The sequence below is a fragment of the Pseudooceanicola marinus genome (assembly GCF_020177265.1).
GTDB classification, from domain to species: domain Bacteria; phylum Pseudomonadota; class Alphaproteobacteria; order Rhodobacterales; family Rhodobacteraceae; genus Pseudooceanicola; species Pseudooceanicola marinus_A.
This window is the reverse complement of record NZ_JAIVMC010000006.1, coordinates 1-360,630: the sequence shown is the minus strand read 5'-3', so window position 1 is coordinate 360,630 and position 360,630 is coordinate 1. Positions and strand designations below refer to the sequence as shown.

Below are 360,630 nucleotides of genomic sequence, written 5' to 3'. Positions count from 1 at the left end.
GCGACCTCGTTGGGCTGGCCCTGGTGGACGCGGCCGCCGGCGCCGGAGTATTCGCCCTCGGTATTTTCGCGGATGCACAGGATGTCGAAGCCCTCGGCCTTCAGCGGGCCTTCGACGCCGGCCAGCAGGCGGTGCGGGCGGATGTTGGCGTACTGGGTGAAGGCCTTGCGGATCGGCAGCAGCAGCCCGTGCAGCGAGACGCTGTCGGGGACCGTGTCGGGCCAGCCGACGGCGCCGAGGTAGATCGCGTCGAAGGCTGAGAGCGTCTCGATCCCGTCCTCGGGCATCATCGCGCCGGTTTCCAGGTAGTATTCGCAGGACCAGGGGAAGGTCTCCGGCGCAAGGCTGAAGCCGAATTTGTCGCCCGCGGCACTCAGCACGCGCATCGTCGCCTCGGTCACGTCCACGCCGATCCCGTCCCCGGGGATAAGCGCGATCTTGTGGCTCGTCATGTCCGTCTCCTCGACTGGTCGTTCATTTGCCGCGATTGTCCTGCCAACGCGGCGGAAAAAGCTGCCGAAGGTTACGGGTTGGCAGCACATTCCACTCATGCTCGCATACTGACAGGCAGAAGATTGCGTCGGTGTCTGACCGACATTGGCACCCCCGGGCGGTCGCGGCAAATATGGACAATTGCCCGAAATTACGATGGTATGGCCAGACCCTGTTCACGCGATGCGACGAGACCGCAACGTCCGGGCGGCACGAGGACACACCATGAGCGCCAGCTACAAACTCGATCGCGTCGATCTGAAGATCCTGTCGGAATTGCAGCGGAACGGGCGCACCACCAACGTGGAACTGGCCGAGGTCGTGAACCTGTCGCCGTCACCCTGCCTGATGCGGGTGAAGAAGTTGCAGAAGGCCGGCTACATCACCGGCTACAGCGCCCAGATCGACCTGGCCAAGCTGGGCGACACGCTGACCGTCTTCACCGAATTCACCCTGAAGAACCACCGCCAGATCGACTTCGCCCGCTTCCAGGAGGCGCTGGAGAAGGTCGACAGCTGCGTGGAATGCCATCTGGTGTCGGGCGGCTACGACTACCTGGCGAAGTTCATTGCCGCCTCGATCTCGGACTACCAGACGATCATCGAGGGGCTGATCGACCGCGAGGTGGGGATCGACAAGTACTTCAGCTTCGTGGTGATGAAGACGCCGTTTTCCAAGACGCAGATCCCGCTGACGCGCCTGTTTGAGGACAAGCTGTAGGGCCATCAACCGCGGGCGGTCGGAAAGACGGGGGCCCCGGTCAGAGGCCCCCACGGGATCAGCGCATGGCGAACTGTTCGACCAGCTTGGGATCGCGTTCCAGCGAGGCCAGCCAGCCGGTGTCCAGCTGCGGGATCGAGGAGATCAGCAGGCGCGAGTAGGGGTGTTCGGCGCGCGCCGACATCTCGGCGGCGGGCAGGGCCTCGACCACCTCGCCCTTGTACATCACCAGCACCTCGTCACAGATCGCCTCGACCGTCGACAGGTCGTGGCTGATGAACATGTAGCTGAGGTCCAGCTCGCTCTGCAGTTCCTTCAGCAGGTCGATGATGGCGGCGGCGACGACGGTATCCAGTGCCGAGGTGATCTCGTCGCACAGGATCAGCTCGGGTTCCGCGGCCAGGGCACGGGCGAAGTTCACACGCTGTTTCTGACCGCCCGACAACTCGCCCGGCAGGCGGTGGCGGATGTTGGCGGGCAGGTGCACCATGTCCAGCAGCTCGATCACCCGCTTCTCGCGGGCGCGGCCTTTCAGTCCGTGGTAGAACCCAAGCGGGCGGCCAAGGATGGCGCCGATGGAATGCGAGGGGTTCAGCGCGGTATCGGCCAGCTGGAAGACGATCTGCGCGCGGCGCAGCTCCTCTTTCGAGCGCGCCTTCAGGCCCGGACGCATCTCGTGCCCGTCGACCAGCACGTCGCCCTGGTAGGGCGGTAGGATGCCGGCGATGGCCCGCGCCAGGGTCGATTTGCCCGAACCGGATTCGCCGATGACGCCGAGGTTGCGGCCGCGCGGCAGCTTGAAGTTGATGTCCTTCAGGATCTTCACCGTCGGCTCGCCCTTCACGATGTCGCCGTAGCCCGCGTGCAGGTGGCTGACCTCCAGGATCGGCGTCTGGTCGTGCCGCGAGGGGTCGGCTGGCTTGGCCTCGTGTTTCACCGGGTCGAAGGCGGCCAGCAGTTCGCGGGTATAGGGATGTGTCGGGGCCTCCAGGATCTGTTCGGTCGTGCCCTCTTCCTGCACCTCGCCGCCCTTCAGCACCAGGATCCGATCCGCCACCTGGGCGACGACCGCCAGGTCGTGACTGACATAGACGCCGGAAATGCCGCTTTGCTGCATGACCGACTTGAAGGCGCGCAGCACCTCGATCTGGGTGGTCACGTCCAGCGCAGTGGTGGGTTCGTCGAAGATCACCAGTTCCGGATCGCCGATCAGTGCCATGGCGGCCGACAGGCGCTGCAACTGGCCGCCCGACACCTGGTGCGGATAGCGCGCGCCGATGTCGTCGGGATCGGGCAGGGCGAGGGCACGGAACAGCTCCACCGCCTTCTTCTCGGCCGCGTCGCGCGACATCAGCGTGTGGATGGCGGTGATCTCGATCACCTGATCCATGATCCGCTTCGACGGGTTGAAGGCGGCGGCGGCCGATTGCGGCACATAGGCCACCTTGGTCCCGCGCAGGGCGGCGCGCTGGCGCTCTGTCAGGCCGGTGATCTCGTGATCGCCCAGGGTGATCTGGCCGCCGCGGATCTGGCAACCCGTGCGGGTATGACCCATCAGCGACAGCGCGATGGTGGTCTTGCCCGATCCGCTTTCGCCGATCAGGGCGATGATCTCACCCGGGGCGATGTCGAAGGACACGCCCTTGATGATCTCCACATCGCGGCCGGAATCGGTGGTGGCGCCGATCTGCAGGTCTTTGACGGTGACGCGGGGCTTGGTCATCATTCGCTCCTGTCGCGGATCTTGATGGGCAGGTTGTCGATGAACATGTTCACCGAGATGGTCAGCGTGGCGATGGCGACCGAGGGGAACAGAACCGCCGGCGCGCCGAAGGACAGGCCTTCGATGTTTTCACGCACCAAGGCGCCCCAGTCGGCGTTCGGCGGCTGCACGCCCAGACCGAGGAACGACAGACCCGACAGCACCAGCACGATGAAGACGAAGCGCACGCCGAGGTCGGCCAGGACCGGCCCGAGGATGTTGGGGAAGATCTCGCGCACGATCAGGTAGGGGGTATTTTCCCCCCGGGCGCGGGCCACGGTGACAAAATCCATGGTGTTGACGTTGACCGACAGCGCCCGGGCAAAGCGGTAGGCGCCGGGCAGGTAGATCGCCGCCAGCGTCAGCACCAGCACCGGAATGGAGGAGCCGACGGCGGCCACGGTGACCAGGCCGAACAGCAGCGAGGGGATGCCGTTGAAGGCGTCCAGCAGGCGCGACAGGATCATGTCGAACCAGCCGCCGGTCACTGCGGCGATCATCCCGAGGATGACACCGCCGGCGCAGGCGATGGTGACGGCGGCCAGGGCGATCCCCACGGTATAGCGCGCGCCCATCAGGATCCGCGAAAGGATGTCACGGCCCAGGTAGTCGGTGCCCAGCCAGAAGTCGCCGGTCATCGGACCGAAGTAGTCCCAGTCGACGATCTCACCGGGGTTGTAGGGGGCCAGCATCGGGCCGATCACCGCCACCACGGCCCAGAACAGGATCACCAGCAGGCCGATCCGCCCGGTCATGTTGAAGCTGTAGCCAAGCTTGCGCGGGGTCGGCAGCGCGGACAGGAAGGAAGTGCGTGTCGTCATCAGCGGAGCCTCGGGTTGGACAGGATGGCGACCATGTCGGCCAGGGTGATCAGCGACAGGTAGCTGACGCAGAAGATCATGGCGCAGGACTGGATCAGCGGCAGGTCACGGGTGGAGACCGCATCGACCATCAGCTTCGCCACACCGGGGTAGTTGAAGATCGTCTCGACGATGATCACCCCGCCGACCAGGTAGGACAGCGACAGGGCCACGGCATTGGCGATCGGGCCGAGGGCATTGGGCAGCGCGTGGCGCAACACCATGCGAGAGCGCGAGGCGCCCTTGAGCAGGGCCATTTCCACGTAGGGGGTGTTGATCGTCTCGATCACCGCGGCGCGGGTCATGCGGATCATCTGGGCGGAGACGACGAAGGACAGGGTGATAACCGGCATCGCATAGGCGCGCAGCATGGCCCAGAACCCGTCCGCGTTGACGCCGAAGCTGAGCGCGGGCAGCCAGTCCAGCCAGACGGCGAAGATCAGCACGGCCAGGGTGGCGACCATGAACTCCGGCACCGAGATGACGGAGATGGTCAGAACGGACACCGCCCGGTCGAAGCGCGAGCCGCGCCACATGGCGGCCCCGATGCCGAGGGTCAGGGCCACGGGCACCGACACCAGCGTCACGATCCCGGCCAGTTGCAGCGAATTGCCCAAGCGGCCGCCGATCAGTTCGGCCACCGACATCCGGTTCACGTAGGAGGTGCCCAGATCACCGCCCGCCAGGCCGACCAGCCAGCCCAGGAAGCGGCTGAGGGCGGGCTCGTCCAGGCCCATCGACTCGCGCAGGGCGGCCACGGCCTCGGGGGTTGCGGCCTGACCGAGGAGGACTTCGGCCACGTCACCGGGCAGCAGCTCGGTGGCGAAGAAGACGGCAAAGGAAACGATGATCAGGGTCAGAAAGGCAATACCGAGCCTTTGCAGGACCAGGAACCAGGGTTTGAGCGCTTGTCGCAAAGGGCCACCTCGGAATTTGGCAGGCGGAAAGGGGAATGGTCTGCACGCCACGGAGGACGTGCAGACCGCGTTTAGGTCGGTAGGCCTCAGGCGTCGAGCCAGACGTACTCGGCAAAGTTAAAGCCCATCAGGCCGCCCAGGGGGCTGGGCTTCAGGCCGTTCACGTTGCTGGCCATGCCGTCGACGTTGGACATATAGGCCGGGATGATGGTGCCCGCTTCGCGCGAGATCATCTCCTGCATCTGCCAGTACATCTCGGTCCGCTTGGTCTCGTCCAGCTCACCGCGGGCTTCGACCATCAGGCTGTCGAACTGCTCGGAGCTGTAGTGGCTTTCGTTCCACTTGGCGTCCGAACCGTAGAGCAGCGAGAACAGGATGTCCGGGGTCGGACGCGGGTTGATGTGGCCGAAGTGGATCGGCGCCTTCAGCCAGTAGTTCGACCAGTAGCCGTCGGCCGGGACGCGTTCCACCTGCAGGTTCATGCCGATCTCGGAGCCGGCCTGCTGCATGATGGTGGCGTAGTCCACCGAGGAGGCGGCGGCGTCGGAGGCGACCATCGGGATCTCGGTGCCCAGCAGGCCCGCTTTCTCGAAGTGATGGCGCGCGCGCTCGGGGTCGTATTCCGCCGGGGCCAGCTCGGTGTTGAAGTAGCGGTTGGCGGGGGAGACGGGCTGGTCGTTGCCGATCTCGGCCATGCCGCGCAGCACGGATTTCTGGATCAGCTCGCGGTTCATCAGGTGCTTCATGCCCTGGACGAAATCGGCGCTGGCGCCCGGTTCCATGTCCAGGCGGATGTTCAGCCCGGTGTAGTTGCCCGCGGTGGTGACCGAGGTCTTGATCGCGTCGTTGCCTTCCAGCATCCGCATGGAGCGCGGATTGACGTTTGCGGCGATCTGGATGTCACCGGACATCAGTGCGTTCACCCGGGCCGAGTTGTCGGCGATGGCGAAGAATTCAAAGCTGTCGAGGTAGGGGCCTTCGGGCTTGAAGTAGTTGGGGTTCTTCACGCCGACCGAACGCACGCCGGGCTCGAACGTCTCGCAGATGAAGGCGCCGGTGCCGTTGGCGGTGGTGAAATCGGTGGTGCCGTCGGCCACGATCATGAAGTGATGCAGCGCCAGGATGGTCGGCAGGTCGGCGTTCGGTGCGGTCAGAACGATGCGCACGGTCAGGTCGTCGACCTTGTTGATCTCGGTCATCTGGCTGGCGATGGCGTTGACCTTGGAGCCGGTGGCCGGGTCCAGGTGACGCTGCAGCGTGTAGACCACGTCGTCGGCCGACAGGGTCTTGCCGTCGTGGAAGGTGACGCCGGACTTCAGCTTGATTTCCCAGGTCTGGGCGTCGTCGGAGGAGACGCTTTCGGCCAGTTCCATCTGCACGCCGCCGGTTTCGTCCAGCGTGGTCAGGCGGTTGTAGAAGGCGCAGATACGGGCGTAGTCGGTCGACAGCGAGGCGAGCGCCGGATCGAGCGTATCGGCGGTGGAGGCGGACCAGCCCGCGGCGCGCAGCGAACCGCCGGTGACGGGGGTCTGGGCGACAGCCGCGCCGGCCTTCATCAGCAGCGAGCCACCGGCCACGGCGCCGACGCCGGAGGCCATCAGCATCTTCAGAAGGTCGCGACGCGAGGCGCCACGGCGGATCATGTGCTCGACGCGGGCGTCATCGCGGCCGGTCCAGTTGGTGGGTTTGTTGGTCATGGGTCTTCTCCCTGTGAGTGGGGTGGGATGGGCCGCTCCGGTCTTTACGCCGGACTGGCCCGTTTGGATCAGGCTTCGAAGGCCTTGTCGGCGGCCTCTGCCAGCTCGATCAGGGCGTGGAAGTGGTAGTCGGGCTCGGTGTATTCCTTCGGCTCGATCGTGCCGCCATAGCCCTTCTGGGCGTGGCGCCGCTGGATCCAGGCGTTGGTCATGCCCAGTTCGCGAGAGATGCCGATGTCGTGGTACTGGCTCTGCGCGGTGTGCAGGATGTCATCCTTGGTGCCGCCGTCCTTGGCCACGTAGTCGAACACCTGCTGGAAGTAGTCGGGGTTCGGCTTTTCGCAGCCGGTATCATCGGTGGTGAACCCGGCCCAGAACGGTTGGCCCAGCTTCTCGGCGTATTTCTCGAAGGCCCAGCGACGCGCGTTGGTCATCGCGATCAGCTTGTAGCGGGCTTTCAGCTTGGCCATGGCCTCGGCGCTGTCGGCGAAGGGCTTGGCGTCACCGACGCGTTCGATCATCAGCTGGCGATATTCCTCGGTATCGGGCAGGCCGAAGGCCTCGGCGATGCGCGAATAGCAGCGGCCCAGGTCATCGGGGAAGAGACCGGCGCCGGGCTCGTAGCGGGCATCGCGGTAGACCGACAGGGCGGCCTCGCCGTCTACGTCCACGTTTTCCTTCGCGGCGATCTCGGCCAGACCGTCCTTGATGGCGCCCTCGAAGTCGATCAGCGTTCCGACCACGTCGAAGGTGACGTAGCCGAAGGCGGTCAGGGGTTTCACTGCGGTTTCAGTCGCCATCTTGGCGGTCCTTTCTTCTATGCGCCGTCTGCGGCACAGAACATTCTTTGTCTGACGGCCACCCCGGGGGAGCACGGGGCAGGGCGGCGGCAGTTTCTGCTACCTTTGCCCGGGACCCCTTGTTTTCCGGGGGCCGCTGGCCGTCGAAGGTATCTTCGCAAGAACCAGTCTGGCGGGGAAAACCTTCGGTGAAACGCCAAATTCAGCGGGCGAAGCGGCAGAATCTTCCGTATTCGGGCGGCGGGCGGCATATCGCGCTCGCCCCCAGCGTCCATGGCTCAGTATCCCGCCGTACCGTCTATCAGGCCCGGAATCGTGGTGCCGGCGCGGTCGGCGGCGATCACCTGCAGCGCGTGGCGGGCGCCGTCTCGGTCATCGGTGACCGAGCCGACATGGGGCGTCACGATCAGGCCGGGATGGTCCCAGGCCCAGTGTGTCTCGGGCAGCGGTTCGGGGTCGGTGACGTCCAGCATGGCCGAGGCCAGGCGCCCGTCGTCCAGCGCCCGGCGCAGGGCCGGCATGTCCAGCTGCGCGCCGCGCCCGGCATGGACCAGCCGCGCGCCTCGGGGCAGGGCGTCGAACAGCGCGTCGTCCAGCAGGCCGCGGGTCTCATCCGTCAGGGGCAGCAGGCAGGTCAGGATGTCGCATCGGCCCAGGAAGGCCGCGTGGTCGCGGGGGCCCGACACGGGCACGCCCGGCATCGGGCGGCCCGAGCGGCTGTAGCCCGCGACGTCGAAGCCCAACTCGCCCAGGCTCGTGGCCACCAGCTGTCCGATGCGGCCCAGGCCCATGATACCGACGCGGGTTTGCGCGGCGGGGCGGGTCTGGTGATCCTGCCACAATCCGGCGCGCGCCTGTTCAAGGTAAAGCGGCATGTCCCGGTGCAGCATCAGCGTGGCCATCACCACCCAGTCCCGCACCATCTGCGAAATGCCCGGGATGACCGTGCGCGCCAGCCGCACCGAAGGCGGCAGCGCCGGCATCTGGTCGACCCCCGCGCCGACGCTCAGGAGCAGGCGCAGGTTGGGATAGCGCGACAGGTCCGCGGGCGGGACCCAGCAGGCCAGATGCGTGACGGCCGCGGCGTCCTCCACCGCGGCCTCACCAAGGATGATGTCCTCGCCGGCGGCGTCGAAGACCTGTTTCCAAGCCTGCGCGCGCCGGTCGGGGGCAATCAGCAGCAGGCTCATCCGGCCAGCACGGCCCGGATTTCCGGGTCTTCCAGCGTCAGGTCCAGCGTGGCGCGGGTGCGCTCGACGATGCCGTCGATGTCCGCGTCGGTGCAGCACAGCGGCGGCGCGTAGCCGAAGATGCCCTGCGCGAAGGAGCGGATCACGAGGCCCTGTTCCCAGGCGCGGTCGAAGAGGCGCGTGGCGGCCTGCACCTCGGCGGGCAGCGGCGTCTTCTTCTCCTTGTCGGTGACCAGCTCGACGGCGGCCAGCATGCCGCGTCCGCGCACATCGCCGACCAGAGGGTGATCGCGCAGGCTTTCCAGTCCGGCCATCAGACGCCCCCCGGCCTTGCGCCCGTTCTCCAGCAGGCCGCCTTCGTAGAGCTTCAGCACCTCCAGCGCGACGGCGGCCGAGACCGGGTGTGCGGAGTAGGTGAAGCCGTGGCCGACGGCCTTGGCGCCGGCGCCCTCGGCGATGGTTTCATAGACATGGTCCCGCATGAAGACCGCACCCATGGGCGCATAGCCCGAGGTCAGGCCCTTGGCGGTGGTCATCAGGTCGGGGACGATGCCTTCGTCCTCGCAGGCGAAGAGCGGGCCGGTACGGCCGAAGCCGGTGATGACCTCATCTGCCACGAAGAGCACGCCGTATTCCGCGCAGAGCTCGCGCATCGCCTTCACCCAGCCCTTCGGCGGGACCAGCACGCCGCCCGAGCCCTGGATCGGCTCACAGTAGAAGGCCGCGACCTTCTCGGCGCCGATCTCCTCGATCTTCGACCGCAGCTCGAAGACCGAGGCGTCGATGACCGCCTGGGCGTCGTCGCCCACCGGGTTGCGGTAGAGGTAGTGCGAGGAAATCTTGTGCTGCCAGTCGTAGGGCACGCCGAAACCTTCGTGGAAGCCCGCCAGCGCGGTCAGGCCCGCGCCCATGGTGGTGGAGCCGTGGTAGCCGTTGGCGATCGAGATGAACTGGTCGCGGCCCGGCTGGCCCTTGGAATGCCAGTAGTAGCGGATGAAGCGGATCGTGCTGTCCACCGCGTCCGACCCGCCCAGGGAGAAGTAGATGTGGTTCAGATCGCCCGGGCTGCGTTCCGCCAGTTCGGCGGCCAGGCGGATCGGGGCCTCGGCGCCCAGGTCGAAGTAGCCGGTGGCATAGGGCAGTTCGCGCATCTGCTTGGCGGCGGCCTCGACCACGCTTTCGTGGCCATATCCGGCGTTGACGCACCACAGGCCGGCGAACCCGTCGATCAGCTCGCGCCCTTCGGCGTCGGTGACGCGGGCGCCCTTGGCCGAGGCCAGCACGCGCACGCCGCGCTCTTCGTGGCCGCGGAAGGAGGAGACGGGATGGACGAGGTGCCGGCGGTCGAGCTCGACAAGAGAATTGGTCAGCATGGGCTTCTCCGGAAGAATGTGGCGCCGCGGGTCGTTCGGGCGTCTTCGGTACGCGGTCAGGATAGCGGCGCGGCGCACAGGGCGGATGCCGATGGTGCCGGGCCGGGCGGCAGTTTCGCCCGTGTCCGGGGCGCGGAACCGAATGTCGTGCGGTTCGCGCGCCCCGGGGTGGCGCCGTGCATGGATGCGGGGAGCACACGGCGCCCTGGGCCCGCGGCGTCGGGAGAGGAGGGGGCGCCGCGGGCAGGGGGAGGGCAGGATCAGGAGGCGATGATGAAGATCTTGCGCACCGTCTCCAGGGTCTTCCAGGTGCCGACGAAGCCGGGCTTCAGAATGAAGCTGTCGCCGGGGCCGAAGGCATGGGTTTCGCCGCCGTCCTCGCCGATTTCGACCCGGCCGGACAGGATGTGGCAGAATTCGAAGGTCTCGCCCTTGATCGACACGGTCTTGCCGGTGGTGGCTTCCCAGATGCCGGTGCGGATCTTGCCCCACTTGGCGGCCTCGGCCATGGCGGCGTCCAGCTCCCAGGTCTTGTACTGGGGGTTGCCCTCGATGCGGCGTTCCTCGGGGGCCTCGTTTTCACGCGGGGCGAAATCGGGGGCGGTGTCGATGGGCAGCAGCTTGGTCATTGGGCGTCCTCTCGGGTCAGTTCGGTCTCAGTGTCCCCCATGGGGTCAGCCGCCGGTCACCGAAGTTTCCGCGCCTGTCGGCATCGCGTGCCGCAAAGGGACGGGGAAAAGCAATTTCCTGCTTCCGCGTCCGCAACAGCGGCACCGGCTGTCTGTCGCGGCGCGACATGATGCAGGGGATCGAGAGAGGGATGCGTCATGAAATATCAATCCTACTGGCACGACACGGCCCCGGTCTTCGCGGCGGCGCAGGACGGCCCCGTCGCGGGTCGCTTCGATGTGGCGGTGATCGGCGGCGGCTTCACCGGGCTGAACGCCGCGCGCAAGCTGGCGCGCGAGGGTGTCTCGGTGGCCCTGCTGGAGGCCGACCACGTCGGTGCCGGCGGATCGGGACGCAACGGCGGGCACCTGAACAACGGCATCGCCCATGGCTATGCCAGTGCCAAGACGCACCTGGGCGCCGACCGGGCGCATGCTCTCTACAAGGCCTATGATCGCTCGATCGACATGATCGAGGAGGTGATCGCGGAGGAGGGCATCGACTGCAACTTCCGCCGCGCCGGCAAGCTGAAGCTGGCGTCGAAGGCCAGCCACGTGGACGGGCTGAAGGCCAACTTCGAGCTGATCCACCGCGAGGTTGACCCCGAAACCCGCTGGCTGGAGCGGGACGAGCTGTCGGGGGAGATCGGATCGGAGGATTTCCACGGCGGGATGCTCTATGAAAAAACGGCGATGATGCACATGGGCCGTTACGTGACCGGCCTGGCCGAGGCCGCCGCGCGGCACGGCGCCTGCATCTGGGAAGGCGCGCCGGTCACCGACCGCCATCGCAACGGCACGGGCTGGAAGCTGGTGACGCCCAAGGGCACGGTCGAGGCCGACCGGGTGATCGTGGCCACGGGCGCCTATTCCGGGCGCACCCGGGCGCCGATGCTGCGCCACTTCCGCCGCCGCATCATCTCGGTCGGGTCCTTCATCGTCGCCACCCGCCCGCTGACCGAGGCCGAGGTGGCGCGCACCCTGCCGGGCAACCGCACCTACGTGACCTCGATGAACATCGGCAACTACATGCGGCTGACCCCGGACAACCGGATCATCTTCGGCGGGCGGGCGCGGTTCTCGGCCACCTCCGACCAACGCTCCGACGCCAAGTCGGGGGAGATCCTGCGGGCGGGCTTTGCCCAGCTCTTCCCCGAGTTCGCGGACATTCAGATGGATTATTGCTGGGGCGGCCTGGTGGGCATGACGAAGGACCGCTACCCCCGCGCGGGCGAGGTCGACGGGATGCTCTACGGCATGGGCTATTCGGGGCACGGCGCGCAGATGTCGAACCTGATCGGCCAGGCCCTGGCCGACATGGCCATGGGGCGCGAGGACACCAACCCGCTGGCGGGCCTCGACTGGCCGGCGATCCCGATGCACACCGGCAAGCCCTGGTTCCTGCCGCTGGTCGGGGCCTATTTCGGCCTGAAGGATCGGCTGTCCTGACAGGCCAATGCTGACGGAAAGAGGAGGGGCCCGCAGGGGCCCCTTCGTGTTTCGGCCCGGGTTTTCGCCCGCGCCTAGAAAAGCCCCGGCGGCGGCGCGAGATCGGCGGGGCGCGGGCCCTGGGGCCAGGTGAACAGCCTGTCGCCCTCGGCGATCGGCACATCGTTGATCGAGGCGTGGCGTTCCGCCATCAGCCCCTGGGCGTCGAAGCGCCAGTTTTCATTGCCGTGGGAGCGGAACCACTGGCCCCCTTCGTCGTGCCATTCATAGGCGAAGCGCACGGCGATCCGGTCGCCGGTAAAGGCCCAGAGCGACTTGATCAGGCGATAGCCTTCCTCGCGCTGCCACTTGCGGGTCAGGAAGGCGTGGATCTCGGCATGGCCGGTCAGGAACTCCGACCGGTGCCGCCAGCAGCTGTCCTCGCTATAGGCCTGCACGACCCGGTCGGGGTCGCGGCTGTTCCAGGCGTCTTCGGCCAGGCGCACCTTCTGCAGGGCGGTCTCCTCGGTGAAGGGCGGCAAGGGTGGACGGGACATGGCGGGGCCTTTCGCAAGCGGGGCATCCGGAATGAAAGGGCCGACCGGAGGGGCGCCCCCGGTCGGCCCGCTGGTCAGGCAGGGCCGTGGCGCTTACCAGCTGTTGTAGCCCAGGTACTTGCCCGACATCTCGATCTTCACGCGGTCGCCCTTGGGGTGGGGCACGCGGGTCACCGACATGTCGAAGTCGATGGCGGACATGATGCCGTCGCCGAACTTCTCGTGGATCAGGGCCTTGATGGTGGGGCCGTAGACGCCGACCACCTCGTAGAGGCGATAGATGCAGGGATCGGTGGGCACCGTCTGTTCCCAGACCTTCGTCGGGCTCTCGGCCAGCACGCTGGCGGCCTCCTGCGGCAGGCCCAGGGTGGCCACCAGCAGCTCGGCCTTCTCGGCGGGCATGGCGTTCATGCCCATGCAGGCGGAATGGGTCCAGACCGGCGACATCCCCACCTTCTCCGCGATCTCCTCCCAGGTCAGGCCGGCCTGCTTCTTGGCCGACAGGATCATCATGGTGACGTCCTCTTTGCTCATCATCTTGGGCACCTCGTAACTGTCTTGCATCGGGTCTTCCTCAGTTTTGCACGGCATGAAGCCGCGGGCTCTTGTCGCCGTCGCCCTCGGGCTCGGCGGTCTCCTCCATGGTGATCCGCACCGTCTCGGGCACCTGCGGGGTGCCGTTCGACCGGCGTCCCGACAGCTCCTTCGACCGGCGGCCGAGGAACTGCACCAGGTGGTTGCGGATCGCGTAGTAGTTCGGGTGCTCGACGATCTCCGTCCGGTTGCGCGGGCGGGGGATCGTGATCTCGACCGATTCCGCCACCCGGGCCAGGGGGCCGTTGGTCATCAGCAGGATACGGTCGGCCAGCAGGATCGCCTCGTCGATGTCATGGGTGATCATGAAGACGGTCTGCTTGGTCTCGCCCCAAATCTTCAGCAGCTCTTCCTGGATCGTGCCCCGGGTCAGCGCGTCCAGCGCGCCGAAGGGCTCGTCCAGCAACAGCAGCTTGGGATGGTTGGCGAAGGCGCGGGCGATGGACACCCGCTGGCGCATGCCGCCCGACAGCTGGCTGGGCTTGCGGTGGATCGTGTCGCCGTCGAGCCCGACCATGGCCAGGTAGGCCTCGGAATGTTCGGCCACCTTGGTCTTGGACCAGTTGGGATGGCGGGCCTTCACGCCGAACATCACGTTGCGCAGGGCCGACAGCCAGGGCAGCAGCGAATAGTTCTGGAAGACGACACCGCGGTCCAGGCTGGGCCCGGACACCTCGTAGCCGTCCATCTTCACCACGCCGGAGGTCGGTTCGGCCAGCCCGGCGAGGATGTTCATGATCGTCGACTTGCCGCAGCCGGAATGGCCGAGGATGCAGACAAACTCGCCCTTCTCCACCCCGAAGGTGGCATCCTCGAAGACGGTCATCGTCCCGCCCTTGCCGTCGGGGAAGGACTGGGTCAGCTGCTCGACGCTGAGAAACGGTTTGGTCATGTCCTGGGCCTTTCGGTTCGGGAGGCTGCGCGCGGGGCTGCGGGGGGACGGGCGGATCGGGCCGCCCGCCTGGCGCTGTGCAGGGGATCACTCGGCATAGGCCACCGCCCGCTGAAGCGCCGCGAAGGCCGAATCCAGCAGCATGCCGACAATGCCGATCATGAGGATCGAGAAGATCACCGAGGTGAGGTCGAGGTTGTTCCACTCGTTCCAGACGTAGTAGCCGATGCCGGTCCCCCCGACGAGCATCTCGGCGGCGACGATCACCAGCCAGGCGATCCCGATGGAGATGCGCATCCCCGTGATGATCGTCGGCGCGGCGGCCGGCAGGATCACGGTGAAGGCTGTCTTCAGCGGGCCCAGCTCATGAGTGCGGGCCACGTTCACCCAGTCCGACCGGACCCCCGCCACCCCGAAGGCGGTGTTGATCAGCATCGGCCAGATCGAACAGATGAAGATCACGAAGATCGCCGAGGCCTCGCTGTCCTGGATGACGAAAAGCGCCAGCGGCATCCAGGCCAGCGGAGAGATCGGCCTGAGCACCTGGATGAACGGGTTGAGCGCCCGGTAGGCCATCGGCGACATGCCGATGAGGAACCCCAGGGGCAGGGCGACCAGGGCGGCCAGGAGATAGCCGCTGAGAACGCGGTAGATCGAATAGCCGATCTGGATGCCGATGCCTTTGTCGTTCGGGCCCGCATCGTAGAACGGGTTCGACAGCTGCTCCCAGGCCTTGGCCAGCACCTGGCTGGGTGGCGGCACACCGGCCTTCTGCGCCCCGCCGCCGGTGAGACGTTCGTACTCGGTCATCTCCTCCAGCGGTTTCTGCCCGGGAATGGCGGCCTCCCAGATCAGGAGGCCGACCGCCAGAAGCACAATCGACAGAAGCGCCGATTTCTGGTTCAGGGACAGGGTCATGGATCAGCCCTTGCCGATCGGGAAGGACTTCACGTAGCCCTCCGGGTCGGAGCTGTCGAAGGTCTTCCCCATGATCGTGTGCGAGGTGTAGGTGACGTCCGGCGCGTCGTAGCCCAAGTCGTTCATCACCTTCTTGCAGTCCGCGGCCAGGTAGACCTGTTCGGCCACGCCCTTGTAGTCCACGTCGCCCTCGATGTAGCCCCAGCGTTTCATCTGGGTCAGGATCCAGACACCCATGGAATGCCAGGGGAAGGGGTCGAAATCGATCCGGTCCGGCACCTTCTTCACCTCGCCCAGCCCGTCGGCATAGGTGCCCGTCAGCACCTGTTCGATCACCGGCACCGGCTGGTTGAGGTAGTTCGTCGGCGCGATGGCCTCGGAGATCTCCTTCCGGTTTTCCGGCACCCGGGCGTATTGCGTCGCGTCGATGATCGACTTCAGCAGGGCACCGTAGGTGTTGGGCAGCTCCTGGGCGAAGGACAGCGGCGCGGCGAAGGCGCAGCAGGGGTGGCCTTCCCAGATGTCCTTGGTCAGCGTGTGGATGAAGCCGATGCCCTCCCAGACCGCGCGCTGGTTGAACGGGTCGGGCGACAGGTAACCGTCGAGGTTGCCGGCCGACAGGTTGGCGACCATCTCGGGCGGCGGCACCACGCGGATCTGGATATCGACATCGGGGTCCAAGCCGTATTCGGCCACGTAGTAGCGCAGCAGGAAGTTGTGCATCGAGTATTCGAAGGGCACGCCGAAGGTGAAGCCCTTCCACTGCTTGGGGTCGCGCTTGTCCTTGTGGTCGTTGTGCAGAACGATCGCCTGGCCGTTGATGTTCTCCACCGCGGGCATGATGTAGGGGCTGGCGGTTGAGCCGGCGCCCAGGGTCATCGCCAGGGGCATCGGCGTCAGCATGTGGCTGGCGTCATATTCGCCCGCCAGCGACTTGTCCCGCGCGACGGCCCAGCCGGCGGTCTTGATGACCTGCGCGTTCAGCCCGTATTTCTCGTAAAAGCCAAGGGGCTGCGCCATGATGATCGGCGTGGCGCAGGTGATCGGCACGAAGCCGATGTTCAGGTCGGTCTTCTCCGGCGGGCCCAGCTCGTCGAGGATCGCGGCCTTGGCCTTGTCCATCGGGAAGACCGAGGCCAGCGCGGCGGCGAAGGTGCCCCCGCCCAGCATGCCCATGAAGGACCGGCGGCTCAGGTCGTTCTGGCCGAACATGGACCGGACCACGGCGCTTTCGATGGCGCGTTCCAGCATCGCGTCGGTCGTATCCGGCGCGGCCTCCTCGGTGACCGATGCCTGGCAGCTGTTGCAGCTGCAGCCCGCGCCATGGCGCAGGTCGGACCTGTGATCGAATGGATTCCCCAGACTTTTCATGTGTTCCATCTCCCGTGTTGGTGCCCGGTCATTTGAGGAGCGACCGTGTCTGACGGGATCAGCGTAGCGAGCCCTATGGTGTGGCGCGTCGCTTTCCTGGGTTTTGTCATGTATAGGGATTTCGAGTTATTTCAGTGGGTTGTGTGGTGCTCGCGATATGCTGATATTGCGAAATTTCGTAATTTACGGTTTTTCGTAACGAGATTGCTGCGATGCGGTAATCTTTGCTCATGAAAGACTTCGCCCCCGATTCGATCCTCGGCCTCTGGCCCTGGCCCGCCGTCTGTGTCGATCCGGAAACCGACCGGGTCTGCGCCGCCAACCCGGATGCCGAACGGCTGTTTGGGCGCCCGCTGGTCGGCGACAGCTTTCTGCGCCACCTCGATGGCAAGGCGGGCGACCTCGTGGTCTTCGCCGACGCGGTGCAGCATTTCGGCCGTCACTGGACCCGCGACTTCGGCCTGCGCCTGCCCGATGGCGAGACGCGCCCCTGCGAGCTGACCGGCACCTATATCGACGGGCGTGACGGGCACCGCCTGCTGATCGCGCTGGTCCCGCTGGATGAGCTGCAGGCGAGGCAGGACATCGCAGAGGCGGCGCATCTGCACCGCTCCGGCCTGCTGGAATGGAAGCGCACGCAGACCTTCTTTTCCGAGCTGGAGCGTCAGAACCAACTGATCCTGGATGCCGCCGGCGAAGGGATCTACGGCATCAACGCCGACGGCCAGACCACCTTCGTCAACCGCGCCGCGCAGGAGATGCTGGGCTGGTCGGCGGAGGATCTTCTGGGCCGCGACACCCATGCGATCATCCACCATCGCCACCTCAACGGGGACCGCTACGATCACCGCGATTGCCCGATCTATCATTCCTTCCGCAATGAACGGGTCAGCCGGGTCGAGGATGAGGTCTTCTGGCGCAAGGACGGGCGGCCGATCCAGGTCGAATACGTTTCGACCCCGATCTATGACGGGCAGGTCCTGGCGGGGGCCGTGGTGATCTTCCGCGACATCTCGGACCGGAAGGAAAATGAGCGTCGGTTGCGCGAGGCCATGGCCGAGGTCGACGCGCTGCGCGACCGGCTGGAACAGGAAAACGCCTACCTGCAGGAGGAGATCAGCTCGGCCCGGGCGCATTACGACGTGGTGGGCAAGGCCCCGGCGATCCAGCGCACGCTGAAACAGGTGGAGCTGGTGGCGCCCACCGACGCCAACGTGCTGATCTCGGGCGAAAGCGGGACGGGCAAGTCGCTGATCGCGGCGGCGGTGCACAAGGCCTCGGACCGGCGGCGCCGGTCGATGATCCGGCTGAACTGCGCCGCGCTGCCCGACAATATCGACACCGAGCTGTTCGGTCAGGTCCGGGTCAATGGGCGCGGCATCGACAAGGCCGGCCGGCTGGAGCTGGCCCATGGCGGCACCCTGTTCCTGGAGGAGGTCGCGGATCTGCCGTTGGACTACCAGGGGCGGCTCTTGGATGCGTTGCGCGACCAGCAGGTGACCCGCGTCGGTGAAGACCGGCAGCGCCGCGTCAACGTGCGCATCATCGCCTGTACCTCGCGCGACCTGTCGCGCGAGGTGGTCGCGGGCCGCTTCCGCGAGGATCTGTATTTCTTCCTCAACGTCTTCCCGATCGCCCTGACGCCCCTGCGCGAGCGCCCCGAGGATATCCCGCCCCTGGCCGCGCATTTCCTGCGCCTGGCCTGCCGCCGGACGAAACGGGCCGAACCGACGATCACCACCGGCGCGATCCGCAAGCTGGTGGCCTACCCCTGGCCCGGCAATGTGCGCGAGCTGGAGAACGTGATGGAACGGGCGCTGATCGTGTCGACCGGGGACAAGTTGCAGATCGAGGGGCTGGAGGCGTCGCTGCCCACCTCGGCGAAACCCGCGCGGACAATCCTGACCGAACAAGAGCTGCGGGCGCTGGAGGTCGAGAACCTGATCGCCTGCCTGAAACAGACCGGCGGGCGCGTTGCAGGGCCGGGCGGCGCGGCGGAACTTCTGGGGATCCGGCAGACGACGCTGTATTCCCGCATCCGCAAGCACGGCATCGACCCGGCCATGTGGTCCGCCGCCCCGAGCTGAAACGACAGACCGGCGACCGGGCAAAGGAAAACCCCCGCCGGATCCTCTCCGGCGGGGGCTCTCATGTCAGTGGCGCGGGCCGGTTCAGCCGAGGATGGTGTTCAGCGTGGCCGAGGGGCGCATTACCGCGGCGGTCTTGTCGAAATCGCCGTGGTAGTAGCCACCCAGATCGACCGCCTGGCCCTGGGCCGCGGCCAGTTCGCCGGTGATCTCCGCTTCCTTCTCGGCCAGCTGGGCCGCGATCGGGGCGAAGTGGCCGGCCAGATCTGCGTCATCGGACTGTGCCGCCAGGGCTTCGGCCCAGTAGCGGGCGAACCAGTAGTGGCTGTCGCGGTTGTCGGGCTCACCCACCTTGCGCGAGGGCGACCGGCCGTTGTCGAGGATGCCCTGCGTGGCGGCATCCACCGCCTCGCCCAGCACCTTGGCCTTGGCGTTGCCCTTGGCATTGCCCAGGAACTTGAAGCTCTCGCCCAAGGCGCAGAACTCGCCCAGGCTATCCCACCGCAGGTGGTTCTCTTCCATCAGCTGCTGGACGTGCTTGGGGGCCGAGCCACCGGCGCCGGTCTCGAAGAGGCCACCGCCCTGCATCAGCTTCACGATCGACAGCATCTTGGCCGAGGTGGCCAGTTCCAGGATCGGGAAGAGGTCGGTCAGGTAGTCGCGCAGCACGTTGCCGGTGATGGCGATGGTGTTCTCGCCCTTGGTGATGGTCTCTAGCGAGGCAACGGTGGCTTCGCGGGGGGCCATGATCTCGAACTTGTCGGCGACGCCCTTGGCCTCCAGGATCGGCTTCACGAAGGAGATCAGCTCGGCGTCGTGGGCGCGGGCTTCGTCCAGCCAGAAGATGGCGCGGTAGCCGGTTTCGGCCTGACGTTCGATGGCCAGGTTCACCCAGTCCTCGATCGGCGCCTTGCGCGCGGAGGCGGAGCGCCAGATGTCGCCCTTCTCCACGCTGTGCGAATGCAGCACGGTGCCGTCTTCCAGGATCATCTTCACGGTGCCCGCGGCGGGGATCTCGAAGGTGGTCGGGTGGGAGCCGTATTCCTCGGCCTTCTGGGCCATCAGGCCGATGTTCTGGACGGTGCCGGCGGTGGCCGGGTCCAGTTTGCCGTTGGCCTTGAAGTACTCGATCGTCGCGTCATAGACCGGCGCGTAGGAGCTGTCGGGGATCACGCAGTTGGTGTCGTGCTGGGCGTTGTCCGGGCCCCAGCCCTTGCCGCCGTCGCGGATCAGCGCGGGCATCGAGGCGTCGATGATGACGTCCGAAGGCACGTGCAGGTTGGTGATGCCCTTGTCGGAGTTCACCATGTACATCGGCGGACGGGTCTCGCGGACCTCTTCGATGGCCGCCAGGATCTCCGGCTCGTCCTTGACGCGCTCCAGCAGGGCGCCCAGGCCGCCGTTGGGGTTCACGCCCAGCTCCTTCATCTTGTCGCCGTACTTTTCGAAGACGGGCTTGAGCCATTCCTTCACCGCGTGGCCGAAGATGATCGGGTCGGAGACCTTCATCATGGTGGCTTTCATGTGCAGCGAGAAGAGGGTGCCGGCCTTCTTGGTTTCCTCGATCTGTTCCGCCAGGAAGGCGTCCAGAGCGGCGGCGGACATGAAGGTCGCGTCGACCACGGTGCCGGCGGGGTAGGAGACGGCCTCTTTCAGAACGGTCTCGCCCTCTGCGGTTTCCAGCACGATCTTGGCGGTCGCGGCTTCGGCCAGGGTGGTGGATTTCTCGTTCGAGAAGAAGTCACCCGAGGACATGGCCGAGACGGTGGTCTTGCTGTCAGCGGTCCATTCCCCCATGCGGTGCGGGTTGTTCTGGGCGTATTTCTTCACCGCGGCGGCGGCGCGACGGTCCGAGTTGCCTTCGCGCAGCACCGGGTTCACGGCGGAGCCCTTGATGGTGTCGTACTTGGCGCGCACGGCCTTCTCTTCGTCGGTCGCGGGCTCGTAGGGGTAGTCGGGCAGGGCGTAGCCCTGGGCCTGCAGTTCCTTCACCGCGGCCACCAGCTGCGGCTCGGAGGCGGAGATGTTGGGCAGCTTGATGACGTTTGCCTCGGGGGTCTTCACCAGCTCGCCCAGGGCGGCCAGGTCGTCTTCCTGGCGCTGCTCTTCGGTCAGGTACTCGGGGAAGGTGGCGATGATGCGGCCGGCGAGCGAGATGTCGCGGGTGCCGATGGTCACGCCGGCGGGCGCGGCGAAGGCCCGGATGATCGGCAGCAGGGAGGCGGAGGCCAGTTCGGGCGCTTCGTCTACCTTGGTATACACAATATCGGGCGTCTGTTTGTCAGCCATGTTTCTTCTCCCTTTCGCGATCTTCGGAAGGTCCGGCCTGGAACGGCGCGGCGTCGGTTGGACGGTCGGTCATCCGGGCGGCGCCCGGGGACAGGCGGAGGCCCCCGGGTGCGGGGGCGTCCCGCAAATCCCTAGAGGCTGGGCGGGGCGAAGGCAAGTTTGCAGAGCCTTGCCACGCGGGGTTTCGCGCTATCAGCCGGGCGCTGCGCCCGTGGCCGGCGGGGGAGGGGGGCCTTGCCCCCCCCGTCCCGGCGGGGCCGGGACTCCCCCCCGCGAGTATTTCCGACAAGGTGAAGGAGGGGCGCAGGGCGAAGGGTGGCCGGCGTCCCGCCCGTGGCAGCCGGGCAGGGGCCCCTGGCAAAAGTGGGGCGCGCCGATCAGAACCCCTGGGCGGCGGTGACGGCGCGCTTCCAGCCGTCGTAGAGGCGGGCGCGTTCGTCGTCTTCCATCGCCGGGGCGAAGGAGCGGTCCAGCGCCCAGTTCTCGGAAAAGCCCGCCTGGTCGGGGTAGAGGCCCGCGCGGTGGCCTGCCAGCCAGGCGGCGCCCAGCACGGTGGTTTCCACGTTGGCCGGGCGGTCCACCGGGGCGCCGAGGATGTCCGACAGGAACTGCATGGCGTAGTCCGAGGCGCTCATCCCGCCATCGACGCGCAGGGTGGCGCCTTGGCCATGGGCGTCGCTGTCCCAGTCGGCGTGCATTGCCTCCAGCAGGTCGCGGGTCTGGAAGCCCACCGATTGCAGGGCGGCGCGGGCGAACTCGGCGGGGCCGGAGTTGCGGGTCAGGCCGAAGACCGCGCCGCGGCAGTCGGCATTCCAGTAGGGCGCGCCCAGGCCGGTGAAGGCTGGCACCAGCACAAGCGTCTGGGTGGGGTCGGCGCGTTCGGCCAGCGGCTGGGTCTCGGCGGCCTCGCGGATGATCTTCAGCCCGTCGCGCAGCCATTGCACCACGGCGCCCGCGATGAAGATCGACCCTTCCAGCGCATAGGTCCGTTTGCCCTCCAGCTGGTAGGCCACGGTGGTCAGCAGCCGGTGCGAGGAGCGCACCAGTTCATCCCCGGTGTTCAGCAGCGCGAAGCAGCCGGTGCCATAGGTCGATTTCACCATGCCGGGGGTGAAACAGGCCTGGCCGATGGTGGCGGCCTGCTGGTCGCCTGCCACGCCCAAGATCGGGATCGGACGGCCGAAGAGGTCGGGGCGGGTGGTGCCGAAGTCATCGGCGCAGTCGCGGATCTCGGGCAGCATCGACATGGGGATGTCCAGCAGATCGCAGATCTCTTCCGACCAGGTGCCCGCTTCGATATCGTAGAGCAGGGTGCGGGCGGCGTTGGTGGCATCGGTCACATGGGCCGCGCCGCCGGTCAGTTTCCAGATCAGGTAGGTATCGACGGTGCCGAACATCAGCTTGCCGGCCTCCGCCGCCTCGCGCGCGCCCTCGACCGTGTCGAGCAGCCATTTGACCTTGGTGCCGGAGAAGTAGGGATCGAGAAGCAGGCCGGTGATCTCGGTCACCCGGGCCTCGTGGCCCTGATCGCGCAGCCTGGCGCAGAGGTCGGAGGTGCGGCGGTCTTGCCAGACGATGGCGCGATGGATCGGGCGGCCCGTTTCGCGGTCCCAGATCAGTGTCGTCTCGCGCTGGTTGGTGATGCCGATCCCGGCGATCTGGTCCGGGCTGACGCCCGCCTTCTCGATCGCCGCGCGGCAGGTGGCGGCGGTGGAGGACCACAGGTCGGAGGCGTCATGTTCGACCCAGCCCGACTGCGGGTAGTGCTGGGGAAATTCCTGCTGGGCAGAGGCGACGGGGGCCATGTCGGCGTCGAAGATCAGCGCCCGGGTCGAGGTGGTCCCCTGGTCGATGGCAAGAATATGGGTCATGCGGTCTCCTCCCGTTTTCCTCTGGTCTGACCTTTCCGTCAGGTCGGGCTGTTCTTACGGCTCCGTTCCTCGGCCAACCAGGCGTCCAGCGCGGCGATCTGGTCCTCGTTCAGACGTAGGCCGAGCTTGGTGCGGCGCCAGACCACGTCTTCGGCGGTGCGGGCATATTCGCGGGTCATCAGGTGGCGCACTTCGGCCTCCGACAGCCCCGCGCCGAAGTCGCGGCCCAGGTCGGCGGCACTGGTGGCGTCGCCCAGGATCTCCGCCGCTTCGGTGCCGTAGTGGCGGAAGAGGCGTTGCGCGCCCGAGGGGCCGAGGAAGGGGTAGGCCTTCAGCAGCTCGGCGATGCGGTGCTCGGCCTCCTCCACCGGGAAGTCGCCGCCGGGCAGGGGGCGGCCCGCGGTCCAGGGCGCGCGGATCGTCGGGAAATGCTCTGCCAGGTGGTCCATCGCGTGTTCCGCCAGCCGCCGGTAGGTGGTGATCTTGCCGCCGAAGACCGACAGCAGGGGCGGGCCGCTGCCTTCCATTCGCAGGGTATAGTCGCGGGTCGCGGCGGAGGCCGAGGAGGCCCCGTCGTCATAGAGCGGGCGGACGCCCGAGTAGGTCCAGACCACCTGGGTCCGGGTCACAGGCTCGCGGAAGTACTCCGAGGCGAAGGCGCAGAGATAGTCGATCTCCGTCTCGGTGATCTCGGGGGGCTGATCGGGGTCGGGGTGGTCCATGTCGGTGGTGCCGATCAGGGTGTAGTCCTGTTCATAGGGGATGGCGAAGATGATGCGCCCGTCGGAGCCCTGGAAGAAATAGCATTTGTCGTGATCGTAAAGCCGCCGGGTGACGATGTGCGAACCGCGCACCAGGCGGATGCCGGCCTCGGAATTGCGCCCCAGGGTGCCGTTCAGCATGTCCGCGACCCAGGGACCGGCGGCATTGACCAGCGCCTTGGCGGTGATCTGGCGCGCCTCGCCGGTCTCGGTATCCTGCAGATCGACCTGCCAGCCGTCGCCCTGGGGCCGCGCGCCGGTGACCTTGGTGCGCGGCCAGATCTCGGCCCCCCAACGGGCGGCGTCGCGGGCGTTCAGCACGGTCAGCCGGGCGTCCTGCACCCAGGCGTCGGAATATTCGAACGCGCGGTGCAGGCTGTCCTTCAGCGGCGCGCCCTCGCGGGTGCCGTCCAGCGACAGCGACTTGGTGCCGGGCAGGATCTCGCGCCCGCCCAGAGTGTCGTAAAGGAACAGGCCCAGCCGGATCAGCCAGGCCGGGCGGCGGCCCTTCATCCAGGGCATCACCAGGTTCAGCAGGCGCGAGGTGGGGGTCGAGTTCTCGAACCGCATCTCGGGGTGGATCGGCAGCACGAAGCGCATGGGCCAGGAAATGTGCGGCATGGCCTTCAGAAGCTGTTCGCGTTCGATCAGCGACTCGCGCACCAGGCGGAACTCGAAATATTCGAGATAGCGCAGACCACCGTGAAACAGCTTGGTCGAGGCCGAGGAGGTGGCGCCGGCCAGGTCGCCCATTTCCGCCAGGCCGACGCGCAGGCCGCGGCCCGCGGCGTCTCGGGCAATGCCGCAGCCATTGACGCCGCCGCCGATGACGAAAAGGTCGAAGCGGTCGGTCGGGGGGGCTGCGGGCGTGGCGGTCTCGGGCGCGGACATGGGGGATCTCCCTCTGGGGCGTCGCGCGCAGATGACAACGGCTGGCGCCGGTTGTCAAAGCGATGCGGCGTGAGGGGGCGTGATCGCGGTGGCCGGGCGCGGCGGCCTGCCGCGCCGGGATCTCAGCTGAGGCGGGCGACCAGGGCCGGCAGCTCCGCGAAGTCCGAGAAGGCGGCGCGGCAGGTCAGACCCCCGCCGCCCTTGCGATAGCCGTTTGTGTAGAGGAGGAAGGGTACGTCGGCGCGCAGGGCGGTTTCCGCATCCGTCTCGCTGTCACCGATGTAGATCTGGGGACCTGCGTCGCCCAGCCGGTCGAAGGTGCTGTGCAGCGGCGCCGGATCGGGTTTGCGGCAGTTCAGCGTGTCACCGCCGACGATGGCGTCGAAGGCGCCGTCGAGGTCAAGGTGACGCAGCACCGCGCGGGCCGGACGTTCGGGCTTGTTGGTGCACAGGCCCAGCCGGTGGCCCTCGGTCGACAGGCTGGCCAGGATCTCGGGCACGCCGGGGTAGACCCGGGTCAGCTCGACCGCCGTGTCGTAGTGTTTCATGAACTCCGTCAGCATGCGCGGTTTCAGGCAGGGGTCCAGCTCCCGCGAGGCGATCATGCGATCAACGAAGGTGGGGACCCCTTCCCCCATGAACCGGCGCGTTTCCGGCAGCGACAGCGGGCGCGCTTCCAGCGCGGCCAGGATGCCGTTGGCGATGCCGCGGACGTCGGGCGCGCTGTCGATCAGCGTCCCGTCAAGATCGAATACAAGGCGTGCCATGCCCCTCCCTACTCATAAACAATGTCACCGAACCGGGTGCCTTACGTCTTCAACGCCCGAAGCGGTGCCTCCCTTCCTTCTGCCTAGGGCGGGGGGAGGTGCGGGCAAAGCGAAGCCCGACGCCATGCGGGCGGCCAGATAGCCTGTGCCCAAAGCTTTGGCAATCGGGGTCAGACAGGTGGCAGGGAATAAAGACTTGCGGGTCTAATCCGGCGCGGTGCGTCGGGTCAGTGGCCGTCCAGCGCCAGGGGCGATGCATAGCCGCGGTTGGCATGGACCAGCGGCTTGCCGGGGGCGCCCAGCACCACCTCCTCCACCGCGCCGAAGACGACGTAGTGGGTGCCGACAAGCTGTGCCGCGTCGATGCGGCAGACGAAGGAGCAGACGGCCCCGTCGAGGCGCGGCACGCCCAGGGAGGTGTCGTGCCAGGACCCAGCGTCGAAGCGCGAGGCGAGATCGGGCACCCGGCCGGCGAAGGCGTCCGAGATCCGCGACTGATCCTCACGCAGGACGTTGACGCAGAAGGTGCCGTTTTCGCGAATGGGGTCCACCGCGCTGACCTTGTGGTAGAGGCAGACCAGCAGGGTGGGGCGTTCGGTATCCGCCGAAACGGAGGCCATGGCCGACACGGTGACGCCGGCGCGTCCCGCCGGGCCGTCGGTGGTCACCACGTTGACGGTGGTGGCCGCACGGGACATGGCCTCTAGGAAGTTCTGGCGGAGGGGGTCTTCAGACATCGGGTATCCTGTTCGCGATCCAGCGGGCGAATTCGTAGTTGGGGCGTTCCAGATGGCTCAGCGCGCCGGGACGGGCCAACCGCCCCTGCATGCCGCGCCAGACGCGTTCGGTGCATCCACGATCCTCGTCATTGACGTGATCGAGAAGGCCTTTCAATGCGGAAAAATGTGTCTCCGCGTCGGGGTCGGCGGCGAAGTCGGGGTGCAGCCCGCCGCCATAGAGGATCTTCACGTGGCCGGGCCCGTCTGGGGTCAGGCAGAGATACCAGAAGTAGCCCGGCGTCAGCGTAATCAAGAGCGAGGGGTAGATCGCCATGAGCCAGGTGCGCAGCCGGTCCTTGCCCTGCAGCGTCGTGTTGTCCTTGTGGGCGATCGACAGGGCGATGCTGTCGTCCTTCAGGATGTGGTGATAGTTGAAATGCGCCTTGCCTTCGGGGCAGGTCATCTGCCGCAGGTTCACCGCGCCGCCGATGGTGCCGCCGTGGCACATGGGCAGGTGATAGGACTCCATGAAGTTCTCGGCCAGGATCTTCCAGTTGGTGTTCCAGCGGTGCTCTTCGCGGAAGGTCTCCACGTAGTCGGCCATGCCGAGGTAGCCCACCAGGTCGTCGACCTCTGCCAGTTGCTCCTGCGGTTCGGGCAGGTCGGGGTTCAGGGTGACCATGATCCAGCCGTTCCAGTCGACGCAGCGGATGGCGGGCAGGCTGTTGGCCTCCTTGCAGAAGCCCTGGTTCATGTCCATCGCCGGTGCCCCACGCAGCGAGCCGTCCAGCGCGTAGGTCCAGGCGTGGTAGGGGCAGGTGATGACGCGCACGCGGCCGCGTCCCTCCAGCAGGGTCGACATGCGGTGGCGACAGACGTTGGACATGGCGCGCAGCACGCCCTCGCGGTCGCGCAGCACAAGGATCGGTTCGCCCGAGATCTCCATCGTCAGGTAATCGCCGGGCTCTTTCAACGCGTCCACGCGGCCCGCGCACAGCCAGGACGTCGCGAAGACATGCTCCTGCTCCAGCGCCTGGAAGCTTTCCGAGGTATAGACCGACACCGGCATGGCCTGGGCCCTTTCGAAGGGCACGGCGACATTGGCGCGCAGCTCGGCGGCGGGATCATGGACGTTCATCTTGCTCTCCTGGGGTCGCGTGGTGGAATGGCGCGGCTGGATCTCGGCCGGGCGAACCTGGGGGAGATCGTTTGCAAGCACCTTATTTCCACTGCGGCACCTCTTGCCCCTAGAAAGCAAGGAAGATCTGCCGAAGGCAACGGTCGGCTTGGTGCACAGGATGAAAACGGGATGTGGAATTGGGCAAAGGCCGCCCCGGCAGGGTCCGGGGGGCCGTTTGCGATGTCGCGCCGAGGGGGGCGCGACCGCCGGCCCGGGGAGGGCCGGCGGTGCACTGCTGGGGCTGCGGCAGGTGGGGAGAAAGCCGCGCCGAACTGGCGGTCAGTTCAGACCCAGCAGATGCGGGATGGTCAGCGACAGTGCCGGCCAGTAGGTGGTGGCCAGCGTCACCGGCAGGACCACGCAGATCAGCATCGACAGCGCCGGTTTCACCGCCCCCATGACCGAGGCGTTGCAGACCCGACACGACATGTAGAGGATCGGCGCCATGGGCGGAGAATTCGCGCCCACCACCACCGAACAGGCGACGATGGCGGCAAATTGCACCGGGTCCACGCCCGCGCCGGTGATCAGCGGCAGGAACAGCGGCGCCACGACCACGGTGACCGACACGTCATCCATCAGCATGCCCGCGATGATCAGCACCGCGTTGACCAGCAGCAGCGCGTAGATCGGGTTGCCGGCAAAGCCCTGCACGGCCTCGGCCAGGTCCTGCGGGATCCGTTCGAAGCTGAGGATGCGCGAGATCATGAAGGAAAAGAGCAGGATCACGATGATCGAGCCCGTGGTTTCCGCCGTGCGCACCAGCGAGGTGGCGAAGAGGCGCGGCGTCAGTTCCCGGTAGAAGACGAAGCCCACGACGGCGGGGGCCAGGGCCGCGACGGCGGAGGCCTCGGTCGGGGTGAAGATGCCGCCGTAGATGCCGCCCAGGATGATGATCGGCAGCGACAGGGCAGGCAGGGCCGACAGGGTGGCGCGGCTCAGGGTCAGGCTCGGGTCCTTCGGCGCCTCGGTGATCTGCGGCTGGGTGCCGACGAACAGGCGGTTCCAGATCAGCAGGCACAGGATCAGCAGGATCGCCGGGCCGATGGAGGCGGCGAAACAGGCCGCCACCGATTGCCGCGTGGCCACGGCGAAGAGGATCATGGTGATCGAGGGCGGGATCAGGATGCCGAGCAGCGAGGAGATCCCCAGGAGCGAGGCGATGTAGCCGCGCGGATAGCCGCGCTCGGCCATCGGGTTCGACATGATCGTGCCCATCGAGGCGACGGCGGCGCTGGCGGTGCCGGCGATGGCCCCGAAGACGGCGGAGGAGACGACGACCACGCCGCCAAGGCCCGCGCGTCCGCCGGCCAGCCGGCCGATGAAGGTCACGATGCGCCGGGCGATGCCGCCGGTTTCCATCAGGTAACCCGTCAGGATGAACAGCGGCAGCGCGATCAGCACCAGCGAGTTGAGAGAGCGGAAACCCTGCAGCATCAGCGTGCTGAGGTTCACGTCGAAGGTCCACACGAGGTAGGCCAGCACGCCGGCGAAGGACCAGGCCACGGGCAGGCCGATGGCCATCAGCACCACCAGGATGGGCAGGGCGATAAGCGCGTCCATGGGGTTATCCTTTCAGTTGGCGCAGGTCGAGAACGGCCAGCACCACGTCGCGCAGCCCATAGGCGAAACAGCCGACGGCGCCGATCATGATCGACAGCTGCGGCAGCCACAGCGGGATCTGGTAGGCCGGCGTCCATTGCGGGCGGCGCATGCCCCAGGCGAACATTTCCCAGGTCCACCAGATGAAGAAACAGGTGACGATGACCGTCAGTACCGCCACTACCAGCGCATGGATGGCGCGGGCGCGGGGCGTGGTCAGCAGCTGGTCGATGAAATCCACGGCCAGATGCGCGCGGTTGCGCGAGGCCAGGATGGCGCCCAGCATGTAGAACAGCACGGCGGCGGTCAGGATCAGCTCGTGCAGGCCGACGACCGAGTAGTTGATGAACCGCGCCAGCACCAGGAAACCGGTCAGCAGGGCCGTCACCAGCCCTGCCAGGATGGCCAGCGCGCCAAGCGCGCCGGCCAGTCTGCGTTCAAAGCGGCCTGAGGTCATCAGAACTCGGAAGCGTTGGCGCGGATCACGTCCATGATCTCGGTGCCGACCTGTTCGTCCAGCATCGGCCAGACCACCTCACGCACACGGGCGACGGTGGGGGCCAGCTCCTCGTTGCTGGGCTCGATGTAGGTCATGCCGGCGGCCTCGGCCTCCTCGACGTAGTGATCGTCCAGCGCCTTGGCGTTGGCAAAGCCCTCTTCCATGACCACGGCGGCGGCCTCGGCCACGACGGTCTGCTGCTCTTCGGTCAGGCTGTCCCAGGCTTCCTCGTTCATCGAGATGATGCCGGTGTTGAACTGCTGTTTCATGCGGTTGTAGTAGTCCAGCGTGTCGCGGAAATACTCGTAGTCCCAGTAGATCACATTGGCGCCGTCGCCATCCACCACGCCGGTCTGGATGGAGGTGAAGACCTCGCCCCAGTCGATCGTCGCGGTCTGGTAGCCCATGGCCTGGATGGTTTCCGCCATCGGGAAGGACGGGGGCACGCGGATCTTCATCGCCGCCGCTTCGTCCGGGGTCACGGCATAGCCGCCCTTGGTGGCGACGCCGTTGAACCCTTCGGGCCAGGCGCCGAAGAAGGTCAGGCCCAGGTCGCCGTAGATGTCGTTGATGACGTCGTTCATCCAGCCGCCCTCGGAATAGGCCGCAAGCGCTGCATCCCAGTCGGAGAAGATGTAGGGGGCATAGACCACCGCGACGCGCTGGTCGTAGGAGGTCATCGGCCAGTTGATCATCAGCTGTACGTCATTGGCCATGAACAGGTCGAAGACGTCCTGCTGGCCGCCCAGCTCGTTCTGGTAGAAGACGTCCACCTCGATCTCGCCGTCCGAGTTCTCCTCGATCAGCGCCGCCCAGCGGTCCAGCGCATCGCCGGCGGCAGAGCCGGCGGCGCCCGAGTCGGTGGCCATCCGCAGCGTGACGTCGGCGGCATGCGCGGCGCCGGTCATGGCGGCCAGTGCGGTGGTCAGCAGCAGCGTTTTGGTGAGTTTCCCGTTCATCTGTGTCTCCCTGTCAGGTTGTGCCATGGCCTTGTTCGGCGGGCTTTGGAGATTTTTGTTGTCCGCGAGACAATCTTTTCCGGACATTAGTGTCAAGTCTGGGGCGCCGCTGCGTCCGCGCCGTCCGGAAAGAGGCTGGTCGCGGCGGCCCAATTGGCCAGATAGGCGGCAAGGCCGCGGTCGATATGCAGGCGAAGGGCCTCGCCGTGGCGGTAGAGCACCCCCTGCATTCCGGCGAACAGAAGCGCGGCGGAGGGCGAGGGCCGGTACGGATCCAGCGCGGTGGCGCGCGCCACCAGGTCCATCGCTCGGGGGCCCGTGATCTCGAACGCCGCAAGGGCGCCGGTCATCGGAGATGTAGCGCAGCCCGCCGACCAGCCGGCGTCACGCGGCGACAGCTCCGTGCCCACCACCAGCATGCGCCGGCGGGCCAGGCGGACGGCGTAGTGCGGGTCCTCTGCCTCTGCCAGCAGGCCCACGGCCTCCGGCAGGTCATGCGCGGCGCGGTAGGCGTCCAGATCGCCGCTGACCATGACCTGGGGCAGGGGCGGCAGGCCGCGCAGGGTGATCCAGTCGCCCTCCAGCAGGATGTCTTCGGGGCGGGTGGCCGGGGTCCAGAAGGGGGCGCGATCACGCATGCAGGCGGTCTCCTTTCGGATCGAAGGCGCAGGGCGCGGTCAGCCGCGCGCGACGGCGCTGGCCCAGATGCTGGATCTCGATCACCTCGCCGATCCGCTCGGCCCCGCGTTCGATCAGCGCCAGCGCGATCGGGCGGCCCAGCGTGGGGCTGTGATAGCTGGAGGTGACATGGCCCAGAGAGCGCGGACGGGCGCCGGAGGTGTCGATGCCATGGGCGCCGCAGGGCAGGATGCCCGCGCCATCGGCGGGTTCCAGCCCGACGAACTGCTTGCGGTCCGGGCGCTGCGCTTCCTCCTGCCAGAGGGAGCGGCGGCCCAGGAACTCGGTCTTCTTGCGCCTCAGCGGGCCGGTCATGCCAAGGTCCATCGGGCGGGTCAGCCCGTCGGTATCCTTGCCGATCATGATGAACCCCTTCTCGGCGCGCAGGATCTGCAGCGCCTCGACGCCCAGCAATCCGCCGCCAAGGCGCCGGGCCTCGGTGTGCAGGGTCTCCCACAGCGCCTCGGCCTGGTCGGCCCGGATCGAGACCTCGTAGCTGCGGTCGCCGGTGAAGCTGACCCGGGTGACCCGCAGGCCCTGCCCCTGCCAGCTGCCCCAGGCCATGGCCATGTGCGGCAGGGCCTCATCCGACAGCCCGTCGTCGCAGGTCACGCCGGCGGCCAGCAGCACGTCGCGGGCGCGGGGGCCGGTGACGGTCAGGGTGCAGGTTTCGGCGGTGGCGTTGTGGATATGCACCTGCGCGCGGGGGAACCGGTCCTGGCGCCATTCCTCCAGCAGGGCCAGCACGCCCGCGGTATGCGACGACGAACAGGAGACGAGGAAGCGGTTTTCATCCTGCCGCACCAGCACCCCGTCGTCGAAGACGATGCCCGCTTCCGACAGGATGAACCCGTAGCGGCAGCGCCCCGGTTTCAGGGTCGAGACGGTGTTGTAGTAGATGAAATCCAGGAATTCGGCGGCGTCCGGGCCGATGACCTCGATCTTGCCCAGGGGGGTGCCGTCGAAAAGCGCCACGCTGTCGCGCGCCATCGCGGCCTCGGCCTGGATGCGGGCGGGTTGGTCGGCCTCTGTGGCGGCACCGTAGCAGGCCGGGCGCAGCCAGCCGCCGTAGTCGCCGAAGGTCGCGCCGGCGGCGCGATGCGCGGGTTCCAGCGTCAGACGGCGCAGGGGCGCCATGCGCTGTTCCGTCTCCAGTCCGCCGAGGCTGGCCAAGGGCACGGGCGTGAAGGGCGGGCGATAGGTCGTGGTGCCGACCTGCGGGATGTCGCGCCCGGTCAGCGCGCCCATCAGGGCCAACCCGGCGATGTTCGAGGTCTTGCCCTGGTCCGTCGCCATGCCCAGCGTGGTGTAGCGTTTCAGATGTTCGACCGAGGTGAAGCCTTCGCGCGCGGCCAGGGCGACGTCCTTGGTGGTCACGTCATGCTGGTAGTCGATCCAGATCCGCCCCTTGGCCTGTGGGTCGGGCCAGGCCGGCGTGATGGCGTAGGGCTGTGTCTCCTCCGCTTGCGGCGCCTGGCCAAGCGTGCTGCCCAGATGGGCGAAGGTGGCGCCCAGGGTGAAGTGACCGGCGGCGGCGCCGACGGGGGTCTGGCCCGTCACCTCGGTCCGGGGCACGAAGGCCAACTGGTCGGCATCCCAGCCCAGCTTGCCCTGCGCCTGGGCATAGAGGTGGATCGTGGGGGTGAAGCCGCCCGAGACCAGCACGCAGTCGCAAGCGATGGCAGAGCCATCCTCAAGCACCACTTCGCTGACGGCGCCGCGACCGGGGGTGCTGGCGATGCGACCGGGGCGATTGTGCACGCCGGCCACGGGCGCCGCGTCGGGGCGCGCGTCGACCAACGTCACCTCGGCCCCGGCCTGGGCCATCGCGGCGGCCACTTCGGCCCCGGTGGAGTTGTTGCAGGCGACGGTGATGCGCTGGCCCGGCAGCACCGCATAGCGGCGCAGGTAGGTCAGGCCGGCATGGGCGGACATGATGCCGGGACGGTCATTGCCGTCGAAGGGCAATGGGCGGTCGATGGCCCCGGTGGCCAGGATCGTGCGCGTGGGCCGCACGCGCCAAAGAGTGTCCGGGGTGCCGTCGTCGTGGCGCTGGTTCAATGCCACCAGCCCGTGATCGTAGATGCCGAAGGCGGTGGTGCGGGGCATCACGCGGACGCGCAGCCGGTTCAGCTCGGCCAGCGTGTCGGCCAGCCAGGTGGCGCCGTCCTTGCCGTCAATCCGGCCCTCGCGCCACAGCAGCGACCCGCCCGGGCGGCTGCCGTCGTCGATCAGCATCACCTCTTCGCCGGCACGGGCCAGCGTCAGGGCGGCGGCCAGGCCCGCGGGCCCCGCACCGATGACCAGGGTATCGCACCAGTGGTTCACCTGTTCCGCGACCGGGCCCGTCAGCGCGGAATCCACGGTACCGAGGCCCGCCATGGCGCGGATCTTCGGCTCGAACAGGTGCCAGTTCGGCCACATGAAGGTCTTGTAGTAGAACCCCGCCGGCAGGAAGCGCGAGAACCGGTCGATCAGCGCGTGGCGATCATGGGCGGCATCCGGGTCGGTGTTGTCGGACCGCAGCGCCAGCCCGTCGCGGGCGGGCTGCATCGTGGGCCGCAGGTTGATCTGTGCGCCGGCCGCGTCGTGGAAGCTGACGGAGATGTTGGGTTCCTCGACCCCCGCACCGTAAAGGCCGCGCGGGCGGCGGTACTTGAAGCTTCGCCCCAGAACACGCGGGCCGGAGGCGAGCAGGGCGGAGGCCAGCGTGTCCCCCTCGAAGCCTTCGATCGTCTGGCCGTCGAAGGTGAAGGTAAGGGGCCGCGAGCGGTCGATCTCGCCGCCCGATGAGAGGCGTCTGGCGGTCATGCGTCCCCCCTGTCTGTCGTGTCTGAAGGAATGGGCTCGCCCGGCTGGGCGGCCATGGTCACGGTGTCGCGGGTCATCACGAAGACCTCGTGGCAGGTGAGGTGGATCCAGATCTCGCGCGCCGCGCCCTTGGGATTCTGGCGGTAGTGCAGGTAGTCAGCCCAGGCCTGGGCGGGCACGTCGCCATCGGGGCGGTCATTGCCGGCCTCGCCACCGAAGTGGAACTCGGTCTCCGGGCGGGGGCCGCAGAAGGGGCAGGTGTAGATATGCATGGGGTCCCTCCTAGTGCGCGATGCCGCTTCCTGCGGCTTCGTCGATCAGACGCCCGGTGGCGAAACGATCGAGGTCGAAGGGGCGGGAAATGTCGTGGTGCTGGCCGGTCGCCAACAGATGCGCCAGAAGCGTCCCGCCCGCCGGGATCGCCTTGAACCCGCCGGTGCCCCAGCCACAGTTCAGGAAGAGGTTCGGCAGCGGCGACGGCCCGATCAGCGGCGAGCTGTCGGGGACCACATCGACGATGCCGCCCCACTGGCGCATCAGCTTCAGCTGGCGGAAGGCGGGGAACATCTCCAGGATGCCGGCGATCACGTGTTCCAGCGTCGGCAGGGTGCCGCGCTGGCCATAGCTGGGCACCCGGTCCAGACCGCCGCCGATGACGATCTCGCCCTTGTCGGACTGGCTGGCATAGCTGCCCGAGCCCGCGCAATGCACCGCGATGTCGAGGATCGGTTTCACCGGCTCGGACACGCAGGCCTGCAGCGCGTAGGAGGTGACGGGCAGGCGGAACCCGGCCTTCTCGGCCATCTGAGAGCTGTGGCCTGCCACCGCCAGGCCCACGCGGTCGGCGCGGATCTCGCCCTGGGTCGTTTTCACCCCGCGACAGGCGCCGCCCTCGATCAGGAAATCGGTGACCTCGCATTGCTGGATGATGTCGACGCCAAGCGCCGAGGCCGCGCGGGCATAGCCCCAGGCCACCGCATCGTGGCGCGCCGTGCCGCCGCGCGGCTGCAAGGCGCCGCCGAGCGCGGGGAAGCGGCTGTCGGGCGAGAAGTTGTAGATCGGCATGATCTTTCGCACGCCTTCGGTGTCCAGCAGCTCGGCATCGGTGCCGTTCAGCTGCATCGCGTTCACCAGCCGCGCCGACATCTCCATCTCCGCCGGCGTGTGGCACAGCATCAGCATGCCGCGCTGTGACAGCATGACGTTGTAGTTCAGCTCCTTCGACAGCTCCTCGTAGAGGTTCAGCGACATCTCGTAGAGCGCGACGCTTTCGGGGAAGAAGTAGTTCGACCGCACAACGGTGGTGTTGCGCCCGGTGTTGCCGCCCCCCAGCCAGCCCTTTTCGATCACCGCCACATTGGTGATGCCGTGGGTCTTGGCCAGGTAATAGGCGGTGGCCAGGCCGTGCCCGCCGCCGCCCACGATCACCACGTCGTAGCGTTTCTTCGGTTCGGGCGAGGTCCAGGCGCGGGCCCAGCCCTTGTGCCCCGAAAGCCCTTCGCGCGCGAGGTTGAGCGCGGAATAATGGCGCGTCATGTCACCCCCTCAGCTTCTGTCCTTCAGGATCATAGGGCGCGCCCGGCAGCACGGTCGCCGCGACCTCTTCGCCGACCACATGGGTGGTCAGCGCGGTGCCGGGTGTGGCGGCGGCGCGGTCGATCAGGGCCATGGCCAGGCTCTTGCCCGTGACGTGGCCGTAGCCGCCGGAGGTGACGTAGCCGACCAGTTCGCCCTCGGCCCATACGGGTTCATAGCCCGAGGCATCGGCATTGGTCGCCGCGACCTCCAGCAAGGTGATGACCCGCTCGGAGGGCGCATCGCGTTCGGCCAGCGCGGCCTCTCGTCCGATGAAGGCGGGCTTGTCCCAGGCGATGAAGCGGTCGAGGCCGGTCATGCCGGGGGTGTGGCTTTGCGCGAACTCGGCCGACCAGATGCCATAGCCCTTTTCTAGCCGTAGCGAATTCATCGCCTGCACGCCCATTTCCTTCAGGCCGTGATCCGCGCCCGCCTCCAGCAGCAGCCGGCGCAGGGTGGCGTGCTCGGTGGCGTGGCAGTTGATCTCGAATCCCATCTCGCCGGTGACCGACATGCGGGCCACCTTGGCGCGGATCAGGCCCAGATCCACAGTGGCGCAGCCCATGAAGGGCAGGGCGGTCAGATCCTGGTGCGTCAGCTTTTGCAGGATTTCGCGGGCCTTGGGGCCGACGATGGCAAAGCCGCCGATGGTGTCGGCCACGTCGCGCAGGGTGACGCCCGCGATCATGTGATCCTCGAACCAGCGCATCTGCCATTCGCGCAGATAATAGGACCCCATCAGCCAATAGGTGCCGTCGCCCCAGTTCAGCACGGTCAGATCGCCCTTCAGCTTGCCATTCTCGCCCAGCATTGGCGCCAGGCGGGCGCGGCCCGGCGTGGGCAGCTTGCAGGCCAGCAGGGTGTCGAGCCACTCGGCGGCCTTCGGGCCCGAGATCTCGTAGCGAGAAAAGGCGGTGGTGTCGTAGATCGCGGCGGCCTCGCGCGCGGCGCGGCATTCGGCACCCACCAGGTCGAAGGCGTTTGACCGGCGCAGGGTCGGCTTTTCTTCAAAGCCGTCGGGGGCGAAATATTGCGCCACCTCCATGCCCCAGGTGCCGCCCCAGACCGCGCCAGCCGCCGTCATCCCCTCGTAGGCGCCGGGCGTCTTCAGCGGGCGGCCCGCGGGCAGCTGTTCATTGGGGTAGGTCATGACGAAGCGGCGCGAGTAGAACTGCCCCGTCGTCTGCTTGATGTATTCGCGGTTCGAGGCGAAGTCGCCGTAGCGGGCGATGTCCATGCCGTAGACGTCGACCTCCGGCTCGCCCTCGACCATCCATTCCGCCAGCGACTTGCCGACGCCGCCGCCCTGCAGGAAGCCCGCCATGACGCCGCAGGCCACCCAGTAGCCGGGCACGCCGCGCACGGGGCCGACCAGCGGGTTGCCATCGGGGGAGAAGGTGAAGGCGCCGTTGACCCAGCGTTTGACGCCGGCCGTTTCCAGGCAGGGGTAGCGGGCGAAACCGCAGGCCAGCTCATCCGAGATGCGGTCGATGTCCTCCTGGATCAGTTCGATGCCGAAATCCCAGGGCGCGCCGTCCATGTTCCAGTGCTTGTGCTCGACCTCGTAGATGCCCAGCAACATGCCCTTCTGTTCCTGGCGCATGTAGGTGAACCCTTCGAGGTCGACCGTGACGGGCAGTTCCTTCTGCGCCTCGACCAGTTCGGGAATGCTCTCGGTCACCAGGTAGTGGTGTTCCAGCGGCGAGACGGGCAGGTCGACGCCGGCCATGCGGCCCACCTGTTTCGCCCAGAGGCCGCCGGCGTTGACGATGTGCTCGGCGATGATCTCGCCCTTGTCGGTGATGACGGTCCAGCTGCCGTCAGGGCGCTGGCGCAGGTCCTCGACCTTGGTGTGTTCGACGATGTCGGCGCCCCGGTTCTTGGCGCAGCGGGCATAGGCGTGGACCACGGCCGAAGGGTCGATGTGCCCCTCGCGGTCGGACCACAGCCCGCCCAGGATGCCCTCGGTGGAGATCACCGGGTTACGGCGCTTGATCTCTGCGGCGTCGATCAGCTCGACGTCCTGCACGCCCAGCGACTGGAAGGTGCGATAGGCCGACTGCAGCCAGTCCCAGCGGTCGGGGTCGCAGGCGAACTCGATCCCGCCGGTCATGTGCAGGCCGATGTCCATGCCGGATTCGGGTCCGATCTCCTGCAGCAGGTCGATGGTGTAGCTTTGCAGCATGGCAATGTTGGGATCGGCGTTCAGCGCGTGGAAACCGCCGGCGGCATGCCAGGAGGATCCGGCGGTCAGCACGTCGCGTTCCAGCAGGGCGATGTCGGTCCAGCCGAGTTTCGTCAGGTGATAGGCGACCGAGGCCCCCACCACGCCACCGCCGATGATGACCACGCGATACTGATCCTGCATGTCGCTCTCCTGTGCCGTTCCGATCTGATCTCGGCGCAATGTACACATATGTACCGAGATCAGCGCAAGAGTGACGCGCAAACTTTTTGGTCACCTGGCGGGGCCAGGCGGCGAATGGATCGCGAATCGGGCAGCGAGGGAGGGGGCTGCGCCTAGCGTGTCTTGGGGTTGTACTTCTCGCGGATGATTGTCTTCAGCGCGGCGACCTCGGTCTCGTCCGGGGCCTGGCCGGTGAAGATGTGCAGATAGGCGGGACCGTGAGAGAACCGTTGCGCAGGGGTTTCCGTGTCTTCCAGCGTGTGCTGGCCGATCTGCGTGTAGTAGAGGACGCGGGCGCGGATCAGCGCCTCCTCGTCATCGCAGCCGTAGCGGGCGAACATCTTGTGCAACGCATCCAGGCGCATGGAATCGGCCTGCAGGACGACGGCGCGCACCTTCTCCGAGCGTCTGGCCCAGAGCCGGACTGCAATGTCCAGTTCCGGATCGAAAAGCGCCTCGTCCACCCAGCATTCGAAGACATTGGTGACGGCGGCAACGATGTCGGGCGCGGGCCGGAGGGCGCGTTCGATGATCGGGCCGGTGTTCATGTTCAGCCAGTCATCCAGCATCGCCTGGAACAGGTCCTCGCGGCTGGAGAAATGCCAGTAGAAGGAGGACCGTGCGACGTTCAGCCGTTTCGCCATGACCTGGATCTTCACCTGGTCGATGCCTTCCTCGACCAGCACCTTCTGCGCCAGGCTCAGCCAGTCCCTACGGCCCAGTCGCTTCGCTCGCTCTTCGGGGTCCGCTATGCGGTCGGGTGTCGTCTCTGCCGAACGCGGCGCGATTTCGGCCTTGGTCTCTGGCATCCCTGCCCCCCTGATCCTGAGGCCCGCAAGTGTAGCGGGATGGGCGTGCCGTGCAACGCAAAGCGCGATGCCTGCGCGTCAGGGCCGAAGGCAAACGCCTGCACAACGCGCACATCCCCTGGGGAAGCGCATCGGTAAGCGGTTTATTTCAAAGGAAATTGGCTGGGGTGGTAGGATTCGAACCTACGGTACACTGTACCAAAAACAGCTGCCTTACCACTTGGCTACACCCCAACGGTGACGCGCTAACTAATGAATGCCCGTCCGGTGTTCAAGCCCTTTTTGGCAGAAATCGGATGGGTTTTTTGCCGGCCCCCGGATGGCGTCCACAGGGGGCGGTTCCGACAGGGTTTTGCGCATCTCGACCTGTGCGCGTGGCGCGCTAGTGCGGGGGCAGGTCTTGGCTCTCGCAGGGTCGAATGTGCGGTATTCGTTGCCAGTGCCTCTCTTTCTCTCGGGACCAGACGGGGGCGGAACCTTCCGGTCGCCATGTTGCCGGCGAATCGAGGCATGGGGCGCGAAAAAGGGGCGTCGCCCGGGGGCCTCTTGGCGCCGCGTATCTGGGCGGCGTCGGTCCGATCGGCCTTAGTCGCGGATCTCGTCCGCGGTGACGCCCCAGAGAGAGGTTTTCGGCGCCCAGCCCCGATGACCACCGGCGGTCACGCGACACCAGTCGCGATCGCATTTGCCCAGATCGGCGATGACCCCCTGTTCCAGCCGGGCCACCACGCGCGCCTCGGGCGAGGGCTGGAAATGCAGGTCGAGCATCTCATCCTCCACCAGCACGGTGCGGTTGCCCGAGATCAGCACGTAGTGGACCCAGCCGCCGACGCCGTCATGGTCGCGGATCTGGCGCCAGTGGCCATATTCGGCCACCACTTCCACCGGCATGTCGCGGCGCAGGAATTCCCAGTCGACCCGATGGGTCGTCGAAGGTCCGCGGCGCACATGGGCGCGATCGCTTTTCATCGAGACGAAACGGGGCAGGGGCAGGTTGGTTTCCGGGCCCAGCTGTTGCACCTGGGCGGGGGGCTCTTCGCTGGCGGCAACGGCCACCTGGGTGTCGGTCGTGGCGCCCGCTTCGGTCTCGGACTGGGCGGTTTGCTGCCGGGTCTCACTCGGTTCTTCGGCGGATTGCGGCGTTTCGGATGCCGCCAGGACACCGGCGATCGCGAAGAACGACACCGAAAGCGCCAGGACGCGCTTGCGCAATGGTCTCATGATGTTGCCCGTTTCTGCTGCCTCCGCGGGGTTATTCTTGTACCCTCACGTTCTTTGGGCCACTTTGCCTGCGAAAGACCGGAATGGGAAGACAGAGGAGCCCGCCCATGCCATCTCGCCGCCTGAGTGTTGTCGTCACGCGACGCCTGCCGGACCGGGTCGAGGCCCGCCTGGAGGAGCTGTTCGACACGCGGTTCGGTCCCGCCGACCGCCCGATGACCCGCGAGGAGCTGGCCGAGGCGGTGCGCGACGCGGATGTGCTGGTGCCCAACCTGCGTGACCGGATCGATCAGTCGCTGCTGTCCCAGGCCGGCGAAAACCTGCGCCTGATCGCCAACTTCGGCGCCGGGGTCGATCATATCGACGTGGCCACGGCGCGGCAGCGCGGCATCCTGGTGTCGAACACGCCTGACGTGGTGACGGAAGACACCGCCGACATGACCATGGCACTGATCCTGGCCCTGCTGCGCCGCATCCCCGAAGGCCTGGCGATGATGCAGCGGGACGACTGGGAAGGCTGGGCGCCCGACAGCATGCTGGGCGCGCGGGTGGCCGGCAAGCGGATCGGCATCCTCGGCATGGGCCGCATCGGCCAGGCCGTGGCGCGGCGGGCCGCCGCCTTCGGCATGCAGGTGCATTACCACAACCGCCGTCGGCTGCGCGAAGAGATCGAGACGGATCTGAAGGCGCGCTACTGGGAAAGCCTGGACCAGATGGTGGCGCGGATGGATGTGATCTCCATCAACTGCCCGCATACCCCATCGACCTTCCACCTGATGAACGCACGTCGGCTGAAGCTGATGAAACCCGAGGCAGTGATCGTGAACACCTCGCGCGGCGAGGTGATCGACGAGAACGCCCTGACCCGGATGCTGCGCGCGGGCGAGATCGCGGGCGCTGGCCTCGACGTCTTCGGCGGGGATCGTCAGTCGAACCCGCGCCTGCGCGAGCTGGACAACGCGATCCTGCTGCCGCACATGGCCTCCGCCACCCGCGAGGGGCGGCTGGAGATGGGGGAGAAGGTGCTGATCAACATCAAGACCTTCGCCGATGGCCACCGGCCGCCGGACCTGGTGCTGCCCGGCATGCTCTGACGCTGCCCCCGAGGGAAGGCCCGCCCATGCGCTCTGCCCGCAACACGCTCCTGTCGCTCGTGCTGGCAGCGCTCTGCCTCCTGCTGGCGGCGATGCCGCGGGAAAATCCCCTGACCACCCGCGCCGAGGCCTACCAGGGCGAGATCGCCGTGGCCGCCGGCGCCACCTATGTCAGCCTGCGCGCGATCAACGCCTTCCTCTCGGCCGCGCAGGAGGTCGAGGTTGGCGGCTCGCTTGTGGTCGAAGGGTCGGTCCAGCCGCTGAAATGGCTGGAGCCGGTGGACGACACGGTGGAACGGGTCTCGGCGGCGATCTTTGCCGTGGCGGTGCTGACCGGGGTGCTGAAAATCTCGCTGGCGCCCGTCGCCTCGGTGGGCTTCGCCCTGCTGGCCCTGGCGCTGCTGACCCGCGGCGGCTGCGAGGCTGCGACCGGCTGGCATCGCGCCCCGCCTGCGCTGCGCCGCCTGGGCGGGATCTGCGGGGGGCTGGGCTTTGCCTTCGCCATCGCGCTGCCGCTGGCCTTCGTGCTGGGGGTCTGGGGCGGCGAGGTCCTGACCGCAGAGGCGGCGGCGGGGGCCAACACAACGCTCGACATGATCGCGGCCGAGGCGGGCAAGCTGGTGGCGCTGGAGGATCAGTCCTGGCGCGAAAGCTGGGAGGCCTACCGCGGCGCCGCGCGCTTCTTCTGGGAACAGGCAGATGATTTGCTGAATGCCGCGCTGACCCTGGTCGGGGTATTCCTGCTGCGGATGGTGGTCCTGCCGATGGTCCTGCTGCTGGCGCTCTGGGCCGGCGCGCGGCGGCTTGTGGCAGGGTAGGGGATCGGCCTGACGGCCGATTGCCTTCGGCGAGAGTATTTTCAGCCATCGTATGGAACAGGGCGGGGGCGCTTGATCGGCGCCCGCTTCCCTTGTCCGTCGGTTGCGCGGGCATGAGGGGAAGAGCGCGGGCGCCTGTCTGGCGCGGGTCTTATTCCCATACTTGGGCTGGAAATACTCCGGGGGGAGCGCAGCGGGGGGCAGAGCCCCCCTCTGCCGGTGCCATCAGCGCGTGGCGCCGGGCACCCAGAGCACGTCCTTGGCGCCGCCGTCATTGGCGATGCGCGAGGCGACGAAGAACCAGTCCGACAGACGGTTGAGGTATTTCACCGCGTCGGCGTTGCAGCCCTCCTCGGCCATCAGCGCCACGGCCAGCCGCTCGGCCCGGCGGCAGACGGTGCGGCACAGGTGCAGGTTGGCCGACAGGGCGCAGCCGCCGGGCAGGACGAAGCTGCGCAGGGGCTGCAGGTCGGCGTTCATCACGTCGATCTCCGCCTCCAGCCGGTCCACCTGGGAGGCCAAGATGCGCAGCGGCGTATAGGGTGCCTCGTGGTCCCTCTCCATCGCCGGGCGCGCCAGGTCGGCGCCAAGGTCGAAGAGGTCGTTCTGGATCCGGGCCAGCGCCTCGTCCATCTCGCCGCTCGCATGCAGGCGCGCCAGACCCACGGCGGCATTGGTTTCATCCGAGGTGCCATAGGCCTCGACCCGCAGGGAGGGTTTCGGCACCCGGGTCCCGTCGCCCAGGGCGGTTTCCCCGGCATCGCCGGTGCGGGTGTAGATCTTCGACAGTACGACCATGGGGTCAGCCCTTTCCGCGGATGAGGACGAAGGCGAGGATCAGCAGCACGGCGATGAACTGCGCCGCGATCCGCCATTGCATCAGCTTGTTGGAGGTCTTGGGATTGCCGCTCTTGGCGAAGTTGCCGATCCCCAGCATCAGGATGATGGCAACGATCAGCACCGCGCCGGCGGCGACGAGGAAGAGGGGGTCCTGGGCCATGGGCTCTCCTTTTCGGTTCCCCGATACCTAGGGCGGCAGCGGGCAAAAAGCGACAACAGTTTTCGTCGCAGGGCCGGGCGGTGACGGCCTGCTCAGGCGTTCTTCGTCACCCGGTCCAGCAGGCGCGCCGGCAGCAGGCGGCGCAGGGTGGCGGCGATATAGGTGGGCGTCGTGACCATGTATCGGGGCTTTGGGCGGGGATCTTCCAGCGCGCGGATCAGCTTGGCGGTGCAGGCCGCCGGCTCCAGCTCGAAGCGTGCCTTGCCCTGGTATTTCGGCCCTCGCTTGTAGAGCATGTCGAGAAGGCCATTGCGGTACTCGTCCGCCCGGTCCGAGGCTTCCCAGTCGACCCATGTCTCAAACGCCTTGATGGCATTCTTGCGGAAATCGGTGCGGATTGGGCCCGGTTCCAGCAGGATGGCGTGCACGCCGCTGCCCGCCAGTTCCAGCCGCATGGTGTCGGTCAGCCCTTCCAGGGCGAATTTCGACGCGTTGTAGGCGCCGCGCCACGGGGCGGCGACCAGTCCCAGCACCGAGGAACAGTTGACGATCCGCCCGCCGCCCTGGGCGCGCATCACCGGGATCACCAGCCGGTTCAGCGCATGGGGTCCCATGAAGTTCGCCTCGAACAGCGCCCGCATCGCCTCGCGCGAGATGTCCTCGGCAGGTCCCGGAATGGCGAAGGCGCCGTTGTTGAAAACCGCGTCGAGCCGCCCGCCGGTGGCGGCCAGCACCTCGGCCAGCGCCGCCTCGATCGAGGCCTGGTCGGCGTAGTCCAGATGCAGCGCCTCCAGCCCTTCCGCGGCCAGCCGGGCCACGTCCTCGGGCTTGCGCGCGGTGGCGAAGACGCGCCAGCCGTGCGCCTTCAGCCCGTGGGCGGCGTCATATCCGATGCCGGAGGAACAGCCGGTGATGAGGATGCTTTTGGTCATGCCCCTGCTATGCAACGCAGAGACCCGGCGGGCAAGGCCGCCGGGTCGGGATCCCGTGCGAGAGAGCGCACGGGGAGGGAACTGCGATGTGGGGGATGCCTTACTTCGCGGCGCTGACCAGCCAGTCGGCCATCCAGCCGATGCGCCCGCTGTCGGCGGTCTTCAGCTTCACCCAGCCGTTGCTGGTGTCGATCACCTCGACCTCGGCGCCTTCGTCCAGCGTGGTCAGCACGCCGTAGCTGGTACCAGGGCCGGCGCGCAGGTTTACCCGGTCGCCCGAGACCTGGCGCAGGTCGCGCGCGGGGGTGTCGACGGCGCTGGCTTCGGGGGCGTCACCGGCGGTGGCGGGCAGGGTGCCGCGCAGCACGGCCTGACGTTCCTCTGTGGTCGGCGTCATCTGCTGGGCCGCCTCGGGCGTCACCTCGCGGCGGGTCGAGCTTTCGGGCAGGCCGCCGTCGGCGGGCAGGGAGGCATTGGTGACGGTGGCGAACCGCATGCCGTCCAGCGCCGGGTCGAGACCGCTGTCGTTCTGGCCCGCGATGGAGGCCAGGCGCACCGGCGCCGCTTCGGGCTGTGCGCTGGACACGAAGACCGCGGGGCGGGTGGCAGCCTGGGCGGCCATCGGGGCGCCGGATGCGCCCGCATCGGTGCGGGCCAGGGTGTAGGGCGTGGGGGCCTCGGTGCGGACGTAGTCGGGCAGCTCGCGCTCCCAGGGTTCAAAATCCGCGCCTCCGCTCTGTTGGTAAAAGGCGGCGGTAAGCACAAGGGTCGTGGCAGTCATGAAGCGGAACATCGGGACCTCCGGGCAGCGGTTTTCTGCGTGACGCGGTCTGGACTTTGGCAGGTTCCCGCCGCGACGCTGTGTTGCCGGACCAACCCCGTTGCGGGCAGGAAGTTCCTTGCCGATCCGCAATCCGTGTCTTGGACGCAGCCGGCGCTTTACCGCCGCGCGGCCTGCGGCTATCACCGCAGCCATGAGTGACGAGACCCAAGACGTTCCCGAATCCGGTTCCGGCGAGCAGCTGGCGGAGCCGCTGCGCCGCGCCATTGGCGAGCGCTATCTGACCTATGCGCTGTCGACGATCATGCACCGGGCGCTGCCCGATGCCCGCGACGGGTTGAAGCCGGTGCACCGGCGCATTCTCTACGCGATGCGCGAGCTGAAGCTGACCGGCACCTCGCGCTTCCGCAAATCGTCGAAGATCTCGGGCGACGTGATGGGCAACTATCACCCCCATGGCGATGCGGCGATCTATGACGCGATGGCCCGCCTGGCGCAGGATTTCAACGTCCGCTACCCGCTGGTCGACGGCCAGGGCAACTTCGGCAACATCGACGGCGACAATCCCGCTGCCAGCCGATACACCGAGGCCCGCCTGACCGCCGTCGCCGAGGCGATGATGGAAGGGCTGACCGAGGACGCCGTCGATTTCCGCGACAACTACGACGGCACGCTGACCGAACCGGTGGTGCTGCCCGCCTCCTTCCCGAACCTGCTGGCCAACGGCTCGTCCGGCATCGCGGTCGGCATGGCGACGAACATCCCGCCGCACAATATCGTCGAGCTGGTCAACGCCTGCCTGCACATGATCAAGGTGCCGGACGTGCGCGACGACACGCTGCTGCAATATGTGCCGGGCCCGGATTTCCCCACGGGCGGCGTGCTGGTCGAAAGCCCCGAAAACATCGCCAAGGCCTATCGCACCGGCCGTGGCAGCTTCCGCCTGCGCGCCAAGTGGGAGGTCGAGGACCTGGGCCGTGGCACCTGGCAGATCGTCGTGACCGAGATCCCCTACCAGGTGCAGAAGTCGAAGCTGGTCGAACGTATCGCCGAGCTGATCCAGACCAAGAAGATCCCGATCCTGGCCGACATCCGCGACGAAAGCGCCGATGACATCCGCATGGTGCTGGAACCCCGGTCGAAGAACGTCGACCCGGAGCTGCTGATGGGCATGCTGTTCCGCAACTCGGACCTGGAGATCAAGTTCAGCCTGAACATGAACGTGCTGATCGACGGGCTGACCCCCAAGGTCTGCTCGCTGAAGGAGGTGCTGCGCGCCTTCCTCGATCACCGCCGCGAGGTGCTGGAGCGCCGCTCGCAGCACCGGCTGGAAAAGATCGACCACCGGCTGGAAGTGCTGGAAGGCCTCGTCACCGCCTTCCTCAACCTCGACCGGGTAATCGACATCATCCGCTACGACGACGATCCCAAGGCCGCGCTGCTGGCCGAGGACTGGTCGAAGAAACGCGCCCGCGCCCGCGACGAGAAGGATTATGTCTCGCCGCTGTCCGAAGGCGACGACGGCGAGCTGACCGAGGTGCAGGTCGAGGCGATCCTCAACATGCGCCTGCGCAGCCTGCGGCGTCTCGAAGAGATGGAGCTGCTGCGCGAACGCGACGCCCTGATGGAAGAGCGCGCGGGGCTGGAAGATCTGCTGGCCACCCCCGATCTGCAATGGGCGCGCATCGCGGATGAGCTGAAGGCGACGAAGAAGACCTTCGGCAAGGACTACGCCCGCGGCCACCGCCTGACGGTGATCGAGGCCGCTGCCGAAGCGGAGGAAGTGCCGCTGGAGGCGATGATCGAGCGCGAGCCGGTCACCGTGGTCTGCTCCAAGATGGGCTGGATCCGGGCGATGAAGGGGCACATCGACCTCTCGGCTCAGGACAAGCTGAAGTTCAAGGATGGCGACGAGGGCCGCTTCGCCTTCCATGCCGAGACCACCGACAAGCTGCTGATCTTCGGCTCCAACGGACGGTTCTACACGCTGCTGGCGTCGAACCTGCCGGGCGGGCGCGGCATGGGCGAACCGGTGCGGCTGATGGTCGACCTGCCCAATGAATCCGAGATCGTGGCAATGCGCATCCATCGCCCCGGCGAGCGGCTGATCGTGGCCTCCAGCGCCGGCGACGGCTTCATCGTGCCCGAGGACGAGGTGCTGGCCCAGACCCGCTCCGGCAAGCAGGTGCTGAACGTCAAGGACGGCGTGAAGGCCCTGCTTGTGAAGCCGGTGACGGGCGATCACGTGGCCGTGGTGGGTGAGAACCGCAAGGTGCTGGTCTTCCCGCTGGAAGAACTGCCCGAGATGACCCGCGGCAAGGGCGTGCGCCTGCAGAAATACAAGGACGGCGGACTGTCGGATCTGACCACGCTGGTACTGGAAATGGGCCTGTCGTGGCACGATCCCGCCGGCCGCACCCGGACCGAGACCGAGCTCTCGGAATGGCTGGGCAAGCGGGCCGGCACGGGCCGCATGGCCCCGCGCGGCTTCCCCCGCGACAACACCTTTACCTGACACGGGAGGCGCGGTGCGCCGTTCCGCGCTGGCACACAGGCCCGCCGCCGGAACATCCGGTGGCGGGCCGTCGTGTCTCAGGCGCTCCAGATCCCCCCGTCATCCCCTGGGAGCGCCCACGCCCCGGAGCGCTCTACGTCCGAGGCCGCGCGCGTGGCACATCTGCCCTCCGCGGCACGGGGCGTCCCCAGGCTCCCCGCCCCTGCTTCACCTTGTCTGAAATACTCCGGGGGAGCCTCCGCAGGAGGCGGGGGCAGAGCCCCCTCCGCCCCGAGCCGCCCGCACGAGGGGATGACCGCACGAATAGACAGGGGCGGCCAAAGCGGATACTCCGGGGGCTGTGTTATGACCGTCCCGGGGGGATCCATGTTCCGACTATCCGCTGTCGCTCGTCTTGTGCCGGGCCTGGCCGCCTGCGCCTTTCTGCTCTCGGCCTGTACCAATCCCGACGATTTCGACGAACCGATGCCGGACCTGGGCGATTTCAGTCTCGGCCACAACATCGTCGTGGCCAGCAAGATGAAGAAGGTGGCGATCTCGCGCGATGCCTCCGAGGAGGAGTGGGTCGCCGCGATGACCGAGGCGATCGACGAACGCTTCGGGCGCTATGATGGCGACAAGCTCTATCATCTGGGCATCTCGGTCGAGGGCTACATCCTGGCGCCGCCGGGCATTCCGCTGGTGCTGTCGCCGAAATCCGGCCTGATCGTGAATGTCACCGTCTGGGACGATGCCGCCGGCGGCAAGATCAACGAGGAGCCGCGCCAGTTCACCGTGCTGGAGAGCTTCTCCGGCGAGACGGTGGTCGGCTCCGGCCTGACCCAGACCCGTGAAGAGCAGATGACCAACCTGGCGCGCAATGCCGCCAAGCAGATCGAGGACTGGCTGCTGGAGAACCGCGACTGGTTCGGCGAGGCCCCCGGCCCGCAGGCTGGCCAGATGCGCCCGGCCCCGGTGGCCGCCGCGACGGTGGCTGGCAGCGTGGCCGCAGACGATGACGGCAGCGCCTCCACGGGCAGCAGCGCCGGGGGCGCCATGTCCGGTGGGGGGCTCTCCGGGGGCGCCGGCTCCGGGGGCGGCGATGCCCCGTCGACCGCGACGGGCGGAACCGCTGGCAGCACGACCAGCCCGACCGCGACGGCCACCTCCGGGGGCGCGGGCGCCTCGGCCAGCGGCGGCTGATCCTTCGGATTTTGCACGACTTTTCCGCGCGAGAGCGACGCCGGGTCGGCGCTTCCGTCCCCCGGATGGCGCCCAATGTCCCCTGTCGCGGGGCCGGGCGACAGCGTCCGACCGGGCCGGCTGTGGCCGCAGGGGCGCGCTTGCAGGGCCGCGCGCCCAAGTGACGCTTGATTTTCCCCCTCAGACCCAATACATCGCCGTCCGAGTGAAATCGGGCCAGTGGCCCCCTAAACACAGAGGCGCCTGACGGATGGCAAAGGAAAAGTTTGAGCGCGGCAAACCGCACTGCAACATCGGCACGATCGGTCACGTTGACCACGGCAAGACGACGCTGACGGCGGCGATCACGAAGTACTTCGGTGACTTCCGCGCCTACGACCAGATCGACGGCGCGCCGGAAGAGAAGGCCCGCGGGATCACCATTTCCACCGCGCACGTGGAATACGAGACCGAGAACCGTCACTACGCGCACGTCGACTGCCCCGGCCACGCCGACTACGTGAAGAACATGATCACCGGTGCCGCCCAGATGGACGGCGCGATCCTGGTGGTGAACGCAGCTGACGGCCCGATGCCGCAGACCCGCGAGCACATCCTGCTGGGCCGCCAGGTGGGTATCCCCGCCATGGTCGTGTTCCTGAACAAGGTCGACCAGGTCGACGACGAGGAACTGCTGGAACTCGTCGAGATGGAAGTCCGCGAACTGCTGTCCGAATACGACTTCCCGGGCGACGATATCCCGATCATCGCAGGTTCGGCCCTGGCCGCCATGGAAGGCCGCGATCCGGAAATCGGCGAGAACAAGATCAAGGAACTGATGGCCGCCGTGGATGAGTACATCCCGCAGCCCGAGCGCGCTGTCGACCAGCCGTTCCTGATGCCGATCGAAGACGTCTTCTCGATCTCCGGCCGTGGTACCGTTGTGACCGGCCGTGTGGAGCGTGGTGTTGTGAACGTTGGCGACGAACTGGAAATCGTCGGCATCAAGGACACCAAGAAGACCACCTGCACCGGTGTCGAAATGTTCCGCAAGCTGCTGGACCGCGGCGAAGCCGGCGACAACATCGGCGCCCTGCTGCGCGGCATCGACCGTGAAGGCGTGGAACGTGGCCAGGTTCTCTGCAAGCCGGGTTCCGTGAAGCCGCACACCAAGTTCGAAGCCGAGGTCTACATCCTGACCAAGGACGAAGGTGGCCGTCACACCCCGTTCTTCGCGAACTACCGTCCGCAGTTCTACTTCCGGACCACGGACGTGACCGGCACCGTGACCCTGCCCGAGGGCACCGAGATGGTCATGCCCGGCGACAACCTGAAGTTCGGTGTCGAGCTGATCGCCCCGATCGCCATGGAAGACGGCCTGCGCTTCGCCATCCGCGAAGGTGGCCGCACCGTGGGCTCCGGCGTCGTCTCCAAGATCATCGAGTGATGATTGCGCGGGGCGGGTCCTTCCGCCCTGACGGACAGAACATTGAAACGGCGGTCCCTCGGGGCCGCCGTTTTGCGTTTGCGGGCCCCAGTGTCGATGCGGCGCCTTGGCGCTGGACCTTTGGTCCGACCCGGCTATCTTCGCCTTCATGACAGCCCCCGTGACCTTCGCCTATGCCCTGACGGGCCCCCTGCGCGGCCAGAGCCTGGAGGGTGAGGCCGTCCCCGAGACCCTGCGCGCCGAAACCCTCGGCTGGGCGCACCTGGACGCCGCCCACGCGGGCACCCGCGACTGGGTGGCGAAGCGTCTGGCCTATCTCGACGACACGGTGATCGAGGCTCTGACCCAGCCGGAGACCCGGCCGCGCGCCACCCGGGTCGGCAATGGCCTGCTGCTGAACTTCCGCGCGCTGAACATGAACCCCAACCGCGACCCGGAGGACATGGTGGCGGTGCGCATCTGGGCCGACGGTCAGCGCATCATCACCCTGTCGCGCCAGCGCGTCCGCGCGCTGGAGGAGATCGCGCAGGAGGTCGCGCGCGGCGAGGGACCGGAGAGCGCCGGCGCCTTCCTCGCCGACCTGGCGGACCGGCTGACCGACCGCGTCGAGCCCTTCGTGGCCGAGCTGGACTCCGAGGTCGACGGGCTGGAGCCCAAGGTGATCGCCGAGCCCGACCAGGACCTGCGCCGCCGTGTCGCCGCCCTGCGCCTGTCGGTGGTCGAACTTCGCCGCCACCTGCCGCCGCAACGCGATGCCCTCGCGCGGCTGGCGCGCAGCGAAAGCCCGCTCCTGGCCGAACACGACCTGCGCGAGGTGCAGGAGGCCGTAGACCGGCTGACCCGGATGACCGAGAACCTGGACGAGCTGCGCGACAACCTGGGCGTCCTGCGGGACGAGCTGTCCGGCGCCCTGTCGGAGCGGCTGAACCGGCACATGTACACCCTGTCGATCCTTTCGGCCGTCTTCCTGCCTCTGACCTTCTTCACTGGCCTTTTCGGCATCAACGTGGGCGGCATTCCCGGCGACGGTGCCCCCTATGCCTTCTGGGTGTTTTCGGGGATCATGGCGCTGATCTTCCTGGTGCAGGGGGTGATCCTGCGCCGGCTGCACTGGATGTAGGCGCCCCGACCGGCCCGGCGCCGGGCTGATCGAGACAGGAAGCTTTCCGGAACATTTCCCCGGAAATGTCTGCTATTGGCCATGATCGGGGCGTTCACTGGCCGCACCACCCCGGGGGCCACCGGCCCCTGACGCATCGCGAAAGGAGGGGCCATGGCGCACCCCTACGAAAATCTGCCCGCAACCGCCTACTGGAAGACGGGCGTGGCCGAGAAGAACCCGCTGCAGCTCTCGGGCCTGTGGACGCCGAAGTTCCAGGTGCCGATGGATGCGCCGATCGTCACCGCCGGCTCCTGTTTCGCGCAGCATATCGGCCGGGCCCTGGGCGCGCGCGGCTACCAGTGGTTCGATGCCGAACCCGCCCCCGCCTGGCTGGCGCCGGAGGATGCGCGGGCCTACAACTACGGCATCTTCTCCTTCCGCACCGGCAATATCTACACCGCCCGCACCCTGCTGCAGTGGCTGCGCCTGGCCTTCGACGAGATGCAGGACCCGGGCGAATGGTGGCACCACAAGGGTCGTGTCTACGACCCGCTGCGCCCGGCGATCGAGCCCGAGGGGTTTGAAAGTGAGACCGAGGCACGGGCCTCGCGCGCGGCGACCTTGGCGGCGATCCGCCGCGCGGTCGAACGCGCGGGCATCTTCGTCTTCACCCTCGGGCTGACCGAAAGCTGGCGCAACGCCGAGAGCGGGCTGGAATACGCCATGTGCCCCGGCACGCTGGCCGGCACCTTCGATCCGGAGCGCCACGTCTTCCACAATCACCGCCATTCGGACGTGCTGGCGGACATGGAAACCACCCTGGCCCTGCTCAAGGTGAAGGCGCCCGACCTGAAGGTGCTTTTGACCGTCAGCCCGGTGCCGCTGACCGCCACCGCCAGCGGCGACCATGTGCTGACCGCCACCAGCTATTCCAAGTCCGTCCTGCGCGGCGTGGCGGGCGAGCTGGCCCAGGTGCACGACCACGTCGATTACTTCCCCAGCTACGAGATCATCACCCATCCGGTCTTTCGCGGCATGTTCTACGCTCCGAACCAGCGCAGCGTGGTACCCGAGGGGGTGGAGGTGGTCATGTCGAAATTCTTCGCCGACCAGGAGGCCGCCTTCGGCCCGGCCAAGGGGCGGCGTGGCAAGGGCACCAAGGGGGGGGGCAAGGCGGCGCGCAAGCTGCGCACGGCCTGGAAGGCGGCGAGGGGAGACGAGGATGTGAAATGCGAAGAGGAGATGCTGAATGCCTTCGCCCGCTGAGCGCGCTGCGCCCCTTCAGCGCGCCCCCGCGCCGCTGCCCTCGCTCTGCATCTTCGGGGACAGCCACATTGCCTCGGTCAAACACGCGCTGGATCGCGGATTGCTGCCGCGGGTGACAGATCACCTGGAGTTCTGGGGCGCCTATGGGCCGGCCTTCCGCGCGCTGGAGTTTCGCGACAATACCATCCTGCCGGGCGACGCCGCCGCACGCGAGATGGTGTGCCGGATCAACGGTGCGGGGCGCGAGGCCCTCGGCGGCGGCGATTTCGCCGGCTATCTCTTCTACGGGGCACGGCTCCGCATGGCCGATTTCATGCCGCCGCTGCTGGAAACGCTCTGTGCCGGCGGGCACCTCTCGGCCGCGGTGCAGCGCAAGGTCGCGCGGCGCTTCCTGCGTGGCACCAAGGCCTACCGGATCGCCTGCGCGTTCGCCCGTGCGACGCCCGGGCTGACCATCGCCTTCGTCCCGGCGCCCTTGCTGACCCGGGGCGTGGGCAGCCCCGGACGGGTCTACCCCGGGGCCGATGGCGCCACGGCGGAGCAGCGCGATGCGATTCGCGGCTGGCTGGACAGGGAGGCGGCCCAGGACGGGATTCGCTTGCTGCACCAGCCGGAGGAGACGATCACGGCCGGCTACTGGACCGATCCCGCCTGGGCCTCGGACGAGGCGGGGCAGGAGGACGATCCCGTCCACAAGAACGCCGCCTTCGCCGCCCGCATGGTCGAGGTGTTCCGCGACAGTCTGGCGGGCTGACAGGGCAGGGGCGCTCTGGATGGGATCCGGCGCCCCGGCCATATTCATACGATGGCCCGAAATACTCTCGGGGGAGCGGCCCCCGGGCCGCGAGGGGGCCGACAGCCCCCGCCATCCCGCGGGTCGGGGCGCCATTTTTCCCGACTTCCCCCAGATCGCCCCTTGCACTTCGCGGCCGGCTGCCTTAATCGACGGCACGGATTAGGGGTATAGCTCAGCTGGTAGAGCGACGGTCTCCAAAACCGTAGGTCGCGGGTTCGAACCCTGCTGCCCCTGCCAATCCGACCCATCCACCAGCCGCCGTTATCGACACGCCCCCGACGGGGCGGAGCAGCGCGTGCCGTGGGCACGGGGCGCCCGGCGCGTCCAACCCGCTTTGCACCTTGAAACACACCCCGCTTTTGCCCTATCTGGGCCAGATGACGCGCGGGGCCGGTCCCTGCGCCCGCACAGTTGATCCGAGGACACCGCCCATGGCGAACCCGCTGCAATTCATCCAGCAGACCCGCACCGAGATCGGCAAGGTCGCCTGGCCGACCCGCCGCGAAGTGCTGCTGACCACGGTCATGGTCTTCGTCATGGCCGCCATCACCGCGATCTTCTTCGCGCTGGTGGACCTGCTGATCCGCTCCGGCCTCACCGGCCTGCTCGGCCTCTTCGGCTGATCCCGGGCGGCGCCCCTGGCGGGGCGCGCCGGACGGACGGGGGCGCGGCCGGGACGGGCCAAGCCTATCCCCTTCGCGGGCTTGCACTTTGGCCCGCTTCGCTGTAACTCACCGTCCACTCCCCTACGTGGCGCGCGGCGATTCGAGCCTCGCGCCGATTTTCTGTTGGGGGCACAGTATGGTCAATTCGGCCCGCCGCGCCGGATCCTCCGGGATCTTCGGTGCAGCTCCGGGGCCGACGATGGAAGGGTCGTTGCGACATGGCAAAGCGGTGGTACTCGGTCTCGGTCCTCTCGAACTTCGAGAAGAAGATCGCCGAGCAGATCCGGCAGAGCGTCGAGGAAAAGGGGCTGGAGGACCAGATTGACGAGGTTCTCGTTCCGACCGAAGAGGTCATCGAGGTGCGCCGCGGCAAGAAGGTCTCGACCGAGCGCCGCTTCATGCCCGGCTACGTGCTGGTTCACATGGAGATGTCCGACGAAGGCTATCACCTGGTGAACTCGATCAACCGCGTCACCGGCTTCCTCGGTCCCCAGGGCCGCCCGATGCCGATGCGCGACGCCGAGGTTCAGGGCATCCTGGGCCGCGTCGAGGAAGGCCAGGAGGCCCCGCGCACCCTGATCAACTTCGAGATCGGCGAGAAGGTGAAGGTCAACGACGGCCCCTTCGAGGACTTCGACGGCATGATCGAAGAGGTCGACGAGGACAACCAGCGCCTCAAGGTGTCGGTCTCGATCTTCGGCCGGGAAACCCCGGTGGAACTGGAATTCACGCAGGTCACCAAGCAAGGGTGATCCGCGCGAGGCGGGCCCGCGGGCCCGCGGCGGGGCGCAAGTCCCGTTCATACGTGGGAGGCGAGGCGGTCGCGACCGTCGGACCTGACCACGCGCAATCGTCCCCGAAGGCGCGCCGGAGGGGACAGGTGCAGGGCGGGAGACATCCCGTCATCTGCGCGATGAACAAAGGAGAAGGCCAATGGCCAAGAAACTCGTCGGCAGCATGAAGCTGCAGGTGCCTGCCGGTCAGGCAAACCCGTCCCCGCCGGTTGGTCCGGCTCTGGGTCAGCGCGGCATCAACATCATGGAATTCTGCAAGGCGTTCAACGCCAAGACGCAGGACATGGAGCCCGGCGCACCGTGCCCCACCGTGATCACCTACTATCAGGACAAGTCCTTCACCATGGACATCAAGACGCCGCCCGCGTCTTACTACCTGAAGAAGGCCGCGAAGCTGAAGTCGGGCGCCACTGACCCGGGCAAGCAGACCGTGGGCACCGTCACCGTCGCTCAGGTGAAAGAGATCGCCGAAGCGAAGATGAAGGACCTGAACGCAAACGACATCGAAGCCGCGATGAAGATCATCCTCGGCTCGGCGTCCTCCATGGGCATCGAGGTGAAGTAATGGCTAAGCTCGGTAAACGCACCCGCGCCGCACGCGAAGCATTCGCTGGCAAGGAAGACCTGACCGTCGAGGAAGCCGTTGCGCTGATCAAGGGCAACGCCGGCGTCAAGTTCGACGAAACCGTCGAGATCGCCATGAACCTGGGCGTCGACCCCCGTCACGCGGACCAGATGGTCCGTGGCGTGGTCGGCCTGCCGAACGGCACCGGCAAGGACGTCCGCGTGGCCGTCTTCGCCCGTGGCCCGAAGGCCGAGGAAGCTCAGGCTGCCGGTGCAGACATCGTCGGCGCCGAAGACCTGATGGAAACCATCCAGGGCGGCACGATCGAGTTCGATCGCTGCATCGCGACCCCGGACATGATGCCGATCGTCGGCCGTCTGGGTAAAATCCTGGGTCCGCGCAACCTGATGCCGAACCCCAAGGTCGGCACCGTGACCATGGACGTGAAAGCGGCCGTGGAAGCAGCCAAGGGCGGCGAAGTGCAGTTCAAGGCCGAAAAGGCCGGTGTGGTGCACGCAGGCGTCGGCAAGGTCTCCTTCGACGAAGCCAAGCTGGCCGAGAACATCCGCGCCTTCGTGGACGCGGTGTCCAAGGCCAAGCCGGCCGGTGCCAAGGGCGCCTACATGAAGAAGGTTTCGCTGAGCTCCACCATGGGCCCGGGCGTCTCCGTCTCCATCGAAAGCGCCACCGGCAACGCGTAAGCGACCCCGGAACGGAATTGAAAAGGGCGGTCCTGCGGGGCCGCCCTTTTTCGTCTCAGCAGGTTTGTCGCCGGGCAGGGGGGCGCCGCACCGGTCCCGAGTCGCGGTCATTCTGCCACGGATCATGCCCGGCACCCGCCTGCGTAAAAACTTCATCTTTCCTTGCTTTGGCACGGCGGCTAGAAGCGGGATTGGTGCAGAGGTGAGACAATGACACAGAAGATTCAGCCGCAGCCCGGGATCATGGAGATCGCGCTCTACGTCGGTGGCGCCTCCAAGGTCGAGGGCGTGAGCGATGCGGTGAAGCTTTCGTCGAATGAAAATCCCTACGGGGCAGGCGATCCGGCGAAGGAGGCGTTCCTGCGGGCCGTGCATGATCTGCACCGCTACCCGTCGACGGATCACGCCGATCTGCGCCAGGCGATTGCCTCGCACCACGGGCTGGATCCGGCGCGGGTGATCTGCGGGGTCGGCTCCGACGAGGTGCTGCAGTGGATCTGCCAGGCCTATGCCGGGCCGGGCGACGAGGTGCTGTTCACCGAACACGGTTTCGGCATGTACCGCATCTGCGCCCATGCCGCCGGCGCCACGCCCGTCGAGGTCGAGGAGACCGAACGCACGACTGATGTGGACAAACTGATCGCGGGTCTGAGCGAACGCACCAAGATCGTTTTCATCGCCAATCCGAACAACCCGACCGGTACCATGATCGGCGGCGCCCAGGTGGCGCGGCTGGCCGATGCCCTGCCCGAGGGCGCGCTGCTGGTTCTGGACGGCGCCTATGCGGAATACGTCCAGGGCTTCGACGGCGGCGCCGGGCTGGTCGATGCCCGCTCGAACGTGGTGATGACGCGTACCTTCTCCAAGATTTATGGCCTGGGTGGCCTGCGGATCGGCTGGGGCTATGGACCGCAGGAAATCGTGGACGTGCTGAACCGCATCCGCCAGCCGTTCAACCTGTCCAACGCCCAGCTGGCCGCGGCCACGGCGGCGATGAACGACCAGGCCCATGTGACCAAGTCGCGGACCGACAACGCGCGTCTGCGCGACTGGCTGGCCAAGGCGCTGGCCGATCACGGCGTGCCCTCGGACCCGAGCCATGCGAATTTCATCCTCGCCCGGTTCGACAGCCCGGAGGAGGCGCAGGACTGTGACGCCTACCTGAAGTCCCGCGGCCTGATCGTGCGCCAGGTGGCGGGTTACAACCTGCCCAATTGCCTGCGCATCACCGTGGGCGACGAATCCGCCTGCCGCCGCGTTGCCCATGCCATCGGCCAGTTCAAGGCCGGAGAGCGGGCATGATCTACGGCACGGTGACCCTGGTGGGTCTGGGGCTGATCGCCTCTTCCATCATTCACGCGGCGAAGCGCGGCGGCCTGGCCGGAGAGATCCGGGGCTACGACCTGTCCGACGAGGCCCGCGCCACGGCGCGCGAGATCGGGTTGGGCGACGTGATTTGCGACAGCCTGGCCGAGGCCGTCAGCGGCGCCGACCTGGTGATCCTGGCGGTGCCCGTGGGCGCCATGGGCCAGGTGGCCGAGGAGATCGCGCCCCACCTGAAAGCGGGCGCCGTGCTGTCGGACACCGGCTCGGTCAAGGGCGCCGTGGTCAAGGCCGTGGCACCGCATCTGCCCGAGGGCGTGCATTTCATTCCCGCGCACCCGCTGGCGGGCACCGAACATTCCGGCCCCCGCGCCGGTTTCGCCGAGCTGTTCGACAACCGCTGGTGCCTGCTGGTGCCCGCGGGCACGCCTGATCCCCAGGCGCTGGCGGGGCTGCGCGCCTTCTGGGAAGGCATGGGCGCCCATGTGGAGGAGATGGATCCCGAGCACCACGACCTGGTGCTGGCGGTGACCAGCCACACGCCCCACCTCATTGCCTATACGATGGTCGGCGTGGCCGATGACCTGCGCCGGGTGACCGACAGCGAGGTCATCAAGTATTCCGCCGCCGGGTTCCGGGATTTCACCCGGATCGCGGCCTCGGACCCGACCATGTGGCGTGATGTCTTCCTGTCCAACAAGGAAGCGACGCTGGAAATCCTGCAACGTTTCACCGAAGAGCTGTTCCGGCTGCAACGCGCGATCCGGCGCGACGACGGCGACCTGCTGTTCGATTACTTCACCCGTACCCGGGCCATTCGGCGTGGGATCATCGAGGCTGGCCAGGATACCGCTGCGCCCGACTTTGGCCGCGGGACCACCCGGAAATGATCCGCCGCGCCGCCCGGATCGCCGCCGCCTGCCTCGCCGGCACGCTGCTGGCGGGCGGGCCCGGCGCGGCAGAACTGGCCCCCGACGCCTCACTGCGCCCTGTGGCGCGCGGTCAGGTGGTGCGCGGCATGGTGCTGCCGGCCGAGATCTTCGTGCAACGCGACATTGCCCATGAGGTGGCGCTGCAGGCGCTTTCGGCCGCCCGCGATCCCGGACGGGCGGAAACGCTTGGCGTGACACGCCGCCTGCCGGACCCCGACACCGCGCCGCGCGTCGCCCTGCGCCCGCACCTGCGGCCTGCCACGGTGGTGCAGCAGGGCCGCCGGGTGGCCGCGCTGCGCCAGCAGGGGGCGGTCTGCGGCGATCTTGCGCTGCAGGGGGTGGCCATTGGGCGGGTCCCTTCTGACACCTCGGGCTGTGGCGTCGATCAGGCGGTGCGGCTGCAATCGGTCTCGGGCGTGGCGCTGTCGACCCATGCGGTGATGGACTGCGGTACGGCGCAGGCGCTGAAATCCTGGGTCGAGGGCGGGCTGCGACCGGCGGTGAAACGCTATGGCGGCGGCGTGCGCGAGTTGCGCGTGGTGGCCCACTACGCTTGCCGACCGCGCAACAACCGCAAGGGCGCGCGGATCTCGGAACACGGCAAGGGCCGCGCCGTGGACATCGCCGCGATCGAGCTCAACGACGGCAAGGAGCTGGTGGTGCTGGACGACTGGTCGAACGGGCGCGAAGGGCGCATTCTCAAGGCGGCCCATGCCAGCGCCTGCGGCCCCTTCGGCACGGTCCTGGGACCGGAGGCCAACGCGTTGCATCGCGATCACTTCCACTTCGACACGGCGCGCTACCGCAGCGGCTCCTACTGCCGCTGATCCTCGCCAGAGGCGCCGTGCCCCTGTCCCAGATATCTCCGCCGGAGGCCTCGTCTGCGCACAGCGGGGGCGGAACAACCCTCAGCGCAGGCGCAACACCGGCGCGGGCCCCAGCGGGATCAGCCCGGCCCAGATCCGCCCCTCGCGCAGGGTCAGCGTCAGGTCCAGCGAGTTCGGGTTGCCACTGGCGCCGGCCATCATCGACAGGCCCTGTTCGATGCTGCCGGCCATCTCCTCCGGCACGGCGCCGGCGGCCACGGCCATCTGCAACATCTGCTGCCACTGGCGGGCCTGCACATGGGCCTCGCCCGACAAGAGCCCGCGCGCATTCACGTCCAGATCGGCGGTGACCTGCAACAGCAGCTCCCCCCAGGCGGCGCGGGCGAGGTGCAGTTCCACCCGAGTGGGCTGCGGTCGCGCCTCTTCCAGGGCGCGCAGGTCCCAGGGACGGGTGAAGGTCACGTCGGCATCCAGCCGCAGCTCGCGCATCGACTGCGGCAGCCCGTCGGCCTGCAGCCAGTCGGCCACGGAGAGGGGCAGGGACAGGCCCTCGGCGGCCAATCCCAGGCGATAGCGGCTGTCGTCCCCATCGTCCTGCGCCATGGCGAGGCTGAGGCTGTCCATCGCGGCTTCGGTGGCCCCCGACAGCACCAGGGTCTGGCCCGTCAGCTGTGCGCGCTGCAACTCCAGCAGCGGCCCCGGGGTGACGCGCAGTGAGGCGCGTAGATCGTCGTTCGACAGCGAAAACCTCTCTTCGGGGCTGCGGAAATCGAACCGGTCCGGCCAGACGGCGATCAGGTGGCCGGGTTTCCAGGACAGGGCATAGAGGCCGAAGCGCGGCATCTCGACCGCCAGCCCGGTGCCGGGATCGGCAAGGGCCAGGTTCTCCCACAGGGCGTCGAAGCGATTGGGATAGCCGCGCAGGGAAAACTCGGCGTAATCCGCCTGCCAGCCTTCGGCCCGGCGCGCCTCCATCCAGCTTTCCAGGCCCCGCTTGGCCCCGATGGCGCCCAGCACCCAGTAGCCCGACCATAGCAGGGCGGCGACGACAACGACGATCAGCAGGCGCTTCATGGCCCCCCCTTCAACTCAGGCTCCGGCTCGTGTTTATAAGTGGTGTGAAGAAAGGAAAAGTCATGTCGATGTGGGTGTTCGGGTATGGTTCGCTGCTGTGGAAACCGGGGTTCGACCCGGTGGAACGGGTGGTGGCCTATCTGCCCGACTACCGGCGCAGCTTCTGCATGACTTCGATCCACCATCGCGGCTCGGAGGCGGAGCCGGGGCTGGTGCTGGCGCTCGACCCGGAGGAGGGCGCGGGCTGTACCGGGCTGGCCCTGCGCGTGGCCGAGGATGAGGAAGAGACGGTGCTGGCCTACCTGCGCGAACGCGAGCTGGTCTCCTCGGCCTATGTCGAGAAACACCTGGACGTCGAGCTGGTGGATGGCCGCGCGGTGGAGGCGCTGGTCTACGTCATGGACCCGACCCACGTGCAGTATTGCGGCGGCCTGCCGCTGGAGATCCAGGCCCAGGTGATCGCCCATGCTCATGGCGGAATGGGCCCCAATGCCGAATATCTCTACAACACTGCCGCCCATCTCGAAGAGCTGGGACTGGCTGATGACGAATTGACCTGGCTGGCCGCGCGGGTCCGCAATTTGCGCGGATAAGTCCTTTTCCCGCAAGGCGATTGCACCTATGGTCGGGCCAATCGAAACCCAGATCGCGGACCGTCCTGATGGCTCATGGTGAGGGCGAGAACGCCCCGCAGTTTTCCCAACCCATCCGCCAGATCCTGCTGATGCTCGTCGTGCTGGGATTGTGCGCAGCCGGCAGCGTTTTCGTCGCGCCGCAGCTTCTGCCGGTGTTCGAGGCCAACCCCTATCTGAACGGTTTCATCGCCTTCGTCTTCGTCCTGGGCGTGCTGGCTTGCTTCTGGCAGGTGGCACAGCTGATCTCCTCGGTGCGCTGGATCGAACGCTTTGCCGGCGGCAACCCCGAAGAGGCGGGGCGCGCGCCGCGCCTGTTGACCCCGCTGGCCACCCTGCTGGGCCAGCGCGACCGGCGGTTGCAGATTTCGTCCAGCTCGGCCACCTCGATCCTGGAATCCGTGGCGACCCGGATCGACGAGGCGCGGGAGATCACCCGCTACATCACCTCGCTACTGATCTTCCTCGGCCTTCTGGGCACCTTCTACGGGCTGGCGACCACCGTGCCGGCGGTGGTGGACACGATCCGCTCTCTCGCGCCCGGCGCGGACGAGGGCGCGACCTCGGTCTTCGACCGGCTGATGACCGGGCTGGAGGCGCAACTAGGCGGGATGGGCGTGGCCTTTGCCTCCTCGCTGATCGGTCTGGCGGGGTCGCTGATCGTGGGCCTTCTGGAGCTGTTCGCCGGCCATGGCCAGAACCGCTTCTACCGCGAGCTGGAAGAGTGGATGTCGACGATCACCCGCGTCGGCCTGTCCGACAGCGACGGCGGCGCGGACGAGTCGATGCTGGTGTCGGTGCTGGACAATATGGGTGAACAGATGGCCCGCATGCAGGAGATGTTTGCCCGCTCCGACGCCGCCCGGGCCGAGGTCGATGCGAAGCTTTCGACCCTGGCCGACACGATCGAACGTCTGACCGACCGGATGGCGGCGCAGAACAGTTCCGGCGGGCAGATGGCCGATGCCATGACCCGCGTGGCCGACAGCCAGGACGCGCTGCTGGAAAAACTGGTGGAACAGGGCATGGCCGAAGGGCTGGACGCCGAAAGCCGGATGCGCCTGCGGTCCATGGACGTGCAGTTGTTGCGCATCCTGGAGGAGATCAGCGCCGGTCGGCATGAGACGATGGCCGAGCTGCGCACCGACATCGCCTCCCTCTCGCGCCTGATCGCCCAGGGGCAACGCGCCCAGGTCAGCCACCATCACAGCGATGATCGGGACGAGTGACCCATGGCGCTGACCCGCAGATCCGGCGCCCGGCTGCAGGCCAATATCTGGCCCGGCTTCGTCGATGCGATGACCGGTCTGCTGATGGTGCTGATGTTCGTGCTGACGATCTTCATGATCGTGCAGTTCACCCTGCAGGAAACCATCACCGGCCAGGAAAGCGAGCTGGATGAGCTGACCTCGGACCTGGCTGCGCTGAGCCAGGCCCTGGGGCTGGAACGGGACCGGACCGAGCGGCTGACCGAGGAGGTGGGCACGCTGACCGCCACGCTGGATGATCGCGACGCACGGCTGGACCAGCAGGCTGCGCTGATCGCCTCGCTGACCCAGGAACGCGACAGTGCCGAGGCCTCGCTGGAGGCGGCCGAGGGCCGCATCACTGAGTTCGAGGCCCAGGTGGCCGGCCTTCTGGCACAGCAAACCGAGGCGCGTGGCCAGATCGCGGATCTGCAGGCCGAGCAGGAGCGCCTGATCGGCGAGCAGGAAAGCCTGCAACTGGCCCTGGCCCAGGCGCGGGACGAAATCGACGCCGGCGAGGAGGCGGCCCGCCTGGCCGCCGCCCGGCGCGAGGCGCTGGAGGCCCTGATCGAGAGCCTGCGCAGCGAACGGGATGATGCCCGGACCCTGGCGGGCAGCCTGTCGGACGAGCTGGACGAGGCCCAGGCCCAGCTGTCCGAGGAGGAGGCCGCCCGCCTGGCCGAGGCCGAGGCGGCCCGCGCCCTGCGTGAGCGGCTGGAGAACGCCCAGGATGAGCTGACGGCGATGACCCTGGCGCTGGAGGAACAACGCCGCGAGGCCGAAGAGACGCTGACCCTGCTGGCCGCCGCCGAGGCGGCGCAGGAGGATCTGGACCTGCGCCTGGCCGCCGCCCTGCTGGCGCGGGATGAGGCCCAGGCCCAGGCCGGCGCCGCAGAGGGCGCGCTGACGGCGCTGCGTGATGAGCTGGAGACGACCCGCACGGCGCTGGAGGCAGAGCGCGAGGATAGTGACGAGGCCGCCCTGCGCGCGCGGCTCGCGGCCGCACTGGCCGCCCAGGAGGAGGCCGAGAGCGAAGTTGCCGCCGCGGAGACCGACCGCGAGGCGCTGCGCGATCAATTGGCCGCGGCCCTGGCCCGGCAGTTGGCCGCGGAACAGCAGGCCACAGAACAGTTGAGCGAGGCCGAACAGCGTGCGGCGCTGCTGGCCGAGTCGAATGCGGCCCTGGAGGCGGAAGAAGCCAAGTCGGCCGAAAGTCAGCGCCGGGCTGCCGTACTGAACCAGCAGGTCGCGGCGCTGCGCACGCAGCTCGGCTCGCTTCAGGCGCTTCTGGATGACTACAAGGCCCGCGAGGCTGCCAGCCAGGTGCAGATCGAAAGCCTGGGCCAGGACTTGAACGCGGCGCTGGCGCGCGCGACGGCGCTGGAGCGGCGCGAACGCCAGCGCGCCGAGGCCGAGGCCGAGCGCCTGGCCGCGGAGGCGCGGCGCCTGGCGGAAGAGGCGGAGAACCTCGAACAGTACCGGTCGGATTTCTTCGGCCGGATGCGGCAGATCCTGGCCGGGCGCGACGGTGTGCGCATCGTCGGCGACCGCTTCGTCTTCTCCTCCGAGGTGCTGTTTGCCCCGGCCCGGGCGCAGCTGTCCGACGCCGGGCGGGCCCAGATCGCCGAGATCGCGGATATCCTGCGGCAAGTGTCTGACGAGATCCCGGCGGGGATCAATTGGATCATCCGCGTGGACGGGCATACCGACAAGGTGCCGCTGCGGGGCAGTCGCGAGTTCGCCGACAACTGGGAGCTGAGCCAGGCGCGCGCCCTGTCGGTCGTGCGCTACATGATCGAGCTGGGCATCGCGCCGGAGCATCTGTCGGCCAACGGGTTCGGGGAATATCAGCCCATTGCAGAGGGCGACAGCCCGGAGGCGCTGGCTGCGAACCGGCGGATCGAGCTGAAGCTGACCGAGCGCTGAGGAGACCGCGTGCCATGGGGCATGAGGGCGGTTTCCTTCGCCGCAGGCGACACGTAACGGGGGAGGGGACTTTGCCCCCCAGTCTCAGCGGGCTGAGGCGCCCCCCGGTATTTCCTGCAAAGAGAAGATGCGGCATGGTGCATCGCCCCGCCGCAGGTGTGGGGCCGGTCAGCGGGTGATCTGAACCTGCGAGGTGGTCTGTGACAGGACTTTCCCGTCACGGATCAGAGTGGCCCGCCCCGTGTAGAGACCCGGTGCGAGGGGCGCGCGCAGGCGCTTGCCATGGGCGCGGAAAAGCTGCGCCTGGGTGCGGTCAAGGGTGATGTCCTGCCGGGAGAAGGGGCCGTCGGGGGCGTGGATGACAAGAGAGAGCCTGTCGCCGGCCCGGGCGCCGAAGAGATTGGCCCAGAGCACCAGCGCGGGGCTGTCGGCAGGCAGGGCAGGGCGCGCGGCCGTGCCGGCCTTGATGTCAGAGTAGTCGGGCAGGGCGTCGAGGAAGCCGGTGCTGATGATCCCGCCGGGCTGATAGGACAGCGGGTCCGCCCAGAGCTGGGCCGCAGGTGCCGTGCCGCAGATCGCGGGGGCATCGGGGGCAAAGGGATCGACCACCTGGCCGTCGTGGCGCAGCGACAGATGCAGGTGCGGAAACTGGCTGCGCCCCGACAGGCCCACGCGACCCAGAGGCGCGCCGGTGTCGACCTGCTGGCCCTTGCGTATCATCAGCGAGCCACGAGCCATGTGGCAGTACTGTGTCTCCCAACCGTCGCCATGGTCGATTACCAGCCCGTTGCCGCAGTCCTTGCCGTCGAGGTCCCTGTCAGGCGTCCAGGGGGTGTCCGCCATGCCATCGCGCAGGGCGGTGACACGGCCCGGTGCGGCGGCGCGCACTGTCACACCGGCGCGCATGACCGCCAGGTCGGGCAGGGCGAAATCGGTGCCCTTGTGGCCGTCGTAGGTCAGGGGGCTGCAGGTGAAGTCCCGGGCACCGGGCCCGGGATCCGCGTCGACGTAGTTCTGGATATGGCAGGTGCGGCCGGGGATGCAGTCGAGCGGCAGGGCAAGGCGCGGGGCCTCCTGGGCAAGGGCCGGCCAGCTGGCCAGAAGCGCAAGGAGGAGCCCGCCGAGCCGGGCCGAAAGCAGGGCACGACGGCTCGATCGCGGGGCCAGCGGCACGGAGCGACGGCGTCGCGCCCCACGTTTGTGCAATGTGTCCGCCTCTTGGAGCCGGCCTGGCGCGGAGGCTGCGAGCCCACGCGGGCACTGTCGTGCGCATGCCAAAAGGGCGGGGGAGATCCCCGCCCTTTCGCGATTGTTCAGGCCATTGCGCATCAGGCGCCGATCACTCGGCGGTCAGCAACGGCGGCTTGTTGCCCGACAGGCGCAGCTTGTCCGGGCCCTTGATCTGCAGGTCGAGCTCGTCGCCCTTCAGCGCCACCTTGACCACACCGCCCTTGGACAGCTTGCCGAAGAGCAGCTCTTCCGCCAGCGGCTTCTTGATGTGCTCCTGGATCACGCGACCCAGCGGGCGGGCGCCCATCTTGTCGTCGTAGCCCTTCTCGGCCAGCCATTCGGCGGCAGGCCTGGTCAGTTCGATGGTCACGCCGCGGTCCATCAGCTGGGCCTCGAGTTGCAGCACGAACTTCTCGACCACCTGCAGGATGGTGTCCTTCGGCAGCGGCTGGAAGCTGATGACGGCATCCAGGCGGTTGCGGAACTCGGGCGTGAAGGTCCGCTCGATGGCGGCGGTATCCTCGCCCTCGCGCCGGTCGCGACCGAAACCGATGGCCGACTTGGCCTGTTCCTGGGCCCCCGCGTTGGAAGTCATGATCAGCACCACGTTGCGGAAGTTCACCGTGCGACCGTTGTGGTCGGTCAGCTGGCCGTGGTCCATCACCTGCAGGAGGATGTTGTAGACATCCGGGTGCGCCTTCTCGATCTCGTCGAGCAGCAGCACGCAATGCGGGTGCTGGTCCACGCCGTCGGTCAGCAGGCCACCCTGGTCGAAGCCGACGTAGCCCGGAGGGGCACCGATCAGGCGCGAGACCGCGTGTTTCTCCATGTACTCGGACATGTCGAAGCGCAGAAGTTCCACGCCGAGCGTGTCCGCCAGCTGTTTCGCCACCTCGGTCTTGCCGACGCCCGTGGGCCCGGCGAAGAGGTAGTTGCCGATGGGCTTCTCGGGTTCGCGCAGACCGGCCCGCGACAGCTTGATCGCCGAGCTGAGCGCGTCGATCGCGGCGTCCTGGCCGAAGACCACGCGTTTCAGGCTGCCTTCCAAGTCCTTGAGGACCTCGGCATCGTCCTTGGTGACGTTCTTCGGCGGGATGCGGGCGATCTTGGCCACCACGGCCTCGATTTCCTTCACGCCGATGGTCTTGCGACGCTTCGATTCGGCCACCAGGTGCTGCGCCGCGCCGGCCTCGTCGATCACGTCGATGGCCTTGTCGGGCAGCTTGCGGTCGTTGATGTAGCGCGCCGACAGTTCGACCGCCGTCTTCACCGCGTCGTTGGTGTACTTGATGCCATGGTGTTCCTCGAAGTAGGGCTTGAGACCCTTCAGGATCTTCACCGCATCCTCGACCGTCGGCTCGTTCACGTCGATCTTCTGGAACCGGCGCGACAGGGCGCGGTCCTTCTCGAAATGCTGGCGGAACTCCTTGTAGGTGGTGGAGCCCATGCAACGCAGCTTGCCCCCCGCCAAGGCGGGTTTCAGCAGGTTGGAGGCATCCATCGCCCCGCCGGAGGTGGCGCCGGCGCCGATCACCGTGTGGATTTCGTCGATGAAGAGGACGGCATCGGGGTGCGCCTCCAGCTCGGAGACGACGGCCTTCAGCCGTTCCTCGAAATCGCCGCGATAGCGGGTGCCGGCCAGCAGCGCGCCCATATCGAGCGAGAAGATGGTGGTGTTGGCCAGGATGTCGGGGGTTTCGCCCTGGACGATCTTGCGCGCCAGGCCCTCGGCGATGGCGGTCTTGCCAACGCCGGGATCACCGACCAGAAGCGGGTTGTTCTTGCGCCGGCGGCAGAGGACCTGGATGCAGCGTTCCACCTCGGAGCCACGGCCGATCAGCGGGTCGACATCGCCCTCATCCGCCTTGGCGTTGAGGTTCACGCAATACTTGTCGAGCGCGGATTCCTTGCCCTCGCCCTCGGGCTGGGCGGCGGAGGGGCCGCTGGAACGTTTCTGCTCTTCCTCGGCGCCGGACACCGGGCGGCTTTCGCCGTAGGCCGGATCCTTGGCCACGCCATGGGCAATGAAGTTGACCGCATCGTAGCGCGTCATGTCCTGCTCCTGCAGGAAATAGGCGGCATTCGATTCGCGTTCGGCGAAGATGGCGACCAGCACGTTGGCGCCGGTGACCTCGGTCCGGCCGGAGCTTTGAACGTGAATGGCCGCGCGCTGGATGACGCGCTGGAAGGCGGCCGTCGGCACGGCCTCGGAGCCGTCGATGTCCGTCACCAGGTTGGCCAGTTCCTCATCCACGAATTCGACGAGGGTCTGGCGCAGCTCCTCGGTGTCGACCGAACAGGCTTTCATCACCCGGGCGGCGTCGGGTTCGTCGATCAGCGCCAGCAGAAGGTGTTCAAGCGTCGCGAACTCATGGTGCCGGGCATTGGCCAGCGCCAGGGCTGCGTGGATCGCCTGTTCCAGGGTGGTCGAGAATGAAGGCACTGTGGTGCTCCTTTTCGATCTGTGTCGGAGCGGGGACGGGCCCCAGATCCAACCATGGCCTCTTAGTCTTAAAGTTTGGTCGATCCTGACCGCTCTTCAAGGGTTTTCTGCGACCGTGCGATCACATTTCCGGGCCCGGCCTGTCGGAAACGCTGCCAAACGGTCATTCAGAAGGCGTCCTTACGGCGCCGGATCTCGGCAAAGACCTGCGCCGGATCGGCGCCGGCAAGGCCGAGCGCCTCCGCGACGGATGGCTGTCCGGCACGCAGGAACGGGTTGGTTGCAAGTTCTTCGGAAAGCAGGGACGGCACGGTCGGCCGGCCCTCGGCACGGGCGGCCTTCACGGCCTCGACCCTTGATATAAGGTCGGAATTGTCCGGTTCAATCGTCAGGGCGAATTTCCCGTTGGCCAGGGTGTACTCGTGTCCCGAGCAGATCGTGGTGCGCGGCGGCAGCGCCGCCAGCTTCTGCAGGGAGTGGTACATCTGCTCGAAGGTGCCCTCGAACACGCGCCCGCAGCCGAGCGCCATGAGGCTGTCGGCGGTAAAGGCGATCTCGCTGCCGGGGAAGTGGAAGGCCAGGTGCCCGACGGTATGGCCCGAGACATCCAGCACGGCGCCATGTTCCCCACCGAGGCCCAGCTGGTCGCCTTCCTTCAGGGCCACGTCCAGCTTCGGCAGGCGGTGCGCATCGGCTTCGGCGCCGAAGACACGGGCGCCGGTATGGTCGGCCAGCAGGGCATCTAGGCCCTGAACGTGGTCGGGATGGTGGTGGGTCAGCCAGACCTGGCTGCAACGCCAGCCGCGCTCGGCCAGGGCGGCGAGAATCGGCGCGGCCTCGGGCACGTCGATGACGGCGGTTTCGCCGGAGGCCTCATCATGCAGCAGATAGGCGTAGTTGTCGCTGAGACAGGGGATCGTGACGAGGGCAAGAGCCATGGTCATTTCCTTTGCACTTGGTATTGTCGGTAAGTGAAACCCATAGCGGAGCGCCATGCAATGCACCTGGACGTGCAGGATCTGCGCAATTTCTACTATCGCTCCACCCTGGGCCGGGCGGCCCAGGCCTCGATCCGTGGGCGGTTGCTGGATTTCTGGCCCGAGGCGAAGGGGCAGACGGTGCTGGGCTACGGCTTTGCCGCCCCGCTGTTGCGGCCCTACCTGGCGGAGGCGCGGCGCGTCATGGCCTTGATGCCGGCGCCGCAGGGGGTGATGCCCTGGCCCGCCGCCATGCCCAATGTCTCGGTGCTGTGCGAGGAAACGCTCTGGCCGATCGAAACCGGGCTGGCAGACAAGCTGGTGCTGATGCACGGGCTGGAAACGTCGGACAGCCCGACCGAACTGCTGGAAGAGTGCTTCCGCGTCCTGGGGCCGGGGGGCAAGGCGATGTTCATCGTGCCGCACCGCTCGGGCCTGTGGTCGCGGTCCGACCGGACGCCCTTCGGCTATGGCCGGCCCTACAGCCAGGGCCAGCTGGAGGCGCAGCTGAAACGCCATGCCTTCCTGCCCGAACGGCATCAGCACACGCTCTACCAGCCGCCCTCGTCGAAACGGTTCTGGCGCAAGACGGCGAACTTCTGGGAGAAGCTGGGCGGCCAGGTGTCTTTCGTGCTGTCGGGCGGGGTGCTGATGGTCGAGGCGACCAAGCGCGTCCAGGCGCCCTCGGGGCCCGGCGAGAAGGTGCGTGCCAAGTCCGGCCTGCGGGTGCTGGAGGGGCTGGCCGCGCCCAAGCCGGACACGGCCCGGGCACGCCACGGCGACCTCTAGGGCAGGGCGCGCCTGATCCTTCAGGCGAGCCCGCCCCGATCAGGCGGCGGCGCTGCCGGCCAGCGAGGCTGCCGGGCTGAGGCTGCCGTCGCTGTTGCGGATCCAGATATCATCCAGCGTGATCGGCGCGCTGTCGTCCAGCGCCACGGTCATCGTCTGGTCGAAGCTGGCCCCCTCGGGTCCTTCAAGGCCGATCACCACTTCGACGTAGCCTGCCGTGGCGGAGGCCGTCATCTCCACCCCTGTTACCTGCGAGCCGTCGTCGGCGGTGCCCGCGATCTCCAGCCGGTCGGTGCCGCCCTGGAAGTCCTCGACCGTGCCGAGGTCCTGGGTATAGGCAAAATCTGGGATGGCGTCGTATTCCGCGTCTTCCATCAGCGCGATGCCGGGGACGAAGTAGCTGTCGCTGCCCGCGCCGCCATAGGCCAGCGCCTCGCCGAAGACGGTCAGCGTGTCATCGCCGCTGCCGCCGTGGACCTCGGCGTCGCCGGCGCCGATCATCCGGTCCGCCCCGGCGCCGCCCTGGCCGGTGGCGCTGCCCTCGGCGAATATATTGTCGGCACCTGCGCCGCCGAAGGCCTGGGCGTTGTCCGAGGCTTCGATCCAGTCGTCGCCCGACCCGCCGTAGGCCAGCGCATCCCCTGTCGCGGTGATCGTATCGCCCTGGGTACCGCCATGGGCCTCGGCCTCGCCGCTGGCCGTCAGCAGGTCCTCACCGGAGCCACCGTAAAGCTGCGCCTGGCCCGCGCCGGTCAGCCCGTCCTCGCCCGCGTCGCCATAGGCGCGGACGCTGCCGTTGGCGCTCAGCACGTCGTCGCCCTCGCCGCCGTATACCTGTGCCTCATCCGAGCCGGTTAGCGTGTCATCGCCCGACTCGCCGAACCCCGCGGCCCGATCGCTGACGTCGATGTCATCGCGCCAGGCGCCGCCATGGGCCGTGGCGTCCTCATGGGCGTAGAGGTGATCGGCGCCCCTATCTCCGTAAATCTGTGCACCGCCGCTGCCTGTCAGCGTATCCTGTCCCAACCCGCCGTGGGCCTCGGCCGTGTCGAAGGCCGCCAGCACGTCCTCTCCGCTGTCGCCATGGGCGACGGCATCATCCTCGGCCACCAGCGTATCGGCCCCAGCCCCGCCGTAGCCGAGCGCGCTGTCCTCGACCCTGATCCGGTCCTGGCCGTAGCCGCCGTGCACGGTGGCTTCTTCGAAGCCGTAAAGCGTGTCGTCATCCAACCCGCCGTACAGCTGACCGTGATCATTGGCATAGCCGAGATCGTCACCAGGCCCACCATAGATTTGCGCCTCACCGGCGGGCTGGTAGAGGTCCATGCCCGGATCGCTGTTGGCGCCGGCGAACAACGTGTCATCGCCCGATCCGGCGCGGGCGAAGCCCTGGTCGTAGGCTTCGACCTCATCGTCGCCAGATCCGCCCCAGGCCTTGGCCTGACCGGCGGCGGCGACCGCGTCGTTGCCCGCACCTCCATAGACCCGCGTGTCGTCCAGCCCGGCCAGGGTGTCTTCACCAGAGCCGCCATAGACGGTCAGGCTGTCCTGGGCGAAGGCAATGTCGTCGCCCTGGCCGGCGTAGACTGTGCCGCCACCAGATAGCGCGACATCCTGCGCCTCGGAGCCGTCGTAGAAGCGATCTTCGTCTTCCGGTACCTCCGCCACCTCATCGTAGGCCATGTCGATCAGCTGCCGCATCAGCCCTTCGACGGGCGCATCCTCATCGTCCTCCTCGCCGGGAATCGACGGGGTGGGTTCTTCCAGCATGTCGTCTCCGCTGTCCTCGGCGGGATCGTCATCATCGCTGCCATCGAACAGCGGCGCGGCGAGCAGGGGCAGAAGCAACAGAAAGAGGAATTCCATGAGCAAGACCTGAATGGATAATGAGGCAAGCGACGACGGGCCCGCCCCGAACAGCGGTTGTTGGGCTCGATGAGTCGCGCTTGATTTGAAATGAAATTATCGCTTTGATTTCGGCGGTAGGGTCGGAAACAGAGTGTTCACGCCCTATTTCTGCCGCATTTCACCCGGGCTGATGCGATTGCGCAACGCCTGCTGTCCGGTCCGGATTATGACCCCCGCGACGGGACGGTGACCGACGCGTCATGCCGCAGGCGCAGAGGGCCGGGGAATGTACAGGTTTCCCGTCCGAAACGGGTCGAACCGGGGCCGATCCGGGAGGGTCGTGAAATTGCGCGAGGGGCCCCTGCGGAGCCGAATCTTTGACTATGCATGAGAACCCGGCTGGCGCGAATCCCAAAAAGGTGAACAAATACTTGTGCTTTGCCCCGACCCCGGTCCCACGGCCCCGTGCGAATTGCGCACGGACCCTCCGAAGGCACTGAAAAACAAGGGCGATGAGGTTGGCGTTAACGGCTGCAAGCGGGTTGATGGGGGGGGAGGCCTCTGCTACACCCCCGCTGATTTTGATGCTCTGCTATGCTAGGGCTGCAAACCCCCTGCGCCGACATGACGGTCGGAACGGGGCCGAAAATCGGAAGGGTGGACGTGTCCGAACCAGCTTCGATCTCCTACGGCATCGCCTCGCGCTATGCTCAGGCCGTCTTCGACATCGCGCGCGAGAACGGCAAGCTGAAAGAGCTTGAAACCAACATCAAGGATCTGGCCGAAGCCCTGGCTTCCAGCGACGACCTGCGCGACATGATCCTGTCGCCGATCTACACGCGCGCGGAACAGGAAACGGCCATCCTGGCAGTCGCCGACAAGCTGGCGCTGAAGCCGGTGACCCGCAACGCCCTGGGCCTGATGGCGCAGAAGCGCCGCCTGTTCGCCCTGCCGCAGTTCTGCCAGCGCCTGAACGAGCTGCTGGCCGAGGAGAAGGGCGAAGTGACCGCAGATGTCACCTCCGCCACGCCTCTCAGCCAGGAACAGCAGGACAAGATTACCGCCATGCTCGCCGAGACCGTCGGCAAGCAGGTGGCCCTGAATACCGCCGTCGATGAGCAACTCATCGGCGGTCTCGTCATCAAGGTTGGTTCGAAGATGATCGATACCTCGATCCGTTCGAAGCTCAACGCTCTCCAGAATGTCATGAAAGAGGTCGGATAAATGGGAGTCCAAGCAGCCGAAATTTCTGCTATCCTCAAGGAGCAGATCAAGAACTTTGGCCAGGAGGCCGAAGTGGCCGAGGTTGGCCGGGTGCTGTCCGTCGGTGACGGTATCGCTCGTGTCTACGGCCTCGACAACGTCCAGGCGGGCGAGATGGTCGAATTCCCCGGTGGTATCCAGGGCATGGCGCTGAACCTCGAAGCCGACAACGTCGGCGTCGTGATCTTCGGCTCCGACCGGGACATCAAGGAAGGTGACACCGTCAAGCGCACCAACTCCATCGTGGACGTGGCTGCAGGCGACGCCCTGCTGGGCCGCGTTGTCGATGGTCTGGGCAACCCGCTGGACGGCAAGGGCCCGATCGAAGGCACCGAGCGTCGCGTCGCCGACGTCAAGGCGCCGGGCATCATCCCGCGTAAATCCGTGCACGAGCCGATGGCCACCGGCCTGAAGTCCGTGGACGCCATGATCCCGATCGGCCGTGGCCAGCGGGAACTGATCATCGGCGACCGTCAGACCGGTAAAACGGCTGTGGCCCTCGACGCGATCCTGAACCAGAAGACCTACAACGACGCCGCCGGCGACGACGACAGCAAGAAGCTGTACTGCGTCTACGTGGCCGTCGGTCAGAAGCGCTCCACCGTGGCGCAGCTGGTGAAGAAGCTCGAAGAGACCGGCGCGATCGAATACTCCGTCGTCGTCGCCGCCACCGCATCTGACCCCGCGCCGATGCAGTACCTGGCCCCCTACACCGCGACCGCGATGGCCGAGTACTTCCGCGACAACGGCAAGCACGCCCTGATCATCTACGATGACCTGTCGAAGCAGGCCGTGGCCTACCGCCAGATGTCCCTGCTGCTGCGCCGTCCGCCGGGCCGTGAAGCCTACCCGGGCGACGTCTTCTACCTCCACTCCCGCCTGCTGGAACGTTCGGCCAAGCTGAACGAAGACTTCGGCTCCGGTTCGCTGACGGCTCTGCCGATCATCGAAACCCAAGGCGGCGACGTTTCCGCGTTCATCCCGACCAACGTGATCTCGATCACCGACGGCCAGATCTTCCTGGAAACCGACCTGTTCTACCAGGGCATCCGCCCGGCCGTGAACACCGGTCTGTCGGTGTCGCGTGTGGGTTCGTCCGCTCAGACCAAGGCCATGTCCTCGGTTGCCGGCCCGGTGAAACTGTCGCTCGCCCAGTACCGCGAGATGGCCGCCTTCGCCCAGTTCGGCTCCGACCTGGACGCCGCCACCCAGCGTCTGCTGGCCCGTGGTGCCCGCCTGACCGAGCTGATGAAGCAGCCGCAGTACCAGCCGCTGACCAACGCGGAAATCGTCTGCGTCATCTTCGCCGGCACCAACGGCTACCTGGACAACGTCCCGGTTTCCGAAGTGGGCCGCTACGAAGCCGAGCTTCTGAAGTTCCTGCGCAACAGCAAACCCGAAATCCTCGAGTGGATCACCAACGAAGATCCCAAGATCAAGGGTGAGCCCGCGGACAAGCTGAAGGCAGTGCTGGACGAGTTCGCAGCCGATTTCGCCTGAGCCTAGGGAGGTAACACATGCCTTCTCTGAAGGACCTCAAGAACAGGATCGAGTCGGTCAAGTCGACCCGCAAGATCACCAAGGCCATGCAGATGGTTGCCGCGGCGAAACTTCGCCGCGCGCAGGAGGCCGCCGAGATGTCCCGCCCCTACGCGGAACGTTTCAACGCGGTCCTCAGCCAGCTTGCATCCTCGGTGGGCGGGTCGGACACCGCACCGCTCCTGCTGAAGGGCACCGGCAAGGACGATGTTCACATGCTGGTCGTCATGACCGCCGAGCGCGGTCTGTGTGGCGGCTTCAACGCGAACATCGTCAAGCTGGCCCGGACCCGCATCGCGGAGCTGCAAGCCGCCGGCAAGACGGTCAAGATCCTGACCGTCGGCAAGAAGGGCCGTGAGCAGCTCAAGCGTCAGTATGGCGACCTCTTCGTCGGTCACGTCGACCTGACCGAGGTGAAGAACGTCGGCTACGCCAACGCGCAGGAGCTGGCAGCGACGCTGCTGACCTCCTTCGAGGAAGGCGAGTTCGACGTGGCCACGATCTTCTTCGGCAAGTTCGAGAATGTCGTCAGCCAGGTGCCGACCGCGCAGCAGGTGATCCCGGCCGAGTTCGAGGAAACGGACGCGCCCGCGATCGACTACGACTACGAGCCCGGTGAGGCCGAGATCCTGGAAAGCCTGCTGCCCCGCGGCGTGGCCACCCAGATCTTCGCGGCCCTGCTGGAAAACGCTGCCTCGGAGCAGGGTGCCCGGATGTCCGCCATGGACAACGCGACCCGCAACGCTGGCGAGATGATCGACAAGCTGTCCATCGAGTACAACCGTACCCGTCAGGCGGTCATCACCAACGAGCTGATCGAAATCATTTCGGGCGCCGAGGCGCTCTAAGGAACCGGAGAAAACGACATGGCAATGAAAGGCAAAGTGACCCAGGTCATCGGCGCCGTCGTGGACGTGCAGTTCGAAGACGGCCTGCCGGCCATTCTGAACGCGCTGACCACCGACAACAACGGTAACCGTCTGGTCATGGAAGTCGCGCAGCACCTGGGCGAGAACACCGTCCGGGCCATCGCAATGGACGCCACCGAAGGTCTGGTGCGCGGTCAGGCAGTGGAAGACACCGGCGCGCCGATCTCGGTTCCCGTCGGCACCGCCACCCTGGGCCGCATCCTGAACGTCGTCGGTGAACCCGTCGATGAAAAGGGCCCGGTCGAGGCAGACGAGTTCCGCCCGATCCACGCCCCGGCACCGGACTTCTCCGAGCAGGCGACCGAAGCGGAAATCCTGGTCACCGGCATCAAGGTCATCGACCTTCTGGCCCCCTATTCCAAGGGTGGTAAGATCGGCCTGTTCGGCGGCGCCGGCGTGGGCAAGACGGTTCTGATCCAGGAGCTGATCAACAACATCGCAAAGGTGCACTCGGGCCTGTCCGTGTTCGCCGGTGTTGGTGAACGGACCCGTGAAGGTAACGACCTCTACCACGAGATGATCGAATCGGGCGTTCTGAACCCCGACAACCTGACCGAGTCGAAGATCGCCCTGTGCTACGGCCAGATGAACGAACCGCCGGGTGCCCGTGCCCGTATCGCGCTGACCGGCCTGACCCTGGCCGAACAGTTCCGCGACGCGACCGGGACCGACGTTCTGTTCTTCGTCGACAACATCTTCCGCTTCACCCAGGCCGGTTCGGAAATGTCCGCACTGCTGGGCCGTATCCCCTCTGCTGTGGGTTACCAGCCGACGCTGGCCACCGACATGGGCGCGATGCAGGAACGGATCACCTCGACCAAGAACGGTTCGATCACCTCGATCCAGGCCGTCTACGTTCCCGCGGACGACCTTACCGACCCCGCACCGGCAACGACCTTTGCCCACCTCGATGCAACCACGGTTCTGAACCGTGCGATCTCCGAGCTCGGCATCTACCCGGCCGTGGACCCGCTCGACTCCACCTCGCGTCTGATGGACCCGCTGGTGATCGGCGAGGAACACTACCAGGTGGCACGTGACGTCCAGGGTATCCTCCAGCGCTACAAGTCGCTGCAGGACATCATCGCCATCCTCGGCATGGACGAACTGTCGGAAGAGGACAAGCTGACCGTGGCCCGCGCCCGGAAGATCCAGCGTTTCCTCTCCCAGCCGTTCGACGTGGCAAAGGTCTTCACCGGCTCCGATGGCGTCCAGGTTCCCCTGGAAGACACCGTCAAGTCGTTCAAGGCCGTTGTCGCCGGCGAATACGATCACCTGCCCGAGGGCGCCTTCTACATGGTTGGCGGCATCGACGAAGTGATCGCCAAGGCCGAGAAGATGGCCTCGGAAGCCGCGTAAGGTAGGGATCTGATGGCAAACACGATGGACTTCTCCCTTGTCTCGCCGGAACGGAGCCTGGTCTCCGGCCCGGTGAGCGAGGCGCAGATTCCGGGTGAGGAAGGGGATCTGACGGCCATGCCCGGGCATGCGCCGATGATCACCACCCTCCGCCCCGGTGTCCTGCACCTCAAGGGACCGGACGGAGAGGACGATTACGTCGTCTCCGGCGGTTTCGCCGAGATCTCGGCCGAGGGCGTGACCGTCCTGGCCGAACGTGCCCTGCACACCAAGGAAATGACCCAGGACGTCCTGAACGACTGGGTCCAGGAAGCGCACAAGGCCTGGAAGGACGCGACCGACGACAATGGCGTCGCGCGTGCGGGCAAGCTGCTGGCCGACATGGTGGCCATGGGCACCCATATCGGCCTGGACCCGGATCACGCCAACTACGTTGACTGATCGCCGGTCCGGCGACCTGAACCGACCTTCATCAAGGCCCCGGCATCGTCCGGGGCCTTGTTGCATTTGGGGCAGGGTGTTCATGGGCAGGGGCGGTGCGCCGTGCGGTTGTCTGGCGCCGTGCAGCCGACGTAAGCATCTTTTCAATTCTTCGCGGTCTATCCCGGTCCGGGACGGCCTGCCGCTTCGGGCCTCCGCAGCGTTGCCGGCGGGGCAGGTCATCCTAAGTTAGGGGGTGCACAAACGATTGAAAACGCGACAGGGTGCAGGCCTCTACGGGACAACGGACGACTATGAAGAAATTGACGACCAACGTGATCGGGATCGACCAAGGGGATATGGTCATGTTCTCGGATTTCCAGGATGGCGGCGAGATGTGGACGGGCACGGGCCCGAGAGAACGCCGCCGCCGCGTGACCTTTGACGAACCATTCCGCGAGGTACCGAGCGTTCATTGCGCCCTGTCGATGTGGGACATGGACAACGGATCGAACCTGCGCGGGGATCTGGAGACGGAGAATATCGGCCGTGACGGCTTCGACGCCGTTTTCAAGACCTGGGGTGACACCCGCATCGCCCGGGCGCGCATCCGTTGGATCGCCATCGGCCCGGTGCGCGGCGAGGGCGACTGGGACGTCTGAGGGGACGCTTCGGGACGGAGCCGGGGGGCAAAGCCCCCGGCCGCCAGTGTGTCACAGTTCGATGGCTTCCATCACCTGCGGCTCGATCACGTCGACCCCGGGCAGTTCCGACTTCAGCAGGTCGGCATTCTGTTCCAGCAGCGGGAAGGTGCGATAGTGCATCGGCACCAGCGTCTTGAAGTCGAAGAAGGTCTTCGCGGCATAGGCGGCGCGGCGCATGTCCATGGTGAAATGGCCGCCGGCGCATAGGATGCCGATGTCGGGTTTGTGCAGATCGTGGAAGATCTTCATGTCCGCCATCACGTCGGTGTCGCCGGAGAAATAGATCGTGTGGCCTTCGCCCTCGATCATGAAGCCCGATTCGGAGCCGAGGTAGACCGGCACGCCATCCGCCGTCTCGGTGGCCGAGGAATGGGTGGCGTGGACCATGGTCACCTTCACCCCGTCGATGTCGACGGTGCCGCCCTTGTTGAACCCGGTGGTTTCGACGCCGTGCTGGTCGGCCACCCATTTCATCAGTTCGACCATGCCGAAGACCGGGATGCCCAGCTCCTTGGCGACGGGGCCGACATCGTTCAGGTGGTCGCCATGGCCATGGGTCACGAAGATGTGGGTGGCGCCTGCGATGGCCTCTGCGCGACGTTCCTCGGGGAACATCGGGTTGCCGGTCAGAAAGGGATCGAGCAGGATCACCTTGTCGGCGATTTCCAGGCGGAAGGAGCCGTGGCCGAGCCAGATCAGTTTCATGGAGTACCTCATATCATTTGGGCCGGGACGGAACGGATCCCGCCCGGGGATGCAATGCAGGTAACCTACCGTCCGACAATGACAAGGAAAGCCCCTTGGACTGGAATGAGAGCATTGATGCCTATTGTGAACGCCTCGGGCCCGAGGTCTGGGCGGAGCCGGTCAATGCGCTGACAAACCTTGCCTTTGTCCTGGCCGCCCTCTGGGCCTGGCCGCGCGTTCGGGGCATGGCGACCGGTCAGGTCCTGGCGGGGATCCTCTTCGTGATCGGCGTCGGGTCCGGCCTGTTCCACACCCTCGCCACGGCCTGGGCGTCGATGGCCGACACCCTGCCGATCCTCGCTTTCATCCTGGTCTACATCTTTGCGGCGACCCGCGATTTCCTGCACCGTCCGCGCTGGCAGGCGGCACTTGTCACGCTGGCCTTCCCCTTTGTTGCGGGGGCCATGGCGCCGATGCTGTCGGGCGTGCCGCTTTACGGCGCCAGCGCTGGTTACCTGCCGGTGCCGCTGATGATCGCCGCCTATGCGCTGATCCTGGCGCGGCGGGCGCCCGCCACCGCGCGCGGGCTGGCGATCGGGGCTGGCCTTCTGGTGCTGTCGCTGACCTTCCGTTCGCTCGACATGCCGCTTTGCGGGGCGACGGGTGGGCTGGGCACGCATTTCCTGTGGCACATCCTCAACGCCGTCATGCTGGCCTGGATGATCGAGGTCTGGCGCCGCCATCAGCTGCGCGGCTAGCCCTGCCAGATAGGGCCTGGCAGTGGCTTGCGGCCCGTGCCTGCGGGCGCTAAACCCGTCTGCGATCCGAAACCAGGAACATCCCCGGGAGATGCCCATGTCGATCGACACCGAAACCGCGGCCAAGGTCGCGAAACTGGCCCGCATCAAGGTGGAAGACGACGCGCTGCCCGCCCTGGCGGAAGAATTCAACACGATCCTCGGCTTCATCGAACAGCTGAACGAAGTGGACGTGGAGGGCGTGGAACCCATGACCTCGGTCACGCCCATGCGCCTGAAACGCCGCGAGGACGTGGTGACTGAGGGCGACCAGCAGGACAAGATCCTGGCCAATGCTCCCGACGCCCGCGAAGGTTTCTTCGCCGTGCCCAAGGTGGTCGAGTAAGACCGAAGATCCACGCCCGACCGGAGAGGCGAGACGAGATGACCGAGCTGAACACCCTGACCATTGCCGAGGCCCGCGACGCCCTGAAGAAGGGGGAGGTGACCTCTGCCGCGCTGACCGAGGCCTGCCTGGGCGCCATCGAAGGCGCCGGCGCGCTGAACGCCTTCGTGCACAAGACCCCCGAGATCGCCATGCAGCAGGCCGAGGCAGCCGATGCCCGCCTGAAGGGCGGCGAGGCGCCCGCGCTCTGTGGCATTCCGCTGGGGATCAAGGACCTATTCTGCACCAAGGGCGTGGCCAGCCAGGCCGCGTCGAACATCCTCGGCGGCTTCAAGCCCGAGTATGAATCCACCGTTACTGGCAACCTCTTTGCCGACGGCGCGGTGATGCTGGGCAAGCTGAACATGGACGAATTCGCCATGGGAAGCTCGAACGAGACCTCCGCCTACGGCAACGCCGTGAACCCCTGGCGCCGCGAGGGTGACGAGACCCCGTTGACCCCGGGCGGCTCCTCCGGTGGCTCGGCCTCGGCCGTGGCTGCGGACCTCTGCCTCGGTGCCACCGGCACCGACACCGGCGGCTCGATCCGCCAACCCTGCGCCTTCACCGGCACCGTGGGGATCAAGCCGACCTACGGGCGCTGTTCCCGCTGGGGGATCGTGGCTTTCGCCAGCTCGCTGGACCAGGCCGGCCCGATGACCAAGACGGTGCGCGACAGCGCCATCATGCTGCAGGCCATGTGCAGCCATGACCCCAAGGACTCGACCTCCGTCGATTTCCCGGTGCCCGATTTCGAGGCGGCGCTGACCGGCGACATTCGCGGCAAGACCATCGGTATCCCCAAGGAATACCACATGGAGGGCATCCCCGCGGAAATCGAGCAGCTGTGGACCCGCGGCAAGGAAATGCTGGCCGATGCCGGCGCCAAGGTCGTGGACATCTCGCTGCCCCATACCAAGTACGCGCTGCCCGCCTACTACGTGATCGCGCCCGCCGAGGCCTCGTCGAACCTGGCGCGCTATGACGGTGTGCGCTACGGTCACCGGGCCACCCTGGCGGCGGGCGACGGCATCACCGAGATGTACGAGAAGACCCGTGCCGAGGGCTTCGGCTCCGAGGTGCAGCGCCGGATCATGGTCGGCACCTACGTGCTCTCCGCCGGTTTCTACGACGCCTACTACAACCGTGCCCGCAAGGTCCGCGCGCTGATCAAGCGCGACTTCGATGAGGCGTTTGCCAGCGGTGTCGACGCGATCCTGACCCCTGCCACGCCCTCCGCCGCCTTCGGCCTGGGCGAGATGAAGAGCGCGGATCCGGTGCAGATGTACCTCAACGACGTGTTTACCGTGACGGTGAACCTCGCCGGTCTGCCCGGCGTCTCGGTGCCCGCCGGCGTCGACAAGCAGGGCCTGCCCCTGGGTCTGCAACTGATCGGCCGCCCCTGGGAAGAGGGCGATCTGCTGAACACCGCCTATGCGCTGGAGCAGGCGGCCGGGTTTGTTTCCAAGCCCGCGAAATGGTGGTAACCCGGCTTCCTAGGCCCTGAAGGGGCCGCGCCGGGTGGCGCGGCGCCCGATCCACCCCGGGGCCGTTCGGGCGGTACGAGAGAGTTTCAGATGCGCGAGATTACCCTGGCCGTGGCCCTTCTGGCCCTTGCTTCCTGCACCCCCGGCGTGCCCGACAGTGCCGCCGGCGTCGGCTTCGGCGACTACCAGAGCTACCAGCAGCAACGCGATGCGGAGCTGCAATCCTCGACCATCGCACCGCCGCCCAACGTCTCCTCCGAGACGCTGCCGGGGCAGCAGGGCGCCGCGGGCGAGCGCCCGCTTTCGGCGATGAACACCCTGCCCGCCGGGGCCGAGACGACGCCCGCCGGCGCCGGCAACCAGGGCGCCGACAGCGCCGAGGCCATTGCCGCCGACGCCCAGGCGGCGCTGAATGCCGCCACCGCCAACTCCGGCGAAGCGCCGCTGGAGGCCAGCCCCGCGAACCCCGCCCCCGAAGCGGTGAACCCGCTGGGCATCTCCGAGGAGAACGATTTCGGCGCCGTCGATCAGCAACGCTCGATCGAGGAAGACGCGGAGTTCATCCAGGAAAACCGTGCCCGCTACGAGCAGATCCAGCCCGAGGCCCTGCCCGAGCGGGCGGATACCGGCCCGAACCTGGCCGCCTATGCCCTGGGCACCACCCATTCCGTGGGCACGCCGCTCTACACCCGGATCGGCATCAATGCCGAGGCGCGTTATACCCGCAACTGCGCCAAGTACGCCTCGCCCGATCTGGCCCAGGCCGACTTCCTGTCGAAGGGCGGGCCGCAGCGCGACCGCATGGGCCTCGACCCCGATGGCGATGGTTTCGCCTGCACCTGGGATCCCTCGCCCTTCCGCAAGGCCGCGCAGGGCGCGTCGGAGTGATCGCATGAGCCACTGGCAGGAGGGGGCGGAACCCTACGCCTCCCCCAACCAGAACGACCGCCGCGACGGGCTGACGCCCTATCTCGTGGTGCTGCATCACACCGCGATGGAGACCGCCGAGGCCGCGCTGCAACGGCTGGCGGACCCGAGGGCCGAGCCGACCCCGGTTTCCGTTCACTATGTCATCGCCGAAGATGGCCGTCTCTGGCAGATGGTGCCGGAGGACCGCCGGGCCTGGCACGCGGGCGTGGGAAGCTGGGGCGGGCTGGATGACGTGAACTCCCGATCCATCGGGATCGAGCTGGCCAACCCGGCGCCCAACCCCTTCGCTGAACGCCAGATGGCGCGGCTGGAATGGCTGCTGCCGCAGATCCTGCACCGCTGGTCCATTCCGCCCGAAGGGGTGATCGGCCACTCCGACATGGCCCCGACGCGCAAGGCCGATCCGGGGCCGAAGTTCGACTGGCGTCGGCTGGCGCTGCAGGGCCTGTCGGTCTGGCCGGACCCGGCGGCGCGTGACGACACCCCGCTGGCCGAGAGCCTGCCGCGGATCGGCTATCCGATGGAAGACCCGGCGGCCGCCTTCGCCGCCTTCCGCATGCGCTTCCGCCCCTGGGCGCGCGGCCCGGAAGAAGTTGCGGATCGCAGGGCGGCGGCCGACCTGGCACGCCGCTTTCCCGCCCGGCGGGGGCCTGCGGCGTCCGGCTGAGCGGATCGGCCTGGCGGCCGATGCCTCCGGCGGGAGTATTTCCGACAAGGTGAAGGGCTGGGACGGCACCCGGTCTGTGTCCCTCCCCCTGTCTGGGTCGGGTGCGGGCGCGCAGGCCCTCGCGGCGGATGCCTCGCTGGCGCGGTCACGCCCCTTCACCTTGTCCGAAATACTCCGGGGGGAGGCTCCGGCACGGAGACGGGGGGCAGCGCCCCCTCCCGCCCGTCCCCGCGGACCGGTGCGCCGAAACACTTGCCTCCCGCCGCCGGGGGGCATAGGGCTTGGCCCATGCGGATGATGTTTCTCGGAGATGTGATGGGGCGCGCCGGGCGTGCCGCCATCACGGAGTGGCTGCCCAAGTTGCGGCAAGCCTGGCGGTTGGATTTCGTCGTGGTCAATGGCGAGAACGCCAGCCACGGCGCGGGGCTGACCGGTGCCCATGCCAAGCTGATCCTCGATGCCGGCGCCGATGTGGTGACCCTGGGTGACCATGCCTTCGACCAGAAGGACATGCTTCAGGCGATCGAGGCGGACAAGCGCATCATCCGGCCCCTGAACTACGCCAAGGAATGCCCCGGCGTCGGCGCGCGCGTCTTCGACGCCACGAACGGGCGCAAGGTGCTGGTGGCCCAGGTGCTGGGCCAGGTCTTCATGAAGCGCCCCTTCGAAGATCCCTTCAGCCAGGTCGACGCCGTGCTGCGCAAGTACCCGATGGGCGGGCTGGTGCAGGCCGCGCTGATCGACGTCCACTGCGAGGCGACCTCGGAGAAGATGGCCATGGGCCACTTCTGCGACGGGCGCGCCTCGATGGTGGTCGGCACCCATACGCACGTGCCCACGGCGGACGCGCAGATCCTGCCCAGGGGCACCGCCTTCCAGTCCGATGCGGGCATGACCGGCGATTACGATTCGGTCATCGGCATGGACAAGGGGGAGCCGATGCGCCGCTTCGTCACCGGCATGTCCAAGGGCCGCTTCACCCCTGCCGAGGGGGCGGCCACCGTCAGCGGGCTCTACGTCGAGACCGATGACCGCACCGGCCGCGCCACCCGGGTCGAGATGGTGCGCCAGGGCGGACGGCTGTCGGCCTCCGGCCCCGGTCCGGTCGAGGCGGGCTGATCCCCATGATGCCCGGGCAGAGGGCACCCGGGCGCCAGACGCCCCGGTCCCGCACGCGCGGCGCTTGCATGCCGCCGGTTGCTGCGCCTAGATCGGCATCGGGCGAATGCCATCGCTGAGGGAGTGCAGCTAGGATGCTGGCCATCGACATTTCGCAGACCGGCGAAGCGCTGCTGACCCTGGGGGTCGTCGTGGCGATGTTCGTGCTTTTCGTGCGCGAGACCTATCCGACCGAGGTGGTGGCCATCGCCGGCATCTCGCTGATGCTGCTCCTGGGCCTGCTGCCCTATGACCTGGCCCTGCCGGTGCTGTCTAATCCGGCCCCGTGGACCATCGCCGCGATGTTCATCGTGATGGGGGCGCTGGTGCGGACCGGTGCGCTGGAGGCCTTCACCCAGACAGCCACCTCCCAGGCCAGTCGCCGGCCGATCCTGGCCCTGGCGATTCTCTTCGCCTTCGTGGCCCTGTCTTCGGCCATCGTGTCCAATACGCCGGTGGTCGTGGTGATGATCCCGGTCTTCGTGCAGATGGCGAAGACGCTGGACATCATGCCCTCCAAGCTATTGATCCCGCTTAGCTATACCGCCGTCATGGGTGGCACGCTGACCCTGATCGGCACCTCCACCAACCTGCTGGTCGACGGCGTGGCGCGCACCCAGGGGCTGGAGCCCTTCGGTATCTTCGAGGTCACGCCCATTGGCCTGGTTGTCGTCGGCTGGGGCTGTTTCTACCTGCTGGTGGTGGGGCGCTTCCTGTTGCCGGGCCGTGATTCCATGGCCTCAATGCTGTCGGATCGCTCGAAGATGAAGTTCTTCACCGAGGCTGTAATTCCCCCCGACAGCAACCTGGTCGGGCGCGAGGTGACGGGCGTGCAGCTGTTCAAGCGGGAGGGCGTGCGCCTGATCGATGTGCTGCGCGGCGACGAAAGTCTGCGCCGCAACCTGAAGGGGGTCGAGCTGCAGGTCGGTGACCGGGTGGTGCTGCGCAGCCATATCTCGGAACTGCTCAGCCTGCAGCGCGACAAGAGCCTGAAGCGCGTGGATCAGGTCAGCGCGGTGGAGACCACCACCGTCGAAGTGCTGATCACCCCGGGCTGCAAGATGGTGGGCCGGTCTCTGGGCTCGATGCGGCTGCGGCGGCGTTATGGTGTCTATCCGCTGGCGGTGCATCGGCGGAACCAGAACATCGGCCGACAGCTGCAGCTGGATGAGCTGGTGGTACGCGTGGGCGACACGCTGCTGCTGGAGGGCGCGCCCGAGGACATCCGCCGCCTGGCGCGCGAGATGGACATGGTCGATGTGGCCACCCCCAGCGAACGCGCCTATCGCCGGTCCCAGGCGCCGATCGCCATCCTGGCGATCCTCGGCATCGTGGGTCTGGCAGGCCTCGGCGTGGCGCCGATCCTGATGCTATCGGTGATGGCGGTGGCGCTGGTGCTGGTGACCCGCTGCATCGACGCGGACGAGGCCTTCGGCTTCGTCGACGGGCGCCTGCTGGCGCTGATCTTCTCCATGCTGGCCATCGGCGCGGCGCTGGAACACACCGGCGCGGTGGAGCTGATCGTGCGGGCCATCGCGCCGGCGATGTCCGTGCTGCCGCCGGTGCTGGTGGTCTGGGCGGTCTACCTGCTGACCTCCGTGCTGACGGAGCTGGTCTCGAACAACGCCGTGGCCGTGGTGATGACGCCGATTGCCGTGGGGCTGGCGCAGGCCATGGGGGTCGACGCCCGGCCGCTGGTCATCGCGGTTATGATCGCCGCCTCGGCCAGTTTCGCCACGCCGATCGGTTACCAGACCAACATGCTGGTCTATGGCCCCGGCGGCTACAAGTTCACCGACTTCATGAAGGTGGGTATCCCGCTGAACCTGTCGATGGGCATCGTGGTCAGCCTGGTCATCCCGCTGCTCTGGCCGCTCTGAGCCGAGGGCCATGGGGCACACCGCCGCCGATGGCCCGCGGAGCCCGCGGTATTCTCTTTGCTGGAAATACCCCGGCGGAGGCTCCGGTACGGAGACGGGGGTAAAGCCCCCTCGCGTCGGCTTGCCCGCGCGCGTGCCTCGGTCAGCGCGCGGCCAGCGCCCGCCGCACGGTGGCCATGCGTTCGGCATTGGGGGGGTGGCTGCCCAGGAATTTCTCGCCCGGATCGGGCAGCCGGTCGAAGTAAAGCGCACCGCGCAACGGGTCGTAGCCCGCCTCGCGTGCGATCTGCGTGCCGAGGTAGTCGGCATCCAGCTCGAACTGGCGCGAGTAGGAGCGGGCGCCGTAGGCCGCCCCCATCTCCGAGGCACGGCGGACCGCCGCCTTGGATGCCCCGGCCCGCAGGGCGGCATCGGCATAGACCTGGGCGCCCTGAGCGGCGTAGTCTCGCTGGCGTTTCAGGTGATCGAGGATGTGGTGGCTGGCCTCGTGGCTCATCACAAAGGCCAGTTCATCGGGGTTCTGCATGTCCGCGATCAGCGCCAGGGTGAAGATCAGGACCGGCTGGCCATCGATGTCTAGCGTCTGGAAGGCGTTTGCGGGCATCCGGCGGCGGCTGTCGATGGCGATGCGGAAGGCGCAGCGGTCATCCTCGCGCCGGGCGCGACACATGCGTTCGGCCACCGGCTCCACCGTTTCGACCACCTCCGCGAACTGCCGCGCCGCTCGGTCGGCCTTCTGGCGCAGCTCGGCGGCTTCCTCGGGCGACAGCCGGTCGGCCCCCGTCGGCAGGGCGCAGGCGCCGAGGCCGAGCAGCAACAGGACAGCGAGGAAGGAGCGCAGGGCAGTCATGTCAGGGCGGGATCCGGTCTGGTCGTGTGAGGGGCGAGGGTGGATGGGGCGCAGGCCGGCCCGGGCGGCAGGCACGGTGCGACGGGGCGGCGCGAAACCCATCATATAGACGATGCGCGGGGTGAATACAGTCCCGAGAAGGCGGTCTTGCCGGATTCACCCATTTGCGGCTGGCCTGACCGGGGGTAAGGTAGACGCATGTTTACGATTGAGCACGAATTCGACTGCACTGTTGTCACCCTGGTCGACGATGGGCCGGCCCCGCTGCAGGAGGACGTGGCGGTCAATGCCTTTGCCGAGTGCATCACGGTCGAGCAATACGATCCCCGCACGGACGAAGTGGTCCGCGTGACGCTGTCGATGGCGCAGCTGCGCGACCTCAGCGCGGCGCTGAACCTGCCCGAGGGCAGCTATACCCTCGCCACGCGGGCGACGCCGGCCGTCGGCTGACCGCGGCTCAGGGCGCCGGCGCGTGGCGCCCCGCGTCGTCGTCTAGTCATCGATGCGGAACACCTTCTCGCGCGATGTCTGGCCCCGGATCAGCACCAGCCGTGTCTTGGCCAGCCCCAGCGATTTCGCCAAAATCTTGCGCACCGCCTCGTTTGCCTTGCCGTCCTCCGGCACGGCGGTGACATGCACGCGCAGCGTGCCGTCCTCGCCTTCCGCGATCCGGTCGCGTGAGGCCTTCGGCGTGACCCGCGTGGCGATCTCCCTTCCCGGGTGGGCCAGGTGCGTCAGATCGGGAAGCTTCACGGCCATGGGCCCTCCTTTCGGACAGGGACAGGGGCAGGGGCGGCGGCGCGGACCGGCGGGCGATGCGCTTGGGGCGGGTGGCCCTTGCAACCCGGGCCGCCCCGGATCAGTCTGCGCCCGACGAAAGACACCAGGAGGCGCAAGCATGTCAACCGACCCGACGAGCCGGACAGGATTCTACTGGGATGAACGGTGCTTCTGGCATTCGGGCGGCAACTACGCCCTGACCCTGCCCGTGGGGGGCTACGTGCAGCCCCTGGCGGCCGGCGGGTTGCCCGAAAGCCCGGAGACCAAGCGCCGGCTGAAGAACCTGCTGGACGTGTCGGGGCTGACCTCGGAGCTGCATGTCTCCTCTGCCCCCGAGGCCAGCCGCGAAGACCTGCTGCGGGTCCATCCCGCCAGCTACCTTGATGAGTTCAAGGCGATGTCGGACGCGGGCGGCGGAGAGCTGGGCCTGCGCACGCCCTTCGGTCGGGGCGGATACGAGATCGCGGCACTGTCTGCCGGGCTGGCGACGACGGCGCTTGCGGACATCATGGCCGGCCGGGTCGACAACGCCTATGCCCTGTCGCGCCCCCCGGGGCACCATTGCCTGCCCGACTGGCCCAACGGGTTCTGCCTGATGGCCAATATCGCCATCGCCGTGGAGGCCGCGAAGGCCCGGGGCGAGGCGCCGCGCGTGGCCGTGCTGGACTGGGACGTGCACCATGGCAACGGCACCGAGCATATCTTCTACGACCGCGACGACGTGCTGACGATCTCGATCCACCAGGAGAACAACTATCCCCTCGACACCGGAGCCCTGGCCGACCGGGGCCGCGATGCGGGCGCGGGGTACAACATCAACATCCCCCTGCCGCCCGGCGTGGGCCATGTCGGCTACCTGGAGGTGTTGGACCGGATCGTCGCGCCGGCGCTGGAGGACTACAAGCCCGACGTCATCATCGTCGCCTGCGGCTTCGACGCCGGGATCTATGATCCCATCGCGCGCATGTGCTGCACGATGGAGACCTACGGCGAGATGACCGCCCGGATGAAGGCCCTGGCCGAGCGCCTCTGCGACGGGCGCCTGCTGATGGTGCATGAGGGCGGCTATTCCGAGGTCTACGTGCCCTTCTGCGGTCACCGCGTGATCGAGGTGCTGTCAGGCACGCAGATCCGGGTGGAGGATCCGATGGCCGAAACCGTGCGCATCCGCCAGCCCAACGACGGCTTCAACGCCTATATCTCGGGCGTGATCGGCGAGATCGCGGCGGCCCTCGGTTAGTCCCGCATCCGGCCCCGGGCCTTTCGGGTTGAAACCCCGGGGCCCAGGGCCGACATAGCCCGTGACCCGGAACCTTCCATCCGAAGAGAGACCCCATGCCCGAGAGAAACCAGGCGGCGCTGGACTTCCTGCTGACCCGCCGTTCCCGCCCGGCCAAGACCCTGGCGGCCCCCGGCCCCTCGCGTGCGGAACTGGATGTCATCCTGACCGCCGCCGCCCGCACCCCCGACCATGGCAAGCTGGAACCCTGGCGGTTCGTCGTGCTGGAAGGCGCGGCCTTTGCCCGGCTGGCCGAGCTGGTCCGCACCCGGGGCGCCGCGCTGGAGAAATCCGAGGCCGATATCGCGAAAAGCGTGAAGCAGTTCGATGATGCCGTCGTCTGCCTGGCCGTCGTCTCCAGCCCGAAGCCCTCGCCCAAGGTGCCGGAAATCGAACAGGTCTACTCCGCCGGGGCCGTCTGCCTGGCGGCGCTGAACGCAGGTCTCGCTTCGGGCTGGGGCGCCAGCTGGCTGACCGGCTGGCATTGCTTCGACCGTGGCTTCGTCGAGGAGGGGCTGGGCCTGTCGCCCGAGGAAAGCATCGCCGGGCTGATCTTCTACGGCACCGAACAGGTGACCCCGCCCGAACGTCCGCGCCCCGAGTTGAAGGAGATCACCACATGGATCTCGGACTGATCCTGTCGGGCTTCACCCGGGCGCTCGGCCAGACCGGGGATCCGCGGTTTCGCCGGGTGCTGTTCATCGGTGTCGGGCTTACGCTGGCGTTGCTGGCGGGGGCGGCCTGGATCACCTGGTTCGGGATCGGCTGGGCCATCGGGGATGACGCCAGCCTGCCCTGGATCGGCACTGTGCCCTGGCTGAACGATCTGGCCGCCGCCGGCGGGTTGCTGGCGATGATGGTGATCTCGGTCTTCCTGATGGTGCCGGTGGCCTCGGCCATCACCTCCATGTACCTCGACCAGGTGGCCGAGGCAGTGGAGGACCGGCACTACCCCGAACTGCCGCCGGTGCCTGGCACCAGCTTCGCGGAGGACCTGCGCGATACGCTTGGCTTCCTGGGCGTCATCATCCTGGCGAACCTGGTGGCGCTGGTCTTCTACCTGCTGCTGGCACCGCTGGCACCCTTCATCTTCTGGGGGGTGAACGGCTACCTGCTGGGCCGCGAATATTTTACCCTGGCCGCCATGCGCCGCCTGGGCCGCGCGGGGGCCGAAGAACTGCGCAAACGCAACATGGGGACGATCTGGCTGGGTGGCATCCTGATGGCGGTGCCGCTGACCGTGCCGATCCTGAACTTGGTGGTGCCGATCCTGGGGGCGGCCACCTTCACCCATATCTTCCACGGGCTGGCCGCCAAGCGCCGCTAGGTCGATGCGAAAACTGGAACTGCCCCGATCGGAGGGAAGGCGTGCCCGTCGGGCGCGCCTTTTTCATCTGGCAGGCCGGGTTGGCCCGTGCCGGGCCAGGCCTCCGGCGAGAGTATTTTCAGCCCAAGTATGGGGTGGGACGATCCGCTCCGCCGCCCTGTCAGCCCGCCGTGGCCGGGGCGGACATGCGGTTGAACCAGTCGAGATCCTCGACGGTGATCCAGCCCGACAGGATGATGCCCGCGATGATGACGAAAAGCACCGTGGCCGCGCCGGTGGTGATCCACAGCTTCGGCTTCAGGTGGTGCACCTCCAGCGAGCCCGACTGGGTGCCGCGCAGCACGCGGCCCATGTCCTGCTGCGTCTTCAGCTTCAGCGGCGCGACGATCAGCAGGGTCATCCACCAGATCACCGCGTAGAGGACGATGCCAGAGGTGATGCCCATCAGACCTGCTCCAGCTCGATCAGGGTGCCGTTGAAATCCTTCGGGTGCAGGAACAGCACCGGCTTGCCATGGGCGCCGATCTTCGGCTCTCCGCCGCCCAGGACGCGGGCGCCCTGGTCCAGCAGCCGGTCGCGGGCCGCCAGGATGTCGTCGACCTCATAGCAGATGTGGTGGATGCCGCCCGCCGGGTTCTTGTCGAGGAAGCCCTGGATCGGGCTGCCTTCGCCCAACGGGTAGAGCAGCTCGATCTTGGTGTTGGGCAGGGTGATGAAGACCACGGTGACGCCGTGATCGGGCTCGTCCTGCGGCGCGCCGACCTCGGCGCCCAGGGTCGAGCGGTACTGCTCCGCCGCGGCCTCCAGGTCGGGGACGGCAATGGCGACATGGTTCAGGCGGCCGATCATGGGGGGTCTCCTCTTCCTCACCTGCGTCCTTATCGCCTGTCCGGGGGGCGGCGCGCAAGCACGCCCGACAGGTCGCGGCGTCACACCGCAGCGGCCGGCGGTGGCGTGCGAGGACGGCACGGCGTGGCCGCGTGCGCTTAACTTGGCGTTCACCTTCTCCCGCCTAGCCTGAGGTCAGGCCCTGCCGGCCGCAGGAGGACATCCGATGGACCCGCTTGAGACAATCGCCGCCCCGACCGCCAGTCGCCCGATGTTGGGGCTGACCGTGCTGGTGGTCGAGGACAGCCTTTATGCCTCGGAGGCGCTGCGCCTGCTGTGCTTGCGATCCGGCGCCCGGATCCGTCGCGCCGATTGCCTGCGCTCCGCCCACCGTCACCTGCAGGTCTATCGACCCTCGGTCGCGGTGGTCGATCTGGGCCTTCCCGACGGCTCGGGGGCCGAGCTGATCGGGGAGCTGACCCGTGGCGCCGCCCGCCTGGGCGTCGTGGCGGCCATGTCGGGCGACCCGGGGACCGAGGCGGCGGCGCGTGAGGCCGGCGCGCAGATCTTCTTCGAGAAACCGATGACCAGCCTCGCGGCCTTCCAGCAGGCGATCCTGGCGCAGCTGCCCGAGGAATACCGGCGGTCCGGGCCGCGCGCCCTGCCGGCGGAGCCGATAGAGCCGGATCCGGTGGCCTACAAGGACGATATGGCCCATGCGGCGGAGCTGTTGCAGGAGGCGACCGATAGGCAGACGCTGTTCTATCTCGGGCAGTTTCTGCAGGGCGTGGCGCGTTGTGCGGGGGATGAGGAACTGCAGGCGGCGGCAGATCACCTGTCATCGCGGCTGGCGGAGGATCAGCCGATACGCTCGGATCTTGGACAGCTGGCGGGCCTCTTGCAGGCGAGGGTCGGGCAACGCATGGCCATCTGACGTTGCGGTTTCGCAGGCTGGCTTGTCTGCACAGGGCGCACATGCGGCATGGAGGCGCGCAGGCTCGACCTGTTGGTGGCCGCAGCCTTGGGGACGTGTCGGAGAGGCGATGCCGGCGAGTCCGAACGGTGGTCGCGCCTGGTGCCTATGGTCTGAAGAGTGTCACAGGAGGGGCAGCGCGTGGGCGGTGAGCCGCGCCGGCGCCAAGCCGAGGGCGGGGGAGCCGGTAAGGCTCCCCCAGCCGATGCCGCCGGGAGGGTAGGCCGCCCTCGGGGAGAGGGGCGACCCCGGAAACATCGGATTGCTGGGCGGGCCCCCGTCAGGGCCGTGCCCGGTTTTCAAAGGCCGACTTGGCGTGGCCGCGCCTGTTTTCCGTCGTTGGGGCGCCCGAGGCAGTCCCGCCTGCGGTCAAGACTGACGGTTTTGCCTGACCCGGCGGGCGCGGTCGGCGCGCCTCCAGCCTCAGGCGGGTTCCGCGACCTTGTCGACCAGCTTGGCGGTCACTTCGACCAGACGGGTGGCCTGATGCGCGACGGCGGCTTTGCCCTTGTCATCGAAGGCGCCGGCCTTGCCGGAATAGCCGTAGGGGTTGCCGCCGGCTTCGACGATGCTGTCGGAGGTGAAGCCTGGGGCCACGATGATGGCGCCCCAGTGCATCACGGTCGGGTAGAAGCTGAGGATCGTGTTCTCCATGCCGCCGTGATTGTTGCCGGTGGAGGTGGAGGCTGTCACGGTCTTGTTGGCCAGGCCGCCCTGGGCCCAGACACCGCCCAGGGTGTCGATGAAGGCACGGATCTGCGACGGCGCGCCGCCGAAGCGGGTCGGGAAGGAGAAGAAGTAGCCATCGGCCCATTCCATGTCGGCCGGGGTGGCGACGGGGATGTCCTTGGTGGCTTCGAGGTGCGCCTTCCAGGGCTCCTGCGTGTCGATCACCTCCTGCGGGGCCGTTTCGGCCACGCGCAGCAGGCGGACCTCGGCGCCGGCCTCACGGGCCGCGCGGGCGGCCTCTTCGGCGACGGCGTAGTTGGTGCCATAGGTGGAGTAGTAGATGACGGCGATCTTGGGGGCGCTCATGTCGGGGCTCCTGTGGTTGTCTGCGATGTCTGCCCGCGGTCGGGACAGAGGTGTCTCGTTTGAGCCCCAGATAGGGCCGGAACGCCGGGGACAGAATTGCCGCAGGTGCAAAGCCGTTGTGCGTGGATGCACTAAGCGCGGCAAGGATTTGCCTGCAAAAGCATCACCGAACGCTGGCGCGCGCTGATCCAGGCGACTCGAGGAGGCGCCCTTCAGGATTTCTCGCCATCAAGTCAGTGTGTTAGCGGAAGGGGGCGCCGTGGGCCCAGACGGTGAAGGAAAACCGCTCTCCCCCGGTCACCGGGGTCACCCGATGCAGCGCGAAGGAGGGGAACAGCACCGCGGTGCCCGGCTCCAGAGGCGCGGTGGCGAGGTTGGAGTTCATCCAGACCTCCAGCGTGCCGCCCTGGTAGGCGCCGGGCTCCGACAGCTGGGTGACCAGCGTCAGCTTGCGCCGCGCCGCCAGACGGCCCTCGCCGATGTCGGAATGCCAGGTGAAGTGCCCTTCGCGTTCGGCGCCGTAGCGGGCGATCTGGGGCGATTCGGCGAAATCGGTCAGGTCGAAGTCGAAGACCTCGCGATTGGCCCGGGCCACCAGGGCAATCAGCCGCTCCATCACCCAGTCGGTGTCGGGCAGGTCGTCGAGCCAGACCAGGTCGGCGCGGCGCAGGTTGTGTTCGGTCGTGGCCCGCACGAGGCCCGCATCGGCGGCGGGCGCGGCGCGGGCCACCTCGATCAACTGGCTGCATTCGGCGGGAGAGAAGGCGTCGGGAACGGTATGGAAGGTGATCATCGGCGTCGGGATTGGAAAGGGTGCGCCATCCTGCCCGCGAAGCGCGGCTCAGGCTGCGACGTTTCCGACTGATGATGTGTCGTTTTCGGGCCGTGGTTGTGGCGCCGCGCCTAGCGTTCGGGGCCGGCGTCGGCCAGGACCTTGCCACTGACCGGTGTCCGGGCGCGCTGGATCCGGAAACCACAGCGTACCAGGGCGCGTTCGACGCGCTCGACCTTGGCCGGCGTGCTTTCCATCCGGGCGATCCCGGCGCAAAGCTGTGCCGCCAGGTAACCCGTGGCCTTCGCCGGATAGCGGCGCCCCTGGTTCTGGATGTAGCGGGTGGCGGTGCGGCGGCGGCCCGTCACCTCATGCAGCCAGTCTTCGCCGTAGTGATCGATGAGGGACATGGCATCGAGGACATCCTGCCGCGTGAAACGGTCGAGCCCTCGCAGGAAACGAGGCTTGGCGCCGGGGAGTTCTTTCATGCGTTCAAACTAGCGGCTGCCGCAGCGGAAGGGTACATGCAATTCACGCATTTCTGTCATGACTGAAGATACGCCATCCGATGGACATGTCGCCGCCGATGACGGCCGCGCGGATACCGGGGCGGTGACCGACGCCGGGCCTCAGCTCGGGTCCCGCCAGCGGTTCACGATGGGATAACGCCGGTCCAGCCAGAAGGCCCGGTTGGTCAGCCGTGCGCCGGGGGCCGCCTGGAAACGCTTGTACTCTGACAGGTAGATCAGCCGCTCGACCTTCTTCACGTCGTCGCGGTCATAGCCGGCTGCCAGGCAGTCGGCCACCGACCGCTCATCATCCACCAACATGGTCAGGATCCCGTCCAGCACCGGATAGTCGGGCAGCGAATCGCTGTCCTTCTGGTCCTCGCGCAGCTCGGCCGAGGGCGGCTTGGTGATGATCCGTTCGGGGATCACCTCGCCCTCGTTGCCCATCATCCAGTCGCGGTGATTGGCGTTGCGCCAGCGGCAGGTCTCGAAGACGCGGGTCTTGTAGAGGTCCTTGATCGGATTGTAGCCGCCGGACATGTCGCCGTAGATCGTGGCGTATCCCACGGCGACCTCGGACTTGTTGCCGGTGGTCAGCAGCATGGCCCCGAACTTGTTCGACAGCGCCATCAGCAGTAGCCCGCGCAGGCGGGACTGGATGTTCTCCTCGGTCAGGTCGGGCTGGGTGCCCTCGAAGAGCGGCGCCAGCGCCTCTGTCACTGCGTCGCGGGGGCCGGAGATCGGCAGGTAGTCGTAGCGGCAGCCAAGCGCCTTGGCGCAGGCCTCGGCGTCTTCCAGCGAATGCGCGGAGGTGTATTCGGAGGGCAGCATGACGCAGCGCACGTTGTCAGGGCCCAGGGCATCGGCGGCGATGGTGGCGACCAGGGCCGAATCGATGCCGCCCGAAAGCCCCAGCAGAACCTTCCTGAACCCGGTCTTGCGGCAATAGTCGCGCAAGGACTCGACCATGACGCGGTAATCCTGCTCCCACTCGTCGGGCATATGGGCCTTTTCGGCCTCGACGATGCGCCAGCCCTCGGTGCCGCGTTCCAACTCGACCATCTGCTGGGCCTCGTCGAAGACCGGCATCTGGAAGGCCAGCCCGCCGTGCGGGTTCAACCCGAAGCTGCCGCCGTCGAAGACCTGGTCGTCCTGGCCGCCCACCAGGTTGAGGTAGATCAGCGGCAGGCCGGTTTCGACCACGCGGCCGACCATGTGGTTGTAACGGGTGTCCATCTTGTGCCGGGCATAGGGCGATCCATTGGGCACGATGAGGAACTCGGCGCCGGTTTCCTCCAGCGTTTCAGAAACCTCGGGGTGCCAGGCATCCTCGCAGATGGGGAAGCCGACGCGGGCGTTGCCCACGGCCAGCGGGCCGCCCAGGGGGCCGCTGTCGTAGAGGCGCACTTCGTCGAAGACAGTGTCGTTGGGCAGGTTGTGCTTCAGCGCGCTGGAGACGACGCGACCGTCCTTCAGCATGTGGTATGCGTTGAAAAGCTCGGCCCCTTCGACATGCGGGCCGCCGATCATCAAGGGCGGGCCGTCGGCGCAGCGCTCGGCCAGGGCCGCGACGGCGGCGATGGCGTCGAGGTAGAAGGCCGGCTTCATGATCAGGTCCTGGGTCTGGTAGCCGGTGATGAACATCTCCGGCAGGCAGACCAGATCGGCGCCGGCATCGCGGCCCTGTTCCCAGGCGGCAAAGGCCAGATCGGCGTTGCCGGAAAGATCGCCCACGGTGGCGTTGAGCTGTGCAAGCCAGATGCGGAACCTGTCTGCCATGTGACCTCCTTGCGGCCGGGGACCGGCGCTGTGTCGTCCTGTCTACGTGGTCCGCGGCGATGGCACGCGCGCGGGTCGGGGCCTGCTTAGCGGTCAGACCCGCCGAGGGGAAGGCGATTTGGCGAAAGGCGTTGCCCCCCTTTTCCCTGTCGCATAGGTTTTCGCCAGACCAGCAAGGCCGCCGCACCGACGGAACGGGCCCAGCGAAACGGCGGGTTCAGGGAGAAACCATGACGCAGGTTCTGAAAAGCTTTCTGGTGGCCGGCACGCTCGGCCTGGCGCTGGTGGCGGGCACCGTGGCCGCGCAGGACGACACCGTCCAGACCAAGCAATACGAGGATGGCGGGGTCTACGAGGGCACCTTCCGGGACGGGCTGCAGGACGGCTTCGGCACCTACCGGCTGCCCAATGGCTACGAATATACCGGCGAATGGGTGGCGGGCGAGATCCGCGGCCAGGGGCGGGCGGCCTTCCCCAACGGATCGGTCTACGAGGGCGAGTTCGCCAAGGGCAAGCCGGAGGGATTCGGCAAGATCACCTTTTCCGATGGCGGCACCTATGAAGGCGAATGGGTCGACGGCAAGATCACCGGCGAGGGCATCGCCAACTACGCCAACGGCGTGCGCTACGAGGGCAGTTTCCGCAACGCCATGCACGACGGCCGCGGCCGGATGGAGAACCCCGACGGGTATATCTACGACGGCGACTGGGTGAACGGCGTGAAGGAGGGGATCGGCAAGATCACCTATCCCGACGGCACCACCTACGAAGGTGAGATTCACAACGGCCAGCGCCAGGGCACGGGCACGCTGATCATGGCCGACGGCCTGACCTATGAGGGCGACTGGGAAGACGGCCAGATCCAGGGCAGCGGCAAGCTGACCCAGCCCAATGGCGACATCTACGAAGGCACCCTGGTCGCGGGCAAGCGCGAGGGTGAGGGCCGCGTGACCTATGCCAATGGCGATGTCTACGAGGGCAGCTTCGTCGCTGACCAACGGCAGGGGCAGGGCAGCTTCGTGGGCGCCGACGGCTACCGCTACGAGGGCCAGTGGGAGGCCGGCAAGATCGCCGGCGAGGGCCGCGTGACCTATCCCGACGGCTCCGTCTACGAGGGCCAGTTCAGCGACGACCTGGCCGATGGGCAGGGCAAGATCACCTATCCCGATGGCGCCACCTACGAGGGCGACTGGGTCGGCGGCGTGATCGAGGGCGAGGGCGTGGCCACCTTCCCGTCGGGGCTGACCTACGAGGGCGGCTTCAAGGGCGCGCAGAACCATGGCTACGGCGTGATGCGCGATGCCGACGGCTACGTCTACGAGGGCGAGTGGGTCGAGGGCCAGCGCGAGGGGCAGGGCAAGGCCACCTATCCCGACGGCATGGTCTACGAGGGCGGCTTCCAGGCCGGCCTGCGCCACGGCGAGGGCCGGATCACCATGCCCGACGGCTTCAGCTATGAAGGCGACTGGGTCGAGGGTGAGATGACCGGCGAGGGCGTGGCCACCTACAAGAACGGCGACACCTATCGCGGTGCCTTCGTCGAAGGGCGCCGCCAGGGCGACGGCACGCTGACCTATGCCACCGGCGAGGTCCTGTCGGGGCAATGGGTGAACGGCGTCCTGGAAGAGGGCAGCGCCCAGAGTGCCTCGGGCGAGGAAACCGCGATCGAGGACGCTGGCACCGCCGAAGACACTGCCGAGGGCGAGGCCTCCACGACCGAAGAGTGATCGCAGGCGGCCCCGGTCGCTGAACTGCCCCTGGCGTGGCTGAGCTCGGGGCGTCCTGCGCCGGTGGCCGGGTGCGGCCGGACAGGGCCGGCCGCGCGGCGATCACATCTGCTGTGCGGTCGGACGGAACAGGATCTCGTTCACGTCGACGTTCTCGGGCTGGGAAATCGCGAAAGCCAGCATTTGCGCATAGCTGTCGGCGGGAATGCCCAGCTGGTCGACGAAATCCTGATGCGCGTCGCGCATCTCGTCCCCGGGGATCGAACTGGCCAGTTCGGTCTTCACCGTGCCGGGCGACAGGATGCCGACGCGGATGTTGTGGCCCGTCAGTTCCTGGCGCAGCCCTTCGGAAATCGCCTTCACCGCATGTTTCGTGGCCGAGTAGACCCCCGTGGTCGGCACCACCATGTGCGCCCCGATCGAGGTGGTCGACAGGATCTGCCCCGACTTCTGCGCTTTCATCTGCGGCAGCACGGCGGCGATGCCGTAGAGCACGCCCTTGATGTTCACGTCGATGGTGCGGTCCCAGTCTTCGACCTGCAGCGCGTCGAACATCGACAGCGGCATGATTCCGGCGTTGTTGACCAAAACGTCGATGCGCCCGTAGGCGTCCAGCCCCGCCTGCATCAGCGCCTCGACATCAGCGCGTCTGGAGACGTCGGTGGCGCGGGCCACGGCGCTGCCACCTGCGGCCTCGATCTCGGCCACCAGCGCATCGAGCCGGTCGGCCCGGCGGGCGCCGAGGACGAGCCGGGCCCCCTCGGCGGCCAGATGGCGCGCTGCGGCCTCGCCCATGCCGGCGGAGGCCCCGGTGATCACGACGACCTTGCCCTGGATGTTGTTGCTCATGATGCCTGTTCCCTTCTTGGCGGTGTTGCCGTCTGCGATCACGTCCTGACCGAAGGTTCAACTGCCTCAACCGCATAGCCCCTGTGCGGGCGCCGGAGGCCGGAGGCGGGAACCGGGGCGCCCCTTGCGCGTTCGCACGCCTTGCAGAAATGGCAGGCCGCACAAGGAAACGCCCCGGCGCGGGGATCGCGGCCGGGGCGTCTCAGGTCATGTGGGGATGCCGCGCGGGCCGGGGCCCGCAATCGGATCAGAGCTGTTCCATGACCTCGTCGGAGGCCTCGAAGTTGGCCGTCACGCGCTGGACGTCGTCGTCGTCTTCCAGCGCATCGATCAGCTTCATCAGCTTCTGCATGTTCTCCAGATCCATCTCGGTCGTGGTCGTCGGCTTCCAGATCAGCTTGGTCGATTCGCTCTCGCCCAGCTGTTCCTCCAGCGCGGTGGCCACGTCGTTCAGGTCGGTGTCGGCGCAGTAGATCACGTGGCCGTCTTCCGAGCTTTCCACGTCCTCGGCGCCGGCCTCGATGGCGGCCATCATCACCGTGTCGGCGTCACCCACGGAGGCGGGGTAGACCACCTCGCCCTTGCGGTCGAACATGAACCCGACGGAGCCCGTCTCGCCCAGGTTGCCACCGTTCTTGGAGAAGGTGGAACGCACGGTCGAGGCGGTCCGGTTGCGGTTGTCGGTCATCGCCTCGACGATGATCGCAACGCCGTTGGGGCCATAGCCCTCATAGCGGATCTCTTCGTAGTCGTCGCCGTCCCCCGCCTGGGACTTCTTGATCGCGCGGTCGATCACGTCCTTGGGGACGGAGCTCGACTTCGCTTCCTTCACCGCCAGGCGCAGGCGCGGGTTCTTGTCGGGGTCGGGGTCGCCCATCTTGGCGGCCACGGTGATCTCTTTCGAGAGTTTCGAGAAAAGCTTCGAACGGGCGGCGTCCTGCCGGCCCTTGCGATGCTGAATGTTCGCCCATTTTGAATGGCCGGCCATCGGTGCCTCCAGTCGCGTCTGAATTCGGTCGCGTCTCTATACGCGAGAGGGGGGCGGCGCTGCAAGGTGGTGGCCGCACTGCGCGCCGAAGGCACCTGTATGAGAGGGGGAAGCGGGCGAACCTGCCGGGGATACGCCACGGCGAAGGCCGCAGCGTCACCCGGGGCCGGTTGAATGCAAATCTGTGCCCCGACCTGTGCTGCGATCGACGGGGCGGGCCGCGGTCCGGGCGGCGGCAAGGACCCGCGCAATTCGCGTGACCTTCCTCTCGCGCGCGCTATTGTCGCGTCATGACGACCGACCAGATGATCCTCTTCGCCCTTTTCTTCGCCGTCTTCGCCCTGCTGCTGTGGGGACGGTTCCGCTATGATGTCATTGCCTTTTCGGCGTTGATGGTGGGGGCCGCGACCGGCGTGGTGCCCTATGAGGAGGTCTTCTCGGGCTTCGGTCACGAGGCGACGCTGATCGTGGCGCTGGTGCTGGTGGTGTCGGCCGGCCTCGTCCGGTCGGGCGCGGTGCACCTGATCACCCGCACGCTGGTCGACAGCTCGCGCAACCTGGGCGCCCATATCACCCTGATGGGCGGGATCGGCGGCGTGCTTTCGGCCTTCATGAACAACGTGGCGGCGCTGGCCCTGCTGATGCCGGTGGACATCCAGACCGCGCGCAAGGCGGGGCGGGGGCCGGGCCTGTCGCTGATGCCTCTCAGCTTTGCCACCATCCTGGGCGGCATGGCCACGCTGATCGGCACGCCGCCCAACATCATCATCGCCGGGATCCGCTCGGACAGCCTGGGCGAAAGCTTCTCCATGTTCGACTTCGCCCCGGTGGGCGGGCTGACGGCGCTTGCGGGCCTCGTCTTCGTGGCCCTGGTCGGCTGGCGCCTGATCCCGCAGCCCGAGGACGGGCCGATGACCGAGAAGGAATTGGCGCAATACGTGGCCGAGCTGACCGTGCCCGCGGACAGCAAGTGGATCGGCCGCCGCGTGTCGGAGACCTATGACGATGCGGAAAAGGCCGACGTGGCGGTGCTGGGCCTGATCCGGGGCGGTCAGCGTCTCTACGGGCGGTCGCGCAACGTCATGCTGGAGGCGGGGGACGCGCTGGTCCTCGAAGGCCTGCCCGAGGCGCTGGACGAGTTCCGCACCGCGCTGAACCTGGCCATTGCGGATGGCCAGCGCGAGGAACTGCTGAAGGCCAGCGGCGACGGCCTGGACGTGCTGGAGGTCGTGGTGCCGCGCGATGCGGCCATTGCCGGCAAGACCGCCATGGCCGTGGGCCTGTCCTGGCGGCACCGGGCGGTGCTGATGGGCATCTCGCGCCAGGGGCGGCAGATCACCCGACAGGTGCGGCGCACGCAAATCCAGCCCGGTGACCAGCTGCTGTTGCTGGTGCCCAAGGACACCGGCGGCCAGGTGGCCGATGCCATCGGCGCGCTGACCCTGGCCGATCGGGGCCTGGCGGTGACCGAGAACACCAAGACCTGGGCCGCCATCGGCCTCTTTGCCGGGGCCGTGGCCGCAGCCAGCTTCGGGCTGGTGCATCTGCCCATTGCGCTTGGCTTCGTCGTCATCGGCTACCTTCTGATGCGGATCGTGCCGCTGCAGGAGCTTTACGAGCATATCGAATGGCCCGTGGTCGTCCTGCTGGGCTCGATGATCCCGCTGGGGGCGGCGCTGGAAAGCTCCGGCGGGACGGAACTGATCGCCAACGGTCTTGTCGACCTGACCCAGGGCTGGCCCGCCTGGGCGGTGCTGACGGCGCTGATGGTGGTGACGATGACCCTGTCGGACGTGCTGAACAACACGGCCACGGCCATCGTCGCGGCGCCGATCGGGATCTCCATGGCGCAGACCTACGGCGTCTCGCCCGATCCCTTCCTGATGGCGGTGGCCGTCGCCGCCTCCTCGGCCTTCCTGACCCCCATCGGGCACAAGAACAACACGTTGATCCTTGGCCCCGGCGGCTATCGCTTCGGCGACTACTGGCGCATGGGCCTGCCGCTGGAAATCCTGGTGGTGGCCGTGTCGATCCCGCTGATCCTGGTCTTCTGGCCGCTCTGATTCCGCGCCTTGTCCGCAGCCGCGGCCGTCCCGTTCGGGGCGGCTTTCAGCCTGTGCGCCTTGGCGTCACTTGATTGCCATTGTCAACTTGATCGAGATCAAGGAGGCGCGCCTCGGGTGAGTCTAGAACCCTCTGGAGCCCGGGACACACCGGGACGGACAAGGACCGGAGATCGGCGCGATGAAACCCATGGGATCCCTGACGGAGCATTACTGGCTGGTCCAGCGAATGGCCAAGGCCCTGGGCTGTGACACCGCGCAGGCCATGGAAGAGGGACGTCTGGACCCACAGGAGTGGGCCGAGATGGTGACCCGCTGCCGCGGCTGCCAGGTGACCTGCGCCTGCCGCGACTGGCTGGCGCGCGCCGAACTGGAAGAGGCTCCCCGGGCCGAGGCCATCGGCGGTTGCGAGAATGCCCTGGTCTTTGCCGAACTTTGACGACGCGAACGGAACAGGAATGGACAGGCCGCAGCGGCCAGGATCCGAAGGAGACGCAAGATGGGTTTTTTCAGCAAGCTTGACAAGCACGCCGACCTGATGGGCGGCATGGCCGACCGCGTCGGCCTGGATATGGCCGAGAAGATGGTCGACGAGTCCGTCGCCAACGGCTACCGCGCCGCGATCATCCGCTGCGCCACCTGCCGCGAAGCGGGCGCCTGCGCCCAGTGGCAGGCCGAGCATGCGACGGCCGAGCACACCCCGGGCTACTGCCGCAACGCCGGCTGGTTCGAGGCGCTGGCCACGAAGTGAGTTTTCCCGGGCGCGCGATCGCGCCCGGACCAGGATCCCGATTGCATGGTTCTTTGGGGAAGGAGCCATCGGGGATCGCCGCAGCGGGTTCGGTCCGCTGTCACGGCCGCAGGAGGGCGCGGCTTTGACAGGGTCATGGCGACCGGACACCCGCGGCGCAGGCGCCGGCGCGAGGGCCTCCTCTCGCGCCGGCGTTTTCTTTTGTTGTCCGGCTGAACCACCCGCCCGCGCGGCGCGTAGTCCCTGCATGACCGACGACACCTCCCACCGCCTGATCCTGGTCCTGGGTGACCAGCTGTCACCCGACCTTTCGGCCCTGCGAGGCGCGGATTCTTCCCGTGACCGCGTGGTCATGGCCGAGGTCTACGACGAGACGGGCTATGTCCCCCATCATCCGAAGAAGATCGCCCTGGTGCTGTCGGCCATGCGCCACTTCGCCGAGGAGTTGCGCGAGCAGGGCTGGGACGTGGCTTATACTCGGCTGGATGATCCGGAAAACGCCGGCAGCATCGGGGGCGAGCTGCTGCGCCGGGCGGAGGAGGCGGGCACGTCACGGGTCATCGCCACCGAGCCGGGCGAATGGCGCCTGATCGAGGCGCTGCGCGACCTGCCGCTGGATCTGGAGCTGCGCGAGGATGACCGCTTCCTCGCCAGCCACGCCCGCTTCGACGCCTGGGCCGAGGGGCGCAAATCCCTGCGGATGGAGTATTTCTATCGCGAGATGCGGCGCGAGACCGGCTACCTGATGGAGGGCGACCAGCCCGCGGGCGGCCAGTGGAACTTCGACGGCGACAACCGCCAGCCGCCGCCCCGGGAGGGCGCGGACCTCTTCCGCTCCGGCCCGATGTCCTTCACCCCTGACGAGATCACCGAGGAGGTGCTGGCGCTGGTCGCGGACCGCTTTGGTGACAATTTCGGCGACCTGCACCCTTTCGACCTGCCGGTGACCCGCGCCCAGGCGCGCCGCGCGCTGACGCATTTCGTCCAGACCCGCCTGGCGGACTTCGGCCCCTATCAGGATGCCATGCTACTGGACGATCCCTACCTGAACCACGCCCTGATCTCGCCCGCGCTGAACATCGGGCTGCTGGATCCGCGTGAGGTCTGCGACGCGGTGCAGGCGGCCTGGGAGGCGGGGGAGGTGCCAATCAGCTCGGCTGAAGGGTTCATCCGCCAGGTGATCGGCTGGCGCGAATACGTGCGCGGGATCTACTTCCGCGAAGGCCCCGGTTATCCCCGCCGCAACGCCCTGAATCACCAGCGCGGGCTGCCGCCGCTCTACTGGGGCGCGCCGACGAAGATGGCCTGCCTCGGCGCCGCGGTGGATCAGACGAAGCGGCTGGGCTACGCGCATCACATCCAGCGTCTGATGGTTACCGGCAACTTCGCCCTGCTGGCCGGGATCGACCCGGCGGAGGTGCACGAGTGGTACCTGTCAGTCTACGTCGATGCCTTCGAATGGGTCGAGGCGCCCAATACCGTCGGCATGAGCCAGTTTGCCGATGGCGGCGTCATCGCCTCGAAGCCCTATGTCTCCTCGGCCAACTACATCGCGAAGATGTCGGACTACTGCGGCGGCTGCGCCTATTCGGCGACGGTGAAGCAGGGGGAGGGCGCCTGCCCGTTCAACCTGCTCTATTGGCATTTCCTGACGCGCCACCGCGCGCGGTTCGAAGGAAATCACCGCATGGGGCGTATCTACAGCACTTGGGACCGGATGGATGACAAGAAGCGCGAGGCGATCCTGAGCGAGGCCGAGGATTTCCTGTCACGGCTGTCGGCAGGCGAGGAAGTCTGACGGGGATGTGCACCGTCGCCGGTTGGCGACACGTGGAGGGCAGCGGGGGCTGGCCGCCGCTGTTGGACCGCGGCGGCCAGCAAGCCGACGGGGCTCAGCTGCGCAGGCGCTTGCCCCAGAGGTCGTATTCGCTGGCCTCATCAACCTCGACCGTCACCAAGTCGCCCGGTTTCAGATCCTCGAAATCCTCGTCGATGAAGAGGTTGCCGTCGATCTCCGGCGCATCGGCCCAGGAGCGGCAGGTGGCGCCATCCTCGTCGATCTCGTCCACGATGACCTGGCAGGTCTTGCCCACCTTTGCCTGCAGTTTTGCCTCGGAAATTGCCTGAGCCTTTTCCATGAAGCGGTCCCAGCGGTCCTGCTTCACCTCGTCCGGCACGTGGTCGGGCAGGTCGTTCGACCGCGCCCCCTCGACGTTCTCGTACTGGAAGCAGCCGACGCGATCGAGCTGCGCCTCGTCCATCCAGTCCAGCAGGTACTGGAATTCTTCCTCTGTCTCGCCGGGGTAGCCCACGATGAAGGTCGAGCGGATGGTGATGTCGGGGCACATGGCCCGCCAGGCCGCGATCTCATCCAGCGTCTTCGCGCTGGCCGCGGGCCGTGCCATGCGTTTCAGAACATCCGGGTGGGCATGCTGGAAGGGGATGTCGAGGTAGGGCAGGATGCCGCTGTCGGGATCGGCCATCAGCGGGATCAGTTCGCGCACCGCCGGGTAGGGGTAGACGTAGTGCAGCCGCACCCAGGCGCCGAGCTTGCCCAGCTCGCGCGCCAGGTCGGTGATGTGGCTGCGCACCTCGCCGTCCTTCCAGGGATGCGCCGAATACTTGCGATCCACGCCGTAGGCCGAGGTGTCCTGGCTGATGACCAGCAGCTCCTTCACCCCTGCCTCGACCAGCTTCTCGGCTTCGCGCAGCACCGCATGGGCGGGGCGCGAGGCCAGGCGGCCGCGCATGTCGGGGATGATGCAGAACTTGCACTTGTGGTTACAGCCCTCGGAGATCTTCAGATAGCTGTAGTGGCGCGGCGTCAGCGAGACGCCCGAGGCGGGCAGCAGATCGACAAAGGGATCGGGCGCGGGCGGCACAGCCTGGTGCACGGCGTCCAGCACCTGCTCGTACTGATGCGGGCCGGTGACGGCCAGGACCTTGGGGTGGGTGCCGGTGATATACTCGGGCTCCGCGCCCAGGCAGCCGGTCACGATGACCCGGCCATTTTCCTTCAGCGCCTCGCCGATGGCCTCCAGGCTTTCGGCCTTGGCACTGTCCAGGAACCCGCAGGTGTTGACGATCACCGCGTCGGCGCCTGCGTAGTCCGGCGAGATCGCATAGCCCTCGGCGCGCAGCCGGGTCAGGATGCGTTCGCTGTCCACCAGCGCCTTCGGGCAGCCGAGGGAGACCATGCCCAGGGAGGGCTGGCCAGGGCGCGAGGGCCCGTCGCCCAGACGGGCGGCAGGAGCTAGATCGGGGCGGAGATCGGGCGGGTTCTGCATTTGCCCGCATATAGGCGAGCGCAGGCGCCGTGGAAAGCCCCGCGGCACGCGGCGAGCCATTTGCCCGCGCCCGCTTTGTTGCTATCGTTATCATTAACCAATTGGATCAAGGGGATCGGGCATGCGGTGGATTCTGCGCATTCTGGGCGCGCTGGTGCTGGCGGTGGTGCTTCTGGCCGGGGCGCTGCTGTTGCTGCCCGGCGAAAAGATCGCGGGCATCGCCGCGGACCGGATCGAGGAGATCACCGGCCGGCAGCTGACCATCGCGGGCGAGACCCGGCTGAGCTACTACCCCGTGCTGGGGGTGCGCACCGGCCCCGTCAGCCTGTCCAATGCATCCTGGTCCGACCGCGGCCCGATGTTCGAGGCCGAGAGCCTGCAGATCGGGGTCGACCTAATGGCGCTTCTGGGCGGGGACGTGCGTATCACCGAGCTGGACGCCGAGGCGCCCGCGATTGTGCTGGAACGCAACGCCGACGGCGCGGTGAACTGGGACCTGCTGCCGGAGGGCGCGGCCAGCGGCGCAGGCGCCCCGGCCTCGGCGGAGGAGGCGCGGCAGATCACCCTCGACCGGCTGTTCATCCGCAATGCCTCGATCCGCTACATCGACGCCGCGATGGACAGCGACCAGCGGCTGGAGGGGCTGGAGCTGACCCTGTCACTGCCCGACGCCAGCGGGCCGGCCGACATCACCCTGGGCCTCGACCTGCCCGGCGGGCGGATCACCGGCGAAGGGCGGGTGGCCCGCGCCCGGACCTTCCTCGACGGCGGCGTGTCGGACCTGACCCTGGCTTTCTCGGCGCCCGGCGGCACTGCCCGCTTCGAGGGGCGCGGCGGCATTGCCCCCGAGGCGGACGGCCACCTCGTGCTGTCGGTCAGCGACGCCGCGCAGCTGTTCTCGGTGCTGGGTGAGCAGGCATCGCTGCCAAGCGCGCTGAACGGCGATCTGGGCTTCGACGGGCAGGTCACGCTGACGGCCGACGGCGCCGTGTCGCTGCGTGATGGCACCCTGCGCGGTGCCGGCAACGCGGCGGCGGTGGAGGCCGACATCCAGCCCGGGGTGGTCACCCGGATCACCGCCCAGGTGGTCGCCGATACCCTCGATCTGACGGGCTTCATCGGCGGCGGCAACGGCGGTTCCGGCAGCGGCCCCTCGGGCTGGTCCAGCGCGCCCGTCGACGCCTCGGCACTGAACCTGGTGGAAGGGGAGATCGTCCTCAGCGCCGGGACGGTGGACCTTGGCGTGACCCGGCTGTCGCAGCTGCGCAGCCGCATCTCCGTCGACCGGGCCCGCGCCGTAGCGACGATCAACCAGATGGGCGTCTTCGGTGGCGGCGTCACGGGGCAGCTGGTGGCCAACAACCGCTCGGGCCTGTCCATCGGGGGCGACCTCAGCGCGGCGGGCGTGGATCTTTCGCGGATGCTGGACGACCTCGCCGGTATCGACCGTTTCACCGGCAGCGCCGATGCGTCGCTGAACTTCCTGGCCGTGGGCAACTCGGTGCAGGCCTGGATGTCGTCGCTGTCCGGTTCGGGCAGCCTGTCCACCGGGCGCGGCACCATTTCGGGGATCGACCTGGACCGCGTGCTGCGCTCTGGCGATGTCTCGGGCGGGACCACGATCTTCGACGCGACCGAGGCGAGCTTCTCCATCACCGACGGCGTGCTGTCCAACGACGATCTGGAAATGCGCCTGGCCTCGATCACCGCCACCGGCGAGGGCACGGTGGATCTGGGCCAGCAGCGGCTGAACTACCTCTTCACCCCCGTGGCGCTGAAGGATGACGAGGGGCGCGGCATCGCCATTCCCGTGCGCATCCGCGGCCCCTGGGCCTCGCCGCAGATCCTGCCGGACCTGGAACGCGCGATTCAGCTGAATTCGGACCTGGATGCCGAGCAGATCGAGGAAACCGCGAAGGAACGTGTCCGCGCCGAGGTCGAGGGCGCCCTGGGCGTCACCCGCGAAGAGGGCGAAAGCGACGAGGAGCTGCTGCGCCGTGGCCTGGAGAACAAGCTGCAGGACGAGCTGCGCAACCTCTTCAAGTAGGGATCGGGGCGGGCGATCAGACCTCCGCGCGCGCCCCGATCCTGATATTTGTTGGCCGGAAATATCCCGGGGGAGTCGCCCGCAGGGCGGCGGGGGCAGAGCCCCCCTAATCCGCAAGCTATCCACGCAATGAAAAAGGCCCCCGAAGGGGCCTTTTCAAATCTCCTGTCCGCGCGGCCTTAGCGTTTGCGGTCGCGACGCGAGGACATGGGCTGGAACGCCACGCCCACATGGGCCTCGCAATAGGGTTTGCCGGCCTGGGCGGGCAGGCCGCAGAACCAGAAATCCTCGGTCGCCGGGTCGCCCACGGGCCATTTGCAGGTCTTCTCGGTCAGCTCCATCAGGGTCAGGCGCTTGGCCTTCTTCTCGATCTCGCTGACCTTGGCCAGGGCCTCGGGGCTGATCTCGTTGGCCGAGGGCTGCGGCGGCAGGGGCTGGCCGGCCGGAATGATCGCCTTGCGCGCCGGGCTGGGCGCGGGGGCGGCAGGGGCAGCCGCCTCGGCGGCGGGTTCGGGTTCCGGCTTCGGCTCGGGGGCCGGGGCCGCCTCGCGTTTCGGTGCGGGCTTGGCCTTCGCCTCGGGCTTGGCCGCCGGGGCGGCCTGGGCGCTGGCGCCCCCCCCGCCCGAGCGGTTCGACAGGCCCAGCCGGTGCACCTTGCCGATCACCGCGTTACGGGTCACGCCGCCCAGTTCCTTCGCGATCTGGCTCGCGGACTGGCCTTCGCCCCACATCTTCTTCAGCAGCTCGACGCGTTCATCGGTCCAGGACATTCGCCTCTCCATCTTCCCACAAGGCCGCTGCCCGCGGTCACGGGGGGCGGGGCCGCCTGCCATCGCAGGGGCCCCGCCCGAAAACTCAGCCTACTATACTAATCATGAGACGCGGAGTTACAAGGTATCAATGGCCTTGCCGCCCCCCGTCCCGGCTATCGAATGCCGGTCACCGGGCCTCAGAGGCCCAGGCACCAGCGCATCACGGCCTTCTGCGCATGCAGCCGGTTCTCCGCCTCGTCGAAGATCACCGATTGCGGCCCGTCCATCACCGAGGAGGTCACTTCCTCGCCCCGGTGGGCCGGCAGGCAGTGCATGAACAGCGCCTGGTCCCCGGCCTGGGCCATCAGCGCGTCGTTCACCTGATAGGGGCGCAGCATGTTGTGGCGCCGCTCGCGGGTGCTCTGCGCATCATGCATCGACACCCAGGTGTCGGTGACCACCAGGTCGGCGCCCTCGACGGCGCGGGCGGGATCGCGTTCGATCACCACCTCGGCGCCCTTGTCGCGGGCAAATCCCACGGCCTTGGGGTCGGGATCCAGCTGCATCGGCCCGGTGAAGGTCAGGTTGAACCCCATTTGACCGGCGGCATGCAGCATCGAGGCGCAGACGTTGTTGCCGTCGCCGACCCAGACCACCTTCTTGCCCGCCATGGACCCGCGATGCTCCTCGAAGGTCAGCATGTCGGCCATGATCTGACAGGGGTGGCTTTCGTTGGTCAGCCCGTTGATCACCGGCACGGAGGCATATTCGGCCAGCTCGTGCAGGATCGTCTCCTCGTTCGTGCGGATCATGATCATGTCGACGTAGCGCGACAGCACGCGGGCGGTGTCGGCGATGCTCTCGCCGTGACCCAACTGCATCTCGCCGCCCGACAGCACCATGGACTGACCGCCCATCTGGCGCACCCCCATGTCGAAGCTGACGCGGGTCCGGGTCGAGGGCTTCTCGAAGATCAGCGCGACCATGCGGCCCGCCAGGGGCTGCACGTCATCGGGGGTGCCCTTGGGGCGATCCTCGCGCGCCACTTTCATGGCGCGGGCCTCGTCCAGCATGTGCCGCAGGTCGTCGGGGTCGGTGGTATGGATGTCCAGGAAGTGCTTCATCGTCTCTCTCTCAAGGCGGGCGCCGGCGCCAGGCAGGATCGTCCCGCCCGCGCCGGCCCCGCTCGGGGGCGTCAGCCCGCTTTCGTCTCGCTCAGCGCCGCCTTGGCGGCCCGGTCCAGCCGGTCCACGGCCTCGGCGATTTCCTCGTCGGTAATGGTCAGCGGCGGCAGCAGGCGCACTACATTGTCGGCGGCGGGCACGGTCAGCAGCTCCTGCGCATAGCCGGCCTTCACCACCTCGGCGCAGGGGATCTTGCACTTCAGCCCCAGCATCAGGCCCAGGCCGCGCACCTCTTCGAAGACGTCGGGATTATCCGCGACCAGCCCCTCCAGCTTCTGCCGGAAGAGACCCGCCTTGCGCCGCACCTCCTCCAGGAAGACCGGATCGGCGATCTTCTTGATGACGGCATTGCCCACGGCGCAGCCCAGCGGGTTGCCCCCGTAGGTGGAGCCATGGGTGCCCGCGACCATGCCGCTTGCCGCTTCTTCGGTGGCCAGCACGGCGCCCAGGGGGAAGCCGCCGCCGATGCCCTTGGCGACCATCATGATGTCCGGGGTGATACCGGCGTATTCATGGGCGAAGAGGTGGCCGGTGCGGCCCACGCCACATTGCACCTCGTCGAGGATCAGCAGGCAGCCCTTGTCATCGCAGAGCTTCCGCAGCGCCTTCAGGTCGGCGTCGGGCAGGGGGCGGATGCCGCCTTCGCCCTGCACCGGCTCGATGATGATCGCCGCGGTCTCGTCGCTGATCATCTCCGCCAGCGCGTCCCAGTCGCCCCACTTGGCCTGTTTGAACCCGGGCAGCAGCGGGCCGAAGCCCTTGGCCATCTTCTCGCTCGGCACGGCGGCAATGGCGGCGGAAGACCGGCCATGGAAGGCGCCGTCGAAGGCGATGATCTCGACCTTGTCGGGCTGGCCCTTCTCGTACCAGTACTTGCGGGCCATTTTCACGGCCAACTCCATCGCCTCGGTGCCGGAATTGGTGAAGAAGGCGGTGTCGGCGAAGGTCGCATCGACCAGCCGCTTGGCCAGCTCTTCCTGCTGCGGGATCTCGTAGAGGTTCGACAAATGCCAAAGCTTGCCGCCCTGGTCGGTCAGCGCCGCCACCAGGTCGGGGTGCGCATGGCCAAGGGCGTTCACCGCGATGCCCGCGCCCAGGTCGAGGAATCGGCGCCCGTCCTCCTCGATCAGCCAGGAGCCTTCGCCGTGGGTGAAATGCAGCGGCGCGCGATTGTAGGTCGGCAGAACGGGAGGGATCATCGGATGTCCTTCGCAATACGGGAGGCCCTGAATGAGCATGCAGGCTCGGGCCAAGTCAAGTTTTCGCAGGGGTGAAAAAGGCGCCGCGACATTTTGGGCGCAGGATCGGTGGCAGCAACCGCTCTTCCTCGGGGAAGGCGGGTCCTCAGGCGCGTCGGCGTCGGCGGATATCTGCGGTCATCACGATCATGGGGGATCGCATAGCGCCTCGCGCGGCGCTTGCAAAGGGAAAACGTTGGTGCGCCGGGGCGGGCGCGGCGCCGGTGGTGGCCGGGATGGCCTCTGCCCCTCTCGGTCGTCCCAAACGAAAACGGCCCCGCCAGGTGGCAGGGCCGTTTGAATTTCGGAAGATCGAAAGGATCAGGCCTCGGCGGTCTGAGCTTTCAGGATCTCTTTCTTCACCTTCAGCGCGGCGTCGGACAGCTCGGTGTCCTTGGCCTTGGCCAGGAACTTGTCCAGGCCACCGCGGTGGTCCACGGAACGCAGAGCCGAAGCGGAGATGCGCAGTTTCACGTTACGGCCCAGGGTTTCCGAACGCAGAGAAACGTCGTTCAGGTTGGGCAGGAAACGGCGGCGGGTCTTGTTGTTGGCGTGGCTGACATTGTTGCCAGTCATCGGGCCTTTACCGGTCAGTTCGCAGCGGCGCGACATGGGCTATCCTCGTCTGGTCTGAAGGGCAGTTCGCGCCCCGATCAAATGAAAAGGCACCGCCCGAGCGGCGCCCTGAATCTCGTTGCGCGTCATTACGACTCTGTCGGGAGGAGGTCAAGTGTTTCGGACTCATGACAGCGACGGAGCCGCGGTGAAGCGGATTGCGGGCCGTATAGATCGGATTTCCGCGAAGGACCAGAGGGTGCGGGCCCGCGCTGCACGGTCACGTCCGGCGTTTCACCCGCAGTGTCGGATCGGCCTCGCGCGGATCTTCGGGCCAGGGGTGTTTCGGATAGCGGCCGCGCATGTCCTTGCGCACATCGGCGTAGGAATTGGTCCAGAAACCGGGGATATCGCGGGTGACCTGCACCGGGCGGCCCGCAGGGGACAGCAGGGTGACCACCAGCGGGCGGCCCGCGACGGTGGGGTGGCGGGTCTGGCCGAACATCTCCTGCAGGCGCAGGGAAATGCCCGGATCCTCGCCGGAGTAGTCGATGGCGATCTCGCGTCCCAGGGGCGTGGTGAATCGCGCCGGCGCCTCGCGGTCCAGCCGTTGCTGTTCGTCCCAGCTGAGCCGCCCGCGCAGGGCGGTCAGCAGGTCGAATCGCTTCCAGTCGTCGAGACTGCGCACGCCGGTCAGATGCGGCAGCAGCCAGTCCTCTGCCGTGTTCATCAGCGCCGCGTCCGAGAAATCGGGGAAGTCGTTCCCCATAAGGCGCGCGCGCGCCAGGAAGAGGCGCGCGGGTTCGGAGGGGAAGAACCCCAGCTCCCGCACGCCGTCGAGCATGGCCCGCGCCACGTCCTGCGGGTCGGCCTCCTTCCAGGCGCGATCCGAAAGCGCGATGGCGCCCAGCCGGTCCTGCACCCGCGCCTCGACCCGGCGGTGGCGGCGCGACCAGCGGCAAAGGTGCACCTCCTCGATCTGGTCCGGGAAAAGCGCGCGCAGCTCGGCCTCGCCGATCTGCACCGCCTGGCGGATGCGCGCCTCGCGCGGGTCGCCGTCGGTGTCGGTGACGACGATCAGCCGGGCGCCGGCCAGCGGGTCCTCGGGCGGCAGGGCCGCGCCCTTGCCGCCGGACAGGAGGTAGCGAGGCGCCTCGCCGGGGCGGCGCAACCCGATGCGGTCGGGGTAGGCGAGCGCGGCCTTCTCTTCTGGGGCCAACCCGGCCTCCGGGCCCGCGCCGCGCGCCAGCCGCTTGGCCTCCTGCCGGATGCGGGCCAGGGCGCCCGCATCGGCGCGGGCCTCCCGCTCGCCCTTCAGCGCCTTCAGCCGCAGGTGCAGATCCACTGGCGCGCCGCGCGCCATCGGGTCGCGGTCGGCCAGAAGGGCGGCCAGGGGCGCCGCCGATGGCCCGGCGAGCGCCAGCATATGCGCCAGCCGGGGGTGCAGCGGCAGACCGGCCAGGGTGCGCCCATGTTCGGTGATGCCGTGGGCATCCAGCGCGCCCAGCATCGTCAGCAGCGCCTGCGCCTCGGCATAGGCGCCTTCGGGCGGGGGCGTCAGGAAGGACAGCTGGTCCGGCCCCGCGCCCCAGAGCGCCAGTTCCAGCGCCAGGCCGGAAAGATCCGCCGCCTCGATCTCCGCCGGGGGATAGGCGGGCAGGGCCCCTTCCTCTCCCTTCGTCCAGGCGCGGTAGCAGCGGCCCGGGGCAACCCGTCCCGCGCGGCCCGCGCGCTGGTCGGCCTCGGCGCGGCTGACCTTCTCGGTCACCAGTCGCGACATGCCCGAGCCGGGGTCGAATCGCGCCCGGCGTGACAACCCCGCATCCACCACCGCACGCACGTCGGGGATGGTCAGCGAGGTTTCCGCGATGGAGGTCGCCAGCACAACGTTGCGTCCTTCTCGGGCGGGCTCCAGCGCCGCGCGCTGGTCGGCGAACTTCATCGCGCCATAGAGGGGGCGGATGTGGCAGCCGCCGGGCAGGCGGCCGGTCAGCGCCTGCTCGACCCGGGCGATTTCCCCGGCGCCGGGCAGGAATACCAGCACGCCCGCGTCGGTGTCCGCGACGGCGCGTTCCACAAGGGCGGCGACATCGGCCCAGGTCTCGCGGCCCTTGCGCAGGGGGCGGTCGGCATGGACCAGATCCACCGGGAAGGCGCGCCCTTCGGAGGTCACGACCGGGGCATCATCCATCAGCGCCGCCACCGGTCCTGCGTCCAGCGTCGCCGACATGGCCACCAGGATCAGGTCATCGCGCAGGGCGCCCGCGATTTCCAGGCAGAGCGCCAGGCCGAGATCCGCGTTGAGCGATCGTTCGTGAAATTCGTCGAAGATCACCGCGCCGATGCCGGTCAGTTCCGGGTCGGACTGGATCATGCGGGTCAGGATGCCCTCGGTCACCACCTCGATGCGGGTGCCTCGGCTCACCTTGGCCTCGCCCCGCACGCGGTAGCCCACGGTGTCGCCGGCGCGTTCGCCCAGGGTCTGGGCCATGCGTTCGGCGGCCGCGCGGGCGGCCAGGCGACGGGGTTCCAGCATCAGGATGCGCCCCGGGGTCAGGCCCGCGTCCAGCATGGCCAGCGGCACCCGGGTGGTCTTGCCCGCGCCGGGCGGCGCCTGCAGCACGGCACGGCCGCGCGCGCGCAGGGCGGCGATGAGATCTGGCAGGGCGGCGTCGATGGGCAGGGCGGCATTGGGCGTCATGGCGCCCTTATGCGATGCGCGCGCGGGGGCCGTCCACTCCCCGCGGTGCGCGTGCGCGCGCGCCCCGTGTCGCACTGGACGGCGCGCGGTGCGAGGCGCTACACCCAGTGGGAACCAGATCCGGGGGAGCCTGATGGACATCGACACGTTGGCCGAGAAGATCCTGGCGGGGGACCGGCGCGCCCTGTCGCGTGCCATTACCCTGGTGGAAAGCGCCCGCGAAGATCACCGCGCCCAGGCCGCGCAGCTGTTGCAGCGGCTGGCGGGATCGGGGCGCCAGGCCCTGCGCATTGGGCTGTCGGGCACGCCCGGCGTCGGCAAGTCGACCTTCATCGAGAGCTTCGGCATGATGCTGACGCGGCAGAACCTGCGGGTGGCGGTGCTGGCGGTGGATCCGTCCTCGGCGCGGACCGGCGGGTCGATCCTGGGTGACAAGACCCGGATGCCCGAACTGGCGCGCGCGCCCCAGGCCTATATCCGCCCCTCGCCCAGCCAGACCCACCTGGGCGGCATCGCGCGCCGATCGCGCGAGGCGGTGGCGCTCTGTGAGGCGGCGGGGTTCGACGTGGTGCTGGTGGAGACCGTGGGCGTGGGCCAGTCGGAAACCGTGGTGGCCGAGATATCGGACCTCTTCCTGCTGCTTCTGGCACCCGCTGGCGGCGACGAGTTGCAGGGCGTGAAGCGCGGCATCATGGAGATGGCCGACATGATCCTGGTGAACAAGGCCGATGGCGATCTGAAACCCACGGCCACCCGCACCTGCGCCGACTACGCCGGCGCCCTGCGCCTGCTGCGCAAGCGGCCCCAGGATCCGGAGGGCTTCCCCAAGGCGATGACCGTTTCGGCGCTGGAAAAGGACGGGCTGGAAAAGGCCTGGGAGGAAATGACCACCCTGGCTGACTGGCGCCGTGCCGAGGGGCATTTCGACCGCGCCCGCGCCGCTCAGGCCCGGTTCTGGTTCCGCGAGGATGTGAAACAGGCCCTGCTGGCAGAGCTGGAGCGTGGCCCGGCGAAGGCGAAGATGGCCGAGTTGAGCGACGCGGTGGCGGCCGGAGAGACCACCCCGACGCTTGCGGCCGAGCAGATGCTGGCGGCGCTGCGGTCTGGCTGAGCCGACGGGCTGGAGGGCGCGGGACCGAGAGGTGCTGCGGTCTGCGGGGCGGGCTCAGTGCCCGGACAGCAGCTCTGCCACCCACAGCGGGACCACCTCGGTCGCGCGGCCCAGCCGGGCCTCGGCGAAATTGCTGTGCACGGAGGAGGCCTCCAGGTTCAGTTCCACAGAATGCGCCCCGGCGATGTCGGCGATCTGCACGAAGCCGGCGGCGGGGTAGACCTCACCCGAGGTGCCGATGGCGGCGAAGAGGGTGCAGTCCTTGAGGTGCGCCATGATCTCGTCCATGTGGTAGGGCACCTCGCCGAACCAGACGATATCGGGACGCCCGGCGGGGCGGTCGCAGGCGGGGCAGGGTTCCTTCACCTGCATCTCCATCGGAGCCGGCCAGCGGTGGCCGCAGGCGGCGCAGAGGGCCGAGGCCAGTTCGCCGTGCATGTGCAGCACGTCCCGTGCCCCGCCGGCCTCGTGCAGGGCGTCGACGTTCTGGGTGACCAGCACGACTTCGCCGGGATAGTCCCGTTGCAGCCGGCCTAGGGCCTCATGCGCTGCGTTGGGGCGGGCTTCGGCGGCGGCGGCGCGGCGGGCATTGTAGAACCGCTGCACCAGGGCGGGGTCGCGGGCGAATCCTTCCGGCGTGGCCACATCCTCGATCCGGTGCTGTTCCCACAGGCCGCCCGCGTCGCGGAACGTGCCCAGGCCGCTCTCGGCGGAGATGCCGGCGCCGGTCAGGATCACGATTTTCTCCATTCCGCCTTTTCCTTCGCTTTTCCGGGTTCTAGCTTCATCCGGGAAGATAGCAGGGAGTGCCCCCGTGACCACCACCTCGATCCTTTTCGTCTGTCTCGGCAATATCTGCCGTTCCCCTTCGGCCGAGGCCGTGATGCGCGATCGCGCCCCGGCGCTGGAGCTGGACAGCGCCGGCACCGGCGGCTGGCATGCGGGGGAGCCGCCCTACGGGCCCATGCAGGCCGCGGCGCGGGCGCGGGGCTACGACATGGCCGCGCTGCGCGCGCGCCAGTTCCGGGTGGAGGATTTCGATGCCTTCGACCTGATCCTGGCGATGGATGGGCAGAACCTGGCGGACATCGAACGTCAAAGACCGGCGGGCAATGCCACGCCGGTCCGCCTGTTTACCGATTACCTGACCGCAGGCAGCGCCTTTGCCGGCGCCGATGAGGTGCCCGACCCCTATTATACCCGCGATTTCGACGGGGCGCTGGCGCTGATCGAGGACTGCGCCGACGGTGTGATGAGAGAGGTGGCCGGGGACTGACCGGCCACCTCTCCCCAGGCTGCGCGTCGCCTCAGTCGCCCGTGGGACCCGGTGGCTCCCCAGCCAGACCTGGCTGGGGGGCCGCAAGGCGCCGACGCGCTGGCCGACCGGGAGCCCCCATCCCGGTCATCCCCTATCAGCGGGCCAGGTGCCAGGTGCCGCCCACGCCGTCGCTCTTGGTGTCGCCGGGCTTGTTATCGCCGACCCAGTAGTAGAGGGGCTGATCGTCCAGCGCCCATTGCAGGGTACCGTCGCGGCGGGTGACGAGGGTGAAATCCCCCTCGGCGGAGGCATTGCCGGAGGCCATCAGCGGCGGCCAGGACTTGGCGCAGCCGCCGTAGCAGTTGGAGGTGCCGGGGCCGTCCTTGTCGAAGATATAGAGGGACATGCCGTCCTGATCGGCCAGGTAGCCCGCCGTGGTCATTTGCAGGCCCGCGGGGCCGGATGCGACGAGGCTCAGGGCCGCTGCCGCGGCAGTCATTGCGAAATTCATGGTTCCCGCTCCGTAAGAGTTTGTCGGAATAGGTTGTCCGGCGGGGCCGGGAAAATGCTCTTTGCCACGTCCGGCTGGGGCGCCGGTCGCGATGGGGGCTGTGTGAGGCACAAGCGTTGTCGCCAGCGTTGTCACCAGCGAGGAATTGGCCGGGGTGAAGCGTTGAATTCGGGGCGTTGCGCCCTTTGCCGGGGCGGCTTGTCGTCGGGGGCGGCTGAGGCTATCCTTGAAGTCGGTCGGCAGTTCCCAAGGCCCGCTGCGCCCTTCGGGGCATGCTAAACCTGCCTCGACAGTTTCGATTTCCCGACATCACGCCCGGCGCGTGCCTGTCGTGACCCGGCGGCCCGCGACGATTTCGGCACGCGATCAGGAGCCATCATGTCGAGACCCCATATCCCCTTGTCGATCCAGGACCTGTCCAGTTTTTCCCGCGCACTGGCGCGGCAGTTGTCGGCCGGTGCCGATGCCGGTCAGGTGCCGTCGCACCTGGCGCTGATGAACATGTTGGCCCGCGCCGGTGGCTATCGCAATTTCCAGCACCTGCGCGCCGTGCAGGCCGCCGAGGATCGGCTGGCCCGTCCAACGGAGCCCGAGGCGTCGGTCGATCTGCGCCTGGTGGAAAAGGCCCTGCCACATTTCGACGACCAGGGGCGCCTGTTGCGCTGGCCAGGACGACGCCAGGTGCGCAGCCTCTGCCTGCAGGTGCTCTGGGCGCGACTGCCTGCCGGTCAGGCCATGACCGAGGCCGAGGTCAACGCCCTGCTTGGGCCGGCCCATGCCTTCGGTGACGTGGCGCAACTGCGCCGCTCGCTGGTGGAGGACGGGCGGCTGACTCGGCGCCGTGACGGGTCGGACTATCGCCGCGCGGGCGGGGCGCCCAGCCCAGAGGGCCGCGCGCTGATCCGGCTGGTGGAGGCGCGCCGCAGGGCCGCCGCCTGACACCGCCTGACGCAGACAGCAAAAAAGGCGCGGCCCCGGGGGGCTGCGCCTGATGCTCTCGTCGTGCTGTCGCGGGCTCGCCCTCAGGAGGCGGCGCATTGCTCCTGCGCGACGGCGCCGAAGTAGGAATATTTTTCCCAGAACTGCTCATCCGAGCGCGAGCTGGACATCTTCACGTCCTGGGCCATGTCAGGCTTCTTGAAGAAACGGGCCGCCTGGCGCTGGTCGCGGTTGCTGAGCACCAGATCGGCGACCTGCTGGATGCAGCCGCAGAGCGCCGGGCTGGCGGCGCGGCTGTCGGAGGCCAGGCAGGCGCGGGTGATCGGCCCGGCCTGGGCCGTGCTGCCCAGCATCATCATGGTGGTCACTGCGGTTGCGGCCAGGGCCGCCCGGTAAGAACATTTCATCTCGTTACTGCCTTCGCTGTCCGCCGGCCCGGGGGTTCGTCCGCCCGTGGTCCGGTGTTCCGTCACTGCCTTGCGACCCCACGGCGCTTCGCCTGTCCGGAGAGTCGGTTCCGGGATCTTGGCAAAAATCGCCTTAATCGACAACAGAGTCGCGGCGGCCCGCTGAGACGACGAGAAAGTCTCGGCGGAAATCCGCACCGCTTTGACCAGGTAAACAAGGGAAATCACTTGCCTCGGAGCCCGGCCGTGACCTGGCCGGGGCGAAGGCGGCCGGGCAGATCTGCCTGGCGCTAGGCTTTGTGACGGATCGAGGCAGCGGTCGTGCCCGAAGGCGGCCCCGGAAGGCACCCGGCCCGCCATGGCGGGCCGGGGCAGGCGATCAGCTTTCGCTCTGGCTGTACCAGCCGCCCATGACCACGTCGGTCTCGGAGCCGGCCTCGGACAGGAGCGAGGTGAACATTTCCGGGTCGGAGCCGCGGAAGTGATAGGGATAGACCACCTTGGGCCCCATTTCGGCAACGCCGCTGGCCGCCTGGTCCTCGGTCATCGTGTAGGGCAGATTGAAGGGCACGAAGGCGATGTCGATCTCCTCCTGCGCGCGGAACTCGGGCGTGTCCTCGGTGTCGCCGGCGATGTAGATGCGCAGCCCGTCGACCGACAGGACATAGCCGTTGTCGCGCCCCTCGGGATGGTACTGCAGGCGGTCCTCGGTGGTGTTGTAGGCGGGCACGGCGTCCACCGTATAGCCCAGGATCTCGCCGCTTTCGCCATTGGCCAGGGGCGCGTTGCCCTCGGCCAGCTCCGGCGCCAGCATCTCCGCCACGGCGGGGTTGGTGATCATCGGCAGGCTGCCGCCCGCACGTTCGGCCAGGGCCGACAGGGTGTCGGGGTCGTAGTGATCGCCGTGTTCATGGGTGATCAGCACCGCATCGGGATCGGGCAGCGCGTCGTAGGCGTCGGCCCCGCCCACCGGGTCGACGTAGAGCACGCCGGCCGGGGTCACCAGGACGAAGCTGGCATGGGCAACCGGGTGGATCGAGATCTGGCCGCCGTCGGTGTCGTAGACATCGCCGGTCAGGTCCTGGGCCATGGCGGCGAAGGGGCGGATCAGGGTGGCGCCGGCCGTGGCGGCCAGGGCGGTGGTCATCAGGTGTCTGCGGGTCAGCATGGGTCTCTCTCCCTTGGATGGCCAACGGGACCTCATGGCCCCTCCGCAGGGAGACTAGGCCGAAAGCCCCGCGCGTCACGTCACGATGCCGTCAAAGGGCGGTCCCGCTCGTGGACACGGGGGTAGATGCGGGGAGGCCGGCCCTTGCGGACCGGCCTCCTCCTTCCGGCTGGACTGACTGTCGCAACGCCCTGCCGGATCTCGATGGATGTCGCCTTACGGCAACGCGTCCTGTTTCGGGCGCGGGGTATCGGCGGTTTCGGCCGGTAGCACCGGGAGGGTGACCTCCGGCATCTCGCCGGTCAGGCTGTCGAGGAAGGCCACGATCGAGGTCGCATCCTCGTCCGACAGCTCCTCGCCCAGCTGGCTTTCGGCCATGATCTGCACCGCCACCTTCAGGTCCCAGACCTTGCCGGAGTGGAAGTAGGGCGCGGTCAGCGACACGTTGCGCAGGGGCGCGGCGCGGAAGACATATTCATCGTCCACCGTCTCGGTCACGGCAAAGCGGCCCTTGTCGCCTTCGGGCAGCACGTCGGCGCCGGGTTTCTCGATCAGGCCGAAGGGATAGTACCCGTGCCCGCCGACGTTCACGCCCGAGTGGCAGGAGACGCAGCCCAGGTCGAGGAACAGCCCCAGCCCTTCCCTGGCCTCTGCCGTCAGCGCGGCGTCATCGCCGTTCAGCCAGCTGTCGAAGGGCGCCGGTGTCAGCAGCGTGGCCTCGAAGGCCTCGATCGCCTTGGCCATGTTGTCGAAGTTGGTGGGGGCATCCTCGCCCGGGAAGGCGGTCTCGAAGAGCGACACGTATTGCGGCATCGAGTTCATCATGACCTCGACGTTTTCCGGCGTGTTGGCCATCTCGACGCCCGCCTGCACCGGGCCCTTGGCCTGGGCCTTCAGGTCCTCGGCGCGCCCGTCCCAGAACTGCGCCTCGTTCAGCACGGCGTTCAGCACCGTGGGCGCGTTGCGCGGGCCCTTCTGCCAGCCGTGGCCGACGGAGGTTTCCAGGTTGTCGTCCCCGCCGGTGGTCAGGTTGTGACAGGAATAGCAGGAAAAGACGCCCGACAGCGAAACGCGCGGGTCGAAGAACAGCATCTTGCCCAGTTCGATCTTCTCGTCCGTCACGGGGTTGTCGGCGACGGCCGGGATGGTCGAGGGCAGGGGTTGGAACATGTCCGTCGCATAGTCGCGCAGCTCATCGGCTGCGGCGCTCGTGGCGAGGGCCGTACTGGCTAAGAGAAGAATGGTCAGGCTACGCATCATCGTCTCCGTTTCTCTGGGAGGTTCGCGCTGGCCCAAACTGTCGCAGAATCGTCGCCGGGGGTTTGATCTCGGTCAAACTCGGGGCGATTCTTTTGAATTATTCTAAATTGAAGTGTTTCAGATATCTCTTTGCAGATCTGCCGGTTACGGGTCTGCGGTTTGCGACCGGGGCGCGGCATGGCGCCCCGGTGCGCGGGATCAGACCTGCGCCGCCCCCGATTGCGGCGCCGCGCTGTCGCGGCGTTCGCGGTCCAGCAGGTAGAAGGAGGCGGCGACGATCAGCGCCGACCCGGCCCACATACTGCCCGGCGGCACGAAGCCGAAGATCAGCACGCCCAAGCCCACGTTCAGCGGCAGCTTCAGGTGGTCGAAGGGTTGCAGGAAGCCCGCGTCGGCCAGGGAATAGGCGCGCGCGATGGCGTATTGCGCCGCTGCCGTCAGCAGCCCGGCCAGCACCAGCAGCGCCAGCGCCCCCGCAGGCGGCAGCAGCGCGCCCAGCCCGGCCCCCGCGGGCAGGGCCAGCACGGCCAGCACCGCATTGGCCGGGGTCAGCAGCATCAGCAGGTGCAGGGTCAGGCTCTCGGGGGCCTCGGTCGCCGTCATCCGCTTGGTCAGCAGCGAGGTGCCCGCCCAAAGCGCGGCGGCCCCCACGGGCATCAGCGCGGCCCAGCTGAAGGCCTCCGACCAGGGCGCCAGCAGGATCATCCCGCCCGCCAGCCCGCCCAGCACCGCCAGCCAGCGGCGCGGCGGGGTGTCCTCGTGCAGCAGCAGCGCGGCGCCCAGGGTGACGAAGAAGGGCGACAGCAGGATCAGCGCCGAGGCCTGCCAGATCGGCACGAAGGCCAGGGACGCCACCCAGAGCTGCACGCCCGCCACGGCGCAGCCGGCGCGCGCCAGGTGCAGCCAGGGCTGCCGCATCGCCCAGGCGGCGCGGTCGCGCGACAGGGCCCAGGGCAGGGCCAGCAGGGTGGCCGTCAGATACTGCCAGAAGGCGATGGTGGGCCCGGCGAGGCCCAGCCCCATGGCGATATGCTGGGTGAGTGTGTTGTAGAGGGCGAAGATCGCGCCGGCGGCGATCATCATCACGGCGCCGCGCGCCGGGTGGTGGTGAGTCATGCGGTGTCCTTTCCAAACGCATAACCCAAGGCAGTCGGGGACAACGCCCGGTGCCACGCCCCTCCGGGCGCGGTGCGGGAAACATCCCGTTCTCTTCCATCCGGACTTTCACCGTCGGCCCCGGAGTTCCACCGGATCTGCTGTCCCTTCCGATTGCGAAAGGCGCTCGCGGGCTGTCACCGCCGGTGGGGAATTGCACCCCGCCCTGAGAACAAGCGACCTTGCTGGCCGCTGGAGGAAATTATGAGGGGCCGTGGGGGAGTGCAAGGGGCGACGGTGCGGGGAAGGCTGTGCAGGGATGCGGGGGAGGGAGCGCCGGAGGAGGGGGCTCTGCCCCCGCCGCCTGGCGGGCGACTCCCCCGGGATATTTGGGGTCAAGAAATGGGGTGGGGGAGGCGACGGGGCACTGGGCGCGCGAGAGGTGTGAGGGGGGATGTATCTTTTCGTTCTGCTGTCTCGCCCGGCGGCACGCCGGGCCGCGCCCGCCTGCGCTTCGCGCGTTCGGCGCTCAAACCGTCCCCCGGACGGTTTGCCATGCTGCGCATGGACCGCGTCTCACCCCTACCCCCGGGAGGGCGCATTGGCGATGTTGGTCGGAGTGGGACTGACGGTGGTTCTTGAGGGCGCTGCGCGATGAGCTGGCGTTGCACAGCGCCCACCCATGCTCGGGCGCTGCCCTTCTTTTTTGGTATAAGTCGAGCTTTCTGCGTATCCTGAACCTAGGGCTATAGGAGCACCTCTGAAACTCGCAGAGTTTCGACGCTACTGGGCTCCTTATTACTCTTCATCCGCGCCAAGTGGCTTTAGAATATCCGTCGCAGCTTTGTGTGGGTTGAGTTGTCCGGTGATAAGAGCGCCCACAGCTGTCCCGGGCAGCGGCGCCCCCATCATGGTTCCGATACCAGTGCACGACAGGATGATGCTGGTTGGCACTATGGCTTTGGCAACGTTTTCGGGCGCGGCATAGGCAGAGGCGGAAGCTTTCAGTGCGCAAAGAAAAGAGCTTCTCCATGTCGCAAGCCAGCCAGCTTTTTCGTCCGAAATAGTCTCATCGTTTTCGGGTAGCGCTTCAAGCAAGAGGCTCAGGTGGCTCTCAATGCTGTCCAAGAAGGTGATCGCGTCTTTCTTGAAGTCAGTGCTGAGTGCGTTGTTGCCGCGGATCCGTTCGCGAAGGCCTATAGTTTGCTCGATCAAGCTAGCAGAAACTAGCGCGATGCTATCGCGATTTGCAGAGACTTGAGCAGCCACAACGTTGCGCGCCGAAGTTCCTAGAGCTTCGCCTTTGGACGAAAATTCGCCTGGCGGCGCCACAGGTTCAGTCAGGCCCTTCTTGCTACCCTTGAATTCCGCCTCAAACCGCGCAATCGCGCGCGCCACCTCGGCAACCGCGTTCTCCCCGGTCCAGACTTCATCCGGGATCTCGGTCACGATCCGCTCATAGAGCTCCCAGTCCCGCGCCTCGCCGGCCATGGCGCGCTCGTACCAATGCCCCCAGAATTCCCAGTCTCCACCTGCGGTCAGAACCCAGATCCTGCCGTCTTGCTTGCGCAGTTCCTCTGCAGCGTCAGTGATTGCCTGAAGACCCTGCACACTGAATTCCAGCATGCGGCGCGGTTCGGCTGGGAGTTTTGTATCGGCATAGGCGGCGGCATCGGCGGCACGGGCGGCGGCACCGGCGGCACCGGCGGCGGCACCGGCGGCACCGGCGGCGGCACCGGCGGCGGCCCTAACATCGGGGGTCGGTCCCACCGCCGCGACCCCAGATGTTAGGATTGCACGAAACGTCAACAGAGCAAGCTTTTTCTGGCGCTCAGAATCGGTCCTAATCGAGCAAACCAACGGCACCACCCTAAGCGCCGCCCGCACAGCAATGGCCGTGCAAATCTCCCGCGACTGCCCATCCAACCACGCCCTGAACTGCTTTTCGTTCTTTACCGCCATCGCCTGACTGTCCCCGCTTCTCCCCGTACCCTAGCGTAGCGTCCCGCTTGCTCAACCCCTCCCGCACCCTGGGGCTCCGCCCGCGCGCGCCTCGATGGATCCACCGGATCCATCGCCAGCTTCGCTGGTTCGGCGCGCGCCCCCTTGCCAACTGCCCCTTTCCCCCTCATATGCTGCCGATCATGACCGATCTCGCGCATATTCGTAACTTCTCCATCGTTGCCCATATCGACCACGGGAAATCCACCCTGGCCGACCGGCTGATCCAGTCCACCAACACCGTCTCGGAACGCGAGATGAAAGAGCAGCTGCTCGACGCGATGGACATCGAGCGGGAACGCGGGATCACCATCAAGGCGAACACCGTCCGGATCGAGTATATCGCCGAGGATGGCGAGCTCTATATCCTCAATCTGATCGACACCCCCGGCCACGTCGACTTCGCCTACGAAGTGTCGCGGTCCATGCACGCCGTCGAAGGCTCCCTGCTGGTCGTGGACAGCACCCAGGGCGTCGAGGCACAGACGCTGGCCAATGTCTACCAGGCCATCGACGCGGACCATGAAATCGTCCCCGTTCTGAACAAGATCGACCTGCCCGCCTCCGAGCCTGAGCGCGTGGCCGAGCAGATCGAGGACGTGATCGGCATCGACGCCAGCGACGCCCTGCTGGTCTCCGCCAAGTCCGGGATCGGCATCAAGGAAACGCTGGAAGCGATCATCGCGCGCCTGCCCCCGCCGCAGGGCGACGCGGATGCGCCGCTGAAGGCCATGCTGGTGGACAGTTGGTACGACCCCTACCTGGGCGTCGTCGTGCTGGTGCGCATCATGGATGGCAAGCTGAAGAAGAACGACCGGGTGAAGTTCATGAAGAACGGCACCGTGCACCAGGTCGACCGCATCGGCGTCTTCCGCCCCGCGATGCAGAACGTGGACGAGCTGGGTCCGGGCGAGATCGGCTTCATCACCGCCTCGATCAAGCAGGTGCGCGACACCAAGGTCGGCGACACGATCACCCATGAGAAAAAGGGCTGCGAAACCGCGCTGCCCGGCTTCAAGCCGTCGATCCCGGTGGTCTTCTGCGGCCTGTTCCCGGTCGATTCGGCCGAGTTCGAGGACCTGCGCGACGCCATCGAGAAGCTGGCGCTGAACGATGCGTCGTTCAGCTACGAGATGGAAACCTCCGCCGCGCTCGGCTTCGGCTTCCGCTGCGGCTTCCTCGGTCTGCTGCACCTGGAGGTCATTCGCGACCGGCTGGAGCGCGAGTACAACATCGAGCTGATCACCACGGCGCCCTCGGTGGTCTATCACGTCCACATGAAGGACGGCACGATGGAGGAGTTGCACAACCCCGCCGACATGCCCGACCTGACCCATGTGGCCCATGTGGAAGAGCCGCGCATCAAGGCGACCATCATGGTGCCCGACGAATACCTGGGCGACGTGCTGAAACTCTGCCAGGACCGCCGCGGCATCCAGCAGGAGCTGACCTATGCCGGCACCCGCCCCCTGGTGGTCTATGACCTGCCGCTGAACGAGGTGGTCTTCGATTTCTACGACCGGCTGAAATCGGTGACCAAGGGCTACGCGTCGTTTGATTACCAGATGATCGGCTACCGCCAGGACAACCTGGTGAAGATGCAGATCCTGGTGAACGACGAACCCGTCGATGCGCTGTCGATGATGGTGCACCGCGACCGCGCTGAGATGCGCGGCCGGGCCATGTGCGAGAAGCTGAAGGATCTGATCCCGCGCCACATGTTCAAGATCCCGATCCAGGCGGCCATCGGCGGCAAGGTGATCGCGCGTGAAACCCTGTCGGCCATGCGCAAGGACGTGACGGCCAAATGCTACGGCGGTGACGCGACGCGGAAGCGGAAGCTCCTGGACAAGCAGAAGGCGGGCAAGAAGAAGATGCGCCAGTTCGGCAAGGTGGAGATCCCGCAGGAAGCCTTCATCTCAGCTCTGAAGATGGACAATTGAAGGAAACCCGGGCCAGCGCCCGGGTTTTTCTTTGGGGCGCGGGGGGCATCAGGATCCGCCGCCCGGCGGCCCAGCCGGGCCGCAGGAGGGGGCCTGGTCCGATGCCGGGAGGGCCAGCGTGTCGGCCGTGCGTGAGCCGGCCTGAGCTATCAAGCACCCCGGCTCATCCACTTCCCCGAAACGTCCCTCCGGCGGCTTGCCCACCCAGTTCGCCTCGACCCATCCCTGTCGCACTTCGCGGTGGAAGGATGAAAACTCCCAATCCGCCGCCCGGGCGCAGAGGCCGTGCTGCACCGGGTCCGCCCAGCAGTAGTGCAGATGCGTGCGGTAGTCGCGGGCGTCGCGGATGGGGTGCTGCCAGTAGCCGCGTTTCCAGATGCCCAACTGGCCCCGGCGGCGTTTGCCGGGGCTGCGCGGGACGCGGGGGGCGACACGGCGGCTGAACTCCGCCTTGATGGCCTGCCAGCGGACGGCGCAGTCAGCATCACCCGGCGGCAGGGTCCAGAGGCAGTGCAGGTGGTCGGGCAGGACGACGAAGGCATCGATATGGAAGGGCCGGCGCAGGCGTTCGACCATCACCGCCTCGCGCAGCGCCGCCACCTCACGCCGCAGCAGGTCAGAGGCGGTGTCGCGCAGGCGGACGGTGAAGAAGATGGGGGCGCCGGGCGCGCGGGGGCGAAGGTAGCGGGACATCCCCGGATCCTTGCGCAGGCTTGGTTAAGGAACGGTGGAGGCGTCAGCAGGACGGGACTGGTGGGCCCTCACCCTTTCTCGTTTTTTGACCGGCCGTGTCTGGGGACCGGTCACGAAAAAGGCCGATCCCGAGGGGTCGGCCTTCGCGTTTCCTGCCCCGCAGCTGCTGCGGTGGCGAGATACCTTACATCCCGGTCTGGGTCCGGTTCGCCTCGCCTTCGATCGCAGCGCCTGCGGTTTGCAGATCACGGCCCGCGCCCTTGACGGTTTCGCAGGCGGTCAGGGCCGTCAGCGCGGCCAGGCAGAATGCAAGTCTGATCATGATGTTCCTCGGCATGATATGGATCCCGCCGGGATCCTAGGCGGAGCGGCGGGGCGCGTCCAGCGTCATGCACGAGGCAGGCAGGCCGGGGCGGCGGAACCCGCCCGGCCTGCGCGCAGAGGCTTACATCTGCGTCTGGGTTTCCTGGGCTTCACCCTCGATCGCTTGGCCGGCGTTCTCGATGTCCTGGCCGGCGCCCTCGACGGTTTCGCAGGCGGCAAGGGCCAGCAGGGCAGCAAAGACGGTGGCGGTGCGGGTGGCGATACGCGTGGTCATGGTCTGTCTCCTTTTCTCGTTCCGGGCAATCAACGCAGGCCCCGGGGGGCAAGGTTCCACCGTCGCGCAAAAAGTTGCGGGCCGGAGCCGGGAGCGGGGGAGATGTTGACGAGGATCAAGGCGAGCACCGCGACCGCGGGGATGATGCCTGGCGGCCCCGGCCGGGGCTGTCATCGAAAGGAACATGGCCCATGCGCCGCCTTGCCGCGATTCTCTATTCCCTGACCTCCACCATGCTCGCCAGCAGCTTCGTGGTCCTCGTGCTGGTCAATGGCGGGCAGAGCCTGCGGCCACTGCTGCTGGCGGCCGGGGCGGGGTTCGTGCTGGCCGCGCCGCTGGCCTGGGGGATTGCCCGGCGGATCGCCGGAGATGACTGAGCGCGTCTGCCCAGGCCGCCCCCTGGCCCGTCAGCCGGCGGCGAGGAAGGCGGAGACCGCGGCCTCGAACTCGCGTGGCTTCTCGGCATGCAGCCAGTGGCCCGCACCCGGGATCTTGGCGAAATGCGACTGCGGGAACAGCGCGCGGATCCGCTCGCGATACTCCGGTTTCACGTAGTCGCTCTCGGCCCCCGACAGGAACAGCGTCTCGCCCTCGAAGGGTGTCGTCAGATCCTCGGGGAAGGACATGATCTTCGGCATCTCCGCCTCCAGCACATCGAGGTTCAGCCGCCAGCGTTTCTCCGGCGCGTCCAAGCTCTGGGTGAAGAAGCTCTGCAGGGAGCGGCCCACGCCGGCCTTGGCGAGCTGCGCCTCGGCGTCCGAGCGGCGGGTGACGGTCGACAGGTCGACCGATTTCATCGCATTGATGAACTCCTGCTGGCTGTGGCTGTAGGTGACGGGGGCGATGTCCGCGACCACCAGCCGGTCCACCAGGTCGGGCCGGGTCAGCGCCAGGGTCATCGAGGCCTTGCCGCCCATGGAATGGCCCAGCACGTGACAGGGGCGGCCCTCGGCCTCGATCACCTCGGCCAGGTCGGCGGCCATGGCCGGGTAGCCGTGATCCTCGCTCCAGTCGGAGAAGCCGTGGTTGCGCATGTCCACGGCGATGACCGTGCGGTCCGCGGACAGGCGTTTGGAGATCACGCCCCAGTTCCGCCCCGACCCGAAGAGGCCATGGGCGATGACGAGAGGGGTGGCGTCGGCGGGGCCGTCCTGGCGGATCCTGTTCAGCATGGGCGATGCATAGCGCGGTCCTGCGCGCCACGCCAGAACCTGCGCGGGCCCCATCCCGCAGGGCGGGCGCGCAGGGCTGCACAGCGGGCCCTTGCGCGCCAGAAGGCGGGCAAGCGCATCGGCTTGTCGGGCCGCGTCGTCACGGCTATCCTGTGGCGCGCCGCATCGCCCCGTTCCGGGGCTGCGGCAGGACCGGAGAGAGCCATGGCCGACACGCTCAATTCCCTCGACAGCCGCATGGGCCGCAGCGCCCGCCGGCTGCGCCGCAAGCTGGGCGGCAAGCGCGGGCACCTGCACCTGCGTGACGCCGATCTCGACCGGCTGACCCGGCGGGCCGGGCGCGACCTGCCGGCGCCCGCGCGGCGCGAGGCGAAGAAGATCCTGGCGACCCGAGCCCAGATGCAGGACCCGCGCCTGGCCGCGCGGATGGACCCCGCGCGCCTGACCTCCTCCTTCCGCCGGTTCGATGCGGCCCTCGGTCAGTGGAACCCGGCCCGCCAACGGCGCAACATGTGGCTGAACGCCCTGGCTGGCTATGCCTTCAACCTGATCGTCTTCGGGGTTCTGGTCTGGGCCTTCCTGCAGTGGCAGGGCTGACCGACTAGGCGCCCTTTTCGGGGCGGACGGCATCGCGCCGCAACTGGCCGCGCATCACCAGGGTGACGGTGGTGAAGCTGACGAAGAACAGCAGATACCACGACCCCATCTTCGACAGGGAGACAAGTTCGAACTCCGCCTGTCGGTGGTAGATCCAGGTGCCCGACAGTGTCCCGATGTTCTCGGCGATCCACAGGGCAAAGGCGATGCCCAGGGCGGCCAGGGGAAAGGGGATCCAGTGCCAGGCACGCAGGCGGAACCACATCCGCGTGCGGGCAAACAACAGCAGGGTGGCCGCGAACAGCGCCAGCCGGATGTCGGGCAGCCAGTGGTGGGCAAAGAAGTTGACGTAGATCGCCACGGCCAGCAGGACGGACGCCCAGAAGGGCGGGTAGGGGGCGAAGACGGCCCCGAACAGGCGAAAGGCCCGGGCGATGTAGCTGCCGACGCTGGCATACATGAACCCGGTGAACAGCGGCACTTCGAAAAGCTTCAGCAGCCCCGGTTCGGGATAGGCCCAGGACCCGGCGGAGACCTTGAACCACTCCATCACCGTCCCCGTCAGATGGAAGAGCGCGATCACCTTGGCTTCCTCCCAGGTCTCCAGCCGGAAGGCCAGCAGCAGGACCTGGGTCAGCACCGCCAGCCCCACCAGGAAATCATAACGCGCCAGCGCCCACTCCTCCTGCCAGAGGACCGAGGTGACGATCAGCGAGATCAGGATGATCCCTGCGAACAACCCCGCCCAGAGTTGGCGCCAGAGAAACAGCAGCAGGGATTGCGCCCAGCCGGGCAGGGGGCTGCGCGCCAGCAGCGCGGCATCACGGGGCAGGGAAACGGGCTCGCTCATGGCGCCATGTTGCGCGTCCCGCGCCCCCTGTCCAGCAGCCGGGCAAGGTCTCGGCGGGTTTCCGGTCTGCGCCGGGCCAGCTTGCCCGACAAGATGACGGGGCGAAACGGTGCCCTTGCTTGGCGGCCTTTCGAAGACGGGCGCGTGCCAGGCTTTCAATCTCGACGGGCGGGCGCCTGTCCGGGCGCCGTCCCCCTCCCTTCACCTCGTCCAGAATACTCCGGGGGAGTCTCCGGCACGGAGACGGGGGCAGCGCCCCCTGCGCGTTCAGTCGAACTTGCGCGACGGCGCCAGCACCGTGGCCTCGCCGATCATCACCTTCTTGCCGGCCACCATGCAGCGGCAATCCAGCTTCACCCGCCGCTTGCCATGGTCGATGTCGGTCACCTCGACCTCGGCCGTCACCACGTCGCCGGGGCGCACGGGGGCCAGGAACTTCAGGGTCTGACCCATGTAGACCGTTCCGTGACCGGGCAGCTGTTCGCCGATCACCGCAGACACCAGCCCGGCGGTCAGCATGCCATGGGCGATGCGCCCCTCGAAGATCGTGTCCTGGGCATAGGCATCGTCCAGGTGCACCGGGTTCCGGTCGGTGGAGACCTGGGCAAACATTTCGATGTCCTCGTCCGTCACCTCCTTCCGCAGGTGACGGGTCATGCCCATCTCGATGTCCTCGATGCAGATCGTGCCGCGCGGGAAATTGTCCAACATCCACCCCTCCATCCGGGTCTTCCGCCCCGGCCCATGGCGAGGTGCGAATTCGGTGCGTAATTATGTGAAGGGCCGGGCGGCCCTTGCGAAACAATATTACGCTGCGGATGCGAGATCAAGCCTTTTGGCGGGCCGCCCCGGGGCCACCCGCCCGGGGCCTCAGCGGAGGAAGCCGATGGCGTAGGTGGGGGTCATGCGGTTGGCCTCGATATAGGTCTCCAGCGCGGCGGGATCGGGCTGGTCGGTGGTCTTGGTCTCCCCGGCCGCCAGGCCACCGGTGATGAAGAGCGTGTCGATCCCCTCGCCCAGGCCGCCCTGCACGTCGGTGTGGATGCCGTCGCCGATGGCCAGGATGCGGCTTTCGGACGGCACCGGGCCCAGCTGTTGCAGGCGCATCCGGGCCAGGTCGTAGATCGGCGGATGCGGCTTGCCGAAATAGAGGCTCTCGCCGCCCATCTCGGTATAGAGCTTCGCCACCGCGCCGGCGCACCATTCGCGGGTCTCGCCCCGGTCCACCACGATGTCGGGGTTGGCGCAGAGCAGTTTCAGGCCCTTCGTCTTGGCCAGCAGCAGTTCCGGCCGCAGGTCCTCCGGCGGGGCCATGGTGTCGAAGGGGCCGGTGCAGACCACGCCCTCGGCCTCGTCCAGGGGCACCCGGGTGATCTCGATCGGGTTTTCCTGGATTTCCAGCGGGTGGAAGAAGGGATCGTCGCCCGGTTCGCCGATGTGGAACACCTTATGGCCGACGATGCCGTTGTACATGGCGGCCCGGGCGCTGTCGCCGGAGGTGGCGATGGTGTCCCAGGCATCCTCGGGCACGCCGAAGCCGGCGATCTGCGCCTGCACGCCGGCGCGCGGGCGGGGGGAGTTCGTCACCAGCACCACGTGCTTGCCCGCCTTGCGCACTTCTTGCAGGGCGGCGACCGCATCGGGCAGGGCCTTCACCCCGTCATGGACGCAGCCCCAGAGGTCGACGAAGAAGGCGTCGTAGTCGGCGGCGATGTCGGCGAGGGTCGGGACGATGCGGGTCATGGCGGCTCCGGTCAGGCTGGGGCGTTTGGCCTTCATATGGCGCAAAGGGGCGCGCGCGGCCAGTAGGCAATGCGCCGTCACGCGCGCTGTCATCAATATGTCATGCACGCGAGGCTCTGCGGCGGGCACGAAAAAGGCGCGGGCCGCCAGGGCCGCCCGCGCCGTGTCAGGGCTCAAATGTCCCGTGCCCGGCTCAGGCCGTGGCTGCCGTCAGTGCCTGGTCCAGATCGGCGATCAGGTCCGCCGGATCCTCAGTGCCGATGGACAGGCGCACCACTTCGGGGGCTGCCCCTGCGGCGCGCTGCTGGTCCTCGGTCAGCTGCCGGTGCGTGGTCGAGGCCGAATGGATGATCAGCGAGCGCGTGTCGCCGAGGTTCGCCACGTGGGAGAAGAGCTTCAGGCTGTCCACCAGCTTTACGCAGGCGTCGTAGCCGCCCTTCACGGAGACCGTGAACAGCGCGCCCGCGCCCTTGGGCACGATCTGCTGGCCGCGTTTGTAGTAGGGGCTGCTTTCGAGGCCCGGCCAGGTCACGGCTTCGATGCGCGGGTCGGCCTCCAGCCATTGGGCCACCGCGCGGGCGTTCTCCACGTGCTTGGCCATGCGCAGCGACAGGGTCTCGATCCCCATAAGGGTGTAATGCGCCGCCTGCGGGTTCAGGGTCATGCCCAGATCGCGCAGCCCGATGGCGATGGAATGGAAGGTGAAGGCCAGCTCGCCGAAGGTCTCGTGGAACTTCAGCCCGTGGTAGGCGGGTTCCGGGGCCGAGAGCGAGGGGAACTTGTCCGAGGCGGACCAGTCGAACTTGCCCGAATCCACGACGCAGCCGCCGGTGACGGTGCCATTGCCGGTCAGGTACTTGGTCATCGAATGCACCACCAGCGTCGCGCCCATCTCGATCGGGCGCGCCAGGGCCGGGGTGGCCGAGGTGTTGTCGACGATCAGCGGGATGCCGGCGGCATCGGCGATCTTCGCCATGGCGGGCACGTCGGTGACATAGCCGCCGGGGTTGGCGATGGTCTCGCAGAAGATGGCGCGGGTGTTCTCGTCGATGGCGGCCTTCACGGCCTCTTCGTCATCCAGGTCGACGAAGGTGCAGGACCAGCCGAAGCGTTTGAAGGTCTGGCTGAACTGGGTGATCGTGCCGCCGTAGAGCCGGTTGGAGGCGACGATGTTCATCCCCGGCGCCATCAGCGGGAACAGCGCCATGATCTGTGCTGCATGGCCCGACGAACAGCAGACCGCCCCCGCGCCACCTTCCAGCGCTGCCATGCGGTTCTGCAACGCCGCCACGGTCGGGTTGGTCAGGCGCGAGTAGATGTAGCCTACTTCCTGCAGGTTGAAGAGCGCCGCCGCGTGGTCCGCGTCGCGGAAGGCATAGGCGGTGGTCTGGTAGATCGGCACCTGGCGCGCGCCGGTGGCCGGATCCGGTTCGGCGCCGGCGTGGATCTGCAGCGTGTCGAAGCCCTGGGTCATGATGATTTCCTCCTTTTCCCTTGGCCGCGAATTAAGCAGGTTCCGGGTTGACTGGAAAGGGGCGACGCCCGGCAGCGATCGCTCCGGGTTTCGCCCGCCCGCGGCGGCGCGCGCCTCGGGCAGGGCGCAAAGCCCCCCGCCCTCGCTGCCGTCACCGCCCGACCCATGCAAAAAAGGCGCCCCGCGGGACGCCTTTTCCGGATCTTCCTGCCGACGGCCTCAGACCTTGAGGTTCGGGATGATCTGCTTCTTGCGGCTCATCACGCCGGGCAGCACGACCTTGTCGCCCTCGACCGTCACGCCGAAGCTCTTCTCGGCCACGCCCTTCACCAGGTCGTTGGGCACGAAGAGGGTCGCTTCTTCCTTCAGGATGTCCACGACGAACAGCAGCACCTGGTCGACGCCATCCTCGGCCTCGACAGCCTTGAAGCTGTCCATGATCGACGCCTGGCGATCCAGCACCAGTTTCGGCGCGGTGGTTTCCAGCACGGAAACGCGGAACTTGGTGCCGTCGACGGCATATTCCTTGCTGTCCATGCGGATCAGCTCGGCGTCCGAGAAGGCGGAGATGTCGGACTTGGCCTCGAACATCTCGCTGGCATAGGCGCCCAGGTCCAGGTTCAGCTCCGCCGCCAGTTTCTCGGCCAGGGCCTTGTCCTGCTCGGTCGTGGTGGGCGAGCGGAATTCCAGCGTGTCGGAGAGGATGCAGGACAGCATCGCGCCCTTGATGTTGTCGGGCATCTTGTCGGCATCGGCGCCCATCATCTCGTGCATGATCGTGGCGGTGCAGGCCAGCGGCTTGATGGTGATGTCGATCGGGCCCTTGGTTTCCAGGCCGCCGGTCAGCTTGTGGTGGTCGATGATCTGGATGACGTTGGCGTCGTTGATCGCCTCGGGCAGCTCGGCGGGGTTGTTGGTGTCGACGATGACCACGTCATCCTCGGCCGACACGCCGGAGATGATCTCGGGCGTGTCGAACCCCCATTTCTCGACCACGAAGGCGGCCTCGGTGTTGGGCTGGCCCAGCAGTTTCGCCTCGGCCGGGGTGCCTTTGACCTCATTCAGGTACCAGGCCCAGATCAGCGGGGAGCCGGTGGAATCGGTGTCGGGGGATTTGTGGCCGAAAACCTTGATCGTCATGGCGGGATCTTCCTTGGTCATCAGGGGAAATGCGCGAATTCGGCTGTTTTATAGTGGTGCGCCGCGGCGCTGTCACCCGCCGCATTGCAGCACGCGGGCGGTGGCTTGCCGCAGGGCCGCGGGGCGGGCTATCTCTCGCCCATGACGCAGCCCCTCGAAACCGATCTCTACCCGCCCGTGAAGACCTTCCTGGAAGGGCAGGGCTACGAGGTGAAATCCGAGGTGGCCGGGGCCGACGTGGTGGGCCTGCGCGCGGGCGACCCCGATCCGGTCATTGTCGAGCTGAAGCTGGCCATGTCGCTGCAACTGCTGCACCAGGCGCTGGAGCGGCTGAAGATCTCGGATGCGGTCTACCTGGCCATTCCGCAGGTGAAGGGGCGCAAGACCCTGGCGCGGCACGTGGCGCTGTGCCGCCGTCTGGGCTTGGGCCTGCTCACGGTGCGGCTGTCGGACGGCTTCGTCGAGGCGCAGTGCGATCCGGGGCCCTATGCCCCACGCAAGGTGAAGGCACGGCAGACCCGGCTGCTGCGCGAGTTTCAGCGCCGCGACGGGGACCCGAACCGCGGCGGCGCCGCGGGCCGGATCGTCACTGCCTACCGCCAGGACGCGCTGCGCTGCGCGGCCCACCTGGCCGAACACGGACCCAGTAGGGGGGCGGCGGTGAAGGCCGCGACCGGCGTCGTCCGTGCCACCACGCTGATGCGCGACAACCACTACGGCTGGTTCGAGAAGGTGGAAAAGGGGATCTACCAGCTCACCGAGAAGGGGCGCGCGGAGATGTCCTAGGGCGGGGGCCCTCGGGCTTCGCTGCCGGCCGTCCTGCCTGTCCCGGTCGCATCTTCCGCGCTTTGCAGGTGCGGCGAAAATTTTCGCGCACCCGCTTGTTGACTCACTCGCGGGGCTTGCCTATCTCCGTTCCGTTAGCACTCGGGGGAGCTGAGTGATAACGGCCCGCCGCTTACGGCGGAACAGGGATAAACTTTGAGCCAAGGAGCCTCGAAGATGGCATTCAAACCGCTGCATGACCGCGTGCTCGTCGAGCGCGTCGAGAGCGAAGAAAAGACCTCCGGTGGTCTGATCATCCCCGACAGCGCCAAGGAAAAGCCCGCCGAGGGCGTGATCAAGGCCGTGGGCGAAGGCGCCCGCAAGGACAACGGTGAACTGGTTGCCATGTCCGTCAAGGAAGGCGATCGCGTTCTGTTCGGCAAGTGGTCCGGCACCGAGATCACCCTTGATGGCAAGGAAATGCTGATCATGAAGGAAAGCGACATCATGGGCATCCTCTCCTGATCCCCGGATCGGAGACCCCACGCTTTTCCCCGCAACTGATTTCTCAGGAGAAACATCATGGCTGCTAAGGACGTCAAGTTCGACACCGATGCCCGCAACAAGATGCTCAAGGGCGTCAACACCCTCGCCGACGCGGTGAAGGTGACCCTCGGCCCGAAAGGCCGCAACGTGGTCCTGGACAAATCCTTCGGCGCGCCCCGCATCACCAAGGACGGTGTGTCGGTCGCCAAGGAAATCGAACTGGAAGACAAGTTCGAGAACATGGGCGCACAGATGGTGAAGGAAGTCGCTTCCCGCACCAACGACGAAGCCGGTGACGGTACCACCACCGCAACCGTGCTGGCCCAGGCCATCGTCAAGGACGGCGTGAAGGCCGTGTCCGCCGGCATGAACCCGATGGACCTGAAGCGCGGCATCGACCTGGCCACCGCCAAGGTCGTCGAGGCCATCAAGGCCGCAGCGCGCCCCGTCAACGACAGCGGCGAAGTCGCTCAGGTCGGCACCATCTCCGCCAACGGCGAAGAGGGCATCGGCAAGATGATCGCCGAAGCCATGCAGAAAGTTGGCAACGACGGTGTCATCACCGTTGAAGAAAACAAGGGCATGGAAACCGAAGTCGAAGTCGTGGAAGGCATGCAGTTCGACCGCGGCTACCTGTCCCCCTACTTCGTCACCAACGCCGACAAGATGGTCGCCGAGCTGGAAGACTGCATGATCCTGCTGCACGAGAAGAAGCTCTCGTCGCTGCAGCCGCTGGTCCCGCTGCTCGAGCAGGTCATCCAGTCGCAGAAGCCGCTGCTGATCATCGCCGAAGACGTCGAGGGCGAAGCCCTGGCGACCCTCGTCGTGAACAAGCTGCGCGGTGGTCTGAAGATCGCTGCCGTCAAGGCGCCGGGCTTCGGTGACCGTCGCAAGGCCATGCTGCAGGACATTGCGATCCTGACCGGCGGCCAGGTGATCTCCGAAGATCTGGGCATGAAGCTCGAGAATGTCACCATGGACATGCTGGGCACCGCCAAGACCGTCAACATCACCAAGGACGAGACCACCATCGTCGACGGCAATGGCGACAAGGCCGAGATCGAGGCCCGCGTTTCCCAGATCCGCACGCAGATCGAGGAAACCACCTCCGACTACGACCGTGAGAAGCTGCAGGAACGTGTTGCCAAGCTGGCAGGCGGCGTGGCCGTCATCCGCGTCGGCGGCCTGACCGAAGTGGAAGTCAAGGAACGCAAGGACCGCGTCGATGACGCCCTGAACGCGACCCGCGCGGCCGTGCAGGAAGGCATCGTCGTTGGCGGCGGCGTCGCCCTGGTGCAGGGTGGCAAGTCGCTGGACGGCCTGAAGGGCGCAAACCCCGATCAGGACGCCGGCATCAAGCTGGTCCGCAACGCCCTGGAAGCTCCGCTGCGTCAGATCGCCGAGAACGCCGGCGTCGACGGCGCCGTGGTGGCTGGCAAGGTCCGCGAATCCGACGACCTGAAGTTCGGCTTCAACGCTCAGACCGAAGAATACGGCGACATGTTCGCCTTCGGTGTGATCGACCCCGCCAAGGTGACCCGCACCGCGCTGGAAGATGCAGCCAGCATCGCCGGCCTGCTGATCACCACCGAGGCGATGGTTGCCGACAAGCCCCAGAAGGAAGGTGCCGGTGGCGGCGCCCCCGACATGGGCGGCATGGGCGGCATGGGCGGCATGATGTAATCAGCCGACCACGCGGCGGGATCGTCCCGCCGCACGTCGAGACCTTTGGGAAAGGGGGCCTTCGGGCCCCCTTTTTCGTCTCTCGCCGCTGTCGGAAGGCAGCTGGTGCCAACGGGCATGCCCGTGTTGCGCGACCGGCGGCTTTTTGCTCTCCTTTCGCGGTCTTTGTCACATATTTCAGCGCCTTGTCGCGTGGGCGCCGCTTTCGGGGCCGCGCCTCGATTTGGGGGGCTGACCCGTGGGACACTTCGTCGTTAGGCTTTCTTCGAGGGTCCCAGGCGGCCCGTTCCGCAACTGTCCCGTAGGAGAGCCAGCATGCCGCGCAAACCGGAGATCCTGCACAAGCTCTACGCCTCCGAACATGAAATCGGGGTCTACAACCTGCTGACGCAGGCCTATGAGGGGCCCTCGCAGGCGCATCTTGTCTCGGAACTGCGCAAGGCCGGGGACATGGCGGTGGAACTCCTGGGGCTGCTCGACGGGCATGTGGTGGGCTATATCGGGTTCTCGCATCATCCGTCGCCGGACGGCTGGGTGGCGCTGTCGCCGCTGGGTGTGCTGCCGCAGTGGCGCAGCCGCGGCATCGGCAGCGAGCTGGTCCGCTACGGGCTCGACGCCGCGCGCCGTTCGGGGGCCAAGGCGATTACCGTGCTGGGCGACGGGCGCTACTACCAGCGGTTCGGTTTTACCTACAAGTCCGCCGAGAACCTCACCTCGCCCTATTGCGCGGATCAGACCCTGCTCTACCCGATCGCGGCCGGAACGGCCTTTGCCGAGGAGCGGCTGGTCTACCCGGCGGCCTACCGCGAGCTGGGCCTGCAGCCCACGAACTGATCCCGGCACCGAGGGCGCACCGGGCCGGGTCTACGCTGACGCCAGGGTGCTTTCCCGTGGCCCGACCGGGTGCTATCGAGGCGCCATGTTCCACGCACCCCGCCCTTTGCGCGGCCCGGCAGACCGGCGCGCGCCATGACCCTGCCCCTGCTGCCCGATCTTCACCTGACCGGCGCCCGCGTGCTGCGCCCGTGCGGCCTGACCGAGGCGCCCCTTGGGCTGGCGGACGGGCGGCTCGTCGAAGGCTGCCCCGGTCGCGCGGTGGACCTGTCCGGCTGGTGGGTCCTGCCGGGCATCGTCGACGCCCATGGCGACGGGTTCGAACGTCACCTGGCGCCCCGGCGCGGTGCCCTGCGCGACCTGGGCGACGGGCTGGCGATGGCGGCGGCCGAGCTGGCGGTGAACGGGATCACCACGGCGATGCTGGCGCAGTTCTTTTCCTGGGAAGGCGGCATGCGCAGCCCCGACTTCGCCGAGGCCATGGCCGCGGCCCACGCCGCCCTGGCACCCTCACAGGCGGTGGACCTGCGCCTGCAGCTGCGGCTGGAGGTGTCGCTGATCGACGCCTTCCCGCGCGCCGCGGCGCTGATCGACCGGCATGATATCCGCTACCTGGTGCTGAACGACCATCTGCCCCATGCCGCGCTGACGGCGGGGAAGAAGCCGCCGCGGCTGACCGGCCAGGCACTGAAATCCGGGCGCAGCCCGGAGGCGCATCTGGCGATGATGCAGGCGCTGCACGACCGCATGGCCGAGGTGCCTGCCGCGCTCGCCGCCCTTATCGGCGCCCGGTCCGGTCTTCTGGTCGGCAGTCACGACGATGCCACGCCCGAAGATCGGCAGCATTGGCGCGCGCTTGGCGCCCGGGTGTCCGAGTTCCCCGAAACCCGCGCGGCCGCCGCCGAGGCCCGGGCGGACGGCGATCCGGTCGTGCTGGGTGCGCCCAACGTGGTGCGCGGGGGATCCCATGCGAAGAAGGTCTCGGCGGCGGAACTGGTGGCCGAGGGGCTCTGCACCGCCCTGGCCTCCGACTACCACTATCCGGCGCCACGCCAGGCGGCGCTGAAGCTGGCGTCCGAGATCGGGATCGAGGCGGCCTGGGGTCTCGTTTCTTCCGGCCCGGCGGCGATGCTGGGGCTCGCCGATCGCGGGACGCTGGAGGCGGGCAAACGCGCCGACCTGGTGATCCTCGATCCCGACACGGGCCGCGTCGGCGCCACCATCTCAGGCGGACGCCTGGCCTGGTTGGGCGCGGAACTGGCGCCACGGTTCATCGGATAGCACCTGGAGCGGGCGGGGCAGGGGGCGCTGCTCCCCTCGAGCCTGCGGCTCAATTCCCCCCGGAGTATTTTCGACGAAGTGAAGACAGGGGCGGTGTCACCGGCCGTTGACCCTGAGGTCGCCACCTGCGGCGAAAAGGCCCTGATCAGGAGCTGATCGCCTGGTCGGCAGCTTCTGGGCGATATCGGGGCCGGGCGAGCGCCGCGCCGATTGCTCCTGACGGCAAATCCACTATAAACGCGGCTCGGATCCCCCCGCGGAGGCAGGCAGATGAGCGCAATCAAGGTCGGAATCATCATGGGCAGCCAGTCGGACTGGCCGACGATGAAGGAGGCCGCCACCATCCTGGATGAGTTGGGCGTGCCCTACGAGGCGAAGATCGTCTCGGCGCATCGCACGCCGGACCGCCTGTGGTCCTACGGGCGCGAGGCCGCGGGCCGGGGGCTTCAGGTGATCATCGCCGGCGCTGGCGGGGCCGCGCATCTGCCGGGCATGATGGCTTCGAAGACCCGGGTGCCGGTGATCGGCGTGCCAGTGCAGACGCGGGCGCTGTCGGGCGTCGACAGCCTCTATTCCATCGTCCAGATGCCCAAGGGTTTCCCTGTTGCCACCATGGCCATCGGCGCGGCCGGTGCTGCCAACGCGGGCCTGATGGCGGCCGGTATCCTGGCCAATGCCGATGCCGATCTCGCTGCCCGGCTGGATGCTTGGCGCGAGGCCCTGTCGGCCTCCATCCCCGAGGAGCCGTCCGATGACTGACATGCTTGCCCCCGGCGCGACCATCGGCATCCTGGGCGGCGGCCAGCTGGGCCGGATGCTGGCCGTGGCAGCCTCCCGCCTCGGGCTGAAATCCCACGTCTTCGAGCCGGGCGCCAACCCGCCCGCGGGCCAGGTTGCCGACCAGCTGACCACCGCCGGTTACGACGATGAGGCCGCGCTGCGAGCCTTTGCCGAATCCGTCGACGTGGTGACCTATGAGTTCGAGAACATCCCGACCTCGGCGCTGGACGTGATCGAGGCGATCTGCCCGATCCGGCCAGGGCGCGAGGCGCTGCGCGTCAGCCAGGACCGGCTGACCGAAAAGGACTACCTGTCGGAGCTGGGCCTGACCACGGCGCCCTATGCCGACATCACCGATCTCGCCTCGCTGGAGACCGCGCTGGCCGCCTTCGGCGCCCCGGCGATCCTGAAGACCCGCCGCTTCGGCTATGACGGCAAGGGGCAGGTGCGGATCACCGACGCCGCCCAGGCTGGTGACGCCCTGGGCGAGCTGCAGGGCGCGCCCGCCGTGCTGGAAGGCTTCGTCGACTTCAGCGCCGAGATCTCGATCATCGGGGCGCGTGGGCTGGACGGGGCCGTGGCCTGTTTCGATCCGGGCGAGAACGTCCACCGCGAGGGTATCCTGCGCGAAACCACCGTGCCCGCCGCGATCCCTGCCAGCCTGCGCACCGATGCGGTGCTGCTGGCCGCGAAGATACTCGGCGCGCTGGATTACGTCGGTGTCATGGGGGTGGAGCTGTTCGTGACACCCAAGGGGCTGGTGGTGAACGAGATCGCGCCGCGGGTGCACAACTCGGGTCACTGGACGCAGAACGGCTGCGCCGTGGACCAGTTCGAACAGCATATCCGCGCCGTGGCCGGCTGGCCCCTGGGCGACGGGCAACGCCATTCCAACGTGGTGATGGAGAACCTGATCGGCGACGACATGGACCGGGTGCCGGAACTGGCCACGCGGTCGGGTGCGGCGCTGCACCTCTACGGCAAGGCCGAGACCCGCGCGGGCCGCAAGATGGGCCACGTCAACCTGATCACCCCGCTGAGCTGACGCCAGCGGATACGACAGCAAAGGGCGCCGCGGATCTCCGGGGCGCCTTTTTCGTGCCGTCTGGCGCGGCCTGCGTGAACCTCAGGCGATGATGTCGGGGGTCAGCCGGTCCTCGATCAGGGCGATCCGGTCCTTCAGCGCCAGCTTCTTCTTCTTCAGCCGCTGGATGGTCAGCCGGTCCGAGGTGGCGCGGTCTTCCAGCGCCTTGATCGCCTCGTCGAGGTCGCGGTGTTCGGCGCGGAAATGCTCCAGCTCCACCCGCAGCACCTCGTCGGTCTTCATGGAGATGTCGGTGGGGGCATTCATGGCTGATTCGCTCTGTTTGGGCCGGGCATTCAGGATAGCGCAAACGGCGGTATTCGCAAAAACCTTGCAGCCCGTCCGCCCCCTCCCCATATTGAGAGTACGGACCTTGCCGCTGACGGGAGGTTCGCATCAGACGTCGCTTTACGCCAAGGACGCAAGGAATGAGCAAGTTGACCCTGGGGTCGCACCCCTATCTTCTCGGGTTCGAACAATTGGAACGGCTGCTGGAACGCAGCGCGAAATCCGGAAACGAGGGCTATCCGCCCTTCAACATCGAACAAACATCCGAGAATTCATATCGCATCACCCTCGCGGTGGCGGGCTTTGCCGAAGAGGATCTGGCGATCACGCTGGAAGACCGGCAGCTGGTCATCCGGGGCCGCCAGACCGATGACGGCGACGGGCGCGTCTTCCTGCACCGCGGGATCGCGGCGCGGCAGTTCCAGCGCAGTTTCGTCCTCGCAGAAGGGGTCGAAGTGGGCGAAGCGGTGATGGAAAACGGCCTGCTGCATGTGGACCTGAGCCGGGCCGAGCCCGAGCGCGTGATCCAGCGGATCGACATCCGCCGCGGCTGAAAGAGACAATCGAAAGGGGTAACGCCATGACCTATGATCAAGATTACGATGAAACGGCCATCCTCAGCGAAGCCGCGAAAGTGGTGTACGTGCGTGCCGTGAAGGCCGACGATCTGCCCGAGGATGTGCGGGAACAGGTGCCCGGGGTGAAACAGCTTTTCGCCGTCCACGATTCGATGGGCGAACGCCTGGCCCTCGTGCGCGACCGTGAAACCGCCTTCATCCTGGCGCGCCAGAACGACCTGGCGCCGGTGACGGTGCACTGAAGCGCCCTGAGGCGCCGCATCGAGAGATGACCGAACGGCTCGCGCCCACGCGCGGGCCGTTTCGCGTTTCAGAAGCGGAGCATCAGAAGCTGGGCAGGGACATCCACGGAAAAAGGGCCGGTCCAACGGACCGGCCCCTTGCCATTCTGCGACCAGGGCGCGCGGATCAGCTGATCTCGGCCACGTCCTCGGGGGTGTCGATGGTCGGCGCCTCGGCCAGGCCTTCGGCCGCCAGGAAGTGTTCCGCATCTAGCGCCGCCATGCAGCCCATGCCGGCGGAGGTGACGGCCTGGCGGTACTTGTGGTCGGTCAGGTCGCCGGCGGCGAAGACACCGGGCACAGAGGTCGCGGTGGAGCCCGGGGTGACCTTCACGTAGCCGCCGTTGTGCAGCTCCAGCTGGTCCTTCACCAGCTCGTTGGCCGGGGCATGGCCGATGGCCACGAAGACGCCCTTGCAGGGGATCTCGGTCACTTCGCCGGTGTCCACGTGCTTCACCTTCACGGCCTCGACGCCCTTCGGGTTGTCCTCGCCCACGACCTCGTCCAGCGTGTGGTGCCACAGCGGCTCGATCTTCGGGTTCTTCATCAGGCGGTCGATCAGGATCTTCTCGGCGCGCAGCTCGCCGCGGCGGTGGATCAGCGTGACCTTGGAGGCGAAGTTGGTCAGGAACAGCGCCTCTTCCACGGCGGTGTTGCCGCCGCCGATCACCACGATTTCCTGGCCACGGTAGAAGAAGCCGTCACAGGTGGCGCAGGCCGAGACGCCGAAGCCCTTGAAGGCCTCTTCGCTGTCGAGGCCGAGCCATTTTGCGCGGGCGCCGGTGGCCAGGATCACCGCGTCGGCGATGTATTGGCTGCCGCTGTCGCCCTTGGCCACGAAGGGCCGCTTGCTGAGGTCCAGGTCGGTGATGATGTCGCCGACGATCTCGGTGCCCATGGCGCGGGCGTGGGCTTCCATGTTGACCATCAGGTCGGGGCCCTGGATCTCGGTCTGGCCGGGCCAGTTCTCGACCTCGGTGGTGGTGGTCAGCTGGCCGCCCGGTTCGATCCCCTGGACCAGGATCGGTTCCAGCATGGCGCGGCTGGCATAGACCCCTGCGGTGTAGCCCGCCGGGCCGGAGCCGATGATCAGAACCTTGGTCTTGCGCGTCTCGGTCATCCCGGAGTCCCCTTTGAAATAAAGCTCCTGCCTACTTAAGTCGGCGCCTGCGTCCATGCAAGCGAGCGGGCGCGTGGGCTGACTTGCCCGTGAAGGCGCCGGATTTGTCAGCCCTCACGACTTATTCTTGCGCAGTTGTGAAACTTTATTGCTCACCCGGATGGCGGTGGTATAAGAATCGCAAATTCGGGAGAACATGATGCCTGGAACCAGACTGGATCCGATCGACAGGAAAATCCTGGCCGAACTGCAGGCCGATGGTCGCATGACCAACGTCGAGCTGGCCAAGCGGGTGGGCATATCGGCGCCGCCCTGCCTGCGTCGGGTCCGCACCCTGGAAGAGCAGGGGTATATCCGCGGCTACCACGCCGAGGTCGACAGCCGTGAGCTGGGCTTCGAGGTGCAGGTCTTTGCCATGGTGGGGCTGCAGAGCCAGGCCGAGGCGGATCTGGTGGCCTTCGAGATGCGCTGTCGCGGCTGGCCGCTGGTGCGCGAATGCCACATGCTGAACGGCGAGGTGGACTTCATCCTGAAATGCGTGGCCCCCGACCTGTCGACCTTCCAGAGCTTCCTGACCAGTGAGCTGACGGCGGCGGAGAACGTCGCCAGCGTGAAGACCTCGCTGGTGATCCGGGGCGCCAAGGACGAACCCGGCGTGCCTTTCGAGGTGCTGGAGGAGCGGCTGGCGCGCGACGCCTGAGGGCAGCCGGGACCGGACATGAAAAAGCCCCGCTCCGGCGGGGCTTCGGCGTTTCGGGGCGCAGATGTGCCCGGGTCAGGCGACGCCGCGCGCCTTGTCCGTGTCGCTGCGCAGCTCGGCGGCGCGGGTACCGCGCGTCGCGCGGTTGTAGGGCAGGGAGACCTGGGCCGTCTTGGCGGTTTCGATCACGGATTTCATCCAACGCTTGGTCTGTGCACGCATGACGCTCACCTGTGTCTTCTGGCCGGTTGCCCGGCGGAGTCTCTCAATGGCTAACCATCGCCCGACAATGCGGCCAGCATGGGGTGAATTGTGACCATTTAGTGGAAATTTGGCCTGGCCGGTCGTATCGGCGTTGCCTCGCCTAAAGGCAGATGACCGAGATCAGGCGCCCGTAGTCCGCCTCGCCCGCGTGTGTCGCCCGCCGGTAGGAGAAGAAGCGTTCGGGGTCCGAGTAGGTGCAGTGCCGGGTCCACTCCGCCTCGCCCACGCCCGCGCTGCGCAGCCGGTGCAGGCCGAAGGAGGGCAGGTCGAAGTGCATGCGGTCGCCTTCGCCCCCGGCGAAGAACCGGCTGTTTTCCGGGTCTTCGATCATGAAGTCCTCCAGGAACTCCGGACCCACCTCGTAGGCGCGCTGGCTAATCGTCGGGCCGATGACGGCGCGTATGCGGCCGCGCTCTGCCCCCAGCTCGACCATGCTGTCCAGCGTGGCTTCCAGCACGCCGTCCAGCGCGCCGCGCCAGCCGGCGTGGGCAGCAGCGATCACCTGTGCCTCCGGGTCGGCCAGCAGCACGGGCTGGCAGTCGGCGGTCAGCACGGCCAGGGCCACGCCGGGGGTCGCGGTGACCAGGGCGTCGGCTTCGGGGGCGGGGTGGGGCGGCTCCGTCACCGGCACGGCGCGGGCGGAATGCACCTGTTTGGCCAGGGCCAGGTCGCCAGGGGCCACCTCCATCGCGCCGGCGACGCGGGAGCGGTTGATCGCCACGATCTCGGCCTGGTCGGAGGACCCGGTGCCGCAGTTCAGCCCGGCGAAGATCCCCGAAGAGGCGCCGCCCTTGCGGGTGAAGAAGCCGTGCCGGATGGGGGCAAGGGCCGGGGAGGTGATGATTTCGAGGGTCATGGTGAGCCTTGAAGGGGACGTTTCAGCGGGTGGCAGGTGGTCGGGCTGGGCGTCCGGGGCGGCCGGGCGCTGGCGGTCAGGGGGTCAGGCCGGGTTGCAGCCCCGGCGGAGGGCGCTGGCCCGGGGGTGTCAGCGCCAGAATCTTGAAGAGCGTCCCCATTTCCTCGGGGTGGGTCAAGCGGCGATGTGCGGTCACATGGGCGTCAAGCGCGGCGCCGCTCAGCCCCTTGGCCAGGGCCTGTGCGCGGGCGGTGATGCCCAGCCGTTCGAGGAAGACGCCCTGGGTTTCCAGTCGTGTGGCTGTCGCGGGCAGGGCGGCGCGGGCCAGTTCGCCGAAATCCACGTGGGCTGTCAGGTCGGCCTCCCCGGGGCTGGCGAAGGGATCGGCGAAGCCGTGGTGGCGCAGCGCCTGGAAGGTATCCCCGAAAGAGCGCGCGTCGCCATAGTCGACGATCAGCGCCACGCCGCCCTGGCCGGTGATGTGCTGGCCGAGCGTTCCGCCCCAGGCCTGCGCCTCGGGCGACAGTTCGACCACGTCGCCCGCCTCTGTATCGCCCAGGCGGTAGTCCAGGGCCGCCTGCGGCGCCGGCGTCGCCCAGTCGGGCGCCAACCCGTCGTCCGTGGCGGTGACCACGCGTTCCTGCCACAGCTCGCCTGCCGCGCGGCGGAACTGGCGGATCGGCAGGGCGTCGAAGAACTCGTTGGCGACCAGGAACAGGGGCAGGGGCGGCAGGTTCGACAGATCGTCGACCCAGACCGGTGCATGGCCCGCCAGCCGGGCGCGCTGCGCCTCGCGCAGGCGCGGCGAGGCCTCGACCAGCAGGATCTGGGCGGCCTCGTGAAAGCCCGGCACGGCCCGGGTGGCGCGCAGGATGTCTGCCATCAGCGTGCCACGCCCCGGGCCCAGCTCGGCCAGCAGGAAGGCGGCGGGGCGCCCCTGGTCCAGCCAGCTCTGCGCCAGGGCCAGGCCCAGAAGTTCGCCGAACATCTGGCTGATCTCCGGCGCGGTGGTGAAATCACCCTCCGCCCCGATGCTGGTCTGGGTGGTGTAATAGCCATGCGCCGGGTCCAGCAGGCAGGCGCGCATGTAGGCGTCCAGCGGCAGGGGGCCCTCCGCCGCGATGCGGGCGCGCAGGATCTCGGTCAGGGCGTTCATGCGAGGGCAGGGCGCTTGCGGAAGGACCAGGCGATGACGGCCAGCCCGATGATCACCATCGGCAGCGACAGCAGCTGGCCCATGGTCAGGCCCAGCGTCTCGGTCAGGCGCAGGACATGGCCGTGCGGGTTGTCCGGCGTGATGAACTGCGCATCGGCCAGGCGGTAGAATTCGACGACGAAGCGGGCCAGGCCATAGCCCGTCAGGAAGACGCCCGTCAGGCGCCAGGGGGCGCGCAGGGTGCGGGTGCCGAAGGCCAGCGCGATCAGCAGCAGGCCCAGAACCAGCCCTTCCAGCCCGGCTTCGTAAAGCTGCGAGGGGTGGCGCGCGCAAAGCCCCTCGACCTCGGGGCAGTTCTGCGCCGCCGGGCCGGGGAAGATCACGCCCCAGGGCGCGTCGGTCGGGCGGCCCCACAGCTCGGCATTCACGAAGTTGGCGATCCGGCCCAGCATCAGGCCCGGCGGCGCGGCCAGGGCCAGCATGTCGGCGGTCGATCCCAGCGGGATGGCGTTGCGGCGGCAGAAGATCAGCGTGGCGACACAGACCCCGAGGAAGCCGCCGTGGAAGGCCATGCCGCCCTGCCAGATGCGCAGGATCTCGGCCGGGTGGGAGAGGTAATAGGCGGGTTCGTAAAACAGCACGAAGCCCAGGCGCCCGCCGATAATGATGCCGAGGATCATCCAGGTCAGCAGGTCATCCAGCTGGTCCTTGCGCATGGGCGCCCGGGTAGCGGGCCACAGCCGGTCCCGGCCCAGGGCGGCGCGGCAGAGCAGGTAGCCCAGCCCGATGCCCACCAGGTAGGCCAGCGCATACCAGCGCAGGGCGAACTCGGCGCCGAAGAGGGAGATCGAGAAAATCTCGGGCGACAGGTCGGGGAAGGGGATCACGGCTCGCATGCCCGCTACTTGCCCGCCCCCGGCTTTGACTGTCAAGCGGACCCGGGCCGCGGGCCGGACACCCGCTGCCCGGCAATCTGCAGTGCCCCGGTCGGGACGGGTTGAGGCCAGGCGCGTTGAGGCCCATATTGCAGGGTAACGTAACCGCAGACGCGAGAGACCCCATGCAGACCCGCAACAAGTTCTTCGACGACATGTCGCAGCTGATGACCAATGCCATGGGTGTCGCCCAGGGCGCCAAGGACGAGGCGGAAACCGCCTTCAACTCGATGATCGACCGCTGGCTGGCGGACCGCGATTTCGTCACTCGCGAGGAATTCGATGCCGTGCGCACCATGGCCCAGAAGGCGCGTGAGGAAAACGCCGTGCTGAAGGCCCGCCTGGATGCGCTGGAAGCGGGCAAGACCTCCGACGAGTGATCCCGATCGGGACCCGGAGCAGGGTCCGGGGATCAGGACGCAATCAATGAAAAGGCCCGCCGGATCGGCGGGCCTTTCTGCGTCTGGCGGGGCCGCGTTATCAGCAGGCCGTGTCGTTGCTGACGGTCACCGCGCCTTCGTGCGGGTTGGGGAAGTCCTTGGCCAGGGCCTCGGTCAGCAGGCGGATGATGTTGGCGCTGTTCTTGCATGCGCTTTCGCTATGCGCCGTGGCCTCGTAGACCTTCTTGCCAGTGGCCCGTTCGATGATGTCGAGGCGGGCGATGCGCGGGAAGACGACCGTTTCGCTTTCCACCGTGCGATAGCCTGCCAGGCGGCGATCGCTGGAGGTGGAGCCGTCGCTGTTTTCCGTGAAATGGCTTTCGTAGACGGGTTCACGTCGGGTGCGCACGCGCATGACCGGCTCATGCGTTTCAAAGGAGTAGGTGGCAACCAGCGGCGCACCGTTCCCGCCGGGGGTGTAGCCGCGTGCGGCCAGCAGGGCGGCCAGTTCCGAGGCGCGCTGCTGGAAGGCAAGGCTGTTGCCGTCCATCCAGGAGGCGGCGGTGATCTGTACCGGCCGGGGCGCAGCGTCGGCGGGCAGGGTCGAGTAGACCTCGACATTGGGGGCGATGACGGTGCAGGCGCTGGCCAGGGCCAGCAGCGCACCGAGAGCGAAAAGCTTGAGACGTTTCATGGGGGCGATCCGATTGTGGTATGTCTCAGAGGTAATCATTCCGCCTGAAATGGCAAACGCCCGCCGATGGCGGGCGTTCAACCGGCTGGTCCCAGCCTATCCGTCGCGGGCGTCTGGCCTCAGATGCAGGCCTCGACCACCGGCTTCAGGTTCTCGGCGGTCAGTTGCACCGGGTTACCGCCGCAGGACGGATCTTCCAGCGCCATCGCAACGATGTCGTCGATGTGCGCCGCATCCACGCCGAGCGCCGACAGCTTGCGCGGGATGCCCAGGCGGTCGTTCAGTTTCTGCACGTAGTCGCAGAACCCGTCGAAACCGCCCTCGATGCCCAGATAGGGCGCCGCCTCGTCGAAACGGGTGCGGATCAGGTCGGCGTTCAGGTTCAGAACGGCGGGCATGCAGACCGCGTTGGTGGTGCCGTGGTGGGTGTTGAAGATCGCGCCGACGGGGTGGGAGATCGCGTGGATCGCGCCCAAGCCCTTCTGGAAGGCGGTGGCGCCCATCATGGCGGCGGACATCATGTTGGCGCGAGCCTCGATGTCGGTGCCGTCCTCGTAGGCGCGGGGCAGGTTGTCCACGACCAGCCGCATCCCTTCCAGCGCGATGCCCTGGGACATCGGGTGGTAGTGCGGGCTGCTGAAGGCCTCCACGCAGTGAGCGAAGGCATCGAGGCCGGTGCCGGCGGTGATGAACTTCGGCATGCCCACCGTCAGTTCGGGGTCGCAGATGACGACCTGCGGCAGGACCTTGGGGTGGAAGATGATCTTCTTCACGTGGGTTTCGGAGTTGGTGATGACGCTTGCGCGCCCCACCTCGGACCCGGTGCCGGCGGTGGTCGGCACGGCCACGATGGGCGCGATGCCATCGGGGTCGGCGCGGGTCCACCAGTCGCCGATATCCTCGAAATCCCAGACCGGGCGGGTCTGGCCGGACATGAAGGCCACCATCTTCGCCAGGTCGAGGCCCGAGCCGCCGCCGAAGGCGATCACGCCGTCATGGCCGCCCTCGCGATAGACCTTCAGGCCTTCTTCCAGGTTCTTCTCGGTCGGGTTGGCATCCACGCCGGAGAACATGGCGCGGCCCAAGCCGCCCGACACCATCAGGTCCAGCGTGTTCTGGGTGATGTCCATGTCGGCCAGGCCGCGGTCGGTGACCAGCAGCGGCTTGCGGATGTCGGCCGCGGCGCAGGCCTCGGCGATCTCGTTGATGCGACCGGCGCCGAAGCGGATCGCGGTCGGGTAGGACCAGTTTCCTGTGAGGGTCATGGCAGGGGTTCCTCAGGCTTTGCGGTAGTGGTGCGACTTGGGACGGGTCAGGGCGTGGTAGCCCAGGACCGACAGGCCCGCGCCGTGGCCGGTGTTCTTGCACCCCGTCCAGCACAGCGCCGGATCGAGGTAATCGCAGCGGTTCATGAAGACCGTGCCGGTCTCCAGGCGCGGCGCGATGGCGTTCATCGCCTCCACGTCCTTGGTGAAGACAGCCGCGGTCAGCCCGTACTGGCAGTCGTTCATCAGCGCGATGGCCTCTTCGTCGTTCTTCACAGGCATGATGCCGACCACGGGGCCGAAGCTTTCCTCGCGCATGACCTCCATGTCGTGGGTCACGCCGGTCAGGATCTGCGGCGTCAGGTAGGCGCCGCCGTCATCGGCCTCCATCGTGTCGATCAGGGCGGTGGCGCCATTGGCCACGGCATCCTCGATCTGGGCCCGCACCGTGGCGGCGAAGCGCACGTTGGCCATCGGGCCGACGGTGCTGTCCTCGGCCAGCGGGTTGCCGAGCGTCTGGCCCTTCACCCAGGCCACGGCCTTTTCGACGAAGGCGTCGTAAAGGCTTTCGTGCACGTAGATCCGTTCGATCCCGCAGCAGCACTGGCCGGAGTTGAACATGGCGCCATCCATCAGCCCGTCGACGGCGGCGTCCAGATCGGCGTCAGCCCGGACATAGCCCGGGTCCTTGCCGCCCAGCTCGGTCGCCACCGGCACGAAGGTGCCAGCCGCGTCGCGTTCCACGGCGCGGCCACCTGCGACCGATCCGGTGAAGTTGACGAAATCGAAGGCGCGGTCGGCCAGCAGAGCCGAGCTGACCTCATGGCTGAAGACGACGTTCTGGAACACGTCCTCGGGGACGCCCGCGGCATGCAGCGCCTCGGCCAGGTGTTCACCCACCTTCAGGGTCTGGGCGGCGTGTTTTAGCACCACGGTGTTGCCGGCGATCAGGGCGGGGGCCACGGTGTTGATCGCGGTCATGTAGGGGTAGTTCCAGGGGGCGATGACGTAGACGACGCCCTGGGGTTCGCGGGTGATCTTGCGGGTTGCGGTGTCGCTGTCCTCGATCACCATCGGCGCCAGAGCCTCTTCGGCGATGTCGGCCATGTAGCTGGCACGTTCGTTGAAACCGCCGAATTCACCGCCGAAGCGCACGGGGCGGCCCATCTGGTGGGCCAGTTCCTGCGCCATGCGGTCGGTCTGTTCGCCGATGATCGCCACCGCCTTGCGCACCAGCGCCACGCGGTCGGCAATCGTTCGCGCCGCCCATGCGGGCTGCGCCGCGCGGGCGCGGGCCACGACGTCGCGCGCCTCGGCCTCGGTCAGGTAGTCCCGCGACAGGTACACCGACCCGTCGATGGGAGAGATCAGATCCACTTTGCTCATAGTTACGCTCTTTCGAATCCGCGTTGAATTTCCCAGTCGGTCACGACCGCGTCGAAGGCCTCCTGCTCCCAGTCTGCGGCGCGGGTGTAATGGTCGATCACCTCGTCGCCGAAGGCCTCGCGCAGGAAGGCCGAATTTGCCAGGGTCTCGCGCGCCGCGCGCAGGGTCGAGGGAATCTCGGTCACGCTGCCCTGTTCGTAGACGTCGCCATCGGCGGGGGGCGACAGCTCCAGCCCCTCTTCGATGCCCTTGATGCCCGCAGCCAGCTGTACGGCCATGGCCAGGTAGGGGTTCACGTCCGAGCCGGGGATGCGGCATTCCATCCGCACCGCCTTGGACCCGGCGCCGCACAGGCGGAAGCCCGCGGTACGGTTGTCCACCGACCACACGGCCTTGGTGGGGGCAAAGCTGCCCGCCTGGAAGCGTTTGTAGCTGTTGATGTTCTGCGCCAGGAAGAAGGTGTAGTCTGGCGCATACTTGATGATGCCGGCGCAGTAGCTCTTCATCAGGGCGGACATGCCGAGGCTGTCCTCGGGGTCGTAGAAGGCGCTGTCGTTGCCCTCCCACAGCGACTGGTGCACGTGGGCGGAGCTGCCGACCTTGTCGCGGTGCCACTTGGGGATGAAGCTGGCGGCGTGGCCCTTCATCAGTGCGACGTCCTTCACCACATGCTTGCCCAGCACGTGATAGTCGGCGGCCAGGATGGCCTCGTCATACTTGATGTTCAGCTCTTCCTGGCCCACCTCGGCCTCGCCCTTGGTGCATTCCACCGGTACGCCCATGGCGTAGAGGGCGTTGCGCACCGGGCGCAGGACGACCTCGTCGCGCAACGACAGTTGCAGGGCGTAGTCCTCGTTGTAGGGGGTCAGCGTGTCGAGATCCTTGAAGCCCGACTTGCGGATCTCGTCGAAGCTCTTCTCGAACAGGAAGAATTCCAGTTCCGTCGCCATCTTGGCGGTATAGCCCATGGCCTGCAGTCGCTTCACCTGGGATTGCAGCATGGCGCGGGGGCTGTGGGGGACGGGGGCGTGGTGGTGATGGTCCAGCACGTCGCAGAGCACGATCGCCGTGCCCTCCAGCCAGGGGGCGGGGCGCAGCGTCGACAGGTCGGGGCGCATCACGTAGTCGCCGTAGCCGCCGGCCCAGCTGGTCGCGGCGTAGCCCTCGACCGTGTACATCTCAAGGTCAGTGGCCAGCAGGTAGTTGCAGCAATGGCTTTCCTCCCAGGCGCTGTCGACGAAATGCGCCGCGTGAAAGCGTTTGCCCATCAGGCGGCCCTGCATGTCCACGATACAGGCCAGGACCGTGTCGATCTCGCCCGCGGCCACCTGTTCCTTCAGTTTGTCGAACGTCAGCGCGCCCATGTCTCATTCCTCCTGACCTGCGGAGGGCGGCCCCGAAAGGCCGCCCCGTTGTCTCGTTCCGGTGCGGCGATCAGCCGAAGGTGTACGGCGGGCCTGCCTTCGAGGTCACGTCGTTGTAGTCGCGGAAGATCTGCACCAGCTTGGCGGCCACTTCGCCCTGCTCGGCCATTTCGTCCCAGAAGGTGACGGCGGCCTCTTCGACCACTTTCCACTCTTCCTGCGGGATCGAACGAAGCTGCAGCTTGTCGCCCTGGGCGCGCAGACGCGCCTCGCCGCCCCAGTACCACTGGTTGCGGTAGGTGTGGCTGGCCTCGATCGCCGAGGACACGATGGTCTTCAGATGGTCGGGCAGGTCGGCCCAGCGTTGCTGGTTGACGAAGAACGACCCGATCCAGGCGCCCGAGATGTTGTTGGTCAGGAAGTAGTCGGTCACGTCGGCCCAGCCGACGGTGTAGTCTTCGGTGATGCCCGACCAGGCCATGCCGTCCAGCTCGCCGGTCTGCACGGCGACCTGCGCATCCTCGTAGGGGATGTTCATCGGCACGACGCCGAACTGGCTGAGGAACTCACCCGCGGTCGGGAAGGTGTAGAGGCGCAGCCCCTCCAGGTCCGCCAGCGAGGTGATTTCCTTCTTGGTGTTGAAGTTGCACGGGTCCTGGCCCGCGGCCGACAGCCACTTCACGCCGACCTTGGCGTATTCCTCTTCCCAGATCTCGGCCAGGCCGTACTGGTGGAACAGAACAGGCACGTCCAGCGCGTGCTTGGTGGCCAGCGGGAAGTAGCCGCCGAACTGGCGCAGCGGCGTGGGCGAGGCCATGGAGTCGTCGTCCGAGTGGACGCCGTCGATGGTGCCGCGCTGCAGCGCCTGGAACAGCTCGCCCGTGGGGACGATCTGGTCGGCGTAGTAGAGCTCGATCTCCAGCTCGCCCTGGGCGGCGGCATTGATCGCGTCGATGGCGGGCTTGGTCACTTCCTGACCCAGGGCCGAACCGGCGTAGGTCTGAAACCGCCACTTGATGGCTTCCTGGGCACGCAGGACAGAAGGCGCGGCCAGGGCTGCGGGGGCGGCCATTGCGGCGCCGCGCAGGAAGGAACGTCTGTTGGTCATTTTCGGGTACTCCCTTTGGGGTTTGCGGATGCCCCGCTTGGGCGCGGGGTCTGGTGGTTATTGGTAGACATAATTCGGCAGCCATGTCGCGATGGACGGGAAGGCCATGACGATGGCCAGGGCGATCACCATCACCGTCACGAAGGGCGCGATGGAGCCGTAGATGTCCTTCAGCGTGATCTCCGGCGGCGCCATGGCGCGCATCAGGAACAGGTTATAGCCGAAGGGCGGGGTCATGTAGGCGATCTGGCAGGTGATGGTGTAGAGGACACCGTACCACACCAGGTCGAAGCCCAGCTCGCCGACCAGCGGCACGTAGAGGGGCGCCACGATGACCAGCATCGCCGTGTCATCGAGGAAGCTGCCCATCACCAGGAAGCTCAGCTGCATCAGGATGAGGATCATCCAGGGGCTCAGGCCCAGCTGTTCGGTGAACAGGAAGCTGATCGCCTTCACCGCGCCCAGCCCATCGAAGACCGCGCCGAAGGCCAGGGCCGCCAGGATGATCCACATGAACATGCAGGAGATGCCCAGGGTGTTGCGGGTGGCGGTTTCAAAGACTTTCCAGGACATCCGGCCCTTCAGGAGGGCGGCCAGGAAGGCCGCGATGGCGCCGATGGCCGAGGCTTCGACCAGCGAGGTCCAGCCCTTCACGAAGGGCACCATCATCACCGCGAAGATCGCCACCGGCAGCAGCCCCGCGCGTAGCAGGCGCAGCTTTTCCGAGCGGCTGACCTGGGCGCGTTCCTCGGCCGGCAGGGCGGGGCCAAGCGCCGGGTTCGCCCGGCAGCGCAGCACGATGTAGAGGATGAAGAGCGCGGCCATCATCAGCCCCGGCAAGATGCCCGCCAGCCACAGCTGGCCCACGGGCTGCCGCGCGATCATGGCGTAAAGCACCAGCACCACCGAGGGCGGCACCAGGATGCCCAGGGACGAGCCTGCCTGGATCACCCCTGTCACCATCTTCTTGTCGTATCCGCGTTTCAGCAGCTCGGGCAGGGCGATGGTGGAGCCGATGGCCATGCCTGCGACGGAAAGGCCGTTCATCGCCGAGACCAGCACCATCAGCCCGATGGTGCCGATGGCCAGCCCGCCCTTCACGCCACCCATCCAGACGTGGAACATGCGATAGAGGTCGTCGGCGATCTTCGATTCCGACAGCACGTAGCCCATGAAGACGAACATCGGCAGCGTCAGCATCGGATACCAGTTCATCAGCTTGATAAGGGCCGAATACCCGATGTCGTAGCCGCCCCGGTCCCCCCAGAGCAGCAGCGCCGCGACCACGGCGACAAAGCCGATGGCGCCGAAGACCCGCTGACCGGTCAGCAGCATCAGCATCATGGTGCTGAACATCAGCAGGGCGATCAGTTCATAGGACATCAGATCTCTTCCCCGCGCAGACGCAGCAGGTCCTTGAAGAATTCGGAGAGCACCTGAAGCAGCATCAGGAACAGGCCGATGCAGGTGATCAGCTTGATGGGCCACATGACGGGCCCCCAGGACGACCGCGAGGTCTCGATATAGCCCATGACCTCACCCGCCGCGGCCGGGCCGCCGGTGAAGAAGGCCCCGATCAGGCGCCCAAAGAAGGGCAGGGGACCGCCCATGAAATTGCCAAGCGAATAGGCCAGCGAGGCCAGGCCGCCGTAGATCATCACGCCGAGGTAGAAGAGCAGGAAGAAGACGGTGAAGGCATCCAGCCAGGCCTTCTTGCGGTCGTTCAGCTCGGCATAGATCAGGTCCATGCGCACGTTCGATCCCAGCTGGATCGAGTAGGGCCCGCCCAGGATGTAATAGGCCACCATGACGAACTGGGCCAGTTCCAGCGTCCAGAGCGAGGGCAGCAGGAAGGTCTTCGAGACCGAAGACCACAGCAGGATGCCCATCAGGATGAAGAGACCGAACATGGTGATCCGGCCGATCAGCCAGTTCATCCCGTCGATCCAGCGGATGTAGCCGCGCATCAGCCTCATGCGCCCTCCCCCGTGGGGAGCGCGGCGGCGGCGGGCGCACAGCCCTCCTCGCCCTCGGTCGCCAGGGCGGCCAGCGACAGGCTCAGCGCGCCGCAGAGCTGTTCGGCGGCCTGCGAGACCTTCTCGGCATCGGCCAGCAGGTCGTTGCGCACCTCGATCATCACGTTCAGCCGGCCCCGCGACACGGCATGTTCGCGCAGGGTGTGGGTGACGCCGTCGGTGGCGGAATAGGGGGCGTTAAGCTCGGCCTTCAGGGGGCCGGTCCAGTTGTCCATCATTGCCAGCGCCAGCCGGTCGTCGCTGTCGTGCAGCAGGCCGACCTCGGTCGCACGCGGCTCGCCGTGCCACAGCGGCGTGAAGGAATGCACCGTCACCAGGGCGCCGCCGTGGCGGTCCAGCACGCCCGACAGGGCCGCCTGGAAGGGACGGTAGATCTCGCGCACCCGGGCGGCGCGCTGTTCGTCGTTCAGTCCGACGTTGCCGGGCACCTCGACCACCTCGGATCGTTCCGGCATCGCGCCGGGAGACGACGGCGGGCGATTGCAGTCGTAGACCAGCCGTGACACGCGGGACGCCACCAGGGGCGCGCCCATCCGTTCGGAGATCGCCACGGCCAGGGCCAGGGCGCCCGGGTCCCAGACGGCGTGGCTCAGCCGGTCGGCCTCTGCCAGGCCCAGCCCGTCAAGGGCCGCCGGGATCGCCGCGCTGGCGTGTTCGCAGGACAGCACCACAGGGCCGGTGCCGCCGGGATGGATCACCTCGACGGCAGGTCGCTCGCCGGGTGCCAGAATCTGAGAGTCATTGCCCACCATGGGGGCAGAGAAACCGGCCCCGGGCCCAGGTGTCAATTCATTTCTGTAGACATGACTACAGGTCGCCCTTAGCTTGTACATATTGCTACAGCGAAGGGCCAGGCAGTGACGAAGGCAGAGGCGGACGCAGTCGGGCAGGATCCGGCGATCACGCGGGCAGAGGACCCCGCAGGGGCCGTCCGCGCCCGGATCGAGGCCGAAGACACCCGCCTGACCGCCGCCGAGAAACGCGTGGGCGAGGTGATCCTGAAGGACTACCCCATGGCCGGCATGCAGTCTGTGACGAAGCTCGCGGACCTCGCCTGTGTCTCCACCCCCACGGTCATCCGCATGGCGCGGAAGCTGGGGTTCGAGGGCTTCCCCGAGATGCAGAACGCCCTGCGCGACGAGGTGGCGGACCGGATCAAGGCGCCGGCGCTGAAACGCGATGCGCGTGGTGGCGATGGCCATGTTCTGCACCGTTTCGCGGATGCGGTGATCGGCAACCTGACACGCTCCCTCGACCGGGTGGATACGGCGACCTTCGATGCGGTGGCGGCGCTACTGGCGGACAGCAACCGCCCCGCCTACTTCCTGGGCGGGCGGATCACCGGCGCCACGGCCAGCTATTTCCACAACCACATGCAGATCATCCGGACGGGCATGACCCTGCTGGATCAGGCGCCCAATGTCTGGCCGCACTATCTTCTCGACATGGGGCCGGCCTCGGTCCTCGTGCTGTTCGACATCCGACGCTATGAAAAGGACCTGCTGCGCCTGGCGGAACTGGCCGCCGAGCGGGGCGCGACCATCGTGCTGTTCACCGACCAGTGGGGCTCGCCCGTGGCCCGCGTGGCGCGCCACGTCTTCCACCTGGAGGTCGAGGCGCCGTCGAACTGGGACAGCACCGTCGCCATCATGACCGTGGTGGAGGCGCTGATCGCCGAGGTGCAGGCGAAACGCTGGGACGAAAGCCGCGAACGCCTGGACGAGCTGGAGGCCATGTTCTCCACCACCCGGGTCTTCCGCTCCGGGAACTAGTGCCCTGACATGACGTCGATCGGGCGGGATCAGCCCGTGACGAGGGTCGCCATGCGGCGCAGTGCCAGCTGGTAGCCCTCGGTGCCGAAGCCCGCGATCACCCCGTCCGCGCGCAGCGAGACGTAGGAGTGATGGCGGAAGCTTTCGCGCTTGTGCACGTTAGAGATATGACATTCGATCACGACGCCCTCAAAGGCGTTCAGTGCGTCGAGTATCGCCACCGAGGTATGGGTGTAGGCGCCGGGGTTGATGACGATGCCCGCGCAGGTCTCACGTGCGGCGTGGATGCAGTCGATGATCCCGCCCTCGTGGTTGGACTGGTAGAACTGCAGCTCCAGCTCGAGATCGGCCGCCAGCGCAGTGCAGTCGGCGGCCACGTCGTCCAGCGTTTCGTGGCCGTAGATCTCCGGCTGGCGCTTGCCCAGCAGGTTCAGGTTGGGGCCGTTGATGATCTGGATCCTGGCTGCCATGGGGCTCACTCCTCTTCGCTGGACCCTCCCTAAGCCGCCGGGCGCGGCCGGGCAAGGGTGGCGGAATGGGTCAGGCCTGGGCAGTGCCGTAACTTTTCGCGCGTAAAGCCCCGGTTTTTACGGGCCTGTGGCGCGCACGCCCGGATTTCGCCGTATTTGCTGGGTTTAACCATGTCATAAGACACTCGCCCTGACTCTGCGTCATGGGGCGGGAGAGCCGCAGGACCCCGGCAAACCGGGGCCGCGCAAGAAAGGCAGAATGCCAAAGAAGGGTAGAACAGGGTCATGAACTGGAACGAATACGTTCGTGGAGGCACGCAGCCCTGTCTCGGATCCGCCCATGAGGGGCAGTCGGGATATGGGGCCGCGCCAGCGTCCTGGGATTATATCAAGAAACCGCTGCGGTTTTACATGCAGGGGGGCGATGGCGGCGGTCTGGACCGGCGTCTGGCCCTTGGCAGCCCGGTCGGGGAGAGCGAGGGCGCCTTTGCCGGACGCCGCATCGGCACCCTGCGCCGGGACGGCAAGCTGCGGATGTTTTCCGTCGATCACGTCACATCCTTTCTCGCGGGCACCCGCGTGCGCACCCCCGACGGGCTGCGCCTGATCGAGACGCTGCGCCCCGGCGACAAGGTGATGACGCTGGACAACGGCCCCTGCGAGGTGACTTGGACCGGGCGCCGGAGTGCGCGCGCCCAGGGTCGGTTCGCGCCCATCCTGGTGCGGCCCGGGGCCCTGGGCAATCGTCATCCGATCATGGTCTCGCCCTCCCAGCAACTGGTGCTGAAGGACCGCGCCCTGCGCACGCTGTTCGGACGGGACGAGGCGGTGGTCGCCGCGCGTCACCTGCTGGACGGCGAGCGGATCATCCGCAGCCCGCGCCCGGAAACCGACTACGTGCTGTTGCAGATGGACGGCTACCAGGTGCTGGATGAAGGCGACCTGGGCCTGGAATGCGCCGAGCCGCAACGGCTCTGCGAGCTGGACGAGGCGGCGCTGGAGCGGTCCATGGCCGAGGCGCGCCTGAACAAGCAGCAGGTCTGCCTGAAGATGGCGCGCGGCCATCGCGTCGGGCTGACGGGCTACGAAAGCCGGCTGTTGCGGTCGATGATGGCGGCGACGGCGGAGCTGGTGCCGGGGCTGCACGGAAACCGGCGCGGGCCTCTCGGCATGGCTATGTCCTGAACCGGGCGCTGCGGCGCGGTCAGGATGTGGAACCGGGGGCGGAGCCGCGGGCCAGGGCCGCGCGGGCCCGGTCGGCGTCGAAGGGCAGCCCGGCCATCTCGCAGACCGGCGCCAGCGTCGCGACATCGCCGCCCATTACCGCCTCCGCCTGCACCGTCAGCACCCTGACGCCACTGTCTGCCAGCCCGGCCAGGCGATCCTCGTAGCAGGCGCAGAAGGGTTTCCAGAACTCCGGACTGGTCGAATGGCGGCGCATGAAACTGGCGCGGGCCAGCGAGGTCAGCACCGCCTCGCGCTCCCTCTCGACGATCACCCAGATGGCGCCTGGAAAGGCGCGCGCGAACAGCGGCCAGAGCAGGGCGAGCTTGGGGTCCTTGTAGCCCCAGGGGGTCTTGCCGTCGTATCCCTCCGCCCGGATCGCGCGCAGCAGGCGCCGCGCCAGGCCGGGGCAGGGCGGCAGGGCCTCAGTACGGGGCAGGGGCGCCACCCCGCGCGGGTCGGCGCTCAGGGCCGACAGGATCGGTTTCAGGTGCTTTTCACGGATCCGACGGTTCTCGCCATAGCCCTCGGGGTTGTCGGCATTGCCGGGGATCGTCTCGCCAAGCCACAGGCCCTGGCCCTGCAGGATCCGTGTCACCAGCGAGGTGCCCGAGCGCGGCAGCCCGGTGATGAAGAGCGGGCGCAGGGCGGGGGGCTGCCTTGGCGGGATCGCGGGCAGGGCGGCGACAGGCCGATCTGACCACCGCGCCAGGGCCTGCTCGATCCAGGGGATGAGGCTGCGCGCCGACAGCTCTTCCTTCGGCAGGGTGGTGGCGCAGGCAAAGACGCTGTGCGCGTCTGCCTCCGGCCCCCAGAACCAATGCGCGGTCTTGTTCATGATCGCCAGCAGCGGCACGCCGGAAAACCCCGCCATGTGCCAGTTGGCACTGTCCACGGAGATCACCCCGGCGAGGCCCCGGATCATGTCGATCGTCTCCACCGGGTTGGCGGTGATGTCGGCCAGGGGCACCTGGGCGCGCGGGTCGGCCTGAAGGATCGCTCGTTCCTCCGCCGTCAGGTCGAACTGCAGGGCCAGGATCCGGCAGTCCAGCGGCAGCATGTCCAGCAGGAAGCGCAGGGGGATATGCCGTTCCTCGCGCCGGTTCTGCCCTGACCCGCCGCGCCAGCACAGGCCGAAGACCGGCGGGTCGAAGGGATGCCGCCGGGGCTGATCCAGGGTGATCCCCGGTGCAATCGTGCCCAGGCGGCGATAACCGCGCCCGACGAAATCGGCGGCCAGGTGGGCGCGCGGGCGGCCCAGATCCGTGGCGATCCGGTCAGCGGGGGTGAAGCTGGCCTTGGGGAAGTAGCGCCGGATCAGCGGGCCATACTTGGCCAGCCCGGTGAAGGCCGATGTTTCATGCGCGCCCTCGGCCTTGATATGCGCAAGGTGGAACAGCACGTCGCCCAACCCCTGTTCCAGCACGATAAGCCCGGCATCCCCGGACGGCTCCGCGGGCAGGGGCGCATGGGTCACGCTGTCGGGCAGGACCTTCGGGAAATTGATCGCCTGCCAGCGCGCGGCGTAGAGCGGAAAGCCGGTGCCATAGCGGTGCGCCCAGATTTCGTGCAGCCCGGCAGAGGTACGGAAATCGGCCAGTTCGCGCGGGCCGTTCGTGGGATCCAGGCGCAGCCGTTTCGCCTGGGCCGGGTCGCGCAGGCGCAGGGACAGGCGATAGCGCATCGGCGTGAAGAGATGGGTCGGCAGGTCCCGGTTCAGCTGTCGCGCCGCGTCAAGGTCGCCGATGGCATAAAGGGCGCAGCCCAGTTGCAGGTAGCGCAGCGCCTGCTGTCGGCTGGCGTCGAGCCGGTCGAAGGCCGGCTGGCGCAGTAGTGGCGCGATCAGCTCCCAGCAGCGGGAAATGCGGCCCGCAGTGAAGGCCGCCTGCGCCTCCTTCAAAAGCGCCGCCAGGTCGACCTTGCGCGCCTGCGGCGCGGGCGCGGCCGGGCGGTCGCTCATTTTTCCTTCACCTTCAGCAGGCGCTCGGGGCGTACCCGTTCGGCCGCCTCGAAGAGGGAGAAGGTCTGGTTCACGTAGTTCACCGCGCCGCCGATGTGATCCATGTAGGTCTGCAGCTCTTCCGTCATCTCCGCCTCGACCATCTGCACGGTCCGATCCGGGCCATCGGCCTCGAACTGCACGTAGAACAGCGGCTCGCCCCGGCGGATCGTGATCGGTTGGGTGGTGTCGTGCCACTCGAAGGCCCACATCAGCGGCCGCGGCCAGAGGTTGATCGGGAAACGCCCGCCGAAGATCGTGCCCGGCAGGGGCGTCTTGCGGTAGTACATGTAGGCTTCGAGCTGGGTCATGTAGACCGGCTCATCAGTGATGAAGTAATAGGGCAGCTTCAGCTGGATGATGGGGCGGTCTGGGTAGCGCCACTCGCCCTCGTTCACCAGGGTCAGCCGCTTGCCCAGGGTCGAGCCGCGCACCGCCGATTTCTCGCCCGAGAGGTTGCGCAGCACCGGCTTCCCGTCCTTGTCGCGGGTGAAGCCGATGTTCAGGTCGAAGGGGCAGAGTACCTCGAAATAGCGGCTTTCCAGCCCCACGACGGCCGGACAGCGCGAGGCGGATTTGGCGTGCTCGCGCCGGGCCTCGCGGGAATGCACCCTGCGGGGCGGTTCGTAGATCACCGGCGCGTCGGTTTTGCCCAGAAGCCAGCCGATCTTCACCGGGCCGGCGCCGGGATCGGTCGGGCCGCGCTGATAGGTGACGGTGATGTCCATGGGGGATCTCCTGCGCGCGGGGCGTACACTGGGCAAAGAGGTAGCCTGTCACCCGGCGCCGCGCAAGAATTTCAAGGGCTTCACCCCAGTGCGTAGGACCCCGGCGGGCGCGGGTCAGGGCAGCATCGTCAGCCAGAACCAGGAGGTGAAGAGGCACACCCCGGTCGAGATCAGCAGCGCCGAGGCCGCCGAGCGTTTGGCCCGGTCGTAGAGGTTGGCGAAGACATAGGTGTTCACGCCGGGCGCCACGCAGGCGGTCAGCACGGCAGAGCGGAAGGCCGCCTCGGGCAGGGCGAAGGCGCGGCCCAGCCCCCAGGTGATCGCCGGGTGCACCATCAGGGCCAGCACGCAGATCATGCCGATCAGCCGCCAGTCGCCCTCGATCTTGTACTGCACCAGCACGCCGCCCACGGCGAAGAGCGCCGCCGGCAGGGCGGAACGGGCGATGATCTGCATCGCGTCATCCATGGGACCGGGCACGGTCAGCCCGGAGAGGTTCACGATGAAGCCCAGCATTAGCGCGATGACCAGCGGGTTGGTGAAGATCTGCCGCAGGATGCGCTGCGCCAGCGCGGCGACGCGCAGGCCCTGCCCGCCCGCCCGCGTCATCTCCATCGCGATGATGCCCAGGGTGTAGCAGAAGGGCGCGTGGATCGAGATGATGGCGAAGTTCGAGGCCAACGCATCCGCGCCGAAGGCCCGTTCGGTGATCGGCACGCCCAGCATCATCGAGTTGGAGAAGAGACAGCAGAACCCGATGACCACCGCATCCTCGGGCGAACGCCCGATGGCGCGGGCGCCGAAGAGGCCGAGGAAGAAACAGGCCGTGGCCCCGGCGTAGAAGCTCAGCAGCAGCGGCGCGTGGAACTGTTCTCCGATGTCGAAGGTGCTGACCGCGAGGAACAGCAGGCAGGGAAAGGCCGCGTTCTGGGTGTAGGACATCAGCCCCTCGGCCACCGACAGCTTCAGCAGCCCGGTGCGGGTGGCGACATAGCCGGCGCCCAGCACCAGAAAGACCGGCAGGATGATGTTGAGAAGCGCGCTCATGCCGCGGCCCCCTGTGCGGGGCAGGACCGCGTGTCAGAGGTCATAGGTGATCTGCATCCCGTCGAAGGCCGGGGTGATGTGATCCGCCGTCTCGGCCTCCAGCGTGGCATAGTCCAGGTCGATGTGCATGTTGGTCAGCACGGCGCGATCGGGCGCCGCGCGGTCGATCCATGCCAGGGACTGTTCCAGGTGCGAATGCGTGGGATGCGGATCACGGCGCAGGGTGTCGAGGATCCAGCATTTCAGCCCGGCGCAGGCCTCCCAGGCCTCGTCGGACATCTCGGCCACGTCGGGCAGATAGGCCACGTCGCGCACCCGGAAGCCAAGCGCGTCGATGGAGCCGTGATTAACCTTGAACGGCATCAGCGTCACCGGCCCGCCTGCGCCGTCGATGGTGACGGCGCCCTGGATCGTGTTCAGCTCCAGGATCGGGGGATAGGGCGAACCTTCGGGCTGGACGAAGACATAGCCGAAGCGGCTCAGCAGTGCGTCCTGGGTGTCGCCATCGGCCCAGACGGGCAGGCGGCGGCGCATGTTGAAGACCACCTGGCGCAGGTCGTCGATGCCGTGGACGTGGTCGGCATGGGCATGGGTGAAGACCACCGCGTCCAGCTCGCCGATTCCTGCGTCCAGCAATTGCTGGCGCATGTCGGGGGAGGTGTCGATCAGGACCCGGGTGGTGCCTTCCTCGCGGATCTGCTCGACCAGAAGGGAGCAGCGGCGGCGGGCGTTCTTGGGGTTCTCGGGGTCGCAGTCGCCCCAGAGGCCGCCGAGGCGCGGCACACCCCCCGACGATCCGCAGCCCAGAATGGTGAAACGCAGCTGGGCCATCAGGCGGCGTCCTTCTGCCAGGCGGAGACCTTGGTGAACAGCCGGTCGAAGTTCGCCTGGGTCTGGGCGGTGAAGGCGGCGTAGTCCATGCCGAAGACCTCGGCGCCGACCTGGGCGGTCAGGGCGGTAAAGGCCGGTTCGTTACGCTTGCCGCGATGCGGCGGCGGCGCCAGGTAGGGGCTGTCGGTTTCCACCAGCACCCGGTCGCGCGGCACTTCGGCGAAGAAATCGCGCAACTCCTGGCTTTTCTTGAAGGTCGTGACGCCGGACATCGACAGGTAGAAGCCCAGCTCCAGCGCCTTGCGGCCCAGATCGGGGCCCGAAGAGAAGCAGTGCATGACGCAGGAATAGGGGGCGTTGCGGTATTCCTCTTCGAGGATCCGCGCCATGTCCTCATCCGCGTCGCGGGCGTGGATGACCAGCGGCAGGCCGGTCTCGGCGGCGGCGGCGCAATGCACCCGCAGGCTGTCCTTCTGCGCCTGGGCGCTGTCGGCGGTGTAGTGGTAATCGAGGCCCGTCTCGCCAATGGCGACCAGTTTCGGGTGCTTGGCCACCTCGACCAGCTCATCAAAGGTCACCAGGGCCTCGTCGGCCACCGACATCGGGTGCAGCCCGTAGGCCCAGAAGACCGACGGATAGGTTTCCGCGATGCCGCGCACCTTGTCGATGCCGCCGGGCTTGGTGCAGATCGACACCATCCGGGTCACGCCCGCCGCATGGGCCCGCTCCACCACCTGGTCCAGCTCACCGTCGAAGTCCGGGAAATCGAGATGGCAATGGCTGTCGGTGATCTGGGCTGCGTCGGTCATGTCTGTCCTGATGGGTCTTGCTTTGGCGCCTGGGCCGGGCGGCCTACCCCCCGGCAGCGGCTTTCTGTAGCCTGAAGATCGTATCTAGGATGAGCGCGGAAGGGTCAAGGTTGACCGCCGTGCCGTGACGCAGACGGGCGCCGATCTCCTGTGCCTCTGCTGCCCAAAGGCGTGCGGAACGGGCATCGGGGGCCAGGCGGGCAAAGGCCTTGGCCTCCCCCGGGGCGGCCTCGGGCTGCGGGGGCGTGCCGCGGGCGCCGGTCAGGGCAAGGCGCACCAGCGCCTGGTCCAGCAGGGCCAGCAGCAGGGCGCGGCGTTCTTCCTGGCCGCGCGCGGCAGCGGCCTCGGCCAGGGCCTGGGCCCGGGCGCGATCGAGGCGCGGCAGGCTGTCGAGGATCGCCACCCATTCGGCATAGAGTTTCAGCCCGTCGAGATTGGCCAGCTGCACCGCCGCGCCGACCGATCCTTCGGCCAGGGCGGCCAGGCGTTCGGGCGCGCCGGCGTCGATACCGGCTTGTTGCAGCGCGGCCTGCATGGCGGTCTCGTCCAGCGGGCGCAGGCGCAGCACGCGACAACGCGAGCGGATGGTGGGCAGCAGGCCCGAGGGCTGGTGCGTGACCAGCAGGAGCGTCGTGCGCGCCGGCGGTTCCTCCAGCAGTTTCAGGATGGCATTGGCGGCGGAGGTGTTCAGCTCATCCGTCGCATCGACGATGACCACGCGGCGGCCCCCGTCGGCCGAGGACAGCGAGAAGAAGTTCTTCAGCCGCCGCGCCTCGTCCACGGTGATCTGCGCCTTCAACCGGCCGGTGTTTTCGTTCACGCCCCGACGCAGCACGAAAAGGCCGGGTTCCGCCCCGGCGGCCATGCGGCGCGCGACGGGGTGGTCGGGCGAAATCGCCAGGCTTTCGGCCTGCGCGGGCGCCAGCGCCTCGCCGAACATGCCGCCGTCGTCTTCGGCCGGATCCGGCGTGGCCAGCAGGAAGCGCGCGATGGACCAGGCCAGCGTCGCCTTGCCTGACCCGCGCGGGCCGGTGATCATCCAGCCGTGGTGCAGCCGGCCCAGGTTGAAGGCCTCCAGGAACTCGGCCTCCGCGGCCTCCTGCCCGAAGAGGCGGGGCGTGTCGCGGGGGTGCGGGGCGCCTTCGATGCGATCCGGTTCGGGGCGGTCCTCGTCGCTCATGCGGGGGCCTCGAACAGCTCGGGCAGGGTGGCTTGCACGCGGGCGAAGACGGTGCCCTCGTCGCCCGCACCATCGACGATGCGGAAGCGGTCCGCGTAGGTCGCGGCCAGGTCCAGGTAGCCCTGGCGCATGGCCTTCTGCAGCTCGACGCCGAAGGTCTCGAACCGTTCCTCGGCGCCGGTGCGCGACAGGGCGCGGGACAGGCCGGCCTCCGGGTCCATGTCGATCAGCACGGTGATGTCCGGCTCGCGTCCGATCATCAGCGCGTGCAGGCGGTCCACCACGTCGCGCAGATCGCCGCGCGACAGACCCTGGTACATGCGGGTGCTGTCGGCGAAACGGTCGCAGATCACAACGGCGCCACGTTCCAGTGCGGGCAGGATGGTGCGTTCCAGGTGGTCGCGGCGGGCGGCGGTGAACAGCAGGATCTCGGTTTCCGCCGACCAGCGGTCGGGGTCGCCGTTCAGCACCAGCGCGCGGATCTCCTCCGCGCCCGGCGATCCGCCGGGTTCGCGGGTCAGAACGACTTCACGGCCCTGCTGTTGCAGAGCCGTGGCCAGGGCACGGGCCTGGGTGGATTTGCCGGACCCGTCGATGCCTTCGAAGGAGAGAAACAGACCCCCGGTCTTGCGCGCCCCGGTCCCGGTCAAGAGGCCGCCTCCGCCGGGGCCGCCTCCTCGGGGCCTTCGTTGATGCGGCGCAGCAGGTAGCGCGCGGCCGACTGCAGCTTGGCGGTGAACCCGCCGTGCGGCACGGCTTCGGCGGCAATCAGCGGGATGCGCTTTTCGGGCAGGCCTTCGGGGTGGATCACCAGCTCGCCCAGCTCCTGGCCCTTCTCGATGGGGGCCTTCACCGGGCCGCGGGCCACGATTTCCGAGGCGACGCCGTCGCCGGTCAGCACGGGCACCAGGGTGGTCACGTCCTCGGCCACGGTCAGGCCCACGTCCATCGCGGCGCCCTCATGCACGGGCAGGCGGGTCGGCAGGACCTCCCCCGCTTCGACCAGGGTGCTTTCGGTGAACTGGCGGAAGGCCCAGTTGACGATCGAGCGGCCCTCTTCGGCCCGCGCCTGGGTGCTGTCCAGGCCGGCGTAGACGAAGACCACGCGGCGGTTCGACACCGGGTCGACGGCAGAGCCCACCAGGCCGTAGCCCGCTTCCTCGGTGTGGCCGGTCTTCAGGCCATCCGCCCCGATGCCCATCGACAGCAGCGGGTTGCGGTTGTGGATGTTCTGCGGCGCGCGGCCGTCGAAGGCGAACTCGCGCTCGGCGAAATAGGTGTAGAACTCGGGGAAGTCCTCGATGATGTGGGTGGCCAGCAGGGCCAGGTCGCGCATCGACATGCGCTGCATCGGGTCGGGCCAGCCGTTGGAGTTGGCGAAGGTCGAGTTGGTCATGCCCATCTGGCGCGCGCGCTGCGTCATGTAGCTGGCAAAGCCCGCCTCGGTGCCATCCGGCGACAGGGCCTCGGCCAGGACGGCGCAGGCGTCGTTGCCCGACAGCACGATGATGCCCTGGATCAGGTCGGACACCTTGACCCGGTCGGTGGTGTCCAGGAACATGGTCGATCCGCCGTAATCCATGGCGTGCTGCGACACCGGCAGTTCCTCGTCCAGCTGCAGGCGGCCGTCGCGGATCGCCTCGAAGGTCACGTAAAGCGTCATCAACTTCGACATGGAGGCCGGGGGCAGGGGCACGTCGGCCTCCTTTGTCAGCAGCACCGTGTCGGTGGTGATGTCCACGACGAAGGCCGCGCGGGCGCGGGTGTCGAAGGCCTGGGCCGGCAGCGCGGCGCTGAGGCTCAGCAGGGCAGTGCCGAGTACCGCGACGAGGGTACGCAGCGGGCGACGGAGGATGGACATGGGCGGATCCTTCTGCTTCGCGGACGGTCTGGGCCGGTTCCGGGGCGAAGGCCGCGCCCCGGTGGGCGCGCTCCTTCTACCACGGGTCGGATCAGTTCGTAACCGGATAGGCGTCTGTAAAGCCGGCGTCCTTGACGATCTGCAGCATGGTGGCGCGTTGCTCGGTCGATTGGGCCGGGCCGGCGATCACGCGGTAGAAGGTCTTGCCGGCGCTTTCCTGTGTCAGCACGCTGACATCAAGCGCCCGCTGACGCATGGCGGTGGCGGTGTTCTGGGCATTCTCCTGGATGCTGAAGATGCCAAGCTGGATATAGGGCTTGTCGAGGGACGACACGGCGGCGGCCTGCGCCACGGGCGCGGTCGCGGGGGCCGGGGCGTCCAGCGGTGCGGCGGAAACCTCGGCCGGGGTGGCGCCCGACAGGGACCCTGCGGTGCTCGCCGTGGCGCTGGCGGTCGGCGCAGGCTGGGGATCGCGGTCCTTGCGCAGCCAGCCGAACAGGCCGCCGGACTTGCGCGGCTGCGCCTCTTCCGGCGTTTCGGGTGCGTTGCCGGCGATGGCGTCCGGCCCTTCTGCGCCCGGCGCGGGATCCAGTGGCGCGGCCTCGACCTCGGCCGCAGCGGGCATGCCGGCGGCGGAGGGCAGGGGTGCGGGCTCCACGGGATCGGGATCAACCGTCTCGCGGCGCAGCGCCGTCACGTTCAGCTCTTCCGGGGCGCCGGCCAGCATGTCGAGGGCGGCGGCGGCGTCCGAGGACACCTGCAGCCGCGGCCCCGGGCCCATCGTCTCGCGCCGGAACAGCGCGCCGATGACGAAGCTGTCGTTGCTGGTGTTGCGGATCAGGACCCGTTCCGGTTCGGTCACGTCCGGATGCGCCACCCAGACCCCGCCCAGCGAGGGCCGCCCGTCCCAAAGCCCGGCCTCGGTCACCTGGAAGACGTCGGGCGCCTCGATGTCGCGTTCGATCAGCCGGGTCGAACGGCCGTCGCCCGCGCTGGCCGGCGCGCTGTCCTGCGAGGCCTGGAACAGCTGCAGCTGCCCCCCTTCCTGGCAGGCACCAAGCGCCAGCAGCGCCAGCGCCGCGACGGCGGTTCGGAACGGAAACGGGTGGGGCTGTGCCGTTCGGGGGCCCTGAAACATGGTGTCTGCTCTCTGCCTCGGCGGCGGGGCCGCCCTGCCGCGGGGCGCGGCGATGCTCTGTCTTGCTTTGTGCCGGCCGGTCGTGGCGCCGGCCCTGTTGGCGCAGAAACTAACCCGAAGCCCTGCGCAAGGAAAGCCCGAGGACGGGACGCGGGGGCTTTTCGGCGAACAAGCGGCGGGAATGCGCGCTTCCAGAATCATTCAAGGCCCGGTAACCCGCTGCGCACCGGAGGAGTGGCAGAGTGGTCGAATGCACCGGTCTTGAAAACCGGCGTGCGTGAAAGCGTACCGTGGGTTCGAATCCCACCTCCTCCGCCACGTCCTTGGATCGCTCATAAGATATTGTCGTTTCGTGATCCTTGGGCCTCGCCGGCGATTAGCTCCACACGCTAGCCGCCGCATAAAGGGAGCTCCGCGCCGCAGCAATGACCCCGGCGTTGCTGCAGCCTGTCCCGTGGACTAAGGCGCCGCGCTCAGACCCGCAGCCGCCGACTGCTCCTTTTCCGCAGATCCGCAAGTGTCTCAAGATCACACGGGGCCAGAAACTGCTCCGTTGAGAACGAGGAACAGGACGAACCGCTGCGCAGCGGTCATGGCCGGATCAGCTCGCAGGCATGCAGGCGACGGATCGGGTCACGGCTGACCTCCTTGCCGAAGACGTCCTTGATCCCGGCGCCCCCGGATCGGTTCCAATGCGATAGTCGGGTGACGGCCGAGGCTGCCTTTTTCCCGGACGGACTTATCCCATGTCGTCCGCGACGGGGATGTCGTGCGCGGAGTACCCGTTGAGCACAGCGATAAGGACCTGGAGTTCCGCGACGCGCCGGGCAAAGTCCCGTGCCATGAGGCGCTGCCCCAAGCGTCACGCAACCCACTTACGTCCAAGCGCAAGTTGCGTCGTCAGGCGGGCCTCGCAGCACAGCCCGTCAAACAAGGGCGTTGACGTATCAACTCGTGTGGGTCACGGTGAATGAGGTTGATTCGTCAACCCGTGGCCGGGGGAGAGCGCCACGTCGGGAGGTATACGATCTTGGGTCGATGGACCGCGGGCCGCAGAGGGCTGCCCCTGTCCGACGGCCCGAGGGGGGGAGGCTCCCGGTTCTCGACAGGTGAGGCAGGAGGAGCCAGACACCCCATGAAAACCCGTGCAGCCGTCGCCTTCGAGGCGAAGAAACCTCTGGAAATCGTCGAGCTTGACCTGGAAGGCCCGAAGGAGGGCGAGGTCCTGGTCGAGATCATGGCCACCGGCATCTGCCACACCGATGCCTACACCCTGGACGGCCTCGACAGCGAAGGCATCTTCCCCTCCGTGCTGGGGCACGAAGGCGCCGGCGTCATCCGGGCCGTGGGGCCGGGCGTGAAATCGGTCAAGCAGGACGATCACGTCATCCCGCTCTACACCCCCGAGTGCCGCCAGTGTAAATCCTGCCTCTCGGGCAAGACCAACCTGTGCACCGCCATCCGCTCGACCCAGGGCCAGGGCCTGATGCCCGACGGCACCTCGCGCATGTCCTACAAGGGCGAGGCGATTTACCACTACATGGGCTGCTCGACCTTCTCGAACTTCATCGTGGTGCCCGAGATCGCCGTGGCGAAGATCCGCGAGGACGCGCCCTTCGACAAGGCCTGCTACTGCGGCTGCGGCGTGACCACCGGCGTCGGCGCGGTGACCAACACCGCCAAGGTGACGCCGGGTTCGAACGTCATCGTCTTCGGCCTGGGCGGCATCGGCCTGAACGTGATCCAAGGCGCCCGCATGGTCGGCGCGGACAAGATCATCGGCGTGGACCTGAACGACGCCAAGGCCGAGTGGGGCTACAAATTCGGCATGACCGACTTCGTGAACCCCTCGAAGATCGACGGCGACATCGTGCAGCACCTGATCGCCATGACCGACGGCGGCGGCGACTACACCTTCGACTGCACCGGCAACACCATGGTGATGCGCCAGGCGCTGGAAGCCTGCCACCGGGGCTGGGGTGTGTCGACCGTGATCGGCGTGGCCGAGGCGGGCAAGGAAATCTCCACCCGTCCGTTCCAGCTGGTGACGGGGCGCGTCTGGAAGGGCTCCGCCTTCGGCGGCATGAAGGGCCGCACCGAGGTGCCGAAGATCGTCGACTGGTACATGAACGGCAAGATCGAGATCGACCCGATGATCACCCACGTCCTGACGCTGGAAGAGATCAACAAGGGCTTCGACCTGATGCACGCCGGCGAGAGCATCCGCTCCGTGGTGGTCTTCTGAATTCGTCCCCGGCCGGGCTTGCGGGCGCGGCCGGGGCGGACACCGCCCTTTGGAGGAGGGGCGGATATCGCGGCCCCGTGACCGGGCCGCACTCATGGGAGGAAAACATGACGAACAAACCTGGAATGATCGCCCTTGCGGCGGTCAGCGCCCTCGCTGTGTCCAGCGCCTGGGCGGATGAGATCAAGGTGGGCGTGATCGCGCCCTTCTCGGGGCCCTTTGCCCAATATGGCGTGCAGTACCAGCAGGCGATCGAGACCTATCAGGCCCAGCACGGCACCGCGGCGGGCGACCACGAGATCACCTTCATCTACAAGGACGTGGGCGGGGTGAACCCGGACCAGTCCCGCGCGCTTGCGCAGGAATTGCTGATCCGTGAACGGGTCGATTACCTGGCCGGTTTCACCTTCACCCCGAACGCCCTGGCGGTCGGCCCGGTCATCACCCAGTCGGAAACGCCGACGGTGATCTTCAACGCCGCCACCTCGGCCATCAACGCCGAAAGTCCGTTCTTCCTGCGCACCAGCTACACGCTCCCGCAGGTCTCCGCCCCGGCGGCGGAATGGGCCTATGACCAGGGGATCCGCAGCGTGGTCACCACGGTCAGTGATTACGGCCCGGGCATCGACGCCGAGGTGTCGTTCAAGGCGGCCTTCGAGGCCAAGGGCGGCACCGTCACCGACAGCGTGCGGATGCCGCTGTCGACCACCGATTTCACGCCGATCCTGCAACGGGTGAAGGACCAGGCGCCGGATGCGGTCTTCGCCTTCCTGCCCGGTGGCCCGCCCACCTTCTCTTTCACCAAGACCTACAATGAGAACGGGTTGCGCGACGACGGGATTACCTTCCTCGGCACCGCCGAGACGGAGGAAAGCAACCTGCAGGCCCTGGGCGATCTGGCGGTCGGTCTGCACACCGCCTACCACTACTCCGCCGCCCACGACAGCGACGAGAACCGCGCGTTCCTGGACGCACTGGCCGAACTGCATCCCGACGGCATCGTCAACTGGGCCTCGGTGGGCGCCTATGACGGCGTGCACCTGATCTACGAGATGGTCGCGGCGGCCGGCACCGACGGCCCGGCGGCGGTCGAGGCGGCCCTGGGGCTGGCCTGGGAAAGCCCGCGCGGCCCGATCGAGATGGACCCGGAAACCCGCACGGTGATCCAGAACGTCTACATCCGCGAAGTGGCCCGCAACCCGGAAACCGGGCTGCTGGAAAACGTCGAGACCGGCATCATCGCCACCGTCGGCGACCTTGGCTGGAACCAGTGAACGGCAGGACGGGCGGGCCCTGATCCGCCCGTCCCACCGAGAACACGGGACGTGACATGACATTACTTCTGAACATCGCGGTCGACGGGGTGGCCTACGGCATGATCCTGTTCATGATCGCCGTCGGCCTGTCGGTGACCATGGGGCTGATGCGGGTGGTCAACCTGGCCCATGGCGGCTTTGCCCTGATCGGCGGAACGCTGGCCCATTGGCTGGGAACCGAGGTCGGGCTGCCCTTCGCGCTGGTCCTGCTGGGGGCCGTGGCAGGCACCATCGTGATCGCCATGCCGCTGGAGCGACTGGTCTATCGCCGCATCTACGGCTTCGGAGAGCTGCAACAGGTGCTGGCCACCATCGGCCTGACCTTCCTGATGATCGCCTCGGTCAACCTGTGGCAGGGGTCTTCGCTTCTGTCGATCACGCTGCCCGAGGGGCTGAACCGTTCGGTCGACCTGGGCTTTCGCCAGCTGACCGCGCATCGGGCGCTGGTCATCGGGGTGGGGGCGCTGGTGATCCTCGGGTTGTGGCTGTTGCTGGATCGCACCCGCTTCGGCATTCGCCTGCGCGCGGCGGTGGACAATCGCGACACCGCCTCTGCGCTCGGCATCGACACCGGGCGGATCTACATGCTGACCTTCGCGCTTGGCGCGGGGCTGGCCGCGCTTGGCGGTATCCTGGGGGCGGAGCTGCTGCCGATCGATGCCTATTACCCGCTGCGCTACATGGTGCTGTTCCTGATCGTCGTGGCCATCGGTGGGCTGGGGTCCATCCTCGGCTCCTTCGTGGCGGCCCTGGCCATCGGGATGATCGAGACCGCCAGCCGCTACCTGGTGCCGGACATGGCGACGATCACCTTCTTCGCCATCGTGATCCTGTTCCTGGCGCTGCGTCCGCGCGGCCTGATGGGGAGGGTGGGCGCATGACCGGACGTCTTCTTTCGATTTTCCTGATCCTGGCGGCAGGCGCGGCGGCCTACCTGCTGTTTCCCTACAACCTGGCCTTCCTGACCCGCATCCTGATCATGATCGTGCTGGTGCTGTCGCTTGACCTGATCCTGGGGCTGGCGGGGATCGCCACGCTGGGTCAGGCGGCCATGTACGGCGCCGGGGCCTATGCGGCGGGGCTTTTCGCCATCCACGTCTGGGCCGATCCGGTTGCCGGGCTTCTGGCCGGGGCCGTGGCAGGTGCCCTGCTGGCCGCGGTTTCGGGCGCGGTGCTGATGCGCACCCAGGGGCTGACCCTGATCATGCTGACCATCGCGGTGGCGCAGATCTGTGCCGAGATCGCGAATCGCGCCCGCGGCGTCACCGGCGGTGCCGACGGGTTGCGGGGCATCCGCCCCGGCAAGGTGCTGGGCTTGTGGGAGTTCGATTTCATCGGCATCACCGGCTACTGGTACGCCTTCGCCGTCATGCTGCTGGTCTTCCTGGCCCTTGCTATCATCGCCCGGTCCCCCTTCGGCCTGTCGCTGCGCGGCATCCATGAAAGCCCCGAGCGCATGGTGGCCATCGGCGTCTCCGTTTATCGCCGCCGCTTGGCCGCCTACACCATGGGCGGGGCCATCGCCGGGATCGCGGGGGCGCTGTCGGCGCAGATCACCCAGCTGGTCAGCCTGGAGTCCTTTTCCTTCACGCTGTCGGCCGAGGCGCTGATCATGCTGATCCTGGGCGGCACGGGGCGGCTCTACGGCGCGATCCTGGGCACGGTGATCTTCATGGCCGTGCACCACGTGGCGGCGGCCAACGATCCGTTCAACTGGCTCTTCGTCATCGGCGCTCTGGTCCTCGTGGTGGTCTTCTTCCTGCCGCGCGGCCTGGTCGCGCTGCCCGTCAGCCTGAAACGTCTTGCCAAGGGAGGCCGCCATGCAGGGACTTGAGGTACGTGGACTGTCCAAGCGGTTCGGCGGGCTGGTGGTGTCCGAAGATATCGACTTCGATCTGCCGCCCGGCGCCCGCAAGGCGCTGATCGGGCCCAATGGCGCGGGCAAGAGCACATTTGCCAATCTGGTCACGGGCATCCTCGCCCCCACGGGCGGCAGCATCCGCTTCGACGGGCAGGACATCGCGGCCCTGGACGAGGCCGAGCGGGTCAAGCACGGCATCGCCAAGACCTTCCAGATCACCACCCTGTTTTCCGGCCTGACGGTGCGGGAGAACCTGCGTCTGCCGGTGCTGGAACGTCAGGGGCAGGGCGGGCGCCTGTTCCGCCGCGCCGACAGCGATCCGAAGATCGAGGCCGAGGTCGAGGCGCTGCTGGCGCAGTTCGATCTGCTGGCGCTGGCGGACCGGCCGGTGGTCGATCTGGCCTATGGTCAGCAGCGCCTGGTCGAGATGGCCCTGACGCTGGCGTTGAAGCCGCGAGTGCTGATCCTGGATGAGCCTGCCGCTGGTGTGCCATCTAGCGAGACGCATCTGATCATCGAGGCCATCGAACGGCTGCCCGAGGATCTGGCGGTGCTGGTGATCGAGCATGACATGGACCTGGTGTTCCGGGTGGCGCGCTCGATCGTGGTGCTGGTGCAGGGGCGGATCCTGACCGAGGGCACGCCCGAGGAGATCGCCCGCAACGCGCAGGTGCGCGAACTTTACCTGGGAGGCGCCCATGGCTGACCGGCTTCTGGAGCTTGGCAATGTCACCGCGGGCTACGGCCCGACCCACGTGCTGCGGGACCTGTCGCTGAGCGTGGCGCCCGGCGAACGGCTGGCGGTCATCGGCCGCAACGGCGCGGGCAAGACGACGCTGCTCAACACCATCATGGGGTTGACCCGGCTGCACGGCGGGCACCTTCGCTTTGGCGGGCGGTCGCTGGACCGGATGGCCCCGCATCGCCGCAATGGCCTGGGCCTCGGCCTGGTGCCGCAGACGCGCGACATCTTCCCCTCGCTCACGGTGGAGGAAAACCTGCTGTCCTGCCTGCGCGGCGACGCCACGCTGGAGGAGGCCTATGCGCTGTTCCCGCGCCTGAAGGAACGGCGGCGCAACGGCGGGATGCAGCTGTCGGGCGGCGAGCAGCAGATGTTGTCCATCGCCCGAACCCTGATGACCCGCCCCGAGGTGCTGTTGCTGGATGAACCGCTGGAGGGTCTGGCGCCGGTGATCTGCGAACAGCTGATGGCGGTTTTCGAGGAACTGGCGAAGGACGGCACCCGGGCCGTCGTGCTGGTGGAACAACACGCGGAGGCGGCGCTCGCCTTTGCCACGCGGGCCATCCTGATGGCCAACGGGACGATCGTGCATGAGGGCCCCGCCGGGGACCTCATCGCCGACAAGACACTGCTGCACCGCCATGTCGGTGTCGGCATCGACCCCTGAGGAGGAGGACATGAGAGACATGGAACTGATCGAAGGCCACCGCGCCATCACCCCGCCCGAGGGCATGCCGGTCTGGGACGTGGATCCCTTCGACACGGCGGTGCTGAGCGATCCGGACGCCTACTACGCCGGGCTGCGCCACCGTGGCCCCGTGGTCTACATCCCGCGCTGGTCGGTTCTGGCGCTTGGCCAGTACGAAACGACCAAGGCGGTTTTCAGCGACCACGAGAATTTCGTGTCCTCGCGCGGCGTCGGTCTGAACGATTTCCGTGTCGGCGACCCCTGGCGGCCGCCCTCGATCATCCTTGAAGTGGATCCGCCCGACCACACCCGCACCCGCCGGGTCATGTCCAGGGCCCTGTCGCCCAAGGTGGTGAAGACCATGGCCGGGATGTTTGCCGAGGCAGCGGAGCAGCTGGTCGACGAACTGGTCGCGCGTGGCCGCATCGAGGCGGTGGAGGATCTGGCCGAACGCTTCCCGATCACCGTCTTCCCGCGCGTCGTGGGCATGCGGGATGTCGATCAGCGGATCCTGGTGGATTACGGCGCCTGCGTCTTCAACTCGATGGGGCCCGACAATGCCTTGCGCCGCGCCGCCACCGCCCGCGCCAAGGAAATCGCGCCCTGGATCATGGCCGCCTGCGCCCGCGAAAGGCTGACCGAGGACGGGATCGGCGCGATGATCTACGCTGACGCCGATGCCGGCGAAATCGGCCAGGACGAGGCGCCGCTGCTGGTCCGCTCGCTGCTGTCGGCCGGTGTCGACACGACCGTGACCGGGATCGGCAACGCGCTTTACTGCTTCGCCGCCAATCCGGGCGAATGGGACCGCCTGCGCGCCGAGCCCAAGCTGGTGCGCCCGGCCATCGAGGAGGTGCTGCGCTACACCTCGCCCGTGCATACCTTCGGACGCACCGCCGGGCGCGACTGCGAAATTGCCGGCTATCCGGTGGAGGAGGGGACCAAGATCCTCTGCGTGCTGGGCGCCGCCAACCTGGACCCCGACAAATGGGGCGACCCCGATACCTTCCGCATCGACCGGCGCCCGATGGGCCACATGGGCTTCGGCGCGGGCATCCATGGCTGCGTCGGCCAGAACATCGCCCGTGGCGAGATGGAGGCGGTGCTGACCGCCCTGGCCCGCAAGGTGGCCCGGATCGAGTTCGACGGCGACGCCCCCTGGCGGCCCAACAACGCGATCCATGCCCTCGACAAGCTCCCCCTGAAACTCATCCCCGCCTGAGGAGACCCCCATGCCCAAGGTTACCTACATCGAACATGACGGCACCGAGACCACGCTGGAGGCCGCGAGCGGCGACAGCGTGATGGAGACGGCCATCGCCGGCGGCGTCGACGGGATCGTGGCGGAATGCGGCGGCTCGATGATGTGCGCGACCTGCCATTGCTACGTCGACGACGCCTGGATCGAGCGTACCGGCACCCGGTCGGAGGGAGAGGACGACATGCTGGAAAGCGCGGTCTGCGAGGTGAAGCCGACCTCGCGCCTGTCGTGCCAGATCGCGATGACGCCTGAGCTGGACGGCCTCGTCGTGCATCTGCCGGAGGAACAGGTATGAGCATGGGGCCCGTCGTCATCGTGGGCGCGGGGCAGGGCGGGTTCCAGGCCGCCCTGTCCCTGCGACAGGAGGGATACGAGGGGCCGATCACCCTGATCGGCGCCGAGCCGGGGCTGCCCTATCAGCGCCCGCCGCTCTCGAAGGCGTACCTCAAGAGCGGCGAGGCGGAGAAGCTGGTCCTGCGCCCGCAGAAAGTCTTCGACGCCAAGGACATCACCTTGCGGACCGGCACCCGGGTCGAGGGCCTCGACCGGGCGGCGCGGCAGGTGGTCATCGGCGACGAACGCCTGGATTACGAGACCCTGATCCTCGCCACCGGCACCCGCAACCTGCGTCCGCCGCTGCCGGGGGTGGAGCGGGCGCTGGACCTGCGCACGCTGGAGGATGCGGCGACCCTGCGTGCCGCCCTGGACCAGCCGCGCCGCGTTGCCGTCATCGGCGGTGGCTTCATCGGGCTGGAATTCGCCGCCGTGGCCGCCTCCCTCGGTCATCGGGTCAGCCTGGCCGAGGCGGCGCCCCGTCTGATGGCGCGTGCCGTTTCTCCCGAAATGTCGGAGCGGTTCCGCGCCCTGCACGAAACCCTTGGCACCGCGCTGTATCTCGGCAATGGCGTGACCGAGGTGACCGGTCAGGGCATCGGGCTGGCCGACGGGACCCGGCTGGACGCCGACCTGGTGCTGCTGGCCGCCGGCGTCTGCCCGAACGTGGACCTGGCCAAGGCGGCGGGACTGGAGGTCGACAACGGCATCGTCGTCGACGCCACCCTGCGCACCGCCGACCCGCATATCTTCGCCCTGGGCGATTGCGCCGCCTTCCCGGAGGCCCGCAGCGGCGCGCGGGTCCGGCTGGAAAGTGTCCAGGCGGCCACCGACCACGCCCGGGCCATCGCCAAGACCATCGTGCATGGAACGACGGATCCCTATGCGGCGGTGCCCTGGTTCTGGTCCGATCAACATGATTGCAAGCTGCAGATCGCCGGCCTGGCCCTGCCCGGCGACGAGAGCGTGCTGCTGGACAGCGGCGCGGTCCTACGCTTCCGCGACGGCCGCCTGAGCGCGGTCGAAACGGTCAACGATGCCAAGACCCACATGAAGGCGCGCCGGCTGCTGGCGCAAGACGCCGCGCCCACCCGTGACAGTCTCCTGGAAAGGAATTATGACCTGACAGCCGCATAGGTCCTAACCCCGGGGGCGTCGCACCGTGACCGAAGAGCCGAACCGCCGCATCTCCAGCCCGACCCGTGACCGGGACGGGGTGCAAATCCTCGATATCGACTACTACGCGCCCTTCCTGCTCAGCGCCGTCAGCAGCGCCTGGCAGCGGCAGACCTCGGCCATTTACCGTCGCGACTTCAACCTCGGGATCGTGGACTGGCGGGTGATCGCCATGCTCAACATCGAGCCGGAGATCACCGCCAACCGCATCTGCGAGGTGATCCGTCTCGACAAGGCCGCGGTCAGCCGGTCGCTGAAGTTGCTGGAGGCGCGGGGCCTTGCGACGTTCGAGGCGTCGGGCAGCGATCCGCGCCGGCGCAAGTGGTGGCTGACCGACGCGGGGCAGGCGGTGCACCGCGAGATCCTGGATATCGCGCTGGACTGCGAGGCGCGCATGCTTGACGATATCGCACCGGAAGAGATCGAGGTGCACCTGAAGGTCATGCGCAGCATGTTGAAGAACCTCGACAGGTAGCTCGGCGCCACTGCCGCCCCCAATGTCTGCCTCTCATTCGTTCCCTGGTCCTGTCTGCACACAAGCGTGAGACAGGTATGACACCTGCGCCTATGCGGCCTGTGCAAAGCGATAGACCGTACGATTGCGATAGACCTCGCCGGGCCGGATCACCGGGTCGGGGAAGTGCCGCTGGTTGGGCGCATCGGGCCACTCCTGGGTTTCCAAGGCCAGCCCGGCGCGGGGGCCATAACGCAGGCCGTCGAGACCGGGCAGCCCTGCGCTGGGGAGATGCGCTGCATCGTAGACCTGCAGGCCCGGCGCATCCGTGTCCACCTCTAGGACCAGGCCGTCGCGGCCCGTGAGGCGGGCGGCGGTCCTCTCCGCATCAAGGCAGAAAGTGTGGTCGTAGCCATGGCGACCGATTTCGCGCGGGCTGCGAAAGTCGAAGGGGGTGGCCTCGACCGGAGCGATCCTGCCCAGCGGGATCAGGCGATCATCGACCGGCAGGTAGTGCCGGGCGGCGATCTGCAGGGTCTGGCCCGCCACATCGCCCGCGGAATCGAGCGAGAAGTAGCTGTGATGCGCCAGCGAGATCGGACAGGGGGCCGAAGGCGTGGCCTCCATGGTGATCTCCAGCGCGGTGCCGGTCGCGCGGTAGGTGACGGTGACGGCGCAGCGGCCCGGGAAGCCCATGTCGCCGTCGGCCAGCAGCAGGGCGAAGGTGGCGCTGTCGGTCGTGGAGGCTTCCAGCGTCCAGTTGCGCAGGCCGATCCCGGCGCGGCCCCCGTGCAGGCAGGTGCGCCCGGCCTCGTTGCGGTCCAGCTGGTAGGTCGTGCCGTCCAGTGTGAAGCGCCCCTCGGCGATGCGGTTGGCGTACCGACCCACGGTTGCGCCGAAATAGGCCATGGGGCCCAGGTAGTCCTCCAGTCGCGGGGAGCCCAGGACCAGCGGGTGGGCCAGGCCCTGCAGGCGCAGGTCCTGCAACGTGGCACCATGGGTCAGCAGGGAGGCGGTCAGCGCGCCGGAACTGATCGTGACCTGCTGTACCGCTTCGCCGTCGGGACCTGTGCCGAAAGGCCGGGGCATTACAGCACCACCTGGTGTTCGCGCTGGCCGGCGATCCCGGTGGGCGCCTGGTAAAGCTTGCCCTGGGCCGCGTCGGGCGCCTCCAGCGCCTCAAGCGCCGTGGTCACGTAGAGCGTGGTCAGCTCCGGTCCACCGAAGGCCGGGCAGGAGCTGTGCAACCCACCCACCTCGATCGCTCGGTCGAAACGCCCGTCGGGTGCATAGCGGGCCACGCGGGCGGCGCCCCACTGGGCGTTCCACAACCCGCCTTCGGCATCCACAACGGCCCCGTCGGGAAAGAGCCCTTCGGGCGCGAGATCGACGAAGACCTCGGGCGTGGCCGCGGGCCAGCCTCTCGCATCCAGCGGCACGCGGAGGATCTTCTGGGTCGGGGTGTCGGCGAAATAGGCGGTTCGGCCGTCGGGGGCGAAGCAGATCGCGTTGGGAATGGTGATCCCGGTCCAGAGCGGGCGGATTTCGCCGCCGGCATAGCGATAGATCGCGCCGGCGCCGGGTTCGGCGGACTTGCCCATGGTGCCGATCCAGAACCCGCCCTGCGGATCGGCGCGACCGTCGTTGGAGCGGGTCGCCGGGTTGCCGCCCTCCAGGTCGACCAGCTTGTCGCGGGTGCCGGCCTCGATGTCGAAGCGCCAGAGGGCGGTTTCCGAGGCCAGCAGCAGCGTATCCTGATCCACCCAGCCAGCGGCGGAGTGGTAGTCGTCGAAGCGCCATTCCAGCGGAGTCTCGCCCTGCCGGGACAGCAGCTTGCGGCCCATGATGTCGAACCAGAAGAGCTGGCCGCGCAGCGGATGCCAGAGCGGGCCTTCGCCCAACTCGCAGCGACGGGAGTCGAAGATGCTCGCGCTCATGCGGAAAAGACGTCGTCGTAGCGGGACACCATGGCGGTGGCGCGGGCGGCGACCGTGGCGGCGTCGTCACCGGGGCTGTAAAGCGCCGTGCCGATGCCGAAGCCGCTGGCGCCTGCCGCGGCCCATTCGGCGAAGTTCTCAGGACCCGCGCCGCCGACGGCGTAGACGGGCACCTCGGCGGGGATGACGGCGCGCATGGCCTTCAGGCCCGCCGGGCCGATCAGCGAACCGGGGAACAGTTTCAGCCCGTCGGCCCCGGCGCGCAGGGCGGCGAAACATTCGGTCGGTGTCATCACGCCGGGCCAGCTTTGCAGGTCACGGGCCTTGGTCGCCGCGATGACCTCTGGATTGGCGTCGGGCGACACAATCAGTTTGCCACCGGCCCCGGCGACGTCGGCCACGTCCTCGGGGGTCAGGACGGTGCCCGCGCCGATCAGCGCCTCGCTGCCGAAGGCGTCGGCCATGCGGGCGATGGAGACCAGTGGCTCGGGCGAGTTCAGCGGCACCTCGATCGCGTTGATGCCGGCGCCGATCAGGACCTCGGCCACGGGCAGGGCGTCGGCGGGCGTGATGCCACGCAGAATGGCGATGATGTTGCGGCGCATGGCCTCTCCTTCCCTTGGCGCCTCGGCGCCATCTTCTTCGGGCCCTTGGCACCTGGGCGCCGTCTTCGTCGGCCGGGGCGGCCTTCCTCAGCCCTGCAGCAGCAGGTGGGCGGCCTTGAGACCGCTCAGGGCCAGCTCAGGGTTTTGCGCCGCGCGGGCGGTGCCGCCCAGCCGCTCCATTGCCGAAATGTAGCGGTGGGTCAGCCGGGGTGAACCCACGACCACCACGTCGCGATTCTGCCAGAAGTCCTGCGCCCCTGCCAGTTCGGTCCCGATCAGCAGCCCCGAGAGCCGCCCCGTGGCCGCGGCGGGCGCAAGCCCTTCCAGCAAGGAGGCGGGGCGGATCGAGAACAGCTCCATCCCCAGGGCGGCGGGGGCGGCGAAACCGGTGGCGAGCGCGGCGTCGAAAGCCACCTCGTCGGCCTCGCCATCGGTCGAAAGGGAATGGCGCAGGACGGAATGCTGGCCGATGAGGGCGAAAATCTCGCCCGTCATGGCGGTGCGGAAGGACAGCACCTGGCCGCCCGCCACGCGGACCCACTTGGTATGGGTGCCGGGCAGGCAGAGGGTGCCATCGAATTCGGGTTCATCGGCGAGGAAACCGGCGATCTGGGTCTCTTCGCCGCGCATCACGTCGGCGGGATCGGACTGGCTCAAACCCGGCAGGATGCGCACCGAGAGCCGAGGGTCCCTGGTCGGCGCGAGGACCGGCGCGCCACCGCCGGCGGGCGGGCAAGGGACCTGCGCATAGGGGGCCTCGATCCAGCCCTGCTTGGCCCCGGCCATGCCGCAGATCAGCACCGGCGTCACGCGGTCCGCAGGCAGAAGGTCTTCGGCCAGTCGCAGCAAGGCCGGCTCGAACTGATCGGGTGCCAGGCCGCCCATGCCGTCGGCGGAGCTGCGTTCCGCGCGCACTGCGCCCCCGGGCCCGATGGCCCAGAGACGCAGGTTCGAGGTGCCCCAATCGGCGGCAATCCAGTCGGTCGTTGGGGCGGCCTGCATCGTCAGACGCCCTGCAGGTCGGCGGGCAGCAGCGCCTCGGGCAGGTTCTGGTAGCAGACCGGACGCAGGAAGCGACGGATCGCCAGGGTACCCACCGAGGTGGCGCCGAAGTTGGTCGACGCCGGGAAGGGACCACCGTGCACCATGCTGTCGCAGACCTCGACGCCGGTCGGGAAGCCATTGGCCAGCACGCGGCCGGCCTTGCGTTCCAGCACCGGCAGCAGGGCGCGGGCGGCCTCGGCGTCGCCGTCATCCATGTGCAGCGTCGCGGTCAGCTGACCCTCAAAACCCTTCGCCAGGGTCACCATCTCGTCGAGGTTATCGACGCGGACCACAAGGCCCAGGGGGCCGAAGACCTCTTCGCCGAGGGCGTGGTCCTGCAGGTAGGCCGAGGCGTCGGTTTCGTAGAGGTTCGGCGTGGCTTCGCGGCCGTCGCTGTCGGTCGTCAGCACCGGGGTGACGGCGTTGCGGCCATCGAACCGATCCTTGCCCGCGCGATAGGCGCTGGCGATGCCGTCGGTCAGCATGACCTGGGCGTCGGTGCCGGCGAGCGCGTCCTTGGCGGCGGCGACGAAGGCGTCCCCCTCGGGGCCCTTGCCGACCACGGCGATGCCGGGGTTGGTGCAGAACTGGCCCGCGCCCATGGTCAGCGACCCGGCCCAGGCTTCGCCGATGGCGGCGCCGCGCGCGGCGGTGGCCTCTGGCAGCACGAACATCGGGTTCACCGAGCCCAGCTCGCCGAAGAAGGGGATCGGCTCGGGGCGCTGTGCGCAGAGATCGAAGAGCGCCTTGCCACCGCGCAGCGAGCCGGTGAAGCCGACGGCCTTGATCAGCGGATGCTGGACCAGGGCGCCGCCCACCTCGTGGCTGCCACCGTGGATCATCGAGAAGACGCCGGGATGCGTGCCGGTCTTCTCGACGGCGGCCTTGATGGCGTCGGCGATGATCTCGGCGGTGCCGGGGTGGGCCTCATGGCCCTTGACGACGACCGGGCAGCCGGCGGCCAGGGCCGCGGCGGTGTCCCCGCCGGCGGTCGAGAAGGCCAGCGGGAAGTTCGAGGCGCCGAAGACGGCCACGGGGCCGATCGGACGTTCGATCATGCGCAGGTCGGGACGGGGCAGGGGCGCGCGGTCGGGCAGCGCCACGTCGTGGCGGCGGTCCAGGTAGTCGCCTTTCAGGATGTGATCCGCGAACATGCGGATCTGCCCGGTGGTGCGGCCCCGTTCACCCTGCAGGCGGCCTTCGGGCAGGCCGGTTTCGGCGGTGCCGATGGCGGTGATGGTCTCGGCGCGCGCCTCGATCTCGTCCGCGATGGCGTTGAGGAAGGCGGCGCGTTCTTCGCGGCTGGAATAGCCGTAGGACCAAAACGCCTCTTCGGCGGCCTGCACGGCCTTGTCCACCAGCGCGGGATTGCCTGCGGAGACCGTGATCGGCTCTCCGGTGACGGGGGTCGAGGCAAAGGTGGCCTCGGTGCCGGTCCATTCACCAGCGATCAGATGTTTGCCGTGGAAAGTCATTTGGGTACTCCCTTACTTGCCCCAGGACAGCGCCATGATGTCCAGATCGGACGCCAGTTGGAGAAGGCGCGCCCGGGTGCGGTCGGTCATGGGTTTCAGCGGATGGCGAACGTGATCGGACTTGATGACACCGCCTTCCTTGTAGACCACCTTGCAGGCACGCAGCCCGCACTGGCGGTTTTCGTGATTGATGAGCGGCAGGCAAAGCTGCCACTGCGCCAGGGCCGCGTCCTTTTCGCCGGCTAGGTAGTGGGTGACGATGGGGCGGATCTTCTCGGCGAACATGCCGCTTGTCATGGTGCCGGTACAGCCGGCGTCCAGATCGGCCAGCAGCGTCACCGCTTCCTCGCCGTCGAAGGGCCCGATGATGTCATCGCCGCCCGCCTCGATCAGCGCCGCCAGCTTGTCGGCGGCGAAGGGGGTTTCCATCTTGAAGTAGGAGACGTTCTCGATCTCCTTCGCCATCTTGACCAGCAGCGGCACCGGCAGGGTGACCCCCGACAGCGGTGCGTCCTGGATCATGATCGGGATCGAGATCGCGTCGGAGACCCTGGCGAAATGCTCGAAGATCATGTCGGGCGGGGGCACCAGGCCGACGCCGTGGTAGGGCGGCATCATCATCAACATCGAGGCGCCCAGAGCCTCGGCCTCGCGAGCGCGGTCGATGACGACCTGGGTCGAGAAATGCGAGATGGTGACGATCACCGGCACGCGGCCCGCGACATGCTGCAGGCTGAGGCGGGTCAGCACCCGGCGTTCCTCGTCAGACAGCACGAACTGTTCGGAGTAGTTGGCGAGGATGCAGATGGCATCGACGCCCTGGTCGATCAGGCAGTCGAGGACGCGGGTCATGCCCTCTTTGTCGAGGGACCCGTCGTCGAGGAAGGGCGTGGGCGCAACGGGCAGGATGCCGGTCAGAGGGGTTTTCACTGTCGGGTCCTTTCAGGAATTTCGGGTCAGGGACGGGCAGGGGTCAGAAAGGGCGAGGATCAGAACTCGAAGGGTTCAACCACCGAGCGGCGGCCAAGGAGAAAGGCATCGGCCGCATGGCGCAGCGGGCGCAGGTCCATGTCGATGCCACCTGCGCGCACCAGATCTGCCATCTTGGCGTAGAGCCGGGGATATTCCCCATCGAGGCCCGCGTGATGGGCGCCCTGTTCCTCGCCGTCGATGTACATGTTGGCGCCGCCATTGGTCAGCAGCAGGGTGCCTTCCTCGCAGCGGGCTTCCATCGACCAGGTCTGTTCGCCTTCCTGGCGGAAGTCGAAGTCGCAGGTCACCCGGGCGCCGCCGGGGTGGTGGAAGGCCAGGTCGGCGGCAATTGGCGCCTGCCGGTTCTCGGGGAAGGACAGGGTGGCGGATTGCAGGTGGATCGGATCGGGCAGGATCTCGGTCACGATGGACAGGGCATTGATGCCCGGGTCGAAGACGCCGAGGCCCCCGGCCTCGAAGATCCAGTCCTGGCCGGGATGCCAGCGGCGTACGTCCTCGCGCCAGGTGACATGCAGCGATTTCAGCGTCTTGTCCGCCAGCCAGGCCTTGGCGGGGGCAACCTTGTCGGCCTCACGCGAATGCCAGGTGGCGTAGATCGACAGGCCCTTGTCCCGCGCCATCTGTTCCAGCGCGCTGCATTCGGCCAGCGTCGCGCCTGGGGGCTTCTCCAGCATGACGTGACGGCCAGCGGCCAGCGCCTTGGCCGCGTAGTCGAACCGCGGCACGGGCGGCAGGCACAGGGAGACGACGCGGATCTCGGGCCGCGTTTCCAGCATTTCGGTGAAGGAGGTGAAGGCCTCCACCCCCTCGACCGTCCCCGCGCGGGAGACGGTCGCGGCCAGCTCCCAGTCGGGGGAGGCGCTGAGCGAGGGGACGTGTTGATCCACGGCGATCTTGCCGATGCCGACGAGTGCGATATCCATCAGTGGGCATCCTTTCCGACGGCATTGCCCCGGCAGCCCTTGAGGAAGTCGAGGTCGGCGCCGGTGTCGGCGCCCTCAACATGCTGCTGGTGCAGCCAGCCATAGCCGCTTTCAAATCTCTCATGGGCCGGTGTCCACTCCGCCAGGCGGGCGGTCAGCTCTTCATCCGTGATGTCCAGGTGGACCCGGCGCGCGGCCACGTCGACCTCGATCATGTCGCCGTTGCGGACCACGGCCAGCGGGCCACCGGCGGCCGCTTCGGGGGAGGTGTGCAGGATCACGGTGCCATAGGCGGTGCCGGACATGCGCGCGTCGGAAATGCGCACCATGTCGGTGATGCCCTTCTGCAGGACCTTCGGCGGCAGGCCCATGTTGCCCACCTCGGACATGCCGGGGTAACCCTTCGGCCCGCAGTTCTTCAGGACCATGACGCAGGTCTCGTCGATGTCGAGATCGGGGTCGTTGATCTTGGCCTTGTAGTCGTCGATGTCCTCGAACACCACGGCGCGGCCGCGGTGCTGCATCAGGTGCTTCGAGGCGGCGGAGGGTTTCAGCACCGCGCCATTGGGCGCCAGGTTGCCCTTCAGCACGGCGATGCCGCCCTGGGGCGTCAGGCCCTGGCCCACGGGGCGGATCACGTCCTCGTTGTGGTTCATAACGTCTGCGACTTCATCCCAGATCGTCTCTCCCGAAACGGTCAGTGCGTCCTTGTGCAGCAGACCCGCTTCGCCAAGGCGCTTGAGCACGACAGGCAGGCCACCGGCGTAGAAGAATTCTTCCATCAGGTAGTCGCCGGAGGGCATCAGGTTGACGATGGTTTCCACGTCTCGTCCGCAACGGTCCCAGTCGTCCAGGGTCAGGTCGACGCCCGGCACGCGGCCCGCGATGGCCAGCAGGTGGATCACGGCGTTGGTCGAGCCGCCGATGGCGCCGTTGGTGCGGATGGCGTTCTCAAACGCCTGCTTGGTCATGATGTCCGACGGCTTCAGGTCGTCCTTGACCATCTGCACGATGCGCCGGCCCGACATCTGCGCCATGACGCGGCGGCGGCTGTCCACCGCCGGGATCGCGGCATTGCCCGACAGCGCCATGCCAAGCGCCTCGGCCATCGACGCCATGGTCGAGGCCGTGCCCATGGTGTTGCAGGTGCCCGAGGACCGGGACATGCCCTGTTCGGCCTCCAGGAATTCCTCCTGCGTCATGTCGCCGGCCTTCACCGCCTCGGAGAACTTCCACAGGTGGGTGCCGGAGCCGACACGTTCGCCCCGGAAATACCCGTTCAGCATCGGGCCGCCGGTCACGACGATGGAGGGCACATCGCAGCTGGCCGCGGCCATCAGCAGCGAGGGCGTGGTCTTGTCGCAGCCGACCATCAGGACGCAGCCGTCGATCGGCTGGCCGCGCATCTGTTCCTCGATCGACAGGGCGGCAAGGTTGCGGAACATCATCGCCGTCGGGCGGAAGGTGTTTTCGGAGGCCGAGAAGACGGGCACCTCGACCGGGAAACCGCCGGCCTCCCAGATGCCGGCCTTCACCTTTTCCGCGAGTTCGCGCAGGTGGCCGTTGCAGGGGGTCAGGTCGGACCAGGTATTCATAATGCCGATGATCGGGCGGCCGTCGAACAGGTCGTGCGGGTAGCCCTGGTTCTTCATCCAGCCACGATGGTAGATCGTATCGCGCGAGTTGCCGCCATACCATTCCTGGGACCGTAGCTTGCGGGGCCATTCGGCAGGTTTGAACGTCATTGCACTGGGTCCTGACAAAGTTGGATCGGGGGCAGAAGGCGGGGGAGGCCCCGCCCTACGGGGGTGGCGCGAGCGGCGGTCCGCCCGGCCGAATTGGATGCGTGGGGCGGGGCGCACCCGCCGCAGGGTCAGCTCTTGTTCTTCTGGTAGACGTCGAAGAACACGGCGGCGAGCAGCACCAGGCCCTTGATCACCTGCTGGTAATCGATGCCGATGCCCATGATCGACATGCCGTTGTTGAGCACGCCCATGATGAAGGCACCGATCACGGCCCCGATGATCTTGCCGGAACCGCCCGACATCGAGGCCCCGCCGATGAAGACGGCGGCGATCACGTCCAGTTCCACCGCGAAGCCGGCCTTGGGGGTGGCGGTGTTGAGGCGGGCGGCGAAGATCAGGCCCGCCAGCGCGGCCAGCATCCCCATGTTGACGAAGGCCAGGAAGGTCAGCTTCTCGGTCTTGATGCCCGACAGCTTGGCGGCCTTCTCGTTGCCGCCCAGGGCGTAGATCCGGCGGCCCAGCGTGGTGTTCTCGGTGATGAAGGCATAGACCACCGTCAGCACCACCATCGAGACCAGCACGTTCGGCAGACCGCGGAAGCCCGACAGCTTGTACATCACGTAGAAGAGGGCCCCGCAGACGATCACGTTGCGCACGACGAAGAACAGCGTCGGTTCGTCATCCATGCCGTACTTGGCGTTACGGGCACGCTGGTTCAGGCCCATCCAGACGATCCCGATCACCGCCAGCGCCCCGGCCAGAAGCGCCGTGCCATTGGGACGGTTGATACCGAGGATATCCGGGATGAAGCCGGTCGAGAGCGACTGGAAGCTACGCTCGAACGGGCCCACGGACTGTCCTTCCAGCAGCCAGAGCGACAGGCCGCGGAACACCAGCATGCCGGCCAAGGTGACGATGAAGGCGGGGATCTTCCAGTAGGCGACCCAGTAGCCGTGCCAGGCGCCGATCAGCACGCCGGCGACCAGGCAGGCGGGAATGGTCAGCCAGACCGGCCAGCCCCAGTTGACCATCATCACCGCCGCCAGCGCGCCGACAAACCCCATGACGGAGCCGACCGAGAGGTCGATATGGCCCGCTACGATGACGATCAGCATGCCGAGCGCCATGATGATGATATAGCTGTTCTGCAGGAACAGGTTGGTGATGTTGACGGGCTTCAGCAGCGTGCCATCGGTCACCACCTGGAAAAACAGCATGATGGCGATCAGCGCGACCAGCAGGCCGTAATCGCGCAGGTGCCCGGCGAGATAGGCGCCAAGGCTCTTGCCCGCGCTGTCGTTGTTCTTTTCCGCGAGGTCCACGTTTCCCACTCCCTATTCCGCAGCGCCCGAGACAGGCTCGTCGACGACATCGGTGACGATCATCGACATGATCTTTTCCTGGCTGGCCTCGGCCGCCGTCAGTTCTCCGACCAGCGCGCCCTCGTTCATCACGTAAACGCGGTCGCACATGCCCAGCAGTTCGGGCATCTCGGAGGAGATCATCACCACGCCCTTGCCCTGTTCCGACAAGTCATTGATGATGTTGTAAATTTCAAATTTCGCGCCAACGTCGATGCCGCGTGTCGGCTCATCCAGGATCAGCACCTCCGGCCCGGAGAAGAGCCACTTGGACAGCACCACCTTCTGCTGGTTGCCGCCTGAGAGGTTCATCACCTTCTGAAAGACCGATGGCGTGCGGATGTTCATCGCGCGGCGGTAGTCCTCCGCGACGCGGGTTTCCTCGCCCTCGCTGATGACACCGGATTTCGATACGCCGGGCAGGTTGGCCAGGGTGATGTTCTTCTGGATCGTCTCCTCCAGCACCAGGCCCAGCGACTTGCGGTCCTCGGTGACATAGGCCAGGCCCGCGTCGATGGCCTTGCCCACGGTGGAGACATCCACGGGCGCCCCGTGCATCTTCACGCTGCCCGAGATGTTCTTGCCGTAGCTCTTGCCAAAGATCGACATCACCAGCTCGGTCCGACCGGAGCCCATCAGGCCCGCGATGCCGACGACCTCGCCTGCGCGGACGTTGAAGGACGCGTTGCGGATTACCTGGCGGTCGGCATGTTCAGGGTGCCAGACGTTCCAGCCCTCGACTTCCATCAGCATCTCGCCCGCGCGGTGCGGACGCGGCGGATAGCGGTCGGACATGTCCCGGCCCACCATGTCGCGCACGATGCGGTCCTCGGTAATCTCTTCCTCGTGGGCGTTCATCGACGACACGGTCGACCCGTCGCGGATCACCGTCACGCTGTCGGCCACGCGGCGGACCTCGTTCAGCTTGTGGGAGATGATAATCTGGGTGACGCCCTTGGCCTTCAGCTCCAGCATCAGGTCCAGAAGGGCCTGGCTGTCATGCTCCGACAGGGCTGCGGTCGGTTCGTCCAGGATCAGCAGTTTCACGTCCTTGGACAGGGCCTTGGCGATCTCGACCAGCTGCTGCTTGCCGACGCCCAGGCTGTCGATCAGCGTGCCGGGGTTCTCGACCAGGCCGACCCGCTTCAGCAGGTCCTCGGTCAGGCGGAAGGTCTCTCGCCAGTCCATCACGCCGTTCTTCGCGCGCTCGTTGCCGAGGAAGATATTTTCGGCAATGGACAGCAGCGGCACCAGGGCCAGTTCCTGGTGGATGATGATCACGCCCACCTCTTCGCTGTCATTGATGTCCGTAAACTGGGCCAGCTTGCCGTCGTAGTGGATTTCACCGTCGTAGGTGCCGGCGGGATAGACGCCGGAGAGCACTTTCATCAGCGTGGATTTCCCGGCGCCGTTCTCGCCGCAAATGGCGTGAATCTCGCCCGTCGCCACCGTCAGGTTGACGTTGTCCAGGGCCTTCACACCGGGGAATTCCTTGGTGATGGCGCGCATTTCAAGCAAAGAAGTCATGGCTTTGCCTTCTGCAGTCTTTGAGGGGAGGGCGCGCCCAGGGCGCAGCATGGCGCACCTGAGGGCCGTGGCGGCCGGTCCGGAAACCGGCCGCGGGCGATCGGGGGGCCGATCTTACTCGAAGGCGTCGGCGGGGTGATAACCGCTGTCGACCACGATTTCCTTCCAGTTGGAACTGTCCACGAGGACCGGTTCCAGCAGGTAGGAGGGGACGACCTTCACGCCGTTGTCGTAGGTCTCGGTGTCGTTGATCTCGGGCTCCGATCCCTCGACCAGCGCCTCGACCATGTCGACGGCGACGCCGGCCAGTTCGCGGGTGTCCTTGAAGACGGTCGAATACTGCTCACCGGCAATGATCGACTTCACCGAGGGCAGTTCGGCGTCCTGGCCGGTGACGATCGGCATTTCCATGTCGCCGGAGCCGTAGCCCACGCCCTTGAGCGAGGACAGGATGCCGATGGACAGCCCGTCGTAGGGCGACAGCACGCCATGCACCATCTCGTCGGTGTAGTAGGCGGACAGCAGGTTATCCATGCGGGCCTGGGCGACGGCCCCGTCCCAACGCAGGGTGCCCACGGTGTCCATGCCCATCTGGCCCGACACGATGTTGATGGTGCCGTCCTCGATCAGCGGGTCCAGGACCGACATGGCGCCGTTGTAGAAGAAGTAGGCGTTGTTGTCGTCCGGGGAGCCGCCGAACAGTTCGACGTTGTAGGGCCCGTCGCCGAAGCGTTCTTCCAGCCCGTCCACCAGCGAGGTGGCCTGCTGCACGCCGACCTGGAAGTTGTCGAAGGTGGCGTAGTAGCTGACGTATTCACTGTCGCGGATCAGGCGGTCATATGAAATGACCGGGATGTCCGCGTAGTAGGCGTTTTCAAGCGCGTTCGACAGGGTGGTGCCGTCGATGGCGGCAATCACCAGCACGTCCACGCCGCGGGTGATCATGTTCTCGATCTGCGCAACCTGGTTCGGAATGTCGTCTTCCGCGTATTGCAGGATGGTTTCAAAGCCAGCCTCCTGCAGTTGCTCCTGCATGGAGTTGCCGTCCGAAATCCAGCGCGCCGAGGACTTGGTCGGCATGGCGATGCCGATCAGACCGTCGGCATAGGCGCCGGTTGCGAACACGAGAGCGGCGGCCGTGCTGGCCGCGAGTGTCTTGAAAGTCATGATCTCCTCCACTTTCACGGCCGGTTTGCCGGGCTTTCCCCCCGGGGCCGCATTATCTGTTTGGTCTCCTCAACCGCGCCTTGGGTAGCCCTTTCGGATCATATCTGTAAAATTCTATTTCTGGCGATTTCCATATCTGGATTGTTATGTTCCATGCTATGCAGGCGCCATGGACCTCATAAAACGCCTCAAACCCATACATTTCAGGCTCGTGGATCAGATCGCCCGGCGCCAGAAGCTGCAGCTTGCGGCGGAGGCGCTGGCGATGTCGCAGCCTGCGGCCAGCCGCATGTTGGCCGATGTCGAGGCCGAACTGGGCGCGCCGCTCTTCGTTCGCCATCCCCGCTGGATGGAGCCTACCCCCGTGGGGGAGACCTTCCTGCGGCACATCCGGGTGATTCTGAGGGAGCTGGAAACGCTGCAGTCCGAGGTCGGCAACCTTGCCGAAGGGCAGGCGGGCGAGATCCGGGTCGGCGCGGTGACCGGGCCGGCCATGGGGTTCCTGATGCCCGCCCTGCGCCAGGTGAAGGCCGAAAGTCCCGACATCGAGGCGACCATCGAGGTGGGCCCCTCGGTCGAGCTGGTGCGCGGTCTGCGCGAAGGTCGGTTCGATTTCATCATTGCCCGCCTGATGCCGGACCAGGACAGCCACGAGTTTCACGTTTACCCCGCCCGGTCCGAAAACGTGGCGCTGATGGTGCGCGAAAGTCATCCGCTGGCCGATCACCGCGCCCTGCCGTTGGACGCGGTGACGGGCTATGAATGGGTGATGCAGGAACGGGGCTCGCCGATCCGCCAGGCGGTCGAGGCGGCCTTCCTGCAATCGGGAACGGCGGTGCCGGGCAATATCTCGAACTCCTCGTCGCTGCTGGTGGTGCTGTCCCTTCTGGCCCATTCCGATGTCATCGCCCCGCAGTCCGAGGAGGTCGCCGAGATCCTTGCGGGAGACAGCCTGGGCGCGAGCCTCGTCGCACTGGACATGGCCGAACGCATCACCGTCTCCCCCTATTTCGTCCTCGCCAACCGGGGTCAGCAACTGCCGCGCGCCACCGAACGCGTGCTTGAGGAGGTTCTGCGGCGGCTTTAGGCGGGATGTGTTCGACTGGAAAGATGTTCGGAACCCCAAGGCGCAAGCAGGCCGGGACGCAGTGCCGTGGCCCGTCGGCTTCAAGTGGCAGCATAAGTTGAGACAGGAAGGCGTCTGAGAATGCGGGGCTCTTCGTTTTAATTGCAGACTTGTGGCTATTCGGAACGGGCCGCTGCTAGGATGAAATCTGGCGTCATGTATGAAAGTTCGAAAGTCCGTAGCGACGGGAAAGCAGTGTTTGGGAGATCTCGTGAACGATAACGCAGTCAATAGTCCCGAGAACGCCAGCGAGTCTTCCCAACGTCTTTCGCCAGCCCACTTCGCGCAGCTCTCGCATTTGATTTACGATCTCGCGCTCGACAATTCGCGCTGGGCGGAAATGGTCGGCCGGATCGAGGCGCTCATTGATGCGGGGGATATCGCCAGTGTCGAGAGCACTCAGGGCCTGGAAGATCTGCGTCGGCACGTCGAGCGTGCCATGGAAATATCGGACCGTCTGAGTGCGGGACGGGATGAGGGCGAGCTTGGCCGCAAGCTGTTGGTCAGCCTGTCGGTGTCTTTTCAGCTCTTTGACAGCGATGGTCAGGAGCTGTCGCCCGAGCTCATGTCGTCCCAGGCCACGGCTGAGACATTTGCAGGTGGGCACGACGGGGAGCGCCGCCCCCGCGACGGGCTTCCGCAGGCGCTGCGCCGCCAGTACGCGACAATGCAGCAGCCCATGCGCCTTACCGCGGACGAGGAGGGGGCGGCGGAAGAAATATTGCTGGGTCCCAATCTGGTGCAAAAGCTCGGGCTGCCTGCGCGCGTGGTCTGGGTACGACTGCGTTTGACGCGGGATCCCCAGCGTATCGCCGCAAACCTCGGGGCGACCTACGGGCTCTCGCCGGGCCGCCGAAAGTTCCTGGGCGCCTTTCTTGAACATGCTGATCTTCGCAAGACCTCAACCGCCGTTGATCTGAGCTATGAAAGCGCGCGCACCTACCTCAAGGATATATGTCAGACGATCGGTCTGTCGGGGCAGACCGAGCTGATCCGCGCCGCCTTGCATAGCCCGCTCTCGGTCTTGAATGCGGATTTTTCCCGGTCGGATGGAGCGTCGGTGCGGCACCAGATCGAACGTCCCGAGGGCGGGGTGATTGAGTATTTCGCGCTTGGGACCCCGGATGGCTACCCGATCATTCACTACGATGCCCTTTCTGGCGTGGGCCTGGATGTGCTGCGGTTCCCGGAGGCTTTCGAGCCGATCCTGAACCGTCTCGGGGCGCGGCTGATTGTTCCCTGTCGGCCGGGGACGTTCCGATCGACCTTCATACGGCGGAAGTCGGCCGCTGGCGATGCGCAGGATGTGGGCCTGTTGTCGGCTGCCCTTGGCATTGATCGTTTCGCGCTTATCAGCAATTCCTTTGGTGCCATCAGCGCGCTGCATGTCGCCGCCGCGTTTCAGGATAGATGTGACCGGGTGGTTCTGGCATCGGTTCACAACCCCGACCGTGGGGCGGAGCGCAGTGCCACGGGGAATTACCTGCACAAGATTTCTGCAGTGATCGGGCGCCGCTCTCCGTTGGTCTTGCGCTGGTTGATACCGTTCCTGTGCAAGTCGGTGATCCAGGACCCCGGCAAGTTCGCGCAGAAGGCCATCGACGAAGCGACCTGCGATCATGAGAAGGCGATCCTCAGCTCGCCGAGCTTGCTCAGGAGCGTGCAGCTGATGCTGGAAGAGCGCACGGCGTCGGGCTTCGAGGGGGTCATCCAGGAACATCGACATATCGGGCGCGACCTCGGGTTCGATCTGGCCGATCTGGATGTGCCGCTGCATCTGTTTCAGGGGGACTGCGACCGGATGAACTCGGTCGAAGGCGCGGTCGCCCTGGCCGAGAAAGCGCCGCGAGCGACGCTGCACATCCTCGAAGGCATGGGCCACTCGATGATCAAGGCCGAATGGGACTGGTTGTTGGCAGCCGCAGCGGGGGCGGACTATGACATTCCCGCCGCAGATCGCCGCGGGCCGCTGGCGGAGGCGCTGGTCGGTTAAATTCCAGCAGGGTCCCCAAATGGGAATTGTTGGAAATTCCGGGCAAAACTAAAAACTTGGTCAGTTTTGAGTTTTGCCTGAGCGGATTTATGACGAATGCTTTCTATCTGAGGAACTACGCATCGCATGCGGCCATGATCGTCATGCTGTGTGCGATGACGGGGACACAGGCTCTGGCCGGCCCAGAAGGCGGGGCGGTCAGCTCGGGTAGTGCGCAGATTTCTTCAAGCGGTGCGGTCACGACGATCCGACAAAGCAGCAATCGCGCCGTCATTGATTGGCAGAGTTTTGACGTTGGAACGCAGGAGGCCATTTCCTACCTTCAGCCGGGTCAGAATGCCGCCATCCTGAACCGGGTGACCGGCGGGGCAGGGGCGTCGCAGATCGACGGCAGTCTTTCGGCAAACGGACAGGTCTTCGTGCTCAACCCGGATGGCGTGGTCATCGGGGAAACGGGCCGGATCGCGTCGCGCGGGGGCTTCGTGGCTTCCTCTCTGGATATCGAGGACACGGCGTTCATGCTGGGGGGGGACCTGCGCCTCAGCGGCGATGACACCGGCGCCGTCATCAATCGGGGTGTGATCGAAAGCGCGGCGGGGGATGTGGTTCTCGTGGCGCCGCGGATCGGCAACTTTGGCACCCTGAAAGCCGAGGCCGGGACAGTGGCCCTGGGCGCAGGGACTTCGGCGTGGCTGCGGCCTGCCGACGACCAGCTTCTGCACATTGACATGGGCCTTCGGGTCGGCGGCCGTGGTGTCGACAACCAGGGCCTGATCGAAAGCGCGCAGGCAGAGCTGAAGGCCGCTGGTGGATCGGTCTATGACCTTGCGATCAATCAGAGCGGAACCGTTCGCGCAACAGGCGTCGAGCGCAAGAACGGGCGTATCCTGCTGAGTTCGGGCGGCGGCTCCGTAAAGGTGTCGGGCACGCAGGAGGCCCGCAATCAGGATGGCTCCGGAGGGGAGATCTACGCCGGTGGCGGGTTCCAGGGGCAGGATGCCGCGATCGCGAATGCCGAGACGCTGACAGTGACGGAGACGGCCGTCTTCGAGGCCTCGGCCAGCGTCGGGGAGGCTGACGGTGGCAGGGTCATCCTGTGGTCTGACGGCCTGACCTCGTTCGAGGGCAGCATCACGGCAACCGGTGGAGCCTCTGGTGGGGACGGCGGGTTTGCCGAGGTCTCCGGACAGCAGCAGCTTGCGTTCAGCCCCGCCCTGGTCGATCTCAGCGCCCAAGCCGGCAGCGTGGGGACCTTGCTGCTGGACCCGGACGATCTGTTGATCGTGGACGTCCGGACACAGGGTGCTGACGCCGACGTCGATGCGGGCAGCGGCACCGTCACCCCGGCGCCTGAGTCGGGCGAATGGGACCCTGACCGGCGCGGGTCCGAGATCTTGGCGGAGACCGTCGAGGGGCTTCTTGCGACGACCAACGTGGTTCTGCAGGCCAGCGGCAGCATCTACGGCATGGCCCCAGTCGTGTCGGCCACTGGCAGCACCAACAACCTGACACTGACAGCTGGCGAAGATATATACCTCCAGAGTTTGATCGACCTTCAGGGCGGGGACTTGTCGCTTCTGGCGCAGGGGCGCATCCAAGGGGCCGAGTACTTTCCCGAGTTCCCGTCCTCCGGCACCGGGGCAATCACGGCCAACAGGATTTCCATCGGGTCCTCCGGCTCTGCGGGGCTTGGGGCTGTCGATCTGGACGGCGTTGCCTTCTCCGCACAGGTGATCGACCTTGATTTCGGCGCCTCCATTTCCGGTGACGTGAGCCTTGGCAACGCCGCGAATGCGATCGGCCAGGTCAACCTGCTGAACGCCCAGGCTGGCGGGTTCTCTGGCGCTTTGAACATCGTCAATGAGGGCGGGGGGCTGAGCGTCAACGGCAGCCTGGCCGGCACCTCCCTGACCGGCCTGTCCATCGTCACCGACGGCGACCTGTCCCTCGGGTCGGACTTCGACCTTTCGGATCCGCTGACCACCGGCGCGTTGGACCTGGTGCTGGCCTCGACCGGCGGCAATATTCTGAGCGAGGCGCCCTCAAGCGCCTTCTCGGGGCTGGACGCCAGTGCCAACCAGCGCCTGCTGGCCTATTCGATCAACAAGGCGGAGACCCGCCTGACGACCGATCTGCCCCTGACGGAGGTCACGCGAGCGGATTATTCCAGCGCCCCGCCGTCGGGCCTGCCCGAGGACGGCATCAGCCGGGTCTTCTACCTGTCCGGTCTGGGAGAGCTGACCCTGACGGCAGACGACCTGAGCCGGGCCTATGGCGACAGCGCCCCGCGCCTGACCTTCTCGGTCGACGGGCTGGCGACCGGCGACACCTTCGGTGGCGTGACCTCCGGCATGCCGTCGCTTTCGGTCGATGCTGGCGTGGACAGCAATGTCGGCTCCTATCAGATCTCGATCAGCCAGGGCGACCTGTCGCTGGAAACGGACACCTACACCGGTTTCACCTTCGTGCCGGGAACCCTCCTGGTCACTCCGGCAGAGCTGATCGCAAGCCCGGTCGAGACCCGGCTGACCTATGGCGACAGCATCGACGGTGTTCCGGTCACCTTCACCGGGTTCCGCAATGGCGATACGGCGGCGGGCCTGGGGCTGGATTCGGCACAGGCCGATGTGCCCGGACTGGGGGAGCTGCCCGATGTGGGGCAGTACGACGCGGTGTTCGGGGAACAGACGGTCGGCAACTACAGGATCGTGGACAACGGGGCGACCGGTGAACTGGTCATCGACCCCCGTGCGCTGACGGTGCGGCTGCGCGATCGGACACGAACCTACGGCGCAAGCCGCAACTTCCTGCCCGCGGATTTCGACGGCCTGGTGCGCGCCTCGCACGAAGATGACTTTGCCGTCACGCAGACCTCTGTCGCAACGCTGGGAAGCGACGTCGGCAGCTACGCAATTTCCGGCACCGTCGCTGGCACCGGCGAGAGTGCGGCGAACTACGACGTTACCGTCATCCCCTCGACGCTGACCATCACGCCGGCGCCCCTGCGGTTCTCCGTCGATGCGACCAGCCGTTTCTACGGGGACGCCAACCCGGACTTCACGGTGACCCCCACCGGGGGGACGACCTGGTTGAACGGCGATGATGTCTCGGATGTCAGCCTGAGTTTCTCGACCACGGCCGGGGTGGGATCGGACGTTGGGACCTACGCGGTCTCGGTCAGTGGAACGGCACGGAACTACACGATTGAAACCTCGCAGAGCAGCGCCGCGCTGACAGTCACGCCGGCGCCCCTGATCGTCACCGCCGACGACCTGACCAAGGTCTACGGCGAAACGGCGGATGGCAGCTGGCTGGACGTCGACGTCACCGGGTTGAAGCTGTCGGACACGGTCGCGGATCTCGGGCCGTTTCAGGCCAACTCGGACGGGTTCGGGGCGCGGGCAGACGTGGTGCCCGATGGCTACGCGGTGCGCATCACCGGGGTGAGCAATGGCAACTACGTCATTGCCTCGGCCAACATGCCGACGCTGGATGTGACCCCGGCCACGCTGGACCTGAGCGTCGGCGATGCCAGCCGGGCCTATGGCGACAGCGCCTTCACTGTAACGGGGACCACGGCCGACGGGTTGATGGCCTGGGACAGCCTGGCAGACCTCGGGCTGGTCTATACCTCTGACATTTCCGACCGTTTCCTCGATGCGGGCGAGACACGGGCCATCGATGCGGCCCTTGGCGCAGGTGTGACCAACTACCGCCTCGGAAGCGTCAGCCAGGGGACGGCCACGGTCACCCGGCGACAGGTGCAGGGGGTGATCAATTCCTTCGAACGCTACTTCGGTGCGACGCGGACCCCCAATCTGCTGGTCCTGGGGCTGGTCAACGGCGACACCCAGGACGATATCGACGGGTTCAGCTTCGATGGCCTTCATGACGTCGCCCTGACCGATGTCGGGGAGTATACCGTCACCGGCACGATCCAGGACGACAACTACGAGCTGGTGTCCCCGGCGCAGGGGACGATGACGATCCTGCCGCGCCTGATCACGGTGGTGGTGCCGCGGCAGTTCCGGACCTACGGCGACACCGATGCCCTGCAGATCGAGATCGGCAACATGGCGCCGGGTCATGACCTGGCCGATGTGTTGAACGGTGGTGGCTTCCACAGTGACGGCGCCGATCCCACTGCCAATGTCGGCACCTACGAGGTGACGGGCGGTTTCTACAACCCCAACTACGAGGTTCAGACCCAGGTGCTGGGCGACGTGGTCGTGCAGCCCGCACCCCTGACGATCCGCATGAGCGACGTGACCGTCGCCTATGGTGGCACGCCCGAGGCCAGCTACACGCTGGAGGGGCTGAGGAACGGCGACCAGCAGATCAACATCTTCCAGGGCATCACGCCGGACTACCGGATGAGCTCCCTCGAACTGCCGGACGGAGTGAAGGAGAACATGGTCTGGGCCGACTACGTGCCCCAGGTCTCCCCCGATGGCTGGATGCCGCTGTCGAACTACAGCCTGTCCATCATCGGCGGCTCGATGGAAGTCGTGCGGCGGGAGATCATCATCGCCGCGCAGGATATCCTGCGCGAGCTGCAGGGCGACTGGCAGCGGGAAGAGCTTTACCCCGGCCTGGTCTACGCAGGCGGCACCCTTCTGGACGGACAACTGGTGAACGGCAATGCTCTGGGCCTGGTCTATAACGGTGACTTTCGCTCCCTCGTCCCGGGTCAGACGGCCGAGGACGTGCTGGAGGTGGCGGTCGCCCTGGACGGCAGAGTGGACCCGGATGCGGACCGCAAGTACGACATCTCGGTCGTCGGCGAACTGGGGGACGTGATCACCAGGGACACCCAGGTGATCCAGCCCATCGACGTGGGCGGCGGCGAGATCGAAAGCACCACGACCACCTATACCATGGATACCAAGATATTCACCGATGCCGAGGGCAACATCGTGGATGCCGAGGTCTGCGAGAATCTGGGCAAGACCATGGTCGATGGAATCTGCGACATGGGCAGCAACGAGATCGAGGTGAACAAGGCGCCCGACGTGGTGTCTCCGCTGACGGCGGGGCTGATGGAGGATCTGACGTCCGAGCCTTCGGATACGCTGGTCGAGGTGTTCTCGGCTTACCTGGCTTCGGCCATTAGTTCCGGTGCGGTCGACACCGACATGATCTACCTGCTGGACGACCTGAAGAACGGGCGGATCGACGCGGCCACCTTCATGGGCCGGGCGCTTGCTGATCCGGAGGCGGCCATGGTCATGACGGATGCCATCGACGGCTACGTGCAGGCCCTGGTGAACGCCGATCCCGCCGATCTGACAGAGGCCGAGACCTTGCTGCGCGGGCGCTACGAATATCGCGCACGCCGCATGGCGGAAAGGATGTACTGGGACCTGGTTGTCGCCAAGGCGGAGGACGATGCCCGCCGCGCCTCCGCGGATGCCACGCTGGGGGGCATGGTCGCCAGGGCGCCGGCCGGGTACGTGCTGGACGGTGTGCTGGGCGACTACTCACGTGATCTGGGCGACCAGCTGCTCGCGATCTCGGGCGGGGCCGGCGCGGCCGCCTTCGCCGGGGGCACGACGGCCGTCCCGATCGCCTTCGTCGCGAACACGGCGGCGCAGGCAGCGCCCCTGGGCGCGATCATCCTGAACAAGGCTTCGACCGAGGCGGCCGTCGCCGCAGCCCATGTCGCCCTGAACAAGATGTCCGCGATCCTAGGTGGCGGCATTTCATCCTCGGCGGCGGGCGTGGCCGGTGGGGTCTTCCTGACCGCGGCCGTCATCGGTGTGCAGAGCGGTATCGCGCAGGCAACGGCGGCCAACCGCGAGGCGGAACTGGAAAGCTTCATGGCGCGGCTGAATCCATCGAGTTTCGACCCGGCCAACGTGCCTCCGGCACTGCACTCCCTGATCATGAGCGAACTGGCCACTGGCGCCAACCTGGGCGGGAACTGAAGTCTATGGAGAACACCATGAACCGCCGGCTTCCGGCCCTGCTCTGTGCCGGCCTCCTGGCGCTCGTCCCGGCCGCCCCCCTGTCTGCGCAGCAGCCCGGGGTGGCCCAACTGGCCGCCCTTTCCGGGGAAGAGAAGCTATTGCCGGTGCTCAACGGCCTGCGGCTGGTGGCCGTGGCGCCGGGCAGCACCGCGAGCCGTCAGACCGGGGTGGAGATCGCCCCGCGCCTGCAGGCGCCCGAGGAGGAACGGCTTGCCGCCCGGCTGCGGCAATCCCTTGGGCAGCCCGCCTCCCTGGAAAGCCTAAATCGCCTGGTTGCAGCGGTGCGCGATCACTTCCGTGACACGGGCTACCCCTTCACCCTGGTGACGCTGCCCGCGCAGGACATCACCCACGGTACGGTGGCGATCCTGGTTCAGCCCTCACGGTTGGCACAGGCCCCGGCGGTGGATGGTGCCGAGTATTTCAAGGTTGATGCGTATCGCCGCGCCATACGCGTGCAGCCCGGACAGACCATCAACGCCGAAACCCTGGAAGCGGATGTCGCGTTGCTGAATGCCAACCCCTATCGCGATGTGCGGCTTGTCTCGTCGCCGGGCCCGGAGCCCGCCACCACGGCGCTGACCCTGGTGACGCAAGAGCAGCGGCCCTATGAGTTCACGCTGGGGGTCACTACGGACGTTTTCGATGGTGAGACGAGCACAATCCTGAACGGCAGCGCGGTCTTCGGAAATGTGCTGGGGACAGGGGACGTGCTGCGCTACGATCTGGGGGCAGATCCGGACAATTCGACCTCGGTCTCTCATACCCTGACATTCGATCATTTCATGCGGGGCGGGCGACGGCTTCAGGCATCGGCCTACTATACGGAGCCGAGGAATGAGTTCGCCGGAGTCTTCCGACAGGTTCAGTCGACGTCGCGATTTGGCCTGACCTATCACGCGCCACGCCCCCGCACGACAGCCGGAGAACGGCAGGACTGGTATGTCGGCGTAGAGGTCGCCAGAGAGGAATACGAGCTTCAATTCGCGGGTATTCCGGTGTCGCGCACCGATGTGGATCTGGTCTACCTCAAGGCCGGTTGGAGCCGCGCGCGGCGGCTGGAGCAAGGGCAGCGCAGCTACGGGGTGGATCTGCTGCTGAGCCCGGGTGGTCTGAGCGGCGGAAATTCCGACGCCCGTTTCGATGCCGCGAGGTCCGGGGCCACGGCTGACTATGCCATCCTGCGGCCGCACTTCTCGCAGGCAATGGCGCTGCCGGCTGTTGGCACCTGGTCGATGTCCGTGCGTGGACAGATTGCGACGGGCGAGCTGTTGCAGTCTCAGCAATTCAATGCGGTGTCCAGCAACTCGGTGAGGTTGGGGGATGTGTCTGTCTACGGAGATCACGGTGTCGCGGTGCAAAACACCCTGACCCTGTCCGACTGGACCGTCGGCAGCTGGCGCGTCACGCCGCAGCTGATGGGGGATGTCGCCGCCGTTCGCTGGGCCGGGAATATCTCGGATGGCCTGCGGAAGACGCGACTGGCGGTCGGTCTTGGCGCCGGTATCACGACCGATATTGCGGGGCGCGCAACGCTGTCGCTGAATGCAGGGCGGTTGTGGTGGCAAGCCCCCAGTGAAACGCGCAGCGAGTTCGCCCTGTCGCTGAGTTTGAACGTCGGGCTTTGAGTGACGCAAGTGTCATGAACATTCCGGAGTGCCAGTGCTCGGTGGTGTCAAAGCGAGTTCGCCGCTGGCGTCTCCAGCGGCGAACGCACTCTTTTGCGATGGTTGCGGGACGCCTGCACCCGAGGCGGGGCATGGGACCGCGCCTGACGCGTCGCGGTTCAGATGGTCAGGCGCGGGGCGCCGGGCGCAGCCAGGGGGCATCGGCGAAATGCCGGGCCTCGAAGGCAGCAATGCGGTCCTCGTCCTGCAGCGTCGCCGACAGGTCATCGAGACCGTTCAGCAGCCGGTGCTTCAGCCGCTCGTCGATCTCGAAGGGCAGGGTGTGGTTGCCGATGGTCACGGTCTGGGCGGGCAGGTCGACCTGGGCGGGCGTGCCCGGCGCCTCCTTCAGCTGGGCCAGAAGGGCCGTCACCTCCGCCTCGGGCAGGGGGATCGTCAGCAGCCCGTTCTTGCCCGCGTTGTTGCGGAAGATGTCCGCGAAGGAGGTCGAGATCACCGCCTCCACCCCGTAGTCGACCAGCGCATAGACCGCCGCTTCGCGCGAGGAGCCGCAGCCGAAGTTGTCGCCGGCGACCAGCACTGAGGGCGGCATGTCCAGCGCGTTCAGCGGGAAGTCGAGGGCGGGGCCGCCGTTTTCGTCGAAGCGCAGATCGTGGAAGCACTGATCGCCGTAGCCCTCGCTGCGCGAGCGGCTCATGAACCGGGCCGGGATGATCTGGTCGGTGTCGACATTGGCCAGGGGCAGGGCGGCGGCGGGGCCGGTGATGCGGGTGATCGGCTTCATGCGGGCGTCTCCTCTGCCAACAGGGTGCGGGCGTCGGTGATGCGCCCCGTCACGGCGGCGGCGGCGACCATCTCGGGGCTCATCAGGTGGGTGCGGGCGCCCGGGCCCTGGCGGCCCCGGAAGTTGCGGTTCGAGGTGGAGGCGCAGCGTTCGCCGGGCGCCACCTGGTCGCCGTTCATCCCGACGCAGAGCGAGCAGCCGCTGGCGCCCCATTCCGCCCCGGCGGCGCGGAAGACCTCGGCGGTGCCATCCGCCTCGGCTGCGCGCGCCACGGCGTCGGAGCCGGGGGAGACCAGCAGCGGCACGGTGACACGGCGGCCCTTCAGCACGCGCGCGGCGGCCTGCAGGTCGATCAGCCGGCCATTGGTGCAGGACCCGATGAAGGCGCGATCGACGGGCGTGCCGGCGACCGGCGCCCCGGCTTCCAGCCCCATGTAGTCCAGCGTGCCCGCCTCGGCGTCGCCGGGCACCGTGCCGTCCACGGGGGCGACATGCTCGGGGCTGGTGCCCCAGGTGACCATGGGCGCGACCTCGGCCCCGTCCATGGTGAAACTGCGGTCATATGTGGCGCCCGCGTCCGGGGCCAGGGCGCGCCAGCTTTCGACGGCGGCGTCCCAGTCGGTGCCCTCGGGGGCCAGGGGTCGGCCCTTCAGCCAGGCGAAGGTCGTGTCATCGGGGGGCACCAGGCCCGACCGCGCGCCCATCTCGATGGTCATGTTGCACAGCGTCATCCGCTCTTCCATCGACAGGGCGGCGATGGCGGTGCCGCCGTATTCCACCGCGTGGCCCGTCGCCCCGCCGGTGCCGATGCGGCCGATGATCGCCAGCGCCAGGTCCTTGGCGGTGGTGCCGGCGGGCAGGCGGCCCGTCACCTCGATCCGCATGACGGGGACGGGTTTCTGCCACAGGCATTGCGTCGCCATCACATGCGCCACTTCCGAGGCGCCGATACCAAAGGCGAAGGCCCCGAAGGCGCCGTGGGTGGCGGTGTGGCTGTCGCCGCAGACGATGGTCACGCCGGGCAGGGTCAGCCCCTGTTCGGGCATGGCCACATGGACGATACCGCGCCGCGGGTCGCCGATGTCGAAGCTGTCGATGCCGAAATCCGCCGCGTTCCGGCGCAGGCGCGAGATCATCGTGGCCGTCACATCCGTGGCCCGCGCCTCCGACGACGGCGCATAGTGGTCGGCCACGCCGAAGGTCAGCTCCGGGTGGCGCAGCTGGCGGCCCGCCTCGCGCATGCGGGCGAAGGCGTGGTGCGATCCCTCGTGCAGGAAATGCCGGTCGATGTAGAGCAGGTCGCTGCCGTCCTCGGACAGGACACGATGCGCGTCGCGGATCTTCTCGACGGTGTTGCGGGGCGTCTGGGTCATCTCTGTCTCCTAGAGCCTGGCGTCAGCGGGCGGGGCTGTGGGCGCGACCGTAGGCGCGGGTGATCAGCAGGGCGGCCATGACCAGCACCAGCGCGGCCAGCATGACCAGGGTGATCGGGCGGCCCAGCAGGAAGGCCGGGTCCCCGGCCGAGATCTGCCAGCTGCGGGTCAGCTCGCCCTCGGCCATCGGGCCGATCAGCAGGCCCACCACGGTCGCCGTCACCGGATAGCCGTAGCGCCGCATCACCCAGCCAAGCGCCCCTGCGCCCGCCACGGTCAGCGGCCCCACCATGGACCCGGTGATCGCGTAGGTGCCCATCATCGAGATCGCCAATACGAAGGGGATCAGGTAGCTCAGCCGGATCTTCACGATGGAGCTGGCCAGGAAGACGAAGACCATGCCGACGGCGATCAGCAGGATCGACTGGACGATATTGCCCAGGATCAGCGCGTAGACGATGTCGGTGTTGTCGGAGATGAAGCGCGGGCCGCCGGTGACGTTGTGCATGGCGAAGGCGCCCAGCAGGATTGCCGTGCCCGCCCCGCCCGGCAGGCCGAGGGCCAGCAGGGTCACCATGCCGCCCCCCTCGGAGGAGGAGTTCGCGGCCTCAGAGGCGACGACGCCCTCGGGGTTGCCGCGGCCGAAGCTTTCGGGCGCGCCGGAGAGGTTCTTGGCCGCCGCGTAGGAGGCCAGGTTGGCGACCGAGGCGCCGACGCCCGGGATGATGCCGATGGCCGTGCCGATGGCCGAGCCGCGCAGCACCCGCGGCCAGCCGCGCAGGGTGGCCCCGGCGCCCGCCAGGATCGGTTTCAGCCGCACCCGGCGCAGCGCACTGTCGGAGATCAGGTAGTCGCGCCCCGTCATGCCGATCAGTTCCGAGGCGGCGAAGAGGCCGATCAGCGCCGGGATCGCGGGGATGCCGTCCAGCAGGTACATCGACCCGAAGGTGCCGCGCATCAGCCCGGTGTTGGAATAGCCGATGGTCGAGATCAGGATGCCGAGGATACCCGCCGCCAGGCCCTTGGCGACCGAGCTGTCGTTCAGCACCGCGATCAGCAGCAGGCCCCAGATCGCCACCACCAGCATCTCGGTCGGGCCCAGCATCAGCACCCATTGCGACACCGGCCCCACCAGGAACATCAGGATGATGTAGCCGAACAGCGTGCCCACGGCCGAGGCGATCAGCCCCGCGCCCAGGGCCTCGCCGTGCTGGCCCTTCTTCGACATCGGGTAGCCGTCGAAGGAGGTCGCCACGGCCGAGGAGGTGCCGGGGATGTTCATCAGGATCGCCGGCACCGCGCCGCCGAAACCACCGCCGGTGAAGATCGCGGTGAGGAACAGGATCGCCGGCAGGAAGTCCATGTAGAGCGTGGCAGGCAAAAAGACCGCCATGGCGATGGAGATCGACAGGCCGGGGATCGCGCCGAAGATCAGCCCGATGAAGAGGCCGGGGATCACCACCAGCCAGGCCAGCGGGTCGCTGCCGAGAAGCGACAGGGCGTCCGAAAGTGCAGTGAAGTCGATCATGGGGTCAGGTCCCGAAGGGTTGTCTTTGGCCGGACCCGGCGCCGGGCGCCGGGTGCGAATGTCTGGGGCGGGGGATCAGAACAGGGTGACGGGCATGCGCACCGCCAGCAGGTCGACGAAGACCCAGGTGATCAGCGCCGCGCCGGGCAGGGCCGCGACGGCGATCTTCCACCAGCTGCGTTCCCCCTGCAGCAGCAGGGCCAGGGCGATGAACAGCGCGGTGGCGATGTCGAAGCCCAGGAAGGGGGCGGAACAGGCGTAGAGCACCGTCAGCACCAGCAGCGCGATCGGTTTCACCTCCTCGCGCAGGCTGCGCCGGGTCAGGGCGGCCAGTCCCTTCGCGGGGCGCAGGTCGGCCAGCCCGGCCCAGAGGGCGGCGGCCACGCCGATCACGGCGGCGGGCAGGATCAGCAGGTAGTCTGTCAGGTTGCGGGCGATGTCCATCACCGACCAGGCGTAGAAGACCATGGCGCCGGCCAGCACGAGGGCAAAGACCAGGGCGCCCCAGCGTCGGCGCGTCGGCGTCTCCTCCGGCTGCGCGGCGCTCATCTGCATGTCATCGGCCATCCTGCGGCCCCTCCCTCATGTCCTGCGTGATGCCGCCCGTGCGGCGTCCGGCCCGGAGCCGGAAGGCCCGCCCGCCGCACGGGATGCGCGGCGGGCGGGCTTTGGGTGCTCCGGGCCGGCTCGAGGACCGGCCCGGGGGCTGCGATGCTGCGCGCGGGATCAGTTCACCACGTCCGACAGCTCCGACAGGGCGGAGAAGGCGTCGTCGACCAGCTGCTGGCTGGCCTCGGGGCCGACCCAGTCGGCGCCCACGCCCGCTTCGGCGGCGGCGGCCTTGTAGTCCTCCGAGGTGACCACGGCTTCATAGGCCGCGACCAGCTTGGAATAGCGCTCGGGGTAGTCGCTCTCGAAGGCGGCGGGCACCAGCAGGCCGGTCACGTTGCCGCCGATGATCGGCTGACGCTCGGCGCCCAGCTCTTCCAGGGCGTCGTTCAGCAGCGGCGCGTCCATCTCGTCGGGGTTGCTGTCGTTGACCACGGCCAGGACGCGCAGGCTGTCCATGATCGAGGCGGCACCGCGCGCGGCCAGGATCTCGAAATCGACCTGGTTGCCGGCCAGCGCGGTGCGCAGCGGAGCGCCGCCGTCATAGGTGACGAAACGCACGTTGTCCTGCGGGATCTCCAGCGCGTCCATGGCGACCAGGGTCTGCAGGTGGCCACCGTTGCCATAGATGATGCCCGAGGACACGGCGCCCGGTTCCTTCATCGCCTCGACCAGCTGGTCGAAGGTCTCATAGGGGCTGTCCTGGTGCACGGCGACGATGGCGTAGTCGTTCCACTGCGCGTTGAGGAAGCGGAAGTCCTCCCATTGCACCGGGGCGCCGCCGACCAGGATGGCGTTCGCCAGGTAGGGGGTGGCCTGCATCAGCAGCAGGGTGTTGCCGTCCGGATCGGACTGGCGCGCGACATAGGTGGCGCCCAGGCCACCGGCGCCGCCTGGGCGGTTCTCGACCACCACGGGCACGCCCAGTTCCTCGGACAGCGGATCGGTCAGGGTGCGCGCCATGCGGTCGGCGGAGCCGCCGGCGTTGAAGGGCACGACGATGGTGATCGGATCTTCGGGCCAGTCGGTCTGGGCCGTGGCCTGGCCCGCGGTCAGCGACAGGCCGGCCACGACCAGCGTGGCGGCTGCGACGGCAAGAAAGCGGCGGCGCGGGGCCCCGGTCATAGTGAACATGGTTTCCTCCCAAATGCTCTGCGGACAGGCATGTCCGCCTGTGCCGAAAGCTATCAAGTCTTAATGTCATGTCAATATAACATTTAGGCTTGGGTTTGACACGGAATGCGGGTAACACTTTGTTCAATCAGGAGGAGACAGAGGAACAGCCCATGGCAGAAATGTCGCGGCCCGGACGCGCGGGCCCAGATGCCCAGGGCGAGGCCCGGAAGGACGATGGCCTCTTGCCCAAGCATCACCGCGTCTACCTGATCCTCCGGCAGGAGATCGAGGACGGGGTCTATACCGACGACGCGCCGATGGCGGGGGAGATGTCGCTGGCCGAACGGTTCGACGTGTCGCGCATCACCATCCGCAAGGCGATGGACCGGCTGACCCAGGAAGGCTGGGTCGAACGGCAGCGCGGCCGGGGCACCTTCGTGCGCGGGCGCGGCACGCCGTCGCCCGTGGGCGCCAGCCTGTCGGGCAATATCGAGAACCTGGTGGCCATGGGCCTGCAGACCGACGTGGCGCTGATCGAGCTGACCTATGCCGCTGCGCCGGCGCAGGTCTGTGCCGCCATGGGCGTGGCCCCGGGCACCGTCATGCAGCGCGCCGTGCGCGTGCGCAGCCACGAGGGCGTGCCCTTCAGCCACCTGACGACCTGGCTGCCCGAGCAGATCGGCCGCAGCTTCACCGCCGAGGAGCTGCAGCGCACGCCGCTGCTGCGCCTGATCGAACGCGCCGGCCACCGCATCGCCAGCGCCAGCCAGGCGATCACCGCGAAACTGGCCACCCCCGAGGTGGCGCAGCTGCTGCGCATCGAGCCGGGCGAGGCCCTGCTGTCGGTGCGCCGCCAGGTCGAGGACGAGCAGGGACAGGTGGTGGAATACATCACCGGCCTCTACCGCCCCGACACCTATGAACACCAGATGGATTATCACCGCAGCCGGACCCCCGCGGCGGACATCTGGACGACGAAAGACACCACGACCGGAGCCGATACATGACCAAACTGAAGACCCTTCTGGCCGACCCCGCCCGTGGCCTCGTGGCCCCCGGGGTCTATGACGCCTTCACGGCGCTGCTGGCCGAGCAGGCGGGCTTCGATGCGCTCTATCTTTCCGGCGCTTCGATCGCCTACACCCGGCTGGGGCGTCCCGACATCGGCCTGGTCTCCGTCTCCGAGGTGATTTCCACGATCGAGCTGATCACCGATCGTGTCGGCCTGCCGATGATCGTCGATGGCGACACGGGCTTCGGCAACGCGCTGAACGTGCAGCGCACGGTGCGCGGGTTTGAACGCGCCGGCGCCCAGGCGATCCAGATGGAGGATCAGTCCTTCCCGAAACGCTGTGGACACCTGGCGGGCAAGAAGCTGATCCCAGCGGCCGAGATGGTGGGCAAGATCCACGCCGCCGTTGATGCCCGTCGCTCGGACGACTTCCAGATCATCGCCCGCACCGATGCCATCGCGGTCGAGGGGTTTGACGCGGCGCTGGAACGGGCGGAGATGTACGTGGAGGCTGGCGCCGACGTGCTCTTCATCGAGGCGCCCCGCTCGCTGGAGCAGATGGGCCAGATTGCCGAGAGGTTCAGCGCGCGCTTGCCGCTGCTGGCGAACATGGTCGAGGGCGGCATGACCCCCATGGGTTCGGCCACCGAGCTGCACGAGCGCGGCTTCCGCGTGGTGATTTTCCCCGGCGGCATCGCCCGCGCCATGCTGCGCCAGGGCCAGGCCTATTATGCCTCGCTGAAGGAAAACGGCTCCAACGCGCCCTTCAAGGAACGCATGGCCGATTTCGATGAACTGAACGGCGTGATCGGCCTGCCGGAGATGCTGGCGCACGGCGCGAAATACGAGTGACCGCGCCCGGGATGCCGGGGCTGGAGTGAGAAAGGGGCGGTCCGCTGGGCCGCCCCTTTTCCGTGTCTGTGCTGGCTGGCGTCTCAGCCGATCATCGCGGCGGCCTCGGCGCAGGTCATGATCTCGGTCACCGAGCCCAGCGAGACGAGGGTGGCGTCATGCACCTCCTGCTTGAAGGCGGCACAGCCGTCGGACAGCATGATGGTATGGATGCCGCGCAGGTGCGCGTCGCGCAGGGTACTGGCCACGCCGCCATTGGTGACGATGCCGCCGACGATCAGCGTGTCGACCCCGATATAGCGCAGGATGTATTCCAGCCGGGTCTGGTAGAAGGCCGAATAGTTGATCTTCTCCACGGTGAAATCCGCCGGCGCCAGGCTGTCGACCAGCTGGTGCCCCCAGGCGCCAGGCTCGAAATCGCCCTTGCCCAGGAAGGGGCGCAGCTCCTTCAGGTGCGGCGCGATCAGCGGCTCGCGCCCCTCGTGCGGCACCAGGGTGAACTGGGCGGAGACATAGCTGCCCCCCTTGGCGCGCAGCGCGTCGGCGACGGGGCGGATGCGGCTGGGCAGCTCCAGGATCTCGGCGGCGGTCTGGCCGGCGCGGCCATAGGCGCCCTTGGGGTCGAGGAAGTCGTTCTGCAGGTCGATGGTCAGCAGCGCGCTGCGCGCGGGATCGAAGGCATGGCTCATCTTGGGTCCTTTCGAGTGGGGAGAGAGGCGGGCGCGGGGCCGGGGCAGGGGGTTAGCCCTGCGGCACGGCCGCTGGCGTGCCGGGGATCCAGGCGCGACCGTTGTCGCCCTGCACCCGGCGCATCGAAATTTCGTATTGATACATTTCCGGGCGATAGAGCACGCGGATGACCTCCACGGGGCGGTCCTCGGCGTCGAAGACGACCCGGCGCGAATCGATCAGGGGGGCACCCATGGGCACGCCCAGGGCCTGGGCAGAGGTGGCATCGGCCAGGGTCGCGCTGATCGTCTGGGTGGCCGAGGAGACGGCAACGCCCGCCTGTTCCAGCTGGATCAGCACCGGCACCTGCGACGGTTCCTGCCCCATGATCCGGGCGCCGATGTCGCTGGGCACCCAGGCGTCGAGGTAGGAAACCGGCTGATCGCCCAGGGCGCGCACCCGCTGGGTCTGCAGCGCCTCCTCCCCTGGTTTGAGGTCAAGCTGTGCGGCCACATCCGCCGGCACTGGGCGCAATCCGGTGAACAGCACCTTCACCGATGTGTCGCGGCCCATCTGGCCCACGGTCTCTAACAGCCCGTCAATACTGGATTTCATCGGTCTGGGCGGCAGCCGGTCGGAGACCCGCGTGCCGCGCCCGCGCTGGCGCACCACCAGCCCGGTATCGGCCAGTTCATTCAGCGCGCGTTTCGCGGTGATCCGCGAGACATCATAGGCCAGGCACAGGTCCGCTTCTCCCATGATCTTCTGCCCCGGGCGCAGGGCGCCGCCGTTGATCTGGTCGCGCAGCAGCAGGAACAGCTGCTGGTAGAGCGGCACCGGCGAAGCCGGGTCCAGTGTGGCACTATTTTGGGCTGTCACAAATCCGCCTCTCGTCCGGGAAGGGGTCTTCCGATCTTAATCATTGACTCATTGATATATCTATATGCCAAATGAAATGGTCTATTGATATAACAATATGCCAACAGCATGCGGATCCTCCTCCCACGCTGTTGCAGGGAAGGAAAGACCGACGTGGCGGACAGGACAATACTTATCGTGGGCGCGGGCCCGGTCGGGTTGACCCTGGCCTGGCGTCTGGTCGGCGCCGGGTTCGACGTGAAGGTCTTCGAGTCGGATGAGGAGATCTCCGACCAGCTGCGCGCCTCGACCTTCCATCCGCCGACGCTGGACATGTTCGACGCCGTGGGCATCACCGACAAGCTGATCGCGGCGGGGCAGATCACGCCCACCTGGCAGATCCGCATGCACACCACCGGCGAAAAGGCGGAGTTCGACCTGGGCGTGCTGAAGGATGACACGAAACATCCCTATCGCCTCCAATGTCGCCAGGCCAACCTCAGCCGCGCCCTGCTGGAGCTGCTGCCCGAGGGCACGGTGCAGTTCGGCGCCGAGGTCACGGCGGTGGATCAGGACGCGAGCGGCGTCAGCCTGACCGCGAACGGGCAGGCCTACCGCGGCTGGGCGCTGGTCGGCTGCGACGGGGCGCGCAGCCTGGTCCGCAAGGCGGTCGGCGCCGAGTTCGAGGGCACGACCTATCCCGAAAGCACCATCCTGGTGACCACCCATTTCCCCTTCGAGGATCACCTGGAGGGGCTGTCGGGCGTCAATTACATCTGGAAACCCGGCGGCACCTATTCCCTGCTGCGCCTGCCTGACCTGTGGCGCATCTCGCTGCACCCGGAGCCGGGGCAGGACCCGGAGGAGGCGCTGACCGATGCCTCGATCCGCACGCAGACCCGCTCCGTCGTGCCCGAGGCCGGCGACATCGACATCGAGGAGAAGCGGATCTACCGGGTGCATCGCCGCGTTGCCTCGACCTATCGCAAGGGGATGCTGTTCCTCTGCGGGGATGCGGCGCACCTCAACAGCCCGAAGGGCGGCATGGGGTTGAACGGCGGCGTGCATGACGCCTTCAACCTGGCGGAAAAGCTGGCCGAGGTGGCGGGTGGCGCCGATCCCGCGCGGCTGGATGCCTATGAGGCGCAACGCCGCCCGATCGCCCGCGACGACATCCTGGCCCAGGCGGATGAGAACCGCCGCCGCATGAACACCACCGACGAAGAGGAACGCCTGGCGCATCTGCACCGGCTGCAATCCATCGCCGCCGATCCCGCCAAGGCGCGCGAGTTCCTGCTGCGCTCCTCGATGATCACCGGCCTGCGCCGCACCGAGGAGCTGGCATGACCGGCGCCGCTCCCCTCGGCGCCCTGGCCATCCTGGGCGGCTGCGGCGGCATCGGGCGCCAGCTGGTGTGCGATGCCCAGGCCGCGGGCTACCGGCCCATCGTGCTGGACCTGCCGCGCTCCATCGCGGCGCATCCGCAGCCCGGGGTGACCTGCATCGGCGTGGACGCCACCGATGCGGTCGCGTTGGAGGCCGTCGCTGCCGACCTGCCCGAGCTGGCCGGCCTGGTGAACCTCTGCGGCTATGCGACCGAGGCGCAGCCCGCGCTGGAGCAGACGCCCGAGGCCTGGACCTCGGCCATCGACGGCAACCTCAACTCCGCATTCTTCGCCGCCCGCGCCCTGGCGCCGCGCATTTCCCGGGGCGGGGCGCTGGTGATGACGGGCTCGGGCCTGGGGCATTTCGCGCGGCCCGGCTATGGGCCCTACGCGATTTCCAAGGCCGGGATCGCCATGCTGACCAGGCAGCTGGCGCTGGAACTGGCGCCCGACATCCGGGTCAACTGCGTCGCCCCCTCGGCGGTCGACACCGCCTTCCTGACTGGCGGCACCGGCCGTTCGGACGAGGACGCGCCGCCGCGCTTCGACATCGACGCCTACGGCGCCTTCAACCCCATGGGCCGCATCGCCAGACCGGGCGACGTGACCGGCCCCATCCTGTTCCTGCTATCCGCCGCAGCCGCCTACGTGACGGGCCAGATCCTGCACGTCAACGGCGGCGCCTACATGCCATGAAAGACCCGCTGATATGAGTTTCGACCTTCCCATCACCCCGCCCGACCGCGTCACCGGTCTTGTCGCCGGCAAGCCCTCGCTGGGCGGCGGCATCGACATGCCGGTCTTCTACCCGGGCACCGGGGCGCAGATCTCCACCCTGACCGAGGATGACGCGGCGGCCGTGGACGCCGCCGTGCAGGCGGCCCGCGCCGCCTTCGACCGGGGACCCTGGCCGGGGCTGTCGGTGGCCAGGCGGATCGAGGTGCTGGAGGCCTGCCGCCAGGTGATCCTCGACAACGTGGACGAGCTGGCTCGCCTGGAATGCGCCGCCACGGGCCTGGTGCTGAAGGAGCTGCGCGCCCGCCATATGGTGCGCGCCGCCGGCAACTTCCGCTTCTTCGCCGAATACATCAGCCAGGCGGCGGGGCAGAGCTATACCCAGACCGAAGGCTACATGACCTATGTCACCCGCGAACCTGTGGGTGTGGCCGCGCTGATCGCGCCCTGGAACGCGCCGGTGGCCCTGGCGACGATGAAGATCGCCGCGGCGCTGTCCTTCGGCAACACCGCCGTTCTGAAGCCGTCGGAACAGACCCCGCTGGCGCTGGCGCGTCTGGTGGCGCTGTTGCAGGAGGTCCTGCCCGAGGGCGTTCTGAACATCGTCAACGGCCGTGGCCAGGTCACCGGGGCGGCCCTGGTGGCGCATCCGGGCGTCGACCTCATCAGCTTCACCGGCGGCACAGACACGGGGCGGTCCATCATGTCGGCGGCAGGGCAGAACCTGGTGCCCTCGACGATGGAGCTGGGCGGCAAGTCGGCCAATATCATCTTCGCCTCCGCCGACTACGAACGCGCGCTGGACGGGGCGTTGCAGGGGATCTTCTCCAACAACGGGCAGCAATGCCTGGCGGGTTCGCGCATCCTGGTGGAGCGCCCGATCTTCGACGATTTCGTCGAGCGGTTCCGCGAACGCGCCGCCAAGGTCCGCGTGGGGGATCCGCTGGCCGATGACACCGAGGTCGGGCCGCTGGCCTCTGAGGCGCATATGAACCGCGTGCTGGGCTTTGCCGACAAGGCCCGCGAGGACGGCGGCCGCGTGCTGGTCGGGGGCACCCGTCGCGAGGACCTGGGCCAGGGCTATTTCATCAATCCGACGGCGGTGCTGGCGACCTCCAACGCTGACCGCTGTGCCCAGAATGAGATCTTCGGCCCCTTCGCCACCTTCCTGCCCTTCGACGGCGTGGAGGAGGCGGTGGCCATCGCCAATGACACGGCCTTCGGGCTGGTCAGCTATGTCTGGTCGGATCACATGCCGACGGTCATGGCCACGACGCCCCGCCTGCGCTCCGGCGTGGTCTGGGTGAACACGCCGATGATGCGCGAACTGCGCGCGCCCTTCGGCGGCTTCAAGACCTCGGGCGTGGGCCGCGAGGGCGGTGCCGCCTGCGAGGCGTTCTACACCGAGGAAAAGACCACGACCATTCCGACGACCCCGCCGGTGCTGCGCCGCTTCGGCGCCTGACCGGCCTGTCCCGGGCGGGCGCCTCCGGCCGGGATCGCAAGACCGATAACAAGACCAAGAAACCGACATCTTCCACCAACAGGGAAACAGGAAACGCACATGTCCTACATCACCAATTTCGCCCGTTCCGCCGCGCTGGCGCTGGCCGCCGCGGTTGCCACCCCGGCGCTTGCGCAGGAAAACATCAAGGTCGGCACCTTCGTGCCCGAGCAATCCACCGGCGTCGCCCATGTCATCAAACCCTGGCTGGAAGCCGTGCAGGAAGAGGCCGGCGATGCCGTTCGCATGCAGGCCTTCTGGGGCGGCACCCTGGGCAAGGATCCCTACAAGCAGTTCGACCTGGTGCAGAACGGCGTGGCCGATGTGACCTGGGTGCTGCCGATCTACACCGCCGGCCAGTTTCCCGAGATGGGCATCTTCGAGCTGCCCTTCCTGTTCACCACCGCGCAGGAAGCCTCCGCCGTGGGCTGGGGCCTGATGGAACAGGGGCTGATGACCGGCTTCGACGGCGTGCATGTCGTGGGCTTCTTCACCTCCGAACAGAACGCGCTGTTCATGAAGCCGGTGCTGGAAGACCTCGACGGGCTGGCCAACCAGAAGGTCCGCTCCGCCGGGTCGATCTCGGCCAACTGGCTGGAAAGCTTCGGCGCGGCGCCGCAGACCCTGTCCTCGGCCGAGTTCAATGAGGGCCTCTCGCGCGGTACCGTCGACGGCGCCATCCAGGGCTGGACCGGCATGAAGACCTTCAAGTCCTTCCCGCTGGTCGACCAGGCGATCGAAGTGCCCGTCGGCGCCATGCCCTTCCTGCTGCTGATGAACGAGCGCAAGTGGAACAGCCTCTCGCCCGAGGTGCAGGAGATCGTCATGAAGCACGGCGGCGAAGCCTTCGCCCAGGCCGGGGGCGAGGCCTATGCCTCCGCCGGTGAGGAGATCCGCGCCGACATCGACGCCGAGGGCCGCATCGAGGTGCTGAACTTCTCCGATGAACAGCTGGCCGCCTATCAGGAAGCCGCGCAGCCCATCCACGAGGCCTGGATTGCCGCCACGCCCAACGGGCAGGCCGTCTATGACGCCGCCGTGGCGCTGCTGGCAGAATACCGCGGCGAAAGCTGAGCCGGCTGAAAGGAGACCCGCGCCATGACCACCGCCAAGAGACTAGACCGTATCACCCGGACAGCCGCCCTTTTCGGCTTCACCGGGCTGGTGGTCATGGCGCTGCTGATCACCTGGGACGGGGCGGCCCGCTATCTGTGGCTGCCCCGGATCACCGGCTTCTCCGATTTCGGGGAAGTCGTCTTTCCCATCGTCATTGCCAGCTGCTTCCCGGCCGGTCTGCTGCGGCAGACCAACGTGACCGTGCGGGTGCTGGGCAGTTTCGGTGGGCCGCGCCTGCATGCGGCGCTGGAACTGCTGGGGGCCATCGTGACCCTGGCCTTCTTCACCCTGCTGACCTGGCAGTTCATCCGCCTGACCGGCCAGTTCGTCGACGGCGGCCGCACCACCCGCACCATCGGCATCCCGCTGGCGCCCTGGTGGTACGTCACCACCGCCATCATGGCGGTCTGCGTGCCCGTCCAGGTCTACGTGACCTGGTCCTGGCTGCTGGCCACCCTGCGTGGTGGCACGCCCGACATTGCCCGTCTGCGAGACGAGGCCGACGACCTGATGGAGCTGGAAGGCTGACCCATGATGACTGATCCCTTCACCACGGGCCTGCTGGGCCTTCTGGCGATGTTCGCCCTGATCCTGCTGCAGGTGCCCGTGGGCATCGCCATGGGCATCGTGGGCGTGGTCGGCTGCGGCCTGATCATCGGCTTCGGCCCCTCGCTGACCCTGCTGGCCACCGAACCGTCGTCGTCCATGGCCTCCGAAAGCCTGGCCGTGGTCGCCATGTTCCTGCTGATGGGCAACCTCGCCCATGTGGGCGGGCTGTCGCGCGAGCTTTATCGCGTGGCCCATGTCTACCTCGGCCACAAGCGCGGCGGGCTGATCTTCGCCACCATCGGCGCCTGCGCGGGCTTCGGCGCGATCTGCGGGTCGTCCGTGGCCACGGCGGCCACCATGGCCCGGATCTCGCTGCCCGAGATGCTGGAACGCGGCTACGCGAAATCGCTGGCCGCCGGCTCCATCGCCGCGGGCGGCACACTGGGGATGATCGTGCCGCCTTCGGTGGTCATGATCCTCTATGCGATCCTGACCGAGAACTCGATCATCGCGCTGTTCCTGGCGGCCATCGTGCCCGGCATCCTGGCGGTGCTGGTCTACTTCGTCGCCGTCTACTTCGCCGTGCGCGCCAACCCCGACGCCGCCCCCGTGGGGCCGAAGGCCAGCTGGGCCGAACGCCGCAAGGTCACGGGGCAGAGCTGGGCCGTGGTGCTGCTGGCGGTCGTCGTGTCGGGCGGCATCTACACCGGCATCTTCACCGTCTCCGAAGCGGCATCGGTGGGCGCCACCGTGGCGCTGCTGCTGGGTCTTTTCCGCCGCCGCCTGACGGTGAAGAAGTTCCTGTCGGCGCTCGGCGACACGGCGGCCAACACCGGCATGATCTTCGTCATGATCATCGGCGCCTCGGTCTTTTCCTACTTCGCCACGCTGTCGGGCCTGCCGATGGCGACCGTCGACTGGATCCAGGGCCTGGGCCTGCCGCCGCTGCTGGTGCTGTGCATGCTGATGCTTTTCTACCTGGTGCTGGGAGCGATCTTCGACACCATCGCGGCCATGGTCCTGACGCTGCCCTTCGTCTACCCGCTGATCATCGGCATGGGCTACGACCCGGTCTGGTGGGGCGTCGTCAACATCGTGGTGATCGAGCTGGGCATGATCACGCCCCCCATCGGGATCAACGTCTTCGTCCTGCACGGCATGGCCCGCGACCTGCCGCTGTCGACGATCTTCCGGGGCGTCGTCCCCTTCCTCATCGCTGACGTGGTGCGACTGGTCATCCTGATCCTCTTCCCGCCGCTCAGCCTCTGGCTGCCAGGAGTACTCGGATGGCTTTGAAGGAATACGGTAACGCCGGCACCATGGGGGTGCTCACCCCCCAGGCCAATACCACGGTGGAACCCGAGCTCTGGGCACTGCTGCCGGCGCATTGGTCGATGCTGAACGCGCGGCTGACCTCGGACAAGGACACGATCGAGAAGCGGCTGGTGGATTACACCACCAAGTTCAACGTCACCGCGGAACAATTCGCCAATGCCCCCACCGACGTGCTGACGGCGGCCTGCACCGGGGCCTCCTACCTGATCGGCCAGGACGCCGAGGCGGCGCTGGTGGAGGAGGTGCAGGCGACCCACAACCTGCCCTTCCTGACGGCGGCGCTGGCCTCCGTCTCGGCACTGCGGGTCATGGGGGCGAAGAAGATCGCCCTGCTGACGCCCTATCCCGAAAGCCTGAACGAGAAATCGACGCCCTACTGGGAAAGCTTCGGCTTCGAGGTGGTCGCCAAGGCGGGGCCGGAGCTGGAGACCGCGGCCTTCCACCCGATCTACGCCATGACCGGTCCGGGGGTGCTGGCTTCCTACCGGCGGCTGTCGGCGGAAAGCGGGGCCGATGCGGTGCTGATGCTGGGCACCGGCATGGCGACGCTGCATCCGATGATCACCGGCCATGCCGAGGGGCTGCTGCCCTCGGTGTCGTGCAACGTGGCCCTGGTCTGGGCGGCCGTGCAGAAGACAGCCTGGAACGAGGTGTCGGAGGCGGGCCTGTCGGACTGGATCTCCGGCAAGCTCTGGCAGGAGCGGCTGGAGGTCATGTTCCCCGCCCCCTGATCCATCCTCCCTTCAGATCCCTCCCTGTCGGGGCCGCTCCTCCGGCCCCTGCAGCCGACCCCGACACGGGGTCGCTTTCGGGCCTTCCCTGCGGGGGAGGCTCTTTTGCATCGCGGGGGCGTGACGGGGCCGGGCCTTGAACTTCGCGCGCGTATCGGCAGGTTGACGGGGACCGGCCCGCCCAGGGGCCCCCAGTGAAGGAGCTTTCATGACCGACCCCGTCATCGACCCCGCCCGCCTTGCCCGTCTCGCCGATGTCGCGGTGAACGTCGGGCTGAACCTGCAGCCCGGGCAGGACCTGGTGCTGACCGCCCCCGCCGAGGCCCTGCCGCTGGTGCGGGCCGTGGCCGCCAGCGCCTATCGCGCGGGCGCGGGCGTGGTCACGCCGCTCTTGTCGGACGACGAGGTGGCCCGCGCACGGTTCCGCAATGCGCATGATGACAGCTTCGACCGTGCCGCCGACTGGCTCTACAAGGGCATGGCCAATGCCTTCGATCAGGGCGCCGCGCGCATGGCGATCGCCGGGGCCGATCCGATGGCCCTGGCGGCGGAGGATCCCGACAAGGTGGCGCGGGCCAACAAGGCCAACTCCATGGCCTCGAAGCCCGCGTTGGAACGGGTGTCGACCTTCACCATCAACTGGTCCATCGCCGCCTTCCCCACGGCGGGCTGGGCGCGCCAGGTCTTCCCCGACCTGCCCGAGGATCAGGCGGTGGCCAAGCTGGCCGATGCGATCTTCGCCGCCTCCCGCGTCGATGGTGACGACCCGGTGGCGGCCTGGGCCGCGCATAACGCCGCGCTGAAGACCCGCTCGTCCTGGCTGAACGAGGAACGCTTCGATGCGCTGCATTTCACCGGGCCGGGCACCGACCTGATGGTGGGCCTGGCCGAAGGCCACGAATGGCACGGCGGCGCCTCCACCGCGCAGAACGGCGTGGTCTGCAACCCCAACATCCCCACCGAAGAGGTCTTCACCACGCCCCACGCCCAGCGGGTCGACGGCACGGTGCGCGCCACCAAGCCGCTTGCGCACAACGGCAACCTGATCGAGGAGATCGAGATGCGCTTCGAGGGCGGTCGTGCGGTCGAGGCGCGCTCGAGCTCGGGCGAGCGGGTGCTGCAGCAGATGCTGGACAGCGACGAGGGCGCCCGGCGCCTGGGCGAGGTGGCCCTGGTGCCCTACAGCTCGCCGATCTCCCAGACGGGGATGCTGTTCTACAACACGCTCTTCGATGAAAACGCCGCCTGCCACATCGCCATGGGCCAGTGCTATTCCAAGTGCTTCCTCGATGGCGCCAACCTGACGGCCGAGCAGATCGCGGCGCAGGGCGGCAACAGCTCGATGATCCACGTCGACTGGATGATCGGCGGGCCGGAAACCGACATTGACGGCGTCCGCGCCGACGGCACCCGCGTCCCGGTCTTCCGCAAGGGCGAGTGGGCGAAGTGATCGCCCGGGCCCCGGGCCGGTGCGCCCGGGGCCGCTTCTGCTGCGGCAGTTGATTTGTCGCAAGGCGGCGTGGGCCTGTACGCTTCAGTATCGACGGGATTCGATGCTGGGAGACAGACCATGCTGCGACGATTTCTGATTCTGGCCGCCTGCCTGGCGGCCCTGCCTGCGTTGGCGCAGGATGACGAAACGGAAGCCTTCGCCATCGGCGGTGACAGCTTCCGCGCGGGGCGGGCGGTGACGCTGGACGCGCCTGGAACGGACGATCTTTTCATGGCGGGCGAGCGGGTGACCGTCTCGGCCCCGATCACTGGCACGGCCCATCTGGCCGGGCGCGCGGTGACGGCTACGGCGGAGATCGGCGGCGATGTCTATGCCGTGGGCGATCAGGTCACCCTGCAGGGGGCGGTCGCGGGGGACGCCACCGTCTCGGGCCGGCAGCTGACCGTCGGTGATGTGGGCGGCGACCTGCGCATCGCCGGCGCGACCGTGGCGCTGCGCGGCACCGTTTCGGGCTACACCCTTATGGCTGGGGAGGAGATCACCTTCGACGGGGTTGTCGAGGGCGATCTGGGTCTGGCCGCCGGGCAGGTCACCTGGGGCGAGGGCGCCCGGGTCGGCGGCACGCTGACCCTCTACGAGGAAACACCCGGCACCCTGGAGGTGCCCGACACGGTGGCGCCCCAGGCCCGGATCGAACGGCGCCAGGCCGAGGAATGGGAGGGGCCGACACCTCCGGGCTGGGGCTACCTGGCGTTGCAGTTCCTCAAGGGCGTCGTCGTGGTCGCCGCCCTGGGCGCGTTGATCGCCGCCGTAGTGCCCGACCGCCTGGCCGAAATGCGCCGCGAGGTGCTGGCGCGGCCCTTCCACACGCTCTGGCTGGGCTTCCTGACCCAGTCGGCGGTGATCGGCGCCGGCGTGCTCTTCGCGCTGACGATCATCGGGCTGCTGCTGACCCCTGCGATGATGGTGCTGGCGCTTGCGGGTGGGTTCGCGGGCTACGTGGTGGCCACCTATGCCTTCGGCGTGGGCCTGTTCCTGGCCGCGGGCCGGGATGAGCCGCAAAGCATCGGTGCCCGTGCGGCGGCGGCCGGGCTGGGCGCGCTGGTCGCCGGGCTGATCGGACTGATCCCGCTGCTGGGCTGGCTGTTCATCCTGGCGCTGGTGCTGGCGGGCGTTGGCGCGATCACCCTGCGGGTGCTGCGCCCGGCCTTCTTCGTGGGGCCACGATAGCGGGTCGCCGTCAGGCCAGCGAGACCAGCAGACGGGCCACTTCGCCCGCGTCGTACTTGCCCGGCTCTGCCCCGGCCAGGGGCAGGCGGTGGCAGGGGATGCCGTGGCGGGCCGTGACCTTGTCGCACTCCGTCGCAGCCGTATCCCGGTCGCAGATCACATGGGTCATCAGGTCCCGCGGCGTCGCCTCCGGCCCGGCGTCGGCCAGCAGCGGTGTCAGCAGGGCCGCCACCTGGTCCGACAGGTCGTGGCCCAGGGCCTCCGGGTCCGTGCCCAGCGAGGGCAGGTAGACCTTGGGCACCCGCCGCGCCGCCAGGGTGCGGCCCACCCCCTGCGGCAGCAGGTTGGCGACGACGCTGGAATAGAGGCTGCCGGGAGGATAGCAGATCACCTCGGCCTCCTCGATCAGGCGGCGGTTGCGGGCGGGCAGGCGGACGGCCCCGTGCGCCATCTCCTGTGTGCCGTCGCTGAGGAAGCAGCGCCGGATCGGCGCGCTCAGCGGCGCCACCTCCTTGCCGCTGATCTCCCGCTGGCCGATGACTTGGCGCCCGTCCGACAGCTCTGCGCCCAGGTGCAGCGTCTCGTCGACCACCGCGCGCAGGGTGCCGCGCACGTCGACCATCTTCGACATCAGGAACAGCACCGGCTCCAGCGCGCGGTCATTGGCCAGGTAGCCGCCTGCCAGGATAAGGTTGCCGATGCTGGCGTTGCGATAGTCGAAGGTCGGAGGCGCGGCGTCGAGGAACTGGCCCAGGTGCCCCTGGATCAGCCGCCGCATCGGCTCTGCGATGGCGGTCATCAGCGGATGGTTCCCGACGCGCATCGCCGCGACCTCGGCCCGCAGCGCGGGCTGCGCCCCCTGCCGGTCCAGCCGGTGGGAGAAAAGCGCGTAGATGTCGGGCTGGCCCAGCACGGTTTCATCCGCCAGCGCCATCAGGCGCGAGCGCAGGTCGCCCACGGCGGGCATGTCGAAGGCCCGGCGCAGCTCCTGCGAACTGCCGCCGCTGTCGAAGGGCGTGATCAGGTGGAGTGAGTTGAAGGTGTAGCGTTTCAGTTGCCGCGAGATCCCGTTCAGCGCACTGCCACCGCTGAAGACCAGCACGCGCGGCCCGAGGTGCGGGCTGTTTTCCGCCCGGGCGACGCGCAGCGGATCGGGCAGGGCCAGGTCACGGGTGACGGTGATCGGTGTCATGCGGTCCTGCGCCTTTCGCCTCGGTCATGACCCGTCATACGACGCGGGTGGCGGGCTGTCATCCGCAGGCGGCTCGGGGTGGGGCAGGTGGCGTCCCGGGCTGGGCGAAATGACCGGACCGCAGGCGCCGGGGCGCTGCGGTCCGGGGCAGGGCGCTTACGATTGCAGGTCGGCAATCGCGGTGTGCCGGATGTCGCCCCACAGGGCGTCGGACTTGGCCAGGATGCCTTCGGGGTCTTCCAGGTACTTGCGCATCGCGCCCTCGCTGACGAAGAGATACAGCTTGCCGTCGCGGATGTCGGCATAGCGCGGATCGCCGTCCAGCTTCAGGCCCAGTCCGATGGCGAAGGCGCAGAAGCCGCCGTACTGGGGCAGGAAGGCCTCGGGGTCGGCCTTGAACTTTTCCGCCGAGATCGAGGAGGCGAAGTAGTAGCTGACACCATCATGGGTGACCGCATGGCCCGGGTCCCCGGCGGTGACGGCGCCCAGGGTGGTCAGGGCGACAGGGTCCATGGCGTGCATGCCGATCGGATTGCCCTCGGTGCCCAGGCCGTTGATGACGTTGTATTCATCGGCGGCAAAGGCCGGGGCGGTGGCCAGGGCGGCCAGGGTGACAGCGGCGGTCAGCAGCGGGGTGAGGGTGGATTTAACGTTCATGGTCTTTCCTTGACTTGGGCCATTTCTGGCGGTTTGCGGGCCGAAGGCCGCGCGCGGGTCTCCCACGTCGAAACGTCGGAGCGGGTGGGGTCCCCGGGACACGAGACAGGCAGAGGCGCATCCCGGGGCTCTGGAGGGCCCCGGTGCAGGCAACACCGCGGGCCGGGACGCCCGGGCCGCTTGGGGACCAGCCGGGGCGTATGGGTGTTTCGGCTGTCCGGCCCCGCGCCCCCGTGAGGCAGCAACGGGGAGGGGACCGGACAGGGGGCTGACGCGCCGCCGGGGAGCGGGGGCGGCCGCCAGCCGAGGCGGTGCTCAACCCCGGATGAGTGGGCCGGGCACCGTCATGAGAGCGCCATCGGGGCGCATGTCCTCCGCGGGCGCGTCGGGTGCGCCGATGTCGAGGGCGCAGGCCGCGATCGTTCCGGCCGTGCCGCCGGGCGCGGGCGGCAGGGCGCCCGCGGCCAGCGCCAGCCCGGCCCCCAGGCTCGCCAGCCCGAGGCAGAGCGCGACACGCAGGCCCCAGGTCAGGGCTGCCCGGTTGCGGCGCCGGTTGCGCGCCCAGCGGGGGCGAGGGGGGTGATCGGTGGGGCGCAGCGGGGGCAGCACGATGAGCGGCGTGGGGGCGGACATGGCGGATCTCCTTTCAGGCTGGCCTGCGGCGCGGGGAGGGCGCAGGCGTGGGGCATCGGGGCGGTCAGAGGGCCTCGGACCGGGCAGCGGGACCTCCCCGCGGGTCATTCTTCGGTGTTCAGGTGATCCGGGCCCCGGGGCCCGGATCGGAGGCATGGCCCTTGCGGGCCGGGACGGTCGAGAGAGCGGCGCGGTCGCAGTGCTCAGCGGGTTTCTTGCGCCATATGCCCCTCGAATGACCTGACCTTAGGTGCCGCTGAACGCCTCGGTCTTGACCCGGCATGTCAAATCCTTGACCCGATGTGCCAATGCGGGTGAAAACACTCACGTCCGCGCAAACGGGTCCGGCGGGGGCTGGATCGCGTGACGGGGCGGGCGCCTGCGGCCGGGGGGCTGCGCCGCAGCTTGGGGGGATCGGGTGACAAACGGGATGGTATCGGCGTTCTACGCGCGCAAGCAGATCGACCATGCGGTGCATGTCCCGGACCGGTCCCGCCTGTACGAAATCGTGGGGCTGTCCCCGGACGACCTGCAGGACCCCGCTACCATGCTGCCCGCTGAACGCTACTACGCCCTGCTGGACGCCATCGCCGACAGTGAATGGCCGGATCTGACCTTTCACATGCGCGTCTGCGCCTCGATGCGCTGCGAAGAGCTGGGCGCTTTCGGTCTGGCCTTCAAGTCGGCGCCGACCCTGCGTCAGGCCTTCACCCGCATGGGGCGCTATACCCGTCTGCACAACCAGGTCTCCCTGTTTGCGACCGTGGACCGGCCCGAAGAGGGCGTGTTCTGCTGGACCCACGAAAAACCCCGCAAGGAAGGTCTGGGCGGTATCCTGTCGAACGAGGCCGCCCTTGGCACGACCCTGACCCTGTGCCGCGAGACGGCGGATGCGGACATCTCGCCGGTGCGGGTGCAGTTCGCCCATGAACGGCGCGGCTCGATCGACGCGCTGACCGCACATTTCGGGGTGGAGCCGGTTTTCGGCGCCGAGATCGACGGGATGCAGTTCGCGCTGGAGGATATCGACCGCCCGACGCTGAAAGGCGACCCCGCGATCTGGGCCTTCTTCACCGACCATCTGGACAGCGTGCTGCCCGATGCAGCGGCCGAGGCCGGCGCGGAGGTGCCGCTGGAGGTGCGGGTGGTGGAGGAAATCGCCAAGCTGCTGAGTGGCGGCGTCCCGCAGTTGTCGGAGGTGGCCCAGTCGCTGGGCATGGGGGCGCGCACCCTGCAGCGGCGCCTGTCGCAACGGGGCTGTACCTATCAGTCGCTGGTGGACGAGGCGCGCCGCCAACTGGCGCATCAGCTGGTCTCTGGCACGCGCTACTCCCTGTCGGAGATTGCCTTCCTGACCGGATTTTCGGAACAAAGCGCCTTCACCCGCGCCTTCAAGCGCTGGTCGGGCCAGACCCCGGGCGCCTATCGCAGTGCCGCCGTGGCCTGACCCGTCACGCCACCGGCCCGGGGCGAAGGGATCGGGGGTGCCCGGCGTGGGCCGCAGGATCGGCGGCTCGGGCAGGATCTCTCCGGGATGTATCGGCGCGGGCATGGCTCGTCTCCTTTCGGACTGGCAGGCGTGTCGCACAGGGTGTTCTGGCGGGCGGACAGGCGTCCGGCCGGTGGCAGCGGGGTGGCGTCCCCGGAATTGGTCCTTCGGTCCTCGTCTTCGGGCGCTCCGAGCCTAGCTGCCCGAGTCGCTGTCTTGGCCCATGCGGGCGGCGGCCAGTTCGGCCTCCAGCGCGGCGATGCGCGCGTCCCGTTCGGCCAGCAGCGTCGCGATGCGCCCCATGCCGAAGCGGCGGGGGATATGCTGCGGACAGTTCAGATCCCAGGCCTCGATGTCGAAGACGATGGCCCGGTCGGCCCCTGCGGGCTGGCCTTCGGTGGCCAGCTGCGCCAGCAGGGCGGGATCATCCTCGACCACCTGGGCCCGGCCCCAGATCTTCACCCGGCGCGGCACCTCGTAGTCGATCAGGAAGAGCACGGCGCGCGGGTTCTCGTAGAGGTTGCCCAGGGTGATGTACTGGCGGTTCCCTTCGAGGTCGGCGAAGCCCAGGGTGCTGTCGTCCAGCGCCTTCAGGAACCCTGCGGGGCCGCCACGGTGCTGGATGTAGGGCTGACCGGCGGCATTGGCGGTGCCCAGGAAGACCGAGGTCTGGCGGGCGACGAAGCCGGCGATCTCGGGCGTCAACCGGGCGGGCCAGGGGCGCCGGTCCTCCATCCGCTGATAGGCCTCGCGCGATCCCCGGGCGCGCTGCATCGCGCGCACGGCGGGGCTGAAGGCCACGTCCATGGGGTTGGTCATGGTCACAGCCCCATCTCGCTGAGCGAGGGGTGATCGTCGGGGCGGCGCCCCTGCGGCCAGTAGAACAGCCGGTCGAGCGAGGCGATCTTCTCGTCGTTGATCGAGGCGTGGCGTTCGGCCATCAGCCCGGTGTCGTCGAACATCCAGTTCTCGTTCCCGTGGGAGCGATACCATTGCCCGCCCGCGTCGCGCCATTCGTAGGCGAAGCGCACGGCGATGCGGGTCTCGGTGAAGGCCCAGAGCTCCTTCACCAGGCGATAGGCGGTCTCGCGGCGCCATTTCTCGGTCAGGAAAGCGACGATCTCGGCCTGGCCGGTCAGGAAGGTATCGCGGTTCCGCCAGCGGCTGTCGGGCGTATAGGCCAGCGACACCGACTGGGGGTCGCGGCTGTTCCAGGCGTCCTCGGCCAGGCGCACCTTCTGGGCGGCGGTCTCGGCGGTGAAGGGGGGCTGCGGGGGACGGGGCATGACGGGGCTCCTGCGGGCGGTGTCTTGGGAGGGACGGGGGCGTCGGAAACGGGTGGGCGGCCGCGGGACGGGCGCGGCCGCCCGCGGGCCTCAGGCACTGACGCCTTCGGCCAGGGGGAAATCGATGTCGGTCTGCGCCACCTCGTTGAGGTAGTTGGTCCAGACACTGAGGGCGACGTTCAGCACGATCTCGATGATCTGCGCCTCGGCGTAGCCCGCGTCGCGCACGGCGGTCAGGTCGGCACCGGACACATGGCCCCGGCTTTCGGCGACTTTCAGGGCGAAGGTCACGGCAGCATCGGCGCGGGCATCGGTGGACCGGCCCTTGCGGTTCTCGGCGATCTCCTCCGGCGAGAGCTTCGCCAGGTTGGCGCCGACGTAGCTGTGCGCCGACAGGCAGTAGCCGCATCCGTTGTACTGGGCGACGGCCAGGGCGATGCGTTCGCGGGTGGCCAGGCCCAGGCTGTCCTTGCCGACGGCGGCGTAGAGGCCGAGGTAGCCTTCCAGCGCCGAGGGGCTTTGCGCGGCCAGGCGGAACAGGTTCGGCGCGCTGCCGAGCTGTTTCTTGACCCCTTCCAGCAGCGGGCGCGAGGCTTCGGGGGCGGCGTCGATCGTGGCGGGAATGGAAAGGCGGGACATCGTCTGATCCTTCAACTGTGATGTTGTGAGAGGGATATACGGGTTCCGGATTGCGGCAGTAGGCAGCATTGTCGGGAAGTAGCCTCTCGGAAAGTGGAAGCATGTCTGATCGCCTCGCCGCCATGTCCCTGCTCGTTGCCGCCGTGGATGCCGGCAGCCTCTCTGCCGCCGCCCGCAGGGCCGGCATGCCGCTGGCCACGGTCAGCCGCCGGGTGGCCGAGTTGGAGCAGGAGCTGGGCACGCAGATTGTGCTGCGCTCGCCGCGCGGGCTGAGCCTGACCGAACCGGGGGAGACCTACCTGGCCGCCTGCCGCAGCATCCTGGAACAGATCAGCGAGGCAGAGCGGATGGTGGCGGGCGAATTCCGCGAACCCAAGGGCCTGCTGAACGTCACCGCGCCGATCTGTTTCGGTCGGATCCACGTTCTGAACGTGGTGACAGAGTTCCTGCGCGATCATCCGGCGGTCGATGTGCGGCTGGAACAGACGGACCGGCCGATCAACCTGGGCGAGGAACACATCGACGCGGCGGTACGCATCGGCAACCTGACCGACAGTGCCCTGCGCGCCCGCCGCCTGGGGGAAGTGCGCAAGGTGGTCGTCGCCAGCCCCGACTACCTGGAGGCTCGCGGTGTGCCTGAAACGCCCGAAGATCTGGCCGGGCACGACTGCCTGTCGTTTGAGTCCATCATGCGGTCGGACCGCTGGACCTTCACCGACGGGGAGGCCGAACGCCACGTGCGGGTCCGGTCCCGCCTGTCGATGAACGCCGCCGACACCGCCATCCTGGCCGCCGAGGCCGGGCTGGGGATCACGCGGGTCCTGTCCTACCAGGTGGCGCCGCTGGTGAAGGCCGGAACCCTGCGCATCCTGCTGGAGGACTTCGAGCCGCCGCGCTGGCCGGTGCATTTGCTCTATCGCGGTGGCGTGGTGCCGCAGAAGCTGCGCGCCTTCGTCGACTACGCCGCGCCACGGCTGCGCGACAGCATGGCCGACACCTGGTGACGGGGTAATTTGCAACAGCTGTTTGAAATTCGCGACCAAAAGGGCCGTCTTCACCGCCGCAAGTATTGCACCAGTTCGTAATTTCAGTAATTCCCGACATCGGAAAAGACGATGACGTAGGGGCAGATCGACGTGAATGCGAATTCCGGTGGGGCACGGCTCTACCCGCCTCTCGAGGTGGAGGATCCCTCCGAAATCCTTGGTGACATCCCGGCGGAAAAGGCCGCGGAGGTCTTTCGCCTCTGGGATGAGCTGTCGGGTTTCGACGCCGGCCAGGCGAGTGAGTCGAAGCTGCACCTGTTGCAGCGGCTCTGCGCGCTGACCGGGGCGAAGAATGCCGACTGGATCGGCTGCGTGCGCCTGCCCGACGGGCCGGCGGATGATCCGCTTTTTGGCTGGCGCCCCTACAGCCTGACGGTGCTGAACCCCGACAAGGAGATCAAGCGCCGGATCGCCGAGGCCTTCGAGCGTATGGACGTGGGCCACCCGGATGTCACCACGACCCGCAATGCGGAGCTGGCCGGCAGCTACCGCGTGCTGCTGCTCAGCGACCTGGCCCCCGACGGTTGGTTCAACGGCCCGGCCTACCGGGAATGGTACGCGGCGATCGACCGGCGCGATTCCATCTGGGCGGCGATTCCGGTGAACGCCGAGGCAGAGCTGTTCATCGGCCTGCACCGCGGGTTCGACCAGGAGCCCTTCACGCGGGCCGATCTGCGGCTGGCCAGCTTCTGTCTGCGGGGCTTGGCGTGGTTCTATCGCCAGCAGATGGTCAGCGACGGGATCGGCATCGCCTCGGCCCGGCTGACGCCAACCGAGCATCGGGTGCTGGCGGGTCTGCTGCAGGGGATCAGCGAGGCCAACATCGCCCATGCGAACGGGCAAAGCCCCCATACGACCCATGACCACGTGAAGCGGATCTTTCGCAAGTACGGCGTCTCCAGCCGGTCCGAGCTGATGGCGCTGTGGCTGGGGCGCCAGCCGCGTCCGCGCGGCTGATCTGCGAGGCCGTGACGCTGCGAGGCCGGTCGCACCCCACCTGATCCGGGGGATGGTCATGGCCCCTCGGTGCGGGCAGAACCGGCGGCATGCACGGACAGGGCTGTGGGCGGACCTTCATCGTCCCCGGTGCGTTTCGCAGTCCCCTGGGGGCCGTGCCACCGGGTGGCGCATCGGCCCGTCTGCCGGGCCTGCGCTGCCCGGTGTGTCTGCCCGACCGGACGATTCCCTGCGCGCCTCATGCCTCATGCGAATTTGTTTACCGCCGCCCCGGCCTCCGCCGCGGGCGGTTCTGCCGTTCTGGCGGCGGCCAATCTGCCGTGATGCTGGGCGCGCGCGCGAAATATTTTATACAAAAATAGGATTTTATAAAAAATTGTTGACGGAGGTGCAGCCCCCGGGGCTTGCTGGCGGGGACAGAGACGAGAGGGCGGCCGCAACAGGCCGCCTCGGAACGACAGCGAGGACAAGATGAAGATCGCAATTCTGGGTGGAGGCAACGGCTCGCTCGCCGGGGCAGGGGATTTCGCACTGGCAGGGCACGACGTGCACCTGTGGCGGCGCAACCCCGAGGATGTGGCCGAACACGCCAAGCGCGGCGACACCATCACCGTGCGCGACGGCAAGGGCACCCACGAGGGCAAGCTGGCGCTGGTCACCAGCGACATCGCCGAGGCGCTGGAGGGGGCGGAACTGATCCTCTGCCCGATCCCGGCCCCGGCCCATGCCGACCTGGCCACCGTCATCGCCCCGCACCTGAAACCGGGCATGGTGATCTACCTGCCGCCGGGCACGCTGGGCACGATGATCCTGGCCAATGCCGCGCGCGAGGCCGGCACGTTGGAGGGCGTCGCCTTCGCCGAGACCGGCACGCTGCCCTGGCTGGTGCGCAAGCATGACTTCTCCGAGGTCGTGATCTCCACCCGTGCCGTACGCCTGCCCACGGGCGTCTACCCGGTGGCCGACACGGATCGCGCGCTGAAGGTGATCGACACGGCCTTCCCCGGCGTGATCGAGCGCTGCGAGGACGTTCTGTCCGCCGCGCTGATGAACGCCGGCGCCATCATCCACTCGCCGCTGATCATGATGAATGCGGCGCCGCTGGAGCACTTCGAGGCCTGGGACATTCACAACGAGGGCACCCAGCCCTGCGTGCGCACCGTCACCGACCAGCTGGACGCGGAACGCATCGCCGTGCGCGAGGCCTTCGGCTATGGCGCGCCGCACTTCCCGCTGGCCGACTACTACCGCGATGACAGCGAGATGTGGATGTATGACCGCGAGGCCCGCGCCAACCTGACCGACAGTGGCGACTGGCGCGAGAAGATCGACCTGCACGCGCATCGCTACATGATGGAAGACACCCGCCTGGGCCTGTCGCTGATCTGTTCCATGGCCGAGGTGGCGGGCATCGACGTGCCCGTGGCCCGCGCCCTGATGACCCTGGGCGGGGTGATCAACCATCAGGACTTCATGCAGACCGGTCGGCCGCTGTCCGCCGTGGGCCTGGGCGGCCTGTCGATGGACGAGTTGAAGGCCAAGGCGGAAGGACCCTCGGCATGACCCAGACCATCGCCTGTCTCGGCGCGGGCCGGATGGGGCGGGGGATCGCCCTGGTCTTCGCCTATGCCGGTCACCCGGTCTCCCTGGTCGATTTCAAGCCGCGCGAGGCGGCTGATTTCGACCGGCTGGGGGCCGAGGCCCGGGCCGAGATCACCGAGACCCTGACCATGATGTCCCGCTTCGGCATGTTCGATGCAGCCTTGGTGCCGACCATTGCCGCCCGGGTGGCCGTGGTGCCCGAGGCCGCGGCGCCCGAGGCCCTGGGTGCGGCCGACGTGGTCTTCGAAGGCTTCCCCGAGGTGCCCGAGCTGAAGCGCGAGGCTCTGGCCCGCGCCGAGGCGCTGATGAAACCCGATGCCATCCTGGCCTCGACCACCTCCACCATCCTGGTGGATGACCTGTCGCCCGCCCTGGCGCGGCCGGAACAGTTCCTCAACGCCCACTGGCTGAACCCGGCCTTCTTGGTGCCGCTGGTGGAACTGTCGCCGGGCAAGGCCACCGCGCCCGAGGTCACTGCCCAGTTGTCGGCCCTGCTGGAGGCGACCGGCAAGGTGCCCGTAACCTGCGCCGCGGCGCCGGGCTACATGATCCCGCGCATCCAGCAGGTCGCGATGAACGAGGCCGCCCGCATGGTCGAGGAAGGCGTCGCCAGCGCCGAAGACCTGGAAAAGGCGATCCGCTATGGCTTCTCCTTCCGCTTCTCCGTGCTGGGGCTGTTGGAGTTCATCGACTGGGGCGGGGGCGACATCCTCTATTACGCTTCCGAATACCTGTCGAAGGCGCTGGACAACCCCCGCTACGAGGCGCCGCAGGTCATCCGCGACAACATGGATGCGGGCCATATCGGCCTGAAGACCCGCCAGGGCTTCCTCAACTACGAGGGCATGGACGTGGCCGCCTACCGCGAGGCGAAGCTGCGGGCCCTGGCCGAACGGCTGAAGGCCGAGGATCTGATGCGCCCGCCCGTCGCCTGACGGTTGAGTCCCTTCTGCGCGCGGGCTGAGAAATTGGGCCGCGTGCGACAGCACTCGGTGAGATTTTCGAAAGAAATCTCAATTGTGCAAAATAGGTTTTGACTCCCTCGCCCGGGCGGCAGGATCATCGACCTATCCCAAGGCCCCGTCCCGCCTGAGCGAGGCAGGGGCAACAAGCCGGACAACCGGCGTCTTACCCAACAGGAAAGAGAGACCCATGACCCACGAAAGCCGTCCCAGACGTCCGGCCCGCCCCGCAGGCCGTTTCGCCCTGGCCGCCCTCGCGGCCCTCGGCCTGCAGGCCGGTGCTGCCCAGGCCCAGGAAGTGCTGAAAGCCGTCAGCGCCTTCCCCGTGCCGATGTTCTGGACCCAGGATTTCCTGAACTTCGTCGACGAGGTGAACGAGACCGGCGAAGGCGTCGTCCAGATCCAGATGATGGGCGGCCCCGAGGTCTTCCCGCCGACCCAGCAGGTCGATGCGGTGGAACGTGGCATCGTCGACATCCAGTACGGCCCCTCGACCTATCACCTGGGCTCGGCGCCCGAGATCGACGCGCTGGTCGGCTCCAACGTGACGCCGGAAGTGGCGCGCGAAAGCGGCGGCTTCGACCTGATGCAGGACATCCTGCTGGAGCGTCTGGGCGTGCGACTGATGGCCCTTGGCCAGTCCGGCCTGCAGTTCCACATCTGGTCGGTGGACGAACCCACCGTGGGCGAGGATGGCAGCGTCGACATGAACGGCGCACGCCTGCGCTCGCAGCCGATCTACCAGGCCTTCTTCGAGAGCCTTGGCGCCGTGCCCGTTTCCGCCCCCGTGCCGGAGGTCTACACCGGGCTGGAACGTGGCACTTTCGACGGCATCGGCTGGCCGATCGCCGGCGTGACCGATATGTCCTGGGATAAGTACCTGAAATATCGCATTGATCCGGGCTTCTTCAACACCGACCTGGTGATCTTCATGAACCCCGAAAGCTATGAGGGCCTCAGCGAGGAGGCGCGCGAGATCATCGACGCCGCCGCCCTGAACTACGAGCTGACCTCGCGCGATCGCCTGGCCAGCGTGACGGCGGAGACCGACGCGGCAGTGCAGGAGGGCGGCATCGAGGTCATCACCCTGGAGGGCGAGGCGGCCCAGGCTTACCTCGACGGCGCCTATGGCTCCGCCTGGGACCGTCTGCAGGCCTCGGACAGCGCGCATTACGACGCCCTGCGCGATGCCTTCTACCAGGAATGATCGTCGGTTTTTGAGCTGACCCTGACGGGGGTGCGCCCAGGCAGCGCCCCCGTTCTCTTTCAAGACAACAGGACATCAAGACCCATGGCCAGGCTATACGACCGCGCCATCACGCTGCTGGCCGCCACCGGGGCGCTCAGTCTCCTCGGGATCACGTTGATGATCGTGGTGGACGTGGTGCTGCGCAACACCGGCTTTCGTCCCTTCCAGTCGACCAGCGCGCTTTCGGAATATGCCATGCTCTACTCGACCCTCTGCGCCGCCCCCTGGCTGGTGCGCGAGAACGGGCATGTGGCGATCACCGCCTTCACCTCGATGATGCCGACGCGGCTGTGTTTCGCCGTGTCGATGGCGGTGCAGATCCTGTCGGTGCTGGTGCTGGCCGTGCTGGCCTGGCGCGCGGGCGCCGTGGGCTGGGATCGTTATGCCGCCGGCAACATGGACATGCGGTCTGTCACCCTGCCGGGCTGGCTGCTCTACGCCTGGCTGTCGATGGGCCTGGCGCTGACCGCCGTCGAGTTCCTGCGCCTTGCGCTGCGCGGCCGGGTCTACACCGGCTCGGCGGGGGGCGCATGATGGAGTGGTATTCCGCCACCGCCCTCCTGCTGGGCGGCCTGCTGTTTCTGATGTTCCTCGGCATGCCCGTGGCCGTGGCCTTCCTGGCGATCAATACCCTGGGCGTGCTGGTCTTCATGGGTGGCTTCGGCGGCATCGACCAGCTGGTGTCGAACGCCACCGACTCGATCACCACCTTCTCGCTGGTGCCGGTGCCACTGTTCACCATCATGGGGGAGCTGCTGTTCCACACCGGCCTGGCGGTGCGGGTCTTCGACGCGCTGGACATGTGTTTCGGCCGCCTGCGCGGGCGGCTTAGCTACATGACCGTGGGGGGCGGCACGCTGTTCGCGACGCTCTCGGGCTCGTCGATGGCGAACACGGCGATGCTGGGTTCGACCCTGATGCCCGACATGCTGCGCCGGGGCTACAAGCCGCACCTCATCATGGGGCCGATCATCGCCACCGGGGGCGTCGCGATGATCATCCCGCCGTCCTCGCTGGCGGTTCTGCTGGGCTCGCTGGCACGGATCGACGTGGGCGGGTTGCTGATCGCGGGGCTGATCCCCGGGCTGATCCTGATGGCACTGTACGTCGCCGTGATCCGCATTTCCATCGCGCTGGACCCCGACGCCGCGCCCTCCTACGACGTCGATCGCCCGCCGCTGGCAACCGTCCTGCGCACCCTGGCGGTCAATGTGCTGCCGATGAGCCTCGTGGTCTTCTCGGTGATCGGGCTGATCCTGCTGGGCTGGGCGACGCCCACGGAATCCGCGGCCTTCGGCGCGGTGTCGGTGGGCGTGCTGGCGCTGTGCTATGGCAAGCTGTCGGTCGAGGTGCTGATGAAAGCGATGATGGGAACGCTGAAGGTCTCGGGCATGATGCTGATGATCATCATCGGCTCCACCACCTTCTCGCAGCTGCTGGCCTTTTCGGGGGCGTCCTCGGGCATGATCTCCTTCGCCACGGGGTTCGATCTGGGCCACTACGGGATGCTGGCTGCGATGCTGGCGGTGCTCATCGTGCTGGGCATGTTCATGGACCAGCTGTCGATCATGATGCTGACCCTGCCGATCTTCATCCCGCTGACCCAGATGTACGGGATCGACCCGGTGTGGTTCGGCGTCGCCATGCTGCTGGCACTGGAGATGAGCCTGGCAACGCCGCCCTTCGGCCTGCTGCTGTTCGTCATGGCGGGGGTGGCGCCCAAGGGCACGACGCTGGGCCAGATCGCACGCGCCGTGCTGCCCTACCTGGCCTGTTCGATCCTGCTGATCCTGGCCCTTGTGATTTGGCCCGGGCTGGCTACCTGGCTGCCCGGCATGATCCGCTAGCGCGGCAGCCGGCCCGCCGGAAACGACAAAGGCCCGCGCCAACAGCGCGGGCCTTTTGCATGGGGTGGGGCGCCGGTCAGGCGTCCCGATCAGGTCCCACGGTCGGTCTCATCCTCGCCCTTCAGCAGGCTCTCGATGATCTCGCCGGTGCGCCGGAACCCCTTGGCCATCAGCGCCACGGCGGCCTCTTCGTCCCGGGCCACGGCCCGTTCGGCGATCTCGCGATGCTCCGCCAGGTAGGATTTCTTCAGGAAGACATTGCCGCCCCTGGTGCTGAAATAGGGCCAGCGGTAGCGTTGCGTCTGATTGTAGAGCTGGGTGGAAAAGACCTTCATCCAGTTCGACCCGCTTTCGCTGACCAGCGCATGGTGGAAGGCGCGGTGGCGGTCCTCCAGCTGGTGCACCTGGTCCTCGGTCACCTCCGCGCCCAGTTCCAGGTTGCGTTCAAAGGCCCGCGACAGGGCATGGAAGGCGCCCATCACGCGGCCCTCCCAGTCGTCGTCGCCCCGGCGGATCGAGCGGCGGAAGGCCTCGCAGTCGATCAGGATGCGGGTGTCGATCGCATCCCACATCTCCTCCAGCGAGATCTCCGTCACACGGAAGCCGCGCGCGGCGTAGGAGACCACCAGCTGTTCGCTCTGCAGCCGGTTCAGCGCCTCCCGCAGGGGAGAGAAACTGAACCCGTAGCGTTCCTTCAGCGCCTGCAGGCGCAGCGGGCTGCCGGGGGCGAAATGGCCCTTCAGGATGTCCGAGCGGATGCTGTCATAGGCGAGCTGCCCCAGGGTCTGGTCAGGCTGGCGTTCGGTCAGGTTTTCAGACGCCATCGCGGGCCTCCCTTGCTGTCACGACAGAGTAACCGCCTGCCGCGACGGGTGAAATGCGAAAGCGCAGATTTTCGAAAGAATGGGCGAAGCGAACCGTCCGGGGCTTCCTCCGGCGGCGCTTTGTCAGGGGAGGCGCCTCAGGCGCTTTGCGGCACCGGCAGGACGGCGCGGATCATCTCGTCGCTGAAGGGGCGCAGCAGCATGAACCAGCCAAGGTCCAGCACCGCGTCCATGTCCGCCTCACCGGCGGTCAGGATCATGCGCGCACCGCGCGCGTGAAGGGTTTCGGCCAGCCCGATGTCCTGCAACTGGGCCAGGCGCATCTCCAGGAAGGCGGCCGCCAGCGCGGGTTCGGCCTCGATCGCCGCGGCGATCTCTTCGGGAGAGGTGACGTGCAGGACACGGCAGGGCCCATGGGCGCTCAGCGCATCGGCAATGTCCGTCGCGATCAGCAGATCGCCCTCCAACACGAGGTAGACCGGAAGGTCGGCAGCGCCGGCCCGGTCGGGGGAATAGGTCATGATTCTCCTTTCGTTATCCCCCCGTCTGGAACAACTTGGCTTCCGGCGCATTAAACTGTGACAAGTCTGAAGAGGATTAATGCCTTGGCGACCGATTGCCGTAACTGCCCGCTGCGCCCCCGCCCGCTGTTCGATGACATGTCAGAATCCGAACTGGCCTTCATGCGTAACTTCAAGACCGGAGAGCTGGAGGTCGAGGCCGGCGCGCAGCTGATGATGGAGGGCGCGAACGCCCCGCACCTGTATACCGCGCTTGAGGGTCAGGGCCTTCGTTACAAGACCCTGGAGACCGGGGAACGGCAGGTCATCAACTTCGTCCTGCCGGGCGATTTCATCGGCCTTCAGGCCGGGGTGATGAACGTGATGTACCACACGGTGGAGGCCACAACGCGCATGCGCCTGTGCGTCTTCAACCGGGCCGCGCTATGGTCGCTCTTCGAGGAACAGCCCGAACGGGCCTATGACCTGACCTGGCTTTCGGCTGTCGAGGAACGCTTCCTGGGGGAAAGCCTGGCCATGCTGGGACATATGAGCGCCGAACAGCGGATCGCCCGCGCCTTCCTGCGCCTGCAGGATCGCGGCACCGCCCTGGGGATGGTGAAGAACCGCGAGATGCCGCTGCCCTACCGCCAGCAGGACCTGGCGGATGCCCTGGGCCTGTCGCTGGTGCACACCAACAAGACGCTGAAATCCATGCGCGAACGCGGCCTGGCCGACTGGCGCAGCGGGGCGATGAAGATCCTCGATTATTCCGGCCTCTGCGAACTGGCCGAGATGGAGGAGGACCGCCCCATCACCACCCGCCCGCTGATCTGATCGCGCACGGTCCGACGGGCCGAGCGTTTCCCACGGCCCTTGGGATCCCTAATATGTCAGGGGGCAGTCTGGCCGACGTTGCGTCCCGGTGGCGGCCCAATCCCATACGGATGTCGACGGATGGCGTGCCCCGCGCCACTATCGCCCGCAGAGGCGCCCGGGGGAGGGGGCCGCTGTGGGAGGGAAAGATGGACTTCGACTACGTCATCGTCGGCGGCGGCTCCGCCGGGGCGACCCTGGCTGCGCGCCTGTCCGAGGACCCGGAACTGAGCGTCTGCCTGATCGAGGCCGGTGGGCGCGGCGACGGGATTCTGGTGCGGATGCCCGCCGGGGCGGTGGCCATGCTTCCGGGCTATGGCAAGATCAACAACTGGGCCTTTCACACCGTGCCCCAGCCCGGACTGAACGGGCGGCGCGGCTACCAGCCGCGGGGGCGCGGTTTGGGCGGATCCTCGGCGATCAACGCCATGCTTTACGTGCGCGGCCAGCGGCAGGATTACGACGGCTGGGCCGATCTGGGCTGCGAGGGCTGGGACTGGGACAGCGTGCTGCCCTGGTTCCGCCGCGCCGAGGGGCATGAGGACGGGGCCGATGCCTTTCACGGCGGTGACGGGCCCTTGCAGGTGTCGCACCAGAAGGCGCCGCGCCCGATCACCCGGGCCTTCATCGCGGCGGGGCAGGAATTGCAGCTGCGCGAGCGGGCCGATTTCAACACCGGCGACAACGAGGGGATCGGGCTGTTCCAGGTGACCCAGTTCCACGACCCCGCCCGCAATGGCGAGCGCTGTTCGGCGGCGGCGGCCTATCTGCACCCGGTCATGGGGCAGCGCGCCAATCTGACGGTGCTGACCGGCGCCCGGGCTCAGCGGATCCTGCTGCAGGGGCGCCGGGCGACGGGGGTCGAGATCCGGCGCGGGCGGCGGGTGCAGCAGATCCGCGCCCGGCGCGAGGTGATCGTGGCGGGCGGCGCCTTCGGCTCGCCCCAGCTTCTGCAACTGTCGGGCATCGGGCGGCCCGAGGACATCACCCCGCACGGCATCGAGATGCGGCACGAACTGCCGGGGGTGGGGCAGAACCTGCAAGACCATCTGGATTTCATCCTGGCCTGGAAAAGCCGCGACACCGATAATTTCGGCATCGGGCTGCGCGCCGGTGCCCGGCTGTTGCGCCACCTGGCGCGCTGGCGCCGCGACGGGCGGTCCATGGCCGCCACGCCCTTTGCCGAAGGCGCGGCCTTCTTCCGGTCGAGCCCGCAGGTGGACCGGCCCGATCTGCAACTGCATTTCGTCATCGCCATGGTCGACGATCATGTCCGGCGGCTGCATCTCGGCCATGGCTATTCCTGCCACGTCTGCGTGCTGCGTCCCCATTCGCGCGGGCAGGTCCGCCTGGCCTCGGGCGATCCGCTGGCCGATCCGCTGATCGACCCGGCCTATCTGTCGGACCGCCGCGATCTGGACCTGTTGATCGCGGGCGCCCGCCAGGCGCGGCAGCTGATGCTGGGCGCGCCCCTGGCCCCCTATCGCGAGCGCGAACTGCACGGGATGCACGACGACATGAGCGATGCCGAGTGGGAACAGCACATCCGCGCCCGGGCCGACACGATCTATCACCCCGTGGGCACCTGCCGCATGGGCGTGGACGAGGGCGCGGTGGTCGACCCGCAACTGCGGGTGCATGGGCTGCAGGGGCTGCGGGTGGTGGATGCCAGCGTCATGCCGACGCTCACTTCGGGCAATACCAACGCCCCCACGATCATGATCGCCGAACGCGCCGCCGCAATGATCCTGGCCGCCGCCCGGGGCGAGGACGACTGCGCCGGGCAGCAAGCCGCCCGCGCCTCCTGAACCGGGCTGGGGAAGTCCGGGCAAACGAAGTGGCCGGGCCGCATCCCGCGCCCGGCCCCTCGTTTCTGTTGATGCGGCGCCTCAGGCGCCCTTGATCATGTCGGCGGCCTTTTCTGCGATCATGATGACCGGGGCGTTTGTGTTGCCGGTGGTGACGAAGGGCATGATCGAGGCATCGACCACGCGCAGCCCCGCGACCCCATGCACCTTCAGCTCCGCATCGACCACGGCCATGTCGTCGCTGCCCATTTTGCAGGTGCCGCACTGGTGGTGATAGCTCATCACTGCCGAACGGGCATAGTCGGCCAGTTCTGCGTCGCTCTGCGCCTCGGGGCCGGGGTAGATCTCCCGCTTGATCCATTTCGACAGGGCGGGCTGTTTAGCGATCTCGCGGATCATCTTCACGCAGGCGACCAGGGTGTCGACATCATACTGGGTAGCCAGCACGTTGGGATCCAGCAGCACGCGGTCTTCGGGATCGGCGGAGGACAGACGCACCTCGCCGCGCGAGGTGGGCTTCACGCCGCCCGCGTTGAAGGTGAAGGCATTGGCCACGCTGGCGTCCTGCTCGGGGGCGTAATAGGGGCCGAAGAGGCCCAGGGGCTGCATGTCGGGTTCCGGCAGATCCGGCGAGGACTTGGCGAAGAGATGCGTGTGCAGCGGCGTCATGCCCATATGCGGGGGCGGGGGCACCTGGCCCTCGGCCTCCCAGGTGACGGGCAGCAGGGTGTGATCGTGCAGGTTCTGGCCGACGCCGGGCAGGGCGTGTTTCACCTCGATGCCCATCTCGCCCAGGTGGTCGACCGGGCCCACGCCCGACAGCATCAGGATGCGCGGGCTTTCGATGGCGCCGCCGCAGACGATCACCTCGGATGCGGCCGACACGGTGTGCATCTCGCCCGCCTGCATGTAGGTCACGCCGGTGGCGCGGCCGTCCTCGATCTCCACCCGATGCACGCGGGCATTGGTCATCAGCGTCAGGTTCGGCCGCTCCAGCGCCGGTTGCAGGAAGGCCACGGCGGTCGACTGGCGCTTGCCGTCGCGGGTGTTCAGATCGCAGAAGCCCACGCCCATCTGGTCGCCGGAGTTGCAGTCGGGGTTGTAGGCGTGCCCGGCCTGCACGGCGGCCTCGACCATGGCCTTGTTGATCTCATGCGGCTGGATTTCCGCCGTGACATGCAGCAGCCCGCCCTTGGCGTGCATGGGCGACGGGTCGCCCGAATAGTCCTCGGATTTCAGGAAGTAGGGCAGCACTTCGTCCCAGCTCCAGCCCGCGTTGCCCTGGGCCGCCCAACCATCATAGTCGGTGGCAGAGCCACGCACGTAGATCATGCCGTTCAGCGAAGAGGACCCGCCCAGGGTCTTGCCGCGCGGCCAGAACAGCTCGCGGTCCTGCGCATGGGCCTGGGGCACGGTCCAATAGGCCCAGTCATAGGGCGAATTCCACAGCTCGATCACCCGCATCGGCGTCCAGATCATGTCGGTGTCATCCGGCCCGCCGGCCTCCAGCAGCAGCACCGTCTTGCCTTCCTCGGTCAGCCGGTTGGCCAGCACGCAGCCCGCGCTGCCCGCCCCCACGATCACGTAGTCGAAGGTGCCGTCCTGCGCATGGGCCGGGTTCAGCGAGGCGCCAAGCGTGCCGGCGGCGGTGGTGATGACGCCCGTGGCCACGGCCATGTGGCCGATGAAGCTGCGCCGGGTCATGCCGTTCTGGGTCTTGTCCATCTTGGTCATTTTCGGATCCTGTTGGTCTGCCGGCCCGCGACGTGTCGGGCCGGTCTGTAAAGGGAAAGGCGTCAGGCGATGATCGTCTGGATGTCGGTGTAGGCGTTCAGGCCCTCTTGGCCGAATTCCACGCCGACGCCCGACATCTTGCGCCCGCCGAAGGGGGCATCGGGGCGGATCATGCCGTGCTGGTTGATCCAGACCGTGCCGCAATCCAGCCGCTTGGCGATCGCCTTGGCCGCCTCGACATCCGCCGACCAGACCGAGCCGCCCAGCCCGGTGGGCCCGGCGTTGGCCTTGGCGATCACCTCGTCCAGGTCGCGGTACTTGATGATCGGCAGGGCGGGGCCGAACTGTTCCTCGTCGACCAGGGCATCGCCGTTGTCGAGGCCGGAGATCAGCGTCAGCGGGAAGAACAGCCCCTCGCCCGGGGCGCCGCCGGTCAGCACGGTGCCCTTCTGCGCCGCATCCGCCACCAGCCGAGCGACCTTGTCGAACTGCATCTGGTTGGCGATGGGTCCCATCACAGAACCCTCGTCCAACCCGTCGCCCAGGGGGATGTTTTTCACATAGGCGGCAAAGGCCTCGCAGACGGCATCATGCACGTCTTCATGCAAGTAAAGGCGTTTCAGCGCGGCGCAGGTCTGGCCCATGTTGATGAAGGCCGACCAGAACAGACCTTCGGCGATTGCCGCAGGGTCCACGTCGGGCAGGACGATGCCCGCGTCGTTGCCGCCCAGTTCAAGCGTCATCCGCGTCATGTTGGGCGCGGCCGAGGCCGCCACCTTGCAGCCCGTGGCGGTGGAGCCGGTGAAGACGATCTTGTCGATGCCGCTGTGCCCCGAGATCAGGGCGCCCAGGTTGTCGGCGGTTTCGTCCGAGCAGACGACGTTGACCACGCCTGCGGGCAGGACCTCGTTCATCAGGGCGACGAAGCGCAGCGTCGACAGCGGCGTATAGGGCGAGGGTTTGGCGACCACCGTGTTGCCGGTGCGGATGGCGGGCAGGATGTGCCAGGTGGCGATCAGCACGGGCCAGTTCCACGGTGTGATCGAGCCCACGACACCGAGCGGCGGGCGGTGCATTTCGACCCGTTCCTTGTCGCTGTCCACCAGCACCTGCATCGGCGCCGACAGGGTGCCGGTGTAGTGGCTCCAAGCGCTGACGCCACCCATTTCGAACCGCGACCCGACGCCGCCCAGGGGCTTGCCCTGCTCCAGGGTGATCAGGCGGGCCAGTTCCTCGGCGTGCTCTTCCATCTTGGCGGCGATGGCATGGCAGGCGGCGGCACGGTCCGCGTCGGGCGTCGCGGCCCAGCCGGGGAAAGCGGCGCGGGCGGCAGCCACGGCATCCTCCAAGTGCGCGGCGGTGCCCTGGGGCGCGTGGCCGACCACGGCGCCGGTGGCGGGGTTGGTGACCGCGAAGGTGTCCTCGGTCGTGACCGGCTTGCCGCCGATGATCATCGGGTAGGGGCCGGGGGCGTCCTGATCCAGTGCCATTTGTGTAGTCCTCTGTCCTGCGGGGCGTTGTTGACCAGCAGGCTAGGGGCTGCGCGGGGCAGGGGTCTTGGGCGCAGGCGTCGCGGGCTTTGGCCCTATGCGTCACCCGGCGCGACGGTGGCGCCCGGCGCATGGCCGAAGCGGGCGCGGAAGACATGGTAGAAATGCGACAGATCGCCAAAGCCCATGTCCCAGGCCACGTCCGAGACGTTGCGCCCGCCGCGGTGTTCCAGCTGATGCCGCGCCTGGTCCAGCCGGGTCGCCAGGATGCGGTCGCGCGGCGTCTCGCCCAGGGGGGCGAAGGCGCGCTGCAACCGGCGCGGTGCCACGTCCAGCAGTTCGGCCAGGGCGCCGGGGCCAAAATCGGGGTCACGGTAATGCAGGTTGATCAGCGTCAGCGCCTGGCCCAGCAACCCGTCGGCGCGGGCATCGCGCCGGGTCTCGCCCCGCGCGGTATCCTGCAGCCAGGCCCCCACGAGCGACAGGAAGGCCTCGTCAATCTGCGGCGGGGTTTCCTCCTGCGCGCGCTGCAGCAGGGCCGTCATCGCTACCGCCAGGCTGTCCTCGCGCCGGATCGACAGCCCGCCGCGCGCAAGCGCGCCGAAGCGGCTGGTCATCTCGGCCCGTGGCAGGTGCACCGACAGCTGTTCCGCCGCCGCGCCTCCGAAATCGAACAGCGAGGGCAGGGCTGCGTCGGACAAGAACATGTCGCCCGCCCGCAGCGTCGTCTGGCGTTCCCCCTGCAGCATCTGCGCCTCGCCCCGGCGCTGCAGGGTCAGAACGAAATGATCGGCCTCGTCGCGGCGGATGGCGCGGGCATCGCGGCGCACCTCGCGGGCGGTCAGGGCGACTCGGGCAATCTCCAGCCCGCCGACACGGGCAAGGCCGGCGCGGGCCGCAAAGCCAGAGCCCCGGGGGCAGGGTTCGACGTGATAGGCGCCGCAGATCGACTTGATCCCGGCACGAAAGGCCTCGACATGGGCGAATTCCTGGGCAGCGATGGCGTCGCGCATGGGCTCACTCCGGCTTGATCCGGTGATCCTAGGCGGGGCGGCGGGCGGCGGGTAGCGTGCGGCTCGGTGAAAAGTCACATATTTTGCCGCGCTGCCGCTTGTTTGATCGACGCAATGCCATTTGCCGCGCTTCTGCGCGTCCGGCGGGGGCCGGGCGCTGCGGGGCGGCGGTTTGCGCCCAGGGCAAGGGTCGTATGCGTCAATATGATTTGCAGTCCAAATCATTTGTGGCGCAAGGAGTGGGGCATGAGCACAGATCCCTCGTCTCCTGACGCGCCCCGACCCGATGCGCCCCGCCATGATGCCCGCCCAGTGCGCGATCGCTTCGGCTTTCGCTTCGTCACCCTGGCCCGCGCCTGGCGGCGCGCGGTCGAACAGCAACTGGCCGAGGCCGGGCTGACCGATGCCACCTGGACGCCGCTGATCCACCTCGCCGAAAGCGGCGACGGCATCAGCCAGGTCGACCTGGCCCGCCGCGTGGGGCTGGACGCCTCCACCCTCGTGCGACTGATCGACATCCTCGAAGGGCGCGGGCTGGTGGAACGCGCCCCCGATCCCCGGGACCGCCGTGCGCGCCGCCTATTGTTGACCGCCGCGGGCCGGGCCGAGGTTGCCCGCATCCGCACCCGGGTGGGCGAGCTGGAAGAGGTCCTTCTGGCCGACCTCGACGATGCCACGCTGGAGCGGATGTGTGACGGTATGGAGCGGATCGAGAGCCGCCTCTCCGCCGTCCTCGCCGCGCCCGGCTCCGTCTCTTCCGCAACCGACTGACCGCCGCATCATGCATGACCTTCTGACCCGCCTGGGCTTCGACGCCCCCCGCACCCTGTTTTCCGCCCGGACCGCCGTGGCGGTCTGCATCGCCTTCCTGCTGGCCTGGGGGCTGGGGCTGGAGCATCCGCAATGGGCCGGCATGACCGTTTGGGCCGCGGCCCAACCCTTGCGCGGCCAGCTGTTGGAGAAGAGCCTGTTCCGCCTGCTGGGCACGATCAGCGGCACCGCCGTGGGCATTCTGCTGGTGCTGGGGATGCAGGTGCATCCGGCGATCCTGGTGGCGGGCCTGGCGGCCTGGGTGGGCGCCTGCACGGCCATCGGCAACTTGCAACGCGGTTTCGTGGCCTATGCCACGGTGCTGGCGGGCTACACTGCCGCCATGGTGGCGCTTTTGGACACCGGGCACCCCGACCAGGTGCTGGCGCTTGGGGCGGACCGGCTGGCGACGGTGCTGACCGGGGTGCTGACCGCCTCCCTCGTCGGCCTGCTGTGGACGCCGGCGGCCAACGGTGCCGACCTGCGTGCCACCATCGCGGAACTGCTGGCCGACCTGCTGGAGCATGTGGCCCAGGGGCGGCGCGCGGCCCATGGCGCGAGTGAGGCCGATGCCGCGCTGCTGGCGCGGATCGCGGCCCTGGATGACGCTCTGGAGCCCCATGGCGCGGGCCATCCCCGCGCCCGGGCCCGGACCCGGGCGGCGCGTTCGCTGCTGCTGTCGGCGATGTCGTTGCTGTTCACCGGGCCTGCCGTGCCGCGACCGGCGACCGCTGCGGCCCTGTCGAAGGCGGCGCAGGCCCTTCGCCACGGCAATGCGGGCCGGGCGGCACAGGCCCTCACCCCGGGGCTGCAGGCCCTGCCACCCGAGGCGGAGGCCCATGCCAACCTCACCGCGCTGCAGGCCGCCCTGTCTGGCTGGGCGACAGCGCCCGACGCCGCCGTGCCCGATGGTGACGCCGCCGCCGGCTATCCGGTGATCCCGCATCGCGACCGCCCCGGCGCGACCCAGGCGGGCCTGCGCGCGGGCGGCACGCTGCTGCTCTTCGGTCTGCTGTGGATGCTGACGGGCTGGACGGCGCTTGGCTACATGCTTCTGGGATTGTCGGTGATGACCTCGCTCTTCTCCACCTTCGAGAACCCGGCAGGGATGATGCGCTTCGTCTTCCTGGGTCAGTGCCTCGGGGTGCTGGGCGCGCTGGTGATCCGCTGGCTTGTCTGGCCCTGGGCCGGGACGGAATTGCAGCAGGTGCTGATGGTGCTGCCCTTCATCCTGCTGGGGCCGCTTCTGGTGGGGCACCGGCGCACGGTCGCGGTGGCCTTCGACTACAACATGGTGATGTTGCTGTTGCTGCACCCCGGTCTGCCGCTGACGGGCAGCTTCGGTGCCTCGCTGGCCTCCGGTGCGGCTGTGGTGGCGGCGCCTCTGGCGGCCTTCGGCGCCTATCGCTGGGTCTTCCCCGCTTCGGCCCGCCGGCGCAGCGCCGCCCTGATCCGCGCCATGCTGGAGGACATCGCGGCCATTGCCGCCGCCCCTGGCGCCGTTGCCCGGCCGCTGCACTGGCGGGCGCGGATGTACCATCGCCTGCTGCGGCTGCTGCGCCTGACCCAGCATTCCGCCCCCCTGCGGGCAGAGGCGCTGGCCAGCGCCGAGGCGCTGATGGAGCTGGGCCGGGCCGTCACCCTGTGCCACCGTCTGATGGCGGACGAAGGGCTGGACCCCGGCGCCCGCCGCGCGGTCTCGCTGGCGCTGGCGCGCAGCCGGGCGCTGGTCCAGCGACCCGAGCGGGTGGCGGGAGCCTATGACCGGCTGGCCCGCCGTCTGGGTGGTGAAACGGGCGCGCTGATGGCCCGCACGGCGCGGGCGCTTCAGGCGTTGCCGATCCCCGATGGCGGCCCGGACCGACGCACTGCCTGACCTGCGCCGGTCATCCGGCGCCGCGCCTGTTGCGGTGGTGCGCCCAGGGTCCGGCGGAAGGCGGCGATGAAGGCCGAGGACGAGCCATATCCCAGCGTCGCCGCCACCTCGGCGCTGCTCTGCCCCTGGTCCAGCGCCTGCATGGCCACCAGCATCCGCTGTCGCGTGCGCCATTGCCGGTAGCTCAGCCCGGTTTCCTCGCGAAAGAGCCGCGCCAGGCTGCGTTCGCTGCTGCCGGCCACCTCGCGGGCCAGCTCGCCCAGACCGCGCGGTTCGGCCGGGGTGCGGTTCAGGTGCCGGGTCAGCCGGACGAGCCGTGGGTCGCGGCCCCCCGGCAGGCCCAGATCACTGACCTCCAGCCGGGCGATCTCGTCGATCAGCGCCAGCCCCAGCCGTTGCCATTCCGGGCCGGCGGAGCCGTTGCGCCCGGCCTCCGACAGCCGCGCCGCCATCTCGCGCAGCAGGGGCGTCAGGCGCAGGACGCGGCAGGCCGTTTCAGCCCGCGCGGCCCCGGCATGGGCCGGGTCGATGAAGGCGTTGCAGGTCTCCATGTCGGTTTCGCTGCTCAGCGCATGGTCCAGCCCGCCGGGCACCCAGGCGCAATGGCCCGAAGGGACGATCCACGTGTCGCTGCCCGCCTCCAGCCGCATGACGCCCGACAGGATCATGATCAGCTGCGCGCGAGGGTGGGCATGGGGCATCACCCGGCGCCCGGCCTCGATCGGCCGGCCATGGGCGGTGACAGGGCGCGCCGGATCCACCAGCGCCCCGGGGCTGTCACCGCGCAAGAGTGGCCGAAACTCTACATCCTTGGACATGATGTATTGATAGATCATCCATCCGGGCCAGTCTAGAACCGGGGGGCTGCCGATCCCGACACGAGGTGCCGCCCTGATGACGCTGTTCAAGAATGCCCTGGTGGCGCTGATCGCCCTCCTCGCCCTGACCCTGGCGCTGGCCAACCCGATGGGCCTGCCAGCGGTACAGGCCCGCACCCTGGGCCTGGTGCTGTTCACCCTGTCGCTCTGGGGCACGGGAGTGGTGCCGGGCTACCTGGCCAGCCTGACCTTCCTGACCGGCGTGGTGATCCTGGAGCTGGCCCCGCCCGAGGCGGCCTTCTCCGGTTTTACCTCGCAAGCCATGTGGTTGATCGTGTCGGGCTTCGTCATCGGCGAGGCGATCCGCAGCTCGGGCCTTGGTCACCGGCTGGCCTTCGCCATCGGCCCGCACCTCAGCCGCAGCTACGGCGTGCTTCTGCTTGGGCTGATGGGGTTGGCGATGGTGCTGGGCTTCCTCATGCCCTCGTCGCTGGGCCGCGCGGTGGTGCTGATGCCCGTGGGCATGGCGCTGGCCGAACGGCTGGGCTTCGACAAGGGATCGAACGGGCGGATCGGCATCGCTCTGATCATCGCCTTCGGCTCTCACATGGCGGGCTACGGGGTGCTGCCGTCGAACATCCCCAACGTGGTGCTGGCGGGGTCTGTCGAACGGATCTACGGGCTGCGCCTGGGCTATGCGGAGTGGTTGTCGCTGCACTACCCAGTGCTGGGTCTGCTGAAGGGGCTGGTCATCACCTGGCTGGTGGCGCGGCTCTACCCCGCGCGGGTGGCCGAGCTGGGGGAGGCCAGCGACGACAACACGTCCGAGGAGAGCTCCGCGCGCCAGATCTGGCTGCTGGCGGTGCTACTGGCGACCCTGGGCTTCTGGATGACCGATACGCTGCACGGCATCAGCCCGGCCTGGATCGGCATGGCGGCTTCCATCGTGCTGCTGCTGCCGCGCGTGGGCTTCCTCTCGCCGCCGGACTTCCGCCGCTCCAGTGATTTCGCGACGCTGCTCTTCGTCTCGGGCGCGCTCGGCCTGGGCGCGGTGGTGAAGGACAGCGGGCTGGGCGAGGTGATCGCCCATGCCGCCGTGCGCCTGCTGCCGCTGGCCGAAGGGCAGGACTTCCTGAACTACCTGTCGCTGTCGGGGCTTTCGATGGTCACCGGCGTCTTCACCACGATCCCCGGCGTGCCGGCGGTGCTGACCTCGCTGGCGGGCGAGCTGTCGGAGGCGACGGGCCTGACGCTGGACGCGGTGGTGATGACCCAGGTGGTTGGCTTCTCGACGGTGATCTTCCCCTACCAGGCAGGGCCGCTGATCGTGGCCATGGGGCTGGCGGGGGAAAGCCTGTCGCACCTGCTGCGCATGACCCTGGCACTGACACTGGTCACGGTGGTGGCGCTGATCCCGCTGAACTACCTGTGGTGGCAGGTGATGGGGATGTTCTGACCCCGCTGGGTCTGCGTATGAAAAAGGGGCCGCGTGGGCCCCTTCTTGCTGTCTGACTGGCAGGTGGGATCAGAAATCCCAGTCCTCGTCCTCGGTCGCCACGGCGCGGCCGATGACGTAGGAGGAGCCGGAGCCGGAGAAGAAGTCGTGGTTCTCGCTGTCGGGGCTCAGCGCCGCCAGGATCGCCGGGTTCACCTCCGCCGCCTCGGGCGGGAACAGCGCCTCGAAGCCCAGGTTCTGCAGCGCCTTGTTGGCGTTGTAATGCAGGAAGACCTTCACCTCTTCGGTCAGGCCGATGTCATCGTAGAGCTCTTCGGTATAGCGGCTCTCGATGTCATAGAGCTCGAACAGCAGGTTGAAGGCATAGTCCTTCAGCTCCTGCCGGCGGGCCTCGGTCTGGGTCTCCATCCCGCGCTGGAACTTGTAGCCGATGTAATAGCCGTGCACCGCCTCGTCGCGGATGATCAGGCGGATCAGGTCGGCGGTATTGGTCAGCTTGGCGCGGCTGGACCAGTACATCGGCAGATAGAAGCCCGAGTAGAACAGGAAGCTTTCCAAGAAGACGGAGGCGATCTTGCGCTTCAGCGGGTCGGCGCCGGGCGCGTAGGTCTCCAGCACGGCGCGGGCCTTGGCCTGAAGATGCGGGTTTTCCTCGGACCAGCGGAAGGCTTCGTCGACCTCCTTGGTCGAACACAGCGTGGAGAAGATCGAGGAGTAGCTGCGCGCGTGCACGGCCTCCATGAAGGCCACGTTGGACAGCACCGCCTCTTCATGGGGGGTGATCGCGTCGGCCATCATCGCGGGGGCGCCCACGGCGTTCTGGATCGTGTCCAGCAGGGTCAGCCCGGTGAAGACGCGGATCGTCAGCGTCTGTTCCTCGGGGGTCAGCGTGGCCCAGGATTGCACGTCGTTGGACAGCGGCACCTTCTCGGGCAGCCAGAAGTTCACCGTCAGACGGTTCCAGACCTCAAGGTCCTTGTCGTCCTGCAACCGGTTCCAGTTGATCGCGCGCGGAATCGCGATGCGCTGTGCGTCGTCTTTCATCTCGCCCATCCTCTCGGCGGTGGCGGCGCGGGGGCCGCCCGGGAAATTCAGGCCCGGCGCAAGGCGCGCCCAGGCGGGGGAGGGGGCGCTGCCCCCGTCTCCGTACCGGAGACTCCCCCGGAGTATTTTCTGCTGCCGGATGAAATGGGCGCGGTGCCCCTGCTCATCCGACAGCCTGAAATACTCCGGGGTGCGGGGCAGAGCCCCGCCGGCTCAGAGCGTGCAGCTCACGCAGCCCTCGACCTCGGTGCCTTCCAGCGCGGCCTGGCGCAGGCGGACGTAGTAGATCGTCTTGATGCCCTTCTTCCAGGCGTAGATCTGGGCGCGGTTGATGTCGCGGGTGGTCGCCTCGGCGGGGAAGAACAGCGTCAGCGACAGGCCCTGGTCCACGTGTTCCGTGGCCGCGGCATAGGTGTCGATCAGCTTTTCCGGGCCAATCTCGTAGGCGTCGCGATAATACTCCAGGTTCTCGTTGTTCATGAAGGCGGCCGGGTAGTAGACGCGGCCGATCTTGCCTTCCTTGCGGATCTCGATCTTCGACACGATCGGGTGGATCGAGGAGGTCGAATTGTTGATGTAGGAGATCGAGCCCGTCGGCGGCACCGCCTGCAGGTTCCGGTTGTAGAGCCCGTCCTTCATCACCGCCTCGCGCAGCGCGGCCCAGTCGTCCCGGGTGGGCAGTTCGTGGCCGAAACGCTTGAACAGCGCCCGCACGGTCTCGCTTTCGGGCAGCCAGTCGCGGGTGACGTATTTCTCGAAGAACGACCCGTCGGCATAGTCGGAGTTTTCGAAGCCCTTGAAGCTTTCGCCCTTCTCGCGGGCCAGCGCGTTGGAGGCGCGGATTGCGTGATAGGCCACGGCGGCGAAATAGGCCGAGGTGAACTCGATCCCTTCCGGGCTGCCGTAGTGGATGTGCTCGCGCGCCAGGAAGCCGTGCAGGTTCATCTGGCCGAGGCCGATGGCGTGGCTTTCGTCATTGCCGCGGCGGATCGAGGGGACGCTGTCGATGGCGGACATTTCCGACACCGCCGTCAGCGCCCGGATCGCCGTGCCGACGCTGCGGCCCAGGTCGCCACCATCCATCGTCTTGGCGATGTTCAGCGAGCCGAGGTTGCAGGAAATGTCGGTGCCCAGGTGATCGTAGCCCAGATCCTCGCGAAAGGTGGAGGCCTCGGCCACCTGCAGGATTTCCGAGCAGAGGTTCGACATGGTGATGCGCCCCTCGATCGGGTTCGCCTTGTTCACCGTGTCCTCGAACATGATGTAGGGATAGCCCGACTCGAACTGGATCTCCGCCAGAGTCTGGAAGAAGTCGCGCGCGTTGATCTTCTTCTTGCGGATGCGCTTGTCCTCGACCATCTCCTCATATTTCTCGGTGACCGAGATTTCCGAGTAGGGGACGCCGTAGACCTTTTCGACGTCATGGGGCGAGAAGAGGTACATCGGCTCGTTGCGCTTCGCCAGCTCGAAGGTGATGTCGGGGATCACCACGCCCAGGGACAGCGTCTTGATGCGGATCTTCTCATCCGCGTTCTCCCGCTTGGTGTCGAGAAAACGCAGGATGTCGGGGTGGTGCGCGTTCAGGTAGACCGCGCCGGCCCCCTGACGGGCGCCCAGCTGGTTGGCGTAGGAGAAGGAGTCCTCCAGGAGCTTCATGATCGGAATGACGCCCGAGGACTGGTTCTCGATCCCCTTGATGGGCGCGCCATGCTCTCGGATGTTGGTCAGCATCAGGGCCACGCCGCCACCGCGCTTCGACAGCTGCAGGGCCGAGTTGATGCCGCGGCCGATGCTTTCCATGTTGTCTTCCAGCCGCAGCAGGAAGCAGGAGATCAGCTCACCCCGGCTCTTCTTGCCGGCGTTGAGGAAGGTGGGCGTGGCAGGCTGGAAGCGGCCCGACAGGATCTCGTCCATGAAGGACATGGCCAGCGCCTCGTCGCCGCGTGCCAGCGCCAGGGCGCACATCACCACGCGGTCCTCGTAGCGTTCGAGGTAGCGTTTCCCGTCGCGGGTCTTCAGCGTGTAGCTGGTGTAGTACTTGAAGGCGCCGAGGAAGGTGGGGAAGCGGAACTTCTTCTTGTAGGCGGCGTCCCAGATCTTCGCCAGGAAGTCGGCCGGGTAGGCCTCCAGCACTTCGCGCTCGTAATAGCCTTCATCGACCAGGTAGCCCAGCTTCTCGTCCAGCGAGTGGAAGAAGACGGTGTTCTGGTTCACGTGCTGCAGGAAGTACTGCCGCGCGGCCTTGCGGTCGGCGTCGAAGCGGATGTTGCCCTCTGCATCGTAGAGGTTCAGCATCGCGTTCAGCGCATGGTAGTCGAGCGTTTCGCTCACGCGGTCATCAAGCATTCGGTCCCCCAGAACTTGCTCAGCCCCTCACGAACCCGGGCCAGGTCGGCCGTGGTCCCGGCCAGTTCGAACTTGTACATCAGCGGCACGTTGCACTTGGCCGCGATCACGTCACCGGCCATCCCGTAGAAACGGCCGAAATTACGGTTGCCGGTGGCGATGACGCCGCGCAGGCGGGCGCGGTGTTCCGGCGCGTTTAGGAAACGGATCACCTGTTTCGGCACCGCTCCCCGGCCTTCGCCATCGGCATAAGTGGGGCAGATCAGCACGTAGTCGTCCGGCAGCTCTGGCAGCGCCTCCTTGGGCGACACGGGGATGCGGGCGGCGGCCAGGCCGAGCTGGCCGATGAACCGCGCCGTGTTGCCGGAAGCAGAGCTGAAATAGACGAGACCGGGCATGATCCGCCCCTCCTGGATGTCAGCGGGTGGCGATCAGACCAGACGGCCGATCAGGTCGGGACGGAAGCCGGACCAGTGGTCGTCACCGGCGATGACGACAGGCGCCTGGCGGTAGCCCAGCTCGGTCACGCGGGTCATCGCCTCGGCGTCCTCGGTCAGGTCGACCAGAGCATAGTCGATGCCCTTGGCCTCCAGGGCGCGGGTGGTAGCGGTGCATTGCACGCAGGCGGGCTTCGAGTAGACGGTGACGGTCATCTGCATCCTCAATCTCTTGTCGCGAAGGGCAGAAGACGTCAGGCCACGCGGGCCGATGGCCTGCGCCGCAAAGACGTATCCCGAACCCTCCGTTCGGCTCATCCAAAGTCGCTATCGGCAGGTCTCCTGGCTCGCGGGTAGACGCGTGGCCGACCTTCCCGGGGCTTGTCCCCCAGTGGCGCGTCCGGCCGTGCTGTCCGCTTACAGTTGCGGGGGCAGCCCCGGATTTGCACCGGGTTCCCTCTTGATGTCCGACAGGGCCGGACAACCGAATAGCTACCCGATCTTGTGTGCCTTTCGGCAAAAACTGTCAATATATGGTTTCCGCAAAAGCGGCCTTCGGGAGATACGACATGGGATGGAGCCGGGCGGAAGCGCCCGTTTTTCAGGGGCTTCGCTGCCGCGTCCGCCGTGCGTTTTTTTTCGGCACCTATTTCGCACCCAAAAGAGGGTGGGGGCGCTTCGTCACGCCGCAGCGGATGCTGACCGGGCAGGAGCTGGCTCTGCGCGCTCAAGGTCCCTCAGCCCGTAAAACGGCCCGGTAAAACTCCCGATCGTGGCGCCCGGGGATCACGATGCCACCGGTGCGCGGTAAGGCGTCGGTGTCCCGGCGTCAGGTCGCGACGCCGGAACCGGGGCGCGGTAGGGGGCGTTGATCGGGAAACACTTCAAGGACGAAAGGACGGCCCCATGTCCAACCAGATCCAGACCGTGAACCCCGTCGATGAAAGCCCGATCAGCTCCTACGAGCTGATGGACCGCACCCAGGCCTTCGAGGCTGTCGAGGTCTGTCACGACGCCTTTGATGCCTGGCGCCTGAAGGCCCCCGAGGAGCGCGCCAAGGTGATCCGCGCCATCGGTGAGGAACTGCGAAAGAACAAGGAAGAGTTCGCTCAGCTGATGACCCGCGAGGTCGGCAAGCTGATCGGCGACAGCCGGGACGAGATCGACCTCTGCGCGTCGATCTGCGATTTCACCGCCGAGAACGGCCCCTCCGAGCTGGCGGATGAGGAACGCGACATTCCCGGCGGCACTGGCGTGGTCAGCTATGCCCCCGTCGGCGTGATCTACGGCATCCAGCCCTGGAACTTCCCCTGTTACCAGGCCGTGCGCTATGCCGTGGCAAACCTGATGGCCGGCAATGGCGTCCTGCTGAAACATGCCGCCAACTGCACCGGCAGCGGCCTGATGCTGCGCGACGTGATGGAACGCGCGGGCCTGCCCAAGAACCTGTTCACCGTGCTGGTCATCGACCACGATACCTCGGATGAGATCATCGCCCACAAGCTGGTGCGCGGCGTGACCATGACCGGCAGCGACAAGGGCGGCCGGGTGATCGCGGCCAAGGCGGCAGAGCAGCTGAAGAAATCGGTGCTGGAGCTGGGCTCGAACGATGCCTACGTGGTGCTGGACGATGCCGACCTGGACGTGGCCGTGGAGGCCTGCGTGGCCGGCCGCATCTACAACAACGGCCAGACCTGCGTGAACGCCAAGCGGTTCGTGGTGACCGAGAAGAACTACGACGCCTTCGTCGACCGTTACGTCGAGAAGGTGAAGGCGATCCAGGCCGGTGATCCCACCGACGAGAACACCAAGCTTGGCCCGATGTCCAAGGTGGATCTGCGCGACGAGCTGCACGAGCAGGTCCAGGAAAGCGTCAAGAAGGGCGCCCGCGTCCTGGTGGGCGGCGAGATCCCCGAAGGCAAGGGCGCCTGGTATCCCGCGACAGTGCTGGTCGACGTGGCCCCCGGTCAGCCCGCCTATGACGATGAGCTGTTCGGCCCCGTCGCCTCGATCATCAAGGCCAAGGACGAGGATGACGCCATGCGCATCGCCAACGACAGCCGCTATGGCCTCGGCGGCGGCCTGTTCTCCAAGGACGAAAAGCGGGCGCGCGAGCTGGCGACGAAGCATTTCGACACCGGCATGATCTCGGTCAACGGGTTCAACATCGCCATTCCGAACATGCCCTTCGGTGGCGTGAAGGATTCGGGCTATGGCCGCGAACACGGTGGCTTCGGCATGAAGGAGTTCGTGAACATCAAGTCGGTCTACCTCGCGGCCTGAGCCGCGCGTGACCTGAACGGAAAAGGGCCCGGCGTTGACCGGGCCCTTTTGCTGTCTGTCTGCGTGACTGGCGTCAGATCTTGCCCTTCCAGGGCACCAGCACCCGCTCGGCAAAGCGCATGGCGATGTCGATGCCATAGCCGATGATGCCGATCAGGATGATCCCCATCAGGACGATGTCGGTCAGCTGGAACTTCGACGCGGCGATGATCATCATGCCCGCGCCTTTCTGCGCCGCCACCAGTTCGGCGGCGACCACGGTGCCCCAGCAGACGCCCATGGCGACCCGCGCGCCGGTGAAGATCTCCGGCAGGGAGTTGGGCAGGATCACGTGCATCAGCACCTGCCGCTTCGACGCACCCAGCGAATAGGCCGCGTGCACCTTCGAGATGGCGACGCCCGACACGCCGGCGCGCGCCGCGATGGTCATGACCCAGAGCGCGGCCAGGAACAGCAGGACGATCTTGCCCGTCTCCCAGATGCCGAACCAGATGATGACCAGCGGGATCAGCGCCAGCGGCGGCACGGGGCGCATGAATTCGACGATCGGGTCGAACCAGCCTCGGAACCAGCCCGACAGCCCCATGGCATAGCCCAGCGGGATCCCCACCAGGGAGCCCAGGAAGAAGCCCGCCAGCACCCGCATCAGCGACGACCCCAGGTGCTGCCACAGGGTGAAGTTCTGGTAGCCTTCGGTCGCGATCTCGATGAAGCGGTGCAGCACGTCCTCGGGCGGCGGCATCCAGATCGGCTCCATCTGCAGGCCCTTGGCGGGCTGGAAGTTCAGCGAGCCCTTGGGCGTCATCGTCACCTCGCCGTCGGCCACCTTCACCGTCTCGCCCGGCGCGATCGGCTGGCCGTCCACGGCCGTCACGGTCAGATCCTCGCCCTCGTCGTTCGAGGTGGCGCGGATCAGGGTGGAGCGCCAGGCGCCCACGGTGTCCACGTCATTAAGCGCAAAGCCCGTGCCGGGATCGACCTCCGGGTCCTCGGCATCCTCGCCCACCGGATGGACCCGCACGGTGACGGTGCCGTCATCGCTGTCACCGGCGGCGTTTTCGGCGGTGTAGGTGAATTGCGCGTCGCCCACGAAGGGGCCGGGCACGTGGAAGGGCACCCAGTTCGAGCCGGTGAAGGCGCCCCAGATCAGGAAGACCACCAGAACCGACAGGAAGGACGCCGCCCGGTCGGGCCGGATCGCGCTTTCATCGCCGAAGGTGACGGTTTTCAGCGAGGTGAAATCACGGTTCGGACGGCCCAGCCACTTGGCCAGGAGGACGATGAAATACCCGGCGGTAAACAGCGCGATATAGGCAAGAAGAACGATCCAACCGGTCATGCCGCGCTCTCCGATCTGCCCATGATTTCCTCTTCCATCTCCCAGATCATCGACAGGATCTCATCCCGCGTCTCGGCAAAGCCCTCGCTTTTCTTCACCTGCCGCAGGTCGGCATTCACGCCGCGTTCGGCGAAGGGCAGGCGGTATTCCTTGTGGATGCGCCCGGGGCGCGGGGCCATGACGATCAGCCGCTCGCCCAGCAGAAGTGCCTCCTCGACCGAGTGGGTGATCAGGATCACCGTCTTGCCGGTCTCCTTCCACAGTTTCAGCACCAGGCCCTGCATCTTCTCGCGGGTCAGCGCATCCAGCGCGCCCAGCGGTTCATCCATCAGGATAACGTCCGGCTCGTTGGCCAGGCAGCGCGCCAGGGCGACGCGCTGTTGCATGCCGCCCGACAACTCGTAGACGGCCTTTTCCTTGAAATCCTGCAGGCCGACGATTCCCAGCAGGTGATCGGTGATGGCGTCGCGTTCGGCCTTGGGCATGCCCTTCATCCGGGGGCCGAATTCCACGTTCTTGCGCACCGACATCCATTCGAACAGGGCGCCTTTCTGGAACACCATGCCGCGTTCCGGGCCGGGGCCGGCGACCTCGTGGCCGTTCATCCGCACCTTGCCCTCGGTCTGCGCCAGGAACCCCGCACAGATGTTCAGCAGGGTGGTCTTGCCGCAGCCCGACGGGCCCAGCACCGACACCATCTCCCCCGCCTTGATATCAAGCGATACGTTCTTCAGCGCCTGGACGCTGGACCCGTTCGGCAGGTCGAACCGCATCGACAGCTTTTCAATGTGTAGCCCATCTCCCATGGCCGGCACCGTCCCCTATGCGTTTGTTATGATTATCTGGAAGCCGGGGGCGCGCCTCTGGCGCCCCCGGTCCGGTCCCGCGGGACCGCCGCTTACATCTCGTTGGCGGCTTCGAGGAAGCTGGTGTCGACGTTGCCTTCGTAGCTGTCCAGCGAGCTGGGGATGGAACCGGCATCCTTGAACACCTGGGCCACGCCCAGCATGAACTCCTGGATGCCGCCGCCCAGCCACTTCTCGGTCAGCTGATCCTCGACGGTGGGGAACTCGAAGGTGGCCAGCGTTTCGGCGGTGGCATCTTCGTCCATGCCGGCGTCCTGGGCGATGACCGGCAGCATCTCCTCGGTGTGCTCGCCCGAGGCCCACATGGCGTTGGCTTCGGCGGTGACGGCGAGGAACTGGGTCAGCACGTCACCGGATTCGGCGGCGAAATCGGCGGTGGTCGAGGTCACGTCGAAGACCAGGATGCCCAGCTCTTCCTTCTCGGCGCCGGTCAGCAGGACGTTGCCATGCTCCTTCATGCGGCGCAGGGCACCGCCCCAGCCACAAACCATGTCGAGCGAGCCTTGTGCGAAGGCCGCGGCGCCATCGGCGGGGGCCATGTCGACGATGTCCATGGTGGTGATGTCGACGCCGAAGTGGTCCATCTGCTTGAGGAAGCCGTAGTGGGCGGCGGTGCCGATCGGCACGCCGACCTTCTTGCCTTCCAGCTCCATCGCGCTGTCCTTGTCGATCTCCAGCATCTCGGCCACGACGCAGTTGTCGTTCTCGGCGTAGGAGACGGCCACGTCTGCGGCGACCAGGTTCTGCCCGGCGGAGGCGGCGACGACGAAGGGCGGCACGCCCTGGCTGACCGAGATCTGCACATCGCCCGAGGCCATGGCCGCCGACATGGCGGTGCCGGCGTCGAAGGACACCCAGTTGACGGTCATGCCGAGCGCCTCTTCGTACATGCCGGTGGCCTTGGCGTACTCGAACGGCATCGGCCATTCGAGGAAGTAGCCCACGGTGATCTCTTCCTGCGCGAAGGCCGCGTTGGCCGACATCAGCGCGCCAAGGACCGCGGCCCCCGACAGAAGTTTGGTTCGTTTCATCTGGTCCATCTCCATGTTGCTGCGATCTCCGGCCTTGTCTGGGCCCGGTGCGGGCGGTCGGCCGGTCTATCGGGGAGAGCGTTACGAGCGTGCCTCCCGCTGACAATCTTCGACCTCAACTGGAATCATTGCAACCGCGCATCTGGCTCTAACGGGCGGTCGTTTTCCGTGCATTTCATTTGGGCACCGGCCTCGCCGCGCCGCAGAAATCTCCCCTCCCGGCCAAAGGAAACCGCCATGACCCTCGACCAGCCCCGGACCCGTTTCAGTGACGCCGTGCGCGCCGACCGTGCCCATGTCTGGCATCACCTGACCCAGCACAAACCCTTTGAAACAAGCGATCCGGGCCTTCTGGTGAAGGGGCGGGGGATGCGCGTCTGGGATGCCGACGGGGCGGAGTTTCTGGATGCGGTCTCGGGCGGGGTCTGGACGGTGAACGTGGGCTACGGGCGGCTCTCGATCGCCGAGGCGGTGAAGGAGGCGCTGGTCGAGATGAACTTCTTTGCCCAGACCACCGGATCGGTGCCGGGGGCACGTTTTGCCGAAAAACTGATCGAGAAGATGCCGGGGATGTCCCGGGTCTACTACGGCAGCTCGGGGACTGAGGTGAACGAGAAGGCCTGGAAGATGGTCCGCCAGATCGCCGCCCTGCGGCACGGCGGGCGCAAGTCGAAGATCCTCTATCGTCAGCGCGACTACCACGGCTCTTCCGTCACAGCCCTGGCGGCCTGCGGCCAGGCGGAGCGGGTGCGCGACTACGGCCCCTTCACGCCCGGCTTCGTCGAGGTGCCCCATTGCCTGGCCTATCGCGGCCAGTACCCGGACGCGCAGGACTACGGCCTGGCCGCCGCCGATGCCATCGAAGAGGTCATCCTGCGCGAGGGCCCCGATACCGTGGGCGCCCTGTGCCTGGAGCCGATCACGGCGGGCGGCGGGGTGATCGTGCCGCCCGAAACCTACTGGCCCCGGGTGCAGGAGATTTGCGCGAAATACGACATCCTGTTGCATCTGGATGAGGTCGTCTGCGGGCTGGGTCGCACCGGCGACTGGTTCGGCTATCAGCACTACGGGCTGCGCCCCGATTTCGTCACCATGGCCAAGGGCGTGGCCTCGGGCTATGCCGCCATCGCCTGCCTGGTGACCACCGAGGAGGTTTTCGATACCTTCAAGGAAGCGCCCGAAGACGAGATGAGCCATTTCCGCGACATCTCCACCTACGCGGGCTGCACCGGTGGGCCGGCGGCGGCGCTGGAAAACATGCGGATCATCGAGGACGAGGGGCTGTTGGCCAACACCCGCGCCATGGGCGCGCGGCTGATGGCGAACCTGCGGGACCTGGCAGACCGCCACGCGGTCATCGGCGAGGTGCGCGGCAAGGGTCTGCTCTGCGGCGTCGAACTGGTGGCCGATCGCGCCAGCCGCGCGCCCTTGGCAGAGGCCGCGGTGCAGCAGGTGGTGGCCGAGGCCCGCGCGCGCGGCCTGATCATTGGCAAGACCGCCCGCGCCCTGCCGGGGATGAACAATACGCTTTGCCTGGCGCCCGCGCTGATCGCCACCGAGGCGGAGATCGACCAGATCACCGGCACCCTGGATGAGGCGCTGACCGCCGTGGCCGGCTGAGGCTTCCCCGTCCCCGGGCTTTGCGCCTAGGGTCGGGAGAAACGAAGGCACAGCATGGCGATCCCCACCGAAACCCTTTTCCTCGACCCCGAGAGCGAACGGACCCTGCAACAGCAGATCCAGCAACTGGTGGCCGACAGCATCCTGTCGGGCCGGTTCCAGCCGGGGGAGAAGATGCCCTCCACCCGGGCCTTCGCCAGGCATCTGAAGGTGGCGCGGATCACCGTCTCGCTGGCCTATAACGAGCTGGTGGCCAACGGTTTCCTCGTCTCGCGCGACCGCTCGGGCTATTTCGTCGCCGACACCGCGCCGCGGCGGCCGCAGTTCACCGCGCCCGCCGCCGACCCCGACGGCGCGATGGACTGGCAGGCGGCCATCGCCAACCCACAGCGCCCGCCCTCGGAGCTGGTGCGCCCGCCGGACTGGCGCAGCTATCACTTTCCCTTCATCTACGGCCAAAGCGATCCGCGCCTCTTCGATCATCAGAACTGGCGGCTCTGCGCGATCAACGCCCTGGGGCGGAAGGATTTCGAGGCGCTGACCACCGACTACTACGAACGCGACGACCCAGTGCTGATCGAATACCTGCGGCGCCAGTTGCTGCCGCGGCGCGGCATCTCCGCCCAACCGCAGGAGATCCTGCTGACCATGGGCGCGCAGAACGCCCTGTGGATCGCCACCCAGCTGCTGCTGTCGTCAGAGCGCACGGCGGCGATGGAGAACCCGGGCTATGCGGGTCTGCGCGACCTGTTGCGCCAGTCGCGCTGCCGGACGCATTTCGTCGACATCGACGAGGACGGCCTGCCGCCCGAGGACATCCCCCGCGGCATCGACGCAGTCTTCACCACCGCCAGCCACCATTGCCCGACCAATGTCACCATGCCCCAGGCTCGCCGCCGCGACCTGCTGACCCGCGCGCGGGAGGAGAACTTCGTCGTGGTCGAGGATGACTACGAGTTCGAGCTGCCGTCCTTGCGCGCGCCCACCCCGGCGCTGAAGGCGCAGGACCGGACGGGGCATGTGATCTATATCGGGTCGTTCTCCAAGACGCTCTTTCCCGGGTTGCGCATGGGCTACATGGTGGCGCCCGAACCCTTCATCCGGCAGGCCCGGTCGATGCGCGCCTACATCATGCGCCACCCGCCGGGCCATGTGCAGCGGACCATGGCCTATTTCCTGTCGCTGGGCCATTTCGATGCGCAACTGGCGCGCATGGGCGATGCCTTCAGCCGCCGCCGCGCGGTGATGGAAAAGGCCATCGAGGACGTGGGGTTGGACCTGGCCACCCCGGGGCTGACCGGCGGGTCTTCCTTCTGGCTGCGCGCGCCTGCCCATGTCAGCACCACCGACCTGGCGATGCGCCTGCGCGAGGATTCCGTGGTGATCGAACCGGGACAGGCCTTCTTCAAGCCGGAGGAGCAGAATCAGCAGTTCTACCGGCTGGCCTATTCCTCCATCGCGACCAACCGCATCCCGCAGGGGGTCGAGCTGATCGGCCGCGCCATCGCCGAGCTGTCTGAGCGCTGAAATTCCATGCATCACGAGCTGCGGAATTTCCCCTCGGGAGGGGAAATTTCAGACTGTGCGCGTTGGGAAGTGAAAATTTCATTGATTTCTTCACGGGTCTGAAGTGAAGAATTGAATGAATTTTTCATTCCGAGGCCTCCATGACCCGCCCCGACACCCTTGGACAGGACATTCGCGCCCTGCGCACCGCGCGTGGTCTGACGCTGGAAGAGCTGGCCTTTCGCGTCGGCCGTTCTGTCGGCTGGCTCAGCCAGGTGGAACGTGACCTGTCGACCCCCCGCATGTCCGACCTGCGCAAGCTGGCCGATATCTTCGAGGTGCCGCTGTCGCTGCTTTTCGGTTCCGCCGATGCGCCCGAGGCGGAGCGGGGCCGCATCGTGCGCGCCGGTGCCCGGCGCAAGATGGGCGACCCGGAACAGGGGCTGGTGGAGGAGCTGATCTCGCCCGATCTCACCGACAGTTTCGAGGTCATCCATTCGCTGTTCCAGCCGCACAAGACTGGCGACGAACTGATCCGCCGCCCGACGCAGGAGGTGGCCTATCTGGTCTCCGGGCGCCTCGACATCTGGCTGAACGACGAGGCCTTCACCATCACCGAAGGCGACAGTTTCCGCATCCGCAAGCAGACCTTCCGCTGGGCCAATCCCTATGACGCGCCCGCCGTGGCCGTCTGGGTCATCTCGCCCCCGGTCTACTAGGCGGCCCCCGCCGCCCCCTGATCTCCCGTTCCGAAGGATCGCCTCCCATGTCTCTCCCCCCGTCTTCCGCCCGCGTCGTCATCATCGGTGGCGGCGTCATCGGCTGTTCCGTGGCTTATCACCTGACCCAGCTGGGCTGGCGCGACGTGGTCCTGCTGGAGCGTAAGCAACTGACCTCGGGCACCACCTGGCACGCGGCGGGGCTGATCGCGCAGTTGCGCTCGTCGAAGAACATGACCCGGCTGGCGAAATATTCGCAGGAGCTCTACGGCGAGCTGGAGGCCGAGACGGGCGTCGCTACCGGGTTCCGCCGCAACGGGTCCATCACCGTGGCCCTGACCGAATCGCGGCGCGAGGAGATCCTGCGCCAGGCCGCCATGGCCCGCGCCTTCGGCGTCGAGGCCGAGGAGATCGGGCCGGAGGACGTCCGGGCGCGCTATCCGCATGTGGAGGTGGGCGACGTCAAGGCGGGCGTCTGGCTGCCGAAGGACGGGCAGGGGGATCCGGCGAACATCGCCCTGGCCCTGGCCAAGGGCGCAAAGATGCGCGGCACCCAGGTGCTGGAACGGGTGAAGGTCACCGGCGTCGCCCGCGCGGGCCGCCGTGTGACCGGCGTGGAGTGGACCACCGAAGAGGGCGCCACGGGTAGCACGACCTGCGAGCATGTCGTCAACTGTGCCGGCATGTGGGGCCGCGAGGTGGGCCGGATGCTGGGCACCAACGTCCCCCTGCAAGCCTGCGAGCATTTCTACCTGGTGACCGAGGATATCCCCGGCCTTGACCGGCTGCCCACCCTGCGGGTGCCCGACGAATGCGCCTATTACAAAGAGGACGCGGGCAAGATCCTTCTGGGCGCGTTCGAGCCGGTGGCGAAACCCTGGGGCATGGCGGGCATCCCCGACAGTTTCGAGTTTGACCAGCTGCCCGAGGATTTCGAGCACTTCGAGCCGATCCTGGAGGCCGCCGTGCAGCGGGTGCCGATGCTGGCAGAGGCGGGGATCCACACCTTCTTCAACGGGCCTGAAAGCTTTACCCCCGATGACGCCTACCACCTGGGCCAGGCGCCCGAGATGGATAATGTCTGGGTCGCGGCCGGGTTCAACTCCATCGGGATCCAGTCGGCCGGCGGCGCGGGCAAGGCCCTGTCGGAATGGATGGAGGCGGGCGAGAAACCCTTCGATCTGGGCGATGTGGACATCGCGCGGATGCAGCCCTTTCAGGGCAACCGCAGCTATCTGGTAGACCGCGCCAAGGAAACCCTGGGCCTGCTTTACGCCGACCACTTCCCCTTCCGCCAGAAAGCCACGGCGCGGGGTATCCGCCGCTCGCCGCTGCATGGGCATCTGAAGGCCGAAGGCGCGGTCTTTGGCGAGCTGGCGGGTTGGGAACGCGCCAACTGGTACGCAAGGCCCGATCAGACGGCGGCCTACGACTATTCCTGGCAGCGCCCCGGCTGGTTCGACAATGTCGCCACTGAGCACCGCGCGGTGCGCGAGGGGGTGGGGATCTACGACATGACCTCCTTCGGCAAGATCCGGGTCGAGGGGGCGGATGCCTGCGCCTTCCTCAATCGCGTGGCGGGGGGGCAGATGGACGTGGCGCCGGGCAAGATCGTCTATACCCAGTTCCTGAACACGCGCGGAGGGATCGAGGCCGATGTGACGGTCACTCGCCTGTCCGAAACCGCCTATCTGGTGGTCACACCCGCCGCCACACTACCCGCCGACATGGCGCATCTGCGCCGCCATCTGGGTACGGCCCGCGTGACCCTGACCGACATGACCGCCGCCGAGGCCGTCATCGCCGTCATGGGGCCCCAGGCGCGGGCGCTGCTACAGGCCGTGTCGCCTGACGACTTCTCCAACGCCGCGCACCCCTTCGGCACCGCGCGCGAGATCGAGATCGGCATGGCCCTGGCCCGGGCGCACCGAGTCACCTACGTGGGCGAGCTGGGGTGGGAGATCTACGTCTCCACCGACATGGCCGCCCATGTCTTCGAGGAGCTGCACCGCGCGGGTCTGGAACAGGGCGCCCGGCTGGTCGGGCTTCACGCCATGGACACCCTGCGGATCGAGAAGGGGTTTCGCCACTTCGGCCATGACATCACCTGCGAGGATCATGTGCTGGAGGCGGGGCTGGGCTTCGCGGTGAAGACCGACAAGCCCGATTTCATCGGCCGCGACGCGGTGCTGCGCAAGCGCGAGGCGGGGCTGGCGATGCGGCTGGTGCAGCTGAAGCTGACCGAGCCAGAGCTGCTTCTCTACCACGCCGAGCCGCTGTTGCGCGATGGGCAGGTGGTGTCGCATCTGACCTCGGGCGCCTATGGGCACCACCTGGGGGCGGCCATGGGCATGGCCTATGTGCCCTGCGCCGGCCAGTCGGTCGAAGAGGTGCTGGGCAGCCGTTATGAGGTCGACATCGCGGGCCGTCGCGTGGCGGCAGAGGTCAGCCTGCGGCCCTTCTACGACCCCAAGTCAGAGCGGGTGAAGGTCTGAGCCGCCTCGGCGCGGGGCCTCAGAAGAACCCGCGCCCGTGCGCCTGCCAGTAGGCCTGCCATTCGGCGGCGCCCGCCAGCACGGCGTCATAGGTGGCGCGGCCCACGGCCTCGCCGACCTCGGTGTGCAGCCCGGCATAGGCCCCGGCATCGGCATTCTCGCCGGGCCGGGCGGCGACGGCCACGCAATCGGTTCCGGTGCCCGTGGCGATGCCCGTGGGCAGCTTCGCGCCGTGATCCATCACGGCGGCGGTGCGGGCCTGGGTGGCGATGGACATGGCCTCCAGCAGGGCCACGTCGGAAAAGGCGCCGCCCAGCCGGACGGCCACGTTGATCGTGCCCCAGTCGGTGCCGCTGCGGTCCAGCCGTGTGCCCACGCGTTCGGCGTTCGACAGGCCGACGGTGGCCACCACCTCGGCCTCCGCGCCGCCGACCCGGATGCGCCGGTGATGATGGGCGCGGATGTCGCGTGAGGTCAGGAAGCAGACCGCCTCGGGGCCTTCCAGCGCCGCCACCTCGCCGGCCAGCCAGGCGTGGGCATCCAGATCCTCGGGCAGGTCGGCGTTGCGCACCTCGCGCCACAGGATCTGCTCGGCGCTGACGAAACCGGGGCGGTAGGGCGCCCAGCTAAGCACGCGATGTCGCGCGCCCAGGTCGAAACACAGCCAGGGCGGGGAGAGGGTCAGGCTCATCGGATCACGCTCAGCGGTTGGAAGACCGGGCCGTCGGGCGTCTGGGCGTGATGGGCGGTGATGTGGAAGGCGCGGGCCAGCAGGTCGGGGGTCAGCACCGCCTCGGGCGGGCCATCGGCCAGCAGGCGTCCCTCGGCCAGCAGCAGCAGGCGGGTGCAGTGGCGCGCGGCGAGGCCCAGATCATGCAGCGACAGCAGCACCCCCTGACCGGCGGCGGCCAGATCCGCGAAGACCTCCATCGTCGAGATCTGATGTGCGGGGTCGAGACCGGCGGTCGGTTCATCGGCCATCAGCAGCGGCGTTTCCTGCGCAAGGGCGCGGGCGATCAGGGCGCGGGCCTGTTCGCCGCCCGACAGCCGCGTGGCGGTGCGCTGTTGCAACTCGGTCAGGGCCATACGCTCGATCGCGGCCACGATGGCAGCGTGATCGGCCGGCCCGCCGCCGCCATGGGGCAGCCGGCCCAGGGCCACCAGTGCCTCCACCGTCACAGGCCAGGCGATTTCGCGGGCTTGGGGCATCCAGGCGGCCTGGCGGGCGCGGTCGGTGGCCGAAAGCGCGGCGAGGGAGCTTTGTCCCGCCGCGCCGATCAGGCCCAGGGCAGCGCGCATCAGCGTGGTCTTGCCCGCGCCATTGGGGCCGATCAGGCCGACGAGTTCGCCGGGGGCGATGTCGAAGCTGACATCGCGGAAGATCTCGCGCCCGCGCAGGGACACCGACAGGCTGTCGACGCTCAGCAGGGTCATGCGCGGGCCCTCCGGTTGCGCCAGATCAGGTGCAGGAAGAACGGCGCCCCGACCAGCGCGGTCAGCACGCCCAGTTTCAGATCCCGGTCGGGCAGGGTGACGCGCACCGCCACGTCGGCGGCCAGCAGCATGGCGGCACCGCCAAGCGCCGAGGCCCAGAGCAGCGGACCGGGCCGGTGCCCGGTAAAGGGCCGCAGCAGGTGCGGCACGACCAGCCCGATGAAGCCGATGGCGCCCGCAACGGCGGTGCCTGCGCCCACCACGCAGGCGGTGCCGATCACAACCCGCAGGCGCAGCCGGGACAGGTTCACGCCCATGGATTCGGCGGCGTCCTCCCCCAGGGTCAGCGCGTCCAGCGACCGGCCAAGGCCCGCCATCAGCAGGAAGCCGAGACCCATGAAGGGCGCGGCAAGCGCCACGTGGGTCATGGATCGGTCGGCCAGCGATCCCATCAGCCAGAAGACGATTTCCGAGGTGGCGAAGGGGTTGGGCGAGAGGTTCAGCACCAGCTGGGTCAGCGCGCCCGAGGTGGCCGAAATGGCGATGCCCGCCAAGATCAGGGTCAGCGTGTCGCCCCGCCGCGTGCCTGACAGTGCCAGCAGGATCACCACCGCCAGCAGCGCGAAGGCCAGCGCCATCAGCGGCAGCGCCAGGGCAAAGGCTGCGGCCAGCCCGGTCTGGATGGCGATCACCGCGCCCAGGGCAGCCGAGGAGGAGATGCCGATCAGCCCCGGTTCAGCCAGCGGGTTGCGCAGATAGCCCTGAAGTGCGGCGCCCGACAGGCCCAGCGAGGCGCCGATCATCAGGCCCAGCATCATCCGGGGCAAGCGGATCTCCTGCATGACCAGCACCAGCGGGCCGCCTTCGCCCAGCAGGGCGCGGAGCGAGGCGGCAACGCCGGCATCGGCGGGCCCCACCATCAGCGCGGCCAGCGCCAGCAGGATCACCAGGGTCGCGAGGACCACGAAGAGACGGGTCATTCCAGTCCTTTCCGGAAGGCGGCGAGATCGTCGATCGCCTTCAGAACATAGGGGGTGCCACAGATCCAGTCACTGTCACTGACGGCGCGCGAGGCCGCCCGGTCGCGGATCGCCTCGACCACCGGATGTTCCAGGATCTCCTCCGAGCGGGAGGCGCCGGGGTAGGGTGTTCCGGTGATGATGGCGTCGGGATCGGCCATGGCCAGCGTTTCCAGCGGCAGGTGCCCGCCCATGGTGTCGCCAGCTATATTGTCGAAGCCGGCGGTGATCAGGATCTCACCCGCAAGGGTCCGGTCGCCGGTGGTATAGCCGTTGGCATAGTAGAGCGCGGCCGAGGGACGCTCACCGACCTGGGCGCGCAGGGCGGCCAGGCGCCCCTCGAAGGTGGCGATCATTTCCTCCGCCTGCGGCTCCCGCCCCAGGGCGGTGCCGATGCTGCGGATGCGGTCGGGGATGTCATCCAGGTTGTAGGCCGGGGCGACCTCCACCACGGGGGTGCCCAGCCGCTTCAGCATCTCGACCGCGGCGCGGGAGGTGAAGGTGCCGGCCAGCACCAGGTCCGGCTTCATCAGCCAGATCTCCTCGGCGCGGCCATGGTTGGCGGGATAGTCCAGCGCCTCTTGCGCCATGGCGGAACTGCGCGGATCGCGCGCGATCCAGGAGACGGAGTGCAACTGGCCGGGGGCGGCCAGCTGCATGGCGATCTGATCGGTGCACAGGTTGATCGACACGACGCGCCGCGGGGCCTCCTCCGCCACGGCGGATAGGCCTGCCGCGCAGAGGGCCAGCGCAAGGGCGGCGCGTCGCAGCATCAGAAGCGCCCGCGCAGGCCGAAGTAGACGGCGCGGTCGGAGGTGCCGTAGCCGTAGACGGTCTGGTATTCCTCATCCAGCACGTTCTCGACGCGCATGTAGGCCTCCGCGCTGTCGTTCAGGCGGTAGCCCAGGCTGAGGTCGACCAGCGTGTAATCCTCCAGCGCAAGGGTGCCGGAGCCAGGCCAGGGGACATTGTCCAGCGTGTCGTAGACCTGGCGCAGGGTCAGGCTGCCGTTCAGCTCCTCGGTCAGCTCGGCATCCAGGCTGACGTTGAACTCATGCTCGGGTACGCGCACCAGACGGTCGCCATCGGCATCCTCGGTGTCGGTGTAGGTATAGGCGGCCGAAAGATGCAGCGTCTCGCTCAGGGGCACGCCGCCCGACAGTTCCAGCCCCTGCATGGTGCTGGTGCCCGGCACCTGATTGTAGCTGCTGCCGGCGAAATCGATCAGGTCGGTGATTTCCATGCGGAACAGCGTGGCGCGCAGGAAGGCGTCGGGGCCGAAGCGTTTCTCGACACCCATCTCGTAGCTGACCGAGGTCTCGGGATCGAGGTTCGGGTTGCCGAAGTTGGAGTAGAGTTCATAGAGCGAAGGCGCGCGGAAGCCGGTGCCGACAGCGGCGCGCAGGATCAGGTCGTCCTGCGGGCGATAGGCGACCGAGACGCGACCGGTCGTGGCGCCGCCGAACTCGGAATGGTCGTCCTGGCGCAGGGTCAGCACGACGTCCAGCGCCTCGGACGGGGCCCAGGCACCTTCGACGAAGACGCCGCTGGTCTTGTAGGTGCCGTCATTTGCGGTGCCGAAGGCGTCGCTCTTGAACTCTTCGCGGGTGTAGTCACCGCCGAAGGACAGGTCGAAGGTCGGAGCGAGCTGGACCGAACCGCTGTAGGACAGGCCATAGCGTTCGCCCAGGTAGCGCGAGGCGCTGCCTTCCTGGTAGCGGCGGTCGATGGCGTAGTATTGTAGGGCGACCTCGTTCTCGACCGCGCCGGTCTCGAAACGGGCAAAGGCGCGCAGGCCGTATTCCTCGGTGTCGCTGGTATTGTCGGCATCCCCCGCGCTGGTGTCGTATTCGCCCTCGCTCGTCTGGTAGAAGCCCGCGCCGCCGATGGTCATCGTGTCGCTGACATCATATTCGCCGGCAAAGGACAGGCGGGTCGCCTCGAACCCGTCGGCCTCGGTGTTGCCCAGGTTCTCATCCGCGGAAGAGAAGCCGTCGGTGCGGATGTGGGTCAGCGAGGCGGAGACGCTGCCGTTGTCGGTCACGTAGCTCGAGTTGAAGCCCAGCTTGACGGTGTCGTAGCTGCCCGGCTCGACGGCGTAGCGGTTGCTCAGCCCCGGTTCGGTCGCGCGGTTGGTGGTGATGTTGATGACACCGGCCACCGCTTCGGATCCGTAGAGAGCGGATTGCGCGCCCTTCAGCACTTCGACCCGGCAGATGTCCGAGGTCATCATGTTGGCCCAGTTGAAGGCCATCTGGGTGCTGGCGGTGTCGCTGACGTTGATGCCGTCGACGAAGACGCCGATGTAGGCGCCGCCCGCGCCGCGGATGCGCAGGGTGGATGTGCCCCCGGCCGGGCCGTTGTTGGAGACCGAAACGCCCGGCAGGCGGTTCAGGAATTCCGACAGGCGGACCTCGCCGGCGGCGCGAATCTCTTCTTCCTCGACCACCTCGACGGTGGAGCCGGAGCGCTCGACCGCGGTGGCCTCGGCATTGGCGGTGACGGTGATCGCGTCGAGGTCGAAGGCCTCCTGCGCCTGGCCGGGGGGGGCGACGGCCACCAGCAGGGCGGCGGAGGTGAGGGCGGTCGTGCGCGAAAGCGCGGCCTGGGTTCGTGTCATGTGCTGTCCCTTCGGACCCGGGGGGACCCCGGGCTGAGCCTGTGGAGAAGCCTTGGAAGGGAAAGACCCTGCCGCGGCGGTTGCTTGCATGCCACCACGACGGAAAGGTCCGTTGCCTCGTGCGCGCCCCGCGCCCGGACAGGGTGATCGGCCTCGGCAGGTCTCCTGACTCGCGGGTCACGGCTTCACCGGGTCTTCCCACGACGCTGGCGCGCCGCAGTGACATGGTCCGGTGTCGCTCTCCGCCTACAGTTGCGGGGGCAGTCGCGGCCTGGGAGGAGATCCTCCGCACCGCATTCCCTATTCACCGGCCCCCGGAAGGGCCGGACCGAAGCAGGATCTTGCTAGTGCAGGGACCCGGTTTCGGCAAGGGGGCGCAATGTGACAGCCGCCGGGAGAGGGGCTTTCACGCCACAGGGGGGGCGCCGAGGACAAATCAAAAAGGGGCGCCTGGTGGACGCCCCCATGTAACTGTCGTGACCCGCAGGCGTCGGATCAGCTGTCCAGCAACCGCCGGATCTTGGCCACCGCGCGGTCGTAGTCCTCCTGGTAGCCGATCGGCTCGAAGAAGCGACCACGGTCGTCGAAGAGCAGGACCGAGGCGGAATGGTCCATGGTGTAGTCGCCATCCTCCAGATCGACCTTGCGGGCGTAGATGCGGAAGGCCTTGATCGCCTTCTCGATCTCCTCCGGGTCGCCCGACACGCCTTCGACCCCCGGCACCCAGGACACGTAGTCGCGCAACTGGTCCACCTGGTCCCGCTCCGGGTCGACGGTAACGAAATAGCTGCGTATCGACTGGTCGGTCGTCGCCAGCTCCTCCTGCCAGGTGGCGATGTCGCCCAGGGTGGTCGGGCAGACCTCGGGGCAATGGGTGAAGCCGAAGAAGACCGCCGTCGGCGCGCCGCGCAGGCTGTCCTCGGTGAAGGTCTCCCCGGTGGTGGTGGTCAGCACGTAGTCGCCCCGGCCCAGCTCATCGGCCAGGGTGCGGTTCAGCATCGGCTGCAGGATGCGGAAGGCGGCGAAGAGGATCACGGCGACGCCGGCGATCACCCAAAGGCCGATGATGGCCGCTTTCTTGGAGGTCATGGCGGGTTCCTTTCTGTCAGTCGGGCCGGGCGCCGGTCAGGGGCGGGGCGCCCGGCCGCCACGCGCAGGGCGCGGCGGCGCATGGGGGAGGGGTCAGTGCGACATGCCGTGGCCGGCGGGACCGCGGGCATTGGGCGCGCCGATCGCCAGCGGCACCTCGACGCGGCCGGCGTTCTCGAAGATCAGCGTGATGGTGGCGGTCTCCCCCTCGACCAGGGGCGCCTGCAGGTCCATCAGCATCAGATGGTAGCCGCCGGGCTTCAGCTCAACGGTTTCGCCGGCGGGGATGACCAGCCCGTCGGCCAGTTCGCGCATCCGCATCACGTCGCCTTCCATGGCCATCTCGTGGACTTCCATGTGACCGGCTAGCGGGCTTTCGGCACCGACCAGGCGGTCGTCGCTATCCCCGGTGTTGGTGATGGTCAGGAAGCCGCCGCCGACGGGAGCATTGGGCAGGGTCGCGCGGGAAAAACCGCCCGAGAGTTTCAGCGGCCCGGCCATGACGTGGTCATGGCTGACCACCATGTCCGACACCGGCAGGGCGCAGGTGTCGTTGGGCTCGGCACGCTGGCTCAGGCCGGTGGCGGGCGACGCGGCGCCGGGCAGGGCGACGGTGGCGGCGGCGCTGCCGGCGGTCAGGGCCAGGGCCAGGGCGGCGGCGGTCAGGGTGCGGGCGGAAAGGGTGAGAGTCTTCATCTGCTGTCTCCGGTCTCGCGCGGCGGCTCTCGGCCGTCCTGCGCGTCTCCTCCGAGGCACCGCGCGGGCGGTGCCATGTCTCTTTCGATCAGGGATGCGGCGCCCGGTCGGGGCAGTCCGCTCAGAGGATCGGGGCCGGAGGGGCGCGGGGCGCGTGGCGCTGGCCGGGGCGGGCGCCGGAGATCAGATGGGCCGCGGGGGCGTGCGCCAGGGCGAGGATCAGCCGCGCCGGGGCCTCGGGGGCCTGCGGCGCGGCGGCCTTCGGCAGGGCATGGCAGAAGGGGCAATGATGGCCCGCGCCACCCTCTTCGGCGCAGAGGGAATCGTATCCCGCCTCCAGCACCAGCACGCTGCGTTCGCGGGCGATGTCATCGGCCGTGGGCGTCATGTGGGCGGCGGACAGCACAGACCCCCACGCCAGCAACAGCGTGAGCCACAGCGCCAGGAAAATGCGTCCGATCGCGGGTCTCATGCCCCGTTCCTAGCCGGTTGCGGGCGGTCGGGGAAGCCCTTCACCCCGCGTCGCCACCTTGTGACGCAGGGGCGGGCGCCGCGTCGGGCGCGTCGAGGCGCGCCAGCACCTTGCCGGCGAGGGCGTGGAACTGCGCGCTTTCCTCCGCCGTCAGCCCCGTCAGGATCTCCGCCTGCAACTCGGCCACCACGGGCAGGGCCTGGGCCAGCAGGGCCGCACCGCCCTCCGTCAGGTAGACGGCCCGGGCGCGGCGGTCGGTGGCGCTGACCTCGCGCCGCAGGTGGCCCTTCTGCACCAGCCGTTCGATCACCCCGCCGATGGTTGCGCGGTCATAGGCGATCAGCCCGGCGACCCCGGCCTGGTCGATGCCGGGATTGTCGCGCACCGCGCCCATGGCGGCGAACTGCACCGGGGTCAGGTCCAGCCCGGCCGCCTTCGTCCGCTGCTGGAAGACATGGGTCGAATGCTGGTTCAGCCGCCGGATCAGATGCCCGGCCATGCCCGTGATCTCCAATGCTCTCTCCTTCGCCGTCCGGATGTCGCGGGCCAGTTTAGCGCAGTTGGTAAGTAGGCACATCAATTTCTTGACCGTAGATAAGATGTATGCTTATCGTAAGTTGACTTACTAAATTTGAGAGAGCGCTCTGGGAGGAGACATGCAGTTTCATCTGAACGGGTTCCGGCCCGGCAATCCGGCCATCGCCCATCCGGTGAAAGAGACCCCGCCCCACCGTCCGCTGCCCGCCCAGGTCGATGTGCTGATCGTCGGCGCCGGGCCCACGGGGCTGGTGCTGGCCGCGCAGCTGGCGGCCTTCGAGGGGATCACCACGCGGATCATCGAACAGAAACCGGGCCGCCTGATGGTGGGCCAGGCCGACGGCATCGCCTGCCGATCGATGGAGATGTTCGAGGCCTTCGGTTTCGCCCGCCGGATCGAGGAAGAGGCCTATTGGGTCAATGAAACCGCCTTCTGGAAGCCGGACCCGGCGGATCCGTCGCGCATCGCCCGCTCGGGCCGTATCCAGGACACCGAGGACGGGCTGTCGGAGTTTCCCCATGTCATCCTCAATCAGGCGCGGGTGCATGACCATTTCCTTGACCTGATGCGCGACGGCCCGGCGGGGATCGTGCCTGACTACAACCGCCGCCTGGTCGAACTGATCCGCGATGACGACGCGGAGCATCCGCTGCTGGTGCGCGTCGAAAGCACCGACCCCGACCGCGGCGGCGAGGTCGAGGAGCTGCGCGCGCGTTACGTCGTGGGCTGCGACGGCGCCCGCAGCCGGGTGCGCGCCAGCATCGGGCAGGAGCTGAAGGGGGATGCCGCCAACCAGGCCTGGGGCGTGATGGACGTGCTGGCGGTCACCGACTTCCCCGACATCCGCCTGAAGGCTACGGTGCATTCGCAAGACCAGGGCAGCCTCCTGGTGATCCCGCGGGAGGGAGGCTACATGGTCCGGCTCTATATCGAGCTGGACAAGCTCTCGCCCGAGGAACGCATCCGCGACAAAAACCTGAAGGTCGATCACCTGATCGCGGCAGCGCAGCGGATCCTGCACCCCTACAGTCTGGACGTGAAGGAGGTCGCCTGGTGGTCGGTCTATGAGATCGGCCAGCGCCTGTGTGATCGCTACGACGACGGGGCGGAGGGACGCGCGCCGCATGTCTTCATCGCGGGCGACGCCTGCCATACCCACAGCCCCAAGGCGGGGCAGGGGATGAACGTGTCGATGCGCGACGGCTTCAACCTTGGCTGGAAGCTGGCCGCCGTGCTGCGGGGGCGCAGTGACCCCGATCTTCTGGGCAGCTACAGCGCGGAACGCCAGGGCGTGGCGCAGATGCTGATCGACTTCGACCGGGAATTCGCGGCGATGTTCAGCGCCCGCCCGAAGGCTGGCGAGGAGGATGGCGAGGGTGTCGATCCCGCAGTCTTCCAGGACTATTTCCAACAGCATGGCCGTTTCACCGCCGGCACGGCGATCCGCTATGCGCCCTCGCGGCTGATCGGGCGGGAGACGCACCAGGGCCTAGCGCGCGGCTTCGACATCGGCATGCGGTTCCATTCCGCCCCGGTGATCCGGCTGGCGGATGCCAAACCCCTGCAGCTGGGCCATGTGGTGCGTGCCGACGGACGCTGGCGACTCTTTGCCTTTGCCGATGACAGCGACCCGACCACGCCCGACAGCGCTCTTTGGCAGCTGTGCGAGGCGCTTGGCACCGACCCGGCCTCGCCCCTGCGGCGGATCACGCCGCAGGGCGACGACATCGACTCGGTCCTCGACCTGCGGGCGGTCGTCCAGCAGGGCCACCGCGACCTGTCCCTGCCGCAGATGCACCCGCTTCTGCGCCCGGCGAAGGGGCGCTACGGGTTGATCGACCAGGAGAAGGTCTTCTGCCCGGACCTGAAGCACGGCCCCGACATCTTCGACGCGCGCGGCATCGACCGGGCGCAGGGGGCGATGGTGCTGGTGCGCCCCGATCAGCACGTGGCCCATGTGCTGCCGCTGACAGACGTGGCGGCCCTGTCGGAGTTCCTGGCGGGCGTCTTCCGCCCCGCCATCTGACGGAGGGCGCCCCTGCCAGGCGGCACCGGGGCGCTCTCATATCGGTCTGGCCTGCACGAAGCGACAGCGCGCGCGCCGCACCTATCCGTTCGGATAATCCGGCTATCCCTCGGCGTGCCCTGTGACACGATTGAGCCGCTGAAATTCATGCAGATCTCGGGCATGTACACAGGTGCGGCGCCGCCTGGCGGTAGACACCCGGCACATCATGCCGGGGCGAGGTCGGGGCCGCGGCAAGAGGGCTCTGCGCCTGCGGCCTCCGGACACCGGACAGGCGGCGGCGCGACACACACACACGCACGCCCCTCCTGCCAATGATAGCGAGTCAGGTCGGCCCAGCTGACACACACACACCAAATGGTCCGGCCTGACTCACAAGCTTCCCGGGCGTTTTATCCCGCGCCGCCCACAGCGCTGCCCGGGGACCGGACCGGCGGACGTCCCACCGCCGGTCCGGACAGCTTGTGCCCGCCTCCGACCCTCACTGACTTTTCAAGCGCCCGCACATCCTCTAGCCTGTCGCGACAGGAACGACAGGAGGCGCGCCCCATGGAAATGAGCGACAGCCGCGTGATCCGCGCGGACAAGGAAAAGGTTTTCGCGGCGCTGCTTTCGCCGGAGGTGCTGCAGGAATGCGTTCCCGGCGCCAAGGAGGTGACCGGCACCCCCGAAGAGGGGTTCCACGCCGTCGTCGCGCAGAAGGTCGGGCCGGTGAAGGCCACCTTCAAGGGCGAGGTCACGGTGTCGGACATCGTCGAGAACGAGGCCCTGACCCTGACCGGCGAAGGCAAGGGCGGCGCGGCCGGTTTCGCCAAGGGCGGCGCCCGTGTGCGCCTGGCGGAGGTCGAGGAGGGCACCGAGCTGTCCTACGACGTCGACGCCAAGGTGGGTGGCAAGCTGGCGCAGCTCGGCTCCCGCGTGGTCGATGGTTTTGCCAAGAAGATGGCGGATCAGTTCTTCACCCGCTTCCAGGAGGTTCTGGAAGGTCCGGCAGAGGGCGAGGAAGCCGAGGGCGACGAGGCCCCGGTGTCGGAGGCCGAGAAGAAGGGCTGGCTGTCGCGCTGGCGCGGCAACTAGGGCCGCGCGCAGGCGCAGCGGCGACGGGAGGGGAGGCCCGGCGCAAAGATGCGAACCCATTGTGTGAAATGGCACAGTGAAACCCGGCACGCCCCGGGCTACCTGATGCGCGACTGACGGGCCCCATGGGCCCGTTTGCCTTTCCGGCCGCGCGGCCTGCGCGGACCGTGCAACCGACATCAACCGGAGGGACGCATGGCAGCGATCCTGGAAATCCGCGATCTGCGGAAAGTCTACGACGGCGGGTTCGAGGCGCTGAAGGGCGTCACGCTCGACATCGAGGAGGGGGAGATCCTGGCCCTGCTCGGCCCCAACGGGGCGGGCAAGACCACGCTGATCTCGACCCTCTGCGGCATCACTGAACCCACCTCGGGGACGGCGACCGTGGCGGGCTACGACATCAAGACCCAGTACCGCGAGGCGCGCAAGCTGATCGGCCTGGTCCCGCAGGAGATCAACCTCGAACCCTTCTCCTACGTGGAGACGAACCTGCATTTCTCGCGCGGGATCTTCGGCAAGCCGCGGGACAACGCCAAGGTCGAGGATGTGCTGCGCAAGCTGGCCCTGTGGGAAAAGCGCGCCAACCGCGTCCGCGAACTGTCGGGCGGCATGAAACGCCGCGTGCTGATCGGCAAGGCCCTGGCGCATGAACCGCGCGTGCTGTTCCTCGACGAACCCACGGCGGGCGTCGACGTGGGCCTGCGCAAGGAAATGTGGGACGTGGTGGCCGAGCTGAAAGAGCAGGGCGTCACCATCATCCTGACCACCCATTACATCGAGGAAGCCGAGGCCATGGCCGACCGCGTCGCGGTCATCCGGGGCGGCGAGATCCTGATGGTGGAGAAAACCGCCGACCTGATGCGCCGCCTGGGCTGCAAGGAACTGACGGTCGAGCTGCGCGAGCCGCTGGCCGAGATCCCCGCCCCCCTGTCGGACTACGATCTGGAGCTTGCCGCGGACGGTCTGTCGCTGACCTACCGCTATGACACCCAGGCCGACCGCACCGGCATCGCCGGGCTGATGCGGGCCTTTTCCGAGGCCGGTATCATCCTGCGTGACCTGCACACCAGTCAAAGCTCGCTGGAAGAGATCTTCGTCGGTCTCGTCGAAGGAGAAGGAGAGGCGCAATGAACCTCCGTGCCGTCCAGGCCATCTACATGAACGAGATGCAGCGGTTCTTCCGCACCATCCTGCAAAGCTTCGTCTCGCCGGTCATTTCGACCTCGCTCTACTTCGTGGTCTTCGGGGCCGCCATCGGCTCGCGCATCGAAACGGTCGAGGGCGTGTCTTACGGTGCCTTCATCGTGCCCGGCCTGATCATGCTGTCGGTGATCATGCAGTCGATTTCCAACGCCAGCTTCGGGATCTATTTCCCCAAGTTCACCGGCACGGTGTTCGAGCTGCTGTCGGCGCCGATCAACTTCCTGGAGATCGTCATCGGTTTCGTGGGGGCGGCGGCCACCAAGGCGCTGTTCATCGGGATGGTGATCCTCGGGACCGCTTCGGTATTCATTGACCTGACGATCCTGCATCCGGTGGCCATGGTGCTGTTCCTGGTGCTGACCTGCCTGGCCTTCGCCCTTCTGGGCTTCATCATCGGCATCTGGGCGAAGAACTTCGAGCAGCTGCAACTGGTGCCGCTCTTGGTCGTGACCCCGCTGGTCTTCCTCGGCGGGTCCTTCTATTCGACCGATATGCTGCCGCCGGTCTGGCAGACGATCACCCATTTCAACCCGGTGTTCTACCTGATCTCCGGCTTCCGCTGGGCCTTCTTCGGGGTGGCGGACGTCGCCGTGGGGTGGAGCCTGCTGGCCGTCGCCGTCTTCTTCACCATCTGCCTCGGGCTGGTGGCGCGGATCTTCCAGACCGGCTGGCGCATCCGCGACTGAGGCGATTTGCGGGACACAACGAAGGGGGGCCGTTCGGCCCCCTTTTTCGTGGAGGCGGGCCGCACACGGTGTCCACAGGTGAATTGCGGGCAATGGCCGCTTTGAGCCCAAAGCCGATATTGCCATCGCTGATACCTCATGTTTTCGTTGCGACCAGTGGGAGGGAACTCGACATGACAAAGGACCAGAGGAAACTCGGTCACGCTGTGGTATTCGGTGTAATCCTTAGCTCAACGATAATCGGAACCACTGTTTTCTTTGTCTCCAGAAGACAAGGGTTTGAGAACGACATCAACTGGTTGGGCCTTGCCGCGCTATGGGGCATCGCCGCGCTTGGATTTGCTTGGGTCAACTATGATTTTTTTCCCCATTCGAGAGACTGATATGAGATCAAGCTTCGCTGCCACGCTCTGGCATGAGGTGTCATCCCCATGTGAGGATCAGAGCGTCGCTTAGGAACGCTCCAGATCGACCGCTTCGTCCCGCATAGCGGACATTGCACATCCTCTCTGCCGAACTCTGCGCCGGGGTTTCAGCTCAAGAAGGTCGGTCGGGCGGTGCCTTTGGGGCGGGCCTACGAAACATCTGGCAGACATGAAAAAGGGGGCCAATGGCCCCCTTTGCGTCGTTCTGTCCCGTGGCTCACAACCCGAAGACCGGCCCCGCCAGCAGGTACATGGCCGCGAAAACCACCGCGATCGACACGATGTTCAGCAGGAAGCCCGCCTTCACCATGTCGCCCAGGTGCATCTCCTCGTAGGAGAAGACGATGGCATTGGGCGGCGTCGCCACCGGCATCATGAAGGCCATCGAGGCGCCAAGCGCCACCGGCACCATCAGCAGTTCGGGCGAGACACCCAGGCCGACGGCCACCGCGCCCAAGATCGGCAGGAACGTGGCGGTGGAGGCGGTGTTCGAGGTGATCTCGGTCAGGTAGACGATCACCACGGCAACGATCAGCACCAGCAGCCACAGGTTGATGCCCTGCAGGCCGGCCACGCCGTCGCCGATCCATCCGGCCAGCCCGGTGGCGTTGAAGGCGCCCGCCAGGGCCAGGCCCCCGCCAAACAGCATCAGAACGCCCCAGGGCAGGCTGCGGGCGATGGACCAGTCCAGCACGAAGCCCTGATCGCGTCCCACCGGGATCGCGAAGAGCAGCAGCGCGGCGGCCATGCCGATGCCCGCGTCGTTCAGCGGCAAGCCGAGGAAGCTGCGGGTGATCCAGAAGAAGGCGGCGGCACCGAAGACCACGGCGACGATGATCTCGCCCCGGTCCATGCGACCCAGCCGCTGGTATTCCTCGTCGATCACCGCGTTGACGCCGCCCAGATCCAGCCCCTTCATCGGGAAGACCACGCGGGTCAGCAGCAGATAGGCCACTGGCAGCATCACCAGCACCACGGGCACCCCGATCAGCATCCATTGCATGAAGCCGATCTCGATCCCGTAGGTTTCCCCCAGAAGGCCGGCCAGCAGCGCGTTCGGCGGCGTGCCGATCAGCGTCCCGACCCCGCCGATGGAGGCGGAGAAGGCGATCGACAGCATCAGCGCCACGCCGAAGTTGCGCACCAGGGCGCGGTCCTCGACCTTGGCGGCGACGAACTCGATCACCGAGATGCCGACGGCATACATCATGACGGCGGTGGCGGTGTTGGAGATCCACATGGACAGGAAGGCCGTGGCCAGCATGAAGCCCAGCACGATCCGCGTGGGCGTCGAGCCGATGGCGCGCACGATGGTCAGGGCGATGCGCCGGTGCAGGCCCCAGCGTTGCATGGCGCCTGCCAGGATAAAGCCGCCGAGGAAGAGGAAGATCAGGTGGTTGCCGTAGTTCACCGTGATCGCCGGCACCTCCTGAATGCCCAGAAGCGGCATCATCGGAATGGGCAGCAGGGCCGTGGCGGGCAGGGGCACCGCCTCCGATAGCCACCAGATGACCATCCAGACGGTCAGGGCCACCAGGCGCCAGGCCTCGGGCGACATGCCTTCGGGGGCGGGCAGCAGTGACAGGATCAGCGTGGCAACGGGGCCGAGGATCAGCGCCACAAGTTTCCACGGCTTGATCGGCTCGATCGGGTCGTCGTGCGGCGGGTGGTTCGGATCCGACTGGGCCTGGATCTCTCGTTCGGTGGGCGGCGTTCTCATGCGTCACTCTCCATGGCGGTTTCCCGGCTTTAGACGCGGCACGGCGTCCAATCGCAAGAGCCGCCGGGACGCGGGGGCGCGAAATTCCTACGCCTCGCGCGTTCGTGAGGCGTGGGGCCTCGGGCCTGCGCCCTCAGCCGCCGGAATGGAAGTGATCGTAGATCTTCTCGGCCAGGCTGCCGGAGACTCCATCGACCGCCTTCAGATCCGCCAGGTTCGCCCGGCTGACCGCCTTGGCCGAGCCGAAATGCGCCAGCAGCGCCCGTTTGCGCGCCGCGCCGACGCCCGGCACCTCGTCCAGCGGGTTGGCCATGTTCGACTTCGCGCGCTTGGCCCGGTGGGTGCCGATGGCAAAGCGGTGCGCCTCGTCGCGCATGCGCTGCACGAAGTAGAGGACCGGATCGTTCATCTTCAGGGCGAAGGGGCGCTGGCCGGGGCGGTGGAACTCTTCCTTGCCGTGGTCGCGGTCGACGCCCTTGGCGACGCCCACCATGGGCAGGTCGGGCACGCCCATCTCCTCCAGGATCTCCTGCACCGCCGAAACCTGACCCGCGCCGCCGTCGATCAGCAGCAGGTCGGGCCACATGCCCTTGCCGTGGTCGGGATCTTCCTTCAGCAACCGTTTCAGGCGGCGCTTCAGCACCTCCTTCATCATGCCGAAGTCATCGCCGGGGGTCAGTTCGTCGCCGCGGATGTTGAACTTGCGGTACTGCGATTTCAGGAACCCCTCGGGCCCGGCGACGATCATGCCGCCGACGGCATTGGTGCCCTGGATGTGGGAGTTGTCGTAGACCTCGATCCGCTCGGGCACCTTTTCCAGGCTAAAGGCCTCGGCCAGCCCCTTCAGCAGCTTCTGTTGCGTCGCGCTTTCCGACATGCGGCGGCCCAGGCTTTCGCGGGCGTTGCGGGCGGCGCCCGCGATCAGCTCCATCTTCTCGCCCCGTTGCGGCACCAGGATCTCGACCTTGCGGCCCGCCTTTTCCGACAGCACCTCCTGCATCAGGTCAGTGTCCTCGATGTCATGGGACAGCAGGATCTGCCGGGGCGGTTCCTTCTGGTCGTAGAACTGGCCCAGGAAGGCCTGCATGACCTCCGCCTCGCTGACATCGGTGCCGGCGCGGGGATAGAAATCCTGGTTGCCCCAGTTCTGGTGCGCGCGGATGAAGAAGACCTGCACGCAGGCCTGTCCGTGTTCCATGTGCAGGGCCACCACATCCGCCTCGGCGGTGGAGCGCGGGTTGATGCCCTGGGTCGACTGCACCTGGGTCAGGGCCTTGATCCGGTCGCGCAGGGCGGCGGCGCGTTCGAACTCCATCTCCTCGGAGGCGGCCTGCATCTCTGCGGCCAGCTTCTCCTGCACATCCGTGGACCGGCCCTGAAGGAAGCGTTCCGCATCGGCCACGGTGGCGGCGTAGTCGAATTCGGAGATATAACCCACGCAGGGCGCGCTGCAGCGCTTGATCTGGTAGAGCAGGCAGGGACGCGTGCGGCTGTCGAACATCGAATCCGAACAGTTGCGCAGCAGGAATACCCTTTGCAGCTGGTTCAGCGTGCGGTTCACCGCGCCCGCGCTGGCGAAGGGGCCGTAATAGGCGCCCTTGTCCTTCTTCGCGCCGCGATGCTTGCGGATCTGCGGAAAGGGGGTGTCCTTGGCCACAAGGATATTCGGGAAGGACTTGTCGTCGCGCAGCAGCACGTTGTAGCGCGGTTTCAGCTGCTTGATGAGGTTCTGTTCCAGCAGCAGCGCCTCGGTTTCCGTGCGCGTGGTCAGGAACATCATCGAGGCGGTCTGGCGGATCATCCTGGCGATCCGTTCGGAATGACCGGTGGGCCGCGCATAGCTGGATACGCGGGCCTTCAGGTTCCGCGCCTTGCCGACATACAGCACCCGGCTCTCGCTATCGAGCATCCGGTAGACGCCGGGAGAGCTGTCCAGCGTAGCGAGGTAGGACTGGATCACGGCACGACCGCGGGGCCGGTTTTCGCCGGTCTCCGTCTCGGTCGTGCTGTCGATTCCGTCGGTCATGCGATTCCGTCTCGATTCTCGGAAGGGCTGCAAATTTCCGCGTGTGGAGACAAGAGCAAAGCTTTCCCCGCATTCTGTGGATAAGTCCGGGGATAGGATTTAGACATCCGAAAAAAACCCTTGTTTCGCGGCGCTTTCCTTGAGTTGACTAAATTTTATGCGGATTTTCAACTGGTTGTTTTCGTTGGGGAAATTTTATTACCAAGGGCAACCAACTGAAAACATTGAGGTTTTGGTAACGGATTTGTAAAGGCGTCGTGACAGGTGCAAAACTCTGTCCGTGACCCGTCATTCGACGCCCTGAACGTCCGGTGTCTGCCAGGCCAGGTGCTGTCCGCCGTCGGTGCAGATCAGCTGTCCGGTGACCCCTTTCGCCCCCAGGAAATAGCGCAGCGCGCCGCAGATATCCTCCGGGTCGGAACCGCGTTCCAGCACGGTGTTCTGCCGCTGGCTGTCGAAATGCGCCTGGCTTTGCCGGGCGCCGCGCAGGGTCGGGCCGGGGCCGATGGCGTTGACGCGCACCGCGGGCGCCAGGGCGCGGGCGGCGGTCTGGGTGAAGGCCCACAGACCCATCTTGGAAATCGTGTAGGACATGAATTCCGGGGTCAGCTTGTGCACCCTCTGATCCAGCATCTGGATCACCAGCGCCTGGGCCACGGGCTCGCCGTGATCGTCGGTCGCGGCCGCGGGGGCCTGCTCCGCGAAGAGCTGCGTCAGCAGGAAGGGCGCGCGCAGGTTCACCTCCATGTGGCGGTCCCAGCTGGCGCGGTCGGCAGTCTCGATGTTGTCGTAGTCGAAGACCGACGCGTTGTTGACCAGGCAGGTCAGCGGCCCGCCTAGGGCCTCGGCGGCGCGATCCACCAAGGGGGCCACCTCAGCTTCCTGCGTCATGTCCGCCTGAAGCGCCACCGCCTGGCGCCCCATGGCACGGATCTCGGCCACGACCTCCTCGGCGGCCTCGGCGGAGCCGTTATAATGCACCGCGACGTCATGGCCGTCCTCGGCCAGGGTCAGGGCCATGGCACGGCCAAGGCGTTTGGCGGCTCCGGTGACGAGGGCGCGGGGCATGAGGCTCTCCTCAGGTTGGGATCAGGTCAGGACAAGTACGATGTAGAGGCCATATAGCGCGGTCAGCACGATCCCCCAGAGCCGCCCGATGTCGCGGGCGAAGAAGACGAAGGGGATCAGCAGCAGCGAGGCCCCCAGCATGACGGCAAAGTCGAAGGCCAGCTCGGGCATGTCGACGGGGATCGGGGCGAAGATCGTGGTGATGCCGATGATGGCCAGCAGGTTGAACAGGTTGGACCCGATGACGTTGCCCAGGGCCACGTCGGCCTGGCGGCGCAGCGCGGCCATCACGGTGGTCGCCAGTTCCGGCAGCGAGGTGCCAAGCGCCACCAGGGTCAGCCCGATCACCGTCTCGCTGATGCCGTAGGCGCGGGCGATCTCGGAGGCGCTGTCGACCAGCAGCGAGGCGCCCAGGGGCAGGCCCACAAGGCCCAGCAGGAGGTAGAGCCCGATCTTCCAGCCCGGCATCTTCGGATCCGCACCTTCGAGGTCTTCTTCGTCTATGGCAGCGCCATTGGCCTCGCTGCGGTGGCGCATCGCCTCGCGGCCCTGGTCAAACAGGATCAGCGCCAGCATGGTCAGCAGGATCAGCCCGTCGAGATGGGTGAAGCCGCGGAAGGCCAGCAGAACGAAGATGAAGGACGACCCCAGCATCACGACATAGCTCTTGCGGGTGTCGTGGCCGGCGGTGCACATGGTGGCCAGGATTGCGGGCAGGCCCAGCACCAGCAGGACGTTGGCGGTGTTCGATCCCACCACGTTGCCCAGGGCCAGGCCGGGCTTTTCCTGCGCGGCGGCCTTCAGCGAGATCAGGAGTTCCGGCGCCGAGGTGCCGAAGGCGACGATGGTCAGGCTGACCAGCAGCGCCGGGATGCCGATGCGCAGCGCCAAGTTGACGGCGCCCCGCACCAGCATGTCGCCGGCCAGAAGCAGGATGACGAGGCCGAGAACGGCCATGAGCCAGACGAGCATTCGCGGATTAACTCCCCTTACGGTTTTCTGTGCCGGTCTTGCAGGGGCAGGGGCCCTTGCCGATCCGGTGCCGCCCGCAGTCGGGGCAGGTCGCAGAGACGCGGCGTGCGGGTTTCAGGACATCGCTGCCCAGCTTGCGCAGCAGCGACAGCTTGCCGAACATGGCCAGCACGGCCATGCCGACGAGAAAGAGAAAGACGATCTTCAGCAGCATGAAGGGGCCGGTCCTGCTGCCTGTGCCCTGTTCCGTGCCTTGTCAGCACGGGGGCGCGGCACCCCGGCGGCCGAAACGGCCGGGTGGCTGATCGCGAAGGGCAGCAGGGCTGCGATCACAGGCCGAACCGCGCGTAGGCCGCGCGTTCCTCGACCGTCACCAGCGCCTCGCCCAGCACCGAGGCGCCCAGGCGCTGCATCCAGCCGCGCTTGCGCCCGTAATGGCGCAGCTTCACGTCCTTGCCGTAGCGTTCCTTCAGCACCGGCACCAGGTGACCGATGGAATCGGCCAGGCCCAGATCGACCGCCGCCTGGCCCAGCCAGACGCGCCCGGTGAAGAGATCGGGATCGGATTTCAGCCGGTCGGCGCGGCGTTTCTTCACATGGGCGATGAAATGGCCATGGATATCGCCCAGCAGGTCCTTCAGCCGGGCCACGTCCTCTTCCTTCTCGGGCTGGAACGGGTCCAGCATGCTCTTGCTTTCGCCGGCGGTATAGACGCGGCGCTCGATCCCCTGACGGGCGAGGAAGACATGGGCGCCGAAGCTCGAGGAGATCACCCCGATGGAGCCCAGCATCGAGCTTTCGTCGGCGATGATCTCATCCCCGGCGCAGGCCAGCCAGTAGCCACCCGAGGCCGCCACGTCTTCGACGAAGGCCAGCACCGGGATCTTCTTTTCCTCGGCGAGCCGCCGGATGCGCGCGGCGATCAGCGAACTTTGCACCGGCGAGCCGCCGGGTGAATTGATGACCAGGGCCACGGCGGCGGGCTTGCCGCGCTTGAAGGCGCGCTCGATCACCGGGGCTAGCGCCTCATCGTTGAGAGAGGCACGTGCGCCGGTGGCGATCATGCCGCTCAGCCTGACGACCGCGACGGTGGGGCCGCGTTTCTTGAAGGGGTTCCGAACTGCCATGAGGAGGATGTAAGGCGGGGGCTTGCGGCAGGCAAGATGGCCAGGGGCAATCCCGGGGCAAAGGCGGAAAAAACATTCGGCGGCTCACGCCTGCGCGAAGGATCTTTCCCCGGCGCGCGCGGCGGAGTAGGAGGGGGCCATGCAACTGACCCTGCCCAACCTGCTGACCCTCCTGCGCCTGGCCGCCGCGCCCGGCATCGCGATCTGTTTCCTGGCGCTGCCCCGGCCCTTTGCCGACGCCTGCGCGCTGGTCCTGTTCGTCGTCGCCTCGCTGACCGATTATGCCGACGGCTACCTGGCCCGCAAATGGCAGCAGGTGTCGAAACTGGGCACCATGCTGGACCCGATCGCCGACAAGGCGATGGTGGTGATTGCGCTGATGGTGCTGGCGCATTTCTCCACCCTCTCGGCGCTGCTGATCCTGCCCGCCGCGTTGATACTCTTCCGCGAGGTCTTCGTCTCTGGCTTGCGCGAATACCTGGGCGACACGGCCGGGCTGCTGAAGGTGACCAAGCTGGCGAAGTGGAAGACCACGGCGCAGATGGTTGCCATTGCCGTGCTGCTGGCGCAGGGGATCGCCGAACACACCCTGGGTGAGGCGGTCTTCGGCCTCGACAACGGCCATGTCACGGCTATCCTCGATGGCGAGGCGCCGGACGAGATGGGCCTGCGTCCGCTCTTCCTGCTCAACGACCTTGCCACCTGGGCCGGGCTCGCCCTGGTCTGGATCGCGGCGGTTCTGACGGTGATCACCGGGGCGGACTACTTCCTCAAGGCCCGCCCGCATCTGCGCGACGAGTGACGCGCCCCCGACACGCGACGGAGGTAACCATGCAATCCCTGCAGATCGTCTATTTCGCCTGGCTGCGCGAACGCATCGGCCTGCCGCGCGAAACCTGGGAGACAAAGGCCGAAACCCCGGCGGAACTGGTCGCCGAACTGGCGGCGCGCGAGGATCGTTATGCCCTGGCCTTCGCCGACCTCTCGGCGGTGCGCGTGGCGTTGGACCAGGAACTGGCGGAGTTCGACGCGTCGCTGGCCGGCGTGCGCGAGGTGGCCTTCTTCCCCCCGATGACCGGGGGCTGAGATGGGCGACCTGCAGATCCGCGTGCAGGAGGCGGCCTTCGATCCCGGCGCCCTGCTCAGTGATTTTGACCAGCTCGCCGCCCGGTCCGGCGCCGGCGCCGTGGTCACCTTCACCGGGCTGGTCCGGGACCTGCCGGGTGGCGGGTTGCACGCGATGGAGATCGAGCATTATCCCGGCATGACCGAGAAGGCGCTGACCGCCATCGCCGAGGAGGCCGCGGGCCGCTGGGATCTGGGCCCCGTCCTGATCCTGCACCGCTACGGCCTGATGCGCCCCGAAGAGCCGATCATGATGGTCGCCACGGCCTCGGCGCATCGCGCGGCGGCCTTCGCGGCGGCGGATTTCCTGATGGACTACCTGAAAAGCCGCGCGCCCTTCTGGAAGAAGGAAACGACGGAGGCGGGCGACAGCTGGGTGGCGGCCAAGGCCGAGGATGAAGCCGCCCTGGACCGCTGGCGGCAGGGCTGACACGCCGCCCCGGTCGGCCTGCGGCCGATGCCTCCGGCGGGAGTATTTCAGACAAGGTGAAGCCTGAGGGGCGGCGCGAAAGGCCACGGCGGCCGTCCGGGCTGACACCTTGGCCTGCGGGGCGTCACGCCCCTGTCTTCACTTCGTCGACAATGCTCCGGGGGAGTCTCCGGACCGGAGACGGGGGCAGAGCCCCCTGCCGCGGCCTGTCGGGGCGCCTCAGCCGGGCTGGTGGACGCGCTCGATATAGGCGCGCAGTTCCTCCGCCTCGGAGCGCGCCTCGCGCAGGCCGTCCATCGCTGCCGACAGCTCGGCCTCGGTCTGCGACAGCTGGTTGGTCAGCTCCGCCTCGCGCTGCTGCAGGTAGGTGATCGCCTGGTCGCGCGTTTCCTCGGCCTCGTGCAACTCCTGCGCCATGCGTTCCAGCTCGCCGATGTCGGCGCTGGCCACCCGGGTGAAGCGATGGATCAGCCAGTAGGCGAACCAGCCGAGGCAGAAGGCCACGAACAGAATGATGGCCGTGGCGATGATGAATTCGGTCCTGTTCACCCGGTGGGTCCTCGTCGTCATGGCCGGGCGGGCGCCCGGCCGGAATATCTCTTACTCGTCGCCCGAGCCGGCCTCTGTGTCCTCGTCGCCGGCGCCATCCTCTGCCGCCGCGTCGTCAGGGCCGTCTGCGGTGTCCGCCGTATCCTGTGCCGAGTCCTCTGCGGTCTCGCCCGTCTCTTCCGCCTCATCTTCCGCCGTTTCGTCGGCGGTGTCGATCAGGCTGAACTCGATCCGGCGATTCGCCTCGCGGCCCGCTTCGGTTCCGTTATCGGCGATCGGCGTCGTCTCACCATAGCCTTCCGCCTCGAAGGTGCGGGTCAGCACGCGACGCAGGCGCAGCTCGTTCAGCACGGCCTGGGCGCGTTGCTGCGACAGGCTGAGGTTCATTTCCTCGCGGCCCTGGCTGTCCGTGTGACCGGCGATCTGCAGCGGCAGGTTGGGGCATTCCTTCAGCACCTCGGCCATGCGGTCAAGCAGATCGAGGCTGGCGGCATCCACATTCGTCGAGCCGGGTTCGAAATTGATCTTCTGATCGGCGGTCTGGATGGCCTGCAGATCCGCCAGGCATTCCTCCGGCGTCGGGATCGAGGCGACCGGATCCAGCTCTTCCTGGTAGGTGACGGCGATGTCGTAGGTGCCCGAGGCGCCCAGCTTCTCGCCCAGCAGGCGCGCGATGGCATCGCTGGCCTCGGCATTGCCGGTGTTGCCGCGGATCTCGATGGCGTCGGGCGTGACGGTGACAGACCCGTTGGACAGCTGCGACAGCGCGTCCAGCGCCGTCAGCACCCGCAGGGGCCAGGTCTCCGGCAGCGTCTCGTCCAGACGCGCGGCGGCATAGACGTTTTCAGAGCCGAAGCGCGCCTGCGCCAGCGATTCGGCGGCGCGGCGGGTGATCTCGTCCCCCAGGCGCCCGCGGATCTGCATCAGGCCTTCGGGGCTGAGCGTGGCGGTGAATTCCGGCGGACCCTCGGCTTCCTCGTCGGGGGCTTCGGGCAGTACGGCGGCCAGGGAATAGACCTCAGGCAGGCTGTTCTCCAGCTCGCCGACGACGCGATCGAAAAGACCGGAGGCGGTGCCCTGGGCCGCGATCAGCGAAATGTCGGCGTCCGAGAAGGTGACGGTGCCGCCCCCAAGTTCGCCCACGGCGCGGATCGACATCGACGCGGCCTGCGACCAGTCCGAGGACGGCACGCCCAGGCCGATCACGCAGCCCGCCGTGTCGGGCGCCCCCCAGGAGCGGGCGGCAGAAAGGATGCGGTCGCGCGCCGCTTCGGTGTCGGCGGAACAGGCGTCGAAACGCGCGCCCTCGTCGTCCAGCACGAAACGCAGGGTATAGGGCGCGATGATCGGGCGCGGCGCGGAGATGTCCATCGTCAGGTCGATGTCGGTGCCCGCGGCGCGGGTCAGCGCGGCCTGCATCTCGCGCTTTTCATCGGCGCTGCGGCTCATCGCGGTGATCGACACCTCGCCGGCGGAGAGTGAGATTTTGGACTGCGGCAGCTCGCGCAGGGCCTCAAGCGCATAGTCGATGGTATCCCCCCAGCCCTCGGGCACGGGGTAATCGGCGGTCTGCAGCAGGTCCGACACCTCGTCGACGCCGCTCAGGCGACCGGCGCGTTCAACCAGGGCGTCGCGGTCGTACTGCATCGGGATCAGCCCGATCAGCGACAGCTCCGCGCCATTCCGCAGGATTTCGACCGAGAACCGCGGCGGGGCGATGCCGGTCCGCGATTCGACGTCCATCTCGTCGATCACCCGCGAGGCATCGACGACCGAGCTGGCGACCGATTTCGCCGAGAAACGGCGCGCCTCGGTGGGCGCCACGCCCGACAGGATCACCTGCAATCCGTCGGCCTTCACCTCGGCCCAGCCGAGGTCGTTCATGTCGAGGGAATTGCGGACCGTGATCTCGGAGTTGTTCTCGACCAAGCGGACCGTGAAGCCGGCGGCGACCAGGCTGCCGGCGGCTGCGGTCGCGAAGGCACCGGAAAGGATGGCGATGGCGGAAAGTCGCATGGGCGGTCTTGCGTCGTTGAAGTCACGCTTTCTCTAAAGGTGCGGGGGAGGGGTTGCAATCACAGCAGAAAGGCAACGGCGAAAAACGGCAAGGGCAGGAGGCCGGCATTGCGGTTAGACCGGAAAAGCATCAGCAGCCCGTCCATGTTCTCGCTGTCGAAGGTTTTCAGCTGCCACAGCAGGTGGAACCCCATGGCCCAGGGGCCCAGCAGGGCGAGGATCAGCGCCGACGGGTCCTGGCGCGGCATGACGGCGAGGATCACCGCCAGACCCATCAGCGACACGGCGGCCACCAGGAAGCGGGCCAGCCAGGCCGGCGTGCGGTCCATGAACAGCCGCGCGGTGGATTTCACCCCGATCAGCGCGTCGTCTTCCTTGTCCTGGTGGGCATAGATGGTGTCGTAGAACAGCGTCCAGGCGATGCCCGCCACGTAAAGGACGACGGCCGGCCAGCCGAGCGAGCCGCTATGCGCCGTCCAGGCCAGCAGGGCGCCCCAGTTGAACGCCAGGCCGAGGAAGACCTGCGGCCACCAGGTGAACCGCTTGGCAAAGGGGTAGATGCAGACCGGGCCGAGCGCGATGATTCCCAGCACGATGGCGGGCAGGGGGAAGGTCAGCAGGATGCAGAAGGCCACAAGCGCCTGAATCACCATCCAGGCCACTGCCTGTTGCGTGGTCACCTGGCCCGAGGGGATGGGCCGCGACTTGGTGCGCTCGACCATGCCGTCGAACTTGCGGTCGGTGATGTCGTTCCAGGTGCAGCCCGCGCCGCGCATCAGCCAGGCGCCGGCGCCGCAGCCCAGGAAGATCCACAAATCCTGCCAGCGCGGGTCGCCGCCCGCCGCCATGGCCAGGAACAGACCCCACCAGCAGGGCAGCAGCAGCAGCCAGGTGCCGATCGGCCGGTCCGCGCGGCTGAGGCGCAGGTAGGGACGGGTCCAGGCAGGGGCGAGCGTGTCGACCCAGTTGCCGCTGACCGCATCAGAGACCTGACCGGCGAGGGTGCGTTGCTCTGGCGTCGTGGGTCCGCTGGTCATATGTAGGCCTCATGGATATGGCGAAGATCAGGCTCTGTGTAGAGCACCCGCTGGGGCAAGGGCAAACCGTTCCGCTCGACCGCGACCAGGCGCATTACCTCTTTGGCGTGATGCGCCAGGGCGAAGGGACCATGGTGGCGCTGTTCAACGGGCGCGATGGCGAATGGCAGGCGGAGGTGACGCAGGCCGGCAAGCGCGGCGGCGAACTCGTCTGTCGCAGCCAGTCGCGGCCGCAGTCCCATCCGCCCGACCTCTGGCTGCTTTTTGCCCCGATCAAGAAGGCGCGCACCGACTTCATCGTCGAAAAGGCGGCTGAGATGGGCGCGGCGAAGATCCAGCCGGTGCAGACCGAGTTCACCAATGCCGAACGTATCCGCCGCGACCGGCTGCAGGCCCATGCGGTGGAGGCGGCCGAGCAATGCGGCGCCACCCACGTGGCCGAGGTGGAGGATTTGGTGAAGCTGGACCGCCTGCTGGCCGACTGGCCGGAAGACCGGCAGCTGATGGTCTGCGACGAGGCCTTCGCCGATGCCAGCTACGGCACGCCCGACGGCGCCCCGCGGCCTCTGGCCGATGCGCCAAGGGGGGCCTGGGCGGTGCTGATCGGCCCCGAGGGCGGCTTTTCCCCCGCCGAACGGCGTCGGCTGCACAGCCAGCCCTTCGTGTGGCCGGTGCAGCTTGGCCCGCGCATCCTGCGTGCCGATACCGCCGCCGTGGCCGCGCTGACCTTGTGGCAGGCGACCCTGGGGGATTGGTGATGACCGCGCCCGACACCCTGCGGCGCGCCGAGCCCGAGGATGCGGCGACGCTGGAGGCCTTTCTGTCCCGTTACCCCGAAACCTCGATGTTCCTGCGCAGCAACCTGGCGGCCCATGGCGTGGGTTCGGGCGATCATCCCCATGCCACCGAGTTTCTGATTTTCCCCGCCGAAGGGCCGATCCGTGCCGTCTTCGGCCGGACCTCGGGCGGCTACACCCTGGTGCAATGCCCGGGGCTGGAGCCGGAGGCCTTTGCCGGCGCCGCGCGCGCCTGGGCCGGGCAGGGGCTGCGCGCACTGACCGGCGAGGCGGAAATGGCCGCGCGGCTGCTGTCGGCCCTGGGGCTGGCGGGTGCGGTGGCGCATGACAATGTCGAGCCGCTGTACCGTCTGCCCCTGCGCGACCTGCCGGCGGGTGACGAGGTGATCCGCCCCGCCCAACCCGGGGACGAGGCGCTGCTGACCGACTGGTTCGCGACCTACGAGGCCGAGATCGGCACGGCACATGCCGACGCGGCGCAGGCGCGCGCCGATGCCCTGTCGCGGGCCCGGGCCGCCATCGCGGGCTTTCCCATGCGGCTGATGCTGGACGACGGCCAGCCCGTGGCCATGGCAGGCATCAACGCCCGGGTGGGGGACGTGGTGCAGGTCGGTGGCGTCTTCGTGCCGCCGGAGACGCGCAACCGAGGGCTGGGTCGGCGCGTTACCCGCGCGCTCTTGCAGGAGGAGGCGCAGGCGGGCGCCCGCCTGGCCGTCCTCTTTGCCAACAATGCGGCCGCCGCCCGCGCCTATGAGGCCCTGGGCTTCGTCCGCGTCGGCGACTACCGCGTGGCGCTTGCCGACCGTCTGCTGACCATTCCCGGGGAGGGGCCCGCATGATCCGACCCGAGGTGAAAACCGCCCTTATGCGCTGGCGCGAGGCGCTGATCGGCGCGGCCCTGCTGGCCTGGGGGCTGTGGTGGGCGCTGACGGCGCATGGCTACATTCCCTGGATCGGCGGCGTCATGGCGCTGATCGGCCTGGCGCTGGCGGTGACCGGCGTGCAGCGCGGCCGCTTCCGCACCGGCGCGGGCGGCCCGGGCGTGGTTCAGGTGACCGAGGGCCAGGTGGGCTACTTCGGCCCCTTCACCGGCGGCGTGGTGGCGCTGTCGGACATCTCGAAACTGGAACTGGACGCGGGCCGCACACCGCCCTGCTGGCGCCTCAGTCAGTCCGGCCAGCCGCCGTTGGAGATCCCGTTGAACGCCGAAGGCGCCGAGGCGCTTTTCGATGTCTTCGCCGCCCTGCCGGACATCCGCACCTCGCGCCTGGTGGCCGAGGTGCAGCGCGCGGCGAGCGGGCAGGGGGGCGGATCCGGGGCTCAATCGGTCGTGATCTGGGAACGGGCAAGGCTGCGCCTGCATTGACACCCGGCGGAATTCGGCTGAGGTAATGGACCCCGACGCCCCTTGACCGGGCACAGATACCCCGACGGAGATCCTCCCCATGTCCATTCCCCAATCGGGCGGCGGCCCCATCGAGCGGCACGAGCAGATGGCCGAATACCTCGCCGAAGGCTGCAAGCCCAAGGAAGACTGGCGTATCGGCACCGAGCACGAGAAGTTCGGCTTTTGCACCGACAGCCTGAAACCGCTGCCCTACGAGGGCGAGCGGTCGATCTTTGCGGTGCTTTCGGGCCTGCGTGACCGCTACGGCTGGGCGCCCGTGGAGGAGGGCGGCAAGCTGATCGGTCTGCAGAAGGACGGCGCCAACGTCAGCCTGGAACCGGGCGGCGCGCTGGAACTGTCGGGGGCCCCGCTGGAGACGATCCACCAGACCTGTGACGAGGTGAACGAACACCTGAAGGAAGTGAAGAGCATCGCCGACCATATCGGCGTGGGCTTCATCGGGCTCGGCGCGGCGCCCACCTGGACCCATGACGAGATGCCGCTGATGCCCAAGGGGCGGTACAAGCTGATGGATGCCTACCAGAACACCGTGGGCACCACCGGCACCACCATGATGCGCCGCACCTGCACGGTGCAGGTGAACCTCGACTTCGGGTCCGAGGCGGACATGGTGCAGAAGATGCGCGTGGCCTTGGCCCTGCAACCCGTGGCCACCGCGCTTTTCGCCAATTCCCCCTTCTTCGAGAACAAGCCCAACGGGATGAAGAGCTATCGCAGCTGGGTCTGGCGCCACATGGATGCGGCGCGCACCGGCATGCTGCCCTTTGTCTTCGACGAGGGCTTCGGCTTTGACGCCTATGTCGAATACGCCCTCGACGTGCCGATGTACTTCGTCTACCGCGATGGCGAATACATCGACGCCCTGGGTCAGTCCTTCCGCGATTTCCTGAAGGGCGAACTGCCGGCGCTGCCGGGTGAGAAGCCGACGCTGTCGGACTGGGCCGATCACCTGACCACGATCTTCCCCGAGGCGCGGCTGAAGAAGTTCATCGAGATGCGCGGCGCCGATGGTGGTCCCTGGCGCCGTCTTTGCGCCCTGCCGGCCTTCTGGGTCGGGCTGACCTATGACCAGGGCGCGCTGGATGCGGCCTGGGACCTGGTGAAGGGCTGGACCGCGCCGCAACGCGAGGCGCTGCGCGTCGCCGCCGCCGATCAGGGGCTGCAGGCCAAGGTCGACGGCATCGACATGCACGACATTGCGCGCGAGGTCCTGGCAATCGCCGAAAACGGGCTGAAGGCGCGGGCGCGTCCCGGGGCCGGCGGCCTGATCCCCGATGAGACCCATTTCCTGAACGCGCTGAAGGAAAGCGTCGACAGCGGCAAGGTGCTGGCCGACGAACTGCTGGACAAGTACAACGGCGAATGGGGTGGCGACATCTCCCGCGTTTTCGGTGAATACTCCTACTGAGGCGGCCTGAGCGCCGCGTTGCGGCGGCGCCAGAACAGCCGCATCGGGGCGGGGCCGGGAAACCGGCCCGCCCCTGGCGACGTTGGTATCTTGTGAGCCGCCCGGGTGTCGGGCCTTTGCCTGCTCTGGCGGACCCATCGGAGGGACAACGATGCGCAATTTCATGATCCGGGCCTTCGAGGCCGTCATCCTGGCCTTCAGCTTGCTGGCCGCCCTGGGCGTGACCCTGGCCGCCGCCGGCATGGTCATGGGCCAGGTGACCCTGGCCGAGTTGGACGGGCCGCTGTCGATGCTGGGCGTGGGCACGGAGCTGCAGGCGCAGCGGATGGCAGCGGAGCTCACGGGTGAGCCGCTGCCCGATGCCGTGCAGGACAGTGCGCTGGCGGTCTGGCTCAGCGCCGGGGCGGTCCTGCTGGCGGGTTACCTGTCGATCATCCTGCTGAGCGGCGCGGCCCTGACCCTGACCGGGATCTACCGCCGCATGACCCGCCTGGTGAAGCTGATCGAGGCCACGCCCACCGAGTGAGCCGGGGGCGCAGGGCGCTGCCGCGGCGTCAGCAGCGAGGGGCCCCTTCGCGTCAGCCGCTCTTCTTCTTTTTCTTCTTCGGCTTGGTCGTGCCGTCCGGGCTTGCGCTTTCGGCGTCGGCGGCAAGTGCGGTCAGCGTGTCGTCCAGGGCCTGGCGCGCGCTGCTGTCGAGCGCATCCATGACCCGGGCCGTTTCGCGCAGGCGCGCCAGGACCGGCGCGGGGGTGCCGTCGCGGGTGGCGGCGGCCATCTGGGTGTCCAGCGCGGCACGGTAGGGGGCGATCTCGCGTTCGTGACGGGCGGCGATCACGGCGCGGGCCAGGACGGTCAGGTCCCGGGGGGCGGTGTAATATTCCTTGCGGTCGCCCAGCTGGCGGCTGCCCTCGATCACCTGCCAGCCGTGCAGCTCCTTCAGGCCTGCCGACACGTTGGATCGCGCCAGACCCAGGGTCTCGCTGATCTCTCCGGCGCTGAGCGGATCGGGCGACAGGTGCAGCAGGATCAGCATCTGCGCGGCAGATCGGTTCAGGCCCCACTTGCTGCCCATTTCACCCCAATGCAGGATCATGGCCTGCATCGCCGGGGTCAGTTCGGCCATGTGATCGGTTCTCCGTCTGGCGTGTGCTGCACGCAGACGTAGCACGGGTCCGGTCTTTTCCAAACCGCAGGCGGCCCGCAGCGTGGCCTTTGCCTATTTTTTCCCGATCCTGGGCTCTTCTCCGGCCAGCAGACGCTGGATATTGGGCGCATGGCGAATGTAGATCAGCACCGCCAGGGCGATGGCCAGGACGATCATTTCGGATCTGTCGAAGGCCCAGAGCCAGACCGGCACCGCCGCTGCCGCCACCAGCGCCGACAGCGACGAGATGCGGAAGACCAGCGCCGTGAAGGCCCAGGTGGCACAGGCCGCCAGCCCCACGGGGAAGAACAGCGCCAGCAGCGTGCCGAGGTAGGTCGCCACGCCCTTGCCGCCCCTGAAACCCAGCCAGACCGGGAAGCAATGGCCGAGGAAAGCCGCGAAGCCCGCCAGCTGCACCGCATCCGCATCGGCCAGCGCCCGGGCGATCAGCACCGCCGCCGCGCCCTTGCCGCTGTCGCAGATCAGGGTCAGCAGCGCCGCCAGCTTGTTGCCGGTGCGCAGAACGTTGGTCGCCCCGATGTTGCCCGACCCGATCTGGCGCAGGTCGCCCAGCCCGAAGGCGCGGGCGATGACGATGCCGAAGGGGATCGACCCCAGCAGGTAACCCAGACCGCCCGCCAGCAGCAGGGTCAGCGCGGGGGAGGTCAGCTCAGGCAGCCACATAGGACACCTCGCCGAAGATCAGCGCGCCACCCACCCAGGTCGCGCGGACGCGACCCTGCATCCGGGCGGAGTCGAAGGGGGTGTTCTTCGATTTCGACAGCAGCTTGAACCGGTCGAGCACGAAGGGTGCATGCGGATCGAACAGAACCAGGTCGGCGGGGGCGCCGGTGGCCAGCCGCCCGGTTTCCAGCCCCAGCCGTTTCGACGGGTTCAGCGACAGGGCGCGGAACAGGACCGGCAGGGTCAGATCGCCCGCATGCACCAGCCGCATCGCGGCGGGCAGCAGGGTTTCCAGCGCCACTGCGCCCGACGCCGCCTCCTCGAAGGGCAGGCGCTTGCTTTCCTCGTCCTGGGGCGTGTGCATCGAGCTGATGATGTCGATCAGCCCCGAGGCCACGGCCTCGACCACTGCCTGGCGGTCCTCCTCGGCGCGCAGGGGCGGCTTTACCTTGAAGAAGGTGCGATAGTCGCTGACGTCATATTCGTTCAGGGTCAGGTGATGGATCGAGACGCCGGCGGTCACGTCCAGGCCGTTGCGCTTGGCCCGTTCCAGCGCGGGCAGGGCGCGGGCAGTGGTCACCTGGTCGAAGTGGTAGCGCGCGCCGGTCATCTCCAGCAGCGAGACATCACGGTCGATGCCCATCCGTTCGGCCATGGGCGAGACGGCCGAGAGGCCCTTCAGCGCCGCGAACTTGCCTGAGGTGGCGCAGGCGCCTGCCGAGAGGCCCGGTTCCTGGATATGGCCCAGCACCAGCGCGCCGCGGGCGCGGGCATAGGTCAGGGCGCGTTGCAGAACCTTGGTGTCGGTGACCACGTGGTCGCAATCGGTGAAGGCCACGGCGCCGGCATCCATCAGGAAGCCGATCTCGGTCATCTCGCGCCCCTGCCGGCCCTTGGTGAGCGCGGCCATGGGCAGGACGCGCACCGGCGCGGCCTCGCGCGCGCGGCGGGTGACGAATTCCAGTGTCTCGGGGTTGTCGATCGACGGATCGGTGTCGGGACGGGTGACGATGGTGGTGACGCCGCCGGCGGCTGCAGAGCGTCCGGCGGTGCCGAAGCTTTCCTTGTGTCGCTCGCCCGGTTCGCAGACTTTCACGCCGATGTCGACGATCCCCGGCGCCAGGTACCTGCCGCCGCAGTTCACGACCTCGGTGGCGCCATGGGCCTCCGCCTCGGCGCCGGTGGCCAGGATCCGGCCCTCGCCGATCAACAGGCTGCCGGGGGCCTCGGTGCCCGCCTCGGGGTCGATCAGGATCGCATTGGTGAGAAGGGTCGTGGTCATGGGCGCGCCTGCCTGTCGTCTGCGTCGTTGCGCCCGCTATACGCCATCGGGGGGCGAGGGGGGAGGGGGGAAATGGCCCCGTCCGGTCTGGGTCAGGCCCCGTGGCCCCGCCGCCGATGGCCCCGCGCCGTCAGATCAGCGCCAGGGCGAACCACAACAGCAGGCCCAGGGCGACGATCCCGGTGAGGATCAGCGTGATCTGCCAGGGCCGCGACAGGCGGAAGGGGCCGGGCAGGGGGCCCTGGGGCGGCGGCAGGGTGCCGGCGGTGGCCGTGCGCGTGGGGATCTGGCCCAGCCCGATGGGGGTGTAGTCGGCATCATACCGTCCCAGCAGGGACAGCCCGCGCGGCAGCGGCAGCACCCGGTCCTCCAGCCCCGTCAGCCGCCCGCGCAGCAGGACCACCGGCGCGGTCACCGCGTCCAGCCGGGCGCGGTCGGGCGTGACCTCCTCCGGATCCAGGCCCAGCCCTTCGGTCAGGTAGCCCGACAGCCCCACGCCCTCCAGGTCGGCGGGGTTCACCAGCTCCAGCTCATCTTCGGCCTCGGGCGGCAGGCCCAGCAGGGCGGCAAGGGTGGCGCCGGTCTCACCGTTCAACCGGCGCGGCGCCAGCAGGGCGGCCATCTGCGGTGCCTCCGGGTCGACGGCCAGCAGGTAGACGGCGCTGCGATCGGCGGGCGTCAGGGTCAGCACCTCGGCGCTGGCGGGAATGACGGGGTCTGACGGCGACATGGCGGGCCTCGTATTGCGACTATGCTCAGGCGGTCTGTCAGTCGCGGATCCCCTCGATCAGGGAAAGACCTTCTGACCGTCTGCTATACATTCAAACCCGAGCTTCGGGGTCTGGGTTCCGCGTTTCATCAGATGCCGCTTTTTGGCGAAGGCGACCGACGGGGCGCGCGCGGCTATGCGGCGGCCTCTGCCGCGCGGCGCTCGCGCAGGTTGCGGGCCAGAAGGTCCATCGCCGCCATGCGCACGGCCACGCCCATTTCCACCTGGTCGCGGATCACGCTGCGGTTGATGTCGTCGGCGATGGTGCCGTCGATCTCCACGCCGCGGTTCATCGGGCCGGGATGCATGACGATGGCATCGGGCGCGGCATGGGCCAGCTTTTCGGCATCCAGGCCATAGCGGTGGTAATACTCGCGTTCCGAGGGGATGAAACCGCCGTCCATGCGTTCCTTCTGCAGGCGCAGCATCATCACCACGTCCACGTCCTTCAGACCTTCTTCCATGCTGTCGTAGACCTCGCAGCCCAGCTCGGCGAAGGCGCCGGGCACCAGGGTCGGTGGGCCGACCAGGCGGATGCGGTTTTCCATCTTGTGCAGCAGCAGCAGGTTCGACCGCGCCACGCGGGAATGCGCGACGTCGCCGCAGATCGCGATGTTCAGCCGGTGCAGCCGCCCCTTGGCACGGCGGATGGTCAGCGCATCCAGCAGCGCCTGGGTGGGGTGCTCGTGCCGCCCGTCCCCGGCGTTCAGCACGGCGCAGTTCACCTTTTCCGACAGCAGGTCGACGGCGCCCGAGTTCGGGTGACGCACCACCAGCAGGTCCGGGTGCATGGCGTTCAGCGTCAGTGCGGTGTCGATCAGGGTCTCGCCCTTCTTCACCGAGCTGGCCTGCATCGCCATGTTCATCACGTCGGCGCCCAGCCGTTTGCCCGCCAGTTCGAAACTGGCCTGGGTGCGGGTGGAATTCTCGAAGAACATGTTGATCTGGGTAAGACCCGCCAGCGCTTCGGAATGCTTGTCGTCCGAGCGGTTCAGCGCGACGTAATCCTCCGCCAGGTCGAGAAGGGTCGTGATCTCATCCGGGGCCAGCCGTTCGATGCCCAGAAGGTGCTGTTGCCTGAAGCTCATCTGCTGTCTCCCGCTCGTTTGGGGCCTTATAGGCGCGGGCGGGGGCGCGCGGCAAGCGGGGCGCGTGGGAATGTCCCCGGGGTGGCAGGGACGGCACGTCGGCCTCGGGAAGGCAAAAATACTTTCCTTGGCGCTTGACGCGCTTTGGCGTCCATATCTAGGGTACGGATGTGGGGCACAATTGGAACTAACGGGATAATCATGAAATTTTTCAGAGGTCTATCCGGCGCCGCCGTAGGGGTGGTGCTGGCGCTGTCGGGCTGCGCGGAACAGGCGCGCAACGTGCCCGCCACCTATATTCCCAGCCTGGTCTACCGTGGGGCCAGCTGTGGTGAACTGCACCAGGAACAGCGCGCGCTCTACGCCTATGTGCAGCATGTCACCTTGGCACAGCGCCACGCGGCGCAAGCGGATTTCGCCGCCGTCTTCGTCGGCACGTTGATCGTATGGCCGGCCCTCTTCGCGTTGCCCCTGACGGTGGATCAGCAAGCCCAGCTGTCTTCTGCGCGCGGTCACTACGATGCCTTGGTGAAGGCCATGCATGAACAGGGCTGCACCGGCGCCTCGGCAACGGCGGGACAGGTCCGGTCGGGCTATGGCGGCAGCTACGGCGGCGCCTACAGCGGTGGATACGGGGCCCCGATGCCGGGGGCCGACTGGAAGCGCTACGCGGGGCAGTTCCCGCCGCTCTGATCGCCGGGACGTCTGCCGGGGGCGGCGCGCCCGCGCTTTTCCCCGCGCGGACGGCAGGATAGGGTGGCGCCATGGAATCGCAGCCCCCCCTCGACATGATCGCAGAGATGCCCGCCGGCCAGATGGACTGGCACCTGGCGCGTGCCCTTCTGGAATGGCAGATCGAGATGGGCGTCGACGAATGCATGGCCGAGGCACCGGTCGATCGCTTCGCCGTGGAGGCCGAGCGCCCGAAGGCGCCGGCGCGCGCGCCGGGGCAGGCCCACGCCCCCGAAACCCCGGTGCAGCCGCGTCAGGAGATCGACGCGGTGGAGGTCGCCCGCCAAGCCGCGGAGGGCGCCGCCAGCCTGGAGGGCCTGCGCGAGGCCCTGGCCGCCTACGAACATTGCGAGCTGAAGCGCGGCGCCCGCAGCCTGGTCTTCTCCGACGGCAACCCGGCGGCGAAGGTGATGATCCTGGGCGAGGCGCCGGGTCGCGACGAGGACCGCGAGGGGCGTCCCTTCGTCGGCCGGGCGGGCCAGCTGCTGGACCGGATGCTGGCCGCCATCGGCCTGGCGCGTGACGCCGAGGAGCCGGAGGAAGCGGTCTACATCACCAACGTGCTGCCCTGGCGGCCGCCGCAAAACCGCGACCCGAAACCCGAGGAAATCGCCATGATGCTGCCTTTCGTGCAGAAGCACGTGGCACTGGCGAACCCCGATGTGCTGATCCTGATGGGCAATATTTCCTGCCAGGCGGCGCTGAAAAAACGTGGTATCCTGAAACTGCGCGGCACCTGGGCCGAGGCCTTCGGCCTGCCCGCGCTGCCGATGACCCACCCCGCCTACCTGCTGCGCCAGCCCCATGCCAAGCGCGAGGCCTGGGCGGATCTGCTGTCGCTGAAGGCGCGGCTGGAGGACCGGGGCTGACGCCTGGCCCGGACCCGGTGCGCCCCGAGGAGGAGATCCGATGAGCGAGAAAGACTTCATCCCGGTGCGCATCGCCGTGCTGACCGTGTCCGACAGCAGGACCCTGGCCGAGGATCGGTCGGGCGACACGCTGGCGGCGCGGATCGAGGCGGCGGGCCATATCCTGGCCGCGCGCCACATCCTGCCCGACGACCGCCCGCAGATCCGCGATCAGCTGGCCGCCTGGGTGGGTGATCCGGGTATCGACGTGGTGATCTCCACCGGGGGTACCGGGCTGACGGGGCGCGACGTGACTGTCGAGGCGCATCGTGACATCTACGAGAAGGAGATTGAGGCCTTCGCCACGGTTTTCACCATCGTCTCGATGAACAAGATCGGCACCAGCGCGGTACAAAGCCGCGCCACGGGCGGGGTCGCGGGGGGCACCTACCTCTTCGCGCTGCCCGGCAGCCCCGGCGCCTGCAAGGATGCCTGGGACGAAATCCTGGTCAAGCAGCTGGATTATCGCCACGCGCCCTGCAATTTCGTCGAAATTATGCCCCGACTGGATGAACATCTGCGACGGAAACCGTGAACCTCTGCGTAAGACGTTCCAAGTGATCGTGTAGATCGTCATAACCGTATTGTTTGTTGGAGACTGACCGGGCGTGGTGCAGGCTGGTCGCCATGACCCTTGCCGCGCCGATCTGACGGGACCGAACCGCATGAGATTTCTCAGCCGCAGCCTCTTGGGGCTGTTCCTCCTTTCCCTGACCCTGGGCCTGCTGACCTACGCGGGCAGCTTGGTCTATGACGCGGTGCAGGTGCGCATGGCGCGCGAACCCTTCATGCCGCGCGGGCGCGAGCGGGAGTTCGCGGTCAACGTGGTGGAGGCGCGCGCGGGCACCGTGGCCCCGGTGCTGACGGTCTTCGGCGAGGTGGAAAGCCGCCGCATCTTGGAAATCCGCGCCGCCGTCGGCGGCGAGGTTGTGGAGCTGTCGGAAGATTTCGTCGAGGGCGGTCAGGTCAGCGCGGGCCAGGTCCTGTTGCGGCTGGACCCGGCGCAGGCCGAGACCGCGCGGGATCGCGCCGAGGCGGACCTGGCCGATGCCCGGGCCGAGCAGCGCGACGCGACCCGCGCGCTGGAGATCGCCCGCGATACCCTTGTTGCTGCCGAGGACCAGGCGGCGCTGCGTCAGCGCGCGCTGGAACGGCAGCAGACCCTGATCGAACGCGGTGTCGGATCCGCCGCCGCCGAGGAGGACGCCGAACTGGCCGCCTCCGCCGCACGGCAGTCCGTGCTGTCGGCGCGCAACGCCCTGGCCGTGGCCGAGGCGCGGGTCGACAGCGCCGCCACCGCCCTGCGCCGGGCGGAGCTGGACCGCGACGAGGCCGAACGCGACCTGACCGACACGGTGATCCGCGCGGGTTTTGACGGGACGCTGTCGGGTGTGGACCTGGTGGAGGGCCGCCGTGTCTCGGCCAGCGAGGCCCTGGCGGAGCTGATCGACCCGGATGCGCTGAACGTCGCCTTCCGCGTCTCCACCCCGCAATACGTGCGCCTGCTGGATGACGCGGGCCGCCTGCCGCCGCTGCCGGTCGAGGCCGCGCTGGAGGTCTTCGGCACGACCCTTTCGGCCGAGGGCGAGATCCGCCGCGACAGCGCCGCCGTGGGCGAGGGGCAGACGGGCCGGATGCTGCTGGCCGAACTGGGCCCGGCGCCGGGGCTGAAGCCCGGCGATTTCGTCACCGTCCGCGTGCAGGAACGCCCGCTGGAAGATCTGATCCGCCTGCCGGCCACGGCGCTGTCCGCCGACGGGCTGGTGCTGGCGATCAATGACGACAGCCGGTTGGAGGAACAGCCCGCCGAGCTGGTGCGCCGCCAGGGCGACGACATCCTGGTGCGCGCGCCCGCGCTGGAAGGCCGCCTGATCGTGGCCGAACGCACGCCGCTTCTGGGGCAGGGGATCCTGGTGCGCCCGCTGGGCGGGCCGGAGGCCGCGACCGACGCGGGCGCGGAGGGGGCCGCGGGCCCCGCCGAGGCCGCGCAGATGATTCCCCTGACGCCCGAGCGCCGCGCCGAACTGGTGGCCATGGTCGAGGGCAACGACCGCCTGCCGCAGGAGGTGCGCGCGCGTCTGCTGGCGCAGCTCGACCAGCCGCAGGTGCCGGCGCAGGTGATCGAACGCCTCGAACAGCGGCGCGGAGGCTGAGCCGATGCGCCCCGCCCCTCGACGCGCCACCGGCCTGCTGAGCTATTTCACCCGCCACCGCACGGTCGCCAACCTGCTGCTGCTGGTCATGCTGGCCGCTGGCGTCGCGTCCCTGCCGCGGATGCGGGCGCAGTATTTCCCCGACATCATCGTCGACACGATCAGCGTCTCTGTCCGCTGGGATGGCGCGGGCGCCGAAGACGTGGACCGCGCCATCGTTCAGCTGCTGGACCCGGAACTGATGACGGTCGAGGGGGTGATGTCCTCCGAGGCGCGCTCCACCGAAGGGTCCGCGCGCATCAGTCTGGAGTTCGAGCCGGGCTGGGACATGGCCCGCGCCGCCGATGACGTGCAAAGCGCCGTCGACGGGGTGTCGAACCTGCCCGAGGAGGCCGAGGAGCCGGAGGTCAGCCGATCCGCCTGGCGCGACCGGGTCACCGACGTGGTCATCACCGGCCCCGTGGGGGTGGACCAGATCGCGCGCTTCGCCGATGAATTCGTCACCCGGCTCTTTGCCGAGGGCGTGACGCGCACCACGATCCGCGGCCTCTCGGCGCCTCAGGTGATCGTCGAGGTGCCCTCGCTGAATCTCATTGCCCATGACGTGACCATGGCCGAGATCGCCCAGGCCATCGGAGCGGAGGTCGATGCCTCCCCCGCGGGCGACGTGACCGGGGCCAATGCGCGGGTCCGGACGGGACGCGAGAAACGCTCCGCCGAGGAGATCGAGGCGCTGGTGCTGCGCCGGGGCGAGGATGGTGCGGCGCTGACCGTGGGCGACGTGGCCCGCGTGCGGGGCGAGGGCACGGACCGCGAGCGCACCTATTTCGTCGGCGACGATCCGGCGATTTCCGTCCGCGTCGACCGGTCCGACACGGGCGATGCCATCGCCATCCAGGACAGCGTGGAGAAGGTCGCGGCCGAGATGCTGCCGACCCTGCCGGAGGGCACCTCGATCGACCTGATCCGCACCCGGTCCGAACAGATCACCGGTCGCCTCGACATCCTGATCGAGAACGGCGCCATGGGTCTGGGCCTGGTGCTGTGCCTGCTGTTCCTGTTTCTCAACGCGCGCTCGGCCTTCTGGGTGGCCGCCGGGATCCCGGTGTCCATGCTGACGGCCATCGCGCTGATGTATGCCTTCGGTCTGACTCTGAACATGATCTCGCTTTTCGCGCTGATCATCACGCTTGGCATCGTGGTGGATGACGCGATCGTGGTCGCAGAATACGCCGATGCCCGCGTGCGCCGCCGGGGCGAAGGCCCGGTGGAGGCCGCCGAAGGCGCGGCGAAGCGCATGGCCATGCCGGTATTCTCGGCCACGCTGACCACCGTGATCGCCTTCTTCGGCCTGACCGTGATCGAGGGCCGCTTCGGCGAGATGATCGCCGACATCCCCTTCACCGTGATCGTGGTGCTGATGGCCTCGCTGGTGGAATGCTTCCTGATTCTGCCCAACCACATGTCCCATGCCCTGGCCCATTCCGGCGAGGAACGCTGGTACGACTGGCCGTCGCGCCAGGTGAACCGTGGCTTCGGCTGGGTGCGCGACCGGCTGTTCCGCCCGGCCATGGGGCTGGTGATCCGCCTGCGCTACCCGGTGCTGGCGCTGGTGCTGGTGATCTTCGCCGGGCAGATGTCGAACTTCATTCGCGGCGACCTGCAATGGCGCTTCTTCAGCTCGCCGGAACGCGGGTCGGTCACCGGCAACTTCATGATGGCCCCGGGTGCGACCCGCGACGACACGCTGGCGATGATGCGCGAGATGCAGCGCGCGACCGAGGCCCTGGGCGCGCGGTATGAGGCCGAATACGGGGTGAACCCGGTCGATTATGCCATTGCCGAGATCGGCGGCAACTCGGGTCGGCCCCTGTCGGGATCGGACAGCAAGGAGCCGGATCAGCTGGGTTCGATCACCATCGAGCTGATCGACCCCGACTTCCGCCCCTATTCCAGCTCTGCCTTCGTCAGCGCCCTGCAGGAGGAGGTGCAGCAGCACCCGCTGGCCGAGGTGGTCAGCTTCCGCGGCTGGGGCTCCGGCCCGGCGGGCGACTCGCTTGACGTGCAGTTCTCGGGTGCCGATCCCGACACCCTGAAGGCCGCCAGCCAGGACCTGCAGCAAGCCGTGCTGCGCTACCCCGAGGTTTCTGCGGTGGAGGACAACCTGTCCTACGACAAGGAAGAGATGATCCTGGAGCTGACCCCGCAGGGCGAGGCCCTGGGGTTCTCGGTGGATGAACTGGGCCGGGTCCTGCGCAACCGGCTGAACGGGATCGAGGCGGCGACCTACCCGGTGGGGCCGCGCTCGGCCGAGATCCGGGTGGAGCTGCCGGAGGAGGAGCTGTCGGCGGATTTCCTGGAACGGATGATGCTGCGCAGCCCCGAGGGCGTCTACGTGCCGCTGGCGGATCTCGTGACGGTCGACCGCCGCTCCGGCTTCTCCACCGTGCGGCGCGAGAACGGCTTGCGCCTGCTGTCGGTGAACGGTGAGATTTCCGATGACGACCCGGCGCGGGCCGAGGAGATCCTGCGCACGCTGGAAACCGAGATCCTGCCGCGCATCGCCGCCGAACGGCAGGTGGAGTTCCGCCTGTCGGGCCTGGCGGAGCAGGAGGATGATTTCCTCAACGATGCGCTCTTCGGGCTGGTGATGGTGCTGACGGGGATCTACCTCGTGCTGTCCTGGGTCTTTGCCAGCTGGACGCGGCCGCTGGTCGTAATGGCGATCATTCCCTTTGGCCTGGTCGGGGCCTTCTGGGGCCATGCCCTCTGGGGGGTGCCGCTGTCGATGTTCACGGTGGTGGGCCTGCTGGGGATGACCGGGATCATCATCAACGATTCCATCGTGCTGGTGACCACGGTTGATGAATATGCCGAAGGGCGGGGCCTGCGCCCGGCGATCATCGACGCCGCCGCCGACCGGCTGCGGCCCGTGATGCTGACCACGCTGACCACGGTGATGGGGCTGGCGCCGCTGCTTTACGAGAAATCCAGCCAGGCACAGTTCCTGATGCCCACGGTCATCACCCTGGTCTACGGGCTGGGCTTCGGCATGGTGCTGGTGCTGCTGGTGGTGCCGGCGCTGATGGCGATGCAGGACGACGTGGGACGGATGCGGGCCGGGCTGCGCCGGGCGCTGCGCACGCGCCGTGCGAGCGGGTTGCGCGGCCTGATGGGGCTGGGCCTGGCGCTGGTGCTGGCGTGGTTCGCGGCCACCCTGGGCCATGTCCTGTGGCAGGGGGCGCTGCCGTCGGTCCTGGCGGGGCTGGTGCCCGGTGGCGGGGGGCTGGCGTCGGCGCTGCTGCTCTATCTCGCCGGGGCGGCGGTGATCGTGCTGGCGCTCTTCGCGGTGGCGGGTCTGACCCTGCGCGGGCAGGCCGGAGGCACGGCCTGACAAGGTGAGCCTGACACGGCGATCCTGACACTGGGTGCCTCACGCCAGACGGCGCGGTGACGTCAGCTGCGGACAGCTCCGGAGGACGGCAGGAGCAGGGGGCTCCCGCCTCAGCGGGCCGGGCAGCCCTCGATCTCGACCGCGTAGTTGTGGCCCAGTACGGTAATCTTCAGGCGCGAGCGATCCAGGTGCAGGCCGGTGGCGCCGGGGCTCAGGATCGCCTTGGACACCAACGTATCGCCCTCCCGGCGACTGACCGAATCCGACACGACCGCACCGGGCACATGCGGCTCGAAGACAGTCACCTCGGTGCCCCCGGCGGAGGGCATGCGGATGCGCGCCTCGATCAGCAGGCCCTTGTCCTTGGGGCGCACGGCACAGGTGACGGAGCTGACCCGCGCCTCCTGCTCGCTGTAGGGCCGGCCGGCCAGCGCGGCGGCGATGGCCGGCGTGCGATTCCCGCCGGCGGGCAGGGTGCCGGCCACGCTGATGTCCAGCGGCACGCAGACATTCTCGCAGATGCCGAGGAAGATGTCGCCGCGCAGCTCCACCGGGGCTCCGTCGCGCGTGGGCGCGATACGCAGCGGCAGGACCACGTGATCGTGGTAGCCGATGGAGCGCATCCCCGACAGCTCGAAGACCTCCGGTCGCGGCCAGATCACCTCGACCCGCTGCAGGTTGTCGGACCCCGACCAGTTGAAGCTGGGCGGGATGCCCGCGCTGCCGGGCTGGCGCCAGTAGGTCTTCCACCCGTCGGCCAGGGTCAGTTCCAGGCCCGCCACATGGGTCCCGTCGGCCTCGCGCCAGCCGGGCAGGATGCGGGCGGTCAGGTACTCGGCATAGGGATTCGCCGCCGCGGGCAGCGGCAGGGCGGCCATCAGCAGCGAGAACAGGGGGATAAGGCGGGTAATACGTCGGATCATGGCCATAGACATGGCGACAGACGGGGCAATTGCCAACTCACAAAGCAGAGACAGGCGCGGGGTGGATTCAGGTTTGGGTGCTGAATAGCGCCTTAATGGTTGCAAATGATGCGAGAGCGCGTCAAAAGAGTGGAGGTGGGGTTAAGTACAAGTCTTGGGGGCAGAGCAATTGCCTGGACTATTCGATCTCACTGGCAAGATCCTCATCGCGATGCCAGGCCTGTCTGACGAACGGTTCGCCAACACGGTGATCGTTCTATGCGCACATTCGGACGAAGGTGCAATGGGCCTCGTGGTGAACAAGCCCGCGGACCATGTGTCCCTGCCGTCCCTTCTCGACCAGCTGGAGATCCCGCGCCGCGCCGACCTGTCGGGCCGGTCGGTCTATGCCGGCGGCCCGGTGGAGATGGAGCGCGGCTTCGTCCTGCATTCCCCTGACTACGATACCGAGATGTCGACGCTGCAGGTGAACGAGCAGTTCGCCATGACCGCGACCCTCGACGTGCTGGAAGATATCGCCGCCGGGCAGGGTCCGATGCTGGCAATGGTCGCCCTGGGCTATTGCGGCTGGGCGCCTGGACAGCTGGAAGACGAGATCGCGCAGAACGGCTGGCTGGTCGGCGATCCGACCGGCGGCCTGGTCTTCGAGGCCGAGGATGATCGCAAGTGGGACTTGGCCATGTCCGGCCTGGGAATCGACCCGCTGAGCCTCTCGGCCGTCGCGGGCCGCGCCTGACCGGGGCAGGCCGCCTTTCGTCGTTCCGATTTTCGAGAAATCCGCGTGTCGGGATCAGTCCCGTGGCGCCGCAGCCCGGCGCAGCCGGTCGTTGATCGCGCGGCCAATGCCCGTCTCGGGGACGGGCGCCACGGCGATGCGCTCGATCCCGTCGCGGTCCATTTCATGCAAGCGGCGGAAGAGATTGGCCGCGGCCTCGGCCAGGTCGCCAGTTTGGGACAGCGAATAGCGGCTGTCGGAGGGGCCAAAGGCCAGCAGCACCTCGTCCGGGCGCGGATCGGTGACGTTCAACCGGACCTGCCCGCGTGGCGCGTAGTGCGACAGCATCTGGCCTGGCGCCTCGATCTTCTCGGCCTGCGCCTCGGGGGCGGGCAGAGTCAGGCCGGTGTGCTCCAGGATTTTCTCCGCGCCGATACCGCCGGGGCGCAGCAGGCGCAGGGCGCCGTCGGGGGCGACCGACAGGATGGTCGATTCGACGCCCACGTCGCAGGGGCCGCCGTCGATCACCGCCGCGATGCGCCCGCCGAGGCCGTCGATCACATGGGCCGGTTCTGTCGGGCTGATCCGGCCCGAGGGGTTGGCCGAGGGGGCGGCCAGCGGGCCGCCGAATTCGCGCAGCAGGGCACGCGCCGCCGGGTGGGCGGGCATGCGGATCGCCAGCGTGGGCAGGCCCGCGGTGACCCGCGGCGCGACGGCAGCCCCGGCGCACAGGGGCAGCACCAGGGTCAGCGGGCCGGGCCAGAAGGCGCGGGCCAGCGCCAGGGCCTCGGGCGGGAAGTCGGCCAGGCGCTGTGCCATCTCCATGTCGGCGACATGGGCGATCAGCGGGTTGAACGAGGGGCGGCCCTTGGCGGCATAGATCGCGGCCACCGCCGCGTCGGAGCCTGCGTCCCCGGCCAGCCCGTAGACCGTTTCCGTGGGCATCGCCACCAGCGATCCGGCCCGCAGCAGATCCGCCGCGCGGGTCAGCGCGGTGGCATCGGTGCCCAGGATCTCGGTCTTTACCATGCTGATACGTATGCCTCTGGCCCGGCTCCGGCCTTCCGCGATGCGGGAGTTGTGACGCCGCGTTTGACTTTGATGCCCACCGGGTCGCGGTTAGATATCGAACCCGGGCCGGGCTGTCCTACAGCCGGTGCCGCAGCTTGCCAAGATGCTGAGGGAGGAGACCCACATGCCATTCCGCGCCCCCGTCGATGACGTCCGGTTCATCTTCGACAATGTCGTCGATTTCGACAAGGTCGCCGCAACCGATCGCTTTGCCGAAGCCTCCTCCGACACGGTCGACGCGATCCTGGGCGAGCTGGCCCGCCTGTCCGAAGAGGTCTGGGCGCCGATCAACCGCGATGGCGACACCGATCCGGCGATGCTGGAAAACGGCGTGGTGCGCACCTCCAAGGGCTTCAAGGAGGCCTTCGGTGCCCTGGCCGAGGGCGGCTGGCTGGGCCTGTCGGCGGCGGAAGACAGCGGCGGCATGGGGCTGCCGCTGGCGCTGACCTCGGCGATGAACGACATGCTGTCGGCCTCCTGCCTGTCGCTGGGTCTGAACCCGCTGCTGACCCAGGGCCAGATCGAGGCGCTGGAAAACCACGCCAGCGACGCGCTGAAGGCGATGTACCTGCCCAAGCTGATCTCGGGCGAATGGACCGGCACGATGAACCTGACCGAGCCGCAGGCCGGGTCGGACGTCGGCGCGCTGCGTTCAAAGGCCGTGCCGAACGGCGATGGCACCTATGCGATCTCGGGGCAGAAGGTCTACATCTCCTGGGGCGATCACGATTTCGGCGGCAACGTCTGCCACCTGGTGCTGGCGCGACTGCCCGACGGGGTGCCGGGCACCAAGGGCATCAGCCTCTTCATGGTGCCCAAGTACATTCCCAACGAGGACGGCTCGTTGGGCGAGGCCAACAGCCTGCGCGTGGTCAGCCTGGAGCACAAGATGGGCCTGCACGGCAGCCCGACCGCGGTGATGGAATACGACGGCGCCACCGGCTGGCTGGTCGGTGAGGAGCACAAGGGCATGGCCGCGATGTTCACCATGATGAACAACGCACGCCTCGGCGTCGGCATCCAGGGGCTGGGCGCCGCCGAAGGGGCCTACCAGAAGGCGCTGGAGTTCGCGCTGGAGCGCAAGCAGGGCCGCACCCCGCTGGAGGGCAAGGGTGGCACCGGCGCCATCGCCGATTTCGCCGACGTCCGCCGGATGCTGGGCGAGATGCGCGCCGATATCTTCACCGCACGGTCGATCGCGCTGGCCTGTGCCGTGGCCATCGACATGGGCCATGCCACCGGCGAGGCGGAGTGGAAGGCGCGCGCCGCCTTCCTGACCCCCATTGCCAAGGCCTTCGGCACCGAAACCGGCATGCGCGTCTCCGAGATGGGGATGCAGGTGCACGGCGGCATGGGCTTCATCGAGGAAACCGGTGCGGCGCAGTTCTACCGCGATGTCCGCGTGACCGCCATCTACGAGGGCACCAACGGCATCCAGGCGATGGACCTGGTGGCGCGCAAGATGATGGACAAGGGCGAGACGGCCTTTGCCCTGATCGACGAGATGCAGGCCTTCACCGAAACGGCGCGCGCCAGCTGCGACACCCTGGCCGAACCGCTGTGGCAGGCCATCGAGACCCTGCGCGAGGCGACCGAGTGGATGCTGGCGCAGGGCGACCTGAACGAACGGTTCGCCGGCTGCGTGCCCTACCTGATGGGCTTCGCCCGGGTGTTGGGCGGCTACTACCACCTGAAGGCCGCGCTGGCCGAGGGCGGTGAGGGGCCCCGTTCGCGCCTGGCCGCCTTCTACCTGAAGCGGCTGCTGCCGGAACATGCGGGCCTGCTGGCCCATGCCACCGTGGGGGCTGCGGACCTCTATGCGCTGAGCATCGAGGACCTGTCGGCGTGACCGTCGCGGGCGCCATCCGTTTCCCCTGGGAAGAGGCGCCGGCCCCGGGGGAGGTGGTGGAGATCGCCGAGGGCGTGCTGTGGATCCGCCTGCCGCTGCCCATGGCCCTGAACCACGTGAACATCTACGCGCTGGACGATGGCGACGGCTGGACCCTGGTGGATACCGGGGTCCATACGCGTGAGGCGAAGGCGCTGTGGCAGGACCTGCTGGCGGGTCCCCTGGCGGGCAAGCCCGTCACCCGCGTTCTGATCACCCATCACCACCCCGATCACATTGGCATGGCCGGCTGGTTCATGAAGCACCACGGGGCCGAGCTTCTGACCTCGCGCACCTCCTGGCTGATGGCGCGGATGCTGATCCTCGACGAGGAAACGCGCCCGACCGAGCAGGCGGTGACCTTCTGGACCCGCGCCGGGATGGATCCGGACCTGCGCGCCAAGCGCGAGGGGGACCGGCCCTTCAACTTCGTCGACGTGGTCCATCGTCTGCCGCCCGGTTACACCCGCCTGCAGGAAGGCGAGGTGATCCGCGCGGGCGGCCGCGACTGGGACATACGCATGGGCAACGGCCACGCGCCCGAGCATGTCACGCTGTGGTCTCGGGACGACAACCTGGTGCTGGGGGGCGACCAGCTCCTGTCGTCGATCAGCCCCAACATCGGCGTCCATGTGACCGAGCCCGAGGCCGACCCCTTGGCCGAGTTCCTGGAGGCCAGCCGCCGTCTGGCCGCCCATGCCCGCGAGGACCAGCTGGTGCTGGGCGGTCACAAGCTGCCCTATACCGGGCTGCCGATGCGGCTGCGGCAAATGATCGACAACCACGTCTCGGGACTGGAGCGGCTGAAGGGCTTCCTCGCCACCCCGCGCACCGTGGTCGACTGTTTCCCGCAACTGTTCATGCGCCGCATCGACGAGGGAAATTACGGGCTGGCCATGGCCGAATCCCTCGCGCACCTTAACTATCTCCACAGGCGGGGTGAGATTACCCGGCGGCTGCGCGCGGATGGCGCCTGGGAGTGGCAGAGCCACTGACCGGTCGCCTCCGCGTCCCACGCGGGCAGGAGAGAGGACCGAGATGCGCGAAACCATGGTATCGACCAGCGCCGAGATGGCCGAGGACGCGGTGCAGCCCTGCCGGCACGAGGTGCATTCCGATGGCCGCACGCCGCAGGGGCCCTTGCCCGAGAACGTGATCGACAAGCCGGTGGAGAAGAAGAGCGCCGCTGCCTGGGCCTATGAGCGGCTGATCCTCTACATCCAGCAGTTCGAGGAAAGCCTGAACGGCGACGAGGAGGTCGCCATGGGCTTCGCCGGCGGTGACGCGGGCGTCCTGCGGATCGAGGGGATGGGCTATTTCGACCCCGACATCGTGACCTTCACCGGCACCGATGCCCAGGGGGCGAAAACCCAGCTGGTGCAGCATGTCAGCCAGCTGTCAGTGATCCTGCGGGCGATGCCGAAACGCCCCGAGGTGGCGGAACCTGCCCGCATCGGCTTCCGCCTGCGCCGGGATCTGGAAAACACCGCCAGTTGAGCGACCGAAACAGGTGACAGGGACCGATCTTTGCAGTATTCCCGGCCCTGTAACGACCACCGGGAGGATAGACGATGGCCGAGCACAAGCATGGCGAAATGGACATTGAACCGCAGGAAAAGACCTTCGAGGGCTTCATCAAGGCTGCGATGTGGGTCTGCGGCATTTCTATCGGCGTGCTGGTCTTCCTCGCCCTGTTCAACAGCTGATCCCGCGCCTACCGCGTCGGCGGGCAAGCCCGGCAGGGCCGATCGACGGAGAATTCCATGAAACGCCTGATCCTTGCCCTGGCCGCCATCGGCGTGCTTGCCGGCTGCGCTGCGAAAAATGCCGGCTATGAACAGCCGGCGCCCGAGATGGCGGAGGATTCCTACCGCCACCCCGGTCCGCCGTCGCTGACGCTGATCACCATCCGCTCCAATGACACCGGCAAGGGTGCGCATACCGCGCTGCTGATCAACGGGTCGGAACGGGTGATCTTCGATCCCGCCGGGTCCTTCCATCATCCGCAGATCCGCCGCGAAGGCGACGTCCTGGTGGGCATCAGCCCGGCCTTCTGGGAAGGCTACCGGTCGATGCACGCGCGCGACACGCACCATTTCGATACCCAGACCGTGACGGTCTCTCCTGAAGTGGCTGAACAGGCCCTGCGCCTGGCTTATGCCCGTGGCGGCGTGGCGGGGGCGCAATGCGCGCTGTCGACCTCGGGGCTGCTGTCGAAGCTGCCGGGCTTCGGCGGCATCCGTCAGACCTGGTGGCCCAACCAGCTGCAGGAGTCCTTCGAGGAGGTGACGGGCGTCGAGCCGACCTCCTACTACGAGGATTACAGCCCGGTGCCCGAGGGCGCGATCCTGGGTGTCGACCGGACCACGGTCGCCCGCGCCGAGGGCTGACAGGCCCGGATGCGATGGACATGAAAAAGGCCGGCCCGGTGACGGGCCGGCCTTTTCTCTGTCCGGAAGGGGCAGGGCGCGGCTTTTGCGGCGTCAGCCCATCAACCACAGCATCAGGTAGAGGGTGCCCAGGCCGCAGACGATGGCCAGCAGGGTGCGCCGGAACATCACCCCCAGGGCCAGGGTGACCAGCGCGGCGGTCAGGCGCGGCGGGTCCAGTTCGCCCCCCGTGGCGCCGGGCCAGACGACGAGCGGCGCCACCAGCGCCGGCAGCACGGCGACCGGCGTGTAGCGCAGGTGGCGCAGCAGCCATTCCGGCATCTGCCGGTTGCCGATCAGACCGAGGAAGGCAAAGCGCAGGGCGAAACTGCCCAGGCCCAGCCCGATGATGACGATCCACAGGTCGACGCGGTCGATGGCCGCACCGGTGGCGAGGTTGGTCCCGTTCATGCGCTGGCCTCCGTGGTGCTGCGTTTCTCGATTGCGGCGCCGGTCATCATGCCCGCCAGGGCGGCGATCAGCAGGCCGAGGTTGTAGGGCAGCCCGGCAAAGATCAGCGCCAGCGCGATGGCCACGCCGCAGGCCGCGAGGTGCGCGACCGAGCGCAGCATCGGCGCGACCATGGCGATGAAGGTGATCGGCAGGGCGAAGTCCAGCGCCAGCTCCGGCGGGATGGTGGATCCGACCATGGCCCCGATCACGGTGAAGACGTACCAGAAGGGACAGATCGGGATGATCACCCCGAAGAAATACCCCACCTTCTGCGACAACGACCAGTCACGGTGCTTTTCAAAGGCCATGACGGAACAGGCATAGCTTTGATCCACCAGGAAATAGGCCGCCAACGCCCGCTGCCACAGGGGCGCGCCGCCGATATGCGGGGTCAGCGAGGCGGAATACATCGCCATCCGCAGGTTCACCGCCAGGGCCGAGACCAGCGCCACCGCCACCGGCGCCCCGTCGCGCAGCAGTTGCAGCGAGGCGAACTGTGACGCGCCGGCGATCACGGCGATGGAATAGACCAGCGCCTCGTAGACCTTCAGCCCGGCCTCGGAGGCGACCACGCCGAAGAGCATGGCGAAGGGGCCGACGACCAGCAGGAAGGGCGCGCCATCGCGCATGCCTCGGAGGAAGGTCGCGCGGGCGCTGGCGGGGGAGGGGGTTTCGGCGTAGGCTGTCATGAGGCGTATCGCTACCCGGCAACCCGGCCAGAGGCAATCCGAGATACATGCACAACGCATATTCCGCATCTTCCGGTATGGACGGACGCAGGGCCGATAATCGGCGTGACGGGGGCCGCGCATGATGCGGCCCGGCATGATCCTGGCCGGCGGGTTGTCGCGCCGCATGGAGGGGCGCGAGAAGGCGCTGCTGCCACTGGCGGGGCGTCCGCTGCTGTCCCATGTCATCGACCGGGCGGAGCCGCAGCTGTCGCACCTGGCGCTGAACGCCAATGGCGATCCCGCACGGCTGGAACGCTTCGGCCTGCTGATCGTGCCCGATCACCTGCCCGAGGGGGTGCCGGAGCGTCCCGGCCCGCTGGCTGGCGTGCTGGCGGCGATGGACTGGGCGGCGGGGCTGGGCGCCGAGCGGGTCTTCACCCTGGCGGGCGATCAGCCCTTCCTGCCCGGGGATTTCGTGCCGCGCCTGCTGATGGCCGCCGAGGACCACGACGGCCCGGTTCTGGCGCAAAGCCGCGACGCGGACGGAGAGATGCGCCTGCATCCGACCTGTGCGCTCTGGCCCGTGGCGCTGGCCGAGGACCTGCGCAGCGCGCTTCAGGCCGGGCAGCGTCGGATGATGGGTTGGGCGGAAAGTCGGGGCGCCCGGGCGGTGGAGTTCGCCGCGCCCGGCCTCGACCCCTTCTTCAACATCAACACGCCCGAGGATCTGGCCCGGGCGCAGGTGCTGATGGACGGCTGAGAGCCTTACTCGCTGCGCAGGCCGGTCTCGACCAGCATGTCCTGGCGCTTGGCCTCGAAGTAGTAGCCGCGGGCGTACCATTTCACCGCCGTCGCCTCGTCCCCGTCGGACAGCAGCCAGGCGCCGCGCAGGTATTTCACCGCGTATTTCAGGTTGGTTTCCGCATCCAGCAGGTCCCGCGGCTGGCCGGCAAAGCCCATGGAGCGGGCGGTGGCCGGCAGGATCTGCATCAGCCCGTAGTAGGGGCCGTTGCGGGCGCCGGGCCGATGGGTGCTTTCGCGGATCACCACCCGTTGGACCAGGGTCACCGGCACTTCGTATTCCGCCGCATATTGCTCGATCAGCCCACGAAGTTCGGGCGTCTCGTTGGGGTAGAGCGGCGCCGTATCGCGGAAGGCCATGGAGGGCTGTTCGGGATCGGGCGTGCTGCAGGCGGCAAGGGGCAGAAGGCAGGCGAAAACCAGGGTCAGGGTGGTGAGGGGGCGCATCGGCCAGGCTCCGGTAAACTCGGTTACCAAGGGCTTACGGCAGGGGGGCGAAATCGCAAAGCGCAACGGGGCGCGATAGGCGGAGGGTTGCGCAACGCAGCCGGGCGAGAGCCCTTTTTTGCCTAGCTGAGACGCGTATCGACGACCCACCAGTCAGGCTGCGCGGCGCGCAGCATCCGCGCCGCCTCCGCCGCCGCCGCGCCATCGGGGAAGAGCGCGAAACAGCTCGCGCCGGAGCCGGACATGCGCGCGAGCAGGCAGCCCGGCAGGCTGGCCAGCGCGCTCAGCACGGCGCCGATGGCAGGCTCCAGCGCCAGGGCCGGGGCCTCCAGGTCGTTGCGGGTGGTGGCAAGCCAGGCGGCAAGGTCGGCGGGCGTGGCCAGATCTTCGGGGATCTCGCCCATCCCGGGATTGTCGCGTTTTTCCAGCCGCTTGAAGACGGCAGGCGTGGCGACCGGGCGGCCGGGGTTCACCAGCACGGCGGGCAGGGGCGGCAGGCCTTCGAGGGGCGTCACCACCTCTCCCAACCCCTGCATCCGCGCGGCACGGGCCGTCAGACAGACGGGCACATCGGCGCCCAGCACCTCCGGGTGGTCGGGCAGGGGCGTGCCCAGATCGGCCAGCCCGCGCAGCACGGCGGCGGCGTCCGAAGACCCACCCCCGATGCCCGCCTGGTTCGGCAGATGCTTCTCCAGCGCGATGGCGACGGGGTGCCCGGCAAGGCGCGCGGCCTTGAGGCACAGATTGCCGTCGTCCACGGGCACACCGGCGCTACAGGGGCCGGTGACGGTCAGGGAATAATCCTCGGCCGGGGTGACGGAGAGGCGATCGCCCAGGTCCGCGAAGACCACGAGCGAATCAAGCAGGTGATAGCCGTCGGCGCGCTGGCCGGTGACGTGCAGGGCCAGGTTCACCTTGGCCGGCGCCAGCAGCGCGGGCCCGGTGGGCATGTCGGTCTGGGTCATCGGAACCTCGGGCAGCCTTGAAGGGGCGGATCAGCCGCCGTCGGCGGCGACCTGTTCCGTGCCTTTCTGCTCTTCCGCCAGCACGGCGTCCAGCCCCGCGGCCAGCTTGCGCCGGATGCGGTCGGCCTCCTCCTCTTCGGGATCGAAGGACAGGGCGCGGGTCCATTGGAACTGCGCCTCGCGGATGCGGCCCACCTTCCAGTAGACATCGCCCAGGTGGTCGTTGATCACCGGATCAACGGGCATCAGCTCTGCCGCGCGTTCCATCTGCACGACCGCGTCCTCGTAGCGGCCCAGCTGGTAGAAGGCCCAGCCCAGGCTGTCGACGATGTAGCCCGAGGAGTTGTCCAGCTCGACCGCGCGCTCGATCATCGTCAGCGCCTCGTCCAGGTTCTCCCCCTTCTCGACCATGGCGTAGCCGAGATAGTTCAGCAGGTTGGGCTGATCGGGGTTGATCGCCAGGGCGGCGCGGAAATCGGTCTTGGCGTCTTCCCAGTTTTCCAGGCGTTCCTGGCTCATGCCGCGGGCGTAGTAGACGAACCATTTCGACGGGTCGTCGCCACTGTAGAGATCCAGCGCCGCGTCATAGGCCTGAACGGCGTCCATGTGGCGGCCCTGCCAGCGGTAGTGATCCCCGCGCGAGGCCTGGATCTTGGGCAGGGTGGGGTAGGTGGCGGCCAGCTGGTCCAGCACCTCGATCGCCGCATCCTCGCGGCCGGCGCGGCGCAGGGCCGTGGCGCGGCCCAGTTCGGCCAGGTAGAAATTCGGGTTGTCGCGCGGCACGGCGCGGTAGGCGCGGGTCGCCAGCTCGGGGCGCTCCAGGTCCTCCAGCAGTTCGCCCGACAGCAGGATGGCATCCACATGGTCGGGGCGCAGCGCAGTGGCGATGCGGGCGTAAAGCAGGGTGTAGGCCTCGGCGGTTTCCTGTTCCAGCGCGGCGGCCACGGAATAGAACACCTCGGCCACCCCATCGGCGACGGAGGTGACATGGCTGTTGGGCAGGGTTTCCCCAGCGGCCAGCCGTTCGCGCAGGTCCTGAATCTCCATCCCCGGGTCGGAGCCGAAGATGTTGCCCAGCAGGGTCAGCGCATCCTCGTTGCGATCGAGCTGCGACAGGGCCTCGACCCGGGCCAGCACGCTGCGGCGGGTCATCTGCACCGGGTTTTCGCCGTCGGAGGCATAGAGCGCCTCGGCGCCCTCGTAATCCCCCACGTAGGACAGGGCCAGCGCCTTGTGATAGCGGGCGAAGCGGGCCAGGCCGGGTTCACCGGCGACGCTGTCGAACCGCGCCAGTGCGGCGCTCATGTTGCCCTGACCCAGTTCCATCCAGGCAGCCAGCAGCCCGTCGACCAGCGGGCCGATTGCGCGGCTCTGCTCGATGCGGGTCAGGACCGAGGCGTAGTCCTCGCGTTTCACCGCATCGACGATCAGGGCCATATGGCCGACCTGGCTGTCGATGTTCATCTCGTCCAGCCGCTGCGCCGGGCTGACGGCGGCATCCACCGCCCCGGCGGAGACCTGTGCCATGATCAGCCCGTCCAGCAGCAGCGGTTCGCGCGGCTGATCGCCAAGCGCACGCATGTAATAGTGGATCGCCGCATCATAGTCGGAGGTCAGCCGGGCCTGGCGCGCGGCAAGGTAGTTGCCGGCCAGATCCGCCGCCGCCACGGGCAACGGCAGCAGGACGGTGCAGGTTAGCGCCGTAAGCGATGCGGAGAGCTTCATTCCTGTCATGCCGGACCCCTCGATACTTCTGGTCAGGCGAGACTAGAAGCGGGCGGTCGCGAAAGCAATGAGGGGCGCCCGATGGACGCCCCCGCTCGCGGAATTGTTCCTGCGAAGTTTACATATTGGGATAGTTCGGCCCGTCGCCGCCCTGGGGTGTGGTCCAGTTGATGTTCTGGGCCGGGTCCTTGATGTCGCAGGTCTTGCAGTGGACACAGTTCTGGAAGTTGATCTGGAACCGCTTGTCGTCCCCTTCGCCGATGAATTCGTAGACCCCTGCCGGGCAGTAGCGCGCCGAGGGGCCATCGAATTTCGGCAGGTTCTCCCGCACGGGCAGCTCGGGATCGGCCAGCTTCAGGTGACAGGGCTGGCTTTCCTCGTGGTTCGTCGCCGCGAAGGAGACGTTGGTCAGCCGGTCGAAGCTGATCTTGCCGTCGGGCTTGGGATAGTCGATCGGCTTGTGTTTCGATGCCTCTTCGGTGGCCTCGGCGTCGGTCTTGCCGTGGCCCAGGGTGCCCAGCAGGGAGAAGCCGAAGGTGTTGGTCCACATGTCCATGCCGCCAAGCGCCAGGCTGGCGGTCAGGCCGTACTTGGACCACAGCGGCTTCACGTTGCGGACCTTCTTCAGGTCCTTGCCGATGGCGCCCGAACGCACCTCGTCTTCGTAGGCGGTCAGCTCATCCGAACTGCGGCCCGCCTGCAGCGCCTCATAGGCGGCTTCGGCGGCGGCCTTGCCGGACAGCATGGCGTTATGGTTGCCCTTGATGCGGGGCACGTTGACCATGCCGACCGAACAGCCCAGCAGGGCGGCGCCCGGCACGGTCATCTTCGGCATCGACTGATAACCGCCCTCGGAGATGGCGCGGGCGCCATAGGCGACGCGCTTGCCGCCTTCCAGCAGGTCCTTGACGATCGGGTGATGCTTGAACCGCTGGAATTCCATGTAGGGGAAGAGGTGCGGGTTCTTGTAGTTCAGGTGCACCACGAAGCCCACGTAGACCTGGTTGTTCTCCAGGTGATAGATGAAGGACCCGCCGCCGGCGTTCTTGCCTAGGGGCCAGCCCATGGTGTGGGTCACGGACCCTTCCTTGTGCTTGGCCGGGTCGATCTCCCAGATTTCCTTCATGCCGAGGCCGAACTTCTGCGGCTCATGGCCCTGCGACAGCTCGTATTTGTTGATCAGCTCCTTGGCGAGCGAGCCGCGCACGCCCTCGGAGATGAAGACATACTTGCCGTGCAGTTCCATCCCCGGCTCGTAGCCCGGGCCCTCGGTGCCATCCGGGTTGCGGCCGAACTCGCCGGCCACGACGCCCTTCACCACGTCGCCGTCATAGACCAGCTCGGAACAGGCCATGCCGGGGAAGATTTCCACTCCCAGCTCCTCGGCCTGTTCGGCCATCCAGCGGCAGACGTTGCCCATCGACACGATGTAGTTGCCGTGGTTGTTCATCAGCGGCGGCATGGGGAAGTTGGGCACACGGATCTGGCCCGCTTCGCCCAGCATGTAGAAGTTGTCGTCCTTAACCGGCGTGTTCAGCGGCGCGCCCTTTTCCTTCCAGTCGGGGATCAACGCGTCCAGGCCGCAGGGATCCAGCACGGCACCCGACAGGATGTGCGCGCCCACTTCCGAGCCCTTCTCCAGCACCACGACCTCCAGGTCGGAATCGAGCTGTTTCAGGCGGATGGCGGCGGACAGACCGGCGGGGCCGGCCCCGACGATCACCACGTCATATTCCATCGTTTCGCGTTGTGTCTCGGACATGTTGGCTTCCCTGTCGGCGTGGCTTTGTTATGGGCTTCGAAATTTTCTTTCGCATCGTTAGCCGCTTCGCGGCGCGCTGGTCAATTGCAACGATGCGTCATGAACTGCTGTTATCGCTCGCGTTTTCCGGCGTTTCTGCTGTGTCGTCGCCCAGCAGGTAGCGCGGTCCGGGGCCAAGGCGAGCGGCCCGGTCCCCCGGGTTGTAGAGCGCGCAACGCTCAAGAGAGAGGCAGCCGCAGCCGATGCAGCCGTCCAGATCGTCGCGCAGTTTGGTCAGCTGGGCGATGCGGCGGTCCAGGTCGGCGCGGTAATGGGCAGACAGGCGGCGCCAGTCGGCGGCCGTCGGCGTACGGCCCCGGGGCAGGGTGGTCAGCTGGGCGCGGATCTCGGCGATCGAGGCGCCCAGACCCTGGGCGATCAGCACGAAGGACAGGCGGCGGATGTCGGCCCGGTCGTAGCGGCGTTGGCCCGCCTCGTTGCGCCAGGGCGCGATCAATCCCTCGCTTTCATAGTAGCGGATCGCCGAGACAGACAGGCCCGTGCGCGTGGCCATGGCGCCGATGGGCAGGCCGTCGCGACGTGCAGTTCTGCGTATGTCATTGGATTGTCGCATTTCTTTCCCCTTGCCCTGAAGTTTACTTTAGCTGTCAGGATTGGAAAAGTCGAAATTCAGCGCAAGACAGGACACCGAAGAGATGATCCGACTGGACCACGCCAACATCACCGTGGACGACCCCGACGCGACCGCCGACTGGCTGTGCAATGTCTTTGGCTGGCAGGTGCTGTGGCGCGGGTCGGGCATCGAGGTCGGTCGGACGGTCCATGTGGGCACGGACGACAGCTATATCGCGCTTTTCACCTTCGGCGGGCCGAATGCGCCGCGTCCGGCGCGGTACCGGACACAGGGCATGCTGAACCAGCTGTCGGTGCTGACGGAGGAGGACATCGGCGCGGTGGAGGCACGGGTGGCCAACGCCGGGTTCGAGCCGATCAACCATCGCGAGGCCGGCGCGCGCCGCCGCTTCTGTTTCCTCGACCACGATGGAATCGAATGGGAAGTGGCGGCGCGGCAGGGGTAGCGTGCCACCGCCCACGCGCAGGCGCGCCACGTCGGCAGCGCCCGCAATTCGCTTGCAAAGGCGCCCTGCTTTGGGTCAGGTAACCGAACGACGAGATTTTGAGAGAGGGGCCCTCGCAGGCCCCTTTCTCCGTGCCATGGAGGGCCGAATGGAAAAAGTACCGATGACCCGCACTGGCTTCCAGAAGCTTGAAGCCGAGTTGAAACAGTTGAAATCGGTGGAACGTCCCGAGATCATCCGCGCGATTTCCGAGGCACGGGAGCACGGCGACCTTTCGGAAAACGCCGAGTACCATTCCGCCCGCGAGAAGCAGAGCTTCATCGAGGGCCGGATCAAGGAAATCGAGGGCCTGCTGGGCCTGGCCGAGGTGATCGACCCCAAGACCCTGTCGGGCAGCATCAAGTTCGGGGCCACCGTCACCCTGGTCGACGAGGATACGGACGAGGAGAAGACCTGGCAGATCGTGGGCGAGCAGGAGGCCAATATCGAGAAGGGCCTGCTGAACATCCGCTCGCCCATTGCCCGGGCGCTGATCGGCAAGGAAGAGGGCGATTCCGTCGAGGTCCGCACGCCGGGTGGTGAAAAATCCTACGAAGTGCTGAAGATCAGCTATCAATAAGACGAACGCGGACGAAACGGACATCTGCCTTGACCAAGCCAGGCGGCGATAGCCCCGCGCAGCTGCAGGGCGGACCAGCAGAGACGGCGCCGGAGAGGCGCCGCGGTCTTGCGCAGACCCGGTTCGGCACGAAGAAGCAGCTTGGGGACGGGGCCGCGGAGGCCCGGTCTCCGGGTCCCAGTGGTCTGCAGAGGGCCGGAATGAGCGAGAGCCAGACAAGCAAGCCGACCCTTGTCGGTGCCTATGAAAGCAAGCACCGCCCGGGACTGTCAGTGGCCGAAGCGGTCGCAGTGCTGGCCAGCCTGGCCTGGGCCCTGGGCGCGGCGGTCTATTTCCTCTTTCTCTACGACGCGGATGCGGGCGACGGTGAACGCCTGCGGTCGCTGCAACTGGTGCTGACGGTCTTTGCCGTGCTGATGCCGGTGGCGATGATCTGGGTGGCGGCGATGGCCGCGCGTTCGGCCCGGGTCATGCGCGAGGAGAGCCTGCGGCTGCGCACCGCCATCGACGCGATCCGCCAGGCCTATGTCAGCCAGAACCAGAAGGGGGGCGACGCCTCGATCGCGCGCAAGCTCGACGAGATCGCCATGGCGCAGCGCAAGACCGAGACGGCGTTGCTGACCTTCTCCTCGATCCGCGATCATTCCGCCCCGGCCGATGCCGCGCCGCAGCCGGCGCTGGCGACCCCCGCGCCCAGGCCGCAGGATGCGGACCAGGCGCCGCTGCCCCTGGGCACGCCGGAAGAGGCGCCGCAGGTGCCGGTGGTGAAGGACGATTTCGTCCGTGCCCTGAACTTCCCCGAGACGGCGGAGGACGAGGAGGGATTCGCCGCGCTGCGCAAGGCGCTGAGGGATCGGCAGACCGCCCTGCTGATCCAGGCGGCGCAGGACGTTCTGACCCTGCTCAGCCAGGACGGCATCTACATGGATGACCTGCGCCCCGACACCGCGCGGTCGGAAATCTGGCGTCGCTTCGCGGCCGGGGAGCGGGGCCGCCAGATCGCGGCCCTGGGTGGCATCCGCGACCGCAGCTCGCTGGCGCTGGCGGCGGGCCGGATGAAACAGGATCCGATCTTCCGCGACGCGGCGCATCATTTCCTGCGCCGCTTCGACAAGATGTTCGTGGAATTCGAGAAGACCGGCAGCGACCAGGACATCCAGGATCTGGCCGACACCCGCACCGCCCGCGCCTTCATGCTGCTGGGACGGGTGGCGGGGATCTTCGACTGATCCCGCTTGCAGGAGACATGAACAAGGCGCGTCCGGGCTAACCGGCGCGCCTTTTTCGCATCCTGGGGACGGATCGTTCGCCGGCTCAGTTCAGCCGGGCGACCACGTAGGCGGCGAGATCCGAAAGGGTGTCTCGCAGCTCGCTCTGCGGCAGGACCTGCAGGGCGCTGCGGGCTGTCTCGGACCAGTCCAGCGCGGTCTGGCGGGTGCTTTCCAGCGTGCCATGCTTTTCGAACAGCGCCATGGCCTGATCCAGGTCGCCCTCGACCTGCTTGCCGCGGGCGATGGTGCGGGTCCAGAAGGCCATTTCCTCCTCATCCGCCGCCGCGATGGCGCGGATCACCGGCAGGGTCATCTTGCGCTCGCGGAAGTCGTCGCCGACGTTCTTGCCGGTCTGGCCGCTGTCGCCCAGGTAATCCAGCAGGTCGTCCGCCATCTGGAAGGCGATGCCCAGGGCGTCGCCATAGGTATAAAGCGCCTCGATATGCTCTTCCGGGGCCTCGGCCAGGACGGCGCCCGATTGCGTCGCCGCCGAGAACAGCGCGGCGGTTTTGCCGCGCACCACCGTCACGTAGGTGTCCTCGCTGGTGGTCAGATCCTGCGCCACGGAAAGCTGCAGCACCTCGCCCTCGGTGATGACCGCCGCCGCCGACGACAGGATGTCGAGGACGCGCAGGTTGCCGGGCTCGACCATCATCTGGAAGGCACGGGCAAAGAGGTAGTCACCGACCAGCACCGAGGACTGGTTGTCCCACAGCAGGTTGGCCGTGGGCCGGCCGCGCCGCTGCTGGCTTTCGTCGACCACGTCGTCGTGCAGCAGGGTGGCGGTGTGGATGAATTCCACCGTGGTGGCCAGGTGGATGTGGAAGGGGCCGGTGTAGCCGCACATCTTGGCCGCGGCCAGAACCAGCATCGGGCGCAGGCGCTTGCCGCCGGCCTCGATCAGGTGGGCGGTGACCTCCGGAATGCGGGGGGCGTGCTTCGACGCCATGCGCTCCTTGATGAGGGCGTTCACCGCGTCCAGCTCATCCGACAGGGCGGCGGCCAGGACGTCGTTGGGTTTCATCTCGGCTTGGCTCACCCAGGCTCTCCCGTCATTTCATGGCCCCGGTGGGGCGGCTGGCCCGTCAAGAAACTGGCGTTCGGCGCAGGGCTTCTGTAGGGCTGGGCGCATGAAAGAGCTTCTGCGCAGCACCGATCCGACACAAATGGCATTCGCCCAGGCCCTGCTTCAGGGGGAGGATATAGACTGCTTTGAAATGGACGTAAACATGAGCGTTCTGGATGGCTCGCTCGGCATTTTGCCGCGCCGCCTTATGGTGCGCGACGGCGATTTCGACGCCGCTGCAGAGGTGATGCGGGACAACGGCCTGCCGGTCACGTCGTGAGCGCGCCGGAGGCCGTCGCTGGGGGCTGGTCCGAGGCCGAACTGAGTGCCGACAAGTTCCTGGGCGGGCGGCTGGTGTTGCGCCAGCCCCGCAAGGGCTATCGCGCCGGGGCCGATCCGGTGCTGCTGGCGGCCGCGGTGCTGGCCCGGCCGGGCGAAAGCCTTCTGGACCTGGGCTGCGGCGCGGGCACGGCGGCGCTCTGTGCCGGATCGCGGGTGCCGGGGCTGCGCCTGGCGGGGCTGGAACGTCAGCCCGCCTATGCCGAGTTGGCTCGGCGTAATGCCCGCGAGAACGGGCTGGAGATGACGGTGACCTGCGGCGACCTGTCGGTGATGCCCGAGGCGCTGCGCCAGCAGCAGTTCCACCATGTCATCGCCAATCCCCCCTACTTCCGCCGTGACGCCTCTGTCCGCGCCCGGGCCGACGACCGCGAGGGCGCCCTGGGCGAGGAAACCCCGCTGGCCCTCTGGGTCGATGCCGCCGCGCGGCGCTGCCGCCCCGGGGGCACGGTGACCTTCATCCACCGGGCCGAACGTCTGCCCGACCTGATGACCGCCTTCGCCGCCCGGCTGGGCTCGCTGGAGCTGAAACCGCTGGTGCCGCGCGCGGGGCGCGAAAGCCAGCTGGTGCTGCTGCGCGGGCGCAAGGGCGGGCGCGCCGCCTTCCGCCTGCACGCCGGCCTTCTGCTGCACGAGGGGGAGGCGCATTCGGAGCTGGGCAGCGATTACACGGATGAGGCGAGTCGCATCATGCGGGCTGCCGCCCCGCTGGAGTTCGCCGTCTAGGCGAAAAGATGCGGGCGATTTGCGCCTTTTCCCTGCCCAAACCCGCACATTTACGCCGGTTTAAGCGCTTGGGAAGGATGCTTCACCGTGGCGCGTGACAGAATTATGAAAATGTGCTGCACTGAAGATGTTCACCACAGAGAGGAGTGTCCCCAATGAGCCTGTCTTCCCATGTTGAGGAACTGAAGAAGAAACATGCCCACCTCTCGGCGGCCGTGGATGAAGCCCAACGGTCGCCCGGCGTCTCGTCCTCCGAGATCACCGCAATGAAGAAGCAGAAGCTTCGCCTGAAGGAAGAGATTACCCGCCTGGCCCCCGCGCACTGAGCGTGACCCGGGTGTGACGATCACTCTGACCGGCTTCGGCCAGGGTGCCAAGACCGAACACCTTCCTAAAATCCCCCCAAGACCCAGGGCGGCGAGCATCAGGCTTCGCCGCCCTTTCATTTGCGGGACCATGCGGATGGCCGAGGGGGCGCGGTGTCGGGGGGCACCGGCGTGACAGGGGGAGATGCAAAAAGGCGCCGGGGGCCGGCGCCTTTGAAGGGGGTCCGCTGTGCGTGCGGGCTCAGACGAAGAACTGGCCGCCGTTGGCGGTGATGGTCGAGCCATTGATGAAGGTTGCGTCATCGTCGGCCAGGAAGAGCACGCAGCGGGCGATCTCCTCCGGTTCGCCCAGGCGGCCGGTGGGGATCTGCGCGATGATCGACTCGCGCACCTTCTCCGGCACGGCCATGACCATCTCGGTCGCGATGTAGCCGGGGCAGATGGCGTTGGCGGTGATGCCGAAACGCGCGCCTTCCTGGGCCAGGGATTTCACGATGCCCAGATCGCCCGCCTTCGTGGCGGCGTAGTTCACCTGACCGAACTGCCCCTTCTGGCCGTTGATCGAGGAGATCACGATGACGCGGCCGAACTTGCGTTCGCGCATGCCGGGCCAGACGGGGTGCACGGTGTTGAAGACGCCGGTGAGGTTGGTGTTGACCACCTCCGACCACTGGTCGGGCGTCATCTTGTGGAAGGGCGCGTCGCGGGTGATGCCTGCGTTGGCCACCACCACGTCGATCGGACCCAGGTCCGCCTCGACCTTTTCGAGGCCGGCCTTGCTGTCCTCGTAGGACGAGACATCCCACTTGTAGGTGTGAATGCCGGTTTCCTCGGTAAAGGCGGCCGCGGCGGCCTCATTGCCGGCGAAGGTTGCGGCCACCTGATAGCCCGCCCCCTTCAGCGCCTTGGAAATTGCCGCGCCGATGCCGCGCGTGCCGCCGGTGACCAGAGCTGTACGAGCCATGTTTTCCTCCCACTTAAAAAATTCGCTCAGTAATACCGTTACAAAACACTATTCATTGGGGCAATAAAATTTCTTAGTCGATTTGGGTCTGCCAGGCGCCATGCTACGTGTTTTCACGTATCTGAGACGATGAAGATCACAGAAACAAGAAAGGCGCCCCGTGGGGCGCCTTTCTGTCGCAGGTCAGGGGCGTTCGAGGCACATGGCAACGCCCATGCCGCCACCAATGCAGAGCGTGGCGAGGCCCTTTTTCGCCTCGCGGCGCTTCATCTCGAACAGAAGCGTGTTGAGGATTCGGCACCCCGAGGCGCCGATCGGGTGGCCGATGGCGATGGCGCCGCCGTTCACGTTCACGATCGACGGGTCCCAGCCCATGTCCTTGTTCACGGCGCAGGCCTGGGCGGCGAAGGCCTCGTTCGCTTCGACCAGATCCAGGTCAGAGGCGGCCCAGCCGGCCTTTTCCAGTGCCTTGCGCGACGCGGGGATCGGGCCGGTGCCCATGATCGACGGGTCGAGACCGGCGGTGGCGTAGGAGGCGATGCGGGCCAGCGGTTCCAGGCCGCGCTTCTCGGCTTCCTCTGCGGACATCAGCAGCACGGCGGCGGCGCCGTCGTTGATGCCGGAGGCGTTGGCCGCGGTGACCGAGCCGTCCTTGGTGAAGGCGGGGCGCAGCTTCTGCATCGCTTCCATCGTGGCGCCGTGACGGATGTATTCATCCTGGTCGACCACGGTCTCGCCCTTGCGGGTCTTCACGGTGAAGGGAAGGATCTCATCCTTGAACTTGCCGGCGGCCTGGGCGGCCTCGGCCTTGTTCTGAGAGGCGACGGCGAACTCGTCCTGCATGTCGCGGGAGATCTGCCACTGGTTGGCCACGTTCTCGGCGGTCTGGCCCATGTGGTAGCCGTTGAAGGCGTCCCACAAGCCGTCGCGGATCATCGAGTCGATGTAGGAGACGTCACCCATCTTGGTGCCGGTGCGCAGGTGCGCGACATGAGGGGCCAGAGACATGTTCTCCTGGCCGCCGGCGGCGACAATGGCGGCATCCCCCAGCATGACGTGCTGGGCGCCCAGGGCCACGGCGCGCAGGCCCGAGCCACAGACCTGGTTGATGCCCCAGGCGGCCGATTCGATCGGCAGGCCGGCGTTGATATGGGCCTGGCGGGCGGGGTTCTGGCCCTGGCCCGCGGTCAGGACCTGGCCCAGGATGGTCTCGGAAACCTCGGACTTGTCGATGCCGGCGCGGGCGACGATTTCGCTCAGCACGGCGGCGCCCAGATCATGGGCGGGCGTGGTCGCGAAAGAACCGAGGAAGGATCCGACGGGCGTCCGGGCCGCGGATACGATTACGACATTGGTCATGTAGGTCCTCCACCTGATGGGCCGAGGCTGTCCCCAGGCCCTTGCCTTGTGGATAGAACATCTGACGCGTTGCCTCAATGGTCCATACTGCGGCGCAGCGACGCCGGCAGGGGCCGGCCCAGCCGGGAAGGGGCCGCCCGGGCACGCCGAGGCCGGTCGGGCGGGGTCAGCTGTTGCTCTTGGCCCAGGACGGGTAGAGCGTGGGAGCGGCGAAGTAGAACCCCTGCAGATACTCGATGCCGTTCTCGGCCATCCAGGCGGCATCCTCCTCCCGCTCCACCCCTTCGGCGACGGTGAACATGTCCAGTTGATGCGCGATGACCAGCAGCGCCTTCACCAGCACCTGATTGTCCGGGGTCTCGGCGATCCCGCGGGAAAAGCTGTCGTCGATCTTCAGGATGTCGAAATAGAAATCCTTCAGGTAGCGGAAGGAGGTGTAGCCGGACCCGAAATCATCCAGCGCGAAGGAGACACCGCGCGCCTGCAGGTCGCGCATGAAATAGGTGACCAGTTCCGGCACATGCATGGCGGACCGTTCGCTGATTTCCAGGATCAGCCGCTCTCCCACCGTGGGATCCGCCTGCAGGCCGCGCTGCAGGGTCAGCATCCAGTTGGGGTAGCCGATGGACCGGGCGGACATGTTGACCGACAGGCGCAAGCCGGGCGTGTCCCTCAGCGCCGCCAGCCCGATTTCCAGCGACAGGCAATCCAGGATGCGGCCCAGCTCCAGCCCCTCGGTCTGGTTGATGAATTCGCGGGCAGGAATGATGCGGCCGGCGGGGTCGAAGATGCGCAGCAGCCCTTCGTAGAAGGCGACCTGCCCGGTGTCGGCCCGCAGGATCGGCTGATAGGCCAGCGCAACCTCCCGTGCCTCGGCGGCATGGGCGACGGTTTCCAGCAGGTTGGCGTCGCGCGTGGTGACGGCGTAATTCAGCGGGTCCTCCCAGCCCTGGGGAACCTCTGTCCAGTTCGACTTGTATCCCGCCATCACTTGATGCCTCCTGACCGCGCGGGTGATAGCAGGGCAGAGGTCAACAGGGGGTTAAGTCCATGGCGCAACAGGAACTGCAACGCTGCAACTGGGTCGGGTCCGATCCGATCTACCAGGCCTATCACGACGAGGAATGGGGCGTGCCCGAACGGGACAGTCGCGCGCTTTGGGAAAAGCTGGTGCTGGACGGTTTCCAGGCTGGGCTGAGCTGGATCACCATCCTCAAGAAGCGTGACAATTTCCGCAACGCCTTCAACGGGTTCGATCCCCATGTCATCGCCGGTTGGGGCGAGGCGGAGGTGCAGGCCCTGCTGGGCGATCCGGGCATCATCCGTCACCGCGGCAAGATCGAGGCGACCATCGGCAATGCCCGCGCCTGGATCGCGATCGAGGAACGCGAGGGCTTCGACCAGTTCCTGTGGCGCTACGTCGACGGGGTGGCCCTGCAGCCCCGCTTCGCCACCCAGGCCGAGGTGCCCCCCTCGACGCCCCTGTCGGAACAGGTGTCCAAGGATCTGCGCAAGGCGGGTTTCCGGTTCGTCGGCCCGACCATCGTCTATGCCTTCATGGAGGCCTGCGGCCTGGTCAACGACCATATCGTCGGCTGCCACTGTCACGACCGCGTCGCGGCAATGAAGGCCGGCTGAAGTCGCGCGCCACGGGATCGCCCGAGCGGGCCTCTTCTTCGAATGTCGTCCGGAAAGGGGGTTCTCAAGTGGGGTCTTGCTCAATATAATGAGCGCATATTCGCGCGGGTTCGCCCGGCCTCTTCACCCCAAGCCTACAGGAACAGCCCCATGAACGAGATCTCCAACTCGCTGGTCGCGGCCGACATCGCCCATTCCATGCACCCCTACACCAACATGCGCGCCCATGAGGAGCAAGGCCCCATGGTGATCGCGCGCGGCGAGGGCATCCGTGTCTTCGACGACAAGGGCAAGGAATACATCGAGGGCATGGCCGGCCTGTGGTCCGTCGCCGTGGGCTTCTCCGAGAGCCGGCTGAAGGATGCGGCGATGAAGCAGATGGAGCTTCTGCCCTATTACCACACCTTCGCCCACAAGGCGCATGAACCCTCGATCCGTCTGGCCGAGAAGCTGGCGGAGATGACCCCGGGTGATCTGAATCACTGCTTTTTCACCAACTCCGGGTCCGAGGCCAACGATACCGTCGTGAAGATGGTCTGGTTCATGAACAACGCCCTGGGTCGCCCGAACAAGAAGAAGTTCCTGGCGCGCAACAAGGGCTATCACGGCATCACCATCGCGTCGGGCTCGCTGACCGGCCTGCCGGCGAACCACGGCGATTTCGACCTGCCCGCGATCCCCGTCACCCACCTGACCACCCCGCACCACTGGCGCTTCGCCAATGAGGGCGAGGATGAGGCCGCGTTCTGCGCCCGTCTGCTGAAGGAGCTGGAAGACACGATCGAGGCCGAGGGCGCCGACAACATCGCCGCCTTCATCGGCGAGCCGGTCATGGGCGCCGGCGGCGTCATGGTGCCGCCCGCGGGCTATTGGGAAGGTGTGTCCGATATCTGCCGCAAGAACGACATCCTGGTCGTGGCGGACGAGGTGATCTGCGGCTTCGGGCGCTGCGGCACCACCTTCGCCTGCGAAAAATACGGCTTCCAGCCGGACATCCTGGTGCTGTCGAAGCAGATCAGCTCCTCCTACATGCCGCTGGCCGCGATCATGGTGTCGGATGCCGTCTACAACGCCATCGCCGACAACACCGCCAAGCTGGGCACCTTCGGTCACGGATTCACCGGCTCGGGTCACCCCGTCGCTACCGCTGTCGGCCTGGAGAACCTGGCGATCATCGAGGAGAAGGGCCTGGTCGCCAATGCCGCCGCCCTGGAAGAGACCTTCCAGCAGGGGCTGCGCAAGGCCTTCGCCGATCACCCGCTGGTGGGCGAGGTGCGCGGCACCGGCCTGATCGCGGGGATCGAGCTGGTGGCGGCCAAGACCGTCGGCTCGGCCTTCGATCCGAAGAAGAAGGTGGGTGCGAAATGTGCCGACATCGCCGCGGAGGAAGGGCTGATCAGCCGCGCGGTGGGGGACACGATGGCGCTTTGCCCGCCGCTGATCGTCACCGAGGAGGACATTGCCGAGATCATCACCCGCATGGGCCGGGCGCTGGATCGCACGCTGGACTGGTGCAAGGCCGAAGGCCTGGTCTGACACGGTCCGGTCATTGGAAAATGACAGCGCGCGGGTCCCTTCGGGGGCCCGCGTTTTTCGTGAGACGGACAGGTCCGGATCTGTCCGGCGGGCGTGCGGCAGGCCGGGCCTGCCGCTTGGCGGACGTGGCGGTCAGGGGCCTTGCGCGGCCTGCCGCCGGAGCTGTGGCAACGACATGCGCATCGGCCGGCCCGTACCGCCGCACTGCGGCAACCACTGGCGCCTTTTCGCCCATGGCATGGGACGCCCAACACGACTCATCTGGCGCAGCACATGCCGTTGGCAGTATTCTGCCGAGCCGTAACCACCCGGAGTCGCGGCATTAATCCTGCTGCGCCCAAGAAAGACAGGCTCTTGCGAAATTGTCCGTGAACCATCGGCGGCTTTGCCGCGTTGCGGAAGGAACGTTCCGGCAGACCGCTGCCGGGATCCGGGCACGGGATTGCCTTCGCGGCCGCCGCGCGGGAGCTTTCGGTGACCCAACGGGAAAATGGTTTCATCAAGGGATATTGCATGCTGCCGAACATCTCCTCTGCCCGCCCCAAGGCGGACACCCCTTCCTCGAAGACCTCTGTCGCCACGCTGGCCGCCCGGGCCGACACCGGACCCGGCGCACTCCGTCGTCGCCAGATATTGGGCCTGCTGGCCGGTAGCACGGCGCTGGTGGGCGCCGGTCTGGCCGGGGCAGCGCGGGCTCAGGAGCAGGATGGCGCGTCCGACGCGCAGGCGCCCGATGCGTCGACTGCGCCCGAGGCCCAGCCGTTCAGCTATGAGGCCCTGATCGAGACGATGCGCCAGCGCGCGGGCGAGGACTGGCAGGCCCCTCCGAAGGCCGAGGGCTTCTTCACCGAGCTGAGCTACGACGGTTACCAGCGCATCCAGTACGACCCCAAGCAGGCCAGGTGGAACGACGGGGGGCTCTTCCGCCTTCATGCCTTCCATCTGGGCTGGCTTTTCTCCGAGGCGGTGGGTCTCTACGAGGTTACCGACGGCCAGTCGCGGCCCATGAGCTTCTCCACCGACGATTTCATCTACCACGAACCGCTGGGCATCGAGGTGCCCGAGCATCGCGAGATGCCTGGCGTGGCGGGCTTCCGGCTGGCCGCGCCGATGAACCGGGCCGACCTTTACGACGAGGTGCTGGCCTTCCTCGGGGCGTCCTACTTCCGTGCTCTCGGCCAGGGCTGCCGCTACGGGCTGTCGGCGCGCGGTCTGGCGGTGAACACCGGCCTGGCCCCCGGGGAGGAATTCCCCCGCTTCGAGAGTTTCTGGATGGAACGCCCGGCCGAGGGCGCGCAAAGCGTGACCGTTTATGCCGCGCTCAATAGCGAAAGCGTCACCGGCGCCTACCGTTTCATCGTCACCCCGGGCGATCCCACGCGGATGGAGGTCGATTGCCACCTCTTCCTGCGGCAGGAGGTCGAACAGCTGGGCATGGCGCCCCTGACCTCGATGTTCCTCTACGGGCCGGTGGATCAGGGCGATTTCGACGACTACCGCCCCGCGGTGCATGACAGCGAGGCGCTGCTGCTGGAGGTGGGCGGCCAGCGGATCTGGCGACCGCTGAAGAACCCCGGCCGGCTGGCGAATTCCTACTTCGAGGCCGACAACCCGCGGGCTTTCGGCCTGGTGCAGCGTCGCCGCGGGTTCGAACATTACCTCGACGCCGGCGCGCGTTACGATCTGCGCCCCTCGCTGATGATCCGCCCGCGCGGGGACTGGGGCAAGGGCCGGCTGCGGCTGGTCGAGATCCCGACCGAACTGGAAACCAACGACAACATCGTCGCCTTCTGGGTGCCCGATGGAGATTTCACCCCGGGCCGTGAAATCCACCTGGCCTACGACATGGACTGGGGCCTCGGCCCGGGCGAAAGGCCCGCCCGCGTCGCCGGGGTTCGGCGAAGCCTTGCCGGCCATGGCGGCGTTTCGGGCACCGAACCGGCGACGGATCGCCGAAAATTCGTTGTCGATTTCGAAGGGGCGCTTTTGCGGGAACTTCCGGCCGAGGCGGAGGTTTCGCCAGTAGTGCAGGTCACGGGGGGTGAATTGCGCGAGGTGGTGCTGAGCCCGGTGGAGGGCCGCGACATCTGGCGCCTCGTGGCCGAGGTCGCCGCCAATGGCGACGAAATCGCGGAAGTGACGGCCCATCTGGAGGGCTACGGCCAGGTTCTTAGTGAAACCTGGGCCTATCAATGGATGAGAGACGCATGAAACAGGACAATATCTTCGGGAACGGGAATACCGTCGACATGACCAGCGCCGAGGCTGTCGAAGGGCCGCACTGGGCGCCGCCGGAGGCGCCGCTGGCCATGCCGCGCCAGGTGCTGGAACGTGACGGGGCCGAGGCGCAGGGCGCAGGGCAGGGCCTTCTGGCCCGGCTGCTTCAGCCCTCGCAGTGGGCCTGAGGTTCCCCATGGGTGAGAGACGCTGGGCGCGTGCCGACACTGCCACCCGCGTCACCCGGGCGGTGGCGCTGACCCTCGCAGCCGCAGCGGCGCTGACCGCCACCGGCTTTATGGCCGATGCGGCGCTGGCCGACGGATTCGACTGGCTCGACGTGCTGCGCTCGGCTCTGGTCTGCGTGACCACGGCTTGGCTGGCCTGGGGCGCCGTACAGGCGATGGCGGGGCTGGCGCCCCGGCGTCGCGCAGCGCGGCAAGACGCGGTGGAACAGGCCGCGGGTAGTGATGTTCCGCAGTCTGCGGCCAGTGACACGGCAGACCGGGAACTGGTCCTGCTGGTGCCGATCTGCAACGAGGATCCAGTCGCCACCTTCTCGCGCATCGCGGCCATGGATGCCTCGCTGCACGAGGCCGGCGTCTCTGCCGATTTCGCGGTGCTGTCGGACACCCGCGACGAGGAGGCGGCCCGCGCAGAACGCGATGCCTTCGCCCGGCTGCTGGCCGAAACCGGGGCGGGCGGACGCATGTTCTATCGTCGCCGTCAGGACAACTGGGGCCGCAAGGCTGGCAACGTCGAGGATTTCATCCGCCGTTCCGGTGGGGCCTGGGATTATGCTCTGGTGCTGGACGCCGACAGCCTGATGGAGGGTCGTGCCGTCGCGCAGATGCTGGACCGGATGCGGGCAGAACCCGACCTCGGCCTGTTGCAGACCCTGCCGAACCTGCATTCCGCGCGCTCTGTCTTCGGTCGCGCGCTGCAGTTTTCCGCCGCCTTCTTCTCCCCCGTCTTCTCGCGCGGGCTGGCCCGCATGCAGGGCCGCACCGGTCCCTTCTGGGGCCACAACGCGATGATCCGCATCCGCGCCTTCGCCGAAAGCTGCGCCCTGCCGCCGCTGCGTGGGCGCCCGCCCTTCGGCGGCCCGATCCTAAGCCATGACTACGTCGAAGCCGCGCTGCTGGCCCGCGCCGGCTGGCGTGTGACGCTGGACGAAACGATCCCCGGCTCCTACGAGGAAGGCCCCGACAACATCCTGTCCTTCGCCCGCCGCGACCGCCGCTGGTGCCAGGGCAACCTGCAGCACATCCGCCTGCTGACCACGCCGGGGCTGCACCCCTGGTCGCGCTTCACCTTCCTGCAGGGCATCTTCAGCTACCTGGTGTCGCTGGTCTGGGGGCTGTTCCTGGTCACCTCGATCACCGCCGCGATCTGGGCGCCGCTGCCGGATTACTTCCCCGATCCACATCAGCTCTTCCCGGTCTTCCCCAGTGACCGCACGCGTCAGATCCTGGCGCTTGGCATCGGTGTGCTGGGGCTGCTGGTGCTGCCGAAACTGGCGATCCTGGCCGGGGCGCTGATCTCCGGTCGGGCTCGGCAAGGCTTCGGCGGCTGGCGCGCAGCCCCCTCGATGCTGGCCGAGCTGCTGCTGTCGTCGATGCTGGCGCCGCTGCATCTGGCCTACCAGACCCGTGCGGTGCTGCAGGTCCTGTCGGGCGCCGATGGTGGCTGGCCCGCGAACCAGCGCGGCGAGGGGCGGCTGACCTTCGGCGAAAGCCTGGCGGCCGGCGCCTGGATCAGCGTCATCGGCGCCGTGGGCCTCGGCCTGGTGGCCTGGGTCGCGCCGGAACTGACGCTCTGGCTGTTGCCCGTGGGCGGGCCGATGCTGCTGGCCCCGCTGTTGATCTGGGCCAGTTCCCTGCCGTTGGACAACTGGCTGTTCCGCAGCCCGGAAGAGGGCGATCCTGCCCCCGTCATCACCCGCTGGCGCGAAATCCATGGCCGCTGGACCGGGGCGCCCGCGGAGGACCAGGCCCAGGCCGGCGCGGCCCGTGCGGTGGCCCCGCAGGGCCTGCCCGCCGAATAGGCCCGACTGACCGGAAGGTCAGGTTTACTTCCCCGCGCGCGCCCGGCACTCTGCCCGGAAAGTTCCGGCATCAGAGGACGAGCAGGCATGGCGAGCAAGGCGCGCGCGGCGGTGGAATATATTGAAAATACTGAAGAAAATTCGCCTGAGGGTGAGGCTTCCTCGCTCTCCGCGACGGGAATCGACTGGGCGGAGGCCTTTGACAACCGGGGCCATGTGCCCGGCGCCGCAGAGCTGCTGAAAAGCGGCAGCGAAGAGGCCGTCGCCTTTCGCGAATCCGTCTCCAATGCTGAGTTTGACGTGCCCTATGGCGAGGGGCGCCGGCAGGTGATGGACCTCTACTGGCCCAGTTGTGCGCCCCGCGGCCTGGCCGTCTTCCTGCATGGGGGCTACTGGCACAAGCTGTCGAAGGACGACTGGTCGCACATGGCCGCCGGCGCGCTGGCCCGGGGCTGGGCCATGGCGATCCCCTCCTACACGCTGGCGCCCGAGGCGCGGTTGTCGGACATGGTGCGCGAGGCCGCGCGCGCGGTGACGGCGGCGGCGCGGCGCGTCGACGGGCCGATCCGGGTGGCAGGCCATTCCGCCGGCGGCCACCTGGCCCTGCGCCTGGCCTGCGAGGATGCGCCGCTGGCACCCGCCGTGGCCCGGCGCATCGCGCGGGTCGTCTCGATCTCCGGTCTGCATGACCTGCGCCCGCTGCGCCGCAGCCCGATGAACGACACCCTTGGAATCGACGCGGAGGAAGCCACCGCCGAAAGCCCCGCGCTGCTGGCGCCGCGCCCCGACACCGATGCGATCCTCTGGGTCGGTGGCGAGGAGCGGCCGGAGTTCCTGCGCCAGACCGCCCTGATGGCCGAGGCCTGGCAGGGCCGCGTCGCCCGCCTGCGCCGGGTGATCGAGAACGGGCGCCATCATTTCGACGTGGTCGATGGCCTCTTCGTGCCCGGATCGCCGCTTGGCGAGGCCTTTCTGGGGCGCGACTGAGGTCGCCCCGCCCGGGCGCGCTGACTGACCCGAGTTTTGCCTTGCACTGCGTCGCCCGGCCCGGTTTGATCGCCCCTGACAGCGGGGATCCACCCCGCGACGGGGCCGCAGCGGCCCCACCAACGGGAGAGTGAGAATGAACCGCACCAAGCTGGGCGCCGCCCTGATGCTGTCTGTCGCCATGGCCCCCGCCATGGGCGCCGCAGAGACCCTGAAGATCGGGATCCTGACCACCACCTCCGGCCCGCCGGCGGTTCTGGGCGAACACGCCCGCGACGGTGCCCTGCTGGCCGCAGAACAGCTTGGCATGGTCGGCGGCATGGAGACCGAGATCCTGGTGGTCGACGCCGAGGGCAAACCCGACGTGGCGGCCCAGAAGGCGCGGGAACTGGTGGAGCGTGACGAGGTCGATTTCGTCATCGGCCCGATCTTTTCCAACGTCATGGGCGCCATCGCGGGCCCCGTCACCGAAAGCGCCTTCCTGCTCAGCCCGAACGCCGGGCCCTCGGTCTTCGCCGGTGAGGGCTGCGATCCGAACCTCTTCGTCGTGGCCTACCAGAACGACCAGATGCCCACGGTGATCGCCAAGCACATGAACGACGAGGGCATCGGCGATGCCTTCATCCTGGCGCCCAACTACCAGGCCGGGAAGGACAGCCTGAACGGCTTCAAGTCGGTCTTCGAGGGCACCGTCACCTCCGAACTTTACGTGCAGCTGGGTCAGCTGGACTATCAGGCCGAACTGGCGCAGATCGCCGCGATGCAGCCCTCGGCCGTCTATGCCTTCCTGCCGGGCGGCATGGGCGTGAACTTCGTCAAGCAATACGATCAGGCGGGGCTGAAAAGCATCCCGCTGATGACCGCCTTCACCGTGGATGAAACCACGCTGCCCGCCGAACAGGACGCGGCCCTGGGGATGCTGTCGGGCACCAACTGGTCGCCCTCGCTGGAGGTGCCGGAAAGCCAGGCCTTCGTCGAGGCGTTTGAGGCCAAGTACGACTACGTTCCCGCCCTTTACGCCGCAGGCGGCTATGACGCGATGATGCTGATCGACAGCGCGGTGAAGAAGGTGGGTCGCCTCGACGACATGGACGCCCTGCGCGCGGCCCTGGAAGAGGCCGACTTCCCCTCCGTGCGCGGCAAGTTCAGCTTCTCGCCCAACCACTTCCCCATCCAGAACTTCTACCTGGCCGAGGCGGTGCAGCGTGAGGATGGCAAATACGCCACCCAGATCGTCGAGACGGTCTGGGAAGACTACGCCGACACCTATGTCGACCAGTGCAAGATGTAAGACGCCCCTGACGGGCTGAACCGAGGGGCCGGGGGAACCCGGCCCCTTTCGCTGCCATCCCCCTGCCTGCCGGAGGCGCCATCCCGTGTTCAATCTTTTCCTGCTGCAGCTTCTGAACGGGGCGCAGTTCGGCATCCTGCTGTTCCTCGTCGCCGCCGGGCTGACGCTGGTCTTCGGGATCATGGACTTCATCAACCTGGCCCATGGCGTCCTTTACATGGTGGGCGCCTACCTGATGGCGACCTTTGCGGGGATGACCGGCAGCTACTGGTTCGGGCTGTTGCTGGCGCTGCCCGCCACGCTGGTCTTCGGGCTGGTGCTGGAGTTCCTGGTGTTCCGAAGGCTCTATGATCGCAGCCATCTGGACCAGGTGCTGGCCACCTTCGGGCTGATCCTGATGCTGTCGGAAGGGGTGAAGATCCTCTGGGGCTCCGCGCCGCTGAACGTGGATATGCCGGCGCTGCTGTCGGGGTCCGTGCCGCTGGCGGGACCGCTGCAGTACCCGGTCTATCGGATTGCCGTGATCGCCGCCGGCCTGGCCAGTGCGGTCGGCCTCTGGGCCCTGATCAACCACACGCGGGCCGGGATGCTGCTGCGCGCGGGGGCGTCGAACCGACCCATGGTGGCGGCGCTTGGCGTCGACATCTCGCGCCTCTTCATGCTGGTCTTCGCAGGCGGCGCGATGCTGGCGGGGTTTGCGGGCGCCATCGTGGCACCGATCCTGTCGGTGGACCCGGGCATGGGCGAAAGCATTCTGATCCTGACCTTTGTGGTGATCGTCATCGGCGGCGTCGGATCCATCCGGGGCGCCTTCCTGGCCGCGATCCTGGTGGGCGTCGTCGATACCGTGGGCCGCACCTTCGGGCCGATCTGGCTGCGCATGGTGATGGACCCGGCGGCAGCCTCGCAGACAGGCCGCATGGTGGCGCCGATGCTGGTCTACCTGCTGATGGCCGCTGTCCTCTTCTGGTCGCCCACGGGCCTCTTCGGCCGCAAGGGGGCGAAATGAGCACCTCTGCCACCCGTACCCTGGCCCCGCGCCTGAGCGCTGCTCTGGCGATCTTCGTCGTCATGGCCGCCGTGCCGCCCCTGGCGCTGGCCGTGGACGACCCGTTCCTGATGGTCATCGCCAGTCGGATGCTGGTCTTTGCCATCGCCGCCCTGTCGCTGGACCTGATCCTGGGCTACGGCGCCATGGTCAGCTTCGGCCACGCCGCCTACCTTGGCATCGGGGCCTATGCCGTGGCCCTTGGCGCCCGCTGGGGGGTGACCGACCTCCTGGCACAGATCCTGCTGGGCATGGGGATGTCTGCCGCCTTTGCCACCGTGACCGGCGCGATCAGCCTGCGCACGCGCGGCGTCTATTTCATCATGATCACCCTGGCCTTCGCGCAGATGGCCTATTTCTTCTTCGTGGCCCAGTCCTCGCTGGGGGGCGACGACGGAGTGGCCCTGCAGGCGCGGTCCACCCTGCTGGGCCTGCCGCTGGAGGGCGATCAGACGCTTTACTATACCATCCTCGGCGCGCTGGTGGCGATCTATGCGGGGCTCTACCGGCTGACCCTGTCGCGCTTTGGCCGGGTGCTGAAGGGCACGCGGGAAAACGCGCTGCGCATGCAGGCCATCGGCTATCGCCCCTTCCGCTATCAACTGGTGGCCTATGTCATCGCCGCCTGCCTGTGTTCCGTTGCGGGGGTGCTGCTGGCGAACCTGACCGAATATGTCTCGCCGGCCTACATGAGCTGGCACCGCTCGGGCGAGTTGATCGTGATGCTGGTCTTCGGTGGCATCGGCACGCTGACCGGGGCCGTGGCGGGGGCGCTGGTGGCCGTGGGGCTGGAAGAGCTGCTGGCGGTCTTTTCCGAGCACTGGCGCCTGGGCTTCGGCCTGATCCTGGTGCTGGTGGTGCTGTTCTCGCCCGACGGGCTGACCGGATTGATGCAGCGCCTCGGGCTGCGAGCGCCCGGCCTGCGCAACGATGGGGAGGGGCGCGGCGATGACTGACCTCCTGCAGGTGCGCGATCTGCGCAAGAATTTCGGCGCGCTGGCGGTGACCGATGGCGTCGACATGAGCGTGGCGGAGGGCGAGCTGCACGCCGTCATCGGCCCCAATGGCGCGGGCAAGACGACGCTGATCGCGCAGCTGTCGGGGCAACTGGCGCCCGACAGTGGCCAGGTGATCTATGCGGGGCAGGACATCACCCGCGCCGACATGGCCGCCCGGGTCGAGGCGGGGCTGGCGCGGTCCTTCCAGATCACCGCGCTGCTTCCGGGCATGACGGTGCTGGAAAATGTTGCGCTGGCGGTGCAGGCCCGTTCGGGCTCCTCCTTCCGGTTCTGGCGCGATGCCGGGGCGGAGGAAATCACCAACGCCCAGGCCCGCATGGCGCTGGACGAGGTCGGGCTGGCCGATCGCGCGGGCGCGCTGGCCTCCGCGCTTTCCCATGGCGAGCAGCGGCAGCTGGAGCTGGCCGTGGCGCTGGCCACGAAGCCGCGCCTGCTGCTGCTGGACGAGCCGCTGGCGGGCACCGGCGGGGCCGAGGCGGAGCGGCTGATCGCGCTGATGCAGCGGCTGAAGAAGCGGCTGACGTTGGTGCTGATCGAACATGACATGGACGCGGTGTTCCAGCTGGCCGACCGGATCTCGGTGCTGGTCTACGGGCGCATCGTCGCCTCCGGCACGCCCGAGGCGGTGCGCGCCGACCCGGCGGTGCGGGCGGCCTATCTCGGCGAAGAGGAGGGCGCGTGATGCTGCGGATCGAGGGGTTGCAGGCGGGCTATGGTGAGGCGCAGGTGCTGCACGGCGTGGACCTCAGCGTCGGTGCGGGCGAGGTGGTCACCCTGATGGGCCGCAACGGCATGGGCAAGACCACGACGGTCACGACCCTTTTCGGCCTGCTGCCTGCGCGCGGCGGCGTGGTGAGCATCGACGGCCAGGACATGACCGGCGCGGGGCCGCATAGGGTGGCGCGGGCCGGGCTGGGCCTTGTGCCCGAGGGGCGGCAGGTCTTTCCGAACCTGACGGTGGAGGAAAACCTGGTGGCCACCGCGCGCGGCCGCGGTCCCTGGTCCTTGCAGGCGGTCTGGGATCTGTTCCCCCGGTTGAAGGAGCGGCGGCGCAACATGGGCGACCAGCTATCGGGCGGGGAACAGCAGATGCTGGCCGTGGCCCGCGCGCTGATGACCAACCCCCGGTTGGTGGTGCTGGACGAGGCCACCGAAGGGCTGGCGCCGCTGGTCCGGGAGGAAATCTGGGCCTGCCTCGCGCGCATCCGCGCCGAGGGCGCCGCGATTTTTGTGATCGACAAGAACGCCGATGCGCTGAGCCGTTTTGCCGATCGCCATTACGTGCTGGAGAAGGGCCAGGTGGTCTGGACGGGCAGCAACGCCGACCTGCTGGCCGATGTGGGCGGGGTGAAGGAACGCTGGCTGCACGTGTGAGGGACGGAGCGCCTGCCCGGCGTCTCAGGTCGGGGCACTTCGCTTCAGATGTCTCAACCGCCGGGGGCGCTGCCCCCGGACCCCCGGAGTATTTTTAGCTGTCGGATAACAGGGGCGCGGCGCGGGGTGGCGACGGGGCGCGCCGGGGGCCTGGGCGTCGCGCTCTCTTGCACCCGGGCGCCGCCCGGCGCATCTTGCCGTCCGAGGAGACCGAAAGGACAGTTCATGAGCACCCCCCTGATCATCCAGATCCGCTGCCGCCCCGGCACCACCTATGATGTCGCGGGCCAGATCGTCCTGCGGGAGTTCCATTCCGAGCTTTATTCCACCTCCGGCGAGTTCGACCTGCTGCTGAAGGTCTACCCGCCCGAGGATGCGGACGTGGGCCTCTTCGTCGATGAATGCTTCAAGGGGATCGAGGGGATCGAACGGACCCTGACAACGCTGACCTTCAAGGCGTTCTGAGACAGCAGCCAGATGTGATGAAATGGGCGGTCCCGGCGGGGCCGCCTTTTGCATGCGAGGGCGGGGCGTGCGGGGAGGGGCGCCGTTCAGGCCGGCTGCCAGTCGAGGCGTTCCAGGTTCTCGCGGAAGGCGAACTTCACCAGGTGGATCTCGACGATGTGCTTGGCCTGCGCCAGACCGGTGTCATCTTCGGCGCTCACATGCATGTGAAGCCCGTCGGCATCCGCGCGCAGGGTCGCCGGACCCGGGGGCAGGGCGGCCTGACCCTCGGTCGGGGTGAAGTCCACTTCGACCTTGTGGGCGAAGTGCTTGCACAGCTGCTGAAGATATTTCGAACCGTGGGCGGTGGTGTAGCGGGCCTGGGCAGCGGGCATGGGGCAAACCTTCTCTGATTCTTTCGCTAAGGTATGTTCTTGACCGCTTGCGGACAACGGGATAGCCCGAAGCCGATGCCGTCAGCCCACTCCCGTCGCGCGTATCCACGCGCATCGGGGGCCAGCCAATCGGCGGGACCCCGAGCCCCAGGAGTTATGCATGACCCTTTTCGAGCGTGTTGCCGCGCATCTTCCGCGCCCTGCCGCCCTCTGTGCCGCCGCTGCCCTGATGGCCGGCGCCGCCCAGGCCCAGCCCGTCACCTTCGAGACCGCCGAGGGCGCGATGGAGCTGCCCGCGGTGCCCGAGACCATCGTCGCCTATGAGCTGGCCTCGGTCGACACCCTGGCCGCCCTGGGCCATGTGCCCGCCGGTGTGCCGGGCCCGATCTACGTGCCGCATATCGCCGAGCAGGCCGCGGATGCGGAGGTCGTCGGCACGCTCTTCGAACCCGATTTTGAGGCCGTGGCCGCCATGCAGCCCGACCTGATCGTCGTCGGCCTGCGCTCGCTGAAACAGAAGGACGCGCTGGAGCGGATCGCGCCGGTGGCCGACATGTCCGTGGGACCTGATGCCGTCACCGACGGCCTGGCCCGCCTGGAGGCCTTCGGCGCCCTGCTGGGCGAAGAGGAGAAGGCCGACGAGCTGGCCGCCCAGGTCGAGGAGAAACTGGCCGCCGCGCGGGACGCCGTGGCCGAGCTGGGGGGCAACGCCCTGATCGTGCTGACCAACGGTCCCAAGGTGTCGGCCTATGGCGAAGGCTCGCGCTTCGGCTGGATCCACAGCCAGCTGAACTGGCCCGCCGCCGCCGACCAGATCGACGCCACCACCCATGGCGAGGCGATTTCCTTCGAGTATATCGCCGAGATGAACCCCGACACGCTGATCGTCGTCGATCGCGGCGCGGCCATCCAGGCCGATACGCAAAGCGGGCTGACCACGCTGGACAACGAGTTGGTCCATTCCACCACCGCCTGGAAGGAGGATCGCGTCCTCTTCGTGCCGGCGGCGGAGATGTACATCTCCTCGGGCGGGGTGCAGTCGCTGATGACCGTGCTGGACGCCATCACCGAGGGCCTGGCGGAGACCGCGTCCTGAAACTGCCGCTAGCCATGCAGGCCCTGGCAGTGCTGGGGCCTCTCGCCATCCTGTCCCTGTTCATCGGTGCCGTGCCGGTGAGCCTGGGGGATTTCCTGCATGATCCGGACAGCCAGCGGCTGCTCCTGATCTCGCGCCTTCCGCGCACCTTCGCCGCGATGCTGGCCGGAGCCGCCCTGGCCGTCAGCGGGCAGATCATGCAGATCCTGGCCCGGAACCGCTTCGTCGAGCCGATGACGGCCGGTGCGGGCCAGTCCGCGGCCCTGGGCGTGCTGATTGCCGCCATGCTGTTTCCCGCCACCGCCATCTGGGCGAAGATGTCCATCGCCGCGCTGACCACGCTGGTCGGCTCGGCGGGGCTGCTGCTGATCCTGCGGCCGCTGCCGCCAACCCAGCCCCTGCTGGTGCCTCTGGTGGCGCTGATCTACGGCGGGCTGATTGGGGCCGTCGTCACATTCATCGCCTATCAGGGCGACATGCTGCAATTCATCGGTGTCTGGCTGACTGGCGAGCTATCGGGCGTGCTGGCGGGTCGGTACGAGCTGCTGTGGATCGCCGGTGCCGCCGCTGCCGCCACCTGGCTGATCGCCGACCGGCTGACGGTACTGGCCCTGGGCACGGATGCGGCGCGCGGGCTGGGTCTGAACGTGCAGGCGATTACCGCCGCCGGTCTGGCCGCGCTGTCGGTGACCACGGCCATGGTCGTCGTCACCCTGGGTGCCATCCCCTTCGTCGGGCTGATCGTGCCCAACATCATCGCCCGTCGCATGGGCGACAACCTGCGCCGCGCCATTCCCGTCTCCGCCTTTACCGGCGCCGCCCTGGTGCTGGCCGCCGATATCCTGGGCCGCGTGCTGCGCGCGCCCTACGAGATCCCGGTGGCCACGCTGGTGGGCGTCGTGGGGGCCGGTGTCTTCCTCTACCTTCTTTACAACGAGCCGCGTCATGGCTGAGCTGACCGGCGATACCACCGCGCCGCGCGCGCAGGCTGGGGCGGAGGGCGCGCAGGCCGCGCCGCCGCCCGCCATGGGGCGCCGGGTGATCTGGCTGGCCTTGGCGGTCGCCGTGGCCTCCGCCGTCTACATGGTCTACGGCGCCAAGGGCTCCTGGGGGTTCATCCTGCCCTTCCGGGGGCAGAAACTGGCGGCGATGCTGCTGGTGGCTAGCTGCCTGTCGGTGGCGACGATCCTGTTCCAGACCATCACCGGCAACCGCATCCTGACGCCCTCGCTTCTTGGGTTCGATGCGCTTTACGTGATGATCCTGGCGCTGCTGGTGCATCTCTTCGGGGCCACCGGCTACATCGCCCTGCCGACCGGGCTGCTGTTTGCGCTGAACACCGCGATGATGTCACTGCTGGGGCTGGGCCTGTTCGTCGTCCTGCGACGGGGCGCGCGGGGGGAGATGATGCGGCTGGTCCTGACGGGCATCATCTTCGGCGTCTTCCTGCGCTCGGCCACGGAATTCGTGCAGCGGCTGATCGACCCGGCGGAGTTCTCGGTCGTCACCTCGGTCAGCTACGCGCGGTTCAACACGGTGGACCCGGTGTTGCTGCCGCTGACCGCCGCGGTCACCCTGCCGGTTCTGTGGCTGGCCTGGCGGATGCGCCACCGGCTGGATGTGCTGGGCCTGGGCGATACCGTCGCGCTGAGCCTGGGGGAGCCGCCGCGCCGGGGCCAGTCCATCGTGCTGGTGCTGATCTGCGTGCTGGTGGCCGCCGCGACGGCGCTGGTCGGGCCCATGGCGGCCTTCTTCGGCCTGATCGTCTCGGCCCTGGCCCATACCGTCACCCCCACCGAACGCCATGCCATCCTGCTGCCCTCGGCGGCGCTGACGGGCTGCGTGGTGCTGGTTGGCGGCCAGACCGTGCTGGAACGGGTCTTGGCCCTGACCACCCCCATTGCCGTGGTGATCGAAGCCCTGGGCGGGGCGCTGTTCCTGGCCCTCCTGCTGAAGAGGAAACGCGCATGATCCGCGTAAGCAACGTGAGCCATTCCATCGGCGCAGCGCCGATCCTGCACGACATCTCGGTCGAGATCCCCAAGGGCGGCATCACCGCGCTGATCGGTCCCAATGGGGCGGGCAAGTCGACGCTGCTGTCGCTGATCGCCCGGCTGTCGTCCCTGAAGACGGGAAAGATCGAGGTCGACGGCCTGCAGATCGGCCAGGTCAGCGACCGCGAGCTGGCCCGGCATCTGGCGATCATGGCCCAGTCGACCCATGTCTCCGCCCGGCTGCGGGTGGAGGAACTGGTGGGCTTCGGCCGCTATCCCTGGCACCGCGGGCGCCCCGGCCCCGAGGATCACGCCATCGTCGAAAGCGCCATCGCGCGCTTCGGTCTGGGCGCCATGCGGCATCGCTTCCTCGACGAGATCTCCGGCGGTCAGCGCCAGCGCGCCTTCGTCGCCATGGCCTTCGCCCAGGACACCGACTACCTGCTGCTGGACGAGCCCCTGAACAATCTCGACATCGCGGGCGCCCGCAGCCTGATGCGCCTGCTGCGGCAGATGGCCGACGAGGACGGCAAGACCATCGTCATCGTCCTGCACGACATCAACTACGCCGCCCGTTTTGCCGACCGGATCATCGCCCTGCACGAGGGCCGCGTGGCCGCCATGGGCGCCCCGCACGAGATTGTGACCCAGGACCTGCTGACCAATGTCTTCGGCACCGATGCCGAGATCTCCCACCAGGACGGACGGCCCGTGGTTCTGGTCTGATCCTGCTGATCCGGCAGGCATCCGCAGGCCCGGCCCGGGGCGAAACCCGCCCGAGGCGGCATCGGACGGGCAGGGGCCTTGCCTTCCCCGACGTGACAGGGAATGTTGACAGTAATTGTCGGTTATCCTACTTCCGGCGCAACGCCAGCAATCGCGCGACACATGGCCGCTTTGCCAGCCAAGATGGCGCGCCACCACCCGAGGGGTTCTCAGTCCCCCGCAGGGTCGGGTGGCGCGCGAAACATTTGCCCCGGCTGCGGGGCAACGGGTATGGGCAAGGGGCCCGATCGCAAACGCCCGGAGCTTGAAAGGGAGCATTGCAATGGCAATTCGGCAGGCACGACAGGCCCTGATCCTCTCGGCGGCGATGGCCGCTCTGCTCTCCGCCGCACCGGCGATCGCGCAGGAGGCCCCGGCGGCCCCCGCAGCGGACAACGCCCCGCAGGTCTCGGGCGACATGGCCCCCACCATGGGCAGCCCCGAGGCCGGCAGCGCCGCGACGGACGAGGCACCGACGGTGCCCACCACGGACAGCGCCCCCGCCGAGACGACCACCGCCCCGGCGCCAAACGCCCCCGAAACGACCGCCGAGAGTACGACTGCCGAGGGGACGGAGCAGACGGCGGAGACCGGCACGGCCGCTCCCGCAACCGACGCTGCCCCCGAGACCACCACCGCCCCCGAGACCACCACCACGACGGAGGCCAGCCCGGCCACCGACGGTGCCACGACCCTGGCTGAAACCGCCGCAGAAGAACTGGCGCCCGATCTGGACGCCGCCGCCCCTGCGCCGGCCCCCGAGGCCGGCCTGGCCGGAGCCTGGGCCCGCACCCAGGACTTTCTGGTCAACGGCGGCCCGGCGATCTGGGCCATCGCCGCTCTGTCGGTCGTCACCGTCGCACTGATCCTGTGGAAGATCTGGCGCCTTGTCCTGGCCGGCGCCTGGTCGCGCCGCACTTCCCGCAAGGCCGTCGAGGCCTGGGAAAACGGCGAGGCCGGCATCGCCATGGACACCATCGAGGGCCGCAAGGGCGTCCGCTCGCGCCTGACCCGCGCCGCCATGCGCGCCCGCCTGACCCTGTCGGACGAGGCCGCCCGCGAGGAGACCAGCCGCGTCGCCCGCCGCCTGCTGGCCGGGCAGGGGTCTGCTCTGCGCGCGCTGGAACTGATCTCGACCATCGCGCCCCTGCTGGGTCTGCTGGGCACGGTGATGGGCATGATCTCCGCCTTCCAGGCCCTGCAGGAAGCGGGCAGCCGGGCCGATCCGTCGATGCTGGCGGGCGGCATCTGGGAAGCGCTGCTGACCACCGCCGCCGGTATGGCCGTGGCGATCCCGGCCTCCGCCGCGCTGACCTGGTTCGAGGCGGTGCTGGACAACCTGCGCGCCGACCTGGAGGATATCTCCGCCCGGATCTTCGTGGCCGATCTGCCCGGTGACGGCATGGGCGAGAACATCACCAAGCTGGCCGCGCAGTAAGCCCCGCGCCGGGAAATCCCGATGTCCTTCCTCGACCATACCCCGCGCCCGCGCCGGAAGCCCTCGCTCACCCCGATGATCGACGTGGTCTTCCTGCTGCTGGTCTTCTTCATGCTGGCCTCGCGCTTTGGCGCCGACGAGGTGCTGCCCTTGCCGCTCGCCTCGTCTCAGGGGGGCAGCGCCTACGCCGGGCCGCCGCGCCTGCTGGACGTGGGGCCGGAGGGCCTGACCCTGAACGGCCGCGAGACGACGGCGGAGGCCCTGGCCGAACGCCTGCGCGCACTGACCGAGCGGCCCTCGGACACGATCATCCTGCGTGGGCGTGACGGCGCGCCCCTGCAACGGGTCGTGGACGTGGCCAGCGCCCTGCGCGCCGCGGGCTTTACCAACCTCGTGCTGGTGGAGTGATCCGATGGCAAAGTCGCCCATGACCATGAGCTTCACCCCGCCGCCGCGTCGGCCGAAGGGCGAAAGCATCGTGCCGATGATCAACGTGGTCTTCCTGCTGCTGATCTTCTTCCTGATGACTTCGCGCCTGGCGCCGCCGGAACCCTTCGAGGTGGAACCGCCGCGCGCCGAGGAGGGCGCCGAGGCCGTCGAAGCCCCCGTTCTCTACCTCTCGCCCGAGGGCGAGGCGGGCTTCGAGGAGGCGCGGGGCGAGGCGGCCATCGCGGCCTTCGCCACCCGGGCGCAGGCCGCGCCGGGCGGTGAGGCGCCGCAGCTGCGCGCCGATGCGCAGACGGAGGCCGCCGAGGTCGCCCGCGTGCTGAAGGCGCTGACGGAGGCGGGCCTGTCGGAGGTCTCGCTTGTGGTGGCGCCGCAATGAAACGTCTTGCCGAAGCCCTGGCCTTCGTGGCCCTGGCCGTGGGTCTGCATCTGGCCCTGGCGATCCGCGTGCCCGCGTCGGGCAGCGAATCCGGTGGTTCCGGGGGCGAGGCCATGGTCACCCTGCAGGGCGCGCCCGAAGGGATGGAGGAGATGATCCGCGCCTGGGAGACCCCGCCCGAGGCGGAGGTGGACCCCGAGGCGCCGGAGCCGGTGGAGCCCGAGCCGGTGGAGGAGATCGCCCGCCCGGTGATCGAGGAGACCCCGCCGCCCAGCATGCCCAGCCTCGATGTGGCCGAGGCCAGCACCGACACCGTCAGCGTGCCCAGCTTCGACACCGAGGTGCCCCCGCCCCCGCAGCCCCCCGAGGAGGTGCCGCAGGAGGTCCCCGAGATGCAGCCTGAGCCGGAGCCCACCCCGGCCGAGGAGCAACCCGAGGTGGTCGAGGATGAGGCGCCGGCGCTGGCCCCCGTGGCCAGCCTGCGCCCGATGACCCGCCCCGAACGCGCCGCGCCCCAGGTCGAGGCGGCCCCGCCGCCCCCGCCGGAGCCGCAACCCGCCCCCGAACCGACGCCCGAGGCGCGTCCCGCCGATCGCACCCAGCAGGCCCGCCAGGGCGGCGCGGGCGGCGTGACACAGCGCGCGGCCGGGTCCGGCGGGGCCTCGCAGGCCGGCAACGCCGGCAACGCCCAGGTGCGTACCGGCAACGCCCAGCAGGAAGCCAAGCTGCAGGCGGTCTGGGGCGCCAAGATCCGCTCGCGCATCGAGCGCCGCAAACGTTTCCCCAACGGGATGCGGGGCCAGACCGGGCGCGTGGTGATGCGCATCACCGTGGGGCGCGACGGGACGATCCTGGGCGCCTCCATCGCGCGGTCGTCGGGCCAGGCGGCCTTCGACCAGGCAGCGGTGCAGGCGGTGCAGCGGGCCGGGCGCCTGCCCTCGGCACCGAACGGGCTGACCCAGTCGAGCTATACCTTCACCCTGCCGATGGATTTCTCCTGAGCCGCCAGTCCCTGCTGTGAACATGGGTGTGGACCAGCCGCTGGTTGCAGTGCGCCTGACGCGCGATCGGTCTGTCATGTGCGACATCGACCCCTTTCTTCCGACGAACGTGCCAACGACGGTGGTGGTAGGGGCGCTGCCCCCCGTCGCGGCGGTGCCGCCACTCCCCCCTGTATAATTTCGGCAAAGAGAAGAGCGGCGCGCTCTCTAGGGTAGTGACCGCGCCGGACCTGCGGCTCGTTCGCGGGCCGTCTGGGCATTGGGCGTGCTTGGCACGCGTTTCCAGGCCGACCACCACGGGGGCGTCGCGGGCAAATCCCGGGCACCTGGGCTTCGGTCCACTTTTTGGGGTTTCCCCAGAGCTTTCCACAACAAATCGTAGTTGTCCCCAAGTTTAGGCTTTACAGAGGGTCGCCCCGGCCACACCATATCTTGTAAGGAGCGGCGGAAATCGCCCCGCTTCTAGAGCAGGCACCTAGCGCTTGGGGCGCTGCCAGCCCCTCGCGCTACCATAAAATGAGGTGGCGTCATGGCATTGTCCGAATCCTTCATTTCCGAAGAACTGCACCCGATCGACATCGTCGAAACCCTGGCCGAGCACCACGCCTGGGATTTCGACCGGATCGGCGACGACCAGATCGCCATGGCGGTCGAGGGGCAATGGCGCACCTATTCCATCACCCTGGCCTGGTCGGCCTACGACGAAACGCTGCGGCTGGTCTGCACCTTCGAGATGGAGCCGCCCGCCGAGGCGCTGCCGGGGCTGTACGAGCTGCTGAACCACGTCAACGACCAGTGCTGGGCCGGGGCCTTCACCTACTGGGCTGAGCATCAGCTGATGGTCTACCGCTACGGCCTGCTGCTGACCGGCGAACAGATGGCCAGCGCCGACCAGATCTCCACCCTGATCTCCGCCGCCGTGCTCTCGGCCGAACGCTATTACCCGGCGTTCCAGCTGAACGTCTACGGTGGCAAGTCCCCGCGCGCCGCGCTGGAGGTCGCCATTGCAGAGGCCTACGGCCGCGCGTAACACTGGCCCCCGACGCGAGATTAGCTGAAGGGGAACACATGTCCTTGGACAAGGTGGCCGAACGCGGCCTGGTGCTGCTGGGATGCGGCAAGATGGGATCCGCCATGCTGGCGGGCTGGCTGAAACGCGGTCTGCCCGCTACATCTGTCTGGGTGCTGGACCCGAAACCCTCCGACTGGCTGCAGTCGACCGGCGTGCATCTGAACGATGGCCTGCCCGAGGCGCCCGCCGTGGCGCTGATCGCGGTGAAGCCGCAGATGATGGGCGACGCCCTGCCGGGGCTCGCGGCGCTTGGCAACGGGTCGACCCTGTTCCTGTCGGTCGCCGCCGGCACGCCGATTTCGGCCTTCGAGGCGGCCTTCGGCGCCCAAAGCCCGGTGATCCGCGCCATGCCCAACACGCCCGCTGCCGTGGGCCGGGGCATCACCGCCATCATCGGCAATCCCCACACCAGCGAGGCCGACCTGGATCTGGCGGACGAGCTGCTGTCGGCCGTGGGCCAGGTGGTGCGGCTTGATGATGAAAGCCAGATCGACGCGGTCACCGGCGTATCGGGTTCCGGCCCCGCCTATGTCTTCCACCTGATCGAGACGCTGGCGGCGGCGGGCGAGGCTCAGGGCCTGGCGCCCGAGCTGGCGATGCAACTGGCCAAGGCCACCGTGGCCGGGGCCGGCGCCCTCGCCGAGGAGGCCGAGGAAGAACCGGCGCAGCTGCGGGTCAATGTGACCAGCCCGAACGGCACCACCCAGGCCGCGCTTGAGGTGCTGATGGATGAGCAGACGGGCTTCCCGCCGCTGCTGAAACGCGCGGTGAAGGCCGCCGCGGACCGGGGGCGGGAGCTGGCCAATGGCTGACGAGATCACCTTCGACGACTTCCTGAAGGTCGACATTCGCGCCGGGCGCGTGGTGCGCGCCGAACCTTTCCCGGAGGCGCGCAAGCCGGCGCTGAAGCTGTGGATCGATTTCGGCCCCGAGATCGGGGAGAAGAAGACCTCGGCCCAGATCACGGCGCATTACACGCCGGAGGCCCTGGTGGGGAAGATGGTCATGGCGGTGGTGAACTTCCCGCCGCGCCAGATCGGACCGGTGCGGTCGGAAGTGCTTACCCTGGGCGTTTCTGATGAGGCGGGCGGCGTGGTGCTGGTCACCCCCGACCAGGACGTGACCCCCGGCCAGAGGATGCACTGATGAGCAAGCGGATCCTGCTGTCCCGCCCGATGCCCCCCGGCACGATCGAGGCCGCCTCGGCGCTGTTCGACGTCGAGGTACGCGACAGCACCCGGCCCATGTCCGCCGCCGAGCTGCGCGCCGGGCTGGCGGTCTACGACGGGATGATGGTGACCCTGGGCGACCAGGTCACGGCGGAGGTCCTGCAGGATTTCGGCCGCCCGCGCTGCAAGATCCTGGCGAACTTCGGCGTTGGCTATAATCATATTGATACCGAAGCCTGCCGCTCTCACGGGGTGACGGTGACCAACACGCCAGGCGCGGTGACGGATGCCACCGCCGACGTGGCCATGACCCTGATCCTGATGGCCTCGCGCCGCGCGGGCGAGGCCGAACGGCTGGTGCGCGCGGGCCAGTGGGAAGGGTGGCACCCGACCCAGATGCTGGGCCAGCATGTCACCGGCGCCAAGCTGGGCGTGATCGGCATGGGCCGCATCGGCCAGGCCATCGCCCGGCGTTGCCACTACGGCTTCGGCATGGAGGTGGGCTATTTCAACCGCTCCGAAAAGGAGACGGAGATTCCCGCCACCCGCTACGACACGCTGGAGGAACTGGCGGCCTGGGCCGATATCGTCGTGGTCGCCACCCCGGCCAGCCCCGAGACCCATCACCTGGTAGGCCGCCCGGTCTTCAAGGCGATGCAGCCCCATGCCCGGCTGATCAACATCGCCCGCGGCGACATCGTGGACGAGACGGCGCTGATTGCCGCTCTGGAGGCGGGCGAGATCGGCGGCGTGGGTCTGGACGTCTACGAGTACGAACCGGAGGTGCCCGAGGCGCTGCTGATCCACGAGAACGCCGTGCTGCTGCCCCACCTCGGCACCGCCTGTCTTGAGGTGCGCGAGGACATGGGCGCCATGGCGGTGGAAAACCTGCGCGCCTTCTTCGCCGGTGAGGACTGCCCGAACCGGGTGAACTGACCTTCCCTCCGGGCGCGGCCCCATTTTCCCATACGCAGGCCGGAAATACTCCGGGGGAGGCCGCCGCAGGCGGACGGGGGCAGCGCCCCCCAGACCCCGTCAGTGGCCGGCTCCGACCGTGGAGGGGGCGTCTGGCTCGTCCGGCTGCGTTTAAGGGGCCACCAGAGAGCGCGACAGCGCATCGAAGATGAAGGCACCGGGCAGGCGCAGTTCCGGCGGGGCCTCCAGCTGGCGTGTGTAAAGCTCCGCCATGCGGATGTAGCGCAGGTGGCGCATCGGGTCTGCTTCCAGCTCCGATATGTCGATGATCTGGATATTGGCGCGCCGTGCGGCTTCGGCCACCAGCGGCGAGTTGGCGGGCAGGGCACCGAGGCGCGGGCGGCCCCCCGCAAGGCGCGAGGACAGGGCCAGGGCCCGGTCGTCGGGGGACGACAGGACCACCATGGGGGCGGACAGCGGCCCCACCTCCTGCATCAGCCGGATGAAGGTGAAGACATCGATGTCAGGCGCCGCCAGCACCACGTCGAGCCGCGCCAGCACGGCCTCCTGGCCCGTCAGTTTCAGCGTGCGCAGGCTTTCCATCGTCAGGAAGGCCCCCATGGAATGCCCGAAGACCATCAGCCGCCGGTTGCCGGCGGTCAGGTCGGTGATCAGGTCGGCCAGCTCCTGCCGGGAGAACAGCGCCGCCTGGCGGTCGGCCTCGTATTCCAGCGGTCGGCTGGTCGAGGGCCAGGAGAAGAGCACCGGCGCCACGCCCGCGTCGGCCTCCACCGCGATCTGCGCCAGGCGAAACAGCGCCTCCTGGAAGCGGGTGTTGTAACCGTGGATGTAAAGCCCGGCCTCTCCCTCCGGGCCCGTGCCGGCGCCCCGGGTGGCGGCGAGGAAGGCGGGACGGGTCAGCACGCCGCTGTCCAGCACCACATAGCTGCGGGCGGGATCCGGCCTGTCGCCCTCGGGGTAGGCGATCTGGGCCCCCGGCGCCTCGTCCGGTACGGCGATGTCGTAGTAGCGGTAGGTGGTGGCGAAGGCCGGCAGGTTCTCATAGCCGTTGACGGCGGCGCGGTTGCTGGCCGCGTAGACGCGGATCACGCGATCGGGATCGGCGGCCCCGGCGACCTCGGGATGGGGGATCAGCACGGCGGGGTCCGGCCGGGCCGAACAGCCGCTCAGCAGCAGACCCGCCAGGACCAGCAGGAGGACGGATCGGAGCACGGGCAGCCTGCCTTCTGTCGAAAAGCCTGAGGTCGAGAAAGCACCTCCGCCGGCCCGGGTCAACCGCGGTCGAGGTCCCCATGGGGCAGGCGGGGCGTCCCTCAGGGCGCGGCTTCGCCCATCTCCTCGCGCCAGTGGCGGCGGCAGAGCGAGACATAGGTTTCATTCCCGCCGATCTGGATCTGGGCGCCCTCGTGCAGCGCCGTGCCGTCGGCCCCGCGCCGCACCACCATGGTGGCCTTCTTGCCGCAATGGCAGATGGTGCGCACCTCGCGCATCTCGTCGGCCAGGGCCAGCAAGGCGGCGGAGCCGGGGAACAGCTCGCCGCGGAAATCGACGCGCAGGCCGTAGCACATCACCGGTATTCGCAGGTCATCCACCACCCGGGCCAGCTGCCAGACCTGGGCGCGGGTCAGGAACTGTGCCTCGTCGATGAAGACGCAGGCGAAGGGCGCGGCGGCGCGACGTGCCTCGATCCGGGCAAAGAGGTCATCCCCTTCGGCGAAGGTGTCGGCCTCGTCCCCGATGCCGATGCGCGACCCGATACGGCCTTCGCCGGCGCGATTGTCGAACTGCGCCGTCAGCAGGTAGGTGTCCATGCCGCGTTCGCGGTAGTTGTGCGAGGCTTGCAGCAGGATCGTCGACTTGCCCGCGTTCATGGTGGAGTAGTGGAAATAGAGCTTGGCCATGGCGCTAGATAGGCCGGGCGCGGGCCGGGGGGCAAGGTGGTAAACCGCCCCGCTGCGGCCTGCCTGCACGGAGGGGCGAAACACGACGGGCGCCCCAAGGGGCGCCCGCCATGCTGCTTCGCTTCGCGGCGATCGGATCAGAAGGTGATGACCTCATGCTCGCCCAGGTCGGGGGTCTTGCCGCTGGTGTGGGCACGGGCGATCTCGTAGACGAACTTCGCCCCGCCGTCGGTCATCCAGACCTCGGCATGGGAGGGGCGCAGGCACAGCAGGCGCACGTCGGGGTCGTCGCGGCCCTCCTCGAACCAGGCACCCGCCGCGCGGCTCCACAGCTCGTCCAGCTTGCCGGGCTTGTTCACCTCATGCAGCGTGCCGCGCACATCGGCGTAAAGCTTGGCACCGCTTTCCGCGATCAGGTAGTTCACGTTCCGCTTCTCGATCCCGGCCTGGTCGGCGGCAGTGCCCTTGGCGGTGATGAACCAGATCACGCCTTCCTCGGCGTCGGCGTAGTGGCTCATGGGAATGTGATGGTCGTCGCCGGTCATCAGCATGCCGGCGGTCACGTCGCCCATGCGGTCGAAGAATTTCTCTGCGGTTTCGCTGTGAAGGTCTTTCATAGGATGTCTCCCTTGCGTCTGGAGTTGCCGAACCAACGACCTGATGCGCGCAGATGTTCCGTGCCGTCTGCAGCCGCCCCTGCACCCGCGCGGAAAGGCGCGCAGATGAGGGAGGCGAGCGGGCGGGACAGACCGCGTGAGGGGCCACGAAAAACCCCCGCCGATCGCTCGGCGGGGGCTGTTCATGAGGGGCTGTGATGCCTGTCGCGTCAGATCAGCGGCACCAGGGGCACACCGCCGCAGGCCGCAAGGGCCAGAAGCGCCGCGCCTGCCGCGAGGCGGGCCAGCACGCGGGTCATTCCTGCAGCGCCGTGACCGCGATCTCGCCCTCGATCCGCGACTTCATCGCCTGGGCGGCAGCCTGGGCGCCGGCGGCGGTGGTGAAGTAGGGGATCTTGTCGTAGAGCGCGACCGAGCGGATCTCGCGGCTGTCCTCGACCGACTGGGCGCCCTCGGTGGTGTTCAGCACCAGCGAAATGCCCCCGTCCTTCAGCATGTCGACGATGTTCGGACGGCCCTCGTAGACCTTGTTCACCGTCTCGCAGGCCAGGCCCGCCTCGGTCAGCCAGTTGGCCGTGCCGCGCGTCGCCACCAGGCCGAAGCCCAGGTCGGCCAGGATCTGCGCCGCTTCCAGCATCTCCGGCGTCTTGTCCAGATCGCGGATCGAGATGAAGACGCGGCCCTCGGTCGGCAGCACGGTGCCGGCGCCCAGCTGGGCTTTCAGGAAGGCGCGGGGGAAGGTGGTGTCATAGCCCATCACCTCGCCGGTGGAGCGCATCTCCGGCCCCAGCAGGGTGTCGACGCCGGGGAAGCGGGCGAAGGGCAGCACGGCCTCTTTCACGGCGAAGCCCTCGATCTGCGGATCGACGAGGTCGAAGGACGACAGCTTCTCGCCGGCCATGACGCGCGCGGCGATCGACGCGATCGGGCTGCCCACGGCCTTGGCCACGAAGGGCACGGTGCGCGAGGCGCGCGGGTTCACCTCGATCAGGTAGATGACTTCCTTGCCGTCCTCGACCTTCACGGCGAACTGCACGTTCATCAGGCCGACCACGCCCAGCTCCAGCGCCAACGCGCGGGACTGGCGCTTCAGCTCGGCCATGACCTCATCCGACAGGGAGTAGGGGGGCAGCGAGCAGGCGCTGTCACCGGAGTGCACACCGGCCTCCTCGATGTGCTGCATGATGCCCGCCACGTGCACGTCCTCACCGTCGCAGAGCGCGTCCACGTCGATCTCGGTCGCGCCCGCCAGGTAGCTGTCCAGCAGCACAGGGCTGTCGCCCGACACCACGACGGCGTCGCGGATGTAGCGTTTCAGCCCTTCCATCTCGCGCACGATTTCCATCGCGCGGCCACCCAGCACGTAGGAGGGGCGGATGACCAGCGGGAAGCCGATTTCCTCGGCCAGGGCCAGGGCTTCCTCGTCGGAATGGGCGATGGCGTTCTTCGGCTGCTTCAGGTCCAGGCGGTTCACCAGATCCTGGAAGCGTTCGCGGTCCTCGGCCAGGTCGATGGCGTCCGGCGTGGTGCCCAGGATCGGGATCCCGGCCTCTTCCAGCGCATTGGCCAGCTTCAGCGGCGTCTGGCCGCCGAACTGCACGATCACGCCGTGCAGGGTGCCGTTGGACTGTTCCACGCGCAGGATTTCCATCACGTGTTCAAAGGTCAGCGGCTCGAAATACAGACGGTCCGAGGTGTCGTAGTCGGTCGAGACCGTCTCGGGGTTGCAGTTGACCATGACGGTTTCATAGCCCGCGTCGGTCAGGCTGAAACAGGCGTGGCAGCAGCAGTAGTCGAACTCGATCCCCTGGCCGATCCGGTTGGGACCGCCGCCGAGGATGACGACCTTCTTGCGGTCGCTGGGACGCGCCTCGCATTCCACCTCGCCCATCATCGGGGCCTCGTAGGTGGAGTACATGTAGGGGGTTTGAGCCTCGAACTCGGCGGCGCAGGTGTCGATCCGCTTGAACACGGCCGTGACGCCCAGGTTGTGCCGGGCGCGGCGTACCTGATCCTCGTCCCGGGCCGACAGCATGGCCAGGCGGGCGTCGGAGAAGCCCATCATCTTCAGATTGCGCAGGCCTTCCTCGGTCACCGGAAGACCCTTGGCAGAGACCTCGGCCTCGGCGTCGATGATCTCGCGGATGCGGGCCAGGAACCACGGGTCGAAGGCGGTGACGCCCTGGATCTCGTCATTGGTCAGCCCGTGGCGCATGGCCTGGGCGATGACGCGGATCCGGTCGGGGGTCTGCACCGACAGCGCCTTCACGATGGCGGCCTTGTCGGGGGTGTCGCCGTCGGCGCCGGGGATCTCGATCTCGTCCAGGCCGCTGAGGCCGGTTTCCATCGAGGCCAGGGCCTTCTGCAGCGATTCGTGGAAGGTCCGGCCGATGGCCATGACCTCGCCCACGGATTTCATCGCGGTGGTCAGCAGCGGCTCGGAGCCCTGGAACTTCTCGAAGGCGAAGCGCGGGATCTTGGTGACGACATAGTCGATGGTCGGCTCGAAGGAGGCGGGCGTGACCTTGGTGATGTCGTTGTCCAGCTCATCCAGGGTGTAGCCCACGGCCAGCTTCGCGGCGATCTTGGCAATCGGGAAGCCGGTGGCCTTGGAGGCCAGCGCGGAGGAGCGGCTGACGCGCGGGTTCATCTCGATCACGACCATGCGGCCGTCCTCGGGGTTGATGGCCCACTGCACGTTCGACCCGCCGGTCTCCACGCCGATCTCGCGCAGCACGGCGATCGAGGCGGCGCGCATCGCCTGGTATTCCTTGTCGGTCAGCGTCAGCGCGGGCGCCACGGTGATCGAATCGCCGGTGTGCACGCCCATCGGGTCCACGTTCTCGATCGAGCAGACGATGATGGCGTTGTCGGCGCGGTCGCGCACGACCTCCATCTCGTATTCCTTCCAGCCCAGGAGCGACTCGTCGACCAGGATCTGGCCGACGGGCGAGGCTTCCATGCCGGAGCGGCAGTAGTATTCGTAATCGTCGCGGTTGTAGGCAACGCCGCCGCCGGTGCCGCCCAGGGTGAAGGCGGGGCGGATGATCGCCGGAAGGCCGATATGTTCGAGCGCCTCCATGGCGTCCTTCATGCCGGCGGCGATGTCGCGCTTGCCGTTGTCCATCTTGGGCGAGGTCACGATGGTGGCCTTGGGGTTTTCCAGGCCGATGCGGTCCATCGCGTCGCGGAACAGCTTGCGATCTTCGGCCATTTCAATGGCATCGCGGTTGGCGCCGATCAGCTCGACCCCGAATTTCTCCAGCACGCCTTGGTCGTCGAGGGCCAGCGCGGTGTTCAGGCCGGTCTGGCCGCCCATCGTCGGCAGCAGCGCGTCGGGGCGCTCCTTCTCGATGATCTTGGCGACGACTTCGGGGGTGATCGGCTCGATGTAGGTAGCATCGGCCATGTTGGGATCGGTCATGATCGTGGCGGGGTTCGAGTTCACCAGGATCACCCGGTAGCCCTCTTCGCGCAGCGCCTTGCAGGCCTGGGCGCCCGAGTAGTCGAACTCGCAGGCCTGGCCGATGATGATGGGCCCCGCGCCGATGATCATGATGGAGTTGATATCGGTTCTTTTTGGCATGGGAGGGACCTCGTGACAGCGGACAGGGAAGGGCAAACAGCCCCGCGCAAAATTGTCTGCGTTATAGTCAGCGCGCGTTGGGGTTCAACCCCTCATCGCCATCCTGTTGACCGCGGGGAATAGCGGGCCGACGCGGGCAGGCCCGACGGGACGCCCGACGCGCGGCGGCAGGGGCGGTCTGCGTCCGCTATGGCGCAACGGGGCAGGGGGGAGTGTGGAGCGCGCCAGGCGCGAGGGAGGCGTCCCGGGCCGTGCCCGGAACGCGCGGGATCATTCGGCCGCGCGCACCGGGGCGCTGTCGCTCCGACCGGTCTCTTCCAGCGGGGCCTTCAACACGTCGGGACGGTCGGGGGTGTAGAGGTAGTCGCGCGTCAGCGGCACGGCTTCCTGGTCGCGGGCCAGCTGGAACTGGAACACCACCTGGTCGTTCATGCGGAAGGTCATCTCGCAGGCGATCAGGTAGAGGCGCCACATGCGCACGAACTGCGCATCATACAGGGCCTCGGCCTTGTCGACGTTTTCCATGAACCGGTCATACCAGTGCTTCAGCGTCTCGGCGTAGTGCAGACGCCACACCTCGACATCGGTGGTCACCAGGCGTTCCTTCTCGATGGCCGCGCTGGCCTCGGACAGGGCGGGGACGTAGCCACCGGGGAAGATGTACTTGGTGATGAAGGCCGCAGTGGTGCCTGGCGGGTCGGACCGGCCGATGGTGTGGATCAGGGCCACGCCGTCCGGCGCCAGCAGCTTCTTCACATGGCGGAAATACTCGCGGTAATGCGGCACGCCGACGTGTTCGAACATGCCGACCGAGACGATCCGGTCGAAGGTCTCTTCCACATGGCGGTAATCCTGCAGGCGGAATTCGACCTGACCTTCCAGGCCGGCGTCCTTGGCGCGCTTTACCGCGATGCCGTGCTGTTCCTTCGACAGGGTCACGCCGACGACCTGCACGCCATAATCCTTCGCCAGGGTCAGCGCCATGCCGCCCCAGCCACAGCCGATGTCCAGAACCCGCATCCCCGGCTTCAGTAGCAGCTTGCCGGCGATGTGCTGTTTCTTGGCCTCCTGGGCCTCTTCCAGCGTCATGTCCAGGCGGGGCCAGTAGCCGCAGGAATACTGACGGTCCTCGTCGAGGAACAGGTCGTAGAGCTCGCCCGACAGGTCATAGTGGTGCGCCACGTTTTCCTGCGCCTTGCCGACCGGGTTGAACTGCGCCATCCGGCGCAGCAGCTTGCGGCTGCCTGCCACCAGCTTGTGAACGGTGCCCCGATGGGCGCCTTCGCTGCGCAGGTTCAGCATGGCCAGCACGACGATGCCATAGATGTCCTCGTTCTCGATCTCCAGCCGGCCGTCCATGTAGGCCTCGCTGAAGCCCAGCTCGATGTCCGAGATCATCTTGCGCGCCAGGGCTGGGTCGTTGATCTTGACGGCCACCTCGGGCCCGTCGACGCCGGTGCCGTAGCTTTCCGTCGTGCCGTCGGCAAAGGTCACGGTCAGGCGACCCTTTCGGATCGCCCGGGCGAGGTATGCCTTGAGTAGATTTTCCCACATGTCTTTCTCTCCCTCGGAAGGGTCCAATCAGCGCGGCGGTCACAAAGGATTGGGTCACGACAGCCAGAGTGCGGGACGCGCTCAGGAAACTGCAATCGGGGCCAGGGCCCGGACCGTTCGCTTACCCCTGAACATTGGCAGGAATTCACAATAGATGTAAATGTCATGAATGCGGATGAATTGTGTATGACTGCACAAACGATTGGGCTGGGCGCGGGGTTGCTGCATTCCTGCGCAGAGCTATCGCCCGCGAGGGCGAAAACCCGGCCAGGGCAGGGTGTTGGCCCGAAATCCGCAGCACCCCCGACGCTCTGCCTGCGGCGACAGGCCGGGTCCTCCAGCGGCCGATCTTGCGGCGCGCCGGGGCGCGACGAGCCCGGCAGATCCGTCCCGCACGACCTGCTTGGGCGGTCCGGCACGGTCGCTCGAAGACTGAGGTCACATGGCCCGCAATGAGCCTGTCATCAGGGGCGCGGGGCGCCTTTGCACGCCTGTCCGACTTGACTTTCCGCGCGCTTCCGTGTGAACCGGCGCTGGCCCAAGATGCGGGGCATGCCGCGCCCCATCCAGCCCGAGAGACGAAGAGGACACGAGATGCATTCCTATCGCAGCCACACCTGCGCCGACCTGACCAAGGCCAACGTGGGCGACACCGTTCGCCTGTCCGGCTGGGTGCACCGGGTGCGAGATCACGGCGGGATCCTCTTCATCGACCTGCGCGACCACTACGGCACCACCCAGGTCCTGTGCGACCCCGACAGCGCGGCCTTCGCCGAGGTCGAGAAGGTCCGGTCCGAATGGTGCATCCGCATTGACGGCGAGGTGAAGGCCCGCGACCCCGAGCTGGTGAATCCGAAGCTGCCGACCGGTGAGATCGAGGTCTTCGTGCGCGACATCGAGGTGCTGGGCGCCTCGAAAGAACTGCCGCTGATGGTCTTCGGCGATCAGGAATACCCCGAGGAAACCCGCCTGCGCTATCGCTACCTGGATCTGCGCCGCGAGCAGATGCAGAAGAACATGGTGCTGCGCTCCGACGTGGTCAGCTCGATCCGTCGCCGCATGTGGGACCTGAAGTTCAAGGAATTCCAGACGCCGATCATCACCGCGTCCAGCCCCGAAGGCGCGCGCGACTTCCTGGTGCCCTCGCGTCTGCATCCGGGCAAGTTCTACGCGCTGCCCCAGGCCCCGCAGCAGTTCAAGCAGCTGCTGATGGTGTCGGGCTTCGACAAGTATTTCCAGATCGCGCCCTGCTTCCGCGACGAGGACCCGCGCGCCGACCGCTCGCCCACCGACTTCTACCAGCTGGACATGGAGATGTCCTTCGTCACCCAGCAGGACGTCTTCGACACGATCAGCCCCGTTCTGGCGGGGATCTTCGAGGAGTTCGGCGGCGACAAGACCGTGGATGACCCGGCGACCTGGCCGCAGATCTCCTACAAGGATGCGGCGCTGAAATACGGCTCCGACAAGCCCGATCTGCGCAACCCGATCGAGATGCAGGTCGTGTCCGAGCATTTCGCCGGCTCCGGCTTCGCGATCTTCGCCAAGCTGCTGGAGCAGGAGGGCACCGAGATCCGCGCCATCCCCGCGCCCACGGGTGGCTCGCGCAAGTTCTGCGACCGGATGAACGCCTTCGCGCAGAAGGAAGGTCTGCCCGGCATGGGCTACATCTTCTGGCGCGACAAGGACGGCGAGATGGAAGCGGCCGGCCCCCTGGCCAAGAACATCGGCCCCGAGCGGACCGAGGCGATCCGCCAGCAACTGGGCCTGGGCGTCGGCGACGCGGCCTTCTTCCTGGGTGGCAAGCCGAAGTCCTTCGAGGCCGTCGCGGGCCGCGCCCGTAACGTCATCGGCGAAGAACTGGGCCTGACCGACCAGAACCGTTTTGCCTTCGCCTGGATCGTCGATTTCCCGATCTACGAGAAGGACGAGGAAACCGGCAAGCTCGACTTCGAGCACAACCCCTTCTCCATGCCCCAGGGCGGCATGGAGGCGCTGGAGGGCGACCCGCTGGACGTGCGCGGCTACCAGTACGACCTGGCCTGCAACGGCTACGAGCTGGTCTCGGGCGCGATCCGGAACCACAAGCCGGAGATCATGTTCAAGGCCTTCGAGATCGCGGGCTACCCGAAGGAAGAAGTGCTGAAACGCTTCGGCGGCATGGTCAACGCCTTCCAGTACGGCGCGCCGCCGCACGGTGGCTGCGCGGCGGGCATCGACCGGATCGTCATGCTGCTGGCCGAGGAAAGCAATATCCGCGAGGTCATCCTCTTCCCGATGAACCAGCGCGCCGAGGACCTGATGATGGACGCCCCCTCCGAGCCGACGGCCGAACAGCTGATGGAACTGAACCTGCGGGTCATCCCGCAGGAGTGATACGGGCGCCTTCGGGCGCACACCGCGAAAGATCCGACACCCGGGCCGGCAGGCCGACAGGTCCGGGTGTTTTGCGTTCAGGCGCCAACCCGCGCATTCTTCGGGCAAAGGCAAGGGGCCGGCGCTCTCTGTGCGCCCGGGCAGGCGGCACGCCCTGTCCGGCGCAGCGCCCCGTGCTACATCGGGGAGGGCCAAGACAAAGGACGATCTCCCCGATGAAACTCTACCTCTACGACCATTGCCCCTTCTGCACCCGTGTGCGCATGCCGCTGGGTCTGAAATCCATCTCCGCCGAGGAGGTCTACCTGGCCAATGACGACGAAGAGACGCCGATCGGGATGATCGGCGCGAAGATGGTGCCGATCCTGGAGGATGCCGACGGCCACATGGCCGAAAGCCTCGACATCGTGGCGAAGCTGGACGGGCTCTCGGGCGAGCGGATGTTCGACGCCCCGCCGCAGGACGAGTTGCTGACCTGGATGCGCAACTGGGCCGAGCGGGTCAGCACCCTGGTGATCCCCTGCGCCCCCGATCCGGTCTTCCCCGAGTTCGCCACCGAAAGCGCCCGGGCCTATTTCACCGCGAAGAAGACCGCCTCCCTCGGTGATTTCGACCAACTGCGCGCCCGGACGGATGAATACATCGCCGACATGACGGACGGCCTGCGCGACCTGGTCTCGGTCCTGCCGGATGCCGCGCATCCCTCCAGCGACGACATCCACATCTTCCCGGTGCTGCGCTCGCTGACCATCGTCGACGGGCTGGAGTTCCCCGCGGAAGTGGAGGCCTACACCCGCGCCATGTCGAAAGCCTCCGGCGTGCCCCTGGTCTGGGACATGCGCTAGCATCGGCGGGGCCCCCTCGGCGCCATCGAGGCGCCTCGGCGGCGGGGGGCTCTGCGCGCCCCCGGCGCTCCGCCCGTCCCGCGCGCAGCTTTTAGGGGAGGGCAGCAGCACCGGGCCCCACATCCGGGCGCCCACGAAAAAGGCCCGCCGAGGCGGGCCTTTCCGATGTTGCGCGGCGGGAGAGAGCCCCGCCCGTCGCTCAGAGCTTTTCCAGAAGCTCGGGGACGGCGTCGAAGAGGTCGGCGACCAGGCCGTAGTCGGCGACCTGGAAGATCGGCGCCTCTTCGTCCTTGTTGATCGCCACGATGACCTTCGAGTCCTTCATCCCCGCAAGGTGCTGGATCGCCCCGGAGATGCCGACGGCCACGTAAAGCTCGGGCGCCACGACCTTGCCGGTCTGGCCGACCTGCCAGTCGTTCGGCGCAAAGCCCGAGTCGACGGCCGCGCGCGACGCGCCCACGGCGGCGCCCAGCTTGTCGGCCAGCTTCTCGATCAGCTCGAAGTTCTCTTCCGAACCGACGCCACGGCCACCCGAGACGACGATGCCGGCCGAGGTCAGCTCGGGGCGGTCGCTTTCGGCCAGCTTGTCCTCGACCCAGGACGACAGGGCCGGATCGTCGGCCGTCTCGGTGGCCTCGACCGCGGCGGATCCGCCGTCACCGGCGGCGTCGAAGGTCGAGGTGCGGAAGGTGATCACCTTCTTCGGATCCAGCGACTTGACCGTCTGCACGGCGTTGCCGGCGTAG

Annotated in this window: 341 protein-coding genes, 3 tRNA genes, 1 pseudogene and 3 riboswitches; of the genes and pseudogenes, 167 read left to right on the top strand and 178 right to left on the bottom strand. The window is 67.7% G+C overall.

What is annotated here, in order from left to right:
• Nucleotides 1–452: isocitrate/isopropylmalate family dehydrogenase (locus LC066_RS12575; RefSeq protein ID WP_263625081.1), on the bottom strand; the 452-nt coding region annotated here is incomplete at its 3' end.
• Nucleotides 453–717: 265 nt separating this feature from the next.
• Here LC066_RS12575 and LC066_RS12570 point away from each other — a divergent pair.
• A complete protein-coding gene (locus LC066_RS12570) occupies nucleotides 718–1,212 on the top strand; it encodes an Lrp/AsnC family transcriptional regulator (RefSeq protein ID WP_222481420.1) in 495 nt (164 codons plus the stop codon).
• 58 nt (nucleotides 1,213–1,270) lie between these two features.
• Here the strand turns inward: LC066_RS12570 and LC066_RS12565 are convergent, their stop codons facing one another.
• The 8 genes from LC066_RS12565 to LC066_RS12530 form a co-directional block, all read right to left on the bottom strand.
• A complete protein-coding gene (locus LC066_RS12565; protein ID WP_224899475.1) occupies nucleotides 1,271–2,935 on the bottom strand; it encodes an ABC transporter ATP-binding protein in 1,665 nt (554 codons plus the stop codon).
• Nucleotides 2,935–3,795, bottom strand: a complete 861-nt coding sequence (locus LC066_RS12560; RefSeq protein ID WP_224899472.1) for an ABC transporter permease — start codon at nucleotides 3,793–3,795, stop codon at nucleotides 2,935–2,937. The genes LC066_RS12565 and LC066_RS12560 overlap by 1 nt, the downstream gene beginning before the upstream one ends.
• On the bottom strand, nucleotides 3,795–4,751 hold the full coding sequence (locus tag LC066_RS12555) for an ABC transporter permease (RefSeq protein WP_224899469.1): 957 nt from the start codon (nucleotides 4,749–4,751) through the stop codon (nucleotides 3,795–3,797). The genes LC066_RS12560 and LC066_RS12555 overlap by 1 nt, the downstream gene beginning before the upstream one ends.
• Before the next feature lie 86 nt (nucleotides 4,752–4,837).
• Nucleotides 4,838–6,448 carry an ABC transporter substrate-binding protein gene (locus LC066_RS12550; RefSeq protein WP_224899466.1) on the bottom strand — a complete coding sequence of 537 codons (1,611 nt, stop codon included), beginning with the start codon at nucleotides 6,446–6,448 and terminating at the stop codon, nucleotides 4,838–4,840.
• A gap of 68 nt (nucleotides 6,449–6,516) precedes the next feature.
• Nucleotides 6,517–7,248 carry an HAD-IA family hydrolase gene (locus tag LC066_RS12545; protein ID WP_224899463.1) on the bottom strand — a complete coding sequence of 244 codons (732 nt, stop codon included), beginning with the start codon at nucleotides 7,246–7,248 and terminating at the stop codon, nucleotides 6,517–6,519.
• 278 nt (nucleotides 7,249–7,526) lie between these two features.
• Nucleotides 7,527–8,438: a 2-hydroxyacid dehydrogenase gene (locus tag LC066_RS12540; RefSeq protein WP_224899459.1), complete on the bottom strand. Its 912-nt coding sequence runs from the start codon at nucleotides 8,436–8,438 to the stop codon at nucleotides 7,527–7,529.
• Complete coding sequence (locus tag LC066_RS12535) at nucleotides 8,435–9,811, bottom strand: aspartate aminotransferase family protein (protein WP_224899456.1); 1,377 nt, start codon at nucleotides 9,809–9,811, stop codon at nucleotides 8,435–8,437. The genes LC066_RS12540 and LC066_RS12535 overlap by 4 nt, the downstream gene beginning before the upstream one ends.
• Before the next feature lie 260 nt (nucleotides 9,812–10,071).
• Nucleotides 10,072–10,440 (bottom strand): cupin domain-containing protein, encoded by a 369-nt coding sequence (locus LC066_RS12530; RefSeq protein WP_224899453.1) that lies wholly within the window; start codon nucleotides 10,438–10,440, stop codon nucleotides 10,072–10,074.
• A 198-nt stretch (nucleotides 10,441–10,638) separates the two neighbouring features.
• Here LC066_RS12530 and LC066_RS12525 point away from each other — a divergent pair, with 198 nt between their 5' ends.
• Nucleotides 10,639–11,928: an NAD(P)/FAD-dependent oxidoreductase gene (locus LC066_RS12525; RefSeq protein ID WP_224899449.1), complete on the top strand. Its 1,290-nt coding sequence runs from the start codon at nucleotides 10,639–10,641 to the stop codon at nucleotides 11,926–11,928.
• 74 nt (nucleotides 11,929–12,002) lie between these two features.
• Here the strand turns inward: LC066_RS12525 and LC066_RS12520 are convergent, their stop codons facing one another.
• The 5 genes from LC066_RS12520 to LC066_RS12500 all read right to left on the bottom strand — a co-directional run bounded on the left by LC066_RS12520 (nucleotide 12,003) and on the right by LC066_RS12500 (nucleotide 16,239).
• On the bottom strand, nucleotides 12,003–12,464 hold the full coding sequence (locus tag LC066_RS12520) for a DUF1348 family protein (protein WP_224899446.1): 462 nt from the start codon (nucleotides 12,462–12,464) through the stop codon (nucleotides 12,003–12,005).
• 93 nt (nucleotides 12,465–12,557) lie between these two features.
• Complete coding sequence (cynS, locus tag LC066_RS12515) at nucleotides 12,558–13,028, bottom strand: cyanase (RefSeq protein ID WP_224899436.1); 471 nt, start codon at nucleotides 13,026–13,028, stop codon at nucleotides 12,558–12,560.
• 10 nt (nucleotides 13,029–13,038) lie between these two features.
• The gene (locus LC066_RS12510) at nucleotides 13,039–13,950 is read right to left on the bottom strand and encodes an ABC transporter ATP-binding protein (protein WP_224899434.1); all 912 of its coding nucleotides are present in this window, start codon (nucleotides 13,948–13,950) and stop codon (nucleotides 13,039–13,041) included.
• Between the two features lie 87 nt (nucleotides 13,951–14,037).
• Nucleotides 14,038–14,868, bottom strand: coding sequence for a nitrate ABC transporter permease (gene ntrB / locus LC066_RS12505; protein ID WP_222481398.1), 831 nt, complete (start codon nucleotides 14,866–14,868; stop codon nucleotides 14,038–14,040).
• Between the two features lie 3 nt (nucleotides 14,869–14,871).
• Entirely contained in the window at nucleotides 14,872–16,239 is a 1,368-nt protein-coding gene (locus LC066_RS12500) for a CmpA/NrtA family ABC transporter substrate-binding protein (RefSeq protein WP_224899432.1), read from the bottom strand.
• Nucleotides 16,240–16,469: 230 nt separating this feature from the next.
• On the opposite strand from LC066_RS12500, the gene LC066_RS12495 reads away from it, so the two are divergent.
• Nucleotides 16,470–18,326 carry a sigma 54-interacting transcriptional regulator gene (locus tag LC066_RS12495; protein ID WP_222481394.1) on the top strand — a complete coding sequence of 619 codons (1,857 nt, stop codon included), beginning with the start codon at nucleotides 16,470–16,472 and terminating at the stop codon, nucleotides 18,324–18,326.
• 84 nt (nucleotides 18,327–18,410) lie between these two features.
• On the opposite strand, the gene LC066_RS12490 is transcribed toward LC066_RS12495, so the two are convergent.
• The 17 genes from LC066_RS12490 to LC066_RS12410 all read right to left on the bottom strand — a co-directional run bounded on the left by LC066_RS12490 (nucleotide 18,411) and on the right by LC066_RS12410 (nucleotide 39,365).
• Nucleotides 18,411–20,615, bottom strand: coding sequence for an NADP-dependent isocitrate dehydrogenase (locus tag LC066_RS12490; RefSeq protein WP_224899430.1), 2,205 nt, complete (start codon nucleotides 20,613–20,615; stop codon nucleotides 18,411–18,413).
• 377 nt (nucleotides 20,616–20,992) lie between these two features.
• A complete protein-coding gene (gene glpK / locus LC066_RS12485) occupies nucleotides 20,993–22,486 on the bottom strand; it encodes a glycerol kinase GlpK (RefSeq protein WP_224899419.1) in 1,494 nt (497 codons plus the stop codon).
• A 38-nt stretch (nucleotides 22,487–22,524) separates the two neighbouring features.
• A complete protein-coding gene (gene glpD / locus LC066_RS12480) occupies nucleotides 22,525–24,138 on the bottom strand; it encodes a glycerol-3-phosphate dehydrogenase (RefSeq protein WP_224899416.1) in 1,614 nt (537 codons plus the stop codon).
• Between the two features lie 122 nt (nucleotides 24,139–24,260).
• Nucleotides 24,261–24,905, bottom strand: coding sequence for an HAD-IA family hydrolase (locus LC066_RS12475; protein ID WP_224899413.1), 645 nt, complete (start codon nucleotides 24,903–24,905; stop codon nucleotides 24,261–24,263).
• 227 nt (nucleotides 24,906–25,132) lie between these two features.
• Nucleotides 25,133–25,642, bottom strand: a complete 510-nt coding sequence (locus tag LC066_RS12470; protein ID WP_224899410.1) for a flavin reductase family protein — start codon at nucleotides 25,640–25,642, stop codon at nucleotides 25,133–25,135.
• The gene (locus LC066_RS12465) at nucleotides 25,635–26,762 is read right to left on the bottom strand and encodes an aromatic ring-hydroxylating oxygenase subunit alpha (protein WP_224899407.1); all 1,128 of its coding nucleotides are present in this window, start codon (nucleotides 26,760–26,762) and stop codon (nucleotides 25,635–25,637) included. The genes LC066_RS12470 and LC066_RS12465 overlap by 8 nt, the downstream gene beginning before the upstream one ends.
• 321 nt (nucleotides 26,763–27,083) lie before the next feature.
• Nucleotides 27,084–28,367 (bottom strand): TRAP transporter large permease, encoded by a 1,284-nt coding sequence (locus tag LC066_RS12460; RefSeq protein WP_224899404.1) that lies wholly within the window; start codon nucleotides 28,365–28,367, stop codon nucleotides 27,084–27,086.
• Between the two features lie 4 nt (nucleotides 28,368–28,371).
• Nucleotides 28,372–28,863: a TRAP transporter small permease gene (locus tag LC066_RS12455; protein WP_222481379.1), complete on the bottom strand. Its 492-nt coding sequence runs from the start codon at nucleotides 28,861–28,863 to the stop codon at nucleotides 28,372–28,374.
• Complete coding sequence (gene dctP, locus LC066_RS12450; protein WP_224899401.1) at nucleotides 28,863–29,864, bottom strand: TRAP transporter substrate-binding protein DctP; 1,002 nt, start codon at nucleotides 29,862–29,864, stop codon at nucleotides 28,863–28,865. The genes LC066_RS12455 and dctP (LC066_RS12450) overlap by 1 nt, the downstream gene beginning before the upstream one ends.
• A 92-nt stretch (nucleotides 29,865–29,956) precedes the next feature.
• Nucleotides 29,957–30,502 carry a hypothetical protein gene (locus tag LC066_RS12445; protein ID WP_224899398.1) on the bottom strand — a complete coding sequence of 182 codons (546 nt, stop codon included), beginning with the start codon at nucleotides 30,500–30,502 and terminating at the stop codon, nucleotides 29,957–29,959.
• Nucleotides 30,495–33,353 (bottom strand): FAD-dependent oxidoreductase, encoded by a 2,859-nt coding sequence (locus tag LC066_RS12440; RefSeq protein ID WP_224899395.1) that lies wholly within the window; start codon nucleotides 33,351–33,353, stop codon nucleotides 30,495–30,497. Before LC066_RS12440 ends, LC066_RS12445 begins: the two co-directional genes overlap by 8 nt.
• On the bottom strand, nucleotides 33,350–33,625 hold the full coding sequence (locus tag LC066_RS12435) for a sarcosine oxidase subunit delta (protein WP_224899392.1): 276 nt from the start codon (nucleotides 33,623–33,625) through the stop codon (nucleotides 33,350–33,352). Before LC066_RS12435 ends, LC066_RS12440 begins: the two co-directional genes overlap by 4 nt.
• Before the next feature lie 10 nt (nucleotides 33,626–33,635).
• The gene (locus LC066_RS12430; protein ID WP_224899389.1) at nucleotides 33,636–34,889 is read right to left on the bottom strand and encodes a sarcosine oxidase subunit beta family protein; all 1,254 of its coding nucleotides are present in this window, start codon (nucleotides 34,887–34,889) and stop codon (nucleotides 33,636–33,638) included.
• Nucleotide 34,890: 1 nt separating this feature from the next.
• Complete coding sequence (locus LC066_RS12425) at nucleotides 34,891–37,296, bottom strand: GcvT family protein (RefSeq protein ID WP_224899386.1); 2,406 nt, start codon at nucleotides 37,294–37,296, stop codon at nucleotides 34,891–34,893.
• A gap of 152 nt (nucleotides 37,297–37,448) precedes the next feature.
• Complete coding sequence (locus LC066_RS12420) at nucleotides 37,449–38,144, bottom strand: TetR/AcrR family transcriptional regulator (RefSeq protein ID WP_224899383.1); 696 nt, start codon at nucleotides 38,142–38,144, stop codon at nucleotides 37,449–37,451.
• 159 nt (nucleotides 38,145–38,303) lie between these two features.
• Nucleotides 38,304–38,378, bottom strand: a tRNA-Gln gene (locus LC066_RS12415).
• 351 nt (nucleotides 38,379–38,729) lie between these two features.
• Nucleotides 38,730–39,365 (bottom strand): SH3 domain-containing protein, encoded by a 636-nt coding sequence (locus LC066_RS12410; RefSeq protein WP_318246714.1) that lies wholly within the window; start codon nucleotides 39,363–39,365, stop codon nucleotides 38,730–38,732.
• Nucleotides 39,366–39,472: 107 nt separating this feature from the next.
• Here LC066_RS12410 and LC066_RS12405 point away from each other — a divergent pair, with 107 nt between their 5' ends.
• Both LC066_RS12405 and LC066_RS12400 read left to right on the top strand, forming a co-directional pair.
• A complete protein-coding gene (locus LC066_RS12405) occupies nucleotides 39,473–40,459 on the top strand; it encodes a 2-hydroxyacid dehydrogenase (protein ID WP_222481362.1) in 987 nt (328 codons plus the stop codon).
• A 26-nt stretch (nucleotides 40,460–40,485) separates the two neighbouring features.
• Nucleotides 40,486–41,277, top strand: coding sequence for a hypothetical protein (locus tag LC066_RS12400; RefSeq protein ID WP_224899380.1), 792 nt, complete (start codon nucleotides 40,486–40,488; stop codon nucleotides 41,275–41,277).
• A 225-nt stretch (nucleotides 41,278–41,502) separates the two neighbouring features.
• Here LC066_RS12400 and LC066_RS12395 read toward each other — a convergent pair whose 3' ends face one another.
• The 4 genes from LC066_RS12395 to LC066_RS12380 form a co-directional block, all read right to left on the bottom strand.
• Complete coding sequence (locus tag LC066_RS12395) at nucleotides 41,503–42,075, bottom strand: cob(I)yrinic acid a,c-diamide adenosyltransferase (RefSeq protein ID WP_224899377.1); 573 nt, start codon at nucleotides 42,073–42,075, stop codon at nucleotides 41,503–41,505.
• A 4-nt stretch (nucleotides 42,076–42,079) separates the two neighbouring features.
• Complete coding sequence (locus LC066_RS12390; protein WP_222481357.1) at nucleotides 42,080–42,277, bottom strand: twin transmembrane helix small protein; 198 nt, start codon at nucleotides 42,275–42,277, stop codon at nucleotides 42,080–42,082.
• A gap of 92 nt (nucleotides 42,278–42,369) precedes the next feature.
• A complete protein-coding gene (locus tag LC066_RS12385; RefSeq protein WP_224899374.1) occupies nucleotides 42,370–43,209 on the bottom strand; it encodes an SDR family NAD(P)-dependent oxidoreductase in 840 nt (279 codons plus the stop codon).
• A gap of 100 nt (nucleotides 43,210–43,309) precedes the next feature.
• On the bottom strand, nucleotides 43,310–43,990 hold the full coding sequence (locus LC066_RS12380; protein WP_224899371.1) for an SH3 domain-containing protein: 681 nt from the start codon (nucleotides 43,988–43,990) through the stop codon (nucleotides 43,310–43,312).
• 193 nt (nucleotides 43,991–44,183) lie between these two features.
• Here LC066_RS12380 and parC point away from each other — a divergent pair, with 193 nt between their 5' ends.
• The 14 genes from parC (at nucleotide 44,184) to LC066_RS12310 (ending at nucleotide 58,084) form a co-directional block, all read left to right on the top strand.
• Nucleotides 44,184–46,505, top strand: a complete 2,322-nt coding sequence (gene parC / locus LC066_RS12375; protein ID WP_222481352.1) for a DNA topoisomerase IV subunit A — start codon at nucleotides 44,184–44,186, stop codon at nucleotides 46,503–46,505.
• Between the two features lie 366 nt (nucleotides 46,506–46,871).
• Nucleotides 46,872–47,687: a hypothetical protein gene (locus LC066_RS12370; RefSeq protein ID WP_224899368.1), complete on the top strand. Its 816-nt coding sequence runs from the start codon at nucleotides 46,872–46,874 to the stop codon at nucleotides 47,685–47,687.
• Between the two features lie 250 nt (nucleotides 47,688–47,937).
• Entirely contained in the window at nucleotides 47,938–49,113 is a 1,176-nt protein-coding gene (tuf, locus tag LC066_RS12365) for an elongation factor Tu (protein ID WP_222481703.1), read from the top strand.
• A gap of 148 nt (nucleotides 49,114–49,261) precedes the next feature.
• Nucleotides 49,262–50,233 (top strand): zinc transporter ZntB, encoded by a 972-nt coding sequence (locus tag LC066_RS12360; RefSeq protein ID WP_224899365.1) that lies wholly within the window; start codon nucleotides 49,262–49,264, stop codon nucleotides 50,231–50,233.
• 153 nt (nucleotides 50,234–50,386) lie between these two features.
• Nucleotides 50,387–51,481, top strand: coding sequence for a GSCFA domain-containing protein (locus LC066_RS12355; protein WP_224899362.1), 1,095 nt, complete (start codon nucleotides 50,387–50,389; stop codon nucleotides 51,479–51,481).
• Complete coding sequence (locus LC066_RS12350) at nucleotides 51,465–52,235, top strand: hypothetical protein (RefSeq protein ID WP_224899359.1); 771 nt, start codon at nucleotides 51,465–51,467, stop codon at nucleotides 52,233–52,235. Before LC066_RS12355 ends, LC066_RS12350 begins: the two co-directional genes overlap by 17 nt.
• A gap of 203 nt (nucleotides 52,236–52,438) precedes the next feature.
• Nucleotides 52,439–52,514, top strand: a tRNA-Trp gene (locus LC066_RS12345).
• 194 nt (nucleotides 52,515–52,708) lie between these two features.
• Nucleotides 52,709–52,900 (top strand): preprotein translocase subunit SecE, encoded by a 192-nt coding sequence (gene secE / locus LC066_RS12340; RefSeq protein ID WP_222480756.1) that lies wholly within the window; start codon nucleotides 52,709–52,711, stop codon nucleotides 52,898–52,900.
• A gap of 260 nt (nucleotides 52,901–53,160) precedes the next feature.
• Nucleotides 53,161–53,694 carry a transcription termination/antitermination protein NusG gene (gene nusG / locus LC066_RS12335; RefSeq protein ID WP_222480758.1) on the top strand — a complete coding sequence of 178 codons (534 nt, stop codon included), beginning with the start codon at nucleotides 53,161–53,163 and terminating at the stop codon, nucleotides 53,692–53,694.
• Between the two features lie 181 nt (nucleotides 53,695–53,875).
• Nucleotides 53,876–54,301, top strand: a complete 426-nt coding sequence (gene rplK / locus LC066_RS12330) for a 50S ribosomal protein L11 (protein ID WP_085887888.1) — start codon at nucleotides 53,876–53,878, stop codon at nucleotides 54,299–54,301.
• Complete coding sequence (gene rplA, locus LC066_RS12325) at nucleotides 54,301–55,002, top strand: 50S ribosomal protein L1 (RefSeq protein WP_222480760.1); 702 nt, start codon at nucleotides 54,301–54,303, stop codon at nucleotides 55,000–55,002. Before rplK ends, rplA begins: the two co-directional genes overlap by 1 nt.
• A 210-nt stretch (nucleotides 55,003–55,212) precedes the next feature.
• On the top strand, nucleotides 55,213–56,304 hold the full coding sequence (gene hisC / locus LC066_RS12320; protein ID WP_222480762.1) for a histidinol-phosphate transaminase: 1,092 nt from the start codon (nucleotides 55,213–55,215) through the stop codon (nucleotides 56,302–56,304).
• Nucleotides 56,301–57,215: a prephenate/arogenate dehydrogenase family protein gene (locus LC066_RS12315; RefSeq protein ID WP_222480764.1), complete on the top strand. Its 915-nt coding sequence runs from the start codon at nucleotides 56,301–56,303 to the stop codon at nucleotides 57,213–57,215. Before hisC ends, LC066_RS12315 begins: the two co-directional genes overlap by 4 nt.
• A complete protein-coding gene (locus tag LC066_RS12310) occupies nucleotides 57,212–58,084 on the top strand; it encodes an extensin family protein (RefSeq protein WP_224899356.1) in 873 nt (290 codons plus the stop codon). The genes LC066_RS12315 and LC066_RS12310 overlap by 4 nt, the downstream gene beginning before the upstream one ends.
• Nucleotides 58,085–58,165: 81 nt before the next feature.
• Here the strand turns inward: LC066_RS12310 and LC066_RS12305 are convergent, their stop codons facing one another.
• Nucleotides 58,166–59,158 (bottom strand): DUF2125 domain-containing protein, encoded by a 993-nt coding sequence (locus LC066_RS12305; RefSeq protein ID WP_224899354.1) that lies wholly within the window; start codon nucleotides 59,156–59,158, stop codon nucleotides 58,166–58,168.
• Between the two features lie 62 nt (nucleotides 59,159–59,220).
• Between LC066_RS12305 and LC066_RS12300 the strand changes: the two genes are divergently transcribed.
• From LC066_RS12300 to LC066_RS12290, 3 genes are all read left to right on the top strand, one after another.
• On the top strand, nucleotides 59,221–59,751 hold the full coding sequence (locus LC066_RS12300; protein WP_224899351.1) for a gamma-glutamylcyclotransferase: 531 nt from the start codon (nucleotides 59,221–59,223) through the stop codon (nucleotides 59,749–59,751).
• Between the two features lie 68 nt (nucleotides 59,752–59,819).
• The gene (locus LC066_RS12295) at nucleotides 59,820–61,019 is read left to right on the top strand and encodes a hypothetical protein (RefSeq protein WP_222480772.1); all 1,200 of its coding nucleotides are present in this window, start codon (nucleotides 59,820–59,822) and stop codon (nucleotides 61,017–61,019) included.
• 3 nt (nucleotides 61,020–61,022) lie between these two features.
• A complete protein-coding gene (locus tag LC066_RS12290; protein ID WP_224899348.1) occupies nucleotides 61,023–62,963 on the top strand; it encodes a peptidoglycan -binding protein in 1,941 nt (646 codons plus the stop codon).
• 168 nt (nucleotides 62,964–63,131) lie between these two features.
• Here LC066_RS12290 and LC066_RS12285 read toward each other — a convergent pair whose 3' ends face one another.
• The 3 genes from LC066_RS12285 to gloB all read right to left on the bottom strand — a co-directional run bounded on the left by LC066_RS12285 (nucleotide 63,132) and on the right by gloB (nucleotide 67,574).
• The gene (locus LC066_RS12285; protein WP_318246713.1) at nucleotides 63,132–64,136 is read right to left on the bottom strand and encodes a M23 family metallopeptidase; all 1,005 of its coding nucleotides are present in this window, start codon (nucleotides 64,134–64,136) and stop codon (nucleotides 63,132–63,134) included.
• A gap of 166 nt (nucleotides 64,137–64,302) precedes the next feature.
• On the bottom strand, nucleotides 64,303–66,636 hold the full coding sequence (clpA, locus tag LC066_RS12280) for an ATP-dependent Clp protease ATP-binding subunit ClpA (protein ID WP_224899345.1): 2,334 nt from the start codon (nucleotides 66,634–66,636) through the stop codon (nucleotides 64,303–64,305).
• 167 nt (nucleotides 66,637–66,803) lie between these two features.
• Nucleotides 66,804–67,574: a hydroxyacylglutathione hydrolase gene (gene gloB, locus LC066_RS12275; protein ID WP_224899343.1), complete on the bottom strand. Its 771-nt coding sequence runs from the start codon at nucleotides 67,572–67,574 to the stop codon at nucleotides 66,804–66,806.
• A 60-nt stretch (nucleotides 67,575–67,634) separates the two neighbouring features.
• On the opposite strand from gloB, the gene LC066_RS12270 reads away from it, so the two are divergent.
• A complete protein-coding gene (locus LC066_RS12270) occupies nucleotides 67,635–68,402 on the top strand; it encodes a class I SAM-dependent methyltransferase (RefSeq protein ID WP_224899342.1) in 768 nt (255 codons plus the stop codon).
• A gap of 39 nt (nucleotides 68,403–68,441) precedes the next feature.
• Here the strand turns inward: LC066_RS12270 and LC066_RS12265 are convergent, their stop codons facing one another.
• Complete coding sequence (locus tag LC066_RS12265) at nucleotides 68,442–70,268, bottom strand: hypothetical protein (protein WP_224899340.1); 1,827 nt, start codon at nucleotides 70,266–70,268, stop codon at nucleotides 68,442–68,444.
• A gap of 645 nt (nucleotides 70,269–70,913) precedes the next feature.
• On the opposite strand from LC066_RS12265, the gene LC066_RS12260 reads away from it, so the two are divergent.
• The 6 genes from LC066_RS12260 to LC066_RS12235 all read left to right on the top strand — a co-directional run bounded on the left by LC066_RS12260 (nucleotide 70,914) and on the right by LC066_RS12235 (nucleotide 76,422).
• Entirely contained in the window at nucleotides 70,914–71,474 is a 561-nt protein-coding gene (locus LC066_RS12260) for a F0F1 ATP synthase subunit delta (protein ID WP_222480782.1), read from the top strand.
• A complete protein-coding gene (gene atpA, locus LC066_RS12255) occupies nucleotides 71,475–73,013 on the top strand; it encodes a F0F1 ATP synthase subunit alpha (RefSeq protein WP_222480784.1) in 1,539 nt (512 codons plus the stop codon).
• A gap of 17 nt (nucleotides 73,014–73,030) precedes the next feature.
• Nucleotides 73,031–73,900, top strand: a complete 870-nt coding sequence (locus LC066_RS12250) for a F0F1 ATP synthase subunit gamma (RefSeq protein ID WP_085887863.1) — start codon at nucleotides 73,031–73,033, stop codon at nucleotides 73,898–73,900.
• 18 nt (nucleotides 73,901–73,918) lie between these two features.
• On the top strand, nucleotides 73,919–75,340 hold the full coding sequence (gene atpD / locus LC066_RS12245; protein WP_222480786.1) for a F0F1 ATP synthase subunit beta: 1,422 nt from the start codon (nucleotides 73,919–73,921) through the stop codon (nucleotides 75,338–75,340).
• A gap of 12 nt (nucleotides 75,341–75,352) precedes the next feature.
• Nucleotides 75,353–75,781 carry a F0F1 ATP synthase subunit epsilon gene (locus LC066_RS12240; protein WP_085887860.1) on the top strand — a complete coding sequence of 143 codons (429 nt, stop codon included), beginning with the start codon at nucleotides 75,353–75,355 and terminating at the stop codon, nucleotides 75,779–75,781.
• Between the two features lie 293 nt (nucleotides 75,782–76,074).
• Complete coding sequence (locus tag LC066_RS12235; protein ID WP_222480788.1) at nucleotides 76,075–76,422, top strand: H-type lectin domain-containing protein; 348 nt, start codon at nucleotides 76,075–76,077, stop codon at nucleotides 76,420–76,422.
• A 51-nt stretch (nucleotides 76,423–76,473) separates the two neighbouring features.
• Here LC066_RS12235 and LC066_RS12230 read toward each other — a convergent pair whose 3' ends face one another.
• On the bottom strand, nucleotides 76,474–77,169 hold the full coding sequence (locus tag LC066_RS12230; RefSeq protein WP_224899339.1) for a metal-dependent hydrolase: 696 nt from the start codon (nucleotides 77,167–77,169) through the stop codon (nucleotides 76,474–76,476).
• Nucleotides 77,170–77,264: 95 nt separating this feature from the next.
• On the opposite strand from LC066_RS12230, the gene LC066_RS12225 reads away from it, so the two are divergent.
• The 7 genes from LC066_RS12225 to LC066_RS12195 all read left to right on the top strand — a co-directional run bounded on the left by LC066_RS12225 (nucleotide 77,265) and on the right by LC066_RS12195 (nucleotide 84,455).
• Nucleotides 77,265–77,909, top strand: a complete 645-nt coding sequence (locus tag LC066_RS12225) for a ceramidase (RefSeq protein WP_224899337.1) — start codon at nucleotides 77,265–77,267, stop codon at nucleotides 77,907–77,909.
• 97 nt (nucleotides 77,910–78,006) lie between these two features.
• Nucleotides 78,007–78,294, top strand: a complete 288-nt coding sequence (gatC, locus tag LC066_RS12220) for an Asp-tRNA(Asn)/Glu-tRNA(Gln) amidotransferase subunit GatC (RefSeq protein ID WP_085887981.1) — start codon at nucleotides 78,007–78,009, stop codon at nucleotides 78,292–78,294.
• Nucleotides 78,295–78,332: 38 nt separating this feature from the next.
• Entirely contained in the window at nucleotides 78,333–79,820 is a 1,488-nt protein-coding gene (gatA, locus tag LC066_RS12215; protein ID WP_224899335.1) for an Asp-tRNA(Asn)/Glu-tRNA(Gln) amidotransferase subunit GatA, read from the top strand.
• 90 nt (nucleotides 79,821–79,910) lie between these two features.
• Nucleotides 79,911–80,708, top strand: a complete 798-nt coding sequence (locus LC066_RS12210; RefSeq protein ID WP_224899333.1) for a hypothetical protein — start codon at nucleotides 79,911–79,913, stop codon at nucleotides 80,706–80,708.
• 4 nt (nucleotides 80,709–80,712) lie between these two features.
• Entirely contained in the window at nucleotides 80,713–81,417 is a 705-nt protein-coding gene (locus tag LC066_RS12205) for an N-acetylmuramoyl-L-alanine amidase (protein ID WP_224899331.1), read from the top strand.
• Between the two features lie 288 nt (nucleotides 81,418–81,705).
• The gene (locus LC066_RS12200; protein WP_222480797.1) at nucleotides 81,706–82,536 is read left to right on the top strand and encodes a YmdB family metallophosphoesterase; all 831 of its coding nucleotides are present in this window, start codon (nucleotides 81,706–81,708) and stop codon (nucleotides 82,534–82,536) included.
• A gap of 134 nt (nucleotides 82,537–82,670) precedes the next feature.
• On the top strand, nucleotides 82,671–84,455 hold the full coding sequence (locus LC066_RS12195) for an SLC13 family permease (protein ID WP_222480799.1): 1,785 nt from the start codon (nucleotides 82,671–82,673) through the stop codon (nucleotides 84,453–84,455).
• Nucleotides 84,456–84,597: 142 nt separating this feature from the next.
• Here LC066_RS12195 and LC066_RS12190 read toward each other — a convergent pair whose 3' ends face one another.
• A complete protein-coding gene (locus LC066_RS12190) occupies nucleotides 84,598–85,305 on the bottom strand; it encodes a M48 family metallopeptidase (protein WP_224899329.1) in 708 nt (235 codons plus the stop codon).
• Between the two features lie 198 nt (nucleotides 85,306–85,503).
• Between LC066_RS12190 and LC066_RS12185 the strand changes: the two genes are divergently transcribed.
• On the top strand, nucleotides 85,504–85,755 hold the full coding sequence (locus tag LC066_RS12185; RefSeq protein WP_222480803.1) for a hypothetical protein: 252 nt from the start codon (nucleotides 85,504–85,506) through the stop codon (nucleotides 85,753–85,755).
• A gap of 42 nt (nucleotides 85,756–85,797) precedes the next feature.
• On the opposite strand, the gene LC066_RS12180 is transcribed toward LC066_RS12185, so the two are convergent.
• Complete coding sequence (locus tag LC066_RS12180; protein ID WP_224899327.1) at nucleotides 85,798–86,064, bottom strand: DUF167 domain-containing protein; 267 nt, start codon at nucleotides 86,062–86,064, stop codon at nucleotides 85,798–85,800.
• Nucleotides 86,065–86,203: 139 nt separating this feature from the next.
• On the opposite strand from LC066_RS12180, the gene LC066_RS12175 reads away from it, so the two are divergent.
• The 3 genes from LC066_RS12175 to LC066_RS12165 all read left to right on the top strand — a co-directional run bounded on the left by LC066_RS12175 (nucleotide 86,204) and on the right by LC066_RS12165 (nucleotide 88,691).
• Nucleotides 86,204–87,325: a class II histone deacetylase gene (locus tag LC066_RS12175; protein WP_224899326.1), complete on the top strand. Its 1,122-nt coding sequence runs from the start codon at nucleotides 86,204–86,206 to the stop codon at nucleotides 87,323–87,325.
• Nucleotides 87,326–87,420: 95 nt separating this feature from the next.
• Entirely contained in the window at nucleotides 87,421–87,999 is a 579-nt protein-coding gene (locus LC066_RS12170) for a nitroreductase (RefSeq protein ID WP_224899324.1), read from the top strand.
• Nucleotides 87,984–88,691: an EI24 domain-containing protein gene (locus LC066_RS12165; RefSeq protein WP_224899322.1), complete on the top strand. Its 708-nt coding sequence runs from the start codon at nucleotides 87,984–87,986 to the stop codon at nucleotides 88,689–88,691. Before LC066_RS12170 ends, LC066_RS12165 begins: the two co-directional genes overlap by 16 nt.
• A 160-nt stretch (nucleotides 88,692–88,851) precedes the next feature.
• On the opposite strand, the gene LC066_RS12160 is transcribed toward LC066_RS12165, so the two are convergent.
• The gene (locus LC066_RS12160; RefSeq protein WP_222480813.1) at nucleotides 88,852–89,136 is read right to left on the bottom strand and encodes a DUF1467 family protein; all 285 of its coding nucleotides are present in this window, start codon (nucleotides 89,134–89,136) and stop codon (nucleotides 88,852–88,854) included.
• Nucleotides 89,136–89,540, bottom strand: coding sequence for a methylmalonyl-CoA epimerase (mce, locus tag LC066_RS12155; protein WP_222480814.1), 405 nt, complete (start codon nucleotides 89,538–89,540; stop codon nucleotides 89,136–89,138). Before mce ends, LC066_RS12160 begins: the two co-directional genes overlap by 1 nt.
• Before the next feature lie 205 nt (nucleotides 89,541–89,745).
• Between mce and LC066_RS12150 the strand changes: the two genes are divergently transcribed.
• Nucleotides 89,746–90,453, top strand: a complete 708-nt coding sequence (locus LC066_RS12150; protein WP_224899319.1) for a response regulator — start codon at nucleotides 89,746–89,748, stop codon at nucleotides 90,451–90,453.
• 462 nt (nucleotides 90,454–90,915) lie between these two features.
• Here the strand turns inward: LC066_RS12150 and wrbA are convergent, their stop codons facing one another.
• From wrbA to LC066_RS12130, 4 genes are all read right to left on the bottom strand, one after another.
• A complete protein-coding gene (gene wrbA / locus LC066_RS12145; protein WP_222480818.1) occupies nucleotides 90,916–91,527 on the bottom strand; it encodes an NAD(P)H:quinone oxidoreductase type IV in 612 nt (203 codons plus the stop codon).
• 241 nt (nucleotides 91,528–91,768) lie between these two features.
• Entirely contained in the window at nucleotides 91,769–92,320 is a 552-nt protein-coding gene (locus LC066_RS12140; RefSeq protein WP_224899316.1) for a 2OG-Fe(II) oxygenase, read from the bottom strand.
• A gap of 110 nt (nucleotides 92,321–92,430) precedes the next feature.
• A complete protein-coding gene (locus LC066_RS12135) occupies nucleotides 92,431–92,787 on the bottom strand; it encodes a hypothetical protein (protein WP_224899314.1) in 357 nt (118 codons plus the stop codon).
• A gap of 141 nt (nucleotides 92,788–92,928) precedes the next feature.
• Nucleotides 92,929–94,587 (bottom strand): NAD+ synthase, encoded by a 1,659-nt coding sequence (locus LC066_RS12130; protein ID WP_224899310.1) that lies wholly within the window; start codon nucleotides 94,585–94,587, stop codon nucleotides 92,929–92,931.
• Nucleotides 94,588–94,817: 230 nt separating this feature from the next.
• Between LC066_RS12130 and LC066_RS12125 the strand changes: the two genes are divergently transcribed.
• On the top strand, nucleotides 94,818–96,314 hold the full coding sequence (locus LC066_RS12125; RefSeq protein ID WP_224899307.1) for an MORN repeat-containing protein: 1,497 nt from the start codon (nucleotides 94,818–94,820) through the stop codon (nucleotides 96,312–96,314).
• A 102-nt stretch (nucleotides 96,315–96,416) separates the two neighbouring features.
• Here LC066_RS12125 and LC066_RS12120 read toward each other — a convergent pair whose 3' ends face one another.
• Entirely contained in the window at nucleotides 96,417–97,163 is a 747-nt protein-coding gene (locus LC066_RS12120; protein ID WP_224899304.1) for an SDR family oxidoreductase, read from the bottom strand.
• 247 nt (nucleotides 97,164–97,410) lie between these two features.
• Nucleotides 97,411–98,151, bottom strand: a complete 741-nt coding sequence (locus tag LC066_RS12115) for a YebC/PmpR family DNA-binding transcriptional regulator (protein ID WP_222480830.1) — start codon at nucleotides 98,149–98,151, stop codon at nucleotides 97,411–97,413.
• 290 nt (nucleotides 98,152–98,441) lie between these two features.
• Between LC066_RS12115 and LC066_RS12110 the strand changes: the two genes are divergently transcribed.
• The 4 genes from LC066_RS12110 to LC066_RS12095 all read left to right on the top strand — a co-directional run bounded on the left by LC066_RS12110 (nucleotide 98,442) and on the right by LC066_RS12095 (nucleotide 102,763).
• Nucleotides 98,442–100,214, top strand: coding sequence for an SLC13 family permease (locus LC066_RS12110; RefSeq protein WP_224899303.1), 1,773 nt, complete (start codon nucleotides 98,442–98,444; stop codon nucleotides 100,212–100,214).
• A gap of 181 nt (nucleotides 100,215–100,395) precedes the next feature.
• On the top strand, nucleotides 100,396–100,653 hold the full coding sequence (locus tag LC066_RS12105) for a DUF6455 family protein (RefSeq protein WP_224899300.1): 258 nt from the start codon (nucleotides 100,396–100,398) through the stop codon (nucleotides 100,651–100,653).
• A 60-nt stretch (nucleotides 100,654–100,713) separates the two neighbouring features.
• Nucleotides 100,714–100,965, top strand: a complete 252-nt coding sequence (locus tag LC066_RS12100; protein WP_222480836.1) for a DUF6455 family protein — start codon at nucleotides 100,714–100,716, stop codon at nucleotides 100,963–100,965.
• 247 nt (nucleotides 100,966–101,212) lie between these two features.
• Nucleotides 101,213–102,763, top strand: a complete 1,551-nt coding sequence (locus LC066_RS12095; protein ID WP_224899297.1) for a cryptochrome/photolyase family protein — start codon at nucleotides 101,213–101,215, stop codon at nucleotides 102,761–102,763.
• Between the two features lie 94 nt (nucleotides 102,764–102,857).
• Here the strand turns inward: LC066_RS12095 and rimO are convergent, their stop codons facing one another.
• Entirely contained in the window at nucleotides 102,858–104,252 is a 1,395-nt protein-coding gene (gene rimO, locus LC066_RS12090; protein WP_222480840.1) for a 30S ribosomal protein S12 methylthiotransferase RimO, read from the bottom strand.
• A gap of 121 nt (nucleotides 104,253–104,373) precedes the next feature.
• Between rimO and LC066_RS12085 the strand changes: the two genes are divergently transcribed.
• A complete protein-coding gene (locus LC066_RS12085; RefSeq protein WP_224899294.1) occupies nucleotides 104,374–106,299 on the top strand; it encodes an AsmA family protein in 1,926 nt (641 codons plus the stop codon).
• Between the two features lie 179 nt (nucleotides 106,300–106,478).
• Here LC066_RS12085 and LC066_RS12080 read toward each other — a convergent pair whose 3' ends face one another.
• From LC066_RS12080 to hrpB, 5 genes are all read right to left on the bottom strand, one after another.
• The gene (locus LC066_RS12080) at nucleotides 106,479–107,069 is read right to left on the bottom strand and encodes a GcrA family cell cycle regulator (RefSeq protein WP_224899291.1); all 591 of its coding nucleotides are present in this window, start codon (nucleotides 107,067–107,069) and stop codon (nucleotides 106,479–106,481) included.
• 179 nt (nucleotides 107,070–107,248) lie between these two features.
• Nucleotides 107,249–108,175 carry an ornithine carbamoyltransferase gene (argF, locus tag LC066_RS12075; protein WP_222480846.1) on the bottom strand — a complete coding sequence of 309 codons (927 nt, stop codon included), beginning with the start codon at nucleotides 108,173–108,175 and terminating at the stop codon, nucleotides 107,249–107,251.
• 71 nt (nucleotides 108,176–108,246) lie between these two features.
• Nucleotides 108,247–109,434, bottom strand: a complete 1,188-nt coding sequence (locus LC066_RS12070; RefSeq protein WP_224899288.1) for an aspartate aminotransferase family protein — start codon at nucleotides 109,432–109,434, stop codon at nucleotides 108,247–108,249.
• Nucleotides 109,435–109,794: 360 nt separating this feature from the next.
• Nucleotides 109,795–110,085 (bottom strand): 50S ribosomal protein L28, encoded by a 291-nt coding sequence (gene rpmB / locus LC066_RS12065; protein WP_085887799.1) that lies wholly within the window; start codon nucleotides 110,083–110,085, stop codon nucleotides 109,795–109,797.
• A 223-nt stretch (nucleotides 110,086–110,308) separates the two neighbouring features.
• On the bottom strand, nucleotides 110,309–112,729 hold the full coding sequence (gene hrpB, locus LC066_RS12060; RefSeq protein WP_224899285.1) for an ATP-dependent helicase HrpB: 2,421 nt from the start codon (nucleotides 112,727–112,729) through the stop codon (nucleotides 110,309–110,311).
• Nucleotides 112,730–112,862: 133 nt separating this feature from the next.
• Here hrpB and meaB point away from each other — a divergent pair, with 133 nt between their 5' ends.
• Nucleotides 112,863–113,840 carry a methylmalonyl Co-A mutase-associated GTPase MeaB gene (meaB, locus tag LC066_RS12055; protein WP_224899283.1) on the top strand — a complete coding sequence of 326 codons (978 nt, stop codon included), beginning with the start codon at nucleotides 112,863–112,865 and terminating at the stop codon, nucleotides 113,838–113,840.
• 54 nt (nucleotides 113,841–113,894) lie between these two features.
• Here meaB and LC066_RS12050 read toward each other — a convergent pair whose 3' ends face one another.
• Nucleotides 113,895–114,590 carry an NAD-dependent deacylase gene (locus LC066_RS12050; RefSeq protein WP_085887793.1) on the bottom strand — a complete coding sequence of 232 codons (696 nt, stop codon included), beginning with the start codon at nucleotides 114,588–114,590 and terminating at the stop codon, nucleotides 113,895–113,897.
• A gap of 64 nt (nucleotides 114,591–114,654) precedes the next feature.
• On the opposite strand from LC066_RS12050, the gene LC066_RS12045 reads away from it, so the two are divergent.
• On the top strand, nucleotides 114,655–115,116 hold the full coding sequence (locus LC066_RS12045; protein ID WP_224899280.1) for a low molecular weight protein-tyrosine-phosphatase: 462 nt from the start codon (nucleotides 114,655–114,657) through the stop codon (nucleotides 115,114–115,116).
• A 136-nt stretch (nucleotides 115,117–115,252) separates the two neighbouring features.
• On the opposite strand, the gene LC066_RS12040 is transcribed toward LC066_RS12045, so the two are convergent.
• On the bottom strand, nucleotides 115,253–115,609 hold the full coding sequence (locus LC066_RS12040; protein WP_224899276.1) for a hypothetical protein: 357 nt from the start codon (nucleotides 115,607–115,609) through the stop codon (nucleotides 115,253–115,255).
• A 378-nt stretch (nucleotides 115,610–115,987) separates the two neighbouring features.
• Between LC066_RS12040 and LC066_RS12035 the strand changes: the two genes are divergently transcribed.
• Complete coding sequence (locus LC066_RS12035; RefSeq protein WP_224899273.1) at nucleotides 115,988–116,548, top strand: DUF2087 domain-containing protein; 561 nt, start codon at nucleotides 115,988–115,990, stop codon at nucleotides 116,546–116,548.
• An 83-nt stretch (nucleotides 116,549–116,631) separates the two neighbouring features.
• Here LC066_RS12035 and LC066_RS12030 read toward each other — a convergent pair whose 3' ends face one another.
• The 5 genes from LC066_RS12030 to LC066_RS12010 form a co-directional block, all read right to left on the bottom strand.
• The gene (locus LC066_RS12030; protein WP_222480861.1) at nucleotides 116,632–116,955 is read right to left on the bottom strand and encodes a hypothetical protein; all 324 of its coding nucleotides are present in this window, start codon (nucleotides 116,953–116,955) and stop codon (nucleotides 116,632–116,634) included.
• A gap of 379 nt (nucleotides 116,956–117,334) precedes the next feature.
• Nucleotides 117,335–118,123 carry an MBL fold metallo-hydrolase gene (locus LC066_RS12025; protein WP_224899270.1) on the bottom strand — a complete coding sequence of 263 codons (789 nt, stop codon included), beginning with the start codon at nucleotides 118,121–118,123 and terminating at the stop codon, nucleotides 117,335–117,337.
• A gap of 216 nt (nucleotides 118,124–118,339) precedes the next feature.
• Nucleotides 118,340–119,383 carry a cytochrome-c peroxidase gene (locus LC066_RS12020; protein WP_412103238.1) on the bottom strand — a complete coding sequence of 348 codons (1,044 nt, stop codon included), beginning with the start codon at nucleotides 119,381–119,383 and terminating at the stop codon, nucleotides 118,340–118,342.
• A 198-nt stretch (nucleotides 119,384–119,581) separates the two neighbouring features.
• The gene (locus tag LC066_RS12015; RefSeq protein ID WP_224899264.1) at nucleotides 119,582–120,499 is read right to left on the bottom strand and encodes a DMT family transporter; all 918 of its coding nucleotides are present in this window, start codon (nucleotides 120,497–120,499) and stop codon (nucleotides 119,582–119,584) included.
• A gap of 84 nt (nucleotides 120,500–120,583) precedes the next feature.
• Nucleotides 120,584–120,716: riboswitch (FMN riboswitch) on the bottom strand.
• Between the two features lie 560 nt (nucleotides 120,717–121,276).
• Nucleotides 121,277–122,440 (bottom strand): hypothetical protein, encoded by a 1,164-nt coding sequence (locus tag LC066_RS12010; RefSeq protein WP_224899261.1) that lies wholly within the window; start codon nucleotides 122,438–122,440, stop codon nucleotides 121,277–121,279.
• 182 nt (nucleotides 122,441–122,622) lie between these two features.
• Here LC066_RS12010 and lepA point away from each other — a divergent pair, with 182 nt between their 5' ends.
• Nucleotides 122,623–124,422, top strand: coding sequence for a translation elongation factor 4 (gene lepA, locus LC066_RS12005; protein ID WP_222480870.1), 1,800 nt, complete (start codon nucleotides 122,623–122,625; stop codon nucleotides 124,420–124,422).
• Nucleotides 124,423–124,470: 48 nt separating this feature from the next.
• Here lepA and LC066_RS12000 read toward each other — a convergent pair whose 3' ends face one another.
• From LC066_RS12000 to LC066_RS11990, 3 genes are all read right to left on the bottom strand, one after another.
• Entirely contained in the window at nucleotides 124,471–125,115 is a 645-nt protein-coding gene (locus tag LC066_RS12000) for an REP-associated tyrosine transposase (protein WP_318246712.1), read from the bottom strand.
• A 184-nt stretch (nucleotides 125,116–125,299) separates the two neighbouring features.
• Nucleotides 125,300–125,437: an entericidin A/B family lipoprotein gene (locus LC066_RS11995; protein WP_222480874.1), complete on the bottom strand. Its 138-nt coding sequence runs from the start codon at nucleotides 125,435–125,437 to the stop codon at nucleotides 125,300–125,302.
• 123 nt (nucleotides 125,438–125,560) lie between these two features.
• On the bottom strand, nucleotides 125,561–125,713 hold the full coding sequence (locus LC066_RS11990) for an entericidin A/B family lipoprotein (RefSeq protein ID WP_222480877.1): 153 nt from the start codon (nucleotides 125,711–125,713) through the stop codon (nucleotides 125,561–125,563).
• 191 nt (nucleotides 125,714–125,904) lie between these two features.
• On the opposite strand from LC066_RS11990, the gene LC066_RS11985 reads away from it, so the two are divergent.
• Nucleotides 125,905–126,090: a CTP synthetase gene (locus LC066_RS11985; protein WP_224899258.1), complete on the top strand. Its 186-nt coding sequence runs from the start codon at nucleotides 125,905–125,907 to the stop codon at nucleotides 126,088–126,090.
• A 30-nt stretch (nucleotides 126,091–126,120) separates the two neighbouring features.
• Here LC066_RS11985 and LC066_RS11980 read toward each other — a convergent pair whose 3' ends face one another.
• A complete protein-coding gene (locus tag LC066_RS11980) occupies nucleotides 126,121–126,885 on the bottom strand; it encodes an alpha/beta fold hydrolase (RefSeq protein ID WP_224899255.1) in 765 nt (254 codons plus the stop codon).
• 204 nt (nucleotides 126,886–127,089) lie between these two features.
• Between LC066_RS11980 and LC066_RS11975 the strand changes: the two genes are divergently transcribed.
• Complete coding sequence (locus tag LC066_RS11975) at nucleotides 127,090–127,482, top strand: hypothetical protein (protein WP_224899252.1); 393 nt, start codon at nucleotides 127,090–127,092, stop codon at nucleotides 127,480–127,482.
• Nucleotides 127,483–127,486: 4 nt separating this feature from the next.
• On the opposite strand, the gene LC066_RS11970 is transcribed toward LC066_RS11975, so the two are convergent.
• From LC066_RS11970 to LC066_RS11950, 5 genes are all read right to left on the bottom strand, one after another.
• Nucleotides 127,487–128,332: a DUF817 domain-containing protein gene (locus LC066_RS11970; protein WP_224899249.1), complete on the bottom strand. Its 846-nt coding sequence runs from the start codon at nucleotides 128,330–128,332 to the stop codon at nucleotides 127,487–127,489.
• Nucleotides 128,333–128,599: 267 nt separating this feature from the next.
• Nucleotides 128,600–129,043, bottom strand: coding sequence for a MaoC family dehydratase (locus LC066_RS11965; RefSeq protein WP_224899246.1), 444 nt, complete (start codon nucleotides 129,041–129,043; stop codon nucleotides 128,600–128,602).
• Nucleotides 129,044–129,202: 159 nt separating this feature from the next.
• The gene (locus tag LC066_RS11960; RefSeq protein WP_224899243.1) at nucleotides 129,203–130,075 is read right to left on the bottom strand and encodes a TIGR01459 family HAD-type hydrolase; all 873 of its coding nucleotides are present in this window, start codon (nucleotides 130,073–130,075) and stop codon (nucleotides 129,203–129,205) included.
• 193 nt (nucleotides 130,076–130,268) lie between these two features.
• Entirely contained in the window at nucleotides 130,269–131,549 is a 1,281-nt protein-coding gene (locus tag LC066_RS11955; protein ID WP_224899240.1) for an O-acetylhomoserine aminocarboxypropyltransferase/cysteine synthase family protein, read from the bottom strand.
• 219 nt (nucleotides 131,550–131,768) lie between these two features.
• Entirely contained in the window at nucleotides 131,769–132,689 is a 921-nt protein-coding gene (locus tag LC066_RS11950) for a manganese-dependent inorganic pyrophosphatase (protein WP_224899489.1), read from the bottom strand.
• Between the two features lie 141 nt (nucleotides 132,690–132,830).
• On the opposite strand from LC066_RS11950, the gene LC066_RS11945 reads away from it, so the two are divergent.
• From LC066_RS11945 to LC066_RS11915, 7 genes are all read left to right on the top strand, one after another.
• Complete coding sequence (locus tag LC066_RS11945) at nucleotides 132,831–133,475, top strand: DUF2161 domain-containing phosphodiesterase (protein WP_224899237.1); 645 nt, start codon at nucleotides 132,831–132,833, stop codon at nucleotides 133,473–133,475.
• 216 nt (nucleotides 133,476–133,691) lie between these two features.
• Nucleotides 133,692–133,979 (top strand): co-chaperone GroES, encoded by a 288-nt coding sequence (locus LC066_RS11940; RefSeq protein ID WP_085887759.1) that lies wholly within the window; start codon nucleotides 133,692–133,694, stop codon nucleotides 133,977–133,979.
• Between the two features lie 57 nt (nucleotides 133,980–134,036).
• On the top strand, nucleotides 134,037–135,683 hold the full coding sequence (gene groL / locus LC066_RS11935) for a chaperonin GroEL (RefSeq protein WP_224899234.1): 1,647 nt from the start codon (nucleotides 134,037–134,039) through the stop codon (nucleotides 135,681–135,683).
• 315 nt (nucleotides 135,684–135,998) lie between these two features.
• Nucleotides 135,999–136,517 (top strand): GNAT family N-acetyltransferase, encoded by a 519-nt coding sequence (locus LC066_RS11930; RefSeq protein WP_224899232.1) that lies wholly within the window; start codon nucleotides 135,999–136,001, stop codon nucleotides 136,515–136,517.
• A gap of 135 nt (nucleotides 136,518–136,652) precedes the next feature.
• Nucleotides 136,653–137,798 carry an alpha-D-ribose 1-methylphosphonate 5-triphosphate diphosphatase gene (locus tag LC066_RS11925; RefSeq protein WP_224899229.1) on the top strand — a complete coding sequence of 382 codons (1,146 nt, stop codon included), beginning with the start codon at nucleotides 136,653–136,655 and terminating at the stop codon, nucleotides 137,796–137,798.
• A gap of 270 nt (nucleotides 137,799–138,068) precedes the next feature.
• Nucleotides 138,069–138,557, top strand: coding sequence for a 5-(carboxyamino)imidazole ribonucleotide mutase (purE, locus tag LC066_RS11920; RefSeq protein WP_224899226.1), 489 nt, complete (start codon nucleotides 138,069–138,071; stop codon nucleotides 138,555–138,557).
• A complete protein-coding gene (locus LC066_RS11915; RefSeq protein WP_224899223.1) occupies nucleotides 138,550–139,623 on the top strand; it encodes a 5-(carboxyamino)imidazole ribonucleotide synthase in 1,074 nt (357 codons plus the stop codon). Before purE ends, LC066_RS11915 begins: the two co-directional genes overlap by 8 nt.
• Nucleotides 139,624–139,704: 81 nt before the next feature.
• On the opposite strand, the gene LC066_RS11910 is transcribed toward LC066_RS11915, so the two are convergent.
• Complete coding sequence (locus LC066_RS11910) at nucleotides 139,705–139,929, bottom strand: YdcH family protein (protein ID WP_222480907.1); 225 nt, start codon at nucleotides 139,927–139,929, stop codon at nucleotides 139,705–139,707.
• Nucleotides 139,930–140,090: 161 nt separating this feature from the next.
• On the opposite strand from LC066_RS11910, the gene LC066_RS11905 reads away from it, so the two are divergent.
• Both LC066_RS11905 and LC066_RS11900 read left to right on the top strand, forming a co-directional pair.
• Complete coding sequence (locus LC066_RS11905; protein ID WP_085887750.1) at nucleotides 140,091–140,504, top strand: Hsp20 family protein; 414 nt, start codon at nucleotides 140,091–140,093, stop codon at nucleotides 140,502–140,504.
• Nucleotides 140,505–140,530: 26 nt separating this feature from the next.
• The gene (locus LC066_RS11900; protein WP_222480909.1) at nucleotides 140,531–140,770 is read left to right on the top strand and encodes a DUF1150 family protein; all 240 of its coding nucleotides are present in this window, start codon (nucleotides 140,531–140,533) and stop codon (nucleotides 140,768–140,770) included.
• A 166-nt stretch (nucleotides 140,771–140,936) separates the two neighbouring features.
• On the opposite strand, the gene trxB is transcribed toward LC066_RS11900, so the two are convergent.
• Nucleotides 140,937–141,929: a thioredoxin-disulfide reductase gene (trxB, locus tag LC066_RS11895; RefSeq protein ID WP_224899220.1), complete on the bottom strand. Its 993-nt coding sequence runs from the start codon at nucleotides 141,927–141,929 to the stop codon at nucleotides 140,937–140,939.
• Between the two features lie 199 nt (nucleotides 141,930–142,128).
• Here trxB and LC066_RS11890 point away from each other — a divergent pair, with 199 nt between their 5' ends.
• The gene (locus tag LC066_RS11890; RefSeq protein ID WP_085887747.1) at nucleotides 142,129–142,629 is read left to right on the top strand and encodes an Lrp/AsnC family transcriptional regulator; all 501 of its coding nucleotides are present in this window, start codon (nucleotides 142,129–142,131) and stop codon (nucleotides 142,627–142,629) included.
• A 75-nt stretch (nucleotides 142,630–142,704) separates the two neighbouring features.
• Here the strand turns inward: LC066_RS11890 and LC066_RS11885 are convergent, their stop codons facing one another.
• The 4 genes from LC066_RS11885 to lgt form a co-directional block, all read right to left on the bottom strand.
• Complete coding sequence (locus tag LC066_RS11885; protein WP_224899217.1) at nucleotides 142,705–142,851, bottom strand: hypothetical protein; 147 nt, start codon at nucleotides 142,849–142,851, stop codon at nucleotides 142,705–142,707.
• A 142-nt stretch (nucleotides 142,852–142,993) separates the two neighbouring features.
• Nucleotides 142,994–143,749, bottom strand: coding sequence for a peptidoglycan editing factor PgeF (pgeF, locus tag LC066_RS11880; protein ID WP_224899214.1), 756 nt, complete (start codon nucleotides 143,747–143,749; stop codon nucleotides 142,994–142,996).
• 76 nt (nucleotides 143,750–143,825) lie between these two features.
• The gene (locus LC066_RS11875) at nucleotides 143,826–144,905 is read right to left on the bottom strand and encodes a class I SAM-dependent methyltransferase (RefSeq protein WP_224899212.1); all 1,080 of its coding nucleotides are present in this window, start codon (nucleotides 144,903–144,905) and stop codon (nucleotides 143,826–143,828) included.
• Entirely contained in the window at nucleotides 144,902–145,801 is a 900-nt protein-coding gene (lgt, locus tag LC066_RS11870) for a prolipoprotein diacylglyceryl transferase (RefSeq protein ID WP_224899210.1), read from the bottom strand. The genes LC066_RS11875 and lgt overlap by 4 nt, the downstream gene beginning before the upstream one ends.
• A gap of 164 nt (nucleotides 145,802–145,965) precedes the next feature.
• Between lgt and LC066_RS11865 the strand changes: the two genes are divergently transcribed.
• Nucleotides 145,966–146,220, top strand: coding sequence for an accessory factor UbiK family protein (locus tag LC066_RS11865; protein WP_224899208.1), 255 nt, complete (start codon nucleotides 145,966–145,968; stop codon nucleotides 146,218–146,220).
• A 100-nt stretch (nucleotides 146,221–146,320) separates the two neighbouring features.
• Here the strand turns inward: LC066_RS11865 and LC066_RS11860 are convergent, their stop codons facing one another.
• The 8 genes from LC066_RS11860 to LC066_RS11825 form a co-directional block, all read right to left on the bottom strand.
• Nucleotides 146,321–146,914 carry a hypothetical protein gene (locus LC066_RS11860; RefSeq protein WP_224899206.1) on the bottom strand — a complete coding sequence of 198 codons (594 nt, stop codon included), beginning with the start codon at nucleotides 146,912–146,914 and terminating at the stop codon, nucleotides 146,321–146,323.
• Nucleotides 146,915–147,033: 119 nt separating this feature from the next.
• On the bottom strand, nucleotides 147,034–148,179 hold the full coding sequence (locus LC066_RS11855; RefSeq protein ID WP_224899205.1) for an iron-containing alcohol dehydrogenase: 1,146 nt from the start codon (nucleotides 148,177–148,179) through the stop codon (nucleotides 147,034–147,036).
• 12 nt (nucleotides 148,180–148,191) lie between these two features.
• Nucleotides 148,192–149,565: an aldehyde dehydrogenase family protein gene (locus LC066_RS11850; RefSeq protein ID WP_224899203.1), complete on the bottom strand. Its 1,374-nt coding sequence runs from the start codon at nucleotides 149,563–149,565 to the stop codon at nucleotides 148,192–148,194.
• A 2-nt stretch (nucleotides 149,566–149,567) separates the two neighbouring features.
• Nucleotides 149,568–150,929 carry a glutamine synthetase family protein gene (locus LC066_RS11845; RefSeq protein ID WP_224899201.1) on the bottom strand — a complete coding sequence of 454 codons (1,362 nt, stop codon included), beginning with the start codon at nucleotides 150,927–150,929 and terminating at the stop codon, nucleotides 149,568–149,570.
• A gap of 70 nt (nucleotides 150,930–150,999) precedes the next feature.
• A complete protein-coding gene (locus tag LC066_RS11840; protein WP_222478807.1) occupies nucleotides 151,000–152,037 on the bottom strand; it encodes a TRAP transporter substrate-binding protein in 1,038 nt (345 codons plus the stop codon).
• 57 nt (nucleotides 152,038–152,094) lie between these two features.
• Nucleotides 152,095–153,420, bottom strand: coding sequence for a TRAP transporter large permease (locus LC066_RS11835; protein ID WP_224899199.1), 1,326 nt, complete (start codon nucleotides 153,418–153,420; stop codon nucleotides 152,095–152,097).
• On the bottom strand, nucleotides 153,420–154,013 hold the full coding sequence (locus LC066_RS11830) for a TRAP transporter small permease subunit (protein ID WP_224899196.1): 594 nt from the start codon (nucleotides 154,011–154,013) through the stop codon (nucleotides 153,420–153,422). Before LC066_RS11830 ends, LC066_RS11835 begins: the two co-directional genes overlap by 1 nt.
• Entirely contained in the window at nucleotides 154,010–154,825 is an 816-nt protein-coding gene (locus LC066_RS11825) for an N-formylglutamate amidohydrolase (RefSeq protein WP_224899193.1), read from the bottom strand. The genes LC066_RS11830 and LC066_RS11825 overlap by 4 nt, the downstream gene beginning before the upstream one ends.
• A 105-nt stretch (nucleotides 154,826–154,930) precedes the next feature.
• Between LC066_RS11825 and LC066_RS11820 the strand changes: the two genes are divergently transcribed.
• Nucleotides 154,931–155,845, top strand: coding sequence for a MurR/RpiR family transcriptional regulator (locus LC066_RS11820; RefSeq protein ID WP_222478815.1), 915 nt, complete (start codon nucleotides 154,931–154,933; stop codon nucleotides 155,843–155,845).
• Between the two features lie 29 nt (nucleotides 155,846–155,874).
• Here LC066_RS11820 and aroQ read toward each other — a convergent pair whose 3' ends face one another.
• Nucleotides 155,875–156,315, bottom strand: a complete 441-nt coding sequence (gene aroQ, locus LC066_RS11815; protein WP_224899190.1) for a type II 3-dehydroquinate dehydratase — start codon at nucleotides 156,313–156,315, stop codon at nucleotides 155,875–155,877.
• A gap of 411 nt (nucleotides 156,316–156,726) precedes the next feature.
• Between aroQ and LC066_RS11810 the strand changes: the two genes are divergently transcribed.
• Nucleotides 156,727–157,500: a Hint domain-containing protein gene (locus LC066_RS11810; RefSeq protein ID WP_224899187.1), complete on the top strand. Its 774-nt coding sequence runs from the start codon at nucleotides 156,727–156,729 to the stop codon at nucleotides 157,498–157,500.
• A gap of 19 nt (nucleotides 157,501–157,519) precedes the next feature.
• Here the strand turns inward: LC066_RS11810 and LC066_RS11805 are convergent, their stop codons facing one another.
• The 9 genes from LC066_RS11805 to LC066_RS11765 form a co-directional block, all read right to left on the bottom strand.
• Nucleotides 157,520–159,499 (bottom strand): sulfotransferase, encoded by a 1,980-nt coding sequence (locus LC066_RS11805; RefSeq protein ID WP_224899184.1) that lies wholly within the window; start codon nucleotides 159,497–159,499, stop codon nucleotides 157,520–157,522.
• On the bottom strand, nucleotides 159,496–160,266 hold the full coding sequence (locus LC066_RS11800) for a hypothetical protein (protein ID WP_224899181.1): 771 nt from the start codon (nucleotides 160,264–160,266) through the stop codon (nucleotides 159,496–159,498). The genes LC066_RS11805 and LC066_RS11800 overlap by 4 nt, the downstream gene beginning before the upstream one ends.
• A gap of 114 nt (nucleotides 160,267–160,380) precedes the next feature.
• Entirely contained in the window at nucleotides 160,381–161,313 is a 933-nt protein-coding gene (locus LC066_RS11795) for an AEC family transporter (protein ID WP_224899179.1), read from the bottom strand.
• A gap of 33 nt (nucleotides 161,314–161,346) precedes the next feature.
• Nucleotides 161,347–162,144 (bottom strand): MBL fold metallo-hydrolase, encoded by a 798-nt coding sequence (locus tag LC066_RS11790; RefSeq protein WP_224899176.1) that lies wholly within the window; start codon nucleotides 162,142–162,144, stop codon nucleotides 161,347–161,349.
• On the bottom strand, nucleotides 162,144–162,953 hold the full coding sequence (locus tag LC066_RS11785) for a TatD family hydrolase (protein WP_224899173.1): 810 nt from the start codon (nucleotides 162,951–162,953) through the stop codon (nucleotides 162,144–162,146). Before LC066_RS11785 ends, LC066_RS11790 begins: the two co-directional genes overlap by 1 nt.
• Before the next feature lie 43 nt (nucleotides 162,954–162,996).
• Nucleotides 162,997–164,133: a DNA polymerase III subunit delta' gene (locus LC066_RS11780; protein ID WP_222478831.1), complete on the bottom strand. Its 1,137-nt coding sequence runs from the start codon at nucleotides 164,131–164,133 to the stop codon at nucleotides 162,997–162,999.
• A complete protein-coding gene (gene tmk, locus LC066_RS11775; RefSeq protein ID WP_224899170.1) occupies nucleotides 164,130–164,783 on the bottom strand; it encodes a dTMP kinase in 654 nt (217 codons plus the stop codon). Before tmk ends, LC066_RS11780 begins: the two co-directional genes overlap by 4 nt.
• Entirely contained in the window at nucleotides 164,780–165,994 is a 1,215-nt protein-coding gene (locus LC066_RS11770; protein WP_224899167.1) for a D-alanyl-D-alanine carboxypeptidase family protein, read from the bottom strand. Before LC066_RS11770 ends, tmk begins: the two co-directional genes overlap by 4 nt.
• A gap of 91 nt (nucleotides 165,995–166,085) precedes the next feature.
• On the bottom strand, nucleotides 166,086–167,132 hold the full coding sequence (locus tag LC066_RS11765) for an SPOR domain-containing protein (RefSeq protein ID WP_224899164.1): 1,047 nt from the start codon (nucleotides 167,130–167,132) through the stop codon (nucleotides 166,086–166,088).
• Between the two features lie 228 nt (nucleotides 167,133–167,360).
• On the opposite strand from LC066_RS11765, the gene LC066_RS11760 reads away from it, so the two are divergent.
• A tRNA-Ser gene (locus LC066_RS11760) sits at nucleotides 167,361–167,450 on the top strand.
• A 421-nt stretch (nucleotides 167,451–167,871) separates the two neighbouring features.
• On the opposite strand, the pseudogene LC066_RS11755 reads toward LC066_RS11760, so the two are convergent.
• A pseudogene (locus LC066_RS11755) lies at nucleotides 167,872–167,991 on the bottom strand (IS5/IS1182 family transposase); the annotation flags it as partial.
• A gap of 276 nt (nucleotides 167,992–168,267) precedes the next feature.
• Here LC066_RS11755 and LC066_RS11750 point away from each other — a divergent pair.
• From LC066_RS11750 to LC066_RS11705, 10 genes are all read left to right on the top strand, one after another.
• Nucleotides 168,268–169,377, top strand: a complete 1,110-nt coding sequence (locus tag LC066_RS11750; RefSeq protein WP_224898346.1) for an S-(hydroxymethyl)glutathione dehydrogenase/class III alcohol dehydrogenase — start codon at nucleotides 168,268–168,270, stop codon at nucleotides 169,375–169,377.
• A gap of 107 nt (nucleotides 169,378–169,484) precedes the next feature.
• Nucleotides 169,485–170,651 carry an ABC transporter substrate-binding protein gene (locus LC066_RS11745; RefSeq protein ID WP_224899160.1) on the top strand — a complete coding sequence of 389 codons (1,167 nt, stop codon included), beginning with the start codon at nucleotides 169,485–169,487 and terminating at the stop codon, nucleotides 170,649–170,651.
• Nucleotides 170,652–170,707: 56 nt separating this feature from the next.
• A complete protein-coding gene (locus tag LC066_RS11740; RefSeq protein ID WP_224899157.1) occupies nucleotides 170,708–171,574 on the top strand; it encodes a branched-chain amino acid ABC transporter permease in 867 nt (288 codons plus the stop codon).
• Nucleotides 171,571–172,527, top strand: coding sequence for a branched-chain amino acid ABC transporter permease (locus LC066_RS11735; RefSeq protein WP_224899154.1), 957 nt, complete (start codon nucleotides 171,571–171,573; stop codon nucleotides 172,525–172,527). Before LC066_RS11740 ends, LC066_RS11735 begins: the two co-directional genes overlap by 4 nt.
• Entirely contained in the window at nucleotides 172,514–173,260 is a 747-nt protein-coding gene (locus LC066_RS11730) for an ABC transporter ATP-binding protein (RefSeq protein WP_224899151.1), read from the top strand. Before LC066_RS11735 ends, LC066_RS11730 begins: the two co-directional genes overlap by 14 nt.
• Nucleotides 173,253–173,963 carry an ABC transporter ATP-binding protein gene (locus LC066_RS11725; protein ID WP_224899148.1) on the top strand — a complete coding sequence of 237 codons (711 nt, stop codon included), beginning with the start codon at nucleotides 173,253–173,255 and terminating at the stop codon, nucleotides 173,961–173,963. The genes LC066_RS11730 and LC066_RS11725 overlap by 8 nt, the downstream gene beginning before the upstream one ends.
• A 10-nt stretch (nucleotides 173,964–173,973) precedes the next feature.
• Complete coding sequence (locus tag LC066_RS11720) at nucleotides 173,974–175,206, top strand: cytochrome P450 (RefSeq protein ID WP_224899145.1); 1,233 nt, start codon at nucleotides 173,974–173,976, stop codon at nucleotides 175,204–175,206.
• A gap of 10 nt (nucleotides 175,207–175,216) precedes the next feature.
• Entirely contained in the window at nucleotides 175,217–175,540 is a 324-nt protein-coding gene (locus LC066_RS11715; RefSeq protein ID WP_224899143.1) for a 2Fe-2S iron-sulfur cluster-binding protein, read from the top strand.
• Nucleotides 175,537–176,715 (top strand): NAD(P)/FAD-dependent oxidoreductase, encoded by a 1,179-nt coding sequence (locus tag LC066_RS11710; protein ID WP_224899139.1) that lies wholly within the window; start codon nucleotides 175,537–175,539, stop codon nucleotides 176,713–176,715. Before LC066_RS11715 ends, LC066_RS11710 begins: the two co-directional genes overlap by 4 nt.
• A gap of 25 nt (nucleotides 176,716–176,740) precedes the next feature.
• Complete coding sequence (locus tag LC066_RS11705; RefSeq protein WP_224899137.1) at nucleotides 176,741–177,229, top strand: MarR family winged helix-turn-helix transcriptional regulator; 489 nt, start codon at nucleotides 176,741–176,743, stop codon at nucleotides 177,227–177,229.
• Between the two features lie 90 nt (nucleotides 177,230–177,319).
• On the opposite strand, the gene LC066_RS11700 is transcribed toward LC066_RS11705, so the two are convergent.
• The 11 genes from LC066_RS11700 to chvE form a co-directional block, all read right to left on the bottom strand.
• Nucleotides 177,320–178,297, bottom strand: a complete 978-nt coding sequence (locus LC066_RS11700) for an aldose epimerase family protein (protein ID WP_224899134.1) — start codon at nucleotides 178,295–178,297, stop codon at nucleotides 177,320–177,322.
• Nucleotides 178,297–179,145, bottom strand: a complete 849-nt coding sequence (locus tag LC066_RS11695; protein ID WP_224899131.1) for an SMP-30/gluconolactonase/LRE family protein — start codon at nucleotides 179,143–179,145, stop codon at nucleotides 178,297–178,299. Before LC066_RS11695 ends, LC066_RS11700 begins: the two co-directional genes overlap by 1 nt.
• Nucleotides 179,142–179,750 carry a 2-dehydro-3-deoxy-6-phosphogalactonate aldolase gene (locus LC066_RS11690; RefSeq protein ID WP_224899128.1) on the bottom strand — a complete coding sequence of 203 codons (609 nt, stop codon included), beginning with the start codon at nucleotides 179,748–179,750 and terminating at the stop codon, nucleotides 179,142–179,144. The genes LC066_RS11695 and LC066_RS11690 overlap by 4 nt, the downstream gene beginning before the upstream one ends.
• A gap of 87 nt (nucleotides 179,751–179,837) precedes the next feature.
• Complete coding sequence (locus LC066_RS11685; protein WP_224899125.1) at nucleotides 179,838–180,752, bottom strand: 2-dehydro-3-deoxygalactonokinase; 915 nt, start codon at nucleotides 180,750–180,752, stop codon at nucleotides 179,838–179,840.
• A gap of 2 nt (nucleotides 180,753–180,754) precedes the next feature.
• Nucleotides 180,755–182,269, bottom strand: coding sequence for an aldehyde dehydrogenase (NADP(+)) (locus LC066_RS11680; protein ID WP_224899122.1), 1,515 nt, complete (start codon nucleotides 182,267–182,269; stop codon nucleotides 180,755–180,757).
• Between the two features lie 12 nt (nucleotides 182,270–182,281).
• Complete coding sequence (locus LC066_RS11675) at nucleotides 182,282–183,199, bottom strand: dihydrodipicolinate synthase family protein (protein WP_224899119.1); 918 nt, start codon at nucleotides 183,197–183,199, stop codon at nucleotides 182,282–182,284.
• Nucleotides 183,200–183,258: 59 nt separating this feature from the next.
• Nucleotides 183,259–184,185 (bottom strand): Gfo/Idh/MocA family protein, encoded by a 927-nt coding sequence (locus LC066_RS11670; protein WP_224899116.1) that lies wholly within the window; start codon nucleotides 184,183–184,185, stop codon nucleotides 183,259–183,261.
• The gene (araD, locus tag LC066_RS11665) at nucleotides 184,185–185,930 is read right to left on the bottom strand and encodes an L-arabinonate dehydratase (RefSeq protein WP_224899113.1); all 1,746 of its coding nucleotides are present in this window, start codon (nucleotides 185,928–185,930) and stop codon (nucleotides 184,185–184,187) included. The genes LC066_RS11670 and araD overlap by 1 nt, the downstream gene beginning before the upstream one ends.
• 128 nt (nucleotides 185,931–186,058) lie before the next feature.
• Complete coding sequence (gene mmsB / locus LC066_RS11660) at nucleotides 186,059–187,252, bottom strand: multiple monosaccharide ABC transporter permease (protein ID WP_224899110.1); 1,194 nt, start codon at nucleotides 187,250–187,252, stop codon at nucleotides 186,059–186,061.
• 12 nt (nucleotides 187,253–187,264) lie between these two features.
• Complete coding sequence (gene mmsA, locus LC066_RS11655) at nucleotides 187,265–188,818, bottom strand: multiple monosaccharide ABC transporter ATP-binding protein (protein WP_224899107.1); 1,554 nt, start codon at nucleotides 188,816–188,818, stop codon at nucleotides 187,265–187,267.
• A 114-nt stretch (nucleotides 188,819–188,932) separates the two neighbouring features.
• Complete coding sequence (gene chvE / locus LC066_RS11650; RefSeq protein WP_224899105.1) at nucleotides 188,933–189,985, bottom strand: multiple monosaccharide ABC transporter substrate-binding protein; 1,053 nt, start codon at nucleotides 189,983–189,985, stop codon at nucleotides 188,933–188,935.
• Nucleotides 189,986–190,196: 211 nt separating this feature from the next.
• Here chvE and LC066_RS11645 point away from each other — a divergent pair, with 211 nt between their 5' ends.
• The 4 genes from LC066_RS11645 to LC066_RS11630 all read left to right on the top strand — a co-directional run bounded on the left by LC066_RS11645 (nucleotide 190,197) and on the right by LC066_RS11630 (nucleotide 200,701).
• A complete protein-coding gene (locus LC066_RS11645) occupies nucleotides 190,197–191,072 on the top strand; it encodes a LysR family transcriptional regulator (protein ID WP_318246711.1) in 876 nt (291 codons plus the stop codon).
• Nucleotides 191,073–191,322: 250 nt separating this feature from the next.
• On the top strand, nucleotides 191,323–193,104 hold the full coding sequence (locus tag LC066_RS11640) for an alpha/beta fold hydrolase (protein ID WP_224899099.1): 1,782 nt from the start codon (nucleotides 191,323–191,325) through the stop codon (nucleotides 193,102–193,104).
• 134 nt (nucleotides 193,105–193,238) lie between these two features.
• A complete protein-coding gene (locus LC066_RS11635; RefSeq protein WP_224899096.1) occupies nucleotides 193,239–199,031 on the top strand; it encodes an MBG domain-containing protein in 5,793 nt (1,930 codons plus the stop codon).
• Nucleotides 199,032–199,036: 5 nt separating this feature from the next.
• The gene (locus LC066_RS11630; protein WP_224899093.1) at nucleotides 199,037–200,701 is read left to right on the top strand and encodes a ShlB/FhaC/HecB family hemolysin secretion/activation protein; all 1,665 of its coding nucleotides are present in this window, start codon (nucleotides 199,037–199,039) and stop codon (nucleotides 200,699–200,701) included.
• Nucleotides 200,702–200,867: 166 nt separating this feature from the next.
• Here LC066_RS11630 and leuD read toward each other — a convergent pair whose 3' ends face one another.
• From leuD to LC066_RS11605, 5 genes are all read right to left on the bottom strand, one after another.
• The gene (leuD, locus tag LC066_RS11625; protein WP_224899090.1) at nucleotides 200,868–201,485 is read right to left on the bottom strand and encodes a 3-isopropylmalate dehydratase small subunit; all 618 of its coding nucleotides are present in this window, start codon (nucleotides 201,483–201,485) and stop codon (nucleotides 200,868–200,870) included.
• Nucleotides 201,482–202,858 (bottom strand): 3-isopropylmalate dehydratase large subunit, encoded by a 1,377-nt coding sequence (leuC, locus tag LC066_RS11620; protein WP_224899087.1) that lies wholly within the window; start codon nucleotides 202,856–202,858, stop codon nucleotides 201,482–201,484. Before leuC ends, leuD begins: the two co-directional genes overlap by 4 nt.
• 22 nt (nucleotides 202,859–202,880) lie before the next feature.
• Nucleotides 202,881–204,386 (bottom strand): tripartite tricarboxylate transporter permease, encoded by a 1,506-nt coding sequence (locus LC066_RS11615; protein WP_224899085.1) that lies wholly within the window; start codon nucleotides 204,384–204,386, stop codon nucleotides 202,881–202,883.
• Between the two features lie 75 nt (nucleotides 204,387–204,461).
• Nucleotides 204,462–204,953 carry a tripartite tricarboxylate transporter TctB family protein gene (locus LC066_RS11610; protein ID WP_222478891.1) on the bottom strand — a complete coding sequence of 164 codons (492 nt, stop codon included), beginning with the start codon at nucleotides 204,951–204,953 and terminating at the stop codon, nucleotides 204,462–204,464.
• Between the two features lie 159 nt (nucleotides 204,954–205,112).
• Nucleotides 205,113–206,129 (bottom strand): tripartite tricarboxylate transporter substrate binding protein, encoded by a 1,017-nt coding sequence (locus tag LC066_RS11605; RefSeq protein WP_224899082.1) that lies wholly within the window; start codon nucleotides 206,127–206,129, stop codon nucleotides 205,113–205,115.
• A 152-nt stretch (nucleotides 206,130–206,281) separates the two neighbouring features.
• On the opposite strand from LC066_RS11605, the gene LC066_RS11600 reads away from it, so the two are divergent.
• Nucleotides 206,282–207,118, top strand: a complete 837-nt coding sequence (locus tag LC066_RS11600; protein WP_224899079.1) for a GntR family transcriptional regulator — start codon at nucleotides 206,282–206,284, stop codon at nucleotides 207,116–207,118.
• Nucleotides 207,115–207,975, top strand: a complete 861-nt coding sequence (locus tag LC066_RS11595; protein WP_224899076.1) for an isocitrate lyase/PEP mutase family protein — start codon at nucleotides 207,115–207,117, stop codon at nucleotides 207,973–207,975. Before LC066_RS11600 ends, LC066_RS11595 begins: the two co-directional genes overlap by 4 nt.
• 83 nt (nucleotides 207,976–208,058) lie before the next feature.
• Here LC066_RS11595 and LC066_RS11590 read toward each other — a convergent pair whose 3' ends face one another.
• Together LC066_RS11590 and LC066_RS11585 are read right to left on the bottom strand one after the other, a co-directional pair.
• Nucleotides 208,059–208,664 carry a cysteine hydrolase family protein gene (locus LC066_RS11590; protein WP_224899073.1) on the bottom strand — a complete coding sequence of 202 codons (606 nt, stop codon included), beginning with the start codon at nucleotides 208,662–208,664 and terminating at the stop codon, nucleotides 208,059–208,061.
• A gap of 52 nt (nucleotides 208,665–208,716) precedes the next feature.
• A complete protein-coding gene (locus LC066_RS11585) occupies nucleotides 208,717–209,523 on the bottom strand; it encodes a GntR family transcriptional regulator (RefSeq protein WP_222478901.1) in 807 nt (268 codons plus the stop codon).
• A 153-nt stretch (nucleotides 209,524–209,676) separates the two neighbouring features.
• Between LC066_RS11585 and LC066_RS11580 the strand changes: the two genes are divergently transcribed.
• From LC066_RS11580 to LC066_RS11540, 9 genes are all read left to right on the top strand, one after another.
• Entirely contained in the window at nucleotides 209,677–210,849 is a 1,173-nt protein-coding gene (locus tag LC066_RS11580; RefSeq protein WP_224899070.1) for an FAD-dependent oxidoreductase, read from the top strand.
• Nucleotides 210,846–211,583 (top strand): SDR family NAD(P)-dependent oxidoreductase, encoded by a 738-nt coding sequence (locus LC066_RS11575; protein WP_224899067.1) that lies wholly within the window; start codon nucleotides 210,846–210,848, stop codon nucleotides 211,581–211,583. Before LC066_RS11580 ends, LC066_RS11575 begins: the two co-directional genes overlap by 4 nt.
• 13 nt (nucleotides 211,584–211,596) lie before the next feature.
• Complete coding sequence (locus tag LC066_RS11570) at nucleotides 211,597–213,087, top strand: aldehyde dehydrogenase (RefSeq protein ID WP_224899064.1); 1,491 nt, start codon at nucleotides 211,597–211,599, stop codon at nucleotides 213,085–213,087.
• 99 nt (nucleotides 213,088–213,186) lie between these two features.
• The gene (locus LC066_RS11565) at nucleotides 213,187–214,200 is read left to right on the top strand and encodes a TRAP transporter substrate-binding protein (protein ID WP_224899061.1); all 1,014 of its coding nucleotides are present in this window, start codon (nucleotides 213,187–213,189) and stop codon (nucleotides 214,198–214,200) included.
• 24 nt (nucleotides 214,201–214,224) lie between these two features.
• Entirely contained in the window at nucleotides 214,225–214,770 is a 546-nt protein-coding gene (locus LC066_RS11560) for a TRAP transporter small permease (RefSeq protein ID WP_224899058.1), read from the top strand.
• Nucleotides 214,771–214,773: 3 nt separating this feature from the next.
• Nucleotides 214,774–216,087: a TRAP transporter large permease gene (locus tag LC066_RS11555; RefSeq protein WP_224899055.1), complete on the top strand. Its 1,314-nt coding sequence runs from the start codon at nucleotides 214,774–214,776 to the stop codon at nucleotides 216,085–216,087.
• A complete protein-coding gene (locus LC066_RS11550; RefSeq protein WP_222478914.1) occupies nucleotides 216,078–216,857 on the top strand; it encodes a hypothetical protein in 780 nt (259 codons plus the stop codon). Before LC066_RS11555 ends, LC066_RS11550 begins: the two co-directional genes overlap by 10 nt.
• A gap of 208 nt (nucleotides 216,858–217,065) precedes the next feature.
• Entirely contained in the window at nucleotides 217,066–218,307 is a 1,242-nt protein-coding gene (locus LC066_RS11545) for an aminopeptidase (protein WP_224899052.1), read from the top strand.
• A gap of 120 nt (nucleotides 218,308–218,427) precedes the next feature.
• On the top strand, nucleotides 218,428–219,540 hold the full coding sequence (locus LC066_RS11540; protein ID WP_224899050.1) for a hypothetical protein: 1,113 nt from the start codon (nucleotides 218,428–218,430) through the stop codon (nucleotides 219,538–219,540).
• A gap of 10 nt (nucleotides 219,541–219,550) precedes the next feature.
• On the opposite strand, the gene LC066_RS11535 is transcribed toward LC066_RS11540, so the two are convergent.
• The 3 genes from LC066_RS11535 to LC066_RS11525 all read right to left on the bottom strand — a co-directional run bounded on the left by LC066_RS11535 (nucleotide 219,551) and on the right by LC066_RS11525 (nucleotide 222,022).
• The gene (locus tag LC066_RS11535) at nucleotides 219,551–220,732 is read right to left on the bottom strand and encodes a GAK system CofD-like protein (protein WP_224899047.1); all 1,182 of its coding nucleotides are present in this window, start codon (nucleotides 220,730–220,732) and stop codon (nucleotides 219,551–219,553) included.
• A 156-nt stretch (nucleotides 220,733–220,888) separates the two neighbouring features.
• A complete protein-coding gene (locus tag LC066_RS11530) occupies nucleotides 220,889–221,389 on the bottom strand; it encodes a YHS domain-containing (seleno)protein (RefSeq protein ID WP_224899044.1) in 501 nt (166 codons plus the stop codon).
• Between the two features lie 315 nt (nucleotides 221,390–221,704).
• Nucleotides 221,705–222,022 carry a hypothetical protein gene (locus LC066_RS11525; protein WP_224899041.1) on the bottom strand — a complete coding sequence of 106 codons (318 nt, stop codon included), beginning with the start codon at nucleotides 222,020–222,022 and terminating at the stop codon, nucleotides 221,705–221,707.
• Nucleotides 222,023–222,452: 430 nt separating this feature from the next.
• Between LC066_RS11525 and LC066_RS11520 the strand changes: the two genes are divergently transcribed.
• Nucleotides 222,453–223,469, top strand: coding sequence for an AraC family transcriptional regulator (locus tag LC066_RS11520; protein ID WP_224899038.1), 1,017 nt, complete (start codon nucleotides 222,453–222,455; stop codon nucleotides 223,467–223,469).
• Nucleotides 223,470–223,706: 237 nt separating this feature from the next.
• On the opposite strand, the gene LC066_RS11515 is transcribed toward LC066_RS11520, so the two are convergent.
• The 3 genes from LC066_RS11515 to LC066_RS11505 all read right to left on the bottom strand — a co-directional run bounded on the left by LC066_RS11515 (nucleotide 223,707) and on the right by LC066_RS11505 (nucleotide 225,436).
• Complete coding sequence (locus LC066_RS11515; protein WP_224899035.1) at nucleotides 223,707–224,330, bottom strand: pyridoxamine 5'-phosphate oxidase family protein; 624 nt, start codon at nucleotides 224,328–224,330, stop codon at nucleotides 223,707–223,709.
• Between the two features lie 2 nt (nucleotides 224,331–224,332).
• Nucleotides 224,333–224,797 (bottom strand): DUF1348 family protein, encoded by a 465-nt coding sequence (locus tag LC066_RS11510; protein ID WP_224899033.1) that lies wholly within the window; start codon nucleotides 224,795–224,797, stop codon nucleotides 224,333–224,335.
• Between the two features lie 90 nt (nucleotides 224,798–224,887).
• Nucleotides 224,888–225,436, bottom strand: coding sequence for a carboxymuconolactone decarboxylase family protein (locus LC066_RS11505; RefSeq protein WP_222478931.1), 549 nt, complete (start codon nucleotides 225,434–225,436; stop codon nucleotides 224,888–224,890).
• 101 nt (nucleotides 225,437–225,537) lie between these two features.
• Between LC066_RS11505 and LC066_RS11500 the strand changes: the two genes are divergently transcribed.
• From LC066_RS11500 to LC066_RS11470, 7 genes are all read left to right on the top strand, one after another.
• Complete coding sequence (locus LC066_RS11500) at nucleotides 225,538–226,440, top strand: LysR family transcriptional regulator (RefSeq protein ID WP_224899030.1); 903 nt, start codon at nucleotides 225,538–225,540, stop codon at nucleotides 226,438–226,440.
• Nucleotides 226,441–226,572: 132 nt separating this feature from the next.
• Complete coding sequence (locus LC066_RS21525; RefSeq protein WP_222478936.1) at nucleotides 226,573–227,439, top strand: response regulator transcription factor; 867 nt, start codon at nucleotides 226,573–226,575, stop codon at nucleotides 227,437–227,439.
• A 471-nt stretch (nucleotides 227,440–227,910) separates the two neighbouring features.
• Nucleotides 227,911–229,002: an NAD/NADP-dependent octopine/nopaline dehydrogenase family protein gene (locus LC066_RS11490; RefSeq protein ID WP_224899028.1), complete on the top strand. Its 1,092-nt coding sequence runs from the start codon at nucleotides 227,911–227,913 to the stop codon at nucleotides 229,000–229,002.
• Nucleotides 228,999–229,976 carry a 3-hydroxybutyryl-CoA dehydrogenase gene (locus tag LC066_RS11485; protein ID WP_224899025.1) on the top strand — a complete coding sequence of 326 codons (978 nt, stop codon included), beginning with the start codon at nucleotides 228,999–229,001 and terminating at the stop codon, nucleotides 229,974–229,976. The genes LC066_RS11490 and LC066_RS11485 overlap by 4 nt, the downstream gene beginning before the upstream one ends.
• A 217-nt stretch (nucleotides 229,977–230,193) precedes the next feature.
• Nucleotides 230,194–231,210 (top strand): TRAP transporter substrate-binding protein DctP, encoded by a 1,017-nt coding sequence (gene dctP / locus LC066_RS11480; protein ID WP_224899022.1) that lies wholly within the window; start codon nucleotides 230,194–230,196, stop codon nucleotides 231,208–231,210.
• A gap of 84 nt (nucleotides 231,211–231,294) precedes the next feature.
• Nucleotides 231,295–231,786, top strand: a complete 492-nt coding sequence (locus LC066_RS11475; RefSeq protein ID WP_222478944.1) for a TRAP transporter small permease — start codon at nucleotides 231,295–231,297, stop codon at nucleotides 231,784–231,786.
• A complete protein-coding gene (locus tag LC066_RS11470) occupies nucleotides 231,786–233,099 on the top strand; it encodes a TRAP transporter large permease (protein WP_224899020.1) in 1,314 nt (437 codons plus the stop codon). Before LC066_RS11475 ends, LC066_RS11470 begins: the two co-directional genes overlap by 1 nt.
• 89 nt (nucleotides 233,100–233,188) lie before the next feature.
• On the opposite strand, the gene LC066_RS11465 is transcribed toward LC066_RS11470, so the two are convergent.
• Complete coding sequence (locus tag LC066_RS11465) at nucleotides 233,189–233,923, bottom strand: GntR family transcriptional regulator (RefSeq protein WP_222478946.1); 735 nt, start codon at nucleotides 233,921–233,923, stop codon at nucleotides 233,189–233,191.
• A gap of 137 nt (nucleotides 233,924–234,060) precedes the next feature.
• Nucleotides 234,061–234,444, bottom strand: coding sequence for a hypothetical protein (locus tag LC066_RS11460; RefSeq protein WP_224899017.1), 384 nt, complete (start codon nucleotides 234,442–234,444; stop codon nucleotides 234,061–234,063).
• 138 nt (nucleotides 234,445–234,582) lie between these two features.
• On the opposite strand from LC066_RS11460, the gene LC066_RS11455 reads away from it, so the two are divergent.
• Together LC066_RS11455 and LC066_RS11450 are read left to right on the top strand one after the other, a co-directional pair.
• Nucleotides 234,583–235,260: a Crp/Fnr family transcriptional regulator gene (locus LC066_RS11455; RefSeq protein ID WP_224899015.1), complete on the top strand. Its 678-nt coding sequence runs from the start codon at nucleotides 234,583–234,585 to the stop codon at nucleotides 235,258–235,260.
• A gap of 188 nt (nucleotides 235,261–235,448) precedes the next feature.
• Nucleotides 235,449–237,107: a GMC family oxidoreductase gene (locus tag LC066_RS11450; protein WP_224899013.1), complete on the top strand. Its 1,659-nt coding sequence runs from the start codon at nucleotides 235,449–235,451 to the stop codon at nucleotides 237,105–237,107.
• An 81-nt stretch (nucleotides 237,108–237,188) separates the two neighbouring features.
• Here the strand turns inward: LC066_RS11450 and LC066_RS11445 are convergent, their stop codons facing one another.
• The 3 genes from LC066_RS11445 to LC066_RS11435 all read right to left on the bottom strand — a co-directional run bounded on the left by LC066_RS11445 (nucleotide 237,189) and on the right by LC066_RS11435 (nucleotide 241,344).
• Complete coding sequence (locus tag LC066_RS11445) at nucleotides 237,189–238,841, bottom strand: GMC family oxidoreductase (protein ID WP_224899012.1); 1,653 nt, start codon at nucleotides 238,839–238,841, stop codon at nucleotides 237,189–237,191.
• Between the two features lie 62 nt (nucleotides 238,842–238,903).
• Entirely contained in the window at nucleotides 238,904–240,331 is a 1,428-nt protein-coding gene (locus LC066_RS11440) for an aldehyde dehydrogenase family protein (RefSeq protein WP_224899010.1), read from the bottom strand.
• 95 nt (nucleotides 240,332–240,426) lie between these two features.
• Nucleotides 240,427–241,344, bottom strand: a complete 918-nt coding sequence (locus LC066_RS11435; RefSeq protein WP_222478958.1) for a helix-turn-helix domain-containing protein — start codon at nucleotides 241,342–241,344, stop codon at nucleotides 240,427–240,429.
• Nucleotides 241,345–241,590: 246 nt separating this feature from the next.
• Here LC066_RS11435 and LC066_RS11430 point away from each other — a divergent pair, with 246 nt between their 5' ends.
• Nucleotides 241,591–242,115, top strand: coding sequence for a MarR family winged helix-turn-helix transcriptional regulator (locus LC066_RS11430; RefSeq protein WP_224899008.1), 525 nt, complete (start codon nucleotides 241,591–241,593; stop codon nucleotides 242,113–242,115).
• A 10-nt stretch (nucleotides 242,116–242,125) separates the two neighbouring features.
• Nucleotides 242,126–244,030: an FUSC family protein gene (locus tag LC066_RS11425; RefSeq protein ID WP_224899006.1), complete on the top strand. Its 1,905-nt coding sequence runs from the start codon at nucleotides 242,126–242,128 to the stop codon at nucleotides 244,028–244,030.
• Here the strand turns inward: LC066_RS11425 and LC066_RS11420 are convergent.
• Nucleotides 243,982–244,866 (bottom strand): AraC family transcriptional regulator, encoded by an 885-nt coding sequence (locus LC066_RS11420; protein WP_224899004.1) that lies wholly within the window; start codon nucleotides 244,864–244,866, stop codon nucleotides 243,982–243,984. The two genes, LC066_RS11425 and LC066_RS11420, sit on opposite strands and share 49 nt — an antisense overlap.
• 58 nt (nucleotides 244,867–244,924) lie before the next feature.
• Here LC066_RS11420 and LC066_RS11415 point away from each other — a divergent pair, with 58 nt between their 5' ends.
• The gene (locus tag LC066_RS11415; protein WP_224899002.1) at nucleotides 244,925–246,304 is read left to right on the top strand and encodes an SLC13 family permease; all 1,380 of its coding nucleotides are present in this window, start codon (nucleotides 244,925–244,927) and stop codon (nucleotides 246,302–246,304) included.
• Between the two features lie 69 nt (nucleotides 246,305–246,373).
• Here the strand turns inward: LC066_RS11415 and nrdF are convergent, their stop codons facing one another.
• The 4 genes from nrdF to nrdH all read right to left on the bottom strand — a co-directional run bounded on the left by nrdF (nucleotide 246,374) and on the right by nrdH (nucleotide 250,347).
• On the bottom strand, nucleotides 246,374–247,348 hold the full coding sequence (gene nrdF / locus LC066_RS11410) for a class 1b ribonucleoside-diphosphate reductase subunit beta (protein WP_222478967.1): 975 nt from the start codon (nucleotides 247,346–247,348) through the stop codon (nucleotides 246,374–246,376).
• A 213-nt stretch (nucleotides 247,349–247,561) separates the two neighbouring features.
• Entirely contained in the window at nucleotides 247,562–249,694 is a 2,133-nt protein-coding gene (gene nrdE, locus LC066_RS11405; RefSeq protein WP_224899000.1) for a class 1b ribonucleoside-diphosphate reductase subunit alpha, read from the bottom strand.
• Nucleotides 249,676–250,092 carry a class Ib ribonucleoside-diphosphate reductase assembly flavoprotein NrdI gene (nrdI, locus tag LC066_RS11400; RefSeq protein WP_224898996.1) on the bottom strand — a complete coding sequence of 139 codons (417 nt, stop codon included), beginning with the start codon at nucleotides 250,090–250,092 and terminating at the stop codon, nucleotides 249,676–249,678. Before nrdI ends, nrdE begins: the two co-directional genes overlap by 19 nt.
• A 33-nt stretch (nucleotides 250,093–250,125) precedes the next feature.
• Complete coding sequence (nrdH, locus tag LC066_RS11395) at nucleotides 250,126–250,347, bottom strand: glutaredoxin-like protein NrdH (protein ID WP_085886652.1); 222 nt, start codon at nucleotides 250,345–250,347, stop codon at nucleotides 250,126–250,128.
• Nucleotides 250,348–250,445: 98 nt separating this feature from the next.
• Nucleotides 250,446–250,635, bottom strand: a riboswitch (cobalamin riboswitch).
• 402 nt (nucleotides 250,636–251,037) lie between these two features.
• Here nrdH and LC066_RS11390 point away from each other — a divergent pair.
• Entirely contained in the window at nucleotides 251,038–252,414 is a 1,377-nt protein-coding gene (locus tag LC066_RS11390) for an NAD-dependent succinate-semialdehyde dehydrogenase (protein ID WP_224898993.1), read from the top strand.
• Between the two features lie 73 nt (nucleotides 252,415–252,487).
• On the opposite strand, the gene LC066_RS11385 is transcribed toward LC066_RS11390, so the two are convergent.
• The 3 genes from LC066_RS11385 to LC066_RS11375 all read right to left on the bottom strand — a co-directional run bounded on the left by LC066_RS11385 (nucleotide 252,488) and on the right by LC066_RS11375 (nucleotide 255,650).
• Entirely contained in the window at nucleotides 252,488–253,753 is a 1,266-nt protein-coding gene (locus LC066_RS11385; RefSeq protein WP_224898990.1) for an ABC transporter permease subunit, read from the bottom strand.
• The gene (locus LC066_RS11380) at nucleotides 253,750–254,559 is read right to left on the bottom strand and encodes an ABC transporter ATP-binding protein (protein WP_224898987.1); all 810 of its coding nucleotides are present in this window, start codon (nucleotides 254,557–254,559) and stop codon (nucleotides 253,750–253,752) included. The genes LC066_RS11385 and LC066_RS11380 overlap by 4 nt, the downstream gene beginning before the upstream one ends.
• 92 nt (nucleotides 254,560–254,651) lie before the next feature.
• Nucleotides 254,652–255,650, bottom strand: coding sequence for an ABC transporter substrate-binding protein (locus LC066_RS11375; RefSeq protein WP_224898984.1), 999 nt, complete (start codon nucleotides 255,648–255,650; stop codon nucleotides 254,652–254,654).
• Nucleotides 255,651–255,887: 237 nt separating this feature from the next.
• Here LC066_RS11375 and LC066_RS11370 point away from each other — a divergent pair, with 237 nt between their 5' ends.
• The 4 genes from LC066_RS11370 to LC066_RS11355 all read left to right on the top strand — a co-directional run bounded on the left by LC066_RS11370 (nucleotide 255,888) and on the right by LC066_RS11355 (nucleotide 261,990).
• Entirely contained in the window at nucleotides 255,888–257,270 is a 1,383-nt protein-coding gene (locus tag LC066_RS11370) for an aspartate aminotransferase family protein (RefSeq protein ID WP_224898980.1), read from the top strand.
• Nucleotides 257,271–257,324: 54 nt separating this feature from the next.
• Nucleotides 257,325–258,797, top strand: coding sequence for a PLP-dependent aminotransferase family protein (locus LC066_RS11365; RefSeq protein ID WP_224898977.1), 1,473 nt, complete (start codon nucleotides 257,325–257,327; stop codon nucleotides 258,795–258,797).
• Between the two features lie 140 nt (nucleotides 258,798–258,937).
• A complete protein-coding gene (locus LC066_RS11360; RefSeq protein ID WP_224898974.1) occupies nucleotides 258,938–259,495 on the top strand; it encodes a helix-turn-helix domain-containing protein in 558 nt (185 codons plus the stop codon).
• A gap of 47 nt (nucleotides 259,496–259,542) precedes the next feature.
• The gene (locus tag LC066_RS11355; protein WP_224898972.1) at nucleotides 259,543–261,990 is read left to right on the top strand and encodes a GcvT family protein; all 2,448 of its coding nucleotides are present in this window, start codon (nucleotides 259,543–259,545) and stop codon (nucleotides 261,988–261,990) included.
• A 19-nt stretch (nucleotides 261,991–262,009) separates the two neighbouring features.
• On the opposite strand, the gene LC066_RS11350 is transcribed toward LC066_RS11355, so the two are convergent.
• The 9 genes from LC066_RS11350 to LC066_RS11310 form a co-directional block, all read right to left on the bottom strand.
• Complete coding sequence (locus tag LC066_RS11350) at nucleotides 262,010–262,681, bottom strand: adenosylcobinamide amidohydrolase (protein WP_224898969.1); 672 nt, start codon at nucleotides 262,679–262,681, stop codon at nucleotides 262,010–262,012.
• A complete protein-coding gene (locus tag LC066_RS11345; RefSeq protein WP_224898966.1) occupies nucleotides 262,678–263,424 on the bottom strand; it encodes an ABC transporter ATP-binding protein in 747 nt (248 codons plus the stop codon). Before LC066_RS11345 ends, LC066_RS11350 begins: the two co-directional genes overlap by 4 nt.
• Complete coding sequence (locus LC066_RS11340) at nucleotides 263,421–264,404, bottom strand: FecCD family ABC transporter permease (RefSeq protein ID WP_224898963.1); 984 nt, start codon at nucleotides 264,402–264,404, stop codon at nucleotides 263,421–263,423. Before LC066_RS11340 ends, LC066_RS11345 begins: the two co-directional genes overlap by 4 nt.
• The gene (locus tag LC066_RS11335) at nucleotides 264,401–265,216 is read right to left on the bottom strand and encodes an ABC transporter substrate-binding protein (protein WP_224898960.1); all 816 of its coding nucleotides are present in this window, start codon (nucleotides 265,214–265,216) and stop codon (nucleotides 264,401–264,403) included. Before LC066_RS11335 ends, LC066_RS11340 begins: the two co-directional genes overlap by 4 nt.
• Nucleotides 265,216–267,063 carry a TonB-dependent receptor plug domain-containing protein gene (locus LC066_RS11330; protein ID WP_224898957.1) on the bottom strand — a complete coding sequence of 616 codons (1,848 nt, stop codon included), beginning with the start codon at nucleotides 267,061–267,063 and terminating at the stop codon, nucleotides 265,216–265,218. The genes LC066_RS11335 and LC066_RS11330 overlap by 1 nt, the downstream gene beginning before the upstream one ends.
• 137 nt (nucleotides 267,064–267,200) lie before the next feature.
• Nucleotides 267,201–267,411: riboswitch (cobalamin riboswitch) on the bottom strand.
• A 147-nt stretch (nucleotides 267,412–267,558) separates the two neighbouring features.
• Entirely contained in the window at nucleotides 267,559–268,152 is a 594-nt protein-coding gene (locus tag LC066_RS11325) for an SCO family protein (protein ID WP_085886447.1), read from the bottom strand.
• A 93-nt stretch (nucleotides 268,153–268,245) separates the two neighbouring features.
• Nucleotides 268,246–268,848: a copper chaperone PCu(A)C gene (locus LC066_RS11320; protein ID WP_224898954.1), complete on the bottom strand. Its 603-nt coding sequence runs from the start codon at nucleotides 268,846–268,848 to the stop codon at nucleotides 268,246–268,248.
• Between the two features lie 121 nt (nucleotides 268,849–268,969).
• Nucleotides 268,970–269,320: a hypothetical protein gene (locus tag LC066_RS11315; RefSeq protein WP_224898951.1), complete on the bottom strand. Its 351-nt coding sequence runs from the start codon at nucleotides 269,318–269,320 to the stop codon at nucleotides 268,970–268,972.
• Nucleotides 269,321–269,360: 40 nt separating this feature from the next.
• Entirely contained in the window at nucleotides 269,361–269,834 is a 474-nt protein-coding gene (locus LC066_RS11310; RefSeq protein ID WP_224898948.1) for a MarR family winged helix-turn-helix transcriptional regulator, read from the bottom strand.
• A 142-nt stretch (nucleotides 269,835–269,976) separates the two neighbouring features.
• Here LC066_RS11310 and LC066_RS11305 point away from each other — a divergent pair, with 142 nt between their 5' ends.
• The 5 genes from LC066_RS11305 to LC066_RS11285 all read left to right on the top strand — a co-directional run bounded on the left by LC066_RS11305 (nucleotide 269,977) and on the right by LC066_RS11285 (nucleotide 275,233).
• Nucleotides 269,977–271,884 carry an FAD-binding monooxygenase gene (locus tag LC066_RS11305; protein ID WP_224898945.1) on the top strand — a complete coding sequence of 636 codons (1,908 nt, stop codon included), beginning with the start codon at nucleotides 269,977–269,979 and terminating at the stop codon, nucleotides 271,882–271,884.
• 549 nt (nucleotides 271,885–272,433) lie between these two features.
• Nucleotides 272,434–272,961, top strand: a complete 528-nt coding sequence (locus tag LC066_RS11300; RefSeq protein ID WP_222479007.1) for a CoxG family protein — start codon at nucleotides 272,434–272,436, stop codon at nucleotides 272,959–272,961.
• Nucleotides 272,962–273,156: 195 nt separating this feature from the next.
• Nucleotides 273,157–274,092, top strand: coding sequence for an ABC transporter ATP-binding protein (locus LC066_RS11295; RefSeq protein WP_222479009.1), 936 nt, complete (start codon nucleotides 273,157–273,159; stop codon nucleotides 274,090–274,092).
• On the top strand, nucleotides 274,089–274,850 hold the full coding sequence (locus LC066_RS11290) for an ABC transporter permease (protein WP_222479011.1): 762 nt from the start codon (nucleotides 274,089–274,091) through the stop codon (nucleotides 274,848–274,850). The genes LC066_RS11295 and LC066_RS11290 overlap by 4 nt, the downstream gene beginning before the upstream one ends.
• 173 nt (nucleotides 274,851–275,023) lie before the next feature.
• Nucleotides 275,024–275,233 (top strand): hypothetical protein, encoded by a 210-nt coding sequence (locus LC066_RS11285; protein WP_224898942.1) that lies wholly within the window; start codon nucleotides 275,024–275,026, stop codon nucleotides 275,231–275,233.
• A 259-nt stretch (nucleotides 275,234–275,492) separates the two neighbouring features.
• Here LC066_RS11285 and LC066_RS11280 read toward each other — a convergent pair whose 3' ends face one another.
• From LC066_RS11280 to LC066_RS11255, 6 genes are all read right to left on the bottom strand, one after another.
• Complete coding sequence (locus LC066_RS11280; protein WP_224898939.1) at nucleotides 275,493–276,995, bottom strand: SLC13 family permease; 1,503 nt, start codon at nucleotides 276,993–276,995, stop codon at nucleotides 275,493–275,495.
• A 133-nt stretch (nucleotides 276,996–277,128) separates the two neighbouring features.
• Nucleotides 277,129–279,021, bottom strand: a complete 1,893-nt coding sequence (gene uvrC, locus LC066_RS11275; protein ID WP_224898936.1) for an excinuclease ABC subunit UvrC — start codon at nucleotides 279,019–279,021, stop codon at nucleotides 277,129–277,131.
• Between the two features lie 288 nt (nucleotides 279,022–279,309).
• The gene (locus tag LC066_RS11270) at nucleotides 279,310–280,089 is read right to left on the bottom strand and encodes an SDR family oxidoreductase (protein WP_222479019.1); all 780 of its coding nucleotides are present in this window, start codon (nucleotides 280,087–280,089) and stop codon (nucleotides 279,310–279,312) included.
• Nucleotides 280,090–280,110: 21 nt separating this feature from the next.
• On the bottom strand, nucleotides 280,111–281,061 hold the full coding sequence (locus tag LC066_RS11265) for a calcium/sodium antiporter (RefSeq protein WP_224898933.1): 951 nt from the start codon (nucleotides 281,059–281,061) through the stop codon (nucleotides 280,111–280,113).
• A 7-nt stretch (nucleotides 281,062–281,068) separates the two neighbouring features.
• Nucleotides 281,069–281,275 carry a hypothetical protein gene (locus LC066_RS11260; RefSeq protein WP_222479023.1) on the bottom strand — a complete coding sequence of 69 codons (207 nt, stop codon included), beginning with the start codon at nucleotides 281,273–281,275 and terminating at the stop codon, nucleotides 281,069–281,071.
• A 115-nt stretch (nucleotides 281,276–281,390) separates the two neighbouring features.
• Nucleotides 281,391–282,188, bottom strand: coding sequence for a S49 family peptidase (locus LC066_RS11255; protein WP_222479025.1), 798 nt, complete (start codon nucleotides 282,186–282,188; stop codon nucleotides 281,391–281,393).
• Nucleotides 282,189–282,327: 139 nt separating this feature from the next.
• Here LC066_RS11255 and pgsA point away from each other — a divergent pair, with 139 nt between their 5' ends.
• The 3 genes from pgsA to LC066_RS11240 are packed head-to-tail and all read left to right on the top strand — an operon-like array spanning nucleotide 282,328 to nucleotide 283,743.
• Nucleotides 282,328–282,990, top strand: a complete 663-nt coding sequence (gene pgsA / locus LC066_RS11250; RefSeq protein ID WP_222479027.1) for a CDP-diacylglycerol--glycerol-3-phosphate 3-phosphatidyltransferase — start codon at nucleotides 282,328–282,330, stop codon at nucleotides 282,988–282,990.
• A 38-nt stretch (nucleotides 282,991–283,028) separates the two neighbouring features.
• Nucleotides 283,029–283,274, top strand: a complete 246-nt coding sequence (moaD, locus tag LC066_RS11245) for a molybdopterin converting factor subunit 1 (RefSeq protein WP_224899486.1) — start codon at nucleotides 283,029–283,031, stop codon at nucleotides 283,272–283,274.
• 10 nt (nucleotides 283,275–283,284) lie between these two features.
• Nucleotides 283,285–283,743 (top strand): molybdenum cofactor biosynthesis protein MoaE, encoded by a 459-nt coding sequence (locus LC066_RS11240; protein WP_224899484.1) that lies wholly within the window; start codon nucleotides 283,285–283,287, stop codon nucleotides 283,741–283,743.
• 219 nt (nucleotides 283,744–283,962) lie between these two features.
• Here the strand turns inward: LC066_RS11240 and LC066_RS11235 are convergent, their stop codons facing one another.
• The 3 genes from LC066_RS11235 to ubiA are packed head-to-tail and all read right to left on the bottom strand — an operon-like array spanning nucleotide 283,963 to nucleotide 287,345.
• A complete protein-coding gene (locus LC066_RS11235; RefSeq protein ID WP_224898930.1) occupies nucleotides 283,963–284,313 on the bottom strand; it encodes a hypothetical protein in 351 nt (116 codons plus the stop codon).
• Nucleotides 284,314–284,343: 30 nt separating this feature from the next.
• Nucleotides 284,344–286,308: an OmpA family protein gene (locus LC066_RS11230; RefSeq protein ID WP_224898927.1), complete on the bottom strand. Its 1,965-nt coding sequence runs from the start codon at nucleotides 286,306–286,308 to the stop codon at nucleotides 284,344–284,346.
• A gap of 59 nt (nucleotides 286,309–286,367) precedes the next feature.
• Nucleotides 286,368–287,345 carry a 4-hydroxybenzoate octaprenyltransferase gene (gene ubiA / locus LC066_RS11225; protein ID WP_224898924.1) on the bottom strand — a complete coding sequence of 326 codons (978 nt, stop codon included), beginning with the start codon at nucleotides 287,343–287,345 and terminating at the stop codon, nucleotides 286,368–286,370.
• An 11-nt stretch (nucleotides 287,346–287,356) separates the two neighbouring features.
• Here ubiA and LC066_RS11220 point away from each other — a divergent pair, with 11 nt between their 5' ends.
• The 5 genes from LC066_RS11220 (at nucleotide 287,357) to LC066_RS11200 (ending at nucleotide 291,484) form a co-directional block, all read left to right on the top strand.
• Nucleotides 287,357–288,103, top strand: a complete 747-nt coding sequence (locus LC066_RS11220) for a 16S rRNA (uracil(1498)-N(3))-methyltransferase (RefSeq protein WP_224898921.1) — start codon at nucleotides 287,357–287,359, stop codon at nucleotides 288,101–288,103.
• The gene (locus tag LC066_RS11215; RefSeq protein ID WP_224898917.1) at nucleotides 288,103–288,981 is read left to right on the top strand and encodes a GNAT family N-acetyltransferase; all 879 of its coding nucleotides are present in this window, start codon (nucleotides 288,103–288,105) and stop codon (nucleotides 288,979–288,981) included. The genes LC066_RS11220 and LC066_RS11215 overlap by 1 nt, the downstream gene beginning before the upstream one ends.
• Nucleotides 288,978–289,508, top strand: coding sequence for a hypothetical protein (locus tag LC066_RS11210; protein WP_224898914.1), 531 nt, complete (start codon nucleotides 288,978–288,980; stop codon nucleotides 289,506–289,508). Before LC066_RS11215 ends, LC066_RS11210 begins: the two co-directional genes overlap by 4 nt.
• A 79-nt stretch (nucleotides 289,509–289,587) precedes the next feature.
• Nucleotides 289,588–290,958, top strand: a complete 1,371-nt coding sequence (locus LC066_RS11205; protein ID WP_224898911.1) for a glutamate--cysteine ligase — start codon at nucleotides 289,588–289,590, stop codon at nucleotides 290,956–290,958.
• Nucleotides 290,959–291,109: 151 nt separating this feature from the next.
• Nucleotides 291,110–291,484: a hypothetical protein gene (locus LC066_RS11200; RefSeq protein ID WP_224898908.1), complete on the top strand. Its 375-nt coding sequence runs from the start codon at nucleotides 291,110–291,112 to the stop codon at nucleotides 291,482–291,484.
• A gap of 52 nt (nucleotides 291,485–291,536) precedes the next feature.
• Here LC066_RS11200 and LC066_RS11195 read toward each other — a convergent pair whose 3' ends face one another.
• The 5 genes from LC066_RS11195 to LC066_RS11175 all read right to left on the bottom strand — a co-directional run bounded on the left by LC066_RS11195 (nucleotide 291,537) and on the right by LC066_RS11175 (nucleotide 295,926).
• Nucleotides 291,537–292,082, bottom strand: a complete 546-nt coding sequence (locus tag LC066_RS11195) for a GbsR/MarR family transcriptional regulator (protein WP_224898905.1) — start codon at nucleotides 292,080–292,082, stop codon at nucleotides 291,537–291,539.
• Nucleotides 292,083–292,175: 93 nt separating this feature from the next.
• A complete protein-coding gene (gene plsY / locus LC066_RS11190) occupies nucleotides 292,176–292,787 on the bottom strand; it encodes a glycerol-3-phosphate 1-O-acyltransferase PlsY (RefSeq protein ID WP_224898902.1) in 612 nt (203 codons plus the stop codon).
• The gene (gene pyrC, locus LC066_RS11185; RefSeq protein ID WP_224898899.1) at nucleotides 292,774–294,069 is read right to left on the bottom strand and encodes a dihydroorotase; all 1,296 of its coding nucleotides are present in this window, start codon (nucleotides 294,067–294,069) and stop codon (nucleotides 292,774–292,776) included. The genes plsY and pyrC overlap by 14 nt, the downstream gene beginning before the upstream one ends.
• A gap of 130 nt (nucleotides 294,070–294,199) precedes the next feature.
• Complete coding sequence (locus LC066_RS11180) at nucleotides 294,200–294,799, bottom strand: hypothetical protein (RefSeq protein ID WP_224898896.1); 600 nt, start codon at nucleotides 294,797–294,799, stop codon at nucleotides 294,200–294,202.
• A gap of 173 nt (nucleotides 294,800–294,972) precedes the next feature.
• Nucleotides 294,973–295,926 (bottom strand): aspartate carbamoyltransferase catalytic subunit, encoded by a 954-nt coding sequence (locus LC066_RS11175; RefSeq protein ID WP_085886421.1) that lies wholly within the window; start codon nucleotides 295,924–295,926, stop codon nucleotides 294,973–294,975.
• Nucleotides 295,927–296,127: 201 nt separating this feature from the next.
• Between LC066_RS11175 and LC066_RS11170 the strand changes: the two genes are divergently transcribed.
• The 5 genes from LC066_RS11170 (at nucleotide 296,128) to LC066_RS11150 (ending at nucleotide 303,113) form a co-directional block, all read left to right on the top strand.
• The gene (locus tag LC066_RS11170) at nucleotides 296,128–296,619 is read left to right on the top strand and encodes a hypothetical protein (protein WP_224898893.1); all 492 of its coding nucleotides are present in this window, start codon (nucleotides 296,128–296,130) and stop codon (nucleotides 296,617–296,619) included.
• 71 nt (nucleotides 296,620–296,690) lie between these two features.
• Complete coding sequence (locus tag LC066_RS11165) at nucleotides 296,691–297,527, top strand: uracil-DNA glycosylase (protein ID WP_224898890.1); 837 nt, start codon at nucleotides 296,691–296,693, stop codon at nucleotides 297,525–297,527.
• Between the two features lie 40 nt (nucleotides 297,528–297,567).
• Complete coding sequence (gene moaB / locus LC066_RS11160; protein WP_224898887.1) at nucleotides 297,568–298,101, top strand: molybdenum cofactor biosynthesis protein B; 534 nt, start codon at nucleotides 297,568–297,570, stop codon at nucleotides 298,099–298,101.
• A gap of 130 nt (nucleotides 298,102–298,231) precedes the next feature.
• A complete protein-coding gene (locus tag LC066_RS11155) occupies nucleotides 298,232–299,719 on the top strand; it encodes an efflux RND transporter periplasmic adaptor subunit (RefSeq protein ID WP_224898883.1) in 1,488 nt (495 codons plus the stop codon).
• Between the two features lie 4 nt (nucleotides 299,720–299,723).
• On the top strand, nucleotides 299,724–303,113 hold the full coding sequence (locus LC066_RS11150) for an efflux RND transporter permease subunit (protein ID WP_224898880.1): 3,390 nt from the start codon (nucleotides 299,724–299,726) through the stop codon (nucleotides 303,111–303,113).
• Between the two features lie 110 nt (nucleotides 303,114–303,223).
• Here the strand turns inward: LC066_RS11150 and LC066_RS11145 are convergent, their stop codons facing one another.
• Nucleotides 303,224–304,036 carry a protein-disulfide reductase DsbD domain-containing protein gene (locus LC066_RS11145; protein ID WP_224898878.1) on the bottom strand — a complete coding sequence of 271 codons (813 nt, stop codon included), beginning with the start codon at nucleotides 304,034–304,036 and terminating at the stop codon, nucleotides 303,224–303,226.
• A 169-nt stretch (nucleotides 304,037–304,205) separates the two neighbouring features.
• On the opposite strand from LC066_RS11145, the gene LC066_RS11140 reads away from it, so the two are divergent.
• Nucleotides 304,206–304,772 (top strand): YqgE/AlgH family protein, encoded by a 567-nt coding sequence (locus LC066_RS11140; RefSeq protein WP_224898874.1) that lies wholly within the window; start codon nucleotides 304,206–304,208, stop codon nucleotides 304,770–304,772.
• A gap of 54 nt (nucleotides 304,773–304,826) precedes the next feature.
• Here the strand turns inward: LC066_RS11140 and LC066_RS11135 are convergent, their stop codons facing one another.
• Entirely contained in the window at nucleotides 304,827–305,780 is a 954-nt protein-coding gene (locus tag LC066_RS11135) for an L-threonylcarbamoyladenylate synthase (protein ID WP_224898869.1), read from the bottom strand.
• 166 nt (nucleotides 305,781–305,946) lie between these two features.
• On the opposite strand from LC066_RS11135, the gene LC066_RS11130 reads away from it, so the two are divergent.
• The 5 genes from LC066_RS11130 to LC066_RS11110 all read left to right on the top strand — a co-directional run bounded on the left by LC066_RS11130 (nucleotide 305,947) and on the right by LC066_RS11110 (nucleotide 310,100).
• Nucleotides 305,947–307,671, top strand: a complete 1,725-nt coding sequence (locus LC066_RS11130; protein ID WP_224898866.1) for an acyl-CoA dehydrogenase — start codon at nucleotides 305,947–305,949, stop codon at nucleotides 307,669–307,671.
• Entirely contained in the window at nucleotides 307,668–308,705 is a 1,038-nt protein-coding gene (locus LC066_RS11125) for an MBL fold metallo-hydrolase (RefSeq protein ID WP_224898863.1), read from the top strand. Before LC066_RS11130 ends, LC066_RS11125 begins: the two co-directional genes overlap by 4 nt.
• A 43-nt stretch (nucleotides 308,706–308,748) precedes the next feature.
• Nucleotides 308,749–309,207, top strand: a complete 459-nt coding sequence (locus tag LC066_RS11120; protein ID WP_224898860.1) for a hypothetical protein — start codon at nucleotides 308,749–308,751, stop codon at nucleotides 309,205–309,207.
• Between the two features lie 74 nt (nucleotides 309,208–309,281).
• Nucleotides 309,282–309,416 carry an aa3-type cytochrome c oxidase subunit IV gene (locus LC066_RS11115; protein WP_222479092.1) on the top strand — a complete coding sequence of 45 codons (135 nt, stop codon included), beginning with the start codon at nucleotides 309,282–309,284 and terminating at the stop codon, nucleotides 309,414–309,416.
• 57 nt (nucleotides 309,417–309,473) lie between these two features.
• Entirely contained in the window at nucleotides 309,474–310,100 is a 627-nt protein-coding gene (locus tag LC066_RS11110; protein WP_224898857.1) for a hypothetical protein, read from the top strand.
• A gap of 93 nt (nucleotides 310,101–310,193) precedes the next feature.
• On the opposite strand, the gene LC066_RS11105 is transcribed toward LC066_RS11110, so the two are convergent.
• Nucleotides 310,194–310,550, bottom strand: a complete 357-nt coding sequence (locus tag LC066_RS11105; protein ID WP_224898836.1) for an AzlD domain-containing protein — start codon at nucleotides 310,548–310,550, stop codon at nucleotides 310,194–310,196.
• A complete protein-coding gene (locus LC066_RS11100) occupies nucleotides 310,547–311,281 on the bottom strand; it encodes an AzlC family ABC transporter permease (RefSeq protein ID WP_224898834.1) in 735 nt (244 codons plus the stop codon). Before LC066_RS11100 ends, LC066_RS11105 begins: the two co-directional genes overlap by 4 nt.
• A 121-nt stretch (nucleotides 311,282–311,402) precedes the next feature.
• On the opposite strand from LC066_RS11100, the gene mobA reads away from it, so the two are divergent.
• Nucleotides 311,403–312,023, top strand: a complete 621-nt coding sequence (gene mobA / locus LC066_RS11095; protein ID WP_224898832.1) for a molybdenum cofactor guanylyltransferase MobA — start codon at nucleotides 311,403–311,405, stop codon at nucleotides 312,021–312,023.
• A 5-nt stretch (nucleotides 312,024–312,028) separates the two neighbouring features.
• Here mobA and LC066_RS11090 read toward each other — a convergent pair whose 3' ends face one another.
• From LC066_RS11090 to soxR, 5 genes are all read right to left on the bottom strand, one after another.
• On the bottom strand, nucleotides 312,029–312,511 hold the full coding sequence (locus LC066_RS11090; protein WP_222479102.1) for a lytic transglycosylase domain-containing protein: 483 nt from the start codon (nucleotides 312,509–312,511) through the stop codon (nucleotides 312,029–312,031).
• Between the two features lie 122 nt (nucleotides 312,512–312,633).
• A complete protein-coding gene (locus tag LC066_RS11085; RefSeq protein ID WP_224898830.1) occupies nucleotides 312,634–313,476 on the bottom strand; it encodes a 4-(cytidine 5'-diphospho)-2-C-methyl-D-erythritol kinase in 843 nt (280 codons plus the stop codon).
• Nucleotides 313,477–313,506: 30 nt separating this feature from the next.
• Nucleotides 313,507–315,210, bottom strand: coding sequence for a tetratricopeptide repeat protein (locus LC066_RS11080; RefSeq protein WP_224898828.1), 1,704 nt, complete (start codon nucleotides 315,208–315,210; stop codon nucleotides 313,507–313,509).
• A 109-nt stretch (nucleotides 315,211–315,319) separates the two neighbouring features.
• Complete coding sequence (locus LC066_RS11075) at nucleotides 315,320–316,963, bottom strand: electron transfer flavoprotein-ubiquinone oxidoreductase (RefSeq protein WP_224898825.1); 1,644 nt, start codon at nucleotides 316,961–316,963, stop codon at nucleotides 315,320–315,322.
• Between the two features lie 97 nt (nucleotides 316,964–317,060).
• Entirely contained in the window at nucleotides 317,061–317,576 is a 516-nt protein-coding gene (gene soxR, locus LC066_RS11070) for a redox-sensitive transcriptional activator SoxR (protein WP_224898822.1), read from the bottom strand.
• 82 nt (nucleotides 317,577–317,658) lie between these two features.
• Here soxR and LC066_RS11065 point away from each other — a divergent pair, with 82 nt between their 5' ends.
• The 3 genes from LC066_RS11065 (at nucleotide 317,659) to LC066_RS11055 (ending at nucleotide 319,890) form a co-directional block, all read left to right on the top strand.
• Entirely contained in the window at nucleotides 317,659–318,042 is a 384-nt protein-coding gene (locus tag LC066_RS11065; RefSeq protein ID WP_222479110.1) for a VOC family protein, read from the top strand.
• Between the two features lie 148 nt (nucleotides 318,043–318,190).
• On the top strand, nucleotides 318,191–318,661 hold the full coding sequence (gene greA / locus LC066_RS11060) for a transcription elongation factor GreA (protein WP_222479112.1): 471 nt from the start codon (nucleotides 318,191–318,193) through the stop codon (nucleotides 318,659–318,661).
• Nucleotides 318,662–318,861: 200 nt separating this feature from the next.
• Nucleotides 318,862–319,890: a hypothetical protein gene (locus tag LC066_RS11055; RefSeq protein WP_224898819.1), complete on the top strand. Its 1,029-nt coding sequence runs from the start codon at nucleotides 318,862–318,864 to the stop codon at nucleotides 319,888–319,890.
• An 85-nt stretch (nucleotides 319,891–319,975) separates the two neighbouring features.
• On the opposite strand, the gene LC066_RS11050 is transcribed toward LC066_RS11055, so the two are convergent.
• On the bottom strand, nucleotides 319,976–320,956 hold the full coding sequence (locus LC066_RS11050; RefSeq protein ID WP_224899481.1) for a polyprenyl synthetase family protein: 981 nt from the start codon (nucleotides 320,954–320,956) through the stop codon (nucleotides 319,976–319,978).
• A 106-nt stretch (nucleotides 320,957–321,062) separates the two neighbouring features.
• Between LC066_RS11050 and LC066_RS11045 the strand changes: the two genes are divergently transcribed.
• From LC066_RS11045 to LC066_RS11035, 3 genes are all read left to right on the top strand, one after another.
• Nucleotides 321,063–321,278: a DUF2007 domain-containing protein gene (locus tag LC066_RS11045; protein WP_224898816.1), complete on the top strand. Its 216-nt coding sequence runs from the start codon at nucleotides 321,063–321,065 to the stop codon at nucleotides 321,276–321,278.
• Nucleotides 321,275–322,063 carry a tRNA1(Val) (adenine(37)-N6)-methyltransferase gene (locus LC066_RS11040; protein WP_224898814.1) on the top strand — a complete coding sequence of 263 codons (789 nt, stop codon included), beginning with the start codon at nucleotides 321,275–321,277 and terminating at the stop codon, nucleotides 322,061–322,063. The genes LC066_RS11045 and LC066_RS11040 overlap by 4 nt, the downstream gene beginning before the upstream one ends.
• A 155-nt stretch (nucleotides 322,064–322,218) precedes the next feature.
• The gene (locus tag LC066_RS11035; RefSeq protein WP_085886397.1) at nucleotides 322,219–322,389 is read left to right on the top strand and encodes a YdcH family protein; all 171 of its coding nucleotides are present in this window, start codon (nucleotides 322,219–322,221) and stop codon (nucleotides 322,387–322,389) included.
• A 241-nt stretch (nucleotides 322,390–322,630) separates the two neighbouring features.
• Here LC066_RS11035 and phbB read toward each other — a convergent pair whose 3' ends face one another.
• The 3 genes from phbB to LC066_RS11020 all read right to left on the bottom strand — a co-directional run bounded on the left by phbB (nucleotide 322,631) and on the right by LC066_RS11020 (nucleotide 325,700).
• Nucleotides 322,631–323,353, bottom strand: coding sequence for an acetoacetyl-CoA reductase (gene phbB / locus LC066_RS11030; protein WP_224898811.1), 723 nt, complete (start codon nucleotides 323,351–323,353; stop codon nucleotides 322,631–322,633).
• A gap of 183 nt (nucleotides 323,354–323,536) precedes the next feature.
• Nucleotides 323,537–324,712, bottom strand: a complete 1,176-nt coding sequence (locus tag LC066_RS11025) for an acetyl-CoA C-acetyltransferase (protein ID WP_224898808.1) — start codon at nucleotides 324,710–324,712, stop codon at nucleotides 323,537–323,539.
• Nucleotides 324,713–324,878: 166 nt separating this feature from the next.
• Nucleotides 324,879–325,700: an EAL domain-containing protein gene (locus tag LC066_RS11020; RefSeq protein WP_224898805.1), complete on the bottom strand. Its 822-nt coding sequence runs from the start codon at nucleotides 325,698–325,700 to the stop codon at nucleotides 324,879–324,881.
• 62 nt (nucleotides 325,701–325,762) lie between these two features.
• Here LC066_RS11020 and LC066_RS11015 point away from each other — a divergent pair, with 62 nt between their 5' ends.
• The 12 genes from LC066_RS11015 (at nucleotide 325,763) to LC066_RS10960 (ending at nucleotide 338,334) form a co-directional block, all read left to right on the top strand.
• A complete protein-coding gene (locus LC066_RS11015; protein ID WP_222479128.1) occupies nucleotides 325,763–326,350 on the top strand; it encodes a DNA-3-methyladenine glycosylase I in 588 nt (195 codons plus the stop codon).
• Between the two features lie 150 nt (nucleotides 326,351–326,500).
• Entirely contained in the window at nucleotides 326,501–327,886 is a 1,386-nt protein-coding gene (locus LC066_RS11010) for an aspartate aminotransferase family protein (RefSeq protein WP_224898802.1), read from the top strand.
• A gap of 513 nt (nucleotides 327,887–328,399) precedes the next feature.
• Nucleotides 328,400–330,097 (top strand): glucan biosynthesis protein, encoded by a 1,698-nt coding sequence (locus LC066_RS11005; RefSeq protein ID WP_224898799.1) that lies wholly within the window; start codon nucleotides 328,400–328,402, stop codon nucleotides 330,095–330,097.
• Nucleotides 330,094–330,291, top strand: a complete 198-nt coding sequence (locus LC066_RS11000) for a hypothetical protein (protein WP_224898795.1) — start codon at nucleotides 330,094–330,096, stop codon at nucleotides 330,289–330,291. The genes LC066_RS11005 and LC066_RS11000 overlap by 4 nt, the downstream gene beginning before the upstream one ends.
• A gap of 8 nt (nucleotides 330,292–330,299) precedes the next feature.
• On the top strand, nucleotides 330,300–332,150 hold the full coding sequence (gene mdoH, locus LC066_RS10995) for a glucans biosynthesis glucosyltransferase MdoH (RefSeq protein ID WP_224898792.1): 1,851 nt from the start codon (nucleotides 330,300–330,302) through the stop codon (nucleotides 332,148–332,150).
• Nucleotides 332,151–332,237: 87 nt separating this feature from the next.
• Nucleotides 332,238–333,137 carry an alpha/beta hydrolase gene (locus tag LC066_RS10990; protein ID WP_224898790.1) on the top strand — a complete coding sequence of 300 codons (900 nt, stop codon included), beginning with the start codon at nucleotides 332,238–332,240 and terminating at the stop codon, nucleotides 333,135–333,137.
• A 136-nt stretch (nucleotides 333,138–333,273) separates the two neighbouring features.
• Complete coding sequence (locus LC066_RS10985) at nucleotides 333,274–334,428, top strand: ABC transporter substrate-binding protein (RefSeq protein ID WP_224898788.1); 1,155 nt, start codon at nucleotides 333,274–333,276, stop codon at nucleotides 334,426–334,428.
• Between the two features lie 85 nt (nucleotides 334,429–334,513).
• Nucleotides 334,514–335,437, top strand: coding sequence for a branched-chain amino acid ABC transporter permease (locus tag LC066_RS10980; protein ID WP_224898786.1), 924 nt, complete (start codon nucleotides 334,514–334,516; stop codon nucleotides 335,435–335,437).
• On the top strand, nucleotides 335,434–336,432 hold the full coding sequence (locus LC066_RS10975; protein ID WP_224898785.1) for a branched-chain amino acid ABC transporter permease: 999 nt from the start codon (nucleotides 335,434–335,436) through the stop codon (nucleotides 336,430–336,432). Before LC066_RS10980 ends, LC066_RS10975 begins: the two co-directional genes overlap by 4 nt.
• Complete coding sequence (locus LC066_RS10970; RefSeq protein ID WP_222479143.1) at nucleotides 336,425–337,177, top strand: ABC transporter ATP-binding protein; 753 nt, start codon at nucleotides 336,425–336,427, stop codon at nucleotides 337,175–337,177. Before LC066_RS10975 ends, LC066_RS10970 begins: the two co-directional genes overlap by 8 nt.
• Entirely contained in the window at nucleotides 337,177–337,869 is a 693-nt protein-coding gene (locus LC066_RS10965; protein ID WP_224898783.1) for an ABC transporter ATP-binding protein, read from the top strand. The genes LC066_RS10970 and LC066_RS10965 overlap by 1 nt, the downstream gene beginning before the upstream one ends.
• Before the next feature lie 225 nt (nucleotides 337,870–338,094).
• On the top strand, nucleotides 338,095–338,334 hold the full coding sequence (locus LC066_RS10960; RefSeq protein WP_222479147.1) for an Lrp/AsnC ligand binding domain-containing protein: 240 nt from the start codon (nucleotides 338,095–338,097) through the stop codon (nucleotides 338,332–338,334).
• An 86-nt stretch (nucleotides 338,335–338,420) separates the two neighbouring features.
• Here LC066_RS10960 and LC066_RS10955 read toward each other — a convergent pair whose 3' ends face one another.
• Nucleotides 338,421–338,708 carry a DUF2218 domain-containing protein gene (locus LC066_RS10955; protein WP_224898781.1) on the bottom strand — a complete coding sequence of 96 codons (288 nt, stop codon included), beginning with the start codon at nucleotides 338,706–338,708 and terminating at the stop codon, nucleotides 338,421–338,423.
• A gap of 160 nt (nucleotides 338,709–338,868) precedes the next feature.
• On the opposite strand from LC066_RS10955, the gene LC066_RS10950 reads away from it, so the two are divergent.
• From LC066_RS10950 to LC066_RS10895, 12 genes are all read left to right on the top strand, one after another.
• Complete coding sequence (locus LC066_RS10950; protein WP_224898779.1) at nucleotides 338,869–339,804, top strand: siderophore ABC transporter substrate-binding protein; 936 nt, start codon at nucleotides 338,869–338,871, stop codon at nucleotides 339,802–339,804.
• A gap of 14 nt (nucleotides 339,805–339,818) precedes the next feature.
• Entirely contained in the window at nucleotides 339,819–340,757 is a 939-nt protein-coding gene (locus LC066_RS10945; protein WP_222479153.1) for an ABC transporter permease, read from the top strand.
• Nucleotides 340,750–341,775, top strand: a complete 1,026-nt coding sequence (locus LC066_RS10940) for an iron chelate uptake ABC transporter family permease subunit (protein WP_224898777.1) — start codon at nucleotides 340,750–340,752, stop codon at nucleotides 341,773–341,775. The genes LC066_RS10945 and LC066_RS10940 overlap by 8 nt, the downstream gene beginning before the upstream one ends.
• Nucleotides 341,772–342,524, top strand: coding sequence for an ABC transporter ATP-binding protein (locus tag LC066_RS10935; protein ID WP_222479157.1), 753 nt, complete (start codon nucleotides 341,772–341,774; stop codon nucleotides 342,522–342,524). Before LC066_RS10940 ends, LC066_RS10935 begins: the two co-directional genes overlap by 4 nt.
• Before the next feature lie 322 nt (nucleotides 342,525–342,846).
• On the top strand, nucleotides 342,847–344,001 hold the full coding sequence (locus LC066_RS10930) for a MotA/TolQ/ExbB proton channel family protein (protein ID WP_224898774.1): 1,155 nt from the start codon (nucleotides 342,847–342,849) through the stop codon (nucleotides 343,999–344,001).
• A gap of 21 nt (nucleotides 344,002–344,022) precedes the next feature.
• The gene (locus tag LC066_RS10925) at nucleotides 344,023–344,409 is read left to right on the top strand and encodes an ExbD/TolR family protein (protein ID WP_224898771.1); all 387 of its coding nucleotides are present in this window, start codon (nucleotides 344,023–344,025) and stop codon (nucleotides 344,407–344,409) included.
• Nucleotides 344,410–344,413: 4 nt separating this feature from the next.
• A complete protein-coding gene (locus LC066_RS10920) occupies nucleotides 344,414–344,827 on the top strand; it encodes an ExbD/TolR family protein (protein ID WP_318246710.1) in 414 nt (137 codons plus the stop codon).
• The gene (locus LC066_RS10915; protein WP_224898768.1) at nucleotides 344,824–345,828 is read left to right on the top strand and encodes an energy transducer TonB; all 1,005 of its coding nucleotides are present in this window, start codon (nucleotides 344,824–344,826) and stop codon (nucleotides 345,826–345,828) included. Before LC066_RS10920 ends, LC066_RS10915 begins: the two co-directional genes overlap by 4 nt.
• A gap of 529 nt (nucleotides 345,829–346,357) precedes the next feature.
• On the top strand, nucleotides 346,358–346,858 hold the full coding sequence (locus LC066_RS10910; protein ID WP_222479167.1) for a YbjN domain-containing protein: 501 nt from the start codon (nucleotides 346,358–346,360) through the stop codon (nucleotides 346,856–346,858).
• A gap of 38 nt (nucleotides 346,859–346,896) precedes the next feature.
• Nucleotides 346,897–347,712: a pyrroline-5-carboxylate reductase gene (gene proC / locus LC066_RS10905; protein ID WP_224898765.1), complete on the top strand. Its 816-nt coding sequence runs from the start codon at nucleotides 346,897–346,899 to the stop codon at nucleotides 347,710–347,712.
• Nucleotides 347,705–348,046 (top strand): tRNA-binding protein, encoded by a 342-nt coding sequence (locus LC066_RS10900; protein ID WP_224898762.1) that lies wholly within the window; start codon nucleotides 347,705–347,707, stop codon nucleotides 348,044–348,046. The genes proC and LC066_RS10900 overlap by 8 nt, the downstream gene beginning before the upstream one ends.
• Nucleotides 348,046–349,005 carry a 2-hydroxyacid dehydrogenase gene (locus LC066_RS10895; protein ID WP_224898759.1) on the top strand — a complete coding sequence of 320 codons (960 nt, stop codon included), beginning with the start codon at nucleotides 348,046–348,048 and terminating at the stop codon, nucleotides 349,003–349,005. The genes LC066_RS10900 and LC066_RS10895 overlap by 1 nt, the downstream gene beginning before the upstream one ends.
• Nucleotides 349,006–349,155: 150 nt before the next feature.
• On the opposite strand, the gene LC066_RS10890 is transcribed toward LC066_RS10895, so the two are convergent.
• The 5 genes from LC066_RS10890 to LC066_RS10870 form a co-directional block, all read right to left on the bottom strand.
• Nucleotides 349,156–350,217 (bottom strand): alpha/beta hydrolase, encoded by a 1,062-nt coding sequence (locus LC066_RS10890; protein WP_224898756.1) that lies wholly within the window; start codon nucleotides 350,215–350,217, stop codon nucleotides 349,156–349,158.
• Between the two features lie 101 nt (nucleotides 350,218–350,318).
• Nucleotides 350,319–350,906, bottom strand: a complete 588-nt coding sequence (locus tag LC066_RS10885; RefSeq protein ID WP_224898753.1) for a thymidine kinase — start codon at nucleotides 350,904–350,906, stop codon at nucleotides 350,319–350,321.
• Nucleotides 350,907–351,043: 137 nt separating this feature from the next.
• Nucleotides 351,044–351,523 carry a pyridoxamine 5'-phosphate oxidase family protein gene (locus LC066_RS10880; protein WP_224898750.1) on the bottom strand — a complete coding sequence of 160 codons (480 nt, stop codon included), beginning with the start codon at nucleotides 351,521–351,523 and terminating at the stop codon, nucleotides 351,044–351,046.
• Nucleotides 351,524–351,818: 295 nt separating this feature from the next.
• Complete coding sequence (gene carB, locus LC066_RS10875; protein WP_224898747.1) at nucleotides 351,819–355,109, bottom strand: carbamoyl-phosphate synthase large subunit; 3,291 nt, start codon at nucleotides 355,107–355,109, stop codon at nucleotides 351,819–351,821.
• 270 nt (nucleotides 355,110–355,379) lie between these two features.
• On the bottom strand, nucleotides 355,380–356,663 hold the full coding sequence (locus LC066_RS10870; RefSeq protein ID WP_224898744.1) for an SAM-dependent methyltransferase: 1,284 nt from the start codon (nucleotides 356,661–356,663) through the stop codon (nucleotides 355,380–355,382).
• A gap of 594 nt (nucleotides 356,664–357,257) precedes the next feature.
• On the opposite strand from LC066_RS10870, the gene aspS reads away from it, so the two are divergent.
• Nucleotides 357,258–359,039: an aspartate--tRNA ligase gene (gene aspS / locus LC066_RS10865; protein ID WP_224898741.1), complete on the top strand. Its 1,782-nt coding sequence runs from the start codon at nucleotides 357,258–357,260 to the stop codon at nucleotides 359,037–359,039.
• Between the two features lie 215 nt (nucleotides 359,040–359,254).
• Complete coding sequence (gene grxB / locus LC066_RS10860; RefSeq protein ID WP_224898738.1) at nucleotides 359,255–359,884, top strand: glutaredoxin 2; 630 nt, start codon at nucleotides 359,255–359,257, stop codon at nucleotides 359,882–359,884.
• 199 nt (nucleotides 359,885–360,083) lie between these two features.
• On the opposite strand, the gene LC066_RS10855 is transcribed toward grxB, so the two are convergent.
• Nucleotides 360,084–360,630, bottom strand: a 547-nt coding sequence (locus LC066_RS10855; protein ID WP_224898735.1) for an electron transfer flavoprotein subunit alpha/FixB family protein, incomplete at its 5' end; no start/stop codon positions are given.

Coding starts and splice junctions, on each gene's coding strand:
- LC066_RS12570 (WP_222481420.1), top strand. CDS start 718: ATGAGCGCCAGCTACAAACTCGATCGCGTCGATCTGAAGATCCTGTCG.
- LC066_RS12565 (WP_224899475.1), bottom strand. CDS start 2,935: ATGACCAAGCCCCGCGTCACCGTCAAAGACCTGCAGATCGGCGCCACC.
- LC066_RS12560 (WP_224899472.1), bottom strand. CDS start 3,795: ATGACGACACGCACTTCCTTCCTGTCCGCGCTGCCGACCCCGCGCAAG.
- LC066_RS12550 (WP_224899466.1), bottom strand. CDS start 6,448: ATGACCAACAAACCCACCAACTGGACCGGCCGCGATGACGCCCGCGTC.
- LC066_RS12545 (WP_224899463.1), bottom strand. CDS start 7,248: ATGGCGACTGAAACCGCAGTGAAACCCCTGACCGCCTTCGGCTACGTC.
- LC066_RS12540 (WP_224899459.1), bottom strand. CDS start 8,438: ATGAGCCTGCTGCTGATTGCCCCCGACCGGCGCGCGCAGGCTTGGAAA.
- LC066_RS12535 (WP_224899456.1), bottom strand. CDS start 9,811: ATGCTGACCAATTCTCTTGTCGAGCTCGACCGCCGGCACCTCGTCCAT.
- LC066_RS12530 (WP_224899453.1), bottom strand. CDS start 10,440: ATGACCAAGCTGCTGCCCATCGACACCGCCCCCGATTTCGCCCCGCGT.
- LC066_RS12525 (WP_224899449.1), top strand. CDS start 10,639: ATGAAATATCAATCCTACTGGCACGACACGGCCCCGGTCTTCGCGGCG.
- LC066_RS12520 (WP_224899446.1), bottom strand. CDS start 12,464: ATGTCCCGTCCACCCTTGCCGCCCTTCACCGAGGAGACCGCCCTGCAG.
- cynS (WP_224899436.1), bottom strand. CDS start 13,028: ATGCAAGACAGTTACGAGGTGCCCAAGATGATGAGCAAAGAGGACGTC.
- LC066_RS12510 (WP_224899434.1), bottom strand. CDS start 13,950: ATGACCAAACCGTTTCTCAGCGTCGAGCAGCTGACCCAGTCCTTCCCC.
- ntrB (WP_222481398.1), bottom strand. CDS start 14,868: ATGACCCTGTCCCTGAACCAGAAATCGGCGCTTCTGTCGATTGTGCTT.
- LC066_RS12500 (WP_224899432.1), bottom strand. CDS start 16,239: ATGAAAAGTCTGGGGAATCCATTCGATCACAGGTCCGACCTGCGCCAT.
- LC066_RS12495 (WP_222481394.1), top strand. CDS start 16,470: ATGAAAGACTTCGCCCCCGATTCGATCCTCGGCCTCTGGCCCTGGCCC.
- LC066_RS12490 (WP_224899430.1), bottom strand. CDS start 20,615: ATGGCTGACAAACAGACGCCCGATATTGTGTATACCAAGGTAGACGAA.
- glpK (WP_224899419.1), bottom strand. CDS start 22,486: ATGACCCATATTCTTGCCATCGACCAGGGGACCACCTCGACCCGGGCG.
- glpD (WP_224899416.1), bottom strand. CDS start 24,138: ATGTCCGCGCCCGAGACCGCCACGCCCGCAGCCCCCCCGACCGACCGC.
- LC066_RS12475 (WP_224899413.1), bottom strand. CDS start 24,905: ATGGCACGCCTTGTATTCGATCTTGACGGGACGCTGATCGACAGCGCG.
- LC066_RS12470 (WP_224899410.1), bottom strand. CDS start 25,642: ATGTCTGAAGACCCCCTCCGCCAGAACTTCCTAGAGGCCATGTCCCGT.
- LC066_RS12465 (WP_224899407.1), bottom strand. CDS start 26,762: ATGAACGTCCATGATCCCGCCGCCGAGCTGCGCGCCAATGTCGCCGTG.
- LC066_RS12460 (WP_224899404.1), bottom strand. CDS start 28,367: ATGGACGCGCTTATCGCCCTGCCCATCCTGGTGGTGCTGATGGCCATC.
- LC066_RS12455 (WP_222481379.1), bottom strand. CDS start 28,863: ATGACCTCAGGCCGCTTTGAACGCAGACTGGCCGGCGCGCTTGGCGCG.
- dctP (WP_224899401.1), bottom strand. CDS start 29,864: ATGAACGGGAAACTCACCAAAACGCTGCTGCTGACCACCGCACTGGCC.
- LC066_RS12445 (WP_224899398.1), bottom strand. CDS start 30,502: ATGCGTGATCGCGCCCCCTTCTGGACCCCGGCCACCCGCCCCGAAGAC.
- LC066_RS12440 (WP_224899395.1), bottom strand. CDS start 33,353: ATGACCGCCAGACGCCTCTCATCGGGCGGCGAGATCGACCGCTCGCGG.
- LC066_RS12435 (WP_224899392.1), bottom strand. CDS start 33,625: ATGCATATCTACACCTGCCCCTTCTGCGGCCCCCGCCCGGAGACCGAG.
- LC066_RS12430 (WP_224899389.1), bottom strand. CDS start 34,889: ATGACGCGCCATTATTCCGCGCTCAACCTCGCGCGCGAAGGGCTTTCG.
- LC066_RS12425 (WP_224899386.1), bottom strand. CDS start 37,296: ATGCAGGATCAGTATCGCGTGGTCATCATCGGCGGTGGCGTGGTGGGG.
- LC066_RS12420 (WP_224899383.1), bottom strand. CDS start 38,144: ATGCCAGAGACCAAGGCCGAAATCGCGCCGCGTTCGGCAGAGACGACA.
- LC066_RS12410 (WP_318246714.1), bottom strand. CDS start 39,365: ATGAGACCATTGCGCAAGCGCGTCCTGGCGCTTTCGGTGTCGTTCTTC.
- LC066_RS12405 (WP_222481362.1), top strand. CDS start 39,473: ATGCCATCTCGCCGCCTGAGTGTTGTCGTCACGCGACGCCTGCCGGAC.
- LC066_RS12400 (WP_224899380.1), top strand. CDS start 40,486: ATGCGCTCTGCCCGCAACACGCTCCTGTCGCTCGTGCTGGCAGCGCTC.
- LC066_RS12395 (WP_224899377.1), bottom strand. CDS start 42,075: ATGGTCGTACTGTCGAAGATCTACACCCGCACCGGCGATGCCGGGGAA.
- LC066_RS12390 (WP_222481357.1), bottom strand. CDS start 42,277: ATGGCCCAGGACCCCCTCTTCCTCGTCGCCGCCGGCGCGGTGCTGATC.
- LC066_RS12385 (WP_224899374.1), bottom strand. CDS start 43,209: ATGACCAAAAGCATCCTCATCACCGGCTGTTCCTCCGGCATCGGATAT.
- LC066_RS12380 (WP_224899371.1), bottom strand. CDS start 43,990: ATGACTGCCACGACCCTTGTGCTTACCGCCGCCTTTTACCAACAGAGC.
- parC (WP_222481352.1), top strand. CDS start 44,184: ATGAGTGACGAGACCCAAGACGTTCCCGAATCCGGTTCCGGCGAGCAG.
- LC066_RS12370 (WP_224899368.1), top strand. CDS start 46,872: ATGTTCCGACTATCCGCTGTCGCTCGTCTTGTGCCGGGCCTGGCCGCC.
- tuf (WP_222481703.1), top strand. CDS start 47,938: ATGGCAAAGGAAAAGTTTGAGCGCGGCAAACCGCACTGCAACATCGGC.
- LC066_RS12360 (WP_224899365.1), top strand. CDS start 49,262: ATGACAGCCCCCGTGACCTTCGCCTATGCCCTGACGGGCCCCCTGCGC.
- LC066_RS12355 (WP_224899362.1), top strand. CDS start 50,387: ATGGCGCACCCCTACGAAAATCTGCCCGCAACCGCCTACTGGAAGACG.
- LC066_RS12350 (WP_224899359.1), top strand. CDS start 51,465: ATGCCTTCGCCCGCTGAGCGCGCTGCGCCCCTTCAGCGCGCCCCCGCG.
- secE (WP_222480756.1), top strand. CDS start 52,709: ATGGCGAACCCGCTGCAATTCATCCAGCAGACCCGCACCGAGATCGGC.
- nusG (WP_222480758.1), top strand. CDS start 53,161: ATGGCAAAGCGGTGGTACTCGGTCTCGGTCCTCTCGAACTTCGAGAAG.
- rplK (WP_085887888.1), top strand. CDS start 53,876: ATGGCCAAGAAACTCGTCGGCAGCATGAAGCTGCAGGTGCCTGCCGGT.
- rplA (WP_222480760.1), top strand. CDS start 54,301: ATGGCTAAGCTCGGTAAACGCACCCGCGCCGCACGCGAAGCATTCGCT.
- hisC (WP_222480762.1), top strand. CDS start 55,213: ATGACACAGAAGATTCAGCCGCAGCCCGGGATCATGGAGATCGCGCTC.
- LC066_RS12315 (WP_222480764.1), top strand. CDS start 56,301: ATGATCTACGGCACGGTGACCCTGGTGGGTCTGGGGCTGATCGCCTCT.
- LC066_RS12310 (WP_224899356.1), top strand. CDS start 57,212: ATGATCCGCCGCGCCGCCCGGATCGCCGCCGCCTGCCTCGCCGGCACG.
- LC066_RS12305 (WP_224899354.1), bottom strand. CDS start 59,158: ATGAAGCGCCTGCTGATCGTCGTTGTCGTCGCCGCCCTGCTATGGTCG.
- LC066_RS12300 (WP_224899351.1), top strand. CDS start 59,221: ATGTCGATGTGGGTGTTCGGGTATGGTTCGCTGCTGTGGAAACCGGGG.
- LC066_RS12295 (WP_222480772.1), top strand. CDS start 59,820: ATGGCTCATGGTGAGGGCGAGAACGCCCCGCAGTTTTCCCAACCCATC.
- LC066_RS12290 (WP_224899348.1), top strand. CDS start 61,023: ATGGCGCTGACCCGCAGATCCGGCGCCCGGCTGCAGGCCAATATCTGG.
- gloB (WP_224899343.1), bottom strand. CDS start 67,574: ATGGCTCTTGCCCTCGTCACGATCCCCTGTCTCAGCGACAACTACGCC.
- LC066_RS12270 (WP_224899342.1), top strand. CDS start 67,635: ATGCACCTGGACGTGCAGGATCTGCGCAATTTCTACTATCGCTCCACC.
- LC066_RS12265 (WP_224899340.1), bottom strand. CDS start 70,268: ATGGAATTCCTCTTTCTGTTGCTTCTGCCCCTGCTCGCCGCGCCGCTG.
- atpA (WP_222480784.1), top strand. CDS start 71,475: ATGGGAGTCCAAGCAGCCGAAATTTCTGCTATCCTCAAGGAGCAGATC.
- LC066_RS12250 (WP_085887863.1), top strand. CDS start 73,031: ATGCCTTCTCTGAAGGACCTCAAGAACAGGATCGAGTCGGTCAAGTCG.
- atpD (WP_222480786.1), top strand. CDS start 73,919: ATGGCAATGAAAGGCAAAGTGACCCAGGTCATCGGCGCCGTCGTGGAC.
- LC066_RS12240 (WP_085887860.1), top strand. CDS start 75,353: ATGGCAAACACGATGGACTTCTCCCTTGTCTCGCCGGAACGGAGCCTG.
- LC066_RS12235 (WP_222480788.1), top strand. CDS start 76,075: ATGAAGAAATTGACGACCAACGTGATCGGGATCGACCAAGGGGATATG.
- LC066_RS12230 (WP_224899339.1), bottom strand. CDS start 77,169: ATGAAACTGATCTGGCTCGGCCACGGCTCCTTCCGCCTGGAAATCGCC.
- gatC (WP_085887981.1), top strand. CDS start 78,007: ATGTCGATCGACACCGAAACCGCGGCCAAGGTCGCGAAACTGGCCCGC.
- gatA (WP_224899335.1), top strand. CDS start 78,333: ATGACCGAGCTGAACACCCTGACCATTGCCGAGGCCCGCGACGCCCTG.
- LC066_RS12210 (WP_224899333.1), top strand. CDS start 79,911: ATGCGCGAGATTACCCTGGCCGTGGCCCTTCTGGCCCTTGCTTCCTGC.
- LC066_RS12205 (WP_224899331.1), top strand. CDS start 80,713: ATGAGCCACTGGCAGGAGGGGGCGGAACCCTACGCCTCCCCCAACCAG.
- LC066_RS12200 (WP_222480797.1), top strand. CDS start 81,706: ATGCGGATGATGTTTCTCGGAGATGTGATGGGGCGCGCCGGGCGTGCC.
- LC066_RS12195 (WP_222480799.1), top strand. CDS start 82,671: ATGCTGGCCATCGACATTTCGCAGACCGGCGAAGCGCTGCTGACCCTG.
- LC066_RS12190 (WP_224899329.1), bottom strand. CDS start 85,305: ATGACTGCCCTGCGCTCCTTCCTCGCTGTCCTGTTGCTGCTCGGCCTC.
- LC066_RS12185 (WP_222480803.1), top strand. CDS start 85,504: ATGTTTACGATTGAGCACGAATTCGACTGCACTGTTGTCACCCTGGTC.
- LC066_RS12180 (WP_224899327.1), bottom strand. CDS start 86,064: ATGGCCGTGAAGCTTCCCGATCTGACGCACCTGGCCCACCCGGGAAGG.
- LC066_RS12175 (WP_224899326.1), top strand. CDS start 86,204: ATGTCAACCGACCCGACGAGCCGGACAGGATTCTACTGGGATGAACGG.
- LC066_RS12170 (WP_224899324.1), top strand. CDS start 87,421: ATGCCCGAGAGAAACCAGGCGGCGCTGGACTTCCTGCTGACCCGCCGT.
- LC066_RS12165 (WP_224899322.1), top strand. CDS start 87,984: ATGGATCTCGGACTGATCCTGTCGGGCTTCACCCGGGCGCTCGGCCAG.
- LC066_RS12160 (WP_222480813.1), bottom strand. CDS start 89,136: ATGGGCATCACCTCTGGCATCGTCCTCTACGCGGTGATCTGGTGGATG.
- mce (WP_222480814.1), bottom strand. CDS start 89,540: ATGATCGGCCGCCTGAACCATGTCGCCATTGCCGTCCCCGACCTGGAG.
- LC066_RS12150 (WP_224899319.1), top strand. CDS start 89,746: ATGGACCCGCTTGAGACAATCGCCGCCCCGACCGCCAGTCGCCCGATG.
- wrbA (WP_222480818.1), bottom strand. CDS start 91,527: ATGAGCGCCCCCAAGATCGCCGTCATCTACTACTCCACCTATGGCACC.
- LC066_RS12140 (WP_224899316.1), bottom strand. CDS start 92,320: ATGATCACCTTCCATACCGTTCCCGACGCCTTCTCTCCCGCCGAATGC.
- LC066_RS12135 (WP_224899314.1), bottom strand. CDS start 92,787: ATGAAAGAACTCCCCGGCGCCAAGCCTCGTTTCCTGCGAGGGCTCGAC.
- LC066_RS12130 (WP_224899310.1), bottom strand. CDS start 94,587: ATGGCAGACAGGTTCCGCATCTGGCTTGCACAGCTCAACGCCACCGTG.
- LC066_RS12125 (WP_224899307.1), top strand. CDS start 94,818: ATGACGCAGGTTCTGAAAAGCTTTCTGGTGGCCGGCACGCTCGGCCTG.
- LC066_RS12120 (WP_224899304.1), bottom strand. CDS start 97,163: ATGAGCAACAACATCCAGGGCAAGGTCGTCGTGATCACCGGGGCCTCC.
- LC066_RS12115 (WP_222480830.1), bottom strand. CDS start 98,151: ATGGCCGGCCATTCAAAATGGGCGAACATTCAGCATCGCAAGGGCCGG.
- LC066_RS12110 (WP_224899303.1), top strand. CDS start 98,442: ATGACGACCGACCAGATGATCCTCTTCGCCCTTTTCTTCGCCGTCTTC.
- LC066_RS12105 (WP_224899300.1), top strand. CDS start 100,396: ATGAAACCCATGGGATCCCTGACGGAGCATTACTGGCTGGTCCAGCGA.
- LC066_RS12100 (WP_222480836.1), top strand. CDS start 100,714: ATGGGTTTTTTCAGCAAGCTTGACAAGCACGCCGACCTGATGGGCGGC.
- LC066_RS12095 (WP_224899297.1), top strand. CDS start 101,213: ATGACCGACGACACCTCCCACCGCCTGATCCTGGTCCTGGGTGACCAG.
- rimO (WP_222480840.1), bottom strand. CDS start 104,252: ATGCAGAACCCGCCCGATCTCCGCCCCGATCTAGCTCCTGCCGCCCGT.
- LC066_RS12085 (WP_224899294.1), top strand. CDS start 104,374: ATGCGGTGGATTCTGCGCATTCTGGGCGCGCTGGTGCTGGCGGTGGTG.
- LC066_RS12080 (WP_224899291.1), bottom strand. CDS start 107,069: ATGTCCTGGACCGATGAACGCGTCGAGCTGCTGAAGAAGATGTGGGGC.
- argF (WP_222480846.1), bottom strand. CDS start 108,175: ATGAAGCACTTCCTGGACATCCATACCACCGACCCCGACGACCTGCGG.
- LC066_RS12070 (WP_224899288.1), bottom strand. CDS start 109,434: ATGATCCCTCCCGTTCTGCCGACCTACAATCGCGCGCCGCTGCATTTC.
- rpmB (WP_085887799.1), bottom strand. CDS start 110,085: ATGTCGCGCCGCTGCGAACTGACCGGTAAAGGCCCGATGACTGGCAAC.
- hrpB (WP_224899285.1), bottom strand. CDS start 112,729: ATGACGCCCAATGCCGCCCTGCCCATCGACGCCGCCCTGCCAGATCTC.
- meaB (WP_224899283.1), top strand. CDS start 112,863: ATGGACATCGACACGTTGGCCGAGAAGATCCTGGCGGGGGACCGGCGC.
- LC066_RS12050 (WP_085887793.1), bottom strand. CDS start 114,590: ATGGAGAAAATCGTGATCCTGACCGGCGCCGGCATCTCCGCCGAGAGC.
- LC066_RS12040 (WP_224899276.1), bottom strand. CDS start 115,609: ATGAATTTCGCAATGACTGCCGCGGCAGCGGCCCTGAGCCTCGTCGCA.
- LC066_RS12035 (WP_224899273.1), top strand. CDS start 115,988: ATGTCGAGACCCCATATCCCCTTGTCGATCCAGGACCTGTCCAGTTTT.
- LC066_RS12030 (WP_222480861.1), bottom strand. CDS start 116,955: ATGAAATGTTCTTACCGGGCGGCCCTGGCCGCAACCGCAGTGACCACC.
- LC066_RS12025 (WP_224899270.1), bottom strand. CDS start 118,123: ATGCTGACCCGCAGACACCTGATGACCACCGCCCTGGCCGCCACGGCC.
- LC066_RS12020 (WP_412103238.1), bottom strand. CDS start 119,383: ATGATGCGTAGCCTGACCATTCTTCTCTTAGCCAGTACGGCCCTCGCC.
- LC066_RS12015 (WP_224899264.1), bottom strand. CDS start 120,499: ATGACTCACCACCACCCGGCGCGCGGCGCCGTGATGATGATCGCCGCC.
- LC066_RS12010 (WP_224899261.1), bottom strand. CDS start 122,440: ATGGCGGTAAAGAACGAAAAGCAGTTCAGGGCGTGGTTGGATGGGCAG.
- lepA (WP_222480870.1), top strand. CDS start 122,623: ATGACCGATCTCGCGCATATTCGTAACTTCTCCATCGTTGCCCATATC.
- LC066_RS12000 (WP_318246712.1), bottom strand. CDS start 125,115: ATGTCCCGCTACCTTCGCCCCCGCGCGCCCGGCGCCCCCATCTTCTTC.
- LC066_RS11995 (WP_222480874.1), bottom strand. CDS start 125,437: ATGATCAGACTTGCATTCTGCCTGGCCGCGCTGACGGCCCTGACCGCC.
- LC066_RS11990 (WP_222480877.1), bottom strand. CDS start 125,713: ATGACCACGCGTATCGCCACCCGCACCGCCACCGTCTTTGCTGCCCTG.
- LC066_RS11985 (WP_224899258.1), top strand. CDS start 125,905: ATGCGCCGCCTTGCCGCGATTCTCTATTCCCTGACCTCCACCATGCTC.
- LC066_RS11980 (WP_224899255.1), bottom strand. CDS start 126,885: ATGCTGAACAGGATCCGCCAGGACGGCCCCGCCGACGCCACCCCTCTC.
- LC066_RS11975 (WP_224899252.1), top strand. CDS start 127,090: ATGGCCGACACGCTCAATTCCCTCGACAGCCGCATGGGCCGCAGCGCC.
- LC066_RS11970 (WP_224899249.1), bottom strand. CDS start 128,332: ATGAGCGAGCCCGTTTCCCTGCCCCGTGATGCCGCGCTGCTGGCGCGC.
- LC066_RS11965 (WP_224899246.1), bottom strand. CDS start 129,043: ATGTTGGACAATTTCCCGCGCGGCACGATCTGCATCGAGGACATCGAG.
- LC066_RS11960 (WP_224899243.1), bottom strand. CDS start 130,075: ATGACCCGCATCGTCCCGACCCTCGCCGACATCGCCGCCGACTACGAC.
- LC066_RS11955 (WP_224899240.1), bottom strand. CDS start 131,549: ATGACCCAGGGCTTCGACACGCTGCAGATCCACGCCGGCGCCGAACCG.
- LC066_RS11950 (WP_224899489.1), bottom strand. CDS start 132,689: ATGACGATCAAGGTTTTCGGCCACAAATCCCCCGACACCGATTCCACC.
- LC066_RS11945 (WP_224899237.1), top strand. CDS start 132,831: ATGACGCAGCCCCTCGAAACCGATCTCTACCCGCCCGTGAAGACCTTC.
- LC066_RS11940 (WP_085887759.1), top strand. CDS start 133,692: ATGGCATTCAAACCGCTGCATGACCGCGTGCTCGTCGAGCGCGTCGAG.
- groL (WP_224899234.1), top strand. CDS start 134,037: ATGGCTGCTAAGGACGTCAAGTTCGACACCGATGCCCGCAACAAGATG.
- LC066_RS11930 (WP_224899232.1), top strand. CDS start 135,999: ATGCCGCGCAAACCGGAGATCCTGCACAAGCTCTACGCCTCCGAACAT.
- LC066_RS11925 (WP_224899229.1), top strand. CDS start 136,653: ATGACCCTGCCCCTGCTGCCCGATCTTCACCTGACCGGCGCCCGCGTG.
- purE (WP_224899226.1), top strand. CDS start 138,069: ATGAGCGCAATCAAGGTCGGAATCATCATGGGCAGCCAGTCGGACTGG.
- LC066_RS11915 (WP_224899223.1), top strand. CDS start 138,550: ATGACTGACATGCTTGCCCCCGGCGCGACCATCGGCATCCTGGGCGGC.
- LC066_RS11910 (WP_222480907.1), bottom strand. CDS start 139,929: ATGAATGCCCCCACCGACATCTCCATGAAGACCGACGAGGTGCTGCGG.
- LC066_RS11905 (WP_085887750.1), top strand. CDS start 140,091: ATGAGCAAGTTGACCCTGGGGTCGCACCCCTATCTTCTCGGGTTCGAA.
- LC066_RS11900 (WP_222480909.1), top strand. CDS start 140,531: ATGACCTATGATCAAGATTACGATGAAACGGCCATCCTCAGCGAAGCC.
- trxB (WP_224899220.1), bottom strand. CDS start 141,929: ATGACCGAGACGCGCAAGACCAAGGTTCTGATCATCGGCTCCGGCCCG.
- LC066_RS11890 (WP_085887747.1), top strand. CDS start 142,129: ATGCCTGGAACCAGACTGGATCCGATCGACAGGAAAATCCTGGCCGAA.
- LC066_RS11885 (WP_224899217.1), bottom strand. CDS start 142,851: ATGCGTGCACAGACCAAGCGTTGGATGAAATCCGTGATCGAAACCGCC.
- pgeF (WP_224899214.1), bottom strand. CDS start 143,749: ATGACCCTCGAAATCATCACCTCCCCGGCCCTTGCCCCCATCCGGCAC.
- LC066_RS11875 (WP_224899212.1), bottom strand. CDS start 144,905: ATGAACGCCCTGACCGAGATCCTGCGCGCCCGCATCGCGGCGGAGGGC.
- lgt (WP_224899210.1), bottom strand. CDS start 145,801: ATGCGAGCCGTGATCCCCTTCCCCGACCTGTCGCCCGAGATTTTCTCG.
- LC066_RS11865 (WP_224899208.1), top strand. CDS start 145,966: ATGCAGACCCGCAACAAGTTCTTCGACGACATGTCGCAGCTGATGACC.
- LC066_RS11860 (WP_224899206.1), bottom strand. CDS start 146,914: ATGAAACGTCTCAAGCTTTTCGCTCTCGGTGCGCTGCTGGCCCTGGCC.
- LC066_RS11855 (WP_224899205.1), bottom strand. CDS start 148,179: ATGACCCTCACAGGAAACTGGTCCTACCCGACCGCGATCCGCTTCGGC.
- LC066_RS11850 (WP_224899203.1), bottom strand. CDS start 149,565: ATGAGCAAAGTGGATCTGATCTCTCCCATCGACGGGTCGGTGTACCTG.
- LC066_RS11845 (WP_224899201.1), bottom strand. CDS start 150,929: ATGGGCGCGCTGACGTTCGACAAACTGAAGGAACAGGTGGCCGCGGGC.
- LC066_RS11840 (WP_222478807.1), bottom strand. CDS start 152,037: ATGACCAACAGACGTTCCTTCCTGCGCGGCGCCGCAATGGCCGCCCCC.
- LC066_RS11835 (WP_224899199.1), bottom strand. CDS start 153,420: ATGTCCTATGAACTGATCGCCCTGCTGATGTTCAGCACCATGATGCTG.
- LC066_RS11830 (WP_224899196.1), bottom strand. CDS start 154,013: ATGAGGCTGATGCGCGGCTACATCCGCTGGATCGACGGGATGAACTGG.
- LC066_RS11825 (WP_224899193.1), bottom strand. CDS start 154,825: ATGGTGGGCAATGACTCTCAGATTCTGGCACCCGGCGAGCGACCTGCC.
- aroQ (WP_224899190.1), bottom strand. CDS start 156,315: ATGGCAGCCAGGATCCAGATCATCAACGGCCCCAACCTGAACCTGCTG.
- LC066_RS11810 (WP_224899187.1), top strand. CDS start 156,727: ATGCAGGGGGGCGATGGCGGCGGTCTGGACCGGCGTCTGGCCCTTGGC.
- LC066_RS11805 (WP_224899184.1), bottom strand. CDS start 159,499: ATGAGCGACCGCCCGGCCGCGCCCGCGCCGCAGGCGCGCAAGGTCGAC.
- LC066_RS11800 (WP_224899181.1), bottom strand. CDS start 160,266: ATGGACATCACCGTCACCTATCAGCGCGGCCCGACCGATCCCGGCGCC.
- LC066_RS11795 (WP_224899179.1), bottom strand. CDS start 161,313: ATGAGCGCGCTTCTCAACATCATCCTGCCGGTCTTTCTGGTGCTGGGC.
- LC066_RS11790 (WP_224899176.1), bottom strand. CDS start 162,144: ATGGCCCAGCTGCGTTTCACCATTCTGGGCTGCGGATCGTCGGGGGGT.
- LC066_RS11785 (WP_224899173.1), bottom strand. CDS start 162,953: ATGACCGACGCAGCCCAGATCACCGACAGCCATTGCCATCTCGATTTC.
- LC066_RS11780 (WP_222478831.1), bottom strand. CDS start 164,133: ATGAGCGACGAGGACCGCCCCGAACCGGATCGCATCGAAGGCGCCCCG.
- LC066_RS11770 (WP_224899167.1), bottom strand. CDS start 165,994: ATGTCCATCCTCCGTCGCCCGCTGCGTACCCTCGTCGCGGTACTCGGC.
- LC066_RS11765 (WP_224899164.1), bottom strand. CDS start 167,132: ATGTTTCAGGGCCCCCGAACGGCACAGCCCCACCCGTTTCCGTTCCGA.
- LC066_RS11750 (WP_224898346.1), top strand. CDS start 168,268: ATGAAAACCCGTGCAGCCGTCGCCTTCGAGGCGAAGAAACCTCTGGAA.
- LC066_RS11745 (WP_224899160.1), top strand. CDS start 169,485: ATGACGAACAAACCTGGAATGATCGCCCTTGCGGCGGTCAGCGCCCTC.
- LC066_RS11740 (WP_224899157.1), top strand. CDS start 170,708: ATGACATTACTTCTGAACATCGCGGTCGACGGGGTGGCCTACGGCATG.
- LC066_RS11735 (WP_224899154.1), top strand. CDS start 171,571: ATGACCGGACGTCTTCTTTCGATTTTCCTGATCCTGGCGGCAGGCGCG.
- LC066_RS11730 (WP_224899151.1), top strand. CDS start 172,514: ATGCAGGGACTTGAGGTACGTGGACTGTCCAAGCGGTTCGGCGGGCTG.
- LC066_RS11725 (WP_224899148.1), top strand. CDS start 173,253: ATGGCTGACCGGCTTCTGGAGCTTGGCAATGTCACCGCGGGCTACGGC.
- LC066_RS11720 (WP_224899145.1), top strand. CDS start 173,974: ATGAGAGACATGGAACTGATCGAAGGCCACCGCGCCATCACCCCGCCC.
- LC066_RS11715 (WP_224899143.1), top strand. CDS start 175,217: ATGCCCAAGGTTACCTACATCGAACATGACGGCACCGAGACCACGCTG.
- LC066_RS11710 (WP_224899139.1), top strand. CDS start 175,537: ATGAGCATGGGGCCCGTCGTCATCGTGGGCGCGGGGCAGGGCGGGTTC.
- LC066_RS11700 (WP_224899134.1), bottom strand. CDS start 178,297: ATGCCCCGGCCTTTCGGCACAGGTCCCGACGGCGAAGCGGTACAGCAG.
- LC066_RS11695 (WP_224899131.1), bottom strand. CDS start 179,145: ATGAGCGCGAGCATCTTCGACTCCCGTCGCTGCGAGTTGGGCGAAGGC.
- LC066_RS11690 (WP_224899128.1), bottom strand. CDS start 179,750: ATGCGCCGCAACATCATCGCCATTCTGCGTGGCATCACGCCCGCCGAC.
- LC066_RS11685 (WP_224899125.1), bottom strand. CDS start 180,752: ATGCAGGCCGCCCCAACGACCGACTGGATTGCCGCCGATTGGGGCACC.
- LC066_RS11680 (WP_224899122.1), bottom strand. CDS start 182,269: ATGACTTTCCACGGCAAACATCTGATCGCTGGTGAATGGACCGGCACC.
- LC066_RS11670 (WP_224899116.1), bottom strand. CDS start 184,185: ATGGATATCGCACTCGTCGGCATCGGCAAGATCGCCGTGGATCAACAC.
- araD (WP_224899113.1), bottom strand. CDS start 185,930: ATGACGTTCAAACCTGCCGAATGGCCCCGCAAGCTACGGTCCCAGGAA.
- mmsA (WP_224899107.1), bottom strand. CDS start 188,818: ATGACTTCTTTGCTTGAAATGCGCGCCATCACCAAGGAATTCCCCGGT.
- chvE (WP_224899105.1), bottom strand. CDS start 189,985: ATGACTTTCAAGACACTCGCGGCCAGCACGGCCGCCGCTCTCGTGTTC.
- LC066_RS11635 (WP_224899096.1), top strand. CDS start 193,239: ATGATCGTCATGCTGTGTGCGATGACGGGGACACAGGCTCTGGCCGGC.
- LC066_RS11630 (WP_224899093.1), top strand. CDS start 199,037: ATGGAGAACACCATGAACCGCCGGCTTCCGGCCCTGCTCTGTGCCGGC.
- leuD (WP_224899090.1), bottom strand. CDS start 201,485: ATGAAGCCGATCACCCGCATCACCGGCCCCGCCGCCGCCCTGCCCCTG.
- leuC (WP_224899087.1), bottom strand. CDS start 202,858: ATGACCCAGACGCCCCGCAACACCGTCGAGAAGATCCGCGACGCGCAT.
- LC066_RS11615 (WP_224899085.1), bottom strand. CDS start 204,386: ATGATCGACTTCACTGCACTTTCGGACGCCCTGTCGCTTCTCGGCAGC.
- LC066_RS11610 (WP_222478891.1), bottom strand. CDS start 204,953: ATGGCCGATGACATGCAGATGAGCGCCGCGCAGCCGGAGGAGACGCCG.
- LC066_RS11605 (WP_224899082.1), bottom strand. CDS start 206,129: ATGTTCACTATGACCGGGGCCCCGCGCCGCCGCTTTCTTGCCGTCGCA.
- LC066_RS11600 (WP_224899079.1), top strand. CDS start 206,282: ATGGCAGAAATGTCGCGGCCCGGACGCGCGGGCCCAGATGCCCAGGGC.
- LC066_RS11595 (WP_224899076.1), top strand. CDS start 207,115: ATGACCAAACTGAAGACCCTTCTGGCCGACCCCGCCCGTGGCCTCGTG.
- LC066_RS11590 (WP_224899073.1), bottom strand. CDS start 208,664: ATGAGCCATGCCTTCGATCCCGCGCGCAGCGCGCTGCTGACCATCGAC.
- LC066_RS11575 (WP_224899067.1), top strand. CDS start 210,846: ATGACCGGCGCCGCTCCCCTCGGCGCCCTGGCCATCCTGGGCGGCTGC.
- LC066_RS11570 (WP_224899064.1), top strand. CDS start 211,597: ATGAGTTTCGACCTTCCCATCACCCCGCCCGACCGCGTCACCGGTCTT.
- LC066_RS11565 (WP_224899061.1), top strand. CDS start 213,187: ATGTCCTACATCACCAATTTCGCCCGTTCCGCCGCGCTGGCGCTGGCC.
- LC066_RS11560 (WP_224899058.1), top strand. CDS start 214,225: ATGACCACCGCCAAGAGACTAGACCGTATCACCCGGACAGCCGCCCTT.
- LC066_RS11555 (WP_224899055.1), top strand. CDS start 214,774: ATGATGACTGATCCCTTCACCACGGGCCTGCTGGGCCTTCTGGCGATG.
- LC066_RS11550 (WP_222478914.1), top strand. CDS start 216,078: ATGGCTTTGAAGGAATACGGTAACGCCGGCACCATGGGGGTGCTCACC.
- LC066_RS11545 (WP_224899052.1), top strand. CDS start 217,066: ATGACCGACCCCGTCATCGACCCCGCCCGCCTTGCCCGTCTCGCCGAT.
- LC066_RS11540 (WP_224899050.1), top strand. CDS start 218,428: ATGCTGCGACGATTTCTGATTCTGGCCGCCTGCCTGGCGGCCCTGCCT.
- LC066_RS11535 (WP_224899047.1), bottom strand. CDS start 220,732: ATGACACCGATCACCGTCACCCGTGACCTGGCCCTGCCCGATCCGCTG.
- LC066_RS11530 (WP_224899044.1), bottom strand. CDS start 221,389: ATGAACGTTAAATCCACCCTCACCCCGCTGCTGACCGCCGCTGTCACC.
- LC066_RS11525 (WP_224899041.1), bottom strand. CDS start 222,022: ATGTCCGCCCCCACGCCGCTCATCGTGCTGCCCCCGCTGCGCCCCACC.
- LC066_RS11520 (WP_224899038.1), top strand. CDS start 222,453: ATGGTATCGGCGTTCTACGCGCGCAAGCAGATCGACCATGCGGTGCAT.
- LC066_RS11515 (WP_224899035.1), bottom strand. CDS start 224,330: ATGACCAACCCCATGGACGTGGCCTTCAGCCCCGCCGTGCGCGCGATG.
- LC066_RS11510 (WP_224899033.1), bottom strand. CDS start 224,797: ATGCCCCGTCCCCCGCAGCCCCCCTTCACCGCCGAGACCGCCGCCCAG.
- LC066_RS11505 (WP_222478931.1), bottom strand. CDS start 225,436: ATGTCCCGCCTTTCCATTCCCGCCACGATCGACGCCGCCCCCGAAGCC.
- LC066_RS11500 (WP_224899030.1), top strand. CDS start 225,538: ATGTCTGATCGCCTCGCCGCCATGTCCCTGCTCGTTGCCGCCGTGGAT.
- LC066_RS11490 (WP_224899028.1), top strand. CDS start 227,911: ATGAAGATCGCAATTCTGGGTGGAGGCAACGGCTCGCTCGCCGGGGCA.
- LC066_RS11485 (WP_224899025.1), top strand. CDS start 228,999: ATGACCCAGACCATCGCCTGTCTCGGCGCGGGCCGGATGGGGCGGGGG.
- dctP (WP_224899022.1), top strand. CDS start 230,194: ATGACCCACGAAAGCCGTCCCAGACGTCCGGCCCGCCCCGCAGGCCGT.
- LC066_RS11475 (WP_222478944.1), top strand. CDS start 231,295: ATGGCCAGGCTATACGACCGCGCCATCACGCTGCTGGCCGCCACCGGG.
- LC066_RS11470 (WP_224899020.1), top strand. CDS start 231,786: ATGGAGTGGTATTCCGCCACCGCCCTCCTGCTGGGCGGCCTGCTGTTT.
- LC066_RS11465 (WP_222478946.1), bottom strand. CDS start 233,923: ATGGCGTCTGAAAACCTGACCGAACGCCAGCCTGACCAGACCCTGGGG.
- LC066_RS11460 (WP_224899017.1), bottom strand. CDS start 234,444: ATGACCTATTCCCCCGACCGGGCCGGCGCTGCCGACCTTCCGGTCTAC.
- LC066_RS11455 (WP_224899015.1), top strand. CDS start 234,583: ATGTCAGAATCCGAACTGGCCTTCATGCGTAACTTCAAGACCGGAGAG.
- LC066_RS11450 (WP_224899013.1), top strand. CDS start 235,449: ATGGACTTCGACTACGTCATCGTCGGCGGCGGCTCCGCCGGGGCGACC.
- LC066_RS11445 (WP_224899012.1), bottom strand. CDS start 238,841: ATGACCAAGATGGACAAGACCCAGAACGGCATGACCCGGCGCAGCTTC.
- LC066_RS11440 (WP_224899010.1), bottom strand. CDS start 240,331: ATGGCACTGGATCAGGACGCCCCCGGCCCCTACCCGATGATCATCGGC.
- LC066_RS11435 (WP_222478958.1), bottom strand. CDS start 241,344: ATGCGCGACGCCATCGCTGCCCAGGAATTCGCCCATGTCGAGGCCTTT.
- LC066_RS11430 (WP_224899008.1), top strand. CDS start 241,591: ATGAGCACAGATCCCTCGTCTCCTGACGCGCCCCGACCCGATGCGCCC.
- LC066_RS11425 (WP_224899006.1), top strand. CDS start 242,126: ATGCATGACCTTCTGACCCGCCTGGGCTTCGACGCCCCCCGCACCCTG.
- LC066_RS11420 (WP_224899004.1), bottom strand. CDS start 244,866: ATGATCTATCAATACATCATGTCCAAGGATGTAGAGTTTCGGCCACTC.
- LC066_RS11415 (WP_224899002.1), top strand. CDS start 244,925: ATGACGCTGTTCAAGAATGCCCTGGTGGCGCTGATCGCCCTCCTCGCC.
- nrdF (WP_222478967.1), bottom strand. CDS start 247,348: ATGAAAGACGACGCACAGCGCATCGCGATTCCGCGCGCGATCAACTGG.
- nrdE (WP_224899000.1), bottom strand. CDS start 249,694: ATGCTTGATGACCGCGTGAGCGAAACGCTCGACTACCATGCGCTGAAC.
- nrdI (WP_224898996.1), bottom strand. CDS start 250,092: ATGCCCGGTCTCGTCTATTTCAGCTCTGCTTCCGGCAACACGGCGCGG.
- nrdH (WP_085886652.1), bottom strand. CDS start 250,347: ATGACCGTCACCGTCTACTCGAAGCCCGCCTGCGTGCAATGCACCGCT.
- LC066_RS11390 (WP_224898993.1), top strand. CDS start 251,038: ATGTCCAACCAGATCCAGACCGTGAACCCCGTCGATGAAAGCCCGATC.
- LC066_RS11385 (WP_224898990.1), bottom strand. CDS start 253,753: ATGACCGGTTGGATCGTTCTTCTTGCCTATATCGCGCTGTTTACCGCC.
- LC066_RS11380 (WP_224898987.1), bottom strand. CDS start 254,559: ATGGGAGATGGGCTACACATTGAAAAGCTGTCGATGCGGTTCGACCTG.
- LC066_RS11375 (WP_224898984.1), bottom strand. CDS start 255,650: ATGAAACGAACCAAACTTCTGTCGGGGGCCGCGGTCCTTGGCGCGCTG.
- LC066_RS11370 (WP_224898980.1), top strand. CDS start 255,888: ATGACCCTCGACCAGCCCCGGACCCGTTTCAGTGACGCCGTGCGCGCC.
- LC066_RS11365 (WP_224898977.1), top strand. CDS start 257,325: ATGGCGATCCCCACCGAAACCCTTTTCCTCGACCCCGAGAGCGAACGG.
- LC066_RS11360 (WP_224898974.1), top strand. CDS start 258,938: ATGACCCGCCCCGACACCCTTGGACAGGACATTCGCGCCCTGCGCACC.
- LC066_RS11355 (WP_224898972.1), top strand. CDS start 259,543: ATGTCTCTCCCCCCGTCTTCCGCCCGCGTCGTCATCATCGGTGGCGGC.
- LC066_RS11350 (WP_224898969.1), bottom strand. CDS start 262,681: ATGAGCCTGACCCTCTCCCCGCCCTGGCTGTGTTTCGACCTGGGCGCG.
- LC066_RS11345 (WP_224898966.1), bottom strand. CDS start 263,424: ATGACCCTGCTGAGCGTCGACAGCCTGTCGGTGTCCCTGCGCGGGCGC.
- LC066_RS11340 (WP_224898963.1), bottom strand. CDS start 264,404: ATGACCCGTCTCTTCGTGGTCCTCGCGACCCTGGTGATCCTGCTGGCG.
- LC066_RS11335 (WP_224898960.1), bottom strand. CDS start 265,216: ATGCTGCGACGCGCCGCCCTTGCGCTGGCCCTCTGCGCGGCAGGCCTA.
- LC066_RS11330 (WP_224898957.1), bottom strand. CDS start 267,063: ATGACACGAACCCAGGCCGCGCTTTCGCGCACGACCGCCCTCACCTCC.
- LC066_RS11325 (WP_085886447.1), bottom strand. CDS start 268,152: ATGACCTCCAAGAAAGCGGCCATCATCGGCCTTTGGGTGATCGCCGGC.
- LC066_RS11320 (WP_224898954.1), bottom strand. CDS start 268,848: ATGAAGACTCTCACCCTTTCCGCCCGCACCCTGACCGCCGCCGCCCTG.
- LC066_RS11315 (WP_224898951.1), bottom strand. CDS start 269,320: ATGAGACCCGCGATCGGACGCATTTTCCTGGCGCTGTGGCTCACGCTG.
- LC066_RS11305 (WP_224898945.1), top strand. CDS start 269,977: ATGCAGTTTCATCTGAACGGGTTCCGGCCCGGCAATCCGGCCATCGCC.
- LC066_RS11300 (WP_222479007.1), top strand. CDS start 272,434: ATGGAAATGAGCGACAGCCGCGTGATCCGCGCGGACAAGGAAAAGGTT.
- LC066_RS11295 (WP_222479009.1), top strand. CDS start 273,157: ATGGCAGCGATCCTGGAAATCCGCGATCTGCGGAAAGTCTACGACGGC.
- LC066_RS11290 (WP_222479011.1), top strand. CDS start 274,089: ATGAACCTCCGTGCCGTCCAGGCCATCTACATGAACGAGATGCAGCGG.
- LC066_RS11285 (WP_224898942.1), top strand. CDS start 275,024: ATGACAAAGGACCAGAGGAAACTCGGTCACGCTGTGGTATTCGGTGTA.
- LC066_RS11280 (WP_224898939.1), bottom strand. CDS start 276,995: ATGAGAACGCCGCCCACCGAACGAGAGATCCAGGCCCAGTCGGATCCG.
- uvrC (WP_224898936.1), bottom strand. CDS start 279,021: ATGACCGACGGAATCGACAGCACGACCGAGACGGAGACCGGCGAAAAC.
- LC066_RS11270 (WP_222479019.1), bottom strand. CDS start 280,089: ATGCCCCGCGCCCTCGTCACCGGAGCCGCCAAACGCCTTGGCCGTGCC.
- LC066_RS11265 (WP_224898933.1), bottom strand. CDS start 281,061: ATGCTCGTCTGGCTCATGGCCGTTCTCGGCCTCGTCATCCTGCTTCTG.
- LC066_RS11260 (WP_222479023.1), bottom strand. CDS start 281,275: ATGCTGCTGAAGATCGTCTTTCTCTTTCTCGTCGGCATGGCCGTGCTG.
- LC066_RS11255 (WP_222479025.1), bottom strand. CDS start 282,188: ATGGCAGTTCGGAACCCCTTCAAGAAACGCGGCCCCACCGTCGCGGTC.
- pgsA (WP_222479027.1), top strand. CDS start 282,328: ATGCAACTGACCCTGCCCAACCTGCTGACCCTCCTGCGCCTGGCCGCC.
- LC066_RS11235 (WP_224898930.1), bottom strand. CDS start 284,313: ATGACGACGAGGACCCACCGGGTGAACAGGACCGAATTCATCATCGCC.
- LC066_RS11230 (WP_224898927.1), bottom strand. CDS start 286,308: ATGCGACTTTCCGCCATCGCCATCCTTTCCGGTGCCTTCGCGACCGCA.
- ubiA (WP_224898924.1), bottom strand. CDS start 287,345: ATGACCAGCGGACCCACGACGCCAGAGCAACGCACCCTCGCCGGTCAG.
- LC066_RS11220 (WP_224898921.1), top strand. CDS start 287,357: ATGGATATGGCGAAGATCAGGCTCTGTGTAGAGCACCCGCTGGGGCAA.
- LC066_RS11215 (WP_224898917.1), top strand. CDS start 288,103: ATGACCGCGCCCGACACCCTGCGGCGCGCCGAGCCCGAGGATGCGGCG.
- LC066_RS11210 (WP_224898914.1), top strand. CDS start 288,978: ATGATCCGACCCGAGGTGAAAACCGCCCTTATGCGCTGGCGCGAGGCG.
- LC066_RS11205 (WP_224898911.1), top strand. CDS start 289,588: ATGTCCATTCCCCAATCGGGCGGCGGCCCCATCGAGCGGCACGAGCAG.
- LC066_RS11200 (WP_224898908.1), top strand. CDS start 291,110: ATGCGCAATTTCATGATCCGGGCCTTCGAGGCCGTCATCCTGGCCTTC.
- LC066_RS11195 (WP_224898905.1), bottom strand. CDS start 292,082: ATGGCCGAACTGACCCCGGCGATGCAGGCCATGATCCTGCATTGGGGT.
- plsY (WP_224898902.1), bottom strand. CDS start 292,787: ATGTGGCTGCCTGAGCTGACCTCCCCCGCGCTGACCCTGCTGCTGGCG.
- pyrC (WP_224898899.1), bottom strand. CDS start 294,069: ATGACCACGACCCTTCTCACCAATGCGATCCTGATCGACCCCGAGGCG.
- LC066_RS11180 (WP_224898896.1), bottom strand. CDS start 294,799: ATGTCGCCGTCAGACCCCGTCATTCCCGCCAGCGCCGAGGTGCTGACC.
- LC066_RS11175 (WP_085886421.1), bottom strand. CDS start 295,926: ATGAGCTTCAGGCAACAGCACCTTCTGGGCATCGAACGGCTGGCCCCG.
- LC066_RS11170 (WP_224898893.1), top strand. CDS start 296,128: ATGAAATTTTTCAGAGGTCTATCCGGCGCCGCCGTAGGGGTGGTGCTG.
- LC066_RS11165 (WP_224898890.1), top strand. CDS start 296,691: ATGGAATCGCAGCCCCCCCTCGACATGATCGCAGAGATGCCCGCCGGC.
- moaB (WP_224898887.1), top strand. CDS start 297,568: ATGAGCGAGAAAGACTTCATCCCGGTGCGCATCGCCGTGCTGACCGTG.
- LC066_RS11155 (WP_224898883.1), top strand. CDS start 298,232: ATGAGATTTCTCAGCCGCAGCCTCTTGGGGCTGTTCCTCCTTTCCCTG.
- LC066_RS11150 (WP_224898880.1), top strand. CDS start 299,724: ATGCGCCCCGCCCCTCGACGCGCCACCGGCCTGCTGAGCTATTTCACC.
- LC066_RS11145 (WP_224898878.1), bottom strand. CDS start 304,036: ATGATCCGACGTATTACCCGCCTTATCCCCCTGTTCTCGCTGCTGATG.
- LC066_RS11135 (WP_224898869.1), bottom strand. CDS start 305,780: ATGGTAAAGACCGAGATCCTGGGCACCGATGCCACCGCGCTGACCCGC.
- LC066_RS11130 (WP_224898866.1), top strand. CDS start 305,947: ATGCCATTCCGCGCCCCCGTCGATGACGTCCGGTTCATCTTCGACAAT.
- LC066_RS11120 (WP_224898860.1), top strand. CDS start 308,749: ATGCGCGAAACCATGGTATCGACCAGCGCCGAGATGGCCGAGGACGCG.
- LC066_RS11115 (WP_222479092.1), top strand. CDS start 309,282: ATGGCCGAGCACAAGCATGGCGAAATGGACATTGAACCGCAGGAAAAG.
- LC066_RS11110 (WP_224898857.1), top strand. CDS start 309,474: ATGAAACGCCTGATCCTTGCCCTGGCCGCCATCGGCGTGCTTGCCGGC.
- LC066_RS11105 (WP_224898836.1), bottom strand. CDS start 310,550: ATGAACGGGACCAACCTCGCCACCGGTGCGGCCATCGACCGCGTCGAC.
- LC066_RS11100 (WP_224898834.1), bottom strand. CDS start 311,281: ATGACAGCCTACGCCGAAACCCCCTCCCCCGCCAGCGCCCGCGCGACC.
- mobA (WP_224898832.1), top strand. CDS start 311,403: ATGATGCGGCCCGGCATGATCCTGGCCGGCGGGTTGTCGCGCCGCATG.
- LC066_RS11090 (WP_222479102.1), bottom strand. CDS start 312,511: ATGCGCCCCCTCACCACCCTGACCCTGGTTTTCGCCTGCCTTCTGCCC.
- LC066_RS11085 (WP_224898830.1), bottom strand. CDS start 313,476: ATGACCCAGACCGACATGCCCACCGGGCCCGCGCTGCTGGCGCCGGCC.
- LC066_RS11080 (WP_224898828.1), bottom strand. CDS start 315,210: ATGACAGGAATGAAGCTCTCCGCATCGCTTACGGCGCTAACCTGCACC.
- LC066_RS11075 (WP_224898825.1), bottom strand. CDS start 316,963: ATGTCCGAGACACAACGCGAAACGATGGAATATGACGTGGTGATCGTC.
- soxR (WP_224898822.1), bottom strand. CDS start 317,576: ATGCGACAATCCAATGACATACGCAGAACTGCACGTCGCGACGGCCTG.
- LC066_RS11065 (WP_222479110.1), top strand. CDS start 317,659: ATGATCCGACTGGACCACGCCAACATCACCGTGGACGACCCCGACGCG.
- greA (WP_222479112.1), top strand. CDS start 318,191: ATGGAAAAAGTACCGATGACCCGCACTGGCTTCCAGAAGCTTGAAGCC.
- LC066_RS11055 (WP_224898819.1), top strand. CDS start 318,862: ATGAGCGAGAGCCAGACAAGCAAGCCGACCCTTGTCGGTGCCTATGAA.
- LC066_RS11050 (WP_224899481.1), bottom strand. CDS start 320,956: ATGAAACCCAACGACGTCCTGGCCGCCGCCCTGTCGGATGAGCTGGAC.
- LC066_RS11045 (WP_224898816.1), top strand. CDS start 321,063: ATGAAAGAGCTTCTGCGCAGCACCGATCCGACACAAATGGCATTCGCC.
- LC066_RS11035 (WP_085886397.1), top strand. CDS start 322,219: ATGAGCCTGTCTTCCCATGTTGAGGAACTGAAGAAGAAACATGCCCAC.
- phbB (WP_224898811.1), bottom strand. CDS start 323,353: ATGGCTCGTACAGCTCTGGTCACCGGCGGCACGCGCGGCATCGGCGCG.
- LC066_RS11025 (WP_224898808.1), bottom strand. CDS start 324,712: ATGACCAATGTCGTAATCGTATCCGCGGCCCGGACGCCCGTCGGATCC.
- LC066_RS11020 (WP_224898805.1), bottom strand. CDS start 325,700: ATGGCGGGATACAAGTCGAACTGGACAGAGGTTCCCCAGGGCTGGGAG.
- LC066_RS11015 (WP_222479128.1), top strand. CDS start 325,763: ATGGCGCAACAGGAACTGCAACGCTGCAACTGGGTCGGGTCCGATCCG.
- LC066_RS11010 (WP_224898802.1), top strand. CDS start 326,501: ATGAACGAGATCTCCAACTCGCTGGTCGCGGCCGACATCGCCCATTCC.
- LC066_RS11005 (WP_224898799.1), top strand. CDS start 328,400: ATGCTGCCGAACATCTCCTCTGCCCGCCCCAAGGCGGACACCCCTTCC.
- LC066_RS11000 (WP_224898795.1), top strand. CDS start 330,094: ATGAAACAGGACAATATCTTCGGGAACGGGAATACCGTCGACATGACC.
- mdoH (WP_224898792.1), top strand. CDS start 330,300: ATGGGTGAGAGACGCTGGGCGCGTGCCGACACTGCCACCCGCGTCACC.
- LC066_RS10990 (WP_224898790.1), top strand. CDS start 332,238: ATGGCGAGCAAGGCGCGCGCGGCGGTGGAATATATTGAAAATACTGAA.
- LC066_RS10985 (WP_224898788.1), top strand. CDS start 333,274: ATGAACCGCACCAAGCTGGGCGCCGCCCTGATGCTGTCTGTCGCCATG.
- LC066_RS10975 (WP_224898785.1), top strand. CDS start 335,434: ATGAGCACCTCTGCCACCCGTACCCTGGCCCCGCGCCTGAGCGCTGCT.
- LC066_RS10970 (WP_222479143.1), top strand. CDS start 336,425: ATGACTGACCTCCTGCAGGTGCGCGATCTGCGCAAGAATTTCGGCGCG.
- LC066_RS10965 (WP_224898783.1), top strand. CDS start 337,177: ATGCTGCGGATCGAGGGGTTGCAGGCGGGCTATGGTGAGGCGCAGGTG.
- LC066_RS10960 (WP_222479147.1), top strand. CDS start 338,095: ATGAGCACCCCCCTGATCATCCAGATCCGCTGCCGCCCCGGCACCACC.
- LC066_RS10955 (WP_224898781.1), bottom strand. CDS start 338,708: ATGCCCGCTGCCCAGGCCCGCTACACCACCGCCCACGGTTCGAAATAT.
- LC066_RS10950 (WP_224898779.1), top strand. CDS start 338,869: ATGACCCTTTTCGAGCGTGTTGCCGCGCATCTTCCGCGCCCTGCCGCC.
- LC066_RS10945 (WP_222479153.1), top strand. CDS start 339,819: ATGCAGGCCCTGGCAGTGCTGGGGCCTCTCGCCATCCTGTCCCTGTTC.
- LC066_RS10940 (WP_224898777.1), top strand. CDS start 340,750: ATGGCTGAGCTGACCGGCGATACCACCGCGCCGCGCGCGCAGGCTGGG.
- LC066_RS10935 (WP_222479157.1), top strand. CDS start 341,772: ATGATCCGCGTAAGCAACGTGAGCCATTCCATCGGCGCAGCGCCGATC.
- LC066_RS10930 (WP_224898774.1), top strand. CDS start 342,847: ATGGCAATTCGGCAGGCACGACAGGCCCTGATCCTCTCGGCGGCGATG.
- LC066_RS10925 (WP_224898771.1), top strand. CDS start 344,023: ATGTCCTTCCTCGACCATACCCCGCGCCCGCGCCGGAAGCCCTCGCTC.
- LC066_RS10920 (WP_318246710.1), top strand. CDS start 344,414: ATGGCAAAGTCGCCCATGACCATGAGCTTCACCCCGCCGCCGCGTCGG.
- LC066_RS10915 (WP_224898768.1), top strand. CDS start 344,824: ATGAAACGTCTTGCCGAAGCCCTGGCCTTCGTGGCCCTGGCCGTGGGT.
- LC066_RS10910 (WP_222479167.1), top strand. CDS start 346,358: ATGGCATTGTCCGAATCCTTCATTTCCGAAGAACTGCACCCGATCGAC.
- proC (WP_224898765.1), top strand. CDS start 346,897: ATGTCCTTGGACAAGGTGGCCGAACGCGGCCTGGTGCTGCTGGGATGC.
- LC066_RS10900 (WP_224898762.1), top strand. CDS start 347,705: ATGGCTGACGAGATCACCTTCGACGACTTCCTGAAGGTCGACATTCGC.
- LC066_RS10895 (WP_224898759.1), top strand. CDS start 348,046: ATGAGCAAGCGGATCCTGCTGTCCCGCCCGATGCCCCCCGGCACGATC.
- LC066_RS10885 (WP_224898753.1), bottom strand. CDS start 350,906: ATGGCCAAGCTCTATTTCCACTACTCCACCATGAACGCGGGCAAGTCG.
- LC066_RS10880 (WP_224898750.1), bottom strand. CDS start 351,523: ATGAAAGACCTTCACAGCGAAACCGCAGAGAAATTCTTCGACCGCATG.
- carB (WP_224898747.1), bottom strand. CDS start 355,109: ATGCCAAAAAGAACCGATATCAACTCCATCATGATCATCGGCGCGGGG.
- LC066_RS10870 (WP_224898744.1), bottom strand. CDS start 356,663: ATGTGGGAAAATCTACTCAAGGCATACCTCGCCCGGGCGATCCGAAAG.
- aspS (WP_224898741.1), top strand. CDS start 357,258: ATGCATTCCTATCGCAGCCACACCTGCGCCGACCTGACCAAGGCCAAC.
- grxB (WP_224898738.1), top strand. CDS start 359,255: ATGAAACTCTACCTCTACGACCATTGCCCCTTCTGCACCCGTGTGCGC.